The 456,441-nt window shown below is 66.4% G+C and carries 400 protein-coding genes, 5 tRNA genes, 1 other RNA gene, 4 pseudogenes and 3 riboswitches (2 of these 413 cut by a window edge); of the genes and pseudogenes, 148 read left to right on the top strand and 262 right to left on the bottom strand.

What is annotated here, in order from left to right; all coding sequences use genetic code 11:
* Positions 1-1,636, bottom strand: partial view of a S46 family peptidase gene (locus Q9Q79_RS04200; protein WP_005412359.1) — the 5' portion only. It extends 527 nt beyond the left edge of the window; 1,636 of the gene's 2,163 nt are visible here — the first part of the coding sequence; it begins with the start codon at positions 1,634-1,636; its stop codon lies beyond the left edge, outside the window.
* 478 nt (positions 1,637-2,114) lie between these two features.
* Here Q9Q79_RS04200 and tdh point away from each other — a divergent pair, with 478 nt between their 5' ends.
* Complete coding sequence (tdh, locus tag Q9Q79_RS04195; RefSeq protein WP_010483949.1) at positions 2,115-3,137, top strand: L-threonine 3-dehydrogenase; 1,023 nt, start codon at positions 2,115-2,117, stop codon at positions 3,135-3,137.
* A 132-nt stretch (positions 3,138-3,269) separates the two neighbouring features.
* On the opposite strand, the gene Q9Q79_RS04190 is transcribed toward tdh, so the two are convergent.
* Positions 3,270-3,965, bottom strand: coding sequence for a TorF family putative porin (locus Q9Q79_RS04190; protein WP_060379944.1), 696 nt, complete (start codon positions 3,963-3,965; stop codon positions 3,270-3,272).
* A gap of 198 nt (positions 3,966-4,163) precedes the next feature.
* On the opposite strand from Q9Q79_RS04190, the gene kbl reads away from it, so the two are divergent.
* On the top strand, positions 4,164-5,372 hold the full coding sequence (gene kbl / locus Q9Q79_RS04185; RefSeq protein ID WP_005408238.1) for a glycine C-acetyltransferase: 1,209 nt from the start codon (positions 4,164-4,166) through the stop codon (positions 5,370-5,372).
* Between the two features lie 84 nt (positions 5,373-5,456).
* Here the strand turns inward: kbl and Q9Q79_RS04180 are convergent, their stop codons facing one another.
* The 4 genes from Q9Q79_RS04180 to Q9Q79_RS04165 all read right to left on the bottom strand — a co-directional run bounded on the left by Q9Q79_RS04180 (position 5,457) and on the right by Q9Q79_RS04165 (position 8,525).
* Positions 5,457-5,792, bottom strand: coding sequence for a hypothetical protein (locus Q9Q79_RS04180; protein WP_005412356.1), 336 nt, complete (start codon positions 5,790-5,792; stop codon positions 5,457-5,459).
* Positions 5,793-5,877: 85 nt separating this feature from the next.
* A complete protein-coding gene (locus Q9Q79_RS04175; RefSeq protein WP_049418998.1) occupies positions 5,878-6,687 on the bottom strand; it encodes a pseudouridine synthase in 810 nt (269 codons plus the stop codon).
* Between the two features lie 20 nt (positions 6,688-6,707).
* On the bottom strand, positions 6,708-7,214 hold the full coding sequence (locus Q9Q79_RS04170) for a hypothetical protein (protein ID WP_005408235.1): 507 nt from the start codon (positions 7,212-7,214) through the stop codon (positions 6,708-6,710).
* Positions 7,215-7,424: 210 nt separating this feature from the next.
* Positions 7,425-8,525, bottom strand: a complete 1,101-nt coding sequence (locus tag Q9Q79_RS04165) for an OmpA family protein (protein WP_005408234.1) — start codon at positions 8,523-8,525, stop codon at positions 7,425-7,427.
* 357 nt (positions 8,526-8,882) lie between these two features.
* On the opposite strand from Q9Q79_RS04165, the gene Q9Q79_RS04160 reads away from it, so the two are divergent.
* The 5 genes from Q9Q79_RS04160 to Q9Q79_RS04140 all read left to right on the top strand — a co-directional run bounded on the left by Q9Q79_RS04160 (position 8,883) and on the right by Q9Q79_RS04140 (position 14,326).
* Positions 8,883-9,902, top strand: coding sequence for a zinc-binding alcohol dehydrogenase family protein (locus Q9Q79_RS04160; RefSeq protein WP_201861808.1), 1,020 nt, complete (start codon positions 8,883-8,885; stop codon positions 9,900-9,902).
* A 207-nt stretch (positions 9,903-10,109) separates the two neighbouring features.
* Entirely contained in the window at positions 10,110-10,739 is a 630-nt protein-coding gene (locus tag Q9Q79_RS04155) for a membrane protein (protein WP_005408232.1), read from the top strand.
* A gap of 103 nt (positions 10,740-10,842) precedes the next feature.
* Entirely contained in the window at positions 10,843-12,873 is a 2,031-nt protein-coding gene (locus tag Q9Q79_RS04150; protein ID WP_201861806.1) for an NADPH-dependent 2,4-dienoyl-CoA reductase, read from the top strand.
* 298 nt (positions 12,874-13,171) lie between these two features.
* Positions 13,172-13,630 carry a cell wall hydrolase gene (locus Q9Q79_RS04145; protein ID WP_004154513.1) on the top strand — a complete coding sequence of 153 codons (459 nt, stop codon included), beginning with the start codon at positions 13,172-13,174 and terminating at the stop codon, positions 13,628-13,630.
* 84 nt (positions 13,631-13,714) lie between these two features.
* Positions 13,715-14,326, top strand: coding sequence for a glutathione S-transferase N-terminal domain-containing protein (locus tag Q9Q79_RS04140; RefSeq protein ID WP_005408230.1), 612 nt, complete (start codon positions 13,715-13,717; stop codon positions 14,324-14,326).
* 67 nt (positions 14,327-14,393) lie between these two features.
* Here the strand turns inward: Q9Q79_RS04140 and Q9Q79_RS04135 are convergent, their stop codons facing one another.
* The 7 genes from Q9Q79_RS04135 to Q9Q79_RS04105 all read right to left on the bottom strand — a co-directional run bounded on the left by Q9Q79_RS04135 (position 14,394) and on the right by Q9Q79_RS04105 (position 21,203).
* The gene (locus Q9Q79_RS04135; protein WP_005408229.1) at positions 14,394-15,449 is read right to left on the bottom strand and encodes a suppressor of fused domain protein; all 1,056 of its coding nucleotides are present in this window, start codon (positions 15,447-15,449) and stop codon (positions 14,394-14,396) included.
* A gap of 46 nt (positions 15,450-15,495) precedes the next feature.
* A complete protein-coding gene (locus Q9Q79_RS04130; RefSeq protein ID WP_005408228.1) occupies positions 15,496-15,999 on the bottom strand; it encodes a hypothetical protein in 504 nt (167 codons plus the stop codon).
* A 214-nt stretch (positions 16,000-16,213) separates the two neighbouring features.
* The gene (gene prpE / locus Q9Q79_RS04125; protein WP_012479243.1) at positions 16,214-18,094 is read right to left on the bottom strand and encodes a propionate--CoA ligase; all 1,881 of its coding nucleotides are present in this window, start codon (positions 18,092-18,094) and stop codon (positions 16,214-16,216) included.
* A 344-nt stretch (positions 18,095-18,438) separates the two neighbouring features.
* Positions 18,439-18,579 carry a hypothetical protein gene (locus Q9Q79_RS04120; protein ID WP_154329255.1) on the bottom strand — a complete coding sequence of 47 codons (141 nt, stop codon included), beginning with the start codon at positions 18,577-18,579 and terminating at the stop codon, positions 18,439-18,441.
* A gap of 290 nt (positions 18,580-18,869) precedes the next feature.
* Complete coding sequence (locus tag Q9Q79_RS04115) at positions 18,870-19,484, bottom strand: RluA family pseudouridine synthase (RefSeq protein ID WP_062607724.1); 615 nt, start codon at positions 19,482-19,484, stop codon at positions 18,870-18,872.
* 122 nt (positions 19,485-19,606) lie between these two features.
* Complete coding sequence (locus tag Q9Q79_RS04110; RefSeq protein ID WP_004153634.1) at positions 19,607-20,593, bottom strand: malate dehydrogenase; 987 nt, start codon at positions 20,591-20,593, stop codon at positions 19,607-19,609.
* A gap of 118 nt (positions 20,594-20,711) precedes the next feature.
* Positions 20,712-21,203 (bottom strand): peptidylprolyl isomerase, encoded by a 492-nt coding sequence (locus Q9Q79_RS04105; protein ID WP_005408225.1) that lies wholly within the window; start codon positions 21,201-21,203, stop codon positions 20,712-20,714.
* Positions 21,204-21,476: 273 nt separating this feature from the next.
* Here Q9Q79_RS04105 and typA point away from each other — a divergent pair, with 273 nt between their 5' ends.
* Genes typA through Q9Q79_RS04090 form a run of 3 tightly spaced genes read left to right on the top strand, consistent with a single transcriptional unit; the run spans position 21,477 to position 25,467 of the window.
* Entirely contained in the window at positions 21,477-23,324 is a 1,848-nt protein-coding gene (typA, locus tag Q9Q79_RS04100; protein ID WP_005412346.1) for a translational GTPase TypA, read from the top strand.
* A gap of 11 nt (positions 23,325-23,335) precedes the next feature.
* Positions 23,336-23,803, top strand: coding sequence for a DUF2127 domain-containing protein (locus Q9Q79_RS04095; protein WP_005408223.1), 468 nt, complete (start codon positions 23,336-23,338; stop codon positions 23,801-23,803).
* A gap of 41 nt (positions 23,804-23,844) precedes the next feature.
* A complete protein-coding gene (locus Q9Q79_RS04090; protein ID WP_043033752.1) occupies positions 23,845-25,467 on the top strand; it encodes an amidase in 1,623 nt (540 codons plus the stop codon).
* A gap of 91 nt (positions 25,468-25,558) precedes the next feature.
* Here the strand turns inward: Q9Q79_RS04090 and Q9Q79_RS04085 are convergent, their stop codons facing one another.
* Together Q9Q79_RS04085 and Q9Q79_RS04080 are read right to left on the bottom strand one after the other, a co-directional pair.
* Positions 25,559-26,743 (bottom strand): mechanosensitive ion channel family protein, encoded by a 1,185-nt coding sequence (locus tag Q9Q79_RS04085; protein ID WP_062607728.1) that lies wholly within the window; start codon positions 26,741-26,743, stop codon positions 25,559-25,561.
* Positions 26,744-27,581: 838 nt separating this feature from the next.
* Complete coding sequence (locus Q9Q79_RS04080; protein WP_005408220.1) at positions 27,582-28,973, bottom strand: 3-deoxy-7-phosphoheptulonate synthase class II; 1,392 nt, start codon at positions 28,971-28,973, stop codon at positions 27,582-27,584.
* Positions 28,974-29,194: 221 nt separating this feature from the next.
* On the opposite strand from Q9Q79_RS04080, the gene Q9Q79_RS04075 reads away from it, so the two are divergent.
* On the top strand, positions 29,195-31,321 hold the full coding sequence (locus Q9Q79_RS04075) for a TonB-dependent receptor (RefSeq protein WP_201864155.1): 2,127 nt from the start codon (positions 29,195-29,197) through the stop codon (positions 31,319-31,321).
* Between the two features lie 121 nt (positions 31,322-31,442).
* On the opposite strand, the gene Q9Q79_RS04070 is transcribed toward Q9Q79_RS04075, so the two are convergent.
* The 47 genes from Q9Q79_RS04070 to Q9Q79_RS03840 form a co-directional block, all read right to left on the bottom strand.
* Complete coding sequence (locus tag Q9Q79_RS04070) at positions 31,443-31,949, bottom strand: disulfide bond formation protein B (protein ID WP_005412342.1); 507 nt, start codon at positions 31,947-31,949, stop codon at positions 31,443-31,445.
* A gap of 241 nt (positions 31,950-32,190) precedes the next feature.
* Positions 32,191-32,574, bottom strand: coding sequence for a 50S ribosomal protein L17 (gene rplQ, locus Q9Q79_RS04065; protein WP_005408217.1), 384 nt, complete (start codon positions 32,572-32,574; stop codon positions 32,191-32,193).
* Positions 32,575-32,765: 191 nt separating this feature from the next.
* A complete protein-coding gene (gene rpoA, locus Q9Q79_RS04060; protein ID WP_005408216.1) occupies positions 32,766-33,764 on the bottom strand; it encodes a DNA-directed RNA polymerase subunit alpha in 999 nt (332 codons plus the stop codon).
* A 55-nt stretch (positions 33,765-33,819) separates the two neighbouring features.
* Positions 33,820-34,449 carry a 30S ribosomal protein S4 gene (gene rpsD, locus Q9Q79_RS04055; RefSeq protein ID WP_004145446.1) on the bottom strand — a complete coding sequence of 210 codons (630 nt, stop codon included), beginning with the start codon at positions 34,447-34,449 and terminating at the stop codon, positions 33,820-33,822.
* 15 nt (positions 34,450-34,464) lie between these two features.
* The gene (gene rpsK / locus Q9Q79_RS04050; protein ID WP_004145443.1) at positions 34,465-34,854 is read right to left on the bottom strand and encodes a 30S ribosomal protein S11; all 390 of its coding nucleotides are present in this window, start codon (positions 34,852-34,854) and stop codon (positions 34,465-34,467) included.
* An 11-nt stretch (positions 34,855-34,865) separates the two neighbouring features.
* Positions 34,866-35,222, bottom strand: a complete 357-nt coding sequence (rpsM, locus tag Q9Q79_RS04045; protein WP_004154500.1) for a 30S ribosomal protein S13 — start codon at positions 35,220-35,222, stop codon at positions 34,866-34,868.
* Between the two features lie 347 nt (positions 35,223-35,569).
* Positions 35,570-36,937, bottom strand: a complete 1,368-nt coding sequence (gene secY, locus Q9Q79_RS04040; protein WP_005408215.1) for a preprotein translocase subunit SecY — start codon at positions 36,935-36,937, stop codon at positions 35,570-35,572.
* 7 nt (positions 36,938-36,944) lie between these two features.
* The gene (gene rplO / locus Q9Q79_RS04035) at positions 36,945-37,388 is read right to left on the bottom strand and encodes a 50S ribosomal protein L15 (RefSeq protein ID WP_004154498.1); all 444 of its coding nucleotides are present in this window, start codon (positions 37,386-37,388) and stop codon (positions 36,945-36,947) included.
* 6 nt (positions 37,389-37,394) lie between these two features.
* Complete coding sequence (rpmD, locus tag Q9Q79_RS04030; RefSeq protein WP_005408214.1) at positions 37,395-37,586, bottom strand: 50S ribosomal protein L30; 192 nt, start codon at positions 37,584-37,586, stop codon at positions 37,395-37,397.
* Positions 37,579-38,121, bottom strand: coding sequence for a 30S ribosomal protein S5 (gene rpsE, locus Q9Q79_RS04025; RefSeq protein ID WP_005408213.1), 543 nt, complete (start codon positions 38,119-38,121; stop codon positions 37,579-37,581). Before rpsE ends, rpmD begins: the two co-directional genes overlap by 8 nt.
* 161 nt (positions 38,122-38,282) lie before the next feature.
* Positions 38,283-38,642, bottom strand: a complete 360-nt coding sequence (gene rplR, locus Q9Q79_RS04020) for a 50S ribosomal protein L18 (protein WP_024957318.1) — start codon at positions 38,640-38,642, stop codon at positions 38,283-38,285.
* Positions 38,643-38,722: 80 nt separating this feature from the next.
* Positions 38,723-39,247, bottom strand: a complete 525-nt coding sequence (gene rplF, locus Q9Q79_RS04015; RefSeq protein WP_005408211.1) for a 50S ribosomal protein L6 — start codon at positions 39,245-39,247, stop codon at positions 38,723-38,725.
* An 18-nt stretch (positions 39,248-39,265) separates the two neighbouring features.
* Positions 39,266-39,664 carry a 30S ribosomal protein S8 gene (gene rpsH / locus Q9Q79_RS04010; protein WP_005408210.1) on the bottom strand — a complete coding sequence of 133 codons (399 nt, stop codon included), beginning with the start codon at positions 39,662-39,664 and terminating at the stop codon, positions 39,266-39,268.
* A 258-nt stretch (positions 39,665-39,922) separates the two neighbouring features.
* Positions 39,923-40,228 (bottom strand): 30S ribosomal protein S14, encoded by a 306-nt coding sequence (rpsN, locus tag Q9Q79_RS04005; RefSeq protein ID WP_005408209.1) that lies wholly within the window; start codon positions 40,226-40,228, stop codon positions 39,923-39,925.
* Between the two features lie 18 nt (positions 40,229-40,246).
* Positions 40,247-40,789 (bottom strand): 50S ribosomal protein L5, encoded by a 543-nt coding sequence (gene rplE, locus Q9Q79_RS04000; RefSeq protein WP_004154491.1) that lies wholly within the window; start codon positions 40,787-40,789, stop codon positions 40,247-40,249.
* A gap of 11 nt (positions 40,790-40,800) precedes the next feature.
* Positions 40,801-41,118 carry a 50S ribosomal protein L24 gene (gene rplX, locus Q9Q79_RS03995; protein ID WP_004154490.1) on the bottom strand — a complete coding sequence of 106 codons (318 nt, stop codon included), beginning with the start codon at positions 41,116-41,118 and terminating at the stop codon, positions 40,801-40,803.
* Between the two features lie 16 nt (positions 41,119-41,134).
* Complete coding sequence (rplN, locus tag Q9Q79_RS03990; protein ID WP_004145357.1) at positions 41,135-41,503, bottom strand: 50S ribosomal protein L14; 369 nt, start codon at positions 41,501-41,503, stop codon at positions 41,135-41,137.
* A gap of 11 nt (positions 41,504-41,514) precedes the next feature.
* The gene (rpsQ, locus tag Q9Q79_RS03985) at positions 41,515-41,784 is read right to left on the bottom strand and encodes a 30S ribosomal protein S17 (protein WP_004154489.1); all 270 of its coding nucleotides are present in this window, start codon (positions 41,782-41,784) and stop codon (positions 41,515-41,517) included.
* 11 nt (positions 41,785-41,795) lie between these two features.
* Complete coding sequence (gene rpmC, locus Q9Q79_RS03980) at positions 41,796-41,981, bottom strand: 50S ribosomal protein L29 (RefSeq protein WP_004154487.1); 186 nt, start codon at positions 41,979-41,981, stop codon at positions 41,796-41,798.
* Positions 41,981-42,394, bottom strand: a complete 414-nt coding sequence (gene rplP / locus Q9Q79_RS03975; RefSeq protein ID WP_004154486.1) for a 50S ribosomal protein L16 — start codon at positions 42,392-42,394, stop codon at positions 41,981-41,983. Before rplP ends, rpmC begins: the two co-directional genes overlap by 1 nt.
* Before the next feature lie 5 nt (positions 42,395-42,399).
* On the bottom strand, positions 42,400-43,134 hold the full coding sequence (rpsC, locus tag Q9Q79_RS03970; RefSeq protein WP_004145350.1) for a 30S ribosomal protein S3: 735 nt from the start codon (positions 43,132-43,134) through the stop codon (positions 42,400-42,402).
* 18 nt (positions 43,135-43,152) lie between these two features.
* Positions 43,153-43,488, bottom strand: a complete 336-nt coding sequence (rplV, locus tag Q9Q79_RS03965) for a 50S ribosomal protein L22 (RefSeq protein ID WP_004145348.1) — start codon at positions 43,486-43,488, stop codon at positions 43,153-43,155.
* Between the two features lie 12 nt (positions 43,489-43,500).
* Positions 43,501-43,770 (bottom strand): 30S ribosomal protein S19, encoded by a 270-nt coding sequence (gene rpsS / locus Q9Q79_RS03960; RefSeq protein WP_004154485.1) that lies wholly within the window; start codon positions 43,768-43,770, stop codon positions 43,501-43,503.
* Between the two features lie 6 nt (positions 43,771-43,776).
* A complete protein-coding gene (rplB, locus tag Q9Q79_RS03955) occupies positions 43,777-44,604 on the bottom strand; it encodes a 50S ribosomal protein L2 (RefSeq protein ID WP_004145339.1) in 828 nt (275 codons plus the stop codon).
* Between the two features lie 10 nt (positions 44,605-44,614).
* Positions 44,615-44,914, bottom strand: coding sequence for a 50S ribosomal protein L23 (gene rplW, locus Q9Q79_RS03950; RefSeq protein ID WP_004145338.1), 300 nt, complete (start codon positions 44,912-44,914; stop codon positions 44,615-44,617).
* Positions 44,911-45,516, bottom strand: coding sequence for a 50S ribosomal protein L4 (gene rplD, locus Q9Q79_RS03945; protein ID WP_004145337.1), 606 nt, complete (start codon positions 45,514-45,516; stop codon positions 44,911-44,913). Before rplD ends, rplW begins: the two co-directional genes overlap by 4 nt.
* A 12-nt stretch (positions 45,517-45,528) precedes the next feature.
* Positions 45,529-46,179: a 50S ribosomal protein L3 gene (rplC, locus tag Q9Q79_RS03940; RefSeq protein WP_004145336.1), complete on the bottom strand. Its 651-nt coding sequence runs from the start codon at positions 46,177-46,179 to the stop codon at positions 45,529-45,531.
* An 11-nt stretch (positions 46,180-46,190) separates the two neighbouring features.
* The gene (gene rpsJ / locus Q9Q79_RS03935) at positions 46,191-46,502 is read right to left on the bottom strand and encodes a 30S ribosomal protein S10 (protein WP_005408208.1); all 312 of its coding nucleotides are present in this window, start codon (positions 46,500-46,502) and stop codon (positions 46,191-46,193) included.
* Positions 46,503-46,834: 332 nt separating this feature from the next.
* Positions 46,835-48,025 (bottom strand): elongation factor Tu, encoded by a 1,191-nt coding sequence (gene tuf, locus Q9Q79_RS03930; protein WP_004154360.1) that lies wholly within the window; start codon positions 48,023-48,025, stop codon positions 46,835-46,837.
* Between the two features lie 52 nt (positions 48,026-48,077).
* Complete coding sequence (gene fusA, locus Q9Q79_RS03925; protein WP_005408207.1) at positions 48,078-50,219, bottom strand: elongation factor G; 2,142 nt, start codon at positions 50,217-50,219, stop codon at positions 48,078-48,080.
* Positions 50,220-50,360: 141 nt separating this feature from the next.
* Entirely contained in the window at positions 50,361-50,834 is a 474-nt protein-coding gene (gene rpsG, locus Q9Q79_RS03920; RefSeq protein ID WP_004145321.1) for a 30S ribosomal protein S7, read from the bottom strand.
* Between the two features lie 12 nt (positions 50,835-50,846).
* Positions 50,847-51,221 carry a 30S ribosomal protein S12 gene (gene rpsL, locus Q9Q79_RS03915; RefSeq protein WP_004145320.1) on the bottom strand — a complete coding sequence of 125 codons (375 nt, stop codon included), beginning with the start codon at positions 51,219-51,221 and terminating at the stop codon, positions 50,847-50,849.
* A gap of 324 nt (positions 51,222-51,545) precedes the next feature.
* Positions 51,546-55,766 carry a DNA-directed RNA polymerase subunit beta' gene (gene rpoC / locus Q9Q79_RS03910; protein WP_099497494.1) on the bottom strand — a complete coding sequence of 1,407 codons (4,221 nt, stop codon included), beginning with the start codon at positions 55,764-55,766 and terminating at the stop codon, positions 51,546-51,548.
* 89 nt (positions 55,767-55,855) lie between these two features.
* Complete coding sequence (gene rpoB / locus Q9Q79_RS03905) at positions 55,856-60,010, bottom strand: DNA-directed RNA polymerase subunit beta (RefSeq protein ID WP_005408205.1); 4,155 nt, start codon at positions 60,008-60,010, stop codon at positions 55,856-55,858.
* A 364-nt stretch (positions 60,011-60,374) separates the two neighbouring features.
* Positions 60,375-60,743: a 50S ribosomal protein L7/L12 gene (gene rplL / locus Q9Q79_RS03900; protein WP_005408204.1), complete on the bottom strand. Its 369-nt coding sequence runs from the start codon at positions 60,741-60,743 to the stop codon at positions 60,375-60,377.
* A 63-nt stretch (positions 60,744-60,806) separates the two neighbouring features.
* A complete protein-coding gene (gene rplJ / locus Q9Q79_RS03895) occupies positions 60,807-61,343 on the bottom strand; it encodes a 50S ribosomal protein L10 (protein WP_005408203.1) in 537 nt (178 codons plus the stop codon).
* 383 nt (positions 61,344-61,726) lie between these two features.
* Positions 61,727-62,425, bottom strand: a complete 699-nt coding sequence (rplA, locus tag Q9Q79_RS03890) for a 50S ribosomal protein L1 (RefSeq protein WP_004154350.1) — start codon at positions 62,423-62,425, stop codon at positions 61,727-61,729.
* A 4-nt stretch (positions 62,426-62,429) separates the two neighbouring features.
* Entirely contained in the window at positions 62,430-62,858 is a 429-nt protein-coding gene (gene rplK, locus Q9Q79_RS03885) for a 50S ribosomal protein L11 (RefSeq protein ID WP_004145248.1), read from the bottom strand.
* A 286-nt stretch (positions 62,859-63,144) separates the two neighbouring features.
* The gene (nusG, locus tag Q9Q79_RS03880) at positions 63,145-63,705 is read right to left on the bottom strand and encodes a transcription termination/antitermination protein NusG (protein WP_004154362.1); all 561 of its coding nucleotides are present in this window, start codon (positions 63,703-63,705) and stop codon (positions 63,145-63,147) included.
* A 10-nt stretch (positions 63,706-63,715) separates the two neighbouring features.
* Positions 63,716-64,129: a preprotein translocase subunit SecE gene (gene secE, locus Q9Q79_RS03875; protein ID WP_005408202.1), complete on the bottom strand. Its 414-nt coding sequence runs from the start codon at positions 64,127-64,129 to the stop codon at positions 63,716-63,718.
* A 49-nt stretch (positions 64,130-64,178) separates the two neighbouring features.
* Positions 64,179-64,254 (bottom strand) — tRNA-Trp (locus Q9Q79_RS03870).
* Between the two features lie 103 nt (positions 64,255-64,357).
* A complete protein-coding gene (gene tuf, locus Q9Q79_RS03865; protein WP_004154360.1) occupies positions 64,358-65,548 on the bottom strand; it encodes an elongation factor Tu in 1,191 nt (396 codons plus the stop codon).
* A 41-nt stretch (positions 65,549-65,589) separates the two neighbouring features.
* Positions 65,590-65,665, bottom strand: a tRNA-Thr gene (locus tag Q9Q79_RS03860).
* Positions 65,666-65,714: 49 nt separating this feature from the next.
* Positions 65,715-65,788, bottom strand: a tRNA-Gly gene (locus tag Q9Q79_RS03855).
* A 24-nt stretch (positions 65,789-65,812) separates the two neighbouring features.
* Positions 65,813-65,898: transfer RNA gene (locus tag Q9Q79_RS03850), tRNA-Tyr, on the bottom strand.
* Between the two features lie 137 nt (positions 65,899-66,035).
* Positions 66,036-67,052 carry an isoaspartyl peptidase/L-asparaginase gene (locus Q9Q79_RS03845; protein WP_201863997.1) on the bottom strand — a complete coding sequence of 339 codons (1,017 nt, stop codon included), beginning with the start codon at positions 67,050-67,052 and terminating at the stop codon, positions 66,036-66,038.
* 105 nt (positions 67,053-67,157) lie between these two features.
* A complete protein-coding gene (locus tag Q9Q79_RS03840) occupies positions 67,158-68,177 on the bottom strand; it encodes a cyanophycinase (protein ID WP_012479232.1) in 1,020 nt (339 codons plus the stop codon).
* A 170-nt stretch (positions 68,178-68,347) separates the two neighbouring features.
* On the opposite strand from Q9Q79_RS03840, the gene Q9Q79_RS03835 reads away from it, so the two are divergent.
* The 6 genes from Q9Q79_RS03835 to Q9Q79_RS03810 all read left to right on the top strand — a co-directional run bounded on the left by Q9Q79_RS03835 (position 68,348) and on the right by Q9Q79_RS03810 (position 82,757).
* The gene (locus Q9Q79_RS03835) at positions 68,348-71,086 is read left to right on the top strand and encodes a TonB-dependent receptor (protein ID WP_201863995.1); all 2,739 of its coding nucleotides are present in this window, start codon (positions 68,348-68,350) and stop codon (positions 71,084-71,086) included.
* Between the two features lie 163 nt (positions 71,087-71,249).
* Complete coding sequence (locus tag Q9Q79_RS03830) at positions 71,250-74,021, top strand: response regulator (protein ID WP_201863994.1); 2,772 nt, start codon at positions 71,250-71,252, stop codon at positions 74,019-74,021.
* Positions 74,018-75,238, top strand: coding sequence for an EAL domain-containing response regulator (locus Q9Q79_RS03825; RefSeq protein ID WP_049418869.1), 1,221 nt, complete (start codon positions 74,018-74,020; stop codon positions 75,236-75,238). The genes Q9Q79_RS03830 and Q9Q79_RS03825 overlap by 4 nt, the downstream gene beginning before the upstream one ends.
* 123 nt (positions 75,239-75,361) lie before the next feature.
* Positions 75,362-78,589: a hybrid sensor histidine kinase/response regulator gene (locus Q9Q79_RS03820; RefSeq protein ID WP_201863993.1), complete on the top strand. Its 3,228-nt coding sequence runs from the start codon at positions 75,362-75,364 to the stop codon at positions 78,587-78,589.
* Positions 78,586-79,227 carry a response regulator gene (locus tag Q9Q79_RS03815; protein ID WP_005408195.1) on the top strand — a complete coding sequence of 214 codons (642 nt, stop codon included), beginning with the start codon at positions 78,586-78,588 and terminating at the stop codon, positions 79,225-79,227. Before Q9Q79_RS03820 ends, Q9Q79_RS03815 begins: the two co-directional genes overlap by 4 nt.
* A 263-nt stretch (positions 79,228-79,490) precedes the next feature.
* Entirely contained in the window at positions 79,491-82,757 is a 3,267-nt protein-coding gene (locus Q9Q79_RS03810; RefSeq protein WP_201863991.1) for an autotransporter outer membrane beta-barrel domain-containing protein, read from the top strand.
* A 504-nt stretch (positions 82,758-83,261) separates the two neighbouring features.
* Here Q9Q79_RS03810 and ychF read toward each other — a convergent pair.
* The 8 genes from ychF to Q9Q79_RS03770 form a co-directional block, all read right to left on the bottom strand.
* Positions 83,262-84,353 (bottom strand): redox-regulated ATPase YchF, encoded by a 1,092-nt coding sequence (gene ychF / locus Q9Q79_RS03805; protein WP_005408193.1) that lies wholly within the window; start codon positions 84,351-84,353, stop codon positions 83,262-83,264.
* A gap of 100 nt (positions 84,354-84,453) precedes the next feature.
* Entirely contained in the window at positions 84,454-85,032 is a 579-nt protein-coding gene (gene pth / locus Q9Q79_RS03800) for an aminoacyl-tRNA hydrolase (RefSeq protein ID WP_005408192.1), read from the bottom strand.
* 48 nt (positions 85,033-85,080) lie between these two features.
* The gene (locus tag Q9Q79_RS03795) at positions 85,081-85,698 is read right to left on the bottom strand and encodes a 50S ribosomal protein L25/general stress protein Ctc (protein ID WP_005408191.1); all 618 of its coding nucleotides are present in this window, start codon (positions 85,696-85,698) and stop codon (positions 85,081-85,083) included.
* A gap of 109 nt (positions 85,699-85,807) precedes the next feature.
* Positions 85,808-86,767, bottom strand: coding sequence for a ribose-phosphate diphosphokinase (locus Q9Q79_RS03790; protein WP_005415400.1), 960 nt, complete (start codon positions 86,765-86,767; stop codon positions 85,808-85,810).
* 140 nt (positions 86,768-86,907) lie between these two features.
* Positions 86,908-86,984: transfer RNA gene (locus Q9Q79_RS03785), tRNA-Gln, on the bottom strand.
* Between the two features lie 11 nt (positions 86,985-86,995).
* Positions 86,996-87,865 carry a 4-(cytidine 5'-diphospho)-2-C-methyl-D-erythritol kinase gene (gene ispE / locus Q9Q79_RS03780; RefSeq protein WP_005408190.1) on the bottom strand — a complete coding sequence of 290 codons (870 nt, stop codon included), beginning with the start codon at positions 87,863-87,865 and terminating at the stop codon, positions 86,996-86,998.
* A complete protein-coding gene (lolB, locus tag Q9Q79_RS03775) occupies positions 87,862-88,521 on the bottom strand; it encodes a lipoprotein insertase outer membrane protein LolB (RefSeq protein ID WP_286245373.1) in 660 nt (219 codons plus the stop codon). The genes ispE and lolB overlap by 4 nt, the downstream gene beginning before the upstream one ends.
* Positions 88,518-90,203, bottom strand: coding sequence for a tetratricopeptide repeat protein (locus Q9Q79_RS03770; protein ID WP_171969031.1), 1,686 nt, complete (start codon positions 90,201-90,203; stop codon positions 88,518-88,520). Before Q9Q79_RS03770 ends, lolB begins: the two co-directional genes overlap by 4 nt.
* Positions 90,204-90,266: 63 nt before the next feature.
* On the opposite strand from Q9Q79_RS03770, the gene hemA reads away from it, so the two are divergent.
* From hemA to ppk2, 4 genes are all read left to right on the top strand, one after another.
* Complete coding sequence (hemA, locus tag Q9Q79_RS03765; RefSeq protein ID WP_005408187.1) at positions 90,267-91,550, top strand: glutamyl-tRNA reductase; 1,284 nt, start codon at positions 90,267-90,269, stop codon at positions 91,548-91,550.
* A complete protein-coding gene (prfA, locus tag Q9Q79_RS03760) occupies positions 91,528-92,610 on the top strand; it encodes a peptide chain release factor 1 (RefSeq protein WP_005412330.1) in 1,083 nt (360 codons plus the stop codon). Before hemA ends, prfA begins: the two co-directional genes overlap by 23 nt.
* 5 nt (positions 92,611-92,615) lie before the next feature.
* Positions 92,616-94,328, top strand: coding sequence for a tetratricopeptide repeat protein (locus tag Q9Q79_RS03755; RefSeq protein WP_201863982.1), 1,713 nt, complete (start codon positions 92,616-92,618; stop codon positions 94,326-94,328).
* Between the two features lie 214 nt (positions 94,329-94,542).
* On the top strand, positions 94,543-95,325 hold the full coding sequence (gene ppk2, locus Q9Q79_RS03750; protein WP_005408184.1) for a polyphosphate kinase 2: 783 nt from the start codon (positions 94,543-94,545) through the stop codon (positions 95,323-95,325).
* A 575-nt stretch (positions 95,326-95,900) separates the two neighbouring features.
* Here the strand turns inward: ppk2 and Q9Q79_RS03745 are convergent.
* Together Q9Q79_RS03745 and Q9Q79_RS03740 are read right to left on the bottom strand one after the other, a co-directional pair.
* Entirely contained in the window at positions 95,901-96,470 is a 570-nt protein-coding gene (locus tag Q9Q79_RS03745) for a TlpA disulfide reductase family protein (RefSeq protein ID WP_005408183.1), read from the bottom strand.
* Complete coding sequence (locus Q9Q79_RS03740) at positions 96,467-97,741, bottom strand: YihY family inner membrane protein (RefSeq protein WP_005408182.1); 1,275 nt, start codon at positions 97,739-97,741, stop codon at positions 96,467-96,469. The genes Q9Q79_RS03745 and Q9Q79_RS03740 overlap by 4 nt, the downstream gene beginning before the upstream one ends.
* A 77-nt stretch (positions 97,742-97,818) precedes the next feature.
* On the opposite strand from Q9Q79_RS03740, the gene wrbA reads away from it, so the two are divergent.
* The 3 genes from wrbA (at position 97,819) to Q9Q79_RS03725 (ending at position 99,309) form a co-directional block, all read left to right on the top strand.
* Positions 97,819-98,412, top strand: coding sequence for an NAD(P)H:quinone oxidoreductase (wrbA, locus tag Q9Q79_RS03735; protein WP_005408181.1), 594 nt, complete (start codon positions 97,819-97,821; stop codon positions 98,410-98,412).
* Positions 98,409-98,744: a DUF2069 domain-containing protein gene (locus tag Q9Q79_RS03730; RefSeq protein WP_005408180.1), complete on the top strand. Its 336-nt coding sequence runs from the start codon at positions 98,409-98,411 to the stop codon at positions 98,742-98,744. Before wrbA ends, Q9Q79_RS03730 begins: the two co-directional genes overlap by 4 nt.
* Positions 98,745-98,823: 79 nt before the next feature.
* Positions 98,824-99,309, top strand: a complete 486-nt coding sequence (locus Q9Q79_RS03725) for an asparaginase domain-containing protein (RefSeq protein ID WP_010481766.1) — start codon at positions 98,824-98,826, stop codon at positions 99,307-99,309.
* 120 nt (positions 99,310-99,429) lie between these two features.
* Here Q9Q79_RS03725 and Q9Q79_RS03720 read toward each other — a convergent pair whose 3' ends face one another.
* The 3 genes from Q9Q79_RS03720 to sufT form a co-directional block, all read right to left on the bottom strand.
* Positions 99,430-101,172 carry a S8 family peptidase gene (locus tag Q9Q79_RS03720; RefSeq protein WP_005408178.1) on the bottom strand — a complete coding sequence of 581 codons (1,743 nt, stop codon included), beginning with the start codon at positions 101,170-101,172 and terminating at the stop codon, positions 99,430-99,432.
* Positions 101,173-101,622: 450 nt separating this feature from the next.
* On the bottom strand, positions 101,623-102,717 hold the full coding sequence (locus Q9Q79_RS03715) for a branched-chain amino acid aminotransferase (RefSeq protein ID WP_012479223.1): 1,095 nt from the start codon (positions 102,715-102,717) through the stop codon (positions 101,623-101,625).
* A gap of 59 nt (positions 102,718-102,776) precedes the next feature.
* Positions 102,777-103,328: a putative Fe-S cluster assembly protein SufT gene (sufT, locus tag Q9Q79_RS03710; protein ID WP_012479222.1), complete on the bottom strand. Its 552-nt coding sequence runs from the start codon at positions 103,326-103,328 to the stop codon at positions 102,777-102,779.
* A 122-nt stretch (positions 103,329-103,450) separates the two neighbouring features.
* On the opposite strand from sufT, the gene Q9Q79_RS03705 reads away from it, so the two are divergent.
* Positions 103,451-103,870, top strand: a complete 420-nt coding sequence (locus Q9Q79_RS03705) for a hypothetical protein (RefSeq protein ID WP_012479221.1) — start codon at positions 103,451-103,453, stop codon at positions 103,868-103,870.
* Between the two features lie 290 nt (positions 103,871-104,160).
* Here the strand turns inward: Q9Q79_RS03705 and Q9Q79_RS03700 are convergent, their stop codons facing one another.
* On the bottom strand, positions 104,161-105,621 hold the full coding sequence (locus Q9Q79_RS03700) for an NAD(P)(+) transhydrogenase (Re/Si-specific) subunit beta (RefSeq protein ID WP_012479220.1): 1,461 nt from the start codon (positions 105,619-105,621) through the stop codon (positions 104,161-104,163).
* On the bottom strand, positions 105,618-105,938 hold the full coding sequence (locus tag Q9Q79_RS03695; RefSeq protein ID WP_005408173.1) for an NAD(P) transhydrogenase subunit alpha: 321 nt from the start codon (positions 105,936-105,938) through the stop codon (positions 105,618-105,620). The genes Q9Q79_RS03700 and Q9Q79_RS03695 overlap by 4 nt, the downstream gene beginning before the upstream one ends.
* 98 nt (positions 105,939-106,036) lie before the next feature.
* Between Q9Q79_RS03695 and Q9Q79_RS03690 the strand changes: the two genes are divergently transcribed.
* Genes Q9Q79_RS03690 through Q9Q79_RS03680 form a run of 3 tightly spaced genes read left to right on the top strand, consistent with a single transcriptional unit; the run spans position 106,037 to position 107,409 of the window.
* Positions 106,037-106,621: an RNA polymerase sigma factor gene (locus tag Q9Q79_RS03690; RefSeq protein WP_077684483.1), complete on the top strand. Its 585-nt coding sequence runs from the start codon at positions 106,037-106,039 to the stop codon at positions 106,619-106,621.
* Complete coding sequence (locus Q9Q79_RS03685) at positions 106,618-106,944, top strand: hypothetical protein (protein WP_012479218.1); 327 nt, start codon at positions 106,618-106,620, stop codon at positions 106,942-106,944. The genes Q9Q79_RS03690 and Q9Q79_RS03685 overlap by 4 nt, the downstream gene beginning before the upstream one ends.
* A 3-nt stretch (positions 106,945-106,947) precedes the next feature.
* Positions 106,948-107,409, top strand: coding sequence for a DUF3106 domain-containing protein (locus Q9Q79_RS03680; protein ID WP_062607742.1), 462 nt, complete (start codon positions 106,948-106,950; stop codon positions 107,407-107,409).
* 121 nt (positions 107,410-107,530) lie between these two features.
* Here Q9Q79_RS03680 and Q9Q79_RS03675 read toward each other — a convergent pair whose 3' ends face one another.
* The gene (locus Q9Q79_RS03675) at positions 107,531-108,610 is read right to left on the bottom strand and encodes an NAD(P) transhydrogenase subunit alpha (protein WP_012479216.1); all 1,080 of its coding nucleotides are present in this window, start codon (positions 108,608-108,610) and stop codon (positions 107,531-107,533) included.
* A 51-nt stretch (positions 108,611-108,661) separates the two neighbouring features.
* Positions 108,662-110,983, bottom strand: a complete 2,322-nt coding sequence (locus tag Q9Q79_RS03670) for a DUF1631 domain-containing protein (RefSeq protein WP_012479215.1) — start codon at positions 110,981-110,983, stop codon at positions 108,662-108,664.
* Between the two features lie 331 nt (positions 110,984-111,314).
* On the opposite strand from Q9Q79_RS03670, the gene Q9Q79_RS03665 reads away from it, so the two are divergent.
* Genes Q9Q79_RS03665 through Q9Q79_RS03650 form a run of 4 tightly spaced genes read left to right on the top strand, consistent with a single transcriptional unit; the run spans position 111,315 to position 114,169 of the window.
* On the top strand, positions 111,315-111,896 hold the full coding sequence (locus tag Q9Q79_RS03665; RefSeq protein ID WP_099530779.1) for a nitroreductase: 582 nt from the start codon (positions 111,315-111,317) through the stop codon (positions 111,894-111,896).
* The gene (locus Q9Q79_RS03660; protein ID WP_005408166.1) at positions 111,893-112,828 is read left to right on the top strand and encodes a 5'-3' exonuclease H3TH domain-containing protein; all 936 of its coding nucleotides are present in this window, start codon (positions 111,893-111,895) and stop codon (positions 112,826-112,828) included. The genes Q9Q79_RS03665 and Q9Q79_RS03660 overlap by 4 nt, the downstream gene beginning before the upstream one ends.
* Entirely contained in the window at positions 112,825-113,379 is a 555-nt protein-coding gene (locus Q9Q79_RS03655) for an NUDIX hydrolase (RefSeq protein ID WP_043033780.1), read from the top strand. The genes Q9Q79_RS03660 and Q9Q79_RS03655 overlap by 4 nt, the downstream gene beginning before the upstream one ends.
* Positions 113,372-114,169, top strand: a complete 798-nt coding sequence (locus Q9Q79_RS03650; protein WP_111196671.1) for an N-formylglutamate amidohydrolase — start codon at positions 113,372-113,374, stop codon at positions 114,167-114,169. The genes Q9Q79_RS03655 and Q9Q79_RS03650 overlap by 8 nt, the downstream gene beginning before the upstream one ends.
* Positions 114,170-114,305: 136 nt before the next feature.
* Here Q9Q79_RS03650 and Q9Q79_RS03645 read toward each other — a convergent pair whose 3' ends face one another.
* On the bottom strand, positions 114,306-115,724 hold the full coding sequence (locus Q9Q79_RS03645) for an MFS transporter (RefSeq protein WP_059033197.1): 1,419 nt from the start codon (positions 115,722-115,724) through the stop codon (positions 114,306-114,308).
* Between the two features lie 107 nt (positions 115,725-115,831).
* Here Q9Q79_RS03645 and Q9Q79_RS03640 point away from each other — a divergent pair, with 107 nt between their 5' ends.
* Positions 115,832-116,716, top strand: coding sequence for a LysR family transcriptional regulator (locus Q9Q79_RS03640; RefSeq protein ID WP_201863999.1), 885 nt, complete (start codon positions 115,832-115,834; stop codon positions 116,714-116,716).
* A gap of 173 nt (positions 116,717-116,889) precedes the next feature.
* Here Q9Q79_RS03640 and pip read toward each other — a convergent pair whose 3' ends face one another.
* Both pip and prmC read right to left on the bottom strand, forming a co-directional pair.
* The gene (gene pip, locus Q9Q79_RS03635; protein WP_005408161.1) at positions 116,890-117,831 is read right to left on the bottom strand and encodes a prolyl aminopeptidase; all 942 of its coding nucleotides are present in this window, start codon (positions 117,829-117,831) and stop codon (positions 116,890-116,892) included.
* 48 nt (positions 117,832-117,879) lie between these two features.
* A complete protein-coding gene (prmC, locus tag Q9Q79_RS03630) occupies positions 117,880-118,737 on the bottom strand; it encodes a peptide chain release factor N(5)-glutamine methyltransferase (RefSeq protein ID WP_201863976.1) in 858 nt (285 codons plus the stop codon).
* Between the two features lie 297 nt (positions 118,738-119,034).
* Here prmC and ahpC point away from each other — a divergent pair, with 297 nt between their 5' ends.
* The 5 genes from ahpC to Q9Q79_RS03605 all read left to right on the top strand — a co-directional run bounded on the left by ahpC (position 119,035) and on the right by Q9Q79_RS03605 (position 123,997).
* Positions 119,035-119,598: an alkyl hydroperoxide reductase subunit C gene (ahpC, locus tag Q9Q79_RS03625; protein ID WP_005408159.1), complete on the top strand. Its 564-nt coding sequence runs from the start codon at positions 119,035-119,037 to the stop codon at positions 119,596-119,598.
* Positions 119,599-119,821: 223 nt separating this feature from the next.
* Positions 119,822-121,414, top strand: coding sequence for an alkyl hydroperoxide reductase subunit F (ahpF, locus tag Q9Q79_RS03620; RefSeq protein WP_005408158.1), 1,593 nt, complete (start codon positions 119,822-119,824; stop codon positions 121,412-121,414).
* Between the two features lie 85 nt (positions 121,415-121,499).
* Positions 121,500-122,462 (top strand): LysR substrate-binding domain-containing protein, encoded by a 963-nt coding sequence (locus tag Q9Q79_RS03615; RefSeq protein ID WP_005412310.1) that lies wholly within the window; start codon positions 121,500-121,502, stop codon positions 122,460-122,462.
* Positions 122,463-122,585: 123 nt separating this feature from the next.
* Positions 122,586-122,990, top strand: a complete 405-nt coding sequence (gene rnk / locus Q9Q79_RS03610) for a nucleoside diphosphate kinase regulator (RefSeq protein ID WP_005408156.1) — start codon at positions 122,586-122,588, stop codon at positions 122,988-122,990.
* A 50-nt stretch (positions 122,991-123,040) separates the two neighbouring features.
* Positions 123,041-123,997, top strand: a complete 957-nt coding sequence (locus tag Q9Q79_RS03605; protein ID WP_049450146.1) for a transaldolase — start codon at positions 123,041-123,043, stop codon at positions 123,995-123,997.
* Between the two features lie 676 nt (positions 123,998-124,673).
* Here the strand turns inward: Q9Q79_RS03605 and msrA (Q9Q79_RS03600) are convergent.
* On the bottom strand, positions 124,674-125,339 hold the full coding sequence (msrA, locus tag Q9Q79_RS03600) for a peptide-methionine (S)-S-oxide reductase MsrA (protein ID WP_049418682.1): 666 nt from the start codon (positions 125,337-125,339) through the stop codon (positions 124,674-124,676).
* Between the two features lie 30 nt (positions 125,340-125,369).
* On the bottom strand, positions 125,370-125,633 hold the full coding sequence (locus Q9Q79_RS03595; protein WP_005408153.1) for a DUF2007 domain-containing protein: 264 nt from the start codon (positions 125,631-125,633) through the stop codon (positions 125,370-125,372).
* Positions 125,634-125,892: 259 nt separating this feature from the next.
* Between Q9Q79_RS03595 and Q9Q79_RS03590 the strand changes: the two genes are divergently transcribed.
* From Q9Q79_RS03590 to Q9Q79_RS03565, 6 genes are all read left to right on the top strand, one after another.
* On the top strand, positions 125,893-127,641 hold the full coding sequence (locus Q9Q79_RS03590; protein ID WP_060380611.1) for a glutamine--tRNA ligase/YqeY domain fusion protein: 1,749 nt from the start codon (positions 125,893-125,895) through the stop codon (positions 127,639-127,641).
* A 43-nt stretch (positions 127,642-127,684) separates the two neighbouring features.
* The gene (locus tag Q9Q79_RS03585) at positions 127,685-128,338 is read left to right on the top strand and encodes a membrane protein (protein ID WP_012479203.1); all 654 of its coding nucleotides are present in this window, start codon (positions 127,685-127,687) and stop codon (positions 128,336-128,338) included.
* Between the two features lie 51 nt (positions 128,339-128,389).
* Positions 128,390-129,112 carry a DUF6348 family protein gene (locus Q9Q79_RS03580; protein ID WP_033834175.1) on the top strand — a complete coding sequence of 241 codons (723 nt, stop codon included), beginning with the start codon at positions 128,390-128,392 and terminating at the stop codon, positions 129,110-129,112.
* Positions 129,113-129,209: 97 nt separating this feature from the next.
* Entirely contained in the window at positions 129,210-129,770 is a 561-nt protein-coding gene (locus Q9Q79_RS03575; protein ID WP_004154307.1) for a nucleoside deaminase, read from the top strand.
* The gene (gene rlmM, locus Q9Q79_RS03570) at positions 129,754-130,821 is read left to right on the top strand and encodes a 23S rRNA (cytidine(2498)-2'-O)-methyltransferase RlmM (protein ID WP_060380613.1); all 1,068 of its coding nucleotides are present in this window, start codon (positions 129,754-129,756) and stop codon (positions 130,819-130,821) included. The genes Q9Q79_RS03575 and rlmM overlap by 17 nt, the downstream gene beginning before the upstream one ends.
* Positions 130,822-130,872: 51 nt before the next feature.
* Positions 130,873-131,268, top strand: a complete 396-nt coding sequence (locus tag Q9Q79_RS03565; RefSeq protein ID WP_005408148.1) for a hypothetical protein — start codon at positions 130,873-130,875, stop codon at positions 131,266-131,268.
* A gap of 142 nt (positions 131,269-131,410) precedes the next feature.
* Here Q9Q79_RS03565 and Q9Q79_RS03560 read toward each other — a convergent pair whose 3' ends face one another.
* Together Q9Q79_RS03560 and ubiH are read right to left on the bottom strand one after the other, a co-directional pair.
* Positions 131,411-132,592 carry a UbiH/UbiF family hydroxylase gene (locus tag Q9Q79_RS03560; protein ID WP_005412304.1) on the bottom strand — a complete coding sequence of 394 codons (1,182 nt, stop codon included), beginning with the start codon at positions 132,590-132,592 and terminating at the stop codon, positions 131,411-131,413.
* The gene (ubiH, locus tag Q9Q79_RS03555) at positions 132,589-133,797 is read right to left on the bottom strand and encodes a 2-octaprenyl-6-methoxyphenyl hydroxylase (protein ID WP_062607755.1); all 1,209 of its coding nucleotides are present in this window, start codon (positions 133,795-133,797) and stop codon (positions 132,589-132,591) included. The genes Q9Q79_RS03560 and ubiH overlap by 4 nt, the downstream gene beginning before the upstream one ends.
* A 106-nt stretch (positions 133,798-133,903) precedes the next feature.
* Here ubiH and Q9Q79_RS03550 point away from each other — a divergent pair, with 106 nt between their 5' ends.
* From Q9Q79_RS03550 to Q9Q79_RS03505, 10 genes and pseudogenes are all read left to right on the top strand, one after another.
* Positions 133,904-134,488, top strand: coding sequence for a hypothetical protein (locus Q9Q79_RS03550; RefSeq protein ID WP_005408145.1), 585 nt, complete (start codon positions 133,904-133,906; stop codon positions 134,486-134,488).
* Positions 134,489-134,496: 8 nt separating this feature from the next.
* Complete coding sequence (locus tag Q9Q79_RS03545) at positions 134,497-135,051, top strand: cob(I)yrinic acid a,c-diamide adenosyltransferase (protein WP_005408144.1); 555 nt, start codon at positions 134,497-134,499, stop codon at positions 135,049-135,051.
* 9 nt (positions 135,052-135,060) lie between these two features.
* A complete protein-coding gene (locus tag Q9Q79_RS03540; protein WP_138969801.1) occupies positions 135,061-135,999 on the top strand; it encodes a histone deacetylase family protein in 939 nt (312 codons plus the stop codon).
* An 89-nt stretch (positions 136,000-136,088) separates the two neighbouring features.
* Positions 136,089-138,590 (top strand): LPS-assembly protein LptD, encoded by a 2,502-nt coding sequence (gene lptD, locus Q9Q79_RS03535; protein ID WP_080334831.1) that lies wholly within the window; start codon positions 136,089-136,091, stop codon positions 138,588-138,590.
* A pseudogene (locus tag Q9Q79_RS03530) lies at positions 138,587-139,915 on the top strand (peptidylprolyl isomerase); the annotation flags it as partial. The gene lptD and the pseudogene Q9Q79_RS03530, both read left to right, overlap by 4 nt.
* Before the next feature lie 18 nt (positions 139,916-139,933).
* Positions 139,934-140,914, top strand: coding sequence for a 4-hydroxythreonine-4-phosphate dehydrogenase PdxA (gene pdxA / locus Q9Q79_RS03525; RefSeq protein WP_005408140.1), 981 nt, complete (start codon positions 139,934-139,936; stop codon positions 140,912-140,914).
* Positions 140,911-141,714 carry a 16S rRNA (adenine(1518)-N(6)/adenine(1519)-N(6))-dimethyltransferase RsmA gene (gene rsmA / locus Q9Q79_RS03520; protein WP_005408139.1) on the top strand — a complete coding sequence of 268 codons (804 nt, stop codon included), beginning with the start codon at positions 140,911-140,913 and terminating at the stop codon, positions 141,712-141,714. The genes pdxA and rsmA overlap by 4 nt, the downstream gene beginning before the upstream one ends.
* A gap of 13 nt (positions 141,715-141,727) precedes the next feature.
* Positions 141,728-142,111, top strand: a complete 384-nt coding sequence (apaG, locus tag Q9Q79_RS03515) for a Co2+/Mg2+ efflux protein ApaG (RefSeq protein ID WP_005412297.1) — start codon at positions 141,728-141,730, stop codon at positions 142,109-142,111.
* A 15-nt stretch (positions 142,112-142,126) separates the two neighbouring features.
* On the top strand, positions 142,127-143,152 hold the full coding sequence (locus Q9Q79_RS03510) for a symmetrical bis(5'-nucleosyl)-tetraphosphatase (protein WP_111189399.1): 1,026 nt from the start codon (positions 142,127-142,129) through the stop codon (positions 143,150-143,152).
* A complete protein-coding gene (locus Q9Q79_RS03505; protein ID WP_062607764.1) occupies positions 143,149-143,811 on the top strand; it encodes a DUF1287 domain-containing protein in 663 nt (220 codons plus the stop codon). The genes Q9Q79_RS03510 and Q9Q79_RS03505 overlap by 4 nt, the downstream gene beginning before the upstream one ends.
* Positions 143,812-143,936: 125 nt before the next feature.
* Here Q9Q79_RS03505 and Q9Q79_RS03500 read toward each other — a convergent pair whose 3' ends face one another.
* The 9 genes from Q9Q79_RS03500 to Q9Q79_RS03460 all read right to left on the bottom strand — a co-directional run bounded on the left by Q9Q79_RS03500 (position 143,937) and on the right by Q9Q79_RS03460 (position 151,274).
* A complete protein-coding gene (locus Q9Q79_RS03500) occupies positions 143,937-144,428 on the bottom strand; it encodes a dihydrofolate reductase (protein ID WP_024958640.1) in 492 nt (163 codons plus the stop codon).
* 5 nt (positions 144,429-144,433) lie between these two features.
* Positions 144,434-145,228 (bottom strand): thymidylate synthase, encoded by a 795-nt coding sequence (locus tag Q9Q79_RS03495; RefSeq protein ID WP_012479193.1) that lies wholly within the window; start codon positions 145,226-145,228, stop codon positions 144,434-144,436.
* Positions 145,225-146,112: a prolipoprotein diacylglyceryl transferase gene (gene lgt, locus Q9Q79_RS03490; RefSeq protein ID WP_062607767.1), complete on the bottom strand. Its 888-nt coding sequence runs from the start codon at positions 146,110-146,112 to the stop codon at positions 145,225-145,227. Before lgt ends, Q9Q79_RS03495 begins: the two co-directional genes overlap by 4 nt.
* 51 nt (positions 146,113-146,163) lie before the next feature.
* Positions 146,164-146,658, bottom strand: a complete 495-nt coding sequence (locus tag Q9Q79_RS03485) for a TPM domain-containing protein (protein ID WP_005408131.1) — start codon at positions 146,656-146,658, stop codon at positions 146,164-146,166.
* Entirely contained in the window at positions 146,658-147,545 is an 888-nt protein-coding gene (locus Q9Q79_RS03480) for a TPM domain-containing protein (protein WP_043035668.1), read from the bottom strand. Before Q9Q79_RS03480 ends, Q9Q79_RS03485 begins: the two co-directional genes overlap by 1 nt.
* Before the next feature lie 3 nt (positions 147,546-147,548).
* Entirely contained in the window at positions 147,549-148,166 is a 618-nt protein-coding gene (locus tag Q9Q79_RS03475; RefSeq protein ID WP_005408129.1) for a LemA family protein, read from the bottom strand.
* Positions 148,167-148,712: 546 nt separating this feature from the next.
* Positions 148,713-149,873 carry an MFS transporter gene (locus tag Q9Q79_RS03470; protein ID WP_065183607.1) on the bottom strand — a complete coding sequence of 387 codons (1,161 nt, stop codon included), beginning with the start codon at positions 149,871-149,873 and terminating at the stop codon, positions 148,713-148,715.
* A 222-nt stretch (positions 149,874-150,095) separates the two neighbouring features.
* A complete protein-coding gene (locus Q9Q79_RS03465; RefSeq protein WP_005408127.1) occupies positions 150,096-150,845 on the bottom strand; it encodes a TerC family protein in 750 nt (249 codons plus the stop codon).
* Positions 150,846-150,878: 33 nt separating this feature from the next.
* The gene (locus Q9Q79_RS03460) at positions 150,879-151,274 is read right to left on the bottom strand and encodes a diacylglycerol kinase (protein ID WP_005408126.1); all 396 of its coding nucleotides are present in this window, start codon (positions 151,272-151,274) and stop codon (positions 150,879-150,881) included.
* Between the two features lie 212 nt (positions 151,275-151,486).
* Here Q9Q79_RS03460 and Q9Q79_RS03455 point away from each other — a divergent pair, with 212 nt between their 5' ends.
* Complete coding sequence (locus Q9Q79_RS03455) at positions 151,487-152,188, top strand: SGNH/GDSL hydrolase family protein (RefSeq protein WP_049450179.1); 702 nt, start codon at positions 151,487-151,489, stop codon at positions 152,186-152,188.
* Positions 152,189-152,499: 311 nt separating this feature from the next.
* Here Q9Q79_RS03455 and Q9Q79_RS03450 read toward each other — a convergent pair whose 3' ends face one another.
* The 3 genes from Q9Q79_RS03450 to Q9Q79_RS03440 all read right to left on the bottom strand — a co-directional run bounded on the left by Q9Q79_RS03450 (position 152,500) and on the right by Q9Q79_RS03440 (position 155,373).
* Positions 152,500-153,771 carry a HAMP domain-containing sensor histidine kinase gene (locus tag Q9Q79_RS03450; RefSeq protein ID WP_005412286.1) on the bottom strand — a complete coding sequence of 424 codons (1,272 nt, stop codon included), beginning with the start codon at positions 153,769-153,771 and terminating at the stop codon, positions 152,500-152,502.
* A gap of 156 nt (positions 153,772-153,927) precedes the next feature.
* Complete coding sequence (locus tag Q9Q79_RS03445) at positions 153,928-154,641, bottom strand: response regulator transcription factor (protein ID WP_002811889.1); 714 nt, start codon at positions 154,639-154,641, stop codon at positions 153,928-153,930.
* Positions 154,642-154,728: 87 nt separating this feature from the next.
* The gene (locus Q9Q79_RS03440; protein ID WP_065183606.1) at positions 154,729-155,373 is read right to left on the bottom strand and encodes an arylesterase; all 645 of its coding nucleotides are present in this window, start codon (positions 155,371-155,373) and stop codon (positions 154,729-154,731) included.
* A 75-nt stretch (positions 155,374-155,448) separates the two neighbouring features.
* On the opposite strand from Q9Q79_RS03440, the gene Q9Q79_RS03435 reads away from it, so the two are divergent.
* Both Q9Q79_RS03435 and Q9Q79_RS03430 read left to right on the top strand, forming a co-directional pair.
* A complete protein-coding gene (locus Q9Q79_RS03435; protein ID WP_005408121.1) occupies positions 155,449-156,096 on the top strand; it encodes an ATP-binding cassette domain-containing protein in 648 nt (215 codons plus the stop codon).
* A complete protein-coding gene (locus tag Q9Q79_RS03430) occupies positions 156,093-158,609 on the top strand; it encodes an FtsX-like permease family protein (protein WP_065183605.1) in 2,517 nt (838 codons plus the stop codon). The genes Q9Q79_RS03435 and Q9Q79_RS03430 overlap by 4 nt, the downstream gene beginning before the upstream one ends.
* Positions 158,610-158,716: 107 nt before the next feature.
* Here the strand turns inward: Q9Q79_RS03430 and Q9Q79_RS03425 are convergent, their stop codons facing one another.
* From Q9Q79_RS03425 to Q9Q79_RS03405, 5 genes are all read right to left on the bottom strand, one after another.
* On the bottom strand, positions 158,717-159,643 hold the full coding sequence (locus Q9Q79_RS03425; protein WP_062607785.1) for a DUF6607 family protein: 927 nt from the start codon (positions 159,641-159,643) through the stop codon (positions 158,717-158,719).
* Between the two features lie 73 nt (positions 159,644-159,716).
* Positions 159,717-160,316 carry a Hemin transport protein gene (locus Q9Q79_RS03420; protein WP_088610994.1) on the bottom strand — a complete coding sequence of 200 codons (600 nt, stop codon included), beginning with the start codon at positions 160,314-160,316 and terminating at the stop codon, positions 159,717-159,719.
* A gap of 4 nt (positions 160,317-160,320) precedes the next feature.
* Positions 160,321-162,528: a TonB-dependent hemoglobin/transferrin/lactoferrin family receptor gene (locus Q9Q79_RS03415; RefSeq protein ID WP_201863844.1), complete on the bottom strand. Its 2,208-nt coding sequence runs from the start codon at positions 162,526-162,528 to the stop codon at positions 160,321-160,323.
* Positions 162,529-162,717: 189 nt separating this feature from the next.
* Positions 162,718-162,912 (bottom strand): hemin uptake protein HemP, encoded by a 195-nt coding sequence (locus Q9Q79_RS03410; RefSeq protein ID WP_005412278.1) that lies wholly within the window; start codon positions 162,910-162,912, stop codon positions 162,718-162,720.
* Positions 162,913-163,216: 304 nt separating this feature from the next.
* Positions 163,217-164,188 (bottom strand): aldo/keto reductase, encoded by a 972-nt coding sequence (locus Q9Q79_RS03405; RefSeq protein WP_049397461.1) that lies wholly within the window; start codon positions 164,186-164,188, stop codon positions 163,217-163,219.
* Between the two features lie 193 nt (positions 164,189-164,381).
* Here Q9Q79_RS03405 and Q9Q79_RS03400 point away from each other — a divergent pair, with 193 nt between their 5' ends.
* Both Q9Q79_RS03400 and Q9Q79_RS03395 read left to right on the top strand, forming a co-directional pair.
* The gene (locus Q9Q79_RS03400; protein ID WP_005408115.1) at positions 164,382-165,680 is read left to right on the top strand and encodes a nucleoside transporter C-terminal domain-containing protein; all 1,299 of its coding nucleotides are present in this window, start codon (positions 164,382-164,384) and stop codon (positions 165,678-165,680) included.
* Positions 165,681-165,705: 25 nt separating this feature from the next.
* The gene (locus Q9Q79_RS03395; RefSeq protein WP_005408114.1) at positions 165,706-166,671 is read left to right on the top strand and encodes a ribokinase; all 966 of its coding nucleotides are present in this window, start codon (positions 165,706-165,708) and stop codon (positions 166,669-166,671) included.
* A gap of 65 nt (positions 166,672-166,736) precedes the next feature.
* Here the strand turns inward: Q9Q79_RS03395 and Q9Q79_RS03390 are convergent, their stop codons facing one another.
* Complete coding sequence (locus tag Q9Q79_RS03390; RefSeq protein ID WP_049397448.1) at positions 166,737-167,957, bottom strand: MFS transporter; 1,221 nt, start codon at positions 167,955-167,957, stop codon at positions 166,737-166,739.
* A gap of 92 nt (positions 167,958-168,049) precedes the next feature.
* On the opposite strand from Q9Q79_RS03390, the gene Q9Q79_RS03385 reads away from it, so the two are divergent.
* The 6 genes from Q9Q79_RS03385 (at position 168,050) to Q9Q79_RS03360 (ending at position 174,532) form a co-directional block, all read left to right on the top strand.
* Positions 168,050-168,967 (top strand): LysR family transcriptional regulator, encoded by a 918-nt coding sequence (locus Q9Q79_RS03385; RefSeq protein ID WP_005408112.1) that lies wholly within the window; start codon positions 168,050-168,052, stop codon positions 168,965-168,967.
* Between the two features lie 109 nt (positions 168,968-169,076).
* The gene (locus Q9Q79_RS03380; protein ID WP_024957301.1) at positions 169,077-169,508 is read left to right on the top strand and encodes a hypothetical protein; all 432 of its coding nucleotides are present in this window, start codon (positions 169,077-169,079) and stop codon (positions 169,506-169,508) included.
* Positions 169,509-169,655: 147 nt separating this feature from the next.
* On the top strand, positions 169,656-170,651 hold the full coding sequence (gene dusB / locus Q9Q79_RS03375; protein ID WP_012479176.1) for a tRNA dihydrouridine synthase DusB: 996 nt from the start codon (positions 169,656-169,658) through the stop codon (positions 170,649-170,651).
* Between the two features lie 57 nt (positions 170,652-170,708).
* Positions 170,709-171,536 carry a class I SAM-dependent methyltransferase gene (locus Q9Q79_RS03370; RefSeq protein ID WP_005408109.1) on the top strand — a complete coding sequence of 276 codons (828 nt, stop codon included), beginning with the start codon at positions 170,709-170,711 and terminating at the stop codon, positions 171,534-171,536.
* A gap of 162 nt (positions 171,537-171,698) precedes the next feature.
* Positions 171,699-173,525, top strand: coding sequence for a hypothetical protein (locus Q9Q79_RS03365; protein ID WP_236672497.1), 1,827 nt, complete (start codon positions 171,699-171,701; stop codon positions 173,523-173,525).
* Positions 173,522-174,532, top strand: coding sequence for a glycosyltransferase family 2 protein (locus Q9Q79_RS03360; RefSeq protein WP_049459457.1), 1,011 nt, complete (start codon positions 173,522-173,524; stop codon positions 174,530-174,532). The genes Q9Q79_RS03365 and Q9Q79_RS03360 overlap by 4 nt, the downstream gene beginning before the upstream one ends.
* 50 nt (positions 174,533-174,582) lie before the next feature.
* Here Q9Q79_RS03360 and Q9Q79_RS03355 read toward each other — a convergent pair whose 3' ends face one another.
* The 3 genes from Q9Q79_RS03355 to Q9Q79_RS03345 form a co-directional block, all read right to left on the bottom strand.
* On the bottom strand, positions 174,583-175,641 hold the full coding sequence (locus Q9Q79_RS03355; protein WP_099524181.1) for a metal-dependent hydrolase: 1,059 nt from the start codon (positions 175,639-175,641) through the stop codon (positions 174,583-174,585).
* Positions 175,642-175,791: 150 nt separating this feature from the next.
* Complete coding sequence (locus Q9Q79_RS03350; protein WP_024957296.1) at positions 175,792-176,592, bottom strand: UDP-2,3-diacylglucosamine diphosphatase; 801 nt, start codon at positions 176,590-176,592, stop codon at positions 175,792-175,794.
* A complete protein-coding gene (locus Q9Q79_RS03345; protein ID WP_012479171.1) occupies positions 176,589-178,304 on the bottom strand; it encodes a lysophospholipid acyltransferase family protein in 1,716 nt (571 codons plus the stop codon). The genes Q9Q79_RS03350 and Q9Q79_RS03345 overlap by 4 nt, the downstream gene beginning before the upstream one ends.
* Positions 178,305-178,626: 322 nt before the next feature.
* Here Q9Q79_RS03345 and metK point away from each other — a divergent pair, with 322 nt between their 5' ends.
* Both metK and Q9Q79_RS03335 read left to right on the top strand, forming a co-directional pair.
* Positions 178,627-179,838 carry a methionine adenosyltransferase gene (gene metK, locus Q9Q79_RS03340; protein ID WP_005408103.1) on the top strand — a complete coding sequence of 404 codons (1,212 nt, stop codon included), beginning with the start codon at positions 178,627-178,629 and terminating at the stop codon, positions 179,836-179,838.
* Between the two features lie 160 nt (positions 179,839-179,998).
* The gene (locus Q9Q79_RS03335; RefSeq protein WP_049397442.1) at positions 179,999-180,505 is read left to right on the top strand and encodes an acyl-CoA thioesterase; all 507 of its coding nucleotides are present in this window, start codon (positions 179,999-180,001) and stop codon (positions 180,503-180,505) included.
* A gap of 87 nt (positions 180,506-180,592) precedes the next feature.
* Here Q9Q79_RS03335 and ppc read toward each other — a convergent pair whose 3' ends face one another.
* Positions 180,593-183,304 carry a phosphoenolpyruvate carboxylase gene (ppc, locus tag Q9Q79_RS03330; protein ID WP_012479170.1) on the bottom strand — a complete coding sequence of 904 codons (2,712 nt, stop codon included), beginning with the start codon at positions 183,302-183,304 and terminating at the stop codon, positions 180,593-180,595.
* A gap of 172 nt (positions 183,305-183,476) precedes the next feature.
* The gene (locus Q9Q79_RS03325; RefSeq protein ID WP_049397441.1) at positions 183,477-185,993 is read right to left on the bottom strand and encodes a prolyl oligopeptidase family serine peptidase; all 2,517 of its coding nucleotides are present in this window, start codon (positions 185,991-185,993) and stop codon (positions 183,477-183,479) included.
* 120 nt (positions 185,994-186,113) lie between these two features.
* Positions 186,114-186,197, top strand: a riboswitch (S-adenosyl-L-homocysteine riboswitch).
* Between the two features lie 36 nt (positions 186,198-186,233).
* Between Q9Q79_RS03325 and ahcY the strand changes: the two genes are divergently transcribed.
* From ahcY to Q9Q79_RS03310, 3 genes are all read left to right on the top strand, one after another.
* A complete protein-coding gene (gene ahcY, locus Q9Q79_RS03320; protein ID WP_004154241.1) occupies positions 186,234-187,679 on the top strand; it encodes an adenosylhomocysteinase in 1,446 nt (481 codons plus the stop codon).
* A 201-nt stretch (positions 187,680-187,880) separates the two neighbouring features.
* On the top strand, positions 187,881-188,354 hold the full coding sequence (gene ybaK / locus Q9Q79_RS03315) for a Cys-tRNA(Pro) deacylase (protein WP_012479168.1): 474 nt from the start codon (positions 187,881-187,883) through the stop codon (positions 188,352-188,354).
* The gene (locus Q9Q79_RS03310; protein ID WP_033834447.1) at positions 188,354-188,839 is read left to right on the top strand and encodes a hypothetical protein; all 486 of its coding nucleotides are present in this window, start codon (positions 188,354-188,356) and stop codon (positions 188,837-188,839) included. The genes ybaK and Q9Q79_RS03310 overlap by 1 nt, the downstream gene beginning before the upstream one ends.
* 75 nt (positions 188,840-188,914) lie before the next feature.
* Here Q9Q79_RS03310 and Q9Q79_RS03305 read toward each other — a convergent pair whose 3' ends face one another.
* Entirely contained in the window at positions 188,915-189,472 is a 558-nt protein-coding gene (locus Q9Q79_RS03305) for a DUF3228 family protein (protein ID WP_049397439.1), read from the bottom strand.
* Positions 189,473-189,609: 137 nt separating this feature from the next.
* On the opposite strand from Q9Q79_RS03305, the gene Q9Q79_RS03300 reads away from it, so the two are divergent.
* Complete coding sequence (locus Q9Q79_RS03300; RefSeq protein WP_201863842.1) at positions 189,610-191,127, top strand: amidohydrolase family protein; 1,518 nt, start codon at positions 189,610-189,612, stop codon at positions 191,125-191,127.
* Between the two features lie 6 nt (positions 191,128-191,133).
* Here the strand turns inward: Q9Q79_RS03300 and Q9Q79_RS03295 are convergent, their stop codons facing one another.
* From Q9Q79_RS03295 to Q9Q79_RS03285, 3 genes are read right to left on the bottom strand one after another with little or no spacing between them, the layout of a single operon-like run.
* On the bottom strand, positions 191,134-191,865 hold the full coding sequence (locus Q9Q79_RS03295; RefSeq protein ID WP_005408094.1) for a LytTR family DNA-binding domain-containing protein: 732 nt from the start codon (positions 191,863-191,865) through the stop codon (positions 191,134-191,136).
* Complete coding sequence (locus tag Q9Q79_RS03290) at positions 191,862-192,908, bottom strand: histidine kinase (protein WP_059036362.1); 1,047 nt, start codon at positions 192,906-192,908, stop codon at positions 191,862-191,864. Before Q9Q79_RS03290 ends, Q9Q79_RS03295 begins: the two co-directional genes overlap by 4 nt.
* 24 nt (positions 192,909-192,932) lie before the next feature.
* The gene (locus tag Q9Q79_RS03285) at positions 192,933-193,859 is read right to left on the bottom strand and encodes an alpha/beta hydrolase (protein ID WP_049418489.1); all 927 of its coding nucleotides are present in this window, start codon (positions 193,857-193,859) and stop codon (positions 192,933-192,935) included.
* 203 nt (positions 193,860-194,062) lie between these two features.
* Between Q9Q79_RS03285 and metF the strand changes: the two genes are divergently transcribed.
* Together metF and Q9Q79_RS03275 are read left to right on the top strand one after the other, a co-directional pair.
* Entirely contained in the window at positions 194,063-194,890 is an 828-nt protein-coding gene (metF, locus tag Q9Q79_RS03280; protein ID WP_201863836.1) for a methylenetetrahydrofolate reductase [NAD(P)H], read from the top strand.
* A gap of 40 nt (positions 194,891-194,930) precedes the next feature.
* Positions 194,931-195,515, top strand: coding sequence for a DUF4124 domain-containing protein (locus Q9Q79_RS03275; protein WP_021203435.1), 585 nt, complete (start codon positions 194,931-194,933; stop codon positions 195,513-195,515).
* A gap of 51 nt (positions 195,516-195,566) precedes the next feature.
* On the opposite strand, the gene Q9Q79_RS03270 is transcribed toward Q9Q79_RS03275, so the two are convergent.
* The 6 genes from Q9Q79_RS03270 to Q9Q79_RS03245 all read right to left on the bottom strand — a co-directional run bounded on the left by Q9Q79_RS03270 (position 195,567) and on the right by Q9Q79_RS03245 (position 203,043).
* A complete protein-coding gene (locus Q9Q79_RS03270; RefSeq protein ID WP_155028959.1) occupies positions 195,567-196,523 on the bottom strand; it encodes a Nudix family hydrolase in 957 nt (318 codons plus the stop codon).
* 97 nt (positions 196,524-196,620) lie between these two features.
* Complete coding sequence (locus Q9Q79_RS03265; RefSeq protein ID WP_146256381.1) at positions 196,621-197,445, bottom strand: hypothetical protein; 825 nt, start codon at positions 197,443-197,445, stop codon at positions 196,621-196,623.
* Entirely contained in the window at positions 197,442-198,224 is a 783-nt protein-coding gene (locus tag Q9Q79_RS03260; protein ID WP_146256380.1) for a HEAT repeat domain-containing protein, read from the bottom strand. The genes Q9Q79_RS03265 and Q9Q79_RS03260 overlap by 4 nt, the downstream gene beginning before the upstream one ends.
* Positions 198,225-198,316: 92 nt before the next feature.
* A complete protein-coding gene (locus Q9Q79_RS03255; protein ID WP_258390945.1) occupies positions 198,317-198,442 on the bottom strand; it encodes a hypothetical protein in 126 nt (41 codons plus the stop codon).
* A 633-nt stretch (positions 198,443-199,075) separates the two neighbouring features.
* Complete coding sequence (gene secA / locus Q9Q79_RS03250; protein WP_111196750.1) at positions 199,076-201,808, bottom strand: preprotein translocase subunit SecA; 2,733 nt, start codon at positions 201,806-201,808, stop codon at positions 199,076-199,078.
* A gap of 278 nt (positions 201,809-202,086) precedes the next feature.
* Positions 202,087-203,043 (bottom strand): M23 family metallopeptidase, encoded by a 957-nt coding sequence (locus Q9Q79_RS03245; protein WP_005408087.1) that lies wholly within the window; start codon positions 203,041-203,043, stop codon positions 202,087-202,089.
* 12 nt (positions 203,044-203,055) lie between these two features.
* Between Q9Q79_RS03245 and Q9Q79_RS03240 the strand changes: the two genes are divergently transcribed.
* Positions 203,056-203,505 (top strand): DUF721 domain-containing protein, encoded by a 450-nt coding sequence (locus tag Q9Q79_RS03240; protein ID WP_005408086.1) that lies wholly within the window; start codon positions 203,056-203,058, stop codon positions 203,503-203,505.
* A 282-nt stretch (positions 203,506-203,787) separates the two neighbouring features.
* Here the strand turns inward: Q9Q79_RS03240 and lpxC are convergent, their stop codons facing one another.
* The 15 genes and pseudogenes from lpxC to Q9Q79_RS03165 form a co-directional block, all read right to left on the bottom strand.
* Positions 203,788-204,699, bottom strand: a complete 912-nt coding sequence (lpxC, locus tag Q9Q79_RS03235; RefSeq protein ID WP_005408085.1) for a UDP-3-O-acyl-N-acetylglucosamine deacetylase — start codon at positions 204,697-204,699, stop codon at positions 203,788-203,790.
* A 192-nt stretch (positions 204,700-204,891) separates the two neighbouring features.
* A complete protein-coding gene (gene ftsZ / locus Q9Q79_RS03230) occupies positions 204,892-206,127 on the bottom strand; it encodes a cell division protein FtsZ (RefSeq protein WP_154329238.1) in 1,236 nt (411 codons plus the stop codon).
* A 170-nt stretch (positions 206,128-206,297) separates the two neighbouring features.
* Entirely contained in the window at positions 206,298-207,533 is a 1,236-nt protein-coding gene (ftsA, locus tag Q9Q79_RS03225) for a cell division protein FtsA (protein ID WP_005408083.1), read from the bottom strand.
* A 68-nt stretch (positions 207,534-207,601) separates the two neighbouring features.
* A pseudogene (locus Q9Q79_RS03220) lies at positions 207,602-208,279 on the bottom strand (cell division protein FtsQ/DivIB); the annotation flags it as partial.
* Positions 208,276-209,238, bottom strand: coding sequence for a D-alanine--D-alanine ligase (locus Q9Q79_RS03215; RefSeq protein ID WP_111196748.1), 963 nt, complete (start codon positions 209,236-209,238; stop codon positions 208,276-208,278). The gene Q9Q79_RS03215 and the pseudogene Q9Q79_RS03220, both read right to left, overlap by 4 nt.
* Entirely contained in the window at positions 209,235-210,671 is a 1,437-nt protein-coding gene (murC, locus tag Q9Q79_RS03210) for a UDP-N-acetylmuramate--L-alanine ligase (RefSeq protein ID WP_005408080.1), read from the bottom strand. Before murC ends, Q9Q79_RS03215 begins: the two co-directional genes overlap by 4 nt.
* 40 nt (positions 210,672-210,711) lie before the next feature.
* Positions 210,712-211,800, bottom strand: a complete 1,089-nt coding sequence (gene murG / locus Q9Q79_RS03205) for an undecaprenyldiphospho-muramoylpentapeptide beta-N-acetylglucosaminyltransferase (RefSeq protein ID WP_005412247.1) — start codon at positions 211,798-211,800, stop codon at positions 210,712-210,714.
* Positions 211,797-213,116: a putative lipid II flippase FtsW gene (gene ftsW, locus Q9Q79_RS03200; RefSeq protein WP_005408078.1), complete on the bottom strand. Its 1,320-nt coding sequence runs from the start codon at positions 213,114-213,116 to the stop codon at positions 211,797-211,799. The genes murG and ftsW overlap by 4 nt, the downstream gene beginning before the upstream one ends.
* Before the next feature lies 1 nt (position 213,117).
* The gene (mraY, locus tag Q9Q79_RS03195; RefSeq protein ID WP_004154219.1) at positions 213,118-214,203 is read right to left on the bottom strand and encodes a phospho-N-acetylmuramoyl-pentapeptide-transferase; all 1,086 of its coding nucleotides are present in this window, start codon (positions 214,201-214,203) and stop codon (positions 213,118-213,120) included.
* Positions 214,193-215,587: a UDP-N-acetylmuramoyl-tripeptide--D-alanyl-D-alanine ligase gene (murF, locus tag Q9Q79_RS03190; protein WP_005408077.1), complete on the bottom strand. Its 1,395-nt coding sequence runs from the start codon at positions 215,585-215,587 to the stop codon at positions 214,193-214,195. Before murF ends, mraY begins: the two co-directional genes overlap by 11 nt.
* A complete protein-coding gene (locus Q9Q79_RS03185) occupies positions 215,584-217,092 on the bottom strand; it encodes a UDP-N-acetylmuramoyl-L-alanyl-D-glutamate--2,6-diaminopimelate ligase (RefSeq protein WP_111150662.1) in 1,509 nt (502 codons plus the stop codon). Before Q9Q79_RS03185 ends, murF begins: the two co-directional genes overlap by 4 nt.
* Positions 217,089-218,933: a penicillin-binding transpeptidase domain-containing protein gene (locus tag Q9Q79_RS03180; RefSeq protein WP_005412243.1), complete on the bottom strand. Its 1,845-nt coding sequence runs from the start codon at positions 218,931-218,933 to the stop codon at positions 217,089-217,091. Before Q9Q79_RS03180 ends, Q9Q79_RS03185 begins: the two co-directional genes overlap by 4 nt.
* A complete protein-coding gene (ftsL, locus tag Q9Q79_RS03175) occupies positions 218,930-219,193 on the bottom strand; it encodes a cell division protein FtsL (RefSeq protein ID WP_005412242.1) in 264 nt (87 codons plus the stop codon). The genes Q9Q79_RS03180 and ftsL overlap by 4 nt, the downstream gene beginning before the upstream one ends.
* Positions 219,190-220,158, bottom strand: coding sequence for a 16S rRNA (cytosine(1402)-N(4))-methyltransferase RsmH (gene rsmH, locus Q9Q79_RS03170; protein WP_201863835.1), 969 nt, complete (start codon positions 220,156-220,158; stop codon positions 219,190-219,192). The genes ftsL and rsmH overlap by 4 nt, the downstream gene beginning before the upstream one ends.
* 14 nt (positions 220,159-220,172) lie before the next feature.
* Positions 220,173-220,574, bottom strand: coding sequence for a division/cell wall cluster transcriptional repressor MraZ (locus tag Q9Q79_RS03165; RefSeq protein ID WP_008266948.1), 402 nt, complete (start codon positions 220,572-220,574; stop codon positions 220,173-220,175).
* Between the two features lie 368 nt (positions 220,575-220,942).
* On the opposite strand from Q9Q79_RS03165, the gene Q9Q79_RS03160 reads away from it, so the two are divergent.
* Positions 220,943-221,719: an NRDE family protein gene (locus Q9Q79_RS03160; protein WP_201863833.1), complete on the top strand. Its 777-nt coding sequence runs from the start codon at positions 220,943-220,945 to the stop codon at positions 221,717-221,719.
* A 101-nt stretch (positions 221,720-221,820) separates the two neighbouring features.
* The gene (locus Q9Q79_RS03155; RefSeq protein ID WP_049397418.1) at positions 221,821-222,291 is read left to right on the top strand and encodes a DM13 domain-containing protein; all 471 of its coding nucleotides are present in this window, start codon (positions 221,821-221,823) and stop codon (positions 222,289-222,291) included.
* Between the two features lie 138 nt (positions 222,292-222,429).
* On the opposite strand, the gene rnpB is transcribed toward Q9Q79_RS03155, so the two are convergent.
* Together rnpB and rsmI are read right to left on the bottom strand one after the other, a co-directional pair.
* An RNA gene (gene rnpB, locus Q9Q79_RS03150) (RNase P RNA component class A) lies at positions 222,430-222,781 on the bottom strand.
* Positions 222,782-222,936: 155 nt separating this feature from the next.
* Positions 222,937-223,755, bottom strand: coding sequence for a 16S rRNA (cytidine(1402)-2'-O)-methyltransferase (rsmI, locus tag Q9Q79_RS03145; RefSeq protein WP_005408070.1), 819 nt, complete (start codon positions 223,753-223,755; stop codon positions 222,937-222,939).
* 81 nt (positions 223,756-223,836) lie between these two features.
* On the opposite strand from rsmI, the gene Q9Q79_RS03140 reads away from it, so the two are divergent.
* From Q9Q79_RS03140 to Q9Q79_RS20510, 6 genes and pseudogenes are all read left to right on the top strand, one after another.
* Positions 223,837-225,558, top strand: a complete 1,722-nt coding sequence (locus tag Q9Q79_RS03140) for a penicillin-binding protein activator (RefSeq protein ID WP_201863831.1) — start codon at positions 223,837-223,839, stop codon at positions 225,556-225,558.
* Entirely contained in the window at positions 225,548-225,916 is a 369-nt protein-coding gene (locus Q9Q79_RS03135) for a YraN family protein (RefSeq protein WP_201863829.1), read from the top strand. Before Q9Q79_RS03140 ends, Q9Q79_RS03135 begins: the two co-directional genes overlap by 11 nt.
* A gap of 110 nt (positions 225,917-226,026) precedes the next feature.
* Positions 226,027-226,644 carry a metal-dependent hydrolase gene (locus Q9Q79_RS03130; protein ID WP_049397414.1) on the top strand — a complete coding sequence of 206 codons (618 nt, stop codon included), beginning with the start codon at positions 226,027-226,029 and terminating at the stop codon, positions 226,642-226,644.
* A complete protein-coding gene (locus tag Q9Q79_RS03125; protein WP_201863828.1) occupies positions 226,641-228,026 on the top strand; it encodes an FAD-linked oxidase C-terminal domain-containing protein in 1,386 nt (461 codons plus the stop codon). The genes Q9Q79_RS03130 and Q9Q79_RS03125 overlap by 4 nt, the downstream gene beginning before the upstream one ends.
* A 172-nt stretch (positions 228,027-228,198) precedes the next feature.
* Complete coding sequence (locus tag Q9Q79_RS03120) at positions 228,199-228,657, top strand: GNAT family N-acetyltransferase (RefSeq protein ID WP_111196740.1); 459 nt, start codon at positions 228,199-228,201, stop codon at positions 228,655-228,657.
* 124 nt (positions 228,658-228,781) lie between these two features.
* Positions 228,782-228,955 (top strand): annotated as a pseudogene (locus Q9Q79_RS20510) (FAD-linked oxidase C-terminal domain-containing protein); the annotation flags it as partial.
* A 69-nt stretch (positions 228,956-229,024) separates the two neighbouring features.
* Here Q9Q79_RS20510 and Q9Q79_RS03110 read toward each other — a convergent pair.
* The 3 genes from Q9Q79_RS03110 to Q9Q79_RS03100 form a co-directional block, all read right to left on the bottom strand.
* A complete protein-coding gene (locus tag Q9Q79_RS03110) occupies positions 229,025-231,046 on the bottom strand; it encodes an acyltransferase family protein (protein ID WP_111196736.1) in 2,022 nt (673 codons plus the stop codon).
* A gap of 192 nt (positions 231,047-231,238) precedes the next feature.
* Entirely contained in the window at positions 231,239-233,581 is a 2,343-nt protein-coding gene (locus Q9Q79_RS03105; RefSeq protein ID WP_286245288.1) for an autotransporter outer membrane beta-barrel domain-containing protein, read from the bottom strand.
* Between the two features lie 223 nt (positions 233,582-233,804).
* Positions 233,805-237,023 (bottom strand): autotransporter outer membrane beta-barrel domain-containing protein, encoded by a 3,219-nt coding sequence (locus Q9Q79_RS03100; RefSeq protein WP_286245286.1) that lies wholly within the window; start codon positions 237,021-237,023, stop codon positions 233,805-233,807.
* Between the two features lie 264 nt (positions 237,024-237,287).
* On the opposite strand from Q9Q79_RS03100, the gene Q9Q79_RS03095 reads away from it, so the two are divergent.
* The 5 genes from Q9Q79_RS03095 to Q9Q79_RS03075 all read left to right on the top strand — a co-directional run bounded on the left by Q9Q79_RS03095 (position 237,288) and on the right by Q9Q79_RS03075 (position 245,191).
* On the top strand, positions 237,288-239,717 hold the full coding sequence (locus tag Q9Q79_RS03095; RefSeq protein ID WP_201862204.1) for an autotransporter outer membrane beta-barrel domain-containing protein: 2,430 nt from the start codon (positions 237,288-237,290) through the stop codon (positions 239,715-239,717).
* Positions 239,718-239,996: 279 nt separating this feature from the next.
* Positions 239,997-242,390, top strand: a complete 2,394-nt coding sequence (locus tag Q9Q79_RS03090; RefSeq protein WP_201862205.1) for an autotransporter outer membrane beta-barrel domain-containing protein — start codon at positions 239,997-239,999, stop codon at positions 242,388-242,390.
* A gap of 378 nt (positions 242,391-242,768) precedes the next feature.
* Positions 242,769-243,317: a hypothetical protein gene (locus Q9Q79_RS03085; protein WP_109815038.1), complete on the top strand. Its 549-nt coding sequence runs from the start codon at positions 242,769-242,771 to the stop codon at positions 243,315-243,317.
* 962 nt (positions 243,318-244,279) lie between these two features.
* Complete coding sequence (locus Q9Q79_RS03080; RefSeq protein WP_021204584.1) at positions 244,280-244,690, top strand: hypothetical protein; 411 nt, start codon at positions 244,280-244,282, stop codon at positions 244,688-244,690.
* A 129-nt stretch (positions 244,691-244,819) separates the two neighbouring features.
* A complete protein-coding gene (locus Q9Q79_RS03075) occupies positions 244,820-245,191 on the top strand; it encodes a DUF805 domain-containing protein (protein ID WP_134731592.1) in 372 nt (123 codons plus the stop codon).
* Positions 245,192-245,338: 147 nt separating this feature from the next.
* On the opposite strand, the gene thiL is transcribed toward Q9Q79_RS03075, so the two are convergent.
* From thiL to Q9Q79_RS03050, 5 genes are all read right to left on the bottom strand, one after another.
* On the bottom strand, positions 245,339-246,301 hold the full coding sequence (gene thiL, locus Q9Q79_RS03070; RefSeq protein WP_201862206.1) for a thiamine-phosphate kinase: 963 nt from the start codon (positions 246,299-246,301) through the stop codon (positions 245,339-245,341).
* A gap of 125 nt (positions 246,302-246,426) precedes the next feature.
* Entirely contained in the window at positions 246,427-246,906 is a 480-nt protein-coding gene (gene nusB / locus Q9Q79_RS03065; RefSeq protein WP_005408062.1) for a transcription antitermination factor NusB, read from the bottom strand.
* On the bottom strand, positions 246,903-247,370 hold the full coding sequence (gene ribH / locus Q9Q79_RS03060; protein WP_005408061.1) for a 6,7-dimethyl-8-ribityllumazine synthase: 468 nt from the start codon (positions 247,368-247,370) through the stop codon (positions 246,903-246,905). The genes nusB and ribH overlap by 4 nt, the downstream gene beginning before the upstream one ends.
* A 131-nt stretch (positions 247,371-247,501) precedes the next feature.
* On the bottom strand, positions 247,502-248,602 hold the full coding sequence (gene ribB / locus Q9Q79_RS03055; protein WP_201862208.1) for a 3,4-dihydroxy-2-butanone-4-phosphate synthase: 1,101 nt from the start codon (positions 248,600-248,602) through the stop codon (positions 247,502-247,504).
* Complete coding sequence (locus Q9Q79_RS03050) at positions 248,599-249,225, bottom strand: riboflavin synthase (protein ID WP_021204341.1); 627 nt, start codon at positions 249,223-249,225, stop codon at positions 248,599-248,601. Before Q9Q79_RS03050 ends, ribB begins: the two co-directional genes overlap by 4 nt.
* A gap of 77 nt (positions 249,226-249,302) precedes the next feature.
* A riboswitch (FMN riboswitch) is annotated at positions 249,303-249,448 on the bottom strand.
* Positions 249,449-249,635: 187 nt separating this feature from the next.
* On the opposite strand from Q9Q79_RS03050, the gene Q9Q79_RS03045 reads away from it, so the two are divergent.
* From Q9Q79_RS03045 to Q9Q79_RS03035, 3 genes are all read left to right on the top strand, one after another.
* Entirely contained in the window at positions 249,636-250,256 is a 621-nt protein-coding gene (locus Q9Q79_RS03045; RefSeq protein ID WP_201862209.1) for a hypothetical protein, read from the top strand.
* A gap of 151 nt (positions 250,257-250,407) precedes the next feature.
* Positions 250,408-251,292: a hypothetical protein gene (locus tag Q9Q79_RS03040; protein WP_201862211.1), complete on the top strand. Its 885-nt coding sequence runs from the start codon at positions 250,408-250,410 to the stop codon at positions 251,290-251,292.
* A gap of 134 nt (positions 251,293-251,426) precedes the next feature.
* Complete coding sequence (locus tag Q9Q79_RS03035) at positions 251,427-251,807, top strand: hypothetical protein (protein WP_236672543.1); 381 nt, start codon at positions 251,427-251,429, stop codon at positions 251,805-251,807.
* Positions 251,808-251,832: 25 nt separating this feature from the next.
* On the opposite strand, the gene ribD is transcribed toward Q9Q79_RS03035, so the two are convergent.
* The 7 genes from ribD to Q9Q79_RS03000 all read right to left on the bottom strand — a co-directional run bounded on the left by ribD (position 251,833) and on the right by Q9Q79_RS03000 (position 257,008).
* A complete protein-coding gene (ribD, locus tag Q9Q79_RS03030) occupies positions 251,833-252,918 on the bottom strand; it encodes a bifunctional diaminohydroxyphosphoribosylaminopyrimidine deaminase/5-amino-6-(5-phosphoribosylamino)uracil reductase RibD (protein WP_201862219.1) in 1,086 nt (361 codons plus the stop codon).
* A gap of 78 nt (positions 252,919-252,996) precedes the next feature.
* Positions 252,997-253,518 (bottom strand): transcriptional regulator NrdR, encoded by a 522-nt coding sequence (gene nrdR, locus Q9Q79_RS03025; RefSeq protein WP_049397400.1) that lies wholly within the window; start codon positions 253,516-253,518, stop codon positions 252,997-252,999.
* A gap of 136 nt (positions 253,519-253,654) precedes the next feature.
* The gene (locus tag Q9Q79_RS03020; protein ID WP_049397456.1) at positions 253,655-254,104 is read right to left on the bottom strand and encodes a hypothetical protein; all 450 of its coding nucleotides are present in this window, start codon (positions 254,102-254,104) and stop codon (positions 253,655-253,657) included.
* A 27-nt stretch (positions 254,105-254,131) separates the two neighbouring features.
* On the bottom strand, positions 254,132-254,548 hold the full coding sequence (locus Q9Q79_RS03015) for a hypothetical protein (RefSeq protein ID WP_201862221.1): 417 nt from the start codon (positions 254,546-254,548) through the stop codon (positions 254,132-254,134).
* Positions 254,549-254,554: 6 nt separating this feature from the next.
* Positions 254,555-255,028, bottom strand: a complete 474-nt coding sequence (locus Q9Q79_RS03010) for a hypothetical protein (RefSeq protein WP_049397397.1) — start codon at positions 255,026-255,028, stop codon at positions 254,555-254,557.
* Positions 255,029-255,094: 66 nt separating this feature from the next.
* Positions 255,095-256,348 carry a serine hydroxymethyltransferase gene (gene glyA, locus Q9Q79_RS03005; protein WP_010481990.1) on the bottom strand — a complete coding sequence of 418 codons (1,254 nt, stop codon included), beginning with the start codon at positions 256,346-256,348 and terminating at the stop codon, positions 255,095-255,097.
* Positions 256,349-256,534: 186 nt separating this feature from the next.
* Positions 256,535-257,008, bottom strand: a complete 474-nt coding sequence (locus tag Q9Q79_RS03000) for an RcnB family protein (protein WP_012479128.1) — start codon at positions 257,006-257,008, stop codon at positions 256,535-256,537.
* Positions 257,009-257,260: 252 nt separating this feature from the next.
* Here Q9Q79_RS03000 and ettA point away from each other — a divergent pair, with 252 nt between their 5' ends.
* The 3 genes from ettA to Q9Q79_RS02985 all read left to right on the top strand — a co-directional run bounded on the left by ettA (position 257,261) and on the right by Q9Q79_RS02985 (position 261,661).
* The gene (ettA, locus tag Q9Q79_RS02995; protein ID WP_005408049.1) at positions 257,261-258,925 is read left to right on the top strand and encodes an energy-dependent translational throttle protein EttA; all 1,665 of its coding nucleotides are present in this window, start codon (positions 257,261-257,263) and stop codon (positions 258,923-258,925) included.
* Positions 258,926-259,088: 163 nt separating this feature from the next.
* The gene (locus Q9Q79_RS02990; RefSeq protein WP_005408048.1) at positions 259,089-260,405 is read left to right on the top strand and encodes an NCS2 family permease; all 1,317 of its coding nucleotides are present in this window, start codon (positions 259,089-259,091) and stop codon (positions 260,403-260,405) included.
* 251 nt (positions 260,406-260,656) lie between these two features.
* Complete coding sequence (locus Q9Q79_RS02985) at positions 260,657-261,661, top strand: DUF4434 domain-containing protein (RefSeq protein WP_044569513.1); 1,005 nt, start codon at positions 260,657-260,659, stop codon at positions 261,659-261,661.
* On the opposite strand, the gene Q9Q79_RS02980 is transcribed toward Q9Q79_RS02985, so the two are convergent.
* The 8 genes from Q9Q79_RS02980 to Q9Q79_RS02945 all read right to left on the bottom strand — a co-directional run bounded on the left by Q9Q79_RS02980 (position 261,655) and on the right by Q9Q79_RS02945 (position 275,307).
* On the bottom strand, positions 261,655-264,474 hold the full coding sequence (locus Q9Q79_RS02980) for a hypothetical protein (protein WP_201862223.1): 2,820 nt from the start codon (positions 264,472-264,474) through the stop codon (positions 261,655-261,657). The two genes, Q9Q79_RS02985 and Q9Q79_RS02980, sit on opposite strands and share 7 nt — an antisense overlap.
* Positions 264,471-266,618, bottom strand: coding sequence for a glycosyl transferase family protein (locus Q9Q79_RS02975; RefSeq protein ID WP_138970073.1), 2,148 nt, complete (start codon positions 266,616-266,618; stop codon positions 264,471-264,473). Before Q9Q79_RS02975 ends, Q9Q79_RS02980 begins: the two co-directional genes overlap by 4 nt.
* A 6-nt stretch (positions 266,619-266,624) precedes the next feature.
* On the bottom strand, positions 266,625-268,826 hold the full coding sequence (locus Q9Q79_RS02970; protein ID WP_201862227.1) for a cellulose biosynthesis cyclic di-GMP-binding regulatory protein BcsB: 2,202 nt from the start codon (positions 268,824-268,826) through the stop codon (positions 266,625-266,627).
* Positions 268,823-270,007 (bottom strand): UDP-N-acetylglucosamine 2-epimerase (non-hydrolyzing), encoded by a 1,185-nt coding sequence (wecB, locus tag Q9Q79_RS02965; RefSeq protein ID WP_201862232.1) that lies wholly within the window; start codon positions 270,005-270,007, stop codon positions 268,823-268,825. Before wecB ends, Q9Q79_RS02970 begins: the two co-directional genes overlap by 4 nt.
* Positions 270,008-270,274: 267 nt before the next feature.
* Positions 270,275-271,306, bottom strand: coding sequence for a fimbrial protein (locus Q9Q79_RS02960; protein ID WP_099497600.1), 1,032 nt, complete (start codon positions 271,304-271,306; stop codon positions 270,275-270,277).
* Positions 271,297-273,861 (bottom strand): fimbria/pilus outer membrane usher protein, encoded by a 2,565-nt coding sequence (locus Q9Q79_RS02955; RefSeq protein ID WP_197614429.1) that lies wholly within the window; start codon positions 273,859-273,861, stop codon positions 271,297-271,299. Before Q9Q79_RS02955 ends, Q9Q79_RS02960 begins: the two co-directional genes overlap by 10 nt.
* A gap of 92 nt (positions 273,862-273,953) precedes the next feature.
* Entirely contained in the window at positions 273,954-274,682 is a 729-nt protein-coding gene (locus Q9Q79_RS02950) for a molecular chaperone (protein WP_088436096.1), read from the bottom strand.
* Positions 274,683-274,767: 85 nt separating this feature from the next.
* Positions 274,768-275,307 (bottom strand): fimbrial protein, encoded by a 540-nt coding sequence (locus Q9Q79_RS02945; protein ID WP_005408038.1) that lies wholly within the window; start codon positions 275,305-275,307, stop codon positions 274,768-274,770.
* 459 nt (positions 275,308-275,766) lie between these two features.
* Here Q9Q79_RS02945 and Q9Q79_RS02940 point away from each other — a divergent pair, with 459 nt between their 5' ends.
* Complete coding sequence (locus tag Q9Q79_RS02940; protein WP_201862234.1) at positions 275,767-276,132, top strand: hypothetical protein; 366 nt, start codon at positions 275,767-275,769, stop codon at positions 276,130-276,132.
* 10 nt (positions 276,133-276,142) lie between these two features.
* On the opposite strand, the gene pncB is transcribed toward Q9Q79_RS02940, so the two are convergent.
* The 3 genes from pncB to Q9Q79_RS02925 form a co-directional block, all read right to left on the bottom strand.
* Entirely contained in the window at positions 276,143-277,321 is a 1,179-nt protein-coding gene (gene pncB, locus Q9Q79_RS02935) for a nicotinate phosphoribosyltransferase (RefSeq protein ID WP_005412211.1), read from the bottom strand.
* A gap of 109 nt (positions 277,322-277,430) precedes the next feature.
* Positions 277,431-278,270 (bottom strand): glycosyltransferase family 2 protein, encoded by an 840-nt coding sequence (locus Q9Q79_RS02930; RefSeq protein WP_062607824.1) that lies wholly within the window; start codon positions 278,268-278,270, stop codon positions 277,431-277,433.
* On the bottom strand, positions 278,267-279,118 hold the full coding sequence (locus Q9Q79_RS02925; RefSeq protein WP_062607827.1) for a glycosyltransferase: 852 nt from the start codon (positions 279,116-279,118) through the stop codon (positions 278,267-278,269). The genes Q9Q79_RS02930 and Q9Q79_RS02925 overlap by 4 nt, the downstream gene beginning before the upstream one ends.
* Positions 279,119-279,792: 674 nt before the next feature.
* Between Q9Q79_RS02925 and Q9Q79_RS02920 the strand changes: the two genes are divergently transcribed.
* Positions 279,793-280,707: an IS110-like element ISStma7 family transposase gene (locus Q9Q79_RS02920; protein ID WP_012479096.1), complete on the top strand. Its 915-nt coding sequence runs from the start codon at positions 279,793-279,795 to the stop codon at positions 280,705-280,707.
* 235 nt (positions 280,708-280,942) lie between these two features.
* On the opposite strand, the gene gspD is transcribed toward Q9Q79_RS02920, so the two are convergent.
* The 14 genes from gspD to purL form a co-directional block, all read right to left on the bottom strand.
* Positions 280,943-283,144 carry a type II secretion system secretin GspD gene (gene gspD, locus Q9Q79_RS02915; protein ID WP_033834384.1) on the bottom strand — a complete coding sequence of 734 codons (2,202 nt, stop codon included), beginning with the start codon at positions 283,142-283,144 and terminating at the stop codon, positions 280,943-280,945.
* Positions 283,145-283,153: 9 nt separating this feature from the next.
* Entirely contained in the window at positions 283,154-283,948 is a 795-nt protein-coding gene (locus Q9Q79_RS02910) for a hypothetical protein (RefSeq protein ID WP_005408032.1), read from the bottom strand.
* Complete coding sequence (gene gspM, locus Q9Q79_RS02905) at positions 283,938-284,645, bottom strand: type II secretion system protein GspM (RefSeq protein ID WP_231098244.1); 708 nt, start codon at positions 284,643-284,645, stop codon at positions 283,938-283,940. Before gspM ends, Q9Q79_RS02910 begins: the two co-directional genes overlap by 11 nt.
* Positions 284,626-285,771: a PilN domain-containing protein gene (locus tag Q9Q79_RS02900; RefSeq protein ID WP_012479115.1), complete on the bottom strand. Its 1,146-nt coding sequence runs from the start codon at positions 285,769-285,771 to the stop codon at positions 284,626-284,628. Before Q9Q79_RS02900 ends, gspM begins: the two co-directional genes overlap by 20 nt.
* Positions 285,768-286,631: a general secretion pathway protein GspK gene (locus Q9Q79_RS02895; protein WP_005408029.1), complete on the bottom strand. Its 864-nt coding sequence runs from the start codon at positions 286,629-286,631 to the stop codon at positions 285,768-285,770. Before Q9Q79_RS02895 ends, Q9Q79_RS02900 begins: the two co-directional genes overlap by 4 nt.
* Positions 286,628-287,260, bottom strand: a complete 633-nt coding sequence (locus Q9Q79_RS02890; protein ID WP_005412204.1) for a type II secretion system protein J — start codon at positions 287,258-287,260, stop codon at positions 286,628-286,630. The genes Q9Q79_RS02895 and Q9Q79_RS02890 overlap by 4 nt, the downstream gene beginning before the upstream one ends.
* Positions 287,257-287,682 (bottom strand): prepilin-type N-terminal cleavage/methylation domain-containing protein, encoded by a 426-nt coding sequence (locus tag Q9Q79_RS02885; protein WP_201864133.1) that lies wholly within the window; start codon positions 287,680-287,682, stop codon positions 287,257-287,259. Before Q9Q79_RS02885 ends, Q9Q79_RS02890 begins: the two co-directional genes overlap by 4 nt.
* On the bottom strand, positions 287,679-288,173 hold the full coding sequence (locus Q9Q79_RS02880) for a GspH/FimT family pseudopilin (RefSeq protein WP_201864125.1): 495 nt from the start codon (positions 288,171-288,173) through the stop codon (positions 287,679-287,681). The genes Q9Q79_RS02885 and Q9Q79_RS02880 overlap by 4 nt, the downstream gene beginning before the upstream one ends.
* A gap of 6 nt (positions 288,174-288,179) precedes the next feature.
* A complete protein-coding gene (gene gspG / locus Q9Q79_RS02875; RefSeq protein WP_004142831.1) occupies positions 288,180-288,623 on the bottom strand; it encodes a type II secretion system major pseudopilin GspG in 444 nt (147 codons plus the stop codon).
* A gap of 49 nt (positions 288,624-288,672) precedes the next feature.
* Positions 288,673-289,893, bottom strand: coding sequence for a type II secretion system F family protein (locus Q9Q79_RS02870; protein WP_005408025.1), 1,221 nt, complete (start codon positions 289,891-289,893; stop codon positions 288,673-288,675).
* A gap of 24 nt (positions 289,894-289,917) precedes the next feature.
* Positions 289,918-291,639: a type II secretion system ATPase GspE gene (gene gspE / locus Q9Q79_RS02865; protein ID WP_043033857.1), complete on the bottom strand. Its 1,722-nt coding sequence runs from the start codon at positions 291,637-291,639 to the stop codon at positions 289,918-289,920.
* Positions 291,640-291,776: 137 nt separating this feature from the next.
* Positions 291,777-293,669 carry a S8 family serine peptidase gene (locus Q9Q79_RS02860; protein ID WP_043033859.1) on the bottom strand — a complete coding sequence of 631 codons (1,893 nt, stop codon included), beginning with the start codon at positions 293,667-293,669 and terminating at the stop codon, positions 291,777-291,779.
* A gap of 157 nt (positions 293,670-293,826) precedes the next feature.
* The gene (locus Q9Q79_RS02855) at positions 293,827-301,008 is read right to left on the bottom strand and encodes an ESPR-type extended signal peptide-containing protein (protein WP_201864123.1); all 7,182 of its coding nucleotides are present in this window, start codon (positions 301,006-301,008) and stop codon (positions 293,827-293,829) included.
* 439 nt (positions 301,009-301,447) lie between these two features.
* A complete protein-coding gene (gene purL, locus Q9Q79_RS02850; RefSeq protein ID WP_201864121.1) occupies positions 301,448-305,332 on the bottom strand; it encodes a phosphoribosylformylglycinamidine synthase in 3,885 nt (1,294 codons plus the stop codon).
* An 811-nt stretch (positions 305,333-306,143) separates the two neighbouring features.
* Between purL and Q9Q79_RS02845 the strand changes: the two genes are divergently transcribed.
* Positions 306,144-308,243, top strand: a complete 2,100-nt coding sequence (locus Q9Q79_RS02845; protein ID WP_201864119.1) for a glycosyl hydrolase family 18 protein — start codon at positions 306,144-306,146, stop codon at positions 308,241-308,243.
* A gap of 60 nt (positions 308,244-308,303) precedes the next feature.
* Here Q9Q79_RS02845 and Q9Q79_RS02840 read toward each other — a convergent pair whose 3' ends face one another.
* A complete protein-coding gene (locus Q9Q79_RS02840) occupies positions 308,304-309,086 on the bottom strand; it encodes a DsbC family protein (protein WP_024958538.1) in 783 nt (260 codons plus the stop codon).
* A gap of 100 nt (positions 309,087-309,186) precedes the next feature.
* On the bottom strand, positions 309,187-310,164 hold the full coding sequence (xerD, locus tag Q9Q79_RS02835) for a site-specific tyrosine recombinase XerD (protein WP_024958537.1): 978 nt from the start codon (positions 310,162-310,164) through the stop codon (positions 309,187-309,189).
* A 56-nt stretch (positions 310,165-310,220) separates the two neighbouring features.
* Between xerD and Q9Q79_RS02830 the strand changes: the two genes are divergently transcribed.
* The gene (locus Q9Q79_RS02830) at positions 310,221-310,712 is read left to right on the top strand and encodes an RDD family protein (protein ID WP_111197587.1); all 492 of its coding nucleotides are present in this window, start codon (positions 310,221-310,223) and stop codon (positions 310,710-310,712) included.
* A gap of 92 nt (positions 310,713-310,804) precedes the next feature.
* Here the strand turns inward: Q9Q79_RS02830 and Q9Q79_RS02825 are convergent, their stop codons facing one another.
* Genes Q9Q79_RS02825 through lptF form a run of 3 tightly spaced genes read right to left on the bottom strand, consistent with a single transcriptional unit; the run spans position 310,805 to position 313,917 of the window.
* Complete coding sequence (locus Q9Q79_RS02825) at positions 310,805-311,677, bottom strand: hypothetical protein (RefSeq protein ID WP_005408016.1); 873 nt, start codon at positions 311,675-311,677, stop codon at positions 310,805-310,807.
* A 54-nt stretch (positions 311,678-311,731) separates the two neighbouring features.
* Complete coding sequence (gene lptG / locus Q9Q79_RS02820; RefSeq protein ID WP_138970079.1) at positions 311,732-312,838, bottom strand: LPS export ABC transporter permease LptG; 1,107 nt, start codon at positions 312,836-312,838, stop codon at positions 311,732-311,734.
* Positions 312,835-313,917 (bottom strand): LPS export ABC transporter permease LptF, encoded by a 1,083-nt coding sequence (gene lptF / locus Q9Q79_RS02815; protein WP_180855890.1) that lies wholly within the window; start codon positions 313,915-313,917, stop codon positions 312,835-312,837. The genes lptG and lptF overlap by 4 nt, the downstream gene beginning before the upstream one ends.
* Positions 313,918-314,021: 104 nt before the next feature.
* Between lptF and Q9Q79_RS02810 the strand changes: the two genes are divergently transcribed.
* From Q9Q79_RS02810 to Q9Q79_RS02795, 4 genes are all read left to right on the top strand, one after another.
* A complete protein-coding gene (locus tag Q9Q79_RS02810) occupies positions 314,022-315,500 on the top strand; it encodes a leucyl aminopeptidase (RefSeq protein WP_138970080.1) in 1,479 nt (492 codons plus the stop codon).
* A gap of 82 nt (positions 315,501-315,582) precedes the next feature.
* A complete protein-coding gene (locus tag Q9Q79_RS02805) occupies positions 315,583-316,008 on the top strand; it encodes a DNA polymerase III subunit chi (RefSeq protein WP_005408012.1) in 426 nt (141 codons plus the stop codon).
* Positions 316,009-316,080: 72 nt separating this feature from the next.
* Positions 316,081-318,909 (top strand): valine--tRNA ligase, encoded by a 2,829-nt coding sequence (locus tag Q9Q79_RS02800; protein ID WP_043033867.1) that lies wholly within the window; start codon positions 316,081-316,083, stop codon positions 318,907-318,909.
* A 150-nt stretch (positions 318,910-319,059) separates the two neighbouring features.
* On the top strand, positions 319,060-319,881 hold the full coding sequence (locus Q9Q79_RS02795) for an EamA family transporter (protein ID WP_099481354.1): 822 nt from the start codon (positions 319,060-319,062) through the stop codon (positions 319,879-319,881).
* 104 nt (positions 319,882-319,985) lie between these two features.
* On the opposite strand, the gene rimI is transcribed toward Q9Q79_RS02795, so the two are convergent.
* The 3 genes from rimI to pssA are packed head-to-tail and all read right to left on the bottom strand — an operon-like array spanning position 319,986 to position 321,762.
* Positions 319,986-320,483: a ribosomal protein S18-alanine N-acetyltransferase gene (gene rimI / locus Q9Q79_RS02790; protein WP_201864117.1), complete on the bottom strand. Its 498-nt coding sequence runs from the start codon at positions 320,481-320,483 to the stop codon at positions 319,986-319,988.
* Complete coding sequence (locus tag Q9Q79_RS02785; protein ID WP_024958531.1) at positions 320,480-320,989, bottom strand: hypothetical protein; 510 nt, start codon at positions 320,987-320,989, stop codon at positions 320,480-320,482. The genes rimI and Q9Q79_RS02785 overlap by 4 nt, the downstream gene beginning before the upstream one ends.
* Positions 320,986-321,762: a CDP-diacylglycerol--serine O-phosphatidyltransferase gene (gene pssA, locus Q9Q79_RS02780; protein ID WP_005408007.1), complete on the bottom strand. Its 777-nt coding sequence runs from the start codon at positions 321,760-321,762 to the stop codon at positions 320,986-320,988. The genes Q9Q79_RS02785 and pssA overlap by 4 nt, the downstream gene beginning before the upstream one ends.
* 80 nt (positions 321,763-321,842) lie before the next feature.
* Here pssA and Q9Q79_RS02775 point away from each other — a divergent pair, with 80 nt between their 5' ends.
* The 3 genes from Q9Q79_RS02775 (at position 321,843) to Q9Q79_RS02765 (ending at position 325,208) form a co-directional block, all read left to right on the top strand.
* Complete coding sequence (locus Q9Q79_RS02775) at positions 321,843-322,217, top strand: DUF4124 domain-containing protein (RefSeq protein WP_005408006.1); 375 nt, start codon at positions 321,843-321,845, stop codon at positions 322,215-322,217.
* Between the two features lie 681 nt (positions 322,218-322,898).
* Positions 322,899-324,602: a proline--tRNA ligase gene (locus tag Q9Q79_RS02770; protein ID WP_109337316.1), complete on the top strand. Its 1,704-nt coding sequence runs from the start codon at positions 322,899-322,901 to the stop codon at positions 324,600-324,602.
* A 222-nt stretch (positions 324,603-324,824) separates the two neighbouring features.
* Entirely contained in the window at positions 324,825-325,208 is a 384-nt protein-coding gene (locus Q9Q79_RS02765; RefSeq protein ID WP_005408004.1) for an H-NS histone family protein, read from the top strand.
* Between the two features lie 80 nt (positions 325,209-325,288).
* On the opposite strand, the gene Q9Q79_RS02760 is transcribed toward Q9Q79_RS02765, so the two are convergent.
* The gene (locus Q9Q79_RS02760; RefSeq protein ID WP_049427914.1) at positions 325,289-326,548 is read right to left on the bottom strand and encodes a threonine/serine exporter family protein; all 1,260 of its coding nucleotides are present in this window, start codon (positions 326,546-326,548) and stop codon (positions 325,289-325,291) included.
* Between the two features lie 93 nt (positions 326,549-326,641).
* Between Q9Q79_RS02760 and Q9Q79_RS02755 the strand changes: the two genes are divergently transcribed.
* The 5 genes from Q9Q79_RS02755 to Q9Q79_RS02735 all read left to right on the top strand — a co-directional run bounded on the left by Q9Q79_RS02755 (position 326,642) and on the right by Q9Q79_RS02735 (position 331,267).
* The gene (locus Q9Q79_RS02755) at positions 326,642-327,763 is read left to right on the top strand and encodes an ABC transporter permease (RefSeq protein ID WP_005408002.1); all 1,122 of its coding nucleotides are present in this window, start codon (positions 326,642-326,644) and stop codon (positions 327,761-327,763) included.
* A 1-nt stretch (position 327,764) separates the two neighbouring features.
* Positions 327,765-328,592 (top strand): ABC transporter ATP-binding protein, encoded by an 828-nt coding sequence (locus Q9Q79_RS02750; RefSeq protein WP_005408001.1) that lies wholly within the window; start codon positions 327,765-327,767, stop codon positions 328,590-328,592.
* 3 nt (positions 328,593-328,595) lie between these two features.
* Positions 328,596-329,522 (top strand): MlaD family protein, encoded by a 927-nt coding sequence (locus Q9Q79_RS02745; RefSeq protein WP_005408000.1) that lies wholly within the window; start codon positions 328,596-328,598, stop codon positions 329,520-329,522.
* Positions 329,519-330,160 (top strand): ABC-type transport auxiliary lipoprotein family protein, encoded by a 642-nt coding sequence (locus Q9Q79_RS02740; RefSeq protein WP_161771765.1) that lies wholly within the window; start codon positions 329,519-329,521, stop codon positions 330,158-330,160. Before Q9Q79_RS02745 ends, Q9Q79_RS02740 begins: the two co-directional genes overlap by 4 nt.
* Before the next feature lie 144 nt (positions 330,161-330,304).
* Positions 330,305-331,267 (top strand): glycosyltransferase family 2 protein, encoded by a 963-nt coding sequence (locus Q9Q79_RS02735; protein ID WP_201862494.1) that lies wholly within the window; start codon positions 330,305-330,307, stop codon positions 331,265-331,267.
* A 17-nt stretch (positions 331,268-331,284) separates the two neighbouring features.
* Here Q9Q79_RS02735 and Q9Q79_RS02730 read toward each other — a convergent pair whose 3' ends face one another.
* The 9 genes from Q9Q79_RS02730 to Q9Q79_RS02690 all read right to left on the bottom strand — a co-directional run bounded on the left by Q9Q79_RS02730 (position 331,285) and on the right by Q9Q79_RS02690 (position 337,933).
* Complete coding sequence (locus Q9Q79_RS02730; RefSeq protein WP_161771767.1) at positions 331,285-331,866, bottom strand: alpha-ketoglutarate-dependent dioxygenase AlkB; 582 nt, start codon at positions 331,864-331,866, stop codon at positions 331,285-331,287.
* A 58-nt stretch (positions 331,867-331,924) separates the two neighbouring features.
* Positions 331,925-332,557 carry a CoA transferase subunit B gene (locus Q9Q79_RS02725; RefSeq protein ID WP_201862493.1) on the bottom strand — a complete coding sequence of 211 codons (633 nt, stop codon included), beginning with the start codon at positions 332,555-332,557 and terminating at the stop codon, positions 331,925-331,927.
* A 1-nt stretch (position 332,558) separates the two neighbouring features.
* A complete protein-coding gene (locus tag Q9Q79_RS02720; RefSeq protein WP_183153765.1) occupies positions 332,559-333,290 on the bottom strand; it encodes a CoA transferase subunit A in 732 nt (243 codons plus the stop codon).
* Between the two features lie 96 nt (positions 333,291-333,386).
* The gene (locus Q9Q79_RS02715; protein WP_201862490.1) at positions 333,387-334,592 is read right to left on the bottom strand and encodes a hypothetical protein; all 1,206 of its coding nucleotides are present in this window, start codon (positions 334,590-334,592) and stop codon (positions 333,387-333,389) included.
* Positions 334,567-334,992, bottom strand: coding sequence for a hypothetical protein (locus tag Q9Q79_RS02710; protein WP_088430849.1), 426 nt, complete (start codon positions 334,990-334,992; stop codon positions 334,567-334,569). Before Q9Q79_RS02710 ends, Q9Q79_RS02715 begins: the two co-directional genes overlap by 26 nt.
* A 51-nt stretch (positions 334,993-335,043) precedes the next feature.
* Positions 335,044-335,643 carry a hypothetical protein gene (locus tag Q9Q79_RS02705; protein ID WP_005407993.1) on the bottom strand — a complete coding sequence of 200 codons (600 nt, stop codon included), beginning with the start codon at positions 335,641-335,643 and terminating at the stop codon, positions 335,044-335,046.
* Positions 335,640-336,044, bottom strand: coding sequence for a GtrA family protein (locus Q9Q79_RS02700; protein ID WP_100438856.1), 405 nt, complete (start codon positions 336,042-336,044; stop codon positions 335,640-335,642). Before Q9Q79_RS02700 ends, Q9Q79_RS02705 begins: the two co-directional genes overlap by 4 nt.
* Positions 336,022-336,966, bottom strand: a complete 945-nt coding sequence (locus Q9Q79_RS02695) for a glycosyltransferase (RefSeq protein WP_111173909.1) — start codon at positions 336,964-336,966, stop codon at positions 336,022-336,024. Before Q9Q79_RS02695 ends, Q9Q79_RS02700 begins: the two co-directional genes overlap by 23 nt.
* A 10-nt stretch (positions 336,967-336,976) precedes the next feature.
* Positions 336,977-337,933, bottom strand: coding sequence for a UDP-glucuronic acid decarboxylase family protein (locus tag Q9Q79_RS02690; RefSeq protein WP_161771773.1), 957 nt, complete (start codon positions 337,931-337,933; stop codon positions 336,977-336,979).
* A gap of 230 nt (positions 337,934-338,163) precedes the next feature.
* Here Q9Q79_RS02690 and Q9Q79_RS02685 point away from each other — a divergent pair, with 230 nt between their 5' ends.
* Both Q9Q79_RS02685 and Q9Q79_RS02680 read left to right on the top strand, forming a co-directional pair.
* Positions 338,164-339,510, top strand: a complete 1,347-nt coding sequence (locus Q9Q79_RS02685) for a phosphomannomutase (protein ID WP_183153761.1) — start codon at positions 338,164-338,166, stop codon at positions 339,508-339,510.
* 11 nt (positions 339,511-339,521) lie between these two features.
* Positions 339,522-340,912, top strand: a pseudogene (locus Q9Q79_RS02680) (mannose-1-phosphate guanylyltransferase/mannose-6-phosphate isomerase).
* Positions 340,913-340,987: 75 nt separating this feature from the next.
* Here the strand turns inward: Q9Q79_RS02680 and rfbD are convergent.
* Genes rfbD through rfbB form a run of 4 tightly spaced genes read right to left on the bottom strand, consistent with a single transcriptional unit; the run spans position 340,988 to position 344,389 of the window.
* Positions 340,988-341,881 (bottom strand): dTDP-4-dehydrorhamnose reductase, encoded by an 894-nt coding sequence (gene rfbD / locus Q9Q79_RS02675; protein WP_183153760.1) that lies wholly within the window; start codon positions 341,879-341,881, stop codon positions 340,988-340,990.
* A complete protein-coding gene (rfbC, locus tag Q9Q79_RS02670) occupies positions 341,878-342,435 on the bottom strand; it encodes a dTDP-4-dehydrorhamnose 3,5-epimerase (protein WP_183153759.1) in 558 nt (185 codons plus the stop codon). The genes rfbD and rfbC overlap by 4 nt, the downstream gene beginning before the upstream one ends.
* Positions 342,432-343,319, bottom strand: a complete 888-nt coding sequence (gene rfbA / locus Q9Q79_RS02665; RefSeq protein WP_161771835.1) for a glucose-1-phosphate thymidylyltransferase RfbA — start codon at positions 343,317-343,319, stop codon at positions 342,432-342,434. Before rfbA ends, rfbC begins: the two co-directional genes overlap by 4 nt.
* Positions 343,320-343,333: 14 nt before the next feature.
* Positions 343,334-344,389, bottom strand: coding sequence for a dTDP-glucose 4,6-dehydratase (gene rfbB, locus Q9Q79_RS02660; protein WP_161771834.1), 1,056 nt, complete (start codon positions 344,387-344,389; stop codon positions 343,334-343,336).
* 257 nt (positions 344,390-344,646) lie between these two features.
* Here rfbB and Q9Q79_RS02655 point away from each other — a divergent pair, with 257 nt between their 5' ends.
* The 4 genes from Q9Q79_RS02655 to Q9Q79_RS02640 all read left to right on the top strand — a co-directional run bounded on the left by Q9Q79_RS02655 (position 344,647) and on the right by Q9Q79_RS02640 (position 349,257).
* Positions 344,647-345,393: an electron transfer flavoprotein subunit beta/FixA family protein gene (locus tag Q9Q79_RS02655; RefSeq protein ID WP_161771833.1), complete on the top strand. Its 747-nt coding sequence runs from the start codon at positions 344,647-344,649 to the stop codon at positions 345,391-345,393.
* Positions 345,393-346,334, top strand: coding sequence for an electron transfer flavoprotein subunit alpha/FixB family protein (locus Q9Q79_RS02650; protein WP_201862489.1), 942 nt, complete (start codon positions 345,393-345,395; stop codon positions 346,332-346,334). The genes Q9Q79_RS02655 and Q9Q79_RS02650 overlap by 1 nt, the downstream gene beginning before the upstream one ends.
* A 145-nt stretch (positions 346,335-346,479) precedes the next feature.
* A complete protein-coding gene (locus Q9Q79_RS02645; protein WP_161770825.1) occupies positions 346,480-347,838 on the top strand; it encodes a phosphomannomutase in 1,359 nt (452 codons plus the stop codon).
* A gap of 15 nt (positions 347,839-347,853) precedes the next feature.
* Entirely contained in the window at positions 347,854-349,257 is a 1,404-nt protein-coding gene (locus Q9Q79_RS02640) for a mannose-1-phosphate guanylyltransferase/mannose-6-phosphate isomerase (protein WP_161770826.1), read from the top strand.
* Between the two features lie 1,005 nt (positions 349,258-350,262).
* Here Q9Q79_RS02640 and Q9Q79_RS02635 read toward each other — a convergent pair.
* The 19 genes from Q9Q79_RS02635 to Q9Q79_RS02545 all read right to left on the bottom strand — a co-directional run bounded on the left by Q9Q79_RS02635 (position 350,263) and on the right by Q9Q79_RS02545 (position 372,437).
* Positions 350,263-351,429, bottom strand: coding sequence for a nucleotide sugar dehydrogenase (locus Q9Q79_RS02635; RefSeq protein WP_197596600.1), 1,167 nt, complete (start codon positions 351,427-351,429; stop codon positions 350,263-350,265).
* 24 nt (positions 351,430-351,453) lie between these two features.
* Positions 351,454-352,821, bottom strand: a complete 1,368-nt coding sequence (locus Q9Q79_RS02630) for a hypothetical protein (RefSeq protein ID WP_161770828.1) — start codon at positions 352,819-352,821, stop codon at positions 351,454-351,456.
* Complete coding sequence (locus tag Q9Q79_RS02625) at positions 352,791-354,467, bottom strand: DUF6311 domain-containing protein (protein ID WP_161770829.1); 1,677 nt, start codon at positions 354,465-354,467, stop codon at positions 352,791-352,793. The genes Q9Q79_RS02630 and Q9Q79_RS02625 overlap by 31 nt, the downstream gene beginning before the upstream one ends.
* Positions 354,464-355,063 carry a hypothetical protein gene (locus tag Q9Q79_RS02620; protein ID WP_161770830.1) on the bottom strand — a complete coding sequence of 200 codons (600 nt, stop codon included), beginning with the start codon at positions 355,061-355,063 and terminating at the stop codon, positions 354,464-354,466. The genes Q9Q79_RS02625 and Q9Q79_RS02620 overlap by 4 nt, the downstream gene beginning before the upstream one ends.
* The gene (locus tag Q9Q79_RS02615; protein WP_161770831.1) at positions 355,060-355,467 is read right to left on the bottom strand and encodes a GtrA family protein; all 408 of its coding nucleotides are present in this window, start codon (positions 355,465-355,467) and stop codon (positions 355,060-355,062) included. Before Q9Q79_RS02615 ends, Q9Q79_RS02620 begins: the two co-directional genes overlap by 4 nt.
* Positions 355,442-356,389 (bottom strand): glycosyltransferase, encoded by a 948-nt coding sequence (locus Q9Q79_RS02610; RefSeq protein WP_161770832.1) that lies wholly within the window; start codon positions 356,387-356,389, stop codon positions 355,442-355,444. The genes Q9Q79_RS02615 and Q9Q79_RS02610 overlap by 26 nt, the downstream gene beginning before the upstream one ends.
* A 2-nt stretch (positions 356,390-356,391) precedes the next feature.
* Positions 356,392-357,342 (bottom strand): UDP-glucuronic acid decarboxylase family protein, encoded by a 951-nt coding sequence (locus Q9Q79_RS02605; protein ID WP_125360112.1) that lies wholly within the window; start codon positions 357,340-357,342, stop codon positions 356,392-356,394.
* Positions 357,343-357,438: 96 nt separating this feature from the next.
* Positions 357,439-358,386 carry a GDP-mannose 4,6-dehydratase gene (locus tag Q9Q79_RS02600; RefSeq protein ID WP_161770833.1) on the bottom strand — a complete coding sequence of 316 codons (948 nt, stop codon included), beginning with the start codon at positions 358,384-358,386 and terminating at the stop codon, positions 357,439-357,441.
* On the bottom strand, positions 358,370-359,410 hold the full coding sequence (gmd, locus tag Q9Q79_RS02595) for a GDP-mannose 4,6-dehydratase (RefSeq protein ID WP_161770834.1): 1,041 nt from the start codon (positions 359,408-359,410) through the stop codon (positions 358,370-358,372). The genes Q9Q79_RS02600 and gmd overlap by 17 nt, the downstream gene beginning before the upstream one ends.
* A 95-nt stretch (positions 359,411-359,505) precedes the next feature.
* Positions 359,506-362,055, bottom strand: a complete 2,550-nt coding sequence (locus Q9Q79_RS02590) for a glycosyltransferase family 1 protein (protein WP_161770835.1) — start codon at positions 362,053-362,055, stop codon at positions 359,506-359,508.
* Complete coding sequence (locus Q9Q79_RS02585; protein ID WP_183153755.1) at positions 362,052-364,136, bottom strand: methyltransferase domain-containing protein; 2,085 nt, start codon at positions 364,134-364,136, stop codon at positions 362,052-362,054. The genes Q9Q79_RS02590 and Q9Q79_RS02585 overlap by 4 nt, the downstream gene beginning before the upstream one ends.
* 42 nt (positions 364,137-364,178) lie before the next feature.
* Positions 364,179-365,462: an ABC transporter ATP-binding protein gene (locus tag Q9Q79_RS02580; RefSeq protein WP_161770836.1), complete on the bottom strand. Its 1,284-nt coding sequence runs from the start codon at positions 365,460-365,462 to the stop codon at positions 364,179-364,181.
* Positions 365,459-366,253 (bottom strand): ABC transporter permease, encoded by a 795-nt coding sequence (locus tag Q9Q79_RS02575; protein WP_161770837.1) that lies wholly within the window; start codon positions 366,251-366,253, stop codon positions 365,459-365,461. The genes Q9Q79_RS02580 and Q9Q79_RS02575 overlap by 4 nt, the downstream gene beginning before the upstream one ends.
* The gene (locus Q9Q79_RS02570; RefSeq protein WP_161770838.1) at positions 366,250-367,575 is read right to left on the bottom strand and encodes a glycosyltransferase family 4 protein; all 1,326 of its coding nucleotides are present in this window, start codon (positions 367,573-367,575) and stop codon (positions 366,250-366,252) included. Before Q9Q79_RS02570 ends, Q9Q79_RS02575 begins: the two co-directional genes overlap by 4 nt.
* Positions 367,576-367,662: 87 nt before the next feature.
* Positions 367,663-368,835 carry a cystathionine gamma-synthase gene (locus Q9Q79_RS02565; RefSeq protein WP_201861692.1) on the bottom strand — a complete coding sequence of 391 codons (1,173 nt, stop codon included), beginning with the start codon at positions 368,833-368,835 and terminating at the stop codon, positions 367,663-367,665.
* A gap of 123 nt (positions 368,836-368,958) precedes the next feature.
* Positions 368,959-370,329, bottom strand: a complete 1,371-nt coding sequence (locus tag Q9Q79_RS02560) for a pyridoxal-phosphate dependent enzyme (protein ID WP_005407965.1) — start codon at positions 370,327-370,329, stop codon at positions 368,959-368,961.
* Positions 370,330-370,629: 300 nt separating this feature from the next.
* On the bottom strand, positions 370,630-370,866 hold the full coding sequence (locus Q9Q79_RS02555) for a YdcH family protein (RefSeq protein WP_005407964.1): 237 nt from the start codon (positions 370,864-370,866) through the stop codon (positions 370,630-370,632).
* Between the two features lie 324 nt (positions 370,867-371,190).
* Complete coding sequence (locus Q9Q79_RS02550) at positions 371,191-372,075, bottom strand: hypothetical protein (protein WP_005407962.1); 885 nt, start codon at positions 372,073-372,075, stop codon at positions 371,191-371,193.
* Positions 372,072-372,437 (bottom strand): DUF4398 domain-containing protein, encoded by a 366-nt coding sequence (locus Q9Q79_RS02545; RefSeq protein WP_005407961.1) that lies wholly within the window; start codon positions 372,435-372,437, stop codon positions 372,072-372,074. Before Q9Q79_RS02545 ends, Q9Q79_RS02550 begins: the two co-directional genes overlap by 4 nt.
* A gap of 121 nt (positions 372,438-372,558) precedes the next feature.
* Here Q9Q79_RS02545 and Q9Q79_RS02540 point away from each other — a divergent pair, with 121 nt between their 5' ends.
* From Q9Q79_RS02540 to Q9Q79_RS02530, 3 genes are all read left to right on the top strand, one after another.
* Positions 372,559-373,686, top strand: a complete 1,128-nt coding sequence (locus Q9Q79_RS02540) for a PilT/PilU family type 4a pilus ATPase (RefSeq protein WP_004141526.1) — start codon at positions 372,559-372,561, stop codon at positions 373,684-373,686.
* 130 nt (positions 373,687-373,816) lie between these two features.
* Positions 373,817-375,100: a putative DNA modification/repair radical SAM protein gene (locus tag Q9Q79_RS02535; protein ID WP_005407960.1), complete on the top strand. Its 1,284-nt coding sequence runs from the start codon at positions 373,817-373,819 to the stop codon at positions 375,098-375,100.
* Positions 375,081-376,541, top strand: a complete 1,461-nt coding sequence (locus tag Q9Q79_RS02530) for a UdgX family uracil-DNA binding protein (protein ID WP_201861690.1) — start codon at positions 375,081-375,083, stop codon at positions 376,539-376,541. The genes Q9Q79_RS02535 and Q9Q79_RS02530 overlap by 20 nt, the downstream gene beginning before the upstream one ends.
* A gap of 44 nt (positions 376,542-376,585) precedes the next feature.
* On the opposite strand, the gene maiA is transcribed toward Q9Q79_RS02530, so the two are convergent.
* Both maiA and Q9Q79_RS02520 read right to left on the bottom strand, forming a co-directional pair.
* A complete protein-coding gene (gene maiA, locus Q9Q79_RS02525; RefSeq protein WP_005407958.1) occupies positions 376,586-377,254 on the bottom strand; it encodes a maleylacetoacetate isomerase in 669 nt (222 codons plus the stop codon).
* A 14-nt stretch (positions 377,255-377,268) separates the two neighbouring features.
* Complete coding sequence (locus Q9Q79_RS02520) at positions 377,269-378,258, bottom strand: fumarylacetoacetate hydrolase family protein (RefSeq protein ID WP_049434945.1); 990 nt, start codon at positions 378,256-378,258, stop codon at positions 377,269-377,271.
* A gap of 857 nt (positions 378,259-379,115) precedes the next feature.
* Here Q9Q79_RS02520 and Q9Q79_RS02515 point away from each other — a divergent pair.
* A complete protein-coding gene (locus Q9Q79_RS02515) occupies positions 379,116-380,528 on the top strand; it encodes a DEAD/DEAH box helicase (RefSeq protein WP_005412154.1) in 1,413 nt (470 codons plus the stop codon).
* Positions 380,529-381,052: 524 nt separating this feature from the next.
* Here the strand turns inward: Q9Q79_RS02515 and Q9Q79_RS02510 are convergent.
* Both Q9Q79_RS02510 and Q9Q79_RS02505 read right to left on the bottom strand, forming a co-directional pair.
* Positions 381,053-383,647, bottom strand: coding sequence for a M14 family zinc carboxypeptidase (locus tag Q9Q79_RS02510; RefSeq protein ID WP_201861682.1), 2,595 nt, complete (start codon positions 383,645-383,647; stop codon positions 381,053-381,055).
* Between the two features lie 74 nt (positions 383,648-383,721).
* Entirely contained in the window at positions 383,722-386,361 is a 2,640-nt protein-coding gene (locus tag Q9Q79_RS02505; RefSeq protein WP_024957081.1) for a TonB-dependent receptor, read from the bottom strand.
* A gap of 192 nt (positions 386,362-386,553) precedes the next feature.
* Here Q9Q79_RS02505 and queD point away from each other — a divergent pair, with 192 nt between their 5' ends.
* Both queD and Q9Q79_RS02495 read left to right on the top strand, forming a co-directional pair.
* On the top strand, positions 386,554-386,916 hold the full coding sequence (queD, locus tag Q9Q79_RS02500; protein WP_065184082.1) for a 6-carboxytetrahydropterin synthase QueD: 363 nt from the start codon (positions 386,554-386,556) through the stop codon (positions 386,914-386,916).
* 116 nt (positions 386,917-387,032) lie between these two features.
* Complete coding sequence (locus Q9Q79_RS02495; protein WP_005407952.1) at positions 387,033-387,380, top strand: phasin family protein; 348 nt, start codon at positions 387,033-387,035, stop codon at positions 387,378-387,380.
* A 770-nt stretch (positions 387,381-388,150) separates the two neighbouring features.
* Here the strand turns inward: Q9Q79_RS02495 and asnB are convergent.
* Positions 388,151-390,052 carry an asparagine synthase (glutamine-hydrolyzing) gene (asnB, locus tag Q9Q79_RS02490; protein WP_065184083.1) on the bottom strand — a complete coding sequence of 634 codons (1,902 nt, stop codon included), beginning with the start codon at positions 390,050-390,052 and terminating at the stop codon, positions 388,151-388,153.
* A 350-nt stretch (positions 390,053-390,402) separates the two neighbouring features.
* Between asnB and Q9Q79_RS02485 the strand changes: the two genes are divergently transcribed.
* Positions 390,403-391,092: a winged helix-turn-helix domain-containing protein gene (locus Q9Q79_RS02485; protein WP_005407950.1), complete on the top strand. Its 690-nt coding sequence runs from the start codon at positions 390,403-390,405 to the stop codon at positions 391,090-391,092.
* A complete protein-coding gene (locus Q9Q79_RS02480) occupies positions 391,089-392,435 on the top strand; it encodes an ATP-binding protein (RefSeq protein ID WP_201861681.1) in 1,347 nt (448 codons plus the stop codon). The genes Q9Q79_RS02485 and Q9Q79_RS02480 overlap by 4 nt, the downstream gene beginning before the upstream one ends.
* Here Q9Q79_RS02480 and Q9Q79_RS02475 read toward each other — a convergent pair.
* Both Q9Q79_RS02475 and Q9Q79_RS02470 read right to left on the bottom strand, forming a co-directional pair.
* Positions 392,432-393,901, bottom strand: a complete 1,470-nt coding sequence (locus Q9Q79_RS02475) for a HAMP domain-containing sensor histidine kinase (RefSeq protein WP_005412149.1) — start codon at positions 393,899-393,901, stop codon at positions 392,432-392,434. The two genes, Q9Q79_RS02480 and Q9Q79_RS02475, sit on opposite strands and share 4 nt — an antisense overlap.
* Positions 393,898-394,617, bottom strand: coding sequence for a response regulator transcription factor (locus Q9Q79_RS02470; RefSeq protein WP_005407947.1), 720 nt, complete (start codon positions 394,615-394,617; stop codon positions 393,898-393,900). Before Q9Q79_RS02470 ends, Q9Q79_RS02475 begins: the two co-directional genes overlap by 4 nt.
* Positions 394,618-394,761: 144 nt before the next feature.
* Between Q9Q79_RS02470 and msrB (Q9Q79_RS02465) the strand changes: the two genes are divergently transcribed.
* From msrB (Q9Q79_RS02465) to Q9Q79_RS02450, 4 genes are all read left to right on the top strand, one after another.
* Complete coding sequence (gene msrB / locus Q9Q79_RS02465; protein WP_005407946.1) at positions 394,762-395,337, top strand: peptide-methionine (R)-S-oxide reductase MsrB; 576 nt, start codon at positions 394,762-394,764, stop codon at positions 395,335-395,337.
* A gap of 2 nt (positions 395,338-395,339) precedes the next feature.
* Complete coding sequence (locus tag Q9Q79_RS02460) at positions 395,340-397,109, top strand: cytochrome c biogenesis protein DipZ (RefSeq protein ID WP_201861680.1); 1,770 nt, start codon at positions 395,340-395,342, stop codon at positions 397,107-397,109.
* Positions 397,110-397,123: 14 nt separating this feature from the next.
* Positions 397,124-397,861, top strand: a complete 738-nt coding sequence (gene msrA / locus Q9Q79_RS02455) for a peptide-methionine (S)-S-oxide reductase MsrA (protein WP_049402691.1) — start codon at positions 397,124-397,126, stop codon at positions 397,859-397,861.
* Between the two features lie 255 nt (positions 397,862-398,116).
* Complete coding sequence (locus Q9Q79_RS02450) at positions 398,117-399,565, top strand: PLP-dependent aminotransferase family protein (protein WP_076739394.1); 1,449 nt, start codon at positions 398,117-398,119, stop codon at positions 399,563-399,565.
* A 75-nt stretch (positions 399,566-399,640) separates the two neighbouring features.
* Here Q9Q79_RS02450 and bioD read toward each other — a convergent pair whose 3' ends face one another.
* On the bottom strand, positions 399,641-400,324 hold the full coding sequence (gene bioD / locus Q9Q79_RS02445; RefSeq protein ID WP_201861679.1) for a dethiobiotin synthase: 684 nt from the start codon (positions 400,322-400,324) through the stop codon (positions 399,641-399,643).
* A gap of 68 nt (positions 400,325-400,392) precedes the next feature.
* On the opposite strand from bioD, the gene Q9Q79_RS02440 reads away from it, so the two are divergent.
* Both Q9Q79_RS02440 and Q9Q79_RS02435 read left to right on the top strand, forming a co-directional pair.
* The gene (locus Q9Q79_RS02440) at positions 400,393-400,875 is read left to right on the top strand and encodes a GAF domain-containing protein (RefSeq protein ID WP_005407940.1); all 483 of its coding nucleotides are present in this window, start codon (positions 400,393-400,395) and stop codon (positions 400,873-400,875) included.
* Positions 400,872-401,234: a TfoX/Sxy family protein gene (locus tag Q9Q79_RS02435; RefSeq protein ID WP_005407939.1), complete on the top strand. Its 363-nt coding sequence runs from the start codon at positions 400,872-400,874 to the stop codon at positions 401,232-401,234. The genes Q9Q79_RS02440 and Q9Q79_RS02435 overlap by 4 nt, the downstream gene beginning before the upstream one ends.
* A 91-nt stretch (positions 401,235-401,325) precedes the next feature.
* Here Q9Q79_RS02435 and Q9Q79_RS02430 read toward each other — a convergent pair whose 3' ends face one another.
* On the bottom strand, positions 401,326-401,904 hold the full coding sequence (locus Q9Q79_RS02430) for a histidine phosphatase family protein (RefSeq protein ID WP_005407938.1): 579 nt from the start codon (positions 401,902-401,904) through the stop codon (positions 401,326-401,328).
* Between the two features lie 143 nt (positions 401,905-402,047).
* Positions 402,048-402,271, top strand: a riboswitch (cobalamin riboswitch).
* Between the two features lie 114 nt (positions 402,272-402,385).
* Here Q9Q79_RS02430 and btuB point away from each other — a divergent pair.
* Positions 402,386-404,227 (top strand): TonB-dependent vitamin B12 receptor, encoded by a 1,842-nt coding sequence (gene btuB, locus Q9Q79_RS02425; protein WP_065184090.1) that lies wholly within the window; start codon positions 402,386-402,388, stop codon positions 404,225-404,227.
* A 100-nt stretch (positions 404,228-404,327) separates the two neighbouring features.
* Here the strand turns inward: btuB and gph are convergent, their stop codons facing one another.
* The 3 genes from gph to Q9Q79_RS02410 all read right to left on the bottom strand — a co-directional run bounded on the left by gph (position 404,328) and on the right by Q9Q79_RS02410 (position 406,766).
* Positions 404,328-404,984, bottom strand: a complete 657-nt coding sequence (gph, locus tag Q9Q79_RS02420; protein WP_065184091.1) for a phosphoglycolate phosphatase — start codon at positions 404,982-404,984, stop codon at positions 404,328-404,330.
* A 64-nt stretch (positions 404,985-405,048) separates the two neighbouring features.
* On the bottom strand, positions 405,049-405,840 hold the full coding sequence (locus tag Q9Q79_RS02415; RefSeq protein ID WP_005412139.1) for a class I SAM-dependent methyltransferase: 792 nt from the start codon (positions 405,838-405,840) through the stop codon (positions 405,049-405,051).
* Positions 405,837-406,766 (bottom strand): LysR family transcriptional regulator, encoded by a 930-nt coding sequence (locus tag Q9Q79_RS02410; protein WP_099596141.1) that lies wholly within the window; start codon positions 406,764-406,766, stop codon positions 405,837-405,839. Before Q9Q79_RS02410 ends, Q9Q79_RS02415 begins: the two co-directional genes overlap by 4 nt.
* 108 nt (positions 406,767-406,874) lie before the next feature.
* Here Q9Q79_RS02410 and Q9Q79_RS02405 point away from each other — a divergent pair, with 108 nt between their 5' ends.
* Positions 406,875-407,513, top strand: coding sequence for an NAD(P)H-binding protein (locus Q9Q79_RS02405; RefSeq protein ID WP_012479034.1), 639 nt, complete (start codon positions 406,875-406,877; stop codon positions 407,511-407,513).
* Between the two features lie 138 nt (positions 407,514-407,651).
* Positions 407,652-408,563, top strand: coding sequence for an MBL fold metallo-hydrolase (locus tag Q9Q79_RS02400; RefSeq protein ID WP_201861678.1), 912 nt, complete (start codon positions 407,652-407,654; stop codon positions 408,561-408,563).
* A 392-nt stretch (positions 408,564-408,955) separates the two neighbouring features.
* On the opposite strand, the gene dinB is transcribed toward Q9Q79_RS02400, so the two are convergent.
* Complete coding sequence (gene dinB, locus Q9Q79_RS02395) at positions 408,956-410,050, bottom strand: DNA polymerase IV (RefSeq protein WP_115875252.1); 1,095 nt, start codon at positions 410,048-410,050, stop codon at positions 408,956-408,958.
* A 190-nt stretch (positions 410,051-410,240) separates the two neighbouring features.
* Between dinB and fabA the strand changes: the two genes are divergently transcribed.
* Positions 410,241-410,756, top strand: coding sequence for a 3-hydroxyacyl-[acyl-carrier-protein] dehydratase FabA (gene fabA, locus Q9Q79_RS02390; RefSeq protein WP_005412134.1), 516 nt, complete (start codon positions 410,241-410,243; stop codon positions 410,754-410,756).
* Entirely contained in the window at positions 410,756-411,964 is a 1,209-nt protein-coding gene (fabB, locus tag Q9Q79_RS02385) for a beta-ketoacyl-ACP synthase I (protein ID WP_005412133.1), read from the top strand. Before fabA ends, fabB begins: the two co-directional genes overlap by 1 nt.
* A gap of 115 nt (positions 411,965-412,079) precedes the next feature.
* Here the strand turns inward: fabB and Q9Q79_RS02380 are convergent, their stop codons facing one another.
* Genes Q9Q79_RS02380 through Q9Q79_RS02370 form a run of 3 tightly spaced genes read right to left on the bottom strand, consistent with a single transcriptional unit; the run spans position 412,080 to position 414,522 of the window.
* Positions 412,080-412,763 (bottom strand): HAD family phosphatase, encoded by a 684-nt coding sequence (locus Q9Q79_RS02380; protein ID WP_005412132.1) that lies wholly within the window; start codon positions 412,761-412,763, stop codon positions 412,080-412,082.
* Positions 412,760-413,461 carry a pseudouridine synthase gene (locus tag Q9Q79_RS02375; RefSeq protein WP_099484190.1) on the bottom strand — a complete coding sequence of 234 codons (702 nt, stop codon included), beginning with the start codon at positions 413,459-413,461 and terminating at the stop codon, positions 412,760-412,762. Before Q9Q79_RS02375 ends, Q9Q79_RS02380 begins: the two co-directional genes overlap by 4 nt.
* Positions 413,458-414,522, bottom strand: a complete 1,065-nt coding sequence (locus Q9Q79_RS02370) for a class I SAM-dependent methyltransferase (protein ID WP_099524721.1) — start codon at positions 414,520-414,522, stop codon at positions 413,458-413,460. Before Q9Q79_RS02370 ends, Q9Q79_RS02375 begins: the two co-directional genes overlap by 4 nt.
* A 156-nt stretch (positions 414,523-414,678) precedes the next feature.
* Between Q9Q79_RS02370 and Q9Q79_RS02365 the strand changes: the two genes are divergently transcribed.
* Complete coding sequence (locus Q9Q79_RS02365; RefSeq protein WP_005407925.1) at positions 414,679-414,942, top strand: hypothetical protein; 264 nt, start codon at positions 414,679-414,681, stop codon at positions 414,940-414,942.
* 82 nt (positions 414,943-415,024) lie between these two features.
* On the opposite strand, the gene Q9Q79_RS02360 is transcribed toward Q9Q79_RS02365, so the two are convergent.
* Both Q9Q79_RS02360 and Q9Q79_RS02355 read right to left on the bottom strand, forming a co-directional pair.
* Complete coding sequence (locus tag Q9Q79_RS02360) at positions 415,025-415,315, bottom strand: DUF3247 family protein (protein WP_024957100.1); 291 nt, start codon at positions 415,313-415,315, stop codon at positions 415,025-415,027.
* A 43-nt stretch (positions 415,316-415,358) separates the two neighbouring features.
* Positions 415,359-417,347 (bottom strand): ATP-binding protein, encoded by a 1,989-nt coding sequence (locus Q9Q79_RS02355; protein WP_201861677.1) that lies wholly within the window; start codon positions 417,345-417,347, stop codon positions 415,359-415,361.
* A gap of 244 nt (positions 417,348-417,591) precedes the next feature.
* Here Q9Q79_RS02355 and Q9Q79_RS02350 point away from each other — a divergent pair, with 244 nt between their 5' ends.
* Positions 417,592-418,155, top strand: a complete 564-nt coding sequence (locus Q9Q79_RS02350; protein ID WP_043033923.1) for a DUF3016 domain-containing protein — start codon at positions 417,592-417,594, stop codon at positions 418,153-418,155.
* Positions 418,156-418,337: 182 nt separating this feature from the next.
* Here the strand turns inward: Q9Q79_RS02350 and alr are convergent, their stop codons facing one another.
* Together alr and Q9Q79_RS02340 are read right to left on the bottom strand one after the other, a co-directional pair.
* Positions 418,338-419,405, bottom strand: coding sequence for an alanine racemase (gene alr / locus Q9Q79_RS02345; protein WP_005412128.1), 1,068 nt, complete (start codon positions 419,403-419,405; stop codon positions 418,338-418,340).
* On the bottom strand, positions 419,384-420,688 hold the full coding sequence (locus Q9Q79_RS02340) for a D-amino acid dehydrogenase (RefSeq protein WP_111686827.1): 1,305 nt from the start codon (positions 420,686-420,688) through the stop codon (positions 419,384-419,386). The genes alr and Q9Q79_RS02340 overlap by 22 nt, the downstream gene beginning before the upstream one ends.
* Before the next feature lie 149 nt (positions 420,689-420,837).
* Here Q9Q79_RS02340 and Q9Q79_RS02335 point away from each other — a divergent pair, with 149 nt between their 5' ends.
* Positions 420,838-421,317 (top strand): winged helix-turn-helix transcriptional regulator, encoded by a 480-nt coding sequence (locus Q9Q79_RS02335; RefSeq protein WP_005407919.1) that lies wholly within the window; start codon positions 420,838-420,840, stop codon positions 421,315-421,317.
* Between the two features lie 109 nt (positions 421,318-421,426).
* Here Q9Q79_RS02335 and Q9Q79_RS02330 read toward each other — a convergent pair whose 3' ends face one another.
* Complete coding sequence (locus Q9Q79_RS02330; protein WP_060381079.1) at positions 421,427-421,597, bottom strand: hypothetical protein; 171 nt, start codon at positions 421,595-421,597, stop codon at positions 421,427-421,429.
* Between the two features lie 144 nt (positions 421,598-421,741).
* Positions 421,742-422,119, bottom strand: a complete 378-nt coding sequence (locus tag Q9Q79_RS02325; protein ID WP_044569474.1) for a hypothetical protein — start codon at positions 422,117-422,119, stop codon at positions 421,742-421,744.
* A 140-nt stretch (positions 422,120-422,259) separates the two neighbouring features.
* Between Q9Q79_RS02325 and msrB (Q9Q79_RS02320) the strand changes: the two genes are divergently transcribed.
* The 5 genes from msrB (Q9Q79_RS02320) to Q9Q79_RS02300 all read left to right on the top strand — a co-directional run bounded on the left by msrB (Q9Q79_RS02320) (position 422,260) and on the right by Q9Q79_RS02300 (position 425,501).
* Positions 422,260-422,727, top strand: a complete 468-nt coding sequence (gene msrB / locus Q9Q79_RS02320) for a peptide-methionine (R)-S-oxide reductase MsrB (protein WP_005407916.1) — start codon at positions 422,260-422,262, stop codon at positions 422,725-422,727.
* Positions 422,728-422,817: 90 nt separating this feature from the next.
* Positions 422,818-423,672, top strand: a complete 855-nt coding sequence (gene motA, locus Q9Q79_RS02315) for a flagellar motor stator protein MotA (RefSeq protein WP_005407915.1) — start codon at positions 422,818-422,820, stop codon at positions 423,670-423,672.
* Between the two features lie 3 nt (positions 423,673-423,675).
* A complete protein-coding gene (gene motB, locus Q9Q79_RS02310; protein WP_024957104.1) occupies positions 423,676-424,626 on the top strand; it encodes a flagellar motor protein MotB in 951 nt (316 codons plus the stop codon).
* A gap of 97 nt (positions 424,627-424,723) precedes the next feature.
* On the top strand, positions 424,724-425,212 hold the full coding sequence (locus Q9Q79_RS02305; protein ID WP_005407913.1) for a hypothetical protein: 489 nt from the start codon (positions 424,724-424,726) through the stop codon (positions 425,210-425,212).
* Positions 425,213-425,225: 13 nt separating this feature from the next.
* The gene (locus Q9Q79_RS02300) at positions 425,226-425,501 is read left to right on the top strand and encodes a DUF4031 domain-containing protein (RefSeq protein ID WP_005412122.1); all 276 of its coding nucleotides are present in this window, start codon (positions 425,226-425,228) and stop codon (positions 425,499-425,501) included.
* Positions 425,502-425,613: 112 nt separating this feature from the next.
* On the opposite strand, the gene Q9Q79_RS02295 is transcribed toward Q9Q79_RS02300, so the two are convergent.
* Both Q9Q79_RS02295 and Q9Q79_RS02290 read right to left on the bottom strand, forming a co-directional pair.
* Positions 425,614-426,558, bottom strand: a complete 945-nt coding sequence (locus Q9Q79_RS02295) for an IS481-like element ISStma1 family transposase (RefSeq protein WP_012479022.1) — start codon at positions 426,556-426,558, stop codon at positions 425,614-425,616.
* 191 nt (positions 426,559-426,749) lie between these two features.
* Complete coding sequence (locus Q9Q79_RS02290) at positions 426,750-427,292, bottom strand: hypothetical protein (RefSeq protein ID WP_005407911.1); 543 nt, start codon at positions 427,290-427,292, stop codon at positions 426,750-426,752.
* 90 nt (positions 427,293-427,382) lie between these two features.
* Between Q9Q79_RS02290 and Q9Q79_RS02285 the strand changes: the two genes are divergently transcribed.
* Entirely contained in the window at positions 427,383-427,631 is a 249-nt protein-coding gene (locus Q9Q79_RS02285) for a DUF3297 family protein (RefSeq protein ID WP_005415112.1), read from the top strand.
* A gap of 99 nt (positions 427,632-427,730) precedes the next feature.
* Here the strand turns inward: Q9Q79_RS02285 and Q9Q79_RS02280 are convergent, their stop codons facing one another.
* From Q9Q79_RS02280 to Q9Q79_RS02270, 3 genes are all read right to left on the bottom strand, one after another.
* A complete protein-coding gene (locus Q9Q79_RS02280; protein WP_005407909.1) occupies positions 427,731-429,380 on the bottom strand; it encodes a Na+/H+ antiporter in 1,650 nt (549 codons plus the stop codon).
* Positions 429,381-429,497: 117 nt separating this feature from the next.
* Positions 429,498-430,286 (bottom strand): class III extradiol ring-cleavage dioxygenase, encoded by a 789-nt coding sequence (locus tag Q9Q79_RS02275; RefSeq protein ID WP_005407908.1) that lies wholly within the window; start codon positions 430,284-430,286, stop codon positions 429,498-429,500.
* 31 nt (positions 430,287-430,317) lie between these two features.
* Positions 430,318-430,728: a DoxX family protein gene (locus Q9Q79_RS02270; protein WP_005407907.1), complete on the bottom strand. Its 411-nt coding sequence runs from the start codon at positions 430,726-430,728 to the stop codon at positions 430,318-430,320.
* 96 nt (positions 430,729-430,824) lie between these two features.
* Here Q9Q79_RS02270 and Q9Q79_RS02265 point away from each other — a divergent pair, with 96 nt between their 5' ends.
* Positions 430,825-431,706, top strand: coding sequence for a LysR family transcriptional regulator (locus Q9Q79_RS02265; RefSeq protein ID WP_058980710.1), 882 nt, complete (start codon positions 430,825-430,827; stop codon positions 431,704-431,706).
* Between the two features lie 94 nt (positions 431,707-431,800).
* Here Q9Q79_RS02265 and Q9Q79_RS02260 read toward each other — a convergent pair whose 3' ends face one another.
* Positions 431,801-434,863, bottom strand: a complete 3,063-nt coding sequence (locus Q9Q79_RS02260) for an EAL domain-containing protein (protein ID WP_061201496.1) — start codon at positions 434,861-434,863, stop codon at positions 431,801-431,803.
* Positions 434,864-435,039: 176 nt separating this feature from the next.
* Between Q9Q79_RS02260 and Q9Q79_RS02255 the strand changes: the two genes are divergently transcribed.
* On the top strand, positions 435,040-437,151 hold the full coding sequence (locus Q9Q79_RS02255; protein WP_005407904.1) for a M13 family metallopeptidase: 2,112 nt from the start codon (positions 435,040-435,042) through the stop codon (positions 437,149-437,151).
* Between the two features lie 150 nt (positions 437,152-437,301).
* On the opposite strand, the gene Q9Q79_RS02250 is transcribed toward Q9Q79_RS02255, so the two are convergent.
* Positions 437,302-438,474, bottom strand: a complete 1,173-nt coding sequence (locus Q9Q79_RS02250; protein ID WP_005412115.1) for an MFS transporter — start codon at positions 438,472-438,474, stop codon at positions 437,302-437,304.
* On the bottom strand, positions 438,471-439,682 hold the full coding sequence (locus tag Q9Q79_RS02245) for an MFS transporter (protein ID WP_109337742.1): 1,212 nt from the start codon (positions 439,680-439,682) through the stop codon (positions 438,471-438,473). Before Q9Q79_RS02245 ends, Q9Q79_RS02250 begins: the two co-directional genes overlap by 4 nt.
* 133 nt (positions 439,683-439,815) lie before the next feature.
* Between Q9Q79_RS02245 and Q9Q79_RS02240 the strand changes: the two genes are divergently transcribed.
* Positions 439,816-440,403 carry a TetR family transcriptional regulator gene (locus Q9Q79_RS02240; RefSeq protein WP_049459298.1) on the top strand — a complete coding sequence of 196 codons (588 nt, stop codon included), beginning with the start codon at positions 439,816-439,818 and terminating at the stop codon, positions 440,401-440,403.
* 68 nt (positions 440,404-440,471) lie between these two features.
* Here Q9Q79_RS02240 and Q9Q79_RS02235 read toward each other — a convergent pair whose 3' ends face one another.
* A complete protein-coding gene (locus Q9Q79_RS02235; RefSeq protein ID WP_049395678.1) occupies positions 440,472-441,401 on the bottom strand; it encodes an oxygenase MpaB family protein in 930 nt (309 codons plus the stop codon).
* 310 nt (positions 441,402-441,711) lie between these two features.
* Here Q9Q79_RS02235 and Q9Q79_RS02230 point away from each other — a divergent pair, with 310 nt between their 5' ends.
* The gene (locus Q9Q79_RS02230; RefSeq protein ID WP_005407899.1) at positions 441,712-442,326 is read left to right on the top strand and encodes a hypothetical protein; all 615 of its coding nucleotides are present in this window, start codon (positions 441,712-441,714) and stop codon (positions 442,324-442,326) included.
* A 39-nt stretch (positions 442,327-442,365) separates the two neighbouring features.
* Here the strand turns inward: Q9Q79_RS02230 and Q9Q79_RS02225 are convergent, their stop codons facing one another.
* From Q9Q79_RS02225 to Q9Q79_RS02165, 13 genes are all read right to left on the bottom strand, one after another.
* Entirely contained in the window at positions 442,366-442,710 is a 345-nt protein-coding gene (locus tag Q9Q79_RS02225; protein WP_049395680.1) for a hypothetical protein, read from the bottom strand.
* Positions 442,711-442,744: 34 nt separating this feature from the next.
* The gene (locus tag Q9Q79_RS02220; RefSeq protein ID WP_005407897.1) at positions 442,745-443,515 is read right to left on the bottom strand and encodes a LytTR family DNA-binding domain-containing protein; all 771 of its coding nucleotides are present in this window, start codon (positions 443,513-443,515) and stop codon (positions 442,745-442,747) included.
* Positions 443,505-444,764 (bottom strand): histidine kinase, encoded by a 1,260-nt coding sequence (locus Q9Q79_RS02215; RefSeq protein WP_005407896.1) that lies wholly within the window; start codon positions 444,762-444,764, stop codon positions 443,505-443,507. Before Q9Q79_RS02215 ends, Q9Q79_RS02220 begins: the two co-directional genes overlap by 11 nt.
* A 212-nt stretch (positions 444,765-444,976) precedes the next feature.
* The gene (locus tag Q9Q79_RS02210) at positions 444,977-446,626 is read right to left on the bottom strand and encodes a M28 family metallopeptidase (RefSeq protein WP_024957113.1); all 1,650 of its coding nucleotides are present in this window, start codon (positions 446,624-446,626) and stop codon (positions 444,977-444,979) included.
* A 381-nt stretch (positions 446,627-447,007) separates the two neighbouring features.
* Positions 447,008-448,654, bottom strand: a complete 1,647-nt coding sequence (locus Q9Q79_RS02205) for a CsgG/HfaB family protein (protein ID WP_201862331.1) — start codon at positions 448,652-448,654, stop codon at positions 447,008-447,010.
* 16 nt (positions 448,655-448,670) lie between these two features.
* Positions 448,671-449,348, bottom strand: coding sequence for a hypothetical protein (locus Q9Q79_RS02200; RefSeq protein WP_012479008.1), 678 nt, complete (start codon positions 449,346-449,348; stop codon positions 448,671-448,673).
* Between the two features lie 97 nt (positions 449,349-449,445).
* Positions 449,446-450,546, bottom strand: coding sequence for a hypothetical protein (locus tag Q9Q79_RS02195; RefSeq protein WP_201862333.1), 1,101 nt, complete (start codon positions 450,544-450,546; stop codon positions 449,446-449,448).
* Complete coding sequence (locus tag Q9Q79_RS02190; RefSeq protein ID WP_005407891.1) at positions 450,537-451,733, bottom strand: hypothetical protein; 1,197 nt, start codon at positions 451,731-451,733, stop codon at positions 450,537-450,539. The genes Q9Q79_RS02195 and Q9Q79_RS02190 overlap by 10 nt, the downstream gene beginning before the upstream one ends.
* Positions 451,734-451,840: 107 nt before the next feature.
* Positions 451,841-453,103, bottom strand: a complete 1,263-nt coding sequence (locus Q9Q79_RS02185) for a sigma-70 family RNA polymerase sigma factor (RefSeq protein WP_005407890.1) — start codon at positions 453,101-453,103, stop codon at positions 451,841-451,843.
* 45 nt (positions 453,104-453,148) lie between these two features.
* A complete protein-coding gene (locus Q9Q79_RS02180) occupies positions 453,149-453,505 on the bottom strand; it encodes a DUF1428 domain-containing protein (protein WP_201862335.1) in 357 nt (118 codons plus the stop codon).
* A 24-nt stretch (positions 453,506-453,529) separates the two neighbouring features.
* Positions 453,530-453,940, bottom strand: coding sequence for a VOC family protein (locus tag Q9Q79_RS02175; protein WP_005407888.1), 411 nt, complete (start codon positions 453,938-453,940; stop codon positions 453,530-453,532).
* A gap of 34 nt (positions 453,941-453,974) precedes the next feature.
* Positions 453,975-454,397, bottom strand: a complete 423-nt coding sequence (locus Q9Q79_RS02170; protein WP_005407887.1) for a VOC family protein — start codon at positions 454,395-454,397, stop codon at positions 453,975-453,977.
* A gap of 67 nt (positions 454,398-454,464) precedes the next feature.
* Positions 454,465-454,878, bottom strand: coding sequence for a YciI family protein (locus Q9Q79_RS02165; RefSeq protein WP_060379961.1), 414 nt, complete (start codon positions 454,876-454,878; stop codon positions 454,465-454,467).
* A 742-nt stretch (positions 454,879-455,620) separates the two neighbouring features.
* Between Q9Q79_RS02165 and Q9Q79_RS02160 the strand changes: the two genes are divergently transcribed.
* Complete coding sequence (locus Q9Q79_RS02160; RefSeq protein WP_053442461.1) at positions 455,621-456,028, top strand: YciI family protein; 408 nt, start codon at positions 455,621-455,623, stop codon at positions 456,026-456,028.
* Here the strand turns inward: Q9Q79_RS02160 and Q9Q79_RS02155 are convergent.
* A protein-coding gene (locus Q9Q79_RS02155) for an NHL repeat-containing protein (RefSeq protein WP_043033944.1) crosses the window boundary here: on the bottom strand, positions 456,006-456,441 show its 3' end. 1,646 nt of this gene lie beyond the right edge of the window; only the last 436 of its 2,082 coding nucleotides appear in the window; its start codon lies off the right edge, out of view; its stop codon occupies positions 456,006-456,008. The two genes, Q9Q79_RS02160 and Q9Q79_RS02155, sit on opposite strands and share 23 nt — an antisense overlap.

Raw genomic sequence — 456,441 nt, 5'->3', positions numbered from 1 at the left:
CTTCGCGGATCTTCTTCTGCTCTTCCTGCTTCAGCAGTGCCGGCATGACGGCCACGGCGTACTGGATGGCCGGATCGTTGCTGGCCTCAAACGCGGCGCGGTCGGCCTTGAACCATTTCAGGCGTGCATCCAGGCTGCCCAGCTCGGTGCCCGACAGCTTGCCCACCAGCGATTTCACCGCAGCGGCATCGCTGCCGGCCAGCCACTTGTTCAGCACTTCGTTGTCGCGCTGTGCGGCCGGCAGGGCCACGTACTGGTCCAGCCAGTAGGCCTGCAGCTGCTGGTCCATCTTCGCCACGTAGCGGCGGTCCATCTGCTTCAGGCCACCTTCGATGGTGGTCAGGTCGCGTTCCTGGTAACCGGCTTCGCGCTCGGCATCCGGCTTGCTGCGCTCGATCGACAGGCGGTACAGGGTGATCGCCGCGCCAACGGCCGAGGTGTTGTTGAACTGACCGACGAACAGGTCGCGTTCGCGGGTCGACTTGCTGGTATCCAGATGCTTGAGCAGCTGCGCGTGTGCCGCCAGGGCCGGCTTGCCGGCAGCGCCCTGCTTCTTCAGCCACGCCAGCACGGCAGCTTCTTCAGCCTGCTTCTGGCCAGCGGCGTCGATGCGCTTGAAGCCTTCCAGCTGGCCCAGGTAGTTCTTGGCCACGTTGTTCATGCTGGCGGCGGTGGCGGCGTACTTCACCTTGACGTCGGCGTCGGCCTTGCCGGCGTCGGCGATCATCTTCAGCACGGCGTTGTAGTGCTTGGCGATGGTCGGGTAGGTGAAGCTGGCGGTTTCGTTGAATTCACCGGCCAGGGCATAGCGGTTGGTGCGGCCCGGGTAGCCCGCCACCATCACGAAGTCGTCGGCACCCAGCGGCTGGTCGGCGAACTTCAGGAAGTGCTTGGGCTGGTACGGCACGTTGTCGGCGGCGAAGGCGGCCGGCTTGCCGTCCTTGCCGACGTAGGCGCGGTAGAACGAGAAATCGCCGGTGTGGCGCGGCCACATCCAGTTGTCGACGTCGCCGCCGAACTTGCCGACGCTGCCCGGGGGCGCGTAGACCAGGCGCACGTCCTTGATTTCCATGTTGCGGAACAGGCGGTAGGTGTTGCCGCCGGAGAAGCTGTACAGGCGGCAGCGGAAGCCGGCATCGGCTTCACAGGCGGCGACCTGGGCCTTGTCGAAGGCGTCCAGCGCGCGGCTGCGGGCCAGCGGGTCGTTGCCGGCGGCAGCGATGGCGGCCTTGGCCTGGGTGGTGACGTCGGTGATCTGGTCGAGCACGAACACGCGGGCGTTCGGGCCGGCGCTCAGTTCGTCCTTCAGGGTCGGCGCGTTGAAGCCGTCCTTGATCAGGTTCTTCTGCGCGGTCGAATTCAGCTGGATGGCGCCATAAGCGCAGTGGTGGTTGGTGACCACCAGGCCCTGCGGCGAGACGAAGCTGGCGGTGCAGCCGCCGAGGGCGACGACCGCGCCCATCGGGTCGCCGGTCAGGTTGGACAGCTGTTCCGGGGACAGCTTCAGGCCGGCCTTCTGCAGCGGGCCGGCGATTTCCGGCAGCTGCTGCGGCACCCACATGCCTTCAGCGGCATGGGCGACCTGGGCCAGCCCGAGGCTGGCGACGATGGAGAATGCAAGCAGGTTCGAGCGCATGGAGCGGCCCCTGGTAGTGGAACCCTCGATTGTAGCCCGCCGCCCTGCCCCGGCCCGAACCCCGGAAGTCATGGGCCTACTTCTTGCGCTGCCATGCGCACGTCGGCCGCGCACATGGAATGGTCCAGAGGGGGCGTGGTCACCCTGGTCGGGACCGTTGGCGCCATGGGCCGGGCGCATGCGACTGGCGGGTTGGGCAGGACGCCCAACCCCGGTCTTGCCGTGTGCGCAGGACAGCGCGCACGAGCAAGGCGCCATCGAGCACCATGGATGGGCTTTTGCGTGTCCCGGCCAGGGTGACCACGCCCCCTCCCCCGGAATCAAGGAGGCGCTGCTGTTTGCGGCACGTTCGAAACGCCCGCCGGCGCACGCCTTTCGTTCCGCCAATGCACCCGCAGCGCAACATGGGAAATCCGCGCGGCACCCTATAATCCGCGCTTTCCCCCTGATGAGTTCCACCCCGATGGCGCAGCAAACGATGAAGGCCCTGGTCAAGCGCGAAGCGGCCAAGGGCATCTGGCTGGAAGAAGTTCCGGTGCCGACCCCGGGCCCGAACGAGGTCCTGATCAAGCTGGAGAAGACCGCGATCTGCGGTACCGACCTGCACATCTACCTGTGGGACGAGTGGAGTCAGCGCACCATCAAGCCGGGCCTGACCATCGGCCACGAATTCGTCGGTCGCGTCGCCGCACTCGGCTCGGCCGTGACCGGCTATGAAATCGGCCAGCGCGTCTCGGCCGAAGGCCACATCGTCTGCGGCCACTGCCGCAACTGCCGTGGCGGCCGCCCGCACCTGTGCCCGAACACCGTCGGCATCGGCGTCAACGTCAACGGCGCCTTCGCCGAATACATGGTGATGCCGGCCAGCAACCTGTGGCCGATCCCGGACCAGATCCCGTCGGAGCTGGCTGCGTTCTTCGACCCCTACGGCAACGCCGCGCACTGTGCGCTGGAATTCAATGTGATCGGCGAGGACGTGCTGATCACCGGTGCCGGCCCGATCGGCATCATCGCCGCCGGCATCTGCAAGCACATCGGTGCGCGCAACGTGGTGGTGACCGACGTCAATGATTTCCGCCTGAAGCTGGCCGCCGACATGGGTGCCACCCGCGTGGTCAACGTGGCCAACCAGTCGCTGAAGGACGTGATGAAGGAACTGCACATGGAGGGCTTCGACGTGGGCCTGGAAATGAGCGGCAACCCGCGCGCGTTCAACGACATGCTCGACTGCATGTACCACGGCGGCAAGATCGCCATGCTCGGCATCATGCCCAAGGGCGCCGGCTGCGACTGGGACAAGATCATCTTCAAGGGCCTGACCGTGCAGGGCATCTACGGCCGCAAGATGTACGAGACCTGGTACAAGATGACCCAGCTGGTGCTGTCCGGCTTCCCGCTCGGCAAGGTGATGACCCACCAGCTGCCGATCGACGACTTCCAGAAGGGCTTCGACCTGATGGAAGAAGGCAAGGCCGGCAAGGTTGTTTTGAGCTGGAATTGACCCTTCGCCGTGCGCGATGGGTGGGTGCCGAGCTTGCTCGGCACACCTTGAAATTGAAAAAGGCGCCCGATGGGCGCCTTTTTCTTTGGTGTTGCCGGCCAGCGGCCGGCACTACCCGTAACGCCTGCGGCGTTACTTGCCGACGGCGACGCTCAGCATCACCCGGCTGTGGGCCAGCTTGCCGGAATTGTCACGGCCGTTGCCGTCGGTGCCGTAGTAGCCCAGGCCGACGTTGAACAGGCCGAACTGGCGCGCGACGCCGACGTTCCAGTCGGTGTAGTCCTTGGCGATGCCGTCCTCGAAGGTGCTGCGACCGACGTTGGCATTCAGGGTGAAGTCCTTCGGCAGGCCCCAGCTGCCGCCCAGGCCGAAGTACCAGCCATCGGTGCTGCTGTTCCAGACATCGTTGGTGTAGGCCACCGTCAGCTTGTAGGTGTCATCCAGCGTGGTGGTGGTGATCAGCTCGTTGTAGTTCTGGTGGCTGGACTTCAGGTAGGTGTAGCGGTTCAGCAGCACGTCGAAGTTGACGCGCTCGGTGACGTCCACGCCGTAGCCGATCAGGTAGTCGACCTCGGTCTTCGGGTCACCCGCACCAAAATCCACGCCCGAGCCCCACACGCCTGCGTACAGGCCAACCGGGCTGGTGTAGGTGAAACCGGCCTGCAGGGTCGGATCCTCGTCGGTCTGCGACACACCACGGAACAGGTAATCGGAAACAGCGGTGACGTTCCAGCTGTACGGCGATTCGTTTTCCTGGGCGCTGGCGGCGAACGGGGTGGCCAGGGTCAGGGCAGCGGCAATGGCGAGGCAGGCACGGGCGTGCTTCATGGGCGTCTCCGAGGGTGGCGGGGGCAGGAAGGGGGAGCGGGCAACCGGCGCCAGACAGGCGCGGTTCACGAATTTTTAACCCGTTTGCTATTGCGATGCAACATGTGCCACCCGTGGCGGTGCCCTGCCCGGCCCGGTCGAAGGCCGTCGTAGCCCGGTAGAATCAACGGTTTCCCCGTTCAGAGCCGTGCCCACGCCATGACCGACGCCTCCTCCGCCCTGACCCGCCACTACGCCGAGGAACTGGACGCCATCCGCGCCCAGGGCCTGTTCAAGTCCGAGCGGATCATCACCAGCCCGCAGTCGGCCGAGATCACCCTCGAGGATGGCCGCAAGGTGCTGAACTTCTGTGCCAACAACTATCTGGGCCTGGCCGACCATCCGGACCTGATCCAGGCAGCCAAGGATGCGCTGGATACCCACGGCTTCGGCATGGCCTCGGTGCGCTTCATCTGCGGTACCCAGGACCTGCACAAGCAGCTGGAGAAGCAGATCGCCGACTTCTTCGGCAAGCAGGACACCATTCTGTACGCGGCCTGTTTCGACGCCAACGGCGGCCTGTTCGAACCGCTGCTCGGTGAGAACGACGCGATCATTTCCGATGCACTGAACCACGCCTCGATCATCGACGGCGTGCGCCTGTGCAAGGCCAAGCGCTTCCGCTACGCCAACTGCGACATGGCCGACCTGGAAGCCCAGCTGCAGGCCGCCGATGCCGCCGGCTGCAAGACCAAGCTGATCACCACCGACGGCGTGTTCTCGATGGACGGCTTCATCGCCCCGCTGGACGAGATCACCGCGCTGGCGAAGAAGTACAACGCGCTGGTGCACATCGACGAATGCCACGCTACCGGCTTCCTCGGCGCCACCGGCCGTGGCTCGGCCGAAGTGAAGGGCGTGCTGGAAAAGATCGACATCATCACCGGCACCCTGGGCAAAGCCATGGGCGGCGCACTGGGCGGCTTCACCTGCGCCAGCGCCGAGGTGATCGAGCTGCTGCGCCAGCGTTCGCGGCCGTACCTGTTCTCCAACTCGCTGCCGCCGCATGTGGTGGCCGCCGGCATCAAGGCATTCGAGATGCTGGCCGCCGCTGACGACCTGCGCGACACCCTGGTGGAGAACACCCGCTACTTCCGCGAAAAGATGGTCGCCGCCGGTTTCGACGTGAAGCCGGGCGTGCACCCGATCAGCCCGGTGATGCTGTACGACGCACCGCTGGCGCAGAAGTTCGCCGAGCGCCTGCTCGAAGAAGGCATCTACGCGATCGGTTTCTTCTTCCCGGTGGTGCCCAAGGGCCAGGCCCGCATCCGCACCCAGATCAGCGCTGCGCACAGCCGCGAGCACCTGGACCGCGCGATCGATGCGTTCACCCGCATCGGTGTCGAGCTGGGCGTGATCAAGGGTTGATCCCAGCGGTCAAAGCGTGCCGACCAAGGTCGGCACCTACCAGAGCTTGAGGGCGTGCCGACCGAGGTCGACACCTTCCCGGCATCACTTCTTTTTCTTCTTGCCCTTCGGCTCGTCCTTGCTGGCCACCACCACCGGCTTGGCGGCAGCGTCCTGGCCGTTGCCCTTGGCAACGCGGATGCCGTTGGCCTTCATCCAGGCATCAAACTCGTCGGCGGTCATCTTCTTGTCGCCGTTGCTCATCAGGAAGCGGTAGCTGCCGCGGCCATCCAGCTCCGGGGTCTTCACTTCCACCACCGGGGTTTCGGCCGGCGTTTCTGCCTTGGCCACCTTCTTGTGGCCACCACAGGCGGTCAGCAGCACCATCGGCAGCAGCAGGCCTGCGCAGCGCAGGGTTTGGTTGAGGGTCGGGTGGTACATGGGCAGGCTCCGTTCGGGAAGTTCAGCAACCAGGCGCCCCCTACGCCTGGAACGGTGGCCGGCAACCGCCGGCCGCGGGCGATGATCAGCCCGGTGCAGCGGCCCCCAGCCGCTGCTGGTCATTGACCTCCAGCATCCGCCACTGACCCTTGCCGAGATCGCCGAGCTGCAGCCCGCCGATCGCAACCCGGACCAGGCGCAGCACCTGCAGGTCGAAGGCCGCCAGCAGGCGGCGGATGTGGCGGTTGCGGCCCTCGTCGAGGACCACCTCCAGCCACGCGGTCTTGTCGCCGCTGCGCAGCACGCGCACGGCCTGGGCCACGAGGAACTCGCCCTCGTCCTCCACGCCGGCCTGCAGGGCCGCCAGCGTGGCGTCATCGGGCAGGCGGTCGACCTGCACGTGGTACGTCTTCTGCGGACCCGTTTCCGGATCGGTCAGGCGCGCGGCCCACTGCGGATCGTTGCTGAACAGCAACAGCCCTTCACTGGCCTTGTCCAGGCGCCCGACCGGCGCGATCCACGGCAGCCCTGCACCATCGAAACAGCGGTAGACGGTGTCGCGGCCACGCTCGTCCTGCGCGGTGGTCACCACCCCGCGTGGCTTGTTGAGCATCAGGTAAAGGCGCTGCGGCGCGCCCATCGGCTGGCCATCGACCTCGATCGGCGGCGCCGGCTGGCCAATCGGGAACTCGGGATCCCGCACGATGCGGCCGGAGACGCGTACGCGGCCCTCGGCAATCCAGCGCGCGGCCTCGCTGCGCGAGCAGACGCCGGCCTTGGACAGCACGCGCGCCAGGCCATGACGGACACCGGCGGCTGTGGCAGCGGGAGTCGCACGCCCACGCGATGCGTGGGAGCGGGCGGCGGGGGCGGCAGGTGGGCGGCGCGTGCGCAAGCCTCTGCTCCCCGCGGCGCTTACTTCTTGTCGACCGGCTTGGTCTCAGCCGGTGCTTCGGCCGGGGCCGGAGTGGCGGCCGGAGCCGGACGCGCCTTGACCACACGCACGCCACGCGCCTTCATCCAGGCGTCGAACTCTTCGGCGGTCATGCGCTTGCCGTTCTGGCTCATGTCGAAGCGCCAGGGCGTGTTGTCGAATTCGGTCTGCGGCTTGTAGGCCGCCGGATCGTTCGGCTTCACCGCCGGTGCGCTCGGAATGGCCTTGGCGATGTTCTGGCAGCCATCGATGCGCAGGCGCTGCAGCACCTGGTCCAGCGACTGCGACGGATCGTAGTTGCTGCTCAGCACGCCGGCCGGCATGCCCAGCTGGTTGCCACGGATGTAGAGCTCGTCGGCCACCGGCGCGATGGTCGTGGCCGGCAACGGCAGCGGCGAGGCGCTGGTGTTGACCGAGCAATCGACCGCAGCGTGGGCGGCGGGAACCAGGGCCAGCGCCAGGACGGCGGCCGATGCAGAGCGCAGCATGAAGGGCATCCAGGAAAGGAAGTGACGCGGCGAGTTTAGCAATGCCGCGACAGCTTTCAAGCGCCACTTTCAATGAATACGGCAACCCATTGGTTTTACGGACAAAAACCCGACGAACGGTCACCCCCCGGACCGGCAGGCGGGCCGCAGAAACAACAAGACCCGGCCGAAGCCGGGTCCTGCTGTGTCCTACTGGCAGAGCGTCAGAACTTAGTTCTGGACGTTCAGCTCGGTACGACGGTTCTTGGCGCGACCTTCCGGGTTGTCCGAACCATCCGGGTTGGTGTTCGGAGCAATCGGACGGCTCTCGCCGTAGCCGATCGGGCCGACCAGGCGACCGGCGTCAACGCCGTTCTTGGTCAGGTAGTTGTACACGGCGGTAGCACGACGCTCCGACAGCTTCTGGTTGTAAGCGTCGGTACCCTTCGAGTCGGTGTGACCGGCGACTTCAACGCGCAGATCCGGGTAACGCTTCAGGATCTCGGTGGCTTCGCTCAGGATCGCCACGGCGTCCGGACGCAGGTTCGACTTGTCGAAGTCGAAGTTGACGCCCTTCAGGTCGATGGAGACCGGCACCGGGCAACCGTCCGGACCGATGGTCTGACCCGGCTGCGAGTTCGGGCACTTGTCGTCGCAGTTGTTGACGCCGTCACCGTCGTCATCCAGGTCGGCGCAGCTCGGGGCAACCGGAGCCGGAGCCGGAGCAGCCGCGACCGGAGCCGGGCCCAGCGGGATCACGACGCCGACCGAAGCCAGCACGTCGCCGAACCAGCTTTCATCGTTGCCGGCACGCTTCGGGTTCACGCTCTGGTCGTCGAAATCAGCGCGGTAGGCGACTTCGGCACGGACAGCGACGCGCTTCTCGAAGGTGGTCTGCAGACCGACGCCGACCTTGGCGGCAAAGTTGCCGTCCTTGCGGTCAGCCAGGCCACCGCTGATCGGGTTGTACTCTTCTTCCGACTTCTGGTAGCCCAGGCCGGCCAGCAGGTACGGGTTCCAGCCGCGGCCTTCCTTGATGAAGTGGCGACGCAGGTCCAGCGAGACGCCGTACTGCGACCAGTTCATGTCCTTGTTGGCGTCGAAGTTCGGGTTCTGGTAGTTCAGCTCACCGTCCAGCGACCAGTTCGGGCTGATGAACTTGCCCAGGCCCAGGGTGACGAACGGAGCGTCATTGGTCAGGCGGTCGCTGTCCTGGAAGTTGAAGCCGGCCGAACCGGTCAGGTACCAGCGGTCATCGAACTCCTGCGCGGACGCAGCCTGGGCGAAAGCCAGACCACCCAGCAGCGCGGCAGTAAGGATCTTCTTGTTCATTGAGTACAGCTCCTATTTCGGGGGTATGAAACCGGTAGAGGCATGGGCCAGCACTAGTGCGTCGATGTTCGACAGCCGATTCAGCACGCCACCGCCGCGAACATTATGCTCAGGCGGGTGAAGGTCATGTTAACAGTCCCGTAACATGTGAAGTATCGCGCCCGACCCTCCACCGGTCCGACGTTGAAACCCTATACAGGATGATGAAAATCCGCAAGACCCTCACGCTGCAAGGGTTTGACGGGGTTTAGGTGCGGAATACGACATATTGCGCAACAGCTTGCTCCACCCGATTCAGCGTATCTGCTGAAACGTGAGGAACTCTATGATGGAGCCACGTACCCAGCCGGAGCCGAGATGAAAGCTGTCGCCCTGAGTCGTGAATCCGCCCCTGCCCTCTGCGATATCCGCCTCCCCCCGCCGCTGCCTCCGCGTGGCCGCGACCTGCTGATCCGGGTCGAGGCCGTCTCGGTGAACCCGGTCGACGGCAAGCAGCGGGCGACCACCGATCCGGCCACGCTCGAAGCACCCCGCGTACTCGGCTGGGACGCCGCCGGGGTGGTCGAAGCGATCGGCGAGGACGCCAGCCTGTTCGCGTCCGGCGACGAGGTCTACTACGCCGGTGATGTCACCCGGCCGGGCTGCAATGCGCAGTTCCATCTTGTGGACGAACGGCTGGTAGCGCGCAAGCCGACCACGCTCGACTTCGCCGAAGCGGCCGCACTGCCACTGACCACGCTCACCGCATGGGAACTGCTGTTCCAGCGCATGCCATTGCAGCTGGATGATCGCCGCCATGCCGGCCAGCACCTGCTGGTGATCGGCGGAGCAGGCGGCGTTGGATCGATGGCGATCCAGCTGGGCCGGCATGCCGGATTCGAGGTGATCGCCACCGCCTCGCGTGAATCATCGATCGACTGGTGCCGGCAGATGGGTGCCCAGCATGTAATCGACCACCGGCAGCCGCTGCTGCCCCAGCTGCAGGCATTGGGCATCGACGCAGTACAGGTCGCGCTCAACCTGGCCGACACCGACCATTACTGGGATGCGTTGGGTCAGCTGCTGGCGCCGCAGGGCCATGTCGGCCTCATCGTCGAACCGCGCGGCGCGCTGCGCATCGGTGATCCCTACAAGGCCAAGTGCATCGGCATCCACTGGGAGTTCATGTTCGCGCGTTCGCGCTTCGCCACGGCGGACCGCATCGAACAGCACCGCATCCTCAGCCGCGCGGCCAGCATGATCGACGCTGGCCAGCTGCGCGGCACCCTCAGCGAGACGCTGGGCACAATCAATGCGGCGAATCTGGACATCGCGCATCAGCGCTTGGCCAGCGGGCGCACGGTGGGCAAGCTGGCGCTGGCCGGCTGGGGCGACTGAGCCAGGCTGGAACGCCGGTGCGGTGTCGAGCAATGCTCGCCTGGCGGTGCCAGGCAAAGCAGCCGAGCATGGCCCAGCTCCACAGAACGGCCCATACGCAGGATCGACGACTCCTGTAGCGGCGGATCGGCCGGCATCTGTATCTATGGGAGTGACTGAATCGGGATTACGGTGGAAACAGATCCCTCCCCTCTCCCGAGCGCCGTCATGCCCACCGCCCTGCCCCTGCGTCTGCTGCAACTGATCATCGGCCTGTTCCTGTACGGCTTCGGCGCCTCGCTGATGATCCGTGCAGCGATCGGCGTGGCCCCCTGGGACGTGTTGTCGCAGGGCATCGCCGCACAGACGCCGCTATCGTTCGGCCTGGCCACCAATGTGATCGGTGCGCTGGTGCTGCTGCTGTGGTGGCCATTGCGACAGAAGCCGGGCGTCGGCACCGTGCTCAACGTGATGTTGATCGGCCCATCCGCGCAGTTCGGGCTGTGGTTGCTTCCCCCGGCGGTCGGCCTTGGCTGGCAGCTGGCGATGTTCTGCGCCGGCATGCTGCTGGTCGCCCTGGCCACCGGCCTGTACATCGGTGCCAAGCTCGGGCCCGGCCCGCGCGACGGCCTGATGACCGGCCTGCATGCCCGCACCGGCTGGCCGATCTGGAAGGTGCGCAGCCTGATCGAGGGCAGCGTGCTGCTGCTGGGTTGGTGGCTCGGCGGCAACGTCGGTGTCGGCACCCTCGCCTTCGCCCTGCTGATCGGCCCCCTGTGCGGAGTAACGCTGGGCTGGTTCGGGATTGGGCGTCCCCCGGTAGTGCCGGCCGCTGGCCGGCAACCGCAATCACCCTGAGCTGATCGAATGCCGGCCAGCGGCCGGCACTACCGCCCGCGCCCCTTGCCCCGGCCGCCGTTTCCCGGCACGCTTCGCGCTTCCGTACGCAAGCGTATCGATCATGTCGCCAGCCAACGAAAGCGCCTATCCCCACCTGTTCGCCCCGCTGGACCTGGGCTTCACCCAGCTGCGCAACCGCGTGCTGATGGGTTCGATGCACACCGGCCTGGAAGATCGCGCCCGCGACTTCCCGCGCCTGGCCGCCTACTTCGCCGAACGCGCCGAAGGTGGCGTCGGCCTGATCGTCACCGGTGGCTTCGCGCCGAACGTGGTCGGCTGGCTGAAGCCCTTTGGCGGAAAGCTGTCCTGGCCCTGGGAAGTGCGCCCGCACCGGCAGCTCACCGCGGCCGCGCACCAGCACGGCGCGAAGATCTGCCTGCAGCTGCTGCATGCCGGCCGCTATGCCTACCATCCCCTGTCGGTGGCACCGTCGAAGCTGAAGGCGCCGATCAACCCGTTCACCCCCCGTGCGCTGTCGGCCAGCGGCGTCGAGCGGCATATCGCCGACTACGCACGCAGCGCAAAGCTGGCCCGTGAAGCCGGCTACGATGGCGTCGAAGTGATGGGCTCGGAGGGCTACCTCATCAACGAGTTCATCGCCCCGCGCACCAACAAGCGCTCCGACCGCTGGGGTGGCGACGCCAACCAACGCATGCGTTTTGCAGTGGAGATCGTGCGCCGCATCCGCGAGGCCTGCGGCCCGGACTTCATCATCATCTATCGCCTGTCGCTGGTGGATCTGGTTGACGACGGCAGCAACTGGGAAGAGATCGTGCAGCAGGCCCAGGCCATCGAGGCGGCTGGCGCGACGATCATCAATTCCGGCATCGGCTGGCACGAAGCGCGCATCCCGACCATTGCCACCTCGGTGCCGCGCGCCGCCTTCGCCGGTGTCACCGCCAAGCTCAAGCCGCATGTAACGGTGCCGCTGGTGGCGACCAACCGCATCAACATGCCCGACGTCGCCGAGCGCATCCTCGCCAGCGGCGGCGCCGACATGGTGTCGCTGGCGCGCCCGCTGCTGGCCGACCCGCAATGGCCCAACAAGGCCCGCGCCGGCCGAGCCGAGGCGATCAACACCTGCATCGCCTGCAACCAGGCCTGCCTGGACCACGTGTTCGAGAACAAGCTGGCCAGCTGCCTGGTCAATCCGCGTGCCGCACACGAGACCGAGCTGGTCTACCGCCCGGCTGCCACGCCGAAAAAGGTCGCGGTGGTCGGCGCCGGTCCGGCCGGCCTGGCTTGCGCCACGGTGGCCGCCGAGCGCGGCCACCAGGTCACCCTGTTCGATGCCAACGACGAGATCGGTGGCCAGTTCAACGTGGCCAAGCGCATCCCCGGCAAGGAAGAGTTCCACGAGACCCTGCGCTATTTCCGCCACAAGCTGGCTGAAACCGGCGTGCAGCTACGCCTGGGCACGCGAGCAGATGCGGCCAACCTGGCCGGCTTCGACGAGGTGGTGCTGGCCACCGGCATCACGCCGCGCAAGGTCGACTTCCCCGGCGCCAACCACGCCAAGGTGGTCAGTTACCTGGACGTGCTGCTGGGCCGGGTCGAAGTGGGCGCCAGTGCGGCGATCATCGGCGCGGGCGGCATCGGCTTCGATGTCGGCGAATTCCTCAGCCACGCTGGTGAGTCCCCCGCGCTGGACCCACAGCGCTGGATGGCCGAATGGGGCGTGGACAGCACGTTCGAGGCCCGCGGCTCGCTGGCCAGGCCGCAGCCCGAGGCATCGCCGCGGCGGCTGTGGCTGCTGCAGCGCAGCCCGGGCAAGCCCGGCGCGCGGCTGGGCAAGACCACCGGCTGGATCCACCGCGCCACGCTGAAGGCCAAGGGCGTGCGCATGCTCGGCGGCGTCGAGTACCTGGGCGTGGACGACGAAGGCCTGCGCATCCGCGTGGAAGGCAGCGAACAGCTGCTGCCGGTCGACCATGTGGTGATCTGCGCCGGGCAGGAACCGAACCGCGCATTGCAGGCCGAGCTGCAGGCCGCCGGCATCAACGCGCAGCTGATCGGCGGTGCCGATGTAGCGGCCGAACTGGACGCCAAGCGGGCCATCGACCAGGGCAGCCGGGTGGCCGCCGCGCTCTGATGAGCGCATGAATGGGGGACGGAATGTGATTTCCGTCACCCCTCCCGAACCTGAATGTCAAGCCGGACGGTTCACGATGCGTTCGGCTACGCCCCCCTACCTTGCGCCATCTTTCCGCTCACCAGCCAGTTTCCGGTGAGCCGGCGCAGCCCCCACGATCGGTACTGGTCGTTTCTTTTGGGGCTGCCCACGGGGCGGCCCCGATGGCCGCCTCCCCATGACGCCAAGTCGTACCCCGCATCCTGTCGCCCCCGCGACTGGAAGCGGAGAGTGCGGCCCATACGGAGCAAGGAGTTATATGAAACTGGCCTGGATTCTCTGGCTGTCGCAGTTGTTGCCGCAGCCGGCCGCTGATTCACTGTGTCTGAGCACCACCGTTTACCTGGAAGCCCGCGACCAGACCCTGCGCGGCCAGCAAGCCGTTGCCGAGGTCGCCCTGCGCCGCCTCGACAGTGGCCTGTGGGGCGACTCGATGTGCCAGGTGGTCACCGCGCGCAAGCAGTTCGCGCCGACCATCGTCTCCCCCGGCACCCAGCTGGGCAATGACGCGGCCTGGAGCGAGGCAATGAACGTGGCCTTCGACGCCGAGCGCAACTGGGCGCTGCCGGCCGGCGAGCGCCGCGAGATCGTGCCCGGAGCCAGCCACTTCGCCGCGTTGTCCATCGCCAGCCCGAACTGGCGCAATGCCTACCAGGTGGCCACCATCGGCGATCACACCTTCTATAAGGTGCAGAACCTCAAGCCGCGGCAGTCGTAACGATCCGTGCTGGCGGCAGCGTTGCCGCCCGCTGGCAGGCTCTGGGATAGTGGGCGTTTCCCGCCCGCATCACCTGGAGTTCCCATGAAGCTGTACAGCAAGCCCGGTGCCTGTTCCACCGCCGACCACATCGCCCTGCAGTGGACCGGCCAGCCGTTCGAGGTCGAACTGCTGAACAAGGACACCCTCAAGGGTCCGGAATTCCTCAAGATCAATCCGGCCGGCGCCGTTCCCGCGCTGGTCGATGGCGACTTCGTGCTGCTGCAGAACGCCGCGATCATGGGCTATATCGCCGACACCTACCCGCAGGCCGGCCTCGGCGGCGATGGCAGCGCGCGCCAGCGTGCCGAAGCCACCCGCTGGCTGGCCTTCGTCAATTCCGACGTGCATCCGGCCTTCTCGCCGCTGTTCGCACCGGGCAAGTTCATCGCCGACGAAAGCCAGTTCGACGCGATCCGCGCCGCCGCACACAAGCGCCTGCGTGGCCTGTTCGAGACCGCTGACAGGCAGCTGGCCGACAAGCCCTGGCTGGCCGGCTTCCGCAGTTTCGCCGACCCGTACTTCTACATCACCCTGCGTTGGGCCGCCGGCACCAAGGTCGACCTGTCGGGCCTGGACAACCTGGCCGCCTACAAGGCACGCATGGACGCCGATGCCGGCGTGCAGGCCGCACTGAAGGCCGAAGGCCTGGCCTGAGCCTGACCCGGGGTCGGATCCGTCTGCACAGCAGGCGGCTCTGACCCCACCGGCGCCATCACCACACTCAGCCGATCTGGCGGATCACTTCACCGTTGGCATCGCGCAGGTAGGTCGGCACCACTTCGATGCGCAGCGCTCCCGCCACCGGGTAGATGCCACGTTCGGCACGCACGCCCGCCAGGGCCTGCAGCCCCGTCTCGTCCAGCGCCCAGCGCGCGCTGTCGGCCGATACCTCGCCGGTTTCACCGCGCGCTGCCGGAATGAACTCCCACTGCCGCTCGCGGCTGGCCAGTTCCAGCGATTTGCCGTGGCGCAGGCGCAATGGCAGCAGCTCGCACACACTGGCCACCTGGCCGGCGCCGAGCACCAGGGTGGTGACGCCCGCCTCCTGCCGCCAATCCAGTGTCTCGATGAACAACATGCCGGTGCTGGAGCCCTCGCGCTCGCTGCCGGCCCGCACCTGTGCGGCGAGTGTCGGATCCTCCAACAGGTTGCCGCGATGCAGGTCACTGATCCACAGCGGCATCGCCGGTTGCAGCGCCTGCAGCACGCCGCGCGTCGACCAGCGCTTGACCGCTTCCATCTCCTCATCGGTCAGCCCGACCAGCTGCAGGAACTGCAGGTGGCCATTGGCGGTGTCGCGCGCAGGCAACTGCGGATCGGCGATGAAGGCCAGGTGGCACAGGCGCGTGCCCGTCTCCAGCGCGATCGGGCCGTTGGCGTTCAGATGGTGACCATCCTCGAACACGTTGCCGCTGCCAAACACGTAGCGCGCCAGGTTCTGCAGCAGGTTCATCGGCCACACCGGCGGGTTGCTGCCGGCGTGCTCACCGGCTTCAGCAGCCAGGCGGAAGGTCAGCTCGAAACCATAGCCGCTGGCGGCGGCATCGCTGCTCTCCTTGGTGTACAGCTCGGAGAAGCCGTAGGTGATGTAGTGCCAATGCGGTACCGGTGCATCCACCCAGTAAACGCTGATGCCATCCAGTGGATCCTGGCCACCCAGCGTGTACGGCAACGCCGTACCGTAGTGACGGGGTTCCTGGCCGGCATACAGCGGCGCCAGCGCCGCATTGATCGCGTCCCAGCCTGGGGTGTCGGTGTCGTCGTGGTCGTCCTGCACGCGGGACTCCTTGTGGGGAAGTGAACCGATCACTTTACGCGGTGGCTCATGCCTGCACGACCTCGCCGCCACCATTGACCACGGCGGCCTGGGTTTCCTGCCACCAGCGCTGCGCCAGCGCCGGGCTGCGCGCCTTGCCCACCGCCGCCAGCAGTTCCGGGCACAGGCGTTCCAGTGCAAGTGCATCGGTGCAGCGTTCAATCTTCAACTGCATGAAGTAGCCCTTCAGGCCCAGGTGGCGCCGCACCGCCTCGCTCATCGCGTCGTACAGCTGCTGGTACAACGCCGGATCCTGTTCGCGGCCGGTGCTGATGCCACGTACCGGTGCCACCTCGGCATTGCCACCGATCACTTCGATCAGGCCCTGCGCTTCCAGCTGCTCCAGTGCATCGGCCGGCGCGCGCAGGCCTTCGAACAGGCCACGCAGTTCGGTGTCATCGCGATGGCCGTCGACCATCAGCAGGATCGAACGCAGTGCCGCCGGCAGGCGCCGGCCACGGTCTTCGATTTCCTGACGGCCAGCAGCCGTCTTGGCGTGCAGCAATGCCATTGCCTCCCCCTCCCTCGATGCACAATGCCGGCGCGCCTGACGGGCGCGCCCCCCTGTGTGCCATCCCCGGACGGCACGCGCCTTCCCCGGCGCGCGCCGCGTATTGCAGGTCGATGACAGGCCGAGCTTAGCGCAAGTGCCGCGGGTAGTGCCGGCCGCTGGCCGGCAACCTCGGGATTGATGGGGGTGCCGGCCAGCGGCCGGCACTACCGGATCAACGGCCCAGCGCGCGGCGGATCTCCTCCAGCGCGCTGGGGTCGTCCAGCGTCGACAGGTCGCCCGGATCACGCTGTTCGGCCAGCGCCTGCAGCGAGCGCCGCAGCAGCTTGCCGGAGCGGGTCTTGGGCAGTGCATTGACCACGTGTACGTGCGCCGGGCGTGCGACCGCGCCGAGCGAGGTGGTCACCGTCGCCATCATCTCGGCCACCACCGGCGCCGGATCCTCGCCATCCAGGCCCTGCTTGAGGGTGACGAACACCAGCGGCACCTGCCCCTTCAGTTCATCCTTGACCCCGATCACGGCGGCCTCGGCCACCCGCGGATGGCTGGAAATGGCCTCCTCGATCTCGCGCGTGCCCAGACGGTGCCCGGCTACATTGATGACATCATCGGTGCGACCGAGGATGAAGGTGTAACCATCGTCGTCGCGGATCGCCCAGTCCAGCGAGCTGTACAGCAGTTCCTTGAAGTGGCTGAAGTAGCTCTGCAGGAAGCGGCTGTCATCATTCCACACGGTGCTCATGCAACCCGGCGGCAGCGGTGGCGACACCACCAGCACGCCCTTCTGCCCCGGTGCGACTTCCTCGCCGGTGTTCTCGTCGATCACCTTCATCCGGTAGCCGAGATTGGGGAAGCCCGGCGAACCGAAGCGCACCGGCTTCATCTCCAGGCCCGGCAACAGGGTCAGTGCCGGCCAGCCGGTCTCGGTCTGCCAGTAGTTGTCGATGATCGGCTTGCCGAGCGCTTCGCTGATCCAGTGCGCGGTCGGCTCGTCGAGCGGCTCGCCGGCCAGGAACAGGTACTTCAGCGCGCGCAGGTCGTGGCGATGGATGAAGTCCGCGTCGTGCTTCTTCAGCACTCGGATGGCGGTGGGCGAGGAGAACATCGTGCGCACGTTGTACTGCTCGCACAGCGCCCACCAGATGCCGGGATCCGGATTGGTCGGCAGGCCTTCGTACAGCAGCGAGGTGCAGCCACCGATCAGCGGGCCGTACACATTGTAGGAGTGGCCCACCGCCCAGCCGACATCGGAGGTGGAGAACATCACCTGGCCCGGCTTGCAGTCGAAAACGGTCTCCATCGACTGCGCCATCGCCACTGCATAGCCGCCCACATCGCGCTGCACGCCCTTCGGCTTGCCGGTGGTGCCGGAGGTGTACAGCAGGTAGCTCGGTTCGCTCGCTTCCAGCCACTGCACCGGCACGTCGACTTCACCGATCTGCGCACGCAGCGTGGCGTAGTCCACGTCACGGCCCGGCACGCGGGGTTCGGCGGCATCCAGCCCACGCGACACGATCAGCACATGCGGTGGCGGCGACGCCGCTTCGGCGCAGGCGGCGTCGACCATCGGCTTGTACGGAATCAGCTTGCCACCGCGCATGCCGGCGTCGGCCGCGATCAGCAGCTTGGGCTTGGCATCGTCGATGCGCAGCGCCAGGTTGTGCGCCGCAAAGCCCCCGAACACCACCGAGTGCACCGCACCGATGCGCGCACAGGCCAGCATCGCAAACACCGCTTCGGCCATGTTCGGCATGTAGATCACCACGCGGTCACCGTGGCCGACGCCGAGGTGCTTGAGTACCGCGGCGAAGTCGTTCACTTCGCGGTACAGCTGGTGATAGGTGATCTCGCGTGTGCTGTTGGTTTCGGTGGAGATGGCGACCAGTGCGAGCTGGTCGGCGCGCTCGGCCAGGTGGCGGTCGACGGCGTTGTAGCAGAGATTGGTTTCGCCGCCGACGAACCAGCGCCGGAACGGCGGGTTGCTGTAGTCGAGCACCTGCTGCGGCGGTTTATGCCAATGGATGCGCTTGGCTTCCTCGCCCCAGAAGGCCTCCGGCTCGTCGATCGAGCGACGGTAGGTTTCCTCGTAGTTCATGACGCAGCCCTCCCAGACAAAGTCATGGGTTCGAGGATAGTCCGGCGCTGCCGCGCGGGCCGCCCTACCTTGGTAGGGGGTGGGGTTTGTTATGCAGGGCTTGCAGCCCTGCACCTGCGGTAGTGCCGGCCGCTGGCCGGCAACCTCAGAAGCAACAGCCGAAGCAACAGCAGAAGCTGGCTTACTGGGGGATGGCGGGGCGGGTCCGATTGCGGGGGACGCCGTGAATCCGTCCTTGGAGGCTCGGTCGCCGCTTGCTCGTGTGCGCAGTCCTGCGCACACGGCAAGACCGGGGTTGGGCGTCCTGCCCAACCCGCCCGAGGCATGCCTCGGGCCCATGCGGCTCACGCCCCCGCAACCGGACCCACCCCGCCTTCGACAGATTCCGCGATCTGCCGGAACGGCATATTGTTCTGGTCGGTGTCGACCTTGGTCGACTGCTCTGGTAGGTGTTGACCTTGGTCGACGCGGTAGATCCACGCCATGCGTGGATGGTTCATTCGATATCTGACAGAAAAATCGTGTCGACCAAGGTCGACACCTACCAACAGCTGCGCGGAACAACGGCCACCGCTACCGACAGCCGAGTGAACCTGTCGAAGGTGGGGCGGTGTCGAAGTGCGGGGTGTCAGCCGCATGGATGCGGCTGCCAAGCCTACACGGACGTACTTGCGGCGGCCCCGCACTTCGACACCGTCCCGCCAACCCACGTATAGCCCGCTTTTGACGTTGACGTTGATTCTGCGGGTGCAGGGCTGCAAGCCCTGCCGACCCCCTAGAACGGAGCCGCGGACTCGAACGCGAGCGCCTCGCCCGTCAGCGGATGCGTGAACCGCAGGCTGCGTGCATGCAGATGCACGCGGTGCGCCGGTGCCGCGTCATACAGCACGTCGCCAACAATCGGATGGCCAATACTGGCCATGTGCAACCGCAGCTGATGGCTGCGGCCAGTGATCGGTTCCAACGCCACGCGCGTGCGCCGCGCTTCTACATCACGCGCCAGTACGCGCCAACGCGTCAACGCCGGCTTGCCGCGTTCGTGATCGACCATCTGCTTCGGCCGGTTCGGCCAGTCAACGATCAACGGCAGGTCCACTTCGCCGGAATCACCCTCGAGCAGCCCCTGCACCACCGCTTCATACCGCTTGCCAACCTGGCGCTGCTCGAACTGCTTCGACAATGCGGCCTGCGTCTCCTTGCCGCGCGCGTGCAGCAGCAGGCCGGAGGTCACCTGGTCCAGCCGATGTACGGTCAACGCATCCGGATACAGCGCCTGCAGGCGCGCGACCACGCAGTCCTGGTTCTCGGCGCTGCGGCCGGGTACGGACAACAGGCCAGCCGGCTTCTCGGCCACCAGCAGTGCGTCATCGATGTAGTGCAGGTGGATCATGCGGTTCCAGGAATTCCAAATGAAAACGGGGAAGCCGAAGCCTCCCCGTTTTCTGCGTACCAACCAACGGTCGGTACCTACCTTGATGGAAGACGTACCGGCCGGAGCCGGTACCGCCTGCATCAGCCCAGCAGGTGGGCGACGCCGGCGCGCTCTTCTTCCAGCTCGGCCAGGGTCTTGTCGATGTACTTCTGGCTGAAGTCGTCGATCGGCAGGTCCTTGACCAGGGTGTACTTGCCGTTCTCGGTGGTCACCGCGAAGCCGAAGATCACGCCTTCCGGAATGCCGTAGGAACCGTCGGACGGCACGCCCATGGTGACCCACTTGCCGTTGCTGCCCAGCACCCAGTCACGCACGTGGTCGATCGCTGCGTTGGCGGCCGAAGCAGCCGAGGACGAGCCACGGGCTTCGATGATCGCCGCGCCGCGCTTGCCGACGGTCGGGATGAAGGTGTTGGCGTTCCACTCCTGGTCGTTGATCGCATCGGCGATCGACGCACCATCGGCGGTGGCGAAACGGTAGTCCGGGTACATGGTCGGGCTGTGGTTGCCCCACACCACCAGCTTCTCCATGCCACCGACCGGCTTGCCGAGCTTGGTCGACAGCTGGCTCAGCGCGCGGTTGTGGTCCAGGCGCAGCATGGCGGTGAAGTTTTCCGGCTTCAGGTCCGGGGCCGACTTCATCGCGATGTAGGCGTTGGTGTTGGCCGGGTTGCCGACCACCAGCACCTTCACGTCACGGCTGGCGACCTTGTTCAGCGCTGCACCCTGGGCGGTGAAGATCTTGGCGTTCTCCAGCAGCAGGTCCTTGCGCTCCATGCCCGGGCCGCGCGGACGTGCGCCGACCAGCAGGGCGATGTCGGCGTCCTTGAACGCGACTTCGGCATCATCGGTGCCGACCATGCCGGCCAGCAGCGGGAAGGCGCAGTCTTCCAGCTCCATCATCACGCCCTTCAGGGCGGCCTGGGCCTTGTCGACCGGCAGTTCCAGCAGCTGCAGGATGACCGGCTGGTCCTTGCCCAGCATTTCGCCGGAGGCGATGCGGAACAGCAGGGCATAACCGATCTGGCCGGCGGCGCCGGTCACGGCAACACGAACGGGTGCTTTCATGGGGGTTTCCTCTTGCTTGCAAGCGTTTGATGGGACGCCGCGGGCAGAGCCACGCAGGCCAGGCGGGCGGCGGGGAACAGGGAAACGGCCACCCATGGGTGGCCGTTTCGAAGGGGGATCAGGCGGCGAGGTGCTTGTTCCACTCCGCGACGCGGTCGGCCTGGGCGGCCAGCACGGCGTCGACGTCGCCTTCCAGGGTGATCGAATGGATCACGTCGCCCTGCTTGACCGAATCAACGATGGCCTGGCCTTCCAGGACCTTGCCGAAGACGGTGTGGCGGCCGTCCAGCCAGTCGGTCTTGATGTGGGTGATGAAGAACTGGCTGCCGTTGGTGTTCGGGCCGGCGTTGGCCATCGACAGCGAGCCGACCTCATGCTTCACGCCGTTCTTCTCGTCTTCGAACTTGTAGCCCGGGCCGCCGGTGCCACGACCCTGCGGGCAGCCGCCCTGGATCATGAAGTCGGCGATCACGCGGTGGAAGATCAGGCCGTCATAGAAGCCGTGCTTGACCAGGTTCACGAAGTTGGCCACGGTCAGCGGCGCCTTGTCGGCGAACAGCTCGACCTTGATCGGGCCCTGGGTGGTGTCGAAAGTGGCGATGAGGGACATGAAGATCCTTGATGCAGAGGGGAACGCGTCTAGCCACCTAGTTTACACCTGCCTCGTGGCGGCGGCGGCTTCGACCATCGGTGAAGAACCCGGCTTCAGCCCGTGGACGGGAAGCCGCGTCTCCGGGCGCTGGCGGCCCCGGCCGACGCGGCGGACAGCCAGCTGAATGGGCCCCGCGACGGATGTGAAATCCACCTTTTCGCGAATCGTCAAGTTCGACGTATAATGTTGGACTTCTTTTTCCAAATCCGGCGCCGACTGGCCCCCTTTCGTATGTCCATCGAAAATCTTCGCAACATCGCCATCGTCGCCCACGTCGACCATGGCAAGACCACCCTGGTCGACCAGCTGCTGAAGCAGTCCGGCACCCTGTCCGAGCGCACCGTCCTCGCCGAGCGCGTGATGGACAGCAACGACCAGGAAAAGGAACGCGGCATCACCATCCTGGCCAAGAACACCGCCATCACCTGGGAAGACAAGAAGACCGGCATCAAGAACCGGATCAACATCGTCGACACCCCCGGCCACGCCGACTTCGGTGGTGAGGTCGAGCGCGTGCTGTCGATGGTCGATACCGTGCTGATCCTGGTCGACGCGATGGACGGCCCGATGCCGCAGACCCGCTTCGTGACCCAGAAGGCCTTCGCGATGGGCTTCAAGCCGATCGTCGTGGTCAACAAGGTCGACCGTCCGGGCGCCCGTCCGGAATGGGTGATCGACCAGGTCTTCGACCTGTTCGACAAGCTCGGCGCCACCAACGAGCAGCTGGACTTCCCGATCGTCTACGCCTCGGGCCTGAACGGCTATGCCGGCCTGGAAGACACCGTGCGCGACGGCGACATGACCCCGCTGTACGAAGCGATCATGCAGCACGCGCCGAAGCCGGAAGTGGATCCGGAAGGCCCGTTCCAGATGCGCATCAGCCAGCTGGACTACAACAACTTCGTGGGCGTGATCGGCATCGGCCGCATCCAGCGCGGCACCCTGAAGAAGAACATGCAGGTCGCGGTCATCGACCGTGAAGGCAAGAAGCGCAACGGCAAGGTGCTGCAGGTGCTGGGCTTCATGGGCCTGGAGCGCATCGAGCAGGATTCGGCCGAGGCCGGCGACATCGTGGCCATCTCCGGCATCCAGGAGCTGACCATCTCCGACACCATCTGCGCACCGGACTTCCCGGAAGCGCTGCCGGCGCTGACCGTCGACGAGCCGACCATCTCGATGACCTTCCAGGTCAACAACTCGCCGTTCGCCGGCAACAAGGACCTGTCCGGTGGCAAGTTCCTGACCAGCCGCCAGATCAAGGACCGCCTGGACCGTGAAAAGGTCCACAACGTGGCCCTGAAGGTCGAGCAGCTGGAAGACGCCGACAAGTTCCTGGTCTCCGGCCGTGGCGAACTGCACCTGTCGGTGCTGATCGAGAACATGCGCCGCGAAGGCTACGAGCTGGCCGTGTCGCGCCCGGAAGTGATCATCAAGGAAATCGATGGCCAGCTGATGGAGCCGATCGAGCAGCTGGTGGTGGACATCGAAGAAATCCACCAGGGCGGCGTGATGGAAAAGCTGGGCACCCGCAAGGGCCAGCTGAAGAACATGGAATCGGACGGCAAGGGCCGCGTGCGCCTGGAGTACCAGATCCCGGCCCGTGGCCTGATCGGTTTCCAGAACGAGTTCAAGACCCTGACCCAGGGTTCGGGCCTGCTGTTCCACGTGTTCGACCACTACGGTCCGAAGGAACAGGGCGCGATTGCCAAGCGCATCAACGGCGTGATGATCGCCAATGCACCGGGCACCACGCCGGCCTACTCGCTGGGCCCGCTGCAGGAGCGCGGCAAGCTGTTCGCTGCTGAAGGCGACAACGTGTATGAAGGTCAGCTGGTCGGCATCCACTCCAAGGACAACGACCTGACCGTCAACGCGATCAAGACCAAGCCGCTGACCAACATGCGCGCTTCGGGCAAGGACGATGCGATCCAGCTGACCCCGGCGATCAAGTACTCGCTGGAACAGGCCCTGGACTTCATCGAAGACGACGAGCTGGTCGAGATCACCCCGAAGGAGATCCGCCTGCGCAAGAAGTTCCTGACCGAGAGCGATCGCAAGAAGGCTTCGCGCGGCGGCTGAGCCAGCACCCCGTGAACCAGAGCGGCTACAACCCGGATCCACACCGGCATCCGGGTCTGCACGTCATCGCCCTGCTCGAAGCGAGCAAGGCGATGCTGGCGCTGTTGGCCGCCACCGGGCTGGAAGTGCTCGGACCGCAGCCGCTGCGGCACGGCATCATGGCCCTGATCCGGCGTTTCAGCCTGGATCCGGACCATGGCACCCTGCCCTCGCTGCTGCACATGATCAGTCCCGACGCGGTCCACCTGGCCGCGGCGGGGATGATCGGCTACGGCCTGCTGCACCTGGTCGAAGCCTGGGGCCTGTGGCGGGCCAAGGCCTGGGCGTCCTGGCTGGGCTGCTTGACCGCCGCCCTGTACCTGCCTTTCGACATCTTCGCGATCATCCGCCATCCCGGCTGGCCGTCATGGACGATCCTGGCGATCAACCTGATCGTGGTCTACGTCCTCGCCCGCGACCTGCGCAAGCGCCACCGCTGAGCACCGGCTACACTGGGGATTGGAGCCGACCAAGCCGCCCCATGCGCCCGTCCTTGCCGCCTCTGCTGACCTGCCTGCTCGCCGCGCTGCCGGCGCTGCTTTCGGCTGGCTGCAGCCCGGCCACGCCCAGCGCGCATGCGGCCGAACCTGCGAGCCGCAACGTGCCGTTCCCGTACGCCGAAACCGATGTCGCCGACCTGCAGGCGCGGATGACTGCCGGAGATCTGGACAGCACCACCCTGACCCAGGCCTACCTGCAGCGTATCGCCGCCCTGGACCGCACCGGGCCCCGCCTGCGCGCGGTGATCGAGCTCAACCCCGACGCGCTGAAGGAAGCCGCCGCACGCGACCGCGAGCGCCGCGAAGGGCGCCTGCGTGGGCCGCTGCATGGCATCCCCCTGCTGCTGAAGGACAACATCAACGCCGCACCGATGGTCACCAGTGCCGGCTCACTGGCCCTGCAGGGCTTCCGTCCGGACGATGCCTACCTGGTACGCCGGCTGCGCGAGGCTGGCGCCGTAGTGCTGGGCAAGACCAACCTCAGCGAGTGGGCCAACTTCCGCGGCAATGACTCCATCTCCGGCTGGAGCGCGCGCGGCGGCCAGACCCGCAACCCCTACCGCATCAGCCATTCACCGTGCGGTTCCAGCAGCGGCAGCGCGGTGGCCGTGGCCGCCAACCTGGCCAGCGTGGCGATCGGCACCGAAACTGACGGCAGCATCGTCTGCCCGGCCGCGATCAACGGCGTGGTCGGTCTGAAGCCGACGGTCGGGCTGGTCAGTCGTGATGGCATCGTGCCGATCTCCTTCAGCCAGGACACCGCCGGCCCGATGACCCGCAGCGTCGCCGATGCTGCTGCCGTGCTGACTGCGATCGCCGGCCGCGATGACGCCGATCCCGCCACCGCGACCATGCCCGGCCGTGCGGTCTACGACTACACCGCGCGCCTGGACCCGCAGGGCCTGCGCGGCAAACGCATCGGTCTGCTGCAGACGCCGCTGCTGAAGTACCGCGGCATGCCGCCGCTGATCGATCAGGCAGCGACCGAGCTGCGTCGCGCCGGCGCCGTGGTGGTGCCAGTGGAGCTGCCCAACCAGGGCGCGTGGGCCGAGGCTGAGCGCACGCTGCTGCTGTACGAGTTCAAGGCCGGGCTGGAGCGCTACTTCAGCACCCACCGCGCGCCACTGCGCAGCCTGGCCGAACTGATCGCCTTCAACCAGGCGCACAGCAAGCAGGAACTGGGCCTGTTCGGCCAGGAGCTGCTGGTGGAGGCCGATGCCACCACCGGCCTGGCAGACCCTGCCTACATCCGCGCGCGCAGTGATGCGCGCCGGTTGGCCGGCCCGGAAGGCATCGATGCAGCCCTCGCCGCCCATCAGCTCGATGCGCTGGTGGCGCCGACCACCGGTGTGGCGTGGCCGATCCGCAGCGAAGGCGACGACTTCCCCGGCGAGAGCTACAGCGCCGCTGCCGTGGCCGGTTACCCCAGCCTGACCGTGCCGATGGGCCAGATCAACGGCCTTCCCGTCGGCCTGCTGTTCATGGGCACCGCCTGGAGCGAGCCGAAGCTGATCGAAATGGCCTACGCCTACGAGCAGCGCACCCGTGCGCGGCGGCCGCCACACTTTGATACCGATGCGCTGATCGACGCCGGCGAGCCCTGAGCTCCGGTGACGCCGCGACATCTTGCTTCCGGTAGTGCCGGCCGCTGGCCGGCAGCTCGATCGCTCCGGCGTTGCCGGCCCGCGGCCGGCACTACCGATCCTGTGGCTCCACCGGCACGATCGCCGCCTCACCATCTTCAGCACCTGGCGAACGCACATCCGAGGTGCGTGCACGTGGACCACGCGGCATATCCAGCTCGTCTTCGTGTTGCAGCCGCGCACGCACCTGCGGCAACGACTGCGGATGCTCACGTGCGAGGAAATCGAGCATGCGTTCGCGCACCAGGCAGCGAAGATCAAAGGCATCACCGGAACTGCGCGCGCTGACCAGCAGGCGCACCTGGATCGCGCGCTCGTTGGTTTCGGTCACCTGGGTCACGCAGACGCGCCCATCCCATAGCGCCTGGCCATGGCAGATGCGCTCCAGCTCGGCACGGATCGCCGCGATCGGTGCCCGATAGTCCAGCCACAGAAACGCAGTGCCGAGCAGATCGGCACTGCGCCGCGTCCAGTTCTGGAACGGGTTTTCGATGAACCAGGTCAGCGGCACCACCATCCGCCGCTCATCCCAGATCCGCACGACCACATAGCTGCTGCCGATCTCCTCGATGCGGCCCCACTCGCCCTCGACGATCACCACGTCATCCAGCCGGATCGGCTGCGTCAGTGCGATCTGCAGGCCGGCGATGAGGTTGCCGAACACCGGCTTGGCGGCGATGCCCGCCACCAGCCCGATCAGGCCCGCCGACGCCAGCAGCGCCGTGCCGATCTTCTGCACCATCGGGAAGGTCAACAGCACCAGCGACGCACCGAGCACGATGATGCCGCCCATCAACACCCTACTGAGCACGCGCGTCTGGGTCTGGATGCGGCGTGCCTCCAGGTTGTCGGAGACATCGATGGGATGGCTGCGCAGGATCGCGCGCTCGCCCGCCGCCACCGCGCGTACCAGCAGCCAGACGAAGCAGGCCATCAATGCAATGTGCAGTCCGTGCTGCAGATGGCCCAGCAACGGATCCTGCAGCGGCGTCGCCTGCAAGGCGGGAATCAGCAGCAGCAGCGGCCACGCGGTGGCCAGCGGCAACCCGAGTACTCGACCGATACGCGCACGTCGGCGATCACGCCCTTTCAGCCGGTGATAGATCCACAGGATCAGCCATGCGCCTATGCCGCCCACCACTAAGGCCAATCCCAACGGCCATGCGTAGGCCTGTGCGCTCTGCCAGTGCACCGTTGCCACCTCCAGTCGGACAACCAGGTGGACAGCCTCGCGCATGGCGCATGAGTGTCACGTCAGTCGTTTGTAAGGAGGGTGTTGGTCGGCAGGGCTTGCAGCCCTGCACCTGCGGACGCAACGGCAACGGCCGAAGCAACAGCAACAGCAGAAGCGGGTATTCCGTGGGATGGCGGGGTGGGTCCGGTTGCGGGGGGCGCTGCAAGTCCCCCTCCGGGGCCCGGCCCAGCCGCTGGCGGCTGTGCGTTCGGGCGCTTGCGAAGCAGTGCTTCGCAAGCAAAGCGCCCTCACCCATGTAAGCTCGGTCGCCGCTTGCCCGTGTGCGCTGTCCTGCGCACACGGCAAGACCGGGGTTGGGCGTCCTGCCCAACCCGCCCGAGGCATGCCTCGGGCCCATGCGGCTTACGCTCCCGCAACCGGACCCACCCCGCCTTCGACAGTTTTCTGCGATCTGTCGGAAGCTGCTGCTGATGGTGGGTGCCGACCGTTGGTCGGCACGGGGTCGGAGCCCATTTTGAATACTGCTATCTGACAGAAAAATCGTGTCGACCAACGGTCGACACCTACCAACAGCCGCGCATGCCAATCGCCGCAGTTACCAGTAGATCCACGCCATGCGTGGATGATTCATTCGACATCTGACAGATGTGCCGACCAACGGTCGGCACCCACCAATAGCGACCTGAACCTGTCGAAGGTGGGGCGGTGTCGGAGTGCGGGGTGTCAGCCGCATGGATGCGGCTGCCAAGCTTACAGGGACGTACTTGCAGCGTCCCCGCACTCCGACACCGCCCCGCCATCCCACGGAATACCCGCTTCTGCAGTTGCTGTTGCTTCGGCTTCTGGCAGGTGCAGGGCTGCAAGCCCTGCCTAAAACCCATTACCGCACTTGCTCCTGCTTGCGCACGATCGCCATCGCGATCTCCAGCGACTGCTCGTAATTCAACCGCGGGTCCACCGTTGAGCGATACGCACGCTCCAGGTCACGCTCGGTCAGTTCGCGCGCACCACCGGTGCATTCGGTCACGTCCTCGCCGGTCAGTTCCAGGTGCACGCCACCCAGGCGCGTGCCCGCGGCCGCATGCAGATCAAACGACATCTCCACTTCGCCACGCACGTTGTCGAAGCGACGCGTCTTGAAGCCATTGGCAGTGCTTTCGGTGTTGCCATGCATCGCATCGCACACCCACAGCACGCGGCGGCCATCACGCTTGACGGCATCCAGCAGCGGCGGCAGCTTCTCGGCGATCTGCGCCGCACCCATGCGGTGGATGAAGCTCAGTCGACCCGGTTCGTCGTGCGGGTTGAGCACGTCGATCAGGCGCAGCAGCTGGTCCGGCGTCACCGACGGGCCGACCTTGATCGCAATCGGATTGCGCACGCCACGCAGGTATTCCACGTGCGCGCCATCGAGCGCAGCCGTGCGCATGCCGATCCACGGGTAATGCGTGCTCAGGTTCAACCAGCCCTGCTGGCGCGGCACCTGGCGGGTCAGCGCCTGCTCGTAGGGCAGCAGCAGCGCTTCATGCGAGGTGTAGAAGTCGATGCGGTTGAGGTTGTGCACGCGGGCCCCGGCCAGGGTCTCCATGAAGTGCACCGCATCGCCGATCGAGGCCACCATCTTCTGGTAATCGGCCGCCAGCGGCGAGTGGCTTACCCACTCCAGGTTCCAGTATTCGGGGTGGTGCAGGTCGGCGAAACCACCGTCGATCAGCGCACGCACGAAGTTCATCGTCATCGCCGAATGCGCGTGGGCCTGCAGCATCCGCTTCGGGTCCGGCAGACGCGCTGCTTCAGTGAAAGCGGGGGCGTTGATCACATCGCCGCGGTAGCTCGGCAGGGTTACGCCGTCGCGGGTCTCGGTATCGGCCGAACGCGGCTTGGCGTACTGGCCGGCAAAGCGGCCAACGCGGATCACCGGCTGGCGCAGGCCGTGCACCAGCACCAGGCTCATCTGCAGCAGTACCTTCAGCCGGTTGGAGATGGTGCCCGATTCGCAGTCGCTGAAGTTCTCGGCGCAGTCGCCGCCCTGCAGCAGGAAGCGCTTGCCTTCCTGGGCCTCGGCCAACTGCTGCTTCAGCGCCAGGATCTCCCATGAGGTGACCAGCGGTGGCAGCCGCTTAAGCTCGTGCAGGGCCGCCTCCAGGGCTACCGGGTCGGGATAGGTCGGCATCTGCAGCGCGGTCTTGCCCCGCCAGCTCTCCGGCGACCAGGCAGCGCCGGCGGCGGTCGCGGCGGGATCGGGCACGGGCGGAACGGCGGACAGGCTCATTGCAGACTTCCGGGATGGGGGGCGGTCATGGTCGCAGAGCCGGCCGCTGACGCAAAGGGCCGGTCCGGCCTACCGGCTCGCCTGAACGGCAGAGAAAGGCCGACGCCAGCGGCCAGATCCTGCATGGTCAGCCACCCGGGACAGGCGCATGATTTGTTACGGAGTAACACTTCAATGTCATGGACCGGCCCCTTCCACATCCAGCCGCCACCTCTCCCACCATGAAGCCCTCGCCCCTCGCTACCGGCATCACCTTCGCCCTGGCCCTGGCCAGCCTGCCCGCCTTCGCCTCGGCATCCGACGCCCCCGCTTCGTCCGTCAAGGATCTGGATGCGGTCACCGTCCACGCCCGGCTCGACCAGGCCCGCAACACGCTGTCGCCGGACATCGGCAGCAGCCAGTACCAGATCACCGCCGAGGACATCCAGAAGCAGCCGCTGGGTGCCTCCGCGCCACTCAGCCAGGTACTGCTGCAGGCCCCTGGCGTGGTCCAGGACTCCTATGGCGGCGTGCATGTGCGTGGCGACCACGCCAACCTGCAGTACCGCATCAACGGCGTGCTGCTGCCCGAATCGATCTCCGGCTTCGGCCAGACCCTGGACGCGCGCACCATCAAGAGCATCCGCCTGATGGACGGCGCACTGCCGGCGCAGTTCGGCGAGCGCACCGCAGCGGTGGTCGACATCACCACCCGCAACGGTGCCGAGCTGGGCAATGGCGGCAGCGCGGGGCTGACCACCGGCTCGTTCGGCAAGATCAATCCGAACGCCTCCTGGTGGGGCAACCAGGGGCGCTGGAGCTGGTTCCTGACCGGCAACTACGACCAGCATGAGGTCGGCCTGGAGAACCCCACCAACTCGCGCAAGCCGCTGCACGACGATACTCACCAGGGAAAGGCCTTCGCCGACCTCACCTACCTGGTCAACGACAACACCCGCCTGAGTGTGTTCGCCGGTTTCGCCAACAACCGCTTCCAGATCCCGGTCAACCCGGGCCAGACGCCACAGTTCGGATATCTGGACACCACCACCTTCGACTCCAGCCAGCTGGATGAGACCCAGCGCGAGACCACCCGCTTCGGCATGCTGGTGCTGCAGGGCACGCTGGGCAGCACCGCGTACCAGCTATCGGCCGGACAGCGCTACAGCGACGTGGCGTTCAACCCGGACGTGGTGGGCGACCTGGTGTTCAGCGGCGTCGCCTCGCAGGTCCAGCGCAGCAACCGCGCCAACACCCTGCAGGCCGACTTCTCAACGCCGTTGGGCAACGACCACACGCTGCGCTATGGCCTGTACGGCAATTACGAGAACGCGCGGGCGAACAGCAACAGCTGGGTGTTCCCGGTTGATGACGGCGGCCAGCAGTCCGGCACGACACCGCTGTTGATCCCCGACCGCAGCGCGTTCCACGCCAGTACGCTGGCACTGTACGTACAGGACGAGTGGAAGATCGGCGACGACTGGACCGTGAACTACGGCCTGCGTGGCGACCGCTACAAGGCCTTCGGCCGCACCGAAGGCCAGCTCAGCCCGCGCGTGGGCGTGGTCTGGAATGCCAGCGACAGCACCACCGTGCACGCCGGCTATTCGCGCTACTTCACGCCACCGGCCAGCGAGTTGATTGCCAGCAGCGACATCGCGCTGTACGACGGCACCACCAACCAGCAGCCCAGCGGCGGCAACAACACGCCGCTGGCCGAGCGCAGCGACTACTACGACATCGGCGTCTCGCAGCAACTGGGCGAGCACCTGACCCTGGGCCTGGACGCGTATGACCGACGCGTCGCACGCCTGCAGGACGAAGGCCAGTTCGGCGCTGCCTACATCTATTCGACCTTCAACTACCGCCGTGGCCACATCCGTGGCCTGGAGTTCAGTGCCGACTACAGCAACGGTCCGTTCAGTGCCTACTTCAACGCCGCGCTGAACAAGGCCATCGGTACCGACGTCATCACCGGCCAGTACAACCTCGATCCGGAAGCGCTGGCCTATGTGGCCAACCACTGGATCCACCTCGACCACGACCAGAAGCTGACATCATCGGGTGGTCTCAGCTACGCCTTCGCCGGACACAACCGGATCGGTGCCAACTACGTGTTCGGCAGCGGCCTGCGTTCCGACATCGAAGGCGTACCCAACGGCGGCGAGCTGCCGTCGTACCTGCAGGTGAACCTCAGCGCCGGGCACGACTTCAATGCCGACAGCGGCCATCCATTGCACGTCCAACTGGCCGTGATCAACGCACTGGATCGCAGCTATCAACTGCGCGACGGTGGCGGTGTCGGCGTCTTCGCCCCGCAGTGGGGACCGCGCCGAGGTGCTTACCTGAGCCTGCAGCAGGACTTCTGAGGTAGCGCCGGCCGCTGGCCGGCATCCTCACGGTGTGCCGGCCAGCGGCCGGCACTACCCTTCGTCAACGATTGGGGTCAGAGCCCTTTGCGATGCCACGGGACCCGACCCCGTTTCGCTTTCAGCGCTTGACCTTGCCCAGCGACACCACCAGCGCCCACAACGCCAGCAGCACGAACCACACGCCCGACCACATCGGCATGGTCAGGCCCAGGAAGGTCCAGTCGATGTTGCCGCAGTTGCCGGTACCGGTCAGTACCGTGCGGAATACTTCCAGCGGCCCCATGGTCTCGCTCAGGAACGCCAGCGGCGGGCCACAGGTGGAGCCCATTTCCGGCGGCAGCATCTGCACGTAGACGTGGCGCGCGGCGATGCCGGCACCCACTGCGGCGGCAATGAACGCCAGCACGCCATAGGTCGCGCGTCCCGGGCGGTTGGAGGGCCCGTGCAGCGCACCGATCAGGAACAGCAGGCCGAGCGCGGCAAAGGCCAGGCGCTGGAAGATGCACAGCGGACACGGCTCCAGGCCCATCTTCAACTGCAGGAAGATCGCGTAGCCAAGCAGGCCCGCGCAGATCAGGAAGCCCAGCAAGAACTGGGCGCGGAAGGGCCAGCGCAGTGGATTCATCGTCAACGCTCAAATGGATCAGGCGCCAAGCGTAACCGAGAGTGCGTGCCATTCGAACCGCCACAGGTGACGCCTGTCGGAACGGTGCGGGTCAGATCCCAGTGCGAATGCAAAGGGCTCTGGCCTGCGGTGCTGCCTGCCCGGGGTCAGGGCCCTTTCCTGCGGAAAGGGATCCGAGCCCTGGAAACGCAAAAGCCCGGCAGAGGCCGGGCTTTCGCTGTGTCGCGTTGGAGCGGTCCGATTACTCGGCCACTTCCTCGGCCACGACCGGACGGTCAACCAGCTCGACGTAGGCCATCGGCGCGTTGTCGCCGGCGCGGAAGCCGCACTTCAGCAGGCGCAGGTAGCCGCCCGGACGGTTCGCGTAGCGCGGGCCCAGGATTGTGAACAGGTTGCCCACGGCTTCGTTGTCGCGCAGGCGGGCGAAGGCCAGACGGCGGTTGGCGACGGAGTCGACCTTGGCCAGGGTGATCAGCGGCTCGGCAACGCGGCGCAGTTCCTTGGCCTTCGGCAGGGTGGTCTTGATCAGCTCGTGCTTGAACAGCGAGGCGGCCATGTTCTTGAACATCGCTTCGCGGTGGGCGCTGGTGCGGCTGAACTTACGGCCAGACTTCTGGTGACGCATGGTGATATTCCTTGGTTAATGATGTGGCTGTGTGGATCGTTGTCGCCATCCTGGCGTTGCTGCGCGGACTGCGGATGGTCCTGGCCGCCCGTCCTGGACGACCTGCCGCGCGAACCTGCGGTTCGTCATGGCATGGTGTGTTGCGTTGAAGGCCCCACCGCGAACGGTGGAGCCTTCAGGCATTACCGATCTCAGCCCAGCATGCCGTGGCTGGCGACACCGGCCGGCGGCCAGTTCTCCAGCTTCATGCCGAGCGACAGGCCGCGCTGAGCCAGCACTTCCTTGATCTCGGTGAGCGACTTCTTGCCCAGGTTCGGGGTCTTCAGCAGCTCCACTTCGGTCTTCTGGATCAGATCGCCGATGTAGTAGATGCTTTCAGCCTTCAGGCAGTTGGCCGAACGCACGGTCAGCTCCAGATCGTCGATCGGGCGCAGCAGCACCGGATCCACGCCGTTGTTGGCCGGCTTGGCCGCACCGCGGTCGCGGTGGGTGAAGTCACCGAACACCGACAGCTGGTCGCTGAGGATGTCGGCGGCGGTGCGCACGGCTTCCTCGGCGTCGATGGTGCCGTTGGTCTCGATATCGATGACCAGCTTGTCCAGGTCGGTACGCTGTTCGACGCGGGCCGCTTCCACGGCATAGGCGACGCGGCGGACCGGCGAGAACGAGGCATCCAGGACCAGGCGGCCGATGGCACGGGTTTCTTCGTCCGGACGACGACGCGCGGCAGCCGGCTGGTAGCCGAAACCACGTTCGATCTTCAGACGCATGTTGATTGCCGTGTCCTTGGTCAGGTGGCAGATCACATGGTCGCCGTTCAGGATCTCCACATTGTGGTCGACCTTGATGTCGGCAGCGGTGACAACGCCCGGGCCCTGCTTGGACAGGGACAGGGTGGCGCTGTCGCCGGAGTGCATACGGATGGCCACGTCCTTGAGGTTCAGCAGGACTTCGAGCACGTCCTCCTGCAGACCTTCGACCGTGGTGTACTCATGCAACACGCCGTCGATTTCGACTTCCGTGATGGCGAAGCCCGGGATGGACGACAGCAGCACGCGACGCAGGGCATTACCCAGCGTATGCCCGTAACCCCGCTCCAAAGGTTCGATAACGACCTTTGCACGAGTGTCGGTAAGGCGTTCGATCTGCGGACCGCGAGGACGCAGAACCTGGTTGGCGGTAACCGTCATGTTGCGGGTTCTCCTAGTGAACCCCCGGCCGTCGCCGGGGGCTCTCCAATGTGAATTACTTCGAATACAGCTCGACGATCAGCGCTTCGTTGATGTCCGCAGGCAGATCCGAACGATCCGGAACAGCCTTGAAGATGCCGGTGAACTTGCCGGAATCCACTTCAACCCACGACGGGCTCAGGTCATGCTGGGCGGCGACGGTCAGGGCTTCCTGGACGCGCAGCTGCTTGGCAGCCTTTTCAGACAGAGCGATGGCGTCGCCAGCCTTGACCTGGTACGAAGCCAGGTTGACCGACTTGCCATTCACGGTGACGCCGCGGTGCGACACCAGCTGACGGGCAGCCGGACGGGTCACAGCGAAGCCCATGCGGTAGACGACGTTGTCCAGGCGGGTTTCCAGCAGCTGCAGCAGGTTCTCGCCGGTGTTGCCCTTCTTGGTCGAGGCCTTCTTGTAGTAGTTGCGGAACTGACGCTCCAGCAGGCCGTAGATACGCTTGACCTTCTGCTTTTCACGCAGCTGGGTGGCGTAGTCGGACAGCTTGCCCTTGCGGGCAGTGGCGCCGTGCTGGCCGGGCTTCTGCTCCAGCTTGCACTTCGAGTCCAGCGCACGCGCCGGGCTCTTCAGGGACAGGTCGGCGCCTTCGCGACGGGCGAGCTTACAGGTAGGACCGATATAACGAGCCATTTCTTATCGCTCCCTTTAGACGCGACGCTTCTTCGGCGGACGGCACCCGTTGTGCGGGATAGGCGTCACGTCGATGATGTTGGTGATCTTGTAGCCGACGTTGTTCAACGAACGCACGGCCGACTCACGGCCCGGACCCGGGCCCTTGATGCGGACTTCCAGCGACTTCACGCCGTAGTCCAGCGCAGCACGACCGGCCTTTTCAGCGGCCACCTGGGCAGCGAACGGGGTCGACTTGCGCGAACCGCGGAAACCAGCGCCACCGGAGGTCGCCCACGACAGAGCGTTGCCCTGGCGGTCGGTGATGGTGACGATGGTGTTGTTGAACGAAGCGTGGACGTGGGCAACGCCGTCGGTGACGACGCGCTTGATCTTCTTCTTGGTCTTAGCAGCGGGCTTAGCCATTTCTCAGTCCCTTACTTCTTGATCGCCTTGCGCGGACCCTTGCGGGTGCGGGCGTTGGTACGGGTGCGCTGGCCACGCAGCGGGAGGCCACGACGGTGACGCAGGCCGCGGTAGCAGCCCAGGTCCATCAGGCGCTTGATCGCGATGCCGATCTCACGGCGCAGATCGCCTTCCACGATGTACTTGCCGACTTCGGCGCGCAGGCGCTCGATTTCCGGCTCCGACAGATCGCGGATCTTGGTGGTCGAAGCAACGCCTGCGACTTCGCAGACCTTCTTCGAACGGGTACGGCCGATGCCGTAAATGCTTTGCAACCCGACCCAGACATGCTTCTGGGCTGGCAGGTTGACGCCTGCAATACGCGCCATGACGCGGTTCTCCAGCTGAGTGATGGCCGACAGCGCGCCTCGGGCACGCCAATCCGGCAGGATGGATCAAAAAAGTGAACTAGCGATACTAACAAGGTTCCGGTTTACATGGAAGCCCGTGAAACCATTGGTTTCATGAACCCGGCCTGGGGAGTGTGCCCAGGCTCCGGCGCCGGATGGGGTTGGACCTGGGGTTTCCCCCGGGGCCGCCCGCGCTACTCCAGCGCGGGACCACCTCATCACACCCCCACCCGGAACCGCTGCGGGGGCCGCCCTTCGTTTGTGTGGCCGGAGTCCGCGAAGCGGAGGGACCATCACGTCAGGAAGACGAAAGTATAACAGGCCAATCAGCCGCGGGCAAAACCGCCGCGGTTGCCGCCCTTCAGGTTGGCCTTCTTCAGCAGGCTCTCGTACTGGTGGGACATCAGGTGCGCCTGCACCTGGGCGATGAAGTCCATCACCACCACCACCACGATCAGCAGCGAAGTACCACCGAAGTAGAACGAGGCGTTCAGCTGCGTGCGCATCAGTTCCGGCAGCAGGCAGACGATCACCAGGTAGGCCGAGCCGGCTGCGGTCAGGCGGGTCAGCACGCCGTCGATGTAATCGGCGGTGGCCTTGCCCGGACGGATGCCCGGAATCAGCGCGCCCGACTTCTTCAGGTTGTCGGCGGTTTCCTGCGAGTTGAACACCAGCGCGGTATAGAAGAACGCGAAACCGGTGATCAGCGCAGCGAACACGATCATGTGCAGCGGCTCGCCCGGGCCGAGGGCATTGGCGACCTTCTGCAGGACCTGGCCGAAGCTGCTCTGGTTGGCAGCCTGGCCGGACCACATGGCCAGGGTGGCCGGGAAGGCCAGCAGGCTCGAGGCGAAGATCGCCGGGATGACGCCGGCCATGTTGAGCTTCAGCGGCAGGAACGAGGTCTGGTTCATGTACGCGTTGCGACCGCCCTGGCGGCGCGCGTAGTTGACCGTGATCCGGCGCTGGCCACGCTCGACGAACACCACGAAGAAGGTGAAGGCGAGCACGACGATGGCGATCAGCAGCAGCTGGATGAACTGGATGTTGCCGTCGCGGTAGGCGTCGAAGGTGTGGATGATCGCACCCGGCAGGCCTGCGACGATACCGGCGAAGATGATCAGCGACACGCCGTTGCCGATGCCGCGCTCGGTGACCTGCTCACCGACCCACATCAGGAACATGGTGCCGGCGGTCAGCGCGACCACGGCGGTGAGCACGAAGCCCATGCCCGGCGCGTACACGACCGGAGCGCCCGACGGCGAGACCTGGCCCTGCAGGGCCAGCGCGATCGAGCCGCCCTGCACCACTGCCAGCAGCACGGCGCCGATGCGCGAATACTGGGTGATCTTGCGGCGGCCGGACTCACCTTCCTTCTGCATCGCCTTCAGGGCGGGGAAGATGTGCACGGCCAGCTGCATCACGATCGATGCCGAGATGTACGGCATCACGTTCAGCGCGAAGATGCTGAAACGGTGCAGGGCGCCGCCCGAGAACATGTTGAACATGTCCACGATGCCGCCGCCCTGCTGTTGCATCATGGCAAGCATGGCATCGGGATTGACGCCCGGCACCGGCACGTAGCAGCCGATGCGATAGACGATCAAAGCCCCGACGACGAACAGCAAACGTTGGCGAAGTTCAGTGAACTTGCCCATTCCGCCCGCGAGGTTACCGATGCCAGCTTGCGCCATGATTTTCTTACTCCGTTACGCTGCCGCCGGCAGCTTCGATCGCGGCCTTGGCACCCGCCGTGGCAGCAATACCCTTCAGGGTGAACGCCTTGGTCACTTCGCCCTTGACGACGACCTTGGCCTTCTTGGCAGTGCTCGGGACCAGCTTGGCAGCACGCAGGGCGGCGAAGTCGATCTCACCGGCCGGCAGCTTGTCCAGCGCGTACAGCAGCACTTCAGCGGTGTCCTTGGCGATCGGCGAACGGAAGCCGATCTTCGGCAGACGACGCTGCATGGGGGTCTGGCCGCCTTCGAAGCCAGCCTTGATCTTGCCGCCACCCTTGCGGGCGAACGAACCCTTGTGGCCGCGGCCGGCAGTCTTGCCCAGGCCCGAGCCGATACCGCGACCGACGCGGGTACGCTCGGTGCGGGCGCCCGGTGCCGGGCTCAGTTCATTGAGACGCAGAGTCATGGTCGATTACTCCTCAACCTGGACGAGGTACTGAACCTTGTTGATCAGGCCGCGCACCTGCGGGCTGTCCTTCAGTTCACGCACATCGTTGAGCTTGTTCAGGCCCAGGGCACGCACCGACAGGCGGTGACGCGACTGGGTGCCACGCAGGCCACGCACCAGGCGGACCTTGACAGTCTTGTTGGACTCATTAGCCATGGTTGAGTTCCTCCACCTTCTTGCCGCGCTTGGCCGCGATGCGGGCCGGCGACTGCGCAGCAGACAGGCCCTTCACGGTGGCACGCACCAGGTTGATCGGGTTGCGCGAACCGGTGGCCTTGGCCAGCACGTTCTTCACGCCAACCGCTTCCAGCACGGCGCGCATGGCACCGCCGGCGATGACGCCGGTACCTTCCGAAGCCGGCTGCATGAACACGCGGGCTGCGCCGTGACCATCCTTGATGGTGTGCCACAGGGTGCCGTTGTTCAGGTCAACGCTGACCAGGTTCTTGCGGGCCTGTTCCATCGACTTCTGGATGGCGACCGGCACTTCGCGGGCCTTGCCATAACCGAAACCGACCTTGCCTTCGCCGTCGCCGACAACGGTCAGGGCGGTGAAGGTGAACTGGCGGCCACCCTTGACGGTCTTGCTGACGCGGTTGACCGCGACCAGCTTTTCGATCATGCCGTCGTCGATCTTCTCTTCGCGGTTACGGTCGCGATCGCGACCCCGCTGCTGACGCTCTTCTGCCATGTTGATTCCTTGGTTGTTTGGGTATGTACGGCTCGAAGCCGCTTATGGTTGTGGCGTGACGCGGCGTTCCGGTGGGCCGCTGCAGAAGAGCGGCGCCGTCCAGCCTCACTCAGGCTGGCGAGCAGGCAGGCAGGAGGCCAATGGCCCCCTGCCCTTGTCCCTTAGAACTGCAGGCCGGCTTCGCGGGCCGCTTCTGCCAGGGCCTTGATGCGGCCGTGGTAGCGGTAGCCCGAACGATCGAAGGCAACCTTCTCGACGCCGGCGGCCTTGGCGCGCTCGGCGACGATGCGGCCAACCTTGGCGGCGGCATCGGCGTTCTTGCCGTTCTTCAGGCCTTCCATGACGTCGGTCTGGGTGGTGTTGGCGGCAGCCAGCACCTTGGAACCGTCGGCGGTGAAGACCTGGGCGTACAGGTGCTGACCGGTGCGCAGCACCGACAGGCGGGCGACGCCGAGCTCACGGATGTGGGCGCGGGTCGACTTGGCGCGACGCAGGCGGGCGATGTTCTTGTTCATTTTGATTATTCCTTGAAAGCTGAAGGAAGAGCTTTTCCCTGAGAAGTCCGCACAGGGATGTGCGGGCTCTTGCGAGGGACTCGCGCTTATGCCTTCTTGGCTTCCTTACGGATGATGACTTCGTCGGAGTACTTCACGCCCTTGCCCTTGTACGGCTCCGGCTTGCGGAACGCACGGATCTTGGCGGCAACTTCACCGACGACCTGCTTGTCAGCGCCCTGGACCAGGATCTCGGTCTGGGTCGGGGTCGACAGGGTGATGCCTTCCGGCGCCACGAACACGACCGGATGCGAGAAGCCCAGCGACAGGCTCAGGTCCTTGCCCTGCATGGCAGCGCGGTAACCCACGCCGACCAGCTCCAGCTTGCGCTCGAAGCCTTCGGACACGCCCTTGACCATGTTGGACAGGATCGCACGCACGGTACCGGTCAGTGCGACCAGGTCAGCGTTCTCGGTGCTCAGGGTGGCAACGCCGTTGTCGACGTTGATGGCAATACCGGCCGGCTTGGCCAGCGACAGGGTGCCCTTCGGGCCCTTGGCGGTGACGCTGTCCGACTGGACGTTCAGTTCAACCTTACCCAGGTCGATCGGCTTCTTGGCTACGCGGGACATAGTTCTACTCCTTTCGCCTTAGGCCACGAAGCACAGGACTTCGCCGCCGACGCCCAGCTGGCGCGCCTGCGCATCAGTCATGATGCCCTTGGAGGTGGAAATGATGGAGATACCCAGGCCGTTCATGACCTTCGGCAGCTCGCTCTTGCCGCGGTACTGGCGCAGGCCCGAACGCGAGAAGCGCTTCAGGGTCGCGATGACCGGCTTGCCTTCGAAATACTTCAGCACGATTTCCAGCTCGGACTTGTTGTTTTCCAGCTGGGTCACGCGCAGGTCGGTGATGTAACCCTCGTCCTTCAGGACCTGGGCAATCGCAACCTTGATCTTGGACGACGGGGCTTTCACCGTCTGCTTGCCAACCGCGGCCGCATTCTTGATGCGGACCAGCAGGTCGGCGATGGGATCAGTCATGCTCATATGAGTACCTTTGAGTGCACCGATATCCGCTTTCGCGAAAATCTGTTGTCTCCTGGAAACGGGCCAGGTCCCTTGTTGCAGTGGGCCGGAAGCCCACTCCTACAACCCCGTCTGCACAGGGCAAGACGCGGGAGTATACGCCAAAAGAGCCCGGCTTGCGCCGGGCTCTTCGGTTTTTTTGCGTCGGGAAAGCTGAATGCCTCCCCTGCCCGGTTCAGGAACCCCCGAAGGGGCTCCTGATCGCAGGGCCGGCTGGGATCACCAGCTGGCCTTGCGCAGACCCGGGACGTCGCCACGCATGGTGGCTTCACGCAGCTTGTTACGGCCCAGACCGAACTTGCTGTAGACGCCACGCGGACGACCCGACAGCTCGCAACGGTTGCGCTGGCGGCTCGGCGACGAATCGCGCGGCAGCTTGGCCAGCTTGGTTGCGGCGTCGATCTTCTCTTCGTAGGTCGCGTCCACGGAGGACACGATCTTCTTCAGAGCTGCACGCTTTTCAGCGTACTTCTTTGCCAGCTTTTCCCGCTTGATGTCGCGGTTGACCATGGAGGTCTTTGCCATTTCGGTTTCCTCGACAGATCAGTTACGGAACGGGAACTTGAACGCTGCCAGCAGCGCCTTCGCTTCCGCGTCGGTCTTCGCAGTGGTGGTGATGGCGATATCCATACCGCGGATCGCGTCGACGGCGTCGAAGTCGATTTCCGGGAAGATGATCTGCTCCTTCACACCCATGTTGAAGTTGCCGCGGCCGTCGAAGGAACGACCGGAAACACCACGGAAGTCGCGCACGCGCGGCAGCGAGATGTTGATCAGGCGATCCAGGAACTCGTACATCTTGTGGCGACGCAGCGTGGTCTTGCAGCCGATCGGCCAACCATCGCGGATCTTGAACGACGCAACCGACACACGCGACTTGGTGACAACCGGCTTCTGGCCGGAAATCTTGGTCATGTCGCCGACGGCGTTTTCCAGGATCTTCTTGTTGGTGGCCGCTTCGCCGACACCCATGTTCAGGGTGACCTTGACCAGCTTCGGCACTTCCATCGGATTGGTGTAGCCGAACTGCTTCATCAGCGCCGGCACCACTTCGTCCTTGTAGAACTTTTCGAGACGGGAACTCATCTTCTCATTCCTCAGGCGTCGAGCGCCTCACCGCTGGAGCGGAACACACGCAGTTTGCGTCCATCCTCCAGCACCTTGAAGCCAACGCGTTCGCCCTTGCCCGAAGCCGGGTTCAGAACATTCACGTTGGAGATATGGATCGAAGCTTCGCGCTCGACCACGCCGCCGGCAACACCTGCCTGCGGGTTCGGCTTGGTGTGGCGCTTGACGATGTTCACGTTGGCGACGACCACACGGTCGCCGTCGACGCGGACGACTTCGCCCTGCTTGCCCTTGTCCTTGCCAGCGTTGACGACAACCTGGTCGCCCTTCTTGATACGGTTAGCCATGATTATCTCCTGTCGCTCACAGCACTTCGGGAGCGAGCGAGACGATCTTCATGAACTTCTCCGAACGAAGTTCACGGGTCACCGGCCCGAAGATACGGGTACCGATCGGCTCCTGCTTGCTGTTCAGCAGAACGGCAGCGTTGCCGTCGAAGCGGATCAGCGAGCCGTCGGCGCGACGCACACCCTTGCGGGTACGCACCACGACGGCGTCATACACTTCACCCTTCTTGACCTTGCCGCGCGGAATCGCATCCTTCACGGTGACCTTGATGATGTCGCCGATGCCGGCGTAACGGCGCTTGGAACCACCCAGCACCTTGAAGCACATCACCTGCTTGGCACCCGAATTGTCCGCGACGTCAAGGTAGCTCTGCATCTGGATCATGATTCAGCTCCTTATTCAGCCGCGCGCGTGATGACTTCCACCACGCGCCAGTTCTTGGTCTTGGACATCGGAGCAATCTCGGTCACGCGGACGACATCGCCTTCCTTGCAGGCGTTGTCGGCATCGTGGGCGTGCAGCTTCGTCGAGCGCTTGATGTACTTGCCGTACAGCGCGTGCTTGACCTGACGCTCAACCAGGACGGTAACCGTCTTGTCCATCTTGTTGCTGACGACACGGCCTTCGACCGTGCGCAGCGTCTTCTTTTCAGTATTGTCGCTCATAGCGGCCATCCTTACTTCGTGCTGCCGAGCAGGGTCTTGACGCGAGCAATCTCGCGACGGACCCGGCGAATGTCGTGGGTCTTCGGCAGCTGGCCGGTGACCTGCTGCATACGGACAGAGAACTGTTCCTTACGCAGGTCGATCAGGTGGGCCTTGAGTTCGTCAGCCGACTTTTCACGGAGAGTTTTGATATCCATCAGCGCACCGTACGGGTCACGAAAGTGGTGGTGACCGAGAGCTTGGCGGCGGCCAGGCGGAACGCCTCGCGAGCCACTTCCTCGGAAACACCCTCGATTTCATAGATCATGCGGCCGGGCTGGATCTGGGCCACCCAGTATTCCACGTTACCCTTACCAGAACCCATTCGGACTTCGATGGGCTTCTTGGTGATGGGCTTGTCGGGGAACACGCGGATCCACATCTTGCCGCCGCGCTTGACGTAGCGGCTGATCGAGCGGCGGGCCGCTTCGATCTGACGCGCGGTCAGCTGACCGTGTGCGGTTGCCTTCAGGCCGTATTCGCCGAAGCTGACAGCGTTGGCGCTCCAGCTCAGGCCATCGTTACGGCCCTTGTGTACCTTGCGGTACTTGGTTCGCTTGGGTTGCAACATTGTCGTTACCTCGCTTCACGGGCCGGGCGCTGACGGTCACCACGGTCGCCGCGATCGTGACGATCGTTGCGCGACGGGGTGTCGTCCTGCTTTTCCTGGCCAACCTGGGAGAAATCGAAGACCTCGCCCTTGTAGATCCAGACCTTGATGCCGATGATGCCGTAGGTCGTCTTGGCTTCAGCGAAGCCATAGTCGATGTCGGCACGCAGGGTGTGCAGCGGCACGCGGCCTTCGCGGTACCACTCCGAACGGGCGATTTCTGCACCGTTGAGGCGGCCACCCACGTTGACCTTGATGCCCAGGGCACCCAAGCGCATCGCGTTGCCGACCGAGCGCTTCATTGCGCGGCGGAACATGATGCGACGCTCCAGCTGCTGGGCGATCGACTCGGCAACGAGCTGCGCGTCCAGTTCCGGCTTGCGCACTTCGGTGACGTTGATGTGCGCCGGGACGCCCATCATCTCGCTCACTTCCTTGCGCAGCTTCTCGATGTCCTCACCGCGCTTGCCGATCACCACGCCCGGACGGGCGGTGTGGATCGTCACGCGAGCGGTCTTGGCCGGACGCTCGATCAGGATCTTGCTGATGCCGGCCTGAGCCAGCTTCTTGCGCAGCATTTCGCGCACTTTCAGGTCGGCTGCCAGGTAACCAGCGAACTCGGCCTTGTTGGCGTACCACTTGGAGTTCCAGTCCTTGGAAATGCCGAGGCGGATACCAATCGGATGAACTTTATGACCCATGGTCTTTTCCTTATCCGCTTACTTGGCGGCGCCCACAACCACAGTGATGTGGCTGGTGCGCTTGAGGATGCGGGTACCGCGGCCTTTCGCCCGCGCCATGAAACGCTTCAGGGTCGGACCTTCATCAACCATGATGGTCTGAACCTTCAGCTCGTCGACGTCGGCGCCCTGGTTGTTCTCGGCGTTGGCAATAGCCGACTCCACCACCTTCTTGATCAGGTGGGCAGCCTTCTTGTCCGAGAACTTCAGCAGGTTGACCGCACGCTCGGCCGGCAGACCGCGCACCTGGTCAGCGACCAGACGAGCCTTCTGCGGGGAGATGCGCGCAGTGCGCAGGATGGCTTTCGCTTCCATTGTCATCTCTCCTTACTTGCCCGACTTCTTGTCACCACCGTGACCCTTGAAGGTCCGGGTGATGGCAAATTCGCCGAGCTTGTGGCCGACCATGTTCTCGTTGACGAGAACCGGGATGTGGTTCTTGCCGTTATGCACGGCAATGGTGACGCCTACCATGTCAGGCAGGATCATCGAACGGCGCGACCAGGTCTTGATCGGCTTCTTGCTGCCCGCAGCGGCCTCCACCTTCTTGACGAGGTGGTGATCGACGAACGGGCCCTTCTTGAGTGAACGTGCCATGGTCGATTAGCCCCTACGATCGCGGACGATGAACTGCTGAGTGCGCTTGTTATGGCGCGTCTTGTAACCCTTGGTCGGGACACCCCACGGGGTGACCGGATGCGGGTTACCCTGGCCGGCCTTCGCCTCACCACCACCGTGCGGGTGGTCAACCGGGTTCATGGCAGCACCACGAACGGTCGGGCGGACGCCGCGCCAACGCTTGGCACCGGCCTTGCCCAGCTTTTCCAGGCTGTGCTCGTCGTTGCCGACTTCGCCGATGGTGGCGCAGCACTCGACCGGAACCTTACGCATTTCACCCGAGCGCAGGCGCAGGGTGGCGTAGATGCCTTCGCGAGCCACCAGCTGCACGGCCGCACCAGCGGCGCGAGCGATCTGAGCGCCCTTGCCCGGCTTCAGTTCGATGCAGTGGATGGTGGTGCCGACCGGGATGTTGCGCAGCGGCAGGGTGTTGCCAGCCTTGATCGGGGCATCCGAACCAGCGATCACCTGATCACCGGCCTTCAGGCCCTTCGGGGCGATGATGTAGCGACGCTCACCGTCGACGTAGCACAGCAGAGCGATGTGCGCGGTGCGGTTCGGATCGTATTCGATGCGTTCCACGCGCGCCGGGATGCCCAGCTTGTTGCGCTTGAAGTCGATGATGCGGTAGTGCTGCTTGGCACCACCACCGACGTGACGCACGGTGATGCGGCCATGGTGGTTACGACCACCCGAGCGGCTCTGCGACTCGACCAGCGCAGCGTGCGGAGCACCCTTGTGCAGGTCGGGAGTGACCACGCGCACGGCCGAACGGCGGCCGGGGGAAGTGGGCTTGAATTTCATCAATGGCATGGGATGTACCTCAGGCCTTGGCCGTTACATCGATCGACTGGCCATCGGCCAGGCGAACGTACGCCTTGCGCCAATCGCCGCGGCGGCCAGCACGGTTACGGAAGGACTTGTTCTTGCCCTTGACGTTGACCACGTTGACGGCTTCGACCTTGACGTCGAACAGCTGCTCAACCGCGGCCTTTACATCGGCCTTGGTGGCTTCGTTCGAAACTTCGAAGACATACTGGTTGGAGAGTTCCTGCAGGCGCGCGGTCTTTTCGGAGACACGCGGGGCACGCAGCACGCTGAAGATTTTTTCGTTGCTGTTCATGCCAGCCACTCCTCGACCTTCTTGACCGCGTCAGCGGTGATGACGACCGTGTCGGCACCCACCAGCGAGACCGGATCCAGACCCTGGACGTCACGCACCTGCACGTACGGCAGATTGCGGGCGGACAGGTACAGGTGCTCGGACGCTTCTTCGGTGACGATCAGCGGGCGCTTGCCCACTTCCAGGCCGGCCAGCTTGGCGATCAGACCCTTCGTGTTGGTCACTTCGACGTCGAAGGACTCCACGATGGTCAGACGGCCCTGACGGTTCAGCTCGGACAGGATCGCGCACATGGCGGCACGGTACTGCTTACGATTGACCTTCTGCTCGAAGCTGCGCGGCTTGGCCGCGAAGGTGACACCGCCGCCGACGAAGATCGGAGCCGTCAGTGCGCCATGACGCGCGCCGCCGCCCTTCTGCTTCTTCGACTTCTTGGTGGTACCAGCCACTTCGGAGCGAGTCTTCTGTGCCTTGGTGCCGGCGCGACCGGCGTTGCGGTAGGCAACGACGACCTGGTGGACCAGATCTTCGCTGAAATCGCGACCGAACACGGCGTCGGAGACCGAGACCTTGTTGTTGCTACCCGTGATAACGAGTTCCATCGTCATCTCTCCTTATGCCTTGCTCGCCGGACGGACGATCACGTCGCCACCCGCCGCGCCCGGAACGGCGCCGCGAACGGCGATCAGACCGCGCTCGACGTCGACCTTGACCACTTCCAGGTTCTGGGTGCTCTGCTGCACCGCACCCATGTGGCCCGACATCTTCTTGCCCGGGAAAACGCGACCCGGGGTCTGGCGCTGACCCAGCGAACCCGGCGCGCGATGCGACAGCGAGTTACCGTGGGTTGCATCGCCCATACGGAAGTTGTGGCGCTTGATGGTGCCCTGGAAGCCCTTACCCTTGGTGACACCCTGGACGTCGACGATCTGGCCGACTTCGAAGATGTCCGCCTTGACTTCGCCGCCAACGGCGAAATCGCCGAGCTGCGCGTCTTCAACGCGGAATTCCCACAGGCCACGACCCGCTTCCACCTTCGCCTTGGCGAAGTGGCCGGCTTCCGGCTTGTTGACCAGGGCAGCGCGACGCGCGCCGACGGTCACCTGCACGGCGCTGTAGCCGTCGGTTTCGACGGTCTTGATCTGCGCGATGCGGTTCGGGGTTGCTTCGATCAGGGTCACCGGGATGGAGCGGCCATCTTCAGTGAACACGCGGCTCATGCCAGCCTTGCGGCCCACGAAGCCCAACGAATACTTCTTCGTCATGGTCGTAGTCCTCAGGTCAGCTTGATCTGAACGTCGACGCCGGCAGCCAGTTCGAGCTTCATCAGCGCGTCCACGGTCTTGTCATTCGGGTCAACGATATCGAGCACGCGCTTGTGCGTGCGGGTCTCGTACTGGTCACGCGCGTCCTTGTCGACGTGCGGGGAAACGAGAACGGTGTAACGCTCGATCTTGGTCGGCAGCGGGATCGGGCCACGCACTTGCGCGCCGGTCCGCTTTGCCGTTTCAACGATCTCGCTGGCCGAACGGTCGATCAGACGATGATCGAACGCTTTCAGCCGGATCCGGATCTTTTGGTCCGCCATGGCGGTAGGTTCCTTCGTTAAAAGAGCGACAGACAAAGCCTCTGGGTTGCTTTGCCCCATGAAATTCCTGAATACGGACGGCCCGCACTCCTGCAGGCCGCCAAGGTCAATCCATAGACCTCAAAAACGTAGGCAGACCAGTTTCCCGGCCTGCCCAGACGTAGAAGCATAATGGCACGCAAGGCAGCTGTCAACAGTCGCCTGTTGACGCCGCCTGAATGGCATTGACCCTTCCTGGTCCGGGGAACACAAGGCACATCCTGTGCCTGCTTTCCCATTTGATACGCCCCGATGCCCTACCCAGGCAACATCGGGGCGCAGATACTACCAGATTACTCGATGATCTTCGAGACCACGCCGGCGCCGACGGTACGGCCGCCTTCGCGGATGGCGAAGCGCAGGCCTTCGTCCATTGCCACCGGGTTGATCAGGGTGACGACCATCTTGACGTTGTCACCCGGCATCACCATTTCGACGCCTTCCGGCAGAGCAGCTGCGCCGGTGATGTCGGTGGTGCGGAAGTAGAACTGCGGACGGTAGCCGTTGAAGAACGGGGTGTGGCGGCCGCCCTCGTCCTTCGACAGAACGTAGACTTCGCCTTCGAACTTGGTGTGCGGCTTGATCGAACCCGGCTTGGCCAGGACCTGGCCACGCTCGACGTCGTCACGCTTGGTGCCGCGCAGCAGCAGGCCAGCGTTGTCGCCTGCCTGACCCTGGTCCAGCAGCTTGCGGAACATTTCAACGCCGGTCACGGTGGTCTTCTGCACCGGACGGATGCCGACGATTTCGATTTCGTCGCCAACCTTGATCACGCCGCGCTCGATACGACCGGTCACCACGGTGCCGCGGCCCGAGATCGAGAACACGTCTTCCACCGGCATCAGGAACGGCTTGTCGATCGCGCGCTCCGGCTCCGGAATCCAGCTGTCCAGGGCGTCGACCAGCTTCAGGATGGCCGGCACGCCGATGTCGCTCTGGTCGCCTTCCAGCGCCAGACGGGCCGAACCAGCGATGATCGGGGTGTCGTCGCCCGGGAAGTCGTACTTGCTCAGCAGCTCGCGCACTTCCATCTCGACCAGCTCGAGCAGCTCGGCGTCGTCCACCATGTCGGCCTTGTTCAGGAACACGACGATGTACGGCACGCCGACCTGACGCGACAGCAGGATGTGCTCGCGGGTCTGCGGCATCGGGCCGTCAGCGGCCGAGCACACCAGGATCGCGCCGTCCATCTGGGCGGCACCGGTGATCATGTTCTTGACGTAGTCAGCATGGCCCGGGCAATCGACGTGGGCGTAGTGACGGACCGGGGATTCGTATTCGACGTGCGCGGTCGAGATCGTGATGCCACGCGCCTTTTCTTCCGGAGCGGCGTCGATCGAGGAGTAATCCTTGAACTCGCCACCGAAGCGCTCGGCACCGATCTTGGTCAGTGCGGCGGTCAGCGTGGTCTTGCCGTGATCGACGTGACCGATGGTGCCGACGTTGACGTGCGGCTTGGTGCGCTCGAACTTACCCTTTGCCATTGTTCTATACCTTGATTGTTCGTAAGTGGTTTCAAGAGAGGCTGAGCGAGGCTCAGCCCTTCTTCATGACGGCTTCGGCGATGTTGGTCGGAGCCGGCTCGTAGTGATCGAATTCCATGGTGAAGGTGGCGCGGCCCTGGGTCTGCGAACGCAGCGCAGTGGCGTAGCCGAACATTTCACCCAGCGGGATCATCGCGTTGATGATGCTGGCCGAACCGTCACCAGTGGTGTCGGAACCCTGCAGCACGCCGCGACGACGGCTGACGTCGCCCATCACGTCACCCTGGTAATCCTCCGGGGTCACGATCTCGACCTTCATGATCGGCTCCAGCAGCACCGGCTTGGCCTTGGCGAAGCCCTGCTTGAAGGCCATCGACGAAGCCAGCTTGAACGCCATTTCCGAGGAGTCGACGTCGTGGTACGAACCGAACACCAGCTTCACCTTGACGTCCACGACCGGGAAGCCAGCCAGCGGACCGCTGGTGATGGTTTCGCGCAGGCCCTTTTCAACCGACGGAATGAATTCCTTCGGGATCACGCCGCCGGTGATGTCGTTGATGAACAGGAAGTCGTCCTTGATGGCCGGAGCCAGCTTCGGATCGGCACGGTCGGCAGCGGTGATCGGCGACAGTTCGATCACGACGTGACCGTACTGACCCTTACCACCGGACTGCTTGGCGTGCTTGTAGTCCGACTTGACGTCGGCCAGGGTGATGGTTTCGCGGTAGGCCACCTGCGGCGCGCCGACGTTGGCTTCAACGTTGAACTCGCGCTTCAGGCGGTCGACGATGATGTCCAGGTGCAGCTCGCCCATGCCCGAGATGATGGTCTGGCCGGATTCTTCGTCGGTCTTGACGCGGAACGACGGATCTTCCTGCGCCAGACGGCCCAGGGCCAGACCCATCTTTTCCTGGTCCGACTTGGTCTTCGGCTCGACGGCCATCGAGATCACCGGCTCCGGGAACGTCATGCGCTCCAGGATGATCGGGGCGTCCACGGCGCACAGGGTGTCACCGGTGGTGGTGTCCTTCAGGCCCACGGCAGCGGCGATGTCACCAGCCAGAACTTCCTTGATTTCCTCGCGGTTGTTCGAGTGCATCTGCAGGATTCGGCCGATGCGCTCCTTCTTGCCCTTCACCGAGTTCAGCACGGTGTCGCCACCGTTCAGGGTGCCCGAGTAGACACGGAAGAAGGTCAGCGCGCCGACGAACGGGTCGGTGATGATCTTGAAGGCCAGCGACGAGAACGGGGCCTTGTCGTCGGACTTGCGGGTCATTTCGACGGTGTCGTCGTCAACGTCCACGCCCTTCACGTCCGGCACGTCGACCGGCGACGGCAGCAGCTGGATCACGCCGTCCAGCATGGCCTGCACGCCCTTGTTCTTGAAGGCCGAGCCGCAGTACATCGGCACGATCTCGGTCGCCAGGGTACGGGTACGCAGGGCGTTGATGATTTCGGCCTCGGCCAGCTCTTCGCCGCCCAGGTACTTTTCCATCAGCTCTTCGCTGGCTTCGGCAGCGGTCTCGACCATGAACTGGCGAGCCTCTTCAGCCGGGCCCTGCAGTTCGGCCGGGATTTCACCGTATTCGAACTTCATGCCCTGCGAAGCCTCATCCCAATGGATGGCCTTCATCTTCAGCAGATCGACAACGCCCTTGAAGTTGTCTTCAGCGCCGATCGGCAGCTGCATCGGCACGGCAACCGCGCCCAGCTTGGCCTTCAGCTGGCCGACGACCTTCTGGAAGTTGGCACCGGTGCGGTCCATCTTGTTGACGAACGCGATGCGCGGCACGTGGTACTTGTTGGCCTGGCGCCACACGGTTTCCGACTGCGGCTGCACGCCACCGACGGCGCACAGGACGAAGACGGCACCGTCGAGCACGCGCAGCGAGCGCTCCACTTCGATGGTGAAGTCGACGTGCCCGGGGGTATCGATGATGTTGAAGCGGTGCTCCGGCAGGGACTTGTCCATGCCCTTCCAGAACGCGGTGGTGGCAGCGGACTGGATCGTGATGCCACGCTCCTGCTCCTGCTCCATCCAGTCCATGGTGGCGGCGCCGTCATGCACTTCACCGATCTTGTGGCTCTTGCCGGTGTAGAACAGGATGCGCTCGGACGTGGTGGTCTTGCCGGCATCGATGTGAGCCATGATGCCGAAGTTACGGTAACGCTCGATGGGAGTGGAACGGGCCACGGGAGCCTCTCAGATTTCTTGGATTTCGGATGGCCGAACGCCGCCTTTCGGCGGCCTTCGGATTGGCGCAGCCCTTCTGGGACCGCGAGGCAGCACGCACCGAAGTGGTGCTGCCCTGCCTGTTTTACAAGGCCGTCAAACTCACCAGCGGTAGTGGGCGAATGCCTTGTTGGCTTCGGCCATGCGGTGGGTTTCTTCGCGCTTCTTGATGGCGCCGCCACGGTTTTCCGAGGCGTCGATCAGTTCAGCAGCCAGCTTCTTCGGCATGGTGTTCTCGCCACGCTTGCGCGCGGAGTCGATCAGCCAGCGCATGGCCAGGGCCATCTTGCGCGACGAACGCACTTCGACCGGCACCTGGTAGGTGGCACCACCGACGCGGCGCGACTTGACTTCGACCGCCGGAGCGACGTTGTCCAGAGCCTTCTGCACCAGTTCAATGGCGTTGGCGCTGCTGTTCTTCTCGGTGATCACGTCCATGGCGCCGTACACGATCTTTTCGGCGACGGACTTCTTGCCGCTCTGCATGACCATGTTGATGAAGCGGGCGATGGTTTCGCTTCCGTGCTTCGGATCGGGCAGGACGGAACGCTGCGGAGTATTACCCTTACGCGACATAGTGCTCTCTCCTTATGCCTTCGGACGCTTGGCGCCGTACTTGGAACGGGCCTGGCGACGCTTGGCAACGCCGGCGGCGTCGAGCGAGCCACGAACGGTGTGGTAACGCACACCCGGCAGGTCCTTGACGCGACCGCCGCGGATCAGGACCACGGAGTGCTCCTGCAGGTTGTGGCCTTCACCACCGATGTAGGAAATCACTTCTTCCTGGTTGGTCAGGCGGACCTTGGCAACCTTGCGCAGAGCCGAGTTCGGCTTCTTCGGGGTGGTGGTGTAGACACGGGTGCAGACGCCACGGCGCTGCGGGCACTTGTCGAGCGCCGGCGAGGCACTCTTGTAGGTGGTCGCTTGCCGCGGCTTGCGGACCAGCTGGTTGATCGTCGCCATCAGTAGGTTCTTCTGATTGGTGGCCGGAAAATCCGGCCAGAGATGCGGAAATGTTAAAGCAGGCCAAAATTCTGGCCTGCTGAGACAGACGATTGTAGCAACCTGCCAGGAAAGCAGTCAAACGCCTCCTGTCAAGCCCGTTCCTGATCCCGGAACGTTACTGGGGGGCCTCCATGTACCCCGTTCAGGTTGGCGGGGTGAACCGCAAGCGGTCCACCCTGCCCTGCACCGGTAGAGTCGACTGTCAGTCGACTCTCGATAGCAGTCGACTGACAGTCGACTCTACCCGCCCGGGTGGTCCGGCCCTGAGGCCGGACCCGTGTTTCAGTCTTCCGAGGCCTGTTCAGCTTCGGCTTCAACCACCGGTGCCTCGACCGCGGCCGGGGTGCCGGCAAGGGTCTGCATTTCCGACTCGGTGAGGCCGGAAGCGCCGCGACGGCGGTTGCTGTGGTACGCCAGGCCGGTACCGGCCGGAATCAGGCGACCCACGATGACGTTTTCCTTCAGGCCACGCAGGTTGTCCGAGGTGCCGCGGACGGCCGCTTCGGTCAGCACGCGGGTGGTTTCCTGGAACGACGCGGCCGAGATGAACGATTCGGTCGCCAGCGAGGCCTTGGTGATACCCAGCAGGACCGGATCGAAGTGCGCCGGCAGCTCATTGCGGGCTGCAAGGCGGGCATTCTCCTCGATAACGCGCTGGCGCTCCACCTGTTCGCCGTTCAGGAACTTGCTGCTGCCCTGGTCGGTGATCTCGACCTTGCGCAGCATCTGGCGGGTGATCACCTCGATGTGCTTGTCGTTGATCTTCACGCCCTGCAGGCGGTACACGTCCTGGATTTCCTTCACCAGGTAGGCGGCCAGCGGTTCGACACCCAGCAGGCGCAGGATGTCCTGCGGGCTCGGCTCGCCGTCCACGATGGTTTCACCCTTGGTGACATGCTCGCCTTCGAACACGATGACCTGGCGGTACTTCGGGATCAGCTCTTCGTGCTCCGAACCATCGGTGTCCTTGATGATCAGGCGCTGCTTGCCCTTGGTGTCCTTGCCGAAGCTGATGATGCCCGAACGCTCGGCCAGCACCGCCGGATCCTTCGGCTTGCGCGCTTCGAACAGATCGGCCACGCGCGGCAGACCACCGGTGATGTCGCGGGTCTTCGACGCTTCCTGCGGGATCTTGGCGACCACGTCACCCACGCCGACGGCAGCGCCGTCCTGCAGGTTGACGATCGAGCGCGGCGGCAGCAGGTACTGCGCCGGCAGGTCGGTGCCCGGAATCGACAGGTCGTTGCCCTTGGCGTCGACGATGCGCACGATCGGGCGCAGGTCCTTGGCCTGGGTACCACGACGCTTCGGATCGGTGATTTCGCGCGACGCCAGGCCGGTCAGCTCGTCGGTCTTCTCGATGACGGTGATGCCGTCGACGAAGTCGATGAAGCGGATGAAGCCGGCCACTTCCGACACGATCGGGTGGTTATGCGGATCCCAGTTGGCCACGGTCTGGCCAGCCTTGATCGCATCACCGTCCTTGGACGTGATGGTCGCACCGTACGGCAGCTTGTAACGCTCACGCTCACGGCCGTGGGCATCGAGCACCGAGATTTCGCCCGAGCGCGACACTGCCACCAGCGAGCCGTTGGCATGCTCGACCGACTTGAGGTTGCTGAACTTGACCGAGCCGGTGGTCTTGACGGTGATGTTGTCGACCGCAGCAGCTCGCGACGCCGCACCACCGATGTGGAACGTACGCATGGTCAGCTGGGTACCCGGCTCACCGATGGACTGGGCGGCGATGACGCCGACCGCTTCACCGATGTTGACCAGGTGGCCACGGGCCAGGTCGCGGCCGTAGCAGCGCGAGCAGACGCCGAAGGCCGATTCGCAGGAGATGGTCGAGCGGACCTTGATGGTCTGCACGCCGGCATCTTCCAGCTTGGCAACCCAGGCTTCGTCCAGCAGGGTGTTGCGGGTGACGATCGGATCTTCGTCGTTGCCCGGCAGGAACACGTCCTCGGCAACCACGCGACCCAGCACGCGGTCCTTCAGCGGCTCGACCACGTCGCCGCCTTCCACGATCGGGGTCATGATCAGGCCTTCGGTGGTACCGCAATCCACCTCGGTGATCACCACGTCCTGTGCCACGTCGACCAGACGACGGGTCAGGTAACCCGAGTTCGCGGTCTTCAGCGCGGTATCGGCCAGACCCTTACGGGCACCGTGGGTGGAGTTGAAGTACTCCTGCACGTTCAGGCCTTCGCGGAAGTTCGCCTTGATGGGCGTCTCGATGATCGAGCCGTCCGGGCGGGCCATCAGGCCACGCATGCCGGCCAGCTGACGGATCTGCGCCTGCGAACCACGCGCACCGGAGTCGGCCATGATGTACAGCGAGTTCATCGACTTCTGGTCGATGGTCTCACCCTTGGCATTGACCACCTTCTCGGTACCGATGGTGTCCATCATCGCCTTGGCGATGCGCTCGTTGGTGCGCGACCAGATGTCGACCACCTTGTTGTAGCGCTCGCCGGCGGTGACCAGGCCCGACTGGTACTGCTCCTGGATTTCCAGCACTTCGGCTTCGGCCTCGGTGAGGATGCCCTTCTTCTCGTCCGGGATCAGCATGTCGTCGATGCCGATCGAGACGCCGGCGCGGGTCGCGTACGCGAAGCCGGTGTACATCAGCTTGTCGGCGAACACGACCGTGTCCTTCAGGCCCAGCTGGCGGTAGCTGGAGTTGATCAGGCGGCTGATGTTCTTCTTGGTCAGCTCGGTGTTGGCCAGCGCGAACGGCAGGCCTTCCGGCAGGATTTCAGCCAGCAGGGCGCGACCGATCGTGGTGTCCACGATCGAGGTCTTGTTCTGCTTGTTGCCGTCTTCGTCGGTCACCACCTCGGTGATGCGGACCTTGACGCGCGCGTGCAGTTCCACCATGCGGTTGTCGTAGGCACGCTTCACTTCGGCGATGTTGGCGAAGGCCATGCCCTCGCCCTTCTTGTTTTCCAGCGAGCGGGTCATGTAGTACAGACCCAGCACGACGTCCTGCGACGGCACGATGATCGGCTCGCCGTTGGCCGGCGACAGGATGTTGTTGGTCGACATCATCAGCGCACGCGCTTCCAGCTGGGCTTCCAGCGAGAGCGGCACGTGGACGGCCATCTGGTCACCGTCGAAGTCGGCGTTGAACGCGGTGCAGACCAGCGGGTGCAGCTGGATGGCCTTGCCTTCGATCAGCACCGGCTCGAACGCCTGGATGCCCAGACGGTGCAGGGTCGGCGCACGGTTCAGCATCACCGGGTGCTCGCGGATGACCTCTTCCAGGATGTCCCAGACTTCGGCTTCTTCGCGCTCGACCAGCTTCTTGGCGGCCTTGATGGTGGTGGCCAGGCCACGACGCTGCAGCTTGGCGAAGACGAACGGCTTGAACAGCTCGAGCGCCATCTTCTTCGGCAGGCCGCACTGGTGCAGGCGCAGGTACGGGCCCACCACGATGACCGAACGGCCCGAGTAGTCGACGCGCTTGCCGAGCAGGTTCTGGCGGAAGCGACCCTGCTTGCCCTTGATCATGTCGGCCAGCGACTTCAGCGGGCGCTTGTTGGTGCCGGTGATGGCACGGCCACGACGGCCGTTGTCCAGCAGCGCATCGACCGACTCCTGCAGCATGCGCTTTTCATTGCGCACGATGATGTCCGGCGCGCTCAGTTCGAGCAGGCGGCGCAGGCGGTTGTTGCGGTTGATGACGCGGCGGTACAGGTCGTTCAGGTCGGAGGTCGCGAAGCGGCCGCCATCCAGCGGGACCAGCGGACGCAGGTCCGGCGGCAGCACCGGCAGCACGGTCATGACCATCCATTCCGGACGGTTGCCCGATTCCAGGAAGGCTTCGATCAGCTTGATGCGCTTGGTGAGGCGCTTGAGCTTGGTTTCCGAACCGGTAGCGGCGATTTCCTCGCGCAGGCGGGTCATTTCCGACTGCAGGTCGATCGTGCGCAGCAGTTCGTACACGGCCTCGGCGCCCATGGCGGCGTCGAAGTCGTCACCGTGCTCCTGGCGGGCCTGCAGGTACTGTTCCTCGGTCAGCAGCTGGCGGCGCTCCAGGGCGGTCAGGCCCGGCTCGGTCACCACGTAGGCTTCGAAGTACAGCACGCGCTCGATGTCGCGCAGGGTCATGTCCAGCATCAGGCCGATGCGCGACGGCAGCGACTTCAGGAACCAGATGTGCGCGACCGGCGAGGCCAGGTCGATGTGGCCCATGCGCTCGCGGCGCACCTTGGCCAGGGTCACTTCGGTACCGCACTTTTCGCAGACCACGCCGCGGTGCTTCATGCGCTTGTACTTGCCGCACAGGCACTCGTAGTCCTTCACCGGGCCGAAGATGGCGGCGCAGAACAGGCCGTCGCGTTCCGGCTTGAAGGTACGGTAGTTGATGGTTTCCGGCTTCTTCACTTCGCCGAAGGACCACGAACGGATCAGGTCCGGCGAAGCCAGCGCGATCTTGATCGCGTCGAAGTCCAGCGTCTGGCGCTGCTGGTTGAAGAGGTTGAGCAGGTCTTTCATGGTGTTCTCCAGAAGGAGGAATGCTGTGTCGATGGGCTTTCAGTTCACTGCCAGCGGCGCGGCGGCGTTGACCGCCGCGCCGGCATGGATCAGTTGTCTTCCAGTTCCATGTTGATGGCCAGCGAGCGGATTTCCTTCACGAGCACGTTGAAGGATTCCGGCATGCCCGCGACCATCTCGTGCTCACCGTCGACGATGTTCTTGTACATCTGGTTGCGGCCCTGCACGTCATCGGACTTCACCGTCAGCATTTCCTGCAGGGTGTAGGCCGCGCCGTAGGCTTCCAGCGCCCAGACTTCCATTTCACCGAAGCGCTGGCCGCCGAACTGCGCCTTGCCGCCCAGCGGCTGCTGGGTGACGAGCGAGTACGGACCGGTCGAACGGGCGTGCATCTTGTCGTCGACCAGGTGGTTCAGCTTCAGGTAGTGCATGTAACCGACGGTGGTGTGGCGATCGAACGCTTCACCGGTGCGGCCGTCGTACAGCTGGGTCTGGCCACTGCTCGGCAGGTCGGCCAGTTCCAGCATGCGCTTGATTTCCGCTTCGGTGGCGCCGTCGAACACCGGGGTGGCCATCGGCACGCCGTCGGTGAGGTTACGGGCCAGACGCAGCAGTTCCTCGTCGCTGAACTGCGACAGGTCGACACGGTTGGCCACGTTGGTGTCGTCGTGGTTGTAGATGTCGTCCAGGAACTTGCGCAGGTCGGCAACCGCCGCCTGGGCTTCCATCATCGCCTGGATCTTGCGGCCCAGGCCCTTGGCCGCCCAGCCCAGGTGCACTTCCAGGATCTGGCCGATGTTCATACGCGACGGCACGCCCAGCGGGTTCAGCACGATGTCCACGGTTTCGCCCGAGGCCATGTACGGCATGTCCTCGACCGGCACCACGTTGGAGACCACACCCTTGTTGCCGTGGCGGCCTGCCATCTTGTCGCCCGGCTGGATGCGGCGCTTCACGGCCAGGAACACCTTGACCATCTTCAGCACGCCCGGGGCGAGGTCGTCACCGGCGGTGATCTTGCCGCGCTTGTCGGCGAAGCGACGCTCGAATTCCTTCTCGTGCGCCTGGATCTGCTTCTGCGCGCGCTCGATGGCTTCCGAAGCGTCCTCGTCCTTCATGCGCAGGGCGAACCAGTCAGCCTTCTTCAGGCCGTCCAGGAAGGCGTCGGTGATCACGTCACCCTTCTTCAGGCCAGCGCCACCGTTGACCACCTTGCCCACGATCTGCGAACGCAGACGCATGTAGATGGCGGCTTCCAGGATGCGGAACTGGTCGTCGAAGTCCTTCTTGACGCGCTTGATTTCAGACTCTTCGATCTGGCGGGCGCGCTTGTCCTTCTCGATGCCGTCGCGGGTGAAGACCTGCACGTCGATGACGGTGCCGTCCATGCCCGGCGGAACGCGCAGCGAGCTGTCCTTAACGTCCGAAGCCTTCTCGCCGAAGATCGCGCGCAGCAGCTTCTCTTCCGGGGTCAGCTGGCTTTCGCCCTTCGGGGTGACCTTGCCGACCATGATGTCGCCGGCGCGAACTTCCGCACCGATGTACACCACGCCGCTCTCGTCCAGGCGGTTCAGCGCCTGCTCGGAGACGTTCGGGATGTCGGCGGAGATTTCCTCCGGCCCCAGCTTGGTGTCACGCGCGACGCAGGTCAGCTCTTCGATGTGGATCGTGGTGTAACGATCCTCTTCCACCACGCGCTCGGAGAGCAGGATGGAGTCTTCGAAGTTGTAGCCGTTCCACGGCATGAACGCGATCAGCATGTTCTGGCCCAGGGCCAGTTCGCCGATGTCGGTGGACGGACCGTCGGCCAGCACGTCGCCGCGGGCGATGACGTCACCCACCTGGACCAGCGGACGCTGGTTGATGCAGGTGTTCTGGTTCGAACGGGTGTACTTGACCAGGTTGTAGATGTCCACGCCTGCATCGGTAGCGCCAACGATCTCTTCCTCGTTGACCTTGACCACGATGCGGGCCGCGTCGATCTGCACGATCTCGCCACCACGGCGGGCGTTCACGGTCACACCGGAGTCACGCGCCACGGCGCGCTCGATGCCGGTACCGACCAGCGGCTTCTGCGCACGCAGGGTCGGCACCGCCTGACGCTGCATGTTGGCGCCCATCAGTGCGCGGTTCGCGTCATCGTGCTCCAGGAACGGAACCAGCGCGGCCGCGATCGACACGGTCTGCATCGGCGAGACGTCCATGAAGTGGACTTCCGCCGGCGGCTTCAGCAGCGATTCGCCCTGGAAGCGGCACGGAACGAACTGCTCGGTCAGGGTGCCCTTGGCGTCGGTCAGCGCGTTGGCCTGCGCAATGACGTACTCGTTTTCTTCGATCGCCGACAGGAACTCGACTTCGTCATAGACCTTGCCGTCCACGACCTTGCGGTACGGAGTCTCGAGGAAACCGTACTGGTTGGTGCGGGCGTACACGGCCAGCGAATTGATCAGGCCGATGTTCGGGCCTTCCGGGGTTTCGATGGTGCAGACGCGGCCGTAATGGGTCGGGTGCACGTCGCGCACTTCGAAGCCGGCGCGCTCACGGGTCAGGCCGCCCGGGCCCAGGGCCGAGACGCGACGCTTGTGGGTCACTTCCGACAGCGGGTTGTTCTGGTCCATGAACTGCGACAGCTGCGAGGAGCCGAAGAACTCCTTGATGGCAGCGGCAACCGGCTTGGCGTTGATCAGCTCCTGCGGGGTCAGGCCTTCGGACTCGGCCATCGACAGGCGCTCCTTGACCGCGCGCTCGACGCGGACCAGGCCGACGCGGAACACGTTTTCGGCCATTTCGCCGACCGAACGCACGCGACGGTTGCCCAGGTGGTCGATATCGTCGACCACGCCGCGACCGTTGCGGATCTCGGTCAGGACCTTGATCACGTCCAGGATGTCGGAGCTGTCGCCGTGGGCGGCGACCAGGCGCTTGGACTCTTCGTCGTTGCGCTCACCGAAGTACTTGCTGTCGTACAGCACGGCTTCGCCGGTGGTTTCCTTGCGGCCCACGCGACGGTTGAACTTCATGCGGCCGACCGCGGACAGGTCGTAGCGCTCGAAGGTGAAGAACAGGTTGTGGAACAGGTTCTGCGCAGCGTCCTTGGTCGGCGGCTCGCCCGGACGCATCATGCGGTAGATCTCGACCAGGGCTTCCAGCTGGGTCTTGGTCGGGTCGATGCGCAGGGTGTTGGACAGGTACGGGCCACGATCCAGATCGTTCACCCACAGGGTGCCCACGGCATCCACACCGGCCTTGCGGAAGGCCTGCAGCTGCTCGTCGGTGATCTCGTCATTGGCCTGGGCCAGCAGTTCGCCGGTCGAGGCGTCAACCACGTCGTGCGACAGGATGCGGCCGACGATGTAGTCGTCCGGCACGGCCAGGGCGGCGATGCCCGAGGCTTCCAGCTGCTTGATGTGGCGCGCGGTGATGCGCTTGCCGGCTTCCACGATGACCTTGTCGCCGTCGGCGAGGTCGAAGCCCAGGGTTTCGCCACGCAGGCGCTCCGGCACCAGCTCCAGCTGGACGCCTTCATCCGGGTTGATGTGGAAGGTGTTGATCTCGAAGAACTCGGCCAGCATCTCTTCGTTGCTGTAGCCGAGCGCGCGCAGCAGGATCGACACCGGCAGCTTGCGGCGACGGTCGATACGGGTGAACAGCGCGTCCTTCGGGTCGAACTCGAAGTCCAGCCAGGAGCCGCGGTAAGGAATGATGCGGGCGCTGTACAGCAGCTTGCCCGAGCTGTGGGTCTTGCCACGGTCGTGGTCGAAGAACACGCCCGGCGAGCGGTGCAGCTGCGAGACGATGACGCGCTCGGTGCCGTTGACGATGAAGGTGCCGTTCTCGGTCATCAGCGGGATTTCGCCCAGATAGACCTCCTGCTCCTTCACGTACTTGATGGCCTTGGTCGACGACTCACGGTCGTAGATCACCAGGCGCACGGTCACGCGCAGCGGGGCGCCGTAGCTCATGCCACGCTGGCGGCACTCGCGCTCGTCGAAGACCGGTTCGCCCAGCTTGTAGCCGACGTATTCCAGGGCAGCGTTGCCGCTGTAGCTGGCGATCGGGAAGACCGACTTCAGCGCAGCGTGCAGGCCGTGGTCCGTGCGCTTGGCCGGATCAACGTTTTCCTGCAGGAATTCACGATAGGAATCCACCTGGATGGCGAGCAGGAACGGCACTTCGAGAATCGAGCGCTGCTTGCCGAAATCCTTGCGGATACGCTTTTTTTCGGTGAACGAATAGGACGTCATGAGGTCTTCCACCTTGTTGTGCGGATCGTGCGCCCACGATCCGAAGGGAACTTGAAATTGTCAGTTGGAAGTCGCTGGTATTGCCGGCACCAGCACGCCTTCTCCCGCTACTTCCAACTGCCAACTCGTCTGCTACCACGCCCCTGCTGCCGCGCGCTGCGCTGGCCGGCGGGGGTTTGACTGCAGCCCGTGTTGGGCTTTTTGCTGCATTTGAAACGGTAGAGTCGACTGTTGGTCGACTTCCTTCACAGCAGTCGACCAACAGTCGACTCTACCGACACCGCAACAACGACCAAAGGCCGGGGGCTTACGCCCCCAGCCTTGGCTGCATCGCCGTGAATCGGTGACGATGCAAGGTAACTGCTTACTTGACTTCGACAGTCGCGCCAGCAGCTTCCAGGTCCTTCTTCATCTTCTCGGCGTCTTCCTTCGAAGCGCCTTCCTTCAGGACGCCACCGGCTTCGGCCAGGTCCTTCGCTTCCTTCAGGCCCAGGCCGGTGATGGCGCGGACGGCCTTGATGACTTCGACCTTCTTGTCGCCGGCCGACTTCAGGGTGACGGTGAACTCGGTCTGCTCTTCAACAGCAGCGGCCGGGCCAGCGGCAGCAGCCACGGCAACCGGAGCAGCGGCGGAGACGCCGAACTTCTCTTCGATGGCCTTGACCAGCTCCATCACTTCCATCAGGGACTTCTCGGCGATGGCGTCGACGATCTGTTCGTTGGTAAGGGACATGATTAATACCTTTGGATGATTTTCTGGGTTGAGGTTCCGTCAGGAACCACGGTAAGTCGAAACTCAGGCGGTCTCGGCGGCCGGTTCGGCAGCGTCGGCGGCGACGTCGCCACCACCCTGCTTCTCGCCAACGGCCTTGATGGCGCGGGCAAACATCGTGACCGGCTCGGTCAGGACGCGGGCCAGCATGGCCAGGGCCTGGTCGCGGGTCGGCAGCGAGGCCAGCACGTCGACGTGGCTTGCCGGGAACACTTCGCCACCGATGGCGACGACCTTAGCCTTCAGCTTGTCGTTGCCCTTGGCGGCTTCCTTGATCAGGCGACCGGCAGCGCCGGGCTCCTCGAGCGAGAACGCGTACAGCAGCGGACCAACCATCTGGTCCTGGGCGACTGCGAACTCGGTGCCTTCAACGGCGCGCGAAGCCAGGGTGTTCTTGACAACCTTCAAGAAAACACCGGTTTCACGAGCCTGCTTGCGCATCGCGGTCATCTGGGCGACCGTGGTGCCAGCGTATTCGGCTGCGATCAAGGAGTGGGCCTTGGCGGCGACGTCTGCCAGCTCGGCGACTACTTCTTGCTTCTGGGACAGATTGAGAGCCATTGCACTCCTCCTATTGAACTCCGCTTACGGCTCCTGCCGTGTGCGGTCCTGTGCGGCATCCGTCCTGGACGCCGGGAACATCGGGATGATGTTCCGGGGGTGGGCCGTTCCAGACCTGGAGGCAATCAGGGAAATCCCAGACGTGCGTGAACCAGAAAAACTCCAGAAGGGCACCATCTACGCAGGGTGATTCCGGGGAATCGATTAAGCGCTCATGACTGCTCCGGCGGCGACTCCTTGCCAGATCGAGCTTCCGTGCCCGTCGCCGGTATTGCCACGACCGCGCCTGCGGTCTTTGACGGCTACCGCGGGCGATGCACTGCCAACGATGCCTTCAAATGTCACGATCACGGCACCGAAGGTACCGTGACCGCTTGAAACAATTACTTCAGGGTCAGCGACGACTGGTCGACGGTGACGCCCGGGCCCATCGTCGAGCTGACCGAAACCTTCTGCAGGTAGGTGCCCTTCGAGGTGGCCGGCTTGGCCTTGATCAGGTCCAGCAGCAGCGCGGTCAGGTTCGACTTCAGCGCGTCTTCGGCGAAGTCGGCCTTGCCGATGGTGCAGTGGATGATGCCGGCCTTGTCGGTGCGGTAACGGACCTGACCCGACTTGGCGTTCTTCACGGCTTCACCCGGGTTCGGGGAAACGGTGCCGACCTTCGGGTTCGGCATCAGGCCGCGCGGGCCCAGCACGGTACCCAGCTTACCGACGACGCGCATGGCGTCCGGGGTCGCGATGACGACGTCGTAGTTCAGATCGCCGGCCTGCATCTTCTCGGCCAGGTCATCCATACCGACGGCTTCGGCGCCAGCGGCCAGGGCTTCATCAGCCTTGGCACCGGCCGGAGCGAACACGGCGACGCGGACCGACTTGCCGGTACCGGCCGGCAGCACGGTGGAGCCACGGACCTGCTGGTCGGACTTCTTCGCATCGACGCCCAGGCGCACAGCGACGTCGATCGACTCGACGAACTTGGCCTTGGTGGCGCTCTTCAGGATGTTGATCGCGTCCTCGAAGGCGTATGCCTTGCCCGGAACGACGGCGGCCTTGATGGCCTTCTCACGCTTGGTCTGTGCCATCTTATTAACCCTCCACCACGAGGCCCATGGAACGGGCAGAGCCAGCGATGGTACGCACGGCGGCGTCCAGATCGGCGGCAGTCAGATCCGGTTCCTTCGCCTTGGCGATCTCTTCCAGCTGCTTACGGGTGACCTTGCCGACCTTCTCGGTGTTCGGGCGCTTGGAGCCCGACGAGATGCCAGCGGCCTTCTTCAGCAGGGTGGTGGCCGGGGTGCTCTTGGTGATGAAGGTGAACGTACGGTCCGAGTAGGCCGTGATGATCACCGGAACCGGCAGACCCGGCTCGAGCTTCTGCGTGGCAGCGTTGAACGCCTTGCAGAATTCCATGATGTTCAGACCGCGCTGACCCAGCGCAGGACCGACCGGCGGCGAGGGGTTGGCCTGACCGGCCTTCACCTGCAGCTTGATGTAACCGACAACTTTCTTTGCCATGTGAGTACTCTCCGGGTGCTAGCGCCTTTCGACAACAGGCTCCCCATCGGACCGGGAATCACGCGTCCCGGCATCGCGTTTTGAAATCATGCTGAAGGCCACCTTGCGGCGGCCTCGTCCTGCTGGCTTCCCAGCGGGGAGCCGCGCACTATATCAGGTTTTTTCTTCACATGCCTGAAGCAGCATATAAACGGACGAAACCGGGCAAGGCCCGGTTCCTGGTTCCATAGAGTCGAGCTTGCTCGACCGATCAGCAAAGTCGAGCAAGCTCGACTCTACAGCTGGATCAGACGGCCTTTTCGACCTGGCCGAACTCGAGTTCGACCGGAGTGGCACGACCGAAGATCAGCACCGAGACGCGCAGACGGCTCTTCTCGTAGTTGACCTCTTCGACGACGCCATTGAAATCGTTGAACGGGCCGTCGGTGACGCGGACCATCTGGCCCGGCTCGAACAGCACCTTCGGACGCGGCTTCTCGACACCTTCCTGAACGCGGTTCAGGATGGCTTCGGCCTCGGAATCGGCAATCGGCAGCGGACGGTCGGCGGTGCCGCCGATGAAGCCCATCACGCGCGGGGTTTCCTTGACCAGGTGCCAGCTTTCGTTGTCGATGCGCGGAATACCGGCTTCTTCGTGGGTCTCGATCTGGACCAGCACGTAACCCGGGAAAAACTTGCGCTCGGAGCGGCGCTTCTGGCCAGCGCGCATCTCGACCACTTCTTCGGTCGGGACCAGGACATCGCCGAAGCGCTCTTCCATGCCGTCACGGACGATGCGATCGCGCAGAGCCTGCGCCACCGACTTCTCGAAGCCCGAATAGGCGTGAACGACGTACCAACGCTTCATGCAATTCTCCTTAGCGGCTCAGGAACAACTGAACCAGCCACTGAATGACGTAATCGAACCCACCCAGCAACAGACTGAGAATGGTCACCACCACCATCACGACCCAGGTCATGCGGATGGCTTCCTGGCGCGTCGGCCAGACCACCTTGCGCAGTTCGAAGCGCGACTCGGAGAGGAATTCGCGGGTGTCGCGCCCCTTGCCGGTCAGCATGAACACGCCGATACCGCCAACCAGACCGACCACGACCGCCAACGCACGCAGCTGACCCGCCCACGCACCCAGCTGGGTGGCGCGACCGGAGTCGGCGGAGAACCAGAACCAGACGAACAGACCGGCCAGCACCAGCAGCGATGCGGCGACGTACTTGACGATATCCCCGCCGTTGGCGGAGTTGTCCTTGGAGTGTTCGATCTTGCTATTCATCCGGCTGTGTCTGCTTTAGCGGCCCAGGCCGCTGGATAAGGTGGGCAGATGGCACGCCAGGAGGGACTCGAACCCCCAACCTGCGGTTTTGGAGACCGCTGCTCTGCCAATTGAGCTACTGGCGTACGTGTTGAAACTTGCCTTCCCTTAGACGGCGAAGGCGGACCGAGGTTCCCGGCCCGCCATTCGCGTAACCGGCGGCGCTATGCAACCACCGGTACTGCAGGCTTACTCGATGATCTTCGAGACCACGCCGGCGCCGACGGTACGGCCGCCTTCGCGGATGGCGAAGCGCAGGCCTTCGTCCATTGCCACCGGGTTGATCAGGGTGACGACCATCTTGACGTTGTCACCCGGCATCACCATTTCGACGCCTTCCGGCAGAGCAGCTGCGCCGGTGATGTCGGTGGTGCGGAAGTAGAACTGCGGACGGTAGCCGTTGAAGAACGGGGTGTGACGGCCGCCCTCGTCCTTCGACAGGACGTAGACTTCGCCTTCGAACTTGGTGTGCGGCTTGATCGAACCCGGCTTGGCCAGGACCTGGCCACGCTCGACGTCGTCACGCTTGGTGCCGCGCAGCAGCAGGCCAGCGTTGTCGCCTGCCTGACCCTGGTCCAGCAGCTTGCGGAACATTTCAACGCCGGTCACGGTGGTCTTCTGCACCGGACGGATGCCGACGATTTCGATTTCGTCGCCAACCTTGATCACGCCGCGCTCGATACGACCGGTCACCACGGTGCCGCGGCCCGAGATCGAGAACACGTCTTCCACCGGCATCAGGAACGGCTTGTCGATCGCGCGCTCCGGCTCCGGAATCCAGCTGTCCAGGGCGTCGACCAGCTTCAGGATGGCCGGCACGCCGATGTCGCTCTGGTCGCCTTCCAGCGCCAGACGGGCCGAACCAGCGATGATCGGGGTGTCGTCGCCCGGGAAGTCGTACTTGCTCAGCAGCTCGCGCACTTCCATCTCGACCAGCTCGAGCAGCTCGGCGTCGTCCACCATGTCGGCCTTGTTCAGGAACACGACGATGTACGGCACGCCGACCTGACGCGACAGCAGGATGTGCTCGCGGGTCTGCGGCATCGGGCCGTCAGCGGCCGAGCACACCAGGATCGCGCCGTCCATCTGGGCGGCACCGGTGATCATGTTCTTGACGTAGTCAGCATGGCCCGGGCAATCGACGTGGGCGTAGTGACGGACCGGGGATTCGTATTCGACGTGCGCGGTCGAGATCGTGATGCCACGCGCCTTTTCTTCCGGAGCGGCGTCGATCGAGGAGTAGTCCTTGAACTCGCCACCGAAGCGCTCGGCACCGATCTTGGTCAGTGCGGCGGTCAGCGTGGTCTTGCCGTGGTCGACGTGACCGATGGTGCCGACGTTGACGTGCGGCTTGGTGCGCTCGAACTTACCCTTGGCCATGGCTGCTTATCTCGAATTCGTCTGAGAGGTGATGCTTAAGATGGTGCTCACGAAAGGAATCGAACCTTCGACCTCTTCCTTACCAAGGAAGTGCTCTACCGACTGAGCTACGTGAGCCGAGTTTTGCATTATGACATGAACTCGATAATATTCAAAGTTCATTCAATGGAGCGGGAGACGGGAATCGAACCCGCACCATCAGCTTGGAAGGCTGAGGTTCTACCATTGAACTACTCCCGCGCCGGGAATGTCACAACGTGAAACTGGTGGAGGGAGGTGGATTCGAACCACCGAAGGCGTAAGCCAGCAGATTTACAGTCTGCCCCCGTTGGCCGCTTGGGTATCCCTCCTTACCACCCCATTCCGTTGCCGCCGAAGCGTTGCGGTGTGTGGTGGTGAGCCGCTTATTCTGCTGATGGGACGGGGGGCTGTCAACGCTTTTTTCCATTTTTTTCACACGCTGTCGCAAACCCATTGATACGCAAGGTTATTGCCCGGGAACCGGCAGGGTCTCGTTGGCGAAAATTGCGACATGAGGGACGCCGTCGCCGCCGATCCAGCCCCGATACATGCCCTGGGTGTTGAACGGCGTGGCCATTTTTCCGTCTGCGCCGAGCACGATCGCACCGCCGTCGCCGCCCATCTGCGGAATCGTCTCGTTGATCACGCCCTTGCCGGCCTGCTCCGGGCTCTGCCCCTGGTAGCGTATGCGCGCGCAGATCTCGTGCGCGGCCGCAGTGCGGATGTAGTACTCGCCCCACCCGGTGCCGGACACCGCGCAGCGTGCGTCGGCCCAGGTGCCGGCACCGATGATCGGCGAGTCACCGACCCGGCCGTAACGCTTGTTGGTCATGCCCCCGGTGGAGGTGCCGGCGGCCAGATGCCCCTGCGCGTCCAATGCGACCGCACCAACGGTACCGAAGTGCTTTGCAGTCTCCAGGTCGGCATGCGCCTGGCCGCTGGCCTCTTCCTTCAGCGCGCGCTGCAGCTGCTGCCAGCGCTTCTCTGTACGGAAGTAGGAGGGATCGACCAGAGGAATGCCCTGCTCGGCCGCGAAGGCTTCGGCGCCCTGCCCGACCATCATCACGTGGCGGGATTTCTGCATCACGGTCTGCGCCAGCAGGATCGGGTTGCGCACCCGCTGCACGCCCGCCACCGCGCCCGCCGCCTGGTTCGCGCCATCCATGACCGCCGCATCCAGCTCGTTGTGGCCGTCGTGGGTGAACACCGCGCCCTTGCCGGCGTTGAAGGTGGGATCGTCCTCCAGCACGGTGATCGCGGCGGTGACTGCGGCCAGCGCGGGGCGCCCCGCCGCCAGTTCCGCATGGCCCTTCAGCAGTGCCGCCCGCAGCGCGTCACGTGCGGCCTTTTCCTCGGCCGGCGACAGGTCCTTGCGCTCGACGCCGGCGCCGCCGTGGATGACCAGCAGCGGTGAAGCGGCCGGTGCGGCCTGGGCAAGCATGGGCAGGGACAGCAGCGCAGACAGCGCCAGGCGCAGTTTCATCGGATACGTCTCCAGCAGTAACGGGGAATGGATTGCAGGGTAGTGCCGGCCGCTGGCCGGCGAGGGGCGTATCAGGGAAGGTGGGTTGCCGGCGAGCGGCCGGCACTACCGAAGCGTGAACTCAAGCTCACCGTCGCTGACGTCGGCCACGGCCTGATAGTCGGCCTCGGCCTGGACGTCATCCAGGCGCATGCGGCTGCCGCTGGCGACCACCGTTACCGGCACCGCGCGGAAGCGCAGCGGCTCGCCCTCGACCAGGCGGTCGGCATCGCGGCCAGGGTTGACCACCCAGACCTTGCCCTCGCCGTCAGCACTGTAGACCTGCGCCTGGCCATCAGGCTCCACGCACAGGGCGGTGTCCTCGTCGACGCCGATGCCGACGATGTCGGGGTCGCCACTGTCCTGTGCGGCACGCGCCACGAACACGATCAGGCGACCGAGCCGGTCGCGCTTGTCGAAGTGGGTGTCGGTGACCACGCGCTGCAGGTAGGGCATCTGCAGGAAGCCGCTGTCCATGGTCACCGCGCTGCCCATCGGGTCCGCCAGGGCGCCGGCAGAGGTGATGCTGCCGCCGTCCATCGCGCCGTAGGCATAGCCACCGAGGATGGCGAGCCCCGCACTGGTACCGGCAATCGGCTTGCCAGCGCGCACGTGGGCGTTCAGCGCGCGGTTGAGCGCAGTGCCCTTCCAGAAGCGGATGTAGCGCGACTGGTCACCACCGGCAATGAAGATGGCATCAGCTGCGGCAACCACGCGCAGCACGGCCGGATCGTCGGCGCCGCGGCGGCTGTCGAAGACCAGCGTCTGCACTGCGGTGGTACCGCCGATCTCGCGGTACAGGCGGTCCTGCAGCTCATCACTGCCAGAAGCGCGCAGGATCAGCACACGGCCATTGCCAGCCTGCTTCAGCCACCAGTGGAAGGCCTCCGGCACCCATTCGCCACCGCCCATCAGCATCATGGCCGGTGCGCGCGGACCGGGCCGGGGCGCGTCGAGATCGCCGGCTTCGTAGTAGGCGAAGCCCGGGCCCTGCAGGTCCTGCGCAAGGGCGACCAACGGCACGGCCAAGACCAGCAGCGCCAGCCAGGCGAAGGGGGCACGCAGGGTCCGATGGAGGCGTCGCATCTTGATCTCCCTGAACAAAATCGACTTGCAAGCGTTTCCACTCTTTGCCAGATAGGGACCCAGTAGTCAAGGACATGAAAAAGGCGTTAAATGCGCGCGCCCGTTCCGGAAATCTGAATGGGGGACAGGGCCCCTCCTCTGCGGGCCGGCTTCATTTCCGAGAATTCCTCATGCGTAGAAAGGCGATGGCGTGGTCAATCCAGCTGGCGTTGATGGGCGTGGCTGCTTCCGCGGCGGCCCAGGCATCGGCTTCCTCCTCGGTTCAACAACTGGATGCGGTGCAGGTCACCGGATCGCGCATTCCGCGCGCCCAGGTGGAAGGCCCCGCCCCGATCACGGTGATCGACGCCGAACAGATCCGCTCCAGCGGCTTCACCAGCGTGCCGGACGTGCTGCGTGCAATGACCCAGAACGGCGGTGAGACCCAGAGCCAGCAGTCTTCCAGCGGCGCCGACTTCTCGCCGGGCGCCCAGCAGGTGGACCTGCGCGGCCTGGGCCCGAACCACACGCTGGTGCTGGTCAATGGCCGCCGCATCGCCGACTTCCCGATGCCGTTCAAGGGCCGCAGCAACTTCACCGATGTCTCCAACATCCCGCTGGGGATGATCGAGCGCATCGAAGTGCTGACCGGCAGCGCCTCGGCCATCTACGGCTCGGACGCGATCGCCGGCGTGGTCAACTTCATCCTGAAGAAGAAGGCCGACGGCACCACGATCGACATGCGCATGGGCACCACCAGCGAAGGCGGTGGCGAGTCGTTCGACATGAGCCTGGCCAGCGGCTTCAGCCGCGGCAACTTCAACGCCGTGTACAGCGTCGAGCTGCAGTCGCAGACCCCGCTGTGGGCCTATGAGCGCGACATCCAGGATTCGACCCAGGACGGCCCCACCGAGGGCTCGCGCATCGCCCGCCGCGCTTACCTGCGTACGGACTACAACGACGACTACCTGGATCCGGGCGCGGCCACCTGCGAAGCGCTGGCCGGGCAGAACCAGGGCAGCACCTACCGCGCCTACCGCCCGCGCTACGGTTACTACTGCGGCAGCGACAGCTCGATCGGCTACGGCACCATCCTCAGCAAGCGCCGCGGCGCCAATGGCTACGCCTCGCTGAGCTACGACTTCGACAACGGCCAGCAATGGTTCGCCGATGTGCAGCTGGGCTACCACACGATGTCGCTGATGCGCGACGTCACCAAGTGGGGCCGCATGGACGCCAATGGCGATGAGTCGGGCTACTTCAACAACCGGGCCACCGGCGAGATCGAGTTCTGGCAGCGCCAGTTCTCACCCGAGGAAATGGGGGGCCTGCGCAATGCGATGGTACGCAGCACGCAGAAGACCTTCAGCGTGACCACCGGCTTCAAGGGCAATCTGGCCGGCAACTGGGACTACGAAGCGGCGCTGAGCCATTCGCAGTACCAGTCGCGGATCAGCTGGGCGCAGATCATCGCCGCCAAGGCGAATGACCTGTTCCTGGGCCCGCAGCTGGGCGTGGACGACGACGGTTTCCCGATCTACAACGCGGACCCGTCGCGGCTGTACCGGCCGCTGACCCGCGCCGAGTACGATTCGATTGCCGCACGCACTACCTATTCGCCGAAGTCGCGCACCGAGACGGCTGCATTCACGCTGACCAATTCCGCGCTGTTCGGCCTGCCGGGCGGTGATGCCGGGTTCGCCGCGACCGTGGAAGTGGGCCAGCAGGCCTATGCGCTGAATCCCGATCCGCTGGCCACCCAGTACTACTACTACAGCTGGAAGGATTCGGACGGCCAGGGCTCGCGCAACCGCTGGGCGACCGCCGCCGAGCTGCGCATGCCGCTGCACGAGACGGTCAACCTGAGCGTGGCCGGCCGCTACGACCAGTACCGCTATTCCGGCCACACCATCGGCAAGGCGACCTGGAGCGGCGGTCTGGAATGGCGCCCGATCGACACGCTGCTGGTACGCGGTTCGTATGGCACCGCGTTCCGCGCGCCGGACCTGCACTACGTGTTCGCCGGACCGGGCAACGACGAGACCACCGCCGAAGACCTGTACAGCTGCCGCGCCGATGGCGCCAGCGACTGTTCCGACTACGAGCGCAATCTGATCCGCAGCCGCACCGGCAACCGCCAGCTCGACCCGGAAACCAGCACCTCGTGGAGTGCAGGCTTCGTCTGGTCGCCGGCGATCGGCCTGGACCTGTCGGTGGACTGGTTCGACATCGACATGCGCAAGCAGGTGCAGGACATGGATGTGCGCACCCTCCTGGCCAACGAAGCGAACTGCCGGCTCGGCAGTGCCGACATCAATTCGCCGACCTGCGTGGACGCGCTCGACCGCATCACCCGTACCAGCGACGGCCGCCTGTACGGCGTGCGCGTGGCGCCGATCAACGTCGCCCGCGAGTCGACTTCCGGCATCGACGTCGGCCTGCGCTACCGCCTGCAGACCGGTATCGGCGACTTCATCCTCAATGGCACCCACACCTGGGTGAAGAAGCACGATTTCCAGCGCTACCCCGGCGATCCGACCCTGGACCAGTTCGCGGTCAACAGCGGATTCGACATCCCGCGCACCAAGACCAGCCTGAGCGTGACCTGGGAGAAGGACGCGTGGTCGGCCACGGTCTACGGTTCGCGCCTGGGCAAGCTGCCGATCTCGGACAACTACGACCAGTCGTTCGACTGGGAAAGCGGTGACAGCCCCTACGTGAAGGCGACCTACCGCTACAACGCCTCGGTGCAGTATCGCTTCGACGACCATTCGCGCCTGTCGCTGTCGGTGGTCAACGTGTTCAACAAGATGCCGCCGAAGGATGCCACCTACACCGCGTATCCGTACTACGACGTGTCCTGGTTCGACAGCGTCGGCCGCACCATCAACCTGCAGTACACCCACAAGTTCGGTGGCAGCGCGCTGTAAGTGCCTGGCCAATGTCGGTACAGGAGACCCCCGCTTCGGCGGGGGTTCCTTTTTTTTGCCACCTGAACGGTGCCCGCGTGCAGGCTCCGGGCCGGTCGGCCAGCCGGGGATTTTAGGAAACAGCTGATTCCGCGCCGTCCGCGCCGCTTCCTAGCATCGTTGCATGTTCCGCTTCCCCCGCCCTTCGCTGCAGAAGACAGTGCCATCGACCACCGCGTCGGTGCTGTTGCGCTGCCTGACCGTCTGTGTCTTCATCTGCCTGGCCGCCGCGGCCGGGTTCTACCTGCTCACCGCATTCACCGAGGACATCTCGACCCATCGCCGCGAGATGAATGCAGCGGCCTACAGGGCCCAGATCTATTTCGACCAGCGCGAAGCCCTGCTGCGCTACCTGGGCGATTCGGTGCTGGCCGGCCGCCCGGATGCGCCAGCTGCGGACAGCGAAGGGATGCGCCAGGTGCCGCTGGATGGTCCCGGTGGCCAGCCGGGACAACGGCTGCTGTTGTCAGCGCGTGCCGAGCACACGCTGCAGGCGCTGCAGACGCACCTGCTGCTGGTCGATGCGCGGGGTGCGCATTGTCTGGCCGGCGACGCGGTCGACGTCGACCTGGCGCGCCTGCCGTCGCTGCGTGCACTGCAGGCGCGCAACGGCAGCCTCGAGGGCGCTGACCGGGTGTACTGGCTGCGCCCGGGTGACCGTGGCGTCGCACTGGCGCAGCCGGTGCAGTCCGGTCCCCATCCGGCGCAGTGGCTGGTACTGCTGCTTGATACAGATGCAGCGGCGGGCATGATCGATGGCCAGGGCATCGGCGGTTATGCGTTGCTCGACCGTTCTGGGCAGCCTGCATTGTCCAGCCAGGCGCCGCGGCTGGATCGCGCGGGCTGGACAATCCTGCGGGAACGCCAGGACGACAGCTTCGGTACGTTATGGAGCGGCGGCCTGCCGCGCGGCGTAGCGCTGGTGAAAAGTGTCGGCAATGACGGCTGGCGGTTGGTCTACCACCTGCCGCCGCAGCTGCTGCTGGGCGACCTGGCCGTGCCCCTGCTGGTCTGCGTGCTGTTGCTGCTGCTGGCCGGTGTTGCGCTGCGCCTGCTACGGCATCGCGTGGACCTGCAGCTGATCCAGCCGGCCCTGCAGCAGCACCGCCGCCTGCTGGAGAACCTGGACTTCAGTTCGACGGTGATCGACATGGCGCCGGTCGGCATCTGCGTCCTGCGCCGCAACGACCGCGCGCTGCTGCTGTCCAACCAGCTGCTGCGCGACTGGCTCGGCGAGGAAGGCGAACACAGCGACTGGCAGGCGCCATGGCGCGGACATGCCGGCGAGCGCGGGTGCGGACTGGAATTCACCACCCGCGACGGGCGCCAGCTGCAGGTGCTGCACGCGGCCTGCCGCTACCAGGGCGATGATGTGCTGCTATGCGTCTTCCATGATATTTCCCGACACCGCCAGGCACAGGCCGCACTGTCGTCGGCACGCCAAGCGGCCGATGCGGCCAACCAGGCCAAGAGCGCGTTCCTGGCCACCATGAGCCATGAAATCCGCACTCCGCTGTACGGCGTGCTGGGCACGCTGGAGCTGCTGGGGCACACCTCGCTGGACGCCCGGCAGTCGCAATACCTGCGCACCATCGAGAGTTCCTCGTCGGTCCTGCTGCAGTTGATCAGTGATGTGCTGGATGTGTCCAAGATCGAGTCAGGGCAGCTCAGCCTGGAGCCGGCGGCGTTCTCGCCGCGCGAGCTGACCGAGAGTGTGCTGCGCAGCTTCGCCGCGTCGGCCACCTGCAAGGGCCTGCAGATCCTGGTCTGCACCGATCCGCGCCTGCCGACGCGGGTGCTCGGTGATGCCGACCGCATCCGCCAGGTGCTGGGCAACCTGCTCAGCAACGCGATCAAGTTCACCGAGCATGGCCGGGTGGTGTTGCGCGTGCGCCAGGTACAGCGCGAAGGTGAATCGAGCGTGCTGGCCTGGCAGGTGACCGATACCGGCGTGGGTATTGCTGCGGAGGAACAGGCGCGTCTGTTCGAACCGTTCCGCCAGGTCCGCGGCGCGGCCAGCGCGCAGGGTACCGGCCTGGGCCTGTCCATCAGCGACCGTCTGGTGCGCTTGATGAGCGGCGAGCTGCAGGTGGTGAGCGAGCCGGGCCTGGGCAGCAGCTTCAGCGTCCGCCTGCCATTGCCGGTGCTGGCCGCTGCCGAGGATGGGCCCACATTGCTGCCGGAACCACCGATCCTGGTGCGCGGCCGCGACCGCGAGCTGGTCGACAGTGCCTGTGGCTGGCTGTGTCGCTGGGGTGCCAACGCGCAGCCCCTGCTTGGCGACCCGACGCTGCTGGACCATGACGGCGCGATCCTGATGGATGGTGAAGCAGCCACTCCGCTGGCATGGTCGGGCCCGCGCGTGGTGGCATCGATCGAGGGCGGTGACCAGCCGATCACTGCCGCCGATGGCAGCCTGGTCGTGACCCTGCATGGCATGACCGCGATCGGCAATGCGCTGGCCAACGTGCAGCAGCAACGTGCGGCGCAGCCGGAGACCACGCGCTTGGCACCGCCCGTGCCGCTGGGGCTGCGCGTGCTGGCGGTCGAGGACAACCCGATCAACCGGGTGATCCTGGCTGAGCAGCTGCGCACCCTCGGCTGCGACGTGGAGCTGGCACAGGATGGCATTGAAGCGCTGCAACGGTGCCGCGAGCAGTGCTTCGATCTGGTGGTGACCGACATCAACATGCCGCGCATGGACGGCCACGCGCTGGCCCGCGAGCTGCGCGATGACGGCAACCTGGTACCGGTGATCGGCGCCACCGCCAATGCCACCGCCGAAGAGCGCGAGCGCTGCCTGGCCAGTGGCATGCAGGGCTACCTCAGCAAACCCATCGACATCGCCCGCCTGCGCAAGGCACTCACCGCCCTGCGCCAAGGAGATCCCGCATGACCCAGCGTGTCCTGATCCTGGAAGACCAGCCCTTCCAGCGTGGTTTCCTGGCCAATCTTTTCGGCAGCCGTGCCGGCGTCCAGGTCGATGCCTGCGAAGACGTGGATGCCGCCATCGCACTGTGTGCCTGCCAGCCCTACGACCTGGTGGTCAGTGACCTGCTGATGCCCGGGCAGGACGGCATCCAGTTCATCCAGGCGCTGGCGGCGCAGCCACGCCCACCCCGCCTTGCCGTGGTCAGCGCGGCCCCGCGGCGGATGATGACCTCGGCACGGCTGATGGCCGAATCGCTGGGGCTGGAGGTGATCGGCCTGCTGCCCAAGCCGGTGGCGGCCGCCGACGTGGATGCCCTGTTCGAGGCGCTGGCGCAGGCGCGTCAGGCCACTGGCAAGGCCCCCACGCGCGCGGCGGCTGCACCCGAACCGGATGTTTCGCAGCTGCGCCAGGCCATGGCCGATGGCAGCCTGACGGCCTGGTTCCAACCGAAAAAGTCACTGCAGTCAGGGCGGGTCGTGGCGGCCGAGGCACTGGTGCGCTGGCGCCATCCGCAGCTGGGCGCGCTGGCCGCTGGCAGCTTCCTCCCGGCGATCTGCCGATACGGGCTGGAGGGCGATCTGCTGCGGATGATGCTCAAGGCCAGCATCAGCGCACAGGCACGCTGGCGCAAACAAGGGTTCCGGGTACCGGTATCGATCAACCTGCCCCCTCACCTGCTGGAGCAGTCGGACCTGCCCGACGAACTGCTGGCACTGACCCTGGCCAACGGCGGTACGCCTGGTGAATTGTGCTTTGAGCTGATGGAAAACAGCACCACGCGGCACGTCAGCGACTTCTATGCCGGTGCCTGCCGGCTGCGCATGAAGGGCTTCGGCCTGGCCCAGGATGATTTCGGGCAGGGTCTGAGCTCGGTCCACAATCTGGTCAATACCCCCTTCACCGAGGTCAAGATCGACCGCGCGCTGGTCAGCGGCTGCGCCCGTGACCCGGCCCTGCACCTGACCTTGTCGACGGTGATCGCGCTGGCCAACCAGCTCGGGCTGACCATCGTGGCCGAGGGCGTGGAAAGCGATGCCGACCTGGCCGCGCTGCGCCAGCTCGGCTGCAGCCAGGTGCAGGGTTTCCTGATCTCGCAGGCGCTGCCCTCAGACGAGTTCACCCGCCTGCTGGACGAAGAAGCACCGCAACTGGACGAAAGATCGCGAGCCGCCCTGAGCTGACACGGATTCCACAGCGACTTCACAACATCATCAAGTCGCATTGACGATCCTGTCTGTGCAGTGGCGGCGGACTTTGCGCTGCCGCCACCGGTGCCTCTGTCCGCCCCCACCCTGAGACCCGCCATGCCGGCCGAGGCCGCCCCTGTTCGCCGACTCGCTCGCCGCTCACTGCGTGTCCACGCCCTGCTGATCGGCGTGGTGGTGCTGGCGACCCTGCAGGCCGGACTGCTGCTGTCTGCCGGCTCGCAACTTTTGAACGAAGAGCGCAGCAAGATCGAGTACCACTTCCGCCGCCTGGACGGCACGCTTCGCGAGCAGGAGCGCTTCCTGCGCCAGTGGCGGCTGCACGATGTCGGCGCACGAGGACAGCCGGTTGCCGATGCCAGCGTGGAACTGCAACGCGGCCCGTTGTTCGCCAACTTCGCGGCGATCGGGAGCGAGGGAGCCAGTCTTTCGCTACCGAACGAGCTGGGCGATCGTTTCCTGCGCTTCTACGGCACGTTCTGGTCGGCCTCGCACTACCCACCACCGCAATGCCTGCTGGTCGATGGCCAGGGCACGCGCGGGCTGCTGGCACCGGTGCAGATCGGCGTTACCGATGCGAGCCAGAACAGCCCGCATCACCTGCGCCCGGCGATCGCCGACATCCACCGGGTCATGGGCACGCGTCCGGCGCTGCAGCGCGGTGGCATCGTCTGGGTGAGCGTACCGTGGCGCGACCGGCAGACCCGTTTGCTGGCCATCGCGCATGCGCCGCAGGATGCACGCCTGTGGGGCGAGGACGACAAGGATTCACAGGCCGCGCTGGCCTGCCTGCTCGATCCGGGACGTGTCGATGACTACCGGCAGGTGCTGGGTGTTCCGGTGTTCCAGCGGCTGTCGCTGTTCGATACCGATGGCCAGCGCCTGCTGGGCGATGCAGCAGACGCCAGTGACGCTGGCACCTCCTGGAAGGCCGGCCTTGCAGGCCTGCAGTTCCGCATGCGCAGCGAGCGCGGCTGGCTGGCGGTGTACCACGTCAGCTGGCGGCAGGTGTTCCAGCACCCACAGGGGCCCTTGCTCGGCGCGATCGTGGTGGCCCTGCTGCTGGCGTTGGGTGGCACGCTGCTGCTGCGCGCGTATCGGCGTTCGGTCATCGAACCACTGCGCAGCAACCACGCGCGCCTGCTGGAAAGCGAGGCCTTCAGCCGCACCATCCTGGACAACGCGCCGATCGGGCTGTGCCTGCTGCGCCGTACCGATGGCAATGTGCTGCTGGACAACACCCTCGCCCGCCGCTGGCTGGGCGAAGACCACCACAGCGGAGGCTGGCATGGCCCTTGGCGGCGCAGCGTGCTGGCCGCTGGAGGCACCACGCTCGGCGATGGGCTGGCCTACACCACGCCCGAAGGCCGCCACCTGCTGGTGACCGCGACGCCGGCGCGCTATCGCGGCGAGCCGGCGGTGCTGTGTCTGTTCATCGATCTCAGCAGCCAGCATGAAGCCGAACAGGTGCTGCAGCAGGCGCGCCGTGCCGCCGACCAGGCCAACCGGGCCAAGAGCCAGTTCCTGGCCACGATGAGCCATGAAATCCGCACGCCGCTGTACGGCGTGCTCGGCACCCTCGAACTGCTCGGACTCACACCACTGGATGCGCGGCAGCAGGACTATCTGGCGACGATCCAGCGTTCGTCCTCGACCCTGATGCAGCTGATCAGCGACATCCTCGACGTCAGCAAGGCAGAGGCCGGGCAACTGAGCCTGGAGCCCAGCCCGTTCGATCCGGTGCGACTGACCGAGGATGCGCTCGACTCGTATGCTGCCGCGGCCGCCAACAAGGGGCTGCGGTTCTACGCCTGCATCGATGCCGACGTGCCACCCTTGGTGTGCGGTGATGCCGCGCGGATCCGCCAGGTCCTCAACAACCTGATCAGCAACGCACTGAAGTTCACCGACAGCGGGCGCGTGGTGGTGCGCGTTTCGGCACGCTGGCAGGAGCAACGCTGCTGGCTGCAGTGGCAGGTCGCCGATACCGGTATCGGCATTGCCAGCGAACACCAGGCGCACCTGTTCGAGCCGTTCTTCCAGGCCAACCCGGGCACCGATGCGATGCGCGGCACCGGCCTAGGGCTGGCCATCTGCGCGCATCTTGTGGCGTTGATGGAAGGCCAGCTGCGTGTGGTCAGCGAGAGCGGCCTGGGCAGCAGCTTCAGCGTCGAACTGCCGCTGCCACCGGCGCCGGCGGATCCGCAGCAATCCCCTGCGCCGCAGCTGCCTGCGGGCCTGCAGGTCCAGGTACGGGGCAGCGTGCGCGAGCTGGTGCAATCGCTGTGCGAACGCCTGCAGCAGCGTGGTGCACAGGCCAGCGTGTACCGGGAAGACAGCACGGCAGACTTGCCATCGCCCACCGTGCTGCTCGACCTGGTCCTTGACGACCCGCTGCCCGGGTGGGCCGGTGGACCGCGTGTGGTCGCCTGCCGCGAAGGCGGCGTGCGCCCCCGGCACATTGATGGCTTCTGGCAGGTTGGCCTGCACCGGTTCGATGCGATCGTGCTCGCGTTGGCCGCGGCCAGTGGCCAGCCGCTAGCGGCGAGCGCCGAAGGGCGCCTGCCGGCGACGCGCCGTTTCGGCCTGCAGGTGCTGGTGGCCGAGGACAACCCGATCAACCAGGCGATCCTGCGCGACCAGCTGGAACAGCTCGGCTGCCGCGCCGTGGTCGCCAGCGATGGCAATGAAGCGCTGGGCTACTGGCAGCAGGGCGCGTTCGCGCTGGTGCTGACCGACCTGAACATGCCCGGGATGGATGGCTATGGCCTGGCGCGCGCCTTGCGGGCGCGCGGTGTCAGCGTGCCGATCCACGGTGCCACCGCCAACGCCGATCCGGCCGAACGCCAACGCTGCCAGGAATCGGGCATGCAGGGCGTGCTGGTCAAGCCGATCACGCTGGAAGCGCTGCAACGCCTGCTGATCCGGATCACCCAGGGCGATGCGGCGGTTTCCGCGCCGCCGCAAAGTCCTGTATCCACCGATACGCGCGATGATGATCCGCCGCTGCAGGTTCCCGCAAGAATGCAGGCATTGTTCGTGCAGACCATGCAGGCTGACCTGGACAGCCTGCGCCAGTCGATTGCCACCGCCGATCCGGCGCGCGTGGTGCAGGTACTGCATCGCATCCGCGGCGCACTGGTCATCGTCGGCGCACCTGCGCTGGTGGACAGCGGCCTGCGGATCGAACAGGGCCTCGCAGGCGGCGATGACCTGGTCACCCAGGAGGCTCCGCTTGCCGGCTTCCAGCGACGCCTCGAACAGCTGCTGCATCCGCTGCTCGGCGCGGCATCTCCTTCCTCATCTGACGACCCGAACCCGCCATGACCACACGGATCCTCATCGCCGACGACCACCCGATCGTGCTTGCCGGCATCCGCGACGTACTGGCCGGGGAGCTGGACCTCGAGGTCGTGGGCGAAGCGGCCGACCCGGCGACGCTGATCGAGCTGATGACCCGGACCCGGCCACAGGCGGTGATCACCGACTACAGCATGCCAGGGGGCGACCGCTTCGGGGACGGCATCAAGCTGATCTCGTTCCTGCGCCGCAGCTTCCCGGAGACGCGCCTGCTGGTGCTGACGATGGTGTCCAACCCGTCGTTGGTTGCGGCGATGTATGCCGCTGGTGCCGGCGGCGTGGTGCTCAAGAGCCATGGATTGGGCAGCCTGGTACAGGCCCTGCGCGTGGTGCTGGCCGACCGCGTCTACCGGCCCCCGGGCCTGCTGCCGGTAGCGGCGAGCGAGCCGGCCGATGCCGATGCGGTGCGTGCGCGGCTGTCGCCGCGCGAGCTGGAAGTGATCCGGCTGTTCACCGGCGGCATGAGCGTGGGCGACATTGCACGCCAGCTGCAGCGCAGCGCCAAGACGGTCAGCACGCAGAAGATCAGCGCGATGCGCAAGCTGGGCGTGGACAGTGATCAGGCGCTGATCGAGTACTGCCTGCAGGCCTCGTTGTTCGCCTGAGGTCCACTCCAGGCTGAACCCTGCAGCCCCTGTACAAGGGTCTGCACCGGCTTTAGGAAACGCCTGATTCCATAGGACAGCGCCGATTTCTAGGCTGGACGCATCCCGCCTTGGTGCGCCTGCCGGCAGTAGCTGCGTCGCCCTGGGGGACGGAAGTCCGATGGCGCCTGCAGCTGCCATCGCGTGTGGCTTCCGCAGCGACGCGGCCCTGCCGCGCCAGTTCGCGCAGCCGTGCTGCGCCCTGCCACAGGAAGTCCAACAGAATGTACGCCTCCCCCACACGGTACCGCCGTGCGCCCGGGCGCGCGCGCCTCGCGCCTGCCCCCCTTCTTCCCAGCCTGCTGGCCACCGCCCTGTGGGCGGCGCTGCCGGTCCACGCTGCCGATCTGACCGGGCCGCTGAAGGTCATCAATGGCCAGACCCTGCAGCTGGATGCGAGCGATACCCTGCTGCACTCCATGGGCGGCTTCGCCCTGGACGTGAACGGAGCCGGCAGCACGGCAACGCTCGATGGCACGCGCGTCGATGTCACCGGCGGCGGCAGCGCAATCCAGGCCTCCGCAGGTGGCAGTGTTCTTGTACAGGGAGGTCACATACAGCTTGGCAATGGAAGTTCAGGCGTCGGTTATGCGCTCAACGCAACCGGCATCGGCAGTGTCATCCACGCCAGCAACCTGGTCATCAATGCCTATCGCAACAGTTCCGGCTACGGCACGGTCAACGCCACCAACGGCGGCAAGATATGGCTCGATGGCGGCAGTGTAAGCAGCGATGGTCATGCCCTGTATTCCAGCGGACGTGGAAGCGAGCTGCATGTATCGGGTACCACGATCAGCAACGGTGCCGGCCGCGCCATCTATGCCGACGGCGGCGCACTGCTTTCGTTGGAATCACTGGCGATGACGTTCGCGCAGGCGACCAACGGTTCCAGCGGCCGCCTGTCCGCAAGCGGCAGCGGAAGCGTGTTGTCGCTGCGCGATGTGGATGTCATCAATGGCTACTTCGACATTGACAACGGGGGGATCCTCCGCATCACCGGGGGCACCGCCACCGCCAACGGCAGCAGCATCCGACTGATGGGAAACCGGACCAGTCGAACGTTCGCCACAGCGGAAATCACCAATGCCCGCTTTGAAAGCACCGGCGGCTACGGCGTCAACGTCAACAGCTGGGGCAAGTTGACCGCCGAGGGCGCGCACTTCACCGTGCGCGATGGCAGTTCCGGGATCTGGCTGTCCGGTGCCGACTCGCTGGCGGACCTGAGCAACACTGTGATCAGCACCTTTGGTGACAACGGGTATGGCCACGGTGTGGACGTATGGGGTGGCACCGCGACGATCACCGGTGGCAGCATTGATACCCATGGCGATGGCGTCTACGGCCTGCGCGCTTCCGGCAGCAACCCTCCAACGCCCTACTCCCGGATCCGTGCCAGGAATCTCGACATTGCGACCTACGGTGCGGTGTCCGGTGGTGTGTTCCTGGGCGGCAGTACCGCGGACATACAGCTGGACGGCGGCTCGATCACCACCCATGGCGCAGCCTCGTTCGGCATCGTGCAGATGAACACTGCAAAGCTCACTGCGGACGCCCTGCACATCCAGGCGCTGGGAACGAACTCGGGCGCCTATCGTTCCTACATCACCGTATTTGGTCCCTACTGGGATCGGCTGGTGTTCAACGACAGCCAGATCGAGACCCTGGACGGCCCAGCGTTGTGGCTGCAGGGAAGCAACCACGAACTGACACTCAACAATACCGCCGTTGTCGCCCGTCAGGCAGGTGACCTGGTTGGCGGCCGACTGCTGAGGGTCAGCGATACCGTGTTCACTGATGGCAGCTCGGTGGCAACGTCCGAGATCCGCTTCATCGCGGACAACAGCCGCCTGAGCGGCGACGTGGTCGTCGACAGCGCGACTGCGGAGGTGCACATGGTGCTGCGCAACGGTACTCAGTTCAGCGGCGCCCTGCGCAACGACTCCGGTTACCAGGTCGCACAGCTGGCGCTGGATGGCAGCAGCCAGTGGAACGTGCGTGACAGTTCCAGCGTCGGTGCACTCGAACACGCCGGCACCATTGCCTTCGATGCACCGGCGGCGGGCGGTTTCAAGACCGTCACTGTCAGCGGCGACTACGTGGGTAACGGTGGCCACTGGATCTTCAACCGTGCACTGGGGGACGATACCTCGCTCGGCGATCAGCTGGTGATCAGCGGCAACAGCAGCGGCACCGCCAGCGTGAGCGTGCGCAATGCCGGCGGCGCCGGTGCACTGACCCAGGAGGGCATCCGCCTGATCACCGTAGGTGGCCAGTCCGATGCTCAGTTCGGCCTGCAGGGCCGCGCGGTTGCCGGTGCCTACGACTACTTCCTGTTCAAGGGCGGCGTGTCGACCCCGGATGATGGCAACTGGTACCTGCGTTCGGAATACGTCGATCCTGTCGATCCAGTGGATCCAGTGGATCCAGTGGACCCCGTCGATCCCGTCGATCCCGTCGATCCCGTCGATCCTGTCGATCCTGTCGATCCTGTCGATCCCGTCGATCCCGTCGATCCGGTAGATCCAGTTGACCCGACACGTCCGAAGGTGGAACGCCCGGAACCGGCGGCCTACCTGGCCAACCGCAGCGCCGCGCTGGGCATGTTCCGGCACAGCCTGCACGACCGCGCCGGTGATCCCGCCGCCGAAGCGGGCGTCAGCGGCGATGCCGTGGCCTGGATGCACCTTCGCAGCGCGCAGCCCGACAGCCACGACCGCAACCGCCAGGTCCAGGTCGATGGGCAGATCAGCAGCGTGCTGGTCGGCGTCGGCCGCCGTTTCGAGGTGGGTGGCAAGGGCGAACTGCAGGCAGGTGCGATGCTCGGTCACGGCCGTGCGCGCAATGACAGCCGATCGCAGGTGACCGGCTACGCCGCGCGGGGCGTGGTCACCGGCACCAGCGTGGGCGCCTATGCCACCTGGCTGCAGGATGCACGCATGCAGGGCGGCGCCTATGTGGACGGTTGGCTGCAGTACGGCCGCTTCCGCAACAGCGTGCAGGGCGAAGGCCTGCAGAAGGAGCGCTATGACGCCCGCAACTGGAGTGCGTCGGCCGAAGCCGGCTATGTGCTTCCCCTGCGGCGCACCGCGCAGCGCGGCATCTACCTGGAACCGCAGCTGCAGGTGGTTCACAGCCGCTATGACAGCGACCGCGTGGTCGAGGCCAACGGCACGGTGGTCGAGGACCGCGGCGGTAGCGAGACCAGCAGCCGCCTCGGCCTGCGCCTGTACAGCCGCGGGTTGAGCCCGGCGCAGGGCCAGGTGCACCCGTACGTGGCGGTGAACTGGTGGTCCGGCGGCAATGGCGCAGGCCTGGCGATGGACGGCGAGCGCCTGCAGCGGCAGCTGCCGCGCGACATCTACGAAGCCAAGGCCGGTGTGCAGGTGAATCTGTCCGGCGGTTGGCGAGGCTGGGGTGAATTGAGCCGGCAGAGCGGTGGCATGGGCTTCCGCGATATCAGTGCGCAGATGGGCGTGTCGTACACCTGGTGATGCGGGAAGTGCCCGGCAAGGGAGTGCCGGGCGCTTTTTCCACATGCCGCGTGGAAAGCGATGGGGGTTAGGTGTGGACAAGTGCCTGCGAACCGCATGGAGCAAGCGTTTCAGGACGTGGCTATTTTTTATCCATGCCTCTTCGCGGTTTTCCACACCCCTCGTGGAGAGTGGTTGGGATTTGATGTGGACAAGTAGGTGGGAGTGTTGCTGCGCAAGCGCTTCGAAGCGTGGTCAAAATTTGTCCACGCTGCACGATCGAGGCAGGTAGCGCCGAGCCCGCGCTCTGCTCACGTCCATCGCAGCCGTGCATCGGCTCGGCGCTGCATCAGGTTCGCCGGTTTTCCACACCCGACGTGGAAAGCGATGGGAGTTTGCTGTGGACAAGTACCGGCGAACATCACACCGCAAGCGTTTCGCAGCGTGGTGTTTTTTTGTCCATCGCCGGAAACGCGAACGCCCCGCACAGGGCGGGGCGTCCGGGGTCGATCCGATGCCGCTGGATCAGACGTTGAAGCGGAAGTGCAGGATGTCGCCTTCCTGCACGCGGTATTCCTTGCCTTCCAGACGCAGGCGACCGGCTTCCTTGGCGCCGGCTTCGCCCTTGTACTTGATGAAGTCGTCATACGCGATGGTTTCGGCGCGGATGAAACCCTTCTCGAAGTCGGTGTGGATGACTGCGGCAGCCTGCGGGGCGGTGGCGCCCTTGCGTACGGTCCACGCGCGGACTTCCTTCACGCCAGCGGTGAAGTAGGTCTGCAGGCCGAGCAGGCTGTAGGCCGCGTTGATCACGCGGTTCAGGCCCGGCTCGCTCAGGCCCAGGTCGGCCAGGAAGGTATCGCGGTCTTCGTCATCGAGCTGGGACAGCTCTTCTTCGATCGCGGCCGACACCGGCACCACCTGCGCGCCTTCGGCGGCAGCATGCGCACGCACGGCTTCCAGGTGCGGGTTGTTCTCGAAGCCGTCTTCCAGCACGTTGGCGATGTACATCACCGGCTTCAGGGTCAGCAGGAACAGGTCGCGCACCAGCGCCTTCTCTTCCTCGTCCAGGCCGACCGAGCGACCGGCCTTGCCGTCCGACAGCGCAGCCTGCAGCTTGGCCAGCACCGGCTTGCGCGCCGCTGCGTCCTTGTCGCCGCCCTTGGCCGCACGCTCGGCACGGTTCAGCGCCTTCTCGACACTGTCCAGGTCAGCCAGCGCCAGCTCGGTGTCGATGGTTTCGATGTCCGAGATCGGATCGACCTTGCCAGCCACGTGCACGATGTCGCCGTGCTCGAAGCAGCGCACCACGTGGGTGATCGCGTCGACTTCGCGGATGTGCGCCAGGAACTTGTTGCCCAGGCCTTCACCGCTGGCGGCACCGGCCACCAGGCCGGCGATGTCGACGAACTCGACCGCGGTCGGGATGACCTTCTGAGGGTTGATGATGCCCGCCAGCTCGTTCAGGCGCGGGTCCGGCACCGGCACGATGCCGACGTTCGGCTCGATGGTGCAGAACGGGAAGTTCGCCGCGGCGATACCCGCCTTGGTCAGCGCATTGAACAGGGTCGACTTGCCGACGTTGGGCAGGCCGACGATGCCGCATTTGATACCCATGGGTGACAGCTCTCTGGGGTGAAAGTGATTGGGGAAACAGCGGCCTGGGCGCTGCTTTTCCAATCATTCTCCGTACCGACCAACGGTCGGTACCTACCGCTTATTTCGGGGTGTGCAGCCGCTTCATCGCTTCGCTGAAATCGCCCTGTACCGCCAGCGGCATCACGTCGATCGCATCGTCGATGGCGCGTGCGATCAGCACGTCGTCCTCCTTGGACGGGCGCCCCAGCACCCAACCCACTACGCGGTCCTTGTGGCCGGGATGGCCGATGCCCACGCGCAGGCGATGGAACTTGCCGTGGCCGAGCAGGCGGATGGTGTCGCGCAGGCCGTTCTGGCCGCCGTGGCCACCGTCGAACTTCAGCCGCGCCACGCCGGGCGCCAGGTCCAGTTCGTCGTGTGCGAGCAGGGTTTCTTCCGGTTCGATCTTCCAGAACCGCTGTGCGGCGGTGACCGACTTGCCGCTGAGGTTCATGAAGGTGGCGGGCTTGAGCAGCCACACCGTCTGCCCGGCGATCTCGACCTTGGCGGTCTCACCGAACAGCTTGCTGTCCACATTCCATCGCGCACCGGCTTTCTCCGCCAGGGCCTCAACGAAATGAAACCCGGCATTGTGCCGGGTCCGGGCGTGTTCCGATCCGGGATTGCCCAGACCGACGATCAGTCGCAGTCCTGCCATGGTTCCTTCCAGTACGGTGCCTGCCCGGAGGCAGGCACCGTAACGGTATTACTCGGCGGCAGCCGCTTCTTCGTCAGCCTCGTCGGCCTTGCCGGCCTTGGCGGTGACGATGGCGTCGTCGTGGTCCTTGCCCAGCGCCAGGGCCGGGATTTCCACGCCCTTCGGCAGCTTGATGTCGGACAGGTACACCACGTCACCGGCCTTCAGCTCGCCCAGGTCGACTTCGATCGACTCCGGCAGGTCCTTCGGCAGGCAGGTGATGGTCACTTCCTTCAGTTCGTGGGTGACCACGACGTCGGCAGCCTTGCCGGCCGGCGAGGTGTCTTCGTTGACGAAGTGCAGCGGGACCGAAGCGGTCAGGGCTTCGTTCTCGTTCACGCGCTGGAAGTCCAGGTGCATGATCAGCTGCTTGTACGGGTGGCGCTGCATGTCACGCAGCAGGACCTTCTGCACCTGGCCATCCAGGTTCAGGTCCAGGATCGAGGCATAGAACCACTCGTTCTGCTGGGCCAGCCAGATTTCGTTGTGGTCCAGGCTGATGGCGACCGGCTCGGCGTTGCCGCCGTACACGATGGCCGGGATCACACCGGCGTGACGCAGGCGGCGGCTCGCACCCTTACGCTGCAGTTCACGCTTGGTGACCTTGATTTCATGGGTCTTCGACATTTTCGACTACTCAGGTTGTTGCCGCGCCCTGCGGCGTGGCGGTTGAAGATGCTTCCGCGACCAGAAGCATCCGGGTATGCCCCCGCCGTTGCCGGCAGGGGCGAAAAACTCAGTCGACGTACAGCGAGCTGACCGACTCGCCGAAGGCGATGCGGCGCATCGTTTCGGCCAGCATTTCTGCCACGCTCAGCTGGCGGATCTTGCTGCACACCCGCGCCGCGTCCTTCAGCGGGATGGTGTCGGTCACCACCAGCTCGTCGAGCTGGGAATTGGTGATGTTGTCCACCGCCGGGCCCGACAGCACCGCGTGGGTGCAGTAGGCGGCGACCTTGAGCGCACCGCGCGCCTTCAGGGCAGCAGCAGCAGCGCACAGGGTGCCGGCGGTGTCGACGATGTCATCGACCATCACGCAGGTCTTGCCTTCGACGTCACCGATGATGTTCATCACGGTGGAGACGTTGGCGCGCGGGCGGCGCTTGTCGATGATCGCCAGGTCGGCGTCATCCAGGCGCTTGGCCACGGCACGGGCGCGGACCACGCCGCCCACGTCCGGCGACACAACGATCAGGTTCTCGGTGCCGTAGGCGCGCCAGATGTCGGCCAGCAGCAGCGGGGACGCATACACGTTGTCCACCGGAATATCGAAGAAGCCCTGGATCTGGTCGGCGTGCAGGTCGACGGTCAGCACGCGATCAGCGCCAGCGGTGCTGAACATCTTCGCCGCCAGCTTGGCGGTGATCGGCACGCGCGAGGAACGCATGCGGCGATCCTGCCGCGAGTAGCCGAAGTACGGCACCACGGCGGTCACGCTGGCCACCGATGCGCGCTTGAGCGCGTCGATCAGCACCAGCAGTTCCATCAGGTTTTCCGCGCTCGGCGCGCAGGTCGGCTGGATCACGAACACGTCCTGCTTGCGGACGTTCTCTTCGATCTCCACCTGCACTTCACCATCGGAGAAGTGCGAGACCAGCGCCTTGCCCGGGCGAACCCCCAGTTCCTTGCAGATGTTCTGCGCCAGACGTTTGTTGGCGTTGCCGGAAAAGACCAGCAGGTTCGGGGACTCTTGCATCATGATTGTCTCGGGCGGGGACGAGTGGCGGGGATCCGGAGTCGGCAAGGACCCCGATGGACCCTTGCTGCTGACAACACCGCGGTTGTTTCCACGTCCCGCGCGGGCGATGCGCTGGAAGGCGCGGACACAGCCGCTATTGGCAGGGGCGGTAGGATTCGAACCTACGAATGCCAGGATCAAAACCTGGTGCCTTGGGCCTCTTGGCGACGCCCCTGCATTGATAAATCAGTGTTGCTCGAGTGCATCCAGCAGTGGCGAACGCGCAACGCCCGCTGCCACCCTTGCCCGCAACTCCTTCGGCAACTTCGACCGTCCCTGCTCTGCGGCAGACTGCGATGCGAACTCGACGAAACAACCACTTCCCGAACCGGTCAGCCGCGCCGTGCCGATGTCGCTCAACGCGGCGAACGCTGCCTCGACGGCAGGCTCACGGCGGCGCAGCACCGGTTCGAACGCGTTCCCGACCAAGGTCCCGGAAGCGAAGTCCTCTATTTTCGCCACTGGGCTGCCGCGCGTCAAATCCGGGTCTGCGAACAGAGCCGGGGTGGGAACATGAACACCCGGTTCAACCACCACATACCAGGCCGGCTCCAGCACGATCGGCTGCAGGCGCTCACCCACCCCTTCGGCCCAAGCATTGCGCCCGCGCACGAACACCGGCACGTCAGCGCCCAGGCGCAGTCCCAGCGCAGCAAGCGCGTCCTCGTCCAGACCGGCACGCCAGAGCCGGTTCAGCACCACCAGTACGGTGGCCGCGTCGGACGAACCGCCGCCAAAGCCACCACCTGCAGGAACGTGTTTTTCGACGATGATGTCCGCGCCTTGCACGATATTGGCCGCATCTTTCAGAAGCCGCGCGGCGCGAACCGCCAGGTCATCCGCCTCGGCCACGCCAGCCAGCCCCTCGCCCTGCCGGCGCACCTGGCCGTCTTCGCGCAGGCGCAGACCGATGCGGTCGCCCCAGTCCAGCAGGCGGAACACGGTCTGCAGCTCGTGGTAGCCATCGGCACGGCGGCCGGTGATGTGCAGGAACAGGTTCAGCTTGGCCGGGGCCGGCCACCAGGACCAGCCCGTGTCATCGCGCCCGGCACTCATGGGGTGCCCTGCCCCCATTGGTCGACCAGCAGGCGCACCTTGGCGTCGCCATTGCTGGCCTCGATCCGGCGCGGCAGCGCCGGGCGCCCGGCCTCGGCCGGGTACCAGTCCAGGTACTGCACCTGCCAGCCCATCTGCTGCATGCGACGCGGCCGGCCTTCACCATCACGCTCGACCTTCTCCGGACCGGCAGCATCACCGGCCACCAGGCCACGGATCCACGCCGGCAGCTGGTTGACCGGGATGTCCCAGCCGGTCGCCTCCAGCAGCAGTTGCTGGGCGTCTTCGCCGTCACGCGGCCCGCCGGCCAATCCTTCCAGCCGACCGGCTTCGGAATGGGTATCGCCGGTCAGCTTCCAGCTCTGCCGGGTCACCGGCGCGCTCAGCTCAACCCCATAGCGGCGTCCTTCCTGCTTCCAGTCGATGCGTCCGCTGCCGCCATCCTTGCCCTTGCTGACCGCGACCCGGCCCTGGAAAGCCCAGTCCGGCTGTGCCTGCAGCGCGGCCACGCGCGCCGCCTCGGCCTGCGCCGCTTCGGCCGAAACAACCTCGACCACCGCCGGCGCCGGGATCTTCTGCGTGCCTACGCTGGTACAGGCGGTCAGCGCCAGGGCCGCGGTTGCCAACAGCAGCGGCCGGATCAGGGAAACACTCATGGATTGAATTTCTCACGGGCGCGCAGCAGCGCGCGGTTTTCAGGGTCGAGCTTGGCCGCTTCGTCGAAGAAATGGCGGGCCTCGTCATGCTTGCCCAGCACCCACAACACTTCGCCGACATGGGCGGCGATCTCGGGGTCCTTGGCCAGGGTCCAGGCACGGCGCAGCTGCACCAGTGCTTCTTCCTTGCGGCCCAGGCGATACAGCACCCAGCCATAGCTGTCGACGATGGCAGCGTTGTCCGGTTCGGCCACGCGGGCGCGGTCGATCAGCTCCAGCGCTTCCTGCAGGCGACCGGTGCGATCGGCCAGGGTGTAACCCAGCGCGTTCAATGCCGGCACGTTCTCCGGGTCGGTCACCAGGATCTTGCGCAGGTCGGCCTCGGCGCGCGGGATGTCGTCGCGGCGTTCCCAGGTGAGCGCACGGGCGTACAGCAGGCCGTTGTCATCCGGGTAGGCGGCCAGGCCGCGGGCCAGTGCATCCAGCTCCCCGGCACTGTCGTCAGCACGCTGGCGCAGTTCGGCTTCCAGCAGGTAGGCATCGCGGCGCACATCGTCGTCGACCACCGCATCGGACTGGATCGCGTGCACTTCATCCAAAGCCTGCGGCAGACGCCCGGCCAGAGCCTGGGCGTTGGCCGCGCGCAGGCGCGCCTCGCTCAGTTCATCGCCACCGGGCACGCTGTGGTACCACTGCACCGCCTCGGGATAACGCTTCAGGTATTCGGCGATCTTGCCCAGCAGCAGGCGCTGCGCCGGGTCCGGCTTGGCCGCCTGCCGCGACAGTTCGTTGTAGAGGTTGGACAGCGCGGCCTTGTCGCCCTGCTTGGCCAACAGCGAGGCGCGCATGCCCCAGGTCTGCACGTCCTGCGGGCCGAACGCCAGCACGCGCTCGGCGGCGGCTGGCTGGCCGAGGCTGTCATAGGCAATGGCCACTGCATTGCGCAGTTCCGGGTCCTGGCGGGTCTTCGGCTCCACATCGTGCAGCAGCGACAACGCCTTGCCGGTCTCCCCGGCCTGCTGCAGCTGGCTGGCCCGCAGCAGCGCAACGCGCGGTTCCTCGGGGAAGCGCTTGACCACTTCATCGATCATGCGCCGCGCCAGCTCGGGCTTGTCCATGCGCAGGGCAAGGCGTCCGAACTCCTGCCACGCCTCGATCTTCGGCGGAATGGCGTTGGCGTCGACCAGCTCGCCCAGCACCTGCGCCGGTACTGCCGGGTCGCGGCCGCCGCCGATCAGGGCGGCCAGGGCGAACTTCCAGCCACGTTCATCCGGGTCGGCCAGCAAGGCCTGCAGATCGCCACGCGCTGCCTTCACATCACCCTGGCGCATGGCCAGCGCGGCAGCGGCACTGCGCATGGTCAACGAGCTGGGCGCGCGCTGCTGCCAAAGGGCCAGGCCCTTGGCGGCGCTGGCGTCATCGTTGGCGAGCATGGAAATGCGGGTCGCGCGCTCGGCCAGGCCGGCGTCGCCGTCGGTCTGCTGGGCCGCCTGCAGGTACCAGCGGGCCGCCTCGGCCAGCTTGCCGGCCTGCAGCGCGAACTCACCGGCCATCACCGGTTCCAGCGCCAGTTCCTCAGTGGCCGGGGCCCGTACGGGGGCCTTGGCTGGCACCGCCGCCAGGGCCTGGCTGCAGGCCAAGGACAGCAGCAGAACACTGGGGATGCGAATCAATGCGGGCATCGTCGGCATCGGGGCCTTAAAATGTCGTCCAATGGCCAGCAGCTTATCGCAAGCAACTGAACAATGACCCTGTGGGTGCTCGGACTGAATCACCAGACCGCACCGGTGGAGCTGCGCGAGCGCGCGGCCTTCGCCGGTGAGGCGTTGCCGCGCGCGCTCGGTTCGCTGCGCGATACTCCGCAGATCGCCGAGGCGGTGCTGCTGTCCACCTGCAACCGCACCGAGCTGTATGCCGTGGCCGATTCGGCACAGGCACTGGACCAGTGGCTGCAGGCCCAGGCCGGCGACCTGCAGGGCTACCTGTACCAGCATGCCGATGCAGAAGCCGTACGCCACCTGTTCCGGGTCGCCACCGGCCTGGACTCGATGGTGCTGGGCGAACCGCAGATCCTCGGCCAGGTGAAGGACGCATGGTCGACCGCGCGTGACCACGGCCTGCTCGGCCAGCGCCTGGACCGCCTGTTCCAGCAGACCTTCTCGGTGGCCAAGCGTGCGCGCACCGATACCCAGGTCGGCGCCAACCCGGTATCGGTGGCGTCGGCGGCGGTGCGCCTGGCGCAGAACGCGTTCGCGCGGCTGGACGATTCCACCGTGCTGCTGGTCGGTGCCGGCGAGACCATCGAACTGGCTGCACGGCACCTGAGCGAAGGCAAGGTACGCCGGCTGCTGATCGCCAACCGCACCCTCGCCCACGCGCAGGAACTTGCCAGCCGCCATGGTGGCGTAGCCCTGCCGCTGACCGAACTGGACCGCCACCTGGGCGAGGCCGACGTGGTGTTCTCGGCCACCGCTGCGCGCGAACCGGTGATCCACCGCGAGATGGTGGCCAAGGCCCTGCGCGCGCGCCGGCACAAGCCGATGCTGCTGTTCGACCTGGCCGTGCCGCGTGACATCGAGGCGGAGGTCGGCACGCTCAACGACGCCTTCCTCTACACCGTCGACGACCTGGAGCGCGCGGTGGAAGACAACCGCCGCGGACGCCGCGAGGCGGCCGCCGAGGCCGAGGCGATCATCGACCTTCAGGTATCGCGTTTTATCGAGACCCAGCAGGCCAGCGCCCACCAGGCGCCGCTACGACAGCTGCGTGCGTTCGGCGAGGCCACCCGCACTGAACTGCTGGAACGCGCGCGCCAGCAGCTGGCCAACGGCAAGCCGGCCGACGAAGTGCTGGAACTGCTGGCGCACGGCCTGACCAATCGATTGCTGCATCCTCCTACCGCTGCCCTGCGCGCTGCCGCACTGAGCGGCGATGCCGACCTGACCCGCGCCGCCGAGCGCCTGTTCCCGGCTACGCCGGGTTACCGCCACCCACCCGTGAGACCCGATGACGCCGACCCTGCGCCGTAAGCTGGAAGCGCTGGCCGAGCGCCGCGAAGAACTGGAACGCCTGCTCGCCGAACCCGACGTGGTCGCCGACAACACCCGTTTCCGCGACCTTTCGCGCGAATTCGCCCAACTTGAACCGATCGCCATCGCCTTGGCCGATGAATCCCGTGCCAAGGCTGATCTGGCCGCCGCCGAAGGCATGCGCGCCGATCCCGACCTGCGCGAACTGGCCGACGAGGAAATCGCCGCCGCGCAGGCGCGCCTGCTGGAACTGGAGCAGGAACTGGCGCTGCTGCTGGTACCGCGCGACCCGCGCGACGAAGGCAACCTGTTCCTGGAAGTGCGCGCGGGTACCGGCGGCGATGAAGCGGCGATCTTTGCCGGCGACCTGTTCCGCATGTACGCCCGCTACGCCGAGCGCCAGGGCTGGAAGGTCGAGATCGAATCGGACAATCCCGGCGAGCACGGTGGCTACAAGGAAGTGGTGGCACGGGTGGTCGGCCGTGGTGCGTTCTCGCGCCTGAAGTTCGAATCGGGCACGCACCGTGTGCAGCGCGTGCCGGCCACCGAATCGCAGGGCCGCATCCATACCTCGGCGGCCACCGTGGCGATCATCCCGGAGGCCGACGAAGTCGATGACATCGTCATCAACCCGGCCGACCTGAAGGTGGATACGTTCCGCTCCTCCGGCGCCGGTGGCCAGCACGTCAACAAGACCGAGTCGGCGATCCGCATCACCCACGTACCGACCGGCGTGGTGGTGGAATGCCAGACCGAACGCAGCCAGCACGCCAACCGCGACAAGGCGATGAAGCGCCTGAAAGCGCAGCTGCTCGACGCCGAGCGCCAACGCCAGGACGCGGCCCAGGCCGAGTCGAGGCGCCTGCAGGTCGGCAGTGGTGACCGCAGCCAGCGCATCCGCACCTACAACTTCCCGCAGGGGCGCATCACCGACCACCGCGTGGAGGGCCTGACCCTGTACGACCTGCCCAACATCCTGGCCGGTGACCTCGATCCGCTGCTGCAGCGGCTCAGCCACGAACACCAGGTCGACGCCCTGGCCCAGCTGTCGGCGGGCTGAGCACGATGTCGGCCTGGCAGCAGCGACAGCAACTGCAGCAAGCGATCGCCCGCCAGCCCGACGACTTCGTCGCCTGGGTGATGCTGGCCGACGTGGAACTGGAAGCCGGCGACATCGCTGCCGGCGAACAGGCCGCGCGACGTGCGCTGCAGCTGCGCCCGAATCACCCCGAAGCGCTGGCACGGCTGGGCCGCGTGGCGTGGATGGCCGGTGCACATGGCGATGCGGCCAAGCTGCTCGGCCAGGCCTCGGCATTGGCACCGCAGCATCCCGGCATTGCACTGTGGCTGGGCCATGCACTGGAAGATGCCGATGATGCCGAAGGCGCGTCGGCGGCCTATCGACGCGCGCATGGGCTGATGCCGGCCGAGCCGTACATCGCCGCCCAGCGCCTGGCCTGGCAGCGCCGCCTGTGCGATTGGCAGGACCTGGACACGCTGGCGGCACAGGTGCGCGCCGCCGTTGCCAGCGGCCAGGGCGTGGTCGAGCCGTTCGCCTTCCTCAGCGAGGACGCCAGCGCTGCCGAACAGTTGGCCTGCGCGCACACCCGTGCGCTGGCCGTGGCTGCCTCGGTGCGGCCATTGCCGCCGGCAACGGTGCGCCCGCACGGCCCGCTGCGCGTCGGCTTCCTCTCCAATGGGTTCGGCGCACATCCGACCGGATTGCTGACCGTGGCGCTGTTCGAGCAGCTGCGTCGCGACCCCGCACTGCAACTGCATCTGTTCGCACTGAACCGCGACGACGGCAGCCGCATCCGCCAGCGGCTGCAGGCAGCGGCGCAGCTGCATGATGTGGCTGGCCTGCGACATGCCGATACCGCCGCACGCATCCGCGCACAGGACATCGACCTGCTGTTCGACCTGCGCGGCTGGGGCGGTGGCGGCACGCCGGAAGTGTTGGCGATGCGCCCTGCCGCGCTGCAGTTGAACTGGCTGGCCTATCCGGGCACGTCGGGGGCGCCGTGGATGGACGCGGTGGTCGGCGATGCCTTCGCCCTGCCGCCGGCACTGGAGCCGTGCTACAGCGAACGCGTGCTGCGCCTGCCACGAGCCTTCCAGCCGTCAGACAATACGCGCGTGCTGGAGCCTGCGCCGACCCGTGCGGACTGCGGACTGCCCGCGCAGGGCGTGGTGTTCTGCTGTTTCAACAACAGCTACAAGCTCAACCCGCGCAGCATGGGCCGTGCCTTCGCAGTGCTGCAGGCAGTGCCCGGCAGCGTACTGTGGCTGCTGTCCGGACCGGGCCAGGCCGACGCCCGCCTGCGCACTGCCGCGCAGGCTGCCGGCCTGGACCCGGCGCGCCTGGTGTTCATGGCCAAGCTGCCGCATCCGCAGTACCTGGCCCGCTACCCCTTGGCCGACCTGTTCCTGGACACGCATCCGTACAACGCGCACACCACCGCGTCCGACGCACTATGGGCCGGCTGCCCGGTGCTGACCTGCCCCGGCGACACCTTCGCCGCGCGCGTGGCCGGCAGCCTCAACCACCATCTGGGAATGGCACGGATGAATGTCGCCGACGATGCGGCGTTCATCACCACCGCCAGCACGCTGGGCAACGACCCTGCAGCACTGGCGGCGTTGCGCGCTGAACTGGCACAGGCGCGCGAGCGCAGCGGGCTGTTCGACATGGGCGGGTTTGCCCGCGATCTGTCGGCGTTGGTGCAGCAGCTGGCGCGCGAACACGGCTGGCTGGGAACAACCGAACCGACTGGGTAATGCCGGCTGGGTAATGTCGGCTGGGTAATGTCGGCTGGGTAATGTCGATTGGATGACGTCGACTGGGTAGAGTCGACTGCTGGTCGACTGCCCTCGGAAGCCGAAAACCCCGCGCTGCGCGCGATAGTCGACTGACCGTCGACTCTACCCGGCGTCGACATCGCCTGGGCAGCCCCTGCGCTACGCTCGGGCTTCCTCCCCGCGTGGTGTGACGATGGCCAAGCTCAAGCGCAAGGACTACGACGAACTGCTGCTGCCGCTGCAGCTGGAACTGACCGCCATGGCGCGCTGGGTGCAGCACAGCGGACAGCGCCTGCTGGTGCTGTTCGAAGGGCGCGACACGGCAGGCAAAGGCGGCGCGATCCAGGCCATCAGCCAGCACCTCAACCCGCGCCAGTGCCGGGTGGTGGCGCTGCCCAAGCCCACCGACCGCGAAGCCACGCAGTGGTACTTCCAGCGCTACGCCTCGCACTTGCCCGCCGCCGGCGAGATCGTTCTGATGGACCGCAGCTGGTACAACCGCGCAGGCGTCGAACGGGTGATGGGCTACTGCAGCGAGACCGAGTACCAGCAGTTCCTGCGCCAGGCGCCGGTGTTCGAACAGCTGCTGGTGGACGACGGCATCCTGCTGTTCAAGTACTGGCTGTGCGTGGACCAGGAGCAGCAGGAGAAGCGCTTCGCCGAGCGCCATCTCGATCCGCTGAAGGGCTGGAAGCTCTCCCCGGTGGACCTGAAATCCCGCAGCAAGTACAGCGCCTACACCGAGGCGCGCGAGGCGATGCTGCGCGCGACCCATCGCGAGGCGGCACCGTGGACGTTGGTGGATTTCAACGACCAGCGGCTGGGCCGGCTGACGCTGGTGCGCAACCTGCTGGACCGGTTGCCGGACACGCGCGTGGATGCACCGTTGCCGGAGCTGCCGAAGCTGAAGGGCAAGCTGCATCGCGAGCACTACGATGTGCTGAAGCCGATCGAGGACTTCCCGGTCGAGGATTAGGGTGAGTCGGCAGGGCCTGCGGCCCTGCACCTGCAGAGGCAACGACAACAGCCGGCTCTGGGAGTTTTGCTTGTTGGCTGGGGTGGTGTGGGTTGGCAGGACACGCCGTAAACCCATCCATGGGGGCTCGATGGCGCCATCCATGGCGCCAACGGTCCTGCCAACCCACACCGCCCCATCCCCGACGGATTTCCGGTGACGGAGGTAGATCCACGCCATGCGTGGATGAATCTCCATTGAAATCGATTATTTCGACAATTGAACGAAGAGCATCCACGCATGGCGTGGATCTACGTGTCGACCAAGGTCGACACCCACCAAGAGCAGGCCATGCATTCCGACAGATCGCGGAGAACTGTCGAAGGCGGGGTGGGTCCGGTGGCGGGGGCGTGAGCCGCATGGATGCGGCGACCGAGCTTACATGGACGTACTTGCAGCGCCCCCCGCCACCGGACCCACCCCGCCTACCCACAGGAAACCCCGCTTGGGCTGTTGCTTTTGCTGTTGCTGGGGTTGCCGGCCAGCGGCCGGCACTACCGCGGGTGCAGGGCCGCAGGCCCTGCCGCCCGACCCCATTACTTGGCAGCAGCGATCTGCTTTTCGATGTCGGCGGCCGTCACCGGGCCGAGGAAGGTGTGCGCCAGCTTGCCCTGTGGATCCAGCAGGTGCGTCAGCGGCAGGCCGCGCGGAGTGGCGAAATCGGCCGGCGGATCGAACGGGTCCACGATCACGATCGGATAGGTCACCGGATGCTTGGTCAGGAACGACTGCATTTCCGGCACTTCGATGTCCTCGTAGGCCAGGCCGACCACTTCGATGTTGCTGCGCATCGCATGCAGCGCCGACAGCTCGGGCATCTCCTTGCGGCACGGGGCACACCAGGTCGCCCAGAAGTTCACCACCACCCACTTGCCGCGGTGCGCGGCCAGGTCGTAGTCGCTGCCATCCACCGCCTTCATCTTCAGCGTCGGGAACTCGGCGGTGGTGCGCTCGGCCGGGGTTTCCTCGACCGGTGCCGGTGCGGTCGGCGTCGGTGCCTGCGCCGGCGGTTGGCTGCTGGCCGGCGTCGGCTCCTGGGCCGGCTTGCAGGCCGACAGTGCCAGCAGCAGGGCCAGCGGGAGCAGCAACGGGGTCTTGCGGGTCATGGCATGTCTCCAGAGTCGGTATAGATATCGCTGACCTTGCGCTTCAGGCGTTCACGCAGGGGCAGCCGCAGATCATCCAGCGCCGCCAATGCGGCACGGCCCAGGCTGTCGTCGCGATACGGCAGATGCTGCTCGGCTACCGGAATGCGCAACTGGGTACATTCGTAAAGATCGGCCAGGCTCACCTGGTCCAGGTCGCGCGAGAGCAGCCATTCGCCACGTTCATCGCGGCGCAGCAGGCCGATCTCCTGCAGGTTGCAGGCCAGGTCCTGCAGCAGCGAATCGGTCAGCATCGGCTCCAGCCGCAGGATTTCATCATCGGCCAGGCCCTTGCCCTTGGCTCGGGCATGGTGGAAGCGGCCGAGCAGGCGCAGCAGGCCATAGAACTCGTAGCCCTGCGGCAGGCGCAGTTCCACCGGCTGGTAGCGGAAGGCCGCCATCGACGAAGACAACGACGCGCCCAGCAGCACCGCCACCCAGCACAGGTAGATCCACAGCAGCAGGATCGGCACGAAGGCGACCGTGCCATACAGCTTCTGGTAGGACTGGAAGCTGCCCAGGTAGGCGCCGATACCCCACTTCACCAGCTCCAGGATCACCGCGGCCAGAATGGCGCCAGGCACTGCATGCCGCCACTTCACCGTGTGGTGCGGCACCACCCGGAACATCAGCGTGATGCAGACGAACTCGATCAGGATCGGCGCCAGCCGCAGTGCCAGTTCGGCCAGCCAGCGGCCCTCCTGCGTGCCGAACAGCGGCATCGCGAACACCCGCGCCGACACCGCCAGCGAAGCCGCCGCGAGCATCGCGCCCAGCGTCAGTACAGTCCAGTAGACCAGGAAACGGGTCAGCTTGGGCCGGGTCGAGCCGACCCGCCAGATCTGGTTGAAGGTTTCTTCAACACTGTTGAGGGTGATCAGCAGCGAGACGACCAGCGCGATGAAGCCGGCGGCGGTGAGCTGGCCGGCACTGGCCGAGAACTGCCGCAGGTAGCCCTCGGCCGCGCGCGCGGCGTTGGGCACGAAGTTGGAGAAGACGTAATCGCTGAGCTGGTCGCTCCAGCGGTCGAAGACGGGGAAGGCCGACAGCACGCCGAACACCACGATGGCCAGCGGTACCAGCGCGAACACCGTGGTGTAGGCCAGCGCCGCCGCTGCCTGGAACAGGCGGTCGTCGAGGAAGCGATGCCACAGGAAGCGGCCGAAACTGATGGCCCGTGCGCGATCCCGCGCGCGCTCCATCCACAGGTTGAGCGTATCCAAAGGTTCCATCGGTGGAAGGGTACCCGATGCGGAATGCTGGCAGGATAGCCATACTGGCGACCACACGACGAGGAGAAGCGGGCACGATGGGCGAGATTCTGGTGCTGTACTACAGCCGGGGCGGTTCGGTGGCACGGCTGGCGCGCCAGATCGCGCGGGGCATTGGCGAAGTGCCGGGCATGAGCGCGCGCCTGCGCACGGTGCCGCCAGTGGCCGCCGTGACCCAGACCGCGCAGCCGCCGGTACCCGACGACGGCGCCCCCTATGTGAGCGTGCAGGACCTGGTGGAATGCCAGGGCCTGCTGCTCGGCAGCCCCACCCGCTTCGGCAACATGGCAGCCCCGGTCAAGCACTTCCTGGATGGACTGGGCGCCGAATGGGTCAATGGCACCCTGTCCGGCAAGCCGGCCGGCGTGTTCACCTCCACCGCCTCGATGCACGGCGGGCAGGAATCGACCCTGCTGTCGATGCAGGTGCCGCTGCTGCACCATGGCTGCGTGATCGTCGGCATCCCGTTCACCGAACCGGCGTTGAGCCACACCACCAGCGGCGGCACGCCCTATGGCGCCAGCCACGTGGCCGGTGCCGCCGATGACCCGCAGCCGACCGACGACGAGGCCGTGCTGGCCCGCGCGCTGGGCCGCCGGGTGGCCGACATCGCGCAGCGGTTGGCCCGATGAGCCGCCCGCCGCGCACGGTCCTGCTGCTGGCCCTGATGGGGCTGGCCGCGCTGTTCGCCGGCTGGTTCATCAATGACAAGCACTGGCTGGCCACCCAGCTGGTGTTCACCGCGCCGCCGCTGGCGCTGGCCTTTGCGCTGCGCCTGGGCTGGCGCAAGGCCGGGTTCTGGGCCTCGGTACTGGCGCTGGGCTGGTTCAGCCACGGCGTGATGAGCGCCTGGAGCCACCCGGAAACACGCTGGCTGGCGCTGATCGAAATCGCCCTGGCCCTGCTGGTGATCTTCAGCGCCAGCCTGCCGGGGCTGCGCGCCCGCTTCGGCAAACGACGCTGACGCTGCGCCCGCCGGGCCGTATCATCTGTGTCCCTGGCCCCGCGCCGCTGTACCTGTCCTGGTTTCGCGCATGCACATGATGGAAGAGCTCCTGGTCGTCACCACCGGTGGCACGATCGACAAGATCTACTTCGACGACAAGTCGGACTACCAGATCGGCGACCCCCAGATCGGCATGATCCTGCGCGAGCTGGGCGTGACGTTCCGCTTCAACGTGATTCCGATCCTGCGCAAGGATTCGCTGCACATCAACGATGAAGACCGCGAACTGATCCGCGCCACCATCGCCGCGCAGCCGACCCGCCACGTGCTGGTGACCCACGGCACCGACTCGATGGTGCAGACCGGCAAGGTGCTGGCGACGATCCCGGACAAGACCATCGTGATGACCGGCGCGCTCAGCCCGGCGCGGTTCCGTGGGTCGGATGCGGAGTTCAACATCGGCTGCGCGATCGGTGCGGTGCAGTCGCTGCCGAGCGGCGTATACATCGCCATGAACGGTCGTATCTTCGATCCGCAGCACGTGCGCAAGAACGTGGCCGCCAACCGCTTCGAGTCGGTCTGAGGAACAGCATGCCGACCAAGGTCGGCACGCACCAAAGCGCTGCCCTTGCAAGGCCGGTACCTACCCAAAGAAGAACGCCCCGGCCTGAGCCGGGGCGTGCCCATGGAGAGGGGCTTGGGCTCAGTACTGGGCGTTGAGGGTCAGGCCCGAGAAGGTGCTGTAGGCCTTCACCCGCACATACCAGGTGCCGGCGGCAGGACTGTTGATGGTGCAGGTCTCGCTGTTGCCGCTCAGGTACGGACGGCAGGTGTAGGTGGTATCGGTCGGGGCACTGCCTTGGCGCACATACAGGTCGGCATCACCGCTGCCGCCACTGATCGCGACGCGCAGCTGGGTGCTGCCGGCCGGAACCGCGACGGTGTAGTTCAGCTCGGCACCGGTCGCAGCGCCCAGGCCGGTCACCGGTACGTTGTTCTGCAGCACGTTGCCACCCGGGTTCGGGTTGCCGCCACCATTGATCGCTGCGGCCACGGCGGCATTGGCGTCGATGATGCCGGCGCCGCAACCACCCGAGCAGGCGCCCGGCAGCGGACGTGCCGTGCTCTTGATGATGCTCTCGACCTGCGCCGGGCTCAGCGGGCTCGGAGCGACCGACTGCATCAGCGCGACCACGCCGGCCACGTGCGGCGCCGCCATCGAGGTGCCGTTGTACGACGCGTAGGTCGCGCTGCCCGGCGTGGTGGTGCCGGTGTTGAGGGTGGACAGGATGCTCTGGCCCGGTGCCGAGATGTCGATGCCGGTACCGTAGTTGGAGAAGCTGGCACGTGCACCGGCTGAGGTGGTCGCCGCCACCGCGATCACGTTCGGGCAGTTGGCCGGCACCGACGAGGACACGTTGGTGTTGCTGTTGCCGGCGGCGACCACCACGGTGGTGCCACGGCCGACCGCGCCGTTGATCGCGTTCTGGTAGGTGGTCGAGCAGCTGCCACCGCCGCCCAGCGAGAGGTTGATGACTTCGGCCGGATTGGCGTTGGCCGGTACGCCGCTGACGGTGCCACCGGACGCCCACACGATCGCATCGGCGATGTCGGAGGTGTAGCCGCCGCACTTGCCGAGCACGCGCACCGGCACGACCTTGGCATTGAACGCGGTACCTGCCACGCCGGTACTGTTGTTGGTCACCGCCGCCACGGTGCCGGCAACGTGGGTGCCGTGCCAGCTGGAGTTGGAGGCCGGGATGCCCGAGCCACACTCGTTGGCGCCGTACCAGTCGCCTTCGTCGTTCGGATTGTTGTCGCGGCCGCCGCCATCACGCGCCATCGCGGCGTCGCTGATGAAGTCATAGCCCGGCAGGATGTTGGCGTTGAGATCGGCATGGTTGGTGATGCCGGTATCGATCACGGCCACCACCACGCCGGTGCCGGTGGCCTTGTCCCAGGCCGGCCGGATGTTGATGCCGGCATTTGAGGTGCCGAAGCCCCATTGCTCGCTGAAGCGGGTGTCGTTCGGGGTCAGCGTCGCGCGCATGATCTGGTCGACTTCGACGTATTCCACGTTCGGGTCGGCGGCCAGCTTGCGCATCAGCAGTTCGGATTCGGCCTGGTCGAGCGGACGGTCGGTCTTGACCAGGGTCGGGCCGACGGCCAGCTTGCGGACCTGCTGCAGGCCCAGCGCGCGGCCCTGGCTGCTGGCCAGGCCGGCGGCGGCCGTCTTCAGCGACGAAGCCAGCGCAGTAGTGTTGGCCACGGCGGCGCTGCCGTCGCGGTACTTGACGATGAAGCGCTGGTGCGTCGGCGCGGACTGCAGGCCGCTGAGCTGGACATCACCGGCCAGCGCAGGCGTGGCCAGCAGCAGCGATGACAGAACGGACGCACCAAGGACCACCCACACTCGACGCACACGCGGTTGCGTTACCTGGGACATCGTATTTCCCTTTCTTGTGGTGTGAATGCCGGAATCGGCAGAAGCACCGGCCCGAACCCTGGGCTGGCTTGCATTGGCGAGGTTCGAAGTCCGGTGAGTCAGCGGATCCCCCTAACGATCCGCCGTGCACATGACGCTAATGGCCGAAACCGGACACCACAAGATTTTCAGCGTCTTTTCAGCAAGATGAAATGTTCGTTCTGAGACTTTTCGGGTCGAGGGTTTGTGAAGGTGAAGGAACCTTCTCGTGTCCTGCACAGACCTGACTGGGCCGTCACGTGTCCTGGAATGACTATGCCGACATCGGCGTTCGCTGATTCGGGGTCAGATCCCTTTTCCCATGGAAAAGGGATCTGACCGCAGGCCCATAACGCAGAAAGCCCGTCACGGGGACGGGCTTTCCGGAAGAGCAGTCGAGCGTGGCTCGACGCTACAGTTCAGCGTGGGCGATCAGCCCAGCTTGACCAGCCAGTTGTGGCGGTCCGGCAGGCGGCCATACTGGATGTCGGTCAGCTCCTTGCGCAGCGACATGGTCACTTCGCCGGCCGGCGCGTTGATGTCGCCCACCGAGAAGCCCTCGCCCTTCAGCTGGCCGATCGGGGTGACCACCGCGGCGGTGCCGCAGGCGAACACTTCGCTGATCGCGCCGGAGGCCACGCCGTCCTTCCACTCGTCGATGCTGACCTTGCGCTCTTCGACCTTCATGCCGCGGTCGCGGGCCAGCTGCAGGATGCTCTCGCGGGTGATGCCCTCGAGGATGCTGCCCGACAGTTCCGGGGTCACCAGAGTGCCGTCCTTGTAGACCAGGAACACGTTCATGCCACCCAGTTCTTCCAGGTACTTGCCTTCGACCGGGTCGAGGAACAGCACCTGCGAGCAGCCCTGTGCCTGCGCCTTCTGCTGCGGCAGCAGCGACGCCGCGTAGTTGCCACCGCACTTGGCGGCACCGGTGCCGCCCTTGGCCGCACGCGCGAATTCGGTGGACAGCCAGATCGACACCGGGGCCACGCCCTTGGCGAAGTACGGGCCGGCCGGGCTGGCGATGACGTAGTAGCCGGCCTTGTGCGCGCCGCGCACGCCGAGGAAGGCTTCGTCGCCGATCATGAACGGGCGGAAGTACAGGCTGGACTCATCGGCCGACGGCACCCAGTCACTGTCGACCGCGATCAGCTGCTTCAGCGATTCGACGAAGATCTCCACCGGCAGTTCCGGCAGCGCCAGGCGCTGCGCCGAACGCTGCAGGCGACGGCCGTTGGCATCCGGACGGAAAGTCCAGATCGAGCCATCGGCATGGCGGTAGGCCTTGATGCCTTCGAAGATTTCCTGGCCGTAGTGCAGCACGGCCGCAGCCGGATCCAGCTGCAACGGGCCGTAGGCACGCACGTTGGCGTTGTGCCAGCCGGCATCCTTGTCCCAGCGCACTTCCACCATGTGATCGGTGAAGTGCAGGCCGAAGCCCGGCTTCTCCAGGATCTTGGCGCGCTCTTCAGCGCTGCGCGGGTGGTCCGAACGGGTAACGGCGAAGCTGGGGATGGACTGGGACACCGGAGGATTCCTGTTCTGGTTGCGGGTAGTGCCGGGCCCGCTTCACTGCGGGCCCTGGGTCAAAGCATGCCGGTCTCGAGCCGGGCCGCCTCGGACATCATGTGCTGGTTCCACGGCGGGTCGAACACCAGGTCGACGTCGGCCTCGGCCACCGTCGGGATCATTTCAAGCTTGCTGCGCACGTCGTCGACCAGGATGTCGCCCATCCCACAACCCGGTGCGGTCAGGGTCATCTTCACGTCGATCTCGCGCTGGCCTTCGTCCAGGTGCTTGATCTCGACCTCGTAGACCAGGCCCAGTTCGACGATGTTCACCGGAATTTCCGGGTCGAAGCAGGTGCGCAGCTGCTGCCACACCAGCTGTTCCACCTGTTCATCAGTGGCGTCGGCCGGCAGTTCCAGCGGTGCCGGTGCCTCCTTGCCGATGGCGTCGCCGTCCTTGCCGGCGATGCGGAACAGGTTGCCCTCGACGAACACCGAATAACTGCCGCCCAGCGCCTGGGTGATGTACCCATAGCTGCCGGCGGGCAGGGTCACGGTATCGCCCTGCGGGACCATCACGGCCTCGCAATCGCGCTCGAAGTGGACAGGTTCGCTGCTACGGGAATACATGGGGACCGATATGGGGCCGTGGCCGGGGCCACGCAAGACGGCATTCTAGCCCAGCCGCTCCGGCACCGCCGGTGCACCGCCGCAAACCACAGTATCCTGTGGGTGATCTTCAGGGAGCTTCGATGTCCTCCAATGCCGCGCGTGCCAGGGCCGTGACCTGGCTCTGGCCCATCATGCTGTTGCTGGGCCTGGTTGTTGCTCCCCTTGCCTGGATGGTGCTGGCGCTGATGACCGGCCGGCAGGTCGGCTGGATGGCGGTACTGACCGCCCTGGAACTGGTGTTCATGCTGCGCATGGGTACGCTCGGCCCGGGCCGGCTGCGCATCGTGCTGGTCGTGGTGGGCACCCTGCTGGTGGCCGCCGTGGCCAACTGGACCATCGCCAGCGCCTGGATGGGCGGCTCGATCGGGCTGGACCTGTGGGACGCCACGATGCGGATGGGCCCGCACCTGGCCTGGACCCTGATCACCCTGGCCAATGGCGCGGTGGAGTGGCTGTGGCTGGCCGTGGCCGTGGCCGTAGGCGCCTGGCTGGCGCGCTGAGCGCGCCGGTTGCCACGCCCGCCGGGGACATGCAGGTAGATCCACGCATGCGTGGATGGGATGGTAGTGCCGGCCGCTGGCCGGCAAACGCGTGCGGACCAGGGCCCGCACCCACCCGATGTAGCCGCCACACGTGGATGCGGTAGTGCCGGCCGCTGGCCGGCAAACGCGTGCGGACCAGGGCCCGCACCTACCCGATGCAGCGGCCACGCGTGGATGCGGTAGTGCCGGCCGCTGGCCGGCAAAGGGGTCAAAGCCCATTCCTGCGGAAAGGGATCCGCCCCCGGTCCTCAATGCCCGCCGTCGAGCGCCTTCAACTCGCTGACCAGGGAGGCTGCCGCTTCGGCACCGTCGCCATACAGCATGCGGGTGTTGTCGGCGTAGAACAGCGCATTCTCGATGCCCGCGAAGCCGGTGCCCTTGCCGCGCTTGATCACCACCACGTTGCGCGCATTGACCACGTCCAGCACCGGCATGCCGTAGATCGGGCTGGCCGGATCGGTTCGTGCGACCGGATTGACCACGTCGTTGGCGCCGATCACCAGCACCACGTCGGTGTTGGCGAACTCCGGGTTGATGTCGTCCATGTCCGCGATCAGGTCGTAGGGCACGCCCGCTTCGGCCAGCAGCACGTTCATGTGCCCCGGCATGCGCCCGGCCACCGGGTGGATCGCGAACTTCACCTTCACCCCGCGCTGGCCCAGCCGCTGCGCCAGCTCCCAGATCTTGTGCTGCGCCTGCGCCACGGCCATGCCGTAGCCAGGCACGATCACCACGCGCTCGGCGAAGGCCATCATCGCGGCGACGTCAGCCGCTTCGATCGGCTTCTGCGAGCCGCTGATCGCCTGCGCTTCGCCACCAGCACCACCGCCGAAGTTGGAGAACAGCACGTTGCGGATCGGCCGGTTCATCGCCTTGGCCATCAGACGGGTCAGCAGGATGCCCGCCGCGCCGACCATCATGCCGGCGATGATCAATGCTTCGTTGCCCAGCACGTAACCTTCGAACGACACCGCCAGGCCGGTGAACGCGTTGTACAGCGAGATCACCACCGGCATGTCGGCGCCACCGATCGGCAGCGTCATCAGCACGCCCAGCGTCAGCGCAAGTACGAAGAAGGCAACGATCGCCCAGGTGCTGAGCGTGCTGGCGGCGATGATCGCCAGTACCACCACCGCCAGCGCCACCAGCAGGTTCATCACCTGCTGGCCCGGCCAGGTCACGCGCTTGTCCAGGCGTCCATCCAGCTTGGCCCAGGCGATCACCGAGCCGGACAGCGACACCGCGCCGATCGCTGCGCCGACCACCGCCAGCAGCAGCACCGTGCCCGACGGCTGGCGCGCGGCCAGATCGGCCAGCGCCTGCGCGCTCCAGTGGCTGGTATCGCGGTTGGCAAGGAAAGCGTAGCGCAGCAGCTCCACCGCGCCGATCGCCGCCGCCGAGCCACCGCCCATGCCGTTGTACAGCGCCACCATCTGCGGCATGTCGGTGATGGCAACCTTGCCGGCCGACCACCAGGCCAGGCCCGCGCCGAGCAGCAGCGCCACCAGGATCAGCGGCACGTTGTGCAGTTCGGGAAGGAAGAAAGTGGCCGCCGTGGCCAGCAGCATGCCCAGCCCGGCCCAGCGGATGCCGCTGCGCGCGGTCAGTGGCGAGGCCATGCGCTGCAGGCCCAGCAGGAACAGCGTGGCGGCGACGAGGTAGCTGGCCTTGACCAGCCAGTCGAGCAGTTCGACGGTGCTGATGTTCAAGCCTGCGGCTCCTTCGGCTCGTCCTTGCCGCCCTTGGGCGCGCTCGGCTTGAACATTTCCAGCATGCGCGCGGTAACCACGTAGCCACCGGCGGCATTGCCGGCACCCAGCACCACGGCGAGGAAGCCCAGGGCCTTCTCCAACGGTGTCTGTGCGTGCCCCAGCACCACCATCGCGCCGATCAGCACGATGCCGTGGATGAAATTGGAGCCCGACATCAGCGGGGTATGCAGGATCACCGGCACCCGCGAAATGATCACGTGGCCGGCGATGGCGGCCAGCATGAAGATGTACAGCGCTACGAACCCGTCACTCACTGGCAACGCTCCCGCTCTGTCTTCGTCGGCCCATCATAACCATGGGCTGAACCCGGCGTGCACCCGGCGTCAACCGAAGCGGCGCTCACGCGTTGTCGATGGTGACCCCGAGCGAGGAACCGTACCCTGTGCTGGTGAGCAGCCCCGTCCCCCCGAGCGCCGAGACCGATGCCCTGCCGGCATCGCTGGAAGCGTTCCTGGCCAGCGTCGGCCCGCGCGCGTTCCGCTTCGCCGAGGCCGGCCTGCGCCAGCGCGAAGACGCCATGGACGCGGTGCAGGACGCGCTGCTGCGCATGCTGGACTACGCCGACAAGCCGGCAGCCGAATGGGCGCCGCTGTTCTGGAGCATCCTGCGCCGGCGCGTGATCGACGTGCAGCGCCGGCGCCGCTTCCGCCTGCCGTTCTGGCGCGACAACCAGGACGCGCAAGGCGGCGAGATCGACTGGGCCGATCCCGGCCCGGACCCGGCACAGGCGCATGAACAGCGCCAGCAGTACCAGCAGCTGGTGGACGCGTTGCGCCGCCTGCCCGCCCGCCAGCGCGAGGCCTTCACCCTGCGCGTGCTGCAGGACCTGGACGGGGCCACCACCGCCCGCGCCATGGGCTGCAGCGAAGGCGCGGTAAAAACCCATCTGGCACGCGCCCGGCAGGCGCTGCAGGACTACCTGGAGATCCACCCGTGAACCGCTCCCTGCCTTCCGATGACACCCTGCGCAGCCTGCACGCGCAGTCGCTGCATGCGCTGTCGCCGGCCACACTGGCACGCCTGCGCCAGGCCCGACACGGCGCCAGCGCGACCCGGCACGGGCGCCTGCGCTGGTGGCTGGCCAGCGCCTGTTCACTGGTGGTGGCGCTGGGTATCGGCCTGCAGTTCACTGGCCATGGCACGCTGACGGGCCCCGCGCCGGCACCTGTGCTGGCCTCGGTGGAAGACAACAGCGCGCTCTACGACGAAAATCCCGATCTGTACCTGTGGCTGGGCGATACCGACCTGGCGATGGAGTGAATCATGTCCCGACTGCACACCCTGCCCCTGCTGATGACCCTGTTGCTGCTGCCGGCCCTCCCGGCGCTGGCGCAGAGCGCCGCGCCCGCCCCTGCGGCACGCCCTGCGCGGGCCACGCCGCTGCCGGCCTGGGAACAGTTGAGCGAAGCGCAGCGGGAATCGCTGCTGGCGCCACTGCGCGACCGCTGGAACAGCGCCGATGCCGGCCAGCGCCAGCGCATGCTCTCGCATGGCCAGCGCTGGCAGACGATGAGCCCGGAGGAGCGCGACAAGGCCCGCCGTGGCCTGCGCCGCTTCGAGCACATGAGCCCGGAACAGCGTGAGCAGGCCCGGGCCCTGTTCGGCCAGATGCGGGAACTGCCGCCCGCGCAGCGCGATGCACTGCGCGAGCGCTGGTCGCAGATGACGCCGGAACAACGCAAGGACTGGGTGCGCGACAACCCACCGCCGGCGAAGCCGCGCTGAAACGCCGCGGGGAACGGGGTCAGAGCCCTTTGCTGAGGCAAAGGGATCCGACCCCTGGCAGATTCCGGGAACCAGGGTCAGAGCCCTTTGCCAGAGGCAAAGGGATCTGACCCCATGTCGTTCACGCCTGCCAGCGTGTCTTCGCCAGCAGCTCGTCTTCCCAGTCGAAACCAAGCTGCCCTTCGCGCACGAACAGCGCGACGAAGTTGAGCAGGTTGCGCGCATACATCTCGCTGGCCTGGGTGGCGCCGCGGCTGGCAAGGCCCAGCGGGCCATCGATGGTCACGCCCTGATGCTCGATGCACTGCCCCGGTTGGGTCAGTGCGCAGTTGCCGCCGCTCTCGGCAGCCAGGTCCACGATCACGCTGCCGGTGGCCATGCCCTCCACCATCGCGGCAGTCACGATCGTCGGCGCCGGTCGCCCCGGTACCGCTGCGGTGCAGATCACCACATCCACGCTGCGCAGGTGGTCGGCCAGGCGGCGCTGCTGCTCGGCACGCTCTTCATCGGTCAACGCGCGCGCGTACCCGCCTTCGCCCGCCGCGCTCACCCCCAGGTCGAGGAAGCGCGCGCCCAGCGACTGGATCTGCTCGCGGGTTTCCGGACGCACGTCGAAACCTTCCACCTGTGCACCGAGACGCCGGGCAGTGGCAATGGCCTGCAGCCCCGCCACGCCGGCACCGATCACCAGCACCTTGGCCGGACGCACGGTGCCGGCAGCGGTGGTCAACATCGGGAAGAAACGTGGTGCGCGTTCGGCGGCGATCAGCGCGGCCTTGTAACCGGCCATGCCGGCCTGCGAACTGAGCACGTCCATGGCCTGCGCACGGGTGGTGCGCGGCAGCTGCTGCAGCGGGAACAGGTGCAGGCGGTCATCGGCAGCCAGTGCCGCCAGGCCCGGATCACTGGCCGGGGTCAACAGGCCAACCACGGTGGCACCCGGCTTGAGCTGTTCAAGCACCGCCGCCGGCGGCGCCTGCACGCACAACAGGATGTCGATTTCGGCCCAGCGCCCGGCGTCGAATGCGCGGGCACCGGCGTCGTCATAGGCTGCATCGGTGAAACCTGCGGCCAGACCGGCACCGGCCTCGTACCAGACGGTAATGCCGAGGGCGCCGAGCTTGCGCGCGGTTTCCGGCGTCAGCGCCACGCGCCGTTCGCCCGGCGCGGTCTCCTTGATCCCCAGCAACGCCACGGCCATGCAGGTCCCCGCTGATCGGTGAGTTTTCCCGATCCTAGCAGGCGGCTCCACTCAGTGCAGCGTGGCGCTGCCCGGGTCCAGCCGATCGATCACACCCTGCATCGCGCTGTCGAACGCACCGTCATCCACATGGGCGCGCAGACGTCCCAGCCGCACCATCACCGCCAGTTCCTCCGGCGAGGCCACGCAGAAGCGCACGCCGCGACGGTTGACGAACAGCAGGCGCGAGGAAATCGGGCTGACCCAGGACAGCTTGCCGGCCTGCACCTTGCCGTCCTTGTCGACGAAGTCCAGCCAGTTGCCGATCTCCATGCGACGGAAGCGATCGGCGTCGGCATTGTCGAAATCATCGGCATCGATCTGCCCGCCCAGCTCGACCGCCGGCGATTCGGCCACCGGCGGGGTCGGTAGTGCCACCTGCGGCAGTTCCGGCAGCGCGCGTTGCAGTTCCGGCCGCGATTCGGCAATGCCCTGCAGGGTGTCATGCAGGGCATCGATGGCACCGGTGGCGGCGTCGCCATGCACGCCCACGCTGGCGAACACCTTGGCCAGCACCGGCTGCCAGGCCTGCAGCCACGGCTTGCCGACAATCTGGCGGCGGGCCTCGGCCACTTCCTCCAGCAGCCCGTCGCCCAGGCTCAGCGCTTCGGCCACCGATGCGCCCTCCTCGCCCTCGCGCAGCAGCGCCAGGGTCAGGTGGTGCTGCCATGGCTGGCGCAGGAATTCAGCGATGGCCGGCGGCAGGGTGGCATCACCAATGCGGCGGTCCAGCTCGGCACCGGCACGGGTACGGGCCATTTCCAGCTTTTCCTGGCCACGCTGCGTTTCGGCGGCGCGACGCTCGGCGATTTCCACGCGGCGACGATGCTGCACGAGGAACTCGCGGAATTCTTCTTCCAGGGTCAGGAAGATCGCCAGGTTCTCGTTGAACTCGGCGACCAGGCGCTCGATGATCTCCTCGACCTTGGCCATCAGCATGCGCTCGGCCTGGCTTTCGCCAGTGTTGCCTTCGCAGGCCTCGGCCAGCGAGTTGAGCAGCTTGCGCGCCGGATGGGTCTTCTGCACGAACATGCGGCGGTCGAGCATGGCGACCTTGACGAACGGCACCACCAGGCGGCCGATCAACTCGCGCGAGCGGCCTTCCAGTTCGCGCTCGTCCAGCATCACGTCGAACAGCATGCCCACCAGGTCGATTGCATCCTCGTCCTGCGGGTCCAGCCGGGTCTGGCCCGGGTCGACACCGAGACGGGTGGCGCTGGAAAGCACTTCGCTCTTCAACCGCTGCGCCAACGATTCGCCATCCTCGCCGATCGCTGCACGCAGGGTCGCACTGGGCGTGGCCTGCAGCAGCGACAGCACCGACATCATCTCGCGCTGGCTGAGCGGACGCTGCTGGCCGATCGCCACCTGTGCGGCCGACGTCGCGTCCTCGCGCACGTGGCGGGTCTGCTGCAGCAGTTCGTGCAGCGCCTCCAGCAGCATGCCCTGCTGGCCCGCATGGGCCTCGCCGGTGCCGCTGCCTTCGGCGCCCAGGTGCTGCTGCATGTGGCCACGCCGCTCGGACCAGCGTGCGGCAAAGCGCTGCGCCCAGGCCGGCGCGGCCTGCTCGTCATCACCGAATTCGCCGTCCAGGCCCGAGCCCGGGCGCTGCTCCACCAGGTCATCCAGGCCCGAGGCCATGCGCGGGTCGGGCGCGGCCGATGGCGGACGCCGCGGCGCCCCCATCTGCGACATCACCCCGGCCGCGGCCAGTTGCTCGTCCAGCTTCTCGTAGATGCGACCCACCGGCGCGCGGAGGTCACGCTCGCACAGCTTGATCAGCACCAGGTGCACTTCCGGGGCCAGTTCACAGCCGGCAAAGGCTTCGTGGATGGCCACGCCCAGGTGTTCGGGGCTGATGGGATTATGGTCGGCATCCAGTTCGGCGCCGCCGACCAGACGGCCCAGGCGACGGTCGAGCCGCGCCAGCACCGGCTTGAAGTCACGCAGCAGCACCGTGGCGAAATTGCGCACCGCCAGCCGCGACTCCAGCACGTGCTCGGCCAGCAGGCTCAGGCCATCCTCGGCTGGGCCGGACAGCGTCGATTCGGCCGACATGGGCTCACCACTGGCCAGCGCATCCCAGGCCCGCTGCAGGTGGCCAGAGAAGGCACCGGCAATGTCCTCGCGGCGGCGGCGCAGTTCGCGCATCGCATCCAGGAACAGCAGCTGCGACGAACCGGCATTGCCGGCCCGGTCGAACAGGGCATCGTCGAAGCGCGCCAGTGCCGCGCCAAAGGCCTGGCACAGCGCGGGCAGGACCATGTCCCGGGCACGCTGGAGCTGGGCCGGGTCACGACCCGGCGATCCCATCGGTGTGGGCGCGCTCATCATTCGGGAAGGCTCCCCACCTTCTCTGGTACGACAGACAACGTGGACATCGCGACGACCGGCACACCCCATGTACCGGTACGTCGATGGTAGGCCGGCCAGCCCGTCACGGACAGTGAAACAGTCCTCACTTCAAACCTCATGACCGGCGGCCCGGCAAGGTAGATATCGTAAGCCGTGCAAGGCCTGCGAGGCGAGGGGAAGCGGCCGCCCGTTTCCCGCCAGTGGCATGACGTTCATCACAATTTGGTATTCAAAGGCCAGACGCGACACAGACGGTGTCTTTGACCACCCCGACTATAATCAAACCTTCGTGATGACCGGTTCAGACTCCATGCCCGACCCCGCCGCCCTGCTCGCCCTGGATGCCCGCCGCTCAGTGCCTTCGCGGCAACTGGCCGAGCCCGGCCCGGACCCGGCCACCCTGCAGCGGATGCTGGCTTCGGCAGTGCGCGTGCCCGATCACGGCAAGCGCGTACCGTTCCGCTTCCTGAAGATCGCCGGCGATGCACGTCACACTCTGGGCGACTTCCTGGCCGAGCGCAGCCGCCAACGCGACCCGCATGCGGGCGAGGCCGTGTTCGAGAAGGATCGCCAGCGTTTCAGCCATGCGCCGCTGGTGATCGTGGTGGTGGCCAGCCCGCGCCGGGACCCGAAGGTCCCCGAGCAGGAGCAGCTGATGACCGCCGGCTGCGTCTGCTTCGCCCTGCTGCAGGCCGCACAGGCGCTGGGCTTCGGCGCGCAGTGGCTGACCGCCTGGATGGCCTTCGACCCCGCCGTGCACGCCTACCTGGGCCTGGCCGAGGGCGAAGGCATCGCCGGTTTCATCCATATCGGCACGCCGAAGGCCGCCGTGCCCGAGCGCGAGCGTCCGGACCCTGCCACCCTGCTGCGCGACTGGACGCCTCCGGCATGACCCTGCCGGTACCACCGCCGTCGCTGTACCTGGTCGACGCCAGCATCTATGTGTTCCGCGCGTGGCACTCCCTGCCCGACCAGTTCCAGGACGCGCAGGGCTGGCCGACCAATGCCGTGCACGGCTTCGCCCGCTTCCTGCTGGACCTGCTCGAGCGCGAACGCCCGCGTCACATCGCCATCGCCTTCGACGAAGCGCTGGACAGTGGCTTCCGCCACCGCCTGTACCCCGCCTACAAGGCCAACCGCGACCCGGCGCCGGAGGCGCTCAAGCGCCAGTTCGTGCACTGCAAGGCGTTGTGCGCGGCGTTGGGCCTGGCGGTGCTGGCGCACCACGAGTACGAGGCTGACGACCTGATCGGAAGCGCCCTGCATGTGCATCGTGGCAGCCACCGCGGCGTGATCATCTCCGCCGACAAGGACCTGTCGCAGCTGCTGCTGGATCACGACGAGCAGTGGGACTACGCACGCAACCAGCGCTGGAACGTGGCCGGAGTGAAGGCGCGGCACGGCGTGCACGCGCACCAGATCGCCGACTACCTGGCGCTGTGCGGCGATGCGGTGGACAACATTCCCGGCATCAGTGGCGTCGGCAGCAAGTCCGCCGCCGTGCTGCTGGCCCATTTCGGCAGCATGGATGCGCTGTACGAACGCCTGGACGAAGTGCCGTTCCTGCGCCTGCGCGGCGCCGCCCAGATGGCGGTGCGCCTGCGCGAGCAGCGCGAGCACGCCCAGCTCTGGCGCCAGCTGACCACCATCGCGCTGGACGCGCCACTGGAAGGCAGCCAGCCCGGCCTGCTGCGCCAGGCGGCCGATCCCGAGCTGCTCGGCGGCCTGTGCCAGACCCTGCGCTTCGGCCCGATGACCCGCCGCCGGCTGTTCGATGCCGCCGGCGTGCCCGATATTCTTCCCACCCACAGCGAGCCCGCATGAGCCAGCGCAACACCGAAGCCCCGCGTGTCGTCTATGAAGGCAAGTACCAGCGCATGCTGGTGCGCGGCACCTGGGAATACAGCGAACGTACCCATGCCGGTGGCCTGGCCGCGATCATCATCGCCGTCACCCCGGAGGACAAGGTGCTGTTCGTGGAACAGTTCCGCGTGCCGCTGCAGGCACCCACCATCGAGATGCCGGCCGGCCTGGTCGGGGACATCCACGCCGGCGAATCGATCGAAGTCTCGGCCGTGCGCGAACTGGAAGAAGAAACCGGCTGGACCGCCGATCACGCCGAAGTGCTGCTGATCGGCCCGACCTCTTCCGGCGCCAGCAGCGAAAAAATCGCCTTCGTGCGCGCTACCGGCCTGCGCCGCGTTGGCGAGGGCGGTGGTGACGACAGCGAAGACATCATCGTGCACGAGATTCCGCGCAATGAGGCAGCGGCCTGGCTGGTGCAGAAGATGGGCGAAGGCTACGAGCTGGACGCCAAGCTCTGGGCCGGGCTGTGGATGATCGAGCATCACCTGGACGGACGCCCGCGTGGCTGACGCGGACCTGCATGCGCTGCCGGCGCTGCTCGGCGCCGACGACCCGGCGATCTACACCCTCCACCGGCCGCAGGGCGCTTCGCCCTACCTGCTGCTGGCCGATCACGCCGGCCAGCAGGTGCCGCGTGCCCTCGCAGGCCTGGGCTTGCCGCAGGCCGAACTGGACCGCCATATCGGCTGGGACATCGGCATTGCCGGCACCACCCGCGCACTGGCCGAACGGCTGGATGCCTGGGCCATCGAACAGACCTATTCGCGGCTGCTGATCGACTGCAACCGCCCGCTGGCCTCGCCGACGCTGATTCCGGAGGTGAGCGACCACACCGTGGTGCCGGGCAATGCCGGGCTGTCGGCGGCACAGCGGCAGCAGCGTATCGATGCGATCCACGCGCCCTACCACGCGCGCATCGACGCGGAACTGGATGCGCGCCGAGATGCCGGCCGCCCCACCCTGCTGGTGATGATGCACAGCTTCACTCCGGCGATGAACGGCGCGCAGCGACCGTGGCATGCCGGCGTGCTGTACCACCAGGACACGCGCTTCGCCCATGCCTTGCTGCAGGCACTGCGCGAGGAAGGCGACCTGGTGGTTGGTGACAATGAACCGTATTCGGTGAGCAGCACCAGCGACTACGCAGTGCCGGTGCATGGCGAAGGCCGCGGGCTGGTGCACGTGGAACTGGAAATCCGCCAGGACCTGATTGCCGATGTGGCTGGGCAGCAGGCGTGGGCGGAGCGGCTGGCGCGGATCTTCAGCGCATTGCAGCCGCAGTTGCTGGCGTTCGGTTGAACGCGCGTGGATCCATTCCGGATCGGTAGTGCCGGCCGCTGGCCGGCAACCTCAGGGTAGTTGGATCAATGTGTTTGCCGGCCAGCGGCCGGCACTACCGCAGGCATGGCACACCCCCCCACGGGAGCGCCTTCAATCATGCCTCGCTGACCGGGCAGACGGCGGCGGCCGACTCGACCGGCGCCGGGCGCAGGCCCAGCGCGATCACCACGCCGAGCGCGGCGAACAACGCGGCGCCGTACTGTGCATTGACCATGCCCTGCAGGGCGTCGGCACTGGTTGCTGCCTGCGTGCCGCGCGCGGCGTTGGCCACCATCACCAGCACCGCCAGTCCCAACGCCCCGCCGATCTGCTGGGCGGTGGCCGCCATGCCGGACGCGACGCCTTGCTGCGGACCCGGCACGCCCTGCCCGGCCACGATCCACATCGCCGTCCAGCTCATGCCCTGGCCGATGCTGAGCACCACAATGCCCGGCAGCAGCGGCCAGTAGCTGGCACCGTGCGGCATCGCCAGCGCCACCGCGGCAATGCCGATGGCACCGGCGGCGAAGCCCCAGGCCAGTACCTGCCGTGGCGAACGGCGCCGCAGCATGCGTTCGGCAATACGGATGCCGAAGGTGCACACCAACGTCGGCAGCAGGAAGGCCATGCCGGCCTGCAGCGGGCTCCAGCCATAGCCATCCTGGAAGTAGAGCGCCAGGAAGTAGTACTGCACGCCATAGCTGCTCATGAAGGCGAAGGTCAGGCCGAGTGCCGCACGCAGGCCCGACAGGCGCAACAGCGAAAACTGCATCAGCGGGTCACGGCTGCGTTTTTCGATCTGTACGAACACCGTCAACAGCACGGCTGAAAGCAGCAGGCAGATCAGCGTGGCCGGTGCCGTCCAGCCCCACTCCGGCCCTTGAACCAGGGTAGTGACCAGCAGGCTGCCGCCGGCGGTGACGGTCAGGCAACCGGCCAGATCGAAGGAGCGGCCGCGCACCCTTGGACCATCGGACGGCAACCACGCACCGGCTGCGACCGCGCACGCCGTGGCCAGCGGCACGATCACCGCCAGCACCGCCGGCCAGCCGAACGCCTGGGTCAGCACGCCACCCAGCAGCGTGCCCAGCGCCAGGCCCACCGCGCTGGCCATGCTCCAGATCGCCAGCGCGCGGTTGCGCACCGGGCCTTCGGCGTACAGCGTGTTGATCAGTGCCAGCGTGGCGGGGAACAGCAGGGCCGCACCGACGCCCTGCGCGGCGCGCGCGATGATCAACAAGGTGGCATTCGGCGCCAACGCACCGAGCAGCGACGCCAGTGCGAACAGCAGCATGCCCAGCCGGTAGAAACGGCGACGGCCGATCAGGTCGGCGGCGCGACCACCCAGCAGCAGGCTGCCACCGAACGCCACGGTGTAGGCACTGACCACCCACTGCAGCTGCTGCGCGTTGATCTGCAGCGCGCGGCCCATGTCGTGCAGGGCGACGAAGATGATGGTGGCGTCCAGGGCGATGATCAGCTGCGCGGTGGCCAGCAGGGTCAGCGCCCAGCGTGGATATTTGAGGGGAGGCATCGGCGGATTGAAGCGGTGGGGGGGAGCGCAGTCTCATTGATGCGGACTATTCAATAAACCCCTTGCCACCCATATCTGTCATGATTTTCCGCATGAATGCAGCCTCGATGGACCTCAATGCGGTGCGCATGCTGGTGCAGGTGGCCGAAGCGCGCAGCTTCACGGTGGCCGCCGGCCAACTCGGCCTGAGCCAGTCCGGCCTGTCGCGCGCGATCGGGCGGCTGGAAGCCACGCTGGGGGTAAAGCTGCTGCAGCGGAACACCCGCAACGTGGCGTTGACCCCGGATGGCCGCCAGTTCGTGGAACAGGTGGCACCGCTGCTGGCCGGCCTGGACGATGCCGAGCGGCAACTGGCCGACCGCCCGTGCACGCCCTCGGGTACGTTGAAGATCAGTGCGCCGTCGATGTTCGGGCGCAAGGTGCTGGTGCCGATGCTGGCGCCACTACTGGAACAGCATCCGCAACTGCAGGTGGAAGCCGTGCTCAGCGACCGCCTGGTCGATCTGGTCGAGGAAGGCTTCGATGCCGCGCTGCGCACCGGCGTCATCGCCGACCAGCGCATCGTCGCGCGGCCATTGCGGCCGCTGCGCTGGGTGACGGTGGCCAGCCCCGCGTATCTGGCCCGCTGTGGCGCACCGGACGATGTGGCCGCGCTGCAGGATCACGCCTGCCTGGCGGTGCGCAACCTGCGCAGTGGCCGGCTGGTGGACTGGCAGTTCGTGCAGGACGGGCAACTGCGCGAGTTCACGCCGCCGACGCGGATGGTGTTCGACAGCGGCGATCCGCTGGTGGAAGCGGCCATCGCCGGCATCGGCATCGTGCAGGTGATGGATTTCGCGGTGGCCGATGCGTTGGCCGACGGCCGCCTGCAGCGCGTGCTGCGGCCGTTCGAGGGCCGCAGCCGCGCGCTGTCACTGATTTACCCGCCGTCGCGCCAGCATTCGCCGAAGCTGCAGGTGCTGGCCGACGCGTTGCTGGCCGGGGATTGGTAGCGCCGGCCGCTGGCCGGCGTCTGCAGGAATCCACCCGTTTCAGGTTTGCCGGCCAGCGGCCGGCACTACCAGGTTGTGGTAGATCCACGCCATGCGTGGATGAGGGTTGGTAGCGCCGGGCATCGTCCGGCGCTACCGGTGAGGCGTTGCCGGCCAGCGGCCGGCACTACCGATCAGGCGAAGCTGTCGGTGGCGCGCACCAGCGCGTCCACGTTCTCGGCCTCGAACGCCGAATGGCCCGAGGCCGGGGTGATTTCCAGCTTCGCCTTCGGCCAGACCTTGGTCAGGTCCCAGGCGTTGGCCAGCGGGCAGACCACGTCGTAGCGGCCGTGCACGATCACGCCGGGAATATCGGCGATGCGGTGCGCGTCGCGCAGCAGCTGGTCTTCCACCTCGAAGAAACCGCCGTTGACGAAGTAGTGGTTCTCGATGCGGGCAAAAGCCAGTGCGAAGTGCGGGTCTTCGTGGCTGTTGATGAAGTCATCATCGACATGCAGGAAGCTGGTCGCGCCTTCCCACACCGCCCACGCCTTGGCCGCTTCCAGGCGGGTGGCTTCGTCGTCGCTGGTCAGGCGGCGGTGGAAGGCCGAGATCAGGTCATGGCGCTCCACCGACGGGATCGGCTTGAGGTAGTGCTCCCACGCATCCGGGAACAGGCGGTTGGCGCCTTCCTGGTAGAACCATTCCAGCTCCCAGCGGCGCAGCATGAAGATGCCGCGCAGGACCAGTTCGGTCACGCGCTGCGGATGGGTTTCGGCATAGGCCAGCGCCAGGGTCGAACCCCAGCTGCCACCGAACACCTGCCAGCGATCGACCTTGAGGTGTTCGCGCAGCTTCTCGATATCGGCAACAAGGTCCCAGGTGGTGTTGTCCACCAGATCGGCGTGCGGGGTGGAACGGCCGGCACCGCGCTGGTCGAACAGGATGATGCGGTACTTGGACGGGTCGTGGAACTGGCGCATCTTGTCGCTGCAGCCACCGCCCGGGCCACCGTGCAGCATCACCACCGGCTTGCCGTCCGGGTTGCCGCACTGCTCGAAGTACAGCGTGTGGCGGTCGTCGACCTTCAGGGTGCCGACGTCATAGGGGGTGATGGCGGGGTACAGCGTACGCATGCTTGCAGCTCCAGGGTGATGCCCTGCCGGGGCAGGAGAACCTCCATTCTAGGCCGGACGCCGGCCCAGGGTGATGCGGTCGCGCTGCTCCAGATCCTGCACGGTCTGCACCTCGGCAAACCCCGCCGCGTCGAACAGCGCGCGGATCGCCTCGCCCTGGTCCCAACCGTGCTCGATCAGCAGCCAGCCGCCGGGCAGCAGGTGGGCCTGGCCACCGTCGACGATGCGGCGGATGTCGTCCAGGCCATCCGGACCCGAGGCCAGTGCGGTGGCCGGCTCGAAGCGCAGGTCACCCTGCTCCAGATGCGGATCGTCGCTGGCGATGTACGGCGGGTTGCTGGCAATCAGATCAAAACGCGCGCCCTGCAGCGGCGCATACCAGTCGTGCCCGCCTTCGGCGAAGCGGACGTTGCGCAGATCATGGCGGGCGGCATTGCGCGCGGCCACGGCCAGCGCGCCCGGGCTGGCGTCGGTGGCCAGCACCTGCGCCTGCGGCCGTTCGCTGGCCAGTGCCAGTGCAATCGCACCACTGCCGGTGCCCAGGTCGGCCAGCTGCAGCGACTGGTCTGGCGGCAGGCGCTCCAGCGCCAGCTCGACCAGCAGCTCGGTTTCCGGACGCGGGATCAGCGTGGCCGGGTCGACCTCCAGGTCCAGCGTCCAGAATCCGCGACGGCCGGTCAGGTAGGCCACCGGCTCACCGGCCACGCGGCGGGCCAGCAACGCCTCGAAGGCGGCCTGGTCATTGGCGGCCAGCGGATCGGTGGCATGGGCGAACAGCCAACTGCGCGGGCGGTCCAGTACGTGCAGCAGCAGCAGTTCAGCCTCGTGGCGGGCCTCGATGCCGCCGAGACGGGCACTGGCCTCGGCCACGGTCTGGCGCAGGGAGGGTTCGGTTTGGAAAGACATGCCGCAATTGTAGAGCCGCAGTCGAGCGTGGCTCGACACTGCAAAAAGCTGCAATCCGTTCAGGTTCTGCCGGAGGGAATAAGGAGGGGCTATCGGCCCCTTTCCGCGCCTCCGGGAGATTTCCCTTGTCACACAGCCAGTTGCAGGATGGGAGCGGCAAGGTTCAGTGCCTGCTCATGACCGAATGATAGACTCCATCTATCAAATAGATGCAATCAATGGATTGTTCTTATCGCCAGCGAGTCGGTAACCTAGCTCCTGTCGATTCACCCACTCCCCTTCACCAGAGGAAAAACGATGTCCCTGATCAACACCCAGATCCAGCCGTTCGAAGCCAACGCTTACCACAATGGCGAGTTCATCAAGGTTTCCGACGCCAGCCTGAAGGGCCAGTGGTCCGTCCTGATCTTCATGCCGGCCGCCTTCACCTTCAACTGCCCGACCGAGATCGAAGACGCGGCTGACCATTACGCCGAGTTCAAGAAGGCTGGCGCCGAGGTCTACATCGTCACCACCGATACCCACTTCTCGCACAAGGTGTGGCACGAAACCTCGCCGGCCGTCGGCAAGGCCCAGTTCCCGCTGGTCGGCGACCCGACCCACCAGCTGACCAACGCCTTCGGCGTGCACATTCCGGAAGAAGGCCTGGCCCTGCGTGGCACCTTCATCATCAACCCGGAAGGCGTGATCAAGACCCTGGAGATCCACTCCAACGAGATCGCCCGTGACGTTTCCGAGACCCTGCGCAAGCTGAAGGCTGCCCAGTTCACCGCCGCCAACCCGAACCAGGTCTGCCCTGCCAAGTGGAAGGAAGGCGAGAAGACCCTGACCCCGTCGCTGGACCTGGTCGGCAAGATCTAACGCAGTACCGGCCTTCCGTGGCCCCACGCCACGGCGCGCCCTTCATCCCCATGCCGGTGCCCTACCGGCGTGGGGGTGAACCCAAGACAGCCAACGCTCGCCCGCCTTGGCCAGCCAGCCCCTTCCACGGTCGCTGTCTTGGGTTCACCCCTACCCCCAGCTGGTCCGCTACCTTGTACAGCGGTGCCACGCCCCCTGTTTGCCTGAAGCCAGGAGAAGACCGATGTTGGACGCCAACCTGCAGTCGCAGCTGAAGACCTATCTGGAGCGCGTGACCCGCCCGATCCAGATCACCGCGCACGCCGACGACGGCGCCAAGTCGCAGGAGATGCTGGAACTGCTGCAGACCCTGGAAAGCCTGTCGGACAAGATCTCGCTGCAGGTGCTGCGCGATGGCCAGGGTCGCGTGCCGTCCTTCGACCTGGGCACCCCGGGCCAGGACATCCACCTGACCTTCGCCGGCCTGCCGATGGGCCATGAGTTCACCTCGCTGGTGCTGGCGCTGCTGCAGGTGGGCGGTCATCCGTCCAAGGCCACCGCCGAGCTGATCGAGCAGGTGCAGAACCTGGAAGGCGAGTACAGGTTCGAAACCTACTTCTCGCTGTCCTGCCAGAACTGCCCGGACGTGGTGCAGGCGCTGAACCTGGCGGCGGTGCTCAACCCGCGCATCCAGCACGTGGCCATCGACGGTGCCCTGTTCCAGGACGAAGTCGAGAAGCGCGAGATCATGTCGGTGCCGACCGTGTACCTCAACGGCGAAGTGTTCGACCAGGGCCGCATGACCCTCGAGCAGATCGTGGCCAAGCTGGACACCAATGCCAGCAAGCGCGATGCCGAGAAGATCGCCGCCAAGGACGCCTTCGACGTGCTGGTGGTGGGCGGTGGCCCGGCCGGTGCTGCAGCGGCGATCTACGCCGCACGCAAGGGCATCCGCACCGGCATCGCCGCCGAGCGTTTCGGTGGCCAGGTGCTGGACACCATGGCGATCGAGAACTTCATTTCGGTGAAGGAGACCGAGGGCCCGAAGCTGGCCACGGCACTGGAACAGCACGTGCGCGAGTACGAGGTGGACATCATGAACCTGCAGCGCGCCAGCGCGCTGGTGCCGGCCGGTGAAGACGGTCTGGTGCAGGTGCAGCTGGAGAATGGCGCAGTGCTGAAGTCGCGTTCGGTGATCCTGTCCACCGGCGCACGCTGGCGGCAGATGAACGTGCCGGGCGAAGACCAGTACCGCAACAAGGGCGTGGCCTACTGCCCGCACTGCGACGGCCCGCTGTTCAAGGGCAAGCGCGTGGCGGTGATCGGCGGCGGCAACTCCGGCGTGGAAGCGGCCATCGACCTGGCCGGCATCGTGTCGCATGTAACCCTGCTGGAGTTCGATTCCAGCCTGCGCGCCGATGAAGTGCTGCAGAAGAAGCTGCGCAGCCTGGCCAACGTCACTGTGTTGACCAGCGCCCAGACGACCGAAGTGCTGGGCGACGGCAGCCGTGTCACCGGCCTGGTCTACAAGGACCGCGTCGGCGGCGACGCCCACCGCGTCGAGCTGGAGGGCATCTTCGTGCAGATCGGCCTGCTGCCCAACACCGAGTGGCTGAAGGATGTGGTGGCGTTGTCGCCGCGTGGCGAGGTCGTCATCGACGACCGCGGCCAGACCAACCTGCCGGGTGTGTTCGCTGCTGGCGATTGCACGACGGTACCCTACAAGCAGATCATCATTGCCATGGGCGCAGGTTCGACCGCCGCACTGAGCGCGTTCGACCACCTGATCCGCTCGTCGGTGAGCAACAGCAGCGGTGCCGTTGCTGAAGCGGCCTGATCCACCGTTCCCAGATCACCGGGAACATTGTCTGCCTGTCGGGTAACCACGCCGTCAGCCGGTCCGTTACCCCTGGGGTGTAAGGATGAACCTACGTGATCTGAAGTACCTGGTAGCCCTGGCCGACCACAAGCATTTCGGCCGGGCTGCCGCCTCCTGCTTTGTCAGCCAGCCCACGCTGTCCACGCAGATCCGCAAGCTGGAAGAAGAACTGGGCCTGCCGCTGGTGGAACGCGCACCGCGCAAGGTGATGCTGACCCCGGCCGGCCAGGAAGCGGCGGCACGGGCACGGGTGATCGTGTCCGAAGTGGAGCAGCTGAAGGAAGCGGCGCGACGCAGCCGTGACCCGGAAGCCGGTACGGTGCGCCTGGGGATCTTCCCGACCCTCGGTCCGTACCTGCTGCCGCATGTGATCCCACGCATCCGCGAGCGCTTCCCGGAGCTGGAACTGCTGCTGGTCGAGGAAAAGAGCGACGTGCTGCTGGACCGCCTGCGCGAAGGCAAGCTGGATGCTGCGTTGCTGGCGCTGCCGGTGATCGACGACCAGCTGCATGCCGAGTTCCTGTTCGAGGAACCGTTCCTGCTGGCGGTGTCCGGGCGCCACCCGCTGGCCCGGCGCGAACACCTGGATGTGCAGGAACTGGCCACGCAGAAGCTGCTGCTGCTGGAAGATGGCCACTGCCTGCGCGACCAGGCGCTGGAAGTGTGCCGCCTGTTCGGCGCCAACGAGAAGTCCGAGTTCCGCGCCACCAGCCTGGAGACGCTGCGGCAGATGGTTGCCGCCGATGTCGGCATCACCCTGCTGCCCAGCCTGTCGGTGCAGCCGCCGGTGCCGCGCTCGAACAACATCCGCCTGCTCGACTTCACCGGCGAGGGCCGTCCCAGCCGTCGCATCGCCATGATCTGGCGCCGCAGCTCGGCCATGAACGACTTCCTGATGGAACTGGCCGACCAGTTCAAGCGCCTGCCGCAGGCGCTGTTCACCCTTGATGCGGTGAATGCCACCGGCGAAGCGACCGCCCTGCCCGGCCCCGCCCTGAACGGCTGAACCCCCGCAGCACCGGCCTGGAATCGGCAGGAGTCGATTCCGGCCGCATTTGTCCCCACAATACAGACAGGCGGCGCCAGCAGGTGCCGCCTTTTGCATGGCTTTCAACCAAGGAGCTTCACCATGAGTACCGCCAGCGGCCTGCCGCCGTCGATCACCGTTTCCACCTTCGACATGGACCGCCTGGACGCCATGCTCGAATCCCCTGCGCTGAGCCAGACGCCTGCCGCGCTCGCGCTTGCTGAAGAACTCAACCGGGCCACCGTGCTGGCACCGGACCAGATTCCCGAAGGCATCGTCATGATGCATTCGCGCGTGGAGTGCGAAGATGAAGTGTCGGGCGAGAAGCACGTCCTGACCCTGGTCTTCCCCCGCGAAGCCAACGTCGATGAAGGCAAGGTTTCCGTGCTGGCCCCGGTCGGCAGTGCCCTGCTCGGCCTTTCGATCGGCCAGAGCATCGACTGGAACGCGCCCGGCGGCCGCAAGCTGCGCCTGCGCGTGACCGCGGTCCACAACGACCGCCCCTGATTACCGCTGCGCACCGCGCGCGATTCGATTCCCCTGCACCAGGAGCCGTAATGAGTACCCCGTCCAAACTGTCCCAGCTGCGCGAACTGTCCGTGGTCGTTGCCGATACCGGTGACTACGAGGCGATCAAGCGCCTGCAGCCGGTGGACTGCACCACCAATCCGACCCTGGTGAAGAAAGCGCTGGACCTGCCGGTCTACGCCGAGCTGATCGAACGCGAACTGGCCTGGGGCCGCCAGCAGAGTGGCGACCGCGAAGCCGTGGTGCACGCCGTGGCCGACCGCCTGACCATCGGCGTCGGCGCGCTGCTGAGCACGCTGGTGCCGGGCCGCGTGTCCACCGAAGTGGACGCCGACCAGGCCCACGACACCGCCGCCACCGTGGCCAAGGCCCGCCAGTTCATCCAGATGTACGCCGATGCCGGCGTGCCGCGCGAGAAGATCCTGATCAAGATCGCCGCGACCTGGGAAGGCGTGGAAGCCGCGCGCATCCTGCAGGCCGAGGGCATCGACTGCAACCTGACCCTGATCTTCAACCCGACCCAGGCGCTGGCCTGCAGCGAAGCCGGCGCGTTCCTGATCTCGCCGTTCGTCGGTCGTATCCTCGATTGGTACGTGGCCAACGGCCAGACCCCGGCCACCATCGACGAAGACCCGGGCGTGAAGTTCGTGCGTGGCGTGTATGCCGAATTCAAGCGCCGCGGTTCGCCGACGGTGGTGATGGGTGCCTCGTTCCGTTCGACCGCGCAGATCGAAGCGCTGGCCGGCTGCGACCGCCTGACGATTTCGCCGGACCTGCTGGAGAAGCTGGACGCTGACCACGGCGAGTTGCCGCGCAAGCTGGTGGCCGCTGCAGCGGACGGCGCGGCGGTGACCCCGATCGATGCGGCGAAGTTCGCGGCGGACCTGGCGGCCGATCCGATGGCCACCGAGAAGCTGGCGACCGGCATCGAGGCGTTTGCCAAGGATCTGGAAGCACTGCGCGAGCGGATCCGCGCGGCACTGTGATTCCGGCCAACGGCTGAGCCCCTCGTGGCGGGTCGGTAGAGTCGAGCTTGCTCGACTGACTGCTAGAGCAAAAGCCGCGCTGGGTCGGGCGGGTTGGGTTCGCGGGGGACGCCGTGAACCCGTCCATGGGGGCTTGGCCGCGGCATCCATGCCGCGGACACCCCCGCGAACCCAACCCGCCCGCCCTCTGACAATTTCCTGCGGCCGCCCGCCACGGAAGAAAGAAAGAAGAGCAACAGTGGGTCGCGCGCTTCGCTTGCTCGCAGCCGAGCATGGCTGTGCCGGTCGTCCTGACCGGCACCCTCCGGGCCGTCGCGCAAGCGACGTTGGCAGCGGCTCCTGCCGCTGCCTTCAGCTCTACAGAAAGCACTGCAGGATCAAACAAAAAGGACGCGGCGAACGCCGCGTCCTTTTTGTTTTTCTTCAGTTCGTCAGTAACCAATGCTCTCGCCCACCGTCACCGGAAAACTGTCGAAGGTGGGACGGGTGCAGATGGCGGGACCGTCCACGGCATGGATGCCGTGGCCGAGCCCCCAAGGACGGGTTTACGGCGTGTCCCGCCATCTGCACCCGTCCCGCCAAACTCACAGCAAACCAGAGCCGCTTGGCTTTGGCTTTGGCTTTGGCCTTGGCTTTCAGCCGTTGACGTTGCCCGCCGCAGGCGGACCACCGCGCGTCAGCGCGGCGCCTCCACATCCAACCCGATCGGGCAGCTCACGCCGGTGCCGCCGATGCCGCAGTAGCCGTTCGGATTCTTCGCCAGGTACTGCTGGTGATAGTCCTCGGCGTAGTAGTACGCCGGTGCCGGGTACACGATCTCGGTGGTGATCGGGCCGTAGCCGGCCGCATCCAGCTGCGCCTGGTAGGCCTCGCGGCTGGCCAGCGCGGCCTTGTACTGCGCCTCGTCGGTAGCGTGGATCGCCGAGCGGTACTGGGTGCCGGTGTCGTTGCCCTGGCGCATGCCCTGGGTCGGGTCGTGGCTCTCCCAGAACAGCTGCAGCAGGCGCTCCAGGCTCACCACCGCCGGGTCGAACACCACCTGCACCACTTCGGTGTGGCCGGTCAGGCCCGAACAGACCTCTTCATAGGTCGGGTTCGGGGTGATGCCCCCGGCATAGCCCACCGAGGTGCTGTACACGCCCGGTTCGGTCCAGAACTTGCGCTCGGCGCCCCAGAAGCAGCCCAGCGCGAAACGGATCTGCTGCAGGCCGGCAAAACGGTCCTTCAGCGGATGGCTGTTCACGAAGTGCTGGTTGCTGTGCAGCGGCAGCGGCTGGTCACGCCCCGGCAGCGCCTCTTCCGGGCGTGGCAGGCGCTGCTTGAAGGCGCCGATGCCGAGGATGCCCTGGCCAATTCCCAACATGATGCGCTCCTACGCCGGAAGTCCGGCTATGTCGTCTGCATCTGAAATGGGGGCGTCCGGCGCGTGGCCCAAGTCCAGCGCCGCCACGATGTCCTCGGCCTGCGGGCGTGCCGCATCGGGGATTCCCACCCGCAGCACACCGAACAGCGGCAGCTCGCCCATGCCGCCCAGCAGCTGCTCGCCAAACACGAAGGCCGGGATGCCGGCATCTTCCAGCGCGTGCTTGACCAGGTGGGCGTCGAACAGGTTGTCGGCCTTGTACACGATGTGCATGCGGCGGCTCCGTGGGACAGGGTTCCAGCATACGCCCGGGGGCTGAATGGTGGTGGTGACGGCGCATGACCGTTCTGCCGGCCAGCGGCCGGCACTACCCACCCACCTTCCGGTAGCGCCGGCAGCGGGCCGGCGGAAGGTGGACCGCCGTGCAGTTGGGTAGTGCCGGCCGCGGGCCGGCATCCCCACACCCCACCGGGCAGCCCTGCCCCGTACGCGCTAGACTGTTGGTCTTTCTGCCCTTTTTCGCCCCAGACTCATGTCCGAGCACACCCCCGCCAGCCCCGAGACCCCCGCCGACAGCCACGAGAAGCGCGATTTCATCCGCCAGATCGTGCGCGAGGACCTGGCCAGCGGAAAGCACCAGGCGATCAAGACCCGCTTCCCGCCGGAGCCGAACGGCTACCTGCACATCGGCCATGCCAAGTCGATCTGCCTGAACTTCGGCATCGCCGGCGAATTCAGCGGCGTCTGCAACCTGCGCTTCGACGACACCAACCCGGCCAAGGAAGACCCGGAATACGTGGCCGCGATCCAGGACGACGTGCGCTGGCTGGGCTTCGAGTGGAACGAGCTGCGCCATGCTTCGGACTACTTCCAGGCCTACTACCTGGCCGCCGAGAAGCTGATCGAAAAGGGCAAGGCCTATGTCTGCGACCTGTCGGCCGAGGAAGTGCGCGCCTACCGCGGCACCCTGACCGAGCCGGGCCGCCCGTCGCCGTGGCGCGACCGCAGCGTCGAGGAAAACCTCGATCTGTTCCGCCGCATGCGTGCCGGTGAGTTCCCGGATGGCGCGCGCACCCTGCGCGCGAAGATCGACATGGCCAGCGGCAACATCAACCTGCGCGATCCGGCGCTGTACCGCATCAAGCACGTCGAGCACCAGAACACCGGCAACGCGTGGCCGATCTACCCGATGTACGACTTCGCCCACGCGCTGGGTGATTCGATCGAGGGCATCACCCACTCGCTGTGCACGCTGGAGTTCGAAGACCACCGCCCGCTGTACGACTGGTGCGTGGACAACGTCGATTTCGCCCATGACGATGCGCTGACCCAGCCGCTGGTCGATGCCGGCCTGCCGCGCGAAGCCGCCAAGCCGCGCCAGATCGAGTTCTCGCGCCTGAACATCAACTACACGGTGATGAGCAAGCGCAAGCTGATGGCGCTGGTCACCGAGCAGCTGGTGGACGGCTGGGAAGACCCGCGCATGCCGACCCTGCAGGGCCTGCGTCGCCGTGGCTACACCCCGGCCGCGATGCGCCTGTTCGCCGAGCGCGTGGGCATCAGCAAGCAGAACTCGCTGATCGACTTCAGCGTGCTGGAAGGCGCGTTGCGCGAAGACCTGGACAGTGCAGCGCCGCGCCGCATGGCAGTGATCGATCCGGTCAAGCTGGTGCTGACCAACCTGCCGGAAGGCCATGAAGAACAGCTGACCTTCAGCAACCACCCGAAGGACGAGAGCTTCGGCAGCCGCGAAGTGCCGTTCGCACGCGAAGTGTGGATCGACCGCGAGGACTTCGCCGAAGTGCCGCCGAAGGGCTGGAAGCGCCTGGTGCCGGGTGGCGAAGTGCGCCTGCGCGGCGCCGGCATCATCCGCTGCGACGAAGTGATCAAGGATGCCGACGGCACCATCACCGAGCTGCGCGGCTGGCTGGATCCGGAATCGCGTCCGGGCATGGAAGGCGCCAACCGCAAGGTCAAGGGCACCATCCACTGGGTCAGCGCCGTGCATGGCGTGCCGGCCGAGATCCGCCTGTACGACCGCCTGTTCTCGGTGCCGAACCCGGATGATGAATCGGAAGGCAAGACCTACCGCGATTACCTCAATCCGGAATCGCGCCGCACCGTCACCGGCTATGTCGAGCCGGCCGCGGCCAGCGCCGCGCCGGAGCAGTCGTTCCAGTTCGAACGTACCGGCTACTTCGTCGCCGACCGCCGCGACCACACCGAAGCCAAGCCGGTGTTCAACCGCAGCGTGACCCTGCGCGATACCTGGTCGGCCTGAGGACCTGCGCGGGCGCCAGCACGGCGCCCGCACACCATCGACAATGATCACCGCCCTCTCCGTCCTGTTCTGGTTCATCTCGCAGCATCCGCTGCTGACGTTCTTTGCAGCGATGGTGCTGGCCGGGCTGGTCTCGTGGTGGCGGCGCTTTCCGGGCTACGCCATCGTGGTGTTCCCGCTGGCGATGCTCAACATGTTCCTCGGCCACTTCCTCAACGCCACCTTCCTCAACGTGGTGGGCGAGCGTGGTGAAGCGGTGATCGTCAAGGCCGAGCGAACCAGCTCCACGCTCAACGAGCAGTACATCTGGCGCTACGAAGGGGTGCTGCGTACCGCCGAGGGCCGCGACGTGGACGTGGTGTTCCACACCAACACCGCTTCGCTGTGGCCGCTGGAAAACGCCATCCGTATCCCGGCGCGCGACCAGCCGTTCGTGGTCAAGTACACGCCGGGCTTCCCACGCAACTTCGTCATCCTCACCAATGAATCCCCGCACGGCGTCGCCCAGGCCCGGGCCAGCGCGCGCGAGCGGGTGGAGGTGGCGGCACGCAAGCTGCATTTCAGCCCGGGCAATGCCGATTTCCGCGCGGACTATCGCCGCGAGCTGGAAAGCTGGCTGCGCGACCACGGCAACGATCCGCAGCAGCAATCCGACGCGCAGCGATATCGCGCCGAACTCGACGCGCTCGACCGCTAGATGCCCAGGCCCTGCCTGGATGTTCCACCCCATCCACCCCACAGGCCTGACATGACCACGACCTCCGCCGCTCTCCTCCCGCTGCTGCAGCAGGTCCTTCAGGACGCGGGCGTCGCCAGCCACGTCGACGGCAACGCGCTGCTGCTGGACAGCGGCCTGCGCCTGACCCCGCATGCAATGGCCGCACACGCGCGCGACAACGGTGGTTGGCAGACCTCCACCGTCATCGAAAGCCAGCATCCGCAGTTGTTCGCCGATGGCCTGTTCGAGTACCAGCACGCAAATGGTGCCGATGAGCAGGCATCGCTGTTGTCCGGCTTCCAGGCCTGGGCCCGGGTGGACCTGGTGACCCTGCAGACCGCGATCGGCGCCCAAGACGCACAGGGCCTGCCGATGATGGGCCTGACCTATCCGGCCGGTGACAATGGCGAGGAACACGAGCGCACTGTAGTGCTGGGGCCGTTGGCGCACTACCGTGCACAGGAAGTGGATGCCTCCACCTGCAGCGAAGACGATCATGGATCCTGCCCTTGCTGCCTGTTCACCCGCAGCATGGAGGCCTTCGACGAGCTGCTGAAAGCCCGCCAATTCCTCGCCATCCGCCTGTTCGCCTCGCGCGATGCCGACGGCCTGTGCGAGGCCGATTGCCGGGTCAACGGCCACGACTTCGCCGCCGCCCTGCCCCTGCTGCGCGCCTACGCGGCCAGCTGGCCGCAGGCCGGGCTGGAGTTCCGCAAGCAGTACGTGGTGATCCGCACCGGCTCGCCAGGCTGACCCACGCCCACACCCGATACAGGCCCGTGCGGCTACACTGCGCGCCGGTTCCCCAAGCAACCGCACTTTTTCCCATCCCACACGAGGCACCCCCGCGATGCTGTACGCGCAAGTCCACCTGACCCTTCCCGCCTGGATCCACGACCAGATCGACCTGGATCGTCGATATCCGGGCGATGAGGCCAAGGTCGCGCTGGCGATCGAGCTGTCGCGGCTGAACGTCGAGCACGCCAGTGGCGGTCCGTTCGGTGCCGTGGTGTTCGGACCGGACGACAAGGTCATCGCCGCCGGCGTGAACCGGGTGATGCCGCACGCGACCTCGCTGGCGCACGCCGAGAACATGGCCTACATGCTGGCCCAGCAGCGCCTGCAGACCCCGCGCCTGAACGCGGTGCTGTCGCCGGTCACCCTGGCCACCAGTTCGCAGCCGTGCTGCCAGTGCTATGGCGCTACCGTGTGGGCGGGCATCGACCGCCTGCTGATCGGTGCCAACTCGGCCGACGTCGAGGAACTGACCCCGTTCGATGAAGGCCCGCTGCCGGCCGACTGGGTCGGCGAGCTCAACAAGCGTGGCATCGAAGTGGTGCAGGGCCTGAACCGCGACGCCGCGCGCAGCGTGCTGCGCGCCTATGGGGAAAGCGATGGCGCCCGTTACTGAGACCGGCATCGGCCTGCTGTGCCTGTGCCGGCAGGGCTTCGAGCCCGAGCTGGCCGGCGAGCTGCAGTTCCGCGCCGGTGAAGCCGGTTTCGCCGGCTACGCGCGCACCCAGCGCAATGATGGCTACGTGCTTTTCATGTGCGACGAAGCCGCCGCGCTGGCGCCGCGCCTGCGCTGGCGCGAGCTGATTTTCGCGCGGCAGAAGCTGGTGGTGCTGGCCGAGCTGCCGCAGCTGGACCCGGCCGACCGTATTACCCCGATGCTCGACGTGCTGGCCGATGCGCCGCGCTTCGGCGACCTGTGGGTGGAACACCCGGACTCGGACGCCGGCAAGCCGCTGTCCGGGTTGGCCCGCGCCTTCGGCAACGCACTGCGCCCGGCGCTGCGCAAGGCCGGCAAGCTGACTGACAAGCCGAGCAACCGCCTGCCGCGCCTGCACGTGGTGTTCGTCGACGGCACCCACGCCTTCGTCTGCGTGGCCGACCCGGCCGACAGCGCGCCGTGGGCACTGGGCATCCCGCGCCTGAAGCTGCTGCCCGAAGCACCCTCGCGTTCGGCGCTGAAGCTGGACGAAGCACTGCTGACCCTGCTGACGCCGGAAGAACGCGAAGCACTGGCCAAGCCCGGCATGCGTGCGGCCGACCTGGGTGCCGCCCCCGGCGGCTGGACCTGGGTGCTGACCCGCCAGCACATGCACGTGTTGAGCATCGACAACGGCCCGCTGCGCCAGCACGTGCTGGACACCGGCCTGGTCGAGCACCTGCGCGCCGATGGCTTCCACTGGCATCCGGAACAGCCGCTGGACTGGATGGTCTGCGACATGGTCGAGCAGCCGCGCCGCGTGGCCGAACGCATGGCCACCTGGTTCCGCGAAGGCTGGTGCCGGCACGCGATCTTCAACCTGAAGCTGCCGATGAAGAAGCGCTGGGACGAAACCCGCCTGTGCCTGGACCTGTTCCAGGACCAGGCCGGCAAGCCGCTGGTGGTGCGTGCCAAGCAGCTCTATCACGACCGTGAGGAGATCACCGTACTGGCGTCGCCACTGCGCTGACGCCATCACGTCCGCCGGGCATACCCCGGCGCTGCAGAGGGAGGAGCATCCATGCGACATCGAACGATTCCGCTGCTGATCACCCTGCTGGCCGCCGCACCAGCGGTGGCCCAGCAATTGCCGCACACCCCGGCACAAAGCCAGCCGCTGGGCCCCACCGGCGGCGCGATCCGCCAGCAACCGCTGGATGCGGGCCGGGTCAGCGGCAGCGTCGAGATTCCGCAGCCGGCCGGCGAGGCGCAGGTGACCGTGCGTTCGCTGGAACCGAGCAGCGTGGTTGGCCAGTACCGCATCCACTTCGCTGCGCTGGATGTGAACGGCGATGGTTTCATCAGCCGCGAGGAAGCGCAGGCGAATCCGGCGCTGGCCGATGAGTTCAATGCGTTGGACGTGAAGCGTCGCGGCAAGCTGGATCGTGCCGACCTGGCCGGCTGGCTGGTCGACTGAAAAAGGGGACGGAGGGGATTAAGTCGTTTGTGGCACAAACGACTTAATCCCCTCCGTCCCCTTTTTGATCCAGCGCGATCTTCATCCACGCATGGCGTGGATCTACTGACGTCGGGCACCCACCAGAGCGGTTTGCATTCTGCTACACCCCGGCGGCGCGCTTCCAGAATGCCTGCACCAGCGGTGGCCATTTGCCGACGCAGCCCAGCGCCCGACCGCGGGCCAGGGTCAGGTGCATTTCGTCGTTGGAGAACAGGCGGTTGATCGCATCGAAGCTGTAGGCGGCGATGTGGTTGTCGCTGCGCCGTTCGCGTGCCCAGCGCTGCAGGCGCTGCGGCGACAGCCGCGGCTGGCCACGGCGCTCGGCCGACGGCGCCAGCCACTGCTGCAGGGCGGCCACATCGCGCAGGCCCAGGTTCACGCCCTGCCCGGCCAGCGGATGCACCACGTGCGCGGCATCACCCAATGCCAGCACGCGGCCGGCCACGTAGTGACGGGCCAGCTGGCGGCGCAGCGGGAAGGCTGCGCGCGGTGATGCCAGCCGCAGCTCACCCAACCGCGCCGCGAAGGCGCGGGTCAGTTCGCGGTTGAAGCTGTCTTCGTCCAGCGCCAGCACGCGCGCCGCCTCGTCCTCGGGCAGGGTCCAGACGATCGAGCTGCGGCGCTCGGCCACCGGCAGCAGCGCCAGCGGCCCGCTCGGCAGGAAACGCTGCCAGGCGGTGGCCTGGTTGGGAAGATCGCTGTCCACGTAGGCCACCACGCCACGCTGGTGGTAGTCATGCTTTTCAACCTCGATCCCGGCCAGTTGGCGCAGGGTCGATTCGGCGCCGTCGGCGGCCACCGCCAACGCCGCTTCCAGGCGACGACCGTCATCCAGGCGCAGGCGCACGCCGTCGTCGTCCTGCTCCAGCGCTTCCACCCGCGCCGGGCAGTGCAGCTGCACGCCCGCCGCCGGCAACGCCGCCCACAGCCGATCCTGCAGCAGGCCGTTCTCGACGATGTAGCCCAGTTCACGACGGCCGAAGCGATCGGCATCGAACAGCAGATCTTCGCCACCGGCCGCATCCCACACCTGCATGCGCCGGTAGGGCCAGGCGCGGGCCTGCACGATCGCCGGCCACACGCCCAGGCGGTTCAACAGTTGTACGTTGTCAGCAGCGAAGGCGAACACGCGCAGGTCAGGCTGTGCGGCCTGCCACGGCGCGGGCTCACGACCTTCCACCAGCGCAACCGACAGGCCGGCATCGGCCAGCGCCAGCGCGCACGCGGCACCGACCACGCCACCACCGACGATGGCCACATCAAGGCGCATGCGCCGGCTCATGCGGCTTCTCCGCGGCACAGGCGCGGCACTTCGCCGCGGAAGCCCATCGCGCCACCGACCAGCATCGACTGCACCGATGCGCGTTGCGCGGCCACCAGGCCGAGGCTGCGCAGCGGCCGCATCAGCGGCGCCGGGTTGCTGGTCAGGCGCGCCAGGCCGCCGGAGAACGCCACCGTCTGCCGGCGATCTTCCTCGCGGCGCGCGACATAGGCCTGCAGCAGTGCATCACTGCCGGCATCTTCATGCGCATCCTCCAGCAGCTCGGCCAGGGTCAGCGCATCGCGCAGGCCCAGGTTGAAGCCCTGTGCACCCAGCGGATGAATGGTCTGCGCGGCATTGCCCAGCAGCACCGTGCGCTCACCGGCCAGCGCACGCGCCAGCACCTGGATGAGCGGGTAGGCGCTGCGCGGGCCGGACTCGAGCAGGCGGCCGGCACGCCAGCCGATCGCGTTCTGCAGGCGTTGCAGCCAGGCGGCATCGTCCAGCGCCATCACCGCATCGGCCTGGTCGCGCGCAACACCATGCACGGTGCCGAAGTGACGATCGCCGCGCGGCAGCAGGGCCGTCGGGCCGGTATCGGTGAAACGCTCCCACGCGGTGCCATCCGGCGCGCGCTGGCTGCGTACACGGGCCACGAACAGGGTCTGCTGGAAATCATGGCGGTCGACCTCGATGCCCAGTGCACCACGCACGCCACTGGTCGTACCGTCGGCACCCACCACCAGCCGTGCCAGCAATACGCGCTCGCCGGCCTCATCGGCGACCCGCACCTGGCGGTAGCCGTCGACCACTTCACCCAGGCCCAGGAACCGCATCGGCCGGTAACGGCGCAGCCGCGGCAGCTCCTGAAGCCGCCCTTCCAGCGCCTGGCCGAAGTCGCGGGCGACCACCACCTGGCCGAACCAAGGCCGGTCGTAATCGGCCGCTTCCAGCTGCACACGGCCGAAATCGCCGGCACGGCTGACGTGGATGCGCCGGATCGGGCCCGGTGCCATCGCCAGCTTCTGCATCACCCCCAGCGCGGTCAGCGCATTGACGGTGGCAGCGGCGAAACTGAGATTGCGCTGGTCGAACACCACCGGCAGCTCGCCGGCCGGGCTGGCCTCGAGCAGGCCCACGTCGCGGCCGAGGCGGTCCAGGGCAATGGCCAGGCTGGCGCCGACCAGGCCACCACCGACAATCAGCACGTCATGTCGTTCACTCATGCGTTCATGATACGCGCTCGCCCCGTCTGTACGCCGAACGGCCGGTCCTGCGCCAACCCGCGCGGCGGGCTAGAATGAAACCTGAATCCGCTCCGGGCCCGCCACCATGTCCGACACTGCCAACCGCGCCTTCGTCCTGTCCGTGCTCGTTCTGGTGCTGGCAGCGACCCGTGTCAATCACTTCGCGGCGATCCCCGATGCCTCATGGGCGGTGTTCTTCATCGGTGGCTTCTACCTGGCCCGCTGGACGCGCTGGGCGTTCCCGCTGCTGATGGTGTTCGCGGTGCTGGTGGACTGGATCGTGATCCGCAGCAGCGGCCTGGACTTCTGGCAGCACTACTGCGTGTCGCCGGGCTACTGGCTGCTGCTGCCGGCCTATTTCTCGCTGTGGGCCGGCGGCATGCTGCTGGGCCGCAACTACCAGAGCGCGCGCTGGCCGGTACTGGCCAAGGGCGCGCTGCTGCTGGTCGCCTCGGTGGCGGTCTGCCACCTGCTGGCGCAGGGCGGCTTCTACTGGACCAGCAGCAACGTGGCCGAGCCGACCCTGGCCGGCTGGGCACAGAACTACGCGCAGTGGTTCGGCCCCTACCTGCGCACCACGGCGATCTACGTGGCGCTGGCCGCCGCCCTGCAGCTGGCCGTGGAGCAGGTGTTGAAGCTCCAGCAGGCCCGCCGCGACATCCGCCACTGAGCCGCGACATGGGTCATCGCCTCTCGCGCATCTACACCCGCACCGGCGACGACGGCAGTACCGGCCTCGGTGACGGCCAGCGCGTGCCCAAGGATGATGCCCGGGTGGCGTCCTACGGCACCGTCGACGAGGCCAATGCCGCGCTCGGCCTGCTGCTGGCCGTGCCCCTGCCCGAGGATGTGCGCGCGCTGGTGGTGCATCTGCAGCACCAGTTGTTCGACCTGGGCGCCGAACTGTGCATCCCCGGCCACGCCGCGATCCACGCCGCCGATGTCTCGGCCCTGGAACAGCAGCTGGACCATTACAACGCCGACCTGCCGATGCTGAAGGAATTCATCCTGCCGGCCGGCGGCGAAGCCGCCGCGCGCTGCCATCTGGCCCGCACCATCGTCCGCCGCGCCGAGCGCGAAACGGTCACCCTGGCCCGCCACGAGGCCGTGCGCAGCGAGGCGTTGCAGTACCTGAACAGGTTGTCGGACCTGTTGTTCGTGCTGGCCCGGGTGCTGGCCCGTGCCGACGGCCAGGGCGAAGCGCTGTGGCAACCACAGCAGCGCCAGCGCTGAGCCTGCACGATGCTGGTCTACACCCATCCGTCCTGCCTGCTGCACGACCCCGGCCCCGGCCACCCGGAGTGCCCGCAACGCCTGCAGCATGTGCTGGACGCGCTGCACACCGCGTTCCCCGGCCAGCTGGAGTGGCGCGAAGCGCCACCGGCCAAGTTCGGTGAACTGACCCGGGTCCACGACAGCGCCCTGCTCGACTTCGTGCTGCAACCGCAGACCGCACCGCTGCGCCAGCTGGACATGGACACCTGGACCTCACCCGGCTCGGCCAGCGCCGCCGTGCACGCCGCCGGTGCCGGCGTGGCCGCGGTCGATGCGGTGATGCTGGGCGACGACCCGCTGGCCTTCTGCGCGGTACGCCCGCCGGGCCACCACGCCACCAGCAGCACGGCGATGGGCTTCTGCCTGCTCAACAACATCGCCATCGCCGCCGCCTATGCCCGCGACCGCCACGGCCTGGAACGGATCGCGGTGGTCGACTTCGACGTCCACCACGGCAACGGCACCCAGGACATCTTCCAGCACGACGCCCGGGTCTCGTACTACAGCACCCACCAGGCCGGGCTGTTCCCCAATTCCGGCCTGCGCCGTGACCGCGGTGCCGGCAACCTGATGAACATCCTGCTGCCGCCGGGCAGCGGTGGCTTCCGCTTCCGCAATGTCTGGGCCGACGAGATGCTGCCGGCCATCGACGACTTCCGCCCGCAGCTGCTGCTGATCTCGGCCGGCTTCGACGCCCACCTGCGTGATCCGCAGGCGGACCTGATGCTGGAGACCGACGATTTCGCCTGGATCACCGGTGAACTGCACGCGCTGGCACGCCGTCACGCGGCCGGCCGGATGGTCTCGATGCTGGAGGGTGGCTACGACCTGCAGGCCCTGGCCGAGTGCAGCGTGGCCCATGTCCAGACCCTGCTCACGCCGTCCGTGGGCACCTCCGCCGGATGAACCCGAACCGGCAGGCTCCGGCGTCCTTCATTGCCCCTATGCAAGGGATGGGGCAAGCTACCGTCCGTTTTCGCCCGAATCCGAACCGCGTGCGCCGAGCCCTCCGCCTGCTTCCCCTGCCTCTGAGCATCGCCATCAGCCTGCCGGCGATGGCCGATGAAAAGCCGCTCAACTGGGGCCTGTGCCCGGCCACCGACGTCATTCCCGCGTTCACTGACGCCCCCACCCCGGTTCCGGCCCAGGACAAGGCTGCCGCCGCGGCCGCCCGCGAGCAGCAGCCGACCGACATCGAGGGTGACCAGCTGCTGGGCACCACCACCGTGCCGCAGTACGAGGGCAACGTGGCGCTGCGCCGGGGTGACCAGTTCGTCGGTACCGACAAGCTCAGCTTCGACACCGAGACCGGCAACTACATCGCCGACGGCAATGTCCGCTACCAGGACGGGTCGATCCGGATGGTCGCCAAGCGTGCCGAAGGCAACCAGGAAAGCGATACCCACAAGATCTCCGACATCAAGTACCAGCTGGTGTCGCGCCGGGGCAACGGCGATGCCGAGTCGGTCGACCTGCAGGGTGCGGTCGGCCAGATGCACCGCTCCACCTACACCACCTGCGACCCCTCGCAGCCGGTGTGGAAGCTGTCGGCGCCGCAGATCGAAGTGGACAACGACGAGGGCTTCGGCACCGCGCGCAACGCCGTGCTGCGCATCGGCAAGGTGCCGGTGCTGTGGGCGCCGTACTTCAAGTTCCCGATCGATGACCGCCGCAAGACCGGCCTGCTGTTCCCGCAGCTGGGCATGTCCGGGCGCAACGGCTTCGACTACGCCCAGCCGATCTACTTCAACCTGGCGCCGAACTACGACGACACGCTGACCCCGCGCTACATGAGCCGGCGCGGCCTGCTGCTCGACAACGAGTTCCGCTACCTCTACAACGGCGGCCGCGGCGAGGTGTTGACCTCGTTCATGCCCAACGACCGCCTGCGTGACCGTGACCGCGGCCGGGTGATGTTCACCGGCTACCACAACGTGGACAGCCACTGGCAGGCCCGCGCCAACCTGGCCTGGGTCAGCGACGAGCGCTATGTCGAGGATTTCGCCAACCGCCTGGTGGGGGTGACCGCCTCCAACCTGCAGAGCACGGTGGGCCTGTATGGCACCGGCACGAACTGGACGGCCGGCATCATGGCCGACCGCTGGCAGCTGACCGACTACACGCTCGACGAGCGCGCCCTGCCCTACAACCGCCAGCCGCGCCTGTACTTCAACTGGGACAAGCCGGTCCGGCCCTGGCTGGAAGCCGGCATCTACGCCGAAGCGGTGCGCTTCACCCACGACGACATCAACTTCAAAAACGCCGTCGGCACCGGTAAGGATCTGCAGTACACCCGCAACGGAGTGCAGTGGACCGACGGCGTCGGTGTCAGCGGTGGTTCGCGATTGGACGTGAAGCCGTATGTGTCGTTCCCGATCAGCGGCGCGGCCTGGTACGTGACCCCGACCCTGGCCTACCGCTACACCGCCTATCAGCTGGACCGAGGTCTGGTGGATGGTGTGAGAGGCATCCAGGCCCAGATCCTGCGTTCGCAGGGCATCGACCCGAACACGGCCACGCCCGAGCAGCTGCGCGGCAATACCTCGCCCAGCCGCAGCCTGCCGATCGGCAGCATCGACGCCGGCCTGTTCTTCGATCGCGAAACCAGCATCCGCGGCAAGTCGTTCCTGCAGACCCTGGAACCGCGCCTGTTCTACCTGCGCACGCCGTACCGCAACCAGGACGAGCTGCCGATCTTCGACACCCGTGACTTCACCTTCAGCTGGGGCCAGCTGTTCCGCGACTCGCGCTACACCGGCGCCGACCGCCAGAACGACGCCAACCAGCTGACCCTGGCGGTGAGCACCCGGTTCATCGACCAGACCACCGGCAAGGAACGTTTCTCGGCCTCGATCGGCCAGATCCAGTACTTCGATGAGTCGCGGGTGACCACCACCCCCGGCGGCGCCCCGGTGGAAAAGGGCAAGTCAGCCTGGATCGCCGACGGCAACTACATGATCAACGACCGCTGGACCCTGGGCGCCACCTACCAGTGGGACCCGAAGTACAAGCGCGAGGATCTGGCCAGCGTCCGTGCCCGCTACCTGATGCCCAACGACGGCGTGGTCAACCTGAGCTACCGCTACCGCATCAATGCCGGTGCTCTGCCCGGTGCCAACAAGCATGACCGCACCCTGCTGGAGCAGGCCGACCTGTCGTTCCTGTACCCGCTGAATGCGCGTTGGAGCCTGGTCGGCCGCTATTACTACTCGCTGCAGGACAAGGAGCCGCTGGAAATCATCGGCGGTGTCCAGTGGGACAGCTGCTGCTTGGCCGTGCGTGTGGTCGGCCGCCGCTATGTCCGCAATCGCGAAGGCGAGATGAACAACTCCATCCAGGTGGAGTTCGTCCTGAAGGGCCTGAGCTCCATCGGCCAGGACACGGACCGCACTCTGCGCCGTGCTATCCTCGGCTATAACCGCGACGACCTCTATCTCGTGCCGCCCAGCAACACCGGGGCGACCCGGGATGACTACGATCCGAACCTGATCCCATGACCAAGCGCTTCCCCGTTCTTCTCGCCTCGCTGCTGGCGGTGTCCAGCGTGTCCGCCCCCCTGCAGGTGCTTGCCCAGGAGGCGCAGCCGCTTGACCGCATCGCCGCCGTCGTCGATGAGGACGTGATCCTGCAGAGCGAGCTCCAGCGTGCGATCGCCAACATCAAGGCGCAGTACGCCGGCCGCGAAAACCAGCTGCCGCCGGAAGACGTGCTCAGCCGCCAGGTGCTCGAGCGCCTGGTACTGGTCAAGCTGCAGGTAGCCCGTGCCCAGGGCAGCGGCATCCGGGTCAGCGACCAGGAGCTGAACCAGGCGATGAACTCCATCGCCCAGCAGAACGGTTCGAACCTGGACGCCCTGCGCCAGCGCCTGGCCCATGACGGCATCGACTTCAACGATTTCCGCGCCTCGGTGCGTGATGAGATCACCGTGCAGCGCCTGCGCCAGAGCTTCGCGCAGAGCCGCATCAGCGTCAGCGAGGGTGAAGTCGATGCCGCGCTGAAGCAGCAGGCCACGGTAGGCAACCAGTACCACCTGGCGCACATCCTGGTCGCGTTGCCGGACGGCGCCAACGCCGACCAGATCGCCACCGGCCAGAAGAAGGCCGATGGCGTAAAGGCCCTGCTGGACAAGGGAGAGCTGGACTTCAACGCGGCGGCCGTGCGCTATTCCGACAGCCCCAACGCGCTGGAAGGCGGCGACCTGGGCTGGCGCAGCCTGGATGAAATCCCGCAGGCCTTCGCGCAGATGATGGAAAAGATGAAGCCCGGCGAAGTGGTCGGCCCGATCCGTGGCCCCAGCGGCTTCCAGCTGTTGAAGCTGGTGGAAGTGCGTGATGCCAGCGCCACCGCTGGCGCCAGCACCGTCACCGAGTACCACGGTCGCCACATCCTGGTGCGCGTGGACGATCATCAGACCGACGCGGCCGCCAAAGCCAAGATCGATACCCTGCGTGCCCGCATTGCCGGTGGCGCGGACTTCGAAACCGTGGCCAAGGAGTCCTCCGAGGACAACAACAGCAAGGGCCAGGGCGGCGATCTGGGCTGGTTCCCGGCCGATGCGTTCGGTCCGGCCTTTGGCCAGCAGGTGGCCGCCATCCAGGACGGCGGCGTCAGCCAGCCGTTCCGCACCGATGCCGGTTGGCACATCCTGCAGCGCGTGGCCACTCGCCAGACTGACGTGACCAACGACAACCAGCGTGCCCAGGTCCGCGAGACCATTGGCCGCCGCAAGCTGGAAGACGAGTACAACCGCTTCCTGCAGGAACTTCGTGGCGAAGCCTACGTCAGCTTCCGCAGTGGCGACCGCGCGGAAAACACCGCCACGCCGCCGCAGTCCTGATCGATGCGCCCCGAGCTCGCTCTGGTACCGGGCGAGCCCGCCGGGATCGGCCCGGAGCTGTGCGTCCGCCTCGTCCAGCAGCCGCGTGAAGATTGCCGGCTGCTGGCCTTCGCCGACCCGGACACCCTGCGCGCGGCCGCGGCCGCGCTGAACCTGCCGCTGCAACTGTTGCCCGAGGGTGCCGAAGCGCGCGTCCCCGGCGACCTGCGCCTGCGCGTGGTGGCCAATGCCACCCCGAGCCGTTTCGGCCAGGCCGATCCGGCCAATGCCGGCGCGGTCATCGGCGCCCTGCTCGGTGCCGGCCAGGCCTGCCTGTCAGGCGAACTGCACGGCGTGGTGACCGGCCCGGTGCACAAGGCCGTCATCAACGAAGGCGGCATCGCCTACAGCGGCACCACCGAACTGCTGGCCGACCAGGCTGGGGTGAAGGTGGTGATGATGCTGGCCAACCACATCGTGCGCGTGGCCCTGGCCACCACCCACCTGCCACTGCGCGAGGTGGCCGACGCGATTACCGCGCCCAGCCTGGAACACACCCTTCGCACCGTGCACGCCGCGCTGCGCCGCGAGTTCGGCCTGCCCGCGCCACGCATCGCCGTGCTCGGCCTGAACCCGCACGCCGGCGAAGACGGCCATCTGGGCCGCGAGGAACTGGACCTGGTCATCCCGCTGCTGCAGCGCCTGCGCGCGGAGGGCATGGACCTGATCGGGCCGCTGCCAGCCGATACCGCCTTCCTGCCGGCCAAGCTGGCCGGCTTCGACACCGTGCTGGCGATGTACCACGACCAGGGCCTGCCGGTGCTGAAGTACTCGGGCTTCGAGCAGGCGGTGAACCTGACCCTGGGCCTGCCCTACCCACGCGTTGCAGTGGACCACGGCACCGCGCTGGACCTTGCCGGCCGTGGCGTTGCCGATCCTTCCAGCCTGCAGGCGGCAACGACGTTGTGTGCGCAGCTTGCGCGGCAACGTACACTGAGCGCATGAATTCCCCGCATTCCCCCTCCGGCCCGGTGTTCACCGCCCCGGCCAAGAAGCAGCTTGGCCAGCATTTCCTGGCCGACCGCCACTACATCGACAAGATCGTGATGGCGGTCAACCCGAAAGACGGTGACCGCCTGGTCGAGATCGGTCCCGGCCAGGGCGCGATCACGCTGCCGCTGCTGCGCGTGCATCCGAAACTGACGGTGATCGAGTTCGACCGTGACCTGATCGCGCCGCTGACCGCCGCCGCCGAGCCGCTGGGCGAGCTGACCATCGTCCACCGCGACGTGCTGCGCGTGGACTTCACCGAGCTGGCCGCCGGCCAGCCGATCCGCCTGGTCGGCAACCTGCCCTACAACATCTCCTCGCCGATCCTGTTCCATGCACTGGAACATGCCGCGGTGATCCGCGACATGCATTTCATGCTGCAGAAGGAAGTGGTCGACCGCATGGCCGCCGGCCCCGGCAGCAAGGTGTACGGCCGGCTCAGCGTGATGCTGCAGGCCTACTGCCAGGTGACCTCGCTGTTCGTGGTGCCGCCGGGCGCGTTCCGGCCGCCGCCGAAGGTCGATTCGGCCGTGGTGCGGCTGGTGCCGCGTGACCCGGCCACGATCAACATCAACGACCACAAGCGTTTCGCCGAGGTGGTCAAGGCCGCCTTCGGGCAGCGCCGCAAGACCCTGCGCAACGCCCTGAACAACGTGGTGTCCGCCGAACAGTTCGTTGCCGCCGGCGTGCGTCCCGATGCCCGCGCCGAACAGCTGGACGTGGCCGAATTCATCGCTTTGGCCAATGCCTCCTGATTACACTGCCGGTATGGAAGACGCTGACGTTTACGCCATCTCCGTCGAAGTCGCACCGCGCTTCCTCGACGATCAATCCGCGCCGGAAGACGGACGCTATGCGTTCGCCTACACGATCCGCATCCACAACCAGGGGCGTGTTGCCGCGCGCCTGGTCGCACGCCACTGGCGCATCACCGATGCCAACGGCCGCGTCGAGCATGTCGATGGCGACGGGGTGATCGGCGAGCAGCCACGCCTGCGTCCCGGTGAAGACTTCCATTACACGTCCGGTGTCATGCTGGGGACCGATCACGGGACCATGCAGGGCCACTACGACATGGTCGCCGACGACGGCACCGAATTCGCCGCGCCGGTCGCACCTTTCGTGCTGGCCATCCCGCGTACCCTGCACTGACACGGAGGCCGGACGATGAGTGTGTGGGCGATCGGCGACCTGCAGGGCTGCTATGACGTCACCCAGCGGCTGCTGGAGAAGATCCGCTTCGACCCGGCGCAGGACACCCTGTGGTTCTGCGGCGACCTGGTCAACCGCGGTGGCCAGTCGCTGGAAACGCTGCGGCTGGTGCATTCGCTGCGCGAGCACAGCGTGGTGGTGCTGGGCAACCATGACCTTTCGCTGCTGGCCGTCGGTGCACGCACCGAAGAGGAACAGCGCAAGGTCAACCCGGACCTGCTGCGCATCGTGCAGGCTGAGGACCGCGACGAACTGCTGGACTGGCTGCGCCTGCAGAAGCTGGTGCACGTGGACCGCGAACTGGGCTGGATGATGGTGCACGCCGGCCTGGCGCCGAAGTGGACCACGCAGATGGCCGAAAAGCATGCCGCCGAGGTCGAGGCGCAACTGCACGGTGCCGGCTACCGCAAGCTGTTCCGCAACATGTACGGCGACAAGCCGAGCTGGGCACCGAACCTGTCCGGCTACGACCGTTCACGCGCGATCATCAATGTGCTCACCCGCATGCGCTACTGCACCCCGCGCGGGCGCATCGGCATCGAGGACAAGGGCACGCCGGGCACGCAGGAACAGGGACTGTACCCCTGGTTCGAAGTGCCGGGCCGGGTCGAGCGCGACCTGAAGATCGTCTGCGGCCACTGGTCGGCGCTGGGCCTGACCATCACCCAGGGCGTGCATGCCATCGACACCGGCGCAGTCTGGGGCGGCAAGCTGACCGCGATCCAGCTCGATACCGACGAACTGCGCGTGGTGCAGGTGCCGGGCCGCGATGTCCCCGCACCCGTGCCCAACGCACGCCCGCCAGCGCGACCGGCGCACGAGCGCCCGGCGGCATCGGCGCAGGGCAAGGAACAGGGCGGCGGCAACACCCCGGCCGCCAACCCGGGCAACCGCGGCCCACGCCGTCGTCGGCGCCGTGGCGGCGGTGGGGGTGGTGGCTCTGCGGGCCCCGGCAGCAACAGTCCCCCGCCGCAGGCATGACACGGCGCGGTGGGGCACCATGGACGGTGCTGCTGCTGACGGTGGCCCTGGCCAGCGGCTGCCAGCCCCCTTCGGCCCCGGCCCCCGCCGACGGCGGAAACGCCGGCCTCACGCCATCGCAACCGCAGGCGCCTTCGCCGCCGCTGGTGGCAGCGGCGCGCGCACAGGTCGGCGTCACCACCCGCTACGACCCTACCTATCAGGTGCTGGCCTATCCCGGCGGCGACGTTCCGGTTGATCGCGGCGTGTGCACCGACGTGGTGGTGCGTGCCCTGCGCAGCCAGGGCCTGGACCTGCAGGCGCGCGTGCATGAAGACATGCGCGGCAATTTCAGTGCCTATCCCGCGATCTGGGGCCTGTCACGGCCGGACCGCAACATCGATCATCGCCGTGTGCCGAACCTGATGCGCTGGTTCGAACGGCAGGGCTGGCAGCAACCGATCACGGCCGCCGCCACCGACTATGCGGCCGGCGACATCGTCGCCTGGAAGCTCAACGGCAACGGGCTGCTGCACGTGGGCATCGTCTCCGACCGGCGGCTGGCCAATGGCACGCCGCTGGTGCTGCACAACATCGCGCGCGGCACGCGCGAAGAGAACCTGTTGTTCCAGCACGCCATCATCGGGCATTACCGGATGCCGCAGCGACAGCCCAGGTAGAGTCGACTGTCAGTCGACTATCGCGCGCAGCGCGGGTTTTTCGGGTGATCGCCGAGAGCAGTCGACCAACAGTCGACTCTACCCCGTCGACATCCCCGTCGGTGTTTTCGTTGGTATTTGCGCGATCAGCGGCGCACGTAGTGCGCGAAGCGGAACGCGTAGGCATGGCGTTCGTCGGCCGGGTGCGGCTCGCTGCTCACTTCCCGCCAGTCCTGCATGTCGACTTCGGGGAAATGGGTATCAGCGGGGATTTCGGCATCCACCCAAGTCAGGTACAGGTCACTGGCCTGGTCCAGCAGCTGGTGGAAGATCTCGCCGCCGCCGATGATGCACAGCTCGCTGGCGCCCTCGCCTTCGGCAATCGCCTTCGCCTCGTCCAGCGACGCCACCGCGCGCATGCCCTCGAACGGCACCTGGCCGCTGCGGGTCAGCACCAGGTTGGTCCGTCCCGGCAGCACGCGGCCGATCGATTCGGCCGTCTTGCGGCCCATCAGGATCGGCTTGCCCAGGGTGAGCGCCTTGAAGTGCTTGAAATCATCCGGCAGGTGCCAGGGCATGGCATTGCCCTGACCGATGCCACGGTTGCGATCCAGCGCCACGATCATCGACAGCTTCATCGCGCTCATACCGCCACCGGCGCCTTGATGGCCGGGTGCGGATCGTAGCCGTCGATGCGGATGTCGTCGAACTGGAAGCCGAACAGATCGGTCACCTCCGGGTTCAACCACAGCTTGGGCAGCGCGCGCGGTTCACGCGACAGCTGCTCGCGCGCCTGCTCGAAGTGGTTCGAATACAGGTGCGCGTCGCCCAGCGTATGCACGAAATCGCCCACGCCCAGGCCGGTGGCCTGCGCCACCATGTGGGTCAGCAGCGCGTAGCTGGCGATGTTGAACGGCACGCCGAGGAAGATGTCGCCGCTGCGCTGGTACAGCTGGCAGCTGAGCTTGCCGTCCACCACGTAGAACTGGAACAGGTTGTGGCACGGCATCAGCGCCATCTGCGAAAGCTCGCCCACGTTCCAGGCGCTGACCACCAGCCGCCGCGAATCGGGGTTGCGCTTGATCTCGTCGACCAGCCACTGCATCTGGTCGATCTCACGGCCATCGGCGGTGGCCCAGCTGCGCCACTGCTTGCCGTAGACTGGGCCGAGATCGCCGTTCTCGTCGGCCCACTCGTCCCAGATCCGCACCTGGTTGTCCTTCAGGTAGCCGATGTTGGTGTCGCCCTTCAGGAACCACAGCAGCTCGTGGATGATCGAGCGCAGGTGCAGCTTCTTGGTGGTGACCAGCGGGAAGCCGTCGGCCAGGTTGAAACGCATCTGCCAGCCAAACACGCTGCGGGTGCCGGTGCCGGTGCGATCGCTCTTCTCGGCGCCGTGCTCGAGCACATGCGAGAGCAGGTCCAGGTAAGCCTTCATGCCTTGCCCCCGGCAGCCACCGGCAGCTGCGGCTGCAGTACCGGCGCACGGCGCGACATCGCCAGCAGTACCAGGCCGAAGGCAATCAGCGGCAGGCTGAGGATCTGGCCACGGGTCAGCCAGTCGAAGGCCACGTAGACGCCGTTGTCGGGCATGCGCACGAACTCCACCGCGAAGCGGAACAGTCCGTACATCAGCGCGAACAGACCGCCGACCAGGTAACGGTGACGCAGCTTGGCCGACACGGCCCACAGCACCACGAACATCACCAGGCCTTCCAGCAACGCTTCATACAGCTGCGACGGATGGCGCGCGAACTGGTTCAGCGCGCCGGTGGCGAACTGCGCCTGCAGGGTCGCGTGGTCCAGCTGGTTCAGCGGCGCCGGCAGGCCGGACGGGAACACCACGCCCCACGTGCCGTCGGTGTACTTGCCCCACAGCTCGGCGCCGATGAAGTTGCCGATGCGGCCGAAGCCCAGGCCCAGCGGCACCAGCGGCGCCATGAAATCCATGGTGTCGAAGAAATGCAGCTTGTGCTTGCGCGACCACCACCAGCAGGCGCCCAGCACGCCCAGCAGGCCGCCGTGGAAACTCATGCCGCCATCCCACACCTTGAACAGCAGCAGCGGGTTGTGCAGGAAATCGCCCAGCGCGTAGAACAGCATGTAGCCGATGCGCCCGCCCAGCACAACGCCGAGCATGGCGTAGAACAGCAGGTCGGAGAAACCATTGGCGTCGACGCCCGGCAGGCGGCCGGCGGCGATGCGCTTGCGTCCCAGCAGCCAGGCGGCGGTGAAGCCCAGCAGGTACATGATGCCGTACCAATGCACCTTGATCGGCCCCAGCGAGAGGGCGATGGGGTCGATGTCGTGGAAATAGATCATGGAAGGTGCCTTGCGGTTGAACGCCTATTCTCGGGCCAGTGCCGCCCCGGCTCAACCAAGGAGCTGGGGCGAGTTCGGCAACGCGTCATCGTTCGACCGGGTCGAGGCCGGAAAGTGCCCTTCGATCAGGCTGGAGACCTCGTCGATGGCATCCTGCAGCGCTTCCACCGGATGGGAGCCACGCAGGCCCTCGCGCAGGTGGGTGCAGACCCGCTGCCATTGTGCCGGGCTGACCCGGCCCTGCAGGCCACGGTCGGCGACGATCTCGATGGCGTGGTCGGCCAGCAGCAGGTAGATCAGCACACCGTTGTTGTTGGCGGTATCCCAGGTGCGCAGGCGCGCGAAGGCATGTTCGGCGGCCTGGCGCGGGGTGACCTTGTGCCACAGCGCGGCCAGCGGCAGGTCCGCTTCCACCGCGAACATCACCTGGCCACCGTGGCGCTGCTCACCGGCTGCGATGGCCTCGGTGATCGCCTGCAGCGTGGCCGGCGGGAACGCGCGCCGTACCGACGGCGAAAATACATGACGACACAGTCGTTGGATCATCACCAGCCCCCCGAAGCACCACCACCGCCGGAGCGGCCACCGCCGCCGCCCCAACCGCCGCCGCCGCCGAATCCACCGCCCCCGCCGAAGCCGCCTCCGCCGCCCCAGCTGCCACCACCCCAGCCACCGCCACCGGCAAAGCGGCCCGGGTGACCGGAGAGCATGGCAACAATGAGGCCCACGACGCCAGCCAGGCCACTGGCGAGCAGTGTGGAGGTGAACAGGAATGCCGCCAGCGCCGCACCGGCACCGCCGAGCAGGCCACGCAGCGGACGCGGCACGCGCGAGAAGATCCCGCGCAGGATGCTGCCGGCGAACACACCGATGAACAGCGCCAGGAACCAGGTATCGCCACCACCACTGGGCTCACGCCCGCGATGGCCGCTGACCGGTGCCGGCAGCGCTTCCCCGTCGATCAGCTTGACCAGCACCGCCGTGGCGTCGGTGATGCCACCGGCGTAGTCGCCGCTGCGGAAGCGCGGCACCAGGTATTCCTGGATGACCCGGTTGGCGATGGCATCGGGAATCGCTCCCTCCAGACCATAACCGGGTTCAATGCGCACGCGCCGGTCGTCCTTGGCCACCACCAGCAGCACCCCGTCGTCCACGCCCTTGCGGCCGATCTGCCACTGGTCGAAGACCCGCGTGGTGTACTGCGCGATGTCTTCCGGCTGGGTCGTGGCTACCACCAGCACCTGCAGCTGGCTGCCCTTGCGCTGCTGAAGGTCCAGCGCCTGCTGTACCAGCGCCTGCTTCTGCGCGGCATCCAGCGTGCCGGTGGCGTCGACCACCGGCGAATCCAGCGCCGGAATCGGCGCCAGCTGCTGGGCGTGCGATGCCAGCGGCAGCCATAGCAGCAGGGCCAGGAGCGCAGTGGCCAGGCGCATCGATCAGTGCCCCGGCTGCGGTGCCGGCTGCTGCGGCGTGTTGCCGAAATCGACCGCCGGTGCGTTGGAGATCTGCGCTTCGTTTTCCACGGTGAAGTTCGGCTTGGTCTTGTAGCCGAAGAGCTTGGCGGTGATCACCTGCGGGAACGAGCGGATGTAGGTGTTGTAGTCCTGCACCTGCTGGATGTAGCGGCCGCGGGCGACGGTGATGCGGTTTTCAGTGCCTTCCAGCTGGGCCTGCAGGTCGCGGAAGTTCTGGTCCGACTTCAGCACCGGGTAGTTCTCGGTGACCACCAGCAGCCGCGACAGTGCGCTGCCGAGTTCACCCTGGGCCTGCTGGAACTGCTTGAGCGAGGCTTCGTCGTCGGCGTTGACGTTGATCTGGCCAACACGCGAGCGGGCGTTGGTGACTTCGGTCAGCACGCGCTCTTCCTGGCTGGCGAAGCCCTTCACGGTCTGCACCAGGTTGGGCACCAGATCGGCGCGGCGCTTGTACTGGTTGAGCACTTCGGACCAGCTGGCCTTGACCGCTTCATCCTTCTGCTGGATGGCGTTGTAGCCGCAGCCGGACAGCAGGGAGGCCAGCAGCATCAGGGGCAGGACACGGGTGAACAGGCGCATGGCGGAGGTTCCGGGTGGACTGGGCACCGAGCATGCCACGGTTCGGGTGAAAGACCGGCCATCGGGCGCCGCCCCCTCCGCGGTGGTTGGCGAGGAAGCGTTATCGGGGTCGGCCGGGAGGGTGGGTTGGCTGGGGGGCGCTGCAAGTACGTCCATGTAAGCTCGATCGCCGCATCCATGCGGCTCACGCCCCCAGCCAACCCACCCTCCCGGCCACGGACAATTTCCTGCGCACCGCGGGAAGATCAAAAGAAAAAATCAAAAGCAAAACGCGGTTCTTCAGGCATTCGTGTCGACCAAGGTCGACACCTACCAGAGCAGAACGCCGTTCCGACAGACCGCGGGAATCTGTCGAAGGCGGGGTGGGTCCGGTTGTGGGGGCGTGAGCCGCATGGATGCGGCGACCGAGCTTACATGGACGTACTTGCAGCGTCCCCCTCAACCGGACCCACCCCGCCAACCCACGGAATGCAGGCTTTTGCCGTTGACGTTGACGTTGATTGCAGCGGGTGCAGGGCTGCAAGCCCTGCCGGAATCCAACACCCCTCAGCAGGCTTCAGCCACCGCAGTGCGGGGACGCCCCAGCCATGCCAGCAGCAGGCCCGATGCCGCCAGCAGGCCACCGGCCACCGGAATCGCCGCGTAACCCAAACCCGAGCTGATCACCGCGCCCCCCAGCGCGGCACCCACAGCATTGCCCAGGTTGAACGCACCCACGTTGATCGACGACGCCAGGCCCGGCGCCTCGCTCGCCGCCTGCATCACCCGGATCTGCAACGGCGGCACGATGGCGAAGGTCGCCGCGCCGAACAGCAGCACGCCCAGCGCCGCGGTGGCGTGACTCATGAAGGCCAGCGGCAGCACGAACATCAGCAGGGCCAGGACTGCCAGCAGGATGCGCGTGGCACCGTCCAGCGACCAGTCGGCCATGCGCCCGCCGATGCCGTTGCCGAAAGTGAAGCCGATACCGATCAGCGCCAGCGACATCGCGATGAAGGCGTTGGAGGCACCGGTCAGTTCGGTCAGCACCGGCGCCACGTAGGTGTAGAGGGTGAACATCGCACCCGCGCCGAGCACCGTGGTGCCCATCGCCAGCAGTACCTGCGGCTGCAGGATGGCCTTCATCTCGCGGCGCACGTCCGGGCGCGGGCCCGGTGCCGATGCCGGCAGGGCCAGGCCCAGCGCGGTGATCGCTACCACGCCCAGCACCGCGGTGCCGGCGAAAGACAGGCGCCAGCCCAGCTGCTGGCCCACCCACGTGGCCAGCGGCACGCCGCCGATATTGGCGATGGTCAGGCCCATGAACATGGTGGCCACGGCGGCGGCCTGCTTGTCCTTCGGCACCAGGCTGGCGGCAACCACCGCACCGATGCCGAAGAAGGCACCGTGGTTGAGGCTGGTGACCAGGCGCGACAGCAACAGCAGGCCGTAGTTCGGGGCCAGTGCCGAGAGCAGGTTGCCGACCACGAAGATCGACATCAGCAGCATCAGCGCGGTGCGCTTGCCGAACCGTCCCATCAGCAGGGTCATCACCGGTGCGCCCAGCATCACGCCCACGGCGTAAGCGGTGATCAGCATGCCGGCAGTGGGAATGCCCACGCCCACGCCGTCGGCGATGACCGGCAACAGGCCCATCGGCGCAAACTCGGTGGTTCCGATGGCGAAGGCGCCGACGGCAAGCGCCAGCAAGGCGGCTCTGGAATTCATGGGGAGTCCTGGGGAGGGATTCGGGAGTGCGTAGCCTGCGCGCTTTGCTGTGCTGGATTAAGCCTCGCCCCGGGAAAACACTGTTGATTCTGGTTCACAAGTGGGGCACGGAAACCCGCTGCAAGTGCAAAAACCGCAGCGCCGTAGCAGAGCCGTGCCCCCCACAAACGCAGAACCCCCGGCCGGACCGGGGGTTCTGAGGGACTTACATGCCAGAGGCGCTTACCAGTTGCCGGCGCCCGGCACGTTGTGCTCGCGGGCGCGACGGCGCATCAGCAGGTTCAGCCATTCCACCAGCACCGAGAAGCCCATCGCGGCGTAGATGTAGGGCTTGGGCACGTGCACGTCCAGGCCGTCCAGGATCAGCACCGCACCGATCATCAGGATGAAGGCCAGCGCCAGCATCTTCACGGTCGGGTTGGCGTCGATGAAGCGGCCCAGCGGGTTGGCGGCCAGCAGCATCACCAACACCGACAGCAGAATGGCGGCGACCATGACCGGGATGTGGTCGGCGATGCCAACCGCGGTGATCACCGAGTCCAGCGAGAACACGATGTCGATCACCGCGATCTGCGCGATCACGTAGCCGAACACGGCCGAGGCCTTGGTGGTGCTCGGATCTTCATCCTCGCCGCCGCTGATCAGTTCCTTGATCTCCATGCAGCCCTTGATGATCAGGAACAGGCCACCGACGATCAGCACCAGGTCACGGATGGAGATGCCCATGCCGGCCACCGTGAACAGGTTGGCCGCCATGTGCGCCAGATACGCCAGCGACACCAGCAGACCGATACGGGTGATGCAGGCCACGGCGATACCGAGCTTGCGTGCGAACGGGCGACGTTCTTCCGGCAGCTTGCTGACCGCGATGGAAATGAATACCAGGTTGTCGATGCCGAGCACGATTTCCAGCGCGCTGAGCGTGAACAGGGTTACCCAGGCATTGGGGTCGGCGAGGAACTCAAAGGACATGGAATCTCTTCAAGGCAGTGGGGGAATGGGGTTTCAGCCGTAGCTGCCGGCCAGCGCGTGCGGAACCACGACCAGGGCCCAGCACAACAGCACGTTCATCATCAGCACGAACACCGCCGCCGAGCCCATGTCCTTGGCGCGGCCAGCCAACTCGTGGATTTCGCTGCCGTAACGTTCGATGACCGCCTCGATCGCCGAGTTGGCCAGTTCCATCGCCAGCACCAGCAGCATCGAACCGATCATCAGCGCACGCTCGACCGGCGTCTGCCCCAGCCAGACCGCGACCGGGGCCAGCAGGATCAGCAGGTAGACCTCCAGCCGGAACGACGATTCGTGCAGCCAGGCGGCGCGCAGGCCCTGCCAGGACCAGCGGGCGGCCTGGAAGATGCGGCGCGGGCCGCGCGGCAGATGGCCGAACTGATCAGCCACGGGTGGAACATCCAGCAACAGGGGCGCGGCGCAGCGACCGCTCAGACGCACGGCAGGGAATCATGGGTGCACAGGAATAGGCAGATGGCCGCCATTTTGCCACAAGGCCGCCAGCCGCATCCCGGCGCCGGCCCGGTGAATGGACTGCCAGGGGCAAGCCCCGGCCCGCCCCAGCTTCTATGATGACGTTCCCTTCCCTGCTGGAGCGCCTGATGTCCCGTCGCCGTACCTGCCTGCTGATGCTGGGCCTGCTGACCGCCGCACCGCTGGCCCAGGCCCTGGGCCCGACCACGTCGCCCCGGGTGCCCGAACAGGTCTCCAACGTGGCCTGGGCCGGCGACATGGCCCGGTTCGCCAGCGCCGACCAGGCCAACCCGCCGCCCCGCGGTGGCATCGAATTCATCGGCAGCTCCTCCATCCGCTTCTGGGAGAGCCTGGCCACCGACTTCCCCGGCCAGCCTGTATTCAACCGCGGTTTCGGCGGCTCGGAAGTGCGTGACAGCACCTGGTATGCCGGCCAGATCGTGGTGCCATATGCGCCGTGCAAGGTGTTCTTCTACGCCGGGGACAACGACCTCAACAGCGGCCGCACCGCGACCCAGGTGCGCGACGACGTGGTCGCCTTCGTGCAGCGCGTGCATCGCGACCTGCCGAAGACCAAGGTCGAGTACCTGTCGATCAAGCCGAGCCCGTCGCGGGCGCACCTGCTGCCGGCGATCAACGAGGCCAACACGCTGATCAAGGCCGCGCTGGCCAAGCTGCCCAACACCGGCTTCACCGATATCTACACGCCGATGCTGCGCGCGGATGGCCAGCCGGATGCAACGCTGTTCCGCGAGGACATGCTGCACATGACCCCGGCCGGCTATGACATCTGGACCAAGGCGCTGGCGCCGAAGGTCAACTGCAACTGAGCAACCCCATCCACGCATGGCGTGGATGTACTGCGGATCGCGGGAAACTGTCGAAGGCGGGGCGGTGTGGGTTTGCAGGACCGTTGGCGCCATGGATGGCGCCATCGAGCCCCCATGGGTGAGGGCGCTTTGCTTGCGAAGCACTGCTTCGCAAGCGCCCGAACGCACAGCCGCCAGCGGCTGGGCCGGACCCCGGAGGGGGGTTTACGGCGTGTCCTGCAAACCCACACCGCCCCGCCATTCCACGGAATGCCCGCTTTTGATGTTGATGTTGCCTCGGCGGGTGCCGGGCGCAGCCCGGCAAAATCCCTCTACCGGAAGATCACCGTTGCCTCGGTGCCCTGACCCGGCTCGCTGGCCAAGCTGACCTTCCAGCCGAAGCGATCACACAGCCTGCGTACGATCGACAGGCCCAAGCCGGTACCCTGCGGCCGGCTGGGTTCGGCGCGATAGAACGGTTCGAACGCCCGTGACAGCGCTTCGGGGGACATGCCGATGCCGGTATCGTGCACCACCACCCGGTCGTTGTGCACATGCACGTCGATGCGCCCCTCGTCGGTGTAGCTGCATGCATTGCGCACCAGGTTGCTGACCACCACCTGCAGCACCCGCGGCGGCGCATGCAGCTGCACCGGGCCATCGCTGTGCAGGTGCACCGACACCGGGCGAGCCCCCAGCAGTTCGTTGGCGTTGTCCACTTCATAGCGGACGATGTCGTTGACGTCGAACAGCTCGATCTGCGGTTCGACGTCTGCCTCGCGGGCCAGGATCAGGAACGCATCGATCACCGCTTCCATGTCGCGGCCGGCCCGCTGGATGCGCTGCAGGCTGCGGCGCAGGCGCGGCTGCAGGCTTTCATCACCCAGTGCCATGTCGCTGGCAACGCGGATGACGGTCAGCGGCGTGCGCAGTTCATGGCTGGCATCGCGGGTGAAGTTGCGCTCGCGTGCCACGTGCGCGCTGACCCGGTTGGCCAGCGAGTGCAACGCGGCCGCCAGCTGCCGGGTCTCGCCCTGCATGTCCGCCGGCAGCTTGTTGGGCTCCAGGTCGGCCGCTTCCGGATGCCCCGGGTCCCAGCGCGAGACGCGCCGAGCCAGCCAGTTCACCGGCGACACCAGGCGCTTGGACGCGCGGTAGGTCACCCAGCTGGCGCCATACACCGCCAGCAGGGTCAGCAGCACCGGCACGATGCCGAACCAGAACGCCAGCATCTCTGCGCGCGAGCGCAGGAACACCAGGTACAGGCGGCCAGCCGGGCGCACATCAACCAGCACCAGCTGGTCGTCCTTGGGCAGTTCGTGGAAGCCGGGCTCCAGATTGCGCAGGTTGGCCGGCAACGACAGTGCCGACTGCCCGCTTTCCAGCAGGTAGCCGCGGATGTTCTGGGTATTGGGCGGTGGCTGCACCGGGGACGCTTCGTGCAGCGTCCAGTAGTACGCCGCCTCCTCGCGCAGGGCAGCGCCCACCAGGCTGTGCTTGATCACCAGCGAGACCAGCCACGCACCCAGCAGGATACCCAGGCTGGCCAGCACTGCCTGCAGGATGAAGGCGATACGGATCTTGCGCGGCAGGCCGTGCGGCATTGCGGAGTCCCGGTCAGAGCGCTGCGATTATAGGCAGCGCGCCACGCCGTGCGGGTGCATGGGCGATGACCGGCGGCAACGCCGGCCGGTCATGCCCTGCCCTCGTACGTGGCCACAACCCGGCCGGGCCTGCTGCTGCACCGGCGAGTATCCTGCTCAGGCCATCGGCTGGGCGATGTCGGCAATGCGGTAGCCGGCACTCTGCACGGTGTGCAGCAGCGGACGGTCGAACGGCTTGTCGATGATCTTGCGCAGGTTGTACAGGTGGCTGCGCAGGGTGTCCGAATCCGGCAGGCCATTGCCCCAGATCTCGCGCTCGATCTCCTGGCGGGTGACCACGCGCGGCGATTCGCGCATCAGGATGGTCAGAAGGCGCAGGCCGATCGGCGAAAGCTGCAGCTCGGTGCCGGCACGGGTCGCACGCATGCTGACCGGATCGAGCACCAGGTCGGCCACCTTCAGCACTTCCGAACCGACCTGGCGACGTTCGCGACGGATCAGCGCGCGCAGGCGGGCTTCCAGCTCCTGGATCGCGAACGGCTTGGTCAGGTAGTCATCGGCACCGAAACCCAGGCCGGTGAGCTTGTCGTCCAGCGTGTCGCGTGCCGTGAGCATCAGCACCGGGGTGGACTTGCGCGCATCGTTGCGCAGGCGACGGCACACTTCGATGCCATCCAGGCGCGGCAACATCAAGTCGAGCACCACGACGTCATAGCTGTTCTCCGCCGCAAGGCGGTAGCCATCCAGGCCGTCCTGTGCATAGTCGACTTCGAAGCCGCGACCTTCCAGGTATTCCCCGATCATCTCGGAGATGTTGCGGTTGTCTTCGACCACCAGCACCAAGCCGGAGGTCTCCTTCGTCTGACGCATGTGATTCCCTCTAACTTCAGCTTTGTGAAACATGCCGGATCGACGGTGGACGCGATGTGAAGTTCCGTCAAGAGGTAAACAAACGGTTCAGAGCAGCGGCCTCAGCAGCGGCCAGACGTTGTCCAGCACCTTTGGCTGCGCCTGTGCGGTCGGGTGCAGGCCGTCGGCCTGCATCATGCCCGGCTGCAGGGCGACACCCTCCAGCAGGAAGGGCAGCAGCGGCACCTTGTACTGCGTGGCCAGCGCCCTGTAGGCCGCCGCCAGGCGCTGGCGATAGGCCGGCCCATAGTTGGGCGGCACGTCGATGCCCAGCAGCAGCACCTTCGCGCCGGCCTTCTGGCTGGCCTGCACCATCTTTCCGAGGTTGCCCTGCACCTGCGCCGGGGTCAGCCCGCGCAGTGCATCGTTGCCGCCAAGGGCGATCACTACCACGGTCGGCTTTTCCTTCGCCAGCAGGCCCGGCAGGCGGGTGAGTGCGCCGGCGGTGGTCTCGCCGCTCATGCTGGCGTTGACGATGCGCGCCGGGGTTTTCGACTGCTGCCTGACCCGCTGCTGCAGCAGGCTGACCCAGCCGGCGTCGGCAGGGATATTGTGGGCAGCACTGAGGCTGTCGCCGAGCACCAGCACGGTGCCGGCCGGACCTTTGGCACAGGCCAGCCCCGGCAACAGCAGGAACCCTAGCAGCAGCACCATCATCGCGCCGGCTCGCCGGCTCCATCCCGTCTTGCGCATTGGAGTCTCCTCATCGACAGCCTGTCCCCCCGCAGCGCGCCCGTCGCCATCGCCGTCGACCAGGTCGGCAAGTCCGTGCAGGGCCCGGAGGGTGAAGTCCACATACTGGACAACATCACCCTGACGGTCCATGAAGGCACCAGCGTGGCCATCGTCGGCGCCTCCGGTTCCGGCAAGACCACCCTGCTCGGCCTGCTGGCCGGGCTGGACCTGCCCAGTCGCGGCCGCATCGCGCTGGCTGGCCAGGACCTGTCGGCGCTGGACGAGGAGGCCCGCGCCCAGCTGCGCGCGCGTGAGGTCGGCTTCGTGTTCCAGAGTTTCCACCTGCTGCCGGCGCTGACCGCCGCCGAGAATGTCGCGCTGCCGCTGGAACTGGCCGGGCGCGAGGACCGGGCGCGGGTCGATGAAGTGCTGGCCCAGGTCGGGCTGGCCCATCGCGCCCGCCACTATCCGCGCCAGTTGTCGGGCGGCGAGCAGCAACGCGTGGCATTGGCACGTGCGTTCGTCACCCGCCCGCGCATCCTGTTCGCCGACGAACCGACCGGCTCGCTGGACCACGCCACCGGCCAGCACATCAGCGACCTGCTGTTCGAACTCAACGCCGGCAGCGGCACCACCCTGGTGCTGGTCACCCACGACCTGCGCCTGGCCCAGCGTTGCCAGTACATCCACCGCATCGACGACGGCCGCCTGCTGCCGGTCGAGCGTGGGGCGCAGGCATGAACCTGCTGCGGCATGCGTGGCGCGCGCTGCGCCGCGAGGCGCTGGCCGGTGACCTGCTGACCGTGTTCGCCGCACTGGTGCTGGGCGTGGCGGTGATGACCGCGGTCGGCACGCTGGTGAATCGGGTCAACCTGGCACTGACCGGCAGCGCAGCGGAAATGCTCGGTGGCGACCTCGGCATCGCCGGGCGCGATGACCCGCCGCAGGCGTTCGCCGACGAGGCGCAGCGGCGTGGACTGGCCTTCACCCGCATCGCCAGCTTCGGCAGCGTGCTGTTCAACGGTGATGCCAGCCAGATGGCCAGCATCAAGGCGGTGCAGGCGGGCTATCCGCTGCGTGGCACGCTGCGGGTGCGGGCCACACCCGGCGGCGCCCTGGTCGCCGAGGCCGGCATGCCGCCCAAGGGCCAGGCCTATGCCGACCCGCGCCTGCTGCAGGGGCTGGGACTGAAGGCCGGCGACGATCTCGAGTTCGGCGCTGGCACGCTGCGCATCGCCGGCATCATCGAGGCCGAACCGGATACCGGTGGCGACCTGCTGACGCTCTCCCCCACCCTGCTGGTCAACCGCGCCGATGTGGAGGGCACCGGCCTGCTCGGCCCTGGCAGCCGCATCAACTACCGGCTCATGTTCGCCGGCTCCGCCGACCAGGTTGCCGCGTTGCGCCAGTGGCTGCTGCCACAGGTGAAAGGCCTTCGCCTGCTGAGCGTGGACGACACCCAGCGCGGCGTGCGCCAGGCCTTTGATCTTGCCGGGCGCTTCCTCGGCCTGAGCGCGCTGCTGGCGGTATTGCTGGCCGGCGTGGCGACCGCGCTGGCGGCCAACCGTTTTGCCCTGCGCCGCATCGACCAGGTGGCGATCCTGCGCTGCCTGGGCGCGCGCCAGCGCGACATCCTGCTTGGCCTGGCGCTGCAGCTGCTGATGCTGGCGCTGCCGGCCTGTGCGCTCGGCATCGGCCTGGGCATGGCCGCGCAGGAAGGCCTGGTGCAGGTGCTGGGCAGCCTGGTGCCGCAGCGCTTGCCGCTACCCGAGGCAATGCCGGCCCTGACCGGCGCCGGCATCGGCCTGTTGCTGCTGTTCGGCTTCGGCCTGCCGCCGCTGCTGCGCCTGCGCGGGGTGCCGCCGATGCGCGTGCTCAACCGCTCCTTCGCCGCCCTGCCCCCGGCCTCGCTGCTGGCCTACGTAGCAGCGCTGGCGGCGAGCCTGCTGCTGGCGGTGCAGGTGACCGGTGATCTCAAGCTGGCGCTATGGGTGCTGGGCGGCCTGGCCGCGTTGGCGGTCGCGGCCGGAGTGGTCGGCTTCGTGCTGCTGCAGCTGCTGCGCGGCCTGCAGCACCGCCTGCACGGCCACTGGCGGCTGGGCCTGGCGGCGCTGACCCGGCGCCGGATGCTGGCGGTGATGCAACTGGTCGGGCTGTCGTTGTCGCTGTGCGCGCTGTTGCTGCTGGCGGTGACCGGCCCCGGCCTGCTGCAGCAATGGCGCGAACGCCTGCCCGCGGATACGCCGAACTACTTCCTGATCAACATCCAGCCCGAACAGCGCGACAGCGTGCTGGCCGCGCTGCGTGGACTGGGCGCCAACGACGCCAGCATCGAACCGATGGCCACCGGCCGCCTGATCGCGATCAACGGCAAGCCGCCGCTGCGCGTGGATCGCGAGCCCGGTCAGGACGGACAAGCGGCACAGGGCGAAGCCCAGCGCGATGATGACGACGAGAACCGGCCGTTGAACTTCAGCTGGCGCAGCAGCTTCCCGCCGGCCAACACGCTGATGAACGGCACCTTCTGGACGCCCGACAGCACGGCGGCGGAGGCGTCGGTTGAAATCGGCTGGGCCAAGCGCTACGGCGTGTATCCGGGCGACCGCATCACCATTGCAGTAGGCGAGCAGAAGCGCGAGTTCACCGTCACCAGTGTGCGCAAGGCCGACTGGAACACCTTCCGGCCGAACTTCTTCGTGCTGCTGAATCCGAATGCGGTGGGCGACACCCCGCACAACCTGCTGTCGGCGTTTCATCTGCCGGCCGGCAAGGCAGCCGGGCTGGGCGAGCTGGTGCGCGCGCAGCCCAACCTTTCGCTGCTGGACGTGGACGCGGTGATCTCGCAGGTGCGCGATGTGATGGAACGGGTGGCACAGGCGGTGCAGCTGGTGATGGTGTTCAGCCTGCTGGCCGGCGTGCTGGTGCTGCTGGCCGCGCTGCAGGCCACGGCGGGCGAGCGCCGCTACGACAGCGCGGTGCTGCGCACGCTGGGCGCGACCCGGCGCCAGCTGCGTGGCGCGGTACTGGTGGAATTCGGCGCGCTGGGCACGCTGGCCGCGTTGCTGGCGGTGGGCGCCGCGGCTGTGATCGGCGTGGCGGTCTCGCAGAAGGTGTTCGAGCTGCCGTTGCTGCCGCCGTGGCCGGGCCTGCTGGTCGGCGGCGTGGTCGGCATCGGGCTGAGCCTGCTGGCGGGCTGGTGGGGTACGCGGGCGATCCTGCATACGCCACCGGCATTGGCGCTGCGCGAGGCCTGAGGCGGCGCCGAACCGGGGCGCGTGCCGAGCAAGCTCGGCACCTACCAAGAGCCCAGGACGGCGCTGCCAGTGTTCAAGGAACAAGCGCATCCACGCATGGCGTGGATCTACTGGGCCTTTTCCACGTACTTGGCGAACACTTCGTCGATCTGCGTGTCCTTCACCTTCTTGCCGGACTGGATCGCTTCGGCCTGGGTGAACAGCGGAATGATCATCGCCATGCCGTCGATCCTGGTCTTCAGGTGCACGCCCGGGGCCTGGGTCAGGAAACCGTCCCAGCGCTGGCGCACCTTGGCCCAGTAACCGGCGGTGGCCTTCCAGTAGTTGCGCGCCGGGGTGAAGTCGACCTCGGTGGTCTTCACGTAGTCGTTGAAGCCGAACTCGCGTGCGATCTCCACCTGGCTGCCATCGGCGTTGCGCTGCACCTTGGTGTTGAACTGTTCGTGGGTCCAGCCATTGGGCGTGAGCGTGTGGCGGTTGACCACGGCCAGCGCGTTGTAGTCGCTGCGCTTGGTGTACTCACGGCGCGGCAGCGGGCGCCAGCTCAGATCGCTGGTCCAGCTCGGCACGTTGTTGGTGTAGGTCCAAGTGCCGGTGCCGCAGTAGCGCGGTGCGTCGCTCACTTCGTACACGCACTGGGTCCAGGCGCCCTGGTTCACCGCCGACGGAATACTGCGCACCTTCCAGGTCTGGTCGGCGCTGAACTCGAAACGGTTCGGTGCTTCGTACACCCAGTCCTGGCGCCAGTGCTTGGTGATGTGGCCGCTCTTTTCATCCAGCAGCAGGTGCTGCAGCACGATGCGCTTCGGCGTGTCCTCGACCACGATGACCACTTCACTGCCGCCGCTGCGCATCGCCGGTGCACGCTCGTAGCCCGGCTTCAGCAGCACGGTCTCGTCGAAGGCGAAGTCCACGGTGTACTCACCCTGCATGGCGAGGATGCTGTCGTGGTCGCGGGCGATATCGGAGGGCTGCGCGCTGGCCACGCCGCTGGCGGCGAGCAGCAGCATGGCGCTGGCTGTCTGGAGCTTCATCGGGGTCTTCCTTCGGGGTTGCAGATTCATTGAGGGGCCATCCGTGGCCAACGGGCGTTCCATCAGGAGAGGGTCACAGGCGGATCAGCGGCAGGTCGCCGGGAATCTGGGGCGCCGGACGCCTGGCGGCGTCGGCACAGCAGCAGTCGTCGATCGCCAGCTCGCCTTCAGCACCTTCCAGGCGTGCGATGCGGCGCGCGGTGGCCGCGCCCAGCGAGGACAGGGTCGACAGACTGGCGGCCAGCGTGCGTCCGTCGTCGGCGGCATGCAGGCGCAGCGCGCACAGGCGCCAGCGCTGGCCGCCAAGATGGCCGGCCAAACGCCGCCACAGGCGTTCGCCAACGCTCGCCTCGCTGTCGTGTTCCGGTCCCGGCGGCAGCGCCGCGACCAGACGGTCCCAGGCCAGGAAATCGCTGTCGGGCAGCAGGTACAGGCGCCACACGCAGCGGCCGCGGCCATCAAGGAAGCACAGGCTTTCGCGCAGGCCCTCGCTGTCCACGCCCTGGCAGGCGTGTACGCCTACGGCCTGGCGCCAGCCGCCCAGCTCGTTGCCGTCGGCGTGGTACAGGCACAACACGGTGCCGAGCGTGGCCAGCTGTGCCGGGGTCGGCCAGGCCGCGCTGTTCGGCGCGGCGATGGAGTCATTCCTGCGTGCGGACAAGGCTCGGCTCATGAGGTCACCAGGAAACGGCAAGGCTGGCGGACAAGGTGCGGCCCGGGCTGCTGAAACGATCGCTCAGTGCGCGATCGGTGATCAGGCTCGGGGTGATCGACGACCATTCGATGTAGCGCTTGTCGGCCAGGTTGAACACGCCGACATTGAAGGTGGCACCCGGCGCGAAGTTCCAGTGCGCCATCAGGTCCAGCACGCCGTAGCCGGCCGGCTGGTAGACGAACGGCGCCGGTGCGTTCGGATTGGTCTGCGCCGCAGGCGGCGGCAGGCGCTTCTTGCGCTGCACGAAGGTACCGGCCAGTTCGACGCCCCAGGTATCGGTGTCGTACATCAGGCCCAGCGTGCCACGCAGCGGATCGACCGAGGCCAGCGGTTCGTCATCGGTCCGGTTGTCACCACGCGACCATGCCAACGCACTGCGCAGCGCCCAGCCCTTCAGCGCCGGGCTGAGTTCGCCGAACTCGATGCCGGCCTTCATTTCCGCGCCATAGATGCGCGCGTCGGCGATGTTCTGCGACTGGAACACGGTCAGACCCTGTGCGTTGCGACCGGTATCGACGTTGGACTGGATGAAATCCTTGTAATCGTTGTAGTAGCCGCTGACGCTGACGTACGCCGCCGGCGCGATGAAGCGCAGGCCCATTTCGTAACCGTCGCTGGTTTCCGGCTTCAGATCCGGGTTGGCGATGGCGGTATAGCGGAAGGCGACGTTGGTCAGGCCGATGTTGACGTCGTTGTACGGCGGCGAACGGAAGCCACGCGCATAACCGGCGAACAGCGACCATTCGTCGGTGAAGCGCCAGACCATGCCCAGCTTCGGCGACACGCTGGTCTTCTTCAGCTGCGCCACGGCCGTGGTCGGGTTGTCTTCGGCGAAGATGCTGTCCACTTCCGGCTTCAGCTCGTAGCGGTCCACGCGCACGCCCGGCACCAGCGACAGCCTGCCATCGGCAAAGCGCATCTCATCCTGTGCATACAGGCCCAGCTCGGTGGTCTTGCTGATCGGGAAGTCACGCACCGGGAAGGTGTCCGGCAGCACCGTGTTGCTGACCACGCCAGCCTTGCTGACCTGATAGCCGTCGCGCTTCTGGCGGATCTCGGTACGGGTGCCTTCGAAACCGTAGGTCAATGCGTGCTCGACGCTGCCGGTGGTGAACGCCTTGTTGAACTGCGCCTGCAGGCCATAGGCATGCTGGTCGAAGGAGAACACGCGGTGGCGGCGGGTGCCGTCGGTGCGGGTCTCGTCGGTCTGCTGCCGGGTTTCGCTGTTCTGCGCGTACACCTGCCAATGCAGGCTGTCGGCGAACGGCTGGTCCAGCGCATCCATCTCGTGGGCGAAGGACACGCGGTTGCGCTTCTGGGTGTCGTGGGACTTCATGCCAGTGGCCGCAGCCATCGCGCCGGGGCGCGGTGCAACGCTGGCGATCGCCGACAGCACATTGGTATCGGTCGTGTCTTCGTTGCCTTCCACGGTCAAGCGGAAGCGCTGGTCCTCGCTGGGTGCATAGACCAGTTTGCTGAGCAGGCTGCGGCCGTCGCGATCCTGCGGATTGGACGCGGTGCGGGTGTCGTTGTCGCTGCGCACCGTGCCCTTGTTGTCCGTTTCCTGGCCCTGGTGATGGTTGACGTTGACCAGGCCGCTCCAGTGGTCGCCACCGAAGACGGCGGTGGCACCGCCGAGCAGGCCCTTCCACTCACCGTCGTAGCCGAACTTCAGGCCGAAGTAGCTGTTCTTGCCGTCCTTGAGATAGTCGGCCGGGTCTTTGGTCACGAACGCGACCACGCCACCGAGTGCGTCGGAGCCGTACAGCGAGCTGGCCGGTCCACGCACGATCTCGACGCGCTTGAGCGTATCGAGGTCGGTGAAGTTGCGGTTGGAACTGGCGAACGAACCGATGTCGAACCGGGTCGGCATGACGATGCCGTCGGTCTGGATGCGCACGCGGTTGCCGTCCAGGCCACGGATGCGGAAACCATCCAGGCCGAAGCGGGTCGCGCTGCGGGTGACCGACAGGCCCGGCTCGTAGCGCACCAGATCCTTGATGTCCTGCACCAGGTGCCGGTCCATCTGCTCACGGTCGATGACATCCACCGTTGCCGCCACGTCGCTCACCGCCCGCTCGGTGCGGGTGGCAGTGACCTGCACCCGATCGAATTCGCGCGCATCGGGGGCAGCAGTGGCAGCAGCGTGGGCGGACAGCGGCAGCGCCATCCAGACAGCAAGGCAAAGGGCGGTATGGCGGGTCATCGGGTTCGTTCGGTCAGGCAGGGGAACCCCCGGTTACCGGCACACCCGGAAGGTGCACGCGGTAGACCGAGGGGGAGAGAGCGGGAGCGGACGGGTCGCCCACCCTGTCGGCGCTGCCGGCAGGAGGGAGGGAGGCGGGCGACCAGACCGCGATTACTTGGTCAGGATCAGCTTGTCGTTGCTGGTGTGCCGCAGGCGATAGAAGCGGTCGCCGTGCTGGATCAGGATTTCACGACGGCCCTTGAGCAGGGCTTCGCTGTCGATGACCTCTTCCGGCGGAACGACGCGGACCGGACGATCGCGGAGGGTCAGTGTTTCGGGGCGCAGCAGTACAGGTTGAGCATTCATGAGCATCTGGACTCGTGCGAGGGACGAGTTAAATGATAATGATTCTCAGTTGACAATCAACAACCATTCTCAATTTGATTGATGGGATTAATGATCGAATTCCGTAATCCGATAGATCGCATCAATTAAATGGCGACGCAGGTGTGTAGAGTCGACTGTTGGTCGACTGCTGTTGCTCGAAGCAGTCGGTTATTCGAAGCAGTCGACTGACAGTCGACTCTACCGTTCCCGTTCCCGTTCCCGTCCCGTTCCCTCGGCCGAACCGGCCCGAGCGAGGCCCCCGAGGCCCGGCCGGCCCCGGGGTTCAGGCGAAGACGGCTTCGACCTGCGCCCAGCCGGCCGCGTCGACCTGCTCCAGCACGTCCAGTGCCTTCAGGTTCTGCAGCAGCTGGCTGACCCGGCTGGCGCCGAGGATCACGCTGGAAACGTTCGGGTTGCGCAGGCACCAGGCGATGGCCAGCGTGGCCGGGGCGTGGCCCAGCGCGCGTGCCACCTCGCTGAAGCGCCGCACCTGGCCCAGGCGGGCCCCGGCGTCGGCCCCCAGCACCAGGTCCTGCAACCACTCCATGCCTTCCCGCCCCAGCCGTGCATCGGCCGGAATGCCCTGGTCGTACTTGCCGGTGAGCAGGCCCGACGCCAGCGGCGAGAAGATGGTGGTACCCAGGCCGGCACCGGCATACAGCGGCGCGTACTCGACCTCGACCCGCTCGCGGTGCAGCAGGTTGTACTGCGGCTGCTCCATCGACGGGCCCTGCAGGTTGCGCGCCTCGGCGATGTCCAGCGCCTGCTGGATCTGCACCGCCGACCACTCCGAGGTGCCCCAGTAGAGGATCTTGCCCTGCCGCACCAGGGTGTCCATCGCATGCACGGTCTCGGCGATCGGCGCGTCCGGATCCGGGCGGTGGCAGTAGTAAAGGTCCAGGTAGTCCACCCGCAGGCGCTTGAGTGCAGCGTGGCAGGCGTCGGTCACGTGCTTGCGCGACAGCCCGCGCTGGGTCGGCCGCGGGTCCTTGGCGCTGCCAAAAAACACCTTGCTGGACACGCAGAAACCGTCGCGCGGCAGGCGCAGGTCGGCGATCACGTCACCCATGACCTGTTCGGCACGGCCGTTGGCATAGCCCTCGGCGTTGTCGAAGAAGTTGACACCATGATCCCAGGCGGCGGCCACCAGGTTGCGCGCCTCATCACGCGGGATCTGGTCACCGAAGGTCACCCAGGCGCCGAAGGAAAGGGCGGAAATCGGCAGGCCGGTGGAGCCCAGGCGACGGTATTGCATGCGAATCTCCTGCTGCGGGCCCGCATCCGGGCCGGGATCGACCCCCATTCTACCTGCCGCCGCCAGCCGCAAGCCCTTGCCGTTGCTGGCCTGATCGGTACCGTTGGCCGCGCGCACGCTGCTTTTTCTTGCCCCGGCCCCTGCCCTGCACTAGGCTTCCCGTTTTTCGCGACGCCCCAGGGGAGTCACTCACATGGTCGAAGGTTTGGGCAGGATCGGCTTCGGCCTGTTCGGGTTGGCGGTGCTGATCGGCATCACCTGGTTGTTTTCCAATAACAAGCGCGCGGTTGACTGGAAGCTGGTTGCCACCGGTATCACCCTGCAGATCGCCTTCGCGGCGCTGGTGATCCTGGTGCCGGGCGGGCGCGACGTGTTCGACGCGCTGGGCCACGGCTTCGTCAAGGTGCTGAGCTTCGTCAACGAGGGTTCCGGTTTCATCTTCGGCTCGTTGATGGACACCAAGAATTACGGCTTCATCTTCGCCTTCCAGGTGCTGCCGACCATCATCTTCTTCTCGGCGCTGATGGGGGTGATGTACCACCTGAACATCATGCAGGCGATCGTGCGCGTGATGGCGTGGGCGATCACCAAGGTCATGCGTGTGTCCGGTGCGGAAACCACCAGCGTCTGCGCCAGCGTCTTCATCGGCCAGACCGAGGCGCCGCTGACCGTGCGCCCGTACATCGCCAGGATGACCCAGTCCGAGCTGCTGACCATGATGATCGGCGGCATGGCACACATCGCCGGCGGCGTGCTGGCGGCCTACGTGGGCATGCTTGGCGGCGGCGACCCAGCGCAGCAGGCCTTCTACGCCAAGCATCTGCTGGCGGCCAGCATCATGGCCGCGCCGGCCACCTTGGTCGTGGCCAAGCTGCTGATCCCGGAAACCGGCACCCCGCTCACCCGCGGCACGGTGAAGATGGAAGTCGAAAAGACCTCCAGCAACATCATCGACGCGGCTGCGGCCGGCGCCGGCGACGGCCTGAAGCTGGCGCTGAACATCGGCGCGATGCTGCTGGCCTTCATCGCCCTGATCGCGCTGCTGAACGCCCCGCTGACCTGGATCGGTGAAGTGACCGGCCTGGCTGCGCAGATCGGCAAGCCGACCAACCTGTCGACCATCTTCGGCTACCTGCTGGCCCCGATCGCCTGGGTGATCGGTACGCCGTGGGCCGATGCCACCACCGTCGGTTCGCTGATCGGCCAGAAGGTCGTGATCAACGAGTTCGTGGCCTACACCGAGTTGTCGCAGATCGTGAACGGCCAGGTGGCTGGCGTCAGCCTGTCCAGCGAAGGTCGCCTGATCGCGACCTACGCGCTGTGCGGCTTCGCCAACTTCAGCTCGATCGCGATCCAGATCGGCGGCATCGGTGGCCTGGCTCCGGAACGTCGCCACGACCTGGCCAAGTTCGGCCTGCGCGCGGTGCTGGGCGGTACCATTGCCACCTTCATGACGGCGACCATCGCCGGCGTGCTGACGCACTTCAGTTGAACCCTTGGTTGAGAAAAGATTCCCTATGAGCAGCAGTGTCGTTGTCGTCGGTTCCTTCAATGTCGATCACGTGTGGCGGTGCGAGTCGCTGCCGGCACCGGGCGCGACCATTGCCGGCCGCTACAGCACCGGCCCCGGTGGCAAGGGCTTCAACCAGGCCGTGGCGGCCTGCCGCGCCGGTGCCGAGACGCACTTCGTGTGCGCGCTGGGCGACGACGCCGGTGGCGCCACCGCGCGCGAACTGGCGGCGCAGGATGGTTTCGGCCTCATCGCCGAAGCCAGCAGCGAACCGACCGGCACCGCCGGCATCTACGTCGATGCCCGTGGCCGCAACACCATCGTGATCGGCCCGGGTGCCAACGCTGCGCTGAGCACCGACTTCCTGCAACAGCAGCAGGCCCTGCTGACCGGCGCCAGGGTGGTGCTGGTGCAGCTGGAATCGCCGGTGCAGACCATCGAAGCGGCACTGGCCACGGCCCGCGAGGCCGGCGTCACCACCGTGCTCAACACCGCACCGGCCGATGCCCCCTCGACCATCGGCCTGCTCAAGCTGGCCGATGTGATCACCCCGAACGAGACCGAGTTCGCTGCCCTGCTCGGCCGCCATGTCGGTGAGCGCGTGGATGCCAACGACGTCGCCGCGCTGGATGGCGCCAGCCTGCACGCGCTGTGCCGCAAGCTGGTCGGCAACGGTACCGTGGTGGTCACCCTGGGCTCGGTGGGCGTGTTCGTGTCGCATGCCGACGAGAACCTGCGCGGCGATACCCAGCCGTACTACCGCGTGGGCGCCGAACAGGTACAGGCCATCGACACCACCGGTGCCGGTGACGCCTTCAACGGTGCGCTGGCCGCGTCGCTGGCGCAGGTGGCCGACGCCCCGTTCGCCCGCCACGTGCGCTTCGCCAACCAGTTCGCCGGTCGTTCGACCGAGAAGGAAGGTGCTGCAGCGGCGATGCCGCGCTTCACCCCGGCCGACGCCGAAGCAAAGTAGATCCACGCCATGCGTGGATGAAGAAGCCCGGGTGTGCAGACACCCGGGCTTTTTTTGTTTGCCTTTCAATGAGGCAGATCCACGCCATGCGTGGATGAGCGAGACCGGGCAAGCTGCCGCAGCAGCAGGCCCGCGACGATTGCCAGCAGCGCCACGGCAGCGGCCACCACGCCCAGCGAGGCAAGCCCGAAGCGTTCGATGGCCCCACCTCCCAGCAGCGCGCCGAGGCCGATTCCGGCGTTGGCCGCGGACACATTCAAGGTTCCCGCCAGCGCCTGCGCCTGGGGCGCCGCACGCATCACCCGCACCTGGCACAGCGGGAACAATGCCGTATGCGCCACACCCCACAGGGCCAGTGCGATCAGCACGAACGTGCCGTGGCCGGCCAGCCCGACACTGGCCAGCATGCCCAGCGCCAGCACCGCGCAGAACACCAGGGTCGCGCCCAGCGGCGCACGATCGACCCAGCGCCCACCCAGTGCATTGCCGATCAACCCGACAGCTCCGAAGCCCATCAGCCACCAACCCACCTGTGCCGCCGGTACCTGCATCAGCCGCTCCAGCACATCGGCCAGGTAGGTATAGGCAGCAAACATCGCGGTGAACACCAGCACCGACAGCAACACATCGCCCAGCAACTGCGGCTGGCGCAGCACTCGTGCCTGTTCGCCCAGCGCGCGCCGCGGTCCGGCCACGGTGTCCGGCATCCACACCGCCAGCGCGCCGGCCATCAACAGCGACAGGGCCGCCAACAGCCAGAAGCTGCCGCGCCAACCGAGGGCGTCGGCGGCCAACGTACCCAGTGGGATACCGAACAGCATTGCGGCGGTGATACCCAGGTAGACCCGCGCGACCGCACGACCGCCCTGCCCTGCAGGGGCCAGCTGCGCAGCAGTCTCACTGGCGGTGCCCCAGAACACCGGCAGGGCCAGTGCCGGCAGCACCCGCGCCAGCGCCAGCAGCCACGGCTGCGTGGCCATCGCGGCCAGCGCGTTGGAACCCGCGAACAACAGCAGGATGGCCACGAACAGGCGGCGCCGGCTGACGTGTGACAGCAGCGCGGTCAACGGTGGCCCGGCCAGCATCACGGTGAACGCGAACAAGGTGACCAGCTGCCCGGCGCGGGCGATGCCCAGGCCAAGGTCGCACGCCAGCGCCGGCAACAGGCCAACGATCAGGAACTCGGTGGTGACGATGACGAAGGCGGACACCGCCAGCAGGACAACCGAAAGGCGTGCGCGGCCGTTTGCGTGGACAGCGGCCGCGGCGGAATCGAGGGAGGACATGGGCAGGCATCAGAACAGGGGCCGCCAGCCTATTTCCTCCCCGGATTCCGATTTCTGCTATGTTTTCCATCGATTCCGGACAGAAATTCCCCATGCTTCCCACCGAGCGCCTGCGCGGCATCGAGGCCTTCGTCGCCACCGCCGATGCCGGCAGCTTCACTGCCGCCGCTGAACGCCTGCACCTGACCAGTTCGGCGGTGGGCAAGACCATCGCACGGCTGGAGGCACGCCTGGGCGCGCGGTTGTTCGAACGCAGCACGCGCCGCCTTCGCCTGACCGAGGCCGGTGAGGGCTTCTACCGCACCTGCGTGCGGGTGCTGGGCGAGCTGGCCGATGCCGAGTCGGTGCTGGTCTCGCACGCAGACGCGCCCGTGGGCCGCCTGCGGGTGGATGCGCCGGCCACCTTCGGGCGCCTCAAAGTCTGGCCGTTGCTGCTGCAGCTGGCCGCCGAGTTTCCACAGTTGCATCCGCAGGTGACCTTCAGCGACCGCTTCAGCGACCTCGCCGAGGACGGCGTCGACCTCGCCGTACGCATCGGCGGTCCCGAGCCGCTGCCCGCCACGCTGGGCAGCCGCCTGCTCGGTTACGAATGCCTGCGCTTCTGCGCCTCCCCGGCCTACCTGCTTCGGCATGGCCAGCCCCGCTCGGCCGCCGAGCTGGCCGGGCATGACGGTGTGCTGTTCGGACGCGCGGACGGCAGCATCGGGCCGTGGCAGGTGGCCGATGGCAGGCAGCGCAGTACACCGCTGCAGGCCCGCGCGCGCCTGGTGGTTGGCAGCGCCGAGGCCCAGGTGGCGGCGGTCGAGGCCGGCTTCGGCATCGCGCAGCTGGCCACCTGGCTGGTCGATGACGCGCTGGCGCGCGGCAGCCTGGTCTCGATCCTGCCATCGCTGGACTGCCGCGGCCTGCCGCTGCGCCTGCTGTGGCCGCAGGGCCGGCAACGGCTGCCACGCGTGGACGTGGCCCTGGACCGTCTCGGCGCCGGGTTGCAGATCGATCCGCCGCGCTGAGCGAAGCGCCATCGGCGGCGGTCGCATCGAACAGCTGCGACTGCCGGTCGCATTGCCCGCATCCCGCCCCTCACCCACCATCCGCGCAGCGTTTCAGCGTGGGCAGGACATGGACGGATTCCCCTGGTTGCTGGTTGCCGCCGCCGGTAGTGCCATCGCAGCCTTGCTGCATATCGGCTGCATTGCCTTCGGCGCCGCGTGGTACAGGTACTTCGGTGCTGGCCAGCGCATGGTCCGGCTGGCACAGGCCGGGCATTGGTGGCCGCCGCTGATGACCGCCGGCATCACTGCCGTGCTGGTGGCCTGGACGCTGTACGCACTGGCAGCCGCGGGCTGGCATTCGCCGCTGCCGGCCAGTCGTCTGGTCCTGTCGGGCATCGCCCTGCTGTTGCTGCTGCGCGCGGCGATGGGCTTCGGGCTGGCCCTGCTCCGGCCCGGCTACAACGGCCGGCGCTTCTGGGTGGTCAGTTCACTGCTCTGCCTCAGCCTGGGGCTGGCCTTCGCGCTGGGTACCGGCCAGGCCTGGCAGAGCCTGGGCTAGCCGCTCACCATCGCCCGCCTGTGGGGGCGGCGGAAGCAACCGTCAAGCATCTGCTGATGCCGGTACGGCATGAGGTCGGTGCCGATCGGCCTGAACCGGACCGCGCCCGACGCGGTCGTACCGCCGCGCGCGCCCTACAATGGGCGCATGCAGATCGGCCCGTACACCATTGCCCCCAACGTCGTGCTGGCGCCCATGGCCGGCGTCACCGACAAGCCCTTCCGCCTGCTGTGCAAACGGCTGGGCGCGGGTCTGGCCGCCTCGGAAATGACCATCAGTGATCCGCGCTTCTGGAACACGCGCAAGTCGATCCACCGCATGGACCATGACGGCGAACCGGCCCCGATCAGCGTGCAGATCGCCGGCACCGAGCCGCAGCAGCTGGCCGAGGCCGCGCGCTACAACGTCGACCACGGCGCGCAGATCATCGACATCAACATGGGCTGCCCGGCCAAGAAGGTGTGCAACGCCTGGGCCGGTTCGGCACTGATGCGCGACGAGCAACTGGTGGCGCGCATCCTCGAGGCCGTGGTCAACGCGGTGGACGTGCCGGTCACGCTGAAGATCCGTACCGGTTGGGACTGCGATCATCGCAATGGCCCGCTGATCGCACGCATCGCCGAGGACAGCGGTATCGCGGCACTGGCGGTGCACGGCCGTACCCGCGACCAGCACTACACCGGCCAGGCGGAGTACGCCACGATCGGCGAGATCAAGGCCGCGCTGCGCATTCCGGTGATCGCCAACGGCGATATCGATTCGCCGCAGAAGGCCGCCTACGTCCTGAAGGAAACCGGCGTGGATGCGGTGATGATCGGTCGCTCGGCGCAGGGTCGGCCGTGGATCTTCCGCGAAGTGGCGCACTACCTGGCCACCGGCGAGGAACTGCCACCGCCATCACTGGCGGAAGTGCGCGACATCCTGCTTGGCCACCTGCACGCGCTGCATGCGTTCTATGGCGAGCCGCAGGGCGTGCGCATCGCGCGCAAGCACCTGGGCTGGTATGCCAAGGACCGGCCGGAGAATGCCGCTTTCCGCGCGGTGGTCAACCGTGCCGAGGATCCGGCCAGCCAGATCGCATTGACCACCGAATACTTCGACCGCCTGATCGCCGGGGAACCGGCGCTGCCTTCGGCGGCCTGAGCCGCCAGCCCCGCGTCTGCGAACAGTCGAGCCAGCTCGACGCTACAAGAGCCCACCATGACCCCGCCGATTTCCTCCCCGACCTATCTGCACGGGTTTTCCGGCACCGAGCAGCAGCGCCTGATGACCCAGGCCCGGCTGCTGGAGTCAAGCATCTTCGGCCAGATCGACTACAGCGGCGCACGTCGCCTGCTGGAAGTCGGCAGCGGCGTGGGCGCACAGACCGAGATCCTGCTGCGCCGCTTCCCCGAGCTGCACGTGACCGGCGTGGACCTGAGCGAAACGCAGCTGGCCACCGCGCGCGAGAACCTGGCGCGCACGCCGTGGTGCAGCGACCGCTATACCCTGCAGCAGGCCGATGCCGGTGAGCTGCCGTTCGAGGCACGCAGCTTCGACGCGGCGTTCCTGTGCTGGGTGCTGGAGCACGTGCCGTCACCCGCACGTGTGCTGAGCGAAGTGCGCCGGGTGCTGGCACCGGGTTCGCCGGTGTACATCACCGAAGTGATGAATGCCTCGTTCCTGCTCGATCCGTATTCGCCGCACATCTGGCGCTACTGGATGGCCTTCAACGATTTCCAGTACGACCACGGGGGCGACCCGTTCGTCGGCGCCAAGCTGGGCAACCTGCTGCTGGCCGGCGGCTTCCGCGACGTGCACACCGAGATCAAGACCATCCACCTGGACAACCGCGAGCCGGCGCGTCGCAAGACGATGATCGCGTTCTGGGAACAGCTGCTGCTGTCGGCCGCCGACCAGCTGCTGCAGGCCGGCTCGGTGGACGAGGAAACCGTGGAGGGCATGCGCCGCGAGTTCCGCCTGGTGCAGAACGACCCGAACGCGGTGTTCTTCTACTCGTTCGTGCAGGGCCGCGCGACGGTGTATTGAGGCCCATCCTCGCCACAGGATGGCCTGCGGCTCCGGCGGCAACCGGCTAGAATCCCGCAGTCCCGGCCTCGGAACGGCGCGTGCCGGGATCCCCCTCTATTGCCCTCAGGCATCGGTGTGCGGGTACGTCGCGCATGGATGGACCTTACCTGCGAGCGCATGATGAGTGACAGCGGACGAACGCCTTTCTCCACCCATGATGTGAACCTGCCGGGCGGACTCCTGCCCAGCCAGACGCGCCTGCTCGCCGGGATCATCGCGCTGTTGTGCATTCTCTACGTCGCATTCGCGCTGACGCCATCCTCCTACTCGCTGGCCTACGAGTATCTCGGCCTGGCGCCACAGAACCCGGTACTTGGCAGCGCCCGCATGATCCGCAGCGATGAGTGGATCGTGTTCACGCCCTACATCCAGATCGCGGTCAACAACGATTTCGGCCAGTTCAACGCACACTCGCCGTACCACGAGTCACTGCGCACCTTCCAGGCGCTGCCGCTGCTCGACTGGGGCCTGCTGTTCAAGCCCTACCACTGGGCGTTCTTCGTGTTGCCAGCAGCGAACGCCTATTCGTTCTTCTTCATGTTCATGGCCATGGCCTTCCTGAGCGGATGGGCCCTGTTCCTGCGCCAACTGCGGATGCCGGTACCAGCCGCAGTGCTGGTTTCGGCCACGCTGTTCTTCGCGCCATTCGTGCAGGTCTGGTGGACCAGCAATGCCGGTGCCTTCGCTCTGGCACCCTGGGCCGCCGCAGCCTGGCTGTGCATCGGCAATCGCTGGGTTCGCATCCTGGCCAGTGCGTACGCCCTCGCTGTCTGGGTGATCGCAGTGTCCTATCCGCCCTTCATCATTTCCTCGCTGCTGGCCATGGCGGTGCTGGTCCTGGCCTTCCGTCGCGATGCCCTCACGCTTCCACGACTGATCGATGCCGGCATCGCAGGCGCGCTGGCATTGGCCGTGTTCATCGGTTACTTCCACGACATCATCCCGATCGTGCGCAACACGGTTTATCCGGGCCAGCGCCAGAGCGCCGGAGGTGGGGTCGGGCTGACGTCCCTGTTCGCGCACGTCTTCCCGAACCTGATGACCTACCGGTTTGCACCGCTGCCAATGTTCAAAGGCTCCAACGAGTGCGAGATCGCCGTACTCGGCAGCCTGTTGCCGCTGTTCACCCTGGTCCTTGCTGACGGCGCACGACTGCGCGAATGGGTGCGGGGCCACCGCGGCAGCGTGCTGGCCCTCGCCGCTGGCGTACTGCTGATCGCCTGCTGGATCTTCCTGCCCGTGCCCGTTCTGGTCGGCAAGTTGACCGGGCTCTCGATGGTGCCACCCGCACGCGCGCTGCTGGCGTTCGGCCTGCTGCTCAACATCGGCTGCGCGATGATCCTGGTCCATTGCGGCGTACGCCTGGAGCGCAGGCGTCTGCTGCTGCTGGCTGCGCTGCTGATGGCTGGCAGCGTGGCCAAGTTCCTGTTCGGCGAAGGCCAGTTCAGCCGCCTGCACAGCGCCGCCGATGCCATTCCCTATCTCTGCTTGGCGGGGCTGGCCGTTGCCGCCCGCCGCCCAAAGCTGTCGGCGCATGCGGCCACCTTGGTCCTGGCCACCGCCGCCTTGGCCAATCTGCTGGGCAATGGCTTGTTCAACCCTGTGCAGCCTGCCGGGCCGATCTTCGCAATGGACCGCACTGCCGTCCTGCACTCCCTGCAGGCCCGCGGCTCAGCCACCACGACCGAAGGCGCGCTGGTGGCTCCCGGTGGGTTCGGGGCCCTCCTGCCGGGTGTTGGCATTCCCGCCGTGAACCATGTGCTGTACCTGCCACAGATGGATTACTTCCGCCGCTACTTCCCATCCCTGCCCGACGAGCAGTTCGACTTCACCTTCAACCGCTACCACCACATCACCGTAGCGCCTGAGGGCGACGCACCACGGGTGCTGCAGGGGGATCTGGTGGAACTGCCGGCAAAACCCCTGCTGGCCCACCCAGCCCCATGAATCCGATGACCACCACTTCGCCCTCCGCATCCACGCCGGCTCGGATCGCCGTGATCATCCCCTGCTACAAAGTGACCCGCCACGTGCTGTCCGTGCTGGCGGCGATCGATGATGCGGTAACGGCGATCTACTGCGTGGACGATGCGTGCCCCGACGGCAGCGGCCGCCTGATCCAGGCCGAAGCCAACGACCCGCGCATCACCGTGCTGTTCCATCAGCACAACCTCGGCGTCGGCGGCGCGATCAAGACCGGGTACCGCGCGGCCATCGCCGATGGCATGGACATTCTGGTCAAGGTCGATGGCGATGGGCAGATGGACCCGGCGCTGCTGATGGACTTCGTCGCGCCGATCGCCGACGGCCATGCCGACTACACCAAGGGCAACCGATTCTGGAACCTGACCCACATCCGCCGCATGCCCCCGGTGCGGCGCCTGGGCAACCTGCTGCTGTCCTTCATGACCAAGGCTTCGTCCGGGTACTGGCAGGTGTTCGATCCGACCAACGGCTACACCGCCATCCATGCCAAGGTCGCCAGCCACCTGAAACTCGAGGCGGTCAGCGACCGCTATTTCTTCGAGACCGACATGCTGTTCCGACTGAACACCGTGCGCGCGGTCGTGCAGGATGTGGCAATGGATGCCCACTACGGCGACGAAACCAGCAACCTGCGCATTGGTCGCATCCTGGGTGAGTTCACCTTCAAGCACCTGCGCAACACGCTCAAGCGCATTGCCTACAACTATTTCCTGCGCGACCTCAGCATCGCGTCGCTGGAGCTGATCGCCGGCAGCAGCCTGCTCGCCTTCGGGGGGCTGTTCGGGCTGTACCACTGGGTACGGTCGGCCCAGGCCGATGTCGCCACGCCGGTGGGTACCATCATGATCGCCATGGTCGCGCTGATCTCCGGGCTGCAGTTCCTGCTGGCGTTCGTTGGCTTTGACATCGCCAACGTGCCGCGCCAGGTGCTGAACCGTTCGATCAAGCTCAACCGCCAGCCGCAGTAGAGCCACGCCCTGCGTGGCTGTTGTTCGCGCCATCCACGCATGGCGTGGATCTACGGGTGCGCAGCGCCGGTCGCGGATGCTGCCGGCTCGTGCCAGATGCGTTGCCACATCGCGGCCAGCCGGCGCCCGGCGTCGGCGCGTGCTGCCGGGCTGCTGTAGTCCACGCGCAGCTGTTCGGGCACGATCGGCCGCCACTGCCCGCCCACCTGTTCGGCCACGGCGAAGTTGAAGGTGTAATCCGGTTCCAGGCCCATGCGCAGATCACTCAGCACCAGGCGCCCGTCAACGACCTGCGCACGCATGAAGCCGCGGTTGAACCACTGCAGTCGCTGCACCGCCGGAATCGCCTGCGCCTCGCGCAGTGCCTGCACGTTGGAGGGATGGCCTTCGAACTGCATCGGCCCATGATCGGCGACCAGCGAGCGGTCTCCGACCACGTAGCCATTGGGCGTCATCGCCACTACCCGCCATAGCAGCGTGTTGAACGGCATCGGTACCGAGAAGCGCGGCGCATCGGCCAGGCCCATCGCGGCCAGGCTCTGCTGCGCGACGCGGTCGACCTGCGCCTTGGCGATCAGGCCCCAGCCCAGGTATGCGCTGCTGACCAGCAGTGACACGCCCAGCACCTTGCCGACCCAGGGGCGCGCACGACCGAACCAGGCCACTACGCAGCCCAGCAGCAGCCACACAGTGTATGCAGGGTCGATGATGAAGACGCTGGAGCCCATGGTTGGATGTGGCCGCAGCGGCCACCACAACTGGGTGCCATAGACAGTGAACGCATCCAGCACCGGGTGGGTCACCAGCGCCAGCTGGATCGCCCAGAACCAGCGCACCGGTGACTGCGCGACCCGGCCATTTCCAAAGCGCTTGAACAACCACCAGATCAGCGCCGCCACCCACGGCAGCACCAGCAACGAATGGCTGAAGCTGCGGTGCTCGACCATGTTCGCTACCGGGTCGGTGGCGGTGAAGCCGAGCCACAGCGCGTCGAGGTCCGGCAGAGTACCGAGCGCGGCACCGGCCAGCAGTGCCGCACGGCGATGGCCGGGCGGAGCAATGGCAGCGGCGACGGCGCCACCAAGTACGATCTGGGTCAGGGAATCCATGGGCCGATGCTAACGGCTTACGGGCGTGCCGTCTCACTCCCGGACACCGTTTCTGTAGAGTCGACTGTTAGTCGACTGCTCTTCCATCAGGCTGCGGACACCGCGCGCTGCGCGCGATAGTCGACTAACAGTCGACTCTACGGAAACGGGTTACGCCGCCTGTGACAAGCGCGCGCCCGGTAGCTCCACCAAGGTCTGCCCGTTGTGGTCCAGCAGGCGCAGCGCGCCGTCGTGGTCTTCGACCAGCGCGGTCAGGCTTTCCACCCAGTCACCATCGTTCGCATAGACCAGGCCGTCGCGTTCGACCAGCGCGGCGCGGTGGATATGGCCACAGACGATGCCATCCAGGCCACGCCGGCGCACGTCGTCCAGCCCGGCCTGCACGAAGCGCTCGATGTAGCGTTCGGCCGCACCACTGCGCTTTTTCAGGAACTCCGACAGCGACCAGTAGCGCATGCCCAGCCGGCGCCGCACTGCATTCAGCGCCTGGTTGCCGGTGAGGATGCGGTAGTACAGCCAGTCGCCGAACTTTTCCTGAAGGCCGCCGAAGTGGGTCACGCCGTCGTACTCGTCGCCGTGCGCGACCAGCAGGCGACGGCCATCGGCGGTCACATGGATGGCGCGGCGGCGCACCTGCATCGCTGGCAGCATCAGCCCGCACACCTGGCGCAGCGAGGCATCGTGGTTGCCGGGAATGTAGATGATCTCGGTCCCGGCACGGCGCAGCGCGTGCAGGGCCTGGATGACCTCGCTGTGCGACTGCCGCCAGTTGGCACGGCGATGGGCCATCCACCACAGGTCGATGATGTCGCCGACCAGGTACAGACGCTCACAGCGCAGCTGCGAGAGAAAGCGTGCCAGTTCGGTGGCATGGCAATGACGTGAACCCAGGTGGACGTCAGAGACGAACACTGCGCGCCGGTGCGGCGACAGGTTCGCCAGCACGCTCATGCCGGCGTCCCCGCATCGCGCAGGTAGCGTTTGCGCTTGTTCGGCCGGATCGCGCACAGGTCCACTTCGATCAGGCCGTCGATCGAATCGCTGAAGTCCGGGTCCACACCGAAGGCGAGGAAGCGCGCGCCACCGGGTTCGCACAGATCGGTGTACTGGCGATACAGCGTCGGCACGCCGGTGCCGAGTGCGGCCAGGTTGGCCTTGAGCACGTCGAACGCGGCGCCTGCATCCAGCTCACCGAAACTCGGCGGTGCGGCGAAGTACTGGAACGGCCGGTTCGATTCGGCCAGGCCAGCGGTACCGCCGTAATAGCGCTGGTAGTACGCCACCAGCTGCTCGCGCGCATCGCGTGGCAGCGCCGCGCTGATCGACACGGCGCCGAACAGGTAGCGGATGCCCGGCCGGCATTGCAGGTAGGCACCGATGCCCTGCCACAGGTAGTCCAGGCTGCGGCTGCCCCAGTAGTCGGGCACCACGAAGCTGCGGCCCAGTTCCAGGCCTTCGGCGATGTGGGTGATGGCATCGTCGGAATAGCGGAACAGCGACGCGCTGTAGAGCCCGGACAGTCCGTGCCGGGCCAGCGCGTGGGCACCACGCATGATCCGGTACGCGCCGGCGATGCGCTGCGCGGCCGCGTCCCAGATCACGATGTGCTCGTACCGCGAGTCAAAGTCGTCCAGGTCGCGGCTGCGCCCGGTGCCCTCGCCCACCTGGCGGAAGGTCAGTTCGCGCAGGCGGCCCAGCTCCAGCAGCAGCGGCGAATCGGCAGTACAAGTGGCCAGCAGAATCTGCTTGCCGTCGGCGGTCTGGCCCAGCTGGGTGGCTGCGGCAATCCCAGCGGCGACCTGCGAGGGTGGCACCGGGGCCGCCAGCGGCTCGGGGCCTGCGAAGGCAGCGGCATTGCCGGCCGCGCCATTGCGGCCCAGCGCATACAGCGCGCGGCGTACGGCCAGCAGCTGTGCGCCTGGGTCACCGCCCTTGCCCAGCTGCATCGGCTCACCGATGCTCAGCCGCAGCGGGCGGCCACGACGGGTGAACATCTCGCGCGCCAGCAGCGCGGTGCCGGCCGGCTTGAACAGGGTCGAGGCGCCGTAGAACAGCGCCGAGTTGCGCGCTTCCACCCGTACCGGCAGCACCGGCGCGCCGGCGGCACGGGCAAAGCGGACGAAACCGCGCTGCCAGCGACCATCGCGGATGCCTCGCAGCGAGAGGCGCGAGACCTCGCCGGCCGGGAACACGATCACGCACTGCTCGGCGGCCAGCGCCTCCTCCACAGCGTGCAGGCTGCCACGCTGGGCCTTGCCACCAAGGATGCGCACCGGCAACAGCAGGTCCTGCAGTGGCGCAATCGCCCCCAGCAGGTCGTTGGCCACGATCCGCACATCGCGGCGGATGCGGCCGACCGCGTCCAGCAGGGCCAGCGCGTCCAGTGCGCCGGACGGGTGGTTGGCGACGATCAGCAGGCGACCGGTGGCCGGGATCTTCGCCAACGCGGCCGGATCCACCTGGTACTGGCCATCGATGAACTCCAGCCCGGCGGCGACGAAGCCGAATCCGCGCAATCCTGCACTGCGCTGCAGGAACGCTTCGATCTGGTCCAACCGCGACCAGCGCCCGACGCTGCGAAGCAATGGCCGCGCCAGTTGGCCACGACGGCCATGGAACCAATCGGGAAAGCGTTGCTGGAGACGCTGTTCAAGTTCCTGCATGGCGGATCCACTCATGCCCGGCGGCCGTATTGGCCGACAGCCTGCGCCCGGCAGGCGGCAGCCAGATGGCGGTTTCGGGGCAGAACGATGACGGTCGTCCCCGGCCGGAGGGGCCGCAACCGCCCCCTCGCCACCCGGCCCGCTGTCACACTGGTGGAACACTGGGCCTCGAGGCCGGAGCCCAATCCCGTCAGGACGGCCCTTGCCGGGCCTACGCGGGCTTAACCACCGGCAACCGGTACAGGTTCACAATGCACAGGCGGCGCACCCCGTGTATCATGCGCGCCCATCTTTCCATCCGAATCAAGGGATATTACGCCTGATGTCCAGCTATCTCTTCACCTCCGAGTCGGTCTCCGAAGGCCATCCGGACAAGGTTGCCGACCAGATCTCCGATGCGGTGCTGGACGCGATCCTGACCCAGGACCAGCGCGCCCGCGTGGCCTGCGAGACCATGGTCAAGACCGGCGTTGCCATCGTGGCCGGTGAAATCACCACCAGCGCCTGGATCGACCTGGAAGCCCTGACCCGCAAGGTCATCACGGACATCGGCTACGACAGCTCCGACGTCGGCTTCGACGGCGCCACCTGCGGCGTGCTGAACCTGATCGGCAAGCAGTCGCCGCACATCGCCCAGGGCGTGGACCGCAAGAAGCCGGAAGAAATGGGCGCGGGCGACCAGGGCCTGATGTTCGGCTACGCCACCAACGAGACCGACAGCTACATGCCGGCCGCGATCCACCTGTCGCACCGCCTGGTCGAGCAGCAGGCCAAGATCCGCAAGAAGAAGAACTCGCCGCTGTCGTGGCTGCGTCCGGACGCCAAGAGCCAGGTCACCCTGCGCTATGAAAACGGCGTGGTCTCGGCCATCGACGCCGTGGTGCTGTCGACCCAGCATGCCCCGGGCATCAAGCAGAAGGACCTCATCGAGGCCGTCCGCGAAGAGATCATCAAGCCGGTGCTGCCGGCCAAGTGGCTGCACAAGGGCACCAAGTTCCACATCAACCCGACCGGCAAGTTCGAGATCGGCGGCCCGGTGGGCGACTGCGGCCTGACCGGCCGCAAGATCATCGTCGACACCTACGGCGGCTGGGCCCGTCACGGTGGTGGCGCCTTCTCCGGCAAGGACCCGTCCAAGGTCGATCGTTCGGCGGCCTACGCGGCCCGCTACGTCGCCAAGAACGTGGTTGCCGCCGGCCTGGCCGACCGTTGCGAAGTGCAGGTCTCCTACGCCATCGGCGTGGCTGAGCCGACCTCGATCTCGGTCACCACCTTCGGCACCGGCAAGATCAGCGACGACAAGATCGAGAAGCTGATCCGCAAGCACTTCGACCTGCGCCCGTACGGCATCATCAAGATGCTGGACCTGATCCACCCGATGTACCAGCAGACCGCGGCCTATGGCCACTTCGGCCGCAAGCCGAAGGAGTTCAGCTACCTCAACGGCGAAGGCGAGACCGTCAACGCCACGGCCTTCTCCTGGGAGAAGACCGACCGCGCCGCCGCCCTGCGCGCCGATGCGAAGCTGAAGTAAAGCCGACCGGTAGAGCCGACCGGTAGAGCCGACTGTTAGTCGGCTGACCTTGAAGAAGGGCCGCGCAAGCGGCCCTTCTGCTTTCTGGTAGAGCCGGCCGCTGGCCGGCTTTTTCATGGCCTCCGGAAACAATCGCGCGGTTGCCGATACAATCCGCCGCATGTCGACCGAACTGAAAACCCACCAGCTGTCCATGACCGTGCTGATGTCGCCGGAAATGGCCAATTTCTCCGGCAAGGTCCACGGTGGTGCGATCCTGCGCCTGCTCGACCAGGTCGCCTACGCCTGCGCCAGCCGTTACGCCGGCAGCTACGTAGTCACCCTGTCGGTGGACCAGGTGATGTTCCGCCAGCCCATCGCGGTGGGCGAGCTGGTCAGCTTCCTGGCATCGGTGAACTACACGGGCACCTCGTCGATGGAGATCGGCATCAAGGTGGTGGCCGAGGACATCCTCAAGCGCAGCGTGCGCCACGCCAACAGCTGCTTCTTCACCATGGTGGCGGTGGATGAGGAAGGCCGGCCGACGCCGGTGCCACCCTTGCAGCCGGTCACCTCGGACGAAAAGCGCCGCCAGGCGGCCGCGCTGATCCGCCGCCAGCTGCGTCAGGAAATGGAACAGCGCCATCTGGAACTGCTGGCGTCGAATCCGCCGTCGCCGGAGGAATGAGGTAGTGCCGGCCGCTGGCCGGCAACCTCGCGCGTGCTGCCAAACATCATGAGGGTGCCGGCCAGCGGCCGGCACTACCGCTACACCTCACCCGGTGTTCTGCACGCCCTGTGAAACACCGTTCACGCACGCCACCAGCGCACGCAGCAGATCGTCATCCTCGCGTCCGCTGGCCCGCCAGCGCTGCAGCAGGTCCACCTGCAGCATGCTGATCGGATCGACATAGGGATTGCGCAGGCGGATCGACAGCGCCAGCCGCGCATCGTGGTCCAGCAGCGTCTGCTGGTCCATCAATGCCAGCAGCCAGTGCCGGGTGAGTTCCAGTTCGCGCTGCACCTGCGGGAAGAAGCGCCCGTGCAACTCGCCGGACAGCTGCGAGAACTGCTCGGCGATGGTGATATCGCCCTTGGACAGCACCATCGAGATATCGTCCAGGAACGTACGGAAAAACGGCCAGTCTCGCGCCATATCGCGCAGGGTCTGTTCGTGGCCGGCATCCACCGCCGCCTGCAGGCCACTGCCCACGCCATACCAACCGGGAATCACCGCGCGTGCCTGGCTCCAGGCGAATACCCACGGAATCGCGCGCAGGTTGCCCAGTGCTGCGTCCTGGCCGAGCCGGCGCGACGGACGCGAGCCCAGCGTCATCCGCTCGATCACATCGATCGGCGTGGCGGTACGGAAGTAATCCATGAAGCCGGCCTGGCCAACGAACGCGCGATACACCTCACTGCTGGCCCCAGCCACCGCATCCATCACCGGCCGCCAGTCGTCCTCGCGGGGCTCGGCAGCACGCGGGCGCAGGCTGGCGCGCAGCACCGCGCCGGTGGCCTGTTCCAGCGAGCGCAAAGCCAGCGCGCGGATACCGTACTTGCGATGAATCACCTCGCCCTGCTCGGTCACCCGCAGGCGGCCATCGATGCTGCCGCGTGGTGAAGCATCCACCGCGTGCGTGGTCTTGCCACCGCCACGGCTGATCGAGCCGCCACGGCCATGGAAGAAGGTCAGGCGGATGCCCGCCTCGGCCGCCACCTCCAGCAGCTCCACCTGTGCACGCTGCAGGCCCCAGCGCGAGGCAGCGATGCCACCGTCCTTGCTGCTGTCCGAGTAGCCCAGCATCACCATCTGCACGTCGTCGCGTGCCTGCAGGTGCGCGCGATAGATCGGGTCGGCCAGCAGGTCACGCAGGGTCGCGGTGCCGCGCTTGAGATCATCCACCGTCTCGAACAGCGGTGCGATATCCAGCGGTACTGATCCGTTCTCTTCCACCAGGCCGCCACGGCGTGCCAGCGCCAGCACCGCGAGCACGTCGCTGCGGTCGTGCGCCATCGAGATGATGTAGCTGCCCAGCGCATCGCTGCCATGCCGCGCACGCGCATCGGCCAGTGCAGCGAACACCGCGTCCAGCCGCTGGTTGCCCTCGTCGTCGCCGTTGGGCAATGCCGTTTCACCGCTGGCATGCGGGCTCAGCAGCCGCGCACGGCCCGCCACATCCAGCGCCTGCCAGGCCTCTTCGCCACCCAGCACGGCGGCCAGCGCGCGCGCATGCACGCTCGACTCCTGGCGCACATCCAGCCGCGCCAGATGGAAGCCGAAGGTCTTCACCCGCCACAGCAGGCGCTGCACGGCAAAACCACCAGCGTGCTCGCCACGGTTCGCAAGCAGGCTGTCGAGGATCAGCTGCAGGTCGTCGATCAATTCGGCGGGGCCGGCGTAGGCGCCCCCGCCATTGTCCAGCGTGGCCTGCAGGCGTGCGCGCATGCGGTCGTTGAGCAGGCGGTACGGCATATCGGCGTGGCGCGGGCGCGACTGCACCTGCGGCAGCAGCTGCTGGTACTGCGCCACGCGCGCCTGCAGCGCATCGCTCACCCCTACCCGCTCGGTGGACTGGCTGAGCAGGCTGGCCAGCTGCAGCAGTTCCTTCTGGTAGCGCCCGAGCACCGCCTGCCGCTGCGCATCCAGCGTATTGCGGATGGTGTGGGCATCCACGTTCGGATTGCCGTCCATGTCGCCGCCCACCCACGTACCAAAGCGCAGCAGGCGCGGCAGCGGCAGTTCTTCGCCGTAGGTATCGCGCAGCGCCTGCTGCAGCGATTCGTACAGCACCGGGATCACCCGGTACAGCACCTGCACCAGGTAGAAGCCGACGTGCTCGCGCTCGTCATCCACGGTCGGCCGCACCGGTGAGGAATCGGTGGTCTGCCACGACGCGGTCAGCGCCATGCGGAAGCGCGCGGCATCGGCGGCGGCCTCACCCGGGGTGCGCTGGCCGTCGAGGTTGTCGACCAGGCTGGCCACCATCAGCTGCTCTTTTTCCAGCAACGCGCGGCGCACGGCTTCGGTCGGATGCGCGGTGAACACCGGTTCGATGTCGATGCGCGGCAGCCACTGCGCCAGTTCGTCCAGGCCCACGCCCTGCGCCTTCAGGTGCTGCAGTGCATCCTGCAGGCCATCGGGCTGCGCCCCTGCGGTACCGGCGCGCTGGTAGTCACGGCGGCGGCGGATGCGATGCACGCGCTCGGCGATGTTGACCACCTGGAAGTAGGTGCTGAAGGCCCGCACCATGGTCTCGGCCTGCTGCGGCGTGCGCCCGGCCAGGCCATCGGCCAGCTCCGACAGCGGCGCCTGGTTTTCGCGACGGGCGATGGCGCGGGTACGCACGTCCTCGACGTCATCAAGAAACGCGGCCGACACCTGTTCGACCAGCAGGTCGCCGACCAGTGCGCCAAGCCGGCGCACATCATCGCGAAGCGGAAGATCGGGAGAAGCAAACTCGATGCTGCTGCGGTACTCGTTCATCGGCGACGCACAGGCCTCGGTCAACGGATCCAGGCCCCAAGCCTATCCCAGATCGGGCGTCGTGCTGCGATGCAAAAATGGTTTCATCTGGTAGTGCCGGCCGCTGGCCGGCAACCTCAGGTTGCATGTCTCCATGAGGTTGCCGGCCAGCGGCCGGCACTACCAGGCCCGGTCAGCGCTTCTTCTTCGCCTTGCCCTGCTCGGCCGGGCCGATGGTCTGCTCCAGCCAGCGCTCGCTTTCGGCCAGCATGGTCATGATCGATTCGCGTGCGCGGTAGGCGTGCGATTCGTTCGGCAGCATCACCAGCCGCGCGGTGCCACCCAGGCCCTTCACCGCAGCAAACATGCGCTCGCTCTGGATCGGGAAGGTGCCGGAGTTGTTGTCGTCCACGCCGTGGATGAAGAGGATCGGGTCCTTGATCCTGTCGGCGTAGTTGAACGGCGCCATCTTCTGGTAGACGTCCTGCGCCTGCCAGTAGTTGCGCTCCTCGGCCTGAAAGCCGAACGGCGTGAGTGTGCGGTTGTAGGCGCCGCTGCGCGCGATACCCGCCTTGAACAGGCGCGTATGCGCCAGCAGGTTGGCGGTCATGAACGCACCGTAGGAATGGCCGCCGATGGCGATGTGGTCGCGATCGGTCACGCCACGGCGCACCACTTCATCCACCGCTGCCTGCGCGTTGGCCACCAGCTGTTCGATGTAGGTGTCGTTCGGCTCCTTGTCGCCCTCGCCGATGATCGGCATCGACGGGCTGGCCAGCACCACGTAGCCCTTGGCCAGGAACGCCTGCGGGCCCCAGTAGCTGACCGCATTGAAGCGGTACGGCGAATCGGTCACCTGGCTGGCCGCGGCTGCGCTCTTGAACTCACCCGGATAGGCCCACATCAGCAGCGGGCGCGGGCCGTCGCGCTTCGGGTCGTAGCCCGGCGGCAGCAGCAGGGTCGCGGTCAGGTCGACGCCATCCTTGCGCTTGTAGCGGATCTGCTCCTTCTGCACGCCCTTCAACTGCGGCAGCGGATGGGCGAAGCGGGTCAGCGCACGCGGCGCAGCACCCGCATCGGCCAGCGACTGCACGTAGAAGTTGGCCGGCTCGTCCGGGCTCTCGCGGCTCAGCAGCAGCGAACCGCCCTGGTTGTCCAGCAATGCCACCGGCAGCGAATAGCTCGGCGCCTGCGAGTGGAACAGGCGGGTGGCCTTGCCACTGGCAATGTCGAAGCGGTCCACGAACGGACGATCGCCTTCCGGCGACGCACCGGCACCGGCCAGATACAGGCTGCTGCCATCGGCGCTGGTCTGCAGCAGCGAACGGCCCCGCTCGTCACTGGACAACAGCGGCCGGCCCGGATCGGAGTAGCGGTCCTGCGCATCGCGGTCCCACATCAGGCGCGGCTCGGCACCGGCGTTGTCCGGGGCGATCAACCAGGTCTTGGTCCTGCGGGTCTTCCACCACGATTCGGTCAGCAGGGCCAGGTCACCGCGGCCCCAGCTGATGCCGGCCAGGCGGCTGCCAAGCTGGGCCAGGGTGACCGGCGGTTTGTCGAACGGCGCGGCCTGCATCAGCACCGCATCGCGTACCTTGGCGTCCCTGTTCGGGTCGCCGCCGTCCTGCGCTTCGGCCCAGACCAGGGTGGCGTCGGCATCACCGCGCCAGCGGATGTCGCGCACGCCGGTCACTTCGGCGTCGTTGCCGGTCGGCAGCCCTTCCACCAGCGGGCGCACGGCCACGGTGTGCACCAGCTTGCCGCTGGCACGGTCGATCACTTCGATGCGGCGCGGGAAGCTGTCCATCGGCACCACGTACGAATACGGGCGCTGCACCGGCTGGCGCAGCACGAAGCGGCCATCCGGCGACACCGAGAAGCCCATGAAGATGCCGGCCGCGCCGATCGCGCGGGTACTGCCATCCAGGCTGACTTCCATCGGCTGGGTGGTCGCGTAGTAATCGAACTGGCGCGCATCAGCCTCGTTCTTCAGCAGGTCCTGGTAGGTACGGATCGACACCACGCCGCCGCCCTGGCTGGTCTGCTGCACTGCCGGGCCGGTCGGAATGCCGTCGGCGGCCGGGGCCGCACCGAGGTTGGCCGGGCGGGTGAACACCACCAGTCCGCGGCTGTCCGGCAGCCACTGGTAGCCGCTGCCGATCACCGTGTTCAGGCCGGCAACCAGGCGACGGGCGCTGCCGCCGGCCACGTCCACCAGCCACAGTTCATTGGCGCCACTGCCGGCGTCGACCTGGTTGAAGGCCAGCCACTTCTGGTCCGGCGACCACGTCACACTGGCGATCGACAGCTTGGCAGGCAGGCCGCTGATCTGCCGCTCCTTGCCGTCGGCCACGTTCATCAGCCACAGCTTCTCGCCGAAGCTGAAGCGGCTGTCGGAGAACGTGCGCGGGTTGATGCGCAGGCCGGCCAGCTTCAGTTCCGGCTGCGCCACCACCTGGATCGAAGGCAGCGACGGCATCTGCATCATCGCGGCCACGTCGCGGCGCGGCGACAGGTACAACGAGGGTGCACGCGGCGCGTCCACCACCGCCTGCAGCGCGGCCGACGGCAGTTCGTAGCCGTTGACGCCCTGGGCCTGTGCGGCCACCGGCTGCGGCGCTGCGGCCCAGGCCAGCGGGGCCACCGCCAGCAGTCCCATCGACAGGACCAGGCCGGTCCAGCGCCGAGTACGGCGCGCGTGCATGCTCATCGTTCCACCTGTGTGATGCGTGAAAACACCGACCTTAACAGGCCGTGCACGCGGCCCCATCTGCCGATGGTTGGGTCATCCGGATGTCACGTCGGGGCCGCGATATAATGGGGGTTCTCCCCTGCCGAGGGGCGCTGCGACCGGATCCCACGAGGCCCGGCCAGGCTCGGTAAGGTGGCTTTGTAACAACGGCGCCCGGCTAGATGCGAGCATCCGCTCGTCCACAACCGGAGCACACAAATGAACGCTGTTGCCAAGACCTTCTCCACCGAAGGTGACTACAAGATCCGCGATATCACGCTGGCCGACTGGGGCCGCAAGGAACTGGACATCGCCGAGCACGAAATGCCGGGCCTGATGTCGATCCGCCGCAAGTACCAGGCCGAGCTGCCGCTGAAGGGCGTGCGCGTGACCGGCTCGCTGCACATGACCATCCAGACCGCGGTGCTGATCGAGACCCTGAAGGACATCGGCGCCGACGTGCGCTGGGCCTCGTGCAACATCTTCTCGACCCAGGACCACGCGGCCGCCGCCATTGCGGCCACCGGCACCCCGGTGTTTGCCTGGAAGGGCGAGACCCTGGAAGAGTACTGGGACTGCACCCTGGACGCGCTGACCTTCACCCTGGCCGATGGCACCCTGACCGGCCCGGAGCTGGTGGTGGACGACGGCGGTGACGTGACCCTGCTGATCCACAAGGGCTACGAGCTGGAAAACGGCAGCGACTGGGTCAACACCGCCTCCTCCTCGCACGAAGAACAGGTCATCAAGAACCTGCTCAAGCGCGTCGCCAAGGAGCGCCCGGGTTACTGGGGCCGCGTGGTCAAGGACTGGAAGGGCGTCTCCGAAGAGACCACCACCGGCGTGCACCGCCTGTACCAGCTGGCCCAGGCCGGCACCCTGCTGATCCCGGCGATCAACGTCAACGACTCGGTCACCAAGAGCAAGTTCGACAACCTGTACGGCTGCCGCGAGTCGCTGGCCGACGGCCTGAAGCGCGCGATGGACGTGATGCTGGCCGGCAAGGTGGCCGTGGTCTGCGGCTACGGCGACGTCGGCAAGGGCTGCGCCGCCTCGCTGCGTGCCTACGGCGCGCGCGTGATCGTCACCGAGATCGACCCGATCTGCGCCCTGCAGGCGGCGATGGAAGGCTATGAAGTCAACACCATCGAATCGACCCTGGGCCGTGCCGACCTGTACGTCACCACCACCGGCAACAAGGACATCATCCGCATCGAGCACCTGAGCGCGATGAAGGACCAGGCCATCGTCTGCAACATCGGCCACTTCGACAACGAGATCCAGGTCGATGCGCTGGTGTCGTTCGCCGGCATCAAGCACGTCAACATCAAGCCGCAGGTGGACAAGTACATCTTCCCGAACGGCAACGCGATCTTCCTGCTGGCCGAAGGCCGCCTGGTGAACCTGGGCTGCGCCACCGGCCACCCGAGCTTCGTGATGTCCAACAGCTTCGCCAACCAGACCCTGGCACAGATCGACCTGTGGGCGAACAAGGACAGCTACGAGAAGAAGGTCTACCTGCTGCCGAAGAAGCTGGACGAGGAAGTGGCCCGCCTGCACCTGGAAAAGATCGGCGTGAAGCTGACCACCCTGAGCCAGGAACAGGCCGACTACATCGGCGTGCCGGTGGAAGGCCCGTTCAAGCCGGACCACTACCGCTACTGATGCCTGCGGGGTGCCGGCCAGCGGCCGGCACTACCTGTGCATGCAACACCACGGAACGGGCGCCTTCGGGCGTCCGTTCTGCGTTTGCGTGTGGTCGTACACCCCGCATCCAGTCCCCACTGGTAGATCCACGCCATGCGTGGATGCTCCGGCAGTAGCTTCGGTCAAGGCAACGCGCCCAGCGCGCGCTACGATGCAGCCATGACCCCGGCCATCAACCTGCTCAAGCGCGAGAAGATCGCCCACACCGTGCGCAGCTACGTGCACGACGCCCACGCCGAATCCTATGGCGGCGAAGCCGTGGACAAGCTCGGCCTCGATCCGGCCCAGGTGTTCAAGACCCTGCTGGCCAGCACCGAGACACACGAACTGCTGGTGGCGATCGTGCCGGTGGCCGGCCAGCTGGACCTGAAGGCACTGGCCGAAGCCGCCGGCTGCAAGAAGTGCGAGATGGCCGCCGCCGATGCCGCGCAGCGCGCGACCGGTTACCTGGTCGGTGGCATCAGCCCGCTCGGGCAGAAGAAGCGCCTGCGCACCTTCCTGGACGCCAGCGCCGAAGCGCTGCCCAGCCTGCATGTCAGCGCCGGTCGCCGTGGCCTGGAAGTGGAACTGGCGCCGGCCGATCTGCTGCGCCTGACAACCGGCAACTACGCTGCCATCGGCAAGTCACGCTGATGCGCTGGCCGTGGTCTGCAGCGCCGATACCCCGGCTCGACGATGCACAGGCCGATGTGCTGCTGCAGGACCTGTTGTCGCGCGACGCAACGCGCATCACCGATGCCGCCCGCGTCGTCGCACGACTGTTCAGTGCCTCATCGTTGGACGCGTTGAGCGCACATGTGGATCTGATCGAACAACGCTGCCAGGGCATCGCGCTTGGCGGCATGCTGATCAGCAACCAGGCGTATCTGAAGGCCGCCCTGCGTCGGCTGCGTTACTGGCGTGCACGCGAGGGTTGCCTGTGCGCGCTCAACCCCGGCTACCCGTTCTTCGATCCCCGTCGCCTGATTGAACAAGGACAGATGCAGCTGCTCTCGGTGGAAGAGGCTGAGGGCTGCTGGGGCGACTGCCACACCGTTGCCTGCACGCAATGCGGCCAGCATTGGCAGGCCATCGACCGCGAGTACCATTACCCGTGGTGGGAATGGAAAGCTGCCTGAAGGCCAAGCGGCCACGCATGGCGTGGCTCTACTGCGGTCCGCACATTCACGCGATGCGCGGATGACAAATGTTGCTCACGGCCGCCAGTTCGCGTTGTTCTCCCAGAACTCGACGGAACGCCGGTAGGCTTCGCGGTCCAGCGGCACGCCGGATCCGCCCTCGTCCACGCCCAGCGCATTGCGCATCATCGTGATCGGCGCCATCGGTACCTCTTCCGGTTCGGCGGTGTAGATGCAGCCGACGATGCCCCAGTCGGCCTCGATCGGCGAGCCTTCCCTGGCCAGCTGCCCGGCGCTGTACAGGATCACCACCAGGTAGTTCGCACGCGGTGATTCCACGCCCTCGAACCAGCGCACCAGCACCGGTAGTTCCTCGCGGTTGCGCGCTTCGTAACCACTGCGCAGCAGGTGGCGGTTGGCCTCGGTGATCGGTACGGTCAGGCAGCGCGTGCTGGTCCAGTTCTCGTAGACGAACAGCTTGCAGAACGGGGCGTAGCCGTCGAGTACCTTCAGTGGCGCATGCGCATTGAGGTGTGCCTCGAACTGCTCGGCAGTGCAGTCCTGGATGGTGTTGCCACGCGGCACGCGCGGGAACAGGCGGGGACGGGCGAAATGGGTGAGGACGATGGACATGGCGCGGGTGTGATCAGGAGTTCTGCTGCACAGGGTAACCGCCCCGGAGGCAGACAGGGCCGGATGCCGATGGTCACTGGCGCCAGCGTCCCGCTTGCAGCACCCTGCGGGCGACCCACTACAAGGATCGCCGGCTCATGGATGCAGCATGCGCATTGCCCCGTTCCGCCCACCGTCGGCAGTGGCCGATCGTACTGGTCATCCTCCTGCTGGCGCCGCCATTGCTGTTCGCCGCCGCTCTGCTCTGGCCGCTGTCGGCTCCGCCGTTGCCCGAGCCGGGCAACAGCCGCGTGATCGTCAACGCGCGGGTGGTGGACGTGGCGCGCGGCCAGGTCAGCGAACCCACCACCGTGACAGTGCGCCACGGCACCATCACTGCCATTGGGGAAGATCCGCAGGACGCGCGGCTTCCCGTGCTCGACGCCGGCGGCCGCTGGCTGCTGCCCGGTTTCTGGGACATGCACACCCACGCACTGCAATTGTCGCCGCAGCTGCAGTTCCCGCTGATGCTGGCCAACGGCATCAACGGCACCCGCGACATGATGGACTGCCCGCAGACCACTGATCCGCTGATCGCCTGCGTGGCCGACAAGCGCCGCTGGACCGCACAGGCCATTGCCGGGCAGCAGGTTGCACCGCGCTTCGTACAGATCGCCAGTTTCTACTTCGAAGATCCGTCACTCACGCCGGAGGCCGCCGCTGCGCGTGCACGGACGTACAGCGCGCGCGGGGTCGACGCGTTGAAGGTCTACAACCGGCTGCGTGCGGACACCTATCAGCGGCTGGCCACCGAGGCGCAGCAGCTGCGCCGTCCGTTGGTCGGCCACCTGCCCAAGGCGGTGCCTCTGGACGACGCGGTGCAGGCGGGCCAGCGCAGCTTCGAGCACGCCCATCTGTTCGTGCGCCACTGCTTCGACAACGCGGCGGCATGGCGCGGTGGCACGCTCGACGGCGAAGACCCGATCGTATTGGCCGAACGCATGGTTGCCAGCTATCAGCCCACGCTCTGCAACAAGGCGTTCGCTTTGATGCAGGCCAGCGGTGCCGCGTTCGTACCGACCCATGTCACCCGCGAAGAAGATGCACGCGCAAGCGACCCCGCCTTCGTCGACGATCCGCGCCTGGCCTATCTGGACCCGCTTTCACGCTGGGCGTGGCGTGATGACCTGCAGGCCACCGCAGCGCGCTATCCCGGCCGACGCGGCCAAGACGCACTGAAGACCTACTTCGAGCATGGCCTGGCTCTCACCGGTGCGGCCCATCGTGCCGGCGTCACCGTGCTGGTCGGCACCGATACCGGATTGGGCGGCTTCCGCTACCACGATGAACTGCAGTGGCTGCGACAGGCCGGCCTGAGCCAGGCCGACGTGCTGCGCGCAGCTACGCTGCAGGCCGCACGTCATCTGCAACGGCAGGCATCGCATGGAAGCGTCGAGGTCGGCAAAGCCGCAGACCTGCTGCTGCTTGATGGCAACCCGCTGCACGACATCGCCAATACCCGCCGCGTGCATGCCGTGCTGCTGGCCGGCCACCTCTATGACCACCCGCGGCTGGATGCGCTACAGACTTATGCGCTCAGGCAGGCACGCTCGCCCGCAGTGATGGCACGCCTGCTGTGGGGATTCATCACCAGCCCGGTCAGTGCCGAGCTGTAGCGGCAGCTACAACGCCATCCGCTCGCGCAGTTCACGTGCCTGCCGCCGCGATACCTCCACCTCGCTGCCGTCGTCCAGCGCCAGGTCGTAGCCATCAGCGATGCTGGGCGTCACGCCTCGGATGCGGCGCAGGTTGACCAGCGTGTTGCGGTTGGCGCGGAAGAACAACTCCGGCGGCAGGCGTGCTTCCAGCGCGCTCAGGCTGCGGGTCAGCAGGGCGTTCTGGTCGCGGAACCATAGCCGTGTGTAGTTGCCATCCACCACCAGCCGACGGATCTCCGAGACCGCGACGAACCAGCAGCGTTCGCCCTCGCGCACGAACACCTGGTCCTGCGCGCCCAGCGTGCTGCGCGGCTCCGGCGTTTCGCCCGCCACCACCTCGCGCTGGCGCGCCCGCTGCAACGCTTCCAGCAAGCGCGGCGCCTCGACCGGCTTCACCAGATAATCCAGCGCATTGGCCTGGAACGCGCGCACCGCGTAGGTGTCGTAGGCAGTAACGAAGACCACCGCCGGAACCGTCTCCAGCCCATCCAGCACATCGAAGCCGCTGCCGGAGGGCATCTGCACATCCAGCAGCACCAGGTCTGGCGCCAGTGTGGCGATCGCCTCGCGTGCAGCGGGCACATCGTCGGCCTCGCCCACGCACTGCACCCATGGCAGCGCCGACAACAGCGTGCGCAGCTCCTGCCGCGCCAGCCGTGCATCATCAACGATCAACACACGCAGCACGCCACTCATTGCGGAATCTCCAGCAGGGCCTGCATGCGGTCGCCGACCGGCTGCAGGGTGAAACGACCCTGCGTGCCGAGCTGCGCACGCAGGTAGGCAAGGCCAACGCCATGGCCATGGGTGGGCTCGTTGGCGCTGCCCAGCGGATTGTCCACCTGCAGGCGCAGCACATCATTGTCCAGCGTGGCACGGATCTGCACCTCACCGCCGCCCGGGCGGCTGGCGATGCCATGCTTGATCGCATTCTCCACCAGCAGCTGCAGCGCCATCGCCGGCAGCTGTGCCTGCATGGCATCGGCATCAATGTGCTGGCTTACCTGCAGGCGCTGTTCGAAGTGGACTGCCTCGATGGCCAGGTAGTCGTCCACGACCACCAGTTCCTCGGCCAGGGTGACCTGCTCGCTGCGGTTGTGTGCCAGCGCCTGGCGCAGCGTGCGCGACAGGCGGGTGACCATGTCGCGCGCACGCTCAGGATCTTCCAGGATCAGCGCGCGCAGGTTGTTCAGCGCATTGAACATGAAATGCGGGTTGAGCCGTGCACGCAGTGCATCGCGCTCCAGCGCGCTGCGCTCGGCCTCGGCGCGCAGGCGGGCCAGTTCCGCACTGCGTATCCGGCGCAGGCTGTGCAGGCCTGCCCAGAGCGCTGCCCACAGGGCCAGCATCACCGCAGTGGTGTACCAGTAGAGCAGCAGCGCCTTGGGGCTGAAGTCGGCCGTCTGCCGTCCCAGGCTCACCCAGTTCCAGGCCAGCGCCGAGTGCAGCGCGATGTTCACCAGCAGCTGCGCCACTGCCGCGCCCAATGCCACCGACAGAGCCAGCCGCAGCAACAGCCCGGCCGTGCCACGCGCCCACCAGTCGGCACGCAGCGCCAGCGCGCGGATGGCACCGCTGCACCCGAACAGGGCCAACGCCAGACCCAGCGTGATCAACACGCCTGCGCTTCCGGCATCGCTGAAATAGGCCTGGCGCAGGCCGATTCCGGCAACGCCATAGAGCACCCACACCAGCGCATTGAGCAGCCAGAAGCGTACCGTCGAGGAGGAATCCGGCATGTCCATTCCGAGGCGTGTTGAAACTCAGTGGTGGTGGTCGAGGAAGGCCTGCACCTGACCGCGCAGCCAGCGCGGATCATCCCACATCAGGAAGTGGAAACCCTGCGCGCTCATCGCGATCTGCACGCCCTGCAGTTTCGCGTACTGCGCCTGGAACACCGCGCGCGTGCTGTCCTCGGTGCCGCCCATCGGCTGGTAGCCGGCCCAGCTGCCCAGCACCAGCGTCGGTGCGGTGATCGAGGCGATGTTGTCACGCAGGTCGGTGGTCATCACCGCATGCATGGCGTCAGCGGTGGTCTGGCGGTCGCTGGCTTCGCCCCAGCGCCCCAGCTCGGCCTGCCGCTGTGGATCGCGGGTCATGCCCGGCAGGCCGGCCTTCAGCTGCGCCTGCCACTGCGCGGCATCGGCGGCGAGCATGCCCTTGCGCAGCTGGTCGGCCATTGGCCGCACGCTGTCTGCGGTGGCGTTCGGGTCACGCGCGGCCGGCAGGAACGGCAATGCGTCGACCACCACCAGCGCACTGACTGCCTTCGGCTCGGCCTGCGCCATCTGCAGCCCCAGCAGGCCGCCAAGACTGTGGCCGATCACCACCACCGGGCCCAGCTGTTGGTCATGCAGGTAGGCCAGCAGCTGCCCGCGCATGGCCGGCAGGAATTCGGCCGGGCGCGGGTCGGCTGGCGCAGCGCCGGCAAAGCCCGGCAGCTGCACCAGATGGCACTGCACGTCCTTCAGCGCCAGGCAGGTCTCGCGCCAGACCTCGGCGCTGCTGTTCAGGCCGGGGATCATCAGCAGCGGACGGCCCTTGCCGACCACCTCGACCTGCACCTTGCCGGTGCCGGTGGCGGCCGCCGCATGGGCCGAACCGGAGCCGAGCACCGCCATCGCCATGCCGATCATCGCCAGCCGGGCCAGCGCCTTCATTGCGTACCAGAGTGCCAGGAAGATCTTCATCGTCTGCTCCTTCATCGGGTGGGTGCTGCCGGGATGGGAGCAGCTTGGGTCCGGCCGACGCATGCCGGTTGCGATTTCGGAGCAGCGGCCGGACGGCGGGGCGAACGGTCGCGGGTTGGGGACGGCTGGCCCTCACGCAATCTTCAAGCATCCATCTTGATGAAGAGATATACTGCTTCGCACCGACCGCCGCCATCCGCGCCATGACCGCCATCAGCTTCGAGTTCTATCCGCCCAAGACCGACGAACAGCGCAGCCAGCTGGACCGCGCCGCGACCAAGCTGAAGGACTACGGTCCCGAGTACGTGTCGTGTACCTTCGGCGCCGGTGGCTCGACCCTGAGCTACACCTCCGAGACCGTGCGCCACCTCAACCAGCACCATGGGTTCGATGCGGCGCCGCACCTGTCATGCGTGGGCGGCACCCGCCAGGAGATCCGCGAGCTGCTCAAGCTGTACCGCACCATCGGCTGCCGCCGCTTGGTCGCGCTGCGTGGCGACCTGCCCTCGGGCATGGGCTTTCCCGGCGACATGCGCTATGCCGCCGAACTGATCGCCTTCATCCGCGCCGAGCACGGCGATGCGTTCCACATCGAAGTGGGCGCGTATCCGGAGACGCATCCGCAGGCCTCCGATTCACTGGCTGACCTGAAGCACTTCAAGGCCAAGATCGATGCCGGTGCCGATGCGGCCATCACCCAGTATTTCTTCAATCCGGACGCGTACTTCCATTTCGTCGATGAAGTGCGGCGGCTGGGCGTGCAGGTGCCGATCACGCCGGGCATCATGCCGATCGCCAACTTCAGCCAGCTGCGCCGCTTCTCCGAACAGTGTGGTGCGGAGATTCCGCGCTGGATCAGTCGCAAGATGCAGGCCTATGGCGATGATGCGGAGTCGGTGCGTGCATTCGGCACGGAAGTGGTGGCTCGGCTGTGCCAGCGCCTGATCGAGGGCGGCGCACCCGGCCTGCACTTCTACACCCTGAACCTGGCCAAGCCGACCACCTCGGTGCTGAAGCTGCTGCAGGGCTGAGAGCACGACGCGCAAGCGTGATCGGCGCTACCCTGCAGGAATGATACGGCTTTCCTTCCTGCTGTTGCTGCTGCCGCTGTGCGTGCTGCCGAGCGTCGCCCAGGCACAGTCCATGCGCCTGAACCGCTGTACCGATGCGCAGGGCCAAAGCGTGTATACCGACCGACCCTGCGACAGTGTGGGTGCGCGGTCGCGGGTGCCACCGCCTGCGCCCAGCGGCAACATCCTGCAGCGCGATACCCTGGGGGCACGCTGCCCGCGGCGGCTGAGTGAACTGGTGGACGCATTGCGCAACGGCATCGTCAGCAATGATGTGAACCGGCTGTCCTCGCTGTACCTGTGGGGCGCGGTCTCCGATGCGGGCGCGCAGCGAATCCTCGGTCAACTGGAATCGCTGGTGCGGCGGCCGCTGGTGGACGTCGTGCCGGTGTATCCAGGACAGGGCCAGGACGCAGTGACTGACGAGGGCCAGGGCCCTGCTGCGCAGGGATCCGCCCCTGAGCCGACGGCTGTTCGCCATCCGGTCGGCCTGCGCCTGGAGCAGACCCTGCCAGGCAGCGTGGCGCGTGCCTCGACGGTGGTGGGATTACGGCGGCAGTACGGGTGTTTCTGGATCACGTTGTGATCGGGAGGGGTCAGAGCCCTGCTGCGCAGGGATCTGACCCCGCATGCCGGCTCACTCCGGCCACAGCCCGCGAATGGCGGCAATGCCTTGCCCGCCATGGCGGCGCGCTTCGGCAATGTGACTGCGGCCCATGCCACCCAGCGCGTAGATCGGCAGTGACACCTGCGCGCGCAGCTCGGCGAAGGCATCCCAACCCATCGGCACGGCATCTGGGTGGCTGGGCGTGGCCTGCACCGGGCCCAGCACAGCGAAGTCGCAGCCCAACTGTTGTGCCTCCTGCAGTTGCTGCAGGTCGTGGCAGGATGCAGCCACCAGCTGGCCTTGGGGTAGCGGGCGCTGCGACAGCTGCAGCAGCTGTTCGCTGCCCAGGTGCACGCCCACGCCCAACGCACGCGCCAGTTCGATATCGCGGTTGAGCAACCATTGCACGCCGCTGCGGCGATGCGCACGCACGACCTGCTCGACCATCGCCTGCCGCTGCGGATGGGCCGTCGGCAACCGCAGTTGGATGCGCTGCTGGCCCGCAGCCACCACGCGCTGCAGCTGTTCATGCCAATGCTGCACGCCGCCCTCATCATCGGCCGGCGCCGGGGTGATCAGGTAGCTGTCGGGCTGGCGCAGGGCGGCCACCACCGGCAGGTCTGCCGGCGGCATTGAATAGCGGCCCAGCTTGTCCGGCGCCACCCAGGTGATCGCCTGGCCCTCCCGCCCACGCGGTGTCCCCTTCCAGCTGCGCACGTGGCGCACCTCCAGGGTCAGGTGCTTGTCCGGATAGCGCTGCGGCACATCCATCAGCCACTCGCCGACATCGGCCTCGATGCCCAGTTCCTCGCGCAGCTCGCGCACCAGCGCCTGTTCGGAGGTCTCGCCGGATTCGCGTTTGCCGCCGGGAAACTCCCACAGGCCGGCCATGTCGCGGTTCTCGGTACGGCGGTTGAGCAGCACGCGGCCACGGGCGTCGGTGATGACGGCGGCCACGACATGGATCGATCGGGTGGGGGAAGGCATGGAGGAAGCATGCCGAACAACACCAAATCGATGCAACATCTGCCAAGCGAGAGTTCAATGCCTTCCTGATGAATGAGTTTCGCGATCAAATGGACGGTTAAAGGACCATTGCACGAACATAGATGCTCTCATCCTTCAGGGCCGATAGCCGATACCTCGAATCCATCGCGACAAGCGCTTTGAAAGCCACTGCTCGCTCATACTCGCCACCGGTCGAAGCAACCTCCTCGACATACTTCACACCCTCGCCACCCAGCGCGCAGGCAGCGCGTACCAACAACGATACTGGATTCACGTTTATTACCCTTCGAATCTGGGAGAAGTCACTATCAAATTCGTACTGCCTTCTCCTGATTCCAAATGCGTTAATGTCCTGAAGGACATTGAAACTGATGGATAGAGAACTGGGAGGCATTTGACAGTGGATGTCTTTCCCTCCTTCGTAGAAAACAACCCTCTGCTCCTTCAGCAGCCATCGCTCGTTACCATCGGTGCTAACGCCTTCGCCGGGCATTCCAACAACGCTGGAGTGATCGTAGTTTTTCACTACAGTTTCATAACCCGGCCCGTAATAGCCGAGGGTAAAGAAGGAGAAGTCATGGTCATGAGGGAGCTCGTAGAGGAAAATCTCCTCACCCGGCAGACCTTGAGGCGCCTCCCAGAGAACCACCCTGAGCGTGAAGTACTTTGAGCGATGCATGACAAATACTTGCGACGAGTAGTCATTCCCCTCGGGATTACAAATCAACACCTTCTGAAGAAAACTGCTAATGAAATCACGATCATCGAAGAGCCCCCGAAGAACTTCGGCGGTAGAATCCAGATCTTCATGAAAAAGTCTGTCACCCATACTTTCCAGGTATCTGATAGCATCGCTAAATCTTACTAAACCAGCCCTCTCGATATCCCAAATCAATGTCATTGATTCGCCTCACATAGCTTTAGGTTTTGAAGGCAAGCATTTTGGACATGCCTGTGCGGGTCACACTGAGAGCGCTCCCGGAGCAGCTCAAGCATGTTCCTGTATCCCATGCCAAACAAAGACCTAATAGCCTCCATTCGAACAAAGTGGAACTCATGCTCCCGGGCGATCTGGCAGAGCACTTCAATAGAGCCGTCTTGACAGAGCGCTCCCAACGCTCGACAAGCCAGCTGATCACGTGTAGCGGCGACAGACGCTGATGAAACTGCACAAGCCCGTCGCGTTTCAAGATCAAATGTCCAGATAAGCCGCTGTGATTGGCGCATCGAAACCTGCAGGACGTAGGTTCCCTCAGCAGGAGCATCGATCAACAAACATTCAGTGTCCGGCACGATTCTTAATGTACACCCCAGATCACAAGTACTAGCGCCCAGCGAGTGAATCATCGCATCCTTCGTAAACAAATCCATATTGCTCACGCCGCTCAATGAGAATCTCGTATACGTGATCGCACCTCCTGCAAATGGCAGCAAAACAGATGAAACTGGTGAAGTGGCTACTTTTGAAATCTTTGATTGACCATTTTTTCCGGGACACAGCCAGCGCAGATGAATGACAACAAACTCATCTTCAAAAACGACAACCACATGCTCATCTCCCGCTCCGCCTCGTACCGGGAGACCATCTCCGCGAGTGAAGTTCCGCAACCAGAGTGCCAACGATGCAGCCAGTCCTCCTGACTTGTAGAAATTCCTCAACCAATCATCGTACGCATCCAACCTTGTGCTTCTTATCTTTCCAACATTATCCAAAACCACCCCCGCCTGCTTAAGAGAGGGAGGGACGGCTGTCCCTCCCCTTTTGCTAAATGTCAGGAAGCCGCATAGACCCAGATCGCCGCAAGTAGCACTACTGCAGGGAGCCCTGCCTGCATATCAATACTCTGCGTGTAGCCAACTTCCTGCTCCATGCCAACAAATTCATGCTTGATGTTCATTCATTAATTACCGTATTAGCCATCGAGTCATGGCTTAACCAAACTATTCAGACCACAGCATCCAATCCGTGACATAAATCTCACATCAAAAGAAGCGACGCCAACCTGCACATATTTCAGAATATTCTTAGGTTTTACTGGGCTTTTGCCTTCATCCCCATAAACATCCATGCACATTTCGCAAGCACGAATTCAAAACTCCTCACCAGAACTGGGCAATTCCGACAATTAAGGCTGGAGTGGTAGAGGAGTCATACGGCCAACCCGATCCGGCCTTGATCTCCAATTTCAGAGAAATCAATTTTCTTCCTGCGTCCGCCAAGCACATAGCTCCGTCGCTTAAGCCGTCAGGACAGATGTTTGCGATCACCTCAAGGCTCTGCAGTCCGGCGCAGTCCACTTTGCGATGGTGGACACAAGTAACTGTCCGCACTGGGCTCCCGATCAAACGCCGAACTCAATGGATGGCGTCACTACGACTGCCCAGAGCGACCGCCCTGCATAGGCACTCGCCAGCATTTGCCCTGGATAGCTTTGATCCAGGCAACATGAGCCTCTTTCCTAAGATTAGAGAAGAGCAAAAAAATGCCCCGCATTGAGCGGGGCATTGTCAGGACTACAGCTCGCGACTTTTCAGCTCAGCTGGCCGTGGCAGTGCTTGTACTTCTTGCCACTGCCGCACGGGCACGGATCATTGCGGCCGATCTTCGGCTCGTCGCGCTGCATCTGGCCCCCCCCCTGCTGGGCAGCCTGCACCTGCGCGGCTTCCTCGTCGGCACTGTAGCCGCCCGCATCCTGGTGCTGGAACTGCGACTGGTTCAGGCGAGCCTGCGCCTGCTGGCGCTCGGCGGCCTCCAGCGCCTGCACTTCCTCGTCGCTGCGGATACGCACGCGCGACAGCAGGGTCACCACTTCGCGCTTGACGTTCTCCAGCATGTCCGAGAACAGTTCGAAGGCTTCCTTCTTGTACTCCTGCTTCGGCTGCTTCTGCGCGTAACCACGCAGGTAGATGCCCTGGCGCAGGTAATCCATGCGGGCCAGGTGCTCCTTCCAGCTCTGGTCCAGCACGGTCAGCATCACGTGTTTCTCCAGCGCGCGCATGGTCTCTTCGCCCACGCCGGCTTCCTTCTCGGCGAAGTGCTGGTTGACGCGTTCCTGCACCTTGGCAGCGATGGCTTCGGCGTCCAGCTCTTCGTGCGACTTGACCAGGTCGGTCAGCGACATCTGCAGGCCGAAGTCCGACTCCAGGGTCGCTTCCAGGCCACGCAGGTCCCACTGCTCGTCGATCGAGTTCGGCGGCACGAAGCGGGCCACCACGTCGAAGATCACGTCGTCGCGGATGCCGTCGACGTTGTCCTTCACCGACTCGGCGTCCAGCAGCTCGTCGCGCTGGGCGTAGATCACCTTGCGCTGGTCGTTGTTGACGTCGTCAAAGTCCAGCAGGTTCTTGCGGATGTCGAAGTTGTGGGCCTCGACCTTGCGCTGCGACTTCTCGATCATTCGAGTGACCAATCGATCCTCAATGACGTCCTCTTCCTTCATGCCCATCATGCGCATCATCTTCTGCACACGCTCCCCCCCGAACACCCGGAGAAGATTGTCTTCCAATGCGAGGTAGAAGCGGGACGAACCCGGGTCACCCTGGCGGCCCGAACGGCCACGCAACTGGTTGTCGATACGGCGCGACTCATGGCGCTCGGTGCCGACGATGTGCAGGCCGCCCGCCGCCTTCACTGCCTCGTGGCGCTTCTGCCAGTCGGCCTTGACCGCGGCCTTCTGCTCGTCGGTCGCGTCCTCGCCCAGCGCGTGGAGCTCTGCTTCCAACGAACCGCCCAGCACGATGTCGGTACCACGGCCGGCCATGTTGGTGGCGATGGTCACCGCGCCCGGACGGCCGGCGTTGGCGACGATGGTCGCTTCGCGGTCGTGCTGCTTGGCATTGAGCACTTCGTGCTTCACACCGGCCTTGCTCAGGTGCTCGGACAGCATTTCCGAAGTTTCAATCGAGGTGGTACCGACCAACACCGGCTGGCCGCGCTTGGCGCACTCTTCGATGTCGGCCAGCACCGCATTGAACTTGCCCTTGCGGTTGAGGAACACCTGGTCCGGGCTGTCCTTGCGGATGGTCGGGCGGTTGGTCGGGATCACCACCACTTCCAGGCCGTAGATGCTCTGGAACTCGAAGGCTTCGGTATCGGCCGTGCCGGTCATGCCGGACAGCTTCTTGTACATGCGGAACAGGTTCTGGAAGGTGATGCTCGCCAGCGTCTGGTTCTCGCGCTGGACCGGCACGCCTTCCTTCGCTTCCACCGCCTGGTGCAGGCCATCGGACCAGCGGCGGCCGGCCAGGGTACGGCCGGTGAACTCGTCGACGATGACCACTTCGCCGTCGCGCACGATGTAGTCAACGTCACGCTGGTAGATCGCGTGCGCGCGCAGGGCGGCGTTGAGATGGTGGACCACGGTCAGGTTCTGCGCCGCGTACAGGCCTTCGGTTTCGCCGTTGAGGATGCCGGCTTCCACCAGCAGCTGCTCGGCGTGCTCCATGCCCGCTTCGGACAGGTGCACCTGCTTGCCCTTCTCGTCGACCCAGAAGTCGCCCTCGCCGTCTTCCGCTTCCTGCTTGACCAGGTGCGGCACGACGCGGTTGACACGGATGTACAGCTCCGGGGAATCGTCGGCCGGGCCGGAGATGATCAACGGGGTACGCGCTTCGTCGATCAGGATGGAGTCGACTTCGTCGACGATGGCGTAGTGCAGGCCGCGCTGGTAGCGGTCGGCCTTGGACAGCGCCATGTTGTCGCGCAGGTAGTCGAAACCGAATTCGTTGTTGGTGCCGTAGGTGATGTCGGCGGCGTAGGCTTCGCGCTTGTCGCTGTGCGGCATGCCCGGGTAGACCACGCCCACGCTCAGGCCCAGCCAGTTGTACAGCTTGCCCATCTGCGCGGCGTCGCGGCGGGCCAGGTAGTCGTTCACGGTGACCACGTGCACGCCCTTGCCTTCCAGCGCGTTGAGGTACACCGGCAGGGTCGCCACCAGGGTCTTGCCTTCACCGGTGCGCATTTCTGCGATCTTGCCCAGGTGAAGCACCATGCCGCCGATCAGCTGCACGTCGTAGTGGCGCATGCCCAGCACGCGGCGGCCGGCTTCACGGCAGACCGCGAAGGCTTCCGGCAGCACCTTGTCCAGGGCTTCACCATCGGCGATGCGCTGCTTGAACTCCGGCGTCTTGGCCTGAAGCTGCTCGTCGGAAAGCTTCTCGATCTCCGGCTCCAGCGCATTGATCTTGGCGACGATGCGGTTGAGCTGGCGCAGCTGTCGTTCGTTACGACTGCCAAATACGCGGGTAAGCAGGCTGTTGATCATTGAAGGAACCGGGTTGGATGGACACGACGCCCGGCCTCCCCCTTGGGATCCGTCCGCCGCAAACGAAACAGGGCGCCTGGCGCCCTGTCGATGGCAACACCCATTGTAGCTTGGGACGGGCGGCTGAGGTTTCAACCCCGAGAGGTAGTGCCGGCCGCTGGCCGGTGATCCGCGATGCTGCCGAAGATCATGAGGTTGCCGGCCAGCGGCCGGCACTACCAGATCAACCGCATCGGGTCAGAGCCCTACCGCGGCGCGGAAGGGATCCGACCCGGGCATCAGCCGCGGCTGATGCGGCCGACCGGCGTGTTGCCGCCGTCGCCGAGGAACTTGCGCGGGTTGACCACGTTGCCGTTCTCCCACACCTCGAAGTGCACGTGGGCGCCGGTCGAACGTCCGGTGGAACCGGCCTTGGCCACTTCCTGCCCGGCACGGACCAGGTCACCGGCCTTCACCACCAGGCGCGAATTGTGCGCGTAGCGGGTGACGTAGCCATTACCGTGGTCGACATCGACCACGTTGCCGTAGCCGCCCTTCACGCCGGCGAAGCTGACCACGCCTTCGGCCACGGCCATCACCGGGTCACCGACCTTGGCGTGGAAGTCCATGCCCTTGTGGGTCGCGGCACCGCGGCCGAACGGGTCGGCACGGGTGCCGAAGCCGGAGGTCACGTAGCTGTTGCGGATCGGCATGCGCGACGGCACGGCGTTCTGCTGCAGCTGGTGGTCGAACATCAGCGATTCCATCACCGACAACTGGCGGCCTGAAGCAGCGAAACGCTGCTCCAGCACCTGTAAGTCGGCGTTGACGTCCTTGACCGGGATGTCGCTGGTCGGGCCGCCGGCATCGCCGTCACCGAGGCCAGGGGTCTCGTTGAAGTCGAACTCGCCGTCTTCCAGCTTGCCCATCTGGGTCAGCCGTTCGCCAAGGGCGTTCAGGCGGGTAGCCTGCGCCTGCAGCTCGCCGAGGCGTGCCGCCAGCGCGTTGACCTGGGTCTGCGCATCGCGCTTGACCTTGGCCAGTTCCGCATCCTGGCGCTCGACCTTGGCCTGCAGCCGGGAATCATTCAGCGCGCTGGCGCCAATGCCGCCAGCAAGGCCGATAATGCAGCCTACCCCGAGCACGCTGCCCAGCAGGGCGCGGGGGCGGTCCTCGAAATAGAACCGCAAACGCGCGATCGGCGACGACTTGGCCTGTCCTTCACGCGTTTTGATTACGATCTTTTTGAATGCCATCAGTGAGTTTTCATGTCTGAGCCGAAATCCAGCGTTCGCCCCGCGTCAGTGCCGAAGCCGGCGCTGGATGCGGTGATGGCGGACAAAAGCGGGAACCCGCTGCGGCGTGCCTTGTGGCTCGACGCGCTGGACCGTCAGTTGCGCCCCCAGTTGCCGCCACCTCTGCGCAGCCGTTGCCGGCTGGCCAATGTGGACGGGGAACACCTCGTTTTTCTCGTCGAGTCCCCGGTCTGGCATGCCAAGTTGCGGCTTGCCGAAGCCCAGTTGCTCGACGCGGCCCGTTCCATCGGGCTGAAGGCCACCAGGGTGACCATCAAGACTGCGTCTCCCACTCCCACGCGCTCCCCAGCGCTCGACAACCGGAATGGACCCCACGCAGTTTCAGCCGCCACGCACAAAGGGCTACGCGACGCCTTGGCTTGCCTGCAGGACGTTCCTTCGAAGCCGAAGAAGCGGTCCTGACGACAACGGAGCATCCGGCTCCGCTCCCCGTCGCGCGTGTCACCACGGCGTGAAACATTTCGGGGGCCGGGTCGCATCCTAGCTGCCATCCGGGGGCCTGTCGTTAGATTGTTGTTAAAACTGCGTTAAATTCAGGCTTCCGATCCAACAGGTTCACAAAACCGTGACCTCGAACCGGCCTTGACGCGTGTCAAGCATGCTGAATGCGCCGAACACGCCTGAAACGACAACGCCGCCTTGGAAGGCGGCGTTTTTGTCTTTTAATTCAACAACCTACAGAAATCAGGCGTAGGCCGGAGTGGCATATTCGACCGGATCCGGCGTTGCCGGCGAGTCGAAACTGACCCATTCCCAGGCAGTGGCGTCGGCCATCAGCGCCCGCACCAGCTTGTTGTTGAGGGCGTGACCGGACTTGAAGCCTTCGTAGGCACCCAGCACCTGGCCACCGGCCAGATAGAGGTCGCCGATCGCATCGAGGATCTTGTGGCGCACGAATTCGTCGGCATAGCGCAGGCCGTCTTCGTTGAGCACGCGGAACTCGTCCAGCACGATGGCGTTGTCCATCGAACCGCCCAGGCCCAGGTTGCGCTCGCGCATGTATTCCAGGTCGCGCATGAAGCCGAAGGTGCGCGCGCGGGAGATTTCCTTGGTGTAGGCCAGCGTCGAGAACTCGATTTCCTGACGCGACTGCTTGGCCGGAATCATCGGGTGGTCGAACTGGATGGTGAAGCCCAGCTTGTAGCCCTCGTACGGGCTGAAGCGGGCCACCTTGTCGCCCTCGGTCACTTCCACGGTCTTCAGCACGCGGATGAAGCGCTTGGGCGCATCCTGTTCCACGATGCCCGCCGACTGCAGCAGGAACACGAACGGGCCGGCCGAACCGTCCATGATCGGCAGCTCGGCCGAGGACAGTTCGACAATGATGTTGTCCACGCCCAGGCCGGCCAGCGCCGACATCAGGTGTTCGACGGTCTGGATCTTGGCGTCGTTGCAGGTCAGGCCGGTGCACAACGTCACTTCGGTGACCAGCTCGGCCTTGGCCGGCACTTCCACCACCGGGTCCAGGTCCACGCGGCGGAACACGATGCCATGGTTGACCGGTGCCGGGCGCAGGGTCATGTAGACCTTGTCGCCGCTGTGCAGGCCAACGCCGGTGGCGCGGATCGTGTTCTTGAGGGTGCGTTGCTGGATCATGGGGGATGGACCGGAAGTGACACATTAGATTAACACGCACGGTCCCCTACCCCGGCTGAAAGGCAGGCAGGACACACCGGCGCGCCAATGGGACGCACATGAAGCAGGGCGGCCGGGCCCATCCTGGCCCGGCGCCCGCGTTTTCAGGACATGGTGGCGCCACCCGGGGAGGACAACCCCGGGCCGGCCCGCTCAGTCCGCCTGGCGGCGCAGGAACGCCGGGATGTCCAGGTAATCGTTCGGCAGTTCTGCCGCGGCCGGGGCCGAAGAGGACGGCGCCGACGGGGCCGAAGCCGCCGCGGTATCGCTGCTGGCGCGACGCAGGCCCAGGCCCATGCCGCCGACGGCCTTGGACACGGCGTCGCCGCCGTTGTCGAAGTCGCCGAACTCCGGCTGGCCGGTGGTGGCGTTGCGGACCAGCTTGATCGGCGCGCGCTCGCCCGGACGCTGGGCCTTGCTGGTCGACACGCGGTTCAGGCCGGTGGCAACCACGGTCACGCGCACTTCGTCCTGCATGTCCGGGTCGAGCACGGTGCCGACCACCACGGTGGCGTCTTCCGAAGCGAAGCCGTCGATGGTGCGGCCGATCTCGTCGAACTCGGCCATGGTGAAGTCAGCACCGGCGGTGATGTTGACCAGGATGCCGTTGGCACCGGCCAGGTTCACGTCGTCCAGCAGCGGGTTCTGGATGGCCGATTCGGCAGCGGCCTGGGCGCGGTCATCGCCACGGGCAGTGCCGGTACCCATCATCGCCAGGCCCATTTCGGACATGACGGTGCGCACGTCGGCGAAGTCGACGTTGATCAGGCCCGGACGCACGATCAGGTCGGCGATGCCCTGCACGGCGCCCTGCAGCACGTCGTTGGCGGCGCGGAATGCCTGGATCATGGTCGCATTGCGGCCCAGCACGGTGATCAGCTTCTCGTTCGGGATGGTGATCAGCGAGTCGCAGTGCTGGCTCAGTTCCTCGATGCCCTTCAGCGCCACCTGCATGCGGCGACGGCCTTCGAACGGGAACGGCTTGGTGACCACGGCCACGGTCAGGATGCCCATCTCCTTGGCCAGCTGCGCCACCACCGGTGCAGCGCCGGTGCCGGTGCCGCCGCCCATGCCGGCGGTGATGAACACCATGTCCGCGCCCTGCAGGGCGTCCATGATGCGCTCACGGTCTTCCAGCGCGGCCTGGCGGCCGACTTCCGGGTTCGCGCCTGCGCCCAGGCCCTTGGTCACGTTGGTACCCAGCTGCAGCTGCAGCTTGGCACCGCAATTCTTGATGGCCTGCGAGTCGGTGTTGGCGGTGATGAACTCCACGCCGTCCACCGCCGAGTTGACCATGTGCGCCACGGCATTGCCGCCGCCGCCGCCCACGCCAACCACCTTGATCACCGCATTGGGTGCCATCTTTTCGATCAGTTCAAAATGCGCCATGTCCGTGTCCTCGTTGTATCCGCTTGTCGGTGGCATGGACGGTCGGGCCTCCTGCCTTCGCGTGTCATGTTGCCGTTGCGGCTGTGTGGGTTGTGTATTGCGTTGCTGCGTTGTGATGCGGGTACTGCAGGTGCTGCGCCGGGGTGACCCCCGGTGTTACGGGTTCCGCGTCAGAACTCGCCGCGGAACCAGGTCTTGAGTTTCTTGAACATGCTTCCGGCGCGCCCGGTCGGCAGCGACGGCCGCCGCGGGTGCTCGATCTGGCTGCCCATCAGCAGCAGGCCCACGCCGGTGGCATGCACCGGGTTGCCCACCACTTCGCCCAGGCCGGTGACGTGCTGCGGGATGCCCACGCGCACCGGCATCTGCAGCATTTCCTCGGCCAGCTCGACCACGCCTTCCATCTTCGAGGCACCACCGGTCAGCACCATGCCGGCGCGCACCAGTTCCTCGAAGCCGGAGCGGCGCAGTTCGGCCTGCACCATCTCGAAGATTTCCTCGTAACGGCCCTGCACCGCCTGCGCCAGCGAATGGCGCGGCATGCGGCGCGGCGGGCGGTCGCCCACCGACGGCACCTGGATGCTTTCCTCGGCAGTGGCCAGCTGGGCCAGGGCGCAGGCGTAGCGCACCTTGATCTGCTCGGCTTCGGGGGTGGGCGTGCGCAGCATGTGCGCGATGTCATTGGTGACGTGGTCGCCGGCGATCGGCAGCGAAGCCGTGTGGCAGATCGCGCCCTGCACGAACACCGCGATGTCGGTGGTGCCGGCGCCCATGTCGACCAGCACCACGCCCAGCTCGCGTTCGTCGGCGGTCAGCACCGCAACGCTGGAGGCCAGCGAGGACAGCACCAGGTCATCCACCTGCAGGCCGCAGCGCTGCACGCACTTGCTGATGTTGGCCGCGGCCGACTGTGCGCACACCACCAGGTGCGCATGCACCTCCAGGCGCACGCCGGTCATGCCGACCGGGTTGCGGATGCCTTCCTGCGAATCGTCCAGCACGTACTCGCGCGGGATCGCGTGCAGGATCTTCTGGTCGGCCGGAATCGCCACCGCCTTGGCCGCATCGAGTACGCGATCCAGGTCGCCCCAGGTCACTTCCCCGTCGCGGATCGGCACGATGCCCGGCGAGTTCTTGCACTGCACGTGATTGCCGGAGATCGAGGCGTACACCGAGCGGATCTCGCAGCCGGCCATCAGCTCGGCTTCTTCCACCGCGCGCTGGATCGACTGCACGGTCGATTCGATGTCCACCACCACGCCGCGCTTCAAACCGCGCGACTCGTGCGAGCCGATGCCGATCACTTCGATCGGGTTGCCCGGCGAATACTCGCCCACCAGCGCCACCACCTTGGAGGTGCCGATGTCCAGGCCAACGATCAGCGATTTGTCACCCTTGCGATTCATGTCCTTTCCTGCGTGCTTCTGGCCGGGGTCGCCGGCGCTTTCGCCGGCGTGGCCGGGGTACCCCAGCTCAGCGTGAAACCATTGGTGTAGCGGAGGTCGGCGCGCTCGATCGGCGCGTCCTGACGGTTGAGCTGCGGCAGTACCTTGACGAAGCGCTGCATGCGCGAGCGCGCGTCGTCGCGGCCGACCACCACTTCGGTGCCGTTGCTCAGCACCAGCGACCAGCTGCCGCGTGCATCCATCGTCACCCGGCGCACATCGACGCCGGCCGGTGCGAACAATGCACGCGAGTCGCTGTACAGCTTCATCACTTCTTCGGTCTGGCTGTCCGGGCCATCCAGTTCGGGCAGCGCAAGGTCGGCCAGCTTCTTCGGCGTGGGGAACAGCTTGCCCTGCTCGGAAACCAGGCGGTCGTTGCCCCAGCGCGCGAACGGCTTGTGCTCGACCAGGGTTACTTCCAGCACATCCGGCCACTGCTTGCGTACCCGTGCGCTTTCCACCCACGGCAGCTTTTCCAGTGCGTCCTGGGCATCCTGCAGCTTGACCGCGAAGAACCCGGCGCGCGCATACGGCAGCAGCACCTGCTGCAGCTGTTCGGCCGGTACCCGCTTGAACTCGCCATGCACGCGCAGCTTCGCCAGCGGCCAGCGCTCGGCGCCGACCCAGCCATTGACCACGGCCACCACCGGCAGTGCAACCACCGACAGCGCCAACAGCCAGACGAAGATGCGCAGCACCGCGTTCATGCGTGCGAGGCCTCCAGGGTCTGTTCCAGCACGCGCCACACCAGCTCATCGAAGCTGATGCCGGCCTGGCCTGCGGCCTTGGGCACCAGCGAATGGCTGGTCATGCCCGGCGCGGTATTCACTTCCAGCAGGAAGAAGCGGCCGCTGCTGCGGTCGCGCATCACGTCCACGCGGCCCCAACCACGGCAGCCAGCAGCGCGGAACGCGGCCAGCGCGATGCGGCGGATTTCCTCTTCGTCGCCACCGTCCAGGCCCGGGCACAGGTACTGGGTGTCCTCGGCGATGTACTTGGCGTTGTAGTCGTACCACTGGCCCTTGGGCACGATGCGGATCGACGGCAGCGCGACGTCGCCGAGAATGGCCACGGTCAGTTCGTCGCCGACCACCATCTGCTCCATCAGCAGCTGGCCGTCGTAGCGCGCAGCCAGGGCCACGGCCTCATCCAGGCCGGCGTCGTCGGTGACCCGGCTGATGCCCACGCTGGAGCCTTCGTTGGCCGGCTTCACCACCACCGGCAGGCCCAGCTCGGCCGCCAGCGCATGCACGTTCGATGCGTCGACCTTGCGGTATTGCGGGGTCGGCAGGCCCAGCGACAACCACACCTGCTTGGTACGGATCTTGTCCATGCTCAGCGCAGAGCCCAGCACGTTCGAGCCGGTGTACGGCACGCCGAAGGCGTCCATCAGGCCTTGCACGATGCCGTCCTCACCACCACCGTTGTGGCCGTGCAGGATGTTGAACACACGGTCGATGCCGCCGGCAGCCAGCGCCTTGGCCAGCGCCGGAATGCCGTCCACGGTGAACGCATCGACACCGCGCGACTGCAGTGCTTCCAGTACGTTGCGGCCGGAATCCAGCGACACCTCGCGTTCGCTGGAAGTGCCACCGAGCAGCACGGCGACGCGGCCGAATACAGCCGGGTCGGTCACGCGCAGCGGCGGGAAGGTCAGCGCGCTCACGCCTCGCCCTCCCCCTTGAAGCCTTCCACCGCGATGTGGGTAGCCACGGCGCCGATGTCGCCCGCCCCCATCATCAGCAGCAGGTCACCGTCCTGCAGCACGTCCGGCAGCACGCTGGCCAGCTCGGCGGCCTTGCCAACCACCACCGGTTCGCTGCGGCCGCGCGCGCGGATGGCGCGGGCCAGCGCATGCGAGTCGGCACCGGCAATCGGTTCCTCGCCAGCCGGGTAGACCTCGCTCAGCACCAGCGCATCGACGCTGGACAGCACTGCGGCGAACTTGTCGAACTGGTCGCGGGTTCGGCTGTAGCGGTGCGGCTGGAAGGCCACCACCAGGCGCTTGTCGGCCCAGCCACCACGGGCGGCGGCGAACACGGCTTCCAGCTCGCTCGGGTGATGACCGTAGTCATCGATGATGCGCACCTTGGCGCCACTGGCGGTGGTCACTTCGCCCAGATCGTTGAAGCGACGGCCGACACCGGCGAAGCCTTCCAGTGCACGCGCGATGGCGTCCGGGGCCACGCCCAGCTGCCAGCCCACTGCGGCGGCGGCCAGTGCGTTGAGTACGTTGTGCCTGCCCGGCAGTGCCAGTACCACTTCCTGGCTGGTGCCCTGCGGCAGGCGCAGGGTGAAGCGCATGCGCGACCCTTCCTGCACCACGTTCTCGGCGCGCACGTCGGCCTGCGGGCTCATGCCGTAGCTCATCACGTGGCGCGGGGTCCTGGCGGCCAGCGCAGCCACTTCCGGGTCGTCGATGCACAGCACCGCCAGGCCATAGAACGGCAGGCGCTGCAGGAACTCGGCGAACGCTGCCTGCACGCGGGCAAAGTCGTTGCCGTAGTTCTCCAGATGATCGGCATCGATGTTGGTGATGATCGACATCAGCGGGTTCAGGCGCAGGAAGCTGCCATCGCTTTCGTCGGCCTCGGCCACCAGCCACTGGCCACCACCCAGCTTGGCGTTGGCGCCGGCGGCCAGCAGCTGGCCACCAATCACGAACGTCGGGTCCAGGCCACCTTCGCTCAGCACCGCAGCGGTGAGGCTGGTGGTGGTGGTCTTGCCATGCGTACCGGCCACGGCGATGCCGCGACGGAAGCGCATCAGCTCGGCCAGCATGGCCGCACGCGGCATGATCGGAATGCGCTGGCTGCGCGCTTCCATCAGTTCCGGGTTGTCTTCGCGGATGGCGCTGGAGACCACCACGCAGTCGGTGCCCAGCACGTTGGCCGCCGAGTGGCCGCGCATGATGCGCGCACCCAGGCTGGCCAGGCGGCGGGTCGCCACGTTGTCGGCGTTGTCCGAGCCGGACACTTCATAGCCCAGCGTCAGCATCACTTCGGCGATACCGCTCATGCCGGTGCCGCCGATGCCGACGAAATGCACGCGCGGGAACGCGCGCACCAGGTCGTTGGTGTCGTGCAGGCGGCGGATCATGCGCGGCCTCGCGCAGGGCAGGCGCGGTGGCATGCCTTCTTCATACAGCTTCCTCGAGAATGATATCGGCGATGCGCTCGGCGGCATCGACCTTGGCCAGGGCACGCGCGGCTTGCGCCATCTGCATGCGGCGGGCGGGATTTTCGGACAGATCGCGCAGCAGTGCGGCAATGCCGTCGGCCAGCGTTCCGTCCTGCTTCAGCAAAACCGCCGCGCCGCGCTCGACCAGGTACTCCGCATTGCGGGTCTGGTGATCGTCGACGGCAGCGGGGAATGGCACCAGCACACTGCCGACACCGACCGCGCACAGCTCGGCCAGCGTGGACGCGCCGGAGCGGCATACGACCAGATCGGCCCAGGCAAACGCCTCGGCCATGTCGGCGATGAACGGGGTGATCTCCGCCTGCACGCCGGCCTTGGCATAGGCCTCGACCGCTTCGGCATGCATCTTCTCGCCGCTCTGGTGGCGCACCTGCACCGGCACTGTAGCGCCCAGCGCAGCGATGGCCTGCGGCACGCCGGTATTGAGCGCGCGTGCCCCCTGGCTGCCGCCCACCACCAGCACGCGCAGCGGACCCTGGCGGTCGGCGAAGCGCTGTTCCGGCGGTGCGATGGCGGCGATCTCCGCACGCACCGGGTTGCCGACAAACTCCTCGCCCTTGGCGAAGGTGCCCGGGAAGCCGGTCAGCAGACGGCGTGCATAGCGCGACAGGATGCGATTGGTCAGGCCCGGTGCGCGGTTCTGCTCATGCACGATCAGCGGCAGGCCATGCAGGCGCGTGGCCATGCCGCCGGGACCGGAGGCGAATCCACCGAAGGCCACCACCGCACGCGGCTGGCGCTTTCGGATGATCATGCCGGCCGCGCGCAACGCGCGCATCAGCCGCCACGGCGCGCCCAGCAGGGCCAGCTTGCCCTTGCCGCGCAGGCCGGTGATGGCCAGCGTGTCGATCGGAATGTCGTGCTGCGGCACCAGACGGGTTTCCATCGCACCGTCGGCGCCCATCCAGGTGACCGGCACGCCGCGCGCGCGCAGCACGCGGGCCACGGCCAGGCCGGGGAAGATGTGACCGCCGGTACCACCGGCCAGGATCATCACCGGGCGCACGTTGTCGGTGGCTGTGCTCATGACAGCCTCCCGAAGGTCGGTTCGATGCGCGACTGCAGGCGGCTGGTGCCACGCGCAGCGTTCGCTGCAGCGGCAGCCACCGGCTCGGCGCTCATCGGTACGCTGGCGGCCACCGGCGCGGCCGGCTCGTCGCTCGGCTCGGCAGCGGCGTCTTCGGTGCCGCCGATGCGCACGGCCTGGCGGCGCTCGGCGCGCTTGAGTTCATAGGACACGCGCAGCAGCAGGCCCATCGCCACGCAGGTCATCAGCACCGACGAGCCGCCGGAAGAGATCAGCGGCAGGGTCAGGCCCTTGGTCGGCAGGATGCCCAGGTTCACGCCGATCGAAACGAAGGTCTGCATGCTGATCCACAGGCCGATGCCGAAGGCGATGTAGCCGGAGAAGTGCCGCTTCATCTCCACGCAGCGCATGCCCAGCCAGAAGGTCCGGCCGACCAGCAGCGCGTACAGGGCCACGATCACGCAGGTGCCCAGGAAGCCGAATTCCTCGGCGGTGACCGAGAAGATGAAGTCGGTATGCGCTTCGGGCAGGTAGTACAGCTTCTGCACCGAGTTGCCCAGGCCGACGCCGGTCCACTCGCCACGGCCCACCGCCATCAGCGCGTTGGACAGCTGGTAGCCGTCGCCCTGCTGGTCGGCCCATGGGTCCAGGAAGGACGTGATGCGGCGCATGCGGTACGGCTCGATGATCGCCAGTGCGCTCATGCCGACCAGGCCGATGATCACCGGCATCGACATGCGCGGCATGTTCACCCCGCCCAGCACCAGCATGCCGGCGGTGATCGCCAGCAGCAGGGTGGACGAGCCGAAGTCCGGCTGCAGCAGCAGCAGCACCACCAGCGCCCCGGCCACGCCCAGCGGCTTGAGCATCGCCGGCCAGGTCGCATTGACCTCGTCGCGGAAACGCACCAGGTAGCTGGACAGCCAGACGATGTAGAGCACTTTCACCGCTTCGACCGTCTGGAACTTGGAGATGCCCAGGTTGATCCAGCGGCGCGCACCGTTGACCGTGCTGCCCAGGCCCGGTGCGAACACCGCCAGCAGCAGCACGAAGCAGCCCAGCAGCAGCATCTGGTTGTACTGCTCGATGGACTTCAGTTCAGTGCGGGCGGCGATGACCGCCAGCACGATACCCACCGCCAGGAAGATCAGGTGGCGGTTGAGGTAGTAGAACGGACTGCTCATCAAGGCGATCGAGCTGGACGCCACCATCACCACGCCCACGCCGGTGAGCGCGATGATCGCGCCCAGCAGCCACTTGTCGTAGCTGCCTTCGATGGCTTCAAGGCGTGTTGCCTGGCGGGACAGGTCGTTCATCTCAGCGCACCTTCAACGTGGCCAGGCCGATCAGCACGAGCACGACGGAGATGATCCAGAAGCGCACGATCACGCGCGGCTCGGGCCAGCCCTTCAGTTCGAAATGGTGGTGGATCGGCGCCATGCGGAACACGCGCTTGCCGGTCAGCTTGAACGAGGCCACCTGGATCATCACCGACAGTGTTTCGATGACGAATACGCCGCCCATGATCACCAGCACCAGTTCCTGGCGGGTGATCACCGCGATCGTGCCCAGCACCGCGCCGAGCGCCAGCGCGCCGATGTCGCCCATGAAGACCATGGCCGGATAGGTGTTGAACCACAGGAAGCCGAGGCCCGCACCGGCGATGGCCGCACAGATGATGACCAGCTCGCCGGCGCCCGGAATCTGCGGAATCTGCAGGTAGTTGGCGAATACCACGTTGCCCGAGGCATACGCGAACACGCCCAGCGCGCAGGCCACCAGCACGGTGGGCATGATGGCCAGGCCGTCCAGGCCGTCGGTCAGGTTCACCGCGTTGGAGAAGCCGACGATCCAGAAGTAGGCGATGGCCACGAAGCCGATGCCGGCCAGCGGCAACGCCACCGATTTGAACATCGGGATGTAGAAGGTCAGCGCCGCCGGCACGTCGGCCGTGTAGAACAGGAACAGGCCAGCAGCCAGGCCGAAGATCGACTGCAGCAGGTATTTCCAGCGCGACTTCAGGCCGTTCGGGTCGCGGCGGACGATCTTGATCCAGTCGTCATACCAGCCGATGGCGCCGAAGCACAGCATCACCGCCAGCACCAGCCACACGTAGCGGTTGCGCAGGTCGGCCCACATCAGCACCGACAGGGTGATGGTGAGCAGGATCAGCGAACCGCCCATGGTCGGCGTGCCGGCCTTGGAGAAATGGGTCTGCGGACCGTCCTTGCGGATCGGCTGGCCGCCCTTGAACTGGGCAAGCTTGCGGATCATCGCCGGGCCAAGCCACAGCGACAGGAACAGGGCCGTCAGCGCGGCAAGGATGGCGCGGAACGTCTGGTAGTTGAACAGCCCGAACAGGCTCTCCAACTGCTGCAACCATCGAGCCAGTTCATACAACATGCGGGGATTCCTCTCCTTGCGCCAGCAGCGCTTTGACGATCAGGTCCATGGCACTGCCACGGGAACCCTTGACCAGGCAGCGCACACCAGCGTGCAACTCGTCCTGCAGCGCCTGTGACAGCGCACCATGGGTATCGAAATGGCGTCCGCCTTCACCGAAGGCGGCCGCAGCGGCGGCACTGAGCGGACCCAGTGCATACAACCGCTTCAGGCCGGCGGCGCGTGCACGGATGCCGGCCTGCGCATGCAGCGCCTCGCCGTCCGGACCCAGCTCGCGCATGTCGCCCAGCACCAGCCAGCCCTCTTCCGGCGCGGCGGCCAGGGCGTCGATGGCCGCAGCCAGCGAACCGGGGTTGGCGTTGTAGCTGTCGTCCACCAGCACCGCGCCATTGCGCAGCTGATGGGCAATCTGGCGGCCCGGCACCGGCTGCGCTTCGGCCAGGCCGGTCGCGATCAGCGCCAGGTCGACACCGGCGGCCAGCGCCAGGCTGGCGGCGGCCAGCGCATTGCTGACGTTGTGGCGACCGGGCAGGCCGAGCACCACGCGGGCTTCGCCGCTCGGTGCGACCAGGGTGAACTGGCTGCCCTGCGCGCCGGCGCGGATGTCGCGCGCGGTCACCTCGGCGGTATGTTCCAGGCCGTAGCGCAGCACGCGGCAACGCGGCGGGGTGCCGACGAAATGCTGTTCGAACCAGCGGCCGTAGGCATCGTCCACATTGATCACCGCCACGCCATCGGCCGGCAGCGCGGCATAGATCGCGCCCTTGGTCACCGCCACGCCGAGCAGGCTGCCCATGCGTTCCAGGTGCGCCGGGGCGATGTTGTTGACCAGCGCATAGCGCGGGCGGGCGATGTCGGTCAGGTAGGCGATGTCGCCCGGCTTGCCGGCGCCCATCTCGTAGACGGCGTAGTCGGCATCTTCCGGTGCATCGATCACTGCCAGCGGCAGGCCGATCTCGTTGTTGCGGTTGCCCGGGTTGGCGTAGACCACCTTGTGCGCGTGCTGGGCCACCTGCTGCAGGATCGACAGCAGCAGGCTCTTCACGCTGGTCTTGCCATTGCTGCCGGTGATCGCGAACACCTCGGTGCCACGGTCACGCTGCATGCCGGTGGCGATCTTCGCCAGTGCCAGTTCGCTGTCGGCCACCAGCACCTGTGGCAGTTCGATCGGCAGCAGGCGCTCGACCAGCAGCGCACTGGCACCGCGCGCCTGCGCGTCGGCGGCAAAGTCATGGCCGTCGAAACGCTCGCCGCGCAGCGCCACATACAGGCTGCCCGGGCCGAGGCTGCGGGTGTCATTGCTGACCGCATCGATGGCCACGTCGTCGCCGTGGATCTCGCCGCCGGCCCAGTGTGCGATCAGCGAAAGCAGGGTGCGCTTCATGCGGTGCCCTCCCCGGCCTGCGCCTCTAGTACACCGGCCTTGGCCGCCAGTGCAGCGGCGGCCACTTCGGTGTCGTCGAAGTCATGGCGCACACCATTCACTTCCTGGTACGGCTCGTGGCCCTTGCCGGCGATCAGGATGATGTCACCGGCACCGGCACGCTTCACCGCCAGGCCGATCGCACGCGCGCGGCTGCGCTGCACGGTCACGGCGGAGGCATCGGTGAAGCCGGCCAGGATGTCGGCCACGATCACGTCGCCATCCTCGCCACGCGGGTTGTCGTCGGTGACGATGACCTGGTTGGCCAGACGCTCGGCAATGGCCGCCATCTGCGGGCGTTTGCCGGTATCACGCTCGCCGCCGCAGCCGAACACGCAGAACAGCGTGCCCTGCAGGTGGCCATGCAGGCTGTCCAGCGCCTGTTCCAGCGCGTCCGGGGTGTGTGCGTAGTCGACCACCACGGTCGGCAGGCCGCCTTCGCCGCCCAGGCGGTTCATGCGGCCACGGATCGGCTGCAGCGCCGACAGTACTTCGGCGATGCGCGGCAGCGGCTGGCCCTGCGCGTGCAGGGTGCCGGCCACCGCCAGCAGGTTGTCCACGTTGAAGCGGCCCAGCAGCGGCGACAGCACCGCCGCGCGCTGACCGTCGATGACCAGTTCGAAGGCAATGCCACGGCCATCCAGCTGCAGCGCCTCGGCGCGCACGCTGGCGTCGGTGGCACCGCGCGAGCTCAGGCCGATCGGCTGTACGCCCGCCGGCAGGCCGGCGAACAGCTGACGGCCGAACGCGTCGTCCAGATTGATCACCGCGGCCTTCAGGCCCGGACGGTGGAACAGCCGCGCCTTGGCCGCGCCGTAGCTGGCCATGTCGCCGTGGTAGTCCAGATGGTCGCGGGTGAGATTGGTGAACACCGCCACGTCGTAGTGCACGGCATCCACGCGCCCCTGGTCCAGCGCATGCGAGCTGACTTCCATCGCCACCGCGCGCGCACCGGCGTCGCGCAGCTGCGCCAGCAGCGCATGCATCTGCAGCACCAGCGGCGTGGTGAAGCCGGTCGGCTCGACCGCACCATAAAGTCCGGCGCCCAGCGTGCCGATACTGCCACTGGGCGTACCGAGCAGGTGCCAGGCCTGGGCCAGCAGCTGCACGGTGGAGGTCTTGCCGTTGGTGCCGGTGACACCGACCATCGCCATCGCCCGCGACGGCGCGCCATGGAACTGGTCGGCCATCGCACCCATGCGTGCGCGCAGGCCCGGCACGGCGATCGCATCGGCCGGTGCCGGCAGTTCGGCGGGCGCCGGCGGTTCAAACAGGATGACGCTGGCACCGGCGGCGCGGGCCTGCTCGACAAAGCCCAGGCCATGCGCGCCGAAACCGGCGATGGCGACGAAGGCATTGCCGGGACGCACGGCGCGGCTGTCCAGCACCAGGCCGGTCAGAACGGGGTCGTGCCCTGCAAGGGCAACGTCCGGAAGCAACTGCGAAAGCAACATCGAAGGACTCATTGCGTGCCTCCCGTAGTGGGCGGCGTCTGGGCGTGCGCGCTCGGCAGCGCAGCATCGAATTCAGCGGCGGCATCCACCGGCAGCGCAGTCTCGGCCGGCGGCGCAGGCAGGATCGAGGCCGAGTGGCCGACCTTGCCGGACTGCTGTGCGGCCAACCACGACTGCAGGTCGTCCAATGGCACGTCCATCAGGCGCAGGGTGCCTTCCATCACGTTGTGATAGACCGGCGCCGACACCAGGCCGCCGTAGAACTTGCCGGCCTGCGGATCGTTGATGACGATGACGGTGGCGAAGCGCGGGTTGGTGGCGGGCACCACGCCGGCGAACAGCGCGTTGTAATGGCCACGCTCGTAACCACCCGGGCCGGCCTTGCGCGCAGTACCGGTCTTGCCGGCCACGCGGTAGCCCAGCACCGCCGCCTGCTTGGCGCCGCCCTGGGTGACCACGGTTTCCATCATCGCCACCACCTGCCTGGCGACGTTTTCGTCGATGATCTGCTGGCCTTCATTGCGCTGGCCCTTGACGAAGGTCGGCGCGATCAGACGACCGCCGTTGGCCAGTGCCGAATAGGCGGTAGCGATCTGCAGCGGCGTCACGTTCAGGCCGTAGCCGTAGGACATCGTGGTCTTGGTGGTACCCGACCAGCGCGCCGGGCGCAGCACCACGCCGCCGGATTCACCGGGGAAACCGCTGTGCGGTACCGAGCCATAGCCGAATCGGCGCACGCCGTCGTAGAACACCTGGTCCGGCATCTTCGCCGCGACCTTGGCCGCACCCACGTTCGAACTGCGGGTGATCACGCCAGTCACGTTCAGCACGCCGTTGTTGCGCGGCACGTCACGGATGGTGAAGCGGCCCAGGGTCATGTAACCCGGATTGGTATCGATGATGGTGTCCTTGGTCACCGCACCGGCCTGCAGCGCGGTAGCGATGGTCAACGGCTTCATCGTCGAACCCGGCTCGACCAGATCGGTCACCGCACGGTTGCGGCGCGCATCGGGCAGCGCGCCGGTCAGCGAATTCGGGTTGTAGGTCGGCAGGTTGACCATGGCCAGGATCTCGCCGGTGGTCACGTCCATGATCACCATCGAACCGCCCGCTGCCTTGTTGGCCACCAGCGCGTTGCGCAGTTCCTTGAACGCCAGGTACTGGATGCGGCGGTCGATGCTGAGGGTCAGGTCCTTGCCCGGCTCAGCGGCGCGCAGCAGATCGCTCTCGACGGTCTCGCCCTTGCGGTTGCGGATCACCCGCTTCGCACCAGCCTTGCCGCGCAACCATTCGTCGAACGCCAGCTCCAGGCCTTCCTGGCCGCGGTCGTCGATGTTGGTGAAGCCCAGCACGTGCGCCATCGCTTCACCCTGCGGGTAGAAGCGGCGGAACTCGCGCTGCGCGGCCACGCCCGGAATCTTCAGCGCGACCACCTTCTCTGCCTCGTCCGGATTGATCCGGCGGCGCAGGTACATGAATTCCTTGTCCGACTTCTGCGACAGGCGGCTGCTCAGCTCATCCACCGACATGCCGACCGCCTGGGCCAGCTCCGGGATGCGCTCGGGCGAACGCAGCAGGTCCTGCGGATTGACCCAGATCGAGGCGACCGGCGTGGATACCGCCAGCGGCTCGCCGTTGCGGTCGGTGATCATGCCGCGCGAGGTCTTGATCGGCAGCTCGCGCAGGTAACGGGCCTCGCCCTGGCGCTGGTAGAAGTCGCTGTTGATGATCTGCACGTAGGCCGCGCGGCCGACCAGCGACACCGAGCACAGGCCGAGCGCGAGCGCGACCCAGCGCAGGCGCTGGCGCAGGTTGAAGGCATTGCGCGGGCGGTTGCGGCCGGCCTTGCTCATGGCCGCACCACCACGATGTCGGCGGCCTCGGGGAACTTCATGCCGAGCTTCTCGCGGGCAATGCGGTCCACGCGGTTGGCCTCGGCCAGGGTCGCCTGCTCCAGCTGCAGGCGGCCGAATTCGAGGTTGATGTCATCGCGCTTGCGTTCGGCGCGCGACAGCTCGATGAACGTCTGCCGGTGACGGTGACGCACGAACACGACGCCGATCGCCGAGGCCACGGTCGAGGCCAACAGGATGATCAGCAGCAGCCGGCTCATGCGTCGGCCTCCCGCTTCTGCGCCACGCGCAGCACGGCGCTGCGCGCACGCGGGTTGGCGGCCAGTTCCTCGTCGGTCGCCTTGATGGCACCGCCGATCAGGTCCAGCGTCGGCACGAACGCCACCGCCTCAGGCAGGCGGCGGTTGGCCGGCGGCGCCTTGGCCAGGCGGTTCATGTACTGCTTGACGATGCGGTCTTCCAGCGAATGGAAGCTGATCACCGCCAGCCGGCCACCGGGCTTGAGCCGCTCCACCGCCGCATCCAGCCCCGCTTCCAGATCGGCCAGCTCGCGGTTGATGTGGATGCGGATGGCCTGGAAGCTGCGCGTGGCCGGGTGGATCTTGTCTTTCCCACGCGGCATCACCGAGGCGATCAGCTCGGCCAGTTCGGCGGTGCGGGAGAAGGGCTGCTTCTCGCGGCGGGCCACGATGGCACGGGCGATGCGGCGGCTCTGGCGTTCTTCGCCATGGGTCCACAGCACGTCGGCAATTTCGCGCTCTTCCACGCGGTTGATCCACTGCGCGGCGCTTTCACCGCTGTCCGGGTCCATGCGCATGTCCAGCGGGCCGTCCTTGCCGAAGCTGAAGCCACGTTCGGCCACGTCCAGCTGCGGCGACGACACGCCCAGGTCGAACAGCACGCCGTCCAGGCCTTCGGCCGTCGCATCCCACTGCAGCAGCTGGGCGAAGCTGCCACGGAAGATGGACACGCGCGGGTCCGGCGCGAAATCGCGCTCGGCAACGGCGATGGCTTCCGGATCCTTGTCCATGACCAGCAGGCGCCCCTCGGGACCGAGCTGGGTGAGCACGCCACGTGCATGACCGCCACGACCGAACGTGCCATCCAGATAACGTCCGTTTTCGATCACCCTCAGGCCTTCAAGGACCTGGGTGTACAGGACCGGCAGGTGCACCGCCGGCGACTGCGACACCGGAAGGTGACCGGTCTGCGCTTCTGGGCGCATCCGGGCACCCCGGCTCACAACTTCAGGTCGAGCAACCCATCACCCAGATCCTCGTCAGACAACGTCTGCTGGATCAGGGCCCGATGCGCCTGCTCGCTCCACAATTCGAACTTGTCGCCCATACCGAGCAATACCGCCTTCTTCTCAATGCCCACCGCACCGCGGTGGCTGGCGGGGATGCTGATGCGACCGTTGCCGTCCAGTTCCAGATGGGCGGCCGAGCCGACCAGCTTCTGCTGCAACAGGCGCACGACGCGCTGGGTGTTGGGCTTGGACATGACGTCGTCGCGGACCCGCTCCCATTCCGACTCTGCATACAGCCACAGGCAGCCGGCTTCGAACGGGTTGTAGGTCAGCACGAGACGGTTGTTGCTGGCGCGCGCGACGAGGTCGCGGTAAGCGGTGGGAACCGCCATGCGCCCTTTATCGTCAACTGTGATGGCCGTCTCGCCCTGGAACACGACGCGTGCACCTATCCTTCGCCCGGTGAAACATTGAACCACGAAAACCCACAAAACACCCGGATTTCCCTCTGATGCCCACCTTAGCAGCGGCCGAAGGGTTGTCAACAACTTTTCAGCGGGGAAATCGCCAGCCGCATCAATGGCTTGCAACAACCTTTAGAGAATTGTTCAAGGCTTATCCACAAGTTGCTGATCCGTCTCAATTTTTGAGATTGAACGGAAGTTCAGGGCTGTGGACAAGGCGTGAAACATCGCCCGCGCATTCATCCGGAACCGGCCGGAAACGCCGCCGGACTGCGCAAACGATGCACAATGAGGCCATGTGCCTGCTCGCTCTTGGCTGGATGCACCACCCGCGCTGGCGGCTGGTGATGACCGGCAACCGTGATGAGTTCCACGCCCGCCCGACCGCGGCGCTGGCCCCCTGGCAGGATGAGACCTCCGTCATCGGAGGGCGCGACCTGCGCTCCGGCGGTGGCTGGGCCGCCGTCGGCGCCGGCGGCCGCATGGCCGTGGTCACCAATGTCCGTGATCCGCTGGCCGCACAGACCGGCCCGTCCCGGGGAGCACTGGTGGCCGACTTCCTGCGCGGCCGCGACCCCGCCGCCGTGCATATCGACCGGCTGGCCACCGTGGCGGGCGCGTATGCGCCCTTCAACCTGCTGCTGGCCGATGGCGACAGCCTGGAGTACCTGGGCAACCACCCCGCCGAGCGTCAGAGCCTGGGCCCGGGTGTGCATGGCATGTCCAACGGCGCGCTGGACGCGCCCTGGCCGAAGACCCGACGGCTGATGGCTGCGCTTTCCGCGTGGCTGCAGGAAGACGGGGTCAGATCCCCTTCCCAAGGGGAAAGGGATCTGACCCCGCTCTGGAACGCCCTCGCCGACGAACACCGCCCGGCCGACAGCGACCTGCCCGACACCGGCATCGGCCTGGAACGCGAGCGCTGGCTGAGCCCGGCCTTCATCCGCGGCGACGATTACGGCACCCGCGCCAGCACCGTGCTGCTGATCGATGCCGATGGCCACGGCGAGATCCACGAGCGCCGCTTCGGCCCACAGGGCGTCGCACTTGGCCAGAGCCAGGTCGATTTCTGACCCTGTACCTGTTTTCTGTGTCTATAAATGTCTGCACACACGCCACACGATGACCCGGCGCGGTCCTGCCGCGCGCCCCACCGATCCACAGGGAGTCATCGATGCGCCGTGTTCTTGTACTTGCCGCCACCCACCTGCTCGCCCTCGGCCTGGGCTTCGGCCTGGGCATCTACCTGCTGCCGATCCTGATCGCCCCCGACGACCCGCCGGTCGCACAGGTGCAGGCCGCCATGGCCGAAGCCCGCTACCACACCACCTTCCGTCGCCACCTCAAGGGCAGCGACGCGGTGCACTGGGCCGAAGGCAAGGTCAGCGTCAGCCCGCGCCAGGTCGCCTTCGACGGCAAGATGGGCCCGGGACCGGATTACAAGGTCTACCTGGTCCGCGACTTCGTCGACAACAAGGCCGATTTCCTGAAGACCAAGGCGCAGGCCCAGCGCATCGGCGAGGTAAAGACCTTCAACCGCTTCCTGGTGGACGTGCCCGAAAGCATCAACGTGGACGACTACACCACCGTAGTGGTGTGGTGCGAACGGTTCGAGCAGTTCATTTCCGCTGGGCAGTACCGCTGATCAAAAAGGGGCCGGCTCCCTTTCCTGCGGAAAGGGAGCCGGCCCCGTAATGCTGGCGCACCGACGCCACGCATGGGCGCCGGTAGATCCCCCACGCATGGCATCAGTAGATCCACGCCATGCGTGGATGGAAGAAAGAGGCGGAGCCGGCCGATAAGCCGGGTTCTGTCGTGGACAGTCATTCCTCTAGGCGTTACGTCACCGCAACGCTCAAGCAACCTACCCGGATCCAACGCGGGCCGCGCCAAAGGATCCCTATTTGGTCTTGCTCCAGGTGGGGTTTGCCGTGCCGGTCTGTTGCCAGACTCGCGGTGCGCTCTTACCGCACCATTTCACCCTTACCGGCCTTCCGAAGAAGACGTAGGCGGTATCTTTCTGTTGCACTTTCCGTCGGCTTGCGCCGCCCAGGCGTTACCTGGCACCTTGCCCTATGGAGCCCGGACTTTCCTCGGCACCCCCGAAGGGATGACGCGACTGTCTGGCCGGCTCCGCCAGCGCATATTCTAGCGCACGCACGTCCTTCCTGCCGTGCCGATCGCGGCGTCCGGTTCATCCATCCACGCATGGCGTGGATCTACCGATGTCGCTGCCCTGGTGGGTGCAGATTCCGATCTGGTGGGTGCGGACCTTGGTCCGCACGATCCATCAACTCCCGTACAACGCCTTGCGCGGTGCACCGGTCAACTCGGCGGCGAGCTTGGCGGCGGTCGACGGCGGCAGGTGCTCGCTCAGCTTCGCGTAGACGCGGCGACCATGCGCCAGCTGCGCTTCCTCGTCGTCACCAGCACCCTGCACCATCACCACGAACTCGCCCTTGCGCTGGTTCTCGTCGGCTTCCACCTTGGCCAGCAGTCCCGCCAGATCACCATCGAGCACGGTCTCGAACAGCTTGGTCAGCTCGCGTGCCAGCACTGCCGGGCGCTCGCCGCCGAAGATCGCCGCCATGTCGGCCAGCGATTCGGCGATGCGGTGCGAGGATTCGTAGAACACCATCGTGCGCACTTCGCCGGCCAGCGCCTGCAGGCGGTCGCGACGGCCACTGGCCTTGGCCGGCAGGAAGCCCTCGAAACTGAAGCGGTCGCTGGGCAGGCCCGCCACGCTCAGCGCGGCAATGGCGGCGCAGGCACCGGGAATCGGGCTGACCTTGATGCCGGCCGCACGGGCAGCACGCACCAGGCGGAAGCCGGGGTCGCTGACCAGCGGGGTGCCCGCATCGCTGACCAGCGCCAGCGATTCGCCCGCCTGCAGGCGCGAGACCAGGCGTTGCGACAGGGCCTCTTCATTGTGTTCGTGCAGGGCCACCAGCGGCTGCTGGATGCCGAAATGGGACAGCAGCTGGCCGCTGCGGCGGGTGTCCTCGGCACAGATGGCCGCCACCGAGCGCAGCACCTCCTGCGCGCGCGGGCTCAGATCGGCCAGGTTGCCGATCGGGGTGGCGACGACGTACAGGGTTGGGACACTCATTTCAGCGGTACTCACGGGGCAAGGGTAGAATCGTAGCGTGTACCCGGCCAAGGCCGCTGCCCTCATCGCATGGACCCGATCATGAACAAGCCCGCCGCACGGATCTCCGCCCTGTCGTTGTCGCTGATGCTGCTGGCCGGCTGTGCCACCACCAGCCTGACCAGCGCGCCCGAATCGCCGGCCCAGAGCCAGGCGCTGGCGCTGATCGAACAAGGCAAGCCGCGCGACGCCGCCCTGCAGCTGGAAGCGCTGGCTGCAACCCTGAAAGGTGGCGCCCGCAGCAACGCCCTGGCCGATGCCGCCTGGGCCTGGCACCTGGCCGGCGACAGTGCCCGCGCGCGCAGCCTGCTCGGCCAGCTCACCGCCCGCCAGCTGTCCGGCGCCAGCCTGCAGCGCTACCAGCTGACCGGCGCCGAGCTGGCACTGGCCGACAAGCAGCCGGCGCAGGCCCTGGCCCTGCTGAAGGAACAGGGCGACAACGTCTTCCCCGCGCTGCGCACGCGCTGGCACGTAGCCCGCGCCAACGCGCTGCAGGGCACCGGCGATGCCTTCGGTGCCGCCACCGAGCGCGCCCGCGCGCACGCCAGCCTGACCGGCAGCGCCCGCAGCGAAAACCAGGCCGCCATTGCCGGCCTGCTCGGCACGCTCGACGACGCTACCCTGCGCAGCCGTGCCGCCGCCCTGCCGGCCAACGACCCGCTGTACAACTTCGCTGGCCGTGCGCTGATCGCACGCGGCCTGCCGCTGCCGCGCCCGTTCGACCGCGACGGCGCCGCCCAGTTCGATACCAGCAAGCGCCCGCCGGCGATGAGCGACGGTTACCGCCCGCCGGCCAAGCTGGCCGTGCTGCTGCCGCTCAGCGGCCGCCTGGCCACCGCCGCGCAGCCGGTGCGCGATGGCCTGCTCGCCGCCTACTACGGCGAGACCCGCCGCCGCCCGGACATCAACTTCATCGACACCGCCGGTACCCCGGCCGGTGCGCTGGCCGCATATGACAAGGCCGTCGCCTCCGGTGCCGACTTCGTGGTCGGTCCGCTGGGCCGCGACGAAGTGGACGCGGTGTACGGCCGCCAGCAGCTGCAGGTGCCGGTGCTGGCACTGAACCGTGGCAAGGACGCGCCGCCGGCCGGCAGCGCCGGTTTCTCGCTGGCGCCGGAAGACGACGGCATCGTCGCCGCCGAATACCTGCGTGGCCGCGAGCGCGGCAAGGCGCTGGTGATCAACAGCGCCGACGATACCGGTCGCCGTGCCGCCGCCGCCTTCGCCCAGCGCTTCGCCCAGCGCGGCGGCCAGGTGGTGGCCACGGTCGGCGTCAGCGATGCGGTTGGCGATGTCGGTGCGCAGGTGCGCAATGCCGGCCAGGTCGATGCCGTGTTCCTCGCCGTGCGCGCCCCGCAGGCTCGCCTGCTGGCGCCGCAGCTGGCGCTGGCCGGTGCCGGTGGCGCCACCCGCGTCGGCACCTCGCAGCTGACCGTCGGCAGCGGCAAGATGGAAGAAGACGTGGCGCTGGACGGCATCGTCTACCCGAACGAAGCCTGGAACGTGCGCAGCGTGTCGGGCCTGCCGTCGGCCAGCCAGGTCGCCAGCACCCTGCCCAGCGCACGCGGTGCGGCCGGCCGCCTGTTCGCCTTCGGCGCCGATGCCTGGAAGATCACCGCCTACCTGGACAAGCTGTCCAACGAAGGTGGCCTGGACGGTGCCACCGGCACCCTGTTCCTGGACAGCAACGGCAACATCCTGCGCCAGCCGGCCTGGTCCACCTTCAATGGCGGCCGGCCGATGCCGATCGTCGGTGGTCGCTGAGCGCAGCCAACGGGGCTCGGCGGTGGAAGCCGCCGCCGAGCAGCATCTGCAACGGGCCGGACTGCAGCCGCGTGCGCGCAACGTGCGTTATCGTGGCGGTGAGCTGGACCTGGTGATGGACGACGCCGGCACCGTGGTGTTCGTGGAAGTGCGCTATCGCGCGCGATCGGATTTCGGTGGCGGTGCCGCTTCGGTGGATGTGCGCAAGTGCCGACGCCTGGCGCACGCCGCGCAGCTGTACCTGCAGGACAACCCGGCGCTGGCCAATGCACCCTGCCGTTTTGATGTGGTCGACGCCACCGGCGAGCCGCCGCAGCTGCGGTGGCTGCGTGATGCGTTCCGGCTGGATGATTGCTGATGGGTACCGTCCGCTCTGGTAGAGGCCGACCTTGGTCGGTGCTTCTGTGCCAACCAAGGTTGGCACCTGCCAGAGCGCAGCCAGGCCGGCACGACCACGGTGTGTGACTGATGCCTTCGATCATCACCCATGCTGCTGTGCCGCTGGCGCTGTGGTGCGCCGCTGATCGCGGCCGCATCCCGCCGCGCCTGCTGGCGGCCGGCGTGATTGCAGCGATGCTGCCCGATGCCGATGTACTGGCCTTCGCGCTGCACATTCCCTACGCCGATGCGTTCGGCCATCGCGGCGCCAGCCATTCGCTGCTGTTTGCCGGCGTGCTGGCGGCATTTGCCGCGGTGCTGGCGTTCTTTGGTAATTGCCGACCTTGGTCGGCGCAGCACGCCTCCGGTAGTCGCCGACCTTGGTCGGCGGGTGTGTGCCAACCAAGCTTGGCATCTACCGTGCAGGCGGCAGTGTTCGTATTCATCTGCGCTGCCAGCCACCCGCTGCTGGATGCGATGACCTCCGGCGGCCTCGGCGTGGCCCTCGCCTGGCCCTGGAGCGAACAACGCTTCTTCGCACCGTGGCGACCGATCCGCGTTTCACCGTTCGCCCCACAGTTCTTCAGCGCGCGCGGCCTGGCCACCCTGCTGTCGGAACTGCGCTGGGTGTGGCTGCCACTGGCTGGCGCCGTTGTTGCCTGGAAACTGATCCAACCCGCTCCTGCTGCTCCACGAGATCCGTCATGAGTCCTGCCCTGCCTGCTGCCCTGGTTGCCGAACTGTCCGCCCTGCTGGGCGCGGAGGGCTGGCGCATGGATGACAGCGCGCTGGAGGCCAACGCGCAGGACAACTCGTGGCGTCATCAACGCCCCGCCGCCGTCGCGCAGCCTGCCAGCATCGAACAGGTGCAGGCACTGGTGCGCGCATGCCGGGCCCATCACGTAGCGCTGGTCGCACGTGGCGCCGGCACCGGCACCACCGGCGCGGCCGTGCCGCTGCCCGGCAGCATCGTGCTGTCGTTCACCCGCATGGACCGCATCGTCGAGATCCGCGCCGGCGATCGCTGCGCGGTGGTGCAACCGGGCGTGCTCAATGGCGCCCTGCAGCAGGCACTGGCCCCGCATGGCCTGTTCTGGGCGCCGGATCCTTCCAGCGCCGAGATCTGCAGCGTCGGTGGCAACCTGGCCTGCAATGCGGGCGGCCCGCGCGCGGTGAAGTACGGCACCAGCCGCGACAACGTGCTGGGCCTGGTGGCAGTGACCGGCACCGGCGATGTGATCCGCTGCGGCGGCGCCTACACCAAGGACGCCACTGGCTACGATCTGACCCATCTGCTGGTGGGCAGCGAAGGCACGCTGGCATTGATCGTGGAAGCCACGCTGAAACTGACCCCGTTGCCGGTCAGCCAGGCCGGCCTGCGCGTGCTGTACCGCGACGCCGATGCCGCCGCGGCCGCCGTATCGCGGTTGATGTCGCAGCCGGTGGTACCCACCCGCCTGGAATTCATGGACGCGCGCAGCCTGGAGCTGCTGCGCCTCAATGGTGCCGAGGTACCGGAGGCCGGTGCGATGCTGCTGGTCGAGGCCGATGGTGACCACGACACCCTGCCCTATCTGCTGCAGGCCCTGGCCAGCGCCGCTGAAGGCGACGGCATGATCGAACTGGATGTGGCGATGGAAGGACGCGCGCGCGACCAGCTGTGGGCCGCACGCAAGGCGTTGTCGCCTGCGCTGCGCAGCGTTGCGCCGGGCAAGATCAATGAAGACGTGGTGGTGCCGGTGTCGCGCATTCCAGAGCTTGTGGCTGGCGTGCAGGCATTGGCGCGTGACTACACCCTGACCATCGTCACCTTCGGTCATGCTGGCAACGGCAACCTGCACGTCAACATTCTTTACCACCCGGACGACGCCGACGAAAACGCACGCGCGCATGCCGCACTGCCGAAGATCTTCGAACTGACGCTGTCACTGGGCGGCACGCTGTCCGGCGAGCATGGCATTGGGTTGGCCAAGCGCGATTTCATGGCGCAGGCGTTCAGCCCGGCCACGCTGGCGACGATGCGCGCGATCAAGGCCGCGCTGGACCCGGACGGCATCCTCAACCCGGGCAAAGTGCTGCCACCGGCGTGACAGAGGCGGGGCAACGGTCCTGCCGGGGGCAACCACCGGGCGACCGTCCACATCTGGCTGTCGGCACCCAGGTGCCAACCTCACATCAGCCCCGATTTCATCTGCAACGTGTTGTAGTCACATCGCATGGTAATCGTGATTCCCTTGGTGAAACCAGAATCGAGGATTCATCATGGAATTCAGGCAACTGCCGGCAGATGCGCCGGAACGGATGCAGCTGGCGCGGTGGTACAACGCACAGTGGGGTGGAAACACCGGAATGTCGCTGGAACAGGAAATCCAGTGGCTGAACCGGGAGCAGGACGCTGAAGGATTTCCGCACTTGATTGCAGCGTTCGACGGCGACCACCTGGTCGGCGCCGTCCAGCTGAAGCGCCGGGAACTGGCGTCATTCCCACAGTACGAGCACTGGCTGGGCAGTGTTTTCGTTGCCGATACGCATCGGGGCCAAGGGCTGGCGGGCAAGCTGGTCGAGCAGGCGGCGGCGCAGGCCGTGCGCATGGGCGTCTCCCATCTCTACCTGCAGACCGAAGCGCTGGACGGCGGCCTGTACGCCAGGCTGGGCTGGACACCGTTGCAGGAGACCGATAACAAGAATTATCGCGTGCTGGTGATGGTCCGAAATCTGTAAGCCTTAGTCACGCCTGCATGCGCTCCTGCCTGGGATACCGGCGAGGCATTCGCGTTGTCGCCGGAAGCCCTTGCACGCGAGATACGGCACCACGCCTGGCAGCCAGCCTTGCCCGCTTCGGCACCTGACGCTGGCGTCAGATGGCGCGCTATCCGGCGAAGAACGAAGTGGCCTGGCCAAGCGCGATTTCATGGTGCAGGCGTTCAGCCCTGCCACGCTGACGACGATGCGCGCGATCAAGGCCGCGCTGGACCCGGGTGGGATTCTCGACGCGGGCAAGGTACTGCCGCCGGCATAGACCGCGCGCACTCCTTCGCACTCCTGTAGATGCCGTGTTGCCCTTGCCTAGGCAAGGGCAACACGGTATCTACACCGGCGTGTCGTCTGCAATATCGATCAGGGTCTGCCGGAAACTGGGCAGCAGCACGCGGTTGCCATGGCCACTCAGGTGATCGTTGTCGAAGAACAGCGGTTCGCCCTCTTCCACCGCCGAACAGGTCTGCGGCCCGCACAGCAGCGGCAGCGGATCCCACACGGTCAGTGACGGGTAACGTGCCGCCAGGTCATCCAGCAGTGCCATCTGCGGCACGCGCAGCATTTCCAGATCCGCACGCGGCATGCTCAGACCGCCGGCACACGCCGGATTGCGGCGGTTGAACCAGTCCGAACAGCGGTACGCACCGGCCTTGAACAATGGCAGCGGTGCGTCGATCACCACGTGTACGCCCAGCTGCTGCAAACGCCCCAGCACGCGATCGGCTTCGTCGCGTGCCGCCTGTGCATGCGACGGCGTGCGCTCGGCCAGCAGCTGTTGATAGATCGGCTGTGCGTCCTGCTGCTGCCAGTCGAATCCGCGCAGTTCCGGCATGCGCAAGGCCGCCAGCAGCACAATGTCACCCGGGCGCGCCTCACGCTCGATGGTCGACAACGCGTCCTCAATGAAGCCCTGGCAGTCGGACGGGCTGGCCCGCAGCAGGTTGACGAAGCTGCAGCCGCCGCGATCCTGCTGGCGCACCTCCATGCCGGTCTGGCGCGCGACCATGCTGGTCATGGTGCGATACGCCGCCGCGTGCGAATCGCCGGACACGAACAGTCGCCGCCCTTCAAGCGCCGGCGCACTCACCGGCTCCAATGGGCGCCACGTGGGGTAGCGACGCGCCTGCCATGCATAGCCGTCGCGGGTCACGCTCAGCGAGACCTGCTCGTGGTACTCCACCATGGCCCATGCGCCCGCACCACACAGCGCCACCAGCGGAAACGCCATCGCCAGCACCTTGGCCGGTGCCAGCCGCAGCAGCGGCGCCGCACTGCGCAGCGGGCGCTCGATGACGTGGTAGGACGCGGCCGACACCGCCAGCAGCAGCACCGGATACAGCCACAGCGCGACGCCATGCAGGCCATACGTCCAGCGCAGCAGCACCAGCAGCGGCCAATGCCACAGGTACAGCGAATAGGACAACCGGCCCAGGTAGGCCAGCGGTGCGCAGCCCAGCGCACGGGCGATGCGCGATGTCCCCGCTGTCGAAACGCTCGCCAACAGCAGCAGGGTACCGGCCACGGTGGCCAGCACACCCGGTACTGGCATCGCCAGCTGCGGGGCAATCACCACGCCTGCGGCCAGCAGCGCCAGCCCGGCCGCTGCAACCGCGTCACCGTTCCGGCCCGGTGTACGCGTACGCATCCACTGGTACAGCAGCGCGCCCGCGGCCAGCTCCCAGAACCGCGCCGGCAGCAGATAGAACGCTGCCGCCGGTGCCGTTTGCGCCTGCCAGCCCGCCCACGCCAGCGACAGCACGCTGAGCACCGGCAACAACCAACGCGACCACGGCCAGCGCTCACGCCCGCGCAGCCACACGAAGAACAACAGCGGGAAAACCAGGTAGAACTGCTCCTCCACGCCTAGCGTCCATGTATGCAGGAACGGATTGAGTTCAGCACCGGGCGAGAAATAGTCGTCCTGCTGGCCGGCCAGTACGACGTTGCTCAAGCCGACCAGCGCGGCCCAGCCGGTCTGGTCGAACTGCTCGTTGCGCCACGCGCGGGGAATGAACAGTGCCGACAGCACGAAGGTCGCCATCAGCATCGCCAGCAGCGCCGGCAACAGGCGCAGCACGCGACGCCGGTAGAAGTCGAGCAGCATCGCACCCAGCGACGCAGGCGTGCGCGAGGCCAGCGACTGGCTGATCACGAAGCCGGACACCACGAAGAACAGGTCCACCCCGGTGAAGCCGCCGGGCAGCCACGTCGCATTGGTGTGGAAGAGGACGACGGCCAGCACCGCCAATGCGCGCAGGCCGTCAATGGCCGCATTGTGGGAACGTTCGGGAGGGGACATGCGGGTGACCGGCAGCGAGCGATCCGGCAGCATCGCCACCGTTTGCGCAGTCATTCAATGGACGATCGCGACAGGGCGGGTGTGTGTTTAGGTTCGATGCAGCCTGTGGGCCACTACAGGGCCGAGCCCTGCTCGGCTGCCCTTCTTCCACATCGCGTTGAGCCGAGCATGGGCTCGGCTCTACAGCAGCAGCGGGGTCAGAGCCCATTGCCCAGACAATGGGATCCGACCCCGCTGCACGCCCGCTTACCAGGCCCTGCGCAGGCCCAGCTGGCCGCCCACGTTGCGGTAACCGTGGTCGCCGCGCTGCACGCTCACGCCACCCCACGCCCCCCAGCGCTGGCCCAGCTTCAGCTCGGCACCGGCCTGCACCTCGTAGCGGTTGCGCGGCACGTCCGCGCCCAGCATGTCACCGTTGAACTGCAACGTGCTGGTGCCGCTGCCACGCAGCCAGTTCACGCCCAGGTACGGCTGCAGGGCATTGTCGGCCGCAGTGCCATGGCCAAACACACGCACGCCCAGGCGCCCGCTCAGGCCACCGGCGTCGGCATGGTCGATCACCGTGCCGTTGCTCTCCACGTGGCGATCAGCGCGGAAATCAACATGGCTCAGCTGCAGCTGCGGCTGCACATACAGTGCGCTGGCGCTGCCCTGCCACACGTTGAAGGTGTAGCCGGTCTCCAGCGACACACTGGCCATGCGCGAATCGTAGTGCTCCGGCTCCAGGCCGACGCCCTGCACCCGGTTATCGAAACGGCCGTACTGCAGGTTCGCATCGATGTACGCACCCTGCGTGCCGTCAGCCGCCTGCAACCAGGTGCCGTACACACCCACCGCGCTGCCACGCACCCGCCCCTTGGCGCTGTAGCCGGTCAGATCGGACACTGCACTGCTGTCAGCACGCCCCGTGCCCAACATCACGCCGAACGCTGCATTGCCTCGGCGAACCAGGTCACTGCCGATCTGCAGCACCGAGCTGTTGCCGTCGATCGACAGCTGACCGCCGACCGCGCTGAAGTCCGCCTGCTGCCGGCCCACGCGCGCCCACGCGGCACGGCCTTCATCCAGCGAGACGGCCCCGATGCGGTCGTTCATACGATGGGAAAACATGTTGATAGCTGCCGATTGGTTTGCCAGATAGGCACCGGCTTCCGGGCGCAGTACCGGCGGAGGCAGGATCGGACTGATCGGATCCACCGGATCGACAGGATCAGTCGGATCCACCGGCACGCATCCCGGCAGCGATGGGTCGACCTCGCACGGGTCTGGCGCGGTCGGCAACTGCGAGCGCAGGTACCAGTTGCCCTCGCCACCAGCGATGCCGCCCTTGTGCAGGAAGTAGTCATACGAACCTGCCACCGCGCGACCGGCCAGCGCGTAGTTGGCCGCCGACGCACCATCCACCTGGATCAACGTGATGCCTTCCAGCGTCTGCGCGCCGAGGCCGCCGATGTTCTGTACAACCACCATGGCATCTCCGCTGCTGTCGCCGCGCACATGCAGGCGATCCATTGCAGAGTCATCGCCTCCAAGCGCGCCGCGGAAGATGAACGACGAAGCCTCGCTGTGCAGATCACCCTCCACCGTCAGCGTATTGAAGCCGCCCAGCATCGGGTCGGAGAGCGCCAGTTCGCCGCCCGTGACCGACAACGTGCCGACATGCGCATCGCCCGTCAGCATCCAGCGACTGCCTGCCTCCATCGAAAGCGCTCGAACCCGATCCGAGGTACCGTTCCACACTGCTCCGCTGCCAAGCTGCACATACACATCCGACTGCGGCACCAAGCCGCCCGCCAGGTCGTCAGGGTTGATCACAATGTCGCCCACCATCAGCGCATTGTTCTCCAGTGCCACATCGAAGCGCCCGGCCACGGCGGCGTCCAGCTGCAGGGCGACCCCGTTTCCACCGTACAGCACTGCGCCGTCGGCCAGGGTCAGGCCGGGAATACCAGCACCACGTACCCACACCCCACCATGCTGTTGGCTGACCAGCGATCCGCCATGGATCTGCAATCTGCTGTTGTCACTCAAGATTGCGGCCCAGGCACCGTTGCCATCCGCGCGAACATGACTGTTGCGGAGGAACAGATAGGCTTGCCCTTCACCCACCAGACCGTGAGACGCCGCACCGGTGGTGTGTACTGCGCTGTCAACCAGATCAACATCAGAGAGGCCGTGGGCTTCGACACCGGTAGATGCCGCCCCACGCGTTTCGATACGTGTACCAAATGCAGAGAACCCTGCGGCGTCGACTGAAACGCCTGCTGACGTCGTGCCAGTGGTCAGGATGCTGCTACCCGACAGCAGGGTGACAAAACTGCCATCACCCTCAACACGCACGGCAGCGGCGTCCTCTCCGGAGGTTGAAAGATGGGTCCTTGCGAGAGGAACGATGGCACCGCCATTGCGTGCATGGAAAACGAACTCGCCTGGACCACCCGTGGTGTAGTCTCCTTCAGGCGGCTGCTTGAGGTCTTCGCCAGGAACACCGCCATCGGCGATGACCTGTTGGGCCATCGCAGGTGCGGCAGCCGATAGAATGCTGGCCAACGAGATGGCCAACAGATGACGTGAGGGTGTGATGGACATTCAGATTCTCTGTCTAAGCTGATTGGGAACGCGGGCGTACCCGTCGCGGACGGCACTGTGGCAGCCCAAACCCAGGCGTTTGAATGCAACAAGTTGGAAATTGCGCCCGATCCCAGTCGATTGCGGCAAAGAACGATGTCGCTGATGCCAGATATCGCCTGGGAGAATCCGAGGTCGGATGGCCTTGCCCAGGCAATGGGATCCGACCCCGCTGCACGCCCACTTACCAGGCCATGCGCAAACCCACTTGGCCACCCACATTGCGATAGCCACGGTCGCCGCGCTGCACGCTCACGCCACCCCACGCCCCCCAGCGCTGGCCCAGCTTCAGCTCGGCACCGGCCTGCACCTCGTAGCGGTTGCGCGGCACGTCAGCGCCCAGCATGTCACCGTTGAACTGCAACGTGCTGGTGCCGCTGCCACGCAGCCAGTTCACGCCCAGGTACGGCTGCAGGGCATTGTCGGCCGCAGTGCCATGGCCAAACACACGCACGCCCAGGCGCCCGTTCAGGCCACCGGCGTCGGCATGGTCGATCACCGTGCCGTTGCTCTCCACGTGGCGATCGGCACGGAAATCAACATGGCTCAGCTGCAGCTGCGGCTGCACATACAGTGCGCTGGCGCTGCCCTGCCACACGTTGAAGGTGTAGCCGGTCTCCAGCGACACACTGGCCATGCGCGAATCGTAGTGCTCCGGCTCCAGGCCGACGCCCTGCACCCGGTTATCGAAACGGCCGTACTGCAGGTTCGCATCGATGTACGCACCCTGCGTGCCGTCAGCCGCCTGCAACCAGGTGCCGTACACACCCACCGCGCTGCCACGCACCCGCCCCTTGGCGCTGTAGCCGGTCAGATCGGACACTGCACTGCTGTCAGCACGCCCCGTGCCCAACATCACGCCGAACGCTGCATTGCCTCGGCGAACCAGGTCACTGCCGATCTGCAGCACCGAGATGTTGCCGTCGATCGACAGCTGACCGCCGACCGCGCTGAAGTCCGCCTGCTGCCGGCCCACGCGCGCCCACGCGGCACGGCCTTCATCCAGCGAGACGGCCCCGATACGGTCGTTCATACGATGGGAAAACATGTTGATGGCTGCCGACTGGTTTGCCAGATAGGCACCGGCTTCCGGGCGCAGTACCGGCGGAGGCAGAATCGGATTGATTGGATCCACCGGATCGACGGGATCCGTCGGGTCGATCGGATCCGGGCCCGGATCGACCACGCATCCCGGCGCTGCCGGGTCGTTCCCGCAAGCATCGAACCACTGAGAACGCAGGTACCAGTTGCCATCGGTAGGATCGGCCAGGCCGCCCTGGAACAGGAAGTACTCGTACGATCCGCCCACCGCGCGGCCGCTCAGTGCGTAGCTCGCCAGTGATGCGCCGTCGATCTCGATCAGTTGGATGCCATCCTTCGTCTGCGCACCCAGCCCACCGATGTTCTTCACCGCGATCAGCGCATCGCCGGAGGTGTCGCCGCGCACGTGCAGGCGGTCCATCGCGCTGTCATCGCCGGCCATCGCCCCTTGGAACAGGAACGTGGCCCCCTCGCTGTGCAGGTCGCCGTCCACGGTAAGCGTGTTGAAGCGACCGGTGCCGTCGGACAATGCCACGCCACTGTTGAGCACCTGCAGTTCGCCTACCGTGGCATCACCGGTCAGTGTCCACTGGCTGCCGCTCTCGATCGCCATCGTCTGCACCAGATCCGACGAACCCTGCCACAGCGATCCATCCGCCAGCCGTACATGGACATCCGACTGTGGTGGCAGGCCTGCGTCCTCGTCCTCCGGGGTGATGACGATGTCGCCCTCCATCTGCGAGCGACCCTCCAGCACTACATCGAAACGTCCGGCAACTGCGGCATCCAGTGCCAGCGCGATGCCGTTGCCGCCCGATACCAGCGCGCCATTGGACAGGGTCAGGCCCAGGTCGCGGCTGCTGCGCAGCCATACACCGCCATGCTGGGCGCTCACCAGCGAACCGCCATCGATTTGCATACGACCGTTGTCATTGATCACCGCTGCCCACGCGCGCTCGCCTTCGGTGCGGACATGGGTGTTGTTCAGCGTCATTTCGCCGACACCCCCGGACAGCACGCCGTGGGCGCCATCTCCGGTGGTCAGCACGACACTGTCCACCAGATGGATGCTGCCCCCCTTCCGTGCAACAGCCCCGATGGCGTTGTCGCCGGTCGTGCTGAGCAAGGTTTCACCGGCATCGATGCGAGGGCGCACCGGACCACTGGCCTCCGCGTACAGCGCGTGGCTGGACACGCCGGTGGTATGGACCTGCGCGCCCTCCAGCGTCACCGCGCCGCCGCGATTGTCGATGCCAACCCGATTGGCACCTTCGCTGCGGACAACACTGTGCAGGAGATCCAGCACGGCCGAGTCATGGACTGCAATCGTGGCCGCTCCTCCGTCACCCAGCAGCTCGGATCCCTGCACATGTGCAGTCGTCCCCAGCCCTGATATCTGCAACACCCCGTTCGCCGCACGCACGCGACTGCCCACCAGTTCCAGCCGCGCTCCGCCGCTGGCGCTGATGCCGTAATCACCACGAACGTCCACCGATTCCAGCCGCATGCTCCCGCCACGGGCAACCACAGCCGTGCTCCCTGCTGCAGCCGCGACAACGGAACCACCCAGCATCGCGACGTCACCGCCACCTGCCAACCCGGTGCCCAGTCCCTGCATCGTGATGTGCACATTGCGCAGCTCACCGGTACTGCCTGCGTGGATGGCGACGCCAAATCCCGTCGCCCCTTCATGGCTAACGTGTGCGTCCTGCAGATGCAGGGCGGCACCCGAATTGGCCAATGCGACGTAGGTGCCTGCGCTGCGGTTGACCAGCGTACTGCCTGCGATCCGTGCCGTGCTGCCCGCACCACTGGCAAGCACCGCATTGGCATTGCTTCCTTCCGTGGTGACGGTACCGCCACTCAGCTCCACAGTACCGCCGCCACCGACCGTCACACCGTGCGAACCGTTGCCGCGGGTAAGAACGTCTGCATGGCCAACGCTGGCAGTAGCACCTGCAACGCTCAGGCCGTGGCTGGCTGAACCCTGTGTCTCGATGCTGACCTTGGCGATCTGGATCGCACCGTCAGTGCCTGAAATGGACGCGCCTGCTGCATTGTCGCCACGGGTGGTGATGGTGGCATCGGCAACGTACAGGCTGCTGCCAGTGCCTTCCACGCGGATGCCAGCAGCCGCATTTCCCTCGGTGGCCAGCACCACCGCGTCATTGGCAGTGATGCGGCCGCCATTGAGAACATGGAAGGCGTGCTCGTCGCCAGCGGTGGTGGAATAGCTGCCGCCAGCGGGGGTTTCACTGGTGCCATCGGCCACTACCTGCTGAGCCTCGGCGCCGGGTGAGACGCACAGCGCACCCGCCAGGGCGATCGCGAGGGGATGATGGGAAGGGGAAGCAAAGCGCATGCGAGGTCTCCTTGAGGGAGGCCACATGCTCCCGACACCGCCAACGCCTCGCCATCGAATCCATTGCAACTGCGCCCGCGTCCCGATGACGGAGGACACGCATCCACCGCCGGTTCCTTAACGGCGTCCCTCAGGGAGCGGGCAGCCAGGAACGCTTTGCAACTAATTGCATGGGAACACCTCTACCCAGAACGGACACTTGAGGCCATTCCAGACACACGCATTCGTAATCAGCCCCATTCCACGCCTGCCAGGGACACGACCATGAACCCTCATTCCACTTGCTCCCCATCGCTATGCCCGCTGGCCCGCAGTCTGCTGCTGGCGCTTTCCGCGCTGTCGACGGGCACCGCCCTGGCAGGCGATCTCGATGGCCAGACGGCCCACGTTCGTGCAGGTGATCCGGTGGAAGCGTGGACACTGAAGAATGGCTCCAAGCTGGTCGGCCAGAACGCGGTGATGCATCAGATTTCCGCCGCTGACACCTCCGGAATCGACCTGCTCGGTGGTGCCGTCAGCGTTGCTGCCGGCAGCGGTGTGACGGCGGCGGTGGCGCTGACGGACGCGGCACGGCTGAGCACACGCGCAACGCATTTCAAGGGTGGCGGCATTGCGCTGCAGGGGGCAGCCAGTGCGCACCTCGCGCAGGCCTCGATCGTCATCGATGCCAGCCACCTGACCGCAGCGACAGACCGCTCCATCGGCGTCGATCTTGCCAGCGGAGCCACAGGTGCCGGTACCGATGCGCCCTCCGCCGTCATCGAGACGATGTACATCCGCGTAGAAGATGTGCCCGGCGGCACGGATGCCAGCAGTGGCCTGGGGGTGCGCTTGATGCTTGGCAACATGGACATCCTTGATGGGTCGTCCATCGAGGCGGCCAACGTTGGGGCGATGCTGTGGGGGGCTGATGGCACGACCACCCCTATCCGCCTGCGCATCGACGACTCTGAAATCCGTGCGCGGCGGGGTGCGGCCATCCGTGTGCTGCCGCAGTTCGCCAATACCTACGACATCACCGTATCCAACGGTTCCACCCTGGCCGGCGGTGATGGGAACCTCCTGCTGGTGGCCAGCCAGGGCGCGGCCAGCAGCGCCCGCACCGACGTCAACTTCACCATTGATGATTCGCGCGTGGCCGGCAATATCACGCTCGATCCCTCCACCGTCACCAACGGCACGTTGAACGTGATCCTGCGCAACAGGGCTCGGCTATATGGCCGCTTCGTCAACGTCACCTCGGCCGACATCGACAGTGGCAGTACGTGGTCGATGACCGGCGACAGCAATGTGGGCCATTTCATGCTGGGCGGCACTGGCACCGTGGCGCTGGGCAATGGCAGCACGTTCAACGACCTCACCGTGGACACCTTCGACGGCGCCGGCGGCACCCTGCTGTTCAACACCCAGTTGGGTGACGATAGCTCGGCCACCGACAGACTGATCATCAAGGGCGATGCCAACGGCCAGGCCAACGTGCGTGTGCTCAATGCCGGTGGTGCGGGCGCGAAGACCGACAAGGGCATCGAACTGATCCGCGTGGGCGGTGCGTCCAATGCGCAGTTCGACCTGCAGGGCCGTGCGGTGGGCGGACAGTACGAGTACTTCCTGTTCAAGGACGCGACCGATGGCGGCTGGTACCTGCGTTCGGAGGTTCCCGTCGGTCCAGATCCGTGTGATACCGACCCCACACTGCCGCAGTGCCAACCGGTTGATCCCATTGATCCGGTTGATCCCGTGGATCCGATTGATCCAATCGACCCGGGCACTCCCATCCCGGTGCTGCGCCCGGAAGCCGGCGCGTACCTGGCCAACCAGTTTGCGATGGACCAGATGCTGCGCCATGGCTGGCGCGACCGCCAGGGCGGCAACACCTCCGCCGTTGATGGCGTGCGTGGCTGGGCACGTGTGGATGCCACGCAGAGCAAGCTGTCGGCGGTGGAAGACCAGCTGGACCTGCGCGTGGACCGCTCGCGCCTGCAGCTGGGTGCGGACATCGGTGTGTTCGACAGCGGCCAGGGCCGCGTGGGCGTGATGGGCACGCTGGCCAAGTCCGACGCCACCTCGCGTTCGCAGCTGACCGGCTACAGCGCACGTGGCAAGGTCAACGGCGGTGCGCTGGGCGTGTACGGCAACTGGAGCAACGATGCGCTGTATGTGGATGCCAACGTGCAGCGCGGCCAGTTCCGCAACCGCGTGCAGGGCGAAGGCCTGGCCGAAGAGCGCTACGACTCAGATATCTGGCAGAGCTCGCTGGAAGCCGGTTACCGCATCGGCATCGGCCAGATCGGCAATACCGTGCTGAGCCTGCAGCCGGAACTGCAGCTGGTCTACACCGATGCCAGCATCGACCGCCACACCGAAGCCAACGGCACCGTGGTGCGCAGCCTGGGCGACAGCGGCCTGTCCGGCCGCATGGGACTGCGCCTGCAGGGCGAAGGCCGCAGTGCCGCCGGGGCATCGGTCAGCCCGTATGTGGTGGCCAACTGGTACCGCGACGGCGCCAGCAACGGCATGGCGTTTGATGATGAAGCACTGAAGGCCAGCGTGCCGCGCAACCGCTACGAGTTGAATGCCGGCGCGCGCGTGGATTTCCGTTCCGGGCTGAGAGCCTGGGGTGGATTTGGTGTGATGCGTGGTGACCAAGGGTATCGCGAAGCGACGGCCAATCTGAGTCTGGGGTACAGGTGGTGACGCACCGGTGCGGCGCATCGCGCTGAAGGACGAATTGCACGCGGAACTTAACCGCTGCTGGCCATGGGCCACCAGCAAAGCACGCTTTGCAACTAATTGAATGGGAACACCTCTCCCCGGACCGGACACTTTTAGCCCATTCCAGACACGTGCATTCGCAAACGACTGCCCGCCTCACATTTTCTTCACAAGTCGCAGGCGTATACGTCACCCCGCTGAACAGGGGTTTCCGGTTGTCGTGCAGTGTCTCGCCCGTTTCTCTCTGCAAAGGACAAGACCATGAACCTTCATTCCACCCGCCCCCTGTTGCTTCGCCCCTTGGCCCGGGGCCTGCTGCTGGCGCTCGCCTCGCTGTCGGCAGGTGCCGCACTGGCGGGCGATCTGGACGGTCAGAACGCCGAGGTCGTCGCAGGTGATCCGGTGGAATCCTGGACACTGAAGAATGGCTCGACGCTGATCGGTCGCGATGCGGCGATGAACGAGATCTCCGCCGAGGATACGTCGACCATCACACTCGAGGGCGGCACCGTGACGTCGATGAGCAGGTCTGGTGCAGCGACGCTCGCGGGCAACGCCACGTTGACGGCGGTCGGCACTCATTTTCGCGGTGGTGGCATTGGGCTGAATGGCGGCGACACTGTGGCTCGCCTGACGGGAGGCTCCATCATCGTGGCCGCTGCCGATCTAACGCCCCAGAGCCTGGCCGTCGGTGTCGACCTGCGCAGCGCGGCCAGCGGCTCAGGGAACCGCAACCCCCTTGCCGTGCTTGATGCCATGCAGATCCGCGTAGAGGACAATCCTGGCACGGCTGCGCCCTACAACAGCGGCCTGGGCGTTCGCCTGCAGTTCGGCACGATGGACATCCTCAACGGATCGCATGTGACCGGTGCCAACGTGGGCGCGATGCTGTGGGGCGAGCTCAATCCGGCGGGTGCGGTGACGCTCAACGTTGATGACTCCACGTTGGTATCCCAGCGCAGCGCGGCCATCCAGGTCATGCCGCTGGAAGACAACGACTACAACATCACGATCCGCAACGACGCCAAGCTGTCGGGCGCTGATGGCAACCTGCTGCTGGTCAGGAGTGAATTCGGCCCTCTCGCTGCGCGCACCGACGTCAACTTCACCGTTGATGATTCCAGGCTGGCCGGCAACGTGACCTTCGACCCGACCACGGTCACCAATGGCACGCTGGACGTGATCCTGCGCAACAAGGCCCAGATCGACGGCCGCTTCATCAACGTCACCACTGCCAGCATCGACAGCGATGCCACCTGGCTGATGACCGGCGACAGCAACGTCGGCCACCTCACGCTGGGTGCGGGCGGTACCGTCGCACTGGGCAACGGCAGCAGCTTCAACACCCTCAGCCTGGACGAGTTCACCGGCAACGGCGGCACGCTGCTGTTCAACACCCAGCTGGGCGACGACACCTCGCTGACCGACAAGCTGGTGATTGCCGGCGATGCCAATGGCCAGGCCAACGTGCGCGTGCTCAATGCTGGCGGCGCCGGTGCCAAGACCGATCGCGGCATCGAGCTGATCGACATCGGCGGTGCATCCAACGCGCAGTTCGATCTGGTCGGCCGCGCCGTGGGCGGGCAATACGAATACTTCCTGGTGAAGGATGCCAACGGCAACTGGTACCTGCGTTCAGAACTGGGTGGTGCACCGGATCCGTGCCTGGTCGACCCGACCCTGCCGGAGTGCAAGCCGGTCGATCCGGTGGACCCGGTAGATCCGGTTGACCCCACGCCAGTGCTGCGCCCAGAAGCCGGCACCTACCTGGCCAACCAGTTCGCGATGGACCAGATGCTGCGCCACGGCTGGCGCGACCGCCAGGGCGGCAACACCTCCTCCGTTGATGGCGTGCGTGGCTGGGCACGTGTGGATGCCACGCAGAGCAAGCTGTCGGCGGTGGAAGACCAGCTGGACCTGCGCGTGGACCGCTCGCGCCTGCAGCTGGGCGCCGACATCGGCGTGTTCGATAACGGCCAGGGCCGCCTCGGCCTGATGGGCACGTTGGCCAAGTCCGATGCCACCTCGCGTTCGCAGCTGACCGGCTACAGCGCTCGCGGCAAGGTCAACGGCGGCGCGCTGGGCGTGTACGGCAACTGGAGCAGCGATGCGCTGTATGTGGATGCCAGCGTGCAGCGCGGCCAGTTCCGCAACCGCGTACAGGGCGAAGGCCTGGCCGAAGAGCGCTACGACTCAGATATCTGGCAGAGCTCGCTGGAAGCCGGTTACCGCATCGGCATCGGCCAGATCGGCAGCACCGCGCTAAGCCTGCAGCCGGAACTGCAGTTGGTCTACACCGATGCCAGCATCGACCGCCACACCGAAGCCAACGGCACCGTGGTGCGCAGCCTGGGCGACAGCGGCCTGTCCGGCCGCGCAGGCCTGCGCCTGCAGGGTGAAGGCCGCAGTGCCGCCGGCGCGTCGGTCAGCCCCTATATGGTGGCCAGCTGGTACCGCGACGGTGCCAGTAGCGGCATGGCGTTCGATGATGAAGCGCTGAAGGCCAGCGTGCCGCGCAACCGCTACGAGCTCAATGCCGGTGCGCGTGTGGATTTCCGCTCCGGGCTGAGTGCCTGGGGTGGATTTGGTGTGATGCGTGGTGACCACGGGTATCGCGAAGCGACGGCCAATCTGAGCATGTCGTACCGCTGGTAAGGTAATTGAAAAGACGGCGCCGGATGATTCCGGCGCCGTTCTTGTATTTCGTCACCGGACTTGGATTGAAAGGCCCTCAGGCCATCTCCTGCCGACGGGGAGCCACACTTTCCTCAGTGATCACACGACGTCAACGTTTCGCCTGAAGCGCCCCCCTACGCGTGAGAGAGGCCATGACTCATAGCACGCCTCTGGGGATGCCCACGATTCAACCGCGACAACAACCCACTGTCGCTTCTGACCTTAAGCGCCGCACGTCTCCGCTCATAGACTCGCGGCCCACTGGATCCCCGAGCGCGGAGTCGTGCATCGCAGCACTTCTTGGCCCATCTAACCACGCCAGGCTTCAGTCATCTTCCCTAGCCACTGGCACCTCACATGAAATGCGCGACCAGCCTCTTCCTGCTTCTATCTATTGGCCTTCTTACGGCATGCGATGCCCGCCCGCATACGCGCGGCTACGTTTATCCAAATGACCGCTATCTGGAGGAAAACGTAGCGACGTGGAACAGCACGGTCGGCACGGTGAACACGTGGAACGACGGCCCATGGGCGGAAGAGTTCTATGAAGCAATCGATAACGGGGATGATCTCTCCAAGTTTCGCTTTCGACTTCAGAATGCACACAAGGACGCCATTGAGAGGCGAACCGCTGCAGAACGCATGACACATCGCTCCGAGGCAGCGGATCTGCACCAGCATCTACTCACATCACTGCAGAGTGTCGAAGACATGTTCTCGATCATGGTGACCATGGCAGAGCTGCCAGAAGGCTACACCACCGAGCAATCCACATCGATTCTGGCTCGCTTGGAACCCGCCATCGAGCGCATGGATACAAACCTTCAGAAGCTGAGTGACGCCCAAGACGCCTTTGCCAAGTCAGAGAAGATCCAGCTCACGACAAGCGATCCCACCCGTCGCTAGGACCGATTCACCAATCGGCCCGACGGCGTTGAAGACGGGTCAATATGCAACTTGTTGTATCGCATGCTCAATACAGGGTCGATACGCTCGGCGACCGGCCCATCATCCATCTTCAATATGATCAGTCTTGCACTACGCCCCTTTCGTCTTTTCGCCTGTTTCAAAGGGCGATCATCACGACGCGAGTTCTGGTTCTTCTTTCTTCTTCAGGTCATGGTTAGCCTGTCGATCATCGGTATCGCCGCATACAGCTCCCGCCGATTTCCGCCTGGCACCCTGGGAGAAGGCATGCGATTGAACGATCTGCTTGCATACGTTTGGTTTGGCTACATCGTGTTCAGCCTCGTCCCGTTCTACGCGCTTGTCGCGCGCAGATTTCGGGATCTCGGACAATCTGGGTGGATGTGCCTTACGTTAATGATCCCTGCAGTCGGGCCCGCCTTTGTACTGCTTCAAATGCTTCGCCCTGGTCAGGAGGGCGATAACCTTTATGGACCAGCGCCACGCTAGATCCGTTTTCGTATTTTGTAGAGCCGGGTACACGCTCGGCTGCACGTGACGAGCCGAGCATAGGCTCGGTTCTACAGGTGATGTCGCGGTCCGCACGCATTGACGGCTTTCGCCGCGTCGCCGCAAACATTCGTATTTTTTCTACTTTCCAACTTTTCTCATTGGCAGTATTGGCGCTGCGTGCAAATGATGAACCGCCACCGACAACGGGTGGCACGGGCTTCCAATCCCGTTTGGTAAATGTTGTTTACGCTTGCCTGCCGGCGTCGCCCTTTCCTTGTTGGGTGGCGTCGGCAGGCAATCTGTCCGTGCATCTATGGCGGACGGTGCGTGGGGGCCTCGTGCCCGCCGGCGTTTGACAACGTTAGCCACCGGTATTGGAACCATGCACCGTCCGCCACCCTCGCTGTTAAGCGGGGTGGCTCCTTCGTCACATGCACAAGGAAGCCGCCATGACTGCCACACACTACCCGTTCCTGTTCGCCACCCTCGGCGAGGCCGCCAACGTGCTGCCCGAAGCCGTCGCGCGCGCATTGGAGACCACGCTGAGCGCCACGCACGGCAACACTGTGCCGGCCAGCACCTCGTTATTGGCGTGCCTGCAGCGCATCCGCCAAGTGGATGCCGCCGACGGCCAGCCCTGGCCAGAGAAGGGCCGCACATCCGGACAGCGCATGGCCATGGCCCGCGCCAACCGCGCCAATGCCGGCCTGACGTTGCTACTGGAACTGCTGCATGCCACCGAACGCGTGCGCGTGGATGGCGATGAAGATCAGCAGGTAGGCGACGACGTGCGCGAAGGGCTGCTGTTGGCCTGCCGCGGGTTGGCCGAGTATGTGGATGTGCAGTTGCACGCGACTTGAGCAGCGCGCGTTCTGAACTGCGGAAGAGCGCTCAGTTCCGTATTGCACGGTTCGCGATTACAACAAATCTGATGGCCGACCTATCGCGCTGGCGCGGATAGTTCGCACTTCTTCTCAGGGAGTGTACCGATGCACAAGATGATGGTTCCGCTGAAGCGCTATACGCAGTTCAGTGGACGCGCCAGCCGCAGCGAGTACTGGTGGTTCCAGTTGTTCATGATGATGTTCACCATTCCGTTGAACGTGCTGGGCTTCATCGCCGGGTACACCAACTCCACATCGCTGGCGCTGGTTTCGTCCGGGCTGATGTTGGTGGTTTGGCTGACGCTGGCGCTGCCACTGATCGCGGTGACCATTCGCCGGCTGCACGATACCGATCGTTCGGGCTGGTGGTTGTTGCTTGGGCTCGTGCCGATTGCCGGCCTGGCCGTGCTGGTGTTCATGCTGCTGCCCAGCACGCCGGGTGATAACCGGTTTGGCAAGCCCGTTCCGCACGTTTAAGGGGGGCGCCGGGCAATGCCCTGCGTTCCCGTTCGCCAAGGCCCCGCCTTGTTAGGTGTCGACCTTGGTCGATACGGAGAAACGCCAACCAAGGTTGGCATCTACCACAGCAGCGCGGTAGCGCCGGGCCATGCCCGGCGTCTTCGCTCAGGCGAAGTGCTGGTAGCCGCCGTCGGCGGCTTCGCCATCCACGTGTACACCCTGGCCTTCGGCAATGCGGCCGATGCGGGTGAGCGGCACGTCCAGCGATTCGGCCAGGTAGTGCAGCGCGTCGCGCTGATCGGCGGCGGCGGTGAAACACAGCTCGTAGTCATCGCCACCGCGCAATGCGCAGTCACGCGCACCGTCGCGGCCGAGCAGATCGCGCAGCGCGTGCGAGATCGGCAGCGAATCGGCATCGACGTGTGCGGCCAGGTTGCTGCGCGTGGCGATGTGGCCCAGATCGGCCAGCAGGCCATCGGAGACATCCACCGCTGCATGCGCGAAGGCACGCAGGCGCAGGCCGAGGGTGACGCGCGGCGTCGGCCGCAGCAGGCGCAGGCGCAGGCTTTCGTAGTCGGCCAGCAGCGTGGCGGTGGCGATGCTCAACGCACCTTGTTGCCACAGGCGCAGCGCGCCGGCGGCATCGCCCAGCGTGCCACTGACCCAGATGTCATCGCCTGCCTGTGCGCGGTCGCGCCGCAGGGCCTGGCCACGCCCGACCTGGCCCATCGCGGTCACCGACAGCGACAGCGGACCGCGCGTGGTGTCGCCACCGATCAGCGCGATGTCGTGCTGGTCGGCCAGGGCGAAGAAGCCATCGGCGAAGGCCTCGATCCAGTCTTCAGACGCTTCCAGCAGTGACAGTGCCAGCGTGCACCACGCCGGGCGCGCGCCCATCGCGGCCAGGTCCGACAGGTTGACCGCCAGGGTCTTCCAGCCGATGTCGAAGGCCGGGGTTTCCACCGGGAAGTGCACGCCGCTGTTGAGCGTGTCGGCGGTGACCACCAGTTGCTCGTTGGCGCGCGGCTGCAGCAGCGCGGCGTCGTCACCGATGCCGAGCAGGATGTCGTCGCGCTCGAGGGTACGGGCGCGGATGCGTTCGATGAGGGCGAATTCGGCCAGGGACATGGGGCGTTCTACTTTCATGTAGAGCCGAGCCATGCTCGGCTGCAGTTCGATCACGCGCCGCACTGCCGGACGCAACCGTGCGCTGCACGGTGAGCCGAGCATGGCTCGGCTCTACAGGAATCGGGTCAGTGACCCGATTCGACCTTGCGCCATTCCACGGCGGCACGATCCAGCACGCCGTTGACGTAGGTGTGGCCATGTTCGGAACCGAAACGCTTGGCCGATTCGATGGCTTCGTTGATCACCACGCGGTACGGCACGTCCAGGCGGTAGCGCAGCTCGTAGGCGGCCAGGCGCAGCACGGCGCGTTCGATCGCGTCCACTTCTTCGATGCCACGGTCCAGGTACGGGCCGAGCGCTTCGTCGATGTCGCGACGGTTGTCGAGCACCCCATGCAGCAGCGCCTCGAAGTAGGCCAGGTCGGCAATTTCGCGGGCCTGCTCGTGGGCGAACTGGGCGATCAGCGACTGTGCGTTGCCGCCGGAGATCTGCCAGGCGTAGATGGCCTGCACGGCACGACGGCGGGCGCGCGAGCGCAGCACCGGATCGACGCCATCGCGACGGACGGGTTTACCGGAGGGCTTGCCCTGGGTGTTCTTGTTCATGGCAGCTGCTCCAGAAGATTGACCATTTCCAATGCGGCGAGTGCGACTTCCTCGCCCTTGTTGCCGTGGCTGCCGCCTGCGCGGGCCTCGGCGTCTTCAACGCGTTCCACCGCCAGCACGCCGTTCAGCACCGGCACGCCGAAATCCAGCTGCACGCGCATCAGGCCTTCGGCGCAGCGGTCGGCCACGTGTTCGTAATGACGGGTATCGCCACGGATCACGCAACCCAGGGTGAGGATGGCGGCGTGTTCGTGGGCGGCGGCCAGGCGCGCGGCCACCAGCGGCAGCTCCCAGGCACCCGGCACGCGGATCACGTCGATGTTGGCTTCGGTGATGCCGTTGCCGGCCAGGCTCTGACGGGCGCCAGCGACCAGCGTGTCGGTGATGCGGGCATTCCAGCGGCTGGCCAGGATGGCGAAGCGCGCCGATTCGGGAGTGCGAAGATCGCCTTCGAAGTGGCTCATATGCGGCTTGGGGACTCGATAAGGGGGTAATTCTAGCGTGGATGGGCCCCGGCCGTGGCTGGCGGAGGCCCAGGGCTGTGCCGACCAACGGTCGGCACCCACCCGAGGTAGGGCATGGTCGGCACTACCCATTACAGAGTGACGGTCTCCACCACTTCCAGGCCGTACCCGGCCAGGCCGATCTGGCGGCGCGGGGTGCCCAGCACGCGCAGCTTGCCCAGGCCCAGGTCGGACAGGATCTGTGCGCCGGCACCGTTGCGGCGCCACTGGCCCACATCCTTGTCCTTGCCCGGCACCACCGGTGCCGGCTGCTGGCGCAGGCGGGCCAGCAGGGCTTCGCCGTCGCGTGGGGCCGACAGCACCACCATCACGCCCGCGCCTTCGGCATCGATCGCACGCAGGGCATCGGTGGCCGCCACGCCGAAGTCGTCACGGCGCCAGTGCAGCAGGTCGGCCAGCGGGTTTTCCACCTGCACACGTACCAGGGTCGGGGTGTCCGCGTCCGGGGTGCCGCGGACCAGAGCGAAATGCAGGTCGTGGGCGATGCGGTCGCGGTAGGTCACCAGCTTGAACGGGCCGAATTCGGTGTCGATCTCGCGCTCGTCGACACGTTCAACGGTCTTTTCGGTAGCCAGGCGGTAGGCGATCAGGTCGGCGATGGAGCCCATCTTCAGGCCGTGCTCGCGGGCGAACACTTCCAGCTCCGGGCGGCGCGCCATGCTGCCATCCGGGTTCAGGATCTCCACCAGCACGCCGGCCGGCTCCAGCCCGGCCAGCATGGCCAGGTCGACGCCGGCTTCGGTGTGGCCGGCGCGGGTCAGCACGCCGCCCGGCTGGGCGATCAGCGGGAAGATGTGGCCCGGCTGGTGCAGGTCAGCCGGCTTGGCATTGGGCTTCACCGCGGTGCGGATGGTGTGCGCGCGGTCGTGCGCCGAGATGCCGGTGGTGACGCCCTCGGCGGCCTCGATACTGACCGTGAAGTTGGTCTGGAACTGCGCGGTATTGGCCTGCACCATCGGCGCCAGGCCAAGGTCGGCGGCGCGGGTGCGGGTCAGCGGCAGGCACACCAGGCCGCGGCCGTGGGTGACCATGAAGTTGATGTCACTTGCCTTGACCAGCTCGGCGGCCATGATCAGGTCGCCTTCGTTCTCGCGGTCTTCGTCATCGACGATGACCACCATGCGGCCCTGGCGGATGTCTTCCAGGATTTCCGGGATCGGGGCGAAATTCATGCGACGTCTCCCTGGGGGTGCTGACCGTTGGTCGGCACGCTGATCAGCCGCTCCACGTAACGGGCGACCAGATCGATTTCCAGATTGACCGCGTTGCCCACGCCGGTGGCGGAGAAGGCGGTGTTGGCTACCGTGTGGGGGATCAGGGCGACTTCAAAACCCTCATCGTCCACTTCGTTGACGGTGAGGCTGACGCCGTCCACGCAGATCGAGCCCTTCCTGGCGATGTAGCGGCGCAGCGAGGCCGGCGCGGCGAAACGCCAACGCTGGGCACGCGCATCTTCGTGGATGGACAGGACCTGGCCAAGGCCGTCGACGTGGCCGCTGACCAGATGGCCGCCGAGGCGGTCGGTCGGCCGCATGGCGCGCTCCAGGTTGATGACCGCCCCTTCGCCCAGCTGGCCCAGCGTGGTCAGGCCCAGGGTTTCGGTGGAGGCATCGGCTTGGAAGCTGCTGGCGTCGAATGCGATGACGGTGAGGCAGACGCCGTTGATGGCAATGCTCTCGCCCATCTGCACGTTGTCGAACGGCAGGTTTCCGACATTGAAGGTGAAGCGGACATCGCCGCCGATGGATTCGCGTGCGGCCAGACGGCCGACGCCTTCGATGATTCCAGTAAACAAGAAACGTTCTCCGCGAAAAGTGAGCGAAAAACGCCGCAAGGCAAACAGGCGGGCGCAGGGCCGCGAAGGCCCTGTGGCACCGTCTTCTTTCATCCGGACTATGACCGTCGGCTCCGGCATTGGACCGGATCTGCTGACCCCCGGCCGTGGGCCGGGGCGCTCGCGGGCTCGTGCTTGCGCACCTACCGCCGGTGGGGAATTGCACCCCGCCCTGAAGACGTTTGTGTACCGGCGAACCGGCGTGGCTAGTGTACCAGCCCGGGCTGAACGGGGTCGGATGCCACAGCTGTGACGGCCGTCGCTCGCAATTTGTAAAACTTTCATTAAAATTACACCCCGGACGACATGAGGTCGCCACGGGCGGCCCGCTGGGCAGGCCCGCCAAAGGACTGAAATTCACAGGAATTCCCATGCGCAAGATGCTGATCGTGGCCGCCCTGCTGGCCGCCGCCCCGCTCTCGGCCTCGGCCGACGCCCTGAGCTACACCTACGTCGAAGGCGGTTGGACGCAGGTCCAGGTTGACGACAACCTGCTGGACGACCCGAAGGTCGACGGCGGCTACCTGCGCGGCTCGGTGGCCATCGCCGAACAGGTCTACGTGTTCGGTGGCTGGTCGCGCACGAGCAAGACCAATCACTACGGCGATGATTCGCTGAAGCTGGAACTTAACCAGCCGGAGCTGGGCATCGGCTACCACATGCCGTGGACCGACCGCCTGGACTTCACCGCCGATGCCGCATGGGTACGCCAGAACGCCGAAGCCACAGTCCGCTACGACGGCCTGCGCTTGGCCCAGAAGGATCACACCAACCTGGGCCGCGTCACCATGGGCATTCGTGGCAAGCCGTCGCCGATGACCGAAGGTTGGGTCAAGGCCGGCTACATGGATGGCGGCAACCACTTCAAGGGCACCTGGGTCGGCACCGTCGGCGGCCAGATCAACTTCACCCGGACCTGGGGTCTGGTGGGCGAGATCTCGGGGTACCGCGACGTCACCCAGTACTCGGCCGGCGTCCGCGCCAGCTTCTGATCCAACGATCGCTCCTCGTCGTGCGATCGAACGGGCCCCGCAAGGGGCCCGTTTTTTTTCCGCTGCACACGGTCACCTGGCTGCATCGCGCCATCGAAAGTGTGGGCAGATGCGCTAGGCTTGCGCGCCTCTGGAACAGGAAAACACCGTCATGAAGACCCCCACCCGTACCCTTCTGGCCAGCGTGCTGCTGTGCGCCCCGCTGATTGCCAGCGCGGCACCGGCCCAACTGACGCCCGATCAGGCCTTCGACCTGTATGCACGCGTGCTGCTGGAAGACGACACTGCTGCTACCCGCACGCTCAACGATGCGCTGAAACCCGCCTTTGAAGGCCAGGATGCGGTAACCCCGAACCCGGGTGCGCTGGCCAAGGCCTTGGCCGAACCCTGGCAGACGGTACTGGCCAGCACCGGCGCCAAGGTCGACGCTGCGGCCACCGAAGCGCTGTATGCCAAGGCGCTGCGTGATTCGAAGTGCCGCGCGACCAAGAGCGTGATCGAAGACAACGAATACGTTGAAGACCAGAAGCTGGCACGCATCACCTACAGCTGCCAGCTGCCCGACCTGGGCAAGGTGCGCCCGTTGTTCGCTGCCAGCCTGGCCGACGATGCCAGCCCAGCCGCGCGCAAGCAGTTCACCGACGCCTACACCCAGGCGCTGCAGAGCGGTGCGCGCCTGCCGGTCAGCGGCACTTTCACCCTGTACCCGGCCAAGGACAACGGCTACTGGTACAGCGGCAACTTCGATGACCTGGTGGGCACCGTAGCCGGCGCGCTGGCACCGTTCGAGGACTGGATGCAGGACGCGCAGGCGGCCAGCGCACCGAAGGTGACCGGCGTACCGGGCTGTGACCTGCTGTTGCAGCAGCACCGCGCCTGCGTGGCGAAGATCGCGCCGGACCAGATCAGTGGCGTGGACGCGATGGCCGAGGAACTGAAGGCAAAGGCGCAGGTGAAGTCGGCCGATGAGATGACGCAGGAGTGCAAGGCACTGCGCCCGATCGCCGAGATGATGTGGACCGACGAGTGCGCGTGAGCGCGAGCTAGAGCCGGGTCCACGCTCGGCTCATCGTTACCTGCGGCAACGGCGAGCGCACTTTCAGAACCGTTGCATGGCCCTGCGCGGCCTGCATGGTCAATGCTGTTGCCCTCTTCCACCGGGGCAACCGCATGAAACATCGTACGACGTCGACTACCGTCATGCTGCTGGCGCTGATGGTGAGTGGGCAGGCCGAAGCGTACAGGCCCAAGACCTTCATCATCCGCCCATCGGTTGCCTTCGAGTCGAACCAGCTACGTGACAGGGACATCGATGCACAGCTGAGCGAGAACGACGACTGCCGCGCGTTCCTGCAGTACCACGATCGATGTGCACCGACGGTCCTGCCGGACGAGTACGACGACGGCATCAGCCGCCGGAAGCTACGATCGAAGTCAACACAGCTGACGGGAGAGGCGCTCGGTGCGTACTGCCGTGACCTGCACGTGCTGTGGAAGCAGCAGTGGAAAGAACAGTGCCCCGCCTACGAAGACGAGGACGAGGGCACCTGACGACGCCGGAGATACCGCCATTCCCTCACGGCCGCAGCAGCAGCCGGATGTCCTCGCCGACCTGGCGCTGGTCAACCACACGCAGGCGGCGTTGCTGGTCCATGGCATCGATGCCGAGGCCGGCCAGCAGCGGGCGTCCGCTGTCGCCCAGCAGCGTGGGCGCCTGGTACAGCAACAGTTCGTCTACCCAGCCACCGCGCAGCAGCGCACCGGCCAGGGTCGCGCCGGCTTCGGTATGCACTTCGTTGATGCCGCGCTCGGCCAGCAGCGCCAGCACCGCGCCCAGGTCCAGCCGCCCTTCAACGCAGGGCACGCTGGCGAATTCGGCGTCGGCCGCATCCGGTGCACTCACCGCTGCATCGTGCAGGTACAGCGTCGGTGCCCCACCCTCGCGCACACGGCTGCACTCCAGTGAGCGCAGGCGCGAATCCAGCACCACGCGCAGTGGCGGCATCACCTCGGTATCGGCCAGGCGCGCGGTCAGCATCGGGTCGTCGGCCAGCACGGTATCGGCGCCGGTCAGGATCGCACCTGCGCGCGCGCGCCAGTGCTGCACGTCTTCGCGCGCGGCCGGGCCGGTGATCCACTTGGAGCTGCCATCGGCCATCGCGGTGCGACCGTCGACGCTGGCCGCCAGCTTCACCCGCAGCCACGGCCGGTTGCGCTCCACGCGCGATAGGAAGCCCTTGTTGAGCTCACGCGCCTGCGTCGCCATCAGTCCTTCGGCAACCTCGATGCCGGCATTGCGCAGCAGATCGAAGCCACCACCATCGACCTTCGGGAACGGATCGCGCATCGCGGCAACGACGCGCGACACGCCCGCTTCGATCAAGGCCAGCGCGCACGGCGGTGTGCGCCCGTAGTGCGCACAAGGCTCCAGGGTGACGTAGGCGGTGGCACCACGCGCCTCGCTTCCGGCCTCGCGCAGGGCGAACACTTCAGCATGCGGACCGCCGGCGCGCTGATGCCAGCCCTGCCCGACCACGCGTTCGCCGTGGGCGATGACGCAACCGACCATTGGGTTGGGGCGGGTGGTATAGGCAGCACGCTCGGCCAGGCGCAGTGCGTTGGCCATGTGCAGGTGGTCGAGGACGGAGAACGGGATGCTCATGCCACCATGGTACCGCCGCTGGCGTAGATCCATGCCATCAGTGCCAACCAAGGTTGGCACCCACCAAGGCAGAAGCGGTCAGCCCTTCTTCTTCTTGGTCAGGGCAATCACGTCGCCCAGCAGCTGCAGCTGTTCGGTACTGGACGGCAGGTCACGTTCCAGCTTCTCGATCTCCTCGCGGAAATCGGCAACGTCCTCGAAGCTGCGATAGACCGAAGCAAACCGCACATAGCCGACATGATCGAGCTTGCGCAGTTCGTTCATGACGAACTCGCCGACCTTGATCGAAGGCACTTCACGCTCGCCGCTGATGCGCAGCTGGTGAACCACCGCCCGCACCGCCGCTTCGATCTTGTCTTCGGCCACCGCACGCTTCTGCAGTGCGCGGTCGAAACCAGCGCGGACCTTGCGCTGGTCGAAGGCTTCGCGGGTGCCATCGCTCTTGATGATCGCCGGCAGCTTCAGTTCAACCGTTTCCATGGTGCTGAAGCGCTCGCCGCAGGCTTCGCATTCACGCCGACGGCGGATCGTCGCGCCGTCTTCGGAGACGCGCGAGTCGATGACCCGGGTATCGGCATGTTGGCAGAAGGGGCAATGCATGGAACGCCTGGCTCAGGGGGCAACCTAGATGCCACGGTCATGGCAGCGTCGCAAAGGTACCTGAGAAAGGGTCCAGCAGCAAATGCTGCCTGCGCGAAAGCCGGAATGGGCGCCTGATGCGCTCTTGGGCCGCCACTCAGCCGGCCGGGCCGGACGCCGGAGTATTCCCGCCCCAGCGCAACCACAACAGGTGCGCGGCCAGCACCAGCAGCAGTGGGCCAAACCCGAGAAAGCCCAAGGTCGAGATCTCCCCTTCCTTGAAGGTGAAATACAGCGTGGCGGCGACGACACCCAGCGCGGCCAGTATTCCCAGCACCAGGCCAATCCATGCGACCACCGGCGCCTGATGCAGGCCTGCGCGACCACGCCACAGGAAGAGGCCGCTCAGCCACATCCAGGACAGCAGGCCGAGCACTCCGGCCGATGACCAGAGCAGCAACAGCGAGTGCTCATCGCCAGTCAGATACTTGCCATCCAGCACGACCATCAACCCCAATACTGCCCCGGTGCCTCCTGCCGCCGCGGTGGGCAGGCCCACCAGCAGGCCTGCTATCCCCATCCATCGTTTGTGCTGCTGCTCATCCATGCGTTCCATTCCCTTTGATTGGCCGCGTCAGGCGCGGCGCTTGAGCCACACCAGCATGGCGGCCGGTACCAGCATCGACGGCCCCAGCAGCAGTAGTTCCAACGCGGCGCCCCCCTGCTGGAAGCCGAACCATGCGGTCATCCAGAGAACCGGCGGCGCTGCCAGCCCACCGGCCAGCAGCAGCCACCACCAGATCGCGCGCACCTGCAGGCCGGCCCGGCCCTGCAGCAGGTAGCCGGCGCTGAGCCACAGCCAGGCCAGGCAACCCGCCACGCCGGCCAGGCCCCACAGCAGTGGCACCAGATCGGGGGAGCGGTTGCCGCCGAAGGATTGCACGCCAACAACCAGGAACATCACCGCGACCGCGCCGCCCATCGCCAGGCCGGGCAGGCCGAGCAGTACCGCCAACGCGGCATACAGGTACTTGAGGCGGCGCTCATCCATGCGCGGTTACTCCGATGCCCGCGCTCGTACGGGCGGCACATCCACGGTATCGGCACGCGCACGCAGCAACATCAGCATGCCGGTGGGCACCAGCAGCGACGGCCCTGCGAAGAGACCGCTCACCACCGCCGGGCCCAACCCGGAGAAGGTATATATCGCCAATCCCAGCAACGGCAGGCCCGCCAGCACGCCCATGCCCAGCAACCACCACCAGCGTGGCGAGGCCGTGCGCAGGCCCTGCAGTCCATCACGCAACCAGATGACGCTGAGCGCGACCCAGGCCACCAGGCCGGCAAGCGCGGCCGTTCCCCAGACGCACATGACGGCAGCGAACCACAGCTTGTCAGCATCCAGCGAGACCAGGCCGATCACCCCCATGACCAGGGCGATGCAGGCACCGACGCCGCCCGCGAAAAGGCTGGGCAGGCCGAACAGCGCGGCCAGCACCACGTACAGATACTTGAGGCGGCGCTCATCCATGCGCGGTTGCTCCAATACCGGGGTCAGAGCCCTTCCCTGCGGGAAGGGATCCGACCCCTGTTTCGATCAGCCGTAGACCGGGTACTTGCGGCACTGCGCGCTGACGGCGTCGCGCACGCGGGCGATGACAGCGTCGTCGTTCGGTGCATCAAGCACGTCGGCGATCCAGTTGGCCAGGTCCACGCAGTCCTGTTCGACGTAGCCACGGGTGGTCACCGCCGGGGTGCCCAGGCGCAGGCCCGAGGTCACGAACGGCGAGCGCGGGTCGTTCGGCACCGAGTTCTTGTTGACGGTGATGTGGGCCTTGCCCAGCGCGGCCTCCGCGTCCTTGCCGGACACGTCCTTGCCGATCATGTCGACCAGCATCAGGTGGTTCTGGGTACCACCGGAGACGATCTTGTAGCCGCGCGCGATCAGCGTGTTGGCCATCGCCTGGGCGTTCTTCACCACCTGCTGCTGATAGGCCTTGAAGCCCGGTTCCAGCGCTTCCTTGAAGGCCACGGCCTTGCCGGCGATGACGTGCATCAGCGGACCACCCTGGATGCCCGGGAACACGATCGACTGCAGCTTCTTGACCAGGTCTTCGTCGGCGCCCTTGGCGACGATGATGCCGCCACGCGGGCCGCGCAGGGTCTTGTGGGTGGTCGAGGTGACCACGTGAGCATGTTCCAGCGGGCTCGGGTAGACGCCGGCGGCGACCAGGCCGGCGACGTGCGCCATGTCCACGAACAGGTAGGCACCGACCTTGTCGGCGATGGCACGGAAGCGCGCCCAGTCGATCACCTGCGAGTAGGCCGAGAAACCAGCCACGACCATCTTCGGCTTGTGCTCCAGGGCCAGGCGCTCGACTTCGTCGTAATCGATCAGGCCCTGGTCGTTCACGCCGTACTGCACGGCGTTGAACAGCTTGCCCGAGGCATTCACCTTGGCACCGTGGGTGAGGTGGCCGCCGTGGGCCAGGCTCATGCCAAGGATGGTGTCGCCCGGCTGCAGCAGCGCGAAGTACACGGCCTGGTTGGCCTGCGAACCGCTGTGCGGCTGCACGTTGGCATAGTCCGCACCGAACAGCTGCTTCAGGCGGTCGATCGCCAGCTGCTCGGCGATGTCCACGTATTCGCAGCCGCCGTAGTAGCGCTTGCCCGGGTAGCCTTCGGCGTACTTGTTGGTCAGCTGGCTGCCCTGGGCTTCCATCACCGCCGGGCTGGTGTAGTTCTCGCTGGCGATCAGCTCGACGTGGTCTTCCTGGCGCTGGGTTTCAGCGGCGATGGCCTTGGCCAGTTCGGGATCGTAGGATTCGATGCGGACGTCACGCGGGAACATCGGGTACTCCAGCAGGCAGGGAAAAGGGGTACGGCTCAGCCCTCGATTGTAGCCCCGCACTGGCCCGCTGGGGCCGAAACGGACGGGGCCGGCATTCCCGAAGGAATCCGGCCCCGTATGGTTTCGAGGGATGTTGTGGGGTCAGAGCCCTTTCCGATGGAAAGGGGTCTGACCCCGGCCGCGATCTCAGCGGCTGCTGAGTACGTACTGGGCGATCACACCGGTCGCGATGGCGACCAGCAGCATGTTGCCGCGATCATCGCGGATCCACTGGTGGCCGTACGGCGGGCGGCGCAGGTTGTAGCGCGGGTAGTCGTTCACCACGTAGATCGGGCCACGGTAGTAGTCGCGGTAGCGGTGGCCGACCTTCCAGCCGTAGCCGGGGCCATAGGCAGGGCGATAGACCACCCGCGGCGGTGCCGGACGGTAGTAGCGGTCATGGTCGCGGTGCCAGTCGCGGCGGTCGCGCTCCCAGTCGCGACGGGCCTCGCGGCGGTCGCGCTCCCAGTCGCGGCGCTCCTGGCGCCACTCACGGCGATCCTCGCGCCATTCACGGCGGTCGTGGTCGCGGCGATGGTCGTTGTCGGCGAATGCCGGGGCCACGGCGCCCAGTGCCAGCACAGAGGCCACGGCACTGGCCATTACTCGATTGATGCGCATGTCAGACCTCTGCTTGGTGGGTGGTGAGCCCATATTGCGCAACCGATCTGAACCGTTTCCGGCTGGAAACGCTTCCCGCTGCAGGACTGTGACCGAGTATTCAGGCGATAGCCAGCCCGGCGGCGCCTCCCGGGAGCGGCCCGGAACCGGTTCCGGCTATAATTGGCGGTATTCCATTTCAGTCTGTGCCCGCTGCCGCAACGGGATCTACCCGTGACGGGTCGGGCGCAGGGCCGCGCCTACGGAGACCGCATGTCCTCGCAATACATCTACACCATGAACCGCGTGTCCAAGGTGGTCCCGCCCAAGCGGCAGATCATCAAGGACATCTCGCTGTCCTTCTTCCCGGGCGCGAAGATCGGCCTGCTGGGCCTGAACGGCGCCGGCAAGTCCACCGTGCTGAAGATCATGGCCGGCGTGGACACCGATTTCGAGGGCGAGGCCCGCCCGCAGCCGGGCATCAAGGTCGGTTACCTGGCGCAGGAACCGGAACTGGACCCGACCAAGACCGTGCGTGAAGCGGTCGAGGAAGGCGTGGGCGAAGTGCTGCAGGCCCAGGCCGCGCTGGAAGCGGTGTACGCCGCCTACGCCGAGGAAGGCGCCGACTTCGACGCGCTGGCCAAGGAACAGGAGCGCCTGGAGGCGATCCTGGCCGCTGGCGACGCACACACGCTGGAAAACCAGCTGGACGTGGCCGCCGACGCGCTGCGCCTGCCGCCGTGGGATGCCATCGTCGGCAAGCTGTCAGGTGGTGAAAAGCGCCGCGTGGCCCTGTGCCGCCTGCTGCTGCAGAAGCCGGACATGCTGCTGCTCGACGAACCGACCAACCACCTCGACGCCGAGTCGGTGGAATGGCTGGAACAGTTCCTGGCGCGCTACACCGGCACCGTGGTGGCCGTCACCCACGATCGCTACTTCCTGGACAACGCCGCCGAGTGGATCCTGGAACTGGACCGCGGCCGCGGCATTCCGTGGAAGGGCAACTACACCGACTGGCTGACCCAGAAGGACGAGCGCCTGAAGCAGGAAGACAACCAGGAAAAGGCCCGCCAGAAGGCGATCCAGAAGGAACTGGAGTGGTCGCGCCAGAACGCCAAGGGCGGCCGCACCAAGGGCAAGGCCCGTCTGGCCCGCCTGGAAGAGCTGCAGTCGGTCGATTACCAGAAGCGCAACGAGACCAACGAAATCTTCATCCCGCCGGGCGAGCGCCTGGGCAATGCGGTGATGGAGTTCAAGAACGTCTCCAAGAAGTTCGGCGACCGCCTGCTGTTCGACAACCTGAGCTTCCTGGTGCCGGCCGGTGCCATCGTCGGCATCATCGGCCCGAACGGTGCCGGTAAGTCGACCCTGTTCAAGATGATCACCGGCCAGGAAAAGCCGGATACCGGCGAGATCGTGGTCGGCCCGACCGTGAAGCTGTCCTACGTGGACCAGAGCCGCGACGCGCTGGAAGGCAACCACAACGTCTTCCAGGAAATCGCTGGCGGCCTGGACATCCTCAACATCAACGGCATCGAGATCCAGTCGCGCGCCTACATCGGCCGCTTCAACTTCAAGGGCCAGGACCAGCAGAAGATGGTCGGTTCGCTGTCCGGTGGTGAGCGTGGCCGCCTGCACATGGCCAAGACCCTGCTGCAGGGTGGCAACGTGCTGCTGCTCGACGAACCGTCCAACGACCTGGACATCGAAACCCTGCGTGCGCTGGAAGATGCGCTGCTGGAGTTCCCGGGCAACACCTTCGTCATTTCGCACGACCGCTGGTTCCTGGATCGCATTGCGACCCACATCCTGGCGTTCGAAGGCGACTCGCACGTGGAGTTCTTCCAGGGCAACTACCGCGAGTACGAAGAAGACAAGCGCCGCCGCATGGGCGACGACGCCGCGCCGAAGCGCCTGCGCTTCAAGGCGCTGAAGTAAGGCAACCGGAAAGGCCGCGCTCGCGCGGCCTTTCTCATTTCGGTAGGTCACCACCGTTGGTGGTGACGCTTTGAAGCGTACCGACCAACGGTCGGTACCCACGTTCTGCATTCGGGTAGGTCACGACCGTTGGTCGTGACACCTTACTGTCGCGAGAAGCCCCATGTCCCTGTTCGAGCGCCTGTTCCAGCTGCAGCAGCACGGCACCACCGTGCGCACCGAGCTGCTGGCCGGTGTCACCACCTTCCTGACGATGTCCTACATCGTCTTCGTGAACCCCGAGATTCTCGGCACCACCGGCATGGATGCGGGCGCGGTGTTCGTGGCCACCTGCCTGGCCGCCGCACTGGGTTCGGCGGTGATGGCGCTGGCCGCCAACTTCCCGGTCGGCATGGCACCAGGCATGGGCCTGAACGCGTTCTTCGCCTTCACCGTGGTCGGCGCCGCCGGCCTGCCGTGGCAGCAGGCACTGGGTGCGGTGTTCATCTCAGGCCTGGTGTTCCTGGTGCTGTCGCTGACCGGAGTACGCGCGTGGCTGGTATCGGGTATTCCCTCATCGCTGCGCTCGGCCATCGTGGCCGGCATCGGCCTGTTCCTGGCGATCATCGCGCTGCAGAAGTCGGGCGTGATCGTCGGCAATGAAGACACGCTGGTGGCACTGGGCCCGTTGAACACGGCGCCGCCGCTGCTGGCACTGGCCGGCTTCCTGCTGATCGCGGTGCTGGAAGCGCGCCGCATCCGCGGTGCGATCCTGATCGGCATCCTGGCCGTGACCGGCGCTGGCTGGGCATTGGGCGACGTGCAGTACCAGGGTCTGGTCTCGCTGCCGCCGAGCCTTGCACCCACCTTCCTGCAGCTGGACCTGCCGGGCCTGCTGCACCATGACGGCGGCGCACCCATCGCAGTACTTCTGCAGGTGGTGCTGGTGTTCGTGCTGGTGGAAGTGTTCGATGCCACCGGTACCCTGTACGGCGTAGTCGGCCGGGCTGGCCTGCTGAAGCTGCCGGGCGCGCAGAAGCGTTTCGGCCGCGCGCTGCTGGCCGACAGCACCGCGATCGTGGCGGGCTCGATGCTCGGCACCAGCAGCACCACGGCCTTTGCCGAAAGCGCCTCCGGCGTGCAGGTGGGCGGCCGCACCGGCCTGACCGCACTGGTGGTGTCGGCGCTGTTTCTGGCGGCGCTGCTGTTCTCGCCGTTGGCAGCGATGGTGCCCAGCTATGCCACCGCGCCGGCCCTGTTGTTCGTGGCTGGCCTGATGCTGCGTGAGCTGGTGGAAGTGGACTGGAGCGACCTGACCGAATCGGTGCCGGCGGCGCTGTGTGCGCTGGCGATGCCGTTCACCTACTCGATTGCCAACGGCCTGGCGTTCGGCTTCATCGCCTATGCCGCGCTGAAGGCGGGTACCGGGCGCTGGCGCGAAGTGCATCCGGCGGTGTGGCTGGTGGCGGTGCTGTTCACCCTGCGCTACGCGCTGGAATAAGCGGTAGGCGATGCCGGCCAGCGGCCGGCACTACCAGGTGGTGATTCACCTGCCATCCGGGGCGCGATGCCGGCCAGCGGCCGGCACTACCAGATGGTGATTCACCTGCCATCCGGGGCGCGATGCCGGCCAGCGGCCGGCACTACCGGGTGGTGATTCACCTGCCACCTTGGGCGCGATGCCGGCCAGCGGCCGGCACTACCAGGCGCGGGGTTCACCCGCCACGCACGGCGCTCTGGGATGATGCAGGCATGGTTCGGCCCGACCTTCCCGCGGATCCGTCTTCGCCGTTGCGCCGCCGGCTGCTGCGCGCGGCGGTGCTGGCGCCGTTGGCCAGCATGCTCGCCACCCTGCCCGGCTGCTCGCTGCCGGTGCAGGTGGATGGCACCTTCCTGCAGCCGTGGCGCAGCCACCTGCAGTGGGGCCTGGCCGACTGGCAGCGATCCTTGAAGCTTGCGCGTACGTTGGGCTGCCGTCAGCTGGTGCTGCAGTGGACTGGCATCGTCGGTGGCAGCGACGGCGACTGGTCGCTGCCCGACGGCAGCCTGCAGCAGCTGTTCACCGCGGCCAGCGAGAACGACATCCGCATCCGCGTCGGCCTGCCCTTCCAGCAACGCTGGTGGCAGGCGATCGGGGCCGACGATGCCACGCTGCAGGCGTTCCTGGCCGACAGCCTCGCGCATGCACGCAACTGGTTGGCACAGGCCCCCTGGGCGCAGCAGCCGGCCTTCGAGGGCTGGTACCTGCCCTACGAACTGGAGCAGTACCACTGGGCTGACCCGGCCCGCCAGCAGTGGCTGGCGCAATGGCTGCACCGGCTGGTGGAGGCCGCCAGCGCGCGCGGCGGCGACTGTGCGATTTCCTGCTACTTCAGCCGCCTGCAGACCGACGGCAACCTGGTCATGCTGTGGCAGGCGGTGCTGGCACAGGCCACGCTGCGGCCGATGGTGCAGGACGGCGTGGGCGTTGCCGGCGCTGGCAACGTGCAGCAGCTGCAACCGCTGCTCGATCATTTCCACGCACACGGCATCGGTTTCGATGCGATCGTTGAGTTGTTCCGCGAGCTGCCCGGCGGTCCCGCTGATGGCAGCGGGTTCAAGGGCGAAACCGCCGATGCCGCGCGCATCCAGCGGCAGCTGGCGTGGGCACGCGACAGCGGTGCGCAGCACGTGCTGGTCTATGCGCTGGAGCCGTGGCTGACCCAGGACACGCCGCAGGCCGCGGCGCTGCGACGACGTTGGGGCCTGCCTCAGTAGTAGAGGATGGCGGTGGCGAACAGGCCCTTGGCACGCTGCGTATCACCACCGCCGATCGCGAAGCGGTACTGCACGGTCAGGTCCAGGTAGGAACGCGGCGTGTTGTAGTGGTCCTCGCGGAACCAGTAGCGCACGCCCACGCCTGGCCCTGCGCCGAATGACCAGCTGCGCTGCGTATCGTTGAGCGCGAACGACTGCGCCGGGAACAGCGGGTAACGGATGTCGTGCACCCGCGAGCGCTGGTCCAGCCAGTCCGCCCCCACCACCACATACGGCGTGACCACCCAATGAGTCTGCCCGGCACCAAAGCGGAAGCTGCGCCCGGCGCGTAGTTCACCGGCAGCGAACCACTGTTCGCGATGCAGGCGGCCGTTGGCATCGCCGATTCGACGCACCGGCGTGCCATTGGCATCGAGTGCATCGAGGGTGAAGTGCGCGCTGTTGTCATCCCAGGTATAGCCGCCCTGCGCGTAGCCGCTGACCATCCACCACTGGTTGACGTCGGTGCGCAGATCGATGCCGTGGTAATAGCCATAGGTCAGGTAGGACATCCAGCCACCGGAATCGCTGGCCAAGCGGTAGCGGGCCAGCGTGCTGGCTTCCAGTGGCGGGTTCCGGGCCAGCTGCAGGCGGCACTGCACGGCCGCCGATGCGGGGTAGACCTCGCCCTGGCGGGTTGCGCTGCCGAGGAACTGGCGGCGCTCGAGGCCGGCGCTCAGGCCGGTCTGGCCGAAGGCGTAGCGCATGCCGAACGAAGCGATGGTGGACGGCCAGCCGGTGGTGGAACGCGAATGGCTGAGGCGCTCGGCGCGTGCGCGCGCATCCGGCGTTGATTCGCCGGTGCACGGGTCCACCGCGCGGATCGATTCGTAAGTGCCGCCCTCGTCGTACAGCGTGTTGAGCAGGCGTGCGTAGAGTTCCAGCGTGCCATGCTGGTCGTTGAAGGCCGGGGGCCGCCAGAACGCCTCCAGCGTGCTGAACACCGAATCGCCCGGCGTGCTGATCGCTGCACCGCCGACATTGGTCGCCGCCTGGCGCGCACCACGGAAACCCGCCGAGGCGATCACGCCCCACTCGCGCGAGTAATTGGCGATGGCATTGCGCACGTTGTAGCGTTGGCGTTCATCCAGTGGCAGCTCACCGGCATCGGCGCGATCAATGGCGCTACGCAGCAGCGTCACCGCCTGTGGATGGTCACCGTTGGCTGCGCTGGCGTAGGCCTGGTCGAGCACTACGCTTTTCGGTGCCTTGCCGGTGGCCTCGGCGGCCCGGAAGTCGGCCAGTGCGCGCGCCGGCTCATGGGCCTTCTGGTTGAGGTAGCCGCGCTGCATCAGCGCCCCCGCGTCATCAGGGCGCTGTGCCAGTGCCGCATCCAGGCGCTGCCGCGCTTCGTCCTGCTGGGCACGGTTGCCCGCCGCCAGCGTGGTGGTCAGCAGGCCTTGCAGGTTCGCGTCGTCCGGCGCGAGTTGCACGGCCTGCCGTGCCTCACCGATGGCATCGGCGTAATCCTGGCGCGCATAGGCAGCGTAGGCACGCTGTGCGGCACCACCATCGCCCTGCAGGTCGGCCGGCATCAGCTCGCAGACGCTGCCGCTGTCAACGGACTGGCAGTGCTGGACTGGTGCCAGGTACGCTTCGGCACCGATGCGGGGAAGCTCGCGACTGGAGCGGATCGCCCGGCTGCGTTGCTCGATGCCTTGCTGCAAAAGCTGCTGTGACCGTGCATCGCCTTCACCTGCCGGTACCGCCGCCTGCAACGGTGCCAGCAGTGCAGCTGCGCGCAACCGATCGCCTGCGGCCAGCGCCGCATCCACCGCCAGCAGGCGCACGTTGCGCTGCTGCATTGCTGACCCCGGCGCAGCGAGTGCGGTGTCGAAGTCCTCATTGGCGAGCACGGTATTGCCCTGGCGCTGGCGCAGGTAGCCGCGCATCACCCGTGCATTGAGGTCGTTGGCATCCACCTGCAATGCCGCATCAGCACTGTGCTCGGCGTCGGCCAGTTGATCGCCCTGCAGCTGCGCGGTGATCAGCAGCAACCGGTATGAAGCAACGTCGGGGGTCAGCTCCACGGCAGCGTGCGCCTGCTCAATGGCGGCGGCATTCTCACCTGCAGACAGCGATTGATAGGCCTGCTGGGCCAGCAGCAGCGCGCGTTGGCGGCCCAGTGCCACGCGCCGTGCGCGCAACTCCTCGACATTCGGTGCGCCCAGCTGCAGCGCGGTACCGATGGCGGCGTCGGCCTGTCCGGGCTGTTGCTGTGCCTCCAGCGCCGCCACCCACAGCAGCGCCCATGCGCCCTGTTGCGGCTGCTGCCGGAACGCCTGCTCGGCCTTGCTGGCGGCGACGCCCATCTGCCCGGCGTCGTAGGCCGCATAGGCTTCGGTTGCCAGCATATAGGCCTGCCGGCTATTGCGGTCGGTCACCGTTGCGGGTGCACGCGGTACCGCTCCGGTACGCGCCGCACCTGTGCTCGTCCTGGGCGCAGCGGCCAGCGCCGGCAAGGCCGGATCCTTCAACCCCGCATCCAGTGCACGACGTGCCTGCTGCTGCGCCTCGGCACCCCGCCCCAGTTTCTGCAGCGCATAGATCTGCAGCAGGCGCAGCCGCACCACGTCCGGGCGCAACCGGATCGCTTCGCTGGACTGCCGGTAGGCCGCGGGGTAATCGCCACGTTCATAGGCGGCAAACGCCTGCTCGGCGATGCGGTAGGCGGCACCGGACAATGGCAGTGGTGCATCGGTCTGTGCCAGCACCGGCGCGGCGGCCGTGGCCAATGCCACGGTGATGACAGTGGACAGCAGCGTGGTCTTCATGCCGGCAAGGCTCCGGGCGGCGGTGACTGCAGCGTGGCCGCACGCCGGCGCTGCTCCTGCATGGCCTGGGCCACGGCCTCTTCAGTGGTGATGCCCTGCTTGACCAGGTAGTCGCCAATGCGGCCGTCGCGCTGCGGCATGTAGTCGTCCAGTGCGATCTCGAAGCGTGCGTGATCGATCAGGCGCATTTCCACCAGCAGATCGCCCAGCAGGGGCACGTTGTCCAGCTGCCATTGCCGGTCGCCACCGATCAGCCGCAGGCCGGCGTTGATCTCGCTTTCGCGGGCGATGCTCTGTTCAATGTGGTTGCTGCGCGTTTCCTGCTTCAGCAGGGCCAACGCGTCTTCGGGCAGCGGGCTGGCCACGGCCAGCCGCAGGGTGCCTTCCTGGCGCGGCGGCAGCGGCAGCATGCGCCATTGCACGCAGGCATCGGCACTGATCGGGAACTGGCAGGCGCGCAGGTAGTCCACGTCGATAACCGCGCGTGGCAGGTCACCCTGGAAGGCGATGGCCTCGGCCAGCGTTTCATCATCCAACCAGCCCTGGGTGAGCAGGATGCGGCCCAGCGGTTGCTGGCGGCCTGCCTGCTGCTGCTCCAGCGCCTGCTGCAGGCGTTCGGGTTCCACCGCCTGCCAGGTGGTCAACAGCTCACCGAGCTGCTTGCGGGTCTGCACCAGCTGCGCCGCATCGGGGAAGTCGTGCATGGTCTTGTCCCAGACCATGCGCTTGCCGAACAGCAGGTAGGCCAGGAACACCTTCCAGGCACGGGCGGTGGCCATGAAATTGATCATGTTGCCGACCACCATGCGCGGGATCGACATCAGCGCGTGCTCCCAGCCGTACAACCGGTTGACGAAGTAGAAGCGCTGCACGATCCGGGTCGCCAGCGCTGCGGTGGTCAGCAGCGCGACATTCATCTGCCAGGTACCGGCCTGGAACACGCTGGGAAACTGCATCGTCCACAGCCCGGTCATCTTCAACAGCCAGAACAGCAGCAGCTGCAGGAAGATGATGTAGGCGATGATGCTGACGAACGAGGTGATGATGCCCTTTCGGTCGCGCGCCAGCAGGTACTTGGTGGCCAGCGATCCGCGCCAGCCCAGCGACTCCCAGCTCTGCAGGCCGATGCCCAGCACCCAGCGCGCCTTCTGCCGGTACGACGCGCGGAAGTTGTCGGGGAAGTACTCGCGAACGCACAGCGCCATCTGCTGGGTGCGCTCGCGCACCGGCCCCCAGCCGAACCAGGATGGGCGGCGCACGCGGAACTGCACGGGGAAGCGGGCGAAGATCGACTGCATGCCCATGGCTGCCAGCCTCGCGCCGACGTCGTAATCCTCGGTGAGGCTGTCGGTGTTGAAAGGCTGGTTGTCGGTCTGCGCGCTCAATGCCAGCAGCGCGCGCCGCGAGAAACAGGTACCAACACCGGCCGACGGCACCATGCCGGACACGCTCTCGCGCACCACCAGATCCTTGGCGTGCCATTCGGCGAACTCGTCCATGTAGACCCCGGCCACCAGTTCGTACCACTCGCGGTCTAGCGAGGTGACCGGCAGCTGGATCATGTCCTTGCGCGGCAGCAGGTAGTTGTAGAAGCGCAGTTCCATCGGGTGCAGCACGTCCTCGCTGTCGTGCAGGATCACGCCGGCGAACTCGATGTCGTGGCGCTTCTCGTAATCGAAGATCGCCAAGATCAGCCAGTTCAGGCAGTCGGCCTTGCTGGTCGGCCCGTCATGCGGCACCTCCACGCGGCGCAGGCGCTTGTAGCGGCGGCGCATGCGCTCGACTTCATCGATGGTCTGCTGGTCGTTGGGATAGGTGCCGACGAACACGACGTACTCACGGTAGTCGAGCACGTTGATCATGTTCTCCACCATCTGCGCGATGACGTCGTACTCCATCCACGCCGGCACCATGATTGCCAGCGGCTGTTGCGGCCGCTGCATCAGGTCTTCCTGGGTCAGCGGCCGGTACGCTTCGCGGCGCTTGATGGTGAGCGCGCGCCAACTCTCGCGCACCCAGTACCAGACGTCGATGAACAGATCATCGAGGCTGGAGATCAGGATCAGCACGGCCACCGCCGCCGCCGTGGTTTCCAGGACGGCGTAGTAGTTGGCCAGCTGGATGTTCCAGAACAGACCGTCCACGGTGGATCAGTGCCCTGTGTTGGCGGACTTGCGGCGGCGCACCTGGGTGACGCGGGCGGCCAGCAGCGCGAACACGATCACGCCGACCAGCAGCAGCAACCAGACCATGTGCCGTTCCCACTTCGATTGTGGATTGCCATCCTGGGCAACTCGGCCCCCGTAAGGATCCTGGCGATCGAACTCGCGCACGGCATCACTGCCGTCGAGCACCGCCAGATCACCGCGCAGCAGCCGGAACGGTGCGCCGAACGACGGTGCCTGTGCACCCAGATCGCTGTACAGCACGCCAAGCTGGCCGCCGGAGGTGCCGACCTGCACCACCGCGGCGCGATCCAGGCCGCTGACATCCAGCAGCGGCTGAGGCTTCCCGCCGATCAGCAGGTGGCCGTCCTTCAGGCCGGCCACATCGACACCCGACGGCGCCACACCGAAAGCCAGCCACGGCGCATCCGGGCTGATCGCCGCACCGGCATCGACCACCTTCAGCTCCGACGCCTCTGGCGAGGCCCCCACTGCACTGGCCACCGCGATCACCTTGCGCAGCGATGCCGGCGCGTCCTGCAGCCACGTAGCGGGCACGAACATCTGGTTGCCGCGTGACAGCTGGCTGCTGGCACCGACGAAGTCACTGCCCAGCGAACGCTTGGCCAGGGTCAGGTGGCTGCTGGGCAGGATCGAGACCGGATACGCGGTGGCCGGATCGTGGCAATAGGGGCGTGCCGGCTGGCGCAGGAAGCTGACGCGGATCTCGTTGCGTGCCGACAGCGCGTAGGCCGGCACCTTGGCCACCAGCCGCTGCGGCTGGCCGTTGGCCGACAGCACCTTGCCGCCCAGCAGGTAATCGTTGAAATGGATCGTGGCCACCGCGCCCTGCCCGGCCGCATTGGGGGCCGCCGAGACGTCGATCACCACCTCCTCGGGCAGGCGCCCATCGGCCGACAACGCGCCGAGGTCGAAGCTGGCGCTGCGGTCCGCGCGGGTCACGACATCCATCGTGCCGGCGATGTTGCCGAGTCGGCTCAGCAGCACCTGGTCACCGTCCAGCTTCGGCGTGCCCGCTGCGCTGACCTGCAGGCTTCGGCCCAGTGCATAGCTGCGCCACTGTTCGGCGAACAGCCCGGCGACCTTGCCCGCCGCCGGCGGATCGACCACCAGCGTCGGACGGCCGGCAACGGCCACCACGCGGACCGAGGCGGTGGCCGCGGGCTTTTCCAGGCCACCCATGTCGGTACCGCGCCACGCGGCGAACGCCGTGCCCGCGTCGGCGCCAGCGGTGGCAACCTGTGCGGCCAGCGCATCCAGTGCCGTGCGCACGCCAGCGCGCAATGCGTCGCTGCCGATCATCACATCGGCGGCCAGCGGCCCGCTGTCACGCAGCGACAGCAGTGCCCCCACTTCAGCCAGATCCTTGATCACATATGCGCGCTCGCCAGTGGCCAGCGCGGCATAGGCCGGCACGACCTGCAGGCTGGCCGGGATGCTGATGCCGGTCAGGTCGGCGCTGTCACCGACCTTGGGCAGTGCCACCACCTGCACCTGCTTGCCACCGGCCCGCAGGGCCGCGCCAATGCGCCAGGCCGCGTCATAGATGGGGGCCTGCAGCGCCTTGCCGTCCACCAGCAGGCGCACCTGCGGGGGCAGCGCGCCCCAGGCCTTGGCCACGGTGTCCACGGCGCGGCCGTCGAAGCGGTAGCTGAAGCGCGAGTCCGGCGACAGCCGCAGCACGTTGGCCGGCGCGCTCTGGTCGGCACATTGGTAGTCGGACACGATCGACCACCAGCCGACGCCGACCCTAACGAAGCCGTTCTGGCGGGGTTCGCCATCGATGGCCAGCAGCTGGCTGGCGTCACCCTGTGCATCGGTGATCGAGCGTGCGGCGATCGGATCGCCATCGACCGACCACAGGCCAGAAGTGCGCCCGGCATGGCCGCGCACGTAGCGCCCGTCCAGCTGCAGCTGCGCATCGCGGGTGGCGACACCGGCCGGCACTGGCAGGTAGATCTCGCGCTGGCTCTCCTGCCCGCTGAGCACCAGCGGTTGGCGGAAACCGAGTTCGCGCAGGGTCATCTGCCGGCTGACCGTGCTGTCACCGCTCCACTCGGCGAACTGGCCGGCGACGCTGTCGGCGGCATGGACACTGCCAACCACGCCCGACAGGACGAACGCGGCGGCGGATGCAAACAGGGGAGAGCGGCCGGTCTGGGTCATGGCGTCACTTCGCGTGGATGGGGGTGGACGGCGCCGCTGCTGCGGAGGCCGGGCGAGAATTCGGGAAGCGGCGTGCCACGCAGGGCGGCGACGATGCGCGCGCTGGCACGGCCATCGCCGTAGGGGCTGGCGTCGGGATCGAAGCGGGTCGGGTGCGGTGGTTGTGCCAGTGCCGCATTGACAGCTTCGACAATGCGCGAGGGCGCGGTGCCGACCAGCGTCACCACACCGGCCTCGACCGCCTCCGGGCGTTCGGTGACGTCGCGCATGACCAGTACCGGCTTGGCCAGCGCCGGTGCCTCTTCCTGCACGCCACCGGAGTCGGTGAGGATGACGTCGGCGCGCTGCATCAGCCGCACGAAGCGCAGGTAGTCCTGCGGCGGCACCAGGTGCACGTTGTCGAGATGGCCGAGGTGGGCGTTGACCGGGCCCTGCACGTTCGGATTGAGATGCACCGGGTACAGCACCTGCAGGTCCGGCCGCCGTGCCAGTTGAGCCAGCGCACGGCAGATGTCCTCGAAGCCCTGACCGAAGCTCTCGCGGCGGTGGCCGGTGACCAGCAGCAGGCGACGATCGGGGTCAAGCATGTGGAAGGGTTCGTCAGCCCGCGCACGCAACGCCGGGTCGGCATCCAGGCGCTCCACGGTCTGCTGCAGGGCATCGATGACGGTGTTGCCGGTGACCAGGATCTGCCCGCCCAGGTGTTCACCGACCAGATTGGCGCGCGAGCTGGGCGTGGGCGCGTACAACTGGTGGCCGACCACATCGATCACCCGCCGGTTCATTTCCTCCGGCCACGGCCGGTTGATGTCACCGGTGCGCAGTCCGGCCTCGACATGACCGATCGGAATGCGGTGGTGGAACGCGGCCAGCGCGGCGGTCATCGCCGTGGTGGTATCACCGTGCACCAGCACCCGGTCGGGACGGACCTGCGTGTAGAGCGCGTCAAGCCGTTCGAACAGTCTGGAACACAGGCCATTGAGGGTCTGGTTGGGCACCATGACATCCAGGTCATGGTCGGCGGTGATCTCGAACAGCGACATCACCTGGTCCAGCATCGCCCGGTGCTGGCCGGTGATGCAGACCACCGATTCGATGTCCGCAGCCTCGGCCAGGGCCCGCACCAGCGGCCCCATCTTGATCGCTTCCGGTCGCGTGCCAAACACCGACAGGACCTTCACCGCAGCGCTCCGGACAGCCGGTGCGGGGAAATGCCAGGAGCTGTAGCCACGTCTGGATCCTTTCGGCGTTCCCGTCCAATACCCGCAGGCAGGAGACGGTCACCTCATGAGGAAACTCCAAAATCGCGACGTACATCACATTCGAATGATGGTACGCGCGTCGTGGCATTGATCTTCATCGTTGGAAGATCAAGACGCAGTCAACGCCGCCCGTGTCACGGGCGACGTTGCGGTGGAACGCAGCAGTGGCTGCGGCCTGGGGCCGCCTTACTCGTACTGGATGGTGAAGGTGGCCTGGCCGTTCGCGACACCGGCACCGACCGTGCCGGCCTGGGTCTGCACATAGCGGGCGCGCAGCGGCAAGGTCATCGTGCTGGTGCCGGGGGTGGTGGTACCGACATTGACGGTCTGGCCGAAGCGCACTTCGCGCTCGGTGGTGCCATCGCGCTGGACCATCTGGATGCCGATGCGGGTGGCGCTGTTGCTGGCCGCACTGAGCTTCAGCACGCCCGGCATGTTCGAGCTGTCCTGATCGGCATCGAGGCGGATGCCGATCTTGCTCTGGTACTGCGCGACATTGCTGCCCTGGCAGTTCAGGCGGATCTCGAAATCGCGGTCGACAGCCTTGGAACCGACACCAGTAAAAGTGGTGTTGGGCACGCTGCCGAAATCGACGGCGATATTGCGGCTGCCGGCCTGCACTTCGCAGGTCGGGCTGACCACGGTGGTGCCCGAGCCCTTGAAGGTCGAGGTCAGCACCGGCCGGCCAGGGCCATCGCCGTCGAAGTAGTACGTGGTGAAGCGGCCATTCGGCGCGATCACGCCGGAACCGGTCTGAGCGGCAGTCTTGATCAGCTGGATGCGGAAGCGACCGCCGTTCAGCGTGACGGTCGTGTAGCCGAAGGGAATCGAATGCGGGTAATAGACCTGGAACGTCCCTGCGTCTCGGAACAGCTTGATGCCAACGCCTGGGACATCGGTTTCAAAGGTGTCTGCAAATCCCGGTACCGGACGCCTCTGCGCCGCGTTGACATACTCGCCGCGCGAGTAGCCGCCGTTCCAGTCACAGCTGGCAACCCGGTCACGCTGGTTGATCGATTCGCTGATTTCCTTGATCACGCCACCGACCGGCGTGCTGGGCAGGATCACGATCTGCCCCATGTCCATGGTGACGTCCTGCGCAACGAAACCGTTGATCTGGATGCGGCAGGCCGCACTGGCCTGCTGTGCCAGCAACACACCGCCCAGCAATGCGAGGCCGGTGAATGCCTTGCGGCCACGGGAAGAAATCATCGGCATGCTGCCTCCAGCGGAATGAAGCCGGTCTTGGACGCATCTGCGCCCGCCGGAACCTGGTAATCGACGGTGCAGCGCTGGTCGGCGCCGGCGCCCCACTCCACCAGCAGGCTGCCCTGGTTCTTTTCACTGCGCACGTACAGGCGGCCACCCTGGCTGACCATGCCCACCGGCTGGCCCTGCTCATCCTTGACCTGCGCACCGAACGGCATGGTGCGGCCATCCGGGTTGCGCACCTGGATCAGCAGCGCGTTGCCCTTGCGGGTATCGAAGCGCAGGTAGCTGATGGCACCGGCGAACGGCGCGATCGACTGGCTGGTGCTTTCCAGCTCGACGTCGTGGGCCATGCCCTGCGGGTCGAGGGTGACGGTGTTGAGGCGGTACGGCGACACGTACGGGACCACCGCGTAGCCGCGGCCATCGACGCGCAGGCCCGGGGCGTTGCTGACGATCGCATCGCGTGCGCCCGGCGCTTCCACCAGCACCATGGTGTCGCCACGCTGCGGGGTGAAGGTGAAGCCGCCCGGATGCACGACCACGCTGCCGTTGGCACCGACCGAAGCCTGGCGGAAATCGCGCGAGTGGCTGTAGGTCGCGTTCAACGCGGAGTAGCGGCTGCGGTACTCGGCGTTGCCGACCGCGGTGGTGCCACCTTCGCGGGAATCGGACAGGGCCACGCCGTAGCTGAAGTTGTTGTCGACACCGGCCGAACCGGTGATGCCGACGCGGCTGTTGTCATAGCCACCGCGGTCGCGCACGCCGAGATCGGCGCTGAACGACACCGGGTGGGAACCACGGCCCAGCGGCACGCTCATCGACAACAGGTACTGGGTGTCGGAACGGCCCAGCACGCCCTCTTCGGTGCGCAGCGCCGAGAAGCCGTAGTTCACCGAACGCCAAGCGTTGTTGTAGCCCACCTGGTACTGCTTGGAGGTGCCGGAACGGTCGTAGAAGTCACGCACCGAACCGGTCACGTACAGCGCACCGCCGCGACGGCCCAGCGGCTGGTTCAGCGTTACCTGGAACTGGCTGCGCTGGCGGCCACGGGTGGTCGGATCGATGCCGCGCTTGTCCGAATCACGGCCGTACAGCGCGTCCTGCAGGCTGTAGAAGCCTTCGGTCGAATAGCGGTAGGCGGCCAGCGTCAGGTTGGTCCCGGTCTCGCCGATCATGTTGCTGTAGCTCAAGCGCACGCTGGCACCGGTGTGGTTGCCGTAGTGATCGAACGAGGTACGCGCATGGGTGACGTCGGCAGCGAATGCGCCGACCGGCGTGGACAGGCCGACGCCGTACAGCAGCGACAGGTAGCCATCGCTCAGTGCACTGCCACCGTACAGGGTCAGCTGGTTGCCGATACCGCGCTGGTAGGTGCCCTGCACCAGCCACGGCTCATCGGCCAGCAGCTTGTTGCGCACCTGGCCGGCCGTCAGCGAGTAACGCGACACGCCTTCGCGCAGCATCTGCGGCACCGAACCGAACGGCACCTTGAATTCGCGGCGGCGGCCATCGGCCTCGATCACGCTCACTTCCAGATCACCGCCGTAACCGGTCGGGTACAGGTCGTCGATGACGAAGCTGCCCGGCGACACGGTGGAGGAGTAGATCAGCTGCTCGTTCTGGCGCACTTCGATGCGCGCGTTGGTCTCGGCGATGCCGCGCACGACCGGCGCGTAACCGCGCAGCGAATCGGGCAGCATGCGGTCGTCGCTGGCCAGGCTGGCACCGCGGTAACCGATCGAATCGAACAGTTCACCGGTGGTGTAGGCCTCACCGATGGTGAGCATGCCGCGCACCTGCGGAATGCCGCGCTGCGCATAGGTGGCGATGCTCTGCCAATGGCGGCCGTCGCCCTCGGACCAGGTCAGGTTCGAATCGTGGCGGAACTGCCAGCCACCCAGGTTCATGCCGGCGTTGAGGCCGAGGTAGGCACTGCGGTTGCGCTGGCCACCTTCGACGCGGCTGTCGCTGTCGATGGCATTGAAGCTGTAGCCGACGAAACCGGCATTGATGCCACGGTCCCACAGCGCCGGGTTGACGTAGCCACGCGCCTCGCGGCGCAGGAACACCTGCGGGATGCTCAGGTCGTAGCGCAGGTTGCCGCTGTCATAGACGCCATAGGCATTGGCCATGCGCTGCTGGACCGGCACGCAGCTGGTCTTGTCGGTGGGCACGGACGGATCCTGCTGCAGCAGCACGGCCTCGCTGTCCACGCCCATTTCTTCCAGCATCGGCAGCGGCAGGCAGGCGTCGACACGGCCCTGCGCATCGGCCTTGAACTGCAGATCGCGACGGCCCTGCCAGGCACCGTTGACGTACACGTCGACACGATAGTTGCCGGCCACCATCGGGTTGCCGTTGCTGAAGGCCGCCAGGTCCACCTGCTTGGCCTGGCCAGACAGGAAGCTGGAGTTGAACTGCGCCGATTCCGGTGCACGCGCATTGGCCGCACCACTCTGCGCCATCAGCGCCTGTTCGCCGAGATTGGCCGGGGCAGCCAGCGCCCATCCTGGGCAGGCCACACCAGCAACCAGCAGGCAAAGCGCCTGATGGATCGACAATGTCAATCTGTTTCCGATCACACTGACATTCCTTCAATTCGCCGCACAGCGGCGGTGGCGGGATGCGCAGGCCAGGGGCCGGCGCGGCGCGTTCAGCCCCCGGTGCTGCCGAGGCGGATGGTGTGTTCCACCCGGCCGCCGTAGTCGTTGATGGTGATGAAGCGGACCTGGTCGGTGCCCGCCGGTGCGGCGAACTCCAGGCTCTGCTTCGGCGCGACCATCGCGCCCTTGTCCTCGACGGCCTTTTCACTGCTGCCGCTCACGGCATGTACTTCGGCCAGAGTGACGTGGAAGGGGCTCGGGTTTTCCACCCGCAGGCGGTCGCCATTGCGGGTCCAGCGCAGCGCTGCCGGTGCATCGTTGGCGACGCCCTTCAGGCCCTGCGGCCGGTAGAAAAGTTTCAGGCGCGAACGAAACGCGACCTGCAGGTAATTCTGTTCGCCGCTGTCAGCGTTGTCCGGGGACGGCGGCACATCCAGCACGTTGAGCCAGAACACCGACTCGCGGTCGGTCGGCAACTGCGCGCCGGAGAAGATCAGTCGCAGCGCCTGGCTGCGGCCCGGCTCGACGCGCGCGATCGGCGGCGTCAGTACGAACGGGGCATCGCTGGTATCGGCGGTCTGGTTGGCGTCGCCGCTGTCGATCCAGGCCTGCACCAGCGCCGGCGAATCGCCCACGTTGTCGACCTGCACGGTGACTTCGCGCGCCTGCGCCGGATAGATCACTCGCGTGCCATTGACCACCACGCCGGCCAGAGCGTTCTGGCAGAAGGGCAGCGTGAACGCTGCCAGCAGCAGCGCCCGGGGAAAGAATGCTTTCATCGGAAGTACTACGCTCGAGGTATGTGGCCAGGGGCCGCGATGCACTGGCCGGCGCGTACGCCGGCCAGTGCGGGTACGGCTACGATCAGTTGTAGATGATCGTGTACTTGACGCTGCTGGTGACGTCGCCCGGGGTGGCGGCGGCAGTGGCGTAGTACTCAGCGTAGTAGTTCAGGTCGGCCGAGCCGTCGGTGCCGACGGTGACCCACTGCGAGTTGGTCTGGGCCAGGCCAGCGCCAGCAGCCTTGATCGGCAGGACCTGGTTGTTCGAGCCCAGCAGCTGCAGCTGCACGTTGGTGGCAGCGTTGGCCGAGGCCTGGTTCAGCAGGCGGCCGGTGTTGAAGTCGACGGTCGAACCCGGCTCGAAGTAGGTCGCGACGTTGCCGGCGCTGCACTTGGTCAGGTTGATGGCGAACGGGGTACGACCGGCAACGGCACCGGCGGTGGCCAGGGTGTTCTTGGACACGGTCGGCAGGTTGACGGCGAAGTCCTTGCCGCCCGGGGTCGAGATGGTGCAGGTCTTGTCGGTCACCTTGCCGTTGAAGGTGATGGTGCCGTCGGCGGCGTTGGCGGCCAGCGGAGCGGCGGCCAGCATCAGAGCGGCAATGAGGTTGATCTTGTGCATTCGCTTTTACCTAACCCTACTGAAGAGATGAGAAGTAGAGGAGGAAGCAAGGAGCACTGCCGGGCTATCAAGACCCATCCTTGCGTCTCACCTGTGGCCGGACTCGGACATACCTTCCCCTGAATCCGTGACGCGAGTATAGGCACAACTGTGATGAAAGTCTCATTATTTTTCTGAACGCCAATTCATTGACGCCTCAAATGTGACGTGTTAGGCGAAATCATGATTGGGGGAGCGCAAGGAATTTGACGGTGGCCGGATCAGGCCACAAACGACCCTGCATGACGCACCTGGCGGCGCATTCGGCATGCGCGGAAACAGGCCTTTTTAAGGTGGAAATCATCTTATTTGATGCGCATCACTCTTTGTTGGTGATGGCCCTAGCAGATTCGGAATCGTCCTATTAAAGACGGATCGAACCTGTCGCTAACTAGGACACACCGAACCAGAGAACGTGTCATGAGAACCTCCCTTCTGCTGTGCGTGGCCCTGATGTCCGTCAGTGCGCTGGCCCAGGCCAGCAGCGGCAGCATTCGTTTCAGCGGCCGTATCGCCGAGCCGGGCTGCATGACCAACCTGTCCCAGGGCGAGCTGAGCCTGGCGGCCTGCCCGCCGTCGGCCAAGGGCTCGACGGTGGCTGTGACGGCGCTGGCCGATGGCCAGGCCGCGACGCTGCGCGACGGCAAGCGCCAGGGGCAGAAGCTGTCGGTGTCGGCCAGCACGATGCGCGCCGGCGATATCGCCTTCTCCGAGCGCTACAGCGTGCAGGCTTCGAAGCAGCAGCCGCTGCAGGGCGCCTACCTGGTGGTGGTCGACTACCTGTAAGCCGACGTGTTTACGCCGGCGGCAGCTCGAAGACCTGGCGCAGGTAGGCCAGGTAGCCGGGGTCGTCGCACATGCTCTTGCCCGGCGAATCGCTGAGCTTGGCCACCGGCTGGCCGTTGCAGCGGACCATCTTGATCACGATGTTCAGCGGCGTCGGACCCAGATCATTGGTCAGGTGGGTGCCGACGCCGAACGCGACCTGGCAGCGACCACGGAAGTAGTCGTACAGGCGCATGACCTTGGCGATGTCGAGCCCATCGCTGAACACCAGCACCTTGCTGCGCGGATCGACGCGGCGCTGCTGGAAGTGCGCCAGCATGCGGTCGCCCCAGTCGAACGGATCGCCCGAATCGTGGCGGACACCGTCGAACAGCTTGCAGAAGTACATATCGAAGTCGCGCAGGAACGCATCAAGGCCGACCACGTCGGACAGCGCGATGCCGAGGTCGCCGCGATACTCGCGTGCCCACGATTCCAGCGCCGCCACCTGCGAGTCACGCAGGCGTGGGCCCAGCGCCTGGAAGGCCTGCAGATACTCATGGGCCATGGTGCCGTGCGGGGTCATGCCGTACAGGCGGGCGAAGTGCACGTTGCTGGTGCCGACCAGCTGCGGGCCCAGTGCATCGCGCAGCAGCGGCAGCAGGCGCGCGTGCCAGTCGCGCGAGTAGCGGCGGCGGCTGCCGTAGTCGGCGATGCGGCACTGTTCGAAACCGGGGGTATCGCGCAGCAGCGCGGCCTTGGCCTGCAGGCGGCGCTCGCCTTCGGCGAAGTCAGGCGTGGTGGTGTTGCGGAACCAGACTTCGTTGATGATCGCCAGCAGCGGCACTTCGAACAGGATGGTGTGCAGCCACGGGCCGGTGATGTCCAGTTCGATCTCGCCGGGCACGGTCTTCGACGCGCGCAGCTGGATGTACTTGCGGTCGAGGTGGAACAGGCCGAGGAAATCGGCGAAGTCGGGCTTCACGAAGCGCAGGCCACGCATGTAATCCAGCTCCGCGTCGCTGAAACGCAGGCTGCACAGGTGGTCGATCTCTTCGTCGATCTGGTCGATGTAATGGGCCAGGTCGATGCCGGGCGTGCGGCACTTGAACCGGTACTGCACCTGGGCACCGGGGTGCTGGTGGAGCACCGCCTGCATCATGGTGAACTTGTACAGGTCGGTGTCGAGCAGGGACTGGATGATAGGCATGGGGCGGATTATGCGCCCAGCAGGGTGAACCGGGGTGGCTGCGGCCACGCTCGGCTCTCCGCGGAACGGCATTGGTAGATCCACGCCATGCGTGGATGCCCTTCCGGCTCTACAACGACCTGCGCACCAGGCGCGGCACCAGCATCAGGGCGTGGGCCCAGATCGCGCCCCACACCGCCACGCGCACCGGCAGCGAACGCTGACTGGCCTCGAACTTCCGGAAATAGCGCCACAGGCCCCGGTGCTTGTGCCATTCCACGAAGAACGGCCGTGAGCGGCTGGAGACACCGCGCACATGGGTGACCTGCAGGTCGTTGGCGATCGCCACCACCGCGCCAGCCTCACGTGCGCGCCGGCACAAGTCCAGGTCTTCGGCGTGCAGGCGATAGCCAGCGTCCCAGCCACCGATGCGGTCGAACAGCGCACGCGGCATCAGCAGCAGCGCGCCAGACAACGCCGGCACCCGCTGCAGCGCCTGCTGCGGATCGCGCGGGACCGACAGCTTCGAGCCTTTGCCGGGCGAACGCAGCATCAACAGGAAATCCGGATCACGACGGCGCACGGCCTCGTCGGCATGGCCATGCTCGTCCAGCTGTTCGACACCCAGCAGGCAATCCCCCAACCGTTCGGCACGGCTGCGCAGCTCGGCCAGAGTATCGGGCTCGACCATCAGGTCCGGGTTGATGAAGGCCAGCCACGGGCTGTGCGAATCGGCCACCCCCTGGTTGTTTGCGGCGGCAAAGCCGGGATTGTCCGGATTGCCGACAAAACGCACGCGCGGGTCGTGGCTGGCATGGCGCTGCACGATATCCAGCGTGCCATCCATCGAGCCGTTGTCGATCACCCGGATTTCGGCCACGTCCCGCGCCTGGCGCAGGCGCGAGAGACAGGCATCGATGGTGCTGCCGCTCTGGTAGGTGACGACGATGGCGGCGATGGCAACATTCAAACGGGTGGCTCCGGCGCGGAAGGAACGAACAGGTCGCCCTGTTCCTTCGGCATTATCGCCTGCCGCATGCGCTGCTGCAGGTCGGCACGCAGCCCGCGCAGCGGGTCGTGCATCAGGAAGTCCGCCAACCGAGGCACCCAGCCCGGCCAGCGCGCAGCCAGCGCTTCAAGATCGCCGTCACGGCTGACCGCCTCCCCTGCCCGGCTGACGAAGGCGGTCTCGCACAGCACGTTGCGCCATCCCAGGCCGGCCATGCGCAGGCTCAGGTCCACCAGCGCCGCGTTCCAGCCGGCGTAGCTGTCCACGTCCAGGCCCCCGGCACGTCGACGCGCGTTGCCCCGCACCAGCACCGCATGGGTGACTGCGGACGGCAGCTCGGGGTGCAGGGTTGGCAATGTGGCACAGGTATGCGCCAGCAGGGCCGGATCATGGGGTTCGGGATTGATTTCGCCCAGCCGTGGCCACGCAGCGGTTTCGCCGGCATTGCACCACGGGGTTGCGGTGGCGATGGCGGCATCGCGGGCGAAGGTGTCCTGCAGCTGCTGCAGCCAGCCCGGCGCGGGCACGCTGTCCGGTGCCAGCACCGCCACGTCCATGCCATCGCAGGCGCGCAACATCTCGTCCAGGTGGGCCACCTCGCCCAGCGGCCGCGCGCGGCGGGTGTACTCGGCCTGCAGTGGCGTATGCGCCAACCAATGTTCCACCACCGCCTGCGCGCGCGGCCCGGTCTGCGCATCGTCGGCCAACCAGACCGCGGTGCCCGGCGCGGTGCCGGCATCCAGTGCGGCCAGGCAGCGGTCGAGCGCGGCATCGTCCACGCACAGCGGCAACAACACGATCGCCCCCATCCCGCCTCCGTGGTTGTCGTTAGCCACAGCCTAGCACCGGGAGGGTATCGGCCGGGTTGCACCCGGCACCGGCACCGGCAGAGGCCAGAGCCAGAGCCGAAGCAACAGCCGGAGCAAAAGCTGGGTTCCTGGGGGATGGCGGGGTGGGTCCGGTTGCGGGGGACGCTGCAAGTACGTCCATGTAAGCTCGGTCGCCGCATCCATGCGGCTCACGCCCCCACAACCGGACCCACCCCGCCTTCGACAGTTTTCCGCGATCTGTCGGGCATTGCCTTCTGTAGAGCCGAGCCATGCTCGGCTCAGATGTTTCAGATCTCGAAATATTCGATTTCGATGGAGAGTCATCCACGCATGGCGTGGATCGTGTCGACCAAGGTCGACACCTACCAACAGCAGCAGGCAACTGTCGAAGGCGGGGCACTGTGGGTTTGCGGGGTGTGAGCCGCATGGATGCGGCGACCAAGCCTTATCTGATGAAAATCTGTCAGCGTAGGTGTCGAGAGCCGGCGTGGGCCGCCGTACGAGCCTGGATCTCGACGATCGCCATGTAGCTTGGCGCCCACGCCGGAATCTCCCTTGATCCGCCCGAACAGTTGCTGGAGCTGACACTCGAAGCGATAAGACTGGGCAAGCGGGGGAGCTCTCGACCCTTCCAGACTATACGGAGTCGGGCAATGAACGGGATCGGGATCGATGTGAGCAAGCGCCGATTGGATATCGGCACGACAGACGGCCAGACCCTGCAGGTCAGCAATAGCCCCTCTGGCTATGCCGAGTTGAGCACTTGGTTGAGTACGCGGCCGGCCATTCAGATCGTTTTGGAAGCCACCGGCGGCTATGAGCAGACTGTCCTGGACTTCCTTCACAAGGCCGGCCATCCGGTGATCCGTGCCAACGCACTGCGAGCGCGTAGACTGGCTCAGGGGCTGGGTAAAGTGGCCAAGACGGACCGCTTGGACGCTCTTGTATTGGCGCAGATGGCCGCGCTGGTGGAATTGCCTTCCTATCAGCCGCTGGAGCCCTGGCAGCGGAAACTGCGTGAGTTTGTGCGGGCGCGTCGACAAACGATGCAGGCACTGACCGTAGCCCGCCAACAGCAGGAAATGGTGACTGACCGCGAGCTACGCCGGCAGATGCAAGGCAACATCATTCGCCTGCAAACACTGGTCGAGCGGCTGGGCAAGCAGATCTCTGAACAGGTCGCGCAGCAGCCTCAACTGGCAGTGCTGAAGTCAATGAAAGGGGTCGGCCCGGCATTGCAGGCGGTACTGGCCAGCTACCTGCCTGAGTTGGGTCAGATCAGCGGAAAAGCCATTGCCAGCCTGGTCGGCGTGGCGCCGATCTCCCACGACAGCGGAGCCATGCGAGGGAGGCGAAGCATCCATGGCGGCAGGGCCGAGATCCGCCAGGTGCTCTACATGGCAGCCATGTCGGCCATGCGACATGAGCCACGATTGCGGGACTTTTACCGGTCGCTGCGGGCCCGCGGCAAGGAAGGAAAAGTAGCGATCGTGGCGGTGATGAGGAAGATGCTGGTGATCCTCAACGCCCGGGTGCGCGACGCTGAAAACGGGCTGGTCCCTGCCTAAGGCCAGCCAGGGCGCAAGACCAAAGGCTGCCGGCCAGCGGCCGGCACTACCGTGCCCGTCTCATGGAGGGGCCAAGTCCCTCCATCAACACAGTTGCTACATGGACGTATTTACGGCGTCCCCGCAAACCCACAGTGCCCCGCCATCCCTCAGTAAACCCGCTGTTGCTGTTGCTGTTGCTGTTGCTCCAGCTTCGGCCTCTGCGGGTGCCGGGCGCAGCCCGGCCGTAAACCCCTTACTTCTTTGCGCGCGGCTGGTTCAGCGGCTCCATCGCGCGGAAGCGCTGGCTGTACTCGTCGGTCAGATTCCGCGCTTCCTGCCCGTTACGCACGATGCTCGGGGTCAGCAGCACGATCACTTCCGAACGGCGGCTGGTGCGGCTCTTCTGCCCGAACAGCGCGCCGACCACCGGAATCCGGCTCAGGCCGGGAATGCCGCTGCTGCCATCGGTGGCCGAATCGGTGATCAGGCCGGCCAGCATGATGGTGTCGCCGCTCTGCACCGCCGCTTCGGTCGACAGCTTCTTGGTGGAAATCCGCGGGTTGCAGTTGCGCTCGGTCGGATTGCAGTTGTCGGGCACGTTCGAGGCGCTGCTCACTTCCTGCACGATATCGAGGAACACCGTGCCATCGCGGGTTACGCGCGGGCGCACCTTCAGGATCACGCCGGTGTCGATGTACTGCACCGAACTGTAGGTGCCGGTGCCGATACCGGTGTTGACCGTGGTGGTGTTGATCGGCACCTTGTCGCCCACGTTGAGCGTGGCCTCGGCGTTGTTGCGCACGAACACCGAGGGGGTCTGCAGCAGGCGTACATCGGTGACCTTGTCCAGCGCGCTCACCACCGCCGCACCATTGTGGCCGGTGAATGCCCAGCCCAGGCCTTCGCCACCGGTTGCGGCACCGGCGAAGCTGCTCCAGGAGCCACCCGCTGCTGCCGGCAGGGTCACGCCGCCCAATGCTCCCGTCAGGGCACGCCCGGCCACGGCATTGTCGAAGAACCAGTTCACGCCGTACTTCAGGTCACCATCCAGCGATACCTCGGCCACCTGGGCTTCGATGTGCACCTGCAGCGGCATCACGTCCAGCTTCTCGATCACCTCGCGGATCGAGCGCCAGGCCTGCGGGCTCGAACGCACCAGCAGGGTATTGGTCTCCTCCACCGCCGAGACGCCCACGCGATCGCCTTCCACTTCCAGGCTGACGCTGACGTTGCCGGACTGGCGCTGCGGCAGGTTCATGCTGCCGTTGCCGGCACCGCTGGAACCGCTGCCCGGGGTCGAACCGAAACTGCTGCTGTTGTTGCTGTCCATGCCGCGCTCGCCGTCGCTGCCCAGCTGCGATGGAATCGCGCCGGGTGCCAGCGATGCCGGGCTGGAGCCGCCGCGGTTGCCGCTGCTGGCGAAGGCTTCACTCAGCCGCTCGGCCAGGTCGCGCGCCTTGATGTAGCGCAGCTCGTAGGAGAACAGGCGGGCGCTGCCACCGGCGGTATCGATACGGTCCAGCCACTGCTGGATCTGGTCCAGGTAACGCACCTGCGGGGTGATCACCAGCACGGCGTTGGCGTTTTCCAGCGGCAGGAAACGGAACATGCCGGCGCTGGGGGTCTTGCTCTCCTCGCCGAACACCTTCTCCAGGTCGGCAGCGACCTGCTCGGCCTTGCCCGACTGGATCGGGAACACGCCCACCGACATGCCCGACAGCCAGTCGACGTCGAAGATCTCGACGGTGCGCATGTAGTTTTCCAGCTCGGCGCGGGTACCGCCCAGGGTGATCACGTTGCGGCCGCTGTCGACGTTGACGATGGCATTGGGCCGCGCATAGGGCTCCAGCACCTTCTTCATCTCGGTGGCGGAGATGAACTGCAGCGGGATCACCCGTACCTCGAAGCCACGCGCACTGGCTGCAGGCGCCGTGCTCGGCGCAACCGTACCGGCCAGCGCCTGGTCGGCAGCGACGATGTTGTAGCGGCCACCGCTGTAGACCATGCGGGCGTTGTTCCAGCCCAGCACCATCTCCAGCAGGTTCAACGCCTGGGCCGGCGACACCGGCTTGGGCGTGGCCAGGGTGACCGTGCCCTGCACGCCCGGTGCGATCACGTAGTTCTGGCCCAGCATGTCACCGAGGATGGCCTTGACCACCGCGTGCACCGACTCGCCTTCGAAATTGAAGGTTGCTTCACCGGTGCTGGCGCCATGCAGCGCCGGTGCCGGTGCACGTGCTGCTTCGCGGTTGATCATGGTGCCGGTGCCACGGCGGATCACCGCCTGCGGAGCGCCCTGGGCGTCACGGGCAGCATCTGCTGCGACATCAGCGGCCTGGCCGGCCTCGGCAGTGGGCGACAGATTGCCCTTGCGCTGCACATGCGGCGCGGACACGGTGCTGCAGCCGACCAGCAGCGCGAGGGCAAAGGACCAGGGAAGAAAACGCAGGCTCATGCATTCACTCTATCGGTTGGTGCCATCGCCCGGGGGCGGCGACGGTTGTTGCTGCTGTTGTTGCTGCAGCTGGCGGCGACGGGCCTGGATGCGTTCGCGGATGGCCTGCATCTGCGCTTCGCTGGGGCCATTGGTGTTGGCAGGAGGTGCCGCGGCGGCGGCTGATGGCACGCTGCTGGCGGGCTGCGGCTGCGCGGTTGCGGTTGCAGCAGCCGGAGGTGGGGATGGCATCGGCGGTGCGCCCGCCGGCGGTGGCACAACGACCGCACCCGCCGGCGGCGCGCCATTGGCACCCCGCAGTACGGTGGGCGGCTCGCCGCCCTGGCCATTGAACACGGCCAGTTCCAGCACCTGGCTGCCGCTTGGGCCGATCACCGTGGCCTGGCGCGGCGCAAGCCCCACAAGTTGCCAGCCGTCCACCGCTTCGCCGTTGAGGCGCAGCCGCAGCGAACGGTTCTGTTCGGTGGTGAAGGTGGCCATGCCGAAGTCGCCGGTCAGCAGCACGCCGGTCAGGCGCAGCGCGGCGCTGGCGGCCGGCTCGCTGCCACCGAGCAGGTAGGGCTTCGGCCTGCGGTCCTCGGCGAACAGCGGTCGCTCACCGATCGCGCTGTAGCTGTCGGCGCTGGGCATGCGTTCTGCGGCCAACGGCGGCAGCACCGGCAGCGAAGGCACCGCGTCGGCATCGCCATCCGCACCTGGCAACTGGCTACCCAGACCGAAGCCGGTGGCCAGCCAGACCGCCGCAGCCCAACCGGCCAGGGCCAGCAGGAAACCGGTGCGCAGGCTGATCTGCTCAAGTTTCATCAGCGACCTCCTGTCCCTCGACCGGCGCCGCCGGTGCGGGGGCGGGTGGCGCTGAAGCCGGCTGCGGCGCGGACACCGGTTCGGCGGCAGGCGTCGGCGCACTGCCATCGGCAGCAGCCCCCGGCAGCAGGTAACCAGCCAGTTCGAATGACACATCCAGGCCGAGCCCGGATTCATTCGGCGACTGCTGGAAGCGCTGCGCGATCAGGTTGAGGTTGTCGACGAACAGGCGCGGGCTGCCGGTCTCCAGGCTGTGCAGCACCGTGGCCAGTTCGGCCACGCCACAGCGCAGGCGCACCTGCATGGCGACGCGCACGAACTCGGCGTCGCGGCGGTTGTCGGTGAGCGGCGTGCGGTTGCTGATGGTGCAGCTGCGGTTGCCCGGGCTGGCCATCGCCACCGCATCCTGCAGCTTCGCGCCGAGCGCAGCGGCTGCAGCCTCGGCGGTGGCCTCGCGCAGGAAGCCCGGCCGCTGCTGCAGTGCCTCGCGGGTGGCACGCAGGCGCTGCTCGATCTGCGGCTGCTGCTGCAGCTGCGCCTGCACGCGCTGCTCGCGCTCGCGCAGGGCGGCGACATCAGCATCGATTTCGCGCAGCGGCCGGGTGAACCAGGGGTGCACCAGCAGCAGGTAGGCCAGGCCCAGCACTGCCAGCAACAGTGCCAGTGCCAGCCAGCGGTCACGGCGTGCGCTTGGCATCGGCATCGGCCGCCTCCCGGTTCGGGGCTGCCGCCGGCAACGGCTGCAGTTCAGCGGTCATGGTGAAGCGGTCGCGGCCACTGGCGGCGCCATCGGCCTGCAGTACGCCGGTCAGGTTGACCTTGCGCCACTGCGGCGCATCCTGCAGCAGCTGCACCAGCTGCGAGGCCTCGCGGCTCAGGCCGATCAGCTGCAGGTTGTTGTTCTCGATGGCCAGTTTTTCCAGGTACGTTCCCTCCGGCAGGCGCCGGGTCAGTTCGTTCCAGATCTCCACCGTACCCGCGCGCTGGCCGCGCTGCTTTTCAAGGAACGCGGCACCGTCGATCAGCGCCTGCAGCTGGGCACGTTCGCTGGCCACGCCACGCGCACTGCGCGCGCTGCGCTCCACCTGGGCACGCAGTTCGTCGGCTGCCGCGCGGCGATTGTCCAGCACCTGCAGGCCAGACAGCACCAGCATCACCACCGCGGCCACGGCCAGCAGAAGGTTCCAGCGCCGCATCGGGTCGGCCTGCAGCTGACGCTGCGCGGGCGGCAGCAGGTTCACCTGCAGGATGTTGCCCTGCGCATCAATGGCATCGACACCGGACAGTGCATCGGCCCATTGGCCCACGTTGCTGCGCCAAGCCTCGAGCTGCCGCAACGGCCAGGCCACCAGTTCGACCTGCAGCTGGCCCTCGCCCGCCGCGCCACGTTCACGCACGTCATAGCTGACCTGGCTGGATTCAAAAGGCGTCTGCCGGTCGATCTCGAAACCGACCACCGCACGCAGGCGGTCAGCCGCCGCCGCCGGCAGGCGCAGCTGCCGGCGCAGCACATCGCTTGCCGGCAGCAGCCACACCCGCGGCAAGCTGCGCAGGCGGGCTTCCAGCACGCGATCCAGTTCGGCCGGGGACAGCGGCCACGGCAGCCGTACGACCGGTTCGCGGCGCTCCCCCGCCTCACGCCAGACCTGAAGGTGGTCGCCTTCGCGCTGCAGCAGCAGGCGCGCCTGTGCCCAGCCCAGTGCCCACTGCCAACGTGCCGGCACCCAGGCCAGCAGCGATTGCCGCCACCAGCGCAGGAAACGGCCGGCGCCAGGGCCGATCCGGCCCTGTACCTGCCGCACACTGTCCTGCCATGCCGTCATCTTGCTGTCATTCCCTGCTCCCAGCGAAGCACTGTGTAGGACCGCCCGGGAACCCCGCCCGAGCCATTGCGTACCACTGCCTGCAACACCGACCGGCGTCCACTGCCGTCGGTTGCACGAGACTCGATACTATAGGTGCCGCTGCTGCTGGCAAGCGTTGTCGCACCGCCAGCGGTATCTGCGTCACGCTCCTGCTGTGCGCGCTGCGCCAGCACGGTATCCGCATCCAGGCCCAGTGCGGTCAGCACCGGCGCGCTGGCAAACTGGGGATCCGGGCGCGCCTGGCGGCTGTACAGGGTCAGGTGCGGCAGCATGGCCTGGTACAGCGGGCCGCGCATGCCGAGTACCCGCTGCAGCTCGCCCAGCGTCTCGAAACGCTTGTTGCGGGGGCCATAGGGCAGGCCTGCTGCGGCATAGTCGGGCGCTTCGGCACCGCCGCCGGGCTGCAGCAGGCTGTCTTCGTCGCGCCAGTCGACGATCGCGCCGGCCAGCTGGCGGGCCTGCGCTTCGTCTTCACCCAGCGCCTTGAGGAAGGCGCTCAGCAGAGCCACGTCGGCCAGGTTCAGGTTGATCTTGCCGTTCTCGTCCAGCACCTTGATCTCGATGCTGGCGTCATCGAACTGCCAACGATAGACACGGCCATCGGCGCGCCAGGGCGCCCGCTGCGGATCGGCGGACAGGCGCGTCAGCGCGTACTCAAGTCCCGCCCGTGCACGCTCCTGGCCACGCGCATCATCATCCAGCACCCGCTGCTGCAGGTGCTCGACCCGCGCGCTCAACGCGAACGCGCCCACCAGCGCCGTCATCAGGGCGATCAGCCACAGGACCAGTACCAGCGCCGCGCCGTGCGCCCGGCTCATCGCGCTCCTCCACTGCCGCCCGCGCGCGGAGCGACCACCAGTGCAGGCCAGGGAGCGCCCTTGGCGGGCACGATCTGGATCTCCACCAGCATCGGCAGGCGCCGGGTGTCATCCCAGCGCGGCGTCCAATCAGTCACCTGCCCGGTGCTGGCATCGATGCCGCGATAGCGTAGTTGCACCGACTTGAGGTTCTCCACCAGCACCTCCGGTGGGCGCGGCGGAGTTTCGGCGATGCGCTCGCCCTCCTGCAGCAGCACCAGGTCGAGCAGGAGGCGTTGCTGGCCGCTGCGGCCATCCACCTGCAGTGCATGCAGGTAGGCACCACCACGGCCCAGATAGCCCGGTAGATCGGCCGCGAACAGCATGCGTTGCTCTTCGCCCTGGAAGAAGATCGGTTCGCGGGTGGGATCGGGCACTTCCAGCGGCGTGCGCAGCGCACCGGCCAGCTGCCGCCGCAGCAGAGCCTCGACCGCACGCATGCGTTCGCTCTCGGCGGCAATCTGCTCGCCACGCTGGCTCACCGCCATCGCCGAGCGCACGCTGGCAAAGGCCAACGCCAGGCCACCGGCCAACAGCACCGTGGCCAACATCACTTCCACCAGGGTAAAGCCTGCGGCGCGTCGCTTCATCGCGCGCTCTCCAGGTCCGGCGGCAGCAGGCGCAGGCTGCGCCAGCGCAGTTGTTCCGGTTCGCCTTCGCCCCAGCGCACCTGAAGCTGCAGCTCGGCCAGCCAGGGAGCCCCCGGCGATTGCGCCTGTGCCTGTACCGCGTTGGCGGCACGCGGCTCGACCCATGGCTGTACCTGCAGCTCCCAATGGTATCGGCCCTGTTCCCAGTCGCCCTGCTGGCTGCCCACCTGCAATGGCGCGGCGACACCGGCTTCGGCCAGCAGCGATTGCGCATGCAGCACCGCACGCGTGCGCAGCTCGGCCTCTCGGACCTGTTTCGCGCCACCTGACAGGCTGTCCAGAAGCAGCGTCAGCGCCAGGCCCAGCAAGGCGAAGGCGATGATCACTTCCAGCAACGTAAAACCACGCGCCTGCCGCTTCATGGCGCCTGCCACGGGCCGGAGCGGACCTCGCCGGTCAGCCAGCCGACATCGATGCGCCATTCGGCGCCCTCACGTTGCAGGCGGATGCGGCCACCACTGGAGCCACCATCGGGATGGAACTCGATCACGCCCTGCCCCGGTGCGGTGGCCAGCTGCGCGGCACCTTCGAACTGCACCTGCAGCTGCGTCGGCACATCGCCCTGCCGCTGGTTGGCCCCCTGCCAACGGCGACGCGCCGGCTCGATCACGAAGCGCTGCGGCTCACCGCGCGCGATGGCCTGGGCGCGCACTATGCGCAGCTGGTTGGCGATGTCCTTGCCGGCACTGCGCAGCTGCATGCCGGCAAAGCCGCGCGACAGACCCGCGGCGGTGATCAGGCCGATCGCGGCGATCAGCGCGATCACCAGCAGCATTTCCAGCAGCGACAGGCCCGCTGCGCGCCTGCCGTGCAGGCGCGGGCGAGGCAGCCGGCGCGGCAGGAAATGCGTCATGCCTGGTTACGGCTGGTAGCGGATGTCAGCGTCGACGCTGCTGCCGCCGGCCTTGCCGTCCTTGCCCAGGCTGATCAGTTCATACGGCTGGCCTTCGCCCGGCGCGCGGTACTCCAGCGCGTGGCCCCACGGGTCATTCAGGTCGGCCGGCTTGGCGTACGGGCCCAGCCAGCCGCCGACACCTGCCGGTGCGGTCACCAGATCGTTGAGCGAGCCAGGCAGCTTGCCGGTATCGATCTGGTAGTTGTCGACCTTGGAGGCAACGGTCTGCACCTGGGCCTTGGCGATGTTCGCCTTGCCACGGTCGGCACCGCCCAGCACGCGGCTGGCGACCAGGGTCAGCACCGCGCCGATCAGCACGATGACGATGATGATCTCCAGCAGGCTCATGCCCGACTGGTTGCGCGCGGCAGTGAAGGAAAGGCGGATCGGTCGACGGGAAGCAATCATGGTCGGTCCTTTCAGTTGCGGAGTGTCGGGGTTGCGTAGGGAGCCATCATCAGCCGATGGCATTGGTCAGGTCGTACAACGGCACCAGCACGGCGACGATCACCGCACCGACCACCGAGGCCAGCACCAGGGTGATCGCCGGCACCATCGCGGCCAACAGGCGGTCGATGCGACGGGCGCTGTCCTGTTCAAACGTGTCGGCAGCTTTCAGCAGCATGGTATCGAGGGCACCGGATTCCTCGCCGACCTGGATCATCTGCAGGGCCAGGCGTGGGAAACGCTTGCCGCGTGACAGTGCCAGCGACAGGCCGGCACCGTTCTTCACTTCGTCGGCGGCCGCTTCCACATCAGCGGCCAGCGCGCGGTTGCCCAGCACGTTGCGTGCGATGCCCAGCGCCCCGAGCAGCGGCACGCCATTGCGCAGCAGGGTGCCCAGCGTGCGCGCCAGCCGCGCGGTTTCCAGTTCGCCCAGCAGGCGGCCGATGCCGCGACGCTGCAGCAGCCATCCATCCAGCGCCAGCCGGAACGCCGGTTGCCGTACCTTGCGTTCGAAGAACAATGCCAGCAGTGCGGGCACTACCAGCAGCAGCACCCACCAGTCGCGCACGAACAGGCCCAGCTGCAGCACCGCATTGGTGAACCACGGCAGCGCCACGTCCAGGCTTTCGTACATCTGCGCGAACTGTGGCACCACGTAACCGAGCAGGAACAGCAGCGCACCGCCCACCACCACCAGCAGGATGGCCGGATAGACCAGTGCGTTGATCACCTTGCCCTGCAGCGCGCGGCTGCGTTCGAGGTAGTCGGCCAGCCGCTGCAGGGTCTCGTGCAGGCTGCCACCCGCCTCGCCGGCACGCACCATGTTCACGTACAGGCGCGAGAACAGGCCGTGCTGGCGCTCCAGCGCGGTCGACAGCGGCGCACCGCCGCGCACCACGTCGCGGATGTCGGTGATCGCACGCCGCGAGCGTTCGTCTTCCGGAAGCCCGAGCAGGATCGACAGTGCACGGTCCAGCGGCTGGCCGGCACCAAGCAGGGTCGCCAGCTGCTGGGTGAACTGCAGCAGCGCCGCGCCCTGCAACGGGCGCTGGCGCAGCAGCGTGCGCCAGCTGCTGCCGCCGACCACGCCGCCATCGGCCAGCTGGGTCTCCATCGGCAGATGGCCCTGATCCTGCAGGCGCGCGACCAGTTCGGCCTCGCTGGCGGCTTCCATCTGCCCGTCGAAGATCTCGCCGTGCGAATTGAGCGCTTTGTAGCGGTAGTTCGGCATGTCAGCCCCGGCGTCCTGCGCGCATCAGCTTTCCTCGGTCACGCGCAGCACTTCCTCGATGGTGGTCTGGCCGCTGAGTGCTTTGGCCAGGCCATCCTCGTACATGGTGCGCATGCCGGCTTCACGGGCGATGCGTTCGATCTCGCCCATGCCATCGCGGCGCATCACCGCACGCCGCAGCGCGTCGTTCATCACCAGGAATTCCATGATGGTGGTGCGGCCCAGGTAACCAGTCGGCGCCAGTGCCGAAGCCTTGGGGCGGTATAGATGGATCGGCCCTTCCGGCTGCAGGCGGCGCAGCTCGAAACGCTCGATCTCCTCCGGCGAGGCTTCATAGCGCTCGGCGTGGGTCGGCTCCAGCCGACGCACCAGGCGCTGGGCCAGGATGCCGTTGATGGTGGACGTGAGGAGATAGTCCTCCACGCCCATGTCGAGCAGGCGGGTGATGCCGCCGGCCGCATTGTTGGTGTGCAGGGTGGACAGCACCAGGTGGCCGGTCAGCGCCGACTGGATCGCGATGCGCGCGGTTTCCAGGTCGCGCATTTCGCCGATCATGATGATGTCCGGGTCCTGGCGCACGATGCTGCGCAGTGCGTTGGCGAAGTCCAGGCCGATCTGCGGCTTGGCCTGGATCTGGTTGATGCCCTCGATCTGGTACTCGACCGGATCTTCCACCGTGATGATCTTGACGTCGGCGGTGTTGAGCTGGCTCAGCGCGGTGTACAGCGTGGTGGTCTTGCCCGAACCGGTCGGGCCTGTGACCAGCAGGATGCCGTGCGGTTGTTCCAGCACTTTGCGGAACTGCGGCAGGAACGCATCGGTGAAGCCGAGACGATGGAAATCGAACACCACCGTTTCGCGGTCGAGCAGGCGCATCACCACGCTTTCGCCGTGCGCGGTCGGCACCGTGCTCACGCGCAGGTCCAGCTCCTTGCCCTGCACGCGCAGCATGATGCGGCCGTCCTGCGGCAGGCGGCGCTCGGCGATGTTGAGGCGGGCCATGATCTTGATGCGGCTGATCACCGCTGCGGTGAGGTTGGCCGGCGGGCTTTCGCCTTCCACCAGCACGCCGTCGACGCGGTAACGCACCTTCAGCCGGCTTTCGAACGGCTCGACGTGGATGTCCGAAGCGCGCAGTTCCACCGCACGCTGGATCACCAGGTTGACCAGGCGGATCACCGGCGCTTCAGAGGCCAGGTCGCGCAGGTGCTCGATATCGTCGACCGCGCCGCCCTCGCCGTCTGCGGTTTCAACAATCGCGCCCATCGCGCTGCGGCCCTGGCCGAACCAGCGCTCGACCAGATCATCGATCTCCGCACGCATGCCCAGCACCGGGGTCACCGGTACGCCAAGTGCCAGCTGCACAGCCTGCTGCGGATAGGGATCGTGGGCATCGGCCAGCCACAGCCGTACACCCTGTTCATCCAGCGCCAGCGGGCATACATGGAACTGTTTGAGGAAACGCAGGGACAGCGGCAGGCCCTCGGCCAGACCCTGGGGCGGTGAATCCGGCAGCTGCTTGCCATCCAGCAGCGGCAGGCCCAGCACCTCGGCGCTGGCCTGCGCCTGGTCACGTTCGGACACCAGCCCCAGCCGCACCAGCAGGCCAAGCAGGCTGCCGCCGGCCTCCGCGTGCAGCGGCCGTGCCCGTGCAAGATCGCTCTCCTTGAGGCGGCCACGCGCCAACAACGCATCCAGGATGCGGCCTTCGGCGTCGTCGGCAGCGGTTGCAGCAAGGGCGTTCACGTGACTCTCCTGTCAATCGGCTCGACTTTAGCAGTTACGTCGTGATTTCCGTCGCCCCGCCGCCCGCTTTCGTAAAAAGACGAAGCCCGTCACATGCGGGTGACGGGCTTCGGCCATTCAACTACCGCACTGCGCGCTTACTGCGTGGCGAGAATGCTCACACCGCTGTAAGCCGCCTCGCCCACCACCTTGATGTAGTAGGTGCCGGCAGTCGGTGCCGTCACCCGCACCGTTTCCGAGGTGCCCGGGCGGGTCGAGCGCGCATCGTTGTCGGTGGCACTCGGCTCGCGGCCCTTGGCCAGGTAGACCGACACGTTGCCGGTGCCACCATAGGTGATGACGCTGAGCTGCTTGCCTGCCGCGGCTTCGAAGCTGTAAAGCACGCTGCTGCCGGCGGCACCACTCAACCCGCCGATGGCCACCTTGTTGGTCAGCGGCTTCGCCACCGGCCCGCAGTTCTCGGTGCACGGCTCTTCCAGGGCCTTGTCCAGCGCGGCCTTGGCATCGACGATGCCGGTACCGATCGGGGTGGCGGACGGAATGCTGACCGGGAACGGACGTGCCGTTTCCTTCAGCAGGGTACGCATGCCCGCCGGCGCGAGCGGGTCGCGGTTGGCGGCGATCAGCGCGCTCTGCACCAGCGCGGCGACGGCAGCCACATGTGGCGCCGCCATCGACGTGCCGGCCTTGCCGCCAAGGGTGTAACCCTCGGTGGAACCGGCTGCCGGCGGCGACGTCTTGCTGCTGGACACCGCCTGCCAGACATAGCCGTTCGGATTGCCGTCGGTGACGCCACCGCCCGGGCCGGACAGATCGATGCGGGTACCGAAGTTGGAGTAGTAGGCCATGGCGCCTGTGATGCCGGTAGCGCCGACCGAGACCACGCCATCGCAGTTGGCCGGGCGGGCGTTGGCGACATTCATCGAGTCGTTGCCGGCTGCCACCACCACCAGGGTACCGCGGTTGGTGGCACCGGTGATGGCCGCCTGGTAGGCCGGATCGCAGCTGCCGGAGCCGCCCAGGCTCATGTTGATGATCTCGGCCGGATTCTGGTTGGCAGGGATGCCGGCCACGGTACCGCCCGAGGCCCAGGTGATGGCGTCGGTGATGTCCGACAGGGTGCCACCGCAGTAGCCGAGCACGCGCACCGGCAACACCTTGGCCTTGTAGGCCAGGCCGGCGGTATGCAGGCCGTTGTTGGTGGCCTCGGCGATGGTGCCGGTCACATGGGTACCGTGCCAGCTGCTGTCGCGTACCGGCGAACCGTCGTAGCAGGCATTGGCGGTGGGCATCCAGTCACCGTAGTCGAGTGCACCCGGCACGCGGCCATCGGCGGCACGACGCGAGCGGCTGGCCTGGCTGATGAAGTCGTAGCCCTCCAGCAGGGTGCCGGCGGCGAAATCCGGGTGCTCGGGCAGGATGCCGGTATCGAGCACGGCCACCACGACGCCCTCGCCCTGCGAGACGTCCCATGCGGCCGGTGCGTTCACGCCACCGACCGGGTTGTGGAAGTGCCAGTTGTGGCTCTGGTAGTACGGATCGTTGGGCACGAAGCTGGGCGACGCATCGGACTTCGCGACGGCGTCCGCACGCGGCGACGACGCGGCATCGATCGGATACATGATGGCGTCGGCCACCGCATATTCGACGGTCGGGTCAGCCTTCAGTTCGCCCAGCACCTTGTCCAGTTCGGCGCGCGCGATCCCTCCCTGCAGGCGGATCAGATCGGCACCGATGCCCAGCTTGCGGGCCACCTGCGGGCGCAGCGCGGCACTGCGCGCAGCCGCGTTGGTACCTGCCGGCAGGGCGCGGGCGATGGCCGAGTTGACCACGGCCAGCTTGGCGTTCGCATCGGCAGCTGCGGCGCTGCCAGCGCGGTACTTCACGATGATGCCATCAACCTGCTGCGTCTTCGGGCCGGACAACGGCGCATTTGCTTTCAGGTCGGCGGCCTGTGCCAGGCCAACACCGGTCAGCGACAGCACGGCGGCTGCCAACACATTGATGCGAAGGTTCTGCTTCTTGATCACGTCGAATTCCTCTTCTGGGTCATGGATCGAACCAACACTGCGGCCATCATTCCTTGACGACTCCCGGCCGGCCCAGCCGGGATTGCCGTGACCTCCCCCCAGGCCCTCGTTGCAGGTGCTGCGCCGGCGTGGGTGGCCGCCGGCGCGATGGAGTGGCTTACCAGCCGAAGCCGGCACCGACGCCGACCGAGCTGTCGTCGCTGCTGAAGGCGCCGCCGAACGTCACCGTGGCGCGATCGCTGATCGCACGCTGGTAACCCAGCGACAGTGCCGATTCACCGCCCTGGAAGCCGATGCCGACGCCGACCCGGTTCTGGGTACGGATGCCGGCAGCACTGGTGGCCATGTTGAGCATCGCCGCGCTCATCGCGCCCTGGCGGTCGATGCGGCGATCCATGTGGCGCAGGCGTCCGTCGACCTCGCCCTTGAACACATCGAAGCTGTCGGCGACGGCCTGCACGCGGCTGTCGGTGTAGCTGTTGGCGGTAGCCATGCCACGATCGAGCTGGCCCTTGTTGACCGCATCGGTGGCGGTGGTACCGGCTGCCACGTTGGTGACCTGGCGTTCGTTGCCTTCGCTGCCCACCGAGACCGTGTTGGCACGATCAGCGACCGAGCCCTGGCCCAGCGCCACCGCGTTCGCAGCGGTGGCATTGGCACCCTGGCCGATGGCGGTGGACGAGGCGCCGCTGGCCACTGCGCCGTCGCCCATGGCGACCGCGTTGAGGCCCGATGCCGGGGTGCCCACCGGGATGCCCGCACCCGCCGCCGCAGCGGTCGGCGTGCCCTGCACGCGTGCGCTGCTGGCCGGTGCCGCATCGGCCGCCGCCGGTGCTTCGGCAACGCTGGCCAGTGCGCTTTCATCCAGCGAGGCACTCATTGCGCGCAGGCTGGCGGCACCTGCACGCGTGCCACCCGCAGTACGGCGGTCAATCTCACTGACCTTGCGGTCCAGCGCACCCAATGCATCGCCGACGTTGCTGTAGGTGGCGCCCTGGATCACATAGTTCGGTGCCACGAATACGCCCTGCATGCCGACGCTGGCACCGCCGCCGAGGAAGCTGGCGGCATCGCTGAGCGACTGGAACAGCTGGCCGCCATTGATCGCCTGGCGGCTGCCAGCGGCGATGCTGCCGGCACCGACATTGTCGATGGTGGTGCCCTGGAAGCCGGACAGGGTCAGGCGGTCACGACTGGCGTCGTCGTAGCCGACCGCACTGGCCGCCGTGGTCTCCACGGTGGCGATGCGCGAATCGAAATCACCGACGCGGGTTTCCACCGCGCCCACGCGCTGGTTGGTGACATTGAGCTGGGAACCGGTCACCGCGTCACTGCTGCCGGCAGCGATGCGGCCATCAGCCACGTTGACGATGCGGCGGGTGGCCGGGCCATCGGTGGGGTTGCCACTGCCCACCGACACAACATTGGCATCCAGCGCACGCGCTCCAGCACCGATTGCAACCGAGTTGACGCCGACCGCACCCGCACCGGCGCCAACGGCCAGTGCGCCGGAGGCAGACACCGTGGCATTGGCACCCAGCGCGATGCTGCGTGCGCCCGCCGCATTGGCCACCGAGCCCATCGCTACCGAATCGGTACCGATGGCGTTCGCGGTTCCCGTGCCATTGGCGCGGAAATATCGGTTGGTGGTGTTGGCGGTGAACGCAACGGCGTCCAGCTGCCCGCGATTCACTGCGTCATTGATTTCGGTACCGTTGGCGACATTGGTGACCTGCCGGTTGTTGACGGCACTGCCGACGGACACGGTATTGGCACGATCGGCCACCGAGCCTCCACCCAGTGCGACACTGCCGGCAGCCGAAGCGTTGGCACTGACACCCACCGCCGTGGCATTCAAACCGGTGGCCTTGCTGCCGTAACCGACCGCGGTACCCAGGCGGCCGCTGGCTTCGGCATAGCTGCCCAGCGCCGAAGCGCCATCGGCCGAGGCACTGGCGCGGAAACCATTGGCCTGCGACTGCGTGCCGGTAGCCGTGGCCTGCGCACCGTTGGCCGTGCTGTAGGGGCCCTTGGCCTGGGCCCCGGCGCCAGTGGCGCTGGCGCCGGTTTCACTGGCGCTGGCGCCACTGCCCAGCGCAACGCTGTCGACACCACTGGCCTGCGCAGCATTGCCCAGTGCGGCAGCGTTGTTGCCGGTGGCCAGTGCATCGAAGCCAACCGCCGTGGCGTTGGTGGCCATGGCGTTGGCGCCGCTGCCCAGCGCGGTCGCACCGTTGCCGATCGCATTGGCCGCATTGCCGGCCGCCAGCGCATTTTCGCCATCGACCAGTGCACCGGCCTCGCCATCGGCATTGCCGCTGGCCTGGAACTGCCGGCTGGTCTTGTCGGCGACACTGGCAACGGCGTCGAGCTGGCCCTTGTTCACCGCATCGGTGGCTTCGGTACCGGCTGCAACGTGGGTGACCTGGCGTTCGCTGCCGGCCTTGCCAACGGCCACCGTGTTGTCGCGGTCAGCCTTGGAACCGGCACCGAGCGCAACGCTGTTGCTGCCATTGGCGGTGGCATTGGCACCGAGCGCCGTGGCGTTGGTGCCTGCCGACCAGGCATTCCAGCCGATGGCGGTAGCGTAATCCTCGGTGGCCCATGCACCGGCACCGAATGCTGCCGCACCGGTGCCACTGGCGCGCGACGGAATCAGGCCGAAGAAGGTGCTGCCGCCGATCGCCACGCTTTCCGCACCGCTGGCTTCACTCGACTGACCCACCGCAACCGCGCCGGTACCCGCCGCCGCGGCCCCGAAGCCCACCGCCGTGGTGTTGGCACCGCTGGCAGCCGAGCCGTAGCCGAGTGCGGTGCCAAGGCGACCGGTTGCTTCGGCATAGCCACCCACCGCTGTGGTGCCATCGGCGGAGGCCGCGCTGCGGAAGCCGCTGGCAAGGGACTGTGCGCCACTGGCGTTGGATTCGGTACCGTTGGCGGTGCTGTAGACACCGCTTGCCTGTGCACGCGCGCCCGCCGCGCTTGTCCCCACTTCGCTGGCGCTGGCACCGCTGCCCAGGGCCAGGCTGTCCTCGCCGGTGGCCTGTGCGGTGCTGCCCAGTGCCGCCGCGTTGGTGCCGGTCGCCAGCGCATCGATGCCGACGGCGGTGGCGTTGGCGGCCAGCGCATTGGCACCACTGCCGAGCGCAGTGGCACCGTTGCCGATCGCGTTGGCCGCATCACCTGCTGCCAGCGCATTGTCGCCCTCCACCAGCGCGCCGGTTTCACCATCAGCATTGCCACTGGCCTGGAACTGCCTGCTGGTCTTCTCCACAGCGGCGGCTACGGCATCGAGCTGGTTCTTGTTGACCGCATCGTTGCCCTGCGTGCCATCGGCCACGTTGGTGATCTGGCGGGTGTTGCCGCCGCCGCCCACCGATACGGTGTTGTCGCGGTCCGCAATCGAATCCGCACCGAGCGCCACGCTGTTGGCCGCGCGCGATTCCGCCGCATTGCCCAGCGCGGTGCTGTTGATGCCCCCCGACCAGGCGCCACCGCCCACCGCCGTGGAGTAGTTGCCCGAGGCTTCGGTAGCCAAGATACCGAACAGCGAGCCACCGACGGCGACGCTGTTGGTGCCGGTGGCCAGGCTGCCCTGGCCGGTGGCGGTGCTGTAAGCGCCGGACGCTTGCGAATCACCGCCCAGGGCCACGCTGTTGGAACCCGAGGCGTTGGCGAAGTTGCCGAAGGCGGTGGCATTGAAGGCCGAGGCCTGTGCGTAGCCGCCGATGGCGGTACTGTAACCACCGGTGGCTTCGGCACCGATACCGAACGCTGCCGCAGCCGTGCCGCTGGCCACGCTCTCGCTGCCGACCGCGGTGGCACCACTGCCACTGGCGTTGCTGAAGTAGCCCACGGCTACGGCTTCTTCGCCGGAGGCTTCGGACAAGGCACCGCTGGCGGTGCTGCCTGCGCCGCTGGCGATGCTGGCCGCGCCGAACGCTGCACTCTGCTCACCGCTGGCTTCGCTTTCCGCACCCTGCGCGGTGGCGTATTCGCCGGTAGCCTGTGCATTGGCGCCTACGGCACTGGCATTGGCGGCGGTCGCCAGCGCGTTGAAGCCGATCGCCTGCGCGTTGCCGGCCAGCGCATTGGCACCGCTGCCAAGCGCGGTGGCGCCATTGCCGATGGCGTTGGCTGCATCACCTGCGGCCAGTGCGTTGTCGCCCTCCACCAGCGCACCCGCCACATCGTCGCCGTTGCCGCTGGCCTGGAAGAAGCGGCTGGTGGTTGCTGCGGTACTTGCCACCGCATCCAGCTGTGCCTTGTTCACCGCATCGGTGGCCTGGGTACCGGCGGCGACGTTGGTGACCTGGCGCTCGTTGCCGCTGCTGCCCACCGACACCGTGCGTGCGCGGTTGGCGACCGAGCCCGCGCCGAGTGCGACGGCGTTGCTGGCACTGGCATTGCTGCCCGCACCCAGCGCGATCGCACTTTCGCCGCCGGCCACCGTGTTGGTGCCGATGGCGATGCTGTTGATGCTGTTGCCCAGTGCCTGGAAGCCCAGCGCCACGCTGTTGTCGCCATAGCCGAAGGCACCACGGCCGACTGCGGTGGCGCTGGTTCCGTTGGCCCAGCTGTTGTAACCGATCGACGTGGCGCCAGCGCCGCTGGCCCACGCCGCGTTGCCGAACGCCGAGGCATTGGTGGCGGTCGCCCACGCACCGGAACCAAAGGCGCTGGCGCCGCTGGCGGTGGCCCAGCTGTAGCCGCCCACCGCGGTACTGTCATCGCTGCTGGCAAACGCACTGTCACCCACCGCCACCGCATACGCGCCGGTGGCGCGCGACTTGCCGCCGGCGGCGAAGCTGTTGTCACCACTGGCCTTGGCCGCATTGCCGAAGGCGCTGCTGGCTGCACCGCTGGCCTGCGCAGCGCTGCCGACCGCCGTGGCATCGGCCACGGCCGTGGTACCCACCTGCTGCGCCTTGCCATCTGCACCGATGATGGGTTGGTTGAACTCGTCGTAGGCCTGGCCCAGGCCACCGATGGCGACACCGCCATCGCCGGTGGCCGTGCTGTTGCGGCCCACCGCCACGCTGTCATCGCCGATGGCCGACGCGGCCGCGCCATGTGCAACCGCGCCGGCACCGATCGCATTGCTCGACGAACCGGCCGCGATGGCACCCTCGCCTTCCGCCAGCGCACCGGCATCACTGCCAGCTTCAGGCTGGGCCTGGAAGAAGCGCGCGGTGCTGTCGGCGGTGCTGGCCACCGCATCCAGCTGCGCCTTGTTCACCGCATCGGTGGCTTCACTGCCGGCTGCAACGCTGGTGATCTGCCGCTCGTTGCCGGCACTGCCGACGGCCACGCTGTTGGCACGCACCGCTTCGGAGTTCGCGCCCAGCGCGACGCTGTTGGCGCCGCGTGCCGTAGCGTAGTAGCCCACTGCGGTGCTCTGCGCACCACTGGCCCAGGTCTGCGCGCCAAGCGCGCTGGCGTTCTCGCCCGGCGCATAGGCGAAGTAGCCCACCGCGGTGGCTTCGGCGCCGGAGGCTTCGCTGAGGCTGCCGTTGGCCACGGCACGGTCGCCGCTGGCGATGGCGCCGGCACCCACCGCGGTCGCGGCCTCACCACTGGCCTGTGTCTGTACGAAGAAGCCCAGGCCGGGAATCAGGTCGGCCGGGCCACCAATGGCGACGCTGCTGGTGCCCGTGGCATTGCTCTGCGTACCCAATGCCGTGGAGTAATCACCGATGGCATTGGAGACCGCACCGAACGCCGACGCCTGCGCGCCGGACGCATAGGCCCCCACGCCATAGGACGACGCGGCAAAACCGCTGGCATCGGCGCTGGCGCCGACGGCCGTGCCACCCACGCCGGCACTGGTGGCGCCGGTGACCACCGGCACGCCACCACTGGTGATCAGCGGGTTGCCGTTGGCATCCACCGCAGCGCCACCGACGGCCACGCTGCCCGGTCCGTTGGCCTGCGCGTTGTTGCCGAATGCCGCGCTGTTCTGGCCCGAGGCCAGCGCGTTGTTGCCCACCGCAGTCGCGTTCTGCGCAACGGCAGTGGCACCGGCACCGACCGCCGTGGTGCCAGTGCCGATGGCATTGGCGGCCTCGCCTGCGGCCAGCGCGTCGTCACCTTCAGCGAGCGCACCGGCATCGCTGTTGCTGCTGCCGGTGGCCTGGAAGCGCTTGGCGGTGGCATCGGCCACTGCGGCAACATCCTTCAACTGGCCAACGTTGACCGCATCGGTATCTTCGGTGCCGGCGGCAACGCTGGTGATCTGGCGGGTCAGGCCATATCCGGCGGCACCGACGGACACGGTATCGACACGGTCAGCCAGCGAACCGGCGCCCAACGCCACGCTGCCGGTAGCGACCGCGGCCGAATTGGAGCCCAGCGCGGTGCTGTATTCACCGACGGCCGTGCTGAACGCACCGACTGCAATCGAGGCTTCGTTGGCAGCCGTGGCGCCGCGGCCCAATGCGGTACTGCCGGGGCCCATCGCTACGGCACCGCCACCGACGGCGGTCGCGCCATCGGCGGTGGCTTCGGACAGTGCACCCAGTGCCGTTGCTGCACCGTTTTCGCTGGCGGCGTACGCGCTGGCACCGACGGCGGTATCGCCAAGGCCGAAGGCTGCTGCGCTTTGCCCGACCACCACGCTGGCATCGCCGATCGCCAGCGCGCCCTGGCCGAATGCGCTGGCGCCGATGCCTGCGGCAATGGCCTGGGTACCGATGGCAGTGGTGGCGTTGGCCAGCGACTGCGCACCGGCACCGGCGGCCAGTGCGCCTTCACCCTCGATCTTCGCCGCGTCGCTGTCATCGCCTGCGCCGTCGGCCTTGAAGTACCGGTTGCCGTCGGCGGCCACGTCGGCCAGCGCGGCCTGCGTGGCGCGCGCCTGCGCGTCCAGCTGCGCCTTGTTCACTGCGTCGGTCGCCTGCGTGCCTGCGGCGACATTGGTGACCTGCCGTTCCTTGCCGGCATCGCCGACGGAGACGGTGTTGGCACGCGTGGCTTTGGAGCCGGCGCCCAGCGCCACGCTGTTGGCCGCACTGGCACTGCTGTTGCTGCCGATCGCCACCGCATTGCTGCCCTTGGCCGTGGCCGAGCCTTCGATCAGGCACTTTTCGAGCAGCTTGCCGCTGAATGCCACGCAGGTGGCGCTACCGCCGATCTGCACCGACTGTGCGGTGGCAGAGCCACTCATGCCCAATCCCAATACCAGGCCCAGTGCCACCGCCAGCAGTGCGGGCGTGGCCTGTGTCGCACCGCGGCGCTGGTCGACGACCCCACCGCTGCTGCTGTCGGAGGAAGCCAGTTCCGAGGCCACCACCAACTGACCCAATGCTTTGTTCCAGACCTTGCGATAAATCCGATTCATCGGTACGGCTCCTGATTGGACTGGTTTTGGGCAAAGCAACGCCACCGCTGGGCTTTCCGGCCCAACGTCCCCTGGGGGCGTTTATTCGCGTGATTTACTGCGGGGTATTGCCGAACGGCGCGCAGCGACAGAAAACCGAGCGCGTGCGCCAACCGGTTACTGCGAAATGAATGATTCTGAAACGGGGTTCAAGTGTTAACGGCAACTTTGCAGATCGTCAAGACTTTGACACGACAAATCCTATTGCCGTGAAGCAGTTCACTATTTTCCCTGTTTATGAAAGGATTTTGTTAGCGACGCGTGACGTAACCCTGTCGCCTGAAAATCCATGTAACTCGCGGGTGCATCAGGATTTTCACACGCGCAAAGAAAAAACCCGCCGATCAACGGCGGGTTTTTCCATACGCAACGGCATTGAAGCCTGCGCGGTGTGGTGCGATCAGCCGCACCACACCCGCGCGTTGCGGAACATGCGCATCCACGGCGAATCACCCTGCCACTCGGCCGGGGCCCAGCTCATGTTGAGCGCGCGCGGGGTGCGTTCCGGGTGCGGCATCATGATGGTCACGCGGCCGTCGCTGCTGGTCAGGCCGGTGATGCCGTCCGGCGAACCGTTCGGATTCAGCGGGTACTGGCTGGCGACGTTGCCGTGGCCATCGATGTAGCGCAGCGAAACACGGGCCGCGGCCTGGTCGACCGCGTTGTCGAACACCGCCTGGCCTTCGCCATGCGCCACTGCCACCTGCAGGCGCGAACCGGCCATGCCACGCAGCAGGATCGACGGAGATTCCACCACTTCCAGCAGCGCGGTACGGGCCTCGAACTGCTCGCTGGCATTGCGGCGGAACTGCGGCCAGTGTTCGGCACCGGGAATGATGTCCTTCAGCTGGCTCATCATCTGGCAGCCGTTGCACACGCCCAGGGCGAAGCTGTCCTCGCGCGCGAAGAACGCGGCGAAGGCATCACGCAGCGCGCTGCGCTCCAGGATCGAGGTGGCCCAGCCACGACCAGCGCCAAGCACGTCGCCGTAACTGAAGCCGCCGCAGGCGACCAGGCCGGTGAAGTCCTGCAGGGCGACGCGGCCTTCGATCAGGTCGCTCATGTGCACATCGAAGGGCCGGAAGCCGGCACGTTCGAAGATGTTCGCCATTTCGATCTGGCCGTTGACGCCCTGCTCGCGCAGCACGGCCACGCGCGGACGCGCACCGGTGCTGATGAACGGGGCGGCCACGTCTTCATTGATGTCGAAGCTGAGCTTGGGCTTCAGGCCCGGTGCGTTGAAGGCACGGGCGATCTCACGCTCGGCGTCGGCGTTGGCCGGGTTGTCGCGGCGCTTCTGCACCGCGTGGGTGACCGACCACCATGCGTCGAACAGCGACTCCCAGCGCCATTCAGCCAGGTTCTCGCCAGCCAGCGACACGCGCACCACCGGTGCGGTGGTCGGTTTGGCGATGCGCTGCGCGCACTCGGTCAGTGCATGGCGCTCGACCAGGTCGGCGAACGCTGCGCGGTCTTCGCGTGCGATCTGCACCACCGCGCCCAGCTCTTCGTTGAACAGGCTGCGGAATGGATCGTCGCCCCAGGCATCGAGGGTGATGTCCAGCCCCAGGCGCGACGTGAAGGCCATTTCGCACAGCGCGGCGAAGGCACCGCCGTCGCTGCGGTCGTGGTAGGCCAGCAGCAGGCCGGCCTGGCGCGCATCGCGGATCAGCTCGAAGAAGCCACGCAGGCGCTGCGGGTCGTCCAGATCCGGGGCAGCGCCGGCGAACGCCGGCAGGTCACCATGGTCGGCATGCACCTGGGCCAGGATGGAACCGCCCAGGCGCTGCTTGCCGGCGCCAAGGCCGATCAGCCACAGCTCGCTTTCCACGTCGCGGTCGAGCAGCGGGGTCAGCTGCTGGCGCACATCGGCGACCGGTGCGAACGCAGAGATCACCAGCGACACCGGCGACACGCTCTTGTGCGCTTGGCCCTGGTCGTGCCACTGCGCCTGCATCGACAGCGAGTCCTTGCCCACCGGAATGCTGATGTCCAGCTGCGGGCACAGTTCCATGCCCACGGCCTTCACCGCGTCGTACAGCAGCGCGTCTTCGCCCGGGTGGCCGGCCGCGGCCATCCAGTTCGCCGACAGTTTGATCTCATCCAGCGCATCGACCGGGGCCGCGCACAGGTTGGTCAACGCTTCGCCCACGGCCATGCGTGCCGAAGCCGCCGCATCGAGCAGGGCCAGCGGGGTGCGCTCGCCGATCGACATCGCCTCGCCGGCCACGCCGTCGAAGTCGGCCACGGTGATGGCCACATCGGCCACCGGCAGCTGCCACGGGCCAACCATCTGTTCGCGTGCGGTCAGACCACCGACGCTGCGGTCACCGATGGTGACCAGGAAGTTCTTCGAGGCCACCGTCGGGTGCGCAAGCACGCGCAGGCCCGCTTCCTGCAGGTCCAGGCCCGCGGTCTTCAGCGCCGGCCAGCGCGGTGCCGGCGGGTGTGCGGTATCGCGGTGCATCTTCGGCGGCTTGCCGAACAGCACGTCCATCGGCAGGTCGATCGGCGCATCGGCCGGGGTGTGGCCCGGCACGGCGCCATAGGCCACCACCAGGTGTTCCTCGGCGGTGGCCACGCCGACCGCAGCGAACGGGCAGCGCTCGCGGGCGCACAGCGCGGCGAACTCGGCCAGGCGCTCCTGGGCGACGCCGAGCACGTAGCGTTCCTGCGATTCGTTGCACCACAACTGCATCGGCGACAGTGACGGATCATCGGTGGGCACCTTGCCCAGATCGATCACGCCACCGACCTTGGAGTCGTGCAGCAGCTCGGGGATGGCATTGGACAGGCCACCGGCACCGACGTCGTGGAAGAACTTGATCGGGTTGTTGCTGCCCATCGCCACGCAGCGGTCGATGACCTCCTGGCAGCGGCGTTCCATTTCCGGGTTGTCGCGCTGCACGCTGGCGAAGTCCAGGTCCTCGGCGCTTTCGCCGGAGGCCACCGAGCTGGCGGCACCGCCACCCAGGCCGATCAGCATCGCCGGGCCACCGAGCACGATGACCGCATCACCCGCCTGCAGCTGGATCTTGTCGACCTGGGTACGGTCGATGGCGCCGAGGCCGCCGGCCAGCATGATCGGCTTGTCGTAGGCACGCACCAGGTCGGCCCCTTCAGGCAGCTCGAAGCTGCGGAAGTAGCCAAGCAGGTTCGGGCGGCCGAACTCGTTGTTGAACGCCGCGCCGCCGAGCGGACCATCGGTCATGATTTCCAGCGCGGGCGCCATGCGCGGGTTCAGCGCGCGCGGCGCTTCCCACGGCTGCGGCAGCTCGGGAATGCGCAGGTGCGAGACCGAGAAACCGGTCAGGCCGGCCTTCGGCTTGCCGCCACGGCCGGTCGCGCCTTCGTCGCGGATTTCACCACCGGCGCCGGTCGAGGCGCCCGGGAACGGCGCGATGGCGGTCGGGTGGTTGTGGGTCTCCACCTTGATCTGGAACGCGCTGGGCACCTGCGGTTCACGACGGTACTCGCCGCTGGCCGGATCGGGGCGGTAGCGCGACGCCGGATGGCCTTCGATCACTGCGGCGTTGTCGCTGTACGCGCTGAGCGTGTGCTGCGGGGTCTGCTGGTGGGTGTTCTTGATCATCCGGAACAGCGAGCGGTCCTGCTCCTGGCCGTCGATGGTCCAGCTGGCGTTGAAGATCTTGTGGCGGCAGTGCTCGGAATTGGCCTGCGCGAACATCATCAGTTCGACGTCCGACGGCGAGCGGCCCAGCGCGGTGAAGCGTTCGCGCAGGTAATCGATCTCGTCCTGGGCCATGGCCAGGCCGAGGCGCTCGTTGGCGGCCTCCAGCTGGTCCACCGGCACGCGTTCCAGTTCGCCGCGGGCGGGCGCCGAGAACAGCGCCTGGCCCTGCTGCACGGTCTCCAGCACTGACTGCGTCATCGGGTCGTGCAGCGCCTTGACCAGGGCCTGCTGCACGTCGGCATCGGCCGGCCAGCCCTGCACGTCGATGCGCAGGCCCCGCTCGACCCGGCTCACCGGCTGGCCGGCACCGCGCACCAGTTCGGTGGCCTTGCTCGACCACGGCGACAGCGTACCCAGGCGCGGCACCACGATGCGGCTGACCGCGCCGTCGGCCACGGCCTCGGCCTGTGGCGCCGCTTCGAGGATGCGGCACAGGGTGGCGAGGTCGGGAGCGACGCTGCCTTCGGGCTGCACGAAGTAGACGTGCCAGGCACCGCTGATGCGCAGGGAGGGAGCGATGGACTGCAGGCGGGATTCAAGACGTTCGCGGCGGAACGGCGACAGGGCGGGCGCGCCCTCGAGGACCATCATGTCCGGGGAACCGTAGTTGGGAAACGGGCCCGACATTGTACCGGAAGCGGGGGAAGGGCTCTGGCCGGGCGGCGCCCGGCACCCGCCGAGGCCAGGGCAACAGCAACAGCAACGGCCAAAGCAAAAGCGGGGTTCCCGTGGGATGGCGGGGTGGGTCCGGTGGCGGGGGACGCCGTAAACCCGTCCCTGGGGGCTTGGCCGCGGCATCCATGCCGCGGACACCCCCGCCACCGGACCCACCCCGCCTCCGACAGATTTCCGCGATCTGCGGTAGATCCACGCCATGCGTGGATGCTCCCCGGTAGTGCCGGCCGCTGGCCGGCAACAAGGGAACATCAGAAATCAGGCATTGGAGAGCGCAGCGACCGGCTTCTGCTTTTGATTTTTTGTTCTGCCTTTCGTGGCTGGCTGCGCAGGAACCTGTCAGAGGCCGGGTGGGTGGGGTCAGGCGGGGTGTCCGCGGCATGGATGCCGCGGCCAAGCCCCCAGGGACGGGTTCACGGCGTCCCCGCCTGACCCCACCCACCCGGCCAAACCCATGAATTCGCGCCCGACCAGCCACGAGGGGCTCCGCCGATGGCCGCCGACCGCGCGCAGCGCCGCTCTCCATCCGAATCCCGGAACCATGCGCTTGCTCACGGATTGACCACGCGATTGATGACAACGTTGTCCCCACCTGGCGCCGGACTCTCTCCCCGGCCTCCCAGGTACCTCCGTCCGGCCCCACCCGTCGCCTTCCCGGGCGACGCCCGGACCTGCGTCACGCGCGGCGCCATCGGGGCCCGCGCGCCCTTTGATCGGAGACTTACCCATGTACGACCCGATTGTGCGCAGTGCCGAACGTGCGACCCGAAGCTGTCGTCCGCGCCGCCTGGCCTGGCTGCTCGCCGTGGCCGCCGGTGCCGCTGCCCTGCCCGGCCTGGCGCAGGCCGCCAGCTGTGCCGGCGTGGCCCAGTGGGACCAGGCCAAGATCTACCGGGCCGGCGATACCCTGCAGAAAGGAGGCGTCCTCTATCGGGCGAACCAGGACATCTGGAACGCGCCGCCGGACCATCCGGCCGGTGCGCCCTATTACACCAACCTCGGTGCCTGCGATGGCAGCGGCGCCAACCAGCCGCCGGTGGTCAGCCTGACCTCGCCGGCCAACGGCGCCACCTTCAGCGCCGGCAGCACGGTCAACGTGACCGCTACCGCCAGTGATCCGGACGGCAGCGTCGCCAAGGTCGAGTTCTTCCGCGATGGCAGCACGCTGGGCGTGGCCACCAGTGCGCCGTATGCGGCCAGCTGGACCAATGCCAGCGCCGGCAGCCACACCCTGCGCGCGGTAGCCACCGACAACAACAACGCCACCAGCAGCACCGCGACCATCACCATCACCGTCAACGCCGCCGGTGGCGATACCACCGCACCGAGCGTGCCGGGCGGACTGGCGGTCGGCACGCGTACCGCCAACAGCATCGCGCTCAGCTGGAGCCCGTCCACCGACAACACCGGTGGGAGCGGCGTGGCTGGCTATGACGTGTACCGCAACGGCAGCCTGGTCGGTTCACCATCCAGTGCCAGCTACGTCGATGGCGGCCTGACTGCATCGACCACTTACCGCTACCGTGTGCGTGCCCGCGACAACGCCGGCAACGCGTCCGCGCAGGGCACCGAGATCAGCGCCACCACGCTGGCCGGCGACGGCGGCACCACCGGCAAGCGGGTCATCGGCTACTTCACCCAGTGGGGCATCTACGGCCGCAACTACCGGGTCAAGAACATCGACAGCAGCGGTTCGGCCGCGCGCCTGACCCACATCAACTACGCCTTCGGCAACGTGCGCAACAACCGCTGCGAAGTCGGCGTCACCCAGCCGTCGGATCCGAACAGCGGTGCCGGTGGTGATGCCTTCGCCGACTACACCAAGGCCTTCAGTGCCGCCGAGAGTGTCAGCGGCAGCGCCGATACCTGGGACCAGCCGCTGCGCGGCAACTGGAACCAGCTCAAGCAGCTCAAGGCCAAGTACCCCGGCATGAAGGTGCTGATCTCGCTGGGTGGCTGGACCTGGTCGCGCGGCTTCTCCAGCGCGGCGCGCCCGGAAAACCGCCAGGCCTTCGTCGCCTCGTGCATCGATGCCTACATCAAGGGCAACCTGCCGGTAACCGACGGTGCCGGTGGTGCCGGTGCCGCGCTGGGCGTGTTCGACGGCATCGACATCGACTGGGAATACCCGGTGGCGTGCGGCATCGAATGCGGCAAGCCGGAAGACAACACCAACTTCACCGCGCTGATGGCCGAGTTCCGCCGCCAGCTCGATGCAGTGCGTCCGGGCCTGCTGCTGACGGTAGCGGTGGGTGCCGGCATCGACAAGATCCGCGTCACCGACCCGGCCGCGTACCACCCGTACCTGGACTACATCAACGTGATGACCTACGACTTCCACGGCGCGTGGGATGCGAAGACCAATCACCAGTCGGCGCTGTTTGATTCGCCGAATGATCCGTCCACCGGCGACCAGAAGCTGTACAACAGCAACGACGCCATCGAGGCCTTCATCAGCCGTGGCGTGCCTGCCGCCAAGCTCAACCTGGGCATCGGCTACTACGGGCGTGGCTGGACCGGTGTGGCCAACGCCAACAACGGCCTGTACCAGACCGCGACCGGCGCTGCCCCGGGCACGTATGAAGCCGGCATCGAGGACTGGAAGGTGCTGAAGAACCTGGCGTGGCCGGGCTACACCGACAACACCGCCGGTGCCACCTGGATCTACAACGGCAGCACGCTGTGGAGCTTCGACACCCCGGCCAACATCACCCGCAAGATGGGTTACGTGAAGACCCAGGGCCTGGGCGGCGCGTTCGTCTGGGAGTTCAGTGGTGACGATGCACAGGGCACGCTGACCAAGGCGGTCAGTGATGGCCTGAAGTAAGAAAAAAGCCGGGGATGCGGCACGCATCCCCGGCCTCCCACCTGTAGAGGTCGGCGGCGATCAGCGCTTGGCCGACAGCTTTTCCAGCGCCGCGCGCAGCTGCGCCGGCGGCAGGTAGCCCCCGAGCTGGGTGCCGTCCGGCGCGAAGATCGCCGGCGTGCCGTTCACGCCCAGCTGCTGGCCCAGTGCGTACTGCATCGCCACCGGGTTCGTGCAGTTCTTTGCCGGCACGCTGCCACCGCGCTTGGCGTTGGTCAGTGCCTGGCGGCGATCGGCCGCACACCAGACCGAGATCATGTCGGTGTAGTCCTTGCTGCCGAGGCCCATGCGCGGGAATGCCAGATACTCCACCGAGATACCGTTGCGGTTGAGCTCGGCGATGTCCTGGTGCAGCTTGCGGCAGTAGCCGCACTCGATGTCGGTGAACACGCTGATGGTGTACTTGGCATTCGGCGCGGCGAACACGATGCGGTCGCCATGGTTGGCCTTGGCCAGCAGATCGCGACGGTAGCCGAGCAGGCCTTCGCTGTTGGCCGGGCCCTTGGCACGGGTGTCGTAAGGCTGCGACTGGAACAGGTAGCGACCGTCGTCGGACACGTACAGCAGCTGGCCGGAAACGACCACCTCGCGGAAGCCGGGGAACGGCGCGGCACCGATGTAGTCCACCTTGAAACCGGGGTTCAGGGCAGTCAACGCGGCGCGCACGGCCTGGTCGGCAGGCGCGTTGGCGGCCGGGCCGGGCTTGGCAGCAGCGGCAGGCGCCTTGGCGGCTGGCGGGGCCGGCTGGGCGCAGGCAGTCAGGCTGAGCGCACCGAACACGGCGGCGATGGCAAATCGGAGCATGGAGCAGTCCGCGACAGAAGAAGACCCCGGATTCTGACACAGCCACCGGCACCGGGCCGCGACGCCGCGCACCGCCCGGGGCCGGAGTTCAGGACACGGCTCAGCCGCGCGGATGATGCCGGGCGTGCAGTTTCTGCAGGTGCTCGCGCGCCACCAGGGTGTAGATCTGGGTGGTCGACAACGAGCTGTGGCCAAGCAGCATCTGCAGCGCGCGCAGGTCGGCACCGCGGTTGAGCAGATGGGTGGCGAAGCTGTGGCGCAGGCCGTGCGGGCTGATCCGCGCCGGGTCGATGCCGGCCACCTGCGCGTGGCGCTTGACCAGGTGCCAGAACGCCTGCCGGGTCAGCGCATGCAGCGTCGGCTCGACAAACAATGGGGTCTGCCCATCGGCCAGCGCCTGCACCTTGCCCTTGCCGACCAGCAGCGGGCGCGATGCCTGTAGATAGCGCTCCAGCCAGTGCTGCGATTCCTCACCCAGCGGCACCAGCCTTTCCTTGCTGCCCTTGCCGGTGACCCGCAGCACGCCCTGGCGCAGGTTGACCGCGGTGGCCGGCAGCAGCACCAGCTCGCTCACGCGCAGGCCGGCGGCGTACATCAACTCCAGCATGGCGCGGTCGCGCAGGCCCAGCGGGCTGTCGATATCCGGCGCTGCCAACAGCGCGTCGATCTGGCTTTCGGCCAGCGCCTTGGGCAGCAATCGTGGCAGCTTGGGCGGATCCAGCAGCGCGCTGGGGTCCTCGCCGCGTTCGCCACGGCGCACACCATCGGCGAAGAACGCCCGCAGCGCCGACAGCAACCGCGCATTGCTGCGCGGCGACCAGCCATGACGGGTGCGCCAGGCCAGGTAGTCGAACAACCCCGGGCGCTCGATGCCGGCCAGGCCACCATCGCGCCCATCCATCCAGCGCGCCAGTCCCTCCAGGTCGCGCCGGTAGCTGTCGAGGGTGGCGCGGGCCAGACCGTTCTCGGCCCAGATCGCATCGAGGAAGCGCTGGATGCGCATGCTGTCGTCGGCGCGCAGTTCGGGCAGTTGCTGGACCAGCTGGCGGCGTTCGGCGGGGGTGGAAACAAGGGCCATGCGTGCAGAATAAGAGGGCCACTGCGGATGCGGCCAGCATTGCGTATGCTCGGCGCATGTCCCGCCCCGCCATTGATACGGCCCCTGCGGCCACTACCGAGCTGCCCCGCCCGCGTGCATTGCTGCTGTGGCGCGTGCTGGCGATGGTCTACGACGCGCTGCCGGTGCTGGCGCTGTGGATGTTGGCCGGCACCCTGTTCACCCTTGCCTACACCTTCAGCGGCCACGCCCAGCGCGAGAACATCGCACCGTTCAGCGCCTGGCAGTGGCTGCTGTGGGCGGTGTGCTGGCTGGTCACGGGGTGGTATGCCACGGCCAGCTGGCGCCGTGGTGGGCAGACGCTGGGCATGCGGCCGTGGCGCTTGAAGCTGGAATCGAGTGATGGCGTGCCCCTGCGACGCACGCAGCTTTGGCTGCGCTTCGTGGTGGGCACGCTGTCGCTGCTGCTGGGCGGCCTGGGATTCTGGTGGGCATGGGCTGACCGCCAGCGGCTGACCTGGCACGACCGCGCCAGCGGCACCCGCGTGGTGCGCATGCCCAAGCGCTGATGCGCATCCAGTAGCGTCGAGCCATCCTCGGCAGTTTCGCGATGCACTCGATAGCCGAGCATGGGCTCGGCTCTACACGATCAACGAAGCGATCAGCCGGCTGGCGCCGGGTCCGGCAGGATCACCGCCGGCTGCGTCCAGAGGTCGAAGAAGGCGGACGCAAACGCATTGGCCTGCACATCATCGGCCACCGGCGACTGTCCGCTCAACTGCGCACGGGTCTTTACGAAGTCCTGCCACAGCTTCAGGCTGGCCTTCTTCAGGCGCCTCTGCTCCCCCGCGTCGGTGGCCGCCAGATAGCGCGCATAGAGGTCGCGCATCGGTTTGCCCTGAGCCTCATAGGCCGCCGGGAGCGCCGGCAGTTGGGCCGGGGTGAATGCCACCGATGCCGCCGGCACCTGGTAGCCGCCCGGCCCGAAGGCCGCCTTCAGGTCTTCCCCGGCGTCCAGGTACTTGAAGAAGCCGGGCACGTTGTAGAGCTTGGTCCGGTAGTCGGACGAGGTATCCGGGCTGTTGGACACCACCGTATCGGGCAGCTCCCCCATCAGCCCAACGTCCCAACGACGCGGAATGAACATACCGGTCGCCTTCACGTAGGGGCCCTCGATCTCCACGTCGTTCAGTTCGATCTTCGACGCCAGGCCACCGGAGTTGGTCTTGCTGGTGACGTACTGCTCGGTGACGATCACGTACTCGGCCATGGCCGGGTTGATCAACCCACCGATCCCATCGGCGTAGACAACCATGCGTACGCTGCCGATCTTCTCGCTCTGCAGTCGGTACTGGCCCGGCTCCAGGACCAGGGGCATGGAGGTGTGCGGCGGCAGGGTATGCACCTGCTGGTCGACCGACAAGGTCAGCGGTGCATCCGTCGGGTTGTCGATCTCGAAGTCGACGGTGGACCGGCTGCAGCCGGCAGAAAGCAGCACGGCCGCGATGTACGGCAGAAAGCGTTGGAAGCTCATGTTCGTCCTTGAAGTGAAACGGAAACAGCCGGGCCTTGCCCGGCTCCCTGGGAATCAACCCGACTTGCGCCGGAACAGCAGTCCCGATATCGCCAGCATCACGATCGGCGGCAACGCATAGGCAATGCGGTAATCGAACTTCAACGCGCCGGCCATGCGGCCGAAGAACAGCTGCAGCAGCCAGAAGCCCAGCGCGAACAGGATGCCGAGGAACAGGCGCTTGCCCATGCCACCACTGCGCAGCGAGCCGAACGCGAACGGCACCGCCGCCAGGCACAGCGCCAGCACGTTCACCGGGTAGAACCAGCGGCTCCAGTACACATCCTCGTAGTCGCGCGCATCCAGACCGTTGCGCTCGCGGTATTCGATGCTGGTGCGCAGTTCGGCCACGCTGAGGTTGCGCGGCTTGGCGATGCCGGTGGCCAGCGCGCCGGCGTCCAGCTTGGAGTTCCACGGCTCGCGCGCCACTTCCTCGCGCGTGGCCGAACGTTCACCGAAGGTATCGCGGCGCACGCCGGTCAGCACCCAGCCGTCACGGTCATGCTCGGCCGTGTCCGCATGGGTCAGCGAGGCGATCCGACCATCCTCGGCGATGCGATACAGGCGCACGTCACGCAGGATCAACCGCGTGCCCTTGTCGCCCACCAGCTGCTCTTCGCCACCGGCGGCGCTGAGGAAGGTATCGCCCTCGCGCGCCCACAGGCCGGAATAGCGGGTGGTGGAGATGTCCCGCCCCCATTTGGCACTGGACTTCAGCGCATCGGCACGGTCCTGGCCCCAGGGGCCCAGCGTCTCGGCGCTGAGCACCATCACTGCGGTCAGCAGCGACAGGGCGATTGCCACCGATACGCTCAGGCGCTTGCGCGACAGGCCCAGCGCGCGCAGCGCGGTCAGCTCCGAGGTCGCCGCCAGCTGGCCCAGGCCCATCAGTGAGCCGATCACCGCAGCGGTCGGGAAGAAGGTGTAGGCACGGCGCGGCACGGTGTACAGCACCCAGGCAGCAGCGTGGCCCAGCGTGTAGCCGTTCTTGCCGATGTCCTTGAACTCGCCGGAGAAGGCCATCACCACGTCCAGGCCCACCAGCACCGCCCAGGTCAGCAGCACGGTGGTGAACACCGAACGCCCCAGGTACAGGTCGAAACGCATCGGGCGCAGCCTCATGCGCGGGCTCCCTTCGGGCGGCCCAGGCGGCCATCACGTGCATACATCCAGATCGCCAGCGCCAGCAGCGGCAGGGTCAGCCACCACAGGCCGAGCGCGGCCGGGATCTTGCCGTTGGCGATCCAGCCGCTGCCGATGAACATCAGGTTGGTGCCCACCATGTAGGCCATCAGGGCCAGCATCATGCGTCCATAGCGCTGCTGGCGCGGCGAGCTTCGACCCAGCGGCACGGTCAGCAGGGCAAAGGCCAGCGCGATCAGCGGCGGCGCCAGGCGGCGGTGCAGCTGTGCCTGCGCCTGCGGGCGTGCATCGCCGAACAGCTGCGTGGTCGGCATCAGTTCCGGATCATCGCCGGTACGGGTCTGCGCACCGTCGGGCAGGGCCACATCGTTGCGGGCGAAGGTGGCCAGGCGGTAATCCAGCCCCCCAGCCACCGGTCCTTCCACCTGGTGGCCATCATCCAGCTCCAGGAAGCGCTGGCGGGCGCCTTCGAAGAACATGCGCCCCCCTGCGGCGGACACCACTTCCAGACGATCGTCCTTCTGCCGCTGCAGGAAGACCCGGCCCAGCTGGGTACCATCGGGCGAGATCGAGGACAGGTAGACCACGCCACCATTGGGCAGCTGGGTGAAGCGGCCCGGCTCCAGGCCCGCCATCAGAACGCTTCGATTGGCCTCGATGATCATCTGCTCGGCCACCCGGCCGGCCCACGGGCCCAGCCACAAGGAGCAGGCGCCGACCAGCGCCACCACCGGCACCACCAGCATCAGCAGCGGCCGCAGCAGGCGTTTGGGGCCCACGCCAATGGCAGTGATGACGGCCATTTCCGAGTCGCGGTAGAGACGGGCCACCGCCAGCAGCAGGCCCAGCATCAACGCCAGCGGCAGGATCAGTGGCAGGTAGGCGATGAACTGCAGGCCCAGCTGGGAGAACAGCAGCTTGGCCGGCAGGCGCCCGTCGGCGATGTTGCCGAGGATGTCCACCAGCACGCCGCCCACGCTGACCACCAGCAGGACGATCAGGGTAGCCAGGAAACTCTGGACGAAATCGCCCAGCAGGTATCGGTCGAGCTTCAGCATGGGGCGGTGGTTTAAACTCTGGGGTTCGTTCGCGGTGCCGCCCAGTCTACTGTCTGGGCGTAAACGGCCTGCGATTGTACGGACTCGCCAATGGAATCTGCTCAATGGCCCTCGAATTCACCCTGAACCACGTTGCTCCGGCCGCCGCCGCCGTTGATTGCCTGGTGGTCGGCGCGTATGCCGACCATACCCTGACCCCCGCCTCACAGGCCCTGGACGCCGCCAGCGGCGGCCGCCTGGCCTCGCTGGCCCAGCGCGGCGACCTGTCCGGCAAGACCGGCGCCACCACCCTGCTGCACGACCTGCCGGGCGTGTCCGCCCCGCGCGTGCTGGTGGTCGGCCTCGGTGACGCCGCCCGCTTCGGCGTGCCGCAGTACCTGAAGGCCGTTGGCGACGCGGTGCGCGCGCTGAAGGCGGGCGCTACCCGCAGCGCACTGTTCACCCTGTCCGAAGTGGCCATCAAGGACCGCGACGCGGCCTGGGCGATCCGCCAGGCGGTGATCGCCGCCGATCACGCTGCCTACCGCTACACCGCCACTCTGGGCAAGAAGAAGGCCGACGACGCCGGCCTGGCCCAGCTGGCCATCGCCGGTGACGACGCCCAGGCCCTGGCCCAGGGCCAGGCCATCGCCGCCGGTGTCGAGTTCGCCCGCGAGCTGGGCAACCTGCCGCCGAACTATTGCACCCCGGCCTACCTGGCCGAGGTGGGCGTGAAGTTCGCCGGTGAGCATGACGGTGCCGAGGCCGAGATTCTCGATGAGCACCAGATGGAAGCGCTGGGCATGGGTTCGCTGCTGGCCGTGGCCCGTGGTTCGGCCAACCGCCCGCGCCTGGTGGTGCTGAAGTGGACCGGCGGCGGCGACGCCAAGCCGTACGTGCTGGTCGGCAAGGGCATCACCTTCGATACCGGTGGCGTCAACCTGAAGACCCAGGGCGGCATCGAAGAGATGAAGTACGACATGTGCGGTGGCGCCAACGTCATCGGCACCTTCGTCGCCGCGGTCAAGGCCAAGCTGCCGCTGAACCTGGTGGTGGTGGTGCCGGCGGTGGAAAACGCCATCGACGGCAACGCCTACCGCCCGTCCGACGTGATCACCTCGATGTCGGGCAAGACCATCGAAGTGGGCAACACCGACGCCGAAGGCCGCCTGATCCTGTGCGATGCGCTGACCTATGCGCAGCGCTTCGAACCGGCCGCGCTGGTCGACGTCGCCACCCTGACCGGTGCCTGCATGGTCGCCCTGGGCCACCAGACCGCCGGCCTGATGAGCAAGCACGACGACCTGGCCAATGAACTGCTGGCCGCCGGCGAGCATGTATTCGACCGCGCCTGGCGCCTGCCGTTGTGGGACGAGTACCAGCCGATGCTGGATTCGACCTTCGCCGACGTCTACAACATCGGCGGCCGCTGGGCCGGTGCGATCACCGCGGGCTGCTTCCTGTCGCGCTTCACCGAAGGCCAGCGCTGGGCCCATCTGGACATCGCCGGCGTGGCCAGCGATGAAGGCAAGCGTGGCATGGCCACCGGCCGCCCGGTCGGCCTGCTGAGCCAGTGGCTGCTGGACCAGGCCGCCCGCGCCTGATGCCGTACCCGACCCTGGCCGGCCCCCGCTGGCCAGGGCCTCGCCCGGCACCGCCGGGCCCCTGCCTGACCCGGATCCTGCCATGCCCCGCGCCGACTTCTACCTGATCGCCAAGCCCCGCTTCCTGACCGAGCCGCTGCGCCTGGTCTGCGAACTGGCGCGCAAGGCCAACGACGCCGGGTTGTTCACCCTGGTGCTGGCCCGCGACCAGGCCCAGGCCGAGGAGCTGGACGAGCTGCTGTGGGCGTTCGACAACGATGCCTACATCCCGCACCAGATCGCCGGCGAAGACATGGACGAGGAAGAGGCCCTGGTGCTGATCGCCGTACCCGGTACCGACGCGCCGGCACGCCCGCTGGTGATCAACCTGCGCGATGAACCCTGGCTGGGCCAGTGCGAACGCGTGCTGGAAGTGGTCCCGGCCGATCCGGAAGCGCGCGAACCGCTGCGCGAACGCTGGCGCCAGTACAAGGCCGCCGGTTACGAGCTGAACAAGCACGACATGTAAGCGCGCCCCGGCCCCCTTGATGGGCCGCCGCCGCGCCCTGATCCTTCAACGATTACCTCCTGGTTCCCCCGCATGACCCAACTCGCCTCCAGCTACGACCCGAAGTCCTTCGAGACCGACCTCTACGAGGCCTGGGAGAAGGCCGGCCACTTCAAGCCGTCCGGCAAGGGCGAGCCGTACACCATCCTGCTGCCGCCGCCGAACGTGACCGGCACGCTGCACATGGGCCATGCGTTCCAGCAGACCCTGATGGACGCGCTGGTGCGCTACCACCGCATGCGCGGCTACGACACGCTGTGGCAGGTCGGCACCGACCACGCCGGCATCGCCACCGAAATGGTGGTCAGCCGCAACCTGGCGCTGGAAGGCAAGGGCGAGACCCGTGATTCGCTGGGCCGCGAAGGCTTCATCGGCAAGGTATGGGAGTGGAAGCAGCAGTCCGGCGATACCATCGAGCGCCAGATGCGCCGCCTCGGCACCTCCGCCGACTGGTCGCGCAGCACCTTCACCATGGACCCGCAGCCGTCGGCGGCAGTGAACGAAGCCTTCGTGCGCTGGTACGAGCAGGGCCTGATCTACCGCGGCCAGCGCCTGGTCAACTGGGACCCGGTGCTGAAGACCGCCATTTCCGACCTGGAAGTGGAGAGCGCCGAGGAAGACGGCTTCCTGTGGTCGATCGCCTACACGCTGGATGAGGGCCTGAGCTACGAGCACGTCGAGCGCGATGCCGACGGCGTGGAAACCCTGCGCGAAACCCGCGACTACCTGGTGGTCGCCACCACCCGCCCGGAAACCCTGCTGGGCGATACCGCGGTGATGGTGCACCCGGAAGACGAGCGCTACGCGCACCTGATCGGCAAGAGCGTGGTGCTGCCGCTGACCGGCCGCCGCGTGCCGGTGATCGCCGACGACTACGTGGACCGCGCGTTCGGCACCGGCGTGGTCAAGGTCACCCCAGCGCATGATTTCAACGACTACGAAGTGGGCGTGCGCCACAGCCTGCCGATGATCAACCTGTTCACCCCGGTGGCAGCGCTGAACGAAAACGCGCCGGAGCGTTTCCAGGGTCTGGACCGCTACGCCGCGCGCAAGGCCGTGCTGGCCGAACTGGAAGACCTGGGCATCCTGGTCGAGACCAAGGCGCACAAGCTGCAGGTGCCGCGCGGTGACCGCACCGGCCAGGTGATCGAGCCGTACCTGACCGACCAGTGGTTCGTGAAGATGGACGACCTGGCCAAGCGCGGCCTGGAACTGGTCGAGGACGGAAGCATTTCCTTCGTGCCGCCGAACTGGATCAACACCTACCGCCACTGGATGAACAACATCCAGGACTGGTGCATCAGCCGCCAGCTGTGGTGGGGCCACCGCATTCCGGCGTGGTTCGACGAAGCCACCGGCAGCTGCTACGTCGGTCGCAGCGAAGAGGAAGTGCGGGCGAAGCACAACCTGGGCAGCGAGGTGGTGCTGAACCAGGAAAGCGACGTGCTGGAGACCTGGTTCTCCTCGCAGCTGTGGCCGTTCTCCACCCTGGGCTGGCCCAACGAACAGGTCATGGCCGAGCGCGGCTTTGACCGCTACCTGCCGTCGTCGGTGCTGATCACCGGCTTCGACATCATCTTCTTCTGGGTGGCGCGCATGATCATGGCCACCGACAACCTGGTCGGGAAGATCCCGTTCAAGGACGTCTACTTCACCGGCCTGATCCGTGACGGGCAGGGCCAGAAGATGTCCAAGAGCAAGGGCAACGTGCTCGACCCGCTGGACATCATCGACGGCATCACCATCGACGACCTGGTCGCCAAGCGCACCGGCGGCCTGATGCAGCCGAAGATGGTGGAGAAGATCGAGAAGGCCACCCGCAAGGAATTCCCGGACGGCATCGCCGCCCACGGTGCCGATGCGCTGCGCTTCACCATCGCGGCACTGGCCACCCACGGCCGCGACATCAAGTTCGACATGAACCGCGCCGAGGGCTACAAGAACTTCTGCAACAAGCTGTGGAATGCCAGCCGCTTCGCGCTGATGAACACCGAGGGCGCGGCGTTCACCGGCGTTCCCAGGCCGCGTACCGATGCCGAGCGCTGGATCCTCGCGCGCCTGGCCGCCACCACCGCCGAAGCGCAGGGCCATTTCGCCGCCTACCGCTTCGACCTGCTGGCGCAGTGCCTGTACGAGTTCGCCTGGAACGCGTTCTGCGACTGGTTCCTGGAACTGAGCAAGCCGGCACTGAACGGTGCAGACGCCGCCGACGCCGAAAGCACCCGCCACACCCTGCTGTATGTGCTGGAAGCGCTGCTGCGCCTGCTGCACCCGCTCACGCCGTTCATCACCGAACAGCTGTGGCAGCAGCTGGCCCCGCGCCTGGGCCTGGCCGAAACCACGCTGTCGCTGCGCCCGTACCCGACCGCCGCCGAGTTCGAAGGCGATTTCGCCCAGGCCGAGGCCGACGTGGAATGGCTGAAGGCGGTGATCAGTGCCGTGCGCCGCGTGCGCAGTGAGCTGAACGTCGCGCCGTCCAAGCTGGTGCCGCTGCGCCTGCAGGCCGGGCTGGAGCAGGACCGCGTGCGCATCGAACGCTTCAGCGCCTCGCTGTCGTTCCTGCTGAAGCTGGACAGCATCCAGTGGCTGGCCGAAGGCGAAAGCGCACCGCCGGCCGCCGCCGCGATCGTGGGCGAGCTGAAGCTGCTGGTGCCGCTGGAAGGCCTGGTCGATCTCGATGCCGAGCGCGTGCGCCTGGACAAGGAAATCGCCCGCGTCGAAGCGGAGAAGGAAAAGAGCGAGACCAAGCTGGCCAAGTTCACCGACAAGGTGCCGCCGGCCGTGGTCGAGCAGGAGCGCGTGCGACTGGCCGACTGGAACACCCAGCTGGCCGGCCTGCGCGAGCAGCGCGCGAAGCTCTAAGCGCCGCGCTCTGGTGCGTGCCAACCAGGGTTGGCACCTGCCCTGCCCCGCTCTGGTGGGTGCGGACCTTGGTCCGCACTGAGCGATGTGCCAACCAAGGTTGGCACCCACCAAACCCGGAACATTTCCCCGGCATGGCATCATCGCCCGATGCCTCTTTCCATCTTCCTGCTGGTCCTCGCGGCTGCGGCCCTGCATGCCAGCTGGAATGCGATCGTCAAACGCGGGCCGGACAAGTTCCTCGGCACCGTGCTGGTCACCGGCAGCGCCGCGCTGCTGTCGGCGGCCGCCCTGCCCTTCCTGCCGTTCCCGGCCGCGCACAGCTGGCCTTGGCTGGCTGCATCCGTGCTGCTGCAGGTGACCTACTACGGACTGGTGGCACGCTGCTACCAGCAGGTCGACATGAGCCTGGCCTATCCGCTGATGCGTGGCAGCGCGCCGATCCTGGTTGCGCTGGCCGGCACCCTGCTGGGCGAGCAACTGCCCCCGGCGGCGTGGCTGGGCGTGGTGCTGGTGAGCACCGGCATCCTGTGCATGGCACTGGGCGCACGTGGCGGCCAGCTGCGGCTGCCGCTGCTGACCGCGGCGATGATCGCCACCTACACCCTGGTCGATGCGCAGGGAGCGCGCCAGTCCGGCAGCGCACTCAGCTATACGTTGTGGCTGTTCCTGCTGTCAGGCATCCCACTACCGCTGTGGGCGTTGTACAGCCGCGGCGGCGCGGTGCTGGACTATGCGCGCCAGCACTGGCCGCTGGGACTGGCCGGTGGCGTCGGCACCACGGCGTCCTACGCGATGGCGTTGTGGGCCATGACCCAGGCGCCGGTGGCGATGGTCTCGGCGCTGCGTGAATCCTCGATCCTGTTCGCGTTGCTGATCTCGGTGTTCCTGCTGCGCGAGCGGATTCCGCGTGCGCGCTGGCTGGCGGCGGCGCTGATCGTCGGCGGTGTGTTGGCACTGCGGCTGGCGTGAGAAAAACGTGCCAACCAAGGTTGGCACCTACCACGGCAGGTGACGTGTCGATGACAGCGGAGATCCACCGGTAGTGCCGGCCGCTGGCCGGCAACCCTTCTCCGTTACAACGGCGGCATCGTCTGCAGGTCGCCGTCGACCAGTTCGATCGCCATCACCACCGCGTCTTCGCGGCCCTGTGCGGCCGGATAGTAGCGCGGACGACGGCCGATCTCGTTGAAGCCTTCGCTGTGGTACAGCGCCAGCGCCGGCGTGTTGGACGGACGCACTTCCAGGAATACACGCTGCGCACCGCGGTTGCCTGCCAGCTGCACCATTGCGCGCAGCAGTTGACGACCCAGCCCACGCGACTGCGCCAGCGGATCGATGCAGATGTTCAATACATGTGCCTCATCGGCGGCAATACTGAGCACGCCGTAGCCGATCAGCTGGCCATCGCGCTCCATCGCCAGGCCGGGATAACCGGCACGCAGGCAATCAACGAAGATGCCGCGGGTCCATGGGAACGGATACCCACGCACTTCAATCGCCATCACCGCATTGAGGTCGCTCTCGCGCAATGCGCGCAGGCTGACCGGGTCGGGCTGGCTGACCGCACTCATGGTGCGCCCCGCTTGCGCAGGGCGCGCAGTTGCGGCCACAACGCGCGCTTGGCGGCCGGGTCCTGACGCAGCTGGTCCAGCGGCCAGCTGTCCATCAGCGCCTGCGTGGCAGGGTCGTTGGGATTACAGCCGGAGGCACGCAGCAATGCGATCTGCAGGCGATCCGGGAGCCGCACCACCGGTTGCCGGGCATTGCCACCCGGCAGCGGGCGGGCAGCGGCGGGCGCGGTGTCCGGTGCGCTGACCGGGGTCTCGCGACGCGGCGGCACCGGGCGTTCCTGGCGGGAACCCGGTGTGGCTTCAGCCGGAGGCTCGCGCGCGGGGGCGATTGGTGCCCGCACCTGCTCCACCGCTGGCGCGGCAGCCGCATCGGCTTCGGCCACGCTCAACTGCAGCGCGGCATCCAGCTCCGCAGCCAACTGGCCGTCGTGATAGACGGTATAGCCCATGGCCTGCAGCCAGGCCTGCTGGGCCGGTGACCACAGCACGGGCAGTTCCTGGCTCACGCGGCCTCGGGCTTCTTGCGCAGGCGCTGCACGGCCCACATCACCGGGCCGGACAAGGCGTACAGGATGCCGACCGCGAACAGCACGCGCGGCAGGTCGATCACCGCGATGGCGATGGCGACCGGCACAAGCGCCAGCACCAGGAACGGCACGCGGTCGGAGCGGGTGCCCTTGGCGCCGCCACCCTTGAAGCTCCAGAAGCGGATACGGCTGACCATCAACAGCGCCGCGACGATCGTCACCGCCAGCGCCACGTAGCGCAGCTGGTTGCCGTCCCAGCCCAGGTTGCCATCGGCGAAGGCCCAGACGAAGGACATCATCAGCCCGGCCGCGGCCGGGCTGGCCAGGCCGACGAACCAGCGCTTGTCGACCACCGCGACCTGGGTGTTGAAGCGGGCCAGGCGCAGCGCCGCGCAGGCGGCATACAGGAAGGCCACGGCCCAGCCGACGCGGCCGAGCAGCGGGTCATCGAACTTCAGCCACGACAGGGACCAGTGGTACATCACCAGCGCCGGGGCCATGCCGAAGCTGACCAGGTCGGCCAGCGAGTCGTACTGGACGCCGAACTCGCTGCTGGTACCGGTCAGGCGCGCCACGCGCCCGTCCAGGCCATCCATCACCGCCGCCACGAACACGGCGATGCTGGCATTGACGAAATCCCCGTTGGCCGCGGCGATGATCGCGTAGAAGCCGGCGAACAGGCCGGCGGTGGTGAACAGGTTGGGCAGCAGGTAAATCGTGCGCGAACGCGGCGGCGGTGTGATCGGGTCCATGGAATCCAGTTTAATCGACTTGCCAGTGCTCGGCGCCAATGCTGCAATCGGCGTTCTACGCCCATTCCGCGGAGTTTGCCATGCGTGCCCTGTCCTGCCTTGGATGCCTGCTGCTGTTGGCCAGTGCCAACGCCGTGGCCGGCCCGGTCTATAAATGGAAGGACGCCCATGGCGTGACCCAGTATTCGGAGACCCCGCCGGCGGGCAAGAAGTTCGAGACCCGCGAGCAGGCCCGCACCCCGCAGGCCGCGGCCAGCGCCGAAACCCCGGCCGCGCCGGTGCCGGAGCAGTGCAGCACCGCCCGTGCCAACCTGGCCCTGCTGGAAGGCTCCGGCCAGGTGATGCAGGACACCAATGGCGACGGGAAGGCCGATACCGCGTTGACTGCGGAACAGCGCAGCGCGCAGAAGGGATTGGCGGAGGCCGCCATCAAGGCTTACTGCCCGGCAGAGTGAGGGTTATCGGCAGGGCTTGCAGCCCTGCACCTGCTTCAAGCAACGGCAACGTCAAATGCCAAAGCGGCTCTGGTTTTCTACTGGTTTGGCGGGGCGGTGTGGGCTGGCAGGACACGCCGTACCCCCCCCTTCCGGGGTCCGGCCCAGCCGCTGGCGGCTGTGCGTTCGGGCGCTTGCGAAGCAGTGCTTCGCAAGCAAAGCGCCCTCACCCCTGGGGGCTCGATGGCGCCATCCATGGCGCCAACGGTCCTGCCAACCCACACCGCCCCACCCCCGACAGGTTCCTGGTGACGGTGGTAGATCCACGCCATGCGTGGATGAAATCTGTCAGATCTCGAATTGAATCCGGGGTCAGATCCGTTTTCCTGCGGAAAACGGATCTGACCCCAGGAGCCATTCCGACAGCTCGCAGGAAACTGTCGAAGGCGGGGTGGGTCCGGTTGCGGGAGTGTCCGCGGCATGGATGCCGCGGCCAAGCCCCCAGGGATGGGTTTACGGCGTCTCCCGCAACCGGACCCACCCCGCCATCCCACGGGAAGCCCGCTGTTGCTTCGGCAGTTGCTTCTGAGGTTGCCGGCCAGCGGCCGGCACTACTGCGGGTGCAGGGCGCAGCCCTGCCGATACCCCTCTCCCCGGCCGGGCTGGCAGAATAGGCGTCTCTGCCGTTATCCGAAGCCGACGATGCGCCTCTCCCAGTTCCACCTGCACACCACCAAGGAAACCCCCAGCGACGCCGAGCTCACCAGCCACCGGCTGATGCTGCGCGCGGGCATGATCCGCAAGCTGGCATCGGGCCTGTACACCTGGTCGCCGCTGGGCCTGCGCGTGCTGCGCAAGGTTGAACGCATCGTGCGCGAGGAAATGGACCGCGCCGGTGCCGTGGAATTCCAGATCCCGACCATCCAGCCGAAGGAACTGTGGGAGCAGACCGGGCGCTGGCAGAAGTTCGGCCCGCAGCTGCTGAAGATCAAGGACCGCAAGGACCAGGTGTTCTGCTACAGCCCGACCGCCGAAGAAGCCGCCTGCGACTTCGCGCGCAGCGAGCTGTCCAGCTACAAGCAGCTGCCGGTGAACTTCTACCAGGTGCAGACCAAGTTCCGCGACGAGATCCGTCCGCGCTTCGGCGTGATGCGTTCGCGTGAGTTCCTGATGAAGGACGCCTATTCGTTCCACCTGCACGATGAGTGCCTGGTGCGCGAGTACGAGAACATGAAGTCGGCCTACAGCCGCATCTTCACCCGCCTCGGCCTGGACTTCCGCATGGTGCAGGCCGACTCCGGTGCGATCGGTGGCGATGCCTCGCAGGAATTCCACGTCATCGCCGATTCCGGCGAGGACGCGCTGGTGTTCTCCACCAGTTCGGACTACGCCGCGAACATGGAAGCGGCGATCGCCGCCGATCCGGCACCGCGTGCGGCTGCCAGTGAAGCCATGCGCAAGGTCGACACCCCTACCCAGAAAACCTGCGAGGACGTCGCGGCGCTGCTCGGCATCGAGCTGCAGCGCACGGTGAAGTCGGTGGCGCTGATCGCCGGTGAAGGCGAAGCACAGCAGTTCGTGCTGGTGCTGGTGCGCGGCGACCATGAGGTCAACGAGATCAAGCTGGCCAAGGTCGCCGGCCTGGACGAGCAGCGCTTCGCCAGCGAGGCGGAAATCGCCGAGTACCTGGGCAGCGTGCCGGGCTTCCTCGGCCCGGTCGCCCCGGCCAAGGCCATCCGCGTGGTCGCCGACCGCGAAGTGGCCGCGATGTCCGACTTCGTCGTCGGCGCCAACGAAGTCGGTTTCCACCTGGCCGGGGTCAACTGGGGCCGCGACCTTCCGGAACCGGAAGTGGCCGACATCCGCAACGTGCGTGCCGGTGACCGCGCGCTGGACGGTGGCGAACTGAAGATCGCCCGTGGCATCGAAGTCGGCCACGTGTTCCAGCTCGGCCGCAAATATGCCGAAGCGCTGGATGCCACCGTGCTGGACGAGAACGGCAAGGCGGCGGTGATGGCGATGGGCTGCTACGGCATCGGTATCTCGCGCGTGGTGGCTGCCGCGATCGAACAGAACCATGACGATGCCGGCATCATCTGGCCGGACGCGATGGCGCCGTGGCAGGTGGTGGTGTGCGTGATCAACCCGAAGGGCGACGCCGCCGTGGCCGATGCTGCTGCCAGCCTGCTGCAGGAACTCCGCGACGCCGGCCTGGACGCGGCACTCGACGACCGCGGCCTGCGCCCGGGCGCGATGTTCGCCGACATGGAACTGATCGGCATCCCGCACCGCGTGGTGGTGAGCGAGCGCGGCCTGGCCGCCGGTACCTACGAGTACCGCTCGCGCCGCGCCAGCGAAGCGGAAAGCCTGGACAAGGCCACCCTGCTGCAGCGACTGCAGGGCTGATCAGGAGAAGACCGGGGCATGCCCCGGTCTTTTTTTGCCTGTCGCCCAGTTGAGCAATATTGCAGCGGACATAATCCGGTCAAAATCGACGCAATGCAGCCGGGATGCTGCCAGGCCATGACCCGCCTGCATTTGTGCTGTGATTAATTCATCTTTATTCTGTCCCGCGACGCCATGGACTGGCTCGTCCCGTCCACATTTTAGTTTCCGGAGTAACCGTAAATGAGCATTGACCTGACCGGCCTGTCGGCACGCGAGCTGGGCGCCCTGATCCGTACCGCCAAGAAGCAGCAGACCATCGTCGCCAAGCGCCGGCCAATCACCAAGGTCCGGGCCCAGCTGACCAAGCTGGCCAAGACCGAGGGTTACACCATCGAAGAACTGTTCGGCGGCGCCCCGGCACCGCGCGCGCGCAAAGCCGCCCCGGCAGCCAAGGCACCGTCCAAGACCGCCGGCCGCAAGCTGGGCAAGGTTGCCCCGAAGTACCGCAACCCGGCCAACCCCAAGGAAACCTGGACCGGTCGTGGCAAGCAGCCGCGCTGGATGGCCGAGCTGACCGCCAAGGGCAACAAGAAGCCGGAAGATTTCCTGATCAAGAAGGCCTGAGGCCGGATCGGGATGCAATGAAAAACGCCGGCGGAAGCCGGCGTTTTTCATTCTTCGGTGTGCGGGCCAACGGTCCACACCTACAGGGTTTTGCGCGCCGGCATCAGCAGGTTGCCGAACAGCAGGCCGGCCACCAGCGCCATCACCACGTTGAGCACGGTGAGGAACACGCTTTGGCCCGCGCCAACGTCCTGCTGCTGGACCAGGGTCAGCACGCCGCGCAGGCTGGTGCTGCCGGGCACCATCATGATGATGCCGGGCAGGCGGATGATCGCTCCTGGGCGGCCAACGAGGCGGCCGAACAGATTGCCACCGGCGGTCAGCAACATCGCTGACAGGAAGATGCCGGCCGGCGCGCCCCAGGCGTGCCCGCCGAACTTGGAGATCGCGTAACCCGCCACCGAGGCTGCGATCACCCACGGGTAATCGCGCCGGTTGGCCTTGAACAGCATCGCGAAGGCGAATGCCGCGGTCAGCAGCGAACCCCACTCCACCCACGGCCCCTGCGGCCGCGTGGCGCGGATCACCGGGTCCAGGCCGAGTACATCGGCCAGGGTCACCGCGATCATCGCGCCCACGCTGAGCTTCATGATGGTGGTCAACGCGCCGGCGAAGCGCGCGGTACCGGAGACCCAATGCTGGCTGGCGAGTTCATTGACCGCATTGGTCAGCGACATGCCCGGCAGCAGCACCACCAGCGAGGCGATGATCACCGTGTTGAGGTTGAGTGCGCCAACAAAGGACGCGACCAGGGTTGCGACCATGCCGGCCAGCAGCGCCGCCAGCGCCTCGGCCGCTTCACGGGTGGCCGGGCGACGGTCGGTGACCATGCCGAGCAGGCCGATCATCAGGCCGATGACACCGGCGGTGGCGATGTCCAGCCACGGCAGCTTCCACATGCCGGCCACGCCGGCCGCGCCCAGGGTGAATGAAAGAATGGTGCGCAGCTTGCCGCGCCGGCCCGGATCCTTGTCCAACTGGCGCAGCGCGGTGTGGCCCTGGGCAATGCTCATCCGCCCGTTGGACACTTCCTCGGCGATATGGTCGGCGACGCTGAGCTTGTGCAGGTCGTTCTCGCCGGGTGCCAGGCGGATCACGCGGGTGATGTCGCTGGAGCCGATCGCCTGTGCCGGGTCGCTGAAACTGAGGATGATACCGGTGGGATTCGACCACGGTTCACAATCCAGATCGAGCTGGCGGGCCAGTGCCACCACTGCCGTTTCCAGGCGCTGGGCCGTGGTGCCGTAGCTGTGCAGGCGTCCGGCGATCTCGGAAACAAAGGCCACGCGCTGCGCGTAGGTGGCCTGGGGCGTGGGGATCGTGTGAGCGTCTGCGGACATGCGCCGTAGTATTACCTACTGCCGGGCCGCACTGGATAAATTCATCCGGGTTCGACGCGATGCCCCAGACAGAACGGTTATGCTGCGACCCGAATGGCCCAAGTGACCCCGAACCACGCCCCCCAGCTCGAACAGGATGCCCATGACCCGGGCCTGATCCGCCTGTCCGGCACCTGGACCTTGAAGACCGCGCTGGCCGCGGCCGAAGTCCTGCGCGGCGTTCCCGACACGCTGACCGGCATCGACGCCACCGGCATCGAGAAGATGGATTCGGCCGGCGTGCTGCAGGTACTGCGCGTAGCGCATCGCGCCGACCTTGGCGAGGACGCGTTGCAGTTCCGGCCGGACCACCAGGCGCTGGTCTGCACCATCGAGGAAGTGGCCGACGACCGGCCCCGGCCCAAGCGCGATTTCGGCGTGCTGGCGGCGCTGGAACGGCTCGGTGTCAGCGTCCATGCCACTGGCCACAACATCAAGGCGCTGTGCAGTTTCCTCGGCGAGAACCTGGTCAAGGCAGCACGCCTGGTCAAGGAGCCCCGCCGTTTCCGCCTGACCGCCACCGTCCACCAGATGGAGCAGGTCGGGCTGGACGCAGTACCGCTGGTGGCGCTGCTGTCGTACCTGGTCGGCGCGGTGATCGCCTTCCTCGGCTCGACCATCCTGCGCGACTTCGGCGCCGAGATCTACGTGGTCGAGCTGGTCAACATCGCCTTCCTGCGCGAGTTCGCGGTACTGCTGACCGCGATCGTGCTGGCCGGCCGCACCGCCAGTGCGTTCACCGCGCAGATCGGCGCGATGAAGGCGCGCGAGGAAATCGACGCGATGCGCACGCTGGGCCTGGATCCGATCGACCTGCTGGTGCTGCCACGCCTGCTGGCGCTGCTGGTCACCCTGCCCCTGCTGACCTTCATCGCGATGATCGCGGGCCTGGCCGGCGGCATCACTGTCGGCGCGTTCGACCTCGACATCCCGCCGCAGATGTACATCGCGCGCATGCACGAGACGATGGAAGTGCGGCACATGCTGGTCGGCCTGTCGAAGGCGCCGGTGTTCGCGCTGGTGATCGGCCTGATCGGCTGCCTGGAAGGGCTGAAGGTGGAAGGCACGGCGCAGTCGGTCGGCGAACGCACCACCTCCAGCGTGGTGCAGACGATCTCGCTGGTGATCATCATCGACGCCTTCGCGGCGTTGTGGTTCATGCACATGGACTGGTGACATGAGCACGCATCCGACTCCCGAAGAAATACCCATGCAGGACGGCGACGGCCACGACCTGGCCATCCGCGTGCGTGGGCTGGTCAACCGCTTCGGCAGCCAGACCGTGCATGAAGACCTGGACCTGGACGTGCGCCGTGGCGAGATCCTGGGCGTGGTGGGTGGCTCGGGCACCGGCAAGTCGGTGCTGATGCGCTCGATCCTGGGCCTGCGCACACCCGACGCCGGCCAGATCGAAGTGCTGGGCCGCGATGCGCGTGCCGACGACGCCGAGAGCCGCCTGCACATCGAACGCAATACCGGCGTGCTGTTCCAGGACGGCGCCCTGTTCTCTTCACTGACCGTGGGCGAGAACGTGCAGGTGCCCTTGAAGGAACACCACCGCGAATTGCCCGAGCGCTGGCACTACGAGCTGGCGCTGCTGAAGGTGAAGCTGGCCGGCCTGCCCGCCGATGCGATCAACAAGCTGCCATCGCAGTTGTCCGGTGGCATGCGCAAGCGCGCCGGCCTGGCCCGCGCGCTAGCGCTGGACCCGCCGCTGCTGTTCCTGGATGAACCGACCGCAGGCCTCGACCCGATCGGTGCGGCCGCGTTCGACCGCCTGATCAAGACCCTGCAGGAGGCGCTGGGGCTGACCGTGTTCCTGATCACCCACGACCTGGACACGCTGTACGCCATCTGCGACCGGGTGGCGGTGATCGCCGACCGCAAAGTGGTGGCCAACGCGCCGCTGCCGGACATCGAGAAACTGGATCATCCGTGGATCCAGGAATACTTCCACGGACCGCGTGCGCGTGCCGCGCGCGGCGAACAGATCGAGAGTGCCTGAGCCATGGAAACCAAAGCCAACTACGTGCTGATCGGCGCGTTCACCCTGATCACCGGCCTGGCCCTGCTGGCCTTCGGCCTGTGGGCGGCCAAGTACTCCTCCGACCGCACCTGGCAGGAATACCGCGTGGTGTTCCGCGAGGCGGTGACCGGCCTGTCGGTGGGCAGCCCGGTGCAGTACAACGGCATCGCGGTCGGTTCGATCATCGAACTGAACCTGGTGCCGGACGACCCGCGCCAGGTGGTCGCACGCATCCGCCTGAACTCGACCACCCCGGTCAAGACCGATACCCGTGCCAAGCTGGCGATCACCAGCCTGACCGGCCCGTCGATCATCCAGCTCAGCGGCGGCACGCCGCAGTCGCCGGCGCTGACCACGGTCAACAAGGACCCGGCGCCGATCATCCCGACCACGCCGTCGGCGCTGCAGAACATCACCGACGTCGCCAACCGCATCGTCGAGCGCATGGACCAGATCCTCAGCGACCGCAACGTGGCCTCGATCAACGCGACGCTGGCCAACCTGGAGACGATCAGCGGCGGCCTGGCCGACCGTGACCAGGGTACCCAGGCGCTGCTGCTCAGCGCGCGCGATGCCGCCCGCAGTCTGGACACCACGCTGAAGACCACCAACGGCACCATCGAGCGCCTGGACAGGAACCTGGTGCAGCAGCTGCCGGGCATCATCGACAAGCTGGACGGCACCCTGGCCAAGCTCGACTCGGCCGCCGGCAACGCCGATTCGATCCTTGGCGAGAACCGCGCCGCGATCAACAGCTTCGCCAATGATGGCCTCGGCCAGCTGGGCCCGACGCTGACCGAACTGCGCGGCCTGATCCGCGACCTGCGCCGGGTCAGCGACCGCCTCGAGAACAATCCCGCGCGCTACCTGCTGGGCCGCGACGCACCGAAGGAGTTCGAACCCAAATGAGCCCGATGCCCCTTCCGCGCCTGCTGCTGGCCGCTTCGCTGGTCACCCTGCTGGGCGGCTGCTCCATCCTTGGCAGCAGCGAGAAAACCGCAGTGACGCTGTACTCGCCCGCCGTGCAGGTGAAGGCCGATCCGGCGTGGCCGCAGGCCAGCTGGCAGCTGGTACTGGCCAAGCCCAGCGCCGCACGCATGGTCGACAGCCCGCGCATCAACGTGCGGCCGACCCCGTCGCAGCTGGAGATCTACAAGGGCGCCAGCTGGGCCCAGCCGGCCACCGACATGATCGAGGACACCCTGCTGCGCGGCTTCGAGGATTCCGGACGCATCCACGGCGTCGCCCGCAGCACTGCCGGCATCCGCGCCGACTACAAGCTGTCCACCGACGTGCGCCGCTTCGAATCGGACTACCAGGGCCAGGCCACGCCGACGGTGGTGATCGAGGTCAACGCCAAGCTGATCCACGTCGCCGACCAGCGCGTGGTCGCCGACCGTACCTTCCGCCAGGCACAGCCGGTCGGCAGTACCGACGTGCCGGCCGTCACCGCCGCCTTCGAACGTGGCCTGCAGCAGCTGGCGCAGGACGTGGTGGGCTGGACGCTGGTGAGCGGGCAGGCCGACCAATCTAACGTCGCGCGCTGAAGAGTGAGACGGGGGCCGGTCCCCATTTCCAAGGGAAGGAAATGGGACCAAGCCGATTTGCGAGTTGGAAACTGCTCGGCCACATCCGGCAGAGCGCGAGCAAGTGCATGCGATAATCAATAGTCACGCCCTCCGCCCAACCTGATGCCGCTATCCGTATCCATCGCCGTCTGCACCTACAACGGTGAGCACTTCCTGCAGCAGCAGCTCGACAGTCTGCTGGCACAGACACACCGACCGGACCAGATCGTGATCCGCGACGATGTCTCCTCCGACGACAGCTTGGCTCTGCTGCGCGCTTTCGTGCCGCGTGCCGAAGCGCGAGGCATTGCTGTAGACCTCCAGGTGAATTCACATAACCTCGGCTATCGACGCAATTTCGATGGCGCACTCCGTGCCTGCACTGGTGAAATCATCTTTCTGTGCGATCAAGACGATGTCTGGCATGCCGACAAGATTGCACGCTTCTGCACCGAGTTTGATGCACGGCCCGGATTGCTTGCCCTGCACTGCGACGCACAGCTGATCGACGAAGCGGGCCAGCCGTTGCGGCAACGATTATTCGCCGCCCTGCGCTACTCGCCTGCAGATCGAAAGCGCATGCATGCCGGCTACGGCTTCCTCTTAATGCTCAAGCGAAATCTGATGACAGGCGCAGCGATGGCATTCCGTCGCTCCGTACTGGCCGATGCGCTCCCGCTGCCGGAAACGGGCTGGGTGCATGACGCCTGGATCGGCACGCTGGCCGCCATGCGTGGAGACATCGACAGCCTCCCCGAGGCGCTGATCGGCTATCGCCTGCACAGCAACAACCAGCTGGGACTGGGAGGCAACGATGCGACACCACGCGCTCTGCAGCGAAAACGGCAACTGGAAGCCGAGTGCGTGCAGTCGGCCCTGCTGCTTGCGCATGCGCGCACGCTGGCACTGCCGGAACCAATGCTTGCCTGGGTGGAGCGCAAACAGCGCCACATGTCGGTACGCGCAACACTGCCGACTTCCCGTCTACGACGTGTACCAGCGGTGATGGGCGAGTTGCTTTCCGGCAATTACATGAAATTTGGTAGCGGCATACTGTCGGCTGGTATCGATCTGGTACGCGCCTGAAGCGCGCCAGCCTGCGCTCAGCGAGGCAGGATCCAGCGAAAAGTCAGGTTGATACGCTCGCCCAAGGGCCGCCTGATCCGGGGCAGCGCGTGTTGGTAGTGTCTCTGGGTCTCCCCCGCCATCACAAGCAGATCGCCATGCCCCAACCAGACTTCGACTTTGCTCGCATGAGCATCCCGCCGCCGCAACATGAAGCGTCGTTCGGCGCCCACACTCAATGAGGCAATCAGCGGCGCCGGCCCCAGCTCCGGTTCATTGTCCCGATGCCAACCCATGCCGTCCTCGCCATCGCGATAGCGGTTGAGCAGCACGCTGTTGAATGGCGCCCCACAGAATGCCGCCAACCTGTCACGCAGGGGCATCAGTAGCGGATGCCAGAGCACCGGAACAAAGAGAGTCCCGGAATAGCGGTAGTGCGCATCTGCATCACCCATCCAGCAACTCAGCCGCGGGGAATCCACCTGCCGTCCAAACATGCGAATGCGGTGCACATTCCAGGGCACCTCTGCATGCAAGGTGCGATACAGGAGGTCGGCCGAATCGCGCTCCAGCCAACTCCGGTGCCAGTGCACGCTGGCGTCTCTCAGATGCAGGTCCATCGTTGTCCGTTGCAGGCAGCACAGCACCGGCCATCACGGTAGATGCTGTGCAGGGGAATCAGTCACGCCGAAACGCGACGCCAGTCTTTTCCTTCAGCTCTTCATCGCTTACACCCGGCGCGGCTTCCACCAGCACCAGACCAGCATCGGTGACGTCGAACACCGCCAGGTCGGTGATGATGCGGTCGACCACGCCGACGCCGGTCAGCGGCAGCGTGCATTCGGCCAGGATCTTGTGCTCGCCGTTCTTGGCGGTGTGCTCCATCAGCACCACCACGCGCTGCACGCCGGCCACCAGGTCCATCGCGCCGCCCATGCCCTTGACCATCTTGCCGGGCACCATCCAGTTGGCCAGGTCGCCCTTGTCGGTGACCTGCATGGCACCGAGGATGGCCAGGTTGACGTGGCCACCGCGGATCATCGCGAAGCTGTCGTGGCTGCCGAAGTAGCTGGCACCGGCACGCGCGGTGACGGTCTGCTTGCCGGCATTGATCAGGTCGGCGTCCACTTCCGCGTCGGTCGGGAACGGGCCGATACCTAGCAGGCCGTTCTCCGACTGCAGCCACACGTCCACGCCCTCGGGAATGTGATTGGCGACCAGGGTCGGTAGGCCGATGCCCAGGTTCACGTACGCACCGTCGGTCAGTTCGCGGGCGGCGCGTGCCGCCATCTCGTCACGGGTCCACGCCATGTCAGTTGCCCTCCGCGCGGATGGTGCGCTGTTCGATGCGTTTCTCAGGATGTGCGTTGTGCACGATGCGGTGCACGTAGATGCCCGGCAGGTGCACCTGGTCCGGATCGATGGCGCCAACCGGCACGATCTCCTCGACCTCGGCGATGCAGACCTTGCCGGCCATCGCACAGGCCGGGTTGAAATTCCGAGCGGTCTTGCGGAACACCAGGTTGCCGGCCTCGTCGGCCTTCCACGCCTTGACCAGCGCCACGTCGGCCCGCAGCGCGGTTTCCATCACGTAGTGCTTGCCGTCGAACTCGCGGGTTTCCTTGCCCTCGGCCACCACGGTGCCGTAGCCGGTGGCAGTGAAGAACGCCGGAATGCCCGCACCGCCGGCACGCAGGCGCTCGGCCAGGGTGCCCTGCGGGTTGAATTCCAGCTCGAGCTCGCCGGCCAGGAACTGCCGCTCGAACTCCTTGTTCTCGCCCACGTAGGACGAAATCATCTTCTTGATCTGCCGGGTTTCCAGCAGCTGGCCCAAGCCGAAACCATCGACCCCGGCATTGTTGGAGATCACGGTGAGGCCCTTGGCACCACTATTGCGCAGCGCGGCGATCAGGGCCTCGGGAATGCCGCACAGGCCGAAGCCGCCCACGGCCAGCGTCTGGCCATCGGCGACCACGCCCTCCAGCGCCTGCGCTGCGGTGGCGAAGCGCTTGCCGCGCTTGTCGGTGGAAGTCACGTGTTCCATTTCTACAGCCCCACACGGGAAGAATGAGCGCATTCTAGCGCTACGACCGCATACGGCTGGGATGCGCCGCAGCATGACGCCACGGCGCGTTGCGCCTCAGCGCGTGCCCGGGATCTTCGCGGTGGCGCGATGTTCCAGCGCCAGCAACACCGCAAACCCTAGCAGCAGTGTAACCGGCATGCGGACACGGTCGACACTGGTGCGCAGGTGCCAGTCCAGGTCATGCGGCGTTCCCAGGTAGACCAGGAACAGCACCGCTGCGTACGCCAGCGCCGCCAACACGGCGGCCGATGCCGCCGGAACCCGCAGCACCGGACGCCAGAGCACCGCCAGCACCAGCAGCGGCACCAGCACCCACACATCCAGCAGCAGGCGCCCGACGATCGGCTTGGCACCGCCCTCGCTGCCAAGCCGCGCCAACAGCTGCGCTTTCATGTCGCTTCCCGCCAGGTCATTGGCAACCCCTGCCTGCCCGACGGCCAGCTTCCATGCCAGCAGTGGCAGCAGGGCCACAACCGCGGCCAGGAGGATGCGCCAGCCCAGGCGGCGCTCACGCAGCACGCCTTCGCCCAGCACCACGGCCGTCAACAGAGCCGCAAGCACCGCACCCTCATTCTTCAACATCGACAGCACGGCCACCAGCAGGGTGAATGCGACCAGCTCTCGACCACCACCATGCTTCCCAGACATGCGGTGACGCACCGCTGTCGCCACGGCAGCGACGGCATAGACCGCCACCAGCGGATCCATGTAGCCGTTGATCAGTATGTCACGCCCCAGGCGCAGCAGCAGCACTGCGAACAGCATCCCGCACCAGCGCCATCGGAAACTCGGGGCAATCAGCAGCAGTGCCGGCAGCAGCAGCAGCGGTGCCACCGCCTTGGGCAGCAGTTCGTTCCAGTGCCCGGCCAAACCTGCTGCACTGGCCATCAACAACGGAACCAGTGCGGGATAGTCGTTGTGGCTCCACGGCGCGTAATCATCCAGCTGGGCGTACAACGTGCCCTCCAGGTAGATCCGCTTGGCATGGAAGAGCCAGATCGAACGCGGGTCCCAGCCATCGGTGGGGCTTCCCAGCGCGATCAACACCAGCACCAGAACGGCCAGGACCAGAGGCGCGGTACGCAGGTCACGCATGGCTGGCAGGGCGAGCAGCGCGCTGAGCACGACCGTGCCGAATGCCACCTGCACCGGCCAGCCCGCCAGGCCTACGGCGGCCAGGCCATAGCAGACAAGAATGGAGACCAGCATGGCCAGCGCCGCACGGCGCCCTGGTTCAGCGGCAGTCGGCAAGAACGACATCTCCGCTCCTCCCCTGGACGTGGCACTGGTCAACCAGCGGATCACCGGCCCTCAGCAGGCGCTGTGGGGTATCGGTATCGCTGAACCGAACCGGATACAGCGCCTCCCACATGCGTTGCTGGATCAAGGGATCGTCCTTCAGCCCCTGCCCGAGCGAAAGCAGCGAAGGCGCGATCGGCTGCGCGCGCACCAGATCACGTGCATCCACCACCTCACGTGGTACGGATGCGTCGAATCCCGCGTCCTCAGCGAAGGCCTGGCGCAGCAGCGACGTCTGATAGTCCGATCGCTTGGCGACCGATACGAGGGAAGCGCCCAACAGCAGCACCAGGATCCCGGCAATCGCCAGATCCCGGCGCGTAGTGCGCAGGGGGGAAGAGGTGGGGGTCATGTCATCCATGAAACGTTTCAAGGAACCAACGGAAAAACCAATGCGCCAGCAGCACCCAGGCTATTGGCAACGGTAGTCGGACGGCATCCGGCTGTCGCGGAAAGGATCAGTGAGCGCATCGGTGTACTGCCCCATCAGCAGGCGGTGGGTCGGCAGCAGGTTCTGCCGGTAGAAGCGGCCGAACGATGCGAGGCGCTCGCCGCGCGCGGTCAACCGCACACAACCATCATGGATCTGCACGGTTCCGGACTGCAGCTGCTCGGTCAGGCGCACTTCCACCAGGTGATGCTCGCGGACGTACTCTTCAGTGAACACCTGGCGGAACGCGTCTTCGCGTATCCCACCGCCACGCTGTTGCAGTTTCTCCAGGATGTAGAAGGACAGCGAGCGGTCGATGACGGTCGGGACCGAGATCGCGAACACGTAGCCTCCCAGCAACCAGATGGCGGCCAGCTGGATCAGCTCGAGGCGGCTGAAATCCCTGAACCACTTCAATGCATACAGGCCCGCAAACACCACCACCACTGCGATCACCGCGTCGAGGATGCTGGCATACAGCACCACGTTCACGCGGAACTGGCGCATGTGGACGTAGTAGACCAGCAGCAGGGCGGCAATGAATGCAAGGGTTGCCAGCGCGGCACGCAGATATTTGTTCATTTGAACACCAGGAACTTGTTGGCGACGAAGCTGACGGCCATCTGCATTCCGGTCGCCAGCACGAACCCTGCGCGGTAGTCCAGGCCCCATCGATCGGCCCAGACGTACATCACCAGCGCATGCAGGACGGCGATCGCGGCGTAGATCAGCAGGAACAGCGAGCCCTGCCGCGCCAGGCTGCCCTGCCTGCCATGGAAAACGAAGTAGCGGCTGCCGAGGAACGACACAGTGATGCCAAAGACCGCTGCAATCGCGTTGGCCATCGCGGCCAGCGGGACGTGCAGCACCTCGATGTTGAAGTGCAGCACTCCATAGTGCACCGCGGTGGCGACCAGGCCATTGATCACGTAGCGGACGGCCTGTCCGCCCAGCGCATCCTTAGCCACTGCGACGGCCGGCATGCAGGACCTCGTCAACGAATTCGCGATAGCTGCCCACGCTCATGACGCCACCGCCGCGCATCATCCCCGACAACATCAGGATGATCAGCGTCAGTGCCGCGGTCTGCAGGAACACCAGCACCAGGATGCCGAATGCCAGCGAGAACCAGCCCTGCGATGCAAAGCCCAGCATCTTCAGCCCGGTGGCAACGATCCCGCCGATGATCGACAGTGCCGCCACCATGGTGCAGGCGATGCCCACGCGTACCAGTACATCCTCGGCAAACACCATCAGTGCACGGAATCCGTGCAGGGCCAGGCCGACGAAGTTCATCTTGCTGCGGCCGGCATAGCGCGGACCACGATCCAGCGCACAGGTCTGCACGCGCAGCTTCGAGCCCAGTACGCAGGCTGCAACGTGGATCCACAGCTCCTGCATCGATGCCAACCGGCGCACCGCCGGCATCTTCGCCGCCATGAAGTTGCCGAAGCTGATCTGGCGTCCGCTGAGCAGCGAGAACAGCAGCTTGTAGACGATGTAGAACGACTTGAACTTCAGCGATTCGACCCGGCTGCGACGGCTGGCCACCACCACGTCGACATCGGCCGATTCCAGGCCCGCCACCAGCTCGGTGATGCTCTCCGGCGTATCCTCGCCATCGGAATCCATCACCACGACAATATCATTGCCATCGAAGTGCTCGGCCACATAGCCCAGGCCGATGGCGATCGCACGCTGATGCCCGACATTGCGACGCAGGCGGATCACCACGCCTTCCAGCCCCGAAGCCTCAATGGCGCTGATCGGCAATGGCTGCCGCACCGAGCCGTCGTCCACGGCCACCACATAGGTGTCCGGACCCTGGGTGCGGGCGAGCTCGACGAAAAGCTTCGAGGAGGCTTCCAGGTCCTCGTAGACCGGCATCACCACGATCTTGCGCATCGTCGCCACCTCAGGCCTGCAAGCGATGGCGGAAATAGGCGATGGTCTCCTTCAGGCCGTCCTCCAGGCCGACCTTGGGCTCCCAGCCCAGATCCGCTTTGGCCAGGCTGATATCCGGCTGGCGTTGGCGTGGATCATCCGAGGGCAGCGGGCGGTACTCGATCTTCGACGCGCCGCCGACCAAGCGGAGCACGGTCTCGGCCAGTTCCAGCATGGTGTACTCGGACGGATTGCCGATATTGATCGGACCGGCGAGATCAGCCGGCGAGTCCATCAGCCGCAACATGCCCTCGATCAGGTCATCGACATAGCAGAAGCTGCGCGTCTGGCTGCCATCGCCATAGATGGTGATCGGCTCGCCCTTCAGCGCCTGCACGATGAAGTTGCTGACCGCCCGGCCGTCATTGGGATGCATGCGCGGACCATACGTGTTGAAGATGCGCATGACCTTGATCTCCAACTGGTGCTGGCGCCAGTAGTCGAAGAACAGCGTTTCGGCGCAACGCTTGCCCTCGTCATAGCAGCTGCGGATGCCGATCGGGTTGACCCGGCCCCAGTAGCCTTCCACCTGTGGGTGGATTTCCGGGTCGCCATACACCTCGCTGGTGCTGGCCTGCAGGATGCGCGCGCGCAGGCGCTTGGCCAGGCCAAGCATGTTGATCGCGCCATGCACGCTGGTCTTGGTGGTCTGCACCGGGTCCTGCTGGTAGTGGATCGGTGACGCCGGACAGGCCAGGTTGAAGATCCGGTCCACTTCCACATAGAGCGGGAACGTCACGTCATGGCGCATGAGCTCGAACCGTGGGTGGCCCAGCAGCCCATCCACGTTCGCCTTGCTGCCGGTGTAGAAGTTGTCCACGCAGAGGACGTCATGGCCGCCCGCGATGAGCCGATCGCACAGATGCGACCCGAGGAAGCCCGCGCCACCGGTCACCAGCACGCGTTTCTGATCGTGAGTGAATTTCAAAGCAAACCTCGATCCTTCTGGAACAGCAGGCCAATCGGCGATGGCCACGCGGGCCATGTCCTCGGTCGTCAGCGCGCAATTGTATGCGAACTGCCTGCTGGCCATGGCCCATCGACGGGGAATCGGCCGGCCCCACTCCAAAGCCGACGCTACCGGCCGGGCGCCTTGGCTCGCCGACCGTTTGCAGACCCTCCCGCCGTAATCAGGTTTCTCTATCCGGATGGACTTCGATGCACCTACCCGCCTTCAAGGCCAATGACATCCGTAGTCGCGTGCCCGAGGAACTGAACGAGGATCTGGCCCGTCGCATCGGCGTCGCCCTGGCCGCACAGCTCGCTCCCGGTCCGGTGGTCCTCTGCCATGAGGTGCGCCTGACCAGCCCGGCGCTGCAAGATGCGCGGGCCGCAGGCTTGCGTGGGACCGGCCGTGGGGTGATCGACATCGGCCTGTGCGGCACCGAAGAAGTCTACTTCCAGACCGATCACCTCGGCGCGGCCGGCGGCATGATGGTGACCGCCAGCCACAACCCGATGGATTACAACGGCATGAAGCTGGTCAAGGAAAACGCGCGGCCGATCAGCTCCGATACCGGCCTGTTCGCGATTTCCGATGCGGTGGCCGCCGATACCTCCGGGGCCGAGCCAGCGCGCGCCGGCCAGGCCGCCCAGCACGACAAGAGCGCCTACATCCAGCACCTGCTGAGCTACGTCGATGCCAGCAAACTGAAGCCGCTGAAGCTGGTGGTCAATGCCGGCAATGGCGGCGCCGGTGCCATCGTCGACCTGCTCGCCCCGCACCTGCCGTTCGAGTTCATCCGCATCTGCCACGAGCCGGACGGCAGCTTCCCCAACGGCATTCCCAATCCGCTGCTGCCGGAGAACCGCGCCGCCACCGCCGATGCCGTACGCGAACATGGCGCCGATTTCGGCATCGCGTGGGACGGTGACTTCGACCTCTGCTTCTTCTTCGACCATACCGGCCGCTTCATCGAGGGCTATTACCTGGCCGGTCTGCTGGCCAAGGCCATCCTGGCACGCAATCCCGGCGGCAAGATCGTGCATGACCCACGCCTGGTCTGGAACACCGTGGACATGGTCGAGCAGGCCGGCGGTGTCGCGGTGCAGTGCAAGAGCGGCCATGCCTTCATCAAGGAAAAGATGCGTGCCGAAGACGCGGTGTACTGCGGCGAGATGAGCGCGCACCACTATTTCCGCGAGTTCGCCTATGCCGACTCGGGCATGATTCCGTGGCTGCTGATCGCCCAGCTGGTTTCAGAGAGCGGCCGTTCGCTGGCCGACTGGGTTGAAGACCGCATGGCTGCCTATCCGTGCAGTGGCGAGATCAACTTCAAGGTGGCCGATGCCAAGGCAGCAGTTGCGCGCGTGATGGAGCACTTCGCGGCGCAATCGCCCAGGCTGGACCACACCGATGGCATCAGTGCGGACTTCGGCAACTGGCGCTTCAACCTGCGCAGCTCCAACACCGAACCGCTGCTGCGCTTGAACGTCGAAGCGCGCGGTGACGCTGCGTTGATGCACGCGTGCACCGACGAAATTTCCCGTCTGATCCAGCAGTAACCGAGGCCCGCATGAGCAGCATCCAGCCCGTCATCCTGTCCGGCGGATCCGGTACCCGCCTGTGGCCGCTTTCGCGCGAGGCCTACCCGAAGCAGTTCCTGCCACTGGCCGGCGAGCTGACGATGCTGCAGGCCACTTGGCAGCGCGTCGCCCCGCTTACGGCGCGTGGCCCGCTGGTGATTGCCAACGAGGAACACCGCTTCGTTGCCGCCGAACAGCTGCAGCAGGTTGGCGCCGAACCGGCCGCGATCATCCTTGAACCGGTGGTCCGCAATACCGCACCGGCCATCGCCGTGGCTGCGCTGGAGGCCACCCGGGACGGCGCCGATGCGCTGCTGCTGGTGGCGCCCTCCGATCATGTGATCACCGACGAGGCGGCCTTCCGCAACGCGGTGCAGGCCGCCGCCAGTGCCGCTGAAGCCGGCAAGCTGGTCACCTTCGGCATCATGCCGACCGGCCCGGAAACCGGCTACGGCTATATCAAGGCTGCCGACGGCCAGGGCCTGCGTGCCGTCGAACGCTTCGTCGAAAAGCCCGACCTCGACACCGCCACCGGCTACGTCAGCAGTGGCCAGTACTACTGGAACAGCGGCATGTTCCTGTTCAAGGCCTCGCGCTACCTGCAGGAACTGCAGTGCTTCCAGCCGACGATGCTCGCCTGCAGCCGCCAGGCCTGGCAGCAGGCGCGCCGCGATGCCGACTTCACCCGCCTGGACAGGGATGCCTTCACGGCGGTGCCATCGGACTCGATCGACTACGCGGTGATGGAAAAGACTGCCGATGCAGTCGTGATCCCGCTGGATGCCGGTTGGAACGACGTCGGTTCGTGGACCGCGCTGCGCGATGTCTCGCAGCAGGACGGCGACGGCAACGCCCACCAGGGCGATGTGATCGCCATCGACTGCCGCAACACCTATGCCTATGCCCAGCGCCTGGTGGCCATGGTCGGCCTCGATGATGCGATCGTGGTCGAGACCGACGATGCGGTGCTGGTCGGCAAGGCCGACCGCATGCAGGAGGTCAAGACCGTGGTGGCCAAGCTGAAGGCCGAAGGCCGCAGCGAGGCGACCTGGCACCGCAAGGTGTATCGCCCGTGGGGCGCCTACGATTCGATCGACAACGGCGAGCGTTTCCAGGTCAAGCGCATCACGGCACGCTCAGCCTGCAGATGCATCACCATCGCGCCAAGCACTGGATCGTGGTCAGCGGCACCGCAGAAGTGACCCGTGGCAGCGAGGTGATCCTGCCCAGCGAGAACCAGAGCACCTACATCCCGCTGGGCGTGACCCACCGCCTGCGCAACCCGGGCAAACTGCCGCTGGAACTGATCGAAGTGCAGTCAGGCAGTTATCTGGGCGAGGATGACATCGTGCGTTTCGAGGATACGTACGGGCGCAACTGACCCAGCGCCCGCTGGAGGCTGCCGACCGCGGGTCGGGGTGGGTGCCGACCGCTGGTCGGCACGCCGCCTACCGGATCAGGCAATCTCCGCCATCACCCGCTTCAGGCCGTCCTGCCAGGTCGGCAGCACGATGCCGAATTCCTGCTGCAGCTTGCGGTTGTCCAGCACCGACCAGGCCGGGCGCTTGGCCGGGGTCGGATACTCGGAACTGGGAATCGCCTCGACGGTCGGCACCTTGACCAACACGCCGGTGGCCAACGCCTCGGCGAAGATCGCTTCGGCGAACCCATGCCAGCTGGTCTGGCCGCTGGCGGTCAGGTGCCACGTACCCGACAACTGCCCCGGATGCTGCAGCGCCTGCAAGGTGACATCAGCTATCAGCGCGGCCGGCGTCGGCGTACCGATCTGGTCAGCCACCACCCGCAACGCATCGCGCTCGGCGCCGACGCGCAGCATGGTGCGCAAGAAGTTCGCACCATGCGAGGCATACACCCATGCCGTGCGGAAGATCAGGTGGCGACCACCGGCCGCACGCACGGCCTCCTCGCCATCACGCTTGCTGGTGCCATACACACCCAGCGGCGCGGTCGGCTCGTCCTCACGGTAGGGCGCGCTGCCCTGGCCATCGAACACGTAGTCGGTGGAGTAATGCACGAATGGCACGCCATGCGCCGCACACCAGCGCGCGATCACACCCGGCGCCTGCGTATTGGCGGCGAAGGCGGCATCAACATCCTGTTCTGCGCGGTCAACGGCGGTGTAAGCGGCCGCATTGACCACCAGCGACGGCTGCACGCGGTCCAGCAATACCCGCAGGCTGTCGGGCTGGCCGAAATCGGCCGTTTCACAGGCACTTCCGTCGGGCAGGACGCCGCTGCGGGTGGCCGCGACCAGCTTGCCCAGCGGGGCCAGCGCGCGCAGCAGCTCCTGGCCGACCTGGCCATTGCCACCGAACACCAGCACGGTCATGGCACGTAGACCGGCAGGCGGTCTTCAGCAATGTCCTTCAGGAAGGGGGCGTTCTCGTCCTTGGCCGAGAGCACCGGCGCACTGATCGGCCAGTCCACCGCAATATCAGCATCGTTCCAGCGGATACCTGCATCGGCTTCCTTGACGTATACATCCGTGCATAGATAACTGAACAGCGCGCGCTCGGAGAGTACGGCAAAGCCATGGGCGAAGCCTTCCGGAATCCAGAACTGCTTCTTGTTCTCCGCGCTCAGCACCACCGCTTCCCACTGGCCGAAGGTCGGCGAGCCGCGACGGATGTCGACGGCCACGTCATAGACCTCGCCTTCCAGCACGCTGACCAGCTTGCCCTGCGGGCGCGGCCACTGGTAATGCAGCCCGCGCAACACGCCCTGCGCCGAGGTGGAGACATTGCTCTGCACGAAGCGATCAGGCAGGCCCAGCGCGGCAAATCGCTCGGCGTTCCAGGTTTCAAGAAAGTAGCCGCGCGCATCACCGAACACGGCCGGCTCGATCACCACGCAGCCGGGCAACCTGGTTTCAATCACTTTCACGGAACAACTCCACGCAGCGCGAGTTTGTGCAGGTACTGGCCATAGCCATTCTTGATCAGCGGCGCGGCCAATGCTTCCAGCTGCTCGGCAGTGATCCAGCCCTTGCCGAAGGCGATTTCTTCCGGACAGCAGACCTGCAGGCCCTGGCGGGTTTGGATGGTCTCGATGAAATTGGAGGCTTCCAACAACGATTGGTGGGTGCCTGTATCCAGCCATGCGTAGCCGCGCCCCAAGGGTTCAAGGTGCAGGCTGCCCTGCTGCAGGTATCTGCGGTTGAGATCGGTGATTTCCAGCTCGCCTCGCGCGGAGGGCTTCAGCTCGGCAGCGTAATCGCTGGCGTTGCCGTCATAGAAGTACAGGCCGGTCACCGCATAGTTCGAACGCGGATTGGTCGGTTTCTCGACGAGGTCAATGACCTTGCCACCGCCGTCGAACTCGGCCACGCCATAGCGCTCGGGATCGTTGACCCAATAGCCGAACACCGTGGCGCCCTGATCCCGGGCATCAGCGCGCCGCAGCATTTCACTCAGCCCATGGCCGTGGAAGATGTTGTCCCCAAGCACCAGGCAGCTCGGCTTGCCGGCCACGAAATCGCGGCCAATCAGATAGGCCTGGGCCAGGCCCTCGGGGCTGGGCTGCACGGCGTACTGGATATCCATGCCCCACTGCGAACCATCACCCAGCAGCTGCTGGAACAAGGCCTGTTCGTGAGGGGTGTTGATGATCAGCACTTCACGGATGCCCGACAGCATCAGCACGCTGAGCGGGTAATAGATCATCGGCTTGTCGTACACCGGCAGCAGCTGCTTGCTGACGCCCTTGGTGATCGGATACAGCCGCGTGCCGGAACCACCGGCGAGGATGATGCCTTTACGTTGGGTCATGTCGTCTCCCAGGGTCAGGCAGAAGTGCCGATGCGCTGCAGGCGGTAGCTGCCATCCAGCACGCCGTTGACCCATTCCTGGTTGTCCAGATACCAGTCCACGGTAAAGGCGATGCCCTGTTCGAAGGTGTAGGCCGGCTCCCAGCCCAGGTCGTTCTTCAGCTTCGACGCATCGATCGCGTAGCGGCGGTCATGACCCGGGCGGTCGGCCACGTAGGTGATCTGGCTGCTGCGCGGCTCGCCATCCGCGCGCGGGCGGCGCTGGTCCAGCAGTGCGCAGATGGCCTGCACCACTTCGATGTTCTGCTTTTCCGAATTGCCACCCACGTTGTAGGTCTCGCCAACCTTGCCCTTCGCGAGCACCGTGCGGATCGCTTCGCAATGGTCGGACACGAACAGCCAGTCGCGCACCTGCCTGCCATCGCCGTACACCGGCAACGGCTCGCCGGCCAGCGCCTTGGCGATCACCAGCGGGATCAGCTTCTCCGGGAAGTGGTACGGGCCATAGTTGTTGGAGCAGTTGGTGGTCAGTACCGGCAACCCATAGGTGTGGTGGAAGGCACGGACCAGGTGGTCCGAGGCGGCCTTCGACGCCGAGTACGGGGAATTCGGAGCATACGGCGTGGTTTCGCTGAACTTGCCGGTCTCACCCAAGGTGCCGTACACCTCGTCAGTGGATACGTGCAGGAAGCGGAAAGCCGCGCCCTGCTCGGCCGGCAGCGCCTTCCAGTAGTCACGGACCGCCTCCAGCAGGCCCAGGGTGCCCACCACATTGGTCTGGATGAAGGCGCCCGGACCGTCGATGGAGCGATCCACGTGGCTCTCGGCCGCGAAGTTCAGCACCGCATCGGGCTGGTGCTCGGCCAGCAGGCGGGTGACCAGGGCGCTGTCGCCGATATCACCCTGCACGAACACGTGGTCCGGATTGCCGTCCAGACTGGACAGGGTCTTCAGGTTGCCGGCGTAGGTCAGCGCATCGAGGTTGATGACCTTGACGCCACACGCGACGGCCTCGAGAACGAAGTTACCGCCAATGAATCCGGCGCCGCCGGTGACGAGCCAAGTGGGCACAGCCATTCTCCTGTCATCATGGTGCCTCAGCGCACAACAGGGCTGAATGCAGCTCTACAGGATACATCGGGGCTGGGCCCAAGGATGCCTTCATCAGCTGAACAAGCCGACGTCCAAGCCCGAGTTTGCGGCATCGCAGCAAAACTATACGCATTCGCATGGTCCCTAAAGGCCAGCTAGAATCGGGATCCCACCCCCGAACCGGTTGCTGTGCGAGGACCGGACGTTCTCCCCGTTATTGAAGGACCCCGTACCAGATGAAAATCCTCGTCGCGTACAAGCGCGTGGTGGACTACAACGTCCGCATTCAGGTCAAGCCGGACGGTTCCGGCGTGGTCACCGACGGCGTCAAGCTGTCCCCCAATCCCTTCGATGAAATCGCCTTGGAAGAAGCCCTGCGCCTGCGCGACAAGGGCATCGCCAGCGAAGTCGTGGTTGCCACCATCGCCCCGGCCGATGCCCAGGCGCATCTGCGCAACGGTCTGGCCATGGGCGCCAACCGCGCCATCCACGTCGTCACCGACAAGGCCATCCAGCCGCTGACCGCCTCGCGCACCCTGCTCAAGCTGATCGAGAAGGAACAGCCGGACCTGGTGATCCTCGGCAAGCAGGCCATTGACGACGACGCCAACCAGACCGGCCAGATGCTGGCCACGTTGTGGGGCCGCCCGCAGGCCACCTTTGCCAGCAAGCTGGAGATTGCCGATGGCAAGGCCACGGTGACCCGCGAAGTCGACGCCGGCCTGGAAACGCTGGAAGTGGACCTGCCAGCCGTGGTCACCACCGACCTGCGCCTGAACGAGCCACGCTTCATCAAGCTGCCAGACATCATGAAGGCCAAGGCCAAACCGCTGGAGACCCTGCAGCTGGCCGACCTCGGCGTTGAAGCTGCCGACACCTTCAGGACCACCCACTACGCCGCGCCGTCCAAGCGCAGCAGGGGTGTAATGGTCAAGGACGCGGCCGAACTGGTGGCCGCACTCAAGCAGAAGGGGTTGCTGTAATGAGCAGGATTCTCGTCATCGCCGAGCACCACGACGGCAAGCTCAACGCCGCCACCGCCAAGACCGTCAGCGCCGCTGCCGCCATCAGCGGTGCCAGCATCGATGTGGTGGTGCTGGCCGCCGATCCGGCGGCGGTCGCCGCCGAGGCCGCGAAGATCGCTGGCGTCGCCAAGGTCCTGACCGTGGCCAATGCCGCCAACGCGCAGGCCATCGCCCAGGTGCTCGCGCCGCAGATCGCGCAGCTGGCCAAGGGCTACACCCACGTGTTCGGACCGTCGACCACCTTCGGCAAGGACCTGATGCCGTGCGTGGCCACCCTGCTCGGCGTCAACCAGGTCTCCGACCTGATGACCGTCGAAGGCAGCCACACCTTCAAGCGCCCGATCTACGCCGGCAACGCGATCATCACCGTGGAAGCCCCGGCCGACCAGATCGTGGTCGCCACCGTGCGCGCCGCGTCGTGGTCGGAAGCCGCCCAGGGCGGTAGTGCCGCCGTTGAAGCGGCAAGCGTCGACGCCGCGCTGCCGACCCACACCCGCTTCATCGGCCTGGCCGCCGGTGCCAGCGACCGCCCGGACCTGCAGAGCGCCAAGCGCGTGGTCTCCGGTGGCCGTGGTGTCGGTTCGGAAGAGAACTTCAAAGTCATCTTCCAGCTGGCCGACAAGCTGGGTGCCGCCGTCGGTGCTTCGCGTGCGGCGGTCGATGCCGGCTACGTTCCCAGCGACCTGCAGGTCGGCCAGACCGGCAAGATCATCGCGCCGGAACTGTATGTGGCCATCGGCATCAGCGGTGCGATCCAGCACCTGACCGGCATCAAGGACGCCGGCACGATCGTAGCCATCAACAAGGACGGCGATGCGCCGATCTTTGAGATTGCCGATATCGGCCTGGTGGGGGATCTGTTCACGATCCTGCCGGAGCTGGAAACGGCACTGGGCTGAGCAGTCGTCAGAAGTGCCGCGTAATCAATGATTTACGCGGCATCTCCAGTTTGAGGTATGGCCTGCAGGGACGCCGGCTTGGCTCACTCGTCCTTGCAGTGCCTGTCGTTATAATCAGGGGTCAACCCGTGTAAGGACTGCATTGATGACGCTCCCGTGTTTCAAGGCCTATGACATCCGTGGTCGCGTTCCAGATGAACTGGATGAACGCCTTGCCCGCCGTATCGGCGCTGGCACCGCTGCGTTGCTGGGCCCGGGGCCGGTAGTGGTTGGACACGACATCCGCCTCAGCAGCCCCGCCCTGATGCAGGCTGCCATCGAGGGTCTGACGGCGAGTGGACGCGACGTTATCGATATTGGCATGTGTGGCACCGAGGAGGTCTATTTCCAGACCTTCCACCGCAAGGCCGCCGGCGGCATCATGGTGACCGCCAGCCACAACCCGATGGACTACAACGGGATGAAGCTGGTTCGCGAGGAATCCAAGCCGATCAGTGGCGATACGGGCCTGTTCAACATCCGCGACTTCGCCGCCTCGGACGCTCCCCTCGGCAATGGCCAAGGCACGATCCTCCGGGATGCAGACAAGTCCGCCTACATCCGGCATCTGCTGGGTTATGTCGATGTGGCCAACCTGAAGCCGCTGAAGATCGTCACCAACCCGGGCAATGGTGGCGCAGGTCTGGTGATCGACGAACTGGCCGCACACCTGCCGCTCGAATTCATTCGCATCCAGCACGAAGCTGATGGCAGCTTCCCCAACGGCATCCCCAACCCATTGCTACCGGAGAACCGCGCGGCAACCCGTGATGCCGTGCGCAAGCATGGCGCTGACTTCGGTATTGCCTGGGATGGCGACTTCGATCGCTGCTTCTTCTTCGATGCCGAAGGCAATTTCATCGAAGGCTATTACCTCGTTGGCCTGCTGGCCACCGCACTGCTGGCCCGCCAGCCAGGCGGTAAGATCATCCACGACCCGCGCCTAACCTGGAACACCGTGGAAATGGTCGAGCAGGCCGGCGGTGTGCCGATCATGAGCAAGACCGGCCATGCCTTCATCAAAGAGCGCATGCGCGCCGAAGATGCGATCTACGGCGGCGAAATGAGCGCGCACCACTACTTCCGCGAATTCGCCTACTGCGATTCCGGCATGATTCCGTGGCTGCTGATCGCGCAGCTGGTCTCCAGCACCGGCAAGTCGCTGGGTGAACTGGTGGCGGACCGCATGAAGGCCTACCCATGCAGCGGTGAGATCAATTTCCGCGTGGATGATGCCAAGGCAACCGTCGCACGCGTGCTGGGGCACTTCGAGGCGCAGCAGCCCAAGCTGGACCGTACCGACGGCATCAGCGCTGATTTCGAAGAATGGCGCTTCAGCCTGCGCAGCTCGAATACCGAGCCGCTGCTTCGCCTGAACATTGAAACGCGCGGCGACGAAACGCTGCTGCAGGACCGCATCCGCGAGCTGACCGCCCTGATTGGCGGCACGCCAGCCAATCATTGAGAAGGACCACTTCGTATGACCCCCATCGTTCCCGTCATTCTTTCCGGTGGCTCAGGCACCCGGCTGTGGCCGCTGTCGCGCGAAGCGTACCCGAAGCAGTTCCTGCCGCTGGTCGGCGATGACACGATGCTGCAGGCAACTTGGAAGCGCGTTGCGTCCATTGCTGGCGCAGCGCCCATCGTGGTCGCCAACCAAGAACATCGCTTCATGGCCGCCGAGCAGCTGCGCGAGTGCAAGGTGCTGCCGCAGGCGCTGATTCTCGAGCCGGTTGGCCGCAACACCGCCCCGGCCATCGCCATCGCGGCAATGCAGGCCTTGGCCGGCGGCGACGATGCCCTGATGCTGGTCCTCCCCTCCGACCATGTGGTCCGCAATGAAGCGGCCTTCCACGCGGCGGTCAAACAGGCAGCCATCGCTGCCGAAGCCGGCAAGCTGGTCACCTTCGGCATCGTACCCACCGCACCGGAAACCGGCTACGGCTACATCAAGGCCGCTGCCGGAGAAGGCGTGCGCGTCGTTGATCGTTTTGTCGAGAAACCCGACCTGGCCACCGCCGAACAGTATGTGACTTCGGGCGAGTACTTCTGGAATAGCGGCATGTTCTTGTTCAAGGCGTCTCGCTATCTGAAGGAGCTGGAGACGCTGCAGCCGGCAATCCTGGCTGCATGCCGCCAGGCGCTCGAAAAGGCAGTACGCGACAACGACTTCATCCGTCTGGATGCCGAGGCGTTCGCCGCCAGCCCGAACGATTCGATCGACTATGCCGTGATGGAGAAGACGGCTGACGCAGCCGTGGTCCCACTGGATGCGGAATGGAACGATGTAGGCTCCTGGTCTGCGCTGTGGGAAGTGTCGGATAAGGATGCCGATGGCAATGCCTGCCACGGCGACGTGATCGCGCTGGACTGCAAGGACAGCTACGCCTACGGCAATCGCCTGATCGCGATGGTGGGCCTGCAGGATGTGGTCGTCGTGGAAACCGATGATGCGGTCTTCGTGGGCCACAAGGACCGCGTGCAAGACGTCAAGGAAATCGTCGGCCAGATCAAGCACGACGGCCGCAGCGAAGCCGCGGCCCACCGCAAGGTCTACCGCCCGTGGGGCGCTTACGATTCCATCGACAACGGTGCGCGCTTCCAGGTCAAGCGCATTACCGTGAAGCCGGGTGCGACGCTGAGCCTGCAGATGCACCACCACCGTGCCGAACACTGGATCGTGGTCAGCGGCACGGCCGAAGTGACCCGCGGTGACGAGGTGATCCTGCTGTCGGAAAACCAGAGCACCTACATCCCGCTCGGCGTCACCCATCGCCTGAAGAATCCGGGCAAGCTGCCGCTGGAACTGATCGAAGTACAGTCCGGCAGCTACCTGGGAGAAGACGATATCGTCCGCTTCCAAGACAGCTATGGCCGGGCCTGATCGAGAATCTTAATTTTAGAATATCTCGGCATGAGCGCCCGCTGCCCTGCAGCGGGCGCTTTTGTCTAGACCAGGGCGATAAGCTGCACCGATGTCTGGCAGAGCCAGACAGTGCGCAGGGGGAGGGTAGGTATGAAGATGGGTCCGAGATTTTCATTGGACAACCCTATAGGGTTTTGACCGATGCGCTGTACATGAGCTGTATGAAAGGAACATTTTAGCGAGACACCATCAGGAGTCTGTCGGGCATGGCTCACGATATCCTTCTGAACGAGGGCGCCAACGTTGGCCTCACTACGCTCTTGCAATCCCGCATCCCCGAGCATGTTCACGCTTTCGAGCCATCACCAACGACATTTCAACTCTTCAGAGATAATGTGAAGCGCGCTGGCGGTTTAAAAACGTCATCTTGCATATGCCGGCTTGGGTGAGCACGCGGTAAAATTTGAACTAGCCTTTTCCTTACAAAATCTTCCCGGGGCTTTTGAAGCTAACCAGAACCAGGCAGACGCCGTACATGCAATTGGGCCCATTCGAATCGAGGCCTTTGGTGACGTCATACGTAGCGCCAGGCTCGCAGGAGCGACATATTCAAGATCGATGTCGAGCGCTTCGAGTTACGAGTGCTTCGACGAAGCGGTGGTCGTTGTGGCGGAACAATCCCGCCGCGGCACTCGAAATGAACTACTGGTACCTCCATGCATTCCGGCGCCCAAGCATTCCTGACTTCATGGATGTATTACTGCCCCCCCCTTTGCAGGTGCAGCAAGGCCACCATCGCATGCTGCGCGACCCATCCGAGCGCCATACGGTGATGCACCCACCAACGCACCAGCATCGTCCGGCGTCAAACTCTGCTCCGCGCCCGTGAGACCGAGCCGGCTTCAGGCCTGATCGAAGCCTTTCCGTTTCATGTGGGCGACTGAGCCGTGGTTTGGACTCACTTGAGTTAAAGCAATAAGGCCGGGCTCTCGCCCGGCCTTGACATGAACTCCGTAGATATGGTCAGTTATCGCCAAACAGGTCCCTGGTGTAGACCTTCTCTAATACGTCGGCGAGATTTTCGGACATCCGGTTACTGATGATGACGTCAGCCTCGCGCTTGAATGCCTCAAGGTCGTTGACCACGCGCGAGTTGAAGAAATCTGCATCTCCCAATACGGGCTCATGCACGATGACCTCGACGCCCTTCGCTTTGATCCGCTTCATGATTCCTTGAATGCTGGAAGAACGGAAGTTGTCCGACCCACTCTTCATGATCAAGCGATAGATGCCCACTACCTTGGGTTTCAGACGCAGGATATCCCCTGCAATGAAGTCCTTCCGGGTTGTATTGGAGTCAACAATTGCCCGGATGATGTTCTGGGGAACACTCTGGTAGTTTGCCAACAACTGCTTGGTGTCTTTCGGCAAGCAGTAGCCCCCATAGCCGAAAGAAGGATTGTTGTACCCTCCCCCGATACGCGGGTCGAGACAGATCCCCTCAATGATCTGACGGCTGTCCAAGCCATGCGTCATTGCATACGTGTCGAGCTCATTGAAGTAGGACACGCGCATGGCCAAATACGTATTGGCGAACAGCTTGATTGCCTCAGCCTCTGTCGAATCCGTAAGCAGGACGGGCACATCCTGCTTTTCCGCACCCTGCTCAAGCATCTGGGCGAACTGTTTGGCTTCAGCCGAACTACCGCCCACGATGATACGGGACGGGTACAGATTGTCGTAAAGTGCGCGACCCTCGCGCAGGAACTCGGGCGAGAACAAAATGTTATCGACACCAAACTTCGCACGAACATTCTGGGTGTAACCCACGGGAATGGTGGATTTGATCACCATCGTAGCGGCCGGATTGATTTCAAGCACCTGCTTGATTACGGCCTCAATCGAACGGGTGTTGAAATAGTTCGTTTCGGGATCGTAATCGGTTGGCGTGGCAATGATCACGTATGCCGCGTCAGCATAGGCGTCAACGGGGTCGAGCGTGGCGCGGAAGTTCAGCGTACCGCTCTGCAGCGCCTGCTGGATCTCAGCGTCAACAATCGGGGACTCGCCCCGGTTGAGCTTCTCCACCTTATCTGCGATCAGGTCAAGCGCGACCACTTCGTGATGGCGCGCCAACAGCATACCGTTGGAAAGGCCCACATAGCCGGTGCCCGCAATGGCGATCTTCATTGGTTATCTCTCTATACGACGTTGCTAGGGTGCGGGTACGTGGAGCATGCGCTCCCGCGCGCACTGGTAGTAGGTATTGCCTTTCCAGAATGCAAGGCCTTGGTCAGCGGCCTCGGTCGCCAACGCGTCGCGCATTGTCACACAGGCCGGGCCGGGCCAGAGCGAACGGGTCATGGCCTCCCCTTTCGGACTCAGATAAGGGACAGCCATGTAATAGCTGGAGCAGACCAGCAAGGGAATGCTCGCCAGCGCCGCACCGACCCAGGATCGGTTGCTTGCCTGCTCCGGCTCCAAGATGCGGAGGCAGCACATGGCACTGATGAGCAACGCCAAGGCAGCAGGCAACAAGAGTCGATCGCCCCAGGCATCCCAGCCGAATGGTGCCCACCAGCGCGCAAAGGCCACGGCCGACAAGATTAGTACGGTCAGCGCTGCCAGCAACGCCTGCCGGCGCGGAACGAGGCCCACGATCCGCCAACCAACCAAGCCCATGAGCAGCGCCCCGCCCCAGAAGACAAGAAGGCCGCCATTTGGGGAGAAGATGGATCCAAAGAAGAATTCAGCACTCTTTGCCAGCGCTGGAGTGGTCAGTTCAGCCTCGGCCATGTAGGCCTTGGGCAGCGGCACCCCGTACTTGAACCAACTGTATGCAGCCGCCAGAACCTGCGACAGCAGGACAGGTCCCACGGCAACGGCAAACGCGCACCTGAGACGCGATCTGCCTGCCGTGTGTTTATACAGGGCGTGCAGAGGTCGAATGGCAACGAGGAGCAGTAACGCCATCGCCGCTCCCATAAACAAAGCCAGTGTGTCTTTGTAAAGTGGAAACAGGAACCCTGCTAGGCCCAACATCCACCACGATGACCTGGCCGGCTGAAGGTTTGGTGCCGTGAGCACCTGAACGAACGCCGCGATGTATAGGCCACAGAAGACACCAGCCTGAACCTCCAATGCGCCACTAAGGACGTAGAACATCGGCAAGGGACTCAGGGCCAGCGCGAGCACATACGCCCAGCCAGCACGGAGCAGCAGTACCCCGCCCCTTGTAAGCCACAATGCCGCAAGCGGCAGCAACAAGCAGAACAAATTGAGTGTAGCCAGGCGGACAGCGGTGAGGCCGCTGGAGGTCTCCGTTATGCCCGCATTGACCAGATAGGCAAGGGGAAACTTGCTCATCCCTTCGCATGGCAAACGGACTGTCTGTTCAAGACAGTGTTTTGCAGTCTGCCAATCACCCTTCCAGGCAACGTGATCGGTCGGGTTGAACTGGACAAGGCCGATGCTGGTCCAAGTCACCACAGCAAGGCAGACCACCGCAATCAACCAGCCCACGCCAGCGCGGCGTGCGTACCGGTCAGCGTTCAGCGCGAAGGCTTGGGCAGGCATTTCCATGCGCCCTCGCTGTTGGCCATTGGCGTGCACTCGTGCGCCGCCGTCAATGTCGAACGATGCTGCTCGAGCAGCGCCCCCGAAACAAGATAGACTGCACCTGGATCAATCGTTTTGAGACGTGCTGCGTAGTCGCAGTGATATGCAGTCTGCTTATCGGGTGTACGAGCAGCATAGAAATTATTGGTGGGAATTCCTATCGAGGCGGCAAGGTGTCCCACCGACTCATAGTTGCGCACACCACCTGGGGTAGCCTGGTGGTCGCACTGCCATGCCGGGTACACGAAGATCGCGGTGTAATTGCCACTTGGGACGTCCGTCAGGCGCAACGATTGATACGAGTCAATGTTCAGCCGTACTTGATGGCCGATCGTACGGATATCGAGCAACTGGACGGCCACCACCGCGGTCAGGAGAAGTGCCAGTCTACGTAGTCCCAGGCGAAGAGAGCTGGCAGCAAGGAAGATCAACAGCAACCAGAATCCTGCCATCCAGAACAGGCGACCGCTGCCGCGGAAGCGCGACAACAGGTAGTTGATGCTCCTGGGAACGGGAACTTCCAGCGCGTGTCCGGCAAGCGTAATGGTGGTCGACACGGCGACGATGGTGCACAGAAGTACGACCAGGAGTGCCGACATGAAGGGGAATCGACTGGGTTGCAGCCGGTGATTCAGACACACCAGGAGCGTGATTGCACCCAGCGCGAGCACACCCAGACCTAGGTAGGTATAGCCCTCGAAACTTTGGCCGCCAGTGGGATCAGGGACATCCAACGGAAGTAGCGCGGCGCTTCCATTGGAATCGAACGGACCCAGCAAATTCATCGAATAGATGCCGTAGCCGCTCGTGCTCGCAGTAGTCCCGCCCATGAACCCAAACACCCAGAGCCCAAACGCCGCAAGCGCCGCCATGCTGCCCAGACGAACTGCAACCTGCCGCCAACCCAGCGTTGACCAGGACATGATGACAAGGCTTCCGTTGCTGATCAGCACCAGGAGTGCCAGATACGGATTCAGGCCGGTGGCCAGTACCACGACTGCTCCATTGGCGAGCACCCATGCACGCCCCTTCCAGTCCAGGGTGGACAGGGCGACCCAGATAGAGATGACCAGAACCCACTGCGAGGAAAGTGCGGTGTGGCCTTGGAAGCGATAGAAGGTATAGGGAATGCTGGCAAACAGGATGCCAATGAGGACGGCCGCGTATCGCGAAAGAAGCTCGTCACCCTGCCCGGTAAGACGCAAGGTGCGCAGCGCCGCAAGGTAGCCGAACACGCCTTGCAGCACCAGACATGCCATGAAGTAGTAGCCGAAGTACTGGGTACCTGGCGTAACCAGATTGGCGAATGGCTTGGCCAGCAGCAGGAGCAGCGGCATGGGATCGAACAGAGAGATGCTGATCGGCTCTGGATAGCTGACGCGCAACGTGGTCAGCCAGCTGGCCGACGTGTCAGACAGATACTGGCTCCAGGCGACGTGCACCTGGGCAAGATCACCCCAAACCCAACGCAAATTGTGAACATCCAATGGCCCAGTACCCAGCACCTTGCTCGCCCACCACGCAGCGAACAGCGCCACAAGAAGCGCACCGATGATCGTTGCGAGCCGCATCCGAAGCGCTCGGGTTCCAGGAGAAGCGACCATAGTCATCGACACTGGTAATCCACGCCTTTTGCACTATGCCTGAAGGGATCAGTGAGATCATCGGTATATTGCCCCATGATCAATCGCTCCTTGGGCAGGAAGTGCGTCCTGTAGAAGCGCCCCAGGCTGGCAACGCGCTGACCCTTGTCGGTCAGCCGAACGCAGCCATTTTCTATGGTAATGGTCCCGGACTGCAGCTGCTCCGTCAGGCGGATGTCAACAAGCCGATGTTCGACCATGTACTCATTGACGAATACATCGCCCATGCGCGCCTGCTGGATCCCGCCACCACGCTGCTGCAACTTTTCCAGAATGTAGAATGACAGCGAACGATCTACGACCGTCGGCACGCTGATGGCGAACGCATAGCCGGCCAGCGCCCACACAGACAACAACAGAACGCGTTCCAGACCACTGAACGCGGCCAAACCTCGCACGGCCCAGAGCACGCCTCCCGTCACCGCCGCGGCAATCAGCGCGTCAATCAATGCGGCATACAGCACCACGTTGACACGGAAATAGTGCACATGCAGGAAATGTATGACAAACAACGTCAGCACAAACGCGACCGTAGCCAGGCAAGCCTGCAGGTAACGATTCATCGAAACACCATGAATTTGTTGGCGAGGAAGCTACAGGCCATCTGCATCACGGTGGCCACCAGAAAACCAACGGTGTAGTCGAATCCCAGCCGGTCTGTCCACACGTAGAGAATAAGCCCGTGAAACACGGCAATAACGGCGTAGACCGCCAGAAACATCGAACCCTGACGGACGATACTCCGATCGGTTGCGCGAAATACGAAGTAGCGACTACCCAGGAACGACGTGAGAATTCCGAACACAGCAGCGATCCCATTGGCCACGCCTGCCGATGGGATCTCAAGCACTTCGATGTTGAAGCGAAGAACACCGTAGTGCACGGCGGTCGCTGCAAGCCCGTTGATCAGATAGCGGAAGAACTGTCCGCCGAGAGCCGTCCTAGCGCTCGCGAGCATGGGAGACATGGTCAACGAATTCTCGATAACTACCAATGCCAAGCACGCCACCACTGCGGATCATGCCCGACAGCATGAGGATGATGAGCGTCAGCGCGGCCGTCTGCAGGAACACGAGCAGCAGAATACCGAATGCCAAGGAGAACCAACCTGGCGTTGCAAATCCCATAGCCTTGAGCAGGAGTGCGACCACTCCTCCCACGACCGACAGGCCTGCCACCAACGTACATGCGATGCCTACACGGACGAGCACATCTTCCGCGAAAACCATCAGCGCCCTGAAGCCATGCAACGCGAGGCCCACAAAGTTCATCTTGCTCTTCCCGGCATATCGCGGGCCGCGGTCCAGCGGACAGCTCTGTACACGCAACTTGGAGCTCAGAACGCTGGCTGCCACATGTGTCCACAATTCCTGCATTGCCGCCAAACGGCGAACCGCCGGCATCTTGGCTACCATGAAGTTGCCAAAGCTGATCCTGCGACCGCTTAGCATGGAGAACAGGAATTTGTAGACCAAGTAGAAGGCTTTGAACTTGATCGATTCCACCCTACTTTTCCGGGTTGCCACGACCACATCGACATCGGCGGAGGACAAGCCCGCGACGAGTTCAGTCATGCTCTCAGGCGTGTCCTCACCGTCTGAATCCATCACCACGACGATTGCCTCGTCGCCGAAGTGCTCGGCGGCGTAGCTCAGTCCAATGGCGATGGCACGCTGGTGACCAACATTTCGACGCAGTTTGATGACCACACCGTCGAGACCTGCATCCGCAATGGCCTGGACCTGCAGCGGCTGGCGCACTGATCCGTCGTCGACAGCCACCACGTAGATATCAGGACCTTGGGTACGGGCAAGTTCCTGGAACAGCCGGGTGGACGCCTCCACGTCCTCATACACCGGCATCACCACGATCCTTGACGGCGTGACCATGTTCAACCCTGCAGACGGTGGCGGAAGTATGCGATGGTTTCCTTCAGCCCATCTTCCAGACAGACCTTAGGTTCCCAATCGAAGGTGGCCTTGGCCAAGCTGATGTCGGGCTGGCGCTGCTTCGGATCATCAGAAGGAAGCGGACGGTGAACGATCTTGGACGAGCCACCCACGAGGCGCAGCACGGTTTCAGCGAGCTCCAGCATGGTGAACTCACCCGGATTACCAATATTGACCGGACCGGTGAAATCAGCCGGCGAGTTCATCAGGCGCAGCATGCCCTCGATCAGGTCATCGACATAGCAGAAGCTGCGTGTCTGCTGACCATCGCCATAGATGGTGATGGGGTCGCCCTTCAACGCCTGCACGATGAAATTGCTGACCACGCGACCATCGTTGGGGTGCATGCGCGGACCATACGTATTGAAGATACGCATCACCTTGATCTCGAGCTGGTGCTGGCGCCAGTAATCAAAGAACAGGGTTTCCGCGCAGCGCTTGCCTTCGTCATAGCAACTGCGGATACCAATTGGGTTCACGCGCCCCCAGTAGCCTTCGACCTGCGGATGAATCTCCGGATCGCCGTAGACTTCGCTGGTGCTGGCCTGGAGGATGCGTGCGCCCACTCGCTTGGCCAGGCCGAGCATGTTGATTGCACCATGAACGCTGGTCTTGGTCGTCTGCACCGGATCGTGCTGGTAGTGCACTGGGGAGGCAGGACAGGCAAGATTGAAGATCCTGTCGACCTCAACGTACAGCGGGAAGGTCACGTCATGGCGCATCAGCTCGAACCGCGGATGCTTGAGCAATCCGTCGACGTTGGCCTTGCTGCCGGTGTAGAAGTTGTCGACGCAGAGCACGTCATGACCTGCCTCGATCAGGCGGTCGCAGAGGTGGGACCCGAGAAAGCCGGCACCGCCAGTCACTAGAACGCGTTTTTGTTCGTCAGCCATGTTCGATGCAGTCCTTAATATCCGGGCGGGCAGGAGGCAAACTATGGCCGCCCACCCAAGAGTCATTCATACAATTGTAAGCGAATTCCGGGCAGATCAGTCGCTGGCCCCGGGTGCCACCTTGGCAGTTTCCGCCTCCAGCATCCATGCAAGAGTCTGCCGCATATCCGGCCAATTCCAGTCCTGGATCAGAGACTTCAGCCGCCGGTTGTCACCCAGCAAGATCTTGACTTCGTTTGGTCGCACAAAGTCGGGATTGACCTGGACCTCAAGCTCGTGACCCGTGAGTTCCGCACAGATGCGGACGATCTCAGTCAGCGTGCGACCGACACCGGTGCACACATTCACTACCTGGCCGACAGCCTCTGTCTGCTGCAGCAACTGGCGGTAGGCAGACACCACGGCTCGGACATCGCCGAAGTCGCGGGAGACCTCCAGGTTACCCAGTTCCATTACGCTCGCTCTTCTGGCGAAATGGGACACGATTTTGGGCACAAGGAACTGAGCGGCCTGCCCCACGCCTGTGTAGTTGAAGGGCCGGGTAATCACGATTGGCAGACGGTCCCGCCACAAGCCGGCGACATGTTCCATTGCCAGCTTGCTCACCGCGTAGTCATTTGCCGGCGCAGGCACTGTGTCTTCGTCCAGCATTCCCGCAGAGCTGTTGCCGTAAACATTGGCGCTGCTCGCAAGCAGGACGCAAGCCGGGGCGTGCGACGCCTTCTCAAGCCCATCCAGAAGGTTTCTCGTACCCAGCAGGTTGACTGCGTAGAACTCTTCTACACGGCCATGCCCGACAAATGCTAGCGCAGCGAGATGCACGACAAAGTCGACGCGAGCAGCCTCTACTGCCGTGAACACGGCCTCGCGATCGGTGAGGTCCGCGAACACGTGCTCCTGCGCCTCGGTGGCGGCGCCCGCGGCACCGAGGGCGATGACATGGCAGCCCTGCTGCTGAAGTTCCTTCAGCATGTAGCGTCCAGTGAAACCGGACGCTCCCGTGACAAGGACGCGCTTGCCGGCCAAGTCAGAAGGAGAAACCACGCTCGTTCCTCTGCAGGTCTGCTTCGACCATCATCTGGCACAACTGCTCCAGCGTGGTTTCCGGTTTCCAGCCAAGGATCCGCCCTGCCTTTTCCGGATTGCCAATCAACAAGTCGACCTCGGCCGGGCGGTGGAACTTGGGATTGATCCGCATGACCGTCTTGCCGCTGGCGGCGTCCACGGCAACTTCGTCGAGATCCTTGCCACGGAATTCAACATCGATTCCCGCACCCTTGAAGGCCATACCGACGAAGTCTCGCACGGTCTCGGTTCGATTCGTTGCCAAAACAAAGGTGTCGGGCTGATCGGCCTGCAGCATCCGCCACATGCCTTCAACGTACTCTTTGGCAAAGCCCCAATCGCGCTTTGCATCGAGGTTACCCAGCTCCAGGCACTCAAGCTGGCCGAGCTTGATCTTGGCGACCGAGTCGGTGATCTTGCGGGTCACAAACTCGCGGCCACGCAGCGGGCTCTCGTGATTGAACAGGATGCCGCTGGAACCGAAGATATCGTAGCTTTCACGGTAGTTCACCGTGATCCAGTGGGCGTAAAGCTTGGCCACACCATACGGACTGCGAGGATAGAACGCCGTATCTTCGACCTGCGGGACAGCCTGCACCTTGCCGAACATTTCCGAGGTAGACGCCTGGTAGAAACGGATCTTCGGATTGACCAGACGAATTGCCTCAAGCAGATTCAGCGCGCCAACACCGGTGATCTGGGCCGTTGTTGTGGGCTGGTCAAAACTGACACCGACGAAGCTCTGAGCGGCGAGATTGTAGATCTCGTCGGGCTGGATCTTCTGCACCATTGCCAGAGAGGTCCCGAGGTCAGTCAGATCGTATTCCACCAGGCTCAGGTTCGGGTGATTGGTAACACCGAGCTCATCAAGGCGCCAGAAGTTCACCGAGCTGGTACGGCGATACGTGCCGAATACCTGATATCCCTTCTCAAGCAGAAGCTGGGTGAGATATGCCCCATCCTGCCCGGTAACGCCCGTGATGATTGCCTTCTTAGTACTCATCTATTCTCTCGTAGATATTCAAACCAGAATGTGCAGCAGCATGCCGCAGCTGCGCCCGGCGTTCTGCGGGTCACAGGGGCGACCAAACTGCCATATTAGCCTACCGCCGGGCCCTTCCGGCCTAACAGTGGCTCGCCCTTTGTCTCTCGGCCTTCAGCGCCGTCAGGATCGAGCACCGCTGCCTTCAGGCGCTCCGCGCTCTGTGCCCAGGTCAACCACTCCAAGCCATCCGGGCGCGGATGCTGCCCGCGCTCGAACAGGTTCAGCCAATCGTCAATCTCGCGGGACAGATCCTTGGCCGCCGAGGAAGCAAAGAAGTGAGCGTGCTGTCCCGCCACTTCCCTGAATACGGGAATATCCCGCGCGATAACGGGCAGCCCGCGCTGAGCGGCTTCGATGATCGGGAGCCCAAATCCCTCGCCTTCCGAACCTGCAATCAAGGCCGTGGAGCCGGCGTACAGCGCCTCCAGCAGGGCGTCGTCCGCCTTCGGCAGCCAGAACAGGTTGCGTCCCTGCTCCGGATGGGCCTCCAGCCGCGTGCAGAGTTCATCCACCATCCAGCCCTTCTTTCCAACGATCACCAGCGCGACAGACTGGCCGGACGCCCAAAGTTGCTCGAATGCGTTGAGTACGTGCAGATGACCCTTTCTCGGCTCTAGCGTACCAACCATCAAGAAGGACGGAGATTGCCGCAACCGCTCCATGAGCGCCGACGCACTATCCGGCACATCCGCCCGTGGAGCCGCCCCGTCCAGGTCGGCACCAAGGTGGAACCAGTCGACCTGTGGCGGATTGGGATGGGACTGCTCCAACACCCAGGACTCGACGTCGTCGGCCACGGCGCGTGAGATGCACACGACTTGATCTGAGACCGTGATGACGTCCCGCAGCCAGCGCTCGTGGTGCCAGCCCCCACCCTCCGGCCACCACTCAGGATGGCGAATCGGGAGGATGTCATAGATGACGAAGGCAATCTTGACCCCGGTTCTGCGCATATGCGCGAACCACTCTGGAATATAGGAGACTGCATCACCGACCAGATCGAGACCCAGGAACACATCTCCTGCGTGGCAAACCAGCGGCGTGTCTTCCTCCTCAGCCGTGCCGAAGAATGCGGATGCATAACGGTTGGCGCATACGTATTCCTTCTTCTCGCGATCAATGCGAACGAGCTGAATGCGATAGTTTGCTGGTGGATTTCGACCCCATTCAGCAATCACCTCGCGGGTCACGCGTTGGATGCCAGTCCGCAGGTCGTGGTTGGCCATCTCGGTTACGTCCACAAGCAGCGTCCGATGTGGAGGCGGCAGGCTTCTGTCCAATGCATCAGCCAGTTGCAGCGCGTCAAGTCCAGCCAATGGCCCGGAAGCCCTCAGGGCGTCCACTGCTTTGACCAGGATCGGGGCCTGGGCCAATTCTCCCCGATCCCGAGCGCCAACGGATTCGCAGGCGTCCAAGAACCGGTCGGCGACCACATCCCAAGAAAAGACCTTGGCACGTTCAAGGGAGTAAGCGCGCAGGGCGGGCAGGGTGTCGCGGCGACCCAGATGTCGCTCCAGCACCGAGCGTATTGATGCTACATCCATCGGATCGAACAAAGCACTGCGCTCGGTGGCGATCTCACGGATACTCGATGCGTCTGACGCCAGCACCGCCGCGCCGCAGGCCATGGCCTCCAGAACCGGTAGCCCGAACCCCTCATGCCAGGAGGGGAAGACGAACATCAGACACTCGTTGTACAACGCCACCAGCTCTTCGTCGCTCACGTACCCAATGAACTGAAGCGCATCCTGATCCAGGCCCAACTCATCTCCGAGAGTGCGCAATTGCGCCACATGGGGTGCATGCGTACGACCTGCAAATACCAGCTTCAAGCCAGACCGCAGGGCAGGATCGACGGACGCGTAAGCTTGCACCAAACGCACCAGGTTCTTCCGGTCGTCCGAGCCACCTGTGTAGAGCAGAAACTCGCCATGTACGCCGAACTTCGCACGAACGAGCTGTCTGGAGGCATCGGCCGCAGCCAGTGGTCGAAATACCGCATCGCAACCTGTGGATATCTCGAAGACATTCTGCTCTGGAACGCCCGCGTATGTCCGCGCCTCCTCTCCGGAGCTTGCGGAGATTGCGAACACGGCGTCCGCCTGCTTCACATGCTCCAGTTTCTCCATGTAGAAGTCGCGATAACCGGGTTCGGAATCCAAGTAGACCTGTGGATTCATCAGCGGAATCATGTCGTACAGCGTCACGACAGTCGGCACATCGCCGCGCACCGGCACGCTGGTGACCGAGTTGTCGACATAGCCCTCGAACAGGCTTGAGACATGGATGATGTCGGGACTCAGCGCTGCGAGCGCGGCCTCGCGCACTACTTGGGCGGCGGCTCGGCGTCCGTTATTGACCAGGTCTTTGGCGATCACAGGCAACGGAACATGCCATACATGAACATTCTCGCGCGGCACATGAGCGGCGAGCTGCTCGCGAATAGGCTGAATGGTGTCAACAAATGCACCATTCAACGCAATATGTACCTCGTGGCCGCGACTACGACGGACAACGGCTTCTGCCAGCGAAAGGGAGTAGCGCCCAATGCCGCGATAACGGCTCTCCGACTGCGCGCCCTGCAGGTCCATCAATATCTTCATTGCCGCCCCTCCTGGCGCTCCTCCTCAACCAACATCTGGTGAATAGCCCTGCCACGAATGGAGAGCTTGCTCGCTTCATCTTCTGCACCTGCGAAGCTCTGCACCTGCCCGGCAACCTCGACGTGCGGCACGGCCGCATCGACCACCGCGTGGTTGACTGCAACTGAGCGCAGCTTGGCGTGCACCCCCGGGAAAACCACGATTACTTTGTTGAGTGCACGTGCCAACGCTGGACGCGCCATCACACGACGCATGAGTGCCAGAAGAACGCGTCGGGTCGCATAGCGCGGCCGCTGTACCAGATGACTAAGGAACCGCAACGGCCGAGTCCATCGCCAGGAACGGCTTCGGTGCAAAGCGTGCATCTCGCCTTCGAGTTGGGTCGCGCGGAGGAACCAATGATGGGCACTCTGGTGGGCACCGGACAACTCCCCGCGTACCGACTCAAGCTCCTCACGCATATGCGAGTAGCTCGAACCTAGCCGTTCCAGCCGCCCGGCAAGACGCTGGGTACCGTGTGTCTGCGCCTGATTCTGGTCGCTGAGCTGCGCCACCTGCTGCTCCCGCTCGGTCGCCTTCAGGAACCAACGGTGCGCGTTGTCCAAGGACTCCTGAAGCTCGCGCTCAACCTGTGTCAGACGCCCTTGCTTAGCTTCAAGCGCATCCTCGTACTTGAGCAGGGCGCGCTCATTCAAAGCAGCTACCACTGCCCAGGAATGCGAGGCGGCGGCGGCCGGCTGGTCCATGGCCGCTTTCAGGGCAGCGAACGTCCACTCGTCCGCCGGCTTGGAAAGCACAGTCAGGAATGCGCTTCGATAGCGCATTGGCAGCATGTTGACATCCAGCAGTGGTCGCCGGGTGGGATAAGGCTCCCTTACCTGCCCCATGGTGATTTCACGCACGGTGATCAGGAAGGCCAGCAACAGATGATCAGGCCAAACGCAGTCTTCGGATTGATCGGAAATCGCACCGTAGTCGATAAACGAAGCATCTCCAGCATCATCGACAATGACGTTCCATGGTCGAATATCGTTGTGATACCGCCCGCTGCGCTCCAACGCGACCAATTGATCCAAGAGGGAGTCGACCACCCTCTCGCTGGAGTATGGAGTCTGCCGCGCCATCATCACTGAAAGGAGCTGACCGGGCAGTAATTCCCGCAGCAACCAGACGGCCTCCTGATCACGACTGTGCTCAAGAAGACGCGGCGACCCCGGAAGCACTTCGCTGCCGCCCAAGTACGCCACCTCACGTTCGTACTCCTGGACGTTCGGAAGCAGCAGGTCCGGGTGTTCGAGCGACATCCGTTTCAGCATCACGCCTTTTGCAAAGAAGTAGCGGCGCGTTCCATGGTGACTGCCCATAGCGTGCGTGTGTGAAACTTCCTTGTACTCGTCAAAGAGCCTGAAGTCGCCACCCAGATGCCAGTATCGAGAGCTTGCGTAATAAAGCGGGCGATCAATGCCGGAAAGATGGGTCGGCTGGCTGCCCATGAAGCGGACGAAGGCGTACGAGCCCAGCAGATCGCTGGCGCGCTCAGGCTGAGACGGCCCCCAGTAAACAGGCTCTTCGCGCAACGCCAGCTCGTAGATGCCCACAGGTATGACAGCTGCAAGGTGGGCAATGATGTCAGTGACCGCCGAGAATCCATGCATGTGCACAAGGTGGTGAAACACGCTCAAGCCCAACACCACGTCGTACTGCCCAGCCTTCAACTCACAGACCAAATCTTCAATGCTTCCGTGAACAAAAGTGGCACCAACGCCGCTCTCAGCCGCCAGCGCCCTGCAGACCTCAACGTTTTGCTGCAGATAGTCTGCACCAACGACAGTGCAGCCGTCCGCCGCCAAGCTGAGCGAGAAGAATCCTTGGGCACACCCCAGATCGAGGACGCGCACCGGACGCCCAAGCTGGGACTGCAGCCGGTGGACGACATCAGTAATGATCCGCAATCTGTCCACGCAACTGCGCGAACTTCCGTCAGACAACTCCGGGTGCCCAAAGATGGGCTGGTATTTCTCAGGCAATGCGCTCACCAGAGTAGTGATCGCGTCTTCACCGCGTGCCGCCTTGTTATTCATGTTTGAGCTCATTGTATGCCCGCTGTCAGCCCGCACCGGAGGTCAGCCTTGAGCCGAGAATTCCGCATTCATGTCCACGATGCCCCAGAACTGCATGGGGCGGCTCACATCCACAAGTATCGAGTCATAACGGCGATCCAGGGGTACCAACTCACCCAACGGGTCGCCACTGGAGATCCCCAGCGAAACCATGTAGTGGCCTTCGTTGACTGCGAAGGGAACCTTGAAGGTAGCAATCACTACGTCGCCGGCCTTGGGCGAAAGCACCTTTTGGCCATTGCTTGCCAGGAACGCGTTTGTTCCGTAGAGAAAAACGCCATCGAGGGTCTTGATCAGCAAGCCGGGAACCGCGCTTTCCACATCCTCCTCGAAGTGGATCTTCATCTGGAACTGAACTGAATCGCCGCTACTCAGACGGGCAGGATAAGCCTCACCGTCAACGACCACTGCGAAATCGATGATGCGTGCGCCGCCGTGCCCCCAACGGTGCTCATCCTTGTTGTAGCCGCGCCGGGTATGAAAGAGGTCTTCAATCCCGCTTGAAGAAAGCACCGCCTCGCCACCCTCTTTTGCGGATTTAGCGTCACTCTTGCCCGACTTCCCGAACAGCTCGTCCAGGTACAGGTTGGATATCTCACGCGCCGGGCCGTCTGCGTGCAGACCGCCGTCCTTGATGAACAACACTCGATCGCAATGCTTGACGATATCGCCCACAGCGTGACTGACAAGGATGAGGGTCGTTCCCTGCTCCTTGTACTCTTTGACCCGCTTGAAGCATTTGGCTTGGAAGTAGGCATCACCGACGGACAACGCCTCGTCCACAATGAGAACGTCAGGTCGTTCCGCTGTTGCCACCGCGAACGCCACGCGCACCTGCATGCCACTTGAGTACGTCCGCACTGGAGTGTCGAAGTACTCTCCCACCTCAGCGAACGCTTCAATGTGAGGCATCATTACGTCGATCTGGGCTTGGGAGAATCCCATCAGGCCAGCCGCGTGCCTCGCGTTCTGGCGTCCCGTGAGCTCAGGATTGAATCCCATGCCAAGCTCGAGAATCGCCGCGATCCGGCCTCCGCGCACCACCTGCCCTTCCGTAGGCTGCAGGGTGCCGGTGATCATTTTGAGCAAAGTGCTCTTGCCAGCACCATTCTTACCAACAATACCGACGGATTCACCCGGCCGAATGTCAAACGACACCCCCCGAAGCACCCAGTGCTCCTCCTTCGGTCGCACTGGAAAACCGAACCAACTGGCAATGCGCAGCCATTCGCTGCCCCACACGCGATAGGACTTACCCACATTTCTGACGTGCATGGCGGTACTCATAGGACATCCACCATTTCCTGGCTGGCGCGTCGGAACACAATCAGCGAAGCCACGCCCAGTACGACGGCAACTATCGTAAGCGGAAGCAGAGACATCCAGTCAGGATCCTTCCCATACAGCAATACCTGCTGGTAAGCCGTCACCAGCGGATACAGTGGATTGAGCTTGAAGATTTCGCGGACGGACTCGGGCAGGATACTGATGTTGTAGACAATCGGCGTCAGCCAGAACAATGCTTGCAGGAGGACAGGCACAACCTGTCCGATGTCACGCATGAATACGTTGAGCACACCCAGAAGCAATCCGACCGACATGGAGGTCAACAGGGTCAGCAGGATGAGCATAGGGAGCCAGACCACACTTGCACCCGGCATATGCCCCAACACAGCAAACACCGCGAAGATGGCAAGCACCAGCAACGCATTGTTAATCAGCATGCTGCCAGCACAAATGAATGGAAGGCATACGCGAGGAAATGCGACCTTCTTCATGAGATTGCCGTTGTCGACGAAAAGAGTGACGCAGCGACTGATCGACTCGGCGAAGAGCCCCCAGCAGAGGGTGCCCGCCATCAGGTACAGCGCATAGGCGTACTTGTTGTCGATTCCCGGCAGCTTGGCCGAAAGCACCTCAGAGAGAATCGTGGCGAAGATCAGCACCTGCATCAGCGGATGAATCACCATCCACAGCACACCAAGCTTGCTCTGGGCGAAACGGACTTTGAAGTCGTTGCGGATCGAGGTCAGGATGAAGCTCCTGTAGACCCACAACGACCTGAGAAGGTCTTTCATTGATTGCCCCTCTGGGCGTTTCCATGTGTCTGGTTAGATGCGGCAAGCGCGTTCGCGTCTGACATGATGACGCTCACACGCTCCATGATCTGGCGAGCCACTCGCTCGGGGGATAGGACGCGCTGCACATGCAGTCGTCCACGCTCACCCAGTTGCGTGGCCGCCTCCGGGTCGCCCGCTAATTTCGCCATCAGACTTGCAGCATGAGTAGCGTCCGGCTCAGCCCAACGCTGGCCTTCGCCGAAGGGGTACTGGCCTGGCTTTACAGGAACCAAAGTAAATCTCACCAGGGCGGCACTGTCGGCATCCATGAATTCCATGTTGCCTGACCAAGAGGTAGCGATGACGGGCTTACCCAACTGCATGCACTCTGCCATGCCCATGCCAAAGCCTTCTGCACGATGCAACGAAACGTAGGCATCGCAACTGGCCTGCAGCGCGGTCAACTGCTCGCGGGTAATGACGTCGTTCCGGACGATGACCCGAGGATCCGAGCTCACCTTATCTGCCAGAGCGCGCAGCGCATCAGGGTGATGATGACCGTTGCTGGTCTTGATGATCAGCTGTACCGGCTCGGTGCCCAGCGGGAATGCCTGCCTGAAAGCATCCAGCACGGCCTGAGGATTTTTCCGCTCTACCCACGAATTGAAGTCGAAGGTAAACAGGAAAACGAATGCACCAGATGTCATTCCAAATGCGTCGCGACCAATATCCGCACGCGGCATGGCAGGGAGCGGCACAGGCGCCTTCAGCACGGGCAATGACGAAGCTCCAGCTATCGCATCGGCAATAAATTCACTCGCAGCAAGAATCTCATCAACGCGCGACAACACTGGAAGCCATGTTTCCGGCAGGCGCTCAAGCTCCCAGAACCAGCAGGCAATCACGTACTTGCCCTGGAGCTTGGCGTGGCCAATTTCGCGCACCGCTGCGTCGAAATAGTCCGGGTTGATGAAGATGATGACCACGTGCTCAGGAAGGTCAGCGCAGAACTTTCCGTCAAAGGTGGTGTCGGCCATGCTGTGCGGCACGCCCAGATCCAAGGTGTGCAGCGCTACCGGCGTACCAGAATCGATCAAAGCACGCGCATACATGCGCGCGCTTTCCGCGAGCCCGAATTCGCCTCGCAGATATCCCACAATGTTCACGCCAAAGGGGAAACCATGTGAGACGGCGGCACCCGCCTCTACCGCGGGGACGGTACGAGACCACGAATCCGTGCGCACGAAGGCGTGGCGGGCGAGCAAGGCTTGCAACTGCCGCGCGCGAATCCTGCAGCGCAGCCCACGCAGCGAGAGCAGCGCGTACAAACGTTTCAGCATCCTCTGCTTACGACACCAAGCCGCCAGCCACACATGAGGTGCGGCTCGGGGTGGCCTTGGCATGCTCTCCATCACAAAAAGCCCAACTCAACCCAATGCCTGCTCAAGATCCACCTGCAGATCCCCCAGATCCTCCACACCCACGCTCAGCCGCACCAGCGCATCACTGATCCCCAGCTGTTCCCGCCGCGCGACCGGAATCGAGGCATGCGTCATCACCGCCGGATGGTTCACCAGGCTCTCCACACCGCCCAGCGACTCGGCCAGGGTGAACAGCTCGGTCTTCTCGCAGAAGCGCTTGGCCGCCTCGAAACCGCCCTTGAGCACGATCGAGACGATGCCGCCGTAGCCGGCCATCTGCCTGCCCGCCAGCTCATGCTGCGGGTGCGACGGCAGGCCCGGGTAGATCACCTTCTCCACCGCCGGGTGCTTTTCCAGCCACTGGGCCAGGGCCAGCGCGTTGGCGCAGTGCGCCTTCATGCGCAGCGGCAGGGTCTTCAGGCCACGCAGGGCCAGGAAGCTGTCGAACGGGCCCTGCACGCCACCCACCGAGTTCTGCAGGAAGGCCATCTGCTCGGCCAGTTCGGCGTTGTCGCCGACCACGACCATGCCGCCGACCATGTCCGAGTGACCGTTGAGGTACTTGGTGGCCGAATGCAGGACCAGGTCCGCACCCAGCTCCAGCGGACGCTGCAGCATCGGCGAGGCGAAGGTGTTGTCGACCACCACGATCAGGCCATGGCGCTTGGCGATGGCGGCCACCGCGGCGATGTCGACGATCTTCAGCATCGGATTGGTCGGGGTCTCGATCCAGACCATCTTCGTCTTTGGCGTGATGGCTGCCTCGAACGCGGCCAAGTCGGTCAGGTCGACGAAGCTGAACTCCAGCCCGGCGGTGCGGCGACGCACGCGCTCGAACAGGCGGAAGCTGCCGCCATAGATATCGTCCATCGCCACCACGTGGCTGCCGGCGTCCAGCAGTTCAATCACGGTCGAGCTGGCCGCCATGCCCGAGGCGAAGGCGAAGCCGCGGGTGCCACCTTCCAGCGACGCTACGCAGCGCTCGTAGGCGAAGCGGGTCGGGTTGTGGGTACGCGAGTACTCGAAGCCCTGGTGCTCGCCCGGGCTGGACTGCGCATAGGTCGAGGTGGCGTAGATCGGCGGCATCACCGCGCCGGTGCTGGGGTCGGGCGATTGGCCGCCGTGGATGGCCAGCGTGGCCAGGGCCAGGGCGCGATCCTGGGAAGTAGCGTTGGACATGTTCTTTCCTGAGGGGCGCCGACACGCGGCGCCATCGAAGGTGCGGAAGTCTACCAGCGCGGCCTTAACGACCTTTGACGCGGATAAACCGGGATTCAGCAGCGAACGTCGGCGATCAACGGCTTACTGCACGCGACGGCGCAGATAGTTCAGCAGGTCGATACGGGTGATCAGGCCCAGGAAGGCGTTGCCGTCCATCACGATCGCCACCTGGCCGCGGTCGAACACCGGCAGCAGCGCCTCGATCGGCGACTTCACGTCCAGCCGGTCCAGCTTGCTGACCATCGCCGTGGCGACGGTGTCGCGGAAACGTGCTTCGTCACCATAGACGTGCAGCAGCACGTCGCTTTCGTCGACGATGCCGACCAGCTGGTCACCGTCCATCACCGGCAGCTGCGACACGTCGTACAGCTTCATGCGCTGGTAGGCGGTGGTCAGCAGGTCGTTCGGGCCGATCACCACGGTGTCGCGCTGGCCGTACGGGCGCAGGATCAGGTCGCGCAGGTCACCGTGCTGCGGGCGCTCCAGGAAGCCGTTGTCCAGCATCCAGTAGTCGTTGTACATCTTCGACAGGTACTTGTTGCCGGTATCGCAGACCAGCACCAGCACCTTCTTCGGCGTGGTCTGCTCCTTGCAGTACTTCAGCGCAGCGGCCAGCAGGGTGCCGGTGGACGAGCCGCCGAGGATGCCTTCCTTGCCCAGCAGTTCACGCGCGGTGTGGAAGCTCTCGGCGTCGCTGATGGCATAGGCCTTCTTGACGCGGCTGAAGTCGGAGATCGACGGCAGGAAGTCCTCGCCGATGCCCTCCACCAGCCAGCTGCCCGACTTGTCGTTGAGCACGCCGTCATTGATGTATTCGGCCAGGATCGAGCCGACCGGATCGGCCAGCACCAGCTCGGTCTTCGGCGACAGCTTGGCGAAGGCACGCGACAGGCCGGTCATGGTGCCGGAGCTGCCGCAGCCGAACACGATGGCGTCGAGGTCGCCGCCCATCTGCTCCAGGATCTCCGGGCCGGTACCGAATTCATGCGCGGCCGGGTTGTCCGGGTTGCCGAACTGGTTGATGAAGTAGGCGCCCGGGGTCTGCTCGGCGATGGTCTTGGCCAGGTCCTGGTAGTACTCCGGATGGCCCTTGGCCACGTCCGAGCGGGTCAGGCGGACTTCGGCGCCCATCGCCTTCAGGTTGAAGATCTTCTCGCGGCTCATCTTGTCGGGAACGACCAGGATCAGCTTGTAACCCTTCTGCTGCGCGACCAGGGCCAGGCCCAGCCCGGTGTTGCCGGCGGTACCCTCGACCAGGGTCGCACCCGGCTTCAGGTCGCCGCGCTGCTCCGCCGCCTCGATCATCGACAGGCCGATGCGATCCTTGATCGAGCCACCCGGGTTGGCGCTTTCGAGCTTCAGGTAGAGCTCGCAGACGCCGGTGTCCAGGCGCTGGGCCTTGACGATCGGGGTCTGGCCGATGAGTTCGAGGACGGAAGAATGAATGGGCATTCGGAGGACTTTCGGTTCGCGCCGCAGGGGGCCGGACCGATGATTATCCGTCGGATGGCGATGAATGTCAGGTCGGCGCGGAGACGGGCCGCAAGCCCGCAGAAAGAGATGCGGACGGCCCCGGATCGACGAGGAGACCGGTACCGCCCGCATCGGTGAGTTGTGCCTGCAGGCCAAGGCACCACCGCCTGTGGTGCCTTGGCGCGGCCGCCTCATCGGCGGTGCCGCGATGCCGGGGCAGGAGCGCCCGGCGGGGCCATCGATGGCCGGGTCACGCCGTTCCAGGCGTGACGGGGTGCGTCAAAGCGTGGGGGACGTCGTTGGGAGCGGTGTTTCGTACATTCGCAGAAGTCGTTGCTTGGCCAGCAGCTTCTCGCGCTTCATGCGACCCAGGGTGACATCATCGATCGGGAGTACACCCAACTCCGCGTCCATGCACTTCTTGTTCAACTTGCGGTGCTGGTCATGGAGTGCCCTGAACTCCGGATCACGCGCGCGACGTGCGTCGATCTCGCTCTGGGGCTGATCTTCAAACATGATGGACCTCCTTCGACAGATACACGAACGCCCCGGCCGCAAGGCACGGGGCGTTGTTCATGGAGGAGCGCCGGTCGATGGCCACCTGGACGCCTGCAACGACCTGCGGCACTGGCCTGCGCACGTCGATCTGCTGCGGTTCGCGCCCTGCTTGCATCGGCCCGGCCCTCCCATCGTCCGGTCCGCGGCATTGCGTCCCGGACGATTGACCCTACGCCTGCTCAAGGCGGGGTACAAGACCCCTGCGGCAAAAAGACCGAACCCCGCCGGGGCGGGGTTCAGGCTGAATGCTCATCACAACGAAAAACAAACAATATCAAGCAATTACGGGGCGATGATGACTTCGGCTGAACGTGCCTGGGTGGAGGCCGCCTTCTTGCCGGCAAGCTGGATCCGGTTGCTCGCGACACCCGCCGCAACCAGGGCATCGCGCAGGGCCTCGGCACGCTTCTGGCCTACGCCGTTGGCACTGTCGTAAGCCTCGATGCGCAGGCGGCCCTTCTTGCCGATGTTCAGGTATTCGGCCAACGCCTTGGCCTGGTTGCGGGCGCCGCCGGACAGGCTGGAGGCGCCGGCGGCAAACGCATCGCCACGGAAGGTGAAGACCTCGCCGCGGCCATCGAACTTCGAGCCCGGCAGCTTCTGACCGGACACCAGCTCGGCTTCCTCGCGGGCGAGCTTGGCGGCGTTCTGCTGGGCGGCGCTGAGGCGCTGCTGCTGCTTGCCGGCGACGCTGGTCAGGGCGTTCTCGGCGTCCTGGCGGGCCAGGGTCTCGGCCTCGGCGGCCTGGCGCAGGCGTTCAGCCTCCTCGGCCTGCATCTGTGCCTGCATGCGCAGCTGCTCGGCCTCCTGGCGGGCGCGGGCGGCGTCGCGGCGGCTGGCCTCGATCAGCAGGTCGCTGCGGGTCCGCTCCAGGCGGTCGACCTCGCGGGCGGCCAGCGCGGTACGCACGGCCGTCTCGGCGATCTCCACCCGGCGCTCGGCCAGGTAGGTGGCCAGCTCCTGGTCGCGGCGCTTGGCCTTGTCCAGGGTGGCGATGGCCTGCTGGGCCTGCATGCGCTCGAAGGCGCCCAGCTCAGCGGTATCCGGGTTGGCCTGGATGGCCATCAGGCGCTGGCTCAGCTGCGCCACCATCGGGTTGTCGGCGGCCACGGCCAGGGTCGGCAGCGCCAGCAGCGCGGCCAGGGTTGCGGCAGTCATCGGCTTCACCGGCGATCCTCCCCGGTCGACAGCTGGCGTTGCAGCTGGTTGACCTCGTTGCGGCGCAGCTGCAGCTGCGCGGTCACGGTGGCTTCCTCGCTGCGCACGCGGGCCAGGTCGGCATCGGCGGCGGCACGCAGGGCCATGGCCGGGGCATTCTTGCGCTCGCGGCGGTCGCCGGCGGCGCGCTGGGCCTGCTCCAGCCCCTGCCGGGCCAGCCCGATCAGGTCCGGGGCGTACTGGTCGGCATCGGCCTGGGTGGCCTTGTCGACCGCCTGCCGGGCCTGGGCCAGTTCCATCGCGCCATCCTGCGCCCAGGCCGGGGCAGACAGTGCGAATGCAAACGCCATCACATACAGGCTGTGGCGCATTCGTGCGAAGCTAAGTCGTTTCATTGGGGAGGCCGTACCGGTTGTCGGTTCACGGCCATTGTCGTCAAGCCGACACCGTGCTGGCAACGGGCGTCGGCCGTTTCGTTGGGGAAAATTCGCAATGGATATCGGCTACTTCCTGAAGCTGATGACCGAAAAGAACGCTTCGGACATGTTTCTGACCACCGGGGCACCGGTCTACATCAAGATCGAGGGGAAGCTCTATCCGCTGGGCAACACCGGCCTGCCGCCGGGCATGGTCAAGAAGATCGCCTACTCGCTGATGGACGAAGGCCAGGTGCCGCAGTTCGAGCGCGAGCTGGAACTCAACATGGCCATCGCCCTGCCCGATGCCGGTCGCTTCCGCGTCAATGTGTTCAAGCAGCGCGGCGAAGTGGGCATGGTCATCCGTGCCATCCGCAGCCGGATTCCGAGCATCGAGGAGCTGAACCTGCCGCAGGTGCTGAAGGACGTCATCATGACCCCACGCGGGCTGGTACTGGTGGTGGGGTCCACCGGTTCCGGCAAGTCCACCTCGCTGGCGTCGATGATCGACCACCGCAACAGCACCACCACCGGTCACATCCTCACCATCGAAGACCCGATCGAATACCTGCACAAGCACAAGATGTCGATCGTCAACCAGCGCGAGGTCGGGCTGGATACCCATGCCTTCCACAACGCGCTGAAGAACGCCATGCGTGAGGCGCCGGACGTGATCCTGATCGGTGAAATCCTGGACGCGGAGACGATGGAGGCGGCGATCGCCTTTGCCGAAACCGGCCACCTGTGCCTGGCCACCCTGCACTCCAACAACGCCGACCAGACCATCGAGCGCATCCTCAACTTCTTCCCGGAAAGCGCGCACAAGAACGTGCTGATGAACCTGGCGCTGAACCTGCGTGCGGTGATCAGCCAGCGCCTGGTGAAGAACAAGGAAGGCCGTCGCCTGCCGGCCACCGAAGTGCTGCTCAACACGCCGATGATCCGCGACCTGCTGCGTCGCGGCCAGGTGCACGAGATCAAGGCGGCGATGGAAGCATCGCTGGAAGAGGGCATGGAGAGTTTCGACCAGTGCCTGTTCCGGCTGGCCAAGGCCGGCACCATCGAGCAGGAGGAGGCGCTGCGCGCGGCCGACTCGCGCGATGGCCTGGCGCTGAAGTTCCGCCTGTCCGAAGGCAGCAGCGGCGAGCATGACCCATACGCGGATTTCTCGGCCGGCGCACCCAGCATCACCCACGGTTTCTGACCGCACGAAAAAGGGGACGGAGGGGATTAAGTCGTATATGCACTTACGACTCAATCCCCTCCGTCCCCTTTTCCTGAAGAATTCAGGGGCCGTCTCATCCAATGAGACCCCTCATCCGTAGGTTTCCTCAATGGAAACCATCCGCAAGCTGGCCATTCTGGCCGATGCCGCCAAATACGACGCCTCCTGCGCCTCCAGCGGCTCGGGCAAGCGCGATTCGCGCGCCAGCGGCGGTATCGGCAGCACCGAGGGCATGGGCATCTGCCACAGCTATACGCCCGATGGCCGCTGCGTATCGCTGCTGAAGATCCTGCTGACCAACTTCTGCGTCTACGACTGCGCCTATTGCGTCAATCGCGTGTCCAGCAATGTGCCACGCGCGCGCTTCAGCGTCGACGAGGTGGTCACGCTTACCCTGGACTTCTACAAGCGCAACTACATCGAGGGCCTGTTCCTCTCCAGCGGCATCATCCGCAATGCGGACTACACCATGGAGCAGATGGTGGAGGTGGCCCGGCAACTGCGCGAAGAACACCGCTACGCCGGCTACATCCACCTCAAGACCATTCCCGAGGCCTCGCCGGAACTGCTGGCCAGCGCCGGGCGTTACGCCGACCGCCTGTCGATCAACGTCGAACTGCCGACCGAAGCCGGGCTGAGCGCCTTGGCGCCGGAGAAGACGGTGCATTCGATACGCGGCGCGATGGGCGAACTGCGTTGGCGCATCGAGGAAGCCAAGGAGGCGCGCAAGGCCCCCGCAGCAGTGGCGCCGACGGCCAGCCGCAGCGCACGCCCGCGCCCTCCCCGTTTCGCCCCGGCCGGGCAGAGCACGCAGATGATCGTCGGTGCGGACGGGGCCAACGACCAGCAGATCCTGGCCAGCGCCGACAGCCTGTACGGCAGTTACCGGATGCGCCGGGTCTACTACTCCGCGTTCAGCCCGATTCCCGATGCCAGCCGGCAGCTGCCGCTGCAGCCCCCACCCCTGCAACGCGAGCACCGGCTGTACCAGGCCGACTGGCTGTTGCGCTTCTATGGCTACGGCGTGGACGAGATCACCGACACCACCCAGGGCGGAATGCTCGATCTGGATATCGATCCGAAGATGGCCTGGGCGATCCGCCATCCCGAACGCTTCCCGGTCGATCTGAATCGTGCACCGAAGGAAATGCTGCTGCGGGTGCCCGGCCTGGGCGTGCGCAATGCAGAGCGCGTGCTGATGGCGCGCCGGCACGGGCGCCTGCGCGTGGCGGACATCGCCCGCCTGAAGGCGCCGATGAGCAAACTGCTACCGTTTGTGCTGTTGGCCGACCATCACCCGCGCAAGGCACTGGATGACCCGGCCGCACTGCGAGCACAACTGGCCCCGCCGCCGCGCCAGGGATCACTGTTCGATGCACCGCCGGCAGCCTGACGCGCCGCGCTGGTCGCAGCGGGTGGATCCGCCGTGGTCGCTGCAGGCCTGGCGCGACGGCGCGCGTGATGCGCTGCTGCGGGGCGTGCGGCCCGAGCAATTGGACTGGCTCGAAGGCGGCGAGGCATCGCTGCTGGATGCGCCGCCGGTGCAGCAGGCACCGGTGGCGGCACAGGCAAGCGCTCCCGGCGTCCCGCGCGAATTCCTGGAACTGGCCGACACCTGCCTGTGCCATAGCGAACCGCAGCGCCTGTCACTGCTGTACCGGCTGCTGTGGCGGATCACCCATGGCGAACGCGCGGTGCTGACCAATCCCGCCGATGCCGATGTGCTGCGTGCGATGACATTGGCCCAGGCCGTCCGCCGTGACACGCACAAGATGAAGGCATTCGTGCGCTTCCGCGAGGTGCCTGGCCAACCTGATGCGTTCATCGCCTGGTTCGAGCCACAGCACCACATCGTCGACCGGGTCGCGCCGTTCTTCGCACGCCGCTTCACCGGCATGCGCTGGGCGATCCTCACTCCTTCGCGCAGCGTGGCGTGGGATGGACAGGCGCTGACCTTCGGCCCCGGCGCACGCCGCGAGGACGCCCCGGCCGAAGATGCGCGCGAGGCCCTGTGGCAGACCTATTACGCCAGCATCTTCAATCCGGCCCGGCTCAACACCCGGATGATGATGCAGGAGATGCCGGCCAGATACTGGCGCCACCTGCCCGAGGCGCAGCTGCTGCCGCGCCTGGTGCGCGATGCGGGCGATCGCGTGCAGGAAATGCATGACCGGCCCGCGCAGGCACCCCAGCGCAGGATTCCCATGCGTGGGGACGCTGCGGCAGCGCGCCCAGATACCGCCAGCCTGCAGACGCTGCGACAGCAGGCCAACGCCTGCCGCCAGTGCCCGCTGTGGGAGACCGCCACACAGACGGTGTTCGGCCAGGGGCCGGCCGATGCGCAGGTGATGGTGATCGGCGAGCAGCCTGGCGATACCGAGGATCTGCGCGGCCAGCCGTTCGCCGGCCCTGCCGGCCAGTTGCTGGACCGCGCATTGGCCGAGCTGGGAATCGATCGCGCCACGCTGTACCTGACCAACGCGGTGAAGCACTTCCACCATGAGCGGCGTGGCAAGGTAAGGCTGCACAAGCGGCCGGAAAGCCGCCACATCCAGGCCTGCCGGCCGTGGCTGATGGGCGAGATTGCGCGCGTGCGGCCGCAGCTCATCGTCTGCCTGGGCGCAACCGCGGCAGCCTCGGTATTTGGCCGTGATTTCAATCTGTCGCGCGACCGTGGACGCTGGCACACGCTGGAGGAAGGCACCCGCGGCTACGCCACCGTGCACCCGGCGTGGGTGCTGCGGCAAGGCGATGGCGCGCGCCGCGAACGGGCCTATGCACTGTTCCGCGATGATCTCGCGCAACTGCTGCAAAAAGGGGACGGAGGGGATTAAGTCGTGAATGCACTTGCGACTTGATCCCCTCCGTCCCTCTACTTTCAGGCTGCGTCGGGCTGGTTTTCCGGGCGCGCGCGGTCGAAGGCGTCCAGCGCCTGACAGGCGGCCTCGATGCGGCGAAGGGTCGGGTACGGCGCAAGGTCCAGGCCGAAACGATGGGCGTTGTACAGCTGCGGCAGCAGGCAGAGGTCGGCCAGCCCGGGGCGGTCACCGTGGCAGAAGGTGCCGGTGTCACGGCTGTTGGCCAACAGCGCTTCCATCGCCGCAAAGCCCTCGGCAATCCAGTGCAGCGTCCACTGCGTGCGTGCATCGGCCGGCAGCTGCAGACTGCGCTCCAGGTACTGCATCACCCGCAGGTTGTTGATCGGGTGGATGTCGCAGGCCACCAGCTGGGCCAGTGCCCGCACCCGCGCACGGCCGGCGGCATCGGCCGGCAGCAGCGGCACCTGCGGAAAGCGCTCGTCCAGGTATTCAAGGATCGCCAGCGACTGGGTCAGCACATGCCCCTCATGCAGCAGGGTCGGCACCTGCTGCTGCGGGTTGAGCGCGCGATAGGCGTCCAGGTGCTGCTCTCCGCCGTCGCGCACCAGATGCACCGGCCGGGCCTCCCAGGCCAGGCCCTTCAGCTCCAGGCCGATGCGCACGCGGTAGGCGGCGCTGGATCGCCAGTAGGTGTACAGCACGATGCCGTCGTCGACCGGAATCTCCATGGCCGCCTCCATGCTCAGGGCTTGGCGGCCTGTTCGATGCGCTGCTCGATCGCACCGAAGATGCTGTTACCGGCGGCATCGAGCATCTCGATGCGGACCACGTCGCCGAACGACATGAACGGCGTGCTCGGCTTGCCGTCGCGCAGGGTTTCGACCACGCGCTGCTCGGCGAAGCACGACGCACCCTTGCTGGTGTCTTCATTGGCGATGGTGCCCGAGCCGACGATGGTGCCGGCGCCCAACGGACGGGTCTTGGCCGCATGCGCGACCAACTGGGCGAAATTGAACTGCATGTCCACGCCCGCTTCCGGTGCACCGAACCACTTGCCGTTGATGTGGGTCAGCAGCGGCAGGTGCACCTTGCTGTCCTGCCACGCAGCGCCCAGTTCGTCGGGGGTGACGAACACCGGCGACAGCGCCGAACGCGGCTTGGACTGCAGGAAGCCGAAGCCTTTGGCCAGCTCGCCCGGGATCAGGTTGCGCAGCGAGACATCGTTGACCAGGCCGACCAGCTGGATATGGCCCGCCGCCTGCTCCGGGGTGGCGGCCATCGGCACGTCGTCGGTGATCACCACGATCTCCGCTTCCAGGTCGATGCCGTAGTCCTCGCTGACCACCTTGACCGCATCGCGCGGGCCGTGGAAGCCGGCACTGGTGGCCTGGTACATCAGCGGATCGGTGTAGAAGCTCTCCGGCACCTCGGCGCCACGGGCACGGCGCACGCGTTCGACGTGCGGCAGGTACGCGCTGCCATCGACGAACTCATAGGCGCGCGGCATCGGCGCGGCCAGTGCCTGCGGGTCAAGGTCGAACACGCCATCGGCGTCGCCGGCGTTGAGCGATTCATACAGGGCGTTCAGGCGCGGCGCGATGTGGCTCCAGTCTTCCAGAGCCTGCTGCAGGGTGGCGGCAATGCCGGTGGCGCGCACGCCGTGGCGCAGGTCACGCGAGACGACGATCAGGGTGCCGTCGCGGCCGCCTTCCTTCAAAGAACCAAGCTTCATGGGTGGGTGTCCGGAGTCGTGGGCAAACAAGTTTCAAGTGTAATCAAATCTGCGGCGACGCCAAGCTGCAGCGCGGCATCGGCCCACCCTACCGTAGTGGGGGGTTCGGCAGGGCTTGCAGCCCTGCACCTGCTCAATGCAACAGCAACGGCAACGTCAAAAGCGGCTCTGGCTTTCTGCTGGTTGGGCGGGGCGGTGTGGGCCGGCAGGACACGCCGTAACCCGTCCATGGGGGCTCGATGGCGCCATCCATGGCGTCAACGGTCCTGCCCACCCACACCGCCCCACCCCCGACAGGTTCCCAATGACTGATCGAACATCCACATCATTCATCGTCGAGATCCGTCAGACACCGAAATTGATCGAATGAGATTCGACAGATCGCGGAAAACTGTCGAAGGCGGGGTGGGTCCGGTGACAGGGGCGTGAGCCGCATGGATGCGGCGACCGAGCTTACATGGACGTACTTGCAGCGCCCCCTGCCACCGGACCCACCCCGCCTCCCACAGGAACCCGGCCTTTGACGTTGCTTCAGCCTCTGCGGGTGCAGGGCGCAGCCCTGCAGAGAGAACCCCTACCTGAACAGGTCTTTTTGCGTGAAGTCTCAAACATCGTTTAGACTTGCGCAGTCTGCAGCGGCCGTCCGTTTCCCTCCGGGATCGCCGGCGACCAGGGTCCGCCCTCTTCGCCCGCCCCCACTCCGACGCCGTTCGTCACGCATTCCAGCCTGCGCTTCGTGCCGGCTGCACCCAATTCTCGCAGCGCGGTTCACGGGAACGCTCCGAGTCAGCCGATCAGTTTGATCTGCCCCCGTCTGTCCGTTCGGACAGGCGTTTCTTGTACTTGGAGCAAACTCAATGTCTTTTGAATCGCTGGGCCTGGCGCCCTTCCTGCTGCGTGCGCTTGCCGAGCAGGGCTACGAAAACCCGACCCCGATCCAGCAGCAGGCGATCCCGCTGGCACTGGCCGGTCGTGACCTGCTGGCCGGCGCACAGACCGGCACCGGCAAGACCGCCGCCTTCGGCCTGCCGCTGCTGCAGCACCTGGGCACCGCCTCGCAGGAAGTGCGCAGCGGCCCGCGCAAGCCGCGCGCGCTGATCCTGGCACCGACCCGCGAACTGGCCACCCAGGTGCACGACAGCCTGCGCGGCTACAGCAAGTACCTGCGCATTCCCAGCGCCTGCATCTACGGCGGTGTCGGCATGGGCAACCAGCTGGACATCCTGCGCCGTGGCGTGGACCTGCTGGTGGCCTGCCCGGGCCGCCTGATCGACCACCTGGAGCGTCGCAGCATCGACCTGTCCGGCATTGAACTGCTGGTGCTGGACGAAGCCGACCGCATGCTCGACATGGGCTTCCTGCCGTCGATCAAGCGCATCCTGGCCAAGCTGCCGAAGCAGAACCGGCAGACCCTGCTGTTCTCGGCCACCTTCGAGGACAACATCCGCCAGCTGGCGCTGGAGTTCATGCGCAACCCGGAACAGATCCAGGTGACGCCGAAGAACACCGTGGCCGAAACCATCACCCACCGCGTGCACCCGGTCGATGCCGGTCGCAAGCGCGACCTGCTGCTGCACCTGCTGGCGCAGGACAGCCGCGAGCAGACCCTGGTGTTCGCCCGCACCAAGCACGGCAGCGACAAGCTGGCCTCGTTCCTGGAAAAGTCGGGCATCAAGACCGCGGCGATCCACGGCAACAAGAGCCAGGGGCAGCGCCTGCGTGCACTGGGTGACTTCAAGGCCGGCCGCGTGACCGTGCTGGTGGCGACCGATATCGCTGCGCGCGGCATCGACATCAACGAGCTGCCGAAGGTGATCAACTTCGACCTGCCGATGGTGGCCGAGGACTACGTGCACCGCATCGGCCGTACCGGCCGCAACGGCGCGACCGGCCAGGCGATTTCGCTGGTGGCACAGGATGAAGTGAAGCTGCTGCGTGCGATCGTGCGCCTGCTGGGCCGCGACATGGACATCCGCGATGTACCGGGCTTCGAGCTGCAGGTGCCGATCCGCTGGGGCAACAGTGCGCCGGGCAAGGCCGAGCACGATACCGGCGAGCGCGCACCGCGCAAGAGCCATGCGCGCCGTCCGCACGGTGATGCGCCGCGCCACGCGCACGCAGGCCCGAAGAAGGCCGGCGGTGGCCGTCGCGAAGGCGGTGGCAATGGCCAGCAGCGTGCAGGTGCCGGCCAGGGCCAGCGCCGTGGCGGTGGTGGCAATGGTGGCGGCCGCGGTCGTGGCCAGGGTGGCGGCGGTGGTCGCGCTGGCTGATCCCAGCTGACATCGAGGGTGCTTCCCGCTGCGCGGGGGCTATCGAGGGACGGCGCTGACGCGCCGTCCTTTTTTGTTGCGGGCTACCGGGTGATAAAGCACGCGGTGGCAGTACCGAGGGCGAATGGGCATGGGGGCAGCGCAGAACACGCTGTAAATACGTCCATGTAAGCTCGATGGCGCCATCCATGGCGCCAACGGTTCTGCGCTGCCCCCATGCCCATCCGCTTCAAGCATTACCTGCGCCTTCTTGTCCCGCCGGGTAGCCGGGAGAAGAAAGATCAAATTCAAATTCAAAGTCAAAAGCCGAAGCCGCAATTCCTGGCTTTGCTTCTGCCCTTGCTCCCGCCTTGGGGTTCGATGCGTCCGCGCCCGCAGGAAACTGTCGAGGGGAGGCCGGGCGGGCTGCGCAGGACCGTTGGCGCCAAGGATGGCGCCATCGAGCCCCCAAGGACGGGTTTACGGCGTGTCCTGCGCAGCCCGCCCGGCCTCCCCCACACGCGTCAACAAAGGCGCGCAAACCCTCAACCCCGCGCTTTACTCGGATTCACCAGATTCCCGAAGAAGATCGCGTTGATCAGCAGTCGGTCCGTTCCGTGCCAGTACTTGCGGTGCGCCGGGTCATCGGCAAACAGCACCACGTTGCCCTGCCCCTGCGCCGACACCAGCAGCCACGCACTACCCGCCACCCGCGTGCGGTTGCGCTCGGACAGATAGCCATTCACCCGCGGCGGCGTGTCGATGCGCACCACCGTGGAAAACGGGTTCGCGCTCGGCTGCAGCGTCACCGTGTTCTCCTTGTTGATCGCCAGCTGCCGGCGCGGCACGCCGAATGCCAGCGGATGGCTGGTATCCACGTCGGCACTGAGAATGTTGCCGCTGACCCGCTCGATCGCAGCGATGTCGCGCTGGTCGCCAAACGCGCAGCGACTTGCATCAGCAGCCTCTTCTTCCTTGCCGAGCTTTTCACCGTCGGCCAGCTTCTGCTCGATCGCCCACTTCGAGGCACTGCCGTAGGTCACCAGTGAACCACCGGCCTGCACCCAGCGCTTCAGTGCAGCCACCGCCGTGGCATCGACGCCCGTATAGGTACCGCCGGACAACACAATCGTGGTGTAGCGGTCCAGCGGCACCTTGCCCAGCTGCTGCGGATCCAGCTTGCTGGCCGGCAGGTGCAGCTGCTGGTCGAGCAGGAACCAGGCCGAGCCGATCTCGGTGGCGGCCACGCCCTCGCCCATCACCAGTGCCACCGCTGGCTTGCGCAGCGCCTTGACGCCATCACTGCCGAGGTCGATGCCTTCGCGGCTGCGGCCGCTGGACAATGCATGTACGCGTACGCCGGCATCGCGTGCAGCAGCACTCACCGCATCCAGCAGCGCCGCGCCCTGCAGCGGTTGCCCGGCCACCGGAACAACGATGCTGCCAGCGGCGAAATCGGCCTCGCCCTGTGCAGTCGAAGCGGTAAATGGCTGGAACGTTGCGCGTGTGCTCAAACCTTTGGCCTGCAGCAACGCCAGCGCACGCCCGGCGTTGTAGTCGCGCCAGTCGATGACATAGGCGAAGCCGGCCTGGCCACCCAAGACCGCGCCCTGCTCCTCCGGCAGCGCGGCCACGCGGGCGCCACCTTCGATGCGACTGCGGCTGCCGGCGAAGGCCACACCGTAGGCCGGTGCGATCGCATAGCTGGTGCTGCCGTAGAACACATCCCCCTTGATCGGCGGCGTTTCGGCAAAGATCGAATGCACCAGGCGGAACTGCGCCTGCTGCACCGGCACCACGTAGGCGCTGCCGGCATCGAAGCGCTGCCCATCGACAGTAACTGCACGATCCAGCGCGCGCACCTCGATGCGATGCAACAGCAACAGCTCCAGCAGGCGACGGGTCAGTGCCGGGTCATGCGCGTCGCCGAACACGAAGCTCTTCACCGGCTGCTGCGCAGCCTGCTTCAACGCGCTCTGGAAGAACTGCTTCTGCAGGTCGAACAGGCCGTTGCGTTCGGTCACCGCGCCGCGCACCGTGCCCAGACCGGTGGCGACCTGGTTGCGGATGGTGAACGGGAAGGTCAGCAGGCCATTCACCGATTCCTGCACGCGACCGCGCGAGCTGGCCTGCTCGACGGTAACGCCGACAGCGCCATGGAAGTCCGGGTAGGTGGAGCCGTACACCGGCGAAAAATTGTCGAAATTCTCGCCGGTGTAGTACAGCGAACCCAGGGCATCCAGCGCCTGCGCGTGGTACTTGGCCAGGGTCTTGTTGAATTCATACGATGCCGCCGGAATCAGCGGGCTGTGCATGCTCTTCGGCGAAGGCTCGAAGTAGTAGGTGCTGTCCTTGCCCATTTCGTGGAAGTCGATCTGCACGTTCGGGTACCACTGGTGGAACACCTCCACCTTCGGCCGCGAGTCCTGCTGGGTCAGGGCCAGCCAGTCGCGGTTGAGATCGGTGAAGTAGTGATTGGTGCGGCCCTGCGGAAACGGCTCGACGTGCTCCTTGTCGGCCGGGTCGGCCGAGGCCGGGTCGGAGGCCCAGGCGTTGTGCCAGTTGGCGGCACGATCACGGCCGTCCGGGTTCTGCGCCGGGTCGAACAGCACCACCGCCTGCTGCAGCCACTGCTGGGTTTCCGCGCTGCGGTTGGCCACCAGGTAGTAAGCGGTCAGCATCGCCGCTTCGGCACTGGACGTCTCATTGCCGTGCACGCTGTAGCCCAGCCATACCACCACCGGGCTGTCACCGGCGGCGCTGCGCGGCTGCGCCGGATCGGCCAGGGTCGCGTGCTGCTGGTGGATCTGCTCCAGCCGCGCATGATTGCCTGCAGCAGTGACGGTGGCGATCAGCAGCGGGCGGCCCTCATAGCTGCGACCGATCTCGCGCACGCTGATTTTGTCGGAACGCTTCGCCAGTTCCTGGAAGTACGCCACCAGCTGGTCGTGCCGGGTGTAACGGCTGCCGATCGGGTAGCCGAGGAACTGCTCCGGCGTGGGCACCGCTGCATCGAACGCCGCTGCGTCGGTGACCTGCGGAAAGAAGTACGCGCTCTGTGCCCGCGCCGGCTGCGGCGAGGACAGGGCGGTGGCGGCGGCAAGCAGCAACGGAAGAACGGCACGGCGATGCAAGGACACGGTGACTCCCCTGGAACACAACGGCAGACGATCGCGCGGCCGGTCCCCTCAGGTGACCGGCCGCGGCGGATGGATCAGAAGCGGTAATCGAACCCCAGCGTGAAGTAGCGGCCACGCAGGTCGTACTGGCTGAAGTCGTACGGCGCGCGGATGCCCGGGAACGAGGCGTCGTACGGCGGCGTCTTGTCGGCCAGGTTCTGCACCTTGGCATACACGGTCAGCTTGTCGATGCCGGTGTAGGCCAGGTACAGGTCGTACTGGCTGTAGCTGCCGACGCGCTGCTGCACGGCTTTGGCGGCGGTGCTGGCCTCCTGGCGGTAGCTGCTGGTGTAGTACCAGGTCACGGCTGCGTTGAAATCACCGTACTTCCAGTCCAGCGTGGTGGTGGCCTTGTCCTTGGGCAGGGTCGCGCCCAGGTTGCTGCCGGCGTAGTCGACCAGCGGCCCACCGACCACGGTCGGGCGACGGTAGTCGCGCACGTGGGTGTAGGCCGAGGACACGGTGAAGTCACCCAGCGCCGCGGTCGGGATGCGCTGGCGCAGCTCGACATCGATGCCCGAGGTCTTCAGCTCGCTCAGGTTCTGGTAGCGGTTGTAGACCGCCTGCAGCTTGCCACGCTCATCGCGCTGCACGGCGCCGGCCACGTTGTCGTTGACCAGGGTCTGGGTGTTGTTGGTGCCGACCAGGTTGTCCAGCTGGATGCGGTAGTAGTCCACGCTCAGGTTGGTGTTGGCCCACGGCGACAGCACCACACCAAAGTTGACGCTCCTGGTGCGCTCCGGCTTCAGTTCGTTGTTGCCGACGGTGAAGAAGGTGGGGTTCTGGCGCGAGCCCGGCACGTCCGGATCACGCGGGTCGACCACGCTGCCGTAGGCGATGCTGGTGCTGTTGGAGTTTTCCGACAGCGACGGTGCACGGAAGCCCTTCGACGCCGACGCACGCACCAGCAGGACATCCAGCGGCTGCCAGCGCAGGCCGATCTTCGGCGAGAACGCATCGCCGAAATCATCGTAGTGATCAGCGCGCGCGGCGGCGGACAGCTCCAGCGTCGAGGCCAGCGGCACGTTCACTTCGGCGTAGGCCGCACTGACCTGGCGCTTGCCGTGTACTTCGGCAATGGCCGGGCGCACCTGCAGGCCGGCATCGATCTGCCACGGGTTGTTGGAGTCGAGCTTTTCGCGGCGCCACTCGGCACCCGCAGCGAAGCCGATCTCGCCGGCCCAGGTATGGCCCAGGCTGCCGGAAATCTTCGCATCGATACCCTGCAGCTTGGATTCGGCCGGACGCAGCGTGGCGATGTTGATCGAATCGCGCACCGACTGCGGCGTGGCCGCCGGGTTGAGCAGGTTGTAGCTGCCCGTGGCCAGCGCGTCGGCCAGCGCCCAGCGGTTGGCGAAGCCACCGGACACGCTCTCGCGCTCGCTGCTGCGTGCACCGAACGCGGCCACTTCCCAGTCCCACGACGCGGTGGTGCCACGCAGGCCGAACACGCCGCGGTAGGCAGTGGAACGGTTGGTCTTGATCGTGCCGCCCAGGTCGAAGAAGGTGTACTCGATCGGGATCGCGCGGCCGTACGGGTTGTACGGATTGTTGGCCGGCAGCAGCGACGACACCGGCTCTGCCAGGCCGCTGTTCGCGTTCAGTGCGAAGCGGCCGCTCTCCAGGGTGAAGAACGGGCTGCTGCCGAACCACGCGGCACTCTTGATCTGGCTGTACAGCACTTCGCCGAACGCTTCGACGTTGTCGTTCAGGCGGAACGTACCGTTGGCGTAGGCCTGGTAGCGCTTGGTCGAGGGGATCAGCGTGGTGAACGGTGCCTGGTTGAAGCCGCAGGTGTCGCCGGCCAGGCCGTCGATCGGTGCGCTGGCCACGCGGGTGGTGCCGGTCGGGCAGTTACCGTTGGCATCGAGCATCGGCACCGAGACGCCGTTGACCAGGTAGCGCGCGCCCTTGGCCGACCAGCCGTTCCAGCGGCCACCCGGCTTGTCGGTGTAGATGCCGCTCCTGGTCAGGTTGCGTTCGTCCTGGTCCAGGCGCTCGCGGTTGTACCCCTGCAGGCTGAAGAGGATGTTGTAGCCATCGGTGTCGAGATCACCGAGGCCGCCGACGAACTTCAGGTTCTGCTCGTGCAGGCCGCCCTGGTCGGCACCGCCGAAGCTGCCGCCGATCTCGGCGCCTTCGAAGTTCTGCCGGGTGATGATGTTGACCACGCCGGCCACGGCGTCGGAGCCGTACACCGCCGAGGCGCCGTCCTTGAGCACCTCAATGCGCTCGACCGCGACCAGCGGCAGCGCATTGAGATCGACGAAGGTGTCGGACAGGCCACCGGCCGGGAAGCCGTAGTTGGCCAGGCGACGGCCGTTGAGCAGCACCAGCGTGTTTTTCTGCGACAGGCCACGCAGGCCGATGCCGGCCGAGCCGGACGCCCAACCATTGTTGGTGGTTTCGTTGCTGGCGTTGCCGGTGTTGGCCGAGATCGAACGCAGCACATCGGCCACGGTGGCCTTGCCGGTCTGTTCCAACTGTTGGCGGCCGATCACCTGCACCGGGTTGGAGGCCTCGGTATCGGTGCGCTTGATGTTGGAACCGGTGACGCGCACGGCGGCCAGGGTACTGGCTTCGCCACTGGCATCGGCGGAGGTTTCGGCGGCGGCGGACAAAGGCGCGGCCAGAGCGACGGCCAGGGCCGCCACGAGCAGGGTGTGCTTGGGCATGACGATGTGGGGGAGGTGGAAAGGGCGACGTAGTTCCGCAGTAGTCCATGCCTGGCCGGGGTCCGGCCAATAACATCTCTTCATACGGATATAAGAGAAACTATCATCTCTTCATCCGGATGGAAAGAGTTACTTCACGAAAGCCCAACATACGCTCAGGATGGCCGGCCACCTGCGGCGTACAATCGCGCCATGGAAATCTTCAAAGTCTTCATGCTCGAGGCGGCGCACCGCCTCCCCAACGTGCCGCCGGGGCACAAGTGCGCGCGCCTGCATGGCCACTCGTTCCGGGTGGAACTGAAGGTCGAGGGCGAGCCGGGGGCCCAGACCGGCTGGATCATGGACTTCGGCGACGTGAAGGCGGCCTTCCAGCCGATCTACGACCGCCTGGACCATCACTACCTCAATGACATCCCCGGCCTGGAGAACCCGACCAGCGAGAACCTGGCGGCGTGGATCTGGAACGAACTCAAGCCCAGCCTGCCGGCGCTGAGCGAGATCACCGTGCACGAAACCTGCACCTCCGGCTGCCGCTACCGCGGCCCGACGGCCTGATCAACCCATTGATCTGAAAGGTGTTTCAAAGGCGCCTTGGGCGCCTTTGTTATTTTTGTTGCATTGCCGCATCAACGGCGTATGCTGCAATGCATCAAGCCACTCCCTGATGCCCCATGGCCGCCGCCTTCAGCGATCGCTTCAGTGATGCCACCCGCCAGCTCGCAGCCGCAGCAACCCGCGCGAACCGGTTGGCGTTGGAGAACGCGGAAAGCATGTTCGGCGTGCAGCTGAAGGCGATGGAGCGCAACCTGACCGCGACCGGCGGCTGGTTGGGGGAACTGGCCCGTAGTGACGACACGGCCGGGATGCTCAACAAGGGCGCACAGCTGTGGCAGGACAACCTGCAGCGGCTGGGCCAGGCCCAGCAAGACGTGGTCGGTCTCGGCCTGCAGGCCGGCAAGGCCTGGTCCGAACTGGTGCAGGGCTACAACGAATCAACGGCGGACGCGAACAACCACTGACGCGACGCAACGCTCATTGCGTGGGTCCCTCCCCCCACGCAATCCGGACCCGGCAGATCCCTCCCTCTGCCGGGTCTTTTTTTGCCTGTCGTTTGGATTCCGAAGTGCGTCTTCGTCCTATGGCTCTGCAAGCTGATGGGCCCCGTCGGGGCAGGCAGGGGCCTGGGCAAATGTCCCCCGGCGCCGGCCGTTGGCCGTCGCCTCCTCCTTTACTTCGCCCAAACCCCTGCCCGCCCCGACGAGGCTCGGCGTGCGGTGAGGAAAGCGCAGCACGCGGCCGCCTTTCAAGGAAGCGCCGACAAACTCCGAACGCCGTGCGGATGCCCTTGCGTACGAAGTAGAGGGGGAGGTGACGGCCAACGGCCGGCGCCGGAGGACATTCGTACGCAAGGGCATCCGCACGGCGCCACGCAGAATGAATCCGCCACACGCGTGTCTTCGTCCCGATTCCCCGCGAACTGACGGGCCCCGCCGAGACAAGCAGGGGCCTGGGCAAATGTCCCCCGGCGGCGGCCGTTGGCCGTCCCCTCCTCCTTTACTTTGCCCAACCCCCTGCCCGCCCCGACGAGGCTCGGCTTGCGGTGGGTAAGGCTGCGAACAATCTGCCTTCAATGAGGCGCCGACGAACTCCGAACGCAGGGCGGATGCCCTTGCGTACGAAGTAAAGGGGGAGGTGACGGCCAACGGCCGGCGCCGGAGGACATTCGTACGCAAGGGCATCCGCCCTGCGCCGCGCAGATTGAACCCGCCGCACGCGATGCAGGAACGGCTCAGCGCCCGCGACCACCGTGCCAGTGCTGGTGCCACGCCTGGAACATCAGCACGTTCCACAGGTGCGTGTGCCACTTGCGTTCGCCACGCAGGAACGCTTCCCAGATGCCGCGCACGCGTGCCGCATCGAAGCAGCCCTGGTTGCGCAGCAGCTGCGGGTCCAGCAGTGCTTCCGCCCAGTCGCGCAGCGGGCCCGCCAACCAGCGCGCCATCGGCGGTCCGAAGCCGCGCTTGGGGCGATACACCAGCGGCTCCGGCAGATAGCGTGCCAGCAGATGCTTGAGGATCCGCTTGTGCTCCCCATCGTGGTACTTCAGGTGCTGCGGCAGGCGCCAGGCCAACCGCACCACCTCCATGTCCAGCAGCGGCGCGCGCGTCTCCACGCCCGCCGCCATGCCCGCACGATCAACCTTGGCGAGGATGCCCTCGGCCAGATCCATGCGGAAATCCAGCAGCTGGATGCGGGCCTCGGCCGGCAGCGCCGTGTCCTGCTGCTGGAAGATCGTCATCGGCTCGCGTGCACCCAGCACCACCTGCGCCGGCTGCCGCCAGCGCGTCACGCGCTGCAGGTAGTGACCTTCCACGTCGTTGGCGGCGACTTCCGCCACCAGTGCGCGCCAGCCGCCCAGGCGGCCGCGCTCGACATTCATGCGGTTGCCGCTGCGCCGCGCCAGATCACGCACCCAGTCCGGCAGGCCACCGCACAGGCGCGCATTGCGCAGCGCGCGGCCATAGCTGGGGTGGCCGAAGAACAGTTCATCGCCACCGTCGCCGGTGAGGGCCACCGGCTTGCGCGCGCCCAGCAGTTCACTGGCCAGCAGGGTCGGCAGCTGCGAGGCATCGGCGAACGGTTCGCACCAGACCTGCGGCAGCCGCTGCAGCAGATCCAGGCCTTGTCGCGCATCCATCCGGTGCAGATGATGCTGCACGCCCAGATGCCGCGCGACCTGCGAGGCCCAATCGCTCTCGTCATGGCCGGGATCATCGAAGCCAACCGTCCACGCTTCGATCGGAAGCGTCGACTGTGCCTGCATCATCGCCGTCACCAGCGAGGAATCGGTGCCGCCGGACAGGAACGCACCGCAGGCCAGCGGCGAATGCATGCGTGCGGCGATGGCCTTCTGCAACGCAGTTTCCAGCTGGTCGGTCGCCTGCTCCAGGCTCGGCGCCGGCAGCAGCGGTTCCTGCAGTGCGCTCTGCATCGCATCGCGTGCGCACCAGTAGCGTGAACCACCCTGTGCGGCCTGGCTGGAGCCGCCAGCCGCATGGTCATTCAGATCGACGCGCAGCATCGCGCCTGCCACCAGCTTGTGGATGCCGCGGTAGATGGTGTGCGGTGCCGGCACGTAGTCATGGCGCAGCAGCAGGCTCAGCGCATCCTGGTCGATGCTCGGGGCGAAACCGGCAAAGGCCTGGAGTGCCTTCATTTCCGAGGCGAACAGGAACCGGCCCTGGTACCAGCCGTAGTACAGCGGCCGCTCGCCAACCGGGTCGCGGGCCAGCCACAGTTCGCGCGACTCGCGGTCCCATACGCTGAAACCGAACGCGCCCTCGATGCGGGAAAGCGCCCGTTCCACGCCCCATTCGATGATCGCCTGCAGCAGCAGCCGCGCATCGCTGCAGCTGCGTGGCAGATCGCGCAGCTGCGACTGCAGGTCGGCCCGGTTGTACAACCGGCCATCCAGGCACAGCACGTAACGGCCACAGTCCGAACTCAGGGGCTGCAACGGCGTATCGGTTGGCGCCCGGCAGTGGCCCAGCGCCAGGCCGGCCTCGGCGTCGGTCCAGTAGCCGATGCGCCCCCGGCCGCGCTGCTGCAGGGCGCGCAGCATTGGCGCCAGCTGCTGCAGCAGGTGTTCGTCCTCGGCGGGCGGCAGCCAGGCCCCGACCACGCCGCTCATCGGGCACCTCCGCAGCGGCAGCGGCGGGACGGGTTCAGCAGGCAGGCGGCGGCGGGCGACATGGGAGCGACACGCGGAGCGGAGGAGACTCCATGCTCGGCCCGCCCCCGGCCCTGCGTCAGTCGCTTTGCTGTCAGCGATGGTCACCGTGCGTATCACGAAGGTAACGTTTTGTAACAGCATCAGGCTATGCTGGACGCCAAGTTGTTGCCAGGCCTGAGGCCCGGCCCGTGCGCCAGCAACCCCGGCTGAATGGCGCCCGCCCCCGGGACCCGGGCGGCCCGAAGGCTGGGATAGCATCGCCGCGCTCGTGCCGTGGCGGTACGTGTGCGTCCACGGAGGCCTTGAAAATGCTGGATATCGTACTGGTCGAAGACGATGCCCGCCTGGGTACGATGGTCAGCGACTATCTGCAGCGGCATGGCTATCAGGTGGCCCACGAGCGCAGCGGTGAGCGTGCGGTGGCCCGGATCCTGGCCGACAAGCCCGCCCTGGTCCTGCTCGATGTCGGCCTGCCCGACCAGGATGGTTTCGAAGTGTGTCGGCAGATCCGCCCCCACTATGACGGCATCATCTGCGTGCTGACCGCCCGCACCGACAACATCGACCAGGTGCTGGGACTGGAACTGGGCGCCGATGATTACATCGGCAAGCCGATCGAACCACGGGTGCTGCTGGCCCGCCTGCGCGCCCACCTGCGCCGCCACCGCCGGGTCGAACCACGCGACGGCAGCCTCCGCTTCGGCGAGCTGAGCATCGACCCGTCCACCCGCAACGTGCACCTGCAGGGCGCGCTGCTGGAGCTCACCACTGCCGAGTTCGACCTGCTGTTCCTGCTGGCCAGCAATGCCGGCCAGATCCTGGACCGCGATGCGCTGCTGCGCGGCCTGCGCGGGATCGCCTTCGACGGCCTGGACCGTTCGATCGATGCACGCATCTCGCGCCTGCGCCGCAAGCTGGGCGACAACCCTGAACAACCGGAGCGGATCAAGACCGTACGTGGCCGCGGCTACCTGTTCAGCCGCTCGGCATGGGGATGAAGCGTACGCCCTCGGCGATGCGCGGCCACGCCTTCCACTTCCTGCGCTACGGCATCGGCTTCCTGGTTGCCCATCTGTTGCTGATCGTGCTGGGACTGTGGGCCTGGGATGCGCTGCTGGAAGACCGCACCGAAGCCGGACTGCTGGCCGAGATGCGCGGCACCCATGCCCTGCTGCAGCACCGCTTCGCCGAAACCCCGCGCGAGCAGTGGCCGACGCTGGCGCGCGAACTGGACGCCGACTTCGCCTATGCCCTGCGCATGGTGCCGATGGCAGAGGCGATGAAGGCGCTGCCGGCCAGCCAGCGCCCCCCCTTCAGCAACGGCCGGGTGCAGATCGACCTGGAGCACATGCGCAGCCTGCAGCGGATCGGCGACAGCGACTACGCGGTGATGCTGGGGCCGTTGGACGAAGCGCTGCCTGACGAGGGCTGGCAGGACAGCGAAGTGTCAGGCGTGGCGATCCTGCTGCTGATCCTGATGGTGGCCGTGGCGCTGCCGATGTACGTGATGGTCTACCGCCTGTGGCGCGACGTCTCGCAGCTGGCCCAGGCCGCGCGGCAGATGCGCGACGGACAGCTGGACACGCGCGCCCCGCGCGCCGGCACTGCGCTGGTGCGGCCGCTGGCCAATGCCTTCAATCACATGGCCGAGCAGCTGCAGCAGTTGCTGGAAAGCCAGCGCGTGCTGGCCCAGGCAGTGGCGCACGAAGTCCGCACGCCGCTGGCGCGGATGCGTTTCGGCCTGGCCGACCTGGAGGACACCGCGCTGGACGAGATCCAGCGTGATGCCTTGGGCGGCCTGCGCACTGATGTCGATCGGCTGCAGCACCTCACCGATGCCGGCGTCGAGTACGCCGCGCTCGGCCGCTGCCATCAGCTGACCCGCCAGCGCCTGCAGCTGGCGGCACTGGTACGTGGCGTGGTGGCCCAGTTCGCACCGCTGCCGATGCCGGTACAGCAGATGCTGTCGCCGGCGGGCCTGGTCAACGTCAACCGGCACATGCTGGAACTGGCATTGCGCAATCTGCTCGGCAATGCCCTGCGCTATGCGCGGCGGCAGATCCGTATCGCCAGCACGGTCAACGACGGCTGGCTGTGCCTGCAGGTGGAGGACGATGGCCCCGGCATCGCACCCGAACTGCGCGGCCAGGTGCTGCAACCCTATGTGCGGCTGGATCCGGGTAGCCCCGGTTTCGGCCTCGGACTGGCGCTGGTGCAGGTGGTGGCCGACAAGCATGGCGGCCAGGTCGAAGTAACCGATTCGGAGCTGGGTGGTGCCTGCATCCGACTGCACCTGCCGTTGGAAAGCGGCGCTGCCGTGGAGTGCGATGCGGCCTGCTAGACCGCTGGTTCCGCACGCGGCAACGCAAACGCGAACAACGCGCCGCGCTCGCTGTCACGCAGTTCGATGCGACGGCCGTGCAACTGCACGATGCGCTGCACGATCAGCAGGCCCAACCCGCCGTTCTCTCCACGTCGCGCGCCCAGCGCGGCCGGTGCCTGGAACAGCTGCGTGCGCAGTGCAGGGGCAACACCAGGTCCATCATCGGCCACGCTCACCTCCACGCTGTCCGGCGTCGCGCGCAGGCACACCTCGATCCGCCCACCGTCGGGCGCATGCCGCAGCGCGTTGTCGAGCAGGTTGGTCAGCACCCGCTCGACCAGGCCCAGATCGGCGCGCACCAGCGGCAGGCCGGGCGGGAAGTCCGCGTGCAGGTACTGGTTGCGAGCCTGCGCCGCCAGCTCGAATTTCTGCAGCACGTCCTGCAGCAGCTCCGGCAATGCGAACACCTCCCACTCCAGGCGCACTTCGCCATGTTCCAGCCGCGCCAGCTCGAACAGCGCACGCGCCAGCCGGCCAACCTTGGCGCTCTGCGCCAGCGCGATACCGAGGTAGCGGCGGCGCTCGTCCGGCGACAGCGTGGCGTCTTTCAGCGCCAGCGTTTCCAGATAGCCGTGCAGCGATGACAACGGCGTGCGCAGGTCGTGCGAGATGTTGGCGACCAGCTCGCGGCGCTGCAGGTCCTGCTGGCGCAGCTGCTGCCACTGCTCGCCCAGCCGCTGCGCCATCTGCGCGTGTGCGTGTTCGAGGATCACCAGCTCGTCGCGCTCACCGGGACGCAGCGGCTCCGGCGGCGGCAACGGCGTGGGTGCGTCGATGTCGAAGGCCTGGATGCGCCGGGTCAGCCGCCGCAGCGGGCGCGTCACCCAGTAGAAGGCCACCAGCCCGGCCAGCAGGCCCAGGCTGCCGACCAGCATCACCGACCACAGCGTGGTGTTCCACTGGCTGCCGGCGGCAAGGTCGTCGGACAGCATCTGACGGTGTTCGCCGACCAGCACCACGTACACATAACCGGCCTGGCGACCCTGCACGATCAGCGGCGCGGCACTGAACACCTTGCGGCCGTCCGTGCTGCGCGGGTCATCGCCCAGGATCGGCAACGGCGCACCGGCCAGCAGCCGGCGCAGCGGTGCCACGTCCACCCGGTTGCGCACCAGATGGCCTGTCGGCGCATCGTGGCCGAGGATGCGGCCCTGGTCGTCCAGCAGGTAGACCTCGACGCTGGGGTTGACCGCCATCAGCTGGCCGAACAGCGCGCGCACGGCGGCATCACGCATGCCGCTGGTGTCCATCAGTTCGCTGCGCTGGGCAATGTGCTCGGCCAGGCCCAGCGACAACCGCTGCACCACTTCCTGCTCGTGGCGGGTGTTGGCGCGCATCTGCAGCGCCAGCAATGCCATGCAGCACATCAGCATCAGCGCAGCGATCACCGCCGCCAGCTTCTGCCACAGGTTCGGCTTGATCATGCCGCCGCCCCGGCAGGATCGACCAGCTTGTAGCCACGGCCCCACACCGTCAGCAACCGCCGTGGATTGGCCGGGTCCGGCTCGATCTTGCTGCGCAGGCGATTGATGTGGGTGTTGACCGTGTGCTCGTAGCCATCGTGCTGGTAGCCCCAGACCTGGTTGAGCAGTTCCATGCGCGCGAACACCTGGTCCGGATGACGGGCGAAGAACAGCAGCAGGTCGAACTCGCGCGGGGTCAGCTCCAGTGCGTTGCCATCCACTGAGGCGGTACGCGCGACCGGGTCCAGCTGCAGGCCGCCCAGCTCGATCGCGCCGGCATCGATGCGCGCGCTCTGCGCCATCGCCTCGGCCCGGCGCAGCAATGCGCGCACCCGTGCCACCAGTTCCGGCATCGAGAAGGGCTTGGCCAGGTAATCATCCGCCCCCAGTTCCAGGCCGACGATGCGCTGCGTTTCGCTGCCTCGCGCGCTGATGATGATGATCGGCACATAGCGCGCCATCGCGCGTGCACGCTGGCACACCTGCAGGCCGTCCACGCCGGGCAGCATCACGTCCAGCACCAGCGCATCCCATGGCCCTTCCTGCTCGAGCAGGCGCAGGCCGGCATCGCCGCTGGCGGCATGGGCGACGTCGTAGCCCTCATCGCCCAGATGCATGCGCAGCAGGTCGGCGATGTGGGCATCGTCTTCAACGATCAGCACGCGTTTGGTGGACATCGGCAGCTCGGGGCCAGTGGGGAGGCTGGCTGCATTGTGGCGCGGGATAGACGCCGATACCTCACGAAAAATTGAATCCTGCGTGAGGATTCGTTGACCCGGGCGGGCGCAGCATGGCCCCGTCGCCCCTTCCCGGAGTCCGCCATGTCCCTTACCCGACGCCATCTGCTGGGCCTGGGCGGTGTTGCCACCGCCGCCGGCCTGCTCGGCCTGGGGGCCTGCAGCCGTGCCGCCCCGGCCGCCGCTGAAGCGCGCCCGTCGCGACAGTTCGAGGTCATGCGCAGCGATGCCGACTGGCGCCAGCGCCTGACCCCGGCGCAGTACGCAGTGCTGCGCCAGCAGGCGACCGAGCGCCCGTACAGCAGCCCGCTCAACAAGGAACACCGGCAGGGCACGTTTGCCTGCGCCGGCTGTGCGCTGCCGCTGTTCTCCTCCTCCACCAAGTTCGAGAGCGGCACCGGCTGGCCCAGCTTCTGGGCGCCGCTGCACAACGCCATCGGCGAAGACCGCGACGTCACCTTCGGCATGCTGCGGGTGGAGGTGCACTGCCGCCGCTGCGGTGGCCACCTCGGCCATGTGTTCAACGACGGGCCTCGCCCAACCGGACTTCGCTACTGCATGAACGGCGCGGCGATGGTGTTCGTTCCCGGTGCCGCTGAGGGCGGTACTGCCGATGGCTGGCGGGTGCCGGTCGGTTCTTCCCCTGCTTCCGGAGCCTGACGATGCTGCTGTTGCTGCTTGCCTACCTGGGGGGCGCGCTGACCCTGCTCAGTCCCTGCATCCTGCCGGTGCTGCCGTTCGTGTTCGCGCGTGCCGACCGCCCCTTCCTGCGCAGCACGCTGCCGCTGCTGCTGGGCATGGCACTCACCTTCACCGTGGTCGCCAGCCTGGCTGCGGTGGGCAGCCAATGGGTGGCACAGGCCAACCAGGTCGGACGCTGGATCGCCCTGCTGCTGATGGCGCTGTTCGCACTGGCATTGCTCTGGCCACGACTGGCCGACCATCTGCTGGCGCCGTTCCAGCGCGTGGGTGCCCGCTTGAGCGCGCGTGCCGATGCGACCGACGCAGCGGGGCGTGGCGGTGCGTGGACCTCGCTGCTGATCGGCATCGCCACCGGCCTGCTGTGGGCGCCCTGCGCCGGGCCGATCCTCGGCCTGGTGCTGACCGGTGCCGCGCTGCACGGGGCAAGCGCCGGCACCAGCACGCTGCTGCTGGCCTACGCACTGGGCGCGATTACCGCACTGGCGCTGGCGGTATGGGTAGGTGGCCGCGTGTTCCGCGCGCTGCAGGCGCGGCTCGGCCTCGGCGATGTGCTGCGCAAGGTACTGGGCGTGGCTGCACTGCTGGCGGTGGTGGCGATCGGCCTGGGCTGGGATACCGGCCTGCTGACCCGCCTGTCCACGGTCAGCACCGCGCGCATCGAGCAGGGCCTGCTGGATGCCGCTCCCGGCGCGCAACCGGCAGCACCGTCGATGACGATGATGGCGGGCCCCGATGCGGGTGCCAGTGCACCGCTGCCAGTGGAAGGCACCCTGCCCGCGCTGGATGGTGCCACCGGCTGGCTCAACAGCCCGCCGCTGACGGCCCAGCAGCTGCGCGGCAAGGTGGTGCTGGTCGATTTCTGGACGTACTCGTGCATCAACTGCCTGCGCGCGATGCCGTTCGTGCACGAATGGGAGCGCCGTTATCGCGACCACGGCCTGGTAGTGGTCGGCGTGCACACCCCGGAGTTCGCCTTCGAGCGTGACCCGCGCAACGTCATGAAGGCGGTGCAGCAGCTGAAGGTTGAGTACCCGGTGGCACTGGACAACCAGTACACGATCTGGCGCGCGTTCAACAACCGCTACTGGCCGGCGCAGTACTTCGTCGATGCGCAGGGCAACATCCGCGGCCACCAGTTCGGCGAGGGCAACTATGCGCGCTCGGAACAGGTGATCCGTCACTTGCTGACCGAGGCCGGCCAGACGAACCTGCCACCGCCGGCCGATCCGGCCGCCGCCGATCTGAAGGGCGTGGCTGCGCAGGCCGACATGGGCAATCTGCGCTCGCCGGAAACCTATCTGGGCCACGCCCGTGCCGAGCAGTTCGCCTCGCCCGGTGGGCAGCGCAGCGACACCGCGTTCGACTACACGTTGCCGGCCAGCCTGGCGTTGAACCAGTGGGGCCTGTCCGGACGCTGGACCGTTACCGACGAGGCTGCGCAGCTGCAGCAAGCCGGTGGCCGCATCGCCTTCCAGTTCCATGCGCGCGACCTGCACCTGGTGCTGGCACCGGGCCAGGAAGGAAAGCCGGTGCGCTTCCGCGTCCTGCTGGATGGCAAGCCATTGCCCGCCACCGATGCCGGCACTGATGTCGGCGCCGATGGCAGCGGCGTGGTCGACGAGCACCGCCTCTACCAGCTGGTGCGCCAACGCGGCACGGTCAGCCCGCACCGCTTCGAGATCGAGTTCCTCGATGCGGGCGTGCAGGCCTATGCCTTCACCTTCGGTTGAACCGGGAGGACACGATGAAATTCTCCTTTGAACAGGGCATTGCCGCTGGCGTTGCCGGACTGGTGGCCACGGCACTCATCGCCGGCGTGCTGCTCGTTGACCATGGCGCCATCGCGGCACCGGTCGAAGCCAGCGCGCAGACCCAGGCACTCCCTGTACCCACGGGCGACGCTGCGTTCCGCGATGACGCCACCCACGCCAGCGTGGTGTTCGCCGGCGGTTGCTTCTGGGGCGTGCAGGGTGTGTTCCAGCATGTCAAAGGCGTGAGTAATGCGGTGTCCGGCTACATCGGTGGCAGCGCTGCCAATGCCCGCTATGAGCGGGTCAGCAGCGGTCAGACCGGTCATGCCGAAGCGGTGAAGGTCGACTACGACCCACGCCAGGTCAGCTATGGGCAGTTGATGCAGGTGTTCTTCTCGGTGGTGCACGACCCGACCCAGCTCAACCGCCAGGGGCCCGACCACGGCAGCCAGTACCGGTCGGCGATCTTCACTGATGACGCCCGCCAGCAGGCAGCCAGCCGCGCCTACATCGCCCAGCTCGGCCAGGCCGGCAGCTACCGCGCACCGATCGTCACCCAGCTGGTCAGCGGCCAGCGCTTCTACCCGGCCGAGAGCTACCACCAGAACTACATGACCAACTACCCGCAGGCCGCGTACATCCGCTACTACGACGCGCCGAAGCTGGCCGCGCTGGGCAGGCAGTTCCCGGGGCTGTACCGGCGCGATGCGGTGCTGGTGCCGATGCGCTGACGGCATTTCCGTGGGGCCGGCTGGCGCTCGGTGACGCTCCTGCCAATGCGGTAACGATCCGGGTAGTGCCGGCCGCTGGCCGGCTCTTGCGGTTCCAGGGAATGCCGGCCAGCGGCCGGCACTACCAAAAAAAGACGCACGGCCATCCAGCCGTGCGCTTGGAAAGTACCGGCCGTGCCCCGATCAGGCCCGGCCGACAACGACATGCTAGGCTCGCCGTCATCATGGGTACAGCACCAGATGGCGGGAAACTCGATGGATACAGATGATCAGAGCGCAATGATCCCCCCCCGCTACCAACGGCTGTCCGACGAACTGGCCGAGGCCATCCACGGCGGACGCCTTCCGGTCGGCAGCCGCCTGCCCTCGCTGCGGCAGATGGCCCTGCAGCGCCGGCTCAGCCTGAACACGGTGATTGCCGCCTACCGCCAGCTGGAAGACGCTGGCCTGGTCATTCCGCGGCCGAAAGCCGGCTTCGAGGTGGCGCCGCGGCTGTCGGTGCCGGAACGTTCGCTGCGCGACACGCCTTCTGCGCCCACCGCGCCGCTGCAGCAGGTACTGATGGCCCGCGTGCTGGAAGCACAGCGCCGCCCCGGCGTGATCGACCTGGCCTTTGCCGGCCCGCGCGGTCGCCAGTTCTACCCCGGCGCGCAGCTGGCCAAGCACACGGCGCAGGTACTGCGCCATGGCCAGCAGACCGTGGAGACCTATGCACGCCCCAACGGCTCGCCACGGCTGCTGGCGCAGATCGTGCGCCGCGGCCCGCGCATGGGCCTGCATACCCACAGCGAACGCCTGCTGCTGACCCACGGTGCGATGGAAGGGCTGCAGCTGGCGCTACGCGCGGTCACCCAGCCCGGTGATGCGGTCGGCATCGAGGCGCCGTCCTACTTCAACCTCTACCCGTTGCTGGCCAACCTCGGCCTGCAGGCCATCGAACTGCCCACCCACCCGCAGCTCGGCCTGGATGTGGATGCGCTGGATGCGCTGCTGGAGCACACGCCGCTGGCCGCACTGGTGGTGATGCCGACCGTGCACAACCCGCTCGGCTGCACCATGCCGACCGCCGCCAAGCAACGCCTGGCCGAACTGGTCAACGCACGCCAGCTGCCGCTGATCGAAGATGCGGTGTATGCCGAGCTGCAGTTCTGCGAACCGCCGGCACCGCTCCTGAAGGCCTTCGATCGCGGTGGCTGGGTGATGGTGGTCGGCGGCTTTTCCAAGACGCTGGCGCCGGATTACCGCATCGGCTGGCTCGATGGCGGCCGCTTCGCCGAGCGCATCGCGCTGCTGAAATTCCAGTCCACCGGCGGCGAGCCGCAGCTGCTGGGCGACGCGGTGGCGGCCTATCTGGAGGCCGGCAGCTACGAGCACCACCTGCATCGCATGCGCCGGCTGTACCGCGAACAGGTCGGACGGCTGCGCCAGCTGGTGGCCGAACACTTCCCGGCCGGCACCCGCGCCACCGAACCGCAGGGTGGCTTCCTGCTGTGGCTGGAACTGCCCGGCGTGGACACGCGCGAGCTGTTCGAGCGTGCACTGCAGGAGGACATCGTGTTCATGCCCGGCCAGGTGTATTCACGCGGCGCGCGGTATCGCCATTGCCTGCGGCTGTCGTGCTGCCAGACGCTGGATGCACGCTTCATCGGCGCGGTGGAGCGGTTGGGTGCGATCGCGCGGGAGCTGGCGGCCGCAGCACGGTAGTGCCGGCCGCTGGCCGGCAACTGCACGCAGGTGGATACATCGAGGTTGCCGGCCAGCGGCCGGCACTACCCCAGGTCAATCGAGCAGATGCGTGCTCAACGCTTCGCCATCCGCTCCCGGCAGATGTGGCAGCCGCCCCCAGCACGGCATCGGCAGGCGCTGCTGCAGCGTTGCGATGTTCTCATCCTGGCGCTGCATCGCCGGGTCGATGTGGTTGCCGATCCAGCCCAGGCACTCCACGCCGCTGGCCTGCAACGACTGCGCGGTCAGACGCGCGTGGTTGACGCAGCCCAGCCGCATGCCCACCACCAGCAACACCGGCAACCGCAATGCGCGCACCAGGTCGAGCTGGTCGAGCGTGGCCGAGACCGGTGCCAGCCAACCGCCAACCCCCTCGACCACCACGACATCGGCCTGCGCGCGCAGCCGCTCGAACGCTGCCATGATCGGCGCCAGCTCCACCTGCACGCCGTCCTCGGCAGCGGCCAGCTCCGGTGCCAGCGGCTGGCGCAACGCATACGGGTTCAGATCGGCATAGTCCGGTACCGGCCAGCTGGCCGCCTGCAGCGCCAATGCGTCTTCGTTGCGCAGGCCCCGGCCCAGGTCTTCGCTGCCGCTGGCCACCGGCTTCATCCCCACCGCACGCAGGCCACGCCGGCGCAGCACATGCAGCAGCGCGGTGCTCGCCGCGGTCTTGCCGATCTCGGTATCGGTGCCGGTGACGAACAGGGCGGGCGGCAGCGTGGCGGGCAACGGCATCGACGGGCTCCAACAGGGCAACAGTGTGTGCATTATCGCTGGCCCGGCACGCTTGCTAGACTGCTGGCATGTTCGCCAATGCCTCGCTCACCGGCAGCAAGCCGGAACAATACGCCCAGCTGCTGGAACAGGCCCGTGGCCTGGTCTACGCCGAGTCCGACCGCATCGCCAACGCGGCCAACCTCTCGGCCCTGGTCTACCACGCCCTGCCCGACCTGAACTGGGTGGGCTTCTACCTGTACGACGGCAAGGAACTGGTGGTCGGCCCGTTCCAGGGCCTGCCGGCCTGCGTGCGCATCCCGCTGGACAAGGGCGTGTGCGGTGCCGCCGCCAGCCAGCGCGTGACCCAGCGCGTAGAGGACGTCGACGCCTTCCCCGGCCACATCGCCTGCGATTCGGCCTCGCGCTCGGAACTGGTGGTGCCGCTGCTGCGCGGCGATGAACTGATCGGCGTGTTCGACATCGACAGCCCGAAGGTCGGCCGCTTCGATGCCGACGACCAGGCTGGCCTGGAAGCCATCGCCCGCGTGTTCGTCGAGGCGCTGGGATGAGCGCACCGAAGCTGCGCAACATCGGCCCGAAAAGTGCGGCGTGGCTGCGCCAGGTCGGCCTGCGCAGCCGCGACGACCTGGTCGCGATCGGAGCCGTCGGCGCCTTCGTCAAGGTCAAGCGCGCCGGCTTCAAGCCCAGCCTGAACCTGCTGTACTCGCTGGAAGGCGCGTTGCTGGACTGCCATTGGCAGGAGCTGAGCGAGCCACAGCGTGAAGCACTGGTGCAGGATTACGAAGCACGCATCGCTGCGCATCCGCTGAAGGCAGCCGGCCCGGCGTCGGGCCCGGTGCATGAGCAGCGCTTCGATGCCGACGATGACGCTGAGGACAGCGTGGCCGAGGGCGCGGACGAGGATTGAGGCATCCGCGTTCCTGGGGATGCCGGCCAGCGGCCGGCACTACCAGTGTGATGCGGGATCGGTAGCGCCGAGCCATGCCCGGCGAGTGCGCTCAGGGCTGCTGCAGCTCCAGCAGCTCACCCACCAGCCCGATCTCACCGCGCTCCAGCCACACCCGCAGGCGCGTGCCGTGGTCGATGCGCAGCGCCCAGCACAGCGACATCGGCAGGCCGCAGACCTGCGACAGCACCATGCGCAACGGGCCGCCATGGCTGACCACCAGCGTCGGCACCGGATCGTCATCATCGAGCAGGCGATCCAGCGCGCGCGCGATGCGCCGCTCGAAGTGGCCCCAGCTCTCGCCATTGGGCGGCGGGAACGCGTGCGGGTCGGCATGGAAGGCCGCCAGTGCATCCTCCGGCAGGTCGAACAGCGACCGCCCGTCCCAATCGCCGAAGTCCAGTTCTTCCCATTCCTCGTCCGCTTCCACGTCCAGCCCACGCGGCGTGGCCAGGGCCATCGCCGTATGCAGCGCGCGCAACCGCGGTGAACTGATCACCCGCTCCCAGCGTTGCCCGGCGTAGGCCTCGACCAGCTCCTGTGGCAGGCCGGCCAGCTGCGGTGGGTCGCTGCGGCCATCAAGGAACTCATCACGGCCATTGCCGGCATGGCGGACCAGGTCGAGGATCATGCGCGCGTCCCGGACGGGCGACGCAGGTACAGCGGAAAACGGGCGGACATCGGCAACGGCACCACGGGATCGAGCAACCATTCTAAAGGCACAGCAAAGGCAGTCGCGCAGGCGCGACGCAACGGGACGGCCTGCGATGCCGTAGACTGCGCGCACTTCCAGGTGACCTGCGGCCATGGCCGGCAGGTTGAAACGGGAAGCCGGTGACGCGTGATTCCACGCCAGGCCGGCGCTGCCCCCGCAACGGTAAGCACGTCAGTTCCAGGCAACACCGCCACTGTGCCGCAGGCATGGGAAGGCGCCTGGACGGTGGCCTCGCGCCACCCGGCGGCAAGCCCGGAGACCGGCCCGGAAGCCTCAGGTCGCGATGCGGTGGGCATGGCGCTGGATGACCGTGGCGTGCGCTGCGGCATCGGCGCACGCCTGCCTTCGCGGCTCCTCCCCTTCGCCACGCGGGCGTGCGTGGCACCCGGAGTCCCCCATGAAGCTGCAGTCCCGAATGCTGTCCCTGGCCGTGCTGGCCGCCCTGCCCGCGCTGGCCCAGGCCGCCAATGACACCACCGCGCTCGACCAGATCCTGGTCACTGCCACCCGCACCCCGATCGCCCTGCAGGACAGCATCGCGCCGGCGCAGGTGATCGACCGCGCCCAGATCGAATCCAGCCAGGCCACTTCGCTGCAGGAACTGCTGCGCGGTCGCGCCGGCATCAACCTGGCCAATGCCGGCGGCCTCGGCAAGCAGAGCTCGCTGTTCCTGCGCGGTACCAATTCCGGCCACACCGTAGTGCTGGTGGACGGCGTGCGCATCAACAGCGCCGACCTCGGCCTGGCCATGTACCAGGACCTGCCGCTGGCGCAGATCGAGCGCGTGGAAATCGTGCGCGGCCCGCAGTCGAGCCTGTACGGCGCCGACGCCATCGGTGGCGTGATCCAGATCTTCACCCGCCGCAACCAGGGCGATTTCGCCCCGCACTTCCAGCTTGGCGGTGGCAGCAACGGCCTGCGTGAAGCCAGCGGTGGCATTGGCGGCGGTACCGAACGCGGCTGGTTCGGTGCGGATATCGCCTACCAGCATTCCGATGGCATCGATGCCTGCCGCGGCTCGGCCACGCTGTTCACCGGCTGTTTCGCCGACGAGCCCGATCGCGACGGCTACCGCAACCTGTCCAAGAGCCTGCGCGGTGGCTACACCTTCAACGAGCAGTGGAACGTGGAAGGCAGCGCCCTGCGCGCCGACGGCAAGAACCACTACGACGGCTACTACAACTATTCGGAAACCCGCCAGCAGGTGCTGGCCGGCAAGGTGCGCTACACCCCGTCCGAGCGCTTGGCATTCACCGCCAACGTCGGCCGCAGTGACAACGAGTCGGACAACTTCGGCGACTTCGGTGCACGTGGCAGCGCACAGACCCACCGCGACAGCGCCTCCCTGCAGGGCGATTTCGGCGTGGCCGAGGGCCAGCTGCTGAGCGCAGGCGTGGACTGGAGCGAAGACAACCTGGATGGCAGCAGCGCGGGTTACCTGGTCGACAGCCGCCGCAACACCGGCGTATTCGTGCAGTACCAGGGCCGCTTCGGCCGCCACCAGCTGCAGGCCAGCGCACGCAACGACGACAACCAGCAGTTCGGCAACCACGCTACCGGCAGCGTTGGCTGGGCCATGGAGCTGGGCCACGGCCTGCGCCTCAACGCCAGCTATGGCACGGCGTTCAAGGCACCGACCTTCAGCGATCTGTACGACCCGTGGAGCGGCGTGCCGACGTTGAAGCCGGAGAAGTCCAAGAGTGCCAACCTCGGCGTTTCGCAGCAGGGCCAGGGCTGGCACTGGGGCCTGGACGTGTATGAAACCCGCATCGATGATCTGATCACCTACGATGCGGCGACCTTCAAGATGCAGCAGGTGGAGAAGGCCCGCATCCGCGGTGCCGAACTGACCGGCGGCGTGCTGCTGGCCGGCTTCGACATCAACGCGCAGCTGAGCTACACCGACCCGCGCAACCGCACCGGCGGCAGCACCCAGTTCGACAACTGGCTGCCACGCCGCGCGCAGCAGACCGCGCGCCTGGACATCGACCGTCGCTTCGGCGATTTCCGCGCAGGCCTGACCGTGCAGGGTGCCGGCAAGCGCTACGACGATGCCGCCAACACGGTGAAGGTGGGAGGCTACGGCACGCTGGACCTGCGCGCTGAGTACGCACTGACGCCATCGTGGTCGCTGCTGGCACGTGCCGCCAACGTCTTCGACCGTCGCTACGAAACGGTGGCATGGTTCAACCAGCCCGGCCGCGAGTACCAGTTGAGCGTGCGTTACCAGCCGAAGTGAGCGCAACGTTCATGGTAGTGCCGGCCACTGGCCGGCAACATCATGACCTTCGGCAACGCATTCCGGGTTGCCGGCCAGCGGCCGGCACTACCCCTCTGCTTCAGCCCCGCAACCCCGGCAGTTCACGCAGGTCGTCGATCACCGCCACCGCATGCGCGGTGGCCAGGTCCAGGCCGCGCGGATAGCCGTAGCGCACTAGCGCGATCGGCATGCCGGCCTCTTCGGCGGCGCGGTAGTCGGTCAACGAATCACCCACCATCAGGCAGGACTCCACCGGCAGCCCGAAGTGCGCGGCGATGTGCCGCAGTGGCTCGCCACTGGGCTTGCGCTGCGGCAGCGAATCCCCCCCCAGTACCAGCGCGAATGCATCACCGATACCCAGGTGCTGCAGCAGCGGCGGCACCAGTGCTTCGGGCTTGTTGGTGCAGATCGCCAGCGGCACGTTGCGCGCACGCAGTTGCGCCAGCGCTTCGCCCACGCCGTCGAACAGTCGCGGGCTGCGCAGCAGGCACTCACGGTAGTGCACCATGAACACCGGCATCACCTCGGCCAGGTCCACCTCGCGGCCGGCGGCCTGCACCGCCTGCTCGACCAGACGACGCACACCGTCACCGATCCAGCCCAGCACGGTGGCTTCCGGCACGCGCGCCACGCCGATGTCTTCCAGCGTGCGGTTCAGCGCTTCGGCAATATCGGCAGCGCTGTCGACCAGCGTGCCATCGAGGTCGAACACGACCAGCGGATACGGATACGGCAAGGGACTGCACCTGCATGACGTGGGGCCGTCCATTGTACGCCGCAGTATTTTGGGCAGGCCTGCCTCAACCGATCCGGCGCGCGCGCGTGGCCAGGAACGTGGGCAGGTAACGGTCGATCAGGAAGCGCGGCTGCGGCTGCCAGTCTTCCATGAAGCGATCGATGACGAAGCCGGCATCGAGCTGGCCACCGATCAGTTCGGTCAGGCTGTGGCCGAAGGTCAGCGCATCGCCCCGCGCCAGTTTCGCCTCGCGCTCGGCCGGTGGCAGGTCTTCCAGATCCGAATAGGGAATGGCGTACTGCGGTCGGATCAGGCCCTGTGCATCCAGCTGCGGATCGCGTGCACCGACGAACAGCACCGGGTTGTAGAAGCTGGCCATCAGCATGCCATCACGCGCCAGCACGCGGCGGCATTCGGTCCACACCGGCCGGACGTCAGGCACGTACAGGTTGGAGATCGGGTGGAACACCACATCGAAGCTGTCGTTGGCGAAGGCGTGCAGATCGCGCATGTCGCCCTGCACCGTGCGCAGTTGCAGGCCATCACGCGCCGCCACCTGACGATCCTGCTCGAGCTGGCCATCGGACAGATCGAACACGGTCACCTCCGCCCCGGCCGCCGCCAGCACCGGGGCCTGCTGGCCACCGCCCGAGGCCAGGCAGAGGATGCGGCGGCCGCGCACATCCCCCAGCCAGTCCAGCGGCAGCGCGCGCGGGGTCAGGTGCACCTGCCAGCGGCCATCGCGCGCGGCGGCAATCGTTGAGCTTTCCACCGGGCGCGACCATTCGCGCACTTCGCTGGCCTGGCGGTCCCAGGCAGCACGGTTGTGGTCGATCAAGGCCTGTCCGTGGTTCATGTGTTCTCCTTGCCCGGTGGGCGCCAATCCAGATCCTGGAAGGCCGGGCTGGCGAAACACTCGGCCAGGAAGTCCAGGAATCGCCGCATGATAGCGGGCTGCTGGCGCCGTGATGCGTACACGGCATGAATGCCGAGTTCGTCCAGACTGAACTCGGGCAACAACTCGATCAGCTCGCCACTGCGCAGCAGTGGCGCCACCTGGTAGGTCGGCAGCATCGCGATGCCGGCGCCCGCACGCACCGCTTCCAGCAACAGCGACGCTTCGTTGGCGCTGATGTTGCCGCCCACAGCCACCGACAGCGAACGGCCATCGCGGTGCAGCTGCCACAGGCTCTTGCCCACGTAGTGATGGGTCAGGCAGTTGTGCCCGGCCAGGTGTTCCGGGGCGGTAGGCGTACCGCGCGCGTGCAGGTACGACGGCGTCGCGCACAGCACCGAGCGGCAGGTGGCCAGCCGTCGTGCGATCAGGCTGGGATCGATCTGGCGGGCGATGCGCACGGCAAGGTCCACCCGCTCTTCCACCAGGTTCACCATGCGGTCGACCAGCAGCAGTTCGATGCGCGCCGCCGGATGGCGTGCGACGAAACCGGCCACCGCACGCGCCAGGTGGCTCTGCCCGAACGACACGCTGGCGGTCACCCGCAGCGTGCCATGCGGTTCGGGATCGTCGCTGGCCAGCTCGCCCTGCAGTTCCTCGCCGATGGCCAGCATCTGCCGGAAGCGCGCCAGCGCCGCCTCGCCGGGGCCGGTCAGGCTGACCCGGCGCGTGGTCCGGTGCAGCAGGCGCGCGCCCAGCCAAGCCTCGACCTCGGCCAGGTAGCGGGTAACCATCGCCCGCGACATGTCCAGCACCTCGGCGGCGGCGGTGAGGCTGCCGCGCTCGGCCACCTCGACGAATACAGTCATGGCGGTCAATCGGTCCATATGCTCGATCCATGCAACAAACAAGCGCGTTATACGCTGTTTTTCGAGCGACTGCAGCGGCCTAGAGTGGCCCCATTCCCACCCCACACCGCCCCACGGAGTCCTGCCATGAAGATCGCCCTCGTTGGTTCCACCGGCAACATCGGCCGCCAGATCGCCCGCCACGCGCTGGCCAACGGCCACGAACTCACCGTCATCGTACGCAGCGCGCAGGATCTTCCGGCCGAACTGGCCGGTGCCCATCCGGTGATCGCCTCGCTGGATGACCAGGATGCCCTGGTCGCCGCCATCGCCGGCCACGACGTGCTGGCCAGCGCCTATGGCCCGCGTCCGGGCGATGACATCGGCCGCGTCGGCGAAGTGGCCGCGCAGCTGGCCGCCGCCGCGCGCAAGGCCGGTGTACCGCGCCTGGTGGTGGTCGGTGGCGCCGGCAGCCTGGAAGTCGCGCCGGGCGTGCAGCTGGTCGATACCCCCAACTTCCCGGAGGCCTACAAGCCGTACGCGCTGGCCCATCGTGAAGCCTTCAATCGCCTGCAGGCGGTGGACGACCTGGACTGGACCTTCTTCTCGCCGGCCGCCGAAATCGGCCCGGGCGAAGAGCGCGGCCAGTACCGCGTGCAGCCCAAGGCCTTCCTCGCTGATGCCAGCGGCCACAGCCGCATCAGCTACGCCGACTACGGCGCCGCGTTCGTCGCCGAGCTGGAAGCGCAGCAGTACCCGAAGCAGATCATAACCGCGGCGTACTGATCGACGCGCGTGCCCTGTAGAGCCGAAGGCAACGGCAGGAGCCGTTGCCAACGTCACTTGCGACGGCCCGCAGGGGCCCGGGCAAGGACGCCCGGCATAGCCCACGTTCGGCTCCCCATTCGACACAAGGAATTTCCAATGCGCACCGCTGCCCTGCTGCTTCCCCTCGCCTTGGCCGCCAGCTTCACCAGTGCGCCGCTGCTGGCCGCACCGGCCACCGCGGCGCCCGCGGCAGCGACAAGATCCCAGCTGCACCTGCAGGCCTTCCATCCCGGTCCGCAGGCGATGTTCTCGGTGTCCTCGGTGCTGATCGAAGGCCGCCGCGATGCGATCCTGGTCAACGCGCAGTTCGGCGCCAGCGATGCGCGCAAGCTGGTCGAGCTGATCCGCGCCAGCGGCAAGCAGCTGACAACGATCTACATCAGCCACGGTGATCCGGACTACTACTTCGGCCTGGCTACCCTGCAGGACGCGTTCCCGCAGGCACGCATCGTCGCCACTGCGCAGACCGTTGCCCACATCCAGCAGACCCAGGCCGGCAAGCTGGCCTACTGGGGGCCGAAGATGGGCGCCGACGTGCCGGCGCGCATCGTGGTGCCGCAGGTGCTGGATGGCGATGCCCTGCAGCTGGAAGGCCAGCGCCTGCCGCTGATCGGCCTGGATGGCCCGACCCCGGACCGCACAGTGCTGTGGGTGCCGTCGCTGCGCGCGATCGTCGGCGGCATTCCGGTGGTGGCCGGTGAACACGTGTGGATGGCCGACACGCAGACGCCGAAGTCGCATGCCGACTGGCTGCAGACCCTGCAGCAGTTGCAGGCGTTGAAGCCGAAGGTGGTGGTGCCGGGGCATTACGCGCCGGGTGCCGCACTGGATGCCAGTGCGCTGCGCTTCACCGCAGACTACATCCGCGCGTTCGATGCCGAGGCAGCCAAGGCCAAGGACAGTGCGGCGCTGGTGAAGGCGATGCAGGCGCGCTATCCGAAGCTGGCGGGCGTGGCGTCGCTGGGACTGAGTGCGAAGGTGGCCAAGGGCGAGATGCAGTGGCCGTGAGGTAGGGAGTTTTCTTTTTGCAGGGCTGCGCCCTGCACCCGCTCAATGCAACGGCAACAGCCGAAGCAACAGCAACAGCGGGCTATCCGTGGGATGGCGGGGTGGGTCCGGTTGCGGGGGACGCTGCAAGTACGTCCATGTAAGCTCGATCGCGGCTTGCTCGTGTGCGCTGTCCTGCGCACACGGCAAGACCGGGGTTGGGCGTCCTGCCCAACCCGCCCGAGGCATGCCTCGGGCCCATGCGGCTCACGCCCCCGCAACCGGACCCACCCCGCCTTCGACAGTTTCCTGCTGCTGATGGAACCTGCTGCTGTTGGTGGGTGCCGACCGTTGGTCGGCACGGGGTCGGATCCCGTTGCTGCGCAACGGGCTCTGACCCCCCTGTTTGATGATTAGGTTTCTGTGGGATTGATCATGTCGTGCTCGAACAGTTCCCCCTGCACCACCGGCTCCTTTTCGCGGAAGCCACCCAGCCCGACGCCGACCAGGCGGTAGCGCGTCTCGGCCGGCAGATCGACCCTCGCGCGCAGCGATAGGGCGATGTCACGCAGCTCTTCCATCGATTCCGGCGGGCGCTCCGGGGTGAAGCTGCGGGTGAGGATGCGGAACTGCGCGGTCTTCAGTTTCAGCACCACGGTGTGGCCGATGCGCTCGGTCTTGCGCGTGGCGTTCCAGGTCTTCCCTGCCAGCTGCACGATCGCCTCTGTCAGGTCTTCCAGCAGCAGGTCTTCGGCGAAGGTGTCCTCCGAGGAGATCGACTGCACCTGCTGGTCCGGTTCCACCGGCCGCTCGTCGATGCCACGTGCGCGGTTGTACAGGCTGCGGCCGAAGCTGCCGAATGCCTCTTCCAGATCGATCAAGGCCCACTGCCGCAGGTCGCCGCAGGTGACGATGCCGCGCGCGGCCAGCTTGCCTTCCATGACCTTGCCGACGCCGGGCACGCGGTTCACCGGCAGCGGCGCCAGGAACGCATCCACGCGCTGCGGTGGAATCACGAACTGGCCGTCGGGCTTGCGCCAGTCCGAGGCGATCTTGGCCAGGAACTTGTTCGGCGCGATCCCGGCTGAAGCAGTCAGGTTCGTTTCCTCGCGGATCTGCGCGCGGATGGTGCGGGCGATGTCGGTGGCCAGTTCAATGCCACTCTTCGGCTCGGTCACGTCCAGATAGGCCTCGTCCAGCGACAGCGGCTCGACCAGGTCGGTATGGCGCAGGAAGATCGCGCGTACCTGCTGTGACACCGCCTTGTAACGCGCGAAGTCCGGCGGCACGAAGATCGCGTCCGGGCACAGGCGCTCGGCACGCACGGCGGGCATCGCCGAACGCACGCCGAACACGCGCGCCTCGTAGGACGCCGCACACACCACCGAGCGGGCGCCACGCCATGCCACGACCACCGGCTTGCCGCGCAGTGACGGATCGTCGCGCTGCTCCACCGACGCGTAGAACGCGTCCATGTCAACGTGGATGATCTTGCGCAGTCGGGTCATGTCAGGTGGGAAAGGCGGGGCCGGGCCGGGTGGGCCACACGCCGAAGTATGGTCGTTGCACATCAACAGGATGCGCGTATTCCCTTGAAAACACTACGGTTGCGTACGGTTGAAATGTTTGATCGGCGCAGTTTCCACGGGCATTCTCGGGCGCTTGTTTCCCTGTTCTTCGCTTCCAGGATTGTGCTTCATGACCCGTCTCCACGCGTTCAACCGCGAACAGCTGCTGGCCAGCGCACGCGGTGAACTGTTCGGCACCGCTGCTGGCCGTCTGCCCAACGACCCGATGCTGATGTTCGACCGCATCACCGACATCCGCGAGGACGGCGGACCGCATGGCAAAGGCATGGTACGCGCCGAACTGGATATCCGCCCGGACCTGTGGTTCTTCGGCTGCCATTTCATCGGCGACCCGGTGATGCCCGGCTGCCTGGGCCTGGACGCCATGTGGCAGCTGACCGGCTTCTTCCTGACCTGGCTGGGCGCCCCCGGCAAGGGCCGCGCGCTGGGCTGTGGCGAAGTGAAGTTCACCGGCCAGGTGCTGCCGGAAGCCAGGCTCGTGCGTTACGAGATCGACATCAGCCGCGTCATCAACCGCAAGCTGGTGATGGCCCAGTCGGACGCCCGCATGTACGTGGATGACCGCGAAATCTACAGCGCGCGCGACCTGCGCGTCGGCCTGTTCACCGAAACCGGGAGCTTCTGATGCGTCGCGTCGTCATCACCGGCATGGGCATCACGTCCTGCCTCGGCAATGATCTGGATACCGTTTCGGCCGCGCTGCGCGAAGGGCGCTCGGGCATCACCGCCCTGGCCGACCACGCCGAAGCGGGCCTGCGCAGCCAGGTCGGCGGTCGTGTCGACCTCGATCTGGAGGCGCTGATCGACCGCAAGCAAAAGCGCTTCATGAGCGATGCAGCGGCCTTCGCCTATCTGGCCATGCGCGATGCCATCGCCGATGCCGGGCTCAGCGTCGAGCAGGTCAGCAGCCTGCGCACCGGCCTGATCGCCGGTTCCGGTGGCGGCTCCAGCGAATGGCAGATCGGCGCGGTCGACCTGCTGCGCGAACGTGGCGTGCGCAAGGTCGGCCCGTACATGGTGCCGCGCACGATGTGCTCGACGGTCTCGGCCTGCCTGGCTACGGCCTACCAGATCAAGGGCGTCAGCTATTCGCTGTCGGCCGCCTGCGCGACCTCGGCGCACTGCATCGGCGCGGCCGCGGACATGATCCGCCATGGCGCGCAGGACATCATGTTCGCCGGTGGCGGTGAAGACCTGCACTGGTCGATGAGCGTGATGTTCGATGCGATGGGCGCGCTGTCGACCAGCTTCAACGAAACCCCGGCCAGCGCCTCGCGTCCGTACGACAAGGACCGCGACGGCTTCGTCATCGCCGGTGGTGGCGGCATGCTGGTGCTGGAGGACTACGACCACGCCGTTGCGCGCGGCGCGCACATCCACGCCGAACTGATCGGCTATGGCGTGACCTCCGACGGCGCCGACATGGTTGCTCCGTCCGGCGAAGGCGCGGTGCGCTGCATGAAGATGGCGCTGCAGGGCGTCGATCGCCCGCTGGACTACCTCAATACCCACGGCACCTCCACGCCGCTGGGCGACGTCACCGAGCTCAATGCGATCCGCGAAGTGTTCGGCGATGCGGTGCCGCCGCTGTCCTCGACCAAGGCGCTGTCCGGCCATTCGCTCGGTGCGGCCAGCGTGCACGAGGCGATCTACTGCCTGCTGATGATGCGCGATGGCTTCGTTGCCGGTTCGGCCAACATCGGCGAGCTGGACCCGAAGGTGGAGAGCTTCCCGATCCTGCGCGAAAGCCGCGAGCAGAAGCTGGATACGGTGATGTCCAACAGCTTCGGCTTCGGTGGCACCAACGCCGCGCTGGTGTTCGGGCGAGTGTGATGGGGCAGGTGTGCCGACCAACGGTCGGCACCCACCAGGGCAGTAAAGAGTGCCAACCAAGGTTGGCACCCACCGGGGCATTGGGGTCTGCCGACCAACGGTCGGCACCTACCGGTTACCTCGGCAACAACGGCAGCAGGAGCGCGTGCGCGTCCACCAGCGATCCAACGATGCGGTGGCCCAGGGCACGCAACTCTTCATCCGGATGCACCAGGTCAGGCACCTGGATCACGGTCATGCCGGCCGCCAGCGCCGCACGCGTACCGGCCGGTGAGTCTTCCAGCGCCAGGCAGCGTTCCGGCGCCTGGCCCAGCCGCTGCGCGGCCAGCAGGTAGATATCCGGCGCCGGCTTCGGCCGCGCGACGTCACCACTGGTGATCACCGCATCGAAGTATGGCAGCAGGCCGGCCGCAGCCAGCTTGCGGTTGGCGCGCGGCTGCCGCGTGGTGGTTGCCACCGCACGCGGTACCGCATGCGCCTTCAGCAGTTGCAGCAGCTCCAGGATGCCCGGCCGCAACGGCAGGCCGGTCTGCGTGCGTGCTTCATACAGGTCGTGGCAGCGCGCGGCCATCGCCTCGATCACGCTGTCCTCGATGCCCTGCGCACGCAGCAGCGCGTGCGTGTCACGGTCACCGAGGCCGACCATGCGCAGGAACACCGCCTCGTCCAGGCCCAGTCCGAACTCGTCGGCGGCCTGGCTCCAGCAGGCCAGCGAAACCCGCTCGCTGTCGATCATCAGGCCGTCCATGTCGAAGATGACGGCGTCGGGGAGGAACGGCAGCGCAGCGATGGTGGTCATGGAGCGAACAGCGTATCCAGGTCGGTGGAGGTGAGCTGCCGCCATTGCCCTTCGTCCAGCCCCTGCAGGTCCAGCCCGCCGACGCGGCTGCGGTGCAGGGCCTGCACGTGGTTGCCGGTGGCGGCGAACATGCGGCGTACCTGATGGTAGCGGCCTTCGTGCAGCACCAGGCGCGCGCGGCGCGCATCCAGCACTTCCAGTTCAGCCGGCAGCAGGGGCGTCTTCTCGGACTCCAGCATCAGCGTACCGCTGGCGAACAACGCTACCTCGTCGCCGCGCAGGTCGTCGCTCAACTCGACCTCATAGACTTTCGGCAGCTTCGACTTCGGCGAGATGATCCGGTGCAGCAGGCCGCCATCGTCGGTCAGCAGCAGCAGGCCACTGGTGTCGCGGTCGAGGCGGCCCACCGTGGACAGCACCGGATCGCGATCGCGGAAGCGCGGCGGCAGCAGATCGTAGATCAGGCGGCCGGTGTCCTTGGTCGAGCAGGTGTAGCCGGCCGGCTTGTGCAGCGCGATCGACAGGCCCACCGGCGGGTCCAGCGGCTCGCCGTCGACACGGATCGCCTCGTGCGGCACCTGGTCGTCGGCATACAGCACCTCGCCGTCGGCGTCGGTGACGCGGCCTTCGCGGAACATCCACTGCACCTGCTTGCGGCTGCCATAGCCCAGGTTGGCGATGAGCTTGACCAGCTTCACTTGCCCTTCCCCTTCACCGCTTCCACCAGCTTGAAGCCATCACGCTCGGCGATCACGCGCACCGCGCCAAAGCTCTCGTTGAGCGTGTACTCGTACGGCAGGTGGCGGTTGGCCACCACGTACAGGCGTCCGCCCGGGCGCAGCGCCTGCGCGGCCACGGCGATGAAGCGCTGGCCGATGTCCGGGCGATCGGCGCGCGACGGCGTGTGGAACGGCGGGTTGCTGATGATGACGTCGTAGGCCGGTTCGATACCCGCGGTGACGTCCTGCCACAGGAAGCGCAGCGGCAGCGGGCGCGGCGGCGGCGCCAGATTGAGTTCGGCCAGTGCCAGCGCGCGCTGCTCGGCTTCGTACAGGTCCAGCGCGGTGATCTTCGGGCAGCGTTCCAGCAGCTCGCGCGAAAGGTAGCCGTAACCCGCGCCGAGGTCGGCGGCACGCCCGGCCAGGTCGGCCGGCAGGTGTTCGGCCAACAGCGCCGACGCCGGGTCGATGCGATCCCAGGCGAACACGCCCGGGCGGCTGAGGAAACGGCCGCCGACGATAGGCCGCACCGCATCCAGTGCCGACCAGCGCTTGGCCAGGTCAGCGTCGTGCTGGCCCTGCATCGGCGCGGTCCAGTACACGCGGCAGTGGTTCTTGGTCAGGCTGCCGCCGAGGCCGGTCAGCTGCTTGAGGTCACCCTCGCCCGAGCGTGCGCCTTCGTTGTTGGACTGGCAGGCAACGATGCGGCCGCCGTCGGCGACCAGCGCCAGCGCGCGGGCGAACAGCGCGCGGGCTTCTTCACGCTGGCGCGGCGGCAGCACCAGCACCAGCGGGTAGCGGCCCTTGCCGGCCACATCATCCAGCTGGCCGCTGACGGTCCAGCCGGCGGCCTGCTGCAGCGGCTGCGCGAACGGGGCGAAGCTCTGCTCGCAATGCACCTCGCGGTTGCCGGCCACTTCGCGCAGCGGCCAGCCGTCGCGGGCCCGCAGGAAAGCCACGGGGCCTTCCGGCCAGCGCAGAGCGCCTTGGGAGAACGGCAGGAACAGGGTCTGCAGGGGGGCGTCGTCGCTGGAGGCCATCGGCGCGGGTACTTCAAGCGTGAGGGCCGTCCATTGTACCGGCTTGACCGGGTCGGCCCCGGCAGCCGCTTTGCGAAACCCGAACGGGGCCTTGATCTGCCAGCAACATTGGAACGTTCAGGGTAGAGGCTCCCCCGGAAACCCAGGAGAACCTGCATGCGAGCCTTGTTCGTCGGTGGCGTGGTCGACAACAGTGAAATGGACCTGGAAGGCAGCCATCCGCCCGTGCATTACCCCGAGGACACCGGCGGCGGCCACTCGCGCTACCGGCTGCACCAGGTCGGTCATGGTGCCGACGGCAGCGTGGCCTATGCGGTGTATGGCGCGCCGGACCTGGCCGATGACGAGGTGGCGAGGGTTGCGGAGGAGCGGGCGTATGCACGCCGGTTCGAGGCGACGCCGACCCTGTTCGAGCACTGAGCGCAGCAGCCACGCATGGCGTGGCTCTACTGCAACCTCTGGTAGATCCACGCCAAGCGGGGATGGGCCCGGCAGGTTGCCGTCAAACCCTCGGCGGCAACCTGCGGATGCTGGCGATCTCGTCCAACCACACATGGTGCTGCTGCACCGGCGTGTCGTAGTCATCCAGGCGCAGCTGGCCGTTGCTGCCTTCATCGCCAGCGACGTTGCGGTATTGCTGCACGGTTGGCCTCACGGCCACCGTGCCGAGCAGACGGCGGCCATCGTGCAGAATCAGTTCCACCTGCGTTTCGCCATCCAGCTGCGGCAGCAGGGCTTCCAGGCGCGCGATCTGCGCCGGATCGGTGTGGATACGTGGAGCTATACGGGACATCGGCGACCTCCTGATTGCAGGGTCGCCGATCGGCCGTGAATGTTCAGTGCAGCGCGCTGTCCGCGCGCGGCACCTGCACCTTGCGTACGGCAGCCACCAGCTGCGCCACCGAGTACGGCTTGGCGACATGCTCCTGGAAGCCCGACGCCAGCGCGCGGCGGCGGTCATCGGCACGCGCCAGTGCAGTCACCGCCACCGCAGGCAAGGTTGCCCCGTCCACGCCCATGTCCTCGCGCAAGGTGCGCACCAGCCCATAGCCATCCATGCCCGGCATGCCGATGTCGGTCAGCATCACGTGGTACTGCAGATGGCCGGTGTCGGCCAGCAGTGCCAGTGCCTCGCCGGCCGAGCTGGCCGCCGACACGCTGGCGCCCTGCTCTTCCAGCATGCGCCGCAGGTACTCCAGCACCTCCGGCTGGTCTTCCACCGCCAGCACATGCATGCCCCGCAGCGGATACGGTTCGACGATCACCGGCTCCAGGATCGGCCCGCTGATGACTTCGCGCAGCGGCCGGCGCTCGGCATCCGGCAGGTGCTGGGGCAGGCGCACGGTGAACGTGGCGCCGTGGCCATGGCCTTCGCTGGCGGCGGCGACGGTGCCGCCGTGCAGTTCGACCAGCTGCTGCACGATCGCCAGGCCCAGGCCGAGGCCGCCATGGCGGCGCGTGGTGGTGCCATCGGCCTGGCGGAAGCGGCTGAACAGGTGGTTGAGGAACTCCGGTGCGATGCCATCGCCGGTATCGCGCACCGTAATCACCCAGTGGGTGCCGTCGGCCTGCAGCTGAACGTCGATGCGGCCCTCGGCCGGGGTGAACTTGATCGCATTCGAGAGCAGGTTCCAGAACACCTGCTGCAGGCGCGTGGCATCGCCCAATACCAGGCTGGGCTGCTCGGGCAGCTGCAGGTGCACGTCCAGCGCCTTGCCTTCGGCCACCAGTTCCTGCGCGCCGATGGCTTCGCCAAGCAGCGTGCGCAGGTCCAGCACTTCCACCTCCAGCTGTACCTTGCCCAGCAGCATGCTGCTGAGGTCGAGCATGTCCGAGATCAGCCGCTTCTGCGCACCGGCGCTGTTGGCGATCACGTTCAGGCCCTTGTACAGCGGGCTGGTGTTGTCCACGCGCTGCAGCAGCAGCTCGCTCCAACCGAGGATGGTGGTCAGCGGGGTGCGCAGCTCGTGCGACAGCGTGGCCAGGAACTCGTCCTTCAGCCGCGCCATGTTCTCGGCGGCGCTGCGCGCGGCGCGTTCGGACTGCAGCAGTTCCTCGCGTGCCAGTTCGATCTCGCGGCGCTCGGTCACGTCCGGGCTGCTGCCAGCCAGGCCGATGAAGCGGCCCATGCGCGAGAAGCGCGGGCGCGCGTTCATCTCCAGCCAGCGCCACTGGCCGTCGGCGCGCCGCGCACGTACCAGCGCATGCATCGAACGCTGCGCCTTCAATGCTTCCTGCAGCTCGTACTCGAATACGGACGCATCGTCTGGATGTACCAGGCCGCGCCAGACATCTTCCGGAACGCGCGTTTCGTCGCCACCGAAAAACTCGCTGAAGGCGCTGTTGACGAAGCGGGCGTGGCCGCGCTCGTCGAGCACCCATACCGGCATCGGCAGGCCATCGGCCAGTGCGCTGAAGCGGGCTTCGCTTTCGCCCAGCTCCACTTCCATCTGCTTGCGCGCGGTGATGTCGAAGAACAGGATGCCGACCTTGTCTTCGCCCGGACGACCAACGCGCACCGCATCAACCGCGAACGAGCGGCCCAGGGCGCGCGCTTCCATCTCGAACTGGGCGGGGCGACCACTGCGGGCCACTTCACCGTAGATGCGGAACCAGTCTTCCTCGTGGTTCGGTTCCAACGCACTCATGCGCTGACCGCGTGCGTCCTTCAGGCCGGTATGGCGCTCGAAGGCGTCGTTGACCTCGATGAAACGATAGTCCACCGCGCGGTCGCCTTCGAACAGCACCTGGATCACGCAGAAACCGGCGTTGATGCGCTCAAGCACGCCATGATGCAGGTCGGGTTCGGGCGCCGGCACCATCATCGGTGGGCGCTCCACTAGGGGCGGCAGTGTGGACAAGGGCGTCTGGACGGGCCGGATTGGAGACACAGCATGTTCCAGAGAGCGTATTCACAGCGTCAAGCGCCGTCAGTCAGGGTTGACGACGATGAATTGGCGGTAACCCCCCTTGCATACGCCGCAGCCGGCCATTGCAGTGACCCGGCCACAGGATCACACTCGATCCGTGATCAACATCGTCCCCAGCGCGGGGACGCAGGAGACCGTCATGAAACGCGCACTCGTGATTGCCCTGCTGGCAGGCGCCCTGGTGGTGAGCGGCGCCAACGCTGCAGCGCGCAACGTAACCGGTACGGACGCGCCGCGTGCGTTGCAGGCCAATGGCCCGGTCAGCGTGAAATGGGAGGATCCGGCCACGTTCACCGAGATCCGCCAGAGCACCAACCGCTTCGAGGCCGAACGCGGTGACTGGGTACAGCAGCTGGCCCGCTACCTGCAGACCACCGCTGCCAAGCCGCTGCAGCCTGGGCAGACCCTCGATGTCACTCTGGTGGACATCAAGCGTGCCGGTGACTACGAGCCGTGGCACGGCCCGCGTGCGCGCGACATCCGCGTGATGCGTGATATCTACCCGCCCCGCATCACCCTGCAGTACACGTTGAAGGACGCTGACGGCCGTATTGTGAGCGAAGGCGACGCCCGCCTGAGCGACTCCGGCTACCTGCAGGGCAGTGGGTTGCTGACCAACAGCGATCCGCTGCGCTACGAGAAGCGCCTGATTGATGACTGGGTGAAGCGCCAGCTGGCCAGCCAGGCCACCGCTGCGCGCTAGGCCCCTCGGCAGGTGTCGACCTTGGTCGACACGCATTAGCCGACCAAGGTCGGCCGCTACCGGAGCCGCGCAGGGCGACCGCTGCGTGCCAGGCCCCCGGTAGGTGTCGACCCTGGTCGACACGCATTACAGGGCGCCGACCAAGGTCGGCCGCCACACCGAAGCCGAGCGTGGGCTCGGCGCTACACGTACACCTTCGCCACGCGCTTGACCGCGCACGGCAGCTGGTACGCGCTCACGCCGCAGCGCGGCGCCAGTTCCGCCAACGTCGGCGCACTGCCCCACAGTTCCACCACGCTGCCCACCGCGGCCTGCGGATGCGCCGTCAGGTCCACCGTCAGCATGTCCATCGACACGCGCCCGATCAGTGCGCCGGGCTGGCCATCGATCAATACCGGCGTGCCATTCGGGGCGAACTGCGGATAACCGTCGGCATAGCCCAGTGCAACCACACCCACGCGGGTGCGCGCCTTGGCCACGAAGCGCGCGCCATAACCCACCGGCTCACCCGCTTCGATCCAGCGTTCGGCGATCACCTTCGACTGCATCGTCATCACCGGGCGCAGGCGCTCGGTCAGCGTGGTGTCGTCCGGCAGCGGGTTCGCGCCATACAGCATCAGGCCCGGGCGCACCCAGTCGCTGCGCACGTCCGGCCAGCCCAGCAGCGCCGGCGAATTGCACACGCTGGTCTCGCCATGCAGGCCGTCGATGGCGCGCGCGAAGGTCGCCGCCTGTTCGTGGGTGCGTTCGCTGTCCAGCTCGTCGGCGCGCGCCAGGTGGGTCATCAGCACGATGCGCTCGACCTGCGGCAGCGCTGACAGGCGCGCGTGCGCCGCGCGGAAGCTGTCCACGTCCAGGCCGAGGCGATGCATGCCGCTGTCCAGCTTCAGCCACACCGTCAACGGGCGCGGGCTGTCGAAGGCGGCGACGGCCTCCAGCTGCCACGGTGAACCCACGGCGAACCAGAAATCATGCTCGGCCACCAGCGCCATGTCGCTGGGTTCGAAGATGCCTTCCAGCAGCAGGATCGGCGCACGGATGCCGGCCTGGCGCAGTTCCAGCGCCTCTTCGATGGTGGCCACGCCGAAGCCATCGGCCTCGCCTTCCAGCGCCTGCGCACAGCGCACCGCGCCATGCCCATAGGCATCGGCCTTGATGATCGCCAGGGCCTTGCCACCGCCCAGTTCACGGGCGAGCCGGTAATTGCTGCGCAGGGCGCCCAGATCGATCAGCGCGCGGGCAGGACGCATGTGCGGTTCTCTTGTTGCGGCGCGTGACCGTACTGGCCGTAGCGGAAAATATCCAGGCCTTCGGTGCTGATCTGCGGCTGGCGCGCGCTCATCAGGTCAGCCAGGTAGCGGCCCGAGCCGCAGGCCATGGTCCAGCCCAGGGTGCCGTGGCCGGTGTTGAGGTACAGGTTGCGGAACGGCGTGGCGCCGATCACCGGCGTACCGTCCGGCGTGGCCGGGCGCAGGCCGGTCCAGAACTGCGCGCGCGACAGGTCGCCGCCCTTCGGGTAGAGGTCGCTGACCACCAGCTCCAGGGTCTCGCGGCGTCGCTGCGACAGCGACAGGTCGAAGCCGGCCACTTCGGCCATGCCACCGACGCGGATGCGGTCGTCGAAGCGGGTGACCGCCACCTTGTAGCTCTCGTCGAGGATGGTCGAGGTCGGCGCCATCGCCGGGTCGGTGATCGGCAGGGTCAGCGAATAGCCCTTCAGCGGGTACACCGGCAGGCGCATGCCCAGCGGTGCGACCAGCGCCGGCGAATAGCTGCCGAGCGCGACCACGAAGCGGTCGGCGGTTTCCAGCTTGCCGTCGATGCGCACGCCGGTGATGCGGTCGCCATCGAACTCCAGGCCGGTGATGTCCTGGTCGAAGCGGAACTCGACACCAGCATCCACGCACATCTGCGCCAGGCGACGGGTGAACAGCTGGCAGTCGCCGGTCTGGTCACGCGGAAGGCGCAGCGCACCGACCAGGCCATCGACATGCGCCAGGGCCGGTTCCGCCTGGATGATGCCGGCGCGGTCCAGCACCTCGTACGGCACGCCGTACTGGGCCAGGATCTCGATGTCCTGCGCCGAGGCATCCAGCTGCTGCTGGGTGCGGAACAGCTGGGTGGTGCCCAGGTCGCGGCCTTCGAATTCGATGCCGACCTGCGCGCGCAGCTCGTTCAGGCAGTCGCGGCTGTACTCGGACATGCGCACCATGCGCGCCTTGTTGATCGCATAACGCTCGTGGGTGCAGTTGCGCAGCATCTGCCACAGCCAGCGGTACTGGGCCAGGTCCATGCCCGGTTTGATCGCCAGCGGCGCGTGCTTCTCGAACAGCCAGCCGATGGCCTTCTTCGGCACGCCCGGGGCCGCCCACGGCGAGGTATAGCCGAATGACAGCTGGCCGGCATTGGCGAAGCTGGTTTCCAGCGCCGGGCCGGGTTGGCGGTCGATGACCGTGACTTCAAACCCGGCCTGTCGCAGGTACCAGGCACTGGTGGTACCAATCACGCCGCTGCCGAGAACTAGGACTCGCATGGGACTTCTCCAACCCGATCATTCCCTGCACTGGAGCGCACAGGGACCATAATTGGGGAAGTATAGACAGCCATTCCCAGTTGATTTGCCTGTTTTGAAATCAACCGGCAGGATGTTCTCCTGCAATTCATTCCCCAAGGTTGACGACCATGGCCACCCGTACCCGCGAACTGGACAAGATCGACCGCAAGATCCTGCGCATCCTGCAGGCCGAGGGCCGTATTTCCTTCACCGAACTGGGCGAGCGGGTCGGCCTGTCGACCACGCCGTGCACGGAGCGCGTGCGCCGGTTGGAGCGCGAAGGGGTGATCACCGGCTACCACGCCCACCTCGACCCGGCCGCAGTGAAGGCCAGCCTGCTGGTGTTCGTGGAAATCAGCCTGGCCTACAAGTCCGGCGACATTTTCGAGGAGTTCCGGCGCGCGGCGCTGAAGCTGCCCAACGTGCTGGAGTGCCATCTGGTGTCGGGCGACTTCGATTACCTGCTGAAAGCGCGGATCAGCGAAATGGCCTCCTACCGCAAGCTGCTCGGCAGCACGTTGCTGACACTGCCGCACGTGCGCGAGTCGAAAAGCTACATCGTGATGGAAGAAGTGAAGGAAACGCTGAGCTTGCCGATTCCGGATTGAGGCGGTTGCGATCGGGGTCAGAGCCCGCGTTGCGGGATCCGACCCCGGTCGGGATTCGGCAAGGGGTCGGATCCCGCGCAGCGGGCTCTGACCCCGGTCATGGCAACAGTCAACGCTGCTGTGGATGTTTCTGCGAGCGCTGTTCCTGCTGCTTGCCGCCCTTGTGCGGCTGCTGCGGGTCCATCTGCTGTTGCTGCTGCGGGTTGCGGCCCTGCGGTTCCTTGCCGGGATGACGGTTCTGCTGGTTTTTCATGATCGCGATCCAGTGGACAAAGGACATGCGGCGGCGAAATGCCGGCGCACGGTCACGTTGGTCCCGGAACGGTTAATCGCAGGCGAAAAAGCAGTGATCTGCAGCAGGTTGTTTTCGTGCGTTCAGCCCGCACAGCCCGCAGCCGCTGCCCACCTGGATTCGCATTGGAGGTCAGCGCTTGATCTGCTGGCCATCGCCGGCCGGCACGCTGTCGTAATAGCGGCCGGTGCGCGAGTCGAACACGCGGTTCGGGCCGGCCGGGCGCACCCCGGGAACGATGCGGCCATTGCGGTCATAGACCTTGTCGGCAGGCTTCGGGACCGGCGCCGGCGCGACCTGGGCCGGACCGGTGGACTTGATCGGCTGCGTCGGCTGTGGCGAGGGCAGTACCTGCGGCTGCGGGCGCGCGGCCTGTGGTGGCGGCACCACCGGCTGCGGTGCCACGGTGGTCGCACTACGGGTGGCGGTCGGGCTCGACGATGTCGGTACCTGGGCCTGCGCGACCAAGGGCAGCAGGGCCATCAACAGCAGGGAAAGGGTCGATTTCATGGCACGCTCCGGCGTGGTTCGCATTCACCATGCGCCAGCGCCTGTGTGCCGCCCATGAACGGCCATCACACTTGCAAGCGGGCGCCAGCACCCCCACGTTTTCCGGCACCCCCAGGCCATCGACCCCACGGAGCGCCGCCATGACCGCCTTCGATCTGACGCCCCCCACTGCCACCCAGACCGAGGCGCTGGTTGCCGGTCTCAGCAGCGAGGAACGCCGCGTGCTGCTGCAGCACGGCACCGAGGCGCCGTTCTGCGGGGTATTCCTCGACAACAAGCGCGAGGGCGTCTATTGCTGCCGCCTGTGCGCGCTGCCGCTGTTCCGCTCCAGCACCAAGTTCGATTCCGGTACTGGCTGGCCCAGCTTCTTCGCTCCGTTCGACCCAGCGCACGTGCGCGAGATCCGCGATACCAGCCACGGCATGGTCCGCACCGAGATCACCTGTGCGCGCTGCGGCAGCCACCTCGGCCACGTATTCCCGGACGGTCCGCCGCCCACCTACGAGCGTCACTGCCTGAATTCCGTCTCACTTTCATTCACTGGCAATGGTGAGCCGTGGCCCGATCCACTGCAGCGTGGCGGTGCCGAGGCCGGCATGGCGGGCTGAAATACCCGCTGACCGATTTCACAGAATTCCCTCTTCAGAAAACCGGGCGACGGGCCGACAAGGAGATATCCCCTCTCCTTGCGTCGCCCCATGCTCATCATCGTTGGATTCCTGGTCGTCATCATCAGCGTGATCGGGGGCTACCTCGGTGCCCACGGCCGCCTGGGTGCCCTCTGGCAGCCCTACGAGCTGGTCATCATCGGCGGCGCCGCGCTCGGCGCCTTCCTGGTCGGTACCCCGGCCAAGACCGTCAAGCAGACCCTGCAGGCCATGGTGGGCGTGTTCAAGGGCCCGCGCTACAAGCAGCAGGACTACATCGATGTGCTCAGCCTGCTCTATGAACTGCTCAACAAGGCGCGCCGCGAAGGCTTCATGGCGCTGGAAGACCATGTCGAGCGGCCGGCCGAGAGCGCGCTGTTCGGCAACTACCCCAAGGTGCAGGCCGACCATCACCTGATCGACTTCATCACCGACTGCCTGCGCCTGATGATCGGCAGCAACATCGAGCCGCACGAGCTGGAACCGCTGCTGGAACTGGAGCTGGAAAAGCATCACGCCGAAGCCATGGCGCCGTCGCAGGTGCTGACCAAGGTCGCCGACGGATTGCCCGGTTTCGGCATCGTGGCGGCGGTGCTGGGCATCGTCATCACCATGGGCTCGATCGGCGGCGACATCGTCGAAGTGGGCGGCCATGTGGCCGGTGCGCTGGTGGGTACCTTCCTCGGCATCCTGCTGGGCTACGGCTTCGTCGGCCCGATGGCGGCGGCGATGGAAGCCCGCGCCGAACAGGACAGCCGCATCTACGAATCGGTCAAGACCGCCCTGCTGGCCTGCCTGCGCGGCTACAACCCGAAGATCGCGCTGGAATTTGCCCGCAAGACGCTGCCGTCGAACGTGCGCCCGGCCTTCTCCGATTTCGAGCAGCACCTGAAGACGGTCAAGTAAGCCATGGCCGAGAACAAGCCCACCGTCATCGTCCGCCGGGTCAAGAAGGCCGGCCACGCCGCCCACCACGGCGGCTCGTGGAAGGTGGCCTACGCCGACTTCGTGACCGCGATGATGGCGTTCTTCCTGGTGCTGTGGCTGATGGCCACCACCAACAAGAACGACCGTGCGGCCATTTCCGAGTACTTCCGCAACCCCAGCCCGCTGAGTGGGCAGAACGCCACGCCGGCGCCCGGCATGGCCGGCCCGGGCGGCGCCAGCACCTCGATGATCAAGCTGGGCGGTGCCACCGACATCTCGCGCGGCAACAGCAACGATCCCTTCCAGAACCAGAAGGAGGCCGTGCCGCAGCCGGTGGACCAGCAGCAGCGCGACAAGCAGCAGCTGGAAGCGCTGATGAAGGAGCTGCAGGAGGCGATCAGCAGGAGCCAGGCGCTGGAGCCGTTCAAGGACCAGCTGCTGCTGGACCTGACCCCGGAAGGCCTGCGCATCCAGATCGTGGACAAGCAGAACCGGCCCATGTTCGACCTTGGCAGCGCCACGCTGAAGCCGTACACGCAGCAGATCCTGCACGAACTGGCCGAGTACCTGAACCATGTGCCGAACCGGATCAGCCTGACCGGCCACACCGACATCACCGCCTATTCGGCCGCACGCGGCTATGGCAACTGGGAACTGAGCGCCGATCGTGCCAACGCCGCACGGCGCGCACTGGTGGACGGCGGCCTGGAGGACAGCAAGATCACCCGTGTGGTCGGCCTGTCCTCGTCGGTGCTGTTCGACAAGACCGACCCGCAGAACCCGATCAACCGCCGCATCAGCATCGTGGTGATGACCAAGGCCGCCGAGGAGGCCGCCCTGGCCGGTGCCGGCCCGCAGGTGGGGCTGTCGGCGCCCACCGCCGACCCGGACGTGCAGGCCGCGCAAGGTGAGGCCGCGCCCGTGGCACGTTGAACCGGGGTCAGATCCCTTTTCCATGGAAAGGGATCTGACCCCGCCTGCGTGCGGCCGCTACAATGGCGGTCTTTCCGTTTCCAGGTGATCCCACCCCATGTCCCAGAACTCCAAGGCCAAGCGCGACAAGCGCAAGAAGCAGCAGGCCAAGCGCCCGTTCCTGCGCCTGAACGCCCAGCAGCAGGTGCAGAACCATGCCGTGCTGACCAACGAAGACGGCCAGGTGGTGGCGGCCATCGGCCTGCAGGGCCGTGAGTGGCTGCTGGCCATCGGCGGCCAGACCATGGGCAATGCCGAGAACCCGGTGCCGATGCTGGCCATGCTCAAGCACCTGGCCAACGTGCAGGAAAAGGAAGGCCGCAAGGTCAACCTGGAGTACTCCGAACTGCTGCAGAAGCTGCTGGACACCCTGGCGGCCGAATCCGAGCAGACCGCCGACGAGTACCTGGACAAGCTGGTCGCCGAGTTCGAAGGCGTCGACGCTGCTGAAGGCGAGGAAGGCGAAGCCGCCGAGGGCGACGTGGCCGAAGAAGCCGCTGCCGAGGCCGCTCCGGCCGCTGACAGCGACAGCAAGCCGCAGGCCTGAACCGGCCGCGGCGGTGACGGTCTACGTCGATGACGCGGTGCATCCCTGGCGCGGACAGCGCTGGGCGCACCTGATGGCCGACACCCTGGCCGAGCTGCACGCGATGGCAGCGCAGCTCGGCATTCCCCCGCGGGCCTTCCAGAACAAGGCCAGCGGTGCCCACTACGATGTCACTTCCGAGCTGCGCGCACAGGCGATCGCGCTCGGTGCGCGGGCGATCTCACGGCACACCGACCGTGAACTGGTCAAAACGGTGATTGCCAACGCCAGGGCGCAGTACCGGCCGTAGGCCACGTCGCGGGTTCGCCGGACACCAACCGGCACCGACCGGGTAGAGTCGACTGTCAGTCGACTGCTCTCCCATCCGGCCGCGAGAACCCCGCGCTGCGCGCGATAGTCGACTAACTGTGTAAACCCACCACGTTGTTCAGCAGGACTCTGGAAATAGGTGGCTGGCCACCGATCCCCATGTGAGGGCGGTGCCAGTTGTAGTGGTGCAGCCATTGGGTCAGCACGGAATTGCGCTGGTCCGAGGAGGCGTATTCGCGGGCGTAGGCCCATTCGCGCAGGCTGGTTTGGATGAAGCGCTCGGCTTTGCCATTGGTCCGCGGCGTGTAGGGCTTGGTTCTGATGTGCTTGATCCCAAGGGATTTGAGCAGCTTGGCAAAGGCGGTGGAGCGATAGCAGGCACCGTTGTCGGTCAGGATCCGCTTGAAGGTGATTCCCAGGCTGGCGTAGTACTGCAGAGCGCCCAGCAGCGCCTGGCAGGCGGTTTCGGCCTGTTCGTTGGGGTGGACGCTGCTGAAGGCGACCCGGGAGTGATCGTCGATGGCCACGTGGACGTAGCCCCAGCCACCGCCAGCGGCGTTTCCCCGACGTTTGGCATCGGTTCTGTGCCCTGGCCGCTGGAAGTTGCCCAGCTTCTTGATGTCCAGGTGCAGCAGCCCTCCGGGCTGATCGTATTCGTATCGGATGACCTCCTTGGGCGGTTCAAGCCGACACAGCCGATTGAGGCCGTGGGCACGCATCAGCCTTGAAATCGTACTGTGGCCGACCCCCAGCGCCTTGGAGATGGTCAGGTAGGTCTGCCGTTTACGGCGGTGCTCCTTGATTTGCTCGATTACCGGAGCAGGTGTGGCATGCGGCGTCTGGTGAGGCCGTGAGCTGCGGTTTTCCAGCCCCGGTGCCCCGAACTGGCGGAATCGGGCCAGCCATTTGTAGGCCGTACGCACACTTACGCCGCATGCTTGGGCTGCTTCCTCTGGGCGCAGGCCCTCGTGGAGGATGCGGCGAATAAGAAGTGCTCGACTATGGACGGTCAAACGGGCATTTTTATGGTGGTTCATCCGGGCTCTTTGGGGTCTGGAGAGGTGTGGTAACCACCATTTTCCAAAGATGTCCCGGATGAACAACGTACAGAGAGATCACAACTAACAGTCGACTCTACCCCGTCGGGTCGTCCCCAGCGGATCAACCCATCAGGCCGTGCCCAGCAGATCGTCCCCGCCGGGTCGTGCCGGGCGGATCGGCCCATCGCTCAGAACGGGTCGCTGCCCAGGCGGATTTCCACGTTCAGCAGCGAGCACAGCGCCAGCATTGCGTCGTCGTCGCGGGTCAGCGCCATCACGCCGGTGAAGCCGTCACTGCCGGCATCCACGCTCCACAGCGTGTAGTTGTGCTCGCGCAGGCGGTCGAAGGCGGTGGACATCAGCTGCACGCCGTCCAGGTCTTCGGCGAAGTCCTCGTCATCCAGGTCGCCGCCCCAGTCCAGCTGCAGGTTGAAGCGCGCCGACAGCTCGTTCACTGCCGACTGCAGCGATTCCAGATCATCACGCTCGACCTCGAAACCGGACTGCCAGGCGATGGCCGTGAACAGGGCCGGCAGCCAGTCGCTGTCCGCTTCCAGCGGCTGCCCGTCCTCGGCCAGGTGCTCGCGCCAGCGGTTGAACTGCTGCAGGGCCAGCTCCTCGTCGCCCGGGTTGATCAGCACCAGCAGGTTCCAGACCCGTGCCTCGAAGCCATCTTCGTCGAAGTCGTGGATGTCTTCCTCGAAGTCGAAATAGTCGCTGTTGTCGGGCATGGCGGAACTTCCTCTGGGGCAGGCCGGCATTCTACGGTTTATCCTGTGCCGCTGAAGCCGGCCTTGGTGGCCGTCACTGTGAATGAAGCGATGAGCGATACCCCTCCCGACCACCTGGCGATCAACCCGGCCAGCCCCTTCCATGATGCGCAGGCGCTGGAGCGCGGCGTCGGCGTGCGTTTCAACGACGTCGAGCGTGACAACGTCGAGGAATACTCGGTCAGCGAAGGCTGGATCCGCGTGCAGGCCGGCAAGGCCCGCGACCGCCGCGGCAACCCGATGACCATCAAGGTCAAGGGCAAGGTCGAGGTGTATTTCCTGGACCAGAAGCCGGAATAAGCACGGCTCCCGGATCCTGGGGTCAGATCCCTTTCCTGCGGAAAGGGATCTGACCCCGATCAACGCGGACCGAGGTCCGCACCCACCCGGGGTACACGGTCATTCGCGCTTGCGCGATTCCAGCAGGTCCAGGTTGCGGATCAGGCGCCGCGAGATCTCATCGGAGATCACCCCGCGCCGGGTCAACCGGAACAGCTCCTCGCGCTCGGCATTGAGGCCGGCGCTGCGCAGCTGGCGGTAGCCCATTTCCATGCGCCGTACCTTCTCCGGGTCAACGTCGGGCCCATCACTGTCGCGCTCCAGGTGCCGCTGGTAGAGCAGGCTCACCCGCGAGGCGGCGTCGTTGTACAGCTGCACGTTCTCGGTGTTCTGGTTCATCACCAGCTGCTGGCGCATGCGCTCGACCCCGGCCAGCGCGGCCTTCGACGACAGCCGGCGTGCCAGGTCCTCTTCCTTGCGCTCGCCCGAGTCAGCCGGCAGCTGCAGGCCCTTCAGCAGCTGTGGCAGCGCGATGCTGGCGCCCAGCAGCGAGAACAGGATCACCGATGCAGCCAGGAAGATCACCAGGTCACGCGCCGGGAACGCACTGCCGTCGGGCAGGAACAGCGGCAGGGTCAACACACCGGCCAGGGTGATCGCACCGCGCACGCCGGCCACCGAGGTCGCCACCACGATGCGCCAGTTCGGTGCCTCGCCCCGCTCCAGGCCGCGACGGCGCGCGCGCAGCAGGTTCCAGCGCAGCGACAACCACACCCACAACAGGCGCAGCACGACCAGTGCCAGATTGATCACCACCACATACACCAGCAGCCACCACGCACTCTGGTGGCCGGTCTCGTTCATGGTGGTGGTGGCGCGTTCGACGATGCCCGGCAGCTGCTCGCCCAGCAGCACGAACATGATGCCGTTGAAGCTGAACTGCAGCATGTTCCAGACCCCGGCGCGCTGCACGCGCATGCTGCCGGAGACGCGACCGGTCAGCTCGACATAGCTCATCGCGATACCGGCGGCGACCGCGGCGAGGATGCCCGAGGCATGGATCTCTTCGGCCAGCAGGTAGGCCGCGAACGGAATGAGCAGGTTGACCAGCATCGCCGCGCCGGGCTCTTCGCCGAAGCGGCGCCACAGCCAGCGCTGGAAGGTGGACACACCCAGCGTCACCGCCACGCCCACCGCCAATCCCGCCACCGCCACCCACACGAAGGTCAGCGAGGCCGTGGCCAGCGAGAAGGTGCCGGTCATCACCGCCGCCACCGCGAAGCGGAAGCAGACCAGGCCCGAGGCATCGTTCAGCAGCGACTCGCCTTCCAGGATGTGCATCAGGCGCTTGGGAATCGGCGCCTTCGAAGCGATCGCGCCCACCGCCACCGGGTCGGTCGGCGAGACGATGGCCGCCAGCGCGAAGCACACCGCCAGCGGCATCACCGGAATCAACCAGTGGATCAGGAAGCCGGCGCCGATGACGGTGAACACCACCAGGCCGAAGGCCAGTTCGAGGATCGCGCCCTTGTCGCGGAACAGGCCCTGCTTGGGAATGCGCCAGCCATCGAGGAACAGCAGTGGCGGCAGGAACAGCAGGAAGAACACTTCCGGCTCCAGCGCGTGGCCACGGTTGAACACCCCGGCGATGACCGCACCCAGGCCGATCTGCACCAGCGGCAGCGGCAACGAGAACGGCAGGACGCGAACCAGGTAGCCGCTGGCGACAACGGCCACCAGCATCGCCAGGACGACTTCAATGGTATGCATGCTTCTTCCAGGAAGCGGCGCGTGGGGAGGCTTGGAGGCCAGCGCCGGAAACCCGGAAAAAATTACCACATGCGGCCATGGCCGCGACGGCCGGGGCCGCCGCGCGTCAGCCCCGGCTCATGCCCCGTCGAAGCGGTACAGATCCATGGCGAGGAAGCCGGCATCGATGCCGGCATCGATGCGACGCGCACCGAAACCGCCCTCGCCGGCCGCGCCCATTGCAAAGAACAGCGGCAACAGGTGCTCGTCGGTCGGGTGCGCGCGTTCGGCGAACGGCGCCTGCCGGCGGTAATCCAGCAGGGCCTGGCGGTCATCAGCGGCCAGGCGCTGCTCCACCCATTCGATGAAGGGCCGCACGTACGGCGCTTCCTTGCCGTCCTGGTAGTCGCCCCAGTCGTGCAGGTTGTGGGTGATGCTGCCGGAGCCGACCAGCAGCACGCCCTGTTCGCGCAGCGGCGCCAGCGCACGGCCCAGCGCGAACTGATGCTCGGGGCCGAGCAGCGGCTGGATCGACACCGGCACCACCGGGATGTCCGCCTGAGGGCGCAACAGCCGCAGCGGTACCCACGCGCCGTGGTCGAGGCCACGCTGCGGGTCGATGGCCACTGGCAGGCCTGCGGCGGCGATGCGGCCGGCCACTTCTTCGGCCAGTGCCGGATCACCCGGTGCCGGGTACTGCAGTTCGAACAGCGCGCGCGGGAAGCCACCGAAGTCGTGGATGGTCGGCGGCTGTGGATGCGCGCCAACCAGCGGCTGCCGGCCCAGCCAGTGCGCCGAAGCCATCACGATGGCGCGCGGCGTCGGCAGATCGCGCGCCAGCTCGGCCAGGCGCACGCCAACCTGGCCCGGCTGCAGGGCAGTCATCGGCGAACCATGGGAGATGTACAGCGAAGGCAGGCGGGACATGGAATTCTCCAGTTGCAGGATCAGGCGGCGATCAGCGCGAACGCAGGGTCCACTTGCCATCGCCGAGCAGGAACAGCACCACCAGCGCCAATGCCCAGAACGCCGGGTATTCCCAGCCGCCGCCGGCATTGGCGAAACCGAAACCGTTGGCGCCGTGCACGGTAACGATGGTGCCCAGCAGCAGCGGCACGCCGACCAGGCCCACCCAGCGTGCGTAGATGCCCAGCAGCAGCGCGACGGTGATCACCAGCTCGACGCCGATGGTGAGGTAGCCGAGCACACCGGGCAGGCCCAGAGACTCGAAGAACGCCGCCGTACCGGCCGGGGTGAACACCAGCAGCTTGGTCAGTGCGTGGACCAGGAACAGCACGCCCAGAGCCAGGCGCAGCAGGGTGGCGCCATACGGCGCCAGCGGCGAAACAGGAGCGGTCGTGGTGTGCATGGCAAAGCACCTTGAAGGGAGTGGGCACAGGTTATTGCGCCTTCACTGGCCGATAAATACGATCGTTTGACCGTATTTATTTCACAAGGCGCAACAATGGACACCCTCGAGGCGATGCGCGTGTTCGTGGCGGTGGTCGAGCGCAACGGCTTCAGTGCCGCCGCCCAGGCCCTGGACATGTCCACCGCCGGCGTCACGCGCCAGGTCGCGGCGCTGGAAAAGCGCCTGTCCACCCGCCTGCTCCACCGCACCACGCGCCGGGTCAGCCCGACCAGTGCCGGCGCCGCCTACTACGCCCAGTGCGTGCGCCTGCTGGCCGAATTCGACGCGCTGGAGGCCAGTATCGGCGCGCAGGCGCTGGAGCCTTCGGGCACGCTGCGCATCAACGCACCGGTGAGCTGGGGCATTGCCCGCCTCGGCCCGCTGCTGGCCAGTTATCGCCAGCGCTTCCCGCAGGTGGAGCTGGACCTGGCGCTGTCCGACCGGCTGGTGGACATGGTCGAGGAAGGCTACGACGTGGCCATCCGCATCACCCGCGAGCCCGGTCCCACGCTGATCGCACGTCGCCTGGGCGAATCGCGGGTGAGCCTGTGCGCCGCGCCGGCCTACCTGGCCGCACACGGCACCCCGCAGACCCCGCAGGAGCTGCAGGCACACGCATGCCTGAGCTACAGCTACTGGGCCGCAGGCAACAACTGGCCGCTGCAGGGGCCCGGCGGTGAAGTGAAGGTGGCGGTAAGCAGCCTGCTGCACGCCAACAACGGCGACGTGCTGCGCGAAGCGGCGATCGCCGGCATGGGCGTGATCCTGCAGCCCGACTTCCTGCTGGAAGACGCACTGGCCGATGGCCGTCTGGTGCGCGTCCTGCCCGAGTGGGAAGCCGCGCCGATCGGCATCTTCGCGGTCTACACCAGCCGCAGCCACCTGGCACCGAAGGTGCGCAGCTTCATCGACCACCTGGTGGAGGCCGGGGTGTAGCCGAGCCTGGCGTTTGCCGTAGTGCCGGCCGCTGGCCGGCAATCAGACACCTCCCGGTCCTGGGCGAATGCCGGCCAGCGGCCGGCACTACCACTTAGGCGGCGACCTCATCCAGCGCGTCGATGATCCGTTCCAGCGGTGCCGGCCGTCCCAGCAGGTAGCCCTGCACCTGGTCACAGCCGTGCGCAGCCAGCCAGTCCAGCTGTCCCGGCGTCTCCACGCCTTCGGCGATGATGGTCAGGCCCATGCTGTGGCCCAGCGACAGCAGTGCGCGGCAGATCGAGGCGTTGCGTGGATTCGTTTCCACGTCCGCCACGAAGCTGCGGTCGATCTTCAGGATGTCCAGCGGCAGGTGCTGCAGGTAGGACATGCTGGAATAGCCGGTGCCGAAGTCATCCAGCGACACGCTGATGCCCTGCTCGTGCAGGCGCTGCATGGTCTGCATCGCCTGCCCCGGCTTGCGCATCAGGCTGCTCTCGGTCAGTTCCACATGCAGCGCACCCCGCGCCAACCCGAACTCCTGCTGGGCGCGGGTGAACTCGGCCACCAGGTCGCTGTTGAAGAACTGCACGGCCGAGACGTTGACCGCAATCGGCAGCTCGCCCCACCCGGCCTCGACCAACCGCCGCTGCGCCTTCGCTGCCGCTCGGATCACCCAGCGGCCAAGTGCCAGGATCAGCCCGGTGTCCTCGCACAGCTGGATGAACTCATTGGGCGGAATGAAGCTGCCATCAGCCTGCGGCCAGCGCAGCAATGCCTCCAATGCCGCCGGGCTGCCATCGCTGGCATGCCGGATCGGCTGGAAGTACAGCTGGAACTCGTTGTCGATGGCCGCATGGATGCGCCCGGCCAGGCGCAACCGGTCGGCCAGCCGCGTGGTCACCGCTGCGTCGAACCAGACCACCACGTTGCCCTCCGCACGCGCCGCGTGCGCCGCCTGCGCGGCCATGCCGATCACCTGTTCGGCGCTGTGGCCGTCACCGGCCACATGCACCGCCACGCCGATGCGCGGCTCGAACTGGTGCAGTGAATCCTTGCCGCGCATCGGCGCCGACACGATCTGCAGCAGGTCGTCCAGCACGCGCTGGGTATCGTGCTCCGAACCGATGGCGAACACGAAGTCCTCCGCCGGCTGGAACGCCAGCGTGCCGCAGCGTGCGCCCAACCCGCCCAAGCGGGTCGCCATCGACTGCAGCACGGCATCACCGATCTCACGGCCCAGCGTATCGGCCACCAGCTGCAGTCCGCGCAGTTGCACGAAGGCGATGGTATAGCCCTCGCCCTGCTCATCCAGCTGGTCGGTCAACGCACGCACGTTGAGCAGGCCGGTGGCCGGGTTGTGCCGTGCCTGGTAGGCCAGGTCGCGCTCGTAGGCCAGCCGTTCGCTCACATCCTCGGCCAGCACCAGGCACGCGGGCTGTCCGTCGAAATCGAGTTTGGACAGGTGTGCGCGCACCTCGAACACGCTGCCGTCCTTGCGCCGGTGCAGGCGCACGGTTGCGTCGGGGGGATCGCCCACCTGCGCGCGCTGGATGGCACCACGCACCTCGTCCCAGCCTTCGCGCGGGCGGATGTCGAGGATGCTCATCGCCAGGAACTCTTCGCGGCTGTAGCCGTACTGGCGCACCGCCGCGTCATTGACCTCGATGAAGCGCAGCGTGTCCGGGTCGAACACCCAGAATGGCGCCGGGTTGCGGTCGAACAGCAGGCGGAAGCGGCGTTCCACTTCGCTCATCTGCTCGCGCGCCTGGTAGCGTTCGCTCAGGTCGGTCAACGCGCCGATCATGCGTCGTTCGCTGTCGGCCACCTCCACCCGCTGTCCGCGCGCGCCCACCCAGCGCACTTCACCACCGGGCAGCACCAGGCGGAACACCTGGTCGAGCACTGCGCCGCCGGCAAAGGCCTGGTCGAAAGCCTGCTGCAGGCGCGCGGCATCATCGCGATGCACGCGAGCGAAGAAGTCGGCTACCGGCAGCGCATCGGTCTGCACGCCGAAGATCTCGCGCGCCAGGGGGGACCAGCGCAGCAGCGCGGCGTCCTCATCCACGTACCACGTGCAGACACGCCCGACCTGATGGGCCAGACGCAGCTCGGCATGACCCGCCTTCAGTTCCTCGGCCATCGCCTGCTGGCTGCGGGTACTGCGGCGCACCGCATACAGCAGCACCAGCAGCACCACGATGTAGGCCAGCACGATCGCCACCGATGCCTGCAGGTACGGCCACCAGGGTGCCAGCACGTCCTCATCGGCCAGGCCGATCTGCACCGCCAGCGGGCTGCGGTCGAGCGTACTGATGGTCGTGATGCGCGGTACACCATCGACCACGCCGGGCAGGCTGCCGAGCTCGACCACCGCCTGCTTGCCGAGCAGGTCACGCCGCGGCAGGTCGTAGCGGCGACCGACCGTGCCATGCGGATCGGGCACGCGCGCCAGCATGTAACCCTCGGCGTCGGTGATCGAGACCAGCCCGTTGGGACCAACATCCAGGCCGCCGGCGATGCGCTGCAGTTCACCACAGCGCAGCCGCGCCAACAGCCAGCGTTCACCGGCCATCGGCAGTGCCAGCGGCACCACCCAGTCGCCATCGCTGGCCCGCTGCGGCGGGCCGATGTACAGGGCACTGCCCTGCCCCCGGCGCAGCGGGTCGGTCCACAGCGGCAGCTGCAGGTCGCCGCGCCCGGCGGTCAGCGCGCGCCCGTGGCGGTCCAACACCACGATGCTGTGCAGTTCAGCGTGGCGGCGCAGCACGCCACCGATGGCCGCATCCAGCAGTACCGGGGCCTGTGACGGCACGCTGCGGAACAACTCACCGGCATCGCCGGCGATGCCGGTCATCGCCCGCTCCAGATTGCGCAGTTCCAGCGCCAGCAGGCGCTCGCTCCCCACCGCCAGCGCCCGGCTCTGCCGCTGCGCGGCCTCCAGGCGGCGGTGATGGTCGTTGGCCAGCATGGTGGCCAATCCGGCCACCAGCAACAGGCCCAGCAGCACGCCGCCCCAGGTGATGGCGCGCAACGGACGGGCCAACGCCCGCTTCAACGCGGGCATCGGTCGATCTTCCTTGTGCAGTCGGCTGGCTTCATGCGCGAACGAATCCTCCACATCCCCGACCTCAACGGCCGGCGGACGCCATTCTTGACGCCTGACCCCGTCCTGCATGGCCACCTCCCCGTGTCCGCGCAGGGCTCCAGGGCCCAGCATGCACCACCCCGGTGACGGCGTGAAGATCGCTTCGGCGCGTTCAGCCAGATCCTGCACAGGACCGGCCAGCCACGGGGACGGCCAGTCGGGCTGCGGCGGATTAGACTTGGGGTTTTCCGCTGCAAGAGAAGTCCATGTCCAAGCTGCGCCGTCCCACCCTGGCACTGGCCATCGTTGCCAGCCTGTCCCTGGCTGCCTGCGACCGTCCGGCCGATCCGGCCGCTGGCACCGCCAAGCCCGCCGAGGCTGCACCCGCTGCCGCCAAGCCGATGCTGGGCAGCTTCGGCTTCGATGCCAGCGGCATGGACCGCAGCATCGCGGCCGGCGATGACTTCTTCGGCTTCGCCAACGGCACCTGGGTGAAGAACACCGAGATTCCGGCCGACCGTTCGCGCTTCGGCAGCTTCAACGTCATCGCTGAAAAGACCCTGGCCGACACCCGCGCCATCCTCGAGGGTGCGGCCGGCAATGCGCAGGCCAGCGGTGACGACAAACTGATCGGCGACTACTACGCCGCCTACATGGACGAAGCCGGCATCGAGCAGCACGGCATCGCCCCGGTGCAGCCGCAGCTGAAGGCCATCGAGACCATCGCCGACAAGGCTGGCCTGGCACGTGCCCTCGGCGGCGAGATGCGCGCCGACGTCGACCTGCTCAATGCCACCAACTTCTACACCGACCGCCTGTTCGGCCTGTGGGTCTCGGTCGACATGCTGCAGCCGGACCGCACCGCGCCGTACCTCGTGCAGGGCGGCCTGGGCATGCCCGACCGCGACTTCTACCTGGGCGGCGGCCGCATGGCCGAACTGCGCAAGCAGTACCAGGGCTACATCGCGCAGATGCTGCAGCTGGCCGGCGTGGCCGACCCGGCCGGCAAGGCACAGCGCATCCTTGCGCTGGAGACGAAGATCGCGCAGGCGCATGCCACCCAGGAAGAAACCAACGACGTGACCAAGGGTGCCAATCCGTGGACCCAGGCCGATTTCAACGCCAAGGCACCGGGCATGGACTGGAACGCCTTCCTTGATGCGGCCGCGCTGGGCGAGCAGCAGGACTTCATCGTGTGGCAGCCCAAGGCCGTGGCCGGCCTGTCCAGGCTGGTCGCCACCGAACCGCTGGAGGTGTGGAAGGACTACCTGGCCTTCCACGCACTGGACCGTGCCGCCGCCTACCTGCCGAAGAAGTTCGCCGACGCCCGCTTCGCCTTCCATGGCACCGCGCTGAGCGGCACGCCGCAGCAGAGCGATCGCTGGAAGCGCGCCGTGGATGATGCCAACCATGCTGTCGGCGAGGCCATCGGCAAGCGCTATGTCGAGAAGCACTTCGACGCCAGGACCAAGGAGCGTGCGGACGAAATGGCGAAGAACATCATCGCCGCCTTCGCCAAGCGCATTGACGCACTGTCGTGGATGTCGCCGCAGACCAAGGCGCATGCCAAGGCCAAGGTCGCCGGCCTGACCGTGGGGATGGGCTACCCGGAGAAGTGGCGTGATTACACCGGCCTGGAGATCCGCCGCGATGACGCGCTCGGCAACGCACAGCGCGCCGAGCTGTTCGAATACCAGCGCAACATCGCCAAGCTGGGCAAGCCGGTCGACCACAGTGAGTGGGCGATGCTGCCGCAGACCATCAATGCGATGAACGTGCCGCTGGAAAATCGCCTGGTGTTCCCGGCCGCGATCCTGCAGCCGCCGTTCTTCGACGGTGCCGCCGACGACGCAGTGAACTATGGTGCGATCGGCGCGGTGATCGGCCATGAGATCAGCCATGGCTTCGACAACGCCGGCGCGCTGTTCGACGAGACCGGCAAGCTGCACAACTGGTGGACCGCCGAGGACCTGAAGCAGTTCAACGCTGCCGGTGATGCGCTGGCCGCGCAGTTCAGCAGCTACGAGCCGTTCCCGGGCGTGCATGTGAACGGCAAGCTGACCCTGGGCGAGAACATCGCCGACGTGGCCGGCCTGGGCACTGCCTACGATGCCTACCAGCTGTCGCTGCAGGGCAAGCCGGGCCAGACCCTGGAAGGCTTCACGCCGGACCAGCGCTTCTTCCTCGGCTTCGCCCAGGCGTGGCGCAGCAAGAGCCGCGAGCAGGCGCTGCGCAACTCGCTGCTGACCGATGTGCATGCACCAGGCCAGTTCCGCGCACTCACCGTGCGCAACATCGACGCCTGGTATCCGGCGTTCGAGGTGAAGGAAGGCCAGAAGCTGTACCTGGCCCCGGACAAGCGGGTCAAGGTGTGGTGATGTAACCGGAACGGGCGCCGCGAGGCGCCCGTTTCATTTCCCGGTAGCTGCCAACCTTGGCTGGCAAATGCCCCGCTCGGGTGGATGCCGACGTTGGTCGGCATATCTACAGGTCTACAGGACTACAAGCCATCCACGCATGGCGTGGATCTACCGGCGCGTTGTGGCAATCACCAGCGTGGCGACCATGGCAAGCCCGGCCGCGACCCACAGATTCGCATGCAGGCCCACGCCATCCAGCAGCCGTCCACCGCCCCACGCGCCCATTGCGATGCCGATATTGAACACACCGACATACAGCGCGGTGGCGATCTCCACCGCGTGCGGCACTGCCTTCATCATCCAGCTCATCAGGCCGACCGACACGCCGCCATAGGCCAGGCCCCACAGCAACAGCACCACAATGCCGCCGGAGGGTGTGCCGCCCAGCCACAGGAACAACAACGGCGTCAGCAGCAGGCCGCAAGAGATCGCCAGCAGCATGCCGCGCGGATGACGAGCGGCCAGTGGTCCGGCGATGAAGTTGCCCGCGATGCCCGCCATGCCATAGGCGAACAGCAGCGCGCCGATCCAAGCGGCATCCACGCCCGATCGCAGGGTCAGCAACGGGCGCACATAGGTGAACGCAATGAAGTGACCCGCTACCAGCAGCAGCGTCAGGCATAGGCCGCGCTGCAGGCCACGGTGGCCGAGCAGCTGCACGAACTGCGCCGGGCGCACCGACGCCACCACCGGCAACGCGGGAACCACCCACAGTTGCAGCAGCATCACCGCCGCACTGAACAGCGCCATCGCTGCGAACGCGAAGCGCCAGCCCAGGGCGTCGCCGATCAGTGCACCCAGCGGCACCCCCAGAACCGATGCTGCGGCCACGCCCCCGAAGATGATCGAGGTGGCCAGGCCGATGCGATGCGCCGGCACCAGGCGTGCTGCCAGCCCACCAGCGATGGCCCAGATCCCGCCCATGCAGAACCCCACCAGTACGCGCGCGGCCAGCAGCCAGCCGATGCCGGGTGCCAGCGCCGAGGCAACGTTAGCGACCAGCAGCAGCCCCAGCAGCACGCACAGGATGCGGCGACGATCGATGCCACCGGCTGCGATCACCACCAGCGGTGCGAACACTGCCGCCAGCAGGGCCGGCAGCGAGATCATCAGGCCGGCGGTGCCGGTGGACGCGCCGAGATCTTCGGCGACAGGGGTCAGCAGGCCCACCGGCAGCATTTCGGTGGTGACCACCGAGAAGGTGGCGAGGCCAACCGCAGAAACCGCCCACCACGGATGGCGATGCACAGGCGTGGCATGCGCAGGCGATGAAGCGCTCACGGGATGATGCCTTCAGGGGTGGATGCGGCAACCGGGCGCAAGGCACGTCGCGCGAGAACGGCCAACAGCAGCACGCCCCCGCCTGCCACCAGTGCAACGACAAAGCCGCTACGCACGCCCCCCGCATCGACGCTCTGCCCGGACAGCGCCGCGCCCAGCGCCACGCCGATGTTCAATCCGGCCAGCAGCCAGGTCATGCCCTCGGTCAGGCGCGATTCGGGTACGCGTTGTTCGACCAGCGACATCGCCACGATCATCGTCGGCGCGAAGAACACCCCGGCCAGCAACACCGCCACGGCCAGCCCGGGCAGGCTGCCGACCCATGGCAGCGGCAGGGTGGTCATCGAGGTAGCTGCTGCACCGAGCAGCAACAGGCGCCGCAACGGCGCCTGCAGCTTCAGTGCCCCGAACAGCAGGCCCGCCGCGCAGCTGCCCAGCGCATAGGCCGACAGCACCACGCTGGCGGCAAGCGGCTGCCCCCGCTGTTCGGCGAAGGCCACGCTGGTGATGTCGACCGTACCGACAATCACGCCCATCGCCAGCATCAGCAACGCCAGCAGGCGGATCTCCGTGTGCCGCAGCAGCGAGCCCGAGGGAGTTGCACCTTCGTGCTGCTGCAGCGGCGGCTCGGTGCCCCGCTGCAGCACCAATGCGGCGACGCCGACCACCAGCAACAGGGCGGCCGCCAGTACGCCGGCCTGTGGCCATACCGCCACCGACAGCCCCACTGACAACGGTGGACCGACGATGAAGGTCACCTCATCGAACACGGTCTCCAGCGAATACGCGGTCTGCAGCTGCGGGCGACCGCGATGGATCGCAGTCCAGCGTGCGCGCACCATTGCGGACACGCTGGGCATGCATCCAGCCAGCATGGCGGCGACGAAAAGCGCCCAGTCTGGCGCAGCCAGCAGCGTGCACGCGAGCAGCAGCAACAACCCTGCCGCACTGGCCGCAGTAGCCCATGGCAGCACCCTGCCCTGCCCGCGCCGGTCGACCCAGCGCGATACCTGTGGCGACAGCAGCGCGTAGGTCAGCACGAAGGTGGCCGACACCGCACCGGCCAAGGCATAGCTGCCGCGCAGCTGCGACAGCAGTGTGATGATGCCGATGCCGGTCATCGGCAGCGGCAGGCGGGCCAGCAGGCCGGCCAGGGCGAGGCCGGCGGTGCCAGGGGCGGCGAACAGGTCGCGGTAGGGGGTGGCCATCGGGATCTCCAGGGCAGCGGCTTGCCTGGCGCTCCCGGCGCCACGACAATACATACAGAGCGTATGAATAAGAGCCTACATTCATACGCTTCGTATGTAAATAATCATGCACTGCGTATGTAAGGAGCTCCGGATGGTCCGTCGCACCCGCGCGGAGATGGAAGAAACCCGTGCCAGCCTGCTGGCCACCGCCCGCCGCGTGTTCAGCGAGCATGGCTATGCCGCCACCTCGATGGATGACCTGACCGCCCAGGCCGGCCTGACCCGGGGTGCGCTCTACCACCACTTCGGCGACAAGAAGGGCCTGCTGGCCGCGGTGGTCGCCCAGCTCGATGCCGAGACCGACCTGCGCCTGCAGGCGATCAGCGATGGCGCGGATGATGCCTGGGACGGTTTCGTACAGCGCTGCCGTGCCTATCTGGAGATGGCGCTGGAGCCGGAGATCCAGCGCATCGTGCTGCGTGACGCGCGCGCGGTGCTGGGTGGCGCCTCACCGGAATCGCAGCGCCACTGCGTGCACTCGATGCAGCGCCTGATCGAACAGTTGATCGAGCAGGGCGTAGCGATGCCGGTGGATGCGCAGGCGCTGGCATCGCTGATCTACGGCAGCCTGGCCGAGGCCGCGTTCTGGATTGCAGAGGGCGAGGATGGCGACGCGCGCCTGCGGCAGGCGACGACGGCGCTGGAAATGCTGTTGCGTGGCTTGAAGTCGGCCGGGTGAGGCCCATCCACGCATGGCGTGGATATGCTGCCGCATCCGCTCTGGTAGGTGCCAACCAAGGTTGGCACCTACCGGGGAACGGTGGGCCACTCGCGCAGCACCGACACCGGCACGCCCATGCGCGCACAGGCGCGGCTGGCGAGGCCATCGGGCAGCGCACGGCGGAACAGCGGCGCCATGCCCTGCATCAGCTTCGCTGAAGCGGCCGCCTGCGCACGCTGGCGGCCGCTGCGTTCAAGCATGCCTTCGGCCCAGTCCGGCAGCAGTGCCGCACCGGCGCCAAGGAACACCTCGCGCGACAGCCCCGGCACCGGTACCGGCAGGCGCACGCCGGACAACACCTCCAGCACTTCACGCGAGCGCTCGTCCACACGCAGCTCCGGTTGCCGCGCGCAGAAGTACGCTGCCACCTCGGCTTCACTGCGCGGCACATCCACCGCACCCAGTGCTTCGGCCACGCGGCGGTACTCGTCGTAGTAGCGGTCGGCGATGTGCGCCGGCACCTCGCGCCCGTAGCGACGAAAGCCCTGCAGGAAACCAAACGCCTCAGTCACGTGCACCCATGTCAGCAGTTGTGGATCGTCCGCCGCGTAGGGCTCGCCCTGCGCGGTCTGGCCGCGGATCCGTGCATGGATGCGGCGCACCTTGGCCACCAGCGCCTCTACCTCCCCGCTGGGTGCATAGCTGGTACCGGCGACAAACGCGGTGGTGCGACGCAGGCGACCCACCAGGTCCTGGCGGAAATTGGAGTGGTCGTAGACCCCGGCCAGCGCGCGCGGATGCAGGGTCTGCAGCATCAGCGCACACAGGCCCCCGGCCAGCATCGAGGGGAACTCCGCGTGCAGGCGCCAGGTCACGCTGTCAGGTCCAAACCAGCCCGGGTCACCCAGCGGCTGGTCGTAATCGATGCCGCTCTGGCCACGCGGGAAGGCCTCCAGTACCCAGCGCCGGATCGGCGCGGTGACGGGGCGGGAGAGTCGCTGCAGCAGAGCCGGCATCACAGGTCCAGGAAAAGCGAAAGAGTGGGCCGCGAGTTGCGCGGTCAGCCCCGATTCTGGGCGATCACGACGCCGGCGGCGAGTCTTCGCACTCAGCCACGGTTTCATGTGCGGCCGCAGCACATTTCACCCTGCGACATCCTGTCGCAGGCTCCGGCCTCGATGCTGCGATGCAGCAACATTCACCGATTCAGAGAAGGCCCTTACGCGGCTTGGCATGGCGCCCATTGCACGGCTCGCTGGAAGTGCTAGAACTGGACCCGCCACACCGTCCAATGCTGATCGACGCACGTTCCACAAGGAGCCAGCCATGATTGCTTTGTTCAAGGGTTTGGGAATTCTGCTTCGCGACAACGAGCTCTACAGCAGCCCGTTCGATAAACAGGTTGCGCATTGGCGCAATCTCAGCGAGCAGCAGATCCGCGATGAAGTAGCCGTGCTGGCCCAGGCCAAGTGCCAATGGCTGATCGCCTCGATCGTCGGCTGGCAGGCAGCCTCGCTGCTGATTCTTGGCCTGATCGCCAACTACCTGTGGCGTGACGACTTCCATATCACGTTCACCCGCGTGGTAGTCGTGTTCGGCTCGTGGGTCTCGATCCTGTTCGTGATCTGGTTCATGGCCAACATGTTCGATCAGCAGGCCGGTTTCGAGCGCTGGATGAAGGCGTTCAACAGTCGCGCACGCATCAGCTCCAAGGCCGACAGCGTCGAGCACGTGGCCGAGGCCCTGGAACTGGCCGAGCATTACCCGGAAGTGCTCGATTACAAGCAGGCGGTCACCGCCAAGCGCGAGCTGCGCCACGAGGACATCCGCATCATGACCGAGATCGGGCGCATGAAGCAGCACTCCGAACTGGTCGGCCGCCTCAACCACGTGGGCGAGAACGAGCACCACCACGACCTGACACTGCAGCCTGCCTACTGACCCTTCAGGGAAGCGGGGGGACCCACAATGCCACCGTGATCACTCACGGTGGCATTGTTCTTTCCGATCCTCGCTGACGCACTGGGCGAAGCCCTTCGGCAGGTCCCTGAACTCCTGGGTGGTGCCGACCGCCAACGCGAACGACCGTATCGGCGCTCTCGCACACGCGGCGTCAGGACGACAGGCCGGGTCCAGCAACAGGTAATGGCACTGACCGCTGCGGCTGGCCATGCACTCAAAACGCGCCACGCCGTCCACTACCGTGCGCTTGCTGTACAGCGTGTCCACGCCATTGGCAGTGGTGCGGGTGATCGCGGTTTCGGTGGACTTCTGGCAACCGGCAAGCGCCAGTGCAGCGAGGCCTGCAAGCAGGAAAAGACGCATGCAATGCTCCTGGTAGCGGAAAGGTGCGGTGCGGCTACATGCCGCGGAACAGGCTCATGAATGGTTGGCTGACCACCAGTGTTTCCGTCCGGCCCCGCAGCCGCAGCACACCGCGCCCGGTATCGTCGCGGCTGACCGCCGCCACAGCCTTCATGTTGACAATGGTCGAGCGGTGGATCTGGCGGAAGTGCTGCGGGTCGAGTACTTCCAGCAGTTCGCGCAATGGTGTGCGCAACAGGCTCTCGCCGGCAGCGGTGACCACGGTGGTGTACTTGTTGTCGGCACGGAAGTAGGCGACATCTTCCAGCATGATCAGCTGCGTCTCGCGGCCGTTGCTGGCGGTGATCCAGGCCAGCGGCGGGCGCTCGGCAGCACCCTGCGATGGCCCCAGCCGCTGCAGCAGGCGTTCAAGCACGGCGTCATCCTGGCGTGTCGATGGCAGCCGCGACAGGATGCGCTCACGCGTCGCCAGCAGGCGTTCGTCACTGACCGGCTTCAGAAGGTAATCCATCGCGCCCTGCTCGAACGCGTCGATGGCGTACTGGTCATAGGCGGTGACGAACACCACCTGGGTACGCGGGCTCAGCTCGGACAGCGAGCGCGCAACTTCGATGCCACTGATGCCGGGCATGCGGATGTCGAGGAACGCGATGTCCGGCTGCGTCTCGGCCAGTTGCTCCAGCGCACTGGCGCCGTCCTCGCACTCGGCCACCAGCTTCAGCTCCGGCCACAACCGGCGCAGCTGTTCCACCAGTGACTGCCGCAGCAGTTCCTCGTCTTCGGCAATGAGGGCTTCAAGCGGCATGGCTGCGCTCCTTGTGTGTCTGCGGCAAGGTCATGGTCGCGGCCACACCGCTGGGGAAGTTGGCAACGATCGCCACGCCGGCCTGCTCGCCACAGGTCAGGCGCAGGCGTTCGCGCAGGTTCTTCAGGCCGATGCCGGTGCCGCTGGTGCCCTGGCCGAAGCCGAGCCCGTCGTCGGCGACGGTCACGGTCACATGGTCATCGAAGCCACGCGCCAGGATCCAGATCGTGCCACCGCCGGGCTTGGGCTCCAGGCCGTGCTTGATCGCGTTCTCCACCAGCGTCTGCAGTGCCATCGCCGGCAGGTGCACGCCATGCAGCTCATTCGGTACCTGCACTTCCACCGCCAACCGTGCGCCCATGCGGATGCGCAGGATCTCCAGGTAGGCGCGCGTGCGTTCCAGCTCCACGCCCAGCGTCGACACCGACTCGTCCACCTGCGGCAACGAGCTGCGCAGGTACTGGATAAGGTGGCCCAGCATCTGCTCGGCACGTGCCGGGTCGGTGCGGGTCAGCACCTGCGCGTTGGCCAGCGTGTTGTACAGGAAGTGCGGCTCCACCTGCGCATGCAGCAGGTTCAAGCGCGCGACCGACAGTTCCTTTTCCACCTGGGTCTGTTCGGCGGCGGCCTGCTCATCGCGGCGCTGGTCGGCAACACGGCGGCTGATCGCGCGGGTGACCGCTTCGGCATTCTCGAAGTTGCTGCCCTCATCCAGCGCCAGCAGATCGGCCCACCAGCCAGCATCCGGTTCGAACAGCAGAGTGACGGTACTGGTGCCCTGCCCCGGCGTGACCGTCGCCAGCACGCTGTTGCGCTTGATCGCCAGCCGCGCCGGCAGGTTCCAGCGCGAGGGCTGGCGGCCATTCCAGAGGTCCACCCGGCGCACGTAGGCGCGCACCTGCAGGCTGCCGGCCGAGCTTTCCACATCTTCCACGCGCGGAAGTTCGGCAATCGCCGCTTCCACCACGGCATAGGCCTGGCCGGCATCCATCGGCAGTTCCACCTGGCGGCGCTGGCGCCCGGACAACGTGGTCGAATCCAATCGGCCGGCCACCAGCCAGACCCGGCGCACGTGGGTGATCGCGCTGCCCAGCGCGGAGATCATCAGGAACATCGCCAGCAGGCCGAACACCCAGCCCGGGCCATCGTTCATGCCGCTGAAGATGCCGCTCCAGACCATGCCGGCGACAACCAGCGCGGCGGCCCAGGCCAGCAGGTGGCGGATCAGGAGAGAGAGGCTGGCGAACACGGCGGCGCCTTGGAGGAAGGGGGTGAGCCGAGCATAGAGCGGCCCGCCGGGCAAACAAGCGGGCTGCGACGAAGGCCGGAAAAGCGGGGATGGAAGGCCATCTGGTAGTGCCGGCCGCTGGCCGGCTCCCCACTTTCTCCGCATGCATCACAGGGATGCCGGCCAGCGCCCGGCACTGCCCGGGAGGCGCCGGGCGAACCCGGCGCATGCCCTTACTTGCGCTGGTCGGCGCTGGCGTCACGCACGGCACGGAACGATTCGTCCTTGCTCCAGTTCGGCCAGCTGCGCGTGTTGGCCAGCTGGTTGCCCAGCGTGTACAGCACTTCCAGGTCGCGGGCGGCACCGGCAAACACCCAGTCCGGCTGCCATTCGTCGCCCTGCTGGTGGTAGCGCTTGGCGGTGTAGTCCTCGGAGGCCTTCTTGCCTGCGGCCACCCCGCCGTCCACCCAGTCCTGGCCGGCCGACCACGACAGCGCCGGCACGCCACGCTTGGCGAACGGGAAGTGATCGGAGCGGAAGAACAGGCCGGCTTCCGGCTTCGGGTCCGGCGTGTAGCGGATATCCCAGCCCTTGGCCACGTCCTTCAGCTGGTCCAGCAGCTCGAAACGCGCGGCACCGTAGATGCCGAAGTCACGCGACGGCCCGAACGGCGCCATGCCGTCCATGTTGATCACCGCCACGGTCTTTTCCAGCGGATACAGCGGATGGGTGGCGTAGTACTCCGAACCCAGCAGGCCCTTTTCCTCGGCGGTGACCGCCAGGAACAGCACTGACCTCTCCGGACGCTTGGCCTTGGCGAAGCCACGGGCCAGTTCGATCAGCGAGGCGGTGCCACTGGCGTTGTCCAGTGCGCCATTGAAGATGCGGTCGCCACGTGCGTCGGGCTCGCCCACGCCGATGTGGTCCCAGTGCGCGCTGTAGACGATGGTCTCGTCCGGGTGGCGGCTGCCTTCCAGGCGTGCGGCCACGTTGTGCGAGGTGATCACTTCGGTCTTCACCGCATACTTCGCGTCCAGGCTGGCGCCGGTCAGCGGCACCGGGGTGAAGTCGCGCTGCTGCGCCTTCTTCTTCAGCGCCTCGAAGTCCTGCCCGGCCGAGCGGAACAGCTCCACGGCCAGGTCGCGCTGGATCCAGCCTTCCAGCAGCGGGTGGCTGTCGGCCGGGTTGTCGCGCACCACGTCGAACATGGTGTTGGTGTTGGAGCCGGCCACGGTGGCCCAGCCATACGACGCCGGTGCGGTCTCGTGCACGATCAGCACGCCCAGCGCACCCTGGCGGGCGCCTTCTTCGTACTTGTAGGTCCAACGGCCGTAGTAGGTCATGCCCTTGCCGTCGAAGTCACCCTGGCCGGTCTCGAAGTCCGGGTCGTTGATCAGCACGACAGCGATCTTGCCCTTCAGGTCCACGCCCTTGAAGTCGTCCCAGTTGCGCTCCGGGGCCTTCACGCCGTAACCGAGGAACACCAGCGGGGCCTTGCTGATGTCGACGTTGCTGGCGCCGTTCATGGCGGCGCGCACGGCAATCTGCTTGCCCTGTTCCAGCGGCAGGGTCTTGCCGCCCTGGTGCAATGCCAACTGCGGCGCGCCGACGATGTCGCCCTTGCGCAGCGGCACGGCCTGGGTCCACAGGCGCTTGCCGTCCTTGAGGTCACCGCCCGGCTGCAGGCCGGCGTCGGCGAACTGCTTGCTGAGGAAGGCGATGGTCTTTTCTTCGCCGGCGGTGGCCGGGGAGCGGCCTTCGTAGGCGTCGGAGGCCAGTTCCTTGACGTCGGCGGAGATCCGCGCGCCATCGAATTTCGGGGTGGCCGCCATCAGTGCGCTCGACACCGACAGGGCCAGCAGGCCCAGTACTACTCGTTTCATTGCTCTCTCCAGCAGGAAATCCTTCTGGAGTGTAATGGGATTCGGCAGGGCTGCGCCCTGCACCTGCCGAAACAACGGCAACAGCCGAAGCAACAGCAAAAGCTGGTTTCCTGAGGGTAGGCGGGGTGGGTCCGGTTGCGGGGGACGCTGCAAGTACATCCATGTAAGCTCGGTCGCCGCATCCATGCGGCTCACGCCCCCGCAACCGGACCCACCCCGCCTTCGACAGGTTCCCGCTGCTGTTGGTAGGTGTCGACCTTGGTCGACACATCGCTGTTGGTAGGTGTCGACCTTGGTCGACGCGGACGGAAACACGAAGGGGTCAGATCCCTTTCCCGGCGGGAAAGGGCTCTGACCCCATCGGTGTGTTGCTTGAGCCTGTTACCAGTTCGGGTCTTCGGCCGGCGCGGCAGCGGGCTTGGGCTTCGGCTTGGCGGCCGGGCGTGCGGCAGCTGCGGGAGCGGCCGAGGCAGTCGCACCTGCGGCGGCGGCGGCCGGCTTGCTGTCCAGCTTCTGGCGCAGTTCGATCTGGCCCGGGCGGAAACCGCCGCGCATCGCGTCGACGCCGTCTTCGATGGTGCCGTACGAGGTCTGTGCGGCCACGCGGTCGATGCGGATGGTGCAGCACGGGTGTTCGCTGCGGCCCAGCGAGCGGCCGGTCTGCGGGTCCTTCAGTTCTTCGCCCAGGCGCACGGCCTGCCAGCGCTGGCCGGCCTGCACGGTGTCACCGCCCTGGCTCAGCACCACCTGGTCACCGTCCACCGAGACCACCGACACCGGAAACAGCGTGGTGACGATGCTGGTGCCGATCTGGCCCGACAGCGATTCCATCATCGCCGCGGCCATGTTGCGGCCGTTGACCACGCGCGGCAGGGTGCTGGGGCCGGTCGAGGCCAGCTGGTGGTCGAAGCTGTCGGACATCACCACCTGGCCGGTGGTGGCGTTGATCAGGCGCAGGGTGATGCGGCCGCCACCGGAGTACGAGGTCACTTGGCGGTCGGACATGCGCAGGTTGCGCACGCTGCGCGGGTACTCGAAGCGTTCGATGGTCGGTATCAGGATCAGATCGGTCGCCAGCTGCTGGCCCACGCGCGCGGTGTCCTGCAGGCGCACGTTGCCGCTGTTGATGTGGTCGATCTCGGCCTGCAGTTCGTCGCCGAACTCGCGGTCCAGCACGATGAAGCGCTGGGTCTGGGTCAGCGTGTCGGACAGGCGCGCACGGATCGCGTCGGCCACTTCATCGGCATCCACGCGGCCATCGCCTACGGCGTAGCTGCCGGCCTTGGTGCGCGGCAGTGCAACCACGATCTTCGGCTTGCCCTGCTCGTCCGGTGCGCGGTACTGGGCGATCTGTGCACGCACGCGCACCTTCCAGTAGCTGCGCATGCTGCGGTGGGTCACGTCGGAATCGAACGAGCTTGCACCACGCTTGGCATCGACGCTGACCTTCTCGTCGTAGCTTTCCCTGACGCTGGCCGAGGCCGAACCGCTCTTGGCCGAGGCTTCGCCGGACGCAGTGGCCGACGCCGAGCCCTTGAAGCTCCAGCCTTCATCGCTGGCGCGCACGCGGGCGATGGTTTCCTCGTCCAGCTGCCGCACTTCATCCTGCGACAGGATTTCATAGCCCAGCACCGCGCCCTGCGAGCCGGCGATCATCTGCTGGGTGAACGCGTCGGCGCGGATATCGCCGACGTGTTCGCCATCCACATCCACATGCAGGCCTGCACGCAGGCCCTGCATCTGGCTGGCCACGCGTACGCCGTTGACCTGCGCCACGGCCGACTGCAGCGCCGCCAGCACCGCCAGTTCCGGGGTGCTGCCGATGCCGTCGGCTTCGCGCGCGACCTGGGTGGTGCCGCCGAAATCCGGCGTGCCACGCAGGGGCGCTGCTTCCACTGGCGCATTGCTGGCCAGTGCACTGGTTGCCTTGTCCTTGGCGGGCGCGGCGGCCGGGGTGTCCTGCTTGCCGCAGGCTGCAAGCAGCGCGGCGGCCAGGCCCAGGCCGATCAAACGGGTTGTCATACGCATGGAGATTCGCCTCGGATCAGATCGAGTCGAGCATCGAGTCGGCGTTGGACGGCACCTTCACCTTGCTCTTCCTGGCGAAGGTCACGGCCGACTTGGTCGAACCGTACAGGCCCTGGATGAAGCCCGGCGATTCCTTGGCCACCCATGCGCCCGCTGCCAGCTTGCGGCCAACGGTGGCCAGCTGGGTCGCGCCCAGGTTCTTCATGCCGGCGGTGAAGCTGCTGGCTTCGCCGCCCAGCTTCTGTGCTTCGGCTGCCGACGCCAGCAGCGAGACCAGGCCTTCGGCGTAGTGCTGCTTGGATTCAGCGTTCAGTTCCGGCTGAGCGGCCTGGCGCTCGTTGATCGCGGCCTGCGCAGCTTCGCTGACCGACACCGACTTCTTCATCGCATCGACGCTGACCGAACCCGACGACAGTGCCTGGCGCTCGGCTTCCAGCAGCTGCACCTGCTCGGCCAGGCCGAAGGCGCGGGCGAACGACGTCTGGGCCTGCAGCGAGTGCGACTGCGAGCTGACGAAACGACGCACCAGCGCTTCCTGCGCGGCTTCATCCGGAGCGGCGGCGCTGGAGGCGCTGCTGCTGGAGGTGCCGGTGGCGGCACCGGCCAGGTCCTTCAGCTTGCCCAGGCCCGCGTGGGCCGGCATCGACAGGGTGGCGGCAGCGATGGCCACGACAAGAGCGGTATTGCGGATCATATGAGTGTCCTTTGGGAGAGACGGCCGCGGAGCGGCACGTGGGAATCGGTAACCCCAGCGCGATGCCAAGCGAGCTCGGCACCCACCGGGTGGCGGATCAGCGGACTGCCTTGACGTTCAGTTCGTTGATCATCTGCTGGGCGGCCTTCTCGGCAGCCAGCTGCAGGGCATTGGTACGGGCCACGGTTTCATTCGGGCCGGTGCCGGAGAACTGCACCGGGCCCACCGACGACACGGTGCGCGGGAAACGGCCGGTCACGTCCAGCACCTTGCCGGTGACCGTGACGAACACGCGGGTGTTGCCGCTGGCCGGATCGCGGTCGCGCATGCCGACGTCGAGGGTACCGACGGCGATGTAGGGGATGTTGGCCGCACGGATGCCGTTGGCGGTATCGCGCAGGGTGGCGGCAGACAGGTCGTTGCCGGTGCTGAAGTCCTTGCGGATGCGCTCGATGCTCAGCAGGCCGCGCGATTCGCCTTCCACGTACTCGGCTTCAACCACTTCGTAGCCGGCGGCGCTGAAGGCACCGGTCATCGCGGTGTTCACTTCAGCGGCGTTGGCCACCTTCCAGCTGATGTTGTCGCTGCGCTGGGTGGTACTGCCACCGCTGGTGACCGACACCGAACCGTTCTGGTTGATGCTGCCGTTGGTGCTGACCGAGTTGCCGCGGAAGCTGTCGCCTTCACGGGTGTTCTCGCTGTAGCTGCTGCTGGCGTCGACGCGGCGGTATTCCTTGTCCTGGAACGACTGCACGGTGTCCTGCGAGCGTGCCATGAACAGGAAGGTCAGCAGCGAACGCTGCGCGGCGGTGGCACCGGCCACGGCCGAACCTGCGTCCAGCTTGGTCTGCAGCAGCGTGGTGTTGATCTCGGCGCGGACAGTGACGGTGTAGGTCTTGGCCTTCTTGTCTTCGGTGTCCGACAGCGGCACGGCACTGAGCACATAACGGTCGATCTCGCCGATGAACTCGGCGCGGCGGGCTTCGAACAGGCGCAGCTTGGCCGCACCGGTTTCAGCGATGTACGCCTCCAGTGCATTGACCTTGGCCTTGTTCAGGGCCTGGGTGCGGGTGTCGGCGCTCAGGCGCAGGCCGTAGCTCGCCGAACCGGTACCGCGCGAACTCGCGGTCTGCGCGGCGACCGGCGAGGCCACCACCAGCGCGATGAGGATGAGCAGGATGGTACGCATCAACGACATGACTTGATCAACTCCTGGAGGGCTTGGGTCTGCTGCTGCAACGGGCGTCCGCCCGGCTTCTGTTCGTCCAGCCATGCGCGCGAATCGGCACGCTTGGCGGCGGCGCCGGCGAAGGCATCGAAGCCGGCCAGCAGGGTTTCGTAGCTGGCCGACCACTGGTCGACCTGCCACTGCGTGACCGGCACCACCTTGGTGGCGCCCTTGCGCAGCGGCTGTTCGAAATAGACCTTGCCGGAGAACGGTTCGGTCACTTTGGCGGTGAAGAATGCGCCGAACAGCATCGTCTTCATCGCCGGGGTTTCATTGATGACGCCATTCTTCAGCGCATCGACCTGCACAGTGATGACGTAGTCCGGCTCGGGGATCTTCAGCTGGTAGACCTTGCCGTCGGCAAAGCGGGCGGCCATCGCACCACCGATCGCCTGGCCCGAGGCCGGCGGCAGCAGGCCGACGCCGGTATTGGACGACAGCGTCTTGGACAGTTCATGGGCCAGCGTGGCGCGCAGCGGGGTTTCCCACTTCGGGTCGGGCAGCTTGGCGCGGACCGCGTCGGACAGGGTTACGCCACCGACCTGCAGGCGACGCACGGCGGCATCGGGCAGCTTGGCCTGGGCGAGACTGGCGGCCAGCACCTGCGACAGGCTGGTATCGGCGCTGCCGTACAGCAGATCGGCGACGATCGCGTCGATATCGTCGTTGTCCGGCCGATAGTCCTGCACGTCGATGCGCTGCAGGGTCAGCGGATAGGACGCGATCACCTGGCGCTCGCGGAAATCGAAGAACAGTGCCTGCAGGGCCACTTCCACCAGCACTTTGTACTGGTTGCCGATCGGCTCGACCGAGACCAGTTCGCGGTCCAGTGCGGCGGCCAGCACCGTCGCGCTGGTGGTGCCGTCGAGCATCGCCACCGGCTGGTCGATCAGCTCCAGGTTCGCCGGCGGCCGGCGCTTGAGCGCCTGCGCCAGGGTCTGGTTCAGCGGGATCAGGCCGCGGTTTTCCAGCACGGCATGCGCATGCGGCGTGGTCGCCTGCACGGCAGCGGCATCCGCGGTATAGGCAAAACCGGCCCAGTAGGCCTGCTGCGATTTGTCAGCCGCCTGCGCGGCCATCGGCCACACGGCCAGGCACAGGGCACAGGCAAGCAGGCGCGCAAAAGCGCGCGATGCGCTCTTCGTCCTTGAATACATCCAACCGCTCCTCGGTCAATACGCACGGAATGCGGACGCTGATGCGTCCGCTGGGCGCGAAACATAGCCGCTCAGGCGCCTGCCGACAAGTGCTGCGTTCGTCGCAGTCACTCCTGGGGCGGCAGTCCGGCCCGTTGGCGCAGCAGGCCCCGCTCCGCCTGGTTCTGGCTGAGTCTGGCGGCTTCGGCAAAAGCATGACGTGCGTCGAGGTCGCGCCCCAGCGCCTGTAGTATCTCCGCGCGGACGACCTCCAGCGGGGCATAGTCGCGCAGACGTGCATCCACCAGCAGTGGCTGCAGTTGTGCCCACGCAGCGAACGCGCCCTCGCTGCGCAGCACCGCCACGACCCGATTCAAAGCGACAACCGGCGAAGGCATCACCCGCAGCAACTGGGTATAGAGCGAAGCGATACGTGGCCAGTCGGTGGCTTCAGCCCGACGTGCCGCCGCATGGCAGGCGGCGATGCGCGCCTGCAGTACATAGGGATCATCAGCACCACCGGCGGCCAGCGCGCGGGCCAGCACCTGCTGCCCGCGTTCGATCTGCAGCCAGTCCCAGCGCGCGCGGTTCTGCTGGTCCAGCAGCACCGGCGCGCCCTGCGCGTCGGTCCGTGCCGCAGCACGCGATGCCTGCAGTTCCATCAGTGCCAGCAGGCCCAGCACCGGCGGCACCGGCAGCCGGTGCGCCAGGATGCGTGCGAGCCGCAGTGCCTCCTCGCACAGCGCCGGACGCATCCAGTCATCGCCGGCGCTGGCCGCGTAACCTTCATTGAAGACCAGGTAGATCGCCTCCAGCACCGAAGCCAGTCGCTCGGGCATCGCGTCCGCGCGCGGCACCTCATAGGGCACCTGCTTCTGCGCCAAGGTGCGCTTGGCGCGCACGATGCGCTGGGCGATGGTCGGCTCGGGCTGCAGGAACGCACGTGCGATCTCGACGGTGGTCAGGCCACCGAGCAGGCGCAGGGTCAGTGCCACCCGCGCATCGGCCGGCAGCACCGGATGGCAGGCCACGAACATCAACCGCAGCAGATCGTCACCCAGGTCATCCTCCAGCGCCTGGCTGTCATCCGGTGCCGGCAGCGCCGCTGGGTGCAGTTCCTCGCCCCACTGCGCATGCTGCTGCGCCACCCGCTGGTGTTGGCGCAGCACATCGATGGCACGGTTGCGCGCAGTGGTCATCAGCCAGGCTCCGGGGTTGTCCGGGATGCCCTGTTCCGGCCAGCGCTCCAGCGCGGCCAGCCAGGTGTCCTGGGCCAGCTCCTCGGCACGGCCGACATCGCCCCCGAGCAGCCGCGCCAGGCGCGCGATCAACACCGGCGATTCCATCCGCCAGAGGGTTTCCAGACGCTGCGTCAGTGCGGGATCGGGCATGCGCCGATCACAGCACGCACGCCCGGCCCGCACAAGCGCCGCAGCTCACGCTTCAACAATCGGCTTGAAGCCGCCCCAGAACATGCGCCTGGTATCGAACGGCATGTCCTTCGGGCCCAGCGACGCCAGCCGCGGGTCGGCCATTACCCTGGCGTTGATGCGGTCGCGCGCCGCGCGCGAACGGAACACCACGAAGGCGACGATCACCGTTTCGCCGGACTTTGCCTTGACCGCACGCGGGAACGAGGTGCTCTTGCCCGGTTCCACATCGTCAGCCACGCATTCCATGTACTGCAGCGCGCCATGGTCCTTCCACACCGCACCGGCCTTGCGGGCAAGGCGGCGGTAGGCCGCCACCTTGTCCTGTGGGCACGGCAGCACGTAAGCATCCACGTAAGCCATGAGGGTTCTCCCTTGCGGCGGCCGTCAGCCCGGCTCGCCGTCCATGTGTGCGATTTCCCAGAGATGGCCATCCAGGTCCTGGAAGCCGCGCTGGTACATGAAGCCGTAGTCGCGCGCCGGCTGCGGTTCGCTGGCACCTGCAGCCAGTGCCTTGTCCACCAACTCGTCAACTGCCTTGCGACTGGGGGCCGAGAGCGCATTGATCACTTCCGTGTGAGTGTGTGCATCGGCAATCGGCTTGTTGGTGAACTGCTGGAAGAAAGGTTGGGTCAGCAGCATCACGTAGATGCTCTCGCTGATGACCATGCCAGCCGCATCGTCATTGGTGTAGGTGGGATTGAAGCTGTAGCCCAACGCGGTGAAGAACGCCTTCGACTTCCCCAGGTCCTGCACGGGCAGGTTGACGAAGATCATCTGCGGTTGTGGTGCGCTCATCGGTGAAGCTCCTTGTGGATGACAAAAAGGGGGATCAGGGCTGCTTCATGCAGTTGACCATCCACGGCTTGCCGTAGCGGTCGATCAGCATGCCCCAGCGGTGGGCCCAGAACGTTTCGGCAATCGGCATCTGCACCTGGCCACCCTCGGCCAGTGCAGCGAACACGCGTTCGGCTTCTTCGATGCTGTCGACGTCGACATTGATGGTGGTCGAGCCACCCTCGCCGCCGCCGGGACCGTCGGCCGCCATCACGATGGCGCTGCCGATCTCCAGCTGGCTGTGCGCGACGTGGTCGAGGGTTTCCGGCGGCATTTCGTTGCAGCCCGGCGAGCCGTCGGAGGGCGGCATGTCGCGGTACTTCATTTCCGAGGTGACCTGGCCACCCAGCGCCTTGGCGTAGAACGCCATCGCCTCATGGGCCTGGCCGCTGAAGCCGAGGAAGGGAATCAGTTTCATGGCAATACTCCGTTGTGCGGTTCAGGGCAGTAGTGCCGGGTCGTGCCCGGCAGGGAGATGAATCGGGTCAATCTTCCAGCTGTGCACGCAGACGCTGTTCCTGCTGCTGTAAGTCGGGGGTGAAGGCTTCACCGAAGTCTTCGGCGGAAATCAGCGGACGCAGCTCCAGCGTGCCGCCACTGTTGAACGGCGCGCGGCTGGCCCATTCAACGGCCTCGTCCAGCGACCGCACCTCCCACAGCCAGAAGCCGGCGATCTGTTCGCTGGCAGGACCGAACGGACCGGCCTCGACCTTGGGTGCCCCGCCGCCGAAATGAATGCGACGGCCGCGCTGGGTGGCGTGCAGGCCTTCACCGGCCAGCATGATGCCGGCGGCCACCAGTTGTTCGTTGAAGGCGCCCATTTCGGACAGTTCCTGTTCGCTGGGCATGCGGCCGGCTTCGGAGTCGGCGTTGGCCTTCACGATCACCATCACTTTCATTGCGGTCTCCCGTGGGGACGCGTGGTGCGTGCCCTTCACTGGGTACAACGAACCAGGGGGCTGGGAATCGACACGTCTGTTGGAAATTTTTTCTTCCGCGGAAAGCGCGCCTTCGGCGAGGGTCGGCGAACGGCGGAGCCCCTCCGTGGTGGGGTTGGGTTGGTCGCTGAAAGCTGGGTTTCTGGCGGTTGGCCGGGTGGGTAGGCGGGTCGGGGGACGCCGTAAACCCGTCCATGGGGGCTTGGCCGCGGCATCCATGCCGCGGACACCCCCGCCCCGCCTACCCACCCGGCCTTGGACAGATCTCTGCAGCTGATCCACCACGGAAAATCACAAACAAGAGCAAAAGCGGGTCGCTTCGCTCGCAAAGCCGAGGCCGAGGCCGCCAGCCAATCGCCGTTGTTTTTGTTTTTGCTTTTGCTTTTGCCTTTTTTCTTGATCTTCCCGTGGTGCGTGCCGGAGGCAGGAAACTGTCCAAGGCCGGGTGGGGAGGCAGGGCAGGGGCGTGAGCCGCATGGATGCGGCGACCGAGCTTACATGGACGTACTTGCAGCGTCCCCTGCCCTGCCTCCCCACCCGGCCAAACCCATGAACCCGAGCTTTCAGCGACCAACCCAACCCCACCACGGAGGGGCTCCGCCGTTCGCCGATCCCCGCCGAAGGCGCCGCCTCCCGCGCTGCAACATGCTCACGCGCAAACCTGCGCGATCATGGACACTCCGCCCCCCGCCAGGACCGTCCCATGCAGCAGTACCTGCTTCTGATCTATATCGAGCCTGCCCTGCTGCAGGCCCTGCCCATCGAAGAATTCAACGCGCTGATGCGCGACTGCCTGGCCCACGCCGACAAGCTGCAGGCCGAAGGCACGCTGCTGGCCGCGCAGAAGCTGCAACCGGTCGACACCGCGCAGACCCTGCGCGTGCGTGATGGCCACAGCCGTGTACTGGATGGCCCGTTCGCCGAAACCCGCGAACTGCTGGCCGGCTTCAACCTGATCGTTGCCCGCGACCGCGACGAAGCCATGCGCATCGCCCGCGACTTCCCCTGGGCGCGCTTCGGCAGCATCGAGGTGCGGCCGCTGGAAGACATGGACGCCGAGCGCGAACGCTGCGGCGCCCCGGCTGCCGCTATGGCAGCAGCCGTACTCTGATCTCGCGCGGGCCGACGCCTTCGTTGCCGCTGTAGTCGCGCACGCTGGCGCGCACGATGTACTCGCCCGGCGGCAGCGCCGCCGGCTGCCAGCGCCCGGTTTCCATCAGGCCATCACGCACGGTGTTGGTAGCCAGGTAACGGAACCGGGTCACCGCACTGCCATGCACCGTGATACCGCTGTCCGGTGCGTAGGCCACGCGCACCGCTTCCTTCTGCGGCGGCATGCGGTTGAACACGATGTTCCAGCGCGGCTGCTCGTAACCCTGCAGCGGCTGTCCGCCGGCATCGAGGATCTGGTAGCCCACCTGGTACATGCCCAGGCGACGACGCGGCAGGTTGTTGTCGACCTGGTCCCAGGCCTCGATCACGATCTGCACGCCGCGGCCCTGGCGCGCCACCATCACCACGCCA

This window comes from Stenotrophomonas sp. a6 (genome assembly GCF_030913325.1).
GTDB classification, from domain to species: Bacteria; Pseudomonadota; Gammaproteobacteria; order Xanthomonadales; family Xanthomonadaceae; genus Stenotrophomonas; species Stenotrophomonas maltophilia.
Note: the sequence above shows the minus strand (reverse complement) of the source record. Positions and strands in the feature narration are given on the sequence as shown.

Excerpts from the sequence above, each read along its gene's own strand:
- Q9Q79_RS02805 (WP_005408012.1), top strand. The coding sequence starts at position 315,583 with ATGCCCCGCGCCGACTTCTACCTGATCGCCAAGCCCCGCTTCCTGACC.
- Q9Q79_RS03015 (WP_201862221.1), bottom strand. The coding sequence starts at position 254,548 with ATGGATGAGCGCCGCCTCAAGTACCTGTATGCCGCGTTGGCGGTACTG.
- Q9Q79_RS03245 (WP_005408087.1), bottom strand. The coding sequence starts at position 203,043 with ATGGCATTCAAAAAGATCGTAATCAAAACGCGTGAAGGACAGGCCAAG.
- rplW (WP_004145338.1), bottom strand. The coding sequence starts at position 44,914 with ATGAACAGCAACGAAAAAATCTTCAGCGTGCTGCGTGCCCCGCGTGTC.
- Q9Q79_RS03360 (WP_049459457.1), top strand. The coding sequence starts at position 173,522 with ATGAATCCGATGACCACCACTTCGCCCTCCGCATCCACGCCGGCTCGG.
- Q9Q79_RS03105 (WP_286245288.1), bottom strand. The coding sequence starts at position 233,581 with ATGTCCATCACACCCTCACGTCATCTGTTGGCCATCTCGTTGGCCAGC.
- Q9Q79_RS03545 (WP_005408144.1), top strand. The coding sequence starts at position 134,497 with ATGGGTCATCGCCTCTCGCGCATCTACACCCGCACCGGCGACGACGGC.
- Q9Q79_RS02530 (WP_201861690.1), top strand. The coding sequence starts at position 375,081 with ATGCACCGCCGGCAGCCTGACGCGCCGCGCTGGTCGCAGCGGGTGGAT.
- rplF (WP_005408211.1), bottom strand. The coding sequence starts at position 39,247 with ATGTCCCGCGTAGCCAAGAAGCCGATCGACCTGGGTAAGGTTGAACTG.
- ppc (WP_012479170.1), bottom strand. The coding sequence starts at position 183,304 with ATGAACGAGTACCGCAGCAGCATCGAGTTTGCTTCTCCCGATCTTCCG.
- Q9Q79_RS03605 (WP_049450146.1), top strand. The coding sequence starts at position 123,041 with ATGAGTACCCCGTCCAAACTGTCCCAGCTGCGCGAACTGTCCGTGGTC.
- queD (WP_065184082.1), top strand. The coding sequence starts at position 386,554 with ATGGAAATCTTCAAAGTCTTCATGCTCGAGGCGGCGCACCGCCTCCCC.
- lptF (WP_180855890.1), bottom strand. The coding sequence starts at position 313,917 with ATGCTGAAGCTCGACCGATACCTGCTGGGCGATTTCGTCCAGAGTTTC.
- Q9Q79_RS03385 (WP_005408112.1), top strand. The coding sequence starts at position 168,050 with ATGCTTCCCACCGAGCGCCTGCGCGGCATCGAGGCCTTCGTCGCCACC.
- rlmM (WP_060380613.1), top strand. The coding sequence starts at position 129,754 with ATGGCGCCCGTTACTGAGACCGGCATCGGCCTGCTGTGCCTGTGCCGG.
- Q9Q79_RS02960 (WP_099497600.1), bottom strand. The coding sequence starts at position 271,306 with ATGCCGATGATTTCTTCCCGTGGCCGCAAGGCATTCACCGGCCTCGCA.
- nusG (WP_004154362.1), bottom strand. The coding sequence starts at position 63,705 with ATGAAGCGTTGGTACGTCGTTCACGCCTATTCGGGCTTCGAGAAGTCG.
- Q9Q79_RS03500 (WP_024958640.1), bottom strand. The coding sequence starts at position 144,428 with ATGAAGCTGTCGATGATCGTGGCGCTGGATCGCAACCGTGGCATCGGT.
- Q9Q79_RS02845 (WP_201864119.1), top strand. The coding sequence starts at position 306,144 with ATGTACGACCCGATTGTGCGCAGTGCCGAACGTGCGACCCGAAGCTGT.
- ahcY (WP_004154241.1), top strand. The coding sequence starts at position 186,234 with ATGAACGCTGTTGCCAAGACCTTCTCCACCGAAGGTGACTACAAGATC.
- Q9Q79_RS03640 (WP_201863999.1), top strand. The coding sequence starts at position 115,832 with ATGGACCTCAATGCGGTGCGCATGCTGGTGCAGGTGGCCGAAGCGCGC.
- Q9Q79_RS03035 (WP_236672543.1), top strand. The coding sequence starts at position 251,427 with ATGAAACATCGTACGACGTCGACTACCGTCATGCTGCTGGCGCTGATG.
- Q9Q79_RS02160 (WP_053442461.1), top strand. The coding sequence starts at position 455,621 with ATGCAGCAGTACCTGCTTCTGATCTATATCGAGCCTGCCCTGCTGCAG.
- Q9Q79_RS02825 (WP_005408016.1), bottom strand. The coding sequence starts at position 311,677 with ATGAGCTTCCAACGCTTTCTGCCGTACATCGCGGCCGTGCTGCTTTCT.
- Q9Q79_RS02265 (WP_058980710.1), top strand. The coding sequence starts at position 430,825 with ATGGACACCCTCGAGGCGATGCGCGTGTTCGTGGCGGTGGTCGAGCGC.
- lgt (WP_062607767.1), bottom strand. The coding sequence starts at position 146,112 with ATGATCTATTTCCACGACATCGACCCCATCGCCCTCTCGCTGGGGCCG.
- prmC (WP_201863976.1), bottom strand. The coding sequence starts at position 118,737 with ATGTCTTTCCAAACCGAACCCTCCCTGCGCCAGACCGTGGCCGAGGCC.
- fabA (WP_005412134.1), top strand. The coding sequence starts at position 410,241 with ATGACCCGTCTCCACGCGTTCAACCGCGAACAGCTGCTGGCCAGCGCA.
- Q9Q79_RS03140 (WP_201863831.1), top strand. The coding sequence starts at position 223,837 with ATGAACAAGCCCGCCGCACGGATCTCCGCCCTGTCGTTGTCGCTGATG.
- Q9Q79_RS02330 (WP_060381079.1), bottom strand. The coding sequence starts at position 421,597 with ATGTCCTTTGTCCACTGGATCGCGATCATGAAAAACCAGCAGAACCGT.
- Q9Q79_RS03045 (WP_201862209.1), top strand. The coding sequence starts at position 249,636 with ATGCGCAAGATGCTGATCGTGGCCGCCCTGCTGGCCGCCGCCCCGCTC.
- ahpF (WP_005408158.1), top strand. The coding sequence starts at position 119,822 with ATGTTGGACGCCAACCTGCAGTCGCAGCTGAAGACCTATCTGGAGCGC.
- Q9Q79_RS03040 (WP_201862211.1), top strand. The coding sequence starts at position 250,408 with ATGAAGACCCCCACCCGTACCCTTCTGGCCAGCGTGCTGCTGTGCGCC.
- Q9Q79_RS02475 (WP_005412149.1), bottom strand. The coding sequence starts at position 393,901 with ATGATCAAGCCGAACCTGTGGCAGAAGCTGGCGGCGGTGATCGCTGCG.
- ispE (WP_005408190.1), bottom strand. The coding sequence starts at position 87,865 with ATGAGTGCCGGGCGCGATGACACGGGCTGGTCCTGGTGGCCGGCCCCG.
- Q9Q79_RS03180 (WP_005412243.1), bottom strand. The coding sequence starts at position 218,933 with ATGAGCAAGGCCGGCCGCAACCGCCCGCGCAATGCCTTCAACCTGCGC.
- Q9Q79_RS04090 (WP_043033752.1), top strand. The coding sequence starts at position 23,845 with ATGCGCCCGTCCTTGCCGCCTCTGCTGACCTGCCTGCTCGCCGCGCTG.
- Q9Q79_RS03090 (WP_201862205.1), top strand. The coding sequence starts at position 239,997 with ATGAACCTTCATTCCACCCGCCCCCTGTTGCTTCGCCCCTTGGCCCGG.
- Q9Q79_RS02630 (WP_161770828.1), bottom strand. The coding sequence starts at position 352,821 with ATGGAAATGCCTGCCCAAGCCTTCGCGCTGAACGCTGACCGGTACGCA.
- rsmI (WP_005408070.1), bottom strand. The coding sequence starts at position 223,755 with ATGAGTGTCCCAACCCTGTACGTCGTCGCCACCCCGATCGGCAACCTG.
- Q9Q79_RS02700 (WP_100438856.1), bottom strand. The coding sequence starts at position 336,044 with ATGCCGGCCGTCGCAGTGGCTAAGGATGCGCTGGGCGGACAGGCCGTC.
- Q9Q79_RS02775 (WP_005408006.1), top strand. The coding sequence starts at position 321,843 with ATGCGTGCCCTGTCCTGCCTTGGATGCCTGCTGCTGTTGGCCAGTGCC.
- Q9Q79_RS03675 (WP_012479216.1), bottom strand. The coding sequence starts at position 108,610 with ATGGCCGTGGCGTTGCTGGGGATCAAGGAGACCGCGCCGGGCGAACGG.
- Q9Q79_RS04130 (WP_005408228.1), bottom strand. The coding sequence starts at position 15,999 with ATGGCATTGCTGCACGCCAAGACGGCTGCTGGCCGTCAGGAAATCGAA.
- Q9Q79_RS02195 (WP_201862333.1), bottom strand. The coding sequence starts at position 450,546 with ATGTCGTTGATGCGTACCATCCTGCTCATCCTCATCGCGCTGGTGGTG.
- typA (WP_005412346.1), top strand. The coding sequence starts at position 21,477 with ATGTCCATCGAAAATCTTCGCAACATCGCCATCGTCGCCCACGTCGAC.
- Q9Q79_RS03470 (WP_065183607.1), bottom strand. The coding sequence starts at position 149,873 with ATGAATTCCAGAGCCGCCTTGCTGGCGCTTGCCGTCGGCGCCTTCGCC.
- metK (WP_005408103.1), top strand. The coding sequence starts at position 178,627 with ATGTCCAGCTATCTCTTCACCTCCGAGTCGGTCTCCGAAGGCCATCCG.
- Q9Q79_RS03450 (WP_005412286.1), bottom strand. The coding sequence starts at position 153,771 with ATGCCGCACGGCCTGCCGCGCAAGATCCGTATCGCCTTCATCCTGCAG.
- Q9Q79_RS03560 (WP_005412304.1), bottom strand. The coding sequence starts at position 132,592 with ATGAGCCGGCGCATGCGCCTTGATGTGGCCATCGTCGGTGGTGGCGTG.
- Q9Q79_RS02190 (WP_005407891.1), bottom strand. The coding sequence starts at position 451,733 with ATGTATTCAAGGACGAAGAGCGCATCGCGCGCTTTTGCGCGCCTGCTT.
- Q9Q79_RS02520 (WP_049434945.1), bottom strand. The coding sequence starts at position 378,258 with ATGAAGCTTGGTTCTTTGAAGGAAGGCGGCCGCGACGGCACCCTGATC.
- maiA (WP_005407958.1), bottom strand. The coding sequence starts at position 377,254 with ATGGAGATTCCGGTCGACGACGGCATCGTGCTGTACACCTACTGGCGA.
- Q9Q79_RS02885 (WP_201864133.1), bottom strand. The coding sequence starts at position 287,682 with ATGAAGCGGCAGGCGCGTGGTTTTACGTTGCTGGAAGTGATCATCGCC.
- Q9Q79_RS03405 (WP_049397461.1), bottom strand. The coding sequence starts at position 164,188 with ATGCAATACCGTCGCCTGGGCTCCACCGGCCTGCCGATTTCCGCCCTT.
- Q9Q79_RS02245 (WP_109337742.1), bottom strand. The coding sequence starts at position 439,682 with ATGGCCACCCCCTACCGCGACCTGTTCGCCGCCCCTGGCACCGCCGGC.
- Q9Q79_RS02645 (WP_161770825.1), top strand. The coding sequence starts at position 346,480 with ATGACGCTCCCGTGTTTCAAGGCCTATGACATCCGTGGTCGCGTTCCA.
- Q9Q79_RS03290 (WP_059036362.1), bottom strand. The coding sequence starts at position 192,908 with ATGCCGGATTCCTCCTCGACGGTACGCTTCTGGCTGCTCAATGCGCTG.
- lpxC (WP_005408085.1), bottom strand. The coding sequence starts at position 204,699 with ATGATCCAGCAACGCACCCTCAAGAACACGATCCGCGCCACCGGCGTT.
- Q9Q79_RS02970 (WP_201862227.1), bottom strand. The coding sequence starts at position 268,826 with ATGACCCAGACCGGCCGCTCTCCCCTGTTTGCATCCGCCGCCGCGTTC.
- pth (WP_005408192.1), bottom strand. The coding sequence starts at position 85,032 with ATGGCAGGACTGCGACTGATCGTCGGTCTGGGCAATCCCGGATCGGAA.
- Q9Q79_RS02255 (WP_005407904.1), top strand. The coding sequence starts at position 435,040 with ATGTCCAAGCTGCGCCGTCCCACCCTGGCACTGGCCATCGTTGCCAGC.
- secY (WP_005408215.1), bottom strand. The coding sequence starts at position 36,937 with ATGGCGCAAGCTGGCATCGGTAACCTCGCGGGCGGAATGGGCAAGTTC.
- Q9Q79_RS04145 (WP_004154513.1), top strand. The coding sequence starts at position 13,172 with ATGAAACTGGCCTGGATTCTCTGGCTGTCGCAGTTGTTGCCGCAGCCG.
- Q9Q79_RS03480 (WP_043035668.1), bottom strand. The coding sequence starts at position 147,545 with ATGCGCCTGGCCACTGCGCTCCTGGCCCTGCTGCTATGGCTGCCGCTG.
- Q9Q79_RS02980 (WP_201862223.1), bottom strand. The coding sequence starts at position 264,474 with ATGAAGACCACGCTGCTGTCCACTGTCATCACCGTGGCATTGGCCACG.
- tdh (WP_010483949.1), top strand. The coding sequence starts at position 2,115 with ATGAAGGCCCTGGTCAAGCGCGAAGCGGCCAAGGGCATCTGGCTGGAA.
- ftsA (WP_005408083.1), bottom strand. The coding sequence starts at position 207,533 with ATGAATCGCAAGGGTGACAAATCGCTGATCGTTGGCCTGGACATCGGC.
- ribD (WP_201862219.1), bottom strand. The coding sequence starts at position 252,918 with ATGAGCATCCCGTTCTCCGTCCTCGACCACCTGCACATGGCCAACGCA.
- Q9Q79_RS02470 (WP_005407947.1), bottom strand. The coding sequence starts at position 394,617 with ATGTCCACCAAACGCGTGCTGATCGTTGAAGACGATGCCCACATCGCC.
- Q9Q79_RS02650 (WP_201862489.1), top strand. The coding sequence starts at position 345,393 with ATGAGCAGGATTCTCGTCATCGCCGAGCACCACGACGGCAAGCTCAAC.
- murC (WP_005408080.1), bottom strand. The coding sequence starts at position 210,671 with ATGATCCGCCGCCTGCACGACACCAACGACCTGGTGCGCGCGTTCCCG.
- Q9Q79_RS02900 (WP_012479115.1), bottom strand. The coding sequence starts at position 285,771 with ATGACGGCATGGCAGGACAGTGTGCGGCAGGTACAGGGCCGGATCGGC.
- Q9Q79_RS03820 (WP_201863993.1), top strand. The coding sequence starts at position 75,362 with ATGCCGGCCGAGGCCGCCCCTGTTCGCCGACTCGCTCGCCGCTCACTG.
- Q9Q79_RS02180 (WP_201862335.1), bottom strand. The coding sequence starts at position 453,505 with ATGGCTTACGTGGATGCTTACGTGCTGCCGTGCCCACAGGACAAGGTG.
- Q9Q79_RS02275 (WP_005407908.1), bottom strand. The coding sequence starts at position 430,286 with ATGTCCCGCCTGCCTTCGCTGTACATCTCCCATGGTTCGCCGATGACT.
- Q9Q79_RS04080 (WP_005408220.1), bottom strand. The coding sequence starts at position 28,973 with ATGAGCCTGTCCGCCGTTCCGCCCGTGCCCGATCCCGCCGCGACCGCC.
- Q9Q79_RS02800 (WP_043033867.1), top strand. The coding sequence starts at position 316,081 with ATGACCCAACTCGCCTCCAGCTACGACCCGAAGTCCTTCGAGACCGAC.
- Q9Q79_RS02430 (WP_005407938.1), bottom strand. The coding sequence starts at position 401,904 with ATGATCCTCGACCTGGTCCGCCATGCCGGCAATGGCCGTGATGAGTTC.
- Q9Q79_RS02225 (WP_049395680.1), bottom strand. The coding sequence starts at position 442,710 with ATGCGTCTTTTCCTGCTTGCAGGCCTCGCTGCACTGGCGCTTGCCGGT.
- Q9Q79_RS02580 (WP_161770836.1), bottom strand. The coding sequence starts at position 365,462 with ATGAGTACCGCCATGCACGTCAGAAATGTGGGTAAGTCCTATCGCGTG.
- Q9Q79_RS03355 (WP_099524181.1), bottom strand. The coding sequence starts at position 175,641 with ATGGATTCCCTGACCCAGATCGTACTTGGTGGCGCCGTCGCCGCTGCC.
- rplJ (WP_005408203.1), bottom strand. The coding sequence starts at position 61,343 with ATGGCTCTCAATCTGTCCCAGAAGCAAGAAGTAGTCGCCGAGCTGGCA.
- Q9Q79_RS02765 (WP_005408004.1), top strand. The coding sequence starts at position 324,825 with ATGAGCATTGACCTGACCGGCCTGTCGGCACGCGAGCTGGGCGCCCTG.
- rplP (WP_004154486.1), bottom strand. The coding sequence starts at position 42,394 with ATGTTGCAACCCAAGCGAACCAAGTACCGCAAGGTACACAAGGGCCGT.
- prpE (WP_012479243.1), bottom strand. The coding sequence starts at position 18,094 with ATGAACTACGAGGAAACCTACCGTCGCTCGATCGACGAGCCGGAGGCC.
- Q9Q79_RS03305 (WP_049397439.1), bottom strand. The coding sequence starts at position 189,472 with ATGTCCATCGTCCTCACCCATTTCGCCCGTCCCCGCCTGTTCCCGCGC.
- Q9Q79_RS03840 (WP_012479232.1), bottom strand. The coding sequence starts at position 68,177 with ATGCGACGCCTCCATCGGACCCTGCGTGCCCCCTTCGCCTGGCTGGCG.
- Q9Q79_RS02360 (WP_024957100.1), bottom strand. The coding sequence starts at position 415,315 with ATGTCCCGTATAGCTCCACGTATCCACACCGATCCGGCGCAGATCGCG.
- Q9Q79_RS03010 (WP_049397397.1), bottom strand. The coding sequence starts at position 255,028 with ATGGATGAGCGCCGCCTCAAGTATCTGTACGTGGTGCTGGCCGCGCTG.
- Q9Q79_RS03415 (WP_201863844.1), bottom strand. The coding sequence starts at position 162,528 with ATGGCGCTGCCGCTGTCCGCCCACGCTGCTGCCACTGCTGCCCCCGAT.
- purL (WP_201864121.1), bottom strand. The coding sequence starts at position 305,332 with ATGATGGTCCTCGAGGGCGCGCCCGCCCTGTCGCCGTTCCGCCGCGAA.
- Q9Q79_RS03670 (WP_012479215.1), bottom strand. The coding sequence starts at position 110,983 with ATGATGAGCGCGCCCACACCGATGGGATCGCCGGGTCGTGACCCGGCC.
- Q9Q79_RS03380 (WP_024957301.1), top strand. The coding sequence starts at position 169,077 with ATGGACGGATTCCCCTGGTTGCTGGTTGCCGCCGCCGGTAGTGCCATC.
- Q9Q79_RS04155 (WP_005408232.1), top strand. The coding sequence starts at position 10,110 with ATGCCCACCGCCCTGCCCCTGCGTCTGCTGCAACTGATCATCGGCCTG.
- ribH (WP_005408061.1), bottom strand. The coding sequence starts at position 247,370 with ATGAGCCACTTCGAAGGCGATCTTCGCACTCCCGAATCGGCGCGCTTC.
- lolB (WP_286245373.1), bottom strand. The coding sequence starts at position 88,521 with ATGAGTGTTTCCCTGATCCGGCCGCTGCTGTTGGCAACCGCGGCCCTG.
- Q9Q79_RS03680 (WP_062607742.1), top strand. The coding sequence starts at position 106,948 with ATGTCCCGACTGCACACCCTGCCCCTGCTGATGACCCTGTTGCTGCTG.
- Q9Q79_RS02290 (WP_005407911.1), bottom strand. The coding sequence starts at position 427,292 with ATGCCCGACAACAGCGACTATTTCGACTTCGAGGAAGACATCCACGAC.
- Q9Q79_RS02625 (WP_161770829.1), bottom strand. The coding sequence starts at position 354,467 with ATGACTATGGTCGCTTCTCCTGGAACCCGAGCGCTTCGGATGCGGCTC.
- rplL (WP_005408204.1), bottom strand. The coding sequence starts at position 60,743 with ATGTCCCTTACCAACGAACAGATCGTCGACGCCATCGCCGAGAAGTCC.
- Q9Q79_RS02260 (WP_061201496.1), bottom strand. The coding sequence starts at position 434,863 with ATGCAGGACGGGGTCAGGCGTCAAGAATGGCGTCCGCCGGCCGTTGAG.
- rpsE (WP_005408213.1), bottom strand. The coding sequence starts at position 38,121 with ATGGCAGAAGAGCGTCAGCAGCGGGGTCGCGATCGCGACCGTAACCGC.
- Q9Q79_RS02235 (WP_049395678.1), bottom strand. The coding sequence starts at position 441,401 with ATGCCGGCTCTGCTGCAGCGACTCTCCCGCCCCGTCACCGCGCCGATC.
- Q9Q79_RS03730 (WP_005408180.1), top strand. The coding sequence starts at position 98,409 with ATGAGCCGCCCGCCGCGCACGGTCCTGCTGCTGGCCCTGATGGGGCTG.
- pssA (WP_005408007.1), bottom strand. The coding sequence starts at position 321,762 with ATGGACCCGATCACACCGCCGCCGCGTTCGCGCACGATTTACCTGCTG.
- Q9Q79_RS03155 (WP_049397418.1), top strand. The coding sequence starts at position 221,821 with ATGCGCCGTGTTCTTGTACTTGCCGCCACCCACCTGCTCGCCCTCGGC.
- Q9Q79_RS02340 (WP_111686827.1), bottom strand. The coding sequence starts at position 420,688 with ATGCGAGTCCTAGTTCTCGGCAGCGGCGTGATTGGTACCACCAGTGCC.
- Q9Q79_RS04170 (WP_005408235.1), bottom strand. The coding sequence starts at position 7,214 with ATGCTGCGCTCTGCATCGGCCGCCGTCCTGGCGCTGGCCCTGGTTCCC.
- Q9Q79_RS03445 (WP_002811889.1), bottom strand. The coding sequence starts at position 154,641 with ATGCGTCAGACGAAGGAGACCTCCGGCTTGGTGCTGGTGGTCGAAGAC.
- Q9Q79_RS02695 (WP_111173909.1), bottom strand. The coding sequence starts at position 336,966 with ATGCGCAAGATCGTGGTGATGCCGGTCTACGAGGACCTGGAAGCCTCC.
- Q9Q79_RS02880 (WP_201864125.1), bottom strand. The coding sequence starts at position 288,173 with ATGACGCATTTCCTGCCGCGCCGGCTGCCTCGCCCGCGCCTGCACGGC.
- Q9Q79_RS03550 (WP_005408145.1), top strand. The coding sequence starts at position 133,904 with ATGTCCGACACTGCCAACCGCGCCTTCGTCCTGTCCGTGCTCGTTCTG.
- rpoC (WP_099497494.1), bottom strand. The coding sequence starts at position 55,766 with ATGAAAGACCTGCTCAACCTCTTCAACCAGCAGCGCCAGACGCTGGAC.
- Q9Q79_RS03540 (WP_138969801.1), top strand. The coding sequence starts at position 135,061 with ATGCTGGTCTACACCCATCCGTCCTGCCTGCTGCACGACCCCGGCCCC.
- Q9Q79_RS03745 (WP_005408183.1), bottom strand. The coding sequence starts at position 96,470 with ATGACCCGCAAGACCCCGTTGCTGCTCCCGCTGGCCCTGCTGCTGGCA.
- Q9Q79_RS02295 (WP_012479022.1), bottom strand. The coding sequence starts at position 426,558 with ATGAACCACCATAAAAATGCCCGTTTGACCGTCCATAGTCGAGCACTT.
- Q9Q79_RS03335 (WP_049397442.1), top strand. The coding sequence starts at position 179,999 with ATGTCGACCGAACTGAAAACCCACCAGCTGTCCATGACCGTGCTGATG.
- rpoB (WP_005408205.1), bottom strand. The coding sequence starts at position 60,010 with ATGACGTCCTATTCGTTCACCGAAAAAAAGCGTATCCGCAAGGATTTC.
- Q9Q79_RS03110 (WP_111196736.1), bottom strand. The coding sequence starts at position 231,046 with ATGACTGCGCAAACGGTGGCGATGCTGCCGGATCGCTCGCTGCCGGTC.
- Q9Q79_RS03285 (WP_049418489.1), bottom strand. The coding sequence starts at position 193,859 with ATGAAGATCTTCCTGGCACTCTGGTACGCAATGAAGGCGCTGGCCCGG.
- apaG (WP_005412297.1), top strand. The coding sequence starts at position 141,728 with ATGGAAGACGCTGACGTTTACGCCATCTCCGTCGAAGTCGCACCGCGC.
- fabB (WP_005412133.1), top strand. The coding sequence starts at position 410,756 with ATGCGTCGCGTCGTCATCACCGGCATGGGCATCACGTCCTGCCTCGGC.
- Q9Q79_RS04140 (WP_005408230.1), top strand. The coding sequence starts at position 13,715 with ATGAAGCTGTACAGCAAGCCCGGTGCCTGTTCCACCGCCGACCACATC.
- Q9Q79_RS03645 (WP_059033197.1), bottom strand. The coding sequence starts at position 115,724 with ATGCCTCCCCTCAAATATCCACGCTGGGCGCTGACCCTGCTGGCCACC.
- Q9Q79_RS03120 (WP_111196740.1), top strand. The coding sequence starts at position 228,199 with ATGGAATTCAGGCAACTGCCGGCAGATGCGCCGGAACGGATGCAGCTG.
- Q9Q79_RS02795 (WP_099481354.1), top strand. The coding sequence starts at position 319,060 with ATGCCTCTTTCCATCTTCCTGCTGGTCCTCGCGGCTGCGGCCCTGCAT.
- Q9Q79_RS03790 (WP_005415400.1), bottom strand. The coding sequence starts at position 86,767 with ATGCAAGAGTCCCCGAACCTGCTGGTCTTTTCCGGCAACGCCAACAAA.
- Q9Q79_RS02365 (WP_005407925.1), top strand. The coding sequence starts at position 414,679 with ATGCGAGCCTTGTTCGTCGGTGGCGTGGTCGACAACAGTGAAATGGAC.
- Q9Q79_RS02220 (WP_005407897.1), bottom strand. The coding sequence starts at position 443,515 with ATGCCGCTTGAAGCCCTCATTGCCGAAGACGAGGAACTGCTGCGGCAG.
- Q9Q79_RS02855 (WP_201864123.1), bottom strand. The coding sequence starts at position 301,008 with ATGAATCGGATTTATCGCAAGGTCTGGAACAAAGCATTGGGTCAGTTG.
- rplE (WP_004154491.1), bottom strand. The coding sequence starts at position 40,789 with ATGAGTTCCCGTCTCGAAAAGTTCTACAAGGACGAAGTGGTGCCGGCG.
- rplV (WP_004145348.1), bottom strand. The coding sequence starts at position 43,488 with ATGGAAGCGAAAGCCATCCTGCGCACTGCGCGCATCTCCCCGCAGAAG.
- Q9Q79_RS03770 (WP_171969031.1), bottom strand. The coding sequence starts at position 90,203 with ATGCCCGCATTGATTCGCATCCCCAGTGTTCTGCTGCTGTCCTTGGCC.
- Q9Q79_RS02270 (WP_005407907.1), bottom strand. The coding sequence starts at position 430,728 with ATGCACACCACGACCGCTCCTGTTTCGCCGCTGGCGCCGTATGGCGCC.
- Q9Q79_RS03265 (WP_146256381.1), bottom strand. The coding sequence starts at position 197,445 with ATGACATTGATTTGGGATATCGAGAGGGCTGGTTTAGTAAGATTTAGC.
- Q9Q79_RS03240 (WP_005408086.1), top strand. The coding sequence starts at position 203,056 with ATGTCTGAGCCGAAATCCAGCGTTCGCCCCGCGTCAGTGCCGAAGCCG.
- Q9Q79_RS03130 (WP_049397414.1), top strand. The coding sequence starts at position 226,027 with ATGCCTTCGATCATCACCCATGCTGCTGTGCCGCTGGCGCTGTGGTGC.
- Q9Q79_RS02635 (WP_197596600.1), bottom strand. The coding sequence starts at position 351,429 with ATGAAGATCGCCATTGCGGGCACCGGCTATGTGGGCCTTTCCAACGGT.
- Q9Q79_RS03185 (WP_111150662.1), bottom strand. The coding sequence starts at position 217,092 with ATGAGTCCTTCGATGTTGCTTTCGCAGTTGCTTCCGGACGTTGCCCTT.
- Q9Q79_RS03345 (WP_012479171.1), bottom strand. The coding sequence starts at position 178,304 with ATGCAGGAACTTGAACAGCGTCTCCAGCAACGCTTTCCCGATTGGTTC.
- Q9Q79_RS03395 (WP_005408114.1), top strand. The coding sequence starts at position 165,706 with ATGAGCAGCAGTGTCGTTGTCGTCGGTTCCTTCAATGTCGATCACGTG.
- msrA (WP_049402691.1), top strand. The coding sequence starts at position 397,124 with ATGAAATTCTCCTTTGAACAGGGCATTGCCGCTGGCGTTGCCGGACTG.
- Q9Q79_RS02325 (WP_044569474.1), bottom strand. The coding sequence starts at position 422,119 with ATGAAATCGACCCTTTCCCTGCTGTTGATGGCCCTGCTGCCCTTGGTC.
- rfbA (WP_161771835.1), bottom strand. The coding sequence starts at position 343,319 with ATGACCCAACGTAAAGGCATCATCCTCGCCGGTGGTTCCGGCACGCGG.
- rpsM (WP_004154500.1), bottom strand. The coding sequence starts at position 35,222 with ATGGCGCGTATTGCAGGCGTCAACCTGCCAGCCCAGAAGCATGTCTGG.
- Q9Q79_RS03815 (WP_005408195.1), top strand. The coding sequence starts at position 78,586 with ATGACCACACGGATCCTCATCGCCGACGACCACCCGATCGTGCTTGCC.
- ftsZ (WP_154329238.1), bottom strand. The coding sequence starts at position 206,127 with ATGGCGCATTTTGAACTGATCGAAAAGATGGCACCCAATGCGGTGATC.
- Q9Q79_RS03365 (WP_236672497.1), top strand. The coding sequence starts at position 171,699 with ATGAGTGACAGCGGACGAACGCCTTTCTCCACCCATGATGTGAACCTG.
- Q9Q79_RS03755 (WP_201863982.1), top strand. The coding sequence starts at position 92,616 with ATGTCGGCCTGGCAGCAGCGACAGCAACTGCAGCAAGCGATCGCCCGC.
- rplB (WP_004145339.1), bottom strand. The coding sequence starts at position 44,604 with ATGCCATTGATGAAATTCAAGCCCACTTCCCCCGGCCGCCGTTCGGCC.
- nusB (WP_005408062.1), bottom strand. The coding sequence starts at position 246,906 with ATGAACAAGAACACCCAGGGCAAGCCCTCCGGTAAACCCGTCCGTCGC.
- thiL (WP_201862206.1), bottom strand. The coding sequence starts at position 246,301 with ATGTCCCTGGCCGAATTCGCCCTCATCGAACGCATCCGCGCCCGTACC.
- Q9Q79_RS02355 (WP_201861677.1), bottom strand. The coding sequence starts at position 417,347 with ATGATGGTGCCGGCGCCCGAACCCGACCTGCATCATGGCGTGCTTGAG.
- rpsL (WP_004145320.1), bottom strand. The coding sequence starts at position 51,221 with ATGGCGACGATCAACCAGCTGGTCCGCAAGCCGCGGCAAGCGACCACC.
- ychF (WP_005408193.1), bottom strand. The coding sequence starts at position 84,353 with ATGGGTATCAAATGCGGCATCGTCGGCCTGCCCAACGTCGGCAAGTCG.
- Q9Q79_RS02485 (WP_005407950.1), top strand. The coding sequence starts at position 390,403 with ATGCTGGATATCGTACTGGTCGAAGACGATGCCCGCCTGGGTACGATG.
- secA (WP_111196750.1), bottom strand. The coding sequence starts at position 201,808 with ATGATCAACAGCCTGCTTACCCGCGTATTTGGCAGTCGTAACGAACGA.
- Q9Q79_RS02305 (WP_005407913.1), top strand. The coding sequence starts at position 424,724 with ATGTCCCAGAACTCCAAGGCCAAGCGCGACAAGCGCAAGAAGCAGCAG.
- Q9Q79_RS02350 (WP_043033923.1), top strand. The coding sequence starts at position 417,592 with ATGAAACGCGCACTCGTGATTGCCCTGCTGGCAGGCGCCCTGGTGGTG.
- Q9Q79_RS03270 (WP_155028959.1), bottom strand. The coding sequence starts at position 196,523 with ATGCCTTCCCCCACCCGATCGATCCATGTCGTGGCCGCCGTCATCACC.
- Q9Q79_RS02450 (WP_076739394.1), top strand. The coding sequence starts at position 398,117 with ATGGATACAGATGATCAGAGCGCAATGATCCCCCCCCGCTACCAACGG.
- Q9Q79_RS02335 (WP_005407919.1), top strand. The coding sequence starts at position 420,838 with ATGGCCACCCGTACCCGCGAACTGGACAAGATCGACCGCAAGATCCTG.
- Q9Q79_RS02210 (WP_024957113.1), bottom strand. The coding sequence starts at position 446,626 with ATGAAACGAGTAGTACTGGGCCTGCTGGCCCTGTCGGTGTCGAGCGCA.
- Q9Q79_RS02280 (WP_005407909.1), bottom strand. The coding sequence starts at position 429,380 with ATGCATACCATTGAAGTCGTCCTGGCGATGCTGGTGGCCGTTGTCGCC.
- pip (WP_005408161.1), bottom strand. The coding sequence starts at position 117,831 with ATGCGTACGCTGTACCCCGCCATCACCCCCTATGACGTCGGCACCCTG.
- rpsS (WP_004154485.1), bottom strand. The coding sequence starts at position 43,770 with ATGGCACGTTCACTCAAGAAGGGCCCGTTCGTCGATCACCACCTCGTC.
- Q9Q79_RS04075 (WP_201864155.1), top strand. The coding sequence starts at position 29,195 with ATGAAGCCCTCGCCCCTCGCTACCGGCATCACCTTCGCCCTGGCCCTG.
- Q9Q79_RS03725 (WP_010481766.1), top strand. The coding sequence starts at position 98,824 with ATGGAAGAGCTCCTGGTCGTCACCACCGGTGGCACGATCGACAAGATC.
- Q9Q79_RS03275 (WP_021203435.1), top strand. The coding sequence starts at position 194,931 with ATGATACGGCTTTCCTTCCTGCTGTTGCTGCTGCCGCTGTGCGTGCTG.
- Q9Q79_RS02170 (WP_005407887.1), bottom strand. The coding sequence starts at position 454,397 with ATGAAACTGATTCCCTTCCTCGGCTTCAGCGGCCAGGCCCATGAGGCG.
- rplQ (WP_005408217.1), bottom strand. The coding sequence starts at position 32,574 with ATGCGTCACCAGAAGTCTGGCCGTAAGTTCAGCCGCACCAGCGCCCAC.
- rfbD (WP_183153760.1), bottom strand. The coding sequence starts at position 341,881 with ATGACCGTGCTGGTGTTCGGTGGCAATGGCCAGGTCGGCCAGGAGCTG.
- kbl (WP_005408238.1), top strand. The coding sequence starts at position 4,164 with ATGACCGACGCCTCCTCCGCCCTGACCCGCCACTACGCCGAGGAACTG.
- hemA (WP_005408187.1), top strand. The coding sequence starts at position 90,267 with ATGACCCTGTGGGTGCTCGGACTGAATCACCAGACCGCACCGGTGGAG.
- Q9Q79_RS02285 (WP_005415112.1), top strand. The coding sequence starts at position 427,383 with ATGAGCGATACCCCTCCCGACCACCTGGCGATCAACCCGGCCAGCCCC.
- Q9Q79_RS02380 (WP_005412132.1), bottom strand. The coding sequence starts at position 412,763 with ATGACCACCATCGCTGCGCTGCCGTTCCTCCCCGACGCCGTCATCTTC.
- tuf (WP_004154360.1), bottom strand. The coding sequence starts at position 65,548 with ATGGCCAAGGGTAAGTTCGAGCGCACCAAGCCGCACGTCAACGTCGGC.
- Q9Q79_RS03295 (WP_005408094.1), bottom strand. The coding sequence starts at position 191,865 with ATGAGTGGCGTGCTGCGTGTGTTGATCGTTGATGATGCACGGCTGGCG.
- prfA (WP_005412330.1), top strand. The coding sequence starts at position 91,528 with ATGACGCCGACCCTGCGCCGTAAGCTGGAAGCGCTGGCCGAGCGCCGC.
- Q9Q79_RS02730 (WP_161771767.1), bottom strand. The coding sequence starts at position 331,866 with ATGGACCTGCATCTGAGAGACGCCAGCGTGCACTGGCACCGGAGTTGG.
- rplA (WP_004154350.1), bottom strand. The coding sequence starts at position 62,425 with ATGGCACAGACCAAGCGTGAGAAGGCCATCAAGGCCGCCGTCGTTCCG.
- Q9Q79_RS02545 (WP_005407961.1), bottom strand. The coding sequence starts at position 372,437 with ATGCGCCACAGCCTGTATGTGATGGCGTTTGCATTCGCACTGTCTGCC.
- Q9Q79_RS03455 (WP_049450179.1), top strand. The coding sequence starts at position 151,487 with ATGTCCCGTCGCCGTACCTGCCTGCTGATGCTGGGCCTGCTGACCGCC.
- Q9Q79_RS02910 (WP_005408032.1), bottom strand. The coding sequence starts at position 283,948 with ATGAAACTTGAGCAGATCAGCCTGCGCACCGGTTTCCTGCTGGCCCTG.
- Q9Q79_RS02810 (WP_138970080.1), top strand. The coding sequence starts at position 314,022 with ATGGCCCTCGAATTCACCCTGAACCACGTTGCTCCGGCCGCCGCCGCC.
- Q9Q79_RS02740 (WP_161771765.1), top strand. The coding sequence starts at position 329,519 with ATGAGCCCGATGCCCCTTCCGCGCCTGCTGCTGGCCGCTTCGCTGGTC.
- ubiH (WP_062607755.1), bottom strand. The coding sequence starts at position 133,797 with ATGAGTGAACGACATGACGTGCTGATTGTCGGTGGTGGCCTGGTCGGC.
- sufT (WP_012479222.1), bottom strand. The coding sequence starts at position 103,328 with ATGTATTCCCGTAGCAGCGAACCTGTCCACTTCGAGCGCGATTGCGAG.
- rplX (WP_004154490.1), bottom strand. The coding sequence starts at position 41,118 with ATGGCTAACCGTATCAAGAAGGGCGACCAGGTTGTCGTCAACGCTGGC.
- ribB (WP_201862208.1), bottom strand. The coding sequence starts at position 248,602 with ATGAATTTCGCCCCGATCCCGGAAATCCTGGAAGACATCCGCCAGGGC.
- xerD (WP_024958537.1), bottom strand. The coding sequence starts at position 310,164 with ATGGCCCTTGTTTCCACCCCCGCCGAACGCCGCCAGCTGGTCCAGCAA.
- alr (WP_005412128.1), bottom strand. The coding sequence starts at position 419,405 with ATGCGTCCTGCCCGCGCGCTGATCGATCTGGGCGCCCTGCGCAGCAAT.
- Q9Q79_RS02205 (WP_201862331.1), bottom strand. The coding sequence starts at position 448,654 with ATGCGTATGACAACCCGTTTGATCGGCCTGGGCCTGGCCGCCGCGCTG.
- Q9Q79_RS02920 (WP_012479096.1), top strand. The coding sequence starts at position 279,793 with ATGAACGGGATCGGGATCGATGTGAGCAAGCGCCGATTGGATATCGGC.
- ybaK (WP_012479168.1), top strand. The coding sequence starts at position 187,881 with ATGACCCCGGCCATCAACCTGCTCAAGCGCGAGAAGATCGCCCACACC.
- Q9Q79_RS03475 (WP_005408129.1), bottom strand. The coding sequence starts at position 148,166 with ATGCGCCTGTTCACCCGTGTCCTGCCCCTGATGCTGCTGGCCTCCCTG.
- rplC (WP_004145336.1), bottom strand. The coding sequence starts at position 46,179 with ATGACGAAGAAGTATTCGTTGGGCTTCGTGGGCCGCAAGGCTGGCATG.
- bioD (WP_201861679.1), bottom strand. The coding sequence starts at position 400,324 with ATGCCGTTGCCCGCCACGCTGCCGCCCGCCCTGTTCGTCACCGGCACC.
- ettA (WP_005408049.1), top strand. The coding sequence starts at position 257,261 with ATGTCCTCGCAATACATCTACACCATGAACCGCGTGTCCAAGGTGGTC.
- Q9Q79_RS02950 (WP_088436096.1), bottom strand. The coding sequence starts at position 274,682 with ATGAAAGCATTCTTTCCCCGGGCGCTGCTGCTGGCAGCGTTCACGCTG.
- Q9Q79_RS03825 (WP_049418869.1), top strand. The coding sequence starts at position 74,018 with ATGACCCAGCGTGTCCTGATCCTGGAAGACCAGCCCTTCCAGCGTGGT.
- Q9Q79_RS02710 (WP_088430849.1), bottom strand. The coding sequence starts at position 334,992 with ATGGATGACATGACCCCCACCTCTTCCCCCCTGCGCACTACGCGCCGG.
- Q9Q79_RS02540 (WP_004141526.1), top strand. The coding sequence starts at position 372,559 with ATGGATATCGGCTACTTCCTGAAGCTGATGACCGAAAAGAACGCTTCG.
- Q9Q79_RS02165 (WP_060379961.1), bottom strand. The coding sequence starts at position 454,878 with ATGAAAGTGATGGTGATCGTGAAGGCCAACGCCGACTCCGAAGCCGGC.
- Q9Q79_RS02830 (WP_111197587.1), top strand. The coding sequence starts at position 310,221 with ATGTCCCGCCCCGCCATTGATACGGCCCCTGCGGCCACTACCGAGCTG.
- Q9Q79_RS03665 (WP_099530779.1), top strand. The coding sequence starts at position 111,315 with ATGCCCGACCCCGCCGCCCTGCTCGCCCTGGATGCCCGCCGCTCAGTG.
- Q9Q79_RS03100 (WP_286245286.1), bottom strand. The coding sequence starts at position 237,023 with ATGCGCTTTGCTTCCCCTTCCCATCATCCCCTCGCGATCGCCCTGGCG.
- Q9Q79_RS02230 (WP_005407899.1), top strand. The coding sequence starts at position 441,712 with ATGATTGCTTTGTTCAAGGGTTTGGGAATTCTGCTTCGCGACAACGAG.
- Q9Q79_RS03325 (WP_049397441.1), bottom strand. The coding sequence starts at position 185,993 with ATGAGCATGCACGCGCGCCGTACTCGGCGCTGGACCGGCCTGGTCCTG.
- Q9Q79_RS03020 (WP_049397456.1), bottom strand. The coding sequence starts at position 254,104 with ATGGATGAGCAGCAGCACAAACGATGGATGGGGATAGCAGGCCTGCTG.
- Q9Q79_RS03410 (WP_005412278.1), bottom strand. The coding sequence starts at position 162,912 with ATGAATGCTCAACCTGTACTGCTGCGCCCCGAAACACTGACCCTCCGC.
- Q9Q79_RS04160 (WP_201861808.1), top strand. The coding sequence starts at position 8,883 with ATGAAAGCTGTCGCCCTGAGTCGTGAATCCGCCCCTGCCCTCTGCGAT.
- Q9Q79_RS02515 (WP_005412154.1), top strand. The coding sequence starts at position 379,116 with ATGTCTTTTGAATCGCTGGGCCTGGCGCCCTTCCTGCTGCGTGCGCTT.
- Q9Q79_RS02985 (WP_044569513.1), top strand. The coding sequence starts at position 260,657 with ATGGTTCGGCCCGACCTTCCCGCGGATCCGTCTTCGCCGTTGCGCCGC.
- Q9Q79_RS03080 (WP_021204584.1), top strand. The coding sequence starts at position 244,280 with ATGACTGCCACACACTACCCGTTCCTGTTCGCCACCCTCGGCGAGGCC.
- Q9Q79_RS03705 (WP_012479221.1), top strand. The coding sequence starts at position 103,451 with ATGTCCTCCAATGCCGCGCGTGCCAGGGCCGTGACCTGGCTCTGGCCC.
- Q9Q79_RS02460 (WP_201861680.1), top strand. The coding sequence starts at position 395,340 with ATGCTGCTGTTGCTGCTTGCCTACCTGGGGGGCGCGCTGACCCTGCTC.
- Q9Q79_RS04120 (WP_154329255.1), bottom strand. The coding sequence starts at position 18,579 with ATGGCGTGGATCTACCGCGTCGACCAAGGTCAACACCTACCAGAGCAG.
- nrdR (WP_049397400.1), bottom strand. The coding sequence starts at position 253,518 with ATGCATTGCCCCTTCTGCCAACATGCCGATACCCGGGTCATCGACTCG.
- rsmA (WP_005408139.1), top strand. The coding sequence starts at position 140,911 with ATGAATTCCCCGCATTCCCCCTCCGGCCCGGTGTTCACCGCCCCGGCC.
- wrbA (WP_005408181.1), top strand. The coding sequence starts at position 97,819 with ATGGGCGAGATTCTGGTGCTGTACTACAGCCGGGGCGGTTCGGTGGCA.
- Q9Q79_RS04085 (WP_062607728.1), bottom strand. The coding sequence starts at position 26,743 with ATGCGCGAGGCTGTCCACCTGGTTGTCCGACTGGAGGTGGCAACGGTG.
- Q9Q79_RS02535 (WP_005407960.1), top strand. The coding sequence starts at position 373,817 with ATGGAAACCATCCGCAAGCTGGCCATTCTGGCCGATGCCGCCAAATAC.
- Q9Q79_RS02405 (WP_012479034.1), top strand. The coding sequence starts at position 406,875 with ATGAAGATCGCCCTCGTTGGTTCCACCGGCAACATCGGCCGCCAGATC.
- Q9Q79_RS02590 (WP_161770835.1), bottom strand. The coding sequence starts at position 362,055 with ATGAAGATATTGATGGACCTGCAGGGCGCGCAGTCGGAGAGCCGTTAT.
- ftsL (WP_005412242.1), bottom strand. The coding sequence starts at position 219,193 with ATGAGCCGGCTGCTGCTGATCATCCTGTTGGCCTCGACCGTGGCCTCG.
- rpsQ (WP_004154489.1), bottom strand. The coding sequence starts at position 41,784 with ATGAGCGACAATACTGAAAAGAAGACGCTGCGCACGGTCGAAGGCCGT.
- Q9Q79_RS02175 (WP_005407888.1), bottom strand. The coding sequence starts at position 453,940 with ATGAGCGCACCACAACCGCAGATGATCTTCGTCAACCTGCCCGTGCAG.
- Q9Q79_RS02895 (WP_005408029.1), bottom strand. The coding sequence starts at position 286,631 with ATGAGCCGGGCGCACGGCGCGGCGCTGGTACTGGTCCTGTGGCTGATC.
- asnB (WP_065184083.1), bottom strand. The coding sequence starts at position 390,052 with ATGAGCGGCGTGGTCGGGGCCTGGCTGCCGCCCGCCGAGGACGAACAC.
- gmd (WP_161770834.1), bottom strand. The coding sequence starts at position 359,410 with ATGAGTACTAAGAAGGCAATCATCACGGGCGTTACCGGGCAGGATGGG.
- Q9Q79_RS02655 (WP_161771833.1), top strand. The coding sequence starts at position 344,647 with ATGAAAATCCTCGTCGCGTACAAGCGCGTGGTGGACTACAACGTCCGC.
- Q9Q79_RS03160 (WP_201863833.1), top strand. The coding sequence starts at position 220,943 with ATGTGCCTGCTCGCTCTTGGCTGGATGCACCACCCGCGCTGGCGGCTG.
- Q9Q79_RS02435 (WP_005407939.1), top strand. The coding sequence starts at position 400,872 with ATGAGCGCACCGAAGCTGCGCAACATCGGCCCGAAAAGTGCGGCGTGG.
- Q9Q79_RS03485 (WP_005408131.1), bottom strand. The coding sequence starts at position 146,658 with ATGATCCAACGACTGTGTCGTCATGTATTTTCGCCGTCGGTACGGCGC.
- Q9Q79_RS02840 (WP_024958538.1), bottom strand. The coding sequence starts at position 309,086 with ATGCTCCGATTTGCCATCGCCGCCGTGTTCGGTGCGCTCAGCCTGACT.
- rnk (WP_005408156.1), top strand. The coding sequence starts at position 122,586 with ATGAGTACCGCCAGCGGCCTGCCGCCGTCGATCACCGTTTCCACCTTC.
- btuB (WP_065184090.1), top strand. The coding sequence starts at position 402,386 with ATGAAGCTGCAGTCCCGAATGCTGTCCCTGGCCGTGCTGGCCGCCCTG.
- rimI (WP_201864117.1), bottom strand. The coding sequence starts at position 320,483 with ATGAGTGCGGTCAGCCAGCCCGACCCGGTCAGCCTGCGCGCATTGCGC.
- rpsK (WP_004145443.1), bottom strand. The coding sequence starts at position 34,854 with ATGGCTAAGCCCGCTGCTAAGACCAAGAAGAAGATCAAGCGCGTCGTC.
- Q9Q79_RS02720 (WP_183153765.1), bottom strand. The coding sequence starts at position 333,290 with ATGGAACACGTGACTTCCACCGACAAGCGCGGCAAGCGCTTCGCCACC.
- Q9Q79_RS04110 (WP_004153634.1), bottom strand. The coding sequence starts at position 20,593 with ATGAAAGCACCCGTTCGTGTTGCCGTGACCGGCGCCGCCGGCCAGATC.
- Q9Q79_RS02555 (WP_005407964.1), bottom strand. The coding sequence starts at position 370,866 with ATGTTTGAAGATCAGCCCCAGAGCGAGATCGACGCACGTCGCGCGCGT.
- Q9Q79_RS02750 (WP_005408001.1), top strand. The coding sequence starts at position 327,765 with ATGAGCACGCATCCGACTCCCGAAGAAATACCCATGCAGGACGGCGAC.
- Q9Q79_RS03075 (WP_134731592.1), top strand. The coding sequence starts at position 244,820 with ATGCACAAGATGATGGTTCCGCTGAAGCGCTATACGCAGTTCAGTGGA.
- Q9Q79_RS02370 (WP_099524721.1), bottom strand. The coding sequence starts at position 414,522 with ATGGCCTCCAGCGACGACGCCCCCCTGCAGACCCTGTTCCTGCCGTTC.
- Q9Q79_RS02620 (WP_161770830.1), bottom strand. The coding sequence starts at position 355,063 with ATGAATCGTTACCTGCAGGCTTGCCTGGCTACGGTCGCGTTTGTGCTG.
- Q9Q79_RS02575 (WP_161770837.1), bottom strand. The coding sequence starts at position 366,253 with ATGAAAGACCTTCTCAGGTCGTTGTGGGTCTACAGGAGCTTCATCCTG.
- Q9Q79_RS03595 (WP_005408153.1), bottom strand. The coding sequence starts at position 125,633 with ATGCACATCGTGTACAAGGCCGACAACCTGTTCGACGCCCACCTGGTC.
- rpoA (WP_005408216.1), bottom strand. The coding sequence starts at position 33,764 with ATGACGGTTACCGCCAACCAGGTTCTGCGTCCTCGCGGTCCGCAGATC.
- Q9Q79_RS02755 (WP_005408002.1), top strand. The coding sequence starts at position 326,642 with ATGGCCCAAGTGACCCCGAACCACGCCCCCCAGCTCGAACAGGATGCC.
- ppk2 (WP_005408184.1), top strand. The coding sequence starts at position 94,543 with ATGGCCAAGCTCAAGCGCAAGGACTACGACGAACTGCTGCTGCCGCTG.
- rplD (WP_004145337.1), bottom strand. The coding sequence starts at position 45,516 with ATGGAACTCGTTATCACGGGTAGCAACAACAAGGTCTCGGTCTCCGAC.
- Q9Q79_RS03795 (WP_005408191.1), bottom strand. The coding sequence starts at position 85,698 with ATGTCGAAGACCCATGAAATCAAGGTCACCAAGCGTGAACTGCAGCGT.
- Q9Q79_RS03350 (WP_024957296.1), bottom strand. The coding sequence starts at position 176,592 with ATGAGCGTGCTGGCGAACCTGTCGCCGCACCGGCGCGCAGTGTTCGTC.
- Q9Q79_RS02890 (WP_005412204.1), bottom strand. The coding sequence starts at position 287,260 with ATGAAGCGACGCGCCGCAGGCTTTACCCTGGTGGAAGTGATGTTGGCC.
- Q9Q79_RS03615 (WP_005412310.1), top strand. The coding sequence starts at position 121,500 with ATGAACCTACGTGATCTGAAGTACCTGGTAGCCCTGGCCGACCACAAG.
- Q9Q79_RS02610 (WP_161770832.1), bottom strand. The coding sequence starts at position 356,389 with ATGGTCACGCCGTCAAGGATCGTGGTGATGCCGGTGTATGAGGACGTG.
- rpmC (WP_004154487.1), bottom strand. The coding sequence starts at position 41,981 with ATGGATATCAAAACTCTCCGTGAAAAGTCGGCTGACGAACTCAAGGCC.
- Q9Q79_RS02440 (WP_005407940.1), top strand. The coding sequence starts at position 400,393 with ATGTTCGCCAATGCCTCGCTCACCGGCAGCAAGCCGGAACAATACGCC.
- murG (WP_005412247.1), bottom strand. The coding sequence starts at position 211,800 with ATGAGCACAGCCACCGACAACGTGCGCCCGGTGATGATCCTGGCCGGT.
- motA (WP_005407915.1), top strand. The coding sequence starts at position 422,818 with ATGCTCATCATCGTTGGATTCCTGGTCGTCATCATCAGCGTGATCGGG.
- mraY (WP_004154219.1), bottom strand. The coding sequence starts at position 214,203 with ATGTTGTATGAACTGGCTCGATGGTTGCAGCAGTTGGAGAGCCTGTTC.
- Q9Q79_RS04150 (WP_201861806.1), top strand. The coding sequence starts at position 10,843 with ATGTCGCCAGCCAACGAAAGCGCCTATCCCCACCTGTTCGCCCCGCTG.
- glyA (WP_010481990.1), bottom strand. The coding sequence starts at position 256,348 with ATGTTCCCGCGTGACGTCCGCATCGAATCCTACGATCCCGAACTGGCC.
- secE (WP_005408202.1), bottom strand. The coding sequence starts at position 64,129 with ATGAATAGCAAGATCGAACACTCCAAGGACAACTCCGCCAACGGCGGG.
- Q9Q79_RS02495 (WP_005407952.1), top strand. The coding sequence starts at position 387,033 with ATGGCCGCCGCCTTCAGCGATCGCTTCAGTGATGCCACCCGCCAGCTC.
- rplO (WP_004154498.1), bottom strand. The coding sequence starts at position 37,388 with ATGACTCTGCGTCTCAATGAACTGAGCCCGGCACCGGGCGCCCGCACC.
- Q9Q79_RS03590 (WP_060380611.1), top strand. The coding sequence starts at position 125,893 with ATGTCCGAGCACACCCCCGCCAGCCCCGAGACCCCCGCCGACAGCCAC.
- Q9Q79_RS02685 (WP_183153761.1), top strand. The coding sequence starts at position 338,164 with ATGCACCTACCCGCCTTCAAGGCCAATGACATCCGTAGTCGCGTGCCC.
- Q9Q79_RS03420 (WP_088610994.1), bottom strand. The coding sequence starts at position 160,316 with ATGAGCCGAGCCTTGTCCGCACGCAGGAATGACTCCATCGCCGCGCCG.
- Q9Q79_RS04180 (WP_005412356.1), bottom strand. The coding sequence starts at position 5,792 with ATGTACCACCCGACCCTCAACCAAACCCTGCGCTGCGCAGGCCTGCTG.
- Q9Q79_RS03690 (WP_077684483.1), top strand. The coding sequence starts at position 106,037 with ATGGTGACCCCGAGCGAGGAACCGTACCCTGTGCTGGTGAGCAGCCCC.
- rpmD (WP_005408214.1), bottom strand. The coding sequence starts at position 37,586 with ATGGCTAATGAGTCCAACAAGACTGTCAAGGTCCGCCTGGTGCGTGGC.
- Q9Q79_RS02240 (WP_049459298.1), top strand. The coding sequence starts at position 439,816 with ATGGTCCGTCGCACCCGCGCGGAGATGGAAGAAACCCGTGCCAGCCTG.
- Q9Q79_RS03310 (WP_033834447.1), top strand. The coding sequence starts at position 188,354 with ATGCGCTGGCCGTGGTCTGCAGCGCCGATACCCCGGCTCGACGATGCA.
- Q9Q79_RS02770 (WP_109337316.1), top strand. The coding sequence starts at position 322,899 with ATGCGCCTCTCCCAGTTCCACCTGCACACCACCAAGGAAACCCCCAGC.
- rpsD (WP_004145446.1), bottom strand. The coding sequence starts at position 34,449 with ATGGCTCGTTATATCGGTCCTACCTGTAAGCTCGCCCGTCGCGAAGGC.
- rpsC (WP_004145350.1), bottom strand. The coding sequence starts at position 43,134 with ATGGGTCATAAAGTTCATCCGATTGGTATCCGCCTCGGCATTTCCAAG.
- Q9Q79_RS02185 (WP_005407890.1), bottom strand. The coding sequence starts at position 453,103 with ATGCCCGATCCCGCACTGACGCAGCGTCTGGAAACCCTCTGGCGGATG.
- Q9Q79_RS03095 (WP_201862204.1), top strand. The coding sequence starts at position 237,288 with ATGAACCCTCATTCCACTTGCTCCCCATCGCTATGCCCGCTGGCCCGC.
- Q9Q79_RS02480 (WP_201861681.1), top strand. The coding sequence starts at position 391,089 with ATGAAGCGTACGCCCTCGGCGATGCGCGGCCACGCCTTCCACTTCCTG.
- Q9Q79_RS02605 (WP_125360112.1), bottom strand. The coding sequence starts at position 357,342 with ATGGCTGACGAACAAAAACGCGTTCTAGTGACTGGCGGTGCCGGCTTT.
- pncB (WP_005412211.1), bottom strand. The coding sequence starts at position 277,321 with ATGCCTATCATCCAGTCCCTGCTCGACACCGACCTGTACAAGTTCACC.
- Q9Q79_RS02570 (WP_161770838.1), bottom strand. The coding sequence starts at position 367,575 with ATGCTGAAACGTTTGTACGCGCTGCTCTCGCTGCGTGGGCTGCGCTGC.
- rpsH (WP_005408210.1), bottom strand. The coding sequence starts at position 39,664 with ATGAGCATGACTGATCCCATCGCCGACCTGCTGGTCCGCATCAAGAAT.
- Q9Q79_RS03575 (WP_004154307.1), top strand. The coding sequence starts at position 129,210 with ATGCTGTACGCGCAAGTCCACCTGACCCTTCCCGCCTGGATCCACGAC.
- Q9Q79_RS03720 (WP_005408178.1), bottom strand. The coding sequence starts at position 101,172 with ATGTCCCAGGTAACGCAACCGCGTGTGCGTCGAGTGTGGGTGGTCCTT.
- Q9Q79_RS02400 (WP_201861678.1), top strand. The coding sequence starts at position 407,652 with ATGCGCACCGCTGCCCTGCTGCTTCCCCTCGCCTTGGCCGCCAGCTTC.
- Q9Q79_RS03505 (WP_062607764.1), top strand. The coding sequence starts at position 143,149 with ATGACACGGCGCGGTGGGGCACCATGGACGGTGCTGCTGCTGACGGTG.
- Q9Q79_RS02925 (WP_062607827.1), bottom strand. The coding sequence starts at position 279,118 with ATGGGGGCGATCGTGTTGTTGCCGCTGTGCGTGGACGATGCCGCGCTC.
- dinB (WP_115875252.1), bottom strand. The coding sequence starts at position 410,050 with ATGACCCGACTGCGCAAGATCATCCACGTTGACATGGACGCGTTCTAC.
- Q9Q79_RS02410 (WP_099596141.1), bottom strand. The coding sequence starts at position 406,766 with ATGGACCGATTGACCGCCATGACTGTATTCGTCGAGGTGGCCGAGCGC.
- Q9Q79_RS02940 (WP_201862234.1), top strand. The coding sequence starts at position 275,767 with ATGAGAACCTCCCTTCTGCTGTGCGTGGCCCTGATGTCCGTCAGTGCG.
- Q9Q79_RS02945 (WP_005408038.1), bottom strand. The coding sequence starts at position 275,307 with ATGCACAAGATCAACCTCATTGCCGCTCTGATGCTGGCCGCCGCTCCG.
- Q9Q79_RS02640 (WP_161770826.1), top strand. The coding sequence starts at position 347,854 with ATGACCCCCATCGTTCCCGTCATTCTTTCCGGTGGCTCAGGCACCCGG.
- Q9Q79_RS03830 (WP_201863994.1), top strand. The coding sequence starts at position 71,250 with ATGTTCCGCTTCCCCCGCCCTTCGCTGCAGAAGACAGTGCCATCGACC.
- Q9Q79_RS03835 (WP_201863995.1), top strand. The coding sequence starts at position 68,348 with ATGCGTAGAAAGGCGATGGCGTGGTCAATCCAGCTGGCGTTGATGGGC.
- rsmH (WP_201863835.1), bottom strand. The coding sequence starts at position 220,158 with ATGCGCCCAGAAGCGCAGACCGGTCACCTTCCGGTGTCGCAGTCGCCG.
- Q9Q79_RS03000 (WP_012479128.1), bottom strand. The coding sequence starts at position 257,008 with ATGCGCATCAATCGAGTAATGGCCAGTGCCGTGGCCTCTGTGCTGGCA.
- Q9Q79_RS03495 (WP_012479193.1), bottom strand. The coding sequence starts at position 145,228 with ATGAAGGCTTACCTGGACCTGCTCTCGCATGTGCTCGAGCACGGCGCC.
- Q9Q79_RS02735 (WP_201862494.1), top strand. The coding sequence starts at position 330,305 with ATGCCGCTATCCGTATCCATCGCCGTCTGCACCTACAACGGTGAGCAC.
- Q9Q79_RS04115 (WP_062607724.1), bottom strand. The coding sequence starts at position 19,484 with ATGATCCACCTGCACTACATCGATGACGCACTGCTGGTGGCCGAGAAG.
- murF (WP_005408077.1), bottom strand. The coding sequence starts at position 215,587 with ATGAAGCGCACCCTGCTTTCGCTGATCGCACACTGGGCCGGCGGCGAG.
- Q9Q79_RS02990 (WP_005408048.1), top strand. The coding sequence starts at position 259,089 with ATGTCCCTGTTCGAGCGCCTGTTCCAGCTGCAGCAGCACGGCACCACC.
- tuf (WP_004154360.1), bottom strand. The coding sequence starts at position 48,025 with ATGGCAAAGGGTAAGTTCGAGCGCACCAAGCCGCACGTCAACGTCGGC.
- Q9Q79_RS02745 (WP_005408000.1), top strand. The coding sequence starts at position 328,596 with ATGGAAACCAAAGCCAACTACGTGCTGATCGGCGCGTTCACCCTGATC.
- rpsJ (WP_005408208.1), bottom strand. The coding sequence starts at position 46,502 with ATGGCGGACCAAAAGATCCGGATCCGGCTGAAAGCGTTCGATCATCGT.
- rplK (WP_004145248.1), bottom strand. The coding sequence starts at position 62,858 with ATGGCAAAGAAAGTTGTCGGTTACATCAAGCTGCAGGTGAAGGCCGGT.
- Q9Q79_RS02760 (WP_049427914.1), bottom strand. The coding sequence starts at position 326,548 with ATGTCCGCAGACGCTCACACGATCCCCACGCCCCAGGCCACCTACGCG.
- dusB (WP_012479176.1), top strand. The coding sequence starts at position 169,656 with ATGCAGATCGGCCCGTACACCATTGCCCCCAACGTCGTGCTGGCGCCC.
- Q9Q79_RS02715 (WP_201862490.1), bottom strand. The coding sequence starts at position 334,592 with ATGTCGTTCTTGCCGACTGCCGCTGAACCAGGGCGCCGTGCGGCGCTG.
- Q9Q79_RS02725 (WP_201862493.1), bottom strand. The coding sequence starts at position 332,557 with ATGGCGTGGACCCGTGACGAGATGGCGGCACGCGCCGCCCGCGAACTG.
- Q9Q79_RS03400 (WP_005408115.1), top strand. The coding sequence starts at position 164,382 with ATGGTCGAAGGTTTGGGCAGGATCGGCTTCGGCCTGTTCGGGTTGGCG.
- Q9Q79_RS02560 (WP_005407965.1), bottom strand. The coding sequence starts at position 370,329 with ATGCCCATTCATTCTTCCGTCCTCGAACTCATCGGCCAGACCCCGATC.
- Q9Q79_RS03300 (WP_201863842.1), top strand. The coding sequence starts at position 189,610 with ATGGATGCAGCATGCGCATTGCCCCGTTCCGCCCACCGTCGGCAGTGG.
- Q9Q79_RS04070 (WP_005412342.1), bottom strand. The coding sequence starts at position 31,949 with ATGAATCCACTGCGCTGGCCCTTCCGCGCCCAGTTCTTGCTGGGCTTC.
- Q9Q79_RS03085 (WP_109815038.1), top strand. The coding sequence starts at position 242,769 with ATGAAATGCGCGACCAGCCTCTTCCTGCTTCTATCTATTGGCCTTCTT.
- Q9Q79_RS03580 (WP_033834175.1), top strand. The coding sequence starts at position 128,390 with ATGACCACGACCTCCGCCGCTCTCCTCCCGCTGCTGCAGCAGGTCCTT.
- motB (WP_024957104.1), top strand. The coding sequence starts at position 423,676 with ATGGCCGAGAACAAGCCCACCGTCATCGTCCGCCGGGTCAAGAAGGCC.
- gspD (WP_033834384.1), bottom strand. The coding sequence starts at position 283,144 with ATGAGCCTGCGTTTTCTTCCCTGGTCCTTTGCCCTCGCGCTGCTGGTC.
- Q9Q79_RS04105 (WP_005408225.1), bottom strand. The coding sequence starts at position 21,203 with ATGTCCCTCATCGCCACTTTCGACACCACCCAGGGCCCGATCAAGGTC.
- Q9Q79_RS03430 (WP_065183605.1), top strand. The coding sequence starts at position 156,093 with ATGAACCTGCTGCGGCATGCGTGGCGCGCGCTGCGCCGCGAGGCGCTG.
- Q9Q79_RS03255 (WP_258390945.1), bottom strand. The coding sequence starts at position 198,442 with ATGAACATCAAGCATGAATTTGTTGGCATGGAGCAGGAAGTTGGCTAC.
- Q9Q79_RS03125 (WP_201863828.1), top strand. The coding sequence starts at position 226,641 with ATGAGTCCTGCCCTGCCTGCTGCCCTGGTTGCCGAACTGTCCGCCCTG.
- Q9Q79_RS03390 (WP_049397448.1), bottom strand. The coding sequence starts at position 167,957 with ATGTCCTCCCTCGATTCCGCCGCGGCCGCTGTCCACGCAAACGGCCGC.
- Q9Q79_RS03440 (WP_065183606.1), bottom strand. The coding sequence starts at position 155,373 with ATGCGCAAGACGGGATGGAGCCGGCGAGCCGGCGCGATGATGGTGCTG.
- msrB (WP_005407946.1), top strand. The coding sequence starts at position 394,762 with ATGTCCCTTACCCGACGCCATCTGCTGGGCCTGGGCGGTGTTGCCACC.
- Q9Q79_RS03655 (WP_043033780.1), top strand. The coding sequence starts at position 112,825 with ATGAGCCAGCGCAACACCGAAGCCCCGCGTGTCGTCTATGAAGGCAAG.
- rpsG (WP_004145321.1), bottom strand. The coding sequence starts at position 50,834 with ATGTCGCGTAAGGGTAATACTCCGCAGCGTTCCGTCCTGCCCGATCCG.
- Q9Q79_RS03845 (WP_201863997.1), bottom strand. The coding sequence starts at position 67,052 with ATGAAACTGCGCCTGGCGCTGTCTGCGCTGCTGTCCCTGCCCATGCTT.
- Q9Q79_RS02870 (WP_005408025.1), bottom strand. The coding sequence starts at position 289,893 with ATGCCGAACTACCGCTACAAAGCGCTCAATTCGCACGGCGAGATCTTC.
- Q9Q79_RS02705 (WP_005407993.1), bottom strand. The coding sequence starts at position 335,643 with ATGAACAAATATCTGCGTGCCGCGCTGGCAACCCTTGCATTCATTGCC.
- metF (WP_201863836.1), top strand. The coding sequence starts at position 194,063 with ATGACCGCCATCAGCTTCGAGTTCTATCCGCCCAAGACCGACGAACAG.
- Q9Q79_RS02615 (WP_161770831.1), bottom strand. The coding sequence starts at position 355,467 with ATGTCTCCCATGCTCGCGAGCGCTAGGACGGCTCTCGGCGGACAGTTC.
- Q9Q79_RS02415 (WP_005412139.1), bottom strand. The coding sequence starts at position 405,840 with ATGAACCACGGACAGGCCTTGATCGACCACAACCGTGCTGCCTGGGAC.
- Q9Q79_RS03660 (WP_005408166.1), top strand. The coding sequence starts at position 111,893 with ATGACCCTGCCGGTACCACCGCCGTCGCTGTACCTGGTCGACGCCAGC.
- Q9Q79_RS03425 (WP_062607785.1), bottom strand. The coding sequence starts at position 159,643 with ATGAAGCTCCAGACAGCCAGCGCCATGCTGCTGCTCGCCGCCAGCGGC.
- Q9Q79_RS03585 (WP_012479203.1), top strand. The coding sequence starts at position 127,685 with ATGATCACCGCCCTCTCCGTCCTGTTCTGGTTCATCTCGCAGCATCCG.
- msrB (WP_005407916.1), top strand. The coding sequence starts at position 422,260 with ATGACCGCCTTCGATCTGACGCCCCCCACTGCCACCCAGACCGAGGCG.
- Q9Q79_RS02505 (WP_024957081.1), bottom strand. The coding sequence starts at position 386,361 with ATGCCCAAGCACACCCTGCTCGTGGCGGCCCTGGCCGTCGCTCTGGCC.
- Q9Q79_RS02200 (WP_012479008.1), bottom strand. The coding sequence starts at position 449,348 with ATGATCCGCAATACCGCTCTTGTCGTGGCCATCGCTGCCGCCACCCTG.
- Q9Q79_RS03165 (WP_008266948.1), bottom strand. The coding sequence starts at position 220,574 with ATGGCGGTTCCCACCGCTTACCGCGACCTCGTCGCGCGCGCCAGCAAC.
- rpsN (WP_005408209.1), bottom strand. The coding sequence starts at position 40,228 with ATGGCAAAGACCTCCATGGTCAACCGCGACATCAAGCGGGAAAAGCTG.
- Q9Q79_RS03810 (WP_201863991.1), top strand. The coding sequence starts at position 79,491 with ATGTACGCCTCCCCCACACGGTACCGCCGTGCGCCCGGGCGCGCGCGC.
- Q9Q79_RS02585 (WP_183153755.1), bottom strand. The coding sequence starts at position 364,136 with ATGAATAACAAGGCGGCACGCGGTGAAGACGCGATCACTACTCTGGTG.
- gspM (WP_231098244.1), bottom strand. The coding sequence starts at position 284,645 with ATGCCAAGCGCACGCCGTGACCGCTGGCTGGCACTGGCACTGTTGCTG.
- Q9Q79_RS04165 (WP_005408234.1), bottom strand. The coding sequence starts at position 8,525 with ATGAACAAGAAGATCCTTACTGCCGCGCTGCTGGGTGGTCTGGCTTTC.
- ftsW (WP_005408078.1), bottom strand. The coding sequence starts at position 213,116 with ATGAACGACCTGTCCCGCCAGGCAACACGCCTTGAAGCCATCGAAGGC.
- Q9Q79_RS03370 (WP_005408109.1), top strand. The coding sequence starts at position 170,709 with ATGACCCCGCCGATTTCCTCCCCGACCTATCTGCACGGGTTTTCCGGC.
- Q9Q79_RS04190 (WP_060379944.1), bottom strand. The coding sequence starts at position 3,965 with ATGAAGCACGCCCGTGCCTGCCTCGCCATTGCCGCTGCCCTGACCCTG.
- gspG (WP_004142831.1), bottom strand. The coding sequence starts at position 288,623 with ATGATTGCTTCCCGTCGACCGATCCGCCTTTCCTTCACTGCCGCGCGC.
- Q9Q79_RS03465 (WP_005408127.1), bottom strand. The coding sequence starts at position 150,845 with ATGTCCTTTGAGTTCCTCGCCGACCCCAATGCCTGGGTAACCCTGTTC.
- ahpC (WP_005408159.1), top strand. The coding sequence starts at position 119,035 with ATGTCCCTGATCAACACCCAGATCCAGCCGTTCGAAGCCAACGCTTAC.
- Q9Q79_RS03565 (WP_005408148.1), top strand. The coding sequence starts at position 130,873 with ATGCGACATCGAACGATTCCGCTGCTGATCACCCTGCTGGCCGCCGCA.
- Q9Q79_RS03510 (WP_111189399.1), top strand. The coding sequence starts at position 142,127 with ATGAGTGTGTGGGCGATCGGCGACCTGCAGGGCTGCTATGACGTCACC.
- lptG (WP_138970079.1), bottom strand. The coding sequence starts at position 312,838 with ATGAGGCTGCGCCCGATGCGTTTCGACCTGTACCTGGGGCGTTCGGTG.
- rplN (WP_004145357.1), bottom strand. The coding sequence starts at position 41,503 with ATGATCCAGATGCAGAGCTACCTTGACGTCGCGGACAATTCGGGTGCC.
- Q9Q79_RS02565 (WP_201861692.1), bottom strand. The coding sequence starts at position 368,835 with ATGTCCAACGCTACTTCCCAGGATCGCGCCCTGGCCCTGGCCACGCTG.
- pdxA (WP_005408140.1), top strand. The coding sequence starts at position 139,934 with ATGCGCCCCGAGCTCGCTCTGGTACCGGGCGAGCCCGCCGGGATCGGC.
- Q9Q79_RS03740 (WP_005408182.1), bottom strand. The coding sequence starts at position 97,741 with ATGGAACCTTTGGATACGCTCAACCTGTGGATGGAGCGCGCGCGGGAT.